Genomic DNA, 412,944 nt, shown 5'->3' on the forward strand with positions numbered 1-412,944 from the left:
TTATGTGTTGGCTGCCGCTGATGTTGGCAAGAAGATCACTGTTACGGTCACGGGTTCTAAGTCCGGGTATGTCACTGCGGCGAAGACGAGTGCAGCTACTGTGGCTGTTACTGCGCCGAAGGCTTTGACGGCTGGTACTCCGACGATTTCGGGTACTACGGTCTCGGGTCAGAAGTTGACGGCGAACGCTGGTATTTGGGGTCCTGCTGCGGTGACGTTGAAGTATCAGTGGAAGCGTAATGGTGTGGTGATCGCTAACGCGACGGCTAGTGCTTATGTGTTGGCTGCCGCTGATGTTGGCAAGAAGATCACTGTTACGGTCACGGGTTCTAAGTCCGGGTATGTCACTGCGGCGAAGACGAGTGCAGCTACTGTGGCTGTTACAGCCAAGAAGTAATTCCACGCCAAAAAGACGGCGTTCGCGCAAAAAGCCGGTGATCTAACACCAGCCGATTGCGCGAACACCGTCTTTTTTGTCGAACGCGAGCCTAGGACTTCGGGCGGCGGGCCGCCTCACGCTCCTTGGCCAGTTTGGCTTCAGCACGCGCTTTGGCGTGCACGGCGCGCTCCTCAACCAGCCACGCCGGGGGAGCCTGCAGCAGCGCGGTGATCTCCGCCGTCGTGAGTGGCTCGGTGATATTGGAGCGGTTGAGACCACCAATGGAGATGTTCAATTTCTGCGCAATGACGGGGCGCGGGTGCGGTCCGTTGCGGCGCAGTTCGGCGAGCCACTCCGGGGGAGTGTCCTGCAAAACCTTGAAGTCCTCGCGGCTGATCGCGTTCTCTTGGAATTCTGCGGGAGCCGCGGGCAGGTGGATGCCCAGCTTCTTGGCCGCTGTGGCGGATTTCATGGCTTGGGGGGAAGGATTAATGCTCATACATCAAGGGTACCGGTGCGCGGACGGTAGTTTAGGGCAAAGCGGTGCGTTAGGGTAAACAGGTGTCTGAATCCCGCGAACTTACAGTGACCTTTGTCCCGGGTGTGACCCCCGGAAAGTGGATCCACCGCTGGGAGGAGCGCATGCCCGGCGTACCGCTCGTTTCCACGCCTGTGCCCGAATCCCGACAGCTGGACTCCGTGCGCGCCGGCGAGGTCGATATGGCATTCGTGCGCCTGCCCGTAGATAAGACCGGGCTACACGTCATTCCCCTCTACAGCGAACTCTCCGTGGTGGTGGCACCCAAGGATCACCCCATCGCGGCCTTTGACGAGCTCAATGTTGAAGATCTGGCCGACGAATACCTGCTCGCAGACCCGGACGATTTCCCGGAATGGCGTGATATTTCCACTGAAATTGCCGCCGGCACCCGCAAGCCACTGCCGCCCATGGCGTCCATTGAAGAAGCCCTCGACCTGGTCGAAGCCGGGCTTGGCATCCTGATTCTTCCCATGTCCGTGGGACGTCATTTCAGCCGCAAAACCCTGCGCTCACGCTTGCTGCATGGTGTTGCCGAGACCAGCATCGCGTTGGCGTGGATTGATTCGTTCCAGCCGCTGCCTGCCGAGGATGAAGCGGTCATTCAGGAGTTCATTGGCGTGGTGCGCGGCCGCAGCGCCAACAGCTCGCGCCAGCCTTCCGTGCAGGCCAAACAGGATGCTGCCCCCAAAAAGGGCGCTAAAACTGGAAAAAGTACGACGTCGGCACGCACCCCTGCGGCAAAAGCAAAGGCAGCCGGGGCTAATTTGCGCGGCGGTGGTCGCCCAGGCGGCAAGGCTCGGGCTGCTAAGCGCGGCCGCCGCTAACTGCGCTCACTGGGGCGTCCGTCTGAAGTGGGGCACTTGATGCGAGGATGGGGACTGAACCGTCCCTGACATCCAAGGAGCACCTTTTACGATGAGCGAACGCTTTTTTCTGGACAAGTCCGACCCCGCAAGTTGGCGCGCGCTCAATGGACTCGCGCTCAAGGTGAAGGCGGCAACGGATGATTCCGGGATCCCGCGATCAGTCGTGGAACTGCTGAACATGCGAGTCTCGCAGATCAATGGGTGCGCCTTCTGCTTGGACATGCACGGTCGGCTGGCTCTTGAGGCAGGGGTGAGTAGCCAGCAGCTAGCGGTTTTGCCTGTGTGGCGTGAAACGGATCTCTTCACCGAACTCGAGCGGGCAGCGCTAGCGATTGGTGAAGCCGCCGCACTGCTAACCACTAGCGAATCACGGCAGGTGGAGCTCCAAGAAGCCCGCACGGCACTGACCGATGAGCAATTTTCGGCCCTGCAATGGGCAGGAATTGCTATCAATGCGTTCAACCGGGTCTCCATCATGAGTCAGCACCCCGTCCGCGCCCGGAAGTAGTTCCGAGTCCTACCCCGCCCTCCCAATCCGCCGGGTGAAGGGCTTTGTGAGTCTGGTGGACCTAGACTGAGCCCCATGAGCAACCTCGAAACCACGCCCGATGAAGTGATTTGTGAATTCGAACAAAATATAGGCGATGCCGAGGTACTCCCACCAAGGGCAGTACCGCTAGGCGGAGTTCGCGCCATGGATGTGCGTAGAACTCTGCCGCAAAAGCGCCGTAGCCTCATCGGGTCTTGGTGTTTCGTGGATCATTATGGGCCCGATCTAGTCCCTACCACCGGAGGCATGAACGTCCCCCGCCACCCGCACACCGGACTGGCAACAGTTAGCTGGTTGTTCTCCGGCAAAATCGACCACCTAGACTCGGCGGGTTTCGCCGCCGTCGTCCGTCCTGGGGAAGTGAACTTGATGGTCGCGGGCCGCGGCATCTCACATCAAGAGTTCTCAACCTCAGACACCACCGTTTTGCACGGCGCGCAGCTCTGGTACGCACTGCCTGATGCAACCCGGCACATGCCACCCACCTTTTCGCACTACGTTCCGGAACCAGTTCTTGGCGATGGCACGGAACTGCGAGTGTTTCTTGGCTCCTTGGCGGGCTCAACCTCACCGGTGGAGACGTACACCCCGCCCTTGTTGGGTGCCGAGGCGGTGCTGCGCGCCGGTTCGAAGCTGGAGCTAGCGCTGGATCCAGCCTTTGAATACGGGGTCCTGCTGGACACCGGCGATTTGAGTTTGGACGGCGAGCAAGTCCCTGTGGACCATCTTGTGTACCTACCGCTAGGACGCTCGACCATGGTGCTGGAGGCTGGCGATAACCCTGTGCGGGTGCTTCTCATAGGAGGGGTGCCCCTCGGCGAGAAGATCGTCATGTGGTGGAATTTCATTGGCAGAAACCACGAAGAAGTAGTGGGCTACCGAGCCGCTTGGCAAGCAGAGATCGGCGTCGAAGCGGCCACGCCCCTGACAGCAGATGGCAGCTACCTTGACGGTGCTCCCTACCCGCGCTTTGGTCCGTTTCCGGAGAATCTGCCGGATCCGTTGCCTGCGCCCGGCTTGCCCAACGTTCAACTACGTCCGCGCGGCTAAATAACCCAAAGGAGACTCCATGCCCAACAACTCTGCGATCACCGTGCGCCAGAATCCAGAACGTCATCGTTACGAACTTCTTGACGGCAACATGGTCATTGGTAAAGCGCACTGGATGCCGTTTGAGGGCGGTACCGGCCCCGAACGGATTTTCTTCCACACGACAGTCGATGAAGAATATGCAGGCCAAGGACTGGCCGGAACGCTAGTCCACTTCGCACTTGAAAACACCGCTGCGGAGGGTTTGAAAGTGGTGCCGGTTTGCCCCTACGTCAAGGTATACCTGCGCAAACATCCCCAGTTTCAACAGCATGCTGTTCCTGTTAGCCCTGAACACATAGCTGCCGTGAACCCGGCTTAAACAGATATCCCGCTGAGTTTAAGCGTGAGGCGGAGATCTGTTCCTGCTTCTTGGACCGGGGCCAGGTGGTGCCCTTGAAGCGGTTGGCGTCGGGGCCTTCCCAGCGAACCGACTGTGCCTTGCTGTCGAGGGTGCTCATTGCGGAGGTGATCTGCTCGATGGCTGAAGCCAACTTGGAAACCAGTTCTGCCATGTCTTGGGGATCGCTACCTAGCATTGCCATGATGATCGTCCATTAGTAAAAAATTTGTGGTCAAACCGCGGGCGGTTCGCCTTGACCGGGGGATGCCTGCTGAGCGATTACCAAGAATCTATCGACGGTCTTGCCAACACCGTCAATGGGTTCGCCTACCCAAGCAGCGCTCCCCATACCTTTGGACCTATCGGCTGGTTTACCGGCTGGTCCCAAAAGCGCGGATCCCTAGCCACGGTATGCCCGCTGGACTAAGCTAAAAATCGCGTCAACCATCAGCAGTTAAGCATGGTGCACGGGCAGTGAGAACACTCTTCCCGGCACCATCAGCAGATAGGAAGAAAGCAATGGCCACCTACAAAATCGGCTACTTCGTCGGAAGCCTCGCCAGCGGTTCCATCAACCGAACATTGTCTAAGGCCTTGATCGGCTTGGCGTCCCCGGAGCTTGAATTCACCGAGATCCCCATCGGGGACCTGCCACTGTACAGTTCGGATTTTGACAGCGACTATCCGCCAGCGGGGCAAGCCCTGAAGCAGGCCATTGCTGACTCTGACGGGATCCTCTTTATTTCTCCGGAGTACAACCGATCCATCCCCGGCGCTTTGAAGAACGCGATCGACTGGGCTTCCCGGCCTTGGGGGACCAACTCCTTTGCCCGCAAGCCCTCAGGCATCATTGGTGCTTCCCCGGGCGGGATCGGCACTGCGGTCATGCAGTCCTCGATGCGCAGTGTTCTGAGCTTCCTGGATGCGCCGCAGCTCAACTCTCCAGAGGGCTACATCAGTTTCAACGCTGCAGACTATGGGGACGATGGGGAGGTCAAGAATGAGGGAACCAGGGATTTCCTGAAGCACTTCATGGACGAATACGGCGCTTTCGTGGCACGGGTTCTGGACGTCAACGCCCCGGGGCACATTGGTGACGAGGACCCTACCTCGAGTAAGTAAAAAACCACCGAGATTCACCGAACCAAGGATGATGCAGCACACGAAAACGCCGGTTCCCGCACTCAGGTGGGCCGGCGTTTTGTTGTGGATATTCAGCGCCGTAATCGCAGGCACCAGCTCTGTGGTTCCCACCGGATCATTGACAGGCCAAATGTGCCGTGCCATATTGACCACAAATGGGGAAGTATCCGCCCAAGCTTGGTTTGTCAGCCTGAGGGAGAGATAGCTATGAAAGCGGCATTGTGGGAAATTGAAACCTTTGACTATCACACGGCAGGGGAGCCCTTCCGGATTGTCCCGACGCTGCCCATTCTGATCGAGGGCACTACGGCGCGCGAACGCCGTGAACGTGCCATGATCGGGGATGCAAACAAGATCCGTAAGTTGCTGGTCAATGAACCTCGAGGCCACGCCGATATGTACGGCGGGTTTGTGGTGCCACCGGATGATCCGGGCGCCCATTTCGGAGCCCTGTTCTGGCACCGTGAGGGGTTCTCTACGGTGTGCGGCCACGGCACCATGGCGTTGGGTACTTGGGCGGTGCGCAGCGGTCTGGTCCGTGCCCCGGACGACGGCGAGACTGACGTTGTGATTGATATCCCTTCGGGTCGCGTCACCGCTAGGGTGACTATGGTGGAAGGAAAAGTTCATGAGGTGGGGTTTCATAATGTTCCCTCCTATGTGGTGGCAAAGGACATTGAAATCAAGACGGCAGATTTTGGCCGCCTGCGCGTTGACTTGGCCTGGAGCGGGGCCCTGTACGCCTCGGTACCGGCCGCCGCAGCGGGACTGGAGGTGGCGCCGTCGAACTTGGCAAGGACAGTTGCCGCAGCGCATCAGGTGGCCGCAGAACTTGCTGACCATCCCGCAACGCAGCACCCCCTAGACGCCCGGCAGTATGGCATTTATGGCACCATCTTCCACGAACCAATGTTGGCGCCCGGACCCGGATTGCGGCAGCGCAATGTGAGCGTTTTCGCTGACGGTCAGGTGGCCCGATCCCCCAGCGGATCGGGCACGGCAGCGCGGGTGGCCTTGCTTACCGACTCGGGGGAGTTGGCAAAAGGGCAGGTGCTGGAGCATTATTCGATCCTTGATTCGCGCTTTGCGGCACGAGTCGTTGACCGGGTAGATGGTACCGGGGGTGGATTTGTGGTGGAGGTCAGCGGGCGTTCCTTCCCCGTAGGAGAAGGGAAGTTTACGCTGGACGCAGATGACGAGCTGGGGCTGGGATTTGTTCTTCGGTAGCGGCACCTTCCGCTTTCTGGGACGATAGCCCAGTGACTGAATCCCTTCGCCCCCATGCCGGTCCATCGTTGCGTGTTCCTCGGCCCAGGCGCAGATTGGGGATTTCAGAAATACTGCGGGTAGGGCATTCGCCGCTTTCTGTGTGGATTTCTTTTGCCATTGCGGTCTTCGTGACGGTTTCTGCTTTTGACGATGTGCGGCTTGCTGTCCAGACCAGCCCTGGCGAGGAGCTCCCGTGGCTGTGGATATCCTGCACGGTTGCCTACTGGAGCGTGTGGATGACGCTGGCCTTCCGGCCTCGATGGGTCGCCGTGTTATTCATGGTTCAACTCGCCACCATGCTGCCGCAATTGGAGCTGGGTGGGCCGCTGCTACTATCTTTCGTGTCCCTTGCGGTGGCTGCTTACCGGGTTTCCGTACGCTCGCTTGCCTTAATGGTGGGCAGTTTTCTGGTGTGGCAAATTACTTGGGTGCTCTTTGTAGCGCACGTAGGAATAACGCAGTTGTGGGGCTATATCCCGGTCACTCTGCTTCTCACAGCGCCCGGCCTTGCTATCAAGTTGCTCCGCGAACGGGCCCTGCAAGTTGCACGTGAGCAAAAAACTGCCGACGAACAGGCTGTAGCAGCCGCCGTGGAACAGCGTTCCGAATTGGCACGTGAACTCCATGATGTTGTGACGCACGGCTTGACCATGATTGCCGTCCAAGCAAACCTGGGCAAGATCTCCAAAGAAGAGTCGGCCAAGGAACACGCCCTCAGCGAGATTGGCTCGATGGCCAGAAACTCTCTGGATGATCTCCGCCGCTTGATCCTTGCAATGCGCGCGGATGAGGGATCTTCGGAGGCTTCTCCCGTGCAAGTGCCTGGATTAATGCCCAGTGTGGCCAACATTGACTTGGCAGCAAGCTTTGCCGATGCCCAAAAGCGGCTCAGTGGCCTCGGCTGTCCCACCAATATAGAGACTTCCGGAGATCTGGATCGCACGCCTAACGGTCTCCGGCCTACAGTCTTGCGGATTCTGCAAGAGAGTACCACCAATGTGGTCAAGCATTCGGGTAAAGGATCCCGATGCGAGATTTCCATGAATGTAGCCAATGACCACCTTGAGTTGGTGATCCGGAGCCGAATGACGCCGGGTAAGCCTCGGCTCCCGGTTTCAGGCACCGGGCTGGCTGGATTGCGGGAAAGAGCTTCACGGTTGGGTGGCACCCTCGAAGCTGGATCCGACGGCGGCTGGTGGAATGTCCACACAGTCTTGCCGTTCAAGGATCGCCAGACTTTGCAGTAGCGCACAAGTCTGGGTGTAGCGAACCGGACCCTTGCCGCAGCCCCGGATTAAAGTGAAGGTTGGCCAAGTGGCCAAATCTCTTCTCTTGAGCGTGAAAACCGTCGTCCAAGTGGACAGTTCTAGTCGTTTCACATTGAAAGCCAAGAGGGGCCTGCGTAGCGTCAAGTGCATCGGGGGACATCGGCCCATATTCAAGGGCCGGCGTTATGAATGTCGAATCCGCGATCTTGGAGATCATCATGAATGCAACGTACGCACCCGCAGGCAGCAAGGCAGCGCTGGGCAGCAAGTCGAAGCCGGCAGGCATCTGGCCCAGCGGCTCGTTTCCGACTCCTACACGCTGACGCGGAGCAATGCGCATCTCCCAATCGCTGCAGCTACGTAGACTGTCTGCATGAACGAGTTGGCCGAAGATACCCAGAGTACTGACAGTATTAATGTAGTCATTGTTGACGACGAAAAGTTTGTGCGCGGAGCGCTACGTACCTACCTTTCCCAAACCACGGATTTAGTGGTGGTGGGCGAAGGCGAAAATGGTGAGGATGCCATCCGTCTGACGAAGGAGTACTCCCCGGACGTTCTGCTCATTGACCTCCAGATGCCTGTCATGGACGGAGTCACCGCCATACGCCACGTCGTGGCGCAGAGTCCGGACATTGGAGTCCTAGTAGTCACCGGCCACATCTCCGATGTGCACCTTCGAGCCGCACTCCTGGCCGGTGCTGGCGGCTATGTGGTCAAGGATGCTGAGCCGGAACGAATCGTTGCCGCCGTCAGGGATGTGTATGCAGGGGATTGCCCCATCGATCCGGCAGTGGCCCACCTGCTCATCGAGGATCTTCGTGGTAGCCGGCCCGCTGCGCGGACGGAATCATCTATTGAGTTGACAGGCCGTGAAGAAGAAGTATTGAAGTTGCTGTGCGATGGTCGTAGCAACAGCGAAATCGCCGCCGAACTTTATCTCTCCGAGTCAACTGTGAAATACCACCTAGTCAGATTGGGCCGGAAGTTTGCCACACGGGACCGACTGCAGCTGGTTGTCACGGCGCTGCGCTCCGGGCTGATCGCTTAGCTAGCCCCACGCGCACTTAGCTTTCCTTCGGCTAAAGGTAAATGCGGTGTTATCGGGAACATTGACGTTAAAGACTGTCCAAAAGGATAGGGAAAATGTCCTCCCGCGCGTATCCGTACCAAGCGCTGGGCCTTAGGCTAGGAGAACCGTCGCTTAGCGCGGCACATAAACCCGTTACCGAAAAGGCATCCCATGAAAAAACCATTTGCTTCCGCAGGCATCGCAGCAGTTGTCGCAGCCGGCCTCATCATGGCTCCAGGTCTCTCCCCGGCTCAGGCCAGCACTCTGGCGGCTCCTACAACCAGCATCTCCGCGGCTTCCGTGAGTTCCTCCGGAGGCGTGGCCACGACCTACGGAATGTTCTTCCTCCCGTGCAACCTCTTTGGCTGGAAAATCTGTTAAGAGCAGCGCCGGAAATAACTTAAAAACCGAGCGCGAGTGGCTAGGGCATCGTCTGTCTTTCAGACGGTGCCCTAGCCTTTTCTGTGAACTTTTCAGGACCCCAAAGTCAAAACAAGTGTTGACCTTGCGGCCACTTGAGGGTCTCCAACCACAGCTGTGAGTTTTACCAGCTTCTGGCCCGCGCAATGCCTGTTTGGGAACTACGCAAGGAATGGCTGGAGAAGTTCATTGCGTAGGTGCTAGAAACCTTGCGCTTTGCGATAGCGCTGCATCTGCTGGTGACGGCGGATCAGGCTATCGCGGCGCGGGGTTTGCTCTGGCCCTGCTTCCTCTGCCGTGAGGTCAATGTGACTCTCGCCGAACTGCCACAACAGCAGATCATCCAACAGCCTGTCCGGGCCGGGGGAGTACCTGTGCTCCAGAGCCCTGCGAACATTGGAGATGATCTTTGGCTGCAGGAGGGCGGCCAAGTCCACAGTCTTGCCCAGCCCATGCGCGGCCACCAACTCTGCCGCCCAACCCCAGTCGTCGTCAGCTTTACGATCAACATGCGGCAGCAGCGTCTGCCATACGGCCTTGATCCGATTCGGGGTCAGCGACACGTTGCCCTCACCGCTGGTATCCCAATAACTGGTGACCGTTTCATACCTGTCATGAAGCTCCGAAAAAGCTGATTCTACCGTCTCCAGCATGGCTGCCGTGGCAGTGAACTGACGGTCAAAATAGGGACTCCACGCGCGGGGATCCTGGGACTTGAAACGGATGTCGTGCTCAATCTCGCTCCAAGCGTGAGCAAAAATGGTGCGGATCTGGCACTCAAAAAAGTAGCTGCCATTTGGCTTGGTATCCGGGTCAAGCAACGCCTGATAGCTGCGTACCACATCGCTTTGAATGGTGCGCAGGATCAAGTGGCGGCTGGAATATCCGTAGGTGCCGGACTCAATGGAGCCAATGTCCTTCTCGGTGTCGCCGCGGCAGTCAAAGATGCTGCGCTGGCGTTTGATCAGATTTGCCGCCAAGGCGTTCTCGCCCGGCAGGGTGGTGATGACGCGCACACCCACCATGTCGGTAAGGTTTTTCAACGGCTCCGGGAACTGTAGCGCCGGGGCGGCATCTGGTTCCGACACCATCCGTGAGGCTTTTTCGCGAAATGACTCTACGGACTTGGTGCGGCTGGTGACAAACAAGGGCTTGTCCTCAGCCTCGGAGAGAACCTCGCGTATCAGCGATTCCATCTCAGCGGTCAATTGGATCAGGGCCGGCCGTGTGCGTTCGAAATCGGCGATGGATGCGCTGACGGCAGGACGCAGTGATTCATCGAGTCGTTCCCAATTACTACTCATAACCCGAGTTTAAACGGCAGCGCGGGCTCACGCTATCCGCAATGCCGCATATGACGCAAAAAATAGCGGTTGCTTGGGCTGATTCCGCGCCCACCTGTTGTCAGGGCTTGTACTGAAACTTCTTCGGAGTCCCGGCGTTTACACCGCTTTCGGTTTAACGGTGCTGGAACGAATCAGCAACTCTGGCGCCAGCAGGAAGGGCGGTAGAGGCTCTTGCGACGTCTGCAGTGTGTGCAGCAACCGGAGTACACCAAAAGCCATCTCGCCACCGGAAACGAAAAGCGCGGTCAAATCAGTGATGTGAGTGGCAATGAGGCATTCGTGTACCCGGACCCCGGAGTCCAATCTGCGTGAAGCTCAGGTGGCACCGCCCTGTCCGCACGCTCCAAGGTGCGGCGCTACCCTCACTGCGGTCGAAGGCCTCAATCCAGTCCTGCGGACCGGAAAGATGCCAGACGGTCTCACACCCAAGATCCAAGAGGTGTGTTGTGGCAAGTTCGACCACATGTGCCTGATCAATGACTAGCAACTCGCTGGAATCTGTGCGTGAGCCATCACGGGCGACGGTCGGGGTGCTGTCACCGATTCTTGCCACCACCCCCTGCGCGGCAGCATCAAGGACGGCGTCATTCATAGAGGAAATGGTGTCCTTGACACTGCCGCGTGTGGTGGGCTTTACGCTGGGATGTTCGTTGAGGAGTCGGGACATCGTTGGAGGTGACCCTCCAGCCAACTGAGCACCATCGTGAATCCCCGATGGTCTCGATTCTGGATTTCTCATGGAAGCTATCTCTTTCGAGTCAGTGTCCAAGTCACTCGGAACGTCAGTTAAACATCGTTTCGGGGCGTATCTTGAGGCCCAGCGAGGCAGGGGTGAGTCAGCAGCGATGCGGCCGAGTCGCCGCGCTAGGGGCGCAGGGCATCCGGCGGCATCGTAGGCTAGAGCCATGTTGACTGTTATTGGTGAAGCTTTGGTAGATGAAGTTGTGCAAACGGGGAAGGCTCCGGTGCCCCATGTGGGGGGCAGTCCCATGAACGTTGCCGTGGGCTTGGCGCGTTTGGGGCACCCAGTGCAATTTCTTGGCCGCATCGGCAAGGACGCTTACGGGGACATGGTTGCCGGGCATTTGAAAACTAATGATGTTCTGGTGCCGCTAGCGCCGGATGAGCTCCCCACCTCTGTAGCCCGGGCCGTGCTGGATGCTGACGGGGCTGCCAGTTACGAGTTTGCTCTTGACTGGACGCTGCCTTCGCTAGCAACAAGCGCTGAATCCACCACCGGAACGCCAGTGGAAAGCGCCAGCCAGTTCATGCTGAATGGGACAACTTTGCTGCACACCGGATCCATTGCCACAATGCTGGCCCCCGGGGAAGCGCACGTGCTGGCCGCCGTTATTTCTGCCCATCCGCACGCCACCATCGCCTACGATCCCAACTGCCGCCCCAGCATCATTGGCGACGTTTCCCATGCCCGCCAGCAGGCGGAAAAGTTTGTCCGATTGGCTGATGTCATCAAGGCCTCCGACGAGGACTTGGAATGGCTGTACCCCGGCGTGGACCCCAAGGAATCCGCCCGCAAGTGGCTGGCCCTGGGCGGTGCGCAAGGTCCCGCCGTCGTGGTTGTGACACAAGGATCCGGAGGACCGTGGGCTGTATGCGCAGCCGGGGAAGCCCAATGCCAGGTGCCGTCGGTGGATGTTGTGGACACGGTCGGGGCGGGGGATTCCTTCATGGCGGCCCTTCTCTCAACGCTTGTGGATCGGGAATTAGACGGGGCGCAACGTCGCGGTGAATTGCGCGCCATCAGCACAACAATCTTGAGCGAGCTGATCGAGTACGCGGCCCGCGCAGCAGCCATCACGGTCTCTCGCGCCGGAGCCAACCCGCCCAACCGTGCTGAACTGCAAAAAAAGCAAAAACTGCAAAAATTGCAAAACTAGTCCGCGGCGCTGATTATGGAACGCTCATGACCAGATAGCGGATGAGCCGAAGCCCGGCTTTGCGGGAAGTTGGATAGCCTTGGGTATGCGTTTAATTGCCAGCGACATCGACGGAACCATTCTGGGCCATGACGGAACCATCAGCGACCGTACCGTGGAGGCCTTCGCCGCCGCCGCAGCAGCGGGTGTGGACATTGTGTTTGTGACCGGCCGACCGCCGCGGTGGCTCGAACCTATCCGGGATCAGATTGGCCACACTGGCACGGTCATTTGCTCCAACGGTGCCGTCAGCTATGACCTCGCCACCGATCACGTCACCGAATCACATGTTCTGGACTGGGACACAGTGGCCAAGGTGCGCAGTATCGTCACGGAGTTGGTGCCGGAACCTTACTTTGCGTTGGAATCGCTGGGGGGCTTCCATGTTGAAGAGGGCTTCCTCACCGCACGCACGGCAGCCAGCGGCGAGTACTTTCCAGGACTATTGACACCGGATATGGCAGACAGCGGCATTGTCAAGATGCTTGCTGTTCTCCACCACGGCACGGCGGATGAGTTCATGGGCCTCGTTGCCCCGGCGATTGGTTCGCTGATCGCCGTCACCCATTCGGCCCCCACTATGGCCATGCTGGAAATGGGCCCGCTAGGGGTCAACAAGGCGGTCACGCTGGCCAAATATGCCGCGGGCCGGGGGATCGACGCCGCAGATGTGGTGGCCTTCGGAGACATGCCCAACGATATTGAAATGCTGGCCTGGGCCGGTTCGGGCTATGCCATGGCCAGTGGACATCCAGATGCGCTCGCAGCTGCCGCGTTGCAGGCGCCACGCTTCGAGCACGACGGCGTTGCCCAAGTCATCGAATCCCGTCTGGCTGCGCTGCGCCTGGCTTGAGCAACAACAACAGCACGCCTGGCTTGAGCAACAGCAACAGCGCAACAATAAAAGAATCTAGAGAGCATGACTAAAAGTAAAACGCCCAAGCCGTTCTTGGCATCCGCGCAGCCGCTGGCTATTGCTCACCGAGGGTTCTCCGGTGATGGGTTGGAAAATTCAGTAGTGGCGTTCAAGGCGGCCCTGGAGCTGGGTTATCAGTACGTGGAAACTGACATTAACACCACGGCGGACGGCGTAGCCATGGTGTTTCATGATGCCTCCTTGGACCGCACCACGGACAAGCAGGGCATCATTGCCGAGCTGCCCTATTCCCAAGTGAGTCAAGCCCGTATTGGCGGCCAGGAACCCATTGCCACCCTGGAGGAATTCATTGTGGCCCTCCCCGAAGCCCGGTTCAATATTGACATCAAGGATGCAGGGTCGGTGGCTCCGCTGATTGCTGCCATTGAAAAGTACGGCCTGCATGATCGGATTTGTGTGGCGTCGTTCTCGGATAGACGCCGCCGCGCGGTGGTGGCTGGATTGAGTCGACCCGTGGCCAGCTCGCCGGGCAAGCCGCTATTGATGGCCTACTTTCTCCTCATTTCATGGCTGCCGTCCCGTCTGGCCCGCTTCTTCATGCGCGGTGTGGATGTTTTGCAGATCCCCACGAGCTATAAAGGCCAAGCTCTGATCACCACAGCCACGATGCGCCGGGCTCACTCTTTGGGCCTGAAAGTTCATGTCTGGACCATTGATGATCCCGCCGAAATGAACCGACTCTTTGACTTGGGCGTTGACGGGATCATGACCGACAGGGCCGATCTGTTGGCAGAGGTCATGCGCCAACGAGAGTACTGGGCGTAACGCTTCGGCCATGTCGGTAGCGGGTGGCAGGATGGACACATGCGAATTCTCATTGCCCCGGACAAGTTCAAGGGGACCCTAACCGGTCCTGAAGCAGCAGCAGCCATGGCCGAGGGCGCTTTGCGTGTCTACCCGGATGCCGTGGTGACGGCGCTGCCCATTGCCGACGGCGGAGAAGGCACAGTGGAAGCGGCCGTTGCTGCTGGCTTTTCAGAAAGACTGAACGCCGTCGTGGGTCCTATCCTCAAGCCCGTAGGTGCAGTCTGGGCTTTCGCCGAAGACAGCAAGGTAGCTGTCATTGAAACGGCCCAGGCCAGCGGCTACCTGCTCAGTGAACCCACCGTGGAAAACTCGTTGCGCGCCCATTCCTACGGTTCTGGCCAGTTGATTGCCGCAGCCTTGGACGCCGGTGCCACGGAAATCATCATTGGGTTGGGTGGGTCCGCCATGACCGACGCCGGCACGGGTGCCTTGCGGGCGCTGGGTTTGAGACTGGTGGATGCACAGGGGAACTTGGTGCCGTTGGGCGGCGGATCCCTCATTGACGTCGTGGCCGTGGACGCCACAGGCCTCGACCCTAGGCTGGCGAAGGTGAAAGTGCGGATGGCCGTTGACGTGGATAACCCGCTGTACGGGCTCAATGGTGCAGCCCATATTTTTGCTCCACAAAAGGGCGCCGATGAGGATGCTGTAGAACGTCTCGATGCTGGGCTGCGCAACCTGGCCTCCGTGGTCCGGGAGGCTACCGGAATCGACATGGATGTGCCCGGATCCGGTGCGGCCGGCGGCTTCCCATCCACGTTCGTGGCGTACGCCAATGCCTCCGTTGAGCGTGGCTTTGATTTAGTCGCATCCTTGATAGATCTTGAAACCGCCTTGGCGCAGGCCGATCTGGTCATCACAGGGGAAGGGTCCCTGGATGTCCAGTCATTGTCGGGCAAGGGGCCCCTCGGAGTAGCTGACGCTGCCCACGCGAAGGGAATTCCCGTCGTCGTAGTTGCCGGACGGATCACGGTGACGCCGGAACAGCTGGCCAAGCACGGGGTGGTTGCCGCCGTCAGTGCCACGGATGTTGCGGGCTCCCCGGAGGCGGCGCTGGCGGACGCTGCGCGCTACACCACGCGTGCCACCTCAGAGGCTCTCAACGGGATTTAAAATACTATGCGCCAAACCCGTGATGAGTTTGGCGCATTGACGCCTATGCGCTGAACCCCTTCTGGGTCCAGCGCATAGTTGGCGCTCAGCGGAAGAAATAACGCCGCGTGGCGGGCTTTTACTTCGTGGTGCTCGCCAGAGTGGGGGAGTCGGACTCCGGATCCAGCGGATCCGTGGCAGTTCCACGCCACTTCGCCAGAGCGCTCATGCCATGGTAGATGATCAAGGCGGCGGCGGTACCCAGTGCAATGCCAGCAAATTGCAGGTTTCCTACGTTCCACGTGAAGTCGGCGATGCCGATGATCAACGCCACGGCGGCCGTGGTCAGGTTGATGTTGTTGGAGAAATTGACCTTGTTCTGGACCCAGATCCGCACACCCAAAATGCCGATCATGCCGTAAAGTAACGTCGCCGCGCCGCCGAGGACTCCAACCGGGACAGTGGCAATCAATTCACCAAACTTCGGCGAGAAGCTCAATACCAGAGCAGCAATACCTGCAACAAAGTAGGCCGCGGTGGAGTACACCTTAGTGGCGGCCATGACTCCAATGTTTTCCGCATAGGTGGTGGTGCCCGATCCGCCGCCGAAGCCTGCCAAGGTGGTGGCAACGCCGTCGGCAATCAAGGCACGACCCGCGTACGGGTCAAGGTCTTCCCCGGTCATCAAGGCAACAGACTTCACGTGACCAATGTTCTCGGCCACCAATACCAGGACCACCGGAATGAACAAGCCAAGGATGGCGAAGTGGAAGGTGGGGGTCTGGAACTGCGGCAAGCCGATCCAGCCAGCCACCTCGATCTTGGAGAAGTCCACTTCATCGCGCATGACGGCCACCAGATAGCCGGCAATCACACCCACCAAAATGGCCAAGCGGCCCAGGACGCCGCGGAATAACACGCTTACCAGAATGATGACGCCCAAGGTGATGATGGCTGTGATGGGTGCCAGTTTGAAGTTGTTCCATGCTGACGGTGCCAGGTTCAGCCCGATCAGCGCCACAATGGTGCCTGTGACGGGGGCAGGCATGAGCCGGTTGATCCACGACGAACCGAACTTCTGCACAATGAGGCCAATGATGGCCAGGGTGACACCGGCAATGACCACACCGCCCAGGGCTCCGGCCACGCCAAATTGTTGCTGCGAAGCCATGATGGGGGCGATGAAGGCGAAGCTGGAACCGAGGTAGCTAGGGACGCGGCCGCGGGTAAAAATCAGGAACAAGATGGTGCCGATGCCCGAGAAGAACAACGTGGTGGCCGGAGGCATGCCGGTCAGCAGCGGGACCAGGAATGTTGCGCCGAACATGGCCACCACGTGCTGCAATCCGATGCCAATGGTCAACGGCCAGCTCAACCGCTCATCGGGGGTGACCACCTGTCCGGGAGCAATGGTCTTGCCATTGCCGTGAACTCTCCATTTGGTGCCGAGCAAATTCATCCGCTTATCTCCCGTTCCAGGCCGCGCCTGTGCCCGGTCCGCAGATAAGAATATCGGAAAAGTGGCCTGTTACGGGTGCGGCAGGTGCCCCTCGTGGGCCAGCAGCACGACGCCGAGGAGATCGTTGAGTGCGTGTGCCAAGGCTGGATGGGCTAATTCATACCGGGAGCGGCGGCCTTCAGCGATGGCGACGGCTAGCCCGCAGTCCCGTAGGCAGGACAAATGGTTGGACATGTTCTGGCGGGTGACTCCCAGTTGTGCCGCTAATTCAGCAGGGTACTGCGGAGCTTTGGCCAGATTCATAAGGATTTCGGCCCGGGTGGGGTCAGAGAGTGCGTAGCCAAAGCGGGCCAACACTGCTGCATTGCTAATGGGCTTCATTCTCAATATGTTACAGCATTTGATGAATTCAGCGTTGACTGTACTATTGAGGCATGTCTGGTCACCATCATTCTCATTCCCATGCGGGCGCTCCCGGCGAAAGTCAGTCGGGCCGCCTCGCCGTGGCGCTGGGGATCACGCTGGCGGTTTTTATCTTCCAAGTCATCGGCTCGATGCTCACCGGTTCCTTGGCGCTGCTCTTTGATTCGGCCCATGTATTGACCGATGCTGGTGGCTTGGCCATGGCACTGCTGGCCGCCCGGCTGATGATGCGCCCGGCCAGCAGCAAACGTACTTGGGGCTTTGCCCGGGCCGAGGTGTTGGCAGCCACAGCGCAAGCTGCGGTGCTTCTCGCCGTCGGACTTGTGGTTTTGGTGGAGGGTGTTCAGCGGCTCTTCAACCCCACCGAGATCGCTTCTCAGGAACTGATTGTCTTTGGTGTAATTGGCCTGCTGGGTAATATCGTGTCGATGTTTGTGCTGATGGGCGGACGGTCCAAGAACTTCAACATGCGTGCGGCATTCTTGGAGGTCGTGAACGACGCGCTGGGGTCGGTGGCCGTGATCGTGGCCGCGATCATCATTTACACCACCGGCTGGATGCAGGCTGACGCCCTCGTGGCCATGCTCATTGGAGCCCTGATCCTGCCGCGGACCGTGAAGCTGTTGCTCGGGACCATTCACGTCCTGTTGGAATCCACGCCGTCGGGTCTGGATCTGGACGAGGTTCGCAAGCACATCATGGAACTGGAGCACGTGCGTGGTGTCCATGATCTGCACGCCAGCCAGATCGCGACCGGACTGCCCATTCTCTCGGCCCACGTGGTGGTGGACATGGAATGCTTCCACGACGGCCACGCGGCAGAGATGCTTGACGCCCTCCAACATTGCGTTGCCGGCCATTTCGATCTCAGTGTTGAGCACTCCACGTTCCAATTGGAGCCCGTGGGCCACTCCGAGCACGAGCACGGCGCCCACCACTAGCTGCAGCGGGCGCTTTTCTCACCTCAACCCGCTTTTCGTGCATCGACCCGTCAGATAATGACGCTAGGCTCGCGGCAAAGCGGCGTTATGTGACGGGTCGATGCAGTTGAGATGAAGTTGCGATGAAGCTGCGATGCGGTTGCGAGGCAGAAGTGCTCGCATTTGCCCCCCTGCGAGGAAACGCCTTTAGGAAATAACGCCGTCCACGAGTGCTTTCGCCTCGGCCTGGACCTGGGCCAAGTGCTCGGCGCCCTTGAAAGACTCGGCGTAGATCTTGTAGACGTCCTCGGTGCCTGAGGGGCGGGCCGCGAACCAGGCGTTCTCGGTGGTGACCTTCAGTCCGCCAATTGCCGCGCCATTGCCGGGGGCTTCGGTCAGCTTGGCTGTGATGGTTTCGCCGGCCAGGGTTGTGGCGGAGACGTCGGCTGCGGAGAGCTTGCCCAACGCCGCCTTTTGCTCGCGGGTGGCGGCCGCATCGATGCGCGCGTACGACGGCGCCCCAAAGCGATCTGTCAGCTCGCCGTAGTGCACCGATGGTGATTTTCCTGTGACGGCCGTGATTTCTGAGGCGAGCAAGGCCAGCAGGATGCCGTCCTTGTCAGTGGTCCACACGGAGCCATCCTTCTTCACAAAGGAAGCACCAGCGGATTCTTCCCCGCCAAAAACGCCCTCACCGGAGAGTAGGCCGGGTACAAACCACTTGAAGCCCACAGGAACCTCCACCAGCTGGCGGCCAAGATCGGCGGCCACGCGGTCAATGATGGAGGAGGATACCAGCGTCTTGCCCACGCCAGCTGTGGCGGGCCACAGCGTCCGGTGCGTGTAGAGGTACTGGATCGCCACAGCGAGGTAGTGGTTGGGGTTCATCAGCCCCGCGTCGGGGGTGACGATGCCATGGCGGTCGGCATCGGCGTCGTTCCCGGTAGCAATGTCATAGGGTGCGCCAGCCTCAATTTTCTTGATCAGCGACGCCATGGCCGACGGCGATGAGCAATCCATGCGGATCTTCTCATCCCAGTCCAGAGTCATGAAGGCCCATTGCGGATCCACGGTGGGGTTGACCACGGTTAGGTCCAGGTTGTGGCGTTCGCCAATTTCGCCCCAGTAGTCAACGGAGGCGCCACCCATGGGGTCGGCGCCAATGCGCACGCCGGCGGCGCGGATGGCATCCAGATCCAGCACGGAGGGCAGATCGTCGACGTAGCCGGAGAGGAAATCAAACTTGCCCGTGGTGGAGGCTTCCATGGCTTCGGCCAATTGCACGCGGCGCACCCCGCGCAGCCCTCCCTCAAGGAGTTCATTGGCGCGGTTAGCGATCCATCCGGTGGCATCAGAATCGGCCGGGCCACCGTGCGGGGGGTTGTACTTGAAGCCGCCGTCGCCCGGAGGGTTGTGGGACGGAGTGACCACAATCCCATCGGCCAAGGCATCAGTGCGGCCCTTGTTGTAGCTGAGGATGGCGTGTGAAACGGCAGGTGTGGGGGTGTAACCGTGGCGGGCGTCGATCAAGACCTGCACACCGTTTCCGGCTAGGACCTCAAGTGCGGTGTTCTGGGCCGGTTCGCTCAGTGCATGCGTGTCCTTGCCCATGAACAAGGGCCCGGTGATGCCCTGAGAGCTGCGGTACTCAACGATGGCCTGCGTGATGGCGGCGATGTGGCCTTCATTGAAGGACGATTTCAAGGAGGATCCACGGTGTCCGGACGTGCCAAAAGCAACGCGCTGGGCCGGATCATTCAGGTCCGGTGTCAGATCGTAGTAGGCGTCCATGAGGGCGGAGAGATCAACAAGGTCTTGGGGAAGGGCAACAGTGCCCGCGCGGCTAGCCATAAACACAGCATGACAGAGTCAGCCCGTGAATGGCACGTGTTGCCCAGAGTGTGAACTCTGTATAGCGGTGGCTGCTAGTAGTTACCCATGGGGGCCGGGCAGGCGCTGGACTACCATGGATCTCAAAGGTAACCATCAGCCGTGTCTGGGAAGGCACGGGCACAGGATCGCGTAGGAGCACATCATGTCCGAGCAGCCGGATACGCCACAGCCATATATGCCGCCGGGCTATAACTCTCCGCCGGTGCCGCCGTATGTGCAGCCTGCTCCTCCTGTTCAGTCTGGACAGCCCGTTCCCCCGTACTACGCACAGCCTGCAGCGCCAGCAGCCCAGCAGCCCTACTCGCAACCGTCGCAGTTCAATTCACCCACCTACTATCAAGGTGGGCCCGGCTACCCTTCTCCAGTTGGTCCCAAAGGTATGAGTTTGACCAGCATGATCGTGGGTCTAGCCGCGCTCTTCTTGGTGGGATTCCTTATTGTTCCGCAGATTGTGGGCATTGTTCTGGGCCATCTGGGGCTCAAACGGGAAAGCCCCCAAGGGCGTGGATTCGCCATCGCCGGCTTGGTAACGAACTACTTGGCGCTGGTGATCTGGGGGATTGTTGTGGGAATTTGGGTCATCTTGGTGCTGGTCGCGGCAGGGTCATCCGCCTCTTACTCTTACTAAACGCGTTTACAGGAAGTACCGAATAAAAAACGACGGCGGCACTCACCTGACGCGTAAGCGAAAGGCGAGTGTCGCCGTCGTACTTTAAAGCTGTTGAAGTCTGGAGCAGGACTACATGATTCCGGCCATCAGCTTCTTAATGGGCTTCTTAGCGAAGAACAGGGCCACGCCGAATCCAATGGAAATCAGGCCGATCACCAGGAAGTAGGGGGTCTCGTTTTCGGGGTCGTACCACTGGGCGAGCACGCCGGACATGGCGGTTCCGAGTGAGACGGATAGGAAGAACAAGGCCACCATCTGTGTCTGGAACGCGGCCGGGGCAAGTTTGGTGGCCAGCGACAAGCCCACGGGGGAGAGCATCAGCTCGGCGACTGTGAACAGCAGCAGGATGAAGATAATCGCCATCATGGGCACCGCAGCCATCCCAGCGAAGGGGATGAAGCTCAGGTAGGCCAAGCCCATGACGATAAGTGCCGCGGCGAATTTCACGGGTGTGCCGGGCTGGCGTGCGCCCCATTTGGTCCATAGCGCGGCAAAGACGCCGGCCAGGACAATGATGAACACCGGGTTGATCGAGGTAACCCAGCTGGCGGGTACCTCCCAACCCAGGATTTCGCGGTCAAGCCGTTTGTCGGAATAGAGCGCGATCACGGTGAACTGCTGCTGGAACAGTGACCAGAAAACGGCGCTGGCCAGGAACAAAGGCATGAACGAGAAAACGCGGCTGCGCTCCTCCACAGTGACGCTCTTGTTGGCGAGAATCACCGCGAAGTAGGCAATAGTTGCGGCGATGACGACTGCAACAATGACCCACTTGAGGTTTTCGGCGGTGATGAGCTTCAGGGCGACGGCCACTACAATCACCGCGATGCCGGCAACTGCCAGCGCAATGAACTTGCCGTACTGCTCGCGGGGGAGCGGGTTCGGGACCTCATGGGCGGACTGAGGCAGGTTCTTGCGTGTCAGGCCATATTGCAGCAGGCCGAATGCCATACCAACGGCAGCCGCCGCGAAACCAATGTGGAAACCGTAGGTGACCTGCAGCCAGCCAGTGGCGAGCGGGCCAATGAGACCACCAATGTTGATGCCCATGTAGAAAATCGAGAAACCGGCATCACGCCGGTTGTCGTCCTTCGCGTACAGCGTACCCACCAAGGCGGTTGCGTTAGCTTTCAAGCCGCCGGAGCCAACACCAATCAGGATTAGACCCACGGTCAGTCCAATGGCTCCGGGGAGCAGGGCCAAGGACAAATGACCGGCCATGATCAAAATGGCGCTGAAGAACAGCACCCTTTCCGAACCCATCAGGCGGTCTGCCACCCAAGCACCGAGGATCGTGGAAAGGTAAACACCTCCACCGTACGCACCGACAATACCCAGCGCGGTAGTCTCGTCAATGCCGAGCCCGCCCTGAGTGACGGAGTAGTACATGTAGTAAGCAAGAATGCCCTGCATGCCGTAAAAGGAGAACCGTTCCCACAGCTCAACGCTGAAGAGATTCAGCAGCATTTTAGGCTGTCCGAAGAAGGCGGTATCGGGGTGTTTTGGGGGAGCCGTTGCCGGATCGGCGGGGCTTTTTTGTGAACTCACTTGAGTAATTTTGTCACTATTGACACAGATCGTCACATTTGGCTATAAGGCAAGAAGTAAGGTATCCGCCCTTTTTCGGTCCTCGCTTCGCTCGACCCGGGCCCCTGGCGGAGCTAACGCCTTGCTCCCTCCCGGTCCTCGCTTCGCTCGACCCGGGCCCCTGGCGGAGCTAACGCCTTGCTCCCTCCCGGTCCTCGCTTCGCTCGACCCGGGCCCCTGGCGGAGCTAACGCCTTGCTCCCTCCCGGTCCTCGCTTCGCTCGACCCGGGCCCCTCGGGAGCTAGGCTTAGCCCATATCAGAATCAAACTTTTTAGGAGAGCCAACATGTCAGACATTATGAACGTCACGGTTGCCGAGATGGGCCAGGACACGGTCATCTTGGATGTCCGCGAAGACTATGAGTGGGAGGCCGGCCACGTTGACGGTGCCCTGCACATTCCCTTGGAACAGTTGCCGGCCCGCCTGGAAGAACTCGACCCCGACGTTGATGTCAATGTCATCTGCCGCACCGGTGGACGCTCATTTAGGGCCACCACATGGCTGGTCCAGAACGGCTACAGTGCCTTCAACGTGGTGGGCGGCATGGGCGCATGGTTCGAGGCCGATAAGCCCATGGTCTCCTCCAACGGTGAAGCGCCCCGCGTCCTCTAACACCCCCGACATCACGAACCAGACTCCACTATGAATTGACGAGTCTATGAATCTACGAACTAGACAGGTCCCCATGACATCCGCGCCCTTTGATACAACGCTGCCCCTAACCTTTCTAGGGCCGGAGGGAACTTTTACCGAAGCTGCCCTGCTGCAGGTTCCGGGTGCGATCCAGATGGAACGGATCCCGTCAACCAATGCCGCAGCCGCACTTGCCAAAGTGCGCAGCGGGGAAGCTTTCGCCGCTATGCTCCCGATTGAAAACTCAATTGAGGGCGGAGTGCCGGCCACTCTGGATGCCATATCCAACGGCATTGAGCTGCGCATCTTGCATGAAGTTGTGGTGCCCGTCAGCTTTGTCCTGCTGGCACCGGCAGGGGTGACGCTGGCTGACATCAAGGCTGTGGGCACGCATCCTCATGCTTGGGCGCAGACTAGGGACTGGTTCGGCGAACACCTGCCGCAGGCCGCCTATGTCCCGGAAAATTCGACGGCGGCTGCCGCCCATTCCTTGGTCACTGGCACCGACGCTTTCCAAGCCGCTGTATGCGCACCGCTGGTTGCTCAGCAAACCGGACTGACTATTCTGGCCGCCGGCATCGAAGATAATGCCGGCGCTGTCACACGCTTTGTTTTAGTGGGCCAACCCGGATCGCTACCGGCACCTACCGGGGCCGACAAAACCACCCTGGCGATACCGCTCCCCGAGGACCGGCCCGGTGCGTTGATGGAGATTTTGGAACAGTTTGCCAGCCGCGGTGTAAACCTGAGCCGCATTGAATCCAGGCCAACTGGGCAATTTCTCGGTCATTACACCTTTAGCGTTGACGTTGACGGGCATATCAACGACGCCCGGGTAGCTGATGCTTTGCGTGGTCTGCACCGGGTCAGTCCCGAGCTTCTCTTTCTTGGCTCCTACCCACGGGCCGATCAGCAGCCGCCGGCCATTCGCTCCTACAACTCTGACGCGGCCTTTGCTGACGCAGCAGCCTGGGTTGAATCACTCACCTAGGAGACAGTGCGCTGCGGCGCGTCTCTTTCGCACGGACACCGGCAAGCCTATGCTTGGCCTATCTCTACAAGGTCACTTGCAGAGGAGATGGAAAAGGCGCTCACAGCACGGAAGAGGCGAGTCAATCATGGATCCGCAGGTAGACAAGAACAACAGCCAGGACGGCACCATTGTGAACCCGAGTAGCGATACTGGCCGGGACACTTCTGTTGGCGATGAAGGCGACCACGCCAATGAGTTGCGTTTTGATGAAGAACAGCGACTCATCCGGGAACAGTCACAACGTCCTGAAACCGACTAGACCGAAACTGATTAAGCCGGGTTGTTGGGGGCAGCAACCCGCACCAGTACGGCTTTGTGCTCCACGCTGACTCGCACACTGGTGGCTGGGCCGGAAGGGTCCCCGTCAATTTGCGTCTCGACAGGCATGACTGTGCGGATGGTCAGGTTCTGGGAGCGGTAAAAATCAATGACGGGCAGGTGGTTCTTATGTTGGAACACCACTTTTCCAGCCATAGCAAGCCAGCCGAATGCGCTGCGGGGGCTGATGACCACTACGTCTAGGACGCCGTCGTCGATCAGGGCTCCTGGAACAAAGTCAATGCCGCCGGGGAGCAGGCCACAGTTGGCAAACAGCACGGAACGGACCTTGCGCTGCTGGGCTGGCTCGTTGTCTAGTGCGATGCTGACCTTTTTGCGTCGCCCCGCCATGTGGCGCAGACCTGCCTCGCTATAGGCTAGCCAGCCGACGTGTTCCTTGAGTTTGGAATTGGTGTCGTTCATGACCTCGGCGTCCATGCCCAGACCCGCGATCACCATAAACGAGTGCTTTGACTCGGCCCCCGTCACAGCGTTCTCGAGCTCCATCAACCCAGCGTCAATGTGGCGTTGATGGCCAAAGAGAGCAATCTGCACGCAAGCGGCCATATCCGTGACATCAAGTTTTAGGTTCCGGGCCAATAAATTTCCGGTGCCCAAAGGAACAATGCCTAGGGGAATTTCCGTGTGTCGCAGGGTCTGGCCCACAGCGCGCACGGTGCCGTCGCCACCGCCCACAATAACGACGTCGGACTTAGCATCCAGCGCTGCCTGCGCCAGGGAAAAGCCCGGGTCCTCCGCAGTGGTTTCGAAGAAGAGCGGGGCCGGCCAGCCAGCCTTAGAAACGGAACGGCGGATCAGGGATTTGGCCGCTTCGGAACCATGTTTGGTCGGGTTATAGATGAACGCCACTTGCTGTTTGGCGATGTTGATCTTGTGCGGAGAGTCGGCCACGGCACTGCGCGTGTGCTTTTGCGCGAGCTTGCGCACACCCAGCCAGCTCGCGGCGGCAGCCAGCACAATAATGACCACAATGATGACGGCAAGGAGTTCGGTTTGCATGATTCTCTAACCTTAGCGGCTGAAGTTGCATTGATTGGATAGGCTTAGGGCGTGATCGATGTACGAGACCTCTGCGAAAATCCTGAAATTTACCGTGCCAGCCAGCGTGCGCGTGGTGCTGATCCGTCGGTGGTGGACGCCATCATTGCCGCCGACGCCGCACGCAAGTCCGCGATCACCTCTTTTGAGGCGTTGCGGGCTGAACAAAATGCGTTTGGCAAGAAGGTGGCCAAGGCTAAGGGTGATGAAAAGACAGCCCTGCTCGCCGAGGTCAAGGAGGTGGCCATTGCTGTCAAGAGCGCTTCGGCGGCTTCTGACGCCGCCGCCGCGGCGCAAGACGCCTTGGTGCGCAGCATCCCCAACCTTGTCTCCGATGGTGTGCCGGAAGGCGGCGAGGACGATTTCGTCGTGGTCAAAACCGTGGGTTCTCCTCGTGAATTCCCCGATTTTAAGCCCAAGGACCACCTGGAAATTGGTGAACTCATTGGCGCCATCGATATGGAGCGCGGCGCCAAGGTGTCCGGTTCACGCTTCTACTTCCTCAAGGGAGTGGGCGCCCGCCTAGAAATGGCGCTGCTGCAAATGGCCATGGATCAGGCCATCGAAGCCGGCTTCACGCCCATGATCACCCCCACTCTTGTTTTGCCCGAAACCATGGCTGGCACCGGCTTTGACGTGGAACACGACGCCGAAATTTACCGCCTCGCCGACGACGACCTCTATTTGGTGGGTACCTCTGAGGTAGCTCTGGCCGGCTACCACGGCAATGAAATCATCAAGGTTGACGAGCCCATTCGCTTTGCCGGATGGTCTTCCTGCTACCGCCGCGAGGCCGGTTCACATGGCAAGGACACCCGCGGAATCATCCGCGTGCACCAGTTCAACAAGGTGGAAATGTTCGTTTACACCACCGTTGAAAAGGCTGCCGAGGAGCACCAGCGCCTGCTCGGGTGGGAAGAGGAAATGCTCGCCAAGGTTGAGCTGCCCTACCGTGTGATTGATACCGCCGCCGGAGACTTGGGCATGTCCGCCGCCCGCAAATTCGACTGCGAAGCCTGGGTCCCCACCCAGGACGCCTACCGCGAGCTGACCTCCACCTCGAACTGCACCACGTTCCAGGCCCGCCGGTTGAACATCCGTGAGCGTCTCGTAGCGGACGACGGCGGCAAGGGTGGCACTCGCGCTGTTGCAACACTGAACGGCACGCTGGCCACCACCCGCTGGATCGTAGCCATTCTGGAACACCACCAGAACGCCGACGGCTCGGTCAACGTGCCGGTTGCCCTGCGCAAATACTTGGGCGGCATGGAAGTATTCCCGGTCCTGTAAGGCTTTTAGCGTCTAGTCAACGCTCATACGAACGCCGGGTTAATATTCACACTGTGCAAACAGCTGTGGACATTAACCCGGCGGTCAGTTTTAAGTCACTAAAGAGGAGCCCTTGCGTCGAGTCAGACCGAGCCCCGTCGAGGCAGACGTTGCGCTTCGTCTGACTCGGCGGCGCTCGGTCTGACTCGAGAAGTTCACTGAGTTGAAAGCCTCAGTATGTGGAATTTTAAGGTCTATCTGTTTAGCTGGATACATGACAATGACAGTAAATACTGAAAGTACCGGCATCGATGACCGGTCCACTGCAATCACAAAGTACTTAGTAGCACTTGACGTAGACGGCACCTTGGTTGATCACGATGGCCTCATGACTGACGCTGTCCGTGACGCAGCAACAGCCGTGGTTGACGCCGGCCACCACGTCATCATCGCCACAGGCCGCTCACTCGGAGCCCTGCTGCCCATCATTGAGTTGATCGGCATGCGCACCGGATATGGAGTCTGCTCCAACGGTGGCGTGACCATTCGCTTGGACCCGTCTCTGGAGAACGGCTACGAGGTGATTGAACGGGTCACCTTCGATCCGGCTCCCGCCTTGAACGCTTTGCGTGACAAAATCCCGGGCGCCCGCTTCGCGTTGGAGGACTCCGAGGGCAACTTCCTAGCCACTTCACGCTTCCAGGACGACAGCTTTGGCATTGAGGCCCGCGGTGTGGACTTTGAGCACCTATTGAGTGCCGAGGCCGTGCGCGTTGTGGTCAACAGTGCCGAGGCCACCATGGACGAGTTCTCCGACGCCATCTCCAGCGCGGGTCTTCAAGGTGTCACCTATGCGATCGGCTGGAGCTCCTGGCTCGACATTGCCGCCGCGGGCGTCACCAAGGCATCCGCGCTGGAAGTGGTGCGTTCTTCACTAGGCGTTGACCCGTCGCTGACCGTTGCCATGGGTGATGGCTCCAATGACATTGAAATGCTGCAATGGGCCGGCCGCGGTGTGGCCATGGGTCAGGCTGAAGCCAATGTGAAGGCCGCCGCCAATGAGGTTACGGCTTCGGTGTACGACGACGGTGCTGCCGCCATCTTGCGCAGCCTGCTGTAACCCCCGGTCATAGGGCAGGGCATCCCTACGGTGCCCTGCCCTGCCGCGCTCAGAGATGAAAAATGCCGCTGTTCCTTATCTGTCCACCCAGGTCTAAGCCTCGGCAGAATGTAAGGAACAGCGGCATTAATCTCGGAGGGCGTGGGCCCACGCGTCCGAGGGTGCCCTCGCGAGCTTGCGAGCAGAGGGAGGGCGTGGGGACTAGTGCTTGGTGTCCTCAAAACGCTTGATGGAGGCTTCCAGCTCGGCTTCGGCAGCGGCACGGTCGGCCCAGCCCTCAGCCTTGACCCACTTGCCCGGCTCCAAGTCCTTGTAACGCATGAAGAAGTGCTCGATCTCCTTGACCAGGAATTCATCCACGTCGGAGAGCTCCTGAATGTGGTCAAAGCGCTTGTCGTCCACAACGCACAGAACCTTGGCGTCGCCGCCGCCGTCGTCAGTCATGTTGAAGACAGCGATGGGGCGCGCATCCACCACAACGCCCGGGTGCAGATCGAAGTCCTGCAGCATGACGAGCGCATCCAAGGGATCGCCATCTTCGCCGAGAGTGTTGTCGAAGAAACCGTAGTGTGTGGGGTACTGCATCGACGTGAACAGCACGCGGTCCAGGCGGACGCGGCCACTCTCGTGATCAACTTCGTACTTGACGCGTGATCCGCGGGGGATCTCGATGGTGACGTCATGCTTCATCGTTAGGCTCCTCAAATGATGGGGTGTGCGCGGCCGGACACGGCTCTGCACCGAAAATCCGTCTAGTATGAGGATATAGGCGCTTTCGTTGCGCTAAAAACCCGCCCGGAGTATCAGGGCGCAATAATGCCCTTTTTAGTCCGATCACAAACGCCCGGACCACCTGCTTCGAAGGAATCGCCTGCTTCATGGGACGCACGTCAAAAGCTGTGACGAGCGGCTTGCTCATCTGCGCACTGGCCGCCATAACCGTTCCGGCCGGGCTGCACCTGATCCCCGCATTCCTACCCCAAGACCCGGCCGCTGTGGCAGTTATTCCTGCGGCCCAGTTGGCGCCCGCCGGAATTAGCGCCATCACGGGAATTGATCCGCTGTCTCAAGCGGCACCCCTGCCGGACGCGACTACGCTCTCCAGCGATTTGAAAAAAGCCCTGACGTTCGACGGCGAGGGCACCTTCAGCATGTATGTCGCCGATGCCTCTTCCGGGACGCCGCTGTTTTCCCAAGACGGCGAGAAGGCGCGGATTCCGGCGTCGAATCTGAAATTGCTCACCGCCGCGGCCGCGCTGAAGACGCTGGGCCCGGACACCCGATTTGCGACTGAAGTATTGGCGGGCGCAAGTCCCGCCGAAATTGTTCTGCGCGGTGGTGGAGACACCATGCTCGCCGCGGGGGAAGACGATCCTGAAGCGGTCATGGGTCACGCCGGGCTGGCAACCCTGGCCCAACTAACAGCTGCGGCGTTGAGTAAAGCAGGGGTCACCGGGTCTGTCACGCTGACCGTGGATGACACTGTCTTCACAGGTCCTGCGCTGAACCCGAAATGGACCAAAGGAGATGTGAACGCTGGGGAAATTGCACCCATTTTCCCGCTCGCCTTGAACGCTGGCCGTTTCGTGCCAGAAGTACTGAGCGGTCCGCGCCCGCAGGATTCGGCAATGGTTGCGGCGGTGGCCTTCGCAGCTGCGCTCGCTGACGCTGGTGTGGCCACCGAGGAAACTATTAGCCGTGGCGCGGCTACCGGAGCGGTTCTGGCGTCGGTTGAATCAGCTACCGTCGCTGCGCAGACACGGTACATGCTGGCTGAATCTGATAATTATGTGGCAGAAGCACTGGGCCGCATGGTTGCGGTGAAGCTCGGTGGCGAGGCCAGCAACTCAGGAGCCGTGGCTGCTGTCCGTCAAGTGGTGGAACAGCTGGGGCTCTCCTTGGACGGGGTTATCACTACCGATAATTGTGGACTCGCCGAAGGTAACTTGATCAGCCCCGAACGCTTGGTGACGATGGTGTCCCTCATGCTGGCGGACCCCTCATCAGATCTGGGTCAGGCGCTGGCTGGGCTGCCTATTGCGGGGCTGAGCGGTTCTTTGTCGCAACGTTTCCTCGCCGATCCGCAACTGGACGGCGCGGGGCTGGTCCGTGCCAAGACCGGATCTCTGAATGAGGTGAGCGCACTTTCTGGGTACGTCATCAACTCCCGTGGGCGGCTGCTGGTCTTCTCGATCTTGGGCAATGGCCTCACCGACGGTGCCGCTGCGGCGCGCCCCGTGGTGGACGCAGCCGCAGCGGTCTTAGCGAAGAGCTAACGCAACAATTCGCGTGTTGTGTGAAACTTCAAAGCTCTCAGCGATCTGTGATCTGATGGTAAACATGAGCCAGAACAGCAGCGCCGCAGCCGGAACGCACTCAGCCCCCGCCATGGTCAATTGGGAACTTGCCGCAAAAACTGCGGCCAACTTAGCCCCTGCCGGGCCAGATTTGAGCGGCTCGGAGATTTCCGCAGCAGTGGAGAACTTGCGTCTCATGGCCGAAAAATCGGTACCTCACGTGCACGAAATCAGCCGTTTGGAGGCAGCGAAAGATCTCCGTGACTCCGAAGTCCTGATTGTGGACAGGGCCTCTTGGGCCAAGGCCAACACGCAGAGCTTCGCGGTGATGATGGATCCTGTGCTGCGGGCGCTCGCAGCTAAGCAGGCCGATTCTTCCAAGGGTTCCGGACCCGCGCAGGGGAGTCCGGGTGCTGCTTTTAGCGCTACCGTCACGGGTGCGCAGCTGGGAGGCGCCTTGGCGTTTCTTTCCAGCAAGGTGCTGGGCCAGTATGATCCCTTCTCCGCACTAGGTCAGAGTGAGTCCACCGCTGCGCATTCCACCGCTGAGAAGTCCGGTGGCAGGCTACTGCTGGTGGCGCCGAATATCATCACCGTGGAACGTGAGCTGAAGGTGGATCCGGCCGATTTCCGGCTGTGGGTATGCCTGCATGAACAAACTCACCGGGTGCAATTTGCGGCGGCGCCTTGGCTGCGCCACCACATGATTGGTGAAATTGAGAAGCTCGGCACCTTGTTGGTGGGCGACTCCGAGAACTTCGGCGAACGCCTCCTGGAATCAGCCAAATCGCTGGGCCGCAAGCAGAGCGCAAAGAAACCCGCAACGCTGGGCGCCCCGGATTCCTCCCGCGGCAGTGTCCTGGACCTGCTCCAAGACCCCGCCCAAAAAGCGGCGTTGTCACACTTGACGGCCGTCATGAGCCTCTTGGAAGGACACGCCAATGTGGTCATGGACGGTGTGGATAAGAGCATTGTCCCTACAGTCCGCACCATCCGCCAACGCTTTAATAGCCGGGGCAAGGACCGTGGAGTGATTGAAAAGTTCATCCGAAACCTGATGGGGTTGGACGCCAAAATGCGCCAGTACAGTGACGGGGCCAAGTTTGTCCGCGACACCGTAGCCGTGGTCGGCATGGACGGGTTTAACAACGTTTGGAACCAAGTGGAGAACCTGCCCACCGAAACAGAGATCCACAACGCTCGCCTCTGGGTTGACCGGATGGGCCTCTAATGACAGCACTGACAGCTCAGCACAGCCCCCGCGGCCGTCTGGACCCCACCGTCGGCAAGGCTCGGGCGATGGTGGGTGCCCTGCTCGGGCTGAAAACAACAGGAAAAAATCGTGCTGCCGAAAATCCGCCGCTGATCCTGGTGGGATGCAGCGGTGGCCCCGATTCCCTCGCCTTGGCCGCCGTCTGCGCGTTCTTTGCCACGCGCGGAGAAGTGCGGGTGGGTGCAGTGGTGGTTGATCACCAGATGCAAGAGGGCAGTGCGGAGGTTGCCCAAGCCACCGCCAAACAGTTGCAGGAGCTTGGTCTGGCCCCCGTGGTGGTGCGGACCGTGGATCTCAAGCACGACGGCGGCGGCCCGGAAGCTGCGGCCCGCGCAGCACGTTTTGGCGCGCTTGAGGCGACGGCCGACGAATTGGGTGCCTCACACGTGCTCTTGGGCCACACCATGGATGATCAAGCAGAATCAGTGCTCTTGGGACTCGCTCGGGGCTCTGGAACCCGTTCCCTCGCTGGTATGCGGGAGCGCCGTGGCATCTACCTGCGCCCCTTTTTAGGGTTGCGCCGGGATGAGACATTGGCCATATGCGAGGCGTTGGGACTGGTGCCGTGGCACGACCCTGCCAACCAAGACCCAGCTTATTTGCGGGTCCGGGTCCGCACTGCTGTGCTCCCCTTCCTGCATCAGGAACTTGGCCCCGGAGTGGCCGAATCGCTGGCCCGCTCAGCCACTATTTTGGGTTATGACGCCGACTTCCTGGATCAGCTGGCCGCGGCAGAGTTTGCCAAACTGGCCGAACATGGCGGGGAAAAAGGCGCAGATGAACACATCAGCCTGCCCGAAGATGAGCTGAGGGGATTGGCTCCGGCCCTGAGGATGAGAGTGTTGGCGCTGGCCGTCGTCGAACTTGGGGGAGTGCAGCCCAGCCTTGAACGGCTCGGTGCGGCAGAAAATTTGCTGGCCCGGAAAGGGTCCGCAGGACCGGTGCAATTAGCCGGAAAAGTCAGTGCGTGGCGGATTTCCCGGAACCAAAGTGTTCCCCACGAAGGCCGCAGCTATGGGAAGCTAGTTCTTAGGCGCAGCACTTAGGCGCACGCAGAACCAACAAAAACCAGTACCAATCCTTTACAAACAGGAGCCATGGGTGGATTCACAAGACGTCCAAGCCGATCTTAAGCACGTTCTCTTCTCCAAGGAAGAAATCCAAACACGCGTCGCCGAGCTGGCCGCGCAGATTGATGCAGATTACCAGGGCCGCGATGTCCTGCTGGTCGGTGTCCTCAAGGGCGCTGTGATGGTCATGGCTGATCTCTCCCGTGCCCTGCACAGTCACGTCACCATGGACTGGATGGCAGTGTCATCCTACGGTTCCGGTACTCAGTCTTCCGGTGTCGTCCGGATCCTGAAGGACCTCGAAACTGACCTCATGGGCAAGCACGTTCTCATTGTTGAGGACATCATTGACTCGGGTCTGACCCTGTCATGGCTGCGCGCGAACCTCATGTCCCGCGGCCCGGCCTCCGTGGAAATCTGCACGCTGCTGCGCAAGCCGGCTGCTGCCAAGGTGGAAATCGACGTCAAGTACGTTGGCTACGAGATCCCGAACGAATTTGTTGTTGGCTACGGCCTGGACTTCGCCGAGAAGTACCGCAACCTGGACTTCATCGGCACGCTCGCACCGCACATTTACGAGTAATCGCTCGGAGCACAGCTGCGGCAAGGGTTTCTGACGCCGATCCCACTTTTCGACCCCGAAATTTCGGGGTCGAAAAGTGGGATCGGCGTCATTTTCTTTTTAATCGTTATGCCCTCAGGGAACTAAAGGGCATTCCCGTGCGTGTAGCAATGCGAACGGTGTAAAGCTATAACTTGGGAACGTGTCGGACGCGTTTTGTACAAGTATGAATTGGTTGAGCGGGAGGGACGAGGCCTGGCCTCGAACACATGAAAGTCAAAAAACTCTTCAAGGGTCCATTTATCTGGATCGTTGTGGTTGTGGTGCTCATTAGCGCCGGTCTGTTCACACTGACCGGAACCAACCAGAGCCGCATTGGAACCTCTGACGGCCTAGACCTGCTCACAGGTGACAAGGTTGCCTCGGCCAAGATCTTCGGTTCTGAAGGCCGAGTAGACATGATCCTCAAGGATAACTTCGTCAATGCTGACGGCAAGGACCAGGGCAAAAACGTCCAGTTCTTCTACGGCAACTACCGGGCCACCACCATGCCGGAGATCATCGACAACGCCGAAATGACGAAGTTCGATGACCAGCCGGCGTCCAACAACTTCTGGTCCAGCATCTTCTCCCTCTTGATCCCGTTCATCCTGATCGGTCTGATCTTCTGGTTCTTGTTCTCCCGCATGCAAGGCGGCGGCTCCAAGGTCATGCAGTTCGGCAAGTCCAAAGCCAAGCTGCTCACCAAGGATCACCCGCAGGTCACCTTCAATGATGTTGCTGGCGCGGATGAAGCCGTTGAAGAACTGCACGAAATCAAGGATTTCCTGCAGAACCCGGACAAGTTCACCGCCGTGGGAGCCAAGATTCCCAAGGGTGTGCTGCTGTACGGCCCTCCCGGCACCGGTAAAACTCTGCTGGCCCGTGCTGTGGCTGGCGAGGCTGGCGTGCCGTTCTACTCGATCTCCGGTTCTGACTTTGTGGAGATGTTCGTCGGCGTGGGTGCCTCCCGCGTCCGCGATCTCTTCGAGCAGGCCAAGGCTAACTCCCCGGCCATCATTTTTGTTGACGAGATCGACGCCGTTGGCCGTCACCGTGGTGCCGGCATTGGTGGCGGTAACGATGAGCGCGAACAGACCCTCAACCAGTTGCTCGTGGAGATGGATGGTTTTGACGTCAAGACCAACGTCATCTTGATTGCAGCTACTAACCGCCCTGACGTACTTGACCCGGCGCTGCTGCGCCCTGGCCGTTTTGACCGCCAGATCCCCGTTGAAGCGCCCGACCGCGTGGGCCGTGAGCAGATTCTACGTGTCCACTCCAAGGGCAAGCCCATGGCTCCCGGTGTGGACTTGAACGCTGTTGCTAAGAAGACGCCAGGTTACACCGGTGCTGACTTGGCGAACGTGCTCAATGAGGCAGCCTTGTTGACCGCCCGTTCCAACGCCCAGCTCATTGATGACCGCGCCCTGGATGAGTCCATTGACCGCGTCATGGCCGGACCGCAGAAGCGAACCCGCGTCATGAAGGAACTGGAACGCAAAATCACCGCGTACCACGAAGGTGGACACGCCCTGGTTGCCGCCGCCATGCACAACACGGCGCCGGTCACCAAGATCACCATCTTGCCCCGAGGCCGCGCCTTGGGCTACACCATGGTGGTACCCGAGGACGACAAGTACTCGATCACACGCAACGAATTGCTGGACCAGATGGCCTACGCCATGGGTGGCCGTGTTGCCGAGGAAATCGTGTTCCATGATCCCTCCACCGGTGCGTCCAATGACATTGAAAAGGCCACCGGAACTGCCCGTGCCATGGTCACCCAGTACGGCATGAGCGAACGTATTGGTGCGGTAAAGCTGGGCTCTGGCAGCAGTGAACCGTTCCTAGGTGGCGGAGGTGGGCAGGGTAAGGATTACTCCGAAGCTGTTGCCTCCATGATTGATGAGGAAGTCCGCAAACTCATCGATCAGGCCCATGACGACGCTTACGAGGCGCTCATCATGAACCGTGACGTGCTTGACCGTTTGGCTCTGGAACTGTTGGAACGCGAGACGTTGAACCAGGCTGAGATTGCTGAGATCTTCACGGACCTGCGCAAGCCTGCACCGCGCAAGGTATGGCTGTCCAAGGACTCCCGTCCCGTCTCGGCGCTTCCCCCTGTCGTTACCGCGAAGGAGCGCCGCGAAGCCCTCGAGGCCGGTGCGCCGAATCCAGAAACAGTGGCTCCGGCGGATCAAATTGCCAACGCGCACCTGAGCGGTGAACTCGATGCTCCCGGTAACCAGCCGGGCATCGATTTGGGCAAGGGCGAAACCCCCCAACTGCCCGGCCAGCCATAACACCGGTAGGATCACATCCGTGACTGAATACGACGACGAACAAAAGGTGGACCTGCCGCGCATCGAGGCAGCTGTCCGGGAAATTCTCCTTGCCATTGGTGAGGATCCTGAACGCAGCGGTCTGCTGGACACGCCCAAACGGGTGGCCAAGGCCTACCGTGAAGTTTTTGCTGGGCTGCATCAGGACCCTGCAGATGTTCTGGGCACCACCTTTGATATTGCCCACGAAGAGATGGTGCTGGTCAAGGACATTCCGTTCTACTCGACCTGCGAACACCACCTCGTGCCGTTCCACGGCAGCGCTCACGTGGGATACATCCCGTCTTCTGATGGACGGGTGACGGGGCTGAGTAAGTTGGCGCGCTTGGTGGATATCTTCGCTAAGCGTCCGCAGGTGCAAGAGCGCCTCACCACCCAGATCGCCGATGCTTTGATTGAACATCTCAAACCCCGCGGCGCCATCGTCGTCATTGAGTGTGAACACATGTGCATGTCCATGCGTGGCGTGCGTAAACCAGGGGCCAAGACAGTCACCAGCGCTGTCCGCGGTCTGCTTCACGAGCCCGCAACCCGGGCCGAAGCCATGAGCTTGATTCTCGGAAGGTAACTAAACACCATGGATTCCCTCGCTGCTGCGCCCGGAACGGGCCCGGCCACTTCTCCCTTGCCCGTTTTGCGTGCCCGTCGGGCAATGGCCACCTTTGCCGCACTTCCTAAGGACCGCACCGTGGTCATGGGGATCTTGAACTGCACCCCGGACTCCTTCAGCGACGGCGGCGAATACGACTCCACCGAGACAGCGATCGCCCACGGCCTGCGCATGTTCTACGGCGGTGCTGACATCATCGACGTCGGCGGTGAATCCACCCGGCCGGGTGCAGCTTATGTTGAGGAAACCGAGGAGCAGGCACGCATTCTGCCCGTTATTTCCACACTGGCAAAGGCCGGTGCGCTGGTCAGCGTTGACACCCGCCACGCCTCCACCGCGGCCTTGGCGCTGGACACCGGGGCCGGTCTGATCAACGATGTCTCGGGGGCCAATGTGCACCCGGACATGATCGCTTTGATCGCCGAACGCCAGGCTCCTTACGTGCTGATGCACAGCCGGGGCGATTCACGGTCCATGGATTCACTCACCGAATACACGGATGTTGTAGAGGAAGTGGTTGCCGAACTCGCCGAGATTCGCGAGAAGTTCTACGCCGCGGGCGTCAAGGAAGAGAACTTGATTCTGGATCCGGGCATTGGCTTCTCCAAGAACGCTGAGCAGAACTGGGAACTACTGGCCAACCTGGATCAGGTGGCAGCCATGGGCAACAAAATTCTTGTGGGCACCTCCCGCAAGCGTTTCCTGGGCTCACTGTTGACCAGCGCCGGAAAAGCCGCTGCCCCTAAGGAGCGCGATGACGCCACCTCCGCCACAACGGCCATCGCCGCTGCCCAAGGTATCTGGGGTGTTCGCGTGCACGACGTCGATGCCAGCCTTGACGCTGCCAAGGTCGCCGCACGCCTGGTGCAGGGTAAGAAGAACCGCGAAGCGCGCTTGTCCGAGCGCCAGGTAGCCCAGTGACGCAGTTGGATACCATCCGCCTGACCCGTGTCACAGCCATTGGTTATCACGGCGTTTTTGATCATGAGAAGCGTGACGGACAGCCCTTTATCACCGATGCCGTACTGCACCTAGACATAGGCGCCGCTGCCGCAACAGATGACCTGTCCAAGACCGCAGACTACGGCGCAGTGGCCGAAACCATTGTAGCTATGGTGACCGGTCCGGCTTTTGACTTGATTGAAACACTCAGCGTCCGCATGGCCGAGAGAATTCTCGAAGAATTTCCGGTGGTGCAGGCCATCGAAGTGACCATCCATAAGCCGAAGGCGCCCATTCAGGTGCCCTTTGGTGATGTGAGCATCACGGTCTCGAGGACTCGTGAATCCGCTGACGCTTCCGTCTCTGGCTCTTCTGTCTCGGGCACCTCCGTTTCCAGCACCGTCGTATCCAGTGCAGCCGCATCCGGAGTAGTCGGGGCGGGCTTGCCATGACCACCCCCCGCGCGTTGACCCGGGTAATTCTTGCTCTTGGCAGTAATCTGGGCGAGCGTGAAGGGACATTGCTGGGAGCTGTCGCCGATCTTGTGGATCGTCCGGAAGTACGCCTGCAAAATGTTTCCCCTGTCGTGTCCACCAAACCTGTTGGGGGCCCGGAGGGGCAGCCGGACTTCTTGAACATGGTCATTGCCGTGGACACCACCTTGTCCCCACTGGAATTGTTGGCTCATTGCCAGGCAGTTGAGTTGGCTTACCACCGTACACGTGAAGTGCGTTGGGGTGCCCGAACTCTCGACGTTGACATCATCGTTTATGGTGATGTGCACAGCGATGATCCGGTGTTGACGTTGCCGCATCCGCGTGCCGCGGAGCGGGCCTTTGTGGTGTATCCGTGGTCGCTCATGGAACCCACCGCCACCTTAGGCGGGGTACCGGTAACGCAGTTGGCTGCGACCGCCACAGACATGCCCGGGATTTCTCATGTGCCGGACGTACCTCCGACCGTTGTGCTCTAGCCGGCGGCGCGGAAAGCCAGCGGGCTCCGCGGGCGAATCCGCGAGAATCACGGCGCGCTAAGTCCAAACAGCCAAAAAACCAGTACGGTTAAATGAGTAGTCCCCAAGTGAAGCGATGAGGCAACAATGAGAAGCACAATGCGGACCATCAGGCCCGCGTGGTTGGCAGCCGTCGTTATTGTGCTGGCCGGCGTTGGATGGGTGGCCACTTTGCTGACCTCCCGAGCCAGTTTGGCCCTGCCGGTGCTCCCGCTCAGTTCTCTGATCACGATGGCTTTGATCGCTGTGGTGTGTCTGGTGTTGGGTCTGCGGGTGCGTCGCTGGCGCGATGGTAAGCGGGAAAAGGCCCTTGACCCGCTCCTCGCGGCCAGGACGGTTATTCTGGCGCAGGCATGTGCTTACGCCGGTGCCGTGTTATTCGGTTGGCATGGCGGAATTTTGATTAACCAGTTACCTACCGTGGCCATGCGCAGCGATCTGAGCATCATTTGGGTCATGGTGGCTCATCTGGCCGGCGGCTTGGTCATGGTTGCCGTGGGTGTCATGGTGGAGCGTTTCTGTAAGGTGCCACCGGAAGACAGCGATCCTGGTCCATCCACTACTCGGCCCAAGCGTGAAGGACACGGGGAGGAAGAATTTGCCTAAGCTACACAGCAGCGCCATTGATCCTGATGGAGTAAATTTTTTACCCGTCTCCGATAAGCTCATCACCGCCCGCTTTATCTCTGCCGGAGGTGGCGCACTCATTTTTTTGATCATCACAGCCGTGCCGTTAATTCTGCATCTCACGGGTGTCTGGGCTGGCTACCCGGCATGGTTGGCATGGGCTGCCCCCGCCGTGGTGGTGCTGATTGTGGTCTGGGAAATGTTGTTAATCCCGCGCCAAGTACGCGCTATTGGCTACGCGGAACGCGACGAAGATTTGCTAATCCGCGGCGGTATTCTCTTCCATCGGGTCATGGTGGTTCCTTATGGTCGTATGCAATATGTGGATGTGACCATGGGTCCGCTGGAACGGGTGTTGGGGCTGAGCACCATCCACCTGCACACCGCCTCCCCGGGAACCAACGCGCTACTCAATGGCCTCCCCGCAGCGGAAGCTGGCCGGCTGCGTGAACAACTCACCGCACGTGGTGAGGCAAAATTGGCCGGCTTGTGAGCGAGCAACTGCCTGGGATTTCCGGAGCGCCGGGCGTGCCTGAGACGCCTGAAGTGCCGCCGGCTCCCGTTGCCTCCGCTATTCCTGAGGCTCCCGCTGCGCCCGAAGGGTTCACCACCGACAGTGCCGATACTTGGCACCGCGTGCACCCGGTGTCGCCTCTGGTGCGGGGTTGGATCGCCGTGGCTGCCATCATCTTCATTTTTGGCAGAAACTCCCTCGACTCACTCTTTTCTGGCGGCTGGCAGAACGGTGGATCCGTGACCGGCGGGACACCGGTGGTGTTCATCCTCATTGTGGTGGGCGCCGCCGTGATCATTTTCGGTGTGGCTTTTTTCCTGTCGTGGCGGTTTACGCGCTACCAAGTCACCGATGAGAATGTGCATATCAACTCCGGCATCATTTTTCGCCAACAGCGCCGCGCCCGCATTGACCGGGTGCAGGCCATTGATGTGATTCAACCGCTCTTGGCGCGCGCCTTCGGTCTAGCCGAGTTGAAGTTTGATGTGGCCGACGGCGGGAAGTCGGCTATCAAGTTGTCGTTCCTTAAGCTTGCCGAAGCCAAGCGGCTGCGTGCAGCAATTCTGGCCCGTGCCGCTGGCGTGGCGATGGATCCGGATCAGCCCATGAACGTCCAAGAGGCCCCGGAAACCCAGGTCCTGGCACTGGCTCCGCGGAGAATCATTGGCGCCGCATTTTTCTCCACCACCACGGTATGGGCTGTGATTATCATTCTCGCGGCCATTGTGGCCGTGGTGTGGACTGAAGAATCCGCTATTTTCCTCGGCATTTTTCCTTTGTTCATTGGCATCTTCGCTTCTTACTGGAAGACCATCACGAACGATTTGAATTTCCGTGTCGCAACATCGCCCGACGGCGTTCGGCTGCACTATGGCCTGTTGGAAACACGCTCCCAGACCATTCCGCCGGGACGTGTCCAGGCCGTGAGTATTTCGCAGGGACCTGTGTGGCGCCCCTTTGGCTGGTACCGCGTGCAGGTTAACGTGGCAGGGTATGGCGATGACATCTCAGACAGTTCTCGCAGTGTGATTCTTCCCGTCGGTACGGAGGCTGAAGTCATGGCTGTTTTGGGACTGGTATTCCCTGATCCCGGCGCGGAGCGGCCATTTGAGGTTTTCGCAGCAGGTCTGCACGGGGTGGGTTCCGATGAGGACTTTGTGCACTCGCCGCGGGCAGCACGATGGGTTGATCCCATTTCTTGGCGCCATAATGCCTTCCGGGCAACGGCAACAGCGTTGCTATGTCGCCGCGGCCGGTTCTTCCGCAGCTTGCAGGTGGTGCCGCACGAGCGCACCCAGTCCCTGGGGTTGCGCCAAGGACCGCTCATGGCCCGTCTGGGCCTGGTCAGCTTCGAACTACATTCAACGGCGGGACCGATCCGCCCGCGCGTGCATCACCTTTCAACCGCCAACGGGCTGGCACTATTTGATGAGCAATCAGCCCGCGCCGCAACGGCCCGCCGCATTCAACGCAACGAAAAGTGGCTCGAATTGAAACCAGCACCCGTGGAGAAAAAGGAGCAGTACCTTGGCGATTAAGCCGGGCCGTCTAGGCATTGGAATCATCGGAGCTGGCAAAGTGGGTGCGGTGCTGGGAGCTGCGTTGCGCGCAGCCGGGCACGCCGTGGTCGGCGTTTCTGCGGTATCCGAAGCATCCCTAGAGCGGGCTGAACTGTTGCTGCCCGGCGTTCCGGTTCTTGCGGTGGCAGACATTGTTGAGCGATCTGAATTGGTACTGCTAGCTGTTCCCGATGACGCACTAGCCGATCTTGTGACCGGCCTTGCAGCCACGGGTGCGTGGCAGGCCGGGCAGTTGGTGGCGCACACTTCGGGGCGTTTCGGCACGGGAGTGCTGGCCCCGGTGAAGGCTGCCGGCGGCATTGCGCTAGCACTGCATCCTGCCATGACGTTCACCGGCATGAGCTTGGATCTGGCTCGCCTCCCCGACTGCTGCTTTGGCGTCACAGCCGATCCGGCCATGTTGCCTATAGCCCAAGCATTGGTGGTTGAAATGGGTGCCGAGCCGGTAGTTATTGCCGAGGCTGATAGGGTCCTGTACCACGCGGCACTGGCGCATTCGGCGAATCACATGGTGACGCTCGTGGCTCAAGCAGCACAAATCTTGTCTGACATTGGCGTGGAATCCGCCAATCAGGTGCTGGGTCCGCTGTTGCGCGCGGCCCTGGAGAACGCGTTGACGTCAGGGGAGTCTGCGCTGACTGGACCGGTGGCGCGCGGTGATGCTGGAACCGTGGCAGCTCATGCAGCCGCCTTGCGGGAGTACACGTTGGATACCTCATCTGCGGATGTGCTGGAGGCGTATCTGGCCATGTCCGCCAGCACTGCAGCCAGGGCGGCCAAGCGGCGGATGCTTTCCGCGGAGGCGTATCTTGGTATCGAAGCGGCTTTGCGCAACACCGAAGGTGAAATAGATACAGGTGAAATAGATTCAGGTGAATCTGGCCCAGACGCTTCTGATTCAGGCGCTTCCGCTACGTAGCCTGGCGCATCGCGCGGAATAGCTACCGAGCAGAATAAATTTTTTGGTATTGAAGTTGGCATTGGAAAGAGTGAAGAACATGAGCATCGAGCTGGTAACTACTATCGCCGAACTGCGGGAAAAGTCAGCGGCCTTGTTGCGTCAGCGAGCTGTGCAGGGCACGCGGGAATCGAGCCGTCAGCCCGGCACCTTGGGTTTGGTACCCACTATGGGCGCCCTGCACCACGGCCATGCGACCTTGGCCCGTTCGGCCGTAGCCGAGAACTCGGTGGTAGTAGCCAGCGTGTTTGTCAACCCGCTGCAATTCGGTGATGCCACTGATTTGGCCCGCTACCCACGCACCACAGAGGCCGATCTGGCCTTGCTCAGCGAGGCCGGTGTGGACTTCATGTTCGCCCCGTCGGTTCAGGAGATGTACCCCGACGGTGAACCGATGGTACGGGTCACCGCAGGAAAAATGGGGGAGCTCTATGAGGGTGCCTCACGGCCAGGCCACTTTGATGGTGCCCTGACGGTGGTGGCGAAACTGCTGCACACAGCCATGCCCGACGCTGGCCTGCTGCCCCAAGGCGGTACTGCTGCTGCTGGTGCGGATCCTGGTACTGCTACAGAGGCTGGCGCTGAAGCCAATGCACGCCCGGCCTACCGAGCCTACTTTGGCCAGAAGGACGCTCAACAGCTGACCCTGGTCCGCAAGATGGTGGCGGATCTGAACTTCCCGGTGGAAATCGTAGCTGTCCCTACGGTGCGCGATGAGGATGGGCTGGCGCTCTCCAGCAGGAACCGTTTCCTCTCAGCTGAGCAGCGTGAATCCGCGCTGGTTCTCTCACGTGCCTTGCGGCTGCTGAAGCGCAACGCCGATGCCCATGAGCCACTCGACATTGAATCAGCGCAAGCCCTTGTGGACAGCGCACCAGGAGTGGAACTGGACTACCTGGAAGTGGTGGATCCGGTGACGCTCGCCGTCCGTGCTGAGAACTGTCAGGACAGCCCGTTCACAGGCGAGGCACTGGTCCTGATTGCCGCCACGGTGGGCCCGGTGCGGCTCATCGACAACATGCCCCTGGGCTAAATCGCAATTCCGCCAGCCCGCAAAGCTCATCCCCGCCCCAGCCAGCACTTTGAAGCTGCGCTCGGTTAAGGAAGAACCACGCGCAGCTCTAAGAGCTGCGCGTGGTTCTTTCGTCATGGGACGCAGAAGCAAAGTCGTGTAGCAGGGCTAGACGGTTCAGATGGCTTAGTCCGATTGTGCGGCAGAAATCAGCGCCGTCAGCTCCTCCAAATGAGGGTAGGCGGCCTGAGTGCCACGCTTTGTGGTTGCCAGCGCGGCCGCCACGGAGGCCTGCCGGGCAGCGTCAACTAGAGAGTCGCCCGCAGCCAAACGGGCTGCGACAGCGCCCGTGAACGCATCGCCGGCACCCGTGGTGTCCACGGCGTCCACCTTTGTCGGTGCAATCAGTACGGCAGGCGAGGCAGCTGAAGAGTTGGTGGAATCCAGAACCACTGAGCCAGCCGCACCAAGTGTCACCAGCACTTTGGACAGTCCGCGCGCAGCAAAACGTGCAACGGCGCCGTGCCAGGCTTCCGCCGGGGCATCGGATGCCGGCATGGCAAAACCATCAAGGAATTCCGAGGCCTCGTGGACATTGACCAGCAGCACATCAACCAACTGCGCCAACTCTTCGGTGATGGGAGCGTACGGCGAGAGGTTCAACAGGACTGTTGCTCCGGCGTCGTGCCCGGCAGTAGCAGCGGCCAACACCGTCTCCGGGGCAACCTCCAAGCACAGGCACACCACGGCGGCGTCGGCAAACACTGCCGGGTCCATGTGGGTGGGCAGCAGGGTAGCGTTGGCGCCTGCGGAAATGATGATGGTGTTCTCGCCCTTGGCGTCGACCGAGATGACGGCGACGCCGGTGGGCTCGGTGACGCGCCGGACGTGTTCGGTATTGACGCCCGAACCGGCCGCGGAAGTCAGCAGCATATCGCCGTTGGCATCCTCGCCCACTGCGCCGAGCAAGGTTACCGTTCCGCCCAGCCGGGCCGCGGCCACAGCCTGATTGGCGCTTTTGCCGCCCGGATTTACGGCGAAGCCATTGCCGTGCAGCGTTTCGCCGGGGTTGGGCAACCTGTCGCAGTAGATGGTCAGATCAGCATTGAGGGAACCGGCAACAACTATTTTGACACTCATGGTGCCACCTCCGCGTCAATAGGTTTGGGCACCAGCAGCGAGGCCGCGAAGGCTGCTCCGGTGAGGGCCAAGGCTACGATGACAACGGTCAGGTAGGAGCCGTTACCGCCCAGAGGAGCCGTGGCAACCAAGATGGCTGGCAGAACCAGGAAGCTGAGACCGGCGCCGAGGTTGAAGGCGCCAGCGTTCATACCGGGCAAGAATCCGGGGTTTCCTGCCGGAGACAAGACCACTCCAAGACCGTTGAGCATGATATTGACAGTACCGGCGTACATGATGCCCAACAACACGGTGCCGGTGATCATCCAGCCCAGGCTGTGGAGTCCAAGGAAGCCGATGATGGCCAGCGCGGCCATGCTGCCCAGCAGACCCACACGCAACATCATGGTGTAACCAATGACCGGTGCCAGGCGACCTGTGAAGGGGCCAACCACCCAACCTAGAAGTGCGTAAGGTGTCAGGATCAGCAAGCTCATCTCCGTGGCGCCAATACCAAAACCGGGCTCTGCGGCCTGCACAAAAGCTGGAACTATGCCGTTGATGACGGCGAAGATGCCCGTCATGGTCAAGGTGGTGGTCAGCAACGGAGCCCACGTGGAGCGCTGGCGCAGGTGCACAATTTCCACCATGGGATGTGTGGAGACCTTCTCCACGCGCCAGAAGGCCATGAAGGCGAGCACGGCGAGCAGCGCCAAAGCCAGTGAGAGTACCAACGGTCCGGTGGTGATGCCACCCACCAGTTTGGTGGCTTCATTCAGGGCTGTGAGCAGGGCGCCCACGGCAATGACGATGAAGAACACGCCCAACCAGTCCATCTTGGTGCCTTCACCGGGTTTGGATTCCCCGGCGAGTAAAACAATCAGCACGGTGGCGATGGCGGCGATGACCACCATGAGCCAGAAGATGCTGCGGAAGCCAAAGTGCTCGGCAAAGTAGCCGCCCACAAAGGAATCAATCCCGGCTATGCCACCATTGACGGCGGTGATCAGGCCCATCAGCGCCCCGTACTTCTTGGGGTCCTTGACAGCAGAGCGGAGCATGATCAGGCACAACGGAACCGTGGGGCCGCTGACGCCCTGGATGATGCGTCCTATAAAGAGCCATGTGATGTCCGGGGCCAAGGCGGAGATGATGGAGCCGATGCCCATCAGCACCATCATGCCGATCAGCACCTTCTTGCGGCCGATGATGTCGCTCAGTCGGGGCAAGAACAGCGAGAAGACTGCTGCGGCGGTGAAGAACCAGGTCTGCGACAGGCCAATGGAAGCTTGGCTGGCGTTGAGTTCCTCGCCCATGGTGACCAGTGCGGGGCTGAGCATGGAGGCGTTCAGCTGGAAAGCAACACAGGCCGTCAGCAGCGCCACCATGAGAGCGGTGATATTACCGGGTTTGCTCAGCGTCCCGGGCTTTGCGGTTGTGAAGCTCACGCGTCGACCTCACCAATGCGGAGGAGTGCGTCGGTGACCATGTTCCAGAATTTGGCATGGTCAAGGGTCACGGCAACGGAAGTCTTGCAATCGGCAGGCGCCGGGGCACGGAAATCCGCCACGGTCATGCCCAGCGTCAGTGTGCCCGTGAGTTCAATGTCTACGGGAACCTTCTGGGTGGTCATGACGGTGGGGTCAATGACATAAGCGACGGCGCACGGGTCATGGACCGGCGGGTAGTCAAAGCCCTGAGCATCTTTGTAGGTCTGGGTGAAGAATTCCATCAGCTCCATGACGAACTTGGCAGGCTTGGTGCCGACGGCTTCAATGGCTGCAACTACTTCGGGTGTGGCCAGGGCCTGATGGGTGAGATCCAGTCCAACCATGACAACGTCCCAGCCAGCGTTGAACACAATGTGGGCGGCTTCGGGGTCAATCTTGATGTTGAATTCGGCCACCGGGCTCCAGTTGCCCACGTGATAGCCGCCGCCCATGAGGACGACTTCCTTCACGCGCTCAACGATGCGCGGTTCCTTGCGCGCGGCCATGGCGATGTTTGTCAGCCCGGCAGTGGGGACCAGGGTCACGGTGCCCGGCTCGTGCGCCATGATGATTTCAATGATGAGGTCGACGGCGTGGCGCGGGTCAAGCTCGATCGTGGACTCAGGCTGTTCTGGGCCATCCATGCCTGATTCACCGTGGATGTCAGGTGCCGTCACGATGTCACGCACCAAGGGGCGGTCGCAGCCTGCGGCAAAGGGGACGCCGGTGATACCGGCAATGGTCCCCACACTGAGGGCGTTGCGGGTAACTTTTTCAAGTGTTTGGTTACCTACCACGGTGGTCACAGCAAGGAGTTCGATGTTGGGGTTGCCGTGGGCCAAGAGCAAGGCCACCGCGTCGTCATGTCCGGGGTCGCAGTCAAGAATGATCTTGCGGGGCTGGGCGGCGGCATTTTGCTGTTCCATAATAATTTCTTCTCCACGTCGTTGGGGCGGCTCCGGAGTTTCCCGGTGATGCTCGGTAACCAAGTGTGGCACCTCACGAAGTTAACGTCAAGCGCTTAACGTGAAGCGCGTTAAGCGCTTGATCCATTGTGGTTGCGGTGATCGTCCTCAGCGCCGGTACGATCGATTCATGCAGCCGCCACCATCGCCCTCCGCCCGCAATACCGGCAAGCGCCGCATCACCGCGGCCATGGTTGCCGCTAGGGCTGGCGTGTCGGCAGCAACAGTTTCGCTGGTGACCAATGGCAAGACCGCTGGGCGAGTCTCCCAGGAGAATATTGCCAGGGTCGAGCAGGCGGTGCAGGAGCTCGGGTATGTGGTGGATTCCTTGGGAAGCTCCCTGGCTAAGGGGCACAGCAGCATTGTTATTTTGGTTGCTCCGGATGTTTCAAATCCGTTTTATGCCAAGGTCATTGCCGGCCTGAGAGAAGTCATCGGTCAGCAATATGCGCTCCTGCTGTCAGTGACTGATGCCGGACAAACACCGGATCCGGCGGATGTACGCCGCCTGCTTGCCCTGCGTCCGGCCGGATTGCTCATTGATGCGCCCAGTTCACAGTTCCTTGCAGAACTGCAGGCCACCGAACCCATGGTGTTGTTGGATGCGGCCGGCATTAGCAATGATGTGCCAGCAGTAAACTTCGACGTGGCGAGCGGGGCCCGGCTGCTGGCCCAGCACTTGGCGGCTCAGGGGCACCAAAAAGTTGCCTACTTTGATAGCACTACCGGCACCGAAACGTTCCGCGTGCGCCGAGAGGCCTTCAGCGAAGAAGCCGGGCGGCTGGGCTGTGAAGTGATCTCGACTGCACGAACCACAATCGATGTTGGAGCAGCGGCGCTGGCCTTCGACCATGCTTGGCCGCAATGGTCATCGGCCGGAGTGACCGCCATCGTCTGCGCCACCGATACTCAGGCTTACGGTGTCCTGCAGGAAGCTCGCGTGGTGGGTGTGCCTGTGCCGCAACGCCTAGCAGTCACAGGCTTCGATGACCTGCCCTACTCCAATTCATCAAGTCCGGGACTGACTTCGGTGCACCTGCCAGCCATGGAAATGGGCAGGTTGGCAGGCAGCCAACTGCTGAAAGTCATGCACGGGGAAAACGTGATGGTCACACCCGTGGTGCTGGAAGCTACTCTGGTGGTTCGCGGATCCACCGTCGCAGGGATCTAGGGAGTGACCTAGCTAGAGAGCTAGAGAGCTAGAGAGCTGAGAACAAATCTAGTTAGTAAGCAAAGTTCAATCCCGAATTTCAGCGTTAAAGCTCGCTTTGCTGCCAAGTGCTAGGCCAGTGTATGAGCCGCCGGATTCAGGGCTTGAAGCGGGCACGGAGCATATACCCAGAATCACCAACTAAGCTATTAACTCGTGAGCGCAGAAAATACCCTTTCCCCTGAACCCAGTGACGTTTCCGAGCAAATGCTTGTCCGTATGGACAAACGTGCCAAATTGCTTGAGCGAGGCGAACAGGCCTACCCGGTTGGGGTGGCGCGAACCCACACCCTAGAAGAAATTCGGGCCAAGTACCCGGAGCTGGAAGCCGATACTGCCACGGGTGAGATCGCTGGCGTTAGTGGCCGCGTCGTGTACGTGCGCAACAAGGGCAAGCTGTGCTTCGCCACACTGCAATCAGGCTCAGGCGTGCGCCTGCAGATCATGCTCTCCTTCGCCAATGTGGGCGAAGAGGCTCTGGCCAACTGGAAGTCACTGGTTGACCTTGGCGACCACGTCTTTATCAAGGGAGAGATCATCAGCTCCCGCACCGGCGAGCTCTCCATCATGGCTGCCGAGTGGGCTATGGCCTCCAAGGCGCTGCGTCCGATGCCCGTCTTGCACGCAGAACTCTCCGAGGAAATGCGCGTCCGCCAGCGCTACGTGGACCTCATTGTCCGTGACACTGCTCGCGAGCAGGTCAAGAAGCGTTCCTCCATTGTTAAAGCAATCCGTGACACGCTCCACGGCGAAGAGTACATCGAGCTGGAAACCCCCATTTTGCAGCTCATCCACGGCGGCGCCTCGGCCCGACCGTTCCATACGCACCTCAACGCTTTTGACCAGCCCATGACTTTGCGGATCGCCATAGAGCTGTTCTTGAAGCGTGCAGTTGTTGGCGGCATGGACAAGGTCTTCGAAGTTGGGCGAATCTTCCGTAACGAAGGCGTTGATTCAACGCATAGCCCGGAATTCACCATGCTGGAAGCCTATGAAGCATATGGCGATCAATTCACCATGGCTAAAACCATGCAACGTATTATTCTTGCCGCAGCAGATGCTGTTGGCTCGCGAATCATTGAAACTGATCAAGGTCAAATTAACCTCGATGGCGAATGGCCTTGGTTGCCCGTATACGAAGGTCTTTCCAATGCTGTTGGCAAGGAAATTACTCCCGAGACAACTGCTGATGAATTGCGCGCCATTGCGCAAGAGCGTGACATCAAGATTGATTCGGCCTGGGACGCTGAGAAACTAGTCACCGAACTCTTTGGTGAAATTGTTGAACCTACACTAATTCAGCCCACCTTCGTTTGTGATTATCCGCCGTCGGCGCAGCCGTTGGCCCGCCCGCACCGTGACAAGCCAAACCTCATTGAGGCGTGGGATTTGATTATTGGCGGTACAGAGACTGGTACCGCATTCTCCGAGCTGGTTGATCCGGTTATTCAAAGGGACCGCCTCACCAAGCAGTCTCTTGCAGCAGCGGCTGGGGATCCTGAAGCTATGCAATTGGATGAGGACTTCCTGAGGGCCTTGGAATATGGCGCACCGCCCATGGGTGGGCTGGGGCTGGGGGTAGACCGTTTGGTGATGTTATTCACCGGCGTTGGTATTCGTGAAGCTATTCTCTTCCCCTTGATGAAGCCAGAGCAGGAGTAGTAAGTAATATGGAATATGTTGCAGTTATTGTGCCTTCCCTAGGCGTTGGTGCCATTTTCTACTTTGCCATGAAGGCGATATTCAATGCTGATCGTGCGGAACGTGATGCGTTGGCGCAAGCTGAAAGTGAAGTAGATTCCAAAGGTGAACACGGCGTTTAGTGCCTCGTGCAGTAATAGGTCTTTGACGTGAAAGAGTTTTCCAACCATAATTGTTTGTGAAGTATTCATTTACACTATGTGAGGCGAGCAATCCCTATGGCACAGAAAATTCACATCACCCTTGTGGACGATATTGACCAGAGCGCGGCCGACGAGAACGTCACCTTCGGGCTTGATGGCATCAATTATGAAATTGATCTATCAGCGGAGAACGCGGCAGCATTGCGCGAGTCATTGGCCTCGTATATTGCTTCCGGCCGTCGCGTTGGTGGCCGTGCTGTGCGGGGCCGCGGTCCCGCAGCACCCAAGGCTGGCAGCGATGTAGCAGCGATCCGCGCATGGGCCCGGGAAAATGGCTACACGGTGCAGGAGCGAGGCCGTATCCAGGCCGAGATCCGCGATGCCTACTACGCAGCTCAGGGTAACTAGCAACAGATATTTTCGCCCTGGAACAGGGCAGTGCAACGGCGGCATCACCTCACCAAGGTGGTGCCGCCGTCGTACTTTAAAAGCCACAACGCATGGGCAGGAAGCAATTTGCTATTTCCCCTGTGGCGAACACGCCCCCATAGTGCCCGGGTACTGCGTAGCATCAAAGTACGCAGTAAAAGGAGTGTGGCGAAATGTTTGAGCGATTTACTGATCGAGCCCGACGTGTTGTTGTGCTGGCCCAAGAAGAGGCCCGCATGCTCAACCACAATTACATTGGCACCGAGCATATTCTGCTCGGTCTCATCCATGAGGGTGAGGGTGTTGCCGCTAAGGCCTTAGAGTCTTTGAACATTTCGCTGGACGGTGTCCGTGAACAGGTTCAGGAAATCATTGGTCAGGGCCAGCAAGCACCTAGCGGGCACATCCCGTTCACCCCGCGCGCCAAGAAAGTTCTAGAGCTTTCGCTGCGTGAGGCGCTACAGCTGGGCCATAACTACATTGGCACCGAGCACATTCTGCTCGGGTTGATCCGTGAAGGTGAAGGCGTTGCCGCCCAGGTGCTGGTGAAGCTCGGTGCCGATCTGGGCCGTGTGCGCCAGCAGGTCAACCAGTTGCTTTCCGGCTACCAGGGCAAGGAACCTGCCGCAAGTGGCGGCGGCCAGCAGCCCGAAGGTACCCCCGCAGGCTCAGTTGTACTGGACCAGTTTGGCCGGAACCTGACTCAGGCAGCGCGTGAAAACAAGCTTGACCCGGTCATTGGGCGCGAGCATGAGATGGAACGCGTCATGCAGATCCTCTCGCGCCGCACCAAGAACAACCCCGTGCTGATTGGTGAGCCCGGCGTTGGTAAGACTGCCGTTGTTGAAGGTTTGGCTCAGGCCATTGTGCGCGGCGACGTGCCAGAGACCATCAAGGACAAGCAGCTCTACACCCTTGACTTGGGTTCACTGGTGGCTGGTTCACGCTACCGCGGTGACTTCGAAGAGCGACTCAAGAAGGTCCTCAAGGAAATCCGCACCCGCGGTGACATCATCCTGTTCATCGATGAAATCCACACCCTTGTGGGTGCCGGTGCCGCCGAAGGCGCCATCGATGCTGCCTCGATCCTCAAGCCCATGTTGGCTCGTGGCGAGCTGCAGACCATCGGTGCCACCACCTTGGATGAGTACCGCAAGCACATTGAGAAGGATGCTGCGCTTGAGCGCCGCTTCCAGCCCATCCAGGTTATGGAACCCACGGTTCCGCTGACCATTGAGATCCTCAAGGGCCTGCGTGATCGCTACGAGGCACACCACCGCGTCTCGATCACCGACGGCGCCCTGACGGCGGCTGCCACTTTGGCTGACCGATACATCAGTGACCGCTTCCTGCCGGATAAGGCCATTGACTTGATCGATGAGGCCGGTGCGCGTCTGCGCATCCGTCGCATGACCGCTCCTCCGGAGCTCAAGGCGATGGATGGTGAAATTGCTGCCGTCAAGAAGCGCAAGGAAGACGCCATTGACGCCCAGGACTTTGAAGGTGCTGCGTCGTTGCGCGATGACGAGCAGAAGCTCATCACCGCCCGTGCCGAGAAGGAACGCCAGTGGAAGTCCGGTGGCCTCGATGAGATCTCCGAGGTTGACGAGGAACTCATCGCCGAAGTTCTAGCGAACTCCACCGGTATTCCGGTCTTCAAGCTGACCGAGGCCGAGTCTACGCGTCTGCTCAAGATGGAAGATGAACTGCACAAGCGTGTGGTGGGTCAGAATGAGGCCATCAAGTCCATTTCGCAGGCTATTCGCCGAACGCGTTCAGGTTTGAAGGATCCCAAGCGCCCAGGTGGATCGTTCATCTTCGCCGGTCCCACCGGTGTTGGTAAGACCGAGCTGGCCAAGGCCTTGGCTGAGTTCCTCTTCGGCGACGAAGACGCCCTCATTACCTTGGACATGTCCGAGTACTCCGAAAAGCACACGGTTTCGCGTCTCTTCGGTGCGCCTCCGGGCTACGTTGGCTACGAAGAAGGTGGCCAGCTGACCGAGAAGGTCCGCCGCCGTCCGTTCTCCGTCGTGCTCTTCGATGAGGTGGAGAAGGCTCACGCCGATCTGTTCAACTCGCTGCTGCAGATTCTGGAAGACGGTCGCCTGACCGACAGCCAGGGCCGTGTAGTGGACTTCAAGAACACCATCATCATCATGACCACCAACTTGGGAACGCGCGATATTTCCAAGTCGATCGCCACTGGTTTCCAGTCCGGTTCGGATACGCAGACCGGCTACAACCGGATGAAGGCACGCGTCTCGGAGGAGCTCAAGCAGCACTTCCGTCCCGAGTTCTTGAACCGTGTCGATGACGTTGTGGTCTTCCCGCAGCTGACTCAGGATGAGATCATCGAGATCGTGGACCTGATGGTTGCACGTCTGGAGACTCGCTTGGCGGATAAGGGCATGGGCATTGAGCTCACGCCCGCCGCCAAGGTCCTGTTGGCCACTAAGGGCTACGATCCCGCGATGGGTGCCCGGCCGTTGCGCCGCACCATCCAGCGCGAGATTGAGGATCACCTCTCCGAGAAGATCCTGTTCGGTGAGCTCAAGGATGGCGACATCATCAGCGTTGACGTTGAAGGCGAGGGCGATACGGCAAAGTTCACTTTTGTGGGCACAGCCAAGCCGACCATTCCCGAAGCCATCACGGCCTCAGCTTAGATGTAAGAGGCTGCCGAATGTCCCAGTTCGCGCTGGGCGGATAGGACGGCAGTGAAGCACGACGGCGGCATCCTCCCTTTGTGGGGAGGGTGCCGCTTTCGCGTGTGGACCGTTCGAATGGCGGGTTGTCCCCGCGGGGCGGCGCGTCGACGGCGGTTGTAAGTTCTGCCGTACCTCGTAGGCAATCTCCGCTTTCTCGTGCGGCGGCACGGAGGCGAGGGCTCAAGAGTCATAGACTAAAACGGTGAGTTCACAAATTTCTGCCCCCGTTGTCCTTCGCCCTGCCCGCACCGAAGATGTCCATGCGATCAAGCGCCTCGTCGCGCCCTTGGCCGAGCGACGAATTTTGATTTCCAAAGAGTCGGTGACCTACTTTGAGGCTATCCAGGAATTTTGGATCGCCGAGGTGGACGGTGAGACGGTTGGCTGCGGTGCCCTCCACGTCATGTGGGAAGACTTGGCCGAAATCCGCACCCTTGCTACAGCAGATTCCTGGCGCGGTAAAGGAGTTGGCCGGGCCATCGTGGAAAAACTGCTGGACAATGGCAGGGCCCTTGGCGTCAACCGCGTCTTTTGCCTGACCTTTGAAGTGGACTTCTTCATCCGCAACGGATTCACTGTCATGGCCAATCAGAGCCCCATTGACCCTGAGGTCTATTCGGAACTGCTGCGTTCCGCCGATGAAGGCATTGCAGAATTCTTGGACTTGGCACGCGTCAAACCCAATACATTGGGCAACACCAGAATGATCTGCCAGCTCTGACTTCAGGCGGAGTGTCCCTACCATCTGCCGTTTCCCCCGGGTAGGGTTCACAGTGGGCGGCAGTGAGGCCGGTCCGCCGCCAATCGCTGTGATTCGGAGAGTTTCGACATGAAAAAGCTCATCAATGATCCCAAAGCTGTACTTATTGAATCGGTGGAAGGGTTTGGTCTGGCGCACGCCGACCATGTAACCGTCCACCCCGATCCTTTGTTTATTACGCGTAAAAATGCGCCCAGGGCAGGGAAAGTCGGTCTGGTATCCGGCGGTGGCAGTGGGCATGAGCCGCTGCACGCAGGGTACGTAGGTTTCGGAATGCTTGATGCCGCAGTCCCTGGCGCCATGTTCACCTCGCCCACACCTGATGCGATTATCCCGGCCACCATCGCCGCCAACACAGGCGCTGGCGTGGTTCATATTGTGAAGAATTACACCGGTGACGTGCTGAACTTTGAGACGGCAGCAGAGATGGCTGAGGCTGAGGGCGTCCAGGTTCGCACCATCCTAGTGAACGACGACGTTGCGGTGGAAGATTCGCTGTACACGGCTGGGCGCCGCGGCGTGGCCGGAACTGTTTTGGTAGAGAAGATTGCCGGTGCTGCTGCCGAGCGTGGAGATGACCTCGACGCCGTTACCGCCATTGGACAGCGAGTCAACGACAACGTGCGCAGCATGGGCGTGGCTCTGTCCGCATGCACGGTCCCGCATGCGGGCGTTCCCAGTTTTGAACTTGCCGATGACGAGATTGAGATTGGCATTGGCATCCATGGGGAGCCCGGCCGGCGCCGGATCCCCATGGAAAACGCAGACGCCATCACCGATCACCTGCTGGAACCGATCCTTGCGGACCTCAAGCCCAGCGCTGGAGAGAAGGTGCTCCTATTCGTCAACGGAATGGGTGGCACCCCCACCAGCGAGCTCTACATTGTTTACCGGCATGCAGCCAAGGTTCTTGAAGAGGCCGGCTTGGTGGTGGAGCGTTCATTGGTGGGCAACTACATCACGGCATTGGAGATGCAGGGCTGCTCCATCTCGGTGCTGCGTTTGGATGATGAAATGACCGAGTTATGGGACGCCCCGGTGAACACGCCGGCGCTGCGATGGGGGATGTAAATGAGCCAAATTCTTGATGCTGCCTGGGCACAGCGCTGGTTGCGCCTCTCCGCCGCGGTGATCGCGGAGAACCGGATGGCCCTGATTGAACTTGACCGGGCCATTGGCGACGGTGATCACGGCGAGAATATGGACCGTGGTTTCAGTGCCATTCTTGAAAAGCTCGACGCCGAGTCGCCAGCCACTCCTGGTGCGGCCTTTAAACTGGCGGCCATGACGTTGATGTCAAAGGTAGGTGGAGCTGCTGGGCCGTTGTACGGCACGGCGTTCTTGCGTGCTGGAACGGCTGTTGGTGATGCCGCCGAGCTGGATGCGAACACCCTTGCACAGGCTCTGGCAGCAGCTCGGGACGGCGTGGTTGCCCGAGGTAAGGCCGCGGTGGGTGAGAAAACCATGATCGACGCGTGGACTCCTGCCGTCGACGCGGCCGCCGCCGCCGTAGCTTCCGGTGCGGACCCGTTGGCGGTTCTGGAAGCCGCAGCGGCAGCCGCTGAAGCGGGGGCGGTTTCCACGGATCCGTTGATTGCTCGCAAGGGGCGGGCTAGCTATTTGGGGGAGCGTGCCATTGGGCATCGCGATCCTGGAGCTGCCTCATCGGCACTCATTTTGCGTGCTGCCGTTCAGGCTGCCGAGGAGACAGCATGAGAGTGGGGCTGGTAATCGTCTCGCACAGCGAAAAGCTGGCGGCTGGAGTGGTTGAGCTGGCGGCCCAGATGGCCCCAGATGTGACCCTAGTTGCCGCCGGAGGAATGGACGACGGCGGCATTGGGACTTCGCTGGAAAAGGTCATGACCGCGATTGGGCTGGCTGATACCGGAGCCGGTGCCGTGGTTCTCAGTGATCTTGGCTCGGCTGTCATGACGGCTGAGTCTGCTCTGGAATTCTTGGGAAGTCCACAAACAGTGTTGCTGGCAGATGCGCCCCTGGTTGAGGGTGCCATTGCGGCAGCGGTTTCGGCCCAATCGGGCGCTTCTGCAGAAGCTATACGCAAGGCTGCTGAGACTGCGCTTGCTCCGGCCCCGAGGGCCGAGCCCCAAGAAGTTGTGAGCCAAGATGTTGGGGCCGAGCCTGCCGCCACGGCGTGGCTCACTCTCATCAATCCGATGGGGCTGCACGCCCGCCCGGCGGCCACCTTGGCTGGTGAGCTGGGCGCCATGGATGTGGAGATTGAGATCAATGGCGTTGACGGGCAATCGGTCATGATGCTGATGACACTCGGCGCGGGGCAGGGGACTGAACTGAACGTTTCAGCAACGGGTCCCGACGCGCAGCGGGCTGTGGATCTGGTACGCAGCCAAGTGGAAGCCGGATTCGGCGAGATCTGAATTTCGCGGAGGTCGCGGCGGTCTCGGCAGGGGACAGTTCCCTCGCGGGCAGTAAGATTTCCTCGGTCGCTGGGCGACCTTAGAAATCCATCCCCGCTCCGGGAACGGTCTCCTGCCTCTCCCGTGCGCCTGGCCTCGTGCGCCGTCCCGGTACTTTACTTCGGCCTTCGCGCTCAGTTCGGTAGGTGATAGCCGGCTTCGGATAGTTGGGCTAGGCCGTCTACCACTAGCCCCGCGAGGGCGCGCTCTAGCTGGGGTGCGTGGGTGTTCAACTTGTGCAATTTGCCCAATTCAGGAGCCACCTCGGCGTGGAGTTTGGCGGCCTCCGAGTCCCACAAGAGATCGGCGTGGATGGGTGAACTGGCTGCCCGCAACACTGCCATAACCGCCCCGCGCACCTGTCTGTCCGTGCCCGCCCAAGGCTGTCCCTTGGGGATGTAAGTGGGCTCGGGCTGGCCGGCGGCAATCCACGCGCACTGCTCCAATACCGGGCACTGCTCGCATTTGGGGCTGCGGGCCGTGCAAATAACAGCGCCCAACTCCATGACCGCAGCGTTCCAGAGGACCGACTCGGCATCGTCATCGGGCAACAGATCCGTGGCTAGAGATGTCTCGGCTGCAGTCAGAGCTGGTGCCGGCAGAGCCTGACCGATAACGAGCCGGGCGTGAACGCGGCGGATATTGGTGTCCACCACTGTGGTGCGTCGGCCAAAGGCGAAGGCGGCAACCGCAGCAGCCGTGTACGTCCCCACGCCGGGAAGCGCGAGAAGTTCTGGGTAGGTGTCGGGGACGGCGCCGTCGTGCTTATCAACAATTTCCGCCGCTGCAGCGTGCAAGCGCAGCGCCCGTCGTGGGTAGCCCAGTTTGCCCCAAGCGCGCAGTACATCCGCGGCCGGTGCTGCGGCGAAGTCAGTAGGGGTTGGCCAGCGTGCCAGCCATTGCTTCCACACTGGCTGCACCCTAACCACCGGCGTTTGCTGCAGCATGATCTCGCTGACCAGGATTCCCCACGCAGAACAGTTGCGGCGCCACGGCAAGTCCCGGGCCTCACGCTGGAACCAGGTGTTGATGATCTCGTGCAGGGCGGCTGGCGAGACCTTGGGTGAAAAAGCGGTGGTCATGGGTTTCCTTGCAACGACACCTGCGGCAATGGCATGAGCAGTTCTGCCAGGTGGATCTTCAGCCCGTAGGCGAGTCAATAGATTGAGTACCTTGTGATGCTATCAGCCACAAAACTTTCACCACCGACCGCAGGCGACGGGCTCCAGTTGATTGCGTCTGGAAGCTGTGGATCGTAGCGGCTTGGCGGCGTGGTTGGTCCGGGCATGCCCCTTGCTTCGCTAGGCTTGAGTACATGGGTACAACAGGCAAATCCGGACGAGGCAAGGGAACTTCTGCTGCGCCCGCGGGTAGGCCTGCTGGAAAATCAACTGCCGAAGCACCGTCTAGGCCCAAAGTTTCCGCCAAGGTGTACCGACGCCGTCGCATCGTAGCGGGTGTGATGGCACTGCTAGTCATTGCCGCTTTAGTAGTTGGCGGATTCTTTGTCGCGGGATTGTTTGGTGCCAACGCCCAAGATGACGCCCAGAGCGGTGTGGCGGGGGGTGGCAGTACCGGGCAAGCCAAGCCGCCGGCCAAGCTGGGCACACCGCCGTCGGCCGTGTGCGACGAGGCCGGGATCAAGGTCAGCGCAAGTGCGGATAAGCCAAGCTACGCCGGCGAAGAGAAGCCTGTTTTGACCTTGCAGGTGACTAATTCTGGGAAGGCCCATTGTGATATTAACGTGGGCACGAGCCAAATGGAATTCGTGATCACCAGCGGTGACGACATTATTTTCAACTCCAAATTTTGCCAAACAGAAGCCACAGATTTGGTCAAAAATCTGGCCCCGGGCGCATCGGAGAAAGCCAATATGGTGTGGAACCTAAACCGCACTGCACCGGAGTGCGCCAAGGTGGTTTCCGAGCCAGGGCGGGGCGGGGCCACTTACGCCCTCGTGGCGACGTTAGGGAAATGGTCAAGCCAGAAGGTCACGTTCACTTTGCAGTAGCTGAACTGGCGGCCGGTGGCTGTTAGAGGAAACGGTCCAAGAGGCTGGCTTCGGCGATGCGGGAGAGGCCTTCGCGCACATTGCGGGCCCGAAGTTCTCCAATGCCATCGACCATCATGAGCTCGTCAATTGTGGCCGCCATCAAGTTCTGCAGGCCGCCAAAGTGGTCAACGAGGCGTCCGGCGATGGCGCCCGGGACGGCTTTGAGACCCGAGACTAGGCGGTAGCCGCGCGGCTGAATGATGGCATCGATAGAATCATGGCCAGTGATCAGGCCAACCACGCCAGCAATCAAGCTCAGGTCAATGAGATCAGCCTGATCGATCTCCTGCAGGGCAGCGACAGCTGCATCAACATCTGTTGTTTCGGGGTCGGTGTAATCGCGGATCACCATGTCGGCGCCGGAGCCGCGCGTGGTGGAAAGCTCTTCCAGCTGGAGGGACAGCAATCGTCCGTCAACACCGAGTTCCAGAACGTACTGGGCGATTTCTTCGGAAATACGGCGGACCATCTCGTGACGCTGCAATGTGACAGCCACGTCGCGGACCGTGACCATGGCCTCGATTTCAAGTGCCGACAATGAACTGGTCACCTGATCCAGCCGGGCCCGGTAACGCTCCAAAGTGGCCAAGGCTTGGTTGGCGCGGGCCAGAACCTTTTCTGAGCCTTCCAGCACGTAGCGCAGGCCGTCAACGTAGAGGGCAATGATCTGCATTGATTGGCTGACAGAAACTACCGGGACACCTGTTTGAATGGCGACTCGTTCAGCTGTGCGGTGCCGGGTTCCGGACTCTTGGGTTTCAATGCTGGGGTCTGGAACCAGTTGAACGGCTGCCCGGATGATCTTGGTGACGTCCTTGTCGCAGACTATGGCACCGTCCATTTTGGCCAGCTCACGAAGACTCGTGGGGGCAAAATCAATACCAATCTCAAAACCGCCGGAGCACAGGCTCTCAATGGTTCTATCATTTCCGAGCACAATGAGCGCTCCCGTGCGACCTCGAAGAATGCGTTCCAAACCATCACGCAGCGGAGTTCCTGGCGCGACACGGGCAAGCGTGGCTTTCAAGGCCTCTTCGGGGCTGCGAATCATGGGCGGTTCCTTCTTTTCAAGCGCGGGAATCCGCACAAGTCACTGTCCCTATAGTACGTGGCCTTATACACCTTTCTGGCTCACAGAGCCTCCGGACGCGCGCATCTTGACCGATCCGTGTCATTGAGAGTCCTAAAGCTCCTAAAGGTGCAGTAGCAGCTCCGTTGCCTCGGCAATGTGCTCGATCTCCTTCACCGTAAAATCCGGGGGTATGGGGCCAGGACCGGCGGTACTTTGCGGCACCAGCGCGTGCGTGTAACCCAAACGGCTGGCCTCCTGGATACGCTGATTAATCCCCGGTACCGGCCGCACCTCGCCAGCCAGCCCCACCTCACCAAAGGCAACCATCTTGGGGTGGACAATCTTGTTGGTCTTGGCAGAAACGATGGAAAGCGCCACCGCCAGATCCATAGCCGGTTCACTCAGCCGAGCTCCGCCCACCGTGGCGACAAAACTGTCGTCAGCGTCCAAGCGCAACCCGGCCCGCTGCTGGAGGACGGCTAAAAGCATACCGACCCGGGTGGAGTCCAAACCGCTGACCGTGCGCCGTGGCTGTGAGCCCAGAGCCGGCGTCAATAGTGCCTGCACTTCGGCGAGCAAGGGCCGGCGCCCTTCCATAGTGACGGTGATGCAGGTTCCGGAAACGGGTTGTGAGGTACGGGAAGTGAAAAGACCGCTGGGATCGGCCAGCCCCTCGATGCCGGTGTCCGTCAAGTCGAAGCAGCCCACCTCATCGGTTTGCCCGTACCGATTCTTCACGGCACGCAACAGACGCAGGCGGGAGTGGCGTTCGCCGTCAAACTGGCAGACTACGTCCACTAAATGCTCCAGTAGACGGGGCCCGGCGATGGAACCGTCCTTGGTCACATGACCTACGAGGAGTGTGGTCATGTTGAGGCGCTTGGCGGCGGCGATGAGAGAAGCCGCCACCTCTCGAACCTGCGAGACCCCACCAGCCGCGCCGTCCACCATGGCGCTACTGAATGTTTGCACCGAATCCACGATTAGCAAGGCCGGCTGCACAGATTCAACCTGACCCAGCGCGGTGCCAAGGTCCGTCTCGGCGCCTAGATACAGGGTGTCCGCCACGGCGCCAATGCGCTCGGCCCGCAACTTGACCTGAGCCGCTGATTCTTCACCCGTCAAATACAGCACCTTCTGCGGTGCCTGGCCGTGGTCATTACGAGCAAACTTTGCGGCCACATCCAGCAACAGCGTGGACTTGCCGACGCCGGGTTCCCCTGCCAGCAAGATGACAGCACCGGGCACCATGCCGCCACCCAGGACGCGGTCCAGTTCGGGTATGCCCGTTAGATTGTGGGCGGCTTGGGACGCGTCGACCTCCGAGATCAGCTGTGCCGGTCGCACCACAGTAGTGGCAGCGGTGGTCCTGACGGTGACAGTGCCGATCTCTTCCAAGGTGCCCCAGGCCTGGCATTCACCACAGCGCCCCACCCATTTGACGGCTGTCCAGCCGCATTCTGTGCAGCGGAAGTTCTGCCCCGAGTTTGTTTTTGCGTTCTTTGTAGCCATGGTTCCACCCTACTGCCGGGTACCGACACCGGGCTGCTGGATACTAGGGGGCGCCCTGGGCGCGACGGGGCACATGGGTGAGGTGTCCGGCGTCGAACTTTCCGGAAAGGCTACAGATCTGGCAGCACGGAGCGGGCCTCAGAAGGCTCCATATCTGCAGCCTCCAACAGATCCACCATGAGGGTGCGGAATAGCAACACCACCGTCTCGCCCTCCATGCGCGTGATTTCCAGTGCGGTGGGGTGCAGGCGGCTGGCGATATCGGCTAGCGCATCCCGGGCGTGACTCAGCGTTGAACGGGACTTCGTGTCAGAGAGGGCTGCGCCCAGCTCATCCACCGCGGAAGCGGTCTCGCTGAGAATATCGGCCAGATGCATGGATCCGGTGTCGGACAGCGCCGCATTGTTGATGACACTTGCCAGCCGCCGGGCCAGGACCCGGCTTGAACGCATGGCGTAATCCACCCGCACCATCAGCTTCGCCAGGCCCTCGACTTCATCGCGGTGGCGGCGGTACATGGGGGAGAGTCGGGCAATTTCGACGGAACCGTGTAGACCCTGACGCATGGCGTCAATGCGGGTTTGCTGGCCACGGGCACGGACCAGGGCATGCCATGCGGTGGTGGAGTCGTTGTAGGAAACCGCCGAGGCGCACTCTCGCAGGACGAGGGAGAGCTCGCTGAGGACTTCCTTGAGATCATCCTTGGGTTCACGGCGCGGGTCTCGGGGCAGGAGGAATGTGGCGGCCAAGGCGAAGCAGCCGCCCACAATAGCGTCGATGCTGCGCGTAAAGGGCCCGCCGGCCGGAATGGGAAGCAGCACGACAAGGAGAGATTGCAGGGCCAGCTGGGTGGTGAAAATGGCGCCGCTATCCAGGAACCTCGCCAACAGAATGGACAAGAAAAGCACTAGGAGTGCCTGCCAAATCCCGGCACCGAGCCAATGCAGCAAGAGATCGCCCACGGCGATGCCCAAGGTGCAGCCCAATCCGACTTCCAGCACTCGCCGCAGGCGCGGATCCCGCGAGAATCCCAACGCGACAATGGCGCTGGTAGCGGCAAATAGGGGCCCTTGGTGACCCAGCACCAACTCCGAGAAGTAGTATGCAGACACGGCGCAGATGGCAATAACCAAAGCTGGAAGGACAGAGTTGGCGCTCCGGCGCAGGCCCAAGCGGGCGCGCCGCTTCAGAAAAAGGACTGTTTCGGCAGAGCGGGTTGACGGTGCCTGGGCTGACTCTGGCATGGTGCCTAGTCTATGCGCGAAAAGCGGCCTCCCCGGTAGCGGCTATGTGCTGCTACCGGGGAGGCCGCTCTTTAGATTAGAACTGGATGCCCGTAGTTGGCGTGACTACTCCAGATCCTCGTTGAAGCGTGCCAGAACGCTTGCGAACTGACGGACCTCACTCACTTCCCACTGGGACAGCCGATCGAAGAGTTTTTGGCGGGTCGCCTCCTGTGCCAATTCGAAGCGTTCGTGTGCGGCTGGGGTCAGTGCCACAATCATCGCCCGCCCGTCGTCGGGATCTGGCGTACGGGTAATCAGTTCCAGCGCTTCCATCTGTTTCAGTATGCGGCTGACCACGGCCTTGTCGGCGTCCAGTACTTGAGCCAGGGTTAGCTGATGCACGGGGCCGCGATGCGAAAGCACCATCATGGCCGAAAAACCCATTGGCTTGAGTTCGGGATGGATGATTGCGGCCCGGGTGGCAATGCTCTTCCTGGCTCGGACCAGCATCGTTCCAATTTGCTGCTGGGCCGACTTGACGGCCTCAGCCATGTTTTCTTCGGCTACTTCTGTGGTGGCTGGGCTGGTGGATTCAGTACGCGGGGGGTCACTTGGCTCGCTGGGGGTGCTCACTTGCGCACCGTGAGATCTTCAGTGTTTGGGGTGATGGCCACGGACGCTTCGCTAACATCGACCAGTACCTGCTCGGCTTCCTGTACGAGAGAGACCGTGGTGGCTGCCTCGGCGTCGCTCTTGGCACGCTCTTCACGGGTCTGGCTACTCAGCTCCAAGTTGGGCAGGAACACAATGGCCAGGATTGTCAGAATGCTCAAGGGTGCAGCGATGAGGAAGACATGTCCCACGGCATCCCCGTAGGCCGATTCGATAATGACGCGTACGGATTCAGGCAGGCTGTGCACGGCCGGGATGTTGCCGCTGGCCAGGGCCGCGGCAATGTCCTTGCCCTTTTCGCCAAGTCCGGCGATGGTTGCCTGAAGCTCAGCGGATTTGCCGGCCAATAGCTCAGCGACCTTAGTAGCCATTAGGGCACCAAGGACCGAAACACCGATGGTGCCGCCCAAGGAACGGAAGAACGCAACGCCGGAGCTTGCCACGCCGATTTCCTTCGGGGTCACGGCGTTCTGGACGATCAGCACCAGGTTCTGCATGACCATGCCCAAGCCAGCGCCAAGGATGAACATGTAGACCGAAACCAGCACGAAGTTGGTGTCGTAGTGAATGGTGCTCAGGGTGAACAGGCCCACGAGCTGCAGGATTGAACCTGTCACCATGATGGCCTTCCACTTACCGTGCTTGGAGATCATGGCGCCGGCAATGGTGGAGATGATCAGCAGGCCGGCCATCATGGGGATGGTCATCAGGCCTGACTGGGTGGCATTGGCGCCACGGGCCAGCTGCATGTACTGGGCCAAGAAGACCGAGGTGCCGAACATGGACACGCCCACCGAGATGGAGGCGACCACAGACAAGGTGAAGGTGCTGTTCTTGAACATGGTCAGCGGCAGGATCGGCTCGGTGGACTTGAGTTCCACGAAAACGAAGGCGAGCAGGGCGACAACGGCGCCTACAACCATCAAGATGCTGGGTGTGCTGATCCAATCGAATTGGCTTCCAGCCAGCGTTACCCAGATCAGTAGTAGGGAGACGCCCGCTGTTAGAAGGACGATGCCCGCGTAGTCAATGGAAACCTTGCGCTTGGCCTGAACCGGCAGGCGCAGTGTCTTTTGGATCAAAATGATGGCCACGACGGCGAACGGCAGCGCTACGAAGAAGTTCCAGCGCCAGTTGATGGCATCTGTGATGAAGCCGCCAATGAGCGGGCCACCCACGGTGCCCAGGGCCATGACGGCGCCGAAGAGGCCCATGTACTTGCCGCGCTCGCGGGGAGAGATGATGTCCGCCATGACGATCTGAGTCAAGGCCGTCAAGCCACCCGCACCTAGACCTTGGAATACGCGCATGGTGATAAGCATCGAGGTGTCTTGTGAGAAGCCAGCAATGGCTGACGCTATGACGAAGATCAGCAAGGACAGTTGCAGGAGCAGCTTACGGTTGGTCAAGTCAGCGAGTTTGCCCCAAATGGGGGTGGAGATGGTGGTTGCCAGCAGCGTGGCGGTGACCACCCAGGTGTAAGAAGTCTGGCTGCCATTGAGATCGGAAATGATGACAGGAAGTGAGGTGGAGACAACAGTTCCGGCGAGGATCGAGACGAACATGCCCATGAGTAGGCCCGTCAGGGATTGCATCACCTGACGGTGTGTCATCCCCGAGGCGGTCAGCGCGGGAGCTGCCTTTGCGGTGGATATTTTCTGAGACAAAAAAGGCTCCATAAAAAGTGAGTAAATGGTTGATTGATATCAACTATATATATGTAGTTGTCCTTGAGCAACTACTTTTTGTGTGAGCTGAATCAAGTTCACATCGGCAGGCTGGGCGATCATGCCTCAAAATGTCCGGAAAGTGACCGACGTCGCACATGATTTCGCAGAATCCCTAAATCGTTAACCCTCCGTTCACCTAAGCGGGGCCATGGCTTCACTTGAGCCTCCTATTCTCGAAGAGTAATGAACAGGCAATGCAACCCATCGAAGAGGTAAAAGCGTGAAGGCACTTCACATTGGCCGCGTGGCAGCAGTACTCACCGTCGGCGCACTGGCACTTTCAGCATGCGGCACGGACAACGTCGTGACTCCGGCTGGCGACAGCACCTCGGCTAACGCCGGGCCCTCCGCTACCGGCACCTTGACCGGAACGGGTGCCAGCTCCATCTCCGCAGCCATGGACGCCTGGAAGGCTGGCTTCGAGTCTACGAACTCCGACGCCAAGATCCAGTACTCTCCCGAAGGCTCGGGCGCAGGCCGCAAGGCACTCATTGCAGGCGCAGTTCAGTTTGCTGGCTCCGACGCATACTTGAAGGACGAAGAAATGGTCTCGGCCCAGGAAAAGTGCGGTCCCGAAGGCGCCATCAACATCCCTTGGTACATTTCCCCGATCGCTGTGGCGTTCAACGTAGAAGGCGTCAAGGAGCTCAAGCTCGACGCCGACACCATCGCCAAGATCTTCCGCGGCGACATCAAGAACTGGAACGACGCCGCCATCAAGGCTGCCAACCCGGACGCTACTCTGCCGGACCTAGCCATCACCCCCGTGCACCGCTCGGATAACTCGGGCACCACCGAGAACTTCACCGACTACTTGGCAGCAGCTGCTTCCACGGTCTGGACCGACGAGAAGTCAGGCGACTGGCCCACAGCACTTCCGGGTGAAAACGCTAAGGGCACCTCAGGTGTTGTCAAGACTGTTACCGAGACCGCTGGCGCCGTCACCTACGCTGATGACTCAGCCGTAACCGAAGCCCTGGGCAAGGTGGCGCTGAAGGTTGGCGAGTCATTCGTTCCCGTCAGCTCAGAAGCTGCCGCCGCAGCAGTTGACGCCGCAGCCGTCGTTGAGGGCCGCTCGGCCAACGACCTTTCGCTGAAGCTGGACCGTGCTACGACCGCTGATGGCGCCTACCCGGCCATCCTTGTTTCTTACGGTCTCTTCTGCGCTTCCTACCCTGATCAGGAGACCGCCGATCTGGTCAAGGCTTTTGGTAGCTTTGTCCTGAGCGATGAGGGTCAGAAGCAGTCGGCAGACGCCGCCAAGAGCGCGCCCCTGTCAGCTGAATTGGCTGCAAAGGCCCAAGCTTCAATTGATTCCATTACTGTAGCCAAGTAAGCATCAGCAACTAAGTTTCAATAGAAAGTACTAGATTGTCCACCACAAAGCTCGTACCCAAAGCGGGAGCTGGGCATGCCGGGACAGGCCGCATCGGAGATAAAGTATTCTCCGGTGCGGCTTTGGCCGCCGGTGCGCTCATCGTTGCCGTGCTGTTTGCCGTGGCATTGTTCCTCATTGTTCAGGCACTGCCGACCTTTGGCGCGGCGTCTGCGGACATCACCGGAGGTGAGGGGTTCTTCTCCTACATCTTCCCGATTGTCATTGGCACCCTGATTGCCGCCACGATCGCCTTGCTTATTGCTACTCCCATCGGAGTGGCGGTGGCGTTGTTCATCTCGCATTACGCTCCACGCAATCTGGCTCGTGTTCTGGGCTATGTGGTGGACCTGCTAGCTGCCATTCCCTCGGTTATTTACGGTGCCTGGGGTGCGAGCTTTCTGGCCTCCTCGCTCAAGGGGCCGTACGCCTGGCTGGCCGAAAATGCTGGCTGGATTCCCATTTTCGCCGGACCTGCCTCTGGCACTGGAAAGACCATTTTGACCGCGGGCATAGTCTTGGCCGTCATGGTGCTTCCCATCATTGCCTCATTGACTCGGGAGATTTTCCTGCAAGCACCCATGCTGCACCAAGAAGCGGCGTTGGCATTAGGGGCAACCCGGTGGGAAATGATCCGTATGGCTGTTCTCCCCTTCGCCCGTGGCGGCATTATCAGCGCCGTCATGTTGGGCCTTGGCCGTGCCCTTGGTGAGACCATGGCGGTGGCACTGGTGCTTTCCTCCGGACCGCTGATCGCATCTTTGATCCGCTCCGGTAACCAAACCATCGCCGCCGAAATTGCCCTCAATTTCCCTGAGGCGTTCGGATTGCGCATGCATGAACTCATCGCCGCCGGTCTGGTGCTCTTCCTCATCACGCTGGTGGTCAACATGGTGGCCCGCGGGATCATCAACCGACACAAAGAATTCTCGGGAGCCAACTAATGGCCACGCTCATGACCGAACGCAAACGGTCCGCCCTCACCCGCGGCCGTCTGCCGCGCTACACCCCGTATGTGATTGCAGCGGCGGCCATCATTATCGCCGCCGCGCTCATGGCACTCATCGGCTTCAACACCTTTGGGTGGGGCGTACTCTCAGCTGTCTTGTTTGCAACAGGCAACGTCATCAGCTCAGCCCTGGTTGAAGGCCGCCGCAAGGCTGTCGACAAGCTGGCTACCTCCTTGGTTTACGGAGCCTTCCTGATCGCCTTGCTCCCGCTGGTGTCAGTGATCTGGACCGTTCTAGTCAATGGCGTCCCCGGCCTGCTGGCCCCCGGATTCCTCAGCAGTTCCATGAACGGTGTGACTGGCACCGTCGACAACGCCTCCGTTGCAAATGGCACACCCGTTGTCGGTGGCATCTACCATGCGCTGGTTGGCTCCGTGTTGATCACTCTCTGGGCCACTCTTATTTCAGTACCAGTGGGCCTGATGACCGCCATTTACTTGGTGGAATACGGTGCAGATAACAAGTTCTCCAAGGTCATCACCTTCCTGGTCGACGTTATGACGGGCATTCCCTCCATCGTCGCCGGCTTGTTCGCAGCAGCCTTCTTTGCCCTGATCATGGGGCCAGGTACCAAGACCGGGTTCGTGGCCGCCGTCGCACTGTCAGTGCTGATGATCCCCGTTGTGGTGCGCTCCAGCGAGGAAATGCTCAAGATTGTCCCCAATGAGCTGCGCGAGGCCGCTTACGCGCTGGGTGTGCGCAAGTGGCGGACCATCGCAAAGGTGGTCATTCCCACGGCGATCTCCGGCATTGCCTCCGGCGTCACCTTGGCCATTGCTCGCGTGATTGGTGAGACAGCCCCGTTGCTAGTTACCGCAGGATTCGCCAGCAGCATCAATATGAATGTTTTTGCTGGGTGGATGTCCTCGCTTCCCACTTTTATCTACACTCAGATCATGACGCCCACCTCGCCGTCGAACGCTGACCCCTCAACTCAGCGTGCCTGGGCCGCAGCCCTGCTGTTGATCATCCTTGTCATGCTTCTCAACCTTGGTGCCCGCCTGGTCGCGCGCATCTTTGCGCCGAAGACCGGCCGCTAAATTCTTCTGAACGGAATACCCACCATGTCAAAACGCATTGACGTTAGCGATCTGAACGTTTACTACAGCGACTTCCGCGCCGTTGAAGACGTCAACATCACCATCGAAGCAAAGTCCGTCACGGCCTTCATTGGCCCGTCAGGTTGTGGCAAGTCCACCTTCTTGCGCACCCTGAACCGCATGCACGAGGTCATCCCCGGTGCCCGCGTCGAGGGTAAGGTCCTGCTCGACGGCGACAACCTGTACGGCGAAGGTGTTGACCCGGTGACGGTCCGAAGCCAGATCGGGATGGTCTTCCAGCGCCCCAACCCGTTCCCCACCATGAGCATCCGCGACAACGTGCTGGCCGGCGTCAAGCTCAACAGCCGACGTATGCCGAAGTCCGACGCCGATATTCTCGTCGAGAAGTCCCTCCGTGGCGCCAACCTGTGGAACGAGGTCAAGGACCGCCTCGAGAAGCCCGGCTCCGGCCTCTCCGGTGGACAGCAGCAGCGCCTGTGCATTGCGCGCGCCATCGCCGTATCCCCGGACGTGATCCTGATGGATGAGCCCTGCTCCGCCCTGGACCCCATTTCCACGCTCGCCATCGAGGACCTCATCAATGAGCTCAAGGACGAGTACACAGTGGTCATCGTGACGCACAATATGCAGCAGGCCGCCCGCGTGTCCGACAAGACCGCATTCTTCAACATTGCCGGCACCGGTAAGCCCGGCAAGCTCATTGAGTACGCCGACACGGCCACCATCTTCAACAACCCGTCGGAGAAGTCCACCGAAGATTACGTCTCCGGTCGCTTCGGATAACAAGCGTTTCGTCCCGCTTGGGGGCACACGGGCGTTTGAGCTCCTCCCATCTACGACGCCGACCCTCACCTGTGCGGTGAGGGTCGGCGTCGTACTTGTTTAGGGCAATATAGCGTTGGCTGCCACCGCGTGTGTCCTTATGCGCCGGGCTGACCGCGGGTTCGGCGCATACTGAATTTCGTGTGTTCTCATGCGCTGGGCTGACCGCGGGTTCGGCGCATGTTGAATTTCGGGTGTCTTTATGTGCTGGACTGACCGCGGGTCTGGCGCATGCTAGCTTGTGCGCCAGATACGGAGCGAGTTCAGCGCATAAGGAAGACCGCGTATCGGGGACACGGGTGAGAAACCGCGAGTGAGGCAAACCTCGGCGCTTACCCCAGTGGCGAGAGGGCCAGGAAGAACAGCACTCCCAGAGCCACGCAAACCACAGGGGTGGCGATCCAGGCGCTGGCGATGCGGAGTAAAACCCGCCCGTTCGTGGCAGCGAAACGCTGATTCGCTCCGGCTCCCGCAATAGCTGCGGTGACCGCGTGTGTGGTTGACAGTGGCATGTGCAGCACAATCGCACCAATGAAAAGCAGCCCGGCACCAAGCATCTGGGCTACGGAGCCGCGCAAGGGATCGATTCGCACCAGGCGGTGGCCGAGGGTGTAGGAGATGCGCCAGCCCCCAAACAAGGTCCCCACGGCAAGCAGCACCGCAGTGAAAATCGGCACCCACAGCGGCAATTCGCCAGACCCAATCGTGCCGGCCGCCACGAGTGCCAACAAGACCACCGCTGTGGTGCGCTGGCCATCCTGCAACCCGTGCCCAAAAGCCACTGCTGCCCCCGCCACTGACTGAAGTTGTCGAGCACGCCGGTTGACTCGGTTCGGGGCCATATTCCGGGCCATCCAAGACGAGGGGTACACGGCGGCGAAACCCAGGATAAACGCCACCATCGGCGACAGGATCAGGGGTAGTAGCACCAGGGACCACATGGTGACATTGATGCCGTCAAGGGTGCGGTGCCCGATAAAGGCCGAGCCCAATGAGGCGCCTATCAAGGAACTGATCAGTGCATGCGTCGATGATGACGGAAACCCGCGCCACCACAGGAAAATACCCCACAAGGAGGCGGAAATGAGGGCCGCTAGGAGAAGGATCAGCCCGTCCTTGCCCTCGGGGACGATAAAAAGTTTGTCCGCAAAAATGCTTGTGAGGACCACGCTGGCCAGTGCGCCCAAACAGTTAAACAGAGCAGCCAGCAGCACCGCCACATTAGCCGTCAAGGCCCGGGTTCGCACCGAAAGAGCGACGGCGGCCGAGGCATCGCGGAAACCGTTCAGAAACGCAAAGACTGCGGCCGAGACGACCACGGCACCGAGCAGGAACGCGATCAATCTCAGGATTCCTTGACGATGATGCTGCCCACCTGGGTGGCGACTGTGCGCATTTGACGGCTGGCTGCTGCCAATTGGTCAGAGAGGCTGCGATATTTTGTAAACGTTGTGGCGCTGTGGGACTCCAGTAATTCTGCGACGACCACTCGGTGGGTGTGATCGGCTCGTTTTGCTAGCCGCAGCACCTCCAGCCAATAGTCCTCAAGGCTGTCTAGATCGTTGAGTGACTTCATTGCCGTGGAGGTCAGCTCCGCCTGACGGGCGAGGATTTCCAACTGATCGCTCATGCGGGTGGGAATGCGGTCAAGGACGTAGAGCCCGATCAGTTCACCTGCGCCGGTAAGAAACTCACTGGTTTCATTCAAGAGCTGGCCCAGCGTGTAGAGATCCTCGCGGGGGAGCGGGTTGATGAAGCTGGTACGCATGGTCGTCAGGAGAGTGGCGAAGTTTGCAGTTGATTCCGCTTCCTGCTTGCGTAGAGATTCTGTCAAAGGGCCGAAGCCAGACCGGCCTGCACCCAACAGCTCTGCCAGGGTTTGGGTACCAGCCAAGATCTGGTCTGACATTTGGGCCAGTGCCTGCAACCCTGCAGTCTCTTGGGGGAAAAGTCGCAACTTCACGGCGAGACCTTTGTTGTAGCGGATTGACAGGGAAAATCCGGGTATCTTTAGGGCAAAAAAGTGGTGCCGAACCGGGAGCGCCTCTCGGCACTAGGCCGCTCTAGGCGGCTATAAAAATGGAGCCCGGGGGTTCCACGGTTCGACACCGCCTTCAGTCTTCTACGTCCTGTCCCAGCTGTCAACCGCAGCGCTAACCGGGGGCAATTTTGGGGAGGAGTTTAGTCCAATTCACCCTTGCGCCACGAGGTGGCAGCGCCCTCGAGATCTTCTGCAGTTCGCACCAGTTGGTGGGCTTTTTTGGTCAGCGCCGAGGCATGCTCGGTGTGGGCGGCTTCACGTTCAGCAGCAAGGGTGGCCTGGCCCAATGCCACGACTCGGCAAAATGCCGCGGATCGGTCAAGCGCAACGTCGAAGTCGCCGTCGAACGCACCCGAAAGGATGGCATCCGCCATGACAGTGATTTCTTCAGCTCCGGGGGGCTCGGCAACTCCAGCTACGGCGTTGGCCACTTGGGCTCGCTGCTGTCCGGCGCGGAAGAACACGCTGATACCTTCGGGATCTTGCAATGTTGCGGCCCGCAGTGCGTAGAGACGCCACAGGGCGCCGGGTAGTGAGCGGGCGGGGCTGGCCGCCCACAATTCAGCGATGGCTTCTAGGCCCTGCTTATCCGCCAGTTTGACGAGACGCTTGGTGACGGCCGGATCGTTGCTTTCGCGTCCACCGCTGACGAGGGCGCGGGCAGCTAGGTGCGCCGCTTCAGAGACTCGGGCCGGATCGATGCCACCGGCGTAATTCTCAAAGTCTGCAGGTGAGAACGGCACCGGCTTGTGCGGGCGGGGGGCGTTGGTGGCTGGTCGATCATTCATGACACGACACTACCCCTCGCCGCCCGGCCGGGTCGAGAGAAGGGGGTGCGCGGACCAGCAAACTATCGCTGGCGCTAATTCTCATGCCTGCTGTCGGGAGCTATTCGTGTTGCGATTGCATTCTGGTGCGTGCTGTGCGGTAGTCTGATATGCGTCAACTTTTGCAGAGATGGAAACATTGCTGTGCTGGTTGCCGTTAGGTCGGGCCTTTAGCTCAGTTGGTAGAGCATCGGACTTTTAATCCGTGGGTCGCGGGTTCGAGCCCCGCAGGGCCCACCGACTTGAAAAATGCTGCTGTTTGACGGAAATGATGTGGATTAAACCATGTCGTAACCGTCAGGCAGCAGCATTTTTTGTTTTCTCTGCCGTTTCGCGGGTGCCGCTATATTTAGCTGATAGCTGATGGTGCCAGGTAGGTGCCGTCGGTCCACCTTAGAAGAGGATAAAGATGGCGAACCTGAATTTAGGACCTGATGAATATGTGGTTTTGAAGAGTGAGAAGGTTCTTCACGGTGGCAAGATCTCCGGATACACCGACGAGCTGATTCTGAGCAATAAGAACATCATCCTGATTTCGAAAGGGATGTTGGGAAATACTAAGGGCACTGAATACTTTCCGCTGAACACGATCAAGAATATTGATGGCAAGTCGCAGGCACTCGCATCTGGCCAAAAGTTGGACGTCTACTTCCTGAAGGGGCAGGATTCGTTTGGATTCGTCACCAAAAAAGAAGCAAAAAACTGGGCGAACAATATTTCAACTCTCCTCAACGGACCTGCATCGTTCGACTACGACCGGGACCGGACAATTCCGGGTGTTGCCTACGTTGCAGACACCCTCAAAGACAGCCTAGATACCTTCAAGGGTGCCTTCAGGCGAAAATAGGCCCACAATCTGTGTGTTTCCTCGCCCCGACGGCTTCAGGCAGGGCCATTCCGGCCCAGAGTCAATTCTTCCTGAACAACTTCTTCACACGCCGTGACGTTGGATCGACCCATACCTGTACGCCACGGAGGCGGCTGTTCCAAGTTTTTGGGCTGGGAAGATGAGGAAGACGCGGGAGTAACACCAGCGCCTTGAGCCGCATTCGAAGTGGCAAGATAGTTCTATGACTATCCATGCCCCCGCACTTGCCCTGACCATCGCCGGCTCCGAAGCGACTGGCGGTGCCGGCGCCCAAGCCGATCTGAAGACTTTTCAGGAACTGGGCGTCTTTGGCATTGTGAACCTGACATGCATTGTTTCCTTTGACCCCAAGGACAACTGGAACCACCGTTTTGTGCCGGTGGAACAGCACGTCATTGCTGATCAGTTGGAAGCTACGACGGCGGCCTATGGTGCCGCTTCTGGGGCACCCACCACGCTGGATACGGTCAAGATTGGCATGATGGGCAGCCCCGCCACGATCACCACCGTGGAGACCGGACTCAAGGCTGCGGGGTTCAAAAATGTGGTGCTGGACCCGGTGCTGATCTGCAAGGGCCAAGAGCCCGGCCACGCACTGGACACGGATCAGGCGCTGAAGGCCCAGATTCTGCCGCTGGCAACTTTCGTCACCCCCAACCACTTCGAAGCCGAGTCTCTCTCAGGCCTGAAAATCAACACTGTTGACGACCTCAAGGATGCTGCCCGCAAGATCCACGAACTCTCCGGGGCAGTGGTACTAGCTAAGGGTGGGGTGCGGCTGGAAGGCGATGACGCCGTCGATGTTTTCTTTGATGGAGAAACACTGGAAGTACTCTCCGCGCCGAAGGTTGGCGACGTAGCCGTTTCAGGTGCCGGCTGCTCACTCGCCGCAGCCGTGACGGCCGAACTTGCCAAGGGTGCAACCCCGCTCGAGGCGGCCCGGACCGCCAAGGCTTTTGTCACCGAGGGCATCAAGAACCGTGTGACTTCGGGTGCGCCGTTCACCGCTTTGTGGCAGGGTGGCGGGCGCTCCTAAGTAGGGCTCTTGGGGAGATGGAAACCGGGGAACGGCCAACTGTTGCCACGGCCTGCCCGGTGTGCCAAGCTCACTTTATGAGTGTCAACGAAGCCTTGGAATCTGACCCTTTCGACGCCACCGTGCGCATGAGCCGCAATGACGCTCTGCACCGTTATGAGCTGTTCTCAGCGGAGGAGTTGGCCGTGACCATCACCTTCGCGGACCTGCCCGGCCATATTGATCTGCTCCATACCGCAGGTGAGCCCGGTTTTGAGGGCAAGGGTTTGGCCAAGGTCTTAGCTCGCTACGCCTTGGATGATGTGGTGGCCTCCGGCAAACGCATCATCCCACACTGCAGTTACGTGGCTCGGTTCCTGGCCAAAAACCCGGAACCGTACTTGCAGTACACCGATTTCCCTGCTTCTCCTGAGGGCGCCTAGATGGACCGCCCCGTAGCCCTGATCACCGGCGCAACGTCCGGGCTGGGTGCTGAGTTCGCCCAGCAGCTTGGCCGCGCGCAGCATGATTTGGTGCTGGTCTCCCGTGATGCGGCCCGGCTCGAGGCCAAGGCTGTACGCCTGCGCACAGACTTTGGTATTGACGTTGAGATCCTGCCTGCTGACCTCATAACGGACGACGGCGTAGCTTCCGTCAGTGCCCGGCTGGCGGACCCGGCGCGTCCAGTCGCGGTGCTGGTTAACAACGCCGGGTTCAGTCTGCTGAAGGCGTTTGAAAGAAACACCATTGCGGAGGAAGCCGCGCACTTACGCATCTTGGCCCAGACCCCCATGGAACTCACCCACGCCGTCCTGCCAGGGATGCTGGAGCGCGGTGCCGGACGCATCATCAACGTCTCAAGCGTCTCAGCGTTCATTCCGCGTGGCACCTACGGGGCGGCCAAAGCATGGGGCGTGAGCTTTAGCCGTTTCGCTAATCTGCGCTACGGCCCTCGCGGCGTAAAGGTGACCGCCGTGTGCCCCGGATTTGTCCACACCGAATTCCACCAGCGCATGGGCGCCGATATGGGCGGCGTCAAGCCGTGGATGTGGCTCAACGCTGACCGTGTGGTGCGTGAAGGCCTGGCCGATAACGCCGCAGGCAAATCGGTGTCAATCCCGTCCAAGCGCTACGCCACCCTCATGGCGCTGGCCAAGCTGGTCCCGGACCGCTTGTCCGCCGCAGCAGGTAACCGGGGGCGCTAACAAAAATCGTCGGCGGTGAACTCCTTGGGTAGGTTCAGCTACACCGGAGCTCAGGCCTCAGAATCCGGGCGTCCCACAGTGACGGGAATCCCGGCACCGGGGGTGGGCGGCTCATAGGATTCGTCGAAGGGCAGGTAATCCATGTCCAACAGCGGGTTTTCGTCCTGCGACTTCACCAGTTCCCGTGCTTCCTCCACGGTGGCCACACTTGGCATGGAACCAGGCAGATGCTTCTGTGCAGATTCACGCAGGAAGTAGATACCCACAACACCAATGGCTGAGGTCAGCATCAGGTAGTAGGCGGGCATCAGTTCGTTACCGGTGGCGGTGATCAGGGCCTTCATGATGAACGGTGCCGTACCGCCAAAGATCGCCACAGCAAAGTTATATGAGATTCCCATGCCGCCATAGCGGCTGGACGTGGGGAACAACGCAGGCAGAGCTGATGCCAGGTTGGACACATAGAACGTCACTGGGAACGCGATCAATGCCAGTCCAAGCATGGTGGACCAGACCGGGCCCATGCCAATCAGCATGAAGGCTGGCAGGGCCAGGACTACGGTGCTGATGGCGCCGACCCACAGCACAGGACGGCGGCCAATACGATCGGAGAGCCGTCCGGCCAGCGGTATGCACACGGCCATGGCGACCAAGATGGGGATGGTGAGTATGGTTCCGTGCACCTCGTCGTAACCCATGGAATCGGTCAAATACGTCGGCATATAGGAGGTGAGAGCGTAGCCTGCGGTGTTGGCCGCTGCCACAAGGATCATGGCAAGCAGCACTTGGCGCCAGTAGACCTTCACCAGATGTACTGGGCCGTTTGAGGTGTCCTCGTCGCTGGCTGCAGCTGACTTCGATGCTTCTTCATTAGCATCCAGCGTGGCTTGGAACTGGGGTGACTCCTCGATCTTCATGCGGAAGTAGATCGCGATCAGGCCCAAGGGTCCTGCAATGAGGAATGGAATACGCCAACCCCACTGTTCCATGGCCTCTTGACCAAGGGTCAGTTGGAGTACGGAGACTAGCGCGGCACCGATGGCGAAGCCCATGTAACTTCCCAAGTCCAAGATGCTGGCAAAGTAGCCACGGCGCTTATCCGGAGCGTATTCGCTCACAAAAGTGGTGGCTCCGGCGTACTCGCCACCGGTAGAGAAACCCTGCACCAGTTTGAGCAACACCAGCAGGGCCGCAGCCCAAATACCGATCTGGGAGTACCCGGGCAGGAGTCCAACTGCAAACGTTGAAGCAGCCATGACCATCAAGGTCGCGGCGAGCACCTTCTGGCGCCCGATCTTATCGCCGAGCCAGCCAAAGAACACCCCGCCAAGCGGGCGCGCCACGAAGGTGGCCGCGAACGTTCCTAGCAGGAACAAAGTTTGAACGTCAGGGTCTGCCTCAGGCAGAAAGACCGGTCCCATGGTGCCGATCAAGTATCCGAAGACCCCGACGTCGTACCATTCCATGGTGTTTCCAACAACGGTGCCGCCCAACGCCTTTTTGAGCATGGGGCCGTCGACAACATTTACATCGTCTACGCCGAGTCTACGTTTTTTTAGTTTGGGCAAACGAGGCTTCTTGAGCTTCGTTTGCCGGTGATCTGCGGTGTCCTTAACACCTGAATCCGGTTGAGTCATGCTTCGGTCTATGGGCATTTGTTTATCCCCTCAAGGAGTTCATTTGCTTGCGACTTTCTGCTGCATCGCTACGGGCAGACCTAAAATTCTAGCAGACGGGCCATTTTCGCCCCTTAGGCGGGGTCCTGTCAAGCATGAAAAACCCCGTCATTGCTACCCCAAAAGGGTGCAATGACGGGGTATCTAATACTGGGAGGGCTTGGGGGGCTAAGCGTCGTGGTTTGTCTCAAGAATGGCCACCAAAGAATCCAAGGCGGCGCCTGCGGAGTCGTCGTCGGTGCGCAGCACAACGACTTCGCCGAACTCTATGCCTAGGCTCATCAACGCGAGCATACTGTCGGCGTCCACCGCGTCCTCGACGGAATCATTCACGCGCGCAATGGTCACTTCGGCGTCGAGCTCACCGGCAGCCTCGGCAAAGATCGATGCCGGGCGGGCGTGCAGTCCAACAGTGCTGGCAATGGCGGCGGTGCGTTCAATCATGGTTTTCTCCTCAAACAGGTAATGAATAAAGCAAATACTTAATAAAAATCGTTTAGAGTCCCAGCTCGGTGAGGGCTGGCAGCCCGGCCCTCACCAGCTCACGGGCCTCGGCAGCGGAGGAAGCCCCCACAGCCCGGTACGCCAAGACTTTAGCCTCCGCGAGCGAAACGGTGCGCAGCACGGCCGCCACGGCCGCCAGGGCTCGCGGCGTCATGGACAAGGAACTGACCCCAAGACCTACAAGGACGACGGCGAGAGCCGGGTCCGCGGCCGACTCCCCGCACACGCCAACCGGTTTGGGTGCCGAAGTCTCCAGCGATGCGGAGTGTTTAGCCTGCTCCACAGCTCCTTCGACAGTTGCCTGGATGAGGGCCAGCACGGCCGGCTGCCACGGATCGTTCAAAGCGGCCAGAGGTCCCAGTTGCCGGTCGGCGGCCATGGCGTATTGGGTCAAGTCATTGGTGCCCAAGCTGGCAAATTCGACGTGGTTCAGAATATGCCGGGAGGTGAGGGCTGCTGAAGGGACCTCCACCATGACCCCCGGAACGCGCAGTCCGGCTGCAGTGCACAGCGCGGCGAAGTCAGTGGCCTCGGCCGGGGTTGAAATCATCGGTGCCATGACCCAAACCTCGGCCTGAGTCGACCCAGCGGCATCGGCAATGGCAGCCAGTTGGCGGGCCAGAACACCTGGGGTGGTCAAATCTGTGCGGTAACCACGCACACCCAGGGCAGGGTTTGGCTCGGTGGTATCAGTGAGGAATGGCAGTGGTTTATCAGCGCCAGCATCGAGCGTGCGTACAACAACTTTCTTGCCCGGGAAAGCCTCGAAGACACCCTTGTAGGCGGCCACCTGATCCTCGTGGCTTGGCTCGGTGCTGTTGCCTAGGAAGCAGAACTCTGTGCGCAGCAGACCCACCCCCTGGGCGTTGGCTGCGGCAGCCTCCTGAGCATCTTTAGCTCCGCCAACATTGGCCAGCAAGGGGATCAGCGTACCGTCGGCCAGCTGTCCCACACCGTCAAAGACGTCCAATAGCGAGGCCTTTTCCTTCCATACAGCGACAGCAGCATGTTCGGTATCTGCCGGTTCAGTACTCACAGTCCCGGCAGAGCCATCCACAAAGACCACGGCTCCGTCGGCAATTCCAAGCACGCCAGCCGCGGCAACAACAGCTGGCAGCCCTAGGCTGCGAGCAATGATGGCGGTGTGGGACTGCGGCCCGCCGCCTGCCGTGACCAGCGCAATGACCTTTGTTGGATCAAGGGTGGCTGTGTCAGCAGGGGCGAGGTCCTCGGCAACCAGAATGAACGGTTCGGCGGAATCAGGGATTTCCGGTGCAGGCACACCGCGCAACACAGCAACAATACGCGAACGCACATCCAACACATCGTGGGAGCGTTCGGCCATGTAGCCGCCCAAGTTGGTGAGCATGGCCGCAACCGAATCGCCGGCTTCCCAGATGGCCCGCTCAGCTGAGATGCCAGTCTTGACCAACTTGATGGCGGCCTTGATCAGCATGGGATCTGTAGCCATAAGTGCTGTGGCTTCAAGGACCTCTTTGCCAGCTCCTTCAGCCCGACCAGCACGCTCAAGGAGCTGTTCTTTCACATGTGCCCCGGCAGCCTTGAGGGATGCAGCGGCAGCCTCGGCCGTCGTCGAACTCTCCAACTTTTCACCAGCGGGGGGCTCGGTTAGGGCTGCCGGCATGTGCCGGACCGGGCCAATGACTCGGCCGCGAAAGACTCCGACTCCAACAAAGTTCTGCACAGTAGCTCCTTCGACAATCATGAGCAGGTCCTAGGCGGCCTGGGTGGCAGGCTGCGTTGCTGCAAGGGTATCAACCGGCTTGCGAACAGCCCAACGTTTCAGCGCCACGACTGCCAGCGCGGCTACCACGGTGCCAACCGCAATGGATACGGCGAACATGGCCAAGTTACCGATAGCGAAGAAGACGAAGAAACCGCCGTGGGGGGCCTGCGAGGTCACGTGGAAGGCCATGGTCATGGCGCCAGTGACAGCGCCGCCCAGCATGGAGGCCGGGATGACGCGAAGGGGATCGGCCGCGGCGAACGGGATGGCACCTTCAGAGATGAATGATGCGCCCAGCAACCATGCGGCCTTGCCATTTTCACGCTCCGCCAGTGAGAAACGCTTCTTGTCGATGGTGGTGGCCAACGCCATGGCCAGTGGGGGAACCATGCCTGCAGCCATAACCGTGGCCATGATTTCCCACGGAGCCTGGGCCGCAATGCTGCCAGCGCCCAGTCCGGCCACTGCGAACGAGTAAGCCACCTTGTTGACGGGACCACCCAGGTCGAAGCACATCATGAGGCCCAAAATGATACCCAGCACGACGGCGGATGCACCCGTCATGCCTGTCAGCCAACTGTTCAATGCCACTGTGAGCGAAGCAATGGGTGCGCCGAGGAACAAGAGCATGGCGCCGGAGGCGATGATGGAGCCCAGCAGCGGGATGATGACCACAGGCATGAGGCCGCGCAGCCAGCGCGGGACCTTCCAACTGCCGATCCAGTACGCGGCAAGACCGGCCAGGATGCCGCCCACCAGCCCGCCGAGGAAACCGGCGTCCATGAATACGGCAACAGCTCCGGCCGTGAAACCGGGTGCAATGCCGGGCCTGTCGGCTATGCCGAAGGCAATGTAGCCGGCAAGGGCGGGGACCAGGAAGGCCATGGACAGGCCACCAATTTTGAAGGCCACGGCACCCAAATACGCCCCGAGGGGGCCCATCGCTTGCTCAGGGTATTCGGTGGGCAGGTTCGCCAGGCTATTGCCGGTGAGTATTTGGTCCGCGAAGTCTGGAATTTGGAAACCGCCCAGCAGGAAGCCGAGTGCGATCAGCAAACCGCCACCAGCCACGAACGGAATCATGTAGCTGACGCCGGTCAGCAGGACCTTCTTGATTTTGGCGCCGAGGCTTTCGCCCGAGGCCTGAGCCCTGTTCTCTGCATTCTCTTCGGCACCGAAATGCGGCACGCGGTGGGCATTCGGGTTGTCGGAGGCGGCAATTGCTTCTTGGATCATTTTGGCGGGCTCGTCGATTCCACGCTTCACAGGGGAGCTGACGAGAGGTTTGCCGGCAAAACGTTCTTTCCCGCGAACATCCACATCAACAGCAAAGATCACGGCGTCTGCGGCGGCGATCACGGCCGGATCCAGCGGAGTAACAGCTCCGGAACCCTGTGTCTCCACTTGCAGGTCAACGCCGGCTTCCTGGGCGGCTAGAACCAGAGAATCGGCGGCCATGTAGGTGTGTGCAATGCCGGTGGGGCAAGCCGTCACAGCAACAATCCGCTTTTGGCGGGTTGCGGGTGCTCGGTGGGCGGCGGCGGCGTCGGGGTCGGCGGCGGCGCTGGAGTCGCTGGATCCGGCTGCGGCGTGCGCGCCCGGAGCCGGTGTTGCAGCGGCCTGTTTGGGCTTGTCCTTCAGTGCGTCTTCGACCAAGGCCACGATTTCTGCAGGCGATTTTGCTGCGCGCAGAGCTGCGGTGAAGTCCTTCTTAATGAGGGAGCGCGCCAGTTTGGAGAGCAGCTTGAGGTGTTCGTTATCGGCGCCTGCGGGGGCTGCGATGAAGAAGATGATGTCGGCTGGGCCGTCCTTGGCACCAAAGTCAACAGCCGGGGTCAGGCGTGCCATGGCGAGGGTCGGTTCCAGCACAGCCTCGGAGCGGCAATGCGGGATGGCGATGCCGCCCGGGACCCCGGTTGCGGTCTTTTGTTCGCGGGCGAGGGCGTCGGCGAATAGGCCTTCTACCTCGGAGGCGCGGCCAGTTTTAGCAATAAGCTCGGCCAAATTACGGATGACCGAGGTGGTGTCGGTGCCGAGATTGGCGTCAAGAAGCACCAGATCATCGTTGATGAGGGTTGTCATGTCAGTTCTCTTCAGCTGAGGCCAGCACCGTCACGGTGACGGTTCCGGGGGTTGTTTGTGCGAGGGAGGGAACCATGGTTCCTGGGAGGGAAGCTGCGGCCGCGCCATGCGCCACTGCTTGCTGCAGGCATGCTTCAGGGGAGTCCCCGCGAAGCGTGGCCAACAGATATCCGGACAGTGCGGAGTCACCCGCACCGACGGTGCTTTTTGCCTTAATAGCGGGACCGCGGCCATGGAAGCTTCCGTGGCTGGTAGTCAAAACTGCGCCCTTTGAACCGAGCGTTGCCAGAATGGCACCAACACCGTTCTTAAGCAGGGTGGCGGAAGCGGCTGCGGCTGCGCCCGGATCTGCCTCCAGTTCGGGTCCGGTGGAGAGACCAGTCAACTCGGCCAATTCTTCGCCGTTGGGCTTGAGTAGATCAGGGGCCGCGTGCAGGCACTCCTTGAGGGGGGCGCCTGAGGAATCAACGGCGATGCGCGGGGCCCGCGAACCATGCGCAGCGCGGACCGCCTCAATCACCAGCGCATAGAAATCACTCGGTACCCCCGGCGGAAGTGAGCCGGCCAGCACGAGCCAGCCCGCGCCGTCGGACTTCTCTACGGTGAGTGCTAAGAGCTCGTCGATCTGGGTCGAGGTGAGGACAGGGCCGGGCTCGTTGACCTTGGTGGTGGTGCCGTCGGGCTCGGTGATGGCAACGTTGCTGCGCAGGGGCGCCCCGATCGGCATGGCTAGGTACGGGATGTGCTCGATTTCCAAGGCCAGGACGACGGCGTCATTTGCATCCCCGGGCAACAGCGCCAGAGCCTCGATTCCAGATGCGGAGAGGGCCCGGACAATGTTCACGCCCTTGCCGCCGGGATGCGCTGAGGTGGCCGTTGCGCGCTGTACCTCGCCGCGCTGTAACGCAGCGCCCAGATCGATGGTGCGGTCCAGGCTGGGGTTGGGAGTCAGAGTGAGGATCATGCGATCACGACCTGGACGTCGGCTGCGGCCAAGGCGGCGGCAAGCTCCCCGGAGGGCGTTGTGGTGGTCACTAAAATATCGATCTCCTCGAGGGTTGCGAAGCGGACAAGTGTTTCGGTGCCGAGTTTGGAAGCGTCAGCCAATGCCACAACCTGCCGGGCCGCTTTCACCATTGCTGTTTTTGTGGCTGCTTCGACAGGATCTGGAGTGCTCAAGCCAAAGCTGGCGTGGATGCCGTTGGTGCCGATGAAGGCGATGTCGGGGCGCAGTGCGCCGAGCTGTTCTGTGGCTCGAGCTCCGACGACGGCGCTGGTCAGGGCCCGGACGCGGCCGCCGACGATGTCTAGAAGGAGATGAGTGTTGGTGCTCAGCGTCCCGGCCATGGGCAGTGAATTGGTGATGACGAGCAGTTCATCGCCAGGGTTGGCAGGGGTCCATCTGGCCAAGCGCTCTGCCAGCGCCGCGGTGGTAGTGCCCGCATCCAGCAAGATCGAGGCCGATGGTGCTTGGGGGATCAGGGCCAGTGCCGCCGTGGCAATGCGCAGCTTCTCTTCCAAGTGCTGGCTCTGGCGTTCGCTCAAGCTGAGCTCTGAACGAGTCAAACGGTCCACGCTCACCGCGCCGCCATGCACGCGGCGCAGCATTCCCACTTCCTCGAGGGCAGCTAGATCGCGACGAACCGTCTCTTGGGTAATGGAAAACAGTTCTGCCAAGTCATTGACGCCCACCCTGCCTTGGGCCCTGACGAGTTCGGCGATCCTGCTCTGCCGTTCCTCCGCAAACATGTCATTTCCTTCCGGTGGTGGGCTGCCACCGTGTTGCGATGGCTAACCCGATCCCGTGATTCGAGTCACAGGATGCTGTTTCAGTTGACTTTATCTGTGTTTATCTTTGAATGTCAAGGTAATTCCCACATGAACACAGATTCGTGGGGTTGCTGAGCGGGTTTGTTAGAGATTTGGTGCGCTTGCCGCCCCTATCCGCCGCCCAGCCCCGGTGAGCCGTGAGGAATGGTCGCTTAGAGTGGCCAAAGTGACCATTCCTCACGGATCAACGGGGAATCTTGGGGAATCCTGGGAATGATCCCGATGCAGAAGACCGACGAGAGGATCGATCCGGACCCTGGTCAGGGCGACGGACGCGGTAGCCGTGTGAAGACGCCAGTAGATCCTGTGCAAGCGGGTAGTCTGACCGCATGGAAACTGTGATCTGGTCCCACTCGGAAGCCGAACGCGCAGGGAAACCGTTGCTGTTGATGCTGCATGGGTACGGTTCGGACGAATCCCGCATGAGTGAGGTGTTCAAGGACCTGCCGCGGGGAATCGTATGTGCTGCGCCGCGGGCGCCTATGGATATCTCTGGGGATTACGGCCGGTTTTTGCTGGACTATTTCCTGATCAATGACTTTGCCGAGGTGGTGGGTGCCGCCACGAAAGTCCTCGGGTGGCTGGATACCGAGATGGCCCGGCACAAGTTCAGCTCCGTCTCCGTGCTGGGTTTTTCGCAGGGCATGGCCATGGCAACCACCTTGATGAGACTGCGCCCGGACATGTTCACGGTAGTCGTGGGACTGTCAGGGTTTGCGCTGGACAATGAACTGCTCGCCACCATGGAGCCACTGGAACGTAAGCTGCCGTTTTTCTGGGGCCGAGATATAGCCGATCTCGTGATCAACTCCGACGCTACTGATTTCACCGCCCAATGGTTGGCTGCCAACACTGATCTGCAGCAGGCTCGCTACGAGGGCATGGGCCACGCCATGCGCGCGGACGAACTAGCCGATGTGTCCTCATTCTTGACGGCGAAAGTACCGGGCTCCTTCACACCGAGCAGTTAAGAGAACAACATGGCCGGGCAGGCAGACGGTTCTGAGTACGCCATTGGTCCGGGCGGAGCCATCACCCATCATGGGCGCAAAGCCTTCACCCTGCGCGAGGCGAGGAGTGCCGGCGCTACGCCTCGCCGGCACTCCTGTAGCGCTCGCAGGCTGACTCCGCACGGTGCACGGGTTTTTCCCAGAGTGAATCGCGGGGTGCTGTATGGATTGCCGGTTACCCTTGAGGTCTACTCTGGAAGCTACTAGCGAGCCACCAACGGTGAGGGGAAAACATGGCAAGAAAAGATCTCGACAAAATGGGGACGGGCCCCGGCTTCGCAAAGCAGGCTGGATCTGCGAATCCCGCCGTGAAAATAGCGGCGGGGGCGGCATTTGATAGCAACGGTAACCCGCGACCGGCGGTACATGGCATGCTGCTCAAAGCCGTGGAAGTGCAACGACCGCTGGTATTGGCCAATCTTCGCCGGCTACGCAAACGCTATCCGCACGCGACTGCTTTCGAGCTGAGTCAGCGTCTGGAGCGGGACTTCCTCTCCGGCATGGGTACCGGCGGTGCAGCCATCGGGGCCACCGCTATCATCCCCGGCATCGGCACCGTGGCGGCTTTGTCCATTTCCGCCGCAGCCACCGTGGTGTTTTTGGAAGCCACGGCGTTGTACGCGCAGTCGATCGCCGAACTTCATGGCGTGCGTCTACAGGATCCCGAGGCGGCTCAGGTCACGGTCATGGCCATTATTTTGGGCGAAGAAGGCCAAGTCATGCTGCAAGGTTTGACCGGGCACGCCCTCGGAACTGGCAAAAACCCCATGCAGGCATGGGGCAAAAATGTCAGCAAGAACGTTCCGCTCACCGCGATCAGAGGCATTCTGGCACCCATGCAGAAGCGATTCCTGAAGAAAATGGCCGTCCGGGGCGGCGCCTCCGTAATTGGCAAGGCGCTACCGTTTGGCATTGGTGCGGCTGTGGGTGGAGTGGGCAACTACATGATGGGCAAGGCCGTCATAGCCTCGGCCAACCGTGCCTTCGGCCCGGCGCCCATGATGATTCCGCAGGAATTGCTTGCTGAACTTGAATCCACTACCAAGCTCCCGAAGCCGCCCCAACCGCCTAGGGAACCCAAGCAGCTCAAGCCCGGCAAGATACCGAAGGCACCCAAGATACCGAAGGCTCCCAAACTGCCAAAGGGGCTCCGCTAGCCCAACACCAGCTAGGCGAGCCCGCTAGCCGAACACCAGCTAGCCGAGCGACCTACCCGAACACCAGTGTGGCCACAGCGAAGATGGCCAGACCTGCCAGGGAACCGACAACGGTGCCGTTGATGCGGATGAATTGCAGATCCTTGCCCACCTGAAGTTCGATCTTCTCGCTGGTCTCAACAGCGTCCCACCGTCCAACGGTCTCGGTGATCAGTGAGGTGATCTCGTGTTTGTACGTGCCTACGAGGTAGGCGGCGGCGTCGGCAATCCACTTGTTGACCTTGCCTGCTAGCTCCATGTCCGAGACCAACCGGCCCCCGAAATCGTGCACGGCCGAGGTGACCTTCAAACGCAGCTCTGATTGAGGGTCATCCACGGCATCGGTTAGCGCAGTCTTGATGGTTTCCCAGGTGCGGCCAGCCAATTCGCGAACTTCGGGATCTCCCAGAACCTGGGCTTTGATGCCTTCGGCCTTGGCGATCATGGCCGGATCATGCTGGAGCTCTTGGGCGAGGTCCTTCAAATAATTGTCGAGCTGCTGGCGGACCTCGTGGTGCGGATTGTCCTGGACTGCGCGGGCAAATTTGTAGATTTCCGCGTGGATCTTGTCCCCCACCAGGCCGTCAACGAAGACGGGAACCCAACTGGGGGAGCGGTCGGTCACCAGGCCTGAAATGGTGCTGTGGTTGGCCTGGATCCAGGTGGTGGACCGGTCAACGAGCAGGTCCACGAGCGAATGATGGTGGCCGTCGGCAAAGATTCGCTCGGCGAGCTTGCCCACGGGCGGTCCCCACGGTGGCTCCAATACATGTTTGCGAACCATGGCTTCGATGACGTCTTGGATGTCCTCGTCCTTCAGAACCGAGATGGCCCCGCGAAGGGCGGCAGCGCCCTCGGTAGTCACACGTTCGGCACTAGCCGGTTTGGATAGCCAGGTGCCCACCTTCTGGGCGATCTGTGTGGAGGCCAGTTTTGCTGAGACTACCTCTTCGGAAAGGAAGTTGGTTTCCACAAAGTCAGCGAGGGAAGCGCCAATCTCATCCTTGCGGTTGGGAATGATGGCGGTGTGCGGAATCTTGATCCCCATGGGGTATTTGAACAATGCAGTTACGGCAAACCAGTCGGCCAGCGCACCCACCATGCCGCCTTCGGCAGCGGCCCGGACATAGGCCAACCAGGGAAAGCGGGGCTGCAGGGCAAAGGCGAAACAGAACACCACAGCCATGAACAGCAGCAGTCCCAGCGCAATATTCTTCATACGTTTAAGCGCTGCGGCCTTCTGTACGTCCGGTTGCGGAGGTGGAACTGACTGCTCGAGCCTTAGTGTTTGCGCCATGGAGTAAGCGTAGCGTGGAGCCATGACAGTTCAGATCTACGCGCACCGCGGTTCCAGCGCCGCCTTCGCCGAACATACTCGCGCCGCGTATTTGCAAGCTATTTCTGACGGTGCCGACGGGGTTGAATGCGATCTCCATCTCACTGCCGACGGGGAGCTTGTCCTGCTCCATGACGAAGATGTGGCGCGGACCTCCAGCGGAACAGGGGCGGTGGCTGAGTTGACCTTGGCTCAATTGCGAGCCCTCGATTTCAGCAGCTGGCACGGCTCCATCATTCCGGCCCACCACGGCACTATTGCTACCCAGTTGCTGACCTTGCCTGAACTGTTGGAGCTGCTGGCTACGGCAGGGCGTCCCATTGGCTTGGCTCTGGAGTTCAAATACGGGGCCACGTTTAAACCACAGCTGGTCGATGCCGCCCTCAAAACCCTGCGCAGCTTCGGGTGGACACCTGAAAAATCCACCGCTGGGAACATTCAAATTTCCTTCATGAGCTTCCACCCCGACGCCGTAAAGCACCTCGCCGCGCAGATCCCCGCCGCGCACCTTTGCCAGCTGCTCGAACTCGTGCAGGTGGCAGGGGTTCGTGAAGAAATGGCCGTTGGTGCTATTACCGGGCACACAGCGGCATTTTTGATGCGCCGGGCTATGGCTGAAGGGGAAAGGTTAATTGACGACGGCGTAGCCCACCTCGCCGGACCCGGCGTCGAGTACCTGCGTGTTCACCCGGGCAACGCCGCGCGCTGGGTTGCCGCCGGGCGGGTGCTGCGTGTCTGGACAGTGGATACGGCGGAGGATCTGGCCATATGCCTCGAAACCGGGGTTGAGCAGGTCACCAGCAATAGGCCGCGGGAAATTCGGGAGCTGCTGAGTTAGTCCTTGAACGGATCCCGCGCCAGGTGCGCTGGGCTCGGCTGACTCGGCAGACCTTGACGCGGTGTGATTGCATGGAAGTATGGCATCGCGAATTGAAGATTATGCACTGTTGTCCGATCTGCACACCGGAGCTCTGGTGGGCCGTGATGGGAGTATCGACTGGCTGTGTTTCCCCCGCTTTGACTCACCGGCGGTCTTTACCGCGCTGCTGGGTACAAGCGACCACGGCCGTTGGCTCATTGCGCCCACGCATCCGGAGGCTGTTGTGAACAAACGCTCCTACCGCGGGAGCACTTTCGTGTTGGAAACGCTATGGGAAACCCCTGAAGGCACCGTCCGGATCACCGATTTCATGCCGGTGGGTGACCGCAGGGCCTCCATTGTCCGCCGGATTGAAGGGGTGAGTGGCAGTGTGGAAATTGGGCAGAAACTCACTGTTCGGCCAGGCTATGGAAAAGTCTTGCCGTGGGTTCGGCGTGTGGACGAGGGCGATGGCAGTGAAGCCATCGTGGCCGTTGCCGGACCAGATGCACTGGTGCTGCGCGGTGATGAGCTACCTCACGCCGTCGACCATCAGCACAGTGGAACTTTCTTAATCGCTGCAGGGGAGCGGGTGGAGCAGGAACTGATTTGGTACCCTTCGCACCGCCCCGTTCCGACGCCCATTGAAACGGACCGGGCGCTGGCCGAGACGGTAAATTACTGGGATAAGTGGGCCGCGCGCTACAACCAAGATGGGAAATATGCGGCCATTGTGGAGCGGTCGCTGCTGGTCTTGCGGGCGCTGACACATGAGGATACGGGCGGGATTGTCGCGGCGCCCACCACCTCGTTGCCGGAAGATTTTGGTGGCGCACGGAACTGGGATTACAGGTTTTGCTGGCTCCGCGATGCGGCGCTGACACTCGAGGCCATGCTCACTCACGGCTATGCCGAAGAAGCTTTGAGGTGGCGGGATTGGCTGCTGCGGGCCGTGGCCGGGGACCCGGATGATCTGCAGATCATGTACGGACTCAGCGGCGAACGAAATCTCACTGAGGGCGAATTGGACCATCTGCCCGGTTACGAGGGTGCGTTGCCGGTGCGGATTGGCAACGGCGCCGTGGGGCAGTACCAGGCTGACGTTGTGGGCGAGGTGCTGGTGGCGCTGGAGAAACTGCGGCTGGCCGGCGGGCATGAGGATCACTTCTCATGGCCCTTGCAGCAAGCGATGCTGGGATTTGTGGAGAAGCACCTCAACGCCAAGGACCATGGCATCTGGGAAATGCGCGGAGACCAGCTGCACTTCACACATTCGCGCGTCATGATGTGGTCAGCCTTTGATTGCGGCGTGCGGGCCGTGCGCAACCACGGCCTGTCCGGTCCTGTTGAGCGCTGGGAGGAACTGCGCAATCAACTGCATGCTGAAATTATGGAGTTTGGCTTCAACAAGGAGCTCAACACGTTCACCCAAACTTATGGCGGCACAGCCACGGACGCTTCATTGCTGGTCCTGCCACAGGTAGGGTTCGTGGGCTATAGCTCCCCGGAAATGCTGGGCACAGTGGATGCGCTGGAAGCGGAGCTAGTGGATGATCATGGTTTGATTCTGCGCTACCGAACAGAAACGGGGCTGGACGGGCTTGCCCCCGGCGAGCACCCATTCCTAGCCTGCTCCTTCTGGCTGGTGGAACAATACGCGCACACGGGCCGCCGCAAGGACGCCGTGAAATTGATGGACACCTTGGTTGGTCTGGCTAATGACGTGGGCCTGCTCAGCGAAGAGTACGACACGGAGCAGGGCCGCATGGCCGGGAACTTCCCGCAGGCTTTCTCACACCTAGCTCTGGTCCGTGCGGCAGATGCCCTCCATGGCACCGAGCACCTGAGCCTGTCCGATGAGCCAATCAACACCCACGCCATGCCTATTGTGGTGCCTTCAGGATTTGCGCCCTCATGATCTGCGCCTTCAGGGCCAAGAGCTTCCGGGCGCGGTCAGCGTTCTTGCCATCCGGACCAAGATGAGTCAAGGGTTCGTGGCGTGAAACTATGAGGGCATGAAGCTTAGCGAGTCACCGGCAGCCAAGATTGGTGCATCCATCTCGATCGCCACGGGACTGTACGGGATCTCCTTCGGCGCTCTGTCCGTGGCCGCCGGGCTGTCGTTTTGGCAGACCATGACGCTGAGCCTGCTGCTCTTTAGCGGTGGCTCGCAATTTGCTTTCATTGGTGTCGTGGCCGGTGGCGGTTCGGCCGTCGCGGCGATGAGTGCCTCGGCTTTGCTAGGTATCCGCAACGGTGTTTACGGTATGCAGATCAATGCGCTCTTGCGGCCCACCGGTTGGCGGCGTTTTGCTGCCGCCCACGTCACCATTGATGAATCCACCGCGACGGCCACCGGGCAGAGTGATCCTGCGGAGCAGAAGCGCGGATTCTGGGTGGCAGGCTTGGGTATTTTCCTGCTGTGGAACATTATGACGTGTGTGGGGGCTCTGGTGGGGGCGGCGCTGGGCGATCCCAAACAGTGGGGGCTCGACGGTGCCGCCGTGGCTGCGTTCTTGGGCCTATTGTGGCCTCGCATCAAGTCATTCCAACCGGCTGCCATTGCCGTTGTGTGCGCGTTGGTGACCCTGTTGGCGGTTCCCCTGGTGCCGGCAGGAGTGCCCATTCTGGTAGCTGCCGTGGTTGCCGGGCTCATTGGCTGGTTCCGCCCCGCAGTGGATAAAGGCCATGACGGCGACGGTATGGAGCCTGATCTTGACCCCTATAAGCACGACGCCGGGACCTTGCCTGTGCGCGAATCTGGCCTACGTGGGCCCAACAGTGGGAACAAAGAGAGCCACAAGGAGATAGAGCTATGAGCCTCTGGTTATGGCTGTTGGTTGCTGCCGTATTGGCTTACGCCACCAAACTGCTGGGTTATTTGGTGCCGGCAAAAGTGCTGGACAATCCCAGAATGTCGCACGTTGCAGGGACGCTGACCATTGGTCTACTCGCCTCACTCACCGTGGTTAACGCTGCCGCAACTGGTACCTCTGTGGTGCTCGACGCCCGTGTTGGCGCGCTGCTCGCGGCGGCAGTGGCGCTCTGGCTCAAGGCACCATTTTTAGTAGTGGTCTTGGCTGGCGCCGCTGCAGCCGCGGGACTTCGACTACTGGGCTGGCCCTGAACCGTAAGGGTTCTGCTGGGGAACCTGCGGCTGACCGTACTGCTTCTGCGCCGGGCTCAGGTAGGACGGGCCGCGGTACTGGGCATCGCCGTAAGAGAGAATGGCGGCAAAAACTACGGGTAAGAAGATCAAACCAACAGTGAAGCCGGTTTCCTTGCCGAACGACTTGGACATGTCGTTCATGATGACGATCATCATGTAGATGTTGATGTAAGGGATGAACAAGAACCAGAAGTGCGACTCAGGGCGGCCCACCATCTTCACTATGATCCAGGTGTTGTAGAACGGCACAAAAGCTATCCACTTCGCATGCCCTGCCTTGGCAAAGGCGCCTGCCCAGATGACTCCATTGACCAGCCAGGCGAGTGCAAAAATGAGCAGTTAGATGCCGATGATGAGCACGATCAGACCCGCGGCATCGGCGGAGCTGTAGTGGTCCGGGCAGGGGCCAGCGGAAGGGCGCGAAAAAGTGAGGCGAGCATGTCGGTAACTTTATACGCAACGAGATAATGGCCCCATGGGGTGAACTACCCATAATGGAAGCTAAGTATTCCAACATCACGGCAACTTCTACTGCAACGGGGATTTTCATGATTGTGGCATTTTCAGTAGCGCCCAGCGGCGCGCCAACCGATGCTCCGGCAGGAACGGGCGACGACGCTTCCGTTCACACAGCCGTAGCGGCTGCGGTCAAGGTGGTCCGTGAGTCAGGGCTCCCCAACCGCACCAGCTCCATGTTCACCGAAATTGAGGGGGAGTGGGACGAGGTGATGGACGTGGTGAAACGGGCAACCGAGGCCGTGGGCCGCTACGGTTCACGGGTCTCTTTGGTACTCAAAGCCGATATTCGGCCGGGTCATACCGGCGAACTCACCGGCAAAGTGGACCGGCTGGAAGGTGCGCTGGACACTCTGGGCGAGTGACCGGCGTCGTGCGTGAAGAAGAAAATGAACGATACGGCGGGTAAATCATGACTGAGGCCGGGAGTGCGCAGCCTTGACTGCGACTACGCTGGCAGGGTGACTATTTTGCCCCGTGCCATGCCTTGCCCACCCGCTGAGAGGCGCTGATGGGGCGCAAGCGAGTACCCAAAAATGGTGCTGAAGAACCCGAGCTGCCAGTCAAGGGGGCGCCGAAAGGTCCTGTGGCAGGATCGTTTCAGACGGATACCGGCACAGCAGAGCTGATCCCTGACGGGGACAACCCCAACGGCTGGTTGCTCATGCTCAATGGCGTCCAAAGCTCCCACGTGGATCTGGCAGACCCTTTGCGTCTGGACTTTGAATACATGCGCTGGATCATGGCGCTGGTTCAGGATAGATGGCCGGCCAGTGAGAAGCTGCGCACGCTGAGTCTTGGCGGCGCCGCCTGCGCCATGCCGCGCTATCTTGTGGCGGCCTACCCTAACTCCCGCAATGTCGTGGTGGAAATTGACGGGGCGTTGGCTAACTATGTTCGCGATTGGTTCGATCTGCCTCGAGCACCGTTGCTGAAAATTCGTGTGGGTGAAGCCCGTGAGGTGACTGAATCTTTGACAGAAGACAGCCGAGACCTGATTATTCGTGACGTCTTTGCCGGCTCCAAGACTCCGCATGCTCTGACCACTGCCGAGTTCACGGAAACTGCCCGCAGGGTGCTTATTCCCGGTGGCGTATATGTGGTGAACTGCGGTGACGCGCCGTCGTTGACTACTGCAAGGCGGGAAGCGGCCACCATTGCGGCAGCCTTCGAGCACACGGTCATCATTGCTGATCCGCCCATGCTCAAGGGTCGCCGTTCCGGGAACATCATCATCGCCGGTAGCGATGCTCCGCTGGGCGACGGTGCTGGCTTGCCGCGCAACTTACTCGGCGGAGCCATGCCCGCACAACTCTGGGATGATGCCAAGGTTCGCCAATTTGGCCGCAGTTCCGTTCTGCTGAGAGACGACGTCTTGTAGGGCGGGGGCATGCCCGGTCCGCGGGCTGCGGGAGCCGCGTCGGCGAGCCGCGTCGGCGAGCCGTTCAGCGGGAGGTGGGGACCGGCGTCGTACTTCTCTTTTCTGGAGTTCCGGTAGAACCTGCCGAGGAAGGGCTCTCGTCAACGAGGACGGCCCGCTCTCTGCCCTTGCCGCGTACCCAGAGTTTGAAGGCGAGCGTCAACAGGGCCAACCAGATGGCGCCAACATAGAGTGCAACGCGGGTGTCGGCGTAAACGCCCAGGAGCACGATCACGCCCGCCATGAAGAGAGCCGTCAGGATCGACGCGAGCGGCCAGAGTGGGACCGGGAATGCCGAGGGCGCCAGTGTGTTGCGGGCGATCTCGCGCTTCATGGCCACGTGTGATGCCAGAATCATGATCCACACCCACACCGTGGCGAAAGTGGCGATCGAGGCGATGAGCAAGAAGACGTCCTCGGGAATGGTCGCGTTCAAAACCACGCCCACCAACAGCACGGCGGTCATGAGCATCACGGTCATCCATGGCACTCCCCACTTGGAGATGCGGCCAAAGGCGGCGGGTGCGTGACCTTGTTGAGAAAGGCCGAAGAGGACGCGGCCGGCACCGAAAATATCGGAGTTGATGGCCGAGAGTGCCGCGGTGATGACCACGGCGTTGAGGATGTGTGCGGCCAGCGGGATGCCGAGGGAATCGAAAATCTGCACGAACGGGCTGGTCTCGCCGGTGATGTCGCTCCAAGGGACCAAGCTCATCAGCACACCCAAGGTCAGTACGTAGAACAGTAGGATGCGGACCGGAACGGTGTTTACTGCTGCCGGGATGGACTTGGCAGGTTCCTTGGCTTCGCCGGCTGTCACCCCGATTGTTTCAATGCCGCCGAACGCAAACATGACGACGGCGAACGCGGCCAACAGCCCCACCCAGCCGTTGGGCATGAAGCCGTCATTGTTGACCAGATTGCCCAAACCGGAAACGGCCTGCGATCCTTCCATCTGGAATCCGAAGACAATGATGGCCGCACCTCCTGCGATCATGGCGATGATGGCGGAAACCTTAATGAGGGAGAACCAGAACTCCAGCTCACCGAACACCTTGACGCTGAGCAGGTTGATTGCGGCGAGGAAGAAAATGATGGCCAGAACCCAGATCCAGCGCGGCACGTCCTGGAACCAGAAGCCCATATAGATACTGAAGGCCGTCACATCGGCGATGGCCACGATGGCCATTTCGAAAACGTAAGTCCAGCCAGTAATGAATCCGGCAAGTGGGCCAAGATAGCGGCTGGCGTATTGGCCAAAGGAGCCGGAGACCGGGTGCCGAACGGCGAGTTCACCCAAAGCGCGCATCACCATGAACACGGCTGCGCCAGCAATGATGTAGGCCAGCAAAACTGCGGGGCCTGCCTTTTGGATGGCGCTGGAGGAGCCGTAGAACAAGCCGGTGCCGATTGCTGAGCCCAGTGCCATGAAACGGATGTGGCGTGTGTTCAGGCCGCGGCTGAGGACGGATCCTTTGGAGTTCATGAGTGGGCTTTCTCACGCAGCTCAGTAAGTGGGCTACGACACTGTTGAAGCAAAAGGGGTGGCGATGGTCACCAATTTGCCGAATTTTAGATGGGAAACGCCCGATTAATCCCGAGAATCTGGGATTTCAGACGCCAATATTCTATATTGTGCAAAGAGCTATGGCGATTTGAGCCAATGATGAGGGGACCATGACAACTACCGACCGCAAACCCTCCAAGGTGCCGGCCGCAGAGAACACTTTGCGCATTCTGAAGCTGCTTTCATCCAAGCGCGGACCCTTGGCAGCCTCCACCATCGCAACCACGTTGGAGCTGCCACGCTCCAGCGTCTACCACCTGCTCGGCGTCATGGAGCAAAGCGGCTTCGTCATGCATCTGCATGAAGAGCAACGCTACGGGCTCGGCGTCGCGGCCTTTGAGCTCAGCAGTGCCTATTCCCGGCAGGAGCCACTCTCTCGGTTGGGCCGGCCGCTGCTTGCCTCGTTGGTGGACAAGATTGGCGAAAGCGCACACTTGGCTGTTCTGCACGGCCGAGATGTTCTCTACATCGTGGAGGAGCGGGCCAAGAATAGGCCGTCCCTGGTGACCGACGTTGGGGTCCGGCTGCCCAGTCACCTTACGGCCAGTGGGCGCGCCATTTTGGCGGCCCTCCCCAAGTCCCAGGTCCGGGCGCTCTACCCAAATGCTGCCGCGTTTGTTTCACTGACCGAGGTGCCCAACCCCATCATCAAGTACTCCACCCTGTCCGGGCACTTGGATCAGGTGCGCATACGCGGCTACTCCACCGAGAGCGGGGAAGTCAGCGACGGCTTCGGTTCTGTTGCGGCTGCCGTGACCGATCACCTCGGCTGGCCTGTGGCCGCCGTGGCTGTTACCTTCCTCGAAGAAAAGGTGCCGGTTGAGCAGCGGCTCAAGCTGGCCGAACGTGTCGCCAAGGTGGCCGGGGAACTGTCCACGAGGATTTACGGCCGTCGGGAAGGCTGACTTTCGTGCCCGGGGGTAGTTATTACCAAACGCCCTCGGTGGGCCGTGCGCGTTTGGTAATAACTACCCCCGGACGCGCTGGGGATGTCCGCAGCGGGGGCGAATGGCAATATCTACCGCGGAGTGGTTCATCGCTGCGGTATTCCGGCTTCATGAAGCAACTGAACTAGTCGGCGAGGGCTCCTCAGGTCCGCCCAAATCCAGCGGATGACGTTGTAGCCCTTTGCTCGGAGCCGGTCTTCCCGCAATTTTTCCTCGACCACCACTTGAGCTGGCGTTCTACCTTTCAAGTATTTCTGGGCGGAGTATTTTTCGTAACCATCGAATTCGCCGAGTGTTTTCTGCTCTTCCCAGTCAAAATCTGGTCGCCCAATAAAGCCGCGGCTGTCAGAAATGGGTATTTGAAGTGCGGGTAGCTTAAAGCCGTTTTCAATCATGATGGCTCGGCTAAAGGATTCGCCGGCAGATTCAGACAGTGGATCTGCCACTGCCAGGACCCGCTCAACGCGACCGCGTTGAATAGCATGCGGCAACAATGTTATGGCGGCTCGCACGTCGTCCTTGCCGAAGAACTGTTGCGCACCACCGGGTGATCCGGGCAATGGAATCCGTTGGAGCAGTTTATCCATTGCCGGCAAAGAACCTGTTAGTGGAAGACGGAGGGCAAGATCCCTCACTGTTTGCGGTGGTGGTGTGAGAAATACGCCAAACATTTCCCACGGCGGTGGATCTCCGACTATGGCGTTCACGCGGCGCACGCCGCGGTTACTTTGACCGCCACTTCGTCCAGGAGAAACGACCGTTTGTACTTCCTCTGGCACTCCAATGACTGGCAAGCCCATGATCTGAGCTGCGGACTCTCGTGCGAAAACTGGCGCATTCTGAGCCGATTCGTGCACGGCTTGAATGCGCATCCTGTATTTTTCCCACGGGCGGAGGGAATTCCACACCTCCATTGGCAGGTAGAGACCGCGGCGAATTCGAAATAGTTTTCCCGAGGCGGCCTGCCGGGCAAGTCTGCGGGCCGAGTATTCATCCGCGAACTTGTTTGACGGAGTGATAAATGGTGGGAGCTGGAAGGTAGTCATCGGTTAAGGTTCTGATGCATGTCCGCGGGGCAACAGCCCAATACTGCAAAATGTGGACAAGTCCGCACTTTCTTGGGCTGTGGACCAATCGGTGGGGTCTTCCGCGTAGGAGTAACGGGGGTAGTTGTTACCAAATGCGCCCGGTGGGCCGTGCGCGTTTGGTAACAACTACCCCCGGACGCGCAGGGAGTGTCCGCAGCGGTGGCGAATGGAAATATCAACCGCGGAGGCATGTCTGTAATCCCGGATGCCCCGAGCGTATTCTCGCTGATTTCCACGCGGATTAGCGGAATAGTGGGGATCAAGATTGCCTCACCTTAAGGATCCGCCATGTCTGCCGCCCAGCGCCAAGAAGTCACCCTCTCCTCAAATGGCGTCACACCCGAGGACGTCATCGCCGTGGCCCGCCACAATGCCAAGGTGATGATCAGCGCGGAGGCGCTGGCCGGCGTCGAACGGGTCAGGGAACATATTGAAAAGTTGGCGCATTCAGAGACGCCCGCCTACGGCATTTCCACGGGTTTCGGCGCGCTGGCCAACCGGCACATTCCCACGGAGATGCGCACGCAGCTGCAAAAATCGCTCATCCGCAGCCATTCCGCGGGCATGGGCCCGGCCGTGGAACGCGAGGTGGTGCGAGCGCTGATGTTCTTGCGCGCCAAGACTCTGGCCAGCGGCCGGACCGGCGTGCGCCCGCTGGTCCTGAAAACCATGGTGGAGGTACTCAACGCCGGCATCACGCCCGTGGTCCGCGAATTCGGCTCGCTCGGCTGCTCAGGAGATCTGGCGCCGCTCTCACATTGCGCTCTGGTGTTGATGGGTGAGGGTGAGGCGGCAGGGCCCGACGGCGTCATTCGTCCCGTCCCCGAACTCCTTGCCGAGGCTGGCATTACGCCGGTGGAACTGGCCGAAAAGGAAGGCCTGGCGCTGGTCAACGGTACCGATGGCATGCTTGGGATGCTCCTCATGGCCATCGCTGACCTGCGCCTTTTACTTACGACGGCGGACATCACCGCGGCGCTGAGCGTCGAGGGCTTGCTGGGTACCGACCAGGTGTTTGTGCCCGAGCTGCACATGGAACTGCGCCCCCATCCCGGCCAAGCCGCCAGTGCGCAGAACATGCTGGCTGTGCTGGCCAATTCGCCGATCGTAGCCTCACACCGGGTGGGAGATTCCCGCGTGCAGGACGCCTACTCGCTGCGGTGCGCACCGCAGGTGGCCGGCGCCGCGCGCGACACCGTGGACCACGCGCTCCTGGTGGCCACCCGCGAACTTGCCGCCGCGATCGACAACCCCGTGGTGCTGCCGGATGGCAGAGTCTCTTCCAACGGCAACTTCCACGGCGCCCCAGTGGCATACGTGCTGGACTTCCTCGCGATTGTGTCCGCCGACGTTGCCTCCATCGCCGAGCGCCGCACCGACCGCATGCTGGATCCCGCCCGCTCACAGGGGCTGCCCGCATTTCTTGCCGGCGATCCGGGCGTTGACTCGGGTCTCATGATCGCGCAGTACACGCAGGCCGGGCTCGTCTCGGATTCCAAGCGGCTGGCCGTCCCCGCTTCGGTGGATTCCATCCCCAGCTCCGCGATGCAAGAGGATCACGTCTCGATGGGTTGGCACGCCGCCCGGAAGCTGCGCCGCTCCGTGGAAAATCTGCGCCGCGTGCTTGCTATCGAGTTGGTCACCGCCACCCGCGCCATTGACATGCGTTCGTCCATGTCCGACGGCGTACTGGTCCCCGGCCCGGCCGGCGCCGCTGTCATTGAGCTACTTCGCGCCACGGTTCCGGGCCCGGGCAGTGACCGGTTCCTCTCGCCGGAACTAGAAGAAGCGGACCGTCTAGTGGGTTCCGGCGCCATCCGTGCGGCGGCGGAGAAGGCCACCGGGCCGCTGAACTGATCCGGGCCGCGCCGGGCCGGGCCGCCCCACCGCCCGCGCCACCGCCTGCCGCTGGACTGATTGGGGCCGCTGAATTGATCCGGGCCGCCCCACCGCCCGCGCCATCGAGTTCTGACCTTAGCGGCGAGATGTATGCCTACAGCCACGCATCTCGGCGCTATGGTCAGAACTCGAGGTGGGAGGGCACCCCAGACACCTTCGCCAACCCCAATTACCCTCGACAGCTCAGACCCAGCGGTGTTTAATGTTGGGTACGTCGCTATTCAGACGTATATTCGAATGGATCCCTCTGTGAAACTCCTCCGCCTGGCCATACGCCACGCAAAACCCTACTGGGCATGGGTTGTGGCCGTGCTGGTCCTGCAACTCATCTCCACTATTGCCGCACTGTACCTGCCCAGTTTGAATGCCCAGATCATTGATCAAGGCATTTCCAAGGGCGATACCGACTTCATTTGGTCCACCGGCGTCACCATGATCGTGGTGTGCTTCGTCCAAGTGATATCGGCAATCGCCGGTATCTACTTCGGCGCCCGCACCGCCATGGCCATCGGCCGCGATCTGCGCCGCGAGGTCTACCATCGCGTCAACGCACTCGGCGCCCTGGATGTGAGCCGCTTCGGCACCGCCACGCTGATCACCCGCAACACCAACGACGTTCAGCAGGTCCAGATGCTGGTTCTTATGGCGTTAAACTTCATGGTCTCCACACCCATCATGTGCATTGGCGGGATCGTCATGGCCCTGCGCGAGGACGTGGGCCTGTCGTGGCTGCTGTGGGTTTCCGTCCCGCTGCTGTTCATTGTGGTGGGCTTCCTGGTGGTCAAGTTGTTGCCGCTGTTCCGCGAAATGCAGGACCGGATCGACACCGTCAACGGCGTGCTGCGCGAACAGATCACCGGAATCCGCGTCATCAGGGCTTTCGTCCGCGAAAAGTTTGAGGCGCAGCGTTACCGCGAAGCCAACTTGAATCTGACCCGCGTATCGGTGCGCGTCGGCAACCTCTTCGTGCTCATGTTCCCCGTCATCATGATGATCCTGCACTTAGCCACCGCCGCCGTGCTCTGGTTCGGCGGGCACAGGGTCGACGCCGGCCAGATGCAGGTGGGTTCGCTCACCGCATTCCTGCAATACCTGCTGCAAATCCTGGTCGCCGTCATGATGGGCGTCTTCATGGTCATGATGATTCCCCGCGCCGCCATCTCGGCCGAACGCCTGGACGAGGTGCTCATGGCCGAACCAAGCTTGAAAGTTCCCGCGGGCCGGGAGCTCCCGGTGACACACGCCGTCGAATTTTCACAGGTCACCTTTGGATATCCCGGTGCCGAGCGCCCGGTGCTAAACAACGTCTCGTTCACGGCTGAGGCGGGAAGAACGACGGCGATCGTGGGCTCCACGGGTTCCGGCAAGTCCACGCTGTTGAACCTCATACCCCGCCTGTTCGATCCGCAGGAGGGGACCGTGCGCATTGGCGGCGTGGACGTCAGCGCGCTCAGCCGCAAGCAGTTGGCGGAGTTGGTGGGCCTGGTGCCGCAGAAGCCGTACCTGTTCTCCGGAACGGTGGCCTCCAATCTCAAGTTTGGGCGGCCAGACGCGGACGACGACGAGCTGTGGGAGGCATTGCGCGTGGCCCAGGCCAAGGATTTCGTGGAAGAGAAGCCGAAGCAGTTGGCCTCTCCCATCGCGCAGGGCGGCACCAATGTTTCCGGCGGGCAACGGCAGCGGCTATGCATTGCCCGGGCGCTGGCGGCACGCCCCCGGATATACCTCTTCGATGATTCGTTCTCGGCGCTCGATGTGGCCACTGATCAGAGGCTGCGCGAATCCCTGCGCGGCGCAACGTCCGGGGCCACCATGATTATCGTGGCTCAACGGATCTCCACGATTCGGGAAGCGGATCACATCATCGTGCTCGACGGCGGCGAAATAGTTGGTAGTGGCACGCACGAAGATCTGCTGGCGGGCAACGAGACGTACCGCGAAATTGTTGAGTCTCAGCTGAGTATTGAGGGAGTGGCGTGATGGCGCGCAAAGACAAGGACGGACAGTCCTGGAAGCAAACGCCGAGCCAGGGGCCGGAGCGTGCGCCGAAGAAGTCGCCGGACCAAGCTCCGAAGATCGACGCTATCGAGGAGGAGCTGGTTCCGGAATATAGGCCCACCGAGGCAGACGGGGACATGTTTGGCGGCACGCCGGCCAAGAAGGCCGAGCACTTCTGGCCGTCGGTGAAGCGGCTCGTAGGGCTGTTGCGCCCGGAGCGTCTCATGTTCTCCGTGGTCATTGCCTTGGTAGTAGCCTCCGTGGTGCTGACGGTGATCGCACCCAAGATTTTGGGCCAGGCCATGGATGTCATCTTCAACGGCGTGATTGGCTCGCAACTGCCCTCAGGGGTGCCTCTCGAAACGATCGTTGCGGGGTTGCGCGCTGAAGGCAACAATCAGATGGCGGACATGCTCGCCAAAACCAATCTGGTGCCGGGAGCTGGCATCGACTTTGCGGAACTGAGCCGGCTCATCATCATTGTGCTCGTCCTCTATATGGTGGCCTCCACCTTGATGTGGCTCCAGGGGTTCCTGCTCAACGCCCTCGTCATGCGGGTGGTGTTCCGCCTCCGCGAAGACATTGAACGCAAACTCAACCGCCTACCCCTGGGCTACTTCGACACCCGCCAACGCGGGGATCTCATGTCACGCGTGACTAACGACGTCGACAACATCCAGGCAGCGCTGCAGCAGGCCTTTTCGCAACTGGTGCAATCCGCGCTGACGGTGATCGGCATTGGTGTCATGATGTTCATCGTCTCCTGGCAGCTGGCACTCATCGCCCTGATCGCGTTGCCGTTGTCAGCGATCATTGCCGGTGTCATTGGCACGCGCTCGCAGAAACTCTTCGCCGCGCAGTGGAAGCACACCGGCTCCCTCAACGGACATATTGAGGAGACGTTTTCCGGCCTTGAACTGGTCCGCGCCTACGGCCGTGATACGGAGATGTTGGCGGAGTTCGATGAGCGCAACGAGCAGCTGTTCAAGGCGTCCTTCGGAGCGCAATTCGTCTCCGGCATGATCATGCCAGCCATGCAGTTTGTCTCCTACCTCTCCTACGTGCTGGTCGCCGTCGTGGGTGGATTGCGTGTGGCCACGGGCCAGATGACGCTAGGTGATGCCACGGCGTTCATCCAGTACTCACGCGAGTTCTCCCAGCCCATTGGTGAGATTGCGGGCATCGCCAACATGATTCAATCCGGGGTGGCCTCGGCGGAGCGGACCTTTGAAATTCTCGACGCCGACGAGCAGGAAGAGGAGCAAGATTCGGCGTTGTTGCCTGCTCAAACCGACGGGCACGTGCGCTTTGAAAACGTCTCCTTCAGCTACGCACCCGAGACCCCGCTCATCCGCGACGTTTCCTTCACCGTGGAACCGGGCCAAACCGTGGCCATTGTGGGCCCCACCGGCGCGGGAAAAACTACGCTGGTCAACCTTGTCATGCGCTTCTACGAGCTCACCGGCGGACGGATCATGCTCGACGGCGTGGACACCCGTGAGCTGTCCCGCGAACAGGTGCGCGCCCAAGTAGGCATGGTGCTTCAGGACGCGTGGTTGTTCGAGGGCACCATCCGCGAGAACATCCGCTACGGGCGCCTGGATGCCACCGACGAGGAGATTGTTGCCGCCGCGCAAGCCACCATGGTGGATCGGTTCGTGCGGCAACTGCCGGACGGCTATGACACGGTCATTGACGCCGACGGCGGTACGGTCTCGGCGGGTGAACGGCAGCTGCTCACCATTGCTCGGGCGTTCATTGCCAAGCCCTCGCTGCTGATCTTGGACGAGGCCACCTCATCCGTGGACACTCGCACCGAGCTTTTGGTCCAGCACGCCATGGCGGCGCTGCGCACGGACCGGACCTCATTCGTGATCGCCCACCGGCTCTCCACCATCCGCGACGCCCACACCATCTTGGTCATGGAGGACGGCGACATCGTAGAACACGGCAACCACGACGAGCTTCTCAAACGCCGCGGCGCTTACTACAAGCTGTACATGACCCAGTTTCAAGGCGGCCACGGCCTAGACGAGGAGGTAGCTGCCGAGGTCCACTAGCACTCAGTGGCGGACCGGGCGGTGCGGCTGCTAACCCGAGCCGAAACTTAGCGCAGCAGGGTGTCGATCAGGCGGGCCGCTACTTTGGCTGTGCGGTTGTCAATGTCGAAGTCGGGGTTGAGTTCGGCCACATCGGCATGGAAAAGTTTGCCGCTCGCAGCCACTTGGCGGCAGACCGCGGTGATGACCGGCAGCGGGACGCCGTAGGCCGCGGGGGCGCTGACTCCGGGGGCGACGGCGGATGGCAGCACGTCCAGATCGATGGTCAGATACACGATGTCCACGGTCTCTAAAAATGAGGTCACGAAGGCCTCGGTACGCTGCGCCGAGCAGTCCTCATCCAGCAGGTACTTCACGTCCAAGTCATCAGCGGTGTCGAAGAGGGCGCCCGTGTTATTCGGCTCACTGATGCCGACGACGGCGTAATTGAGTTCCCGGCCCGCGGCGGCTTCGGCGCGGGCCATCTGCAGAAACGGCGTACCCGAGCTGGGCGCTGGGGCGTCGCGTAGGTCAAAGTGGGCATCCAAATTCAACACACCCAGCCGAGCGCCGTTGCTGAGGGCTGCGGTCGATGCCACGCCAAGGTAGCTGGCGAATGCGGTTTCGTGGCCGCCGCCCAAGACCACGGTGAGGTGCCCGTCGTCGAGCATGGATGTTAGGGCAGCGCCTAAGCGGGCTTGGCCATCTTCCAGTGCGTCGCCAACGACCACCATGTCCCCGGCATCAGATATTGGCCGGGTGCCGTGGAAGGCGAGCGAGCCCAGCGCGGTGCGGATCGCGGCAGGGCCGGTGGCGGCGCCGGTACGTCCCAGGTTGCGGGCTACTCCGGCGTCGGAACGGAACCCGATCAGCGCGGCAGGCCCGGGAAGTGCGGCATCCAAGGAGGACGCCGCGGCCGGTGCGGCTGTGGTGGAGACCGCCTGCCACCAGCGGCGGTGGGCGGGGGAGTCGCCGTCGTTCCTTCCAGTCCAGGGGGTGGGAGGCGCATCAACGGCGAGTGAAGAGTTGGTCATGGTTCTAGCGAACAGCACCGGGGCGCACAATGCCAGTCCGGGAGTGGTCGCAGCGTCTGGCATGGCAGAAAAACAAAAAACGAAAGGTGAGCAGTGCGCAATGTTCAAGGGAAACATTGTGCGCTGCTCACCTTTCGCGGAGGTGAAGCGGGGAGGAATGTGGGTTAGTTGACCCCGAACATGCCCTCAATGACGCCGATGCCGAAGAACAGCATGAACGCTGCGGCAACAGCCCACATCAAGGGGTGGACTTCCTTCGCGCGGCCCTGGAACAGGCGGATCAACACGAACGCGATGAAGCCGGCGCCGAGGCCGTTGGCGATCGAGTATGTGAACGGCATGAGCGTGAACGTCAGGAAGGCCGGGATACCAATGCCCCAGTCGGACCAATCGATCTTGCCCACCTGGGAGACCATCATGAAACCAACCACTACCAGGGCGGGGGCAACAGCTTCGAAGGGGACCAATTTGATCAGTGGGGTGGCGAACATGGCCAGCAGCAGGAGCAGGCCGGTGACGATTGAGGCCAGGCCCGTACGGGCACCTTCGCCAATACCGGCGCCGGATTCCACGTAGATCTGATTGGAGGATGCGGCCGCACCACCGCCGGCGATGGCGCCGAAAGCGTCAACGAGCAGGACCTTGTCTACGTCGGGGATGTTGCCGTCCTTGTCCACGGTGCCGGCCTCGGCGGCCAGACCAACCATGGTGCCCATGGCGTCAAAGAAGATACTCAACAAGATGACAAACGCCAGTAGGACAGCGGCCAGGGCGCCGAGTTTGGAGAACGCACCGAAGAGGTTGACGTGTCCAATCAGGGACAGATCAGGCCATGACCAGGCGGAGAGCTGCGGGGAAACCAGTGACCAGCCCTGGGGGTTGCTGGTGGTTCCGTCGTTGGACGGGCCAATGTGCAGCGTCATCTCGAGGATGTTGGCCAGCACGGTGGAGACGAGGATGCCGATCAGGATGGCGCCCTTGACCTTGCGCACCACCAGACCAATGGTCAGGACCAAACCGACCAAGAACACCAGCGTGGGCCAGCCCATGAGCTTGCCATCGAAGCCCAGGCCTACCGGAACGGTGGTCCCGGCAACGTCGGGGATACGGCGCACAAAACCGGCGTTAACCAGACCGATCAGCGCAATGAACATGCCGATACCCACCACAATGGCCGTCTTGAGGCCCTCCGGAACAGCCTTGAAAACGGCTGTTCGGAAGCCGGTCAGCACCAGAATGAACATAGTGATACCGGAGAGGACCACCAAGCCCATGACATCGGGCCAGGTTAGTCCCGGGTTGGTGGCGACGGTGACGGCGATGAACGCGTTGACACCCAATCCGGCAGCCAGGGCGAAGGGGTGTTTGGCCCAGGCGCCCATCAGGATGGTCAGGATACCGGCCACGAACGCTGTCACGGCAGCAACGCGTTCCAGGCCCAGCACTTCACCGGTGGAGTCGGCGCCGCCGAGGATCAGCGGGTTCAGCACCACGATGTAGCTCATCGCGAAGAAGGTGGCGAAACCGCCGCGGATCTCTCGCGAGTAGTTTGAGCCGCGCTCGGTGATCTTGAAGTATTTGTCGACCGCTGACAGCCTGACATCCGTTTTGGTAGCCATGTAAAGAGCCCTCCGGGCAAAGTGAAAAGAAATTAAGTTATTCGTGAAAAATACTAGCTGGTACTGCGGGGGCGCTGGATGGTGGTGCAGCTGGATTTTTCCCACGTCAGGAAGTACGACGGCGGCCCTCATCTCAGCGCTACTTCCTCGCCCGGGTGCCGCCTTTGTTGGGCAAACTCCCATAATGGTGGGATAACGTGAGGTGGCATTCCCCAACGATTAAAGGACGATTTGCTGTGATTTCTCCCGTCAGAGACCGCGTGGATGAGACAAACATGACATCAAAAAAACTGGTGCGCCGCTCTTTGGCAGGTATATTGGCGCTTTTGTTGGTTTTCTTCGGCACGTCCACGGCGGCTTCTGCTCACGATTCAGTGACGGCAACGTCCCCGTCTGACGGTGCCACGGTGGCTACGGTCCCAGATGAAATTCAGATCACCCTGAGCAACACCCCGGCCGTAATTGGGTCTCAGGTGTTGGTCACTGATGAATCTGGTGCTAATTGGGCTGCCGGTGATGTTCAGGTTTTAGACACTGCAGCCACTCAGGCGCTGCGACCGGGAGCTCCGGCTGGAAAGTACACGGTGCAGTGGCGTTTGGTGTCCTCCGATTCCCACCCCATCGAGGGAACATTTAGCTTCACGGCGACGGCTGCTGGTGTTGGTTCGGCGTCAAGTGCAGGGGCCATAGCAGGTGCCGGACCGGTCGTTTCCGTACAAGCCCAGCCGGAACCGCAAGCAGAGCCCGTTGCAGATAGCTCCACAGTGCCGTGGAGCATCATTGGTCTGGTAGTCGTGTTACTCGGCTTGGTGGTGGCCATGGTGGTTGTTGCCCGGCGCCGGCTCTCCAGCGAGGACTAATCGCCCGCGATAACTCTTGTAAAAAGAAGGCCAGTGGCCGGCCTCGGGGCTGACCACTAGCCTTCTTTTTCGCGTTGGATTGTGAACGTAAGTTCATTTTCGCGTTGGATTGTGAACGTAAGTTCAGGCGGTACGTTCAAGCTCTAAGTTCAGGCAGTCGCGGCCAAGGACTGTGATTCCAGTGCCGCAAGCCGGGCTGAAATGGACTGGCTGGCCCGCTTGGCTTGGTGCAAGATTTCCTGCGTGGTGGGAATGGCTAGATCGCCCACCCCAACCAGGTACAGGCCTAGGGCCTGCATTGCTGTGCGGACTTCGGCTGCGGTGGTGACGCCCGCGCTATGTAAAACCTTGCGTAGCTGGCTTAGCGCGCCCCGGGTGAAGACAATGCTGTGGGCGGTGAGCGTGCCAGATGTGGTCAGTACCCGCCATTGCCGATGGGCGCTCTCCTCACCAACAGTGCCAGCGGCATCGCCAGCTTCGACAGTAGTGACGGCGCCGTGGAGATTGTCGCCGTGGAGGTGGGTGAAATCCAGAGCCTGGGTTGCCGGACGGATGTCCATTTCATGACGCCGGGCATAGTGTTCCAGCAGCCGAACAATTTCGCTACGCTCGCTCAAAGCAGCCAAACTGATGCCGCCCGTGGTGGGTGGGACTGGGGAGTGCTGGACGGGGATGGAGCTATCCACCACGATCGTCTCGATGCCCTGTCGGTTGAGCTCAGTGGCAATGGCTAGGGCAGAGAACCCGGAACCGATCACCACGGTGGTGGTGCTTTCAGCGGTGGTTCCCCGGGGAGTAGCAGCGTGTGCAGTAGTGAGTCCCGACAACGTCATAGCCCGGGGCAGGGCAGTTTTTATCGCAGCCATGATGGCAAATGCCTCCTCGAACGGTAGGAGAATTCACGGGCGCCACAGCCCAAATGGGACTGTGCCGAAGAACGGATCAAGCGGGTGGTTCGTCCTGAACCCTGAGCGCTCAGTGTTGAGCACTCAGTCCCGAGATCAGGGCAGCACTCGATCTAAATAGGCGTTGCGAAACACCTTTTTGGGATCCAGAACATCCCGAACACTACAGAACTTTTCCATATCTGGGTAGAGCTCTAAAAAGTCCTTCGATTGGAGGAAATGCCACTTGCCCCAGTGAGGTCGGCCGGAGTGTGCTCGGAAGATTTCTTCGGCCGCACGGAAGTACTCCAAGGGCGAGGATTGCACATGCTGGTGGATGGCAATGTAGCCCGTCTCGCGGTGATTGGCCGTTGAGAGCGCAATGTCATCCGCGGCCGCAGTACGGACCTCTACAGGGAAGGAAATTTGCAGTCGGCGGCGAGTGATCATGGCGTCCAGCTCGGCCAAAACCGTAGGGACTTGGGTCAGGGGAACGGCGTACTCCATCTCCCTGAAGCGTACCGTGCGGTGCGTGGCAAACACCTTGTGGGAGGCATCGCCAAATTCCCTGTTGCCCGTCAGTTTGGCGGCCATCTTGTTGATGCCCGGGATCGCCGAGGGTACCTTGGCAGAAAAATTACACAGGGCCGAGAAGGCCGTGTTGGACACCAATACGTCATCCACCCAACGTGCGGCCGGCGACAACGCGCCTACTCCCTGCGGCAGTTCTCCGAGTGGATAGCGGGTGTTGGTTTTGGTCAGGGCCAGATCGGTGTGCGGAAACCAATAGAACTCAAAGTGGTCACGGGTGGCATTGCGCTCGGGGAGCGATTCCATGACGGCTGCCAGCGGCTCCGGCCGTTCCACGGCATGGAGCATGAAGGCATCTACGCACGCCAAGGTGACCTCAACAATGATTCCCAGGGCGCCAAGCCCCACCCGGGCCACCGTGAACAAATCCGGATTCTCGGTGGCCGAACAGTGCTTGATTTCACCGGTTCCAGTGACGATTCTCAAAGCCCGAACCTGAGTGGCAATGCCGCCAAACTTCAATCCGGTGCCGTGAGTTCCGGTGGAGATGGCGCCAGAAATGGACTGCTGGTCAATGTCACCCAAATTTTCCATTGCCAGCCCATACGGAGCCAGCAGTGCGGGAATTTCATACAGACGGGTTCCACCTGCCACGGTGGCCAATTTCATTTCCCTATCCACTCGCAGTAGTCCGCTGACGCCATCGAGGCGCAGCTGAACGCCGCCGGTCACCGCAATATCGGTAAAACTGTGCCCGGCCCCAACAGCCTTGATGGAGCTACCGCTCTCGGCAGCAGTCATGACCAGAGCCGAGACCTCGGCCACCGTGGCGGGCAGGGCCACGGCGCTAGGACGGCACCGCTGGTCCCTTGCCCAATTGCGCCACTCACTCATACGAACGCTTTCCCTTCCCCGCGGTAGGTGAGCGCCCTGCCCACCCTTTGGCCGCCGTCGAGCATCTCTAGAGCGTCAACATGCTCACAGATTTCCCCGGACTTGGCGTGCCGGAACCAGACTTTGTCGCCTATTTTCAGGCTGGCCGCCGCTGTCCCGCGCAGAGGGGTTTGAACTTCGCCAGCGCCCTCCGTGGGCACGAGCGATAACCCGGCAGGATATACGGGCACAGGAGAGCGGTCATGACCGGCGGGGCCGGAGGCAATCCAGCCGCCGCCCAGAACTGTGACCATCTCCGGTGCAGGTCGCCGGAGAACAGGCGCGGCAAATCCGACGGCGTGGGCTGGGGTGAAGCGCGAATAGCCGTCGAAGAGCGTTGGGCCAAAGAGCCCCGAACCGGCTGCCAGCTCTGTCACAGGAGGGTCCCCAGCGGTCAGTTCCAGGCTTCCGGTGCCGCCGCCATTGACGAATTCGAGATCGCAAACATTGCGTACGGCAGCAACGACGTTGGCTCGGCGGTCCATGATCTCGGACATGGAGGACCGCTGGATTTGTTGGAGTAGCTGTGACTTGGCTAGGTCTGCCACCTTGTTTTTCGTGTGTGGGGTGTCCTGCAGTCCGGCAATTTGTGCCTCATAGGCCATGATGCCCACGAGCCGGAAGAGCGGGGTGCCGCCAGCTCGGTGGCCGCCGATCGCTAATGCCAGGGCGAGGGCATCGGCGCCGGTGCGCACCGGGGAGCGGTACACACCAATGTGGCCTAAAGTCCGGCCGGCAACGGAGGGCCGCCATGACGCATCCAGATCTAGACACAGGCGGAGCGGGGCTGCCGGGCGGAGGTCTGCCAGCGTAGCCACCATCCAGTCCAGTTGCTCCGTGGAGTCCACCATCAGCGTGACGCGGGCGCAGGCCTGGGGATCGGCGGCCAGGGAGCGCAGGGCGGCGGCATCGGCGGTGGGATACGCCACCACAATGTCGGTGAAAGCGTCCGAAGGATCTGCAGCGAGCCACAGTGCTTCCGGCAGGGTGAATCCCAGGATCCCGGCAAAGCCTGGCTGGGCCAATACGGCGCACAAAACCTCTTTGCTTCGAATGGACTTGCTGGCCACCCGGATAGGCTTACCGGCAGCCCGGCGCAGCAGCGAACCAGCGTTCACAGATAGTGCGGCAACATTGAGGACAGCTAAAGGCGCGGACAACTCGGCGCACGCCGCATCGGCCTGCGCCCAGATGGCACTCTGCGCGCCGGAGTCCACCGCCGGCTCACTGCGCAGACCGCGCGCGACGGCCGTTTCAAGCAGTTTCAACATGATTAACCACCCTCTTAATTGCGAGTAATGCTCACTCTGTCACATGTGAGAGAGCAGATGCGCAGATGCGCAGATGAGGTCATTTTCGGCGCTCGCCGGATCGTAACTTGACGTGCCCCATTGAACCCGCAATAGTCACAAGTACAGGCCGCGAGGGAGAGGCAATCGATGATTTTCTCCTCTCCTGAACGTATGAACTAGGAGGCGCATGATGACCAGTCAAGAGCAATCACCGCAAGGCGCAGCGCACCAACCCATCCCCGCACCGACAGGAATTGTGGTCGGGATCGACGGTTCCAAGCAGAGCGATTGCGCTCTGATTTGGGCCGCAGGCCAAGCCAAATTACGCAAAGTTCCGCTGCATCTGGTCACCGCCTACACCGTCCCCATCTTCGCCGCATCAGGCCTTGATGGTGGCTACGCAACCGTGGACGACGACGTTATTCGCCAAGGTGCCGAGGCTGTCCTTCGCGAATCGGCTGCCAAGGTGGCTCACCTAGATATTGAGATGGATGCGCGGGTTGAAAACGGCGATGCCGCAGGGGTGCTGTTGGAGCTGAGCGAAACCGCTGAATTGCTGGTCTTTGGTTCACGTGGCCGCGGCGGTTTCATTGGCAGGCTTTTGGGGAGCGTCAGCTCCGCCCTGCCAGCCCACGCTGAGTGTCCCACGGTCACGGTGCCCCTGAGCTGTGCCTCACGGTTGGAAGCAGACCTAGAAGCCGGCACTGCAGTAACTGGCGCATCCAGTACTGACCTGGAAAAGGTTGTGACCGTGGGTGTGGATGGCTCGGATCAGGCCCGGTACGCAGTGCTCATCGCAGCCGAACAGGCAGAACGCTCCGGCTGCATGTTGCGGATCATCTGCGCCGTCCAGCCTTACACCGGATCACTGGCATGGATGCCCGCTCCCGTGGACCGAGACGCTTTGTTCGCTGAAATTCAAGAACAGTTGGACGCCGGCGAAAAGTGGCTACGCAACCATTTCCCGAAATTGCCCATCGAGGTCAAGCTGCTCGAGGGCTCCGCGGTTGAAGCGCTGGTCAAGGCCACTGAAACCACAGAACTGGTGGTCATGGGAACACGCGGCCGCGGTGGCTTCGCCGGGATGATGCTCGGCTCCACCACGGACGGGGTGCGGCACCACGCCAAGGGCCCGGTCATGGTGGTCCGGGACAGGGCAGACCCCCGCCAAGAGGACCGCTCAGCATTTGGCCCACTACTACAGGCCTGACGCTTCCGCCTATCGATGCTGACAGGTGCATGAAACGCCGTGAGCCGGGGGTGCTCTCCTTGTCGGAGAACGCCCCGGCTCACGGCGTTAACGCTGGCTGGTGATTAGTACCTAGCTGCGTACGGGTACAGGCTCATGTAGTTGGGGACCATGTCCGACAACCGTGTGACAGTCACGGGCTGGCTGTAGTTCAATGCCTGGACTACTTGGCCATTACCAATATAAATGGCCACATGGCTGAAGCGGCCATTGCCGTCCTCGTTGAAGACCAGTAGGTCCCCGTACTGCATCTGTGACAGTGGAACCCGCACGGGGGCATCCCAGAACTGGTCGGAGCCTTGGCGCGGCACATACTTACCAGCCGCAGCAAAGGCTTGCTGCACCAACCCTGAACAATCGAAAGCGTTGGGGCCGTTGCCGCCCCATTGGTACGGGCTACCAATTTTGGACATGGCGTAGTTGACCATGACCTGCGTGTAGCTACCCGTTGGGGGAGTCACAGGTGGTGCTACAGGAGGTTTGACGGGCGGCTTAACTGGTGCTGGCGTGGTGGGCGCCGGAGGTTTGGGCGCAGGCGCGGGTGCTGGTGCCGGGGCAGGCGCGGGTGCCGGCGGCTTCGGAGCCGTTGTGGGTGCCGGCGGCTTCGGTGCGGTGGTGGCCGGTGGCCTCGGTGCTGTGGGCGTTGTAGCTACCGGCGGCTTGGGCGGCTTAGGCGACGTAGAGGCTGGCGGCCTGGGCGCGGGCACTGCTGGAATGGCGGCAGGATTGTTTCCGGACACTGGTGGGCGGACGGGCGCCTGAGTATCTCCGGATGCTTCAATCTGCTGTTTCAGAGCTTCTTCACGGGCTTTCTGGGCCAAGGCGTCAACCCGGGCGCCTTCCAGTTCCACCGTGGTGTTGTGGAGGGTGGCAAGCCGTTTGAGGAGGATATCTCGTTGAGACTGGTTTTCGGCTACGACGGCGGACTGGGCATCGGCTGCACCCTGAGCTAAGGCTCGGGAGGACTCTGCTGCGGCTGTGGCTTGCTCGGCGGCTGTACTTGCTGCCAAGGCTTGTGCGTCCAAGGCGGCCGAAGTGGACGCTGCCGCTTCGGCTGATGCAAAGGTGTGGGCCCTGTTGGAACTCAGTGCCATGAGCGTGGAGGCCTGGTACAGGGCGTCATCACTGTCATCGCTGGTGAGCAGTGTCTGTACACTCAGCCCTACGCCACCGGACTTGTAGAGATTGCCTGCCAGCTGGCCCAACTCTTTTTTGGCCTTGCCATGCGCGCCCCGAGCAGCCTCGGCTTTAGCACCAGCGGTTTCGGCCTCGTTTCGCCGCTCTTCCAGCACCACCAATGCTTCCGTGTAGGCATCGCTGGCGCCCAAGGCAGCCATGCTGGTGGCCTGCAGCCGGTCATTGGCGGAGGAGAGGATGGCTTCGAGTTCGGCAGCAGCTGCCGCGGTAGCCGCTTCAGACTTCTTGGCCTGGGCGATCTCATCTTCACTGGGGATGGACGGAAGGTGGGGCTGCGGCGCAAACTTTACGAACGCCGTCGAACTTAATGCGGCCGAACTTATTGCACTGGCGCCAACTGCTGCCTGGGAGGCCGGTGCGGCGGTGACGGGAGAGATGACTGCGGCCGAAGCCAAGGTGGCACATGCCAAGACGGCCGTGCCGCGAAGCAAAAAGCGCATACTCATCCAAGGGCCTCACAGTGGGTAGGAGCGGTACATGGTGCGGTTCTCACGCCGCAGGCCGGAGGCTGGTGACTCACGGCGCATTTACACAGCTAACCCAGACCCTACGGCCAGACAGAACGCTTTGGCAACATGAGAAACACCATTCACCTGAACCACAACGGTGTCATTTAGCCCCAGCCCAGCTCGTGCAGCCGCTCGTCGCTGATGCCAAAGTGGTGCGCGATCTCGTGAATCACGGTCACGGTGACTTCGTGGATGACCTCATCGGGGCTCTGGCAGATGTCCAAAATAGGCTGGCGAAAGATGGTGATTCGATCCGGCAGCGAGCCAGCCTCCCACCAGGAATCCCTCTCAGTAAGTGGCGTTCCTTCATAGAGGCCCAGCAAGACGGTGTCAGGGTGCTCGCCTGGAGCCGGCTGGTAGTCGTCAGCGATGAAGATCGCCACATTATCCATTTCTGCTCTGATCCCGGCGGGGATCTGGGCCAAGGCGGTGTGTACGGCGGCATCAAATTCCTCCTCACCCATGCTGAAAGGAGCAAAGGAGGGAATGCCTGCCAAAGGATTGTGATGCATGACTCAAGCTTAGTGAGTTATTGGTACCCTCTTGGTGTCTTAGCCGTGTAAATGCTGGGCTCTTGCTCTGCGTGCAGGCGATTTTAGTGCTTGTTGGTGGTGTTTTTTCGGCTTTGATTTGGCTCCGAACGGAGATTGGGCGTTTTTTGGCGAATGTTCGTTTTGTGTTCTGAGCAAATAGGCCCTATAGTTTTTGGAGTCCACTTCGGACCAATGCGGTGGCAACAACGCGGAGGGTAAGAAGCTGACTTAGGCCCCCATCGTCTAGCGGCCTAGGACACCGCCCTTTCACGGCGGCGGCACGGGTTCGAATCCCGTTGGGGGTACTTGCGAGTGAGTGGTAAATCAGCTGGAAAAAGGCTGGTACGCTATAACTCGTGAAAATCACACGAGAGTGTTGATAGCAACAAAAGCAGTAAACGTATGGCCCTGTAGCGCAGTTGGTTAGCGCGCCGCCCTGTCACGGCGGAGGTCGCGGGTTCGAGTCCCGTCAGGGTCGCTATGGTTTTCTTGACTAGTGCAAGAAGATCTGGTGACGAGATTTTCAGATCACCAAGGCTCTGTAGCTCAGTTGGTAGAGCGTTCGACTGAAAATCGAAAGGTCACCGGATCGACGCCGGTCGGAGCCACCAGTAAGACCCCGAGGAATCGGGGTCTTTCTCGTCTTAACCCTCTTGGTTCCTCCGTTCCCTTTCTTGGGTTAGCCTCCTCGGGTCTGGTCTAGCAGGTCAGCCTCCGCGAGTCCTCAGATCTGGCCCCCTGGAAGCGATTTAGGGGGCCAGATCCGAGGTCTCGCGGTGAGACGTTTAGAGGTTGGCCTCCGTTTCGGGCACAGTTAGCCCCTCTTCAACCTCGTTAGCGGCTCAAAATAGTGTTTTATGCCACAATGGCCGTTAGGGGTCGGCTTCATAGTGGCTGATCGTGGGCTTCAAATTGGGGGTCACCTTGCGATTGACGCGAACTTTTCGGCGAGTGTTCTTTCTATTGGCGATCCTGCTTATGGGCTCTTTGACCGCCACCGGCTGCTCATTGGTCCCAGGTTTTAGTGATCAGGGCAGCGACTCCGGTAGTGAAGCTGCCGCGGACCAACCCCGCGACGTAAGTCCAGAAGAGACCCCGGGAACTGGCACAGACCCGGAAACCGGAACGGAAGCCGACGCCCTAGCCTCAGAGCTGGGCAAGCTGGGCGATCTGGGAGGCTTGGGCGGCAACGTCGAAGCTTGCCTGAGAGTGACGGCTGTGGTTAGCATCGGCAGCACCTTGGCATTTTTCGCGAAGATCGACCCGAGTGGCGAGAGCTCCAAGAAAATGGCTGATCAAGAGGCGGAGTCCACGAAAAAGGCTCCGCTTGAAATCAAGGCTGACCTGGAGAATCTTCTGAAGGTCATCAGTATCTAGGCCGTGGACCGCAAGGTCTGGAACGATGCCAATTTCGAAAAGGCCATGGAGCCCATTGGTGCCTGGGCCAAGAAAAATTGCGAAGGCGAGTAATCGCTCGGGGATAAATATGCCCAACAGCTGAGCAGTAGAGAATGCCAGTTGAGTCCTGCGGCGTTGCCCCCCAACATTTCGGTGAATAGGCTTACCGTAAAGGAAACAGAAAGGGCGCGTTGATGGACTCGCACAACAAAGCTTCACAGGATCCTGCCCCCGCCAACCCCGCACAGGGGGAAGGGCGAACAGTCATCGCAGAGACGGCTGTGGCCAAGGTTGTTGGCATTGCAGCCCGAAATGTACCTGGAGTTCACGCGCTCGGTTCCGGGGCCTCACGTTCCATCGGCGCCATTCGCGAAGTGGTAGGTGCCACGGATCTCACCCAAGGTGTCAGGGTTGAGGTTGGCGAATCGCAAGTGGCCGTTGACCTGGTGCTCATGGCCGAATACGGCTACCCGTTGCAAACACTGGCTAATTCGGTCCGGGCTGCTGTTTACACGGCTGTTGAAGAACTGGTGGGCCGGGACGTCATTGAAGTGAACATCGAAATCACGGATGTGTTCATCCCTTCCGCTGACGCTGAAAAACCCGCGCCACGGTCCCGTCTGACGGACCGTTTGAGTAGCGCCAAGTCCGCCGCCGGCGCACCCGCCGCCGGCGCGCCCGGCGCACCAGCGCCTGCGCGAGGTATCGATTCAAGAGAAGCCGAGGAGCAGCTGTGAATCTCAGTGTTGTCTGCGCAGCGTTTGGTGCGTTTCTGGCATTCATGGCGTTCGCCTTCGGCTTTTGGGGCTTTGTCATCAGTGCACTCTTCATCGCTGTCGGGGCCTTCATAGGCCGGGCAGCCAGCGGAAAACTTGATTGGCGCGGTGCTCTCGATGCGCTCACAGGCCGCCGATCGTCGTCGTGAGTGAGAAACTGGTTCCCGCGCGCGAGCTCGCGGGTCACAACCGCATCAGCACGCAAGCTTTGACCTCAGTTGCTAAGGCTGCTGCGGCGGAAGTTCTCGCCGTCCCGCCCGCCCAGGTGAGGGTGAACTGGAATGACGACGACGGATTGTTGGCGCTGTCTATTTCCTCCGCCATGGGTGCGCCCCCCTTGAGCGCGGTCAGCCGTGACCCTGCCCGTCTCGCTGCGTCCGGGGGGAGCATTCTTAGCCGGGCAATTGCAGCCAAAGCCAGCATCCTGAAACAGGTTGAGCATCTCAGTGGCTCACGCCTGAGCAGGGTCGACGTACGGATTTCTGGGTTGCTGCTTCGCGAAGACGGGAGGGTTTCATGAGCGGCCCATCTCAGGAACGCCCGCAGAACTTGGACCGGCACATTGTGCGGCGGGAGACCCATTCAGCGCGCTCCGGTGTCTCCGTCATCGCCGCTCTTGTGGTGGCTGCCCTCGCGCTGTACTTCCTATTGGAATCTGTGCTGGCTGCCCTGGGCCAGCCCACGTGGCTCGCCCGCCCAGGGACGATCCTGCAGTTCCTTGCTGATCTTCCCGGTGGCATCCCTCGAGTACTCCTTGGCTCAGCAGGGGCGCTGCTGGCTCTTTTTGGGTTGATTTTCTTTTGCCATGGCGTCCTGCCAGGTCGGCGTGCACGGCACGTCCTGAGCCATCCGCGGGTTGCCATCGTGGTTGACGATGAAGTGGTTGCTTCCTCCTTGGCCAAGGCTGCGCGCATGGCTGCGGGGGTGACCCGCGAACAGGTCATGGTGGTTGTTTCCGCCCGTCAGGTGCAGGTCAACGTTCGGCCCACCTCGGGGTCCGTCCTGTCCGAATCGCACATCAAGGGCGCTGTTGAGGCGCAGCTCGCGGACATGGGCTTGGATCCAGTTCCCACCGTGAGCGTGAAAATGGCTGAGAGTGGGGTGATCGGGATATGAACGGCACACCGAGGGGCCTGAATAGGTTCCTACTGAGCCTAATTGGCCTGGTTTTCATGATCGTCGGCGTTGGTGCTGCGGTTCTCGCTGCAAGCCCCGCCGCGGCCCGCTGGTGGCAGCGCTACGCACAGGCGGAACTGGATTGGTTGCTGGATCTGGAGGCTCGGACACGGCTACTGCTGACTTCACAGAGCTGGATATGGATTGCCGTGTCGCTCTTTTTCTTGATCGTGGTGATCGTGATGATCACCTGGATCGGCAATCAAGGTAAGGGCCGGGCCAGCACTTTGCTTGATTACCAAGGAAACTCGGACGACGACGGAGCTGCCGGCGCAGTTAAGCTCAGTTGCGCTGTGGCGGAGCATGCGCTGAAGAGCGCCTTGCTGGAACGCACGGATCTTGTGGGTGTCACAGTGACAAGTTATGACTTCCGCGGGCGGACGGCTATCAAGGTGCGCGTGTTGCCGCGTCAAGGGGTCTCGCCCCACTTGGTGTCCGGAGAAATTACCGAGCTAGTCGCGGCCTTGGATGAGCTGCTGGGCTTTGAAGTTCCGGTACTCCTGAGCATTGGAAGCGGCGCTAGGTCACGGTTCACTAAAGCCGAACGAGTCCGCTAGTCTCTTTTCATCATCCCCCTCGAGATTTTCTCGCTTGGGGCCCACGGCAACGCATCAGGGAAGGCATCATGACCGAAAACAATGCAGGCAACGGCGGAGCAGAAGCAGTAGACAAGGCTAAGGAATTTGCAGCTGACGCTGTGGAGAACGTGAAGGATTTCGCCGGCGATGCCGCCAGCAAGGCCAAAGATGTAGCGGCCGACGCAACTGAAAACCTGAAGGAATTCGCCGGAGACGCTGGCGAGAACATCAAGGAATTCGCTGAGGACGCAGCGGAAAACGTGAAGGAATTGGCTGGGGATGCTGTTGAGCACGCCAAGGGACTCGGTGCCAAGATCGCGGGCATCTTCAAGGGCGATAAGTAAATAACGCTAGTCAACACGCTTCACCCAAACCCCACTACAGCTCTTATTGCCTAGGCAGCCCAAAGAGATAGTGGGGTTTTTGGGTTCAGTTTGAACGTGCCCGCTGCCGCACAGGCATCCAACGGTTCGCTAGCCTGCGGTAGGCGGCCGCGGCGCCGGTGAGGTCCCCTTCTGCCAGACATTGCAACCCCATGTGCACGTCGGAGGGAGAATCGTCAGGGTGGACCCGTTGAGCCACCGGGCCGTAGTCCAACTCCACCACCCCAGCGTCATTGAAGCCGGCCAACCAGTGCCCTAGATCCTGGAGCTCCTCAAAGAGGTCCATTTCTGGAGCCATGGCGGCCAGCATGCCCAGGGTTCTTTCGACCCGCCCTAAGGCTGTGGCCACTGGTACCTGAATCCGAACAGTCAGGATGCGTCCGTTGGCCTCCACCACTTCCATACGGTCATTGGCATATACCAAAATGAACCAGCTGAAAGGGACGCCCCAGGTTGAGGTTCGGGTCTGCAGGGGCAGCTCCAGATGTTTTGCTCCGGAGGCATGCTCCAGCTGCCGTGTCCATTCCTCCTGCGGAAGGATTAGCGTTGCCAGCTGACTCAAGTTGCCGGTGAGGAGCTCGGTGGCGCTAGCAATGGAGCGGGCCACGATCTGGTTCGGCGCATACAAAGTCTCTTCCCCCTCACCCATGGTGAGCACGCGCACCCGGTCTCCACCCGGCGTTGGAAGTGGATTGGGAGTGGGGCGGCTGACCCGTCTGAGGGAGTCAGCCAATTCGCTGGCATCAACGCTGATTCCGTTCTGCTCAGGAGTCAGCAGGCCCTCTAAATAGGCGAATTCAGAGAGCGTATATGCCTCGCGGGGTAAGTAAATGCGGAGGCTGGAGACATAGGGAAGCTGCAGGCCGCCCAAGTACAGCCCGTCAGTCAAGACTCAGCCCAGTTCCACAATGACTGGAGCGTGATCCGAGGCGCCCTTGCCCTTGCGTTCTTCGCGGTCGATTTCGGCACCAATCACTCGGGCGGCCAGAGCCGGGGAGGCCAGCGTAAAGTCGATGCGCATGCCCTCCTTCTTGGGGAATCGCAGTTGTGTGTAATCCCAGTAGGTGTAGACGCCGGGGCCCGGGTGCAAGGGGCGGACGACGTCGGTGAAACCGGCCGATTCAAACGCCGAGAATGCTGCCCGCTCAGGTTCGCTGACGTGGGTGAGGCCTTGGGTGCGGAAATAGTCGATGTCCCAGACGTCGTCATCCTGGGGAGCAATATTGAAGTCACCCATAAGTGCGATCTGGGCGTCGGGATCTGCTGCTAGCCATCCGGTGGCTTGGTTCTTGAGCTCGTCAAGCCACTGGAGCTTATAAGGCATGTGCTCGTCGTCGAGGGCGCGGCCATTAGGGACGTAGAGGCTCCAGATACGCACGCCGTTGCAGGTGGCGCCGATGGCTCGGGCCTCCTGGACGGGATCCTTGCCGCCCTTCCCAAAGGCGGGCTGACCGGAGAAGGTGCGCTCCACGTCCTCGAGGCCAACGCGGGAGGCAATGGCCACCCCGTTCCACTGGCTGAAGCCAAAGTGGGCCACCTCGTAACCATTGTTTTCAAAGAGCTCCCAGGGAAAGTTCTCGTCCTTGCATTTGGTTTCTTGGATGGCCAACACGTCCGCGTCGGTCCGGCGCAGCCAATCCTCTACGCGGTCGGCACGGGCACGCAGGGAGTTCACATTCCAGGTAGCAATCTTCACCCCTCCAAGCTATCAAGTTAAGGGTCGTGAAAGTGCTCCGTACGGTTGTGTTGGGGCTTCTTGCGGGGCTGTTTATAGATGCGGCTGCAACTCCGCGGCGCCGCGGAGTTCCTGCGATGCTGATGCTGGTGCGGCGAAAACTGTGGGGATGGACACTATCCCAGTGCTGTCGAAACTGGCTAGGGTTACAAAGCTGTAACGCTTGCCTCGCCGCACAACTGCGGCGTCACAGCGTGTGAGATGTCGCTCGGATAGGGGCCGGACTGGCCATATTAAGCCAATAGCGAAATTGCCTCTGTTAGCGTGGGAAGCGAACCAGTAGACCGACAAGCCTGCGGGCAACTGCCATAAACGTGCGTGAACATGACGAATCATGTTTCCCCGGGGAGTGGCAGCCAGACACAGGCCGTCGAACTGGCGGTAGGGATAGCTTCCCGATTCTTGCTTTTAAACGGCGAGACCGTCTTTCCTTGCTGCCCCGGCCGGGGCGTGCGGGGGAGCGAAGAGTTTGACGCGTAACAACGCCTGCAGCACGAGATCACCAATCGCGCTCGTTTGGGCCACCGCCACAGCGGGCCCTGAACGTTCGTGTAGATGGGTACTACGTGTACGAATCCACGGACAACGTGACAATCGAGCCGAAAATTGGGTCCGAATCCGGGCACAAGCCGACTCAGAACGACAACGACAACGGGCATGACATTGCTTTGAGTGTCAGCAATCTTTACAAGGTCTTCGGCAAGCGACCCGCCGAAGTTATAAAGCGCCTCAAGGGCGGCAAGAAGCGTGAGGAATTGTCCGCGCTTGGAACGGCTGCCGTCATCGATGCCTCTTTTGAGGTCAAAAAGGGTGAGATCTTCGTGGTGATGGGGCTTTCGGGCTCCGGAAAATCCACGTTGATCCGCACCCTCAATGGCCTCTGGGCGCCCACCGAAGGCTCCGTTGTGGTGGGTGGAACTGATATTTCCAAGATCAGTGACAAAGAGTTGCGTCGTGTTCGGCAACAGAAAATCTCCATGGTTTTCCAGCACTTTGCGCTCATGCCGCACCGCACTGTCCTGGAGAACGCCGCCTACGCACTGGAAGTTCAGGGTGTGGCAAAGGCTGAGCGATCGGCCCGCGCCGAGAAGATCCTCAACCTGGTGGGCCTTGAAGGCTGGGGAGCCAAATACCCCAGCGAGCTCTCCGGCGGTATGCAACAGCGCGTTGGCTTGGCCCGCGCCCTGAGTGCCGAAACCGACATCCTGCTCATGGACGAGGCGTTCTCCGCGCTCGATCCGCTGATTCGCCGTGAAATGCAGGAACAGCTGGTCTTGTTGCAGTCGGAGCTGGAGAAGACCATTGTCTTCATCACCCACGATCTCAACGAGGCCATGTTCTTAGGTGACAGGATCGCCGTCATGCGTGACGGTGAGATTGTCCAAATCGGCACCCCGGATGAGATCCTCACCCACCCCGCCAATGATTACGTGGCCCAATTTGTGCAGGACGTCGACCGGACCCGTGTGCTCACTGCCGGTGGCGTGATGGAGCCTGCGCTTGCCGTGGTCAACCTGTCCGGCGGGCCCCGCAACGCCCTGCGCACCATGCGGGACTTGCAAGTTTCGGCCGCCTTTGTGGTGGACCGCCGCCGCAATTATCTGGGCACAGTGCGTGACCGCGACGTCATGAAGCAGGTGGAAGCGCACAGCTCCGATCTCTCTGCCGTGATTCGCGACAGCGTGGAGCCGGTCAGTCCGGACACAGCGTTGAATGATCTTTTCGGCCGCGCCGTGGAGAGTCCCATCCCCTTGCCCGTAGTGGACGACGCCGGACGGCTCGTGGGTGCCTTGCCGCGCGTGACGCTGCTGGCCGCCTTGGGCAACGTCCCCTCCACCACGGGTGAATTCCCAGTGGTGGATACGGCCGTGGCGCCCATCCCCGAACAAGTTGTTACGGCCGCGCTGGCCAAGACCGAAGGAGACGCATAGTGGAACCGATTTTTAGGATTCCCCTGGGCAAGTGGGTTGAAGTTGGGCTCGATTGGCTGACCACCACCTTCGACAGTGTCTTTGAACTCATCCGCAGTATTTTTGTTGGCGCCTACGACAGTCTTGAGTGGCTGCTGGCGACACCTCCGTTCTGGGCCATTATCGTGGTGTTTGCCGCGATTGCTTGGTGGGCGAGTGGGTGGAAACTCGGCGTGGGAACAGCGATCAGCTTTACCATCATCGTTGGTGTGAACCAATGGGAGAACGCCATGGCTACGCTGGCGCTGGTGGCCATCGCCACCATCGTGGCCGTGGTGATCAGTATTCCGCTGGGTATTTGGGCGGCTAGTTCCAACCGGGCTTCAGGGGTCATCAAGCCCATTTTGGACTTCATGCAGACCATGCCGGCCATGGTTTACCTGATCCCGGCCCTGGTCATGTTCCGGGTGGGTGTGGTGCCGGGCATCATCGCCACGATCATCTTCGCCATGGCCCCCGGCGTCCGTTTCACGGAACTGGGCATTCGCGGTGTGGATAAGGAAGTGGTGGAGGCCGGTCATGCGTTTGGGTCAAGCCCGGCACGCATCCTGTATCAAATCCAGCTGCCACTGGCCCGGCCCACCATCATGGCCGGCATCAACCAGGTCATCATGCTCTCGCTGTCCATGGTGGTCATTGCTGGCATGGTCGGCGCCGGTGGTCTGGGCGGTGACGTTGTCGCCGCCTTGAACCGCATCGACGCCGGTCTCGGTTTCGAAGCAGGCATCGCCGTGGTGATCGTCGCGATCTTCCTGGACCGCGTGACGGCCAGTTTCGGCACCAAGTCCACTAGCGGGGCCGGCAAGCGCCCAACCCGCAAAACCGACAAAAAAACCTCCACCAAGGTTGACGCGAACGCCTAGGTGGGACCGGATAACCGGCTTGAACGAAAATTTTTACAAACCAATCGCGGCAGCCATGAATTCTGGGCTGTCAATGAAAGGAATGAACAATGAACAAGAAATTTATGGGTGTTGTGGCCATGGCGGCAACACTAGCACTGGGCATGAGCGCCTGCGGATCCGGCTCAGATGAAGCGGCCACTGTGGTCAACGGTGACAAGCAAGATTTGAAGATTGTCGTGTTCAACGGCTGGGATGAGGGCGTAGCGGCATCCGAGCTATGGAAGGCGATCCTCACTGAGAAGGGCTACAACGTCGAGCTGGAAAACGCCGACGCGGCACCCGTTTACTCGGGTCTCTCCGCCGGCGACTACGACGTTGTGCTGGATACCTGGTTGCCCGTCACGCACAAGACCTACATCGAAGAGTATGGCGACAAGATGGAAGACCTCGGTGCATGGTACGACGACGCCAAGCTGACGATCGCCGTCAACGAGGATGCCCCCATCGACTCACTCGAGGAACTGGCGGCCAACGCCGACAAGTTCGGCAACAAGATCATCGGCATTGAGCCCGGAGCCGGTCTGACGGAAGCTACGACCAATGAGGTCATCCCGGGTTACGGCCTGGACAAGATGGATTACATCACCTCATCCACCCCGGCCATGCTTTCCGAGCTGAAGACGGCAACCACCAAGGGCGAGAACATCGTTGTTACCCTGTGGCGTCCGCACTGGGCCTACGACGCCTTCCCCGTGAAGGACCTGAAGGATCCCAAGGGCACGCTGGGCGCTGCTGAAGGCATCCACAGCTTCTCGCGTCTGGACTTCGACACGGATTACCCGACGCTTGATGGCTGGTTGAAGAACTTCAAAATGGATTCCGACACGCTGTCATCGCTGGAGAACGCCATGTTCAACGATGTCGACACCGACGACTACGCTCCGATCGTGGAGAAGTGGATCGGCGAAAACCAGGACTACGTGGACGGCCTAACCAAGTAACCCCCACTCCTCCCTGAGGACGCTATCGCACCAATGGTGTGATTTTAAGGAACGCTATCGCACTGAGGTGCGATAGCGTTCCTTTTTGTTCAGCCATTGCTGCGATAGCGTTTGAAGGAGTGGGCTATTTCCACCACGAATCGAGCAGGGACACCGGTATGGTGCGCTTGTGCCGACTCTGCAGGAAACGGCGCTCAATTCCGGCAGTGGCACTCTCACTGACGTCCTTACCTTCTAGGTAGTCGTCAATCTCCTCGTAGCTGATGCCGAGTTCATCTTCATCAGTGCGGCCGGGGACGCCGTCGAGAAGGTCTGCGGTGGGAACCTTTGCCCACAACTGCTCCGGGGCGCCGAGCTCGCGCAGCAGTGCCCGGTTCTGACGCTTGTTCAGGGTAAACAGCGGAAGGATATCGGCACCGCCGTCGCCAAATTTTGTGAAGAAACCAGTGACGGATTCCGCGGCATGGTCGGTTCCAATAACCAGCAAGTTCTCGGCCCCGGCTAAGGCATACTGGGCGATCATGCGGCTGCGGGCCTTGATATTGCCCTTGTTGAAATCAGTGACATCTTCCGTGGCCGTCTTGGCGAACTCAGCCTCGAAACCATCCACGGCCGGAGCAATGTTGAAGGTCCGCTCCGTTTTGGCGCTGATAAATTTCATGGCTGCTTGGGCGTCGGCTTCATCGTGCTGAACTCCGTAGGGTAGGCGCACCGCAATGAAGTTCGCCTCAACCCCCTCGGCTGCGAGCTCTTCCACGGCGAGCTGCGCCAGCCGCCCGGCAAGAGTGGAATCCAAACCACCACTGATACCGAGCACATAGCCCTTTGTGCCCGTCGTTTTCAGATAATCCTTCAGGAATGCCACCCGCCGAGTGATTTCCCCAGCCGGGTCAATCGTGGGCTGGACGCCAAGTTCGTCAATGATTTGTGCTTGTAGTTCGCGCATGTGACTAAGCCTAGCCCGTGCATATTTCCGTAGTGTTGCGTACGTCCATTTAGAATGGATCCCATGACCCCCACACTTGCTGCTGACCGCGCCCGCCTGCTTGAACTCGTCAAGGAGCTTGCTGTTGTCCGCGGCAAAGTAATCCTCTCCTCCGGTAAAGAGGCTGACTACTACATCGACCTGCGCCGCATCACGCTCCACCACGAGGCTTCCCGGCTCGCCGGTCGCGTCATGCTGGCCATGCTGGACGACGCCGGGATCGAGTTTGAGACGGCCGGCGGCTTGACCATGGGTGCAGACCCCGTCGGAACCGCGCTCATGCATGCTGCTGGAGACGCTGGCCGCGCTATCGACGCGTTCGTAGTTCGCAAGGCCCAGAAGTCCTACGGCATGGGACGCCAGGTTGAAGGCCCCGGTGTCGATGGCCGCAAGGTAGTGGTTCTGGAAGACACCTCCACAACGGGCGGATCAGCACTGACCGCCGTCGAAGGTGTGCGTAAGGCAGGCGGAAACATCCAAGCCGTTGCCGTGATCGTTGACCGCGACACTGGCGCCAAGGAGCGCATCGAAGCCGAAGCCAACATTCCTTACCTGTTCATCTTCGGGAAGGACGAGCTCGGCCTCTCCTAAGCTGAGCGAGGCAGCGCACCAGCGCACCAAGGCAGCCGCGCCGCAGCCCAGAGCATCGGCAGATCGCTTGGAATGGTTAGACCGCCAAAGTGATGCTGTGAATCTCGTCGGCGGCGTGACCCGTACGTTCATGAACGCGCAAAACGGCCTCAGCCGACGGGGCCTCTGACAGGCAGAAAACTTTGCCTGTCACGGGATCGGCCCACGCGTTCTTGAAAATGACGTTCTCTTCGCTTTGGGCCTCGAGGTCGGCTTGGTGCGCGGCTTTGAGGTCTTCGGCAGAGATGCCTTGCATATGATTGTGGACGTCCATGAACTCTGGCATGGCACACTTCCTTAGTGATCTACAGGCTCACACGTTGAGGATGTTAGCTCAACTATAGAATCGGTGCGGCTGCCGCAACAGCGGTACCGATGCGTAACTTGTTGCGGAATCCAAACACCGAAAGGTCTGTTTTGTCGAAGCTGTATTTCCGCCATGGAGCCATGAACTCGGGCAAGTCCACTGGACTGCTGCAGGCCGCGTTCAACTATGAGGAGCGCGGCCAGCGGGTTCTGTTGGCGAAGCCTGGCGTGGACACGAAGGGTGAAAACTCCGTGGTTTCTCGCCTCGGCGTCAGTCGTGAGGTGGATTTTGTCATCCCGCCGGGTACGGATGTCCGTGCGCTATTCGCGGAGCAAGCTGCTGGCGACGCTCCCGATGCGCTCCTGAAACACATGGACATGGCGCCGGTAGCGTGTCTGCTGGTGGACGAGGCGCAGTTTTTGGACCCGGCCCAAGTTGACGATCTGTTCCGCATCGCAGTGCTGGACGGTGTGCCGGTTCTTGCCTACGGTCTCCGCACCGATTTCCGCACCAAGGCGTTCCCGGGCGCGGCACGGTTGCTGGAAATTGCGCACTCGTTGGAAGAGCTCAAAACCATCTGCCGCTGCGGACGTAAAGCCATGTTCAACACCCGGCGTGTGGGCAGCGAGATAGTGTTCGACGGCGATCAAGTCGCCATTGAGGGTGCCGAGGTTTGGTATGAATCCCTTTGTGGCAATTGTTATTTGGAAGCTTCGGGCGGCACGCTGGGGGCATAGCGATGGGCGGCAATCCCCATCGCTATACCCGCGGGGAAAGTGCTTCGTTGCCTATGACCCCACAGGGGTGTCGCACAGAACACAGAATGACGGTAGAAGCTGTGGAAGCTGGAGAAGCTGAGTGGGCCAAGAATAGGGCCACACTCACTGCCACCGGATCACCAAAGGGGGTGCCTCTCCAATCCGTGGAGAGGCACCCCCTTTGGTGATTCGAACCCAGAGACCCTAGATCTGTGGAATCAGATCCGCGACGGAGTTCATCACCTGGTCCGGTCGGAATGGGTAGGCGTCAATATCTTCGGGCTGAGTGATCCCGGTTAACACCAACACCGTGTGCAGGCCGGCTTCCATGCCCGCGATGATGTCCGTATCCATACGGTCCCCAATCATGGCGGTGGTTTCGGAATGGGCCTGGATCCGGTTCATGGCCGAACGGAACATCATGGGATTGGGTTTGCCCACAATGTAGGGTTCCCGGCCAGTTGCCTTGGTGATCAGCGCGGCGACAGCGCCCGTGGCCGGCATAGGCCCTTCTCGCGACGGGCCTGTGGCGTCTGGGTTAGTGCAGATGAAACGTGCCCCGTCGCCAATCAACCGGATGGCCTGCGTGATGGCCTCAAACGAATAAGTGCGAGTCTCGCCCAACACCACATAGTCCGGTTTCTGGTCGGTGAGAATGAAGCCTGCCTCATGCAACGCCGTCGTCAATCCTGCCTCGCCGATGACAAAGGCGCGCCCGTGCGGCATTTGGGACTTCAAGAACTGGGCGGTGGCCAGCGCAGATGTCCACAGGTTCTCCTCCGGGACGTCCAACCCGGAAGCCTTGAGCCTGGCAGCGAGATCGCGCGGGGTGAAGATGGAGTTATTGGTCAGCACGAGGAAGCGCTTAGAGGTGTCCACCCAGCGCTGGATCAGCTCCGCGGCACCTGGTACGGCCTTGTTCTCATGGACTAGCACGCCGTCCATGTCCGTGAGCCAGCATTCGATGTCGATCGGCTGGCGTTGTTGTTCAATGGTCATGATTCCTCCTGAGAGTAGGCAGATGGCTTACCTCAAGTCTTGCAGAGAAAGTGCAGGGAAAAGGGTTTTGCGCCGAGACTGGGCAGTTGTGCGTAAAGTTGAACGGTGAGTAAAACCGGTGAAACCCCTGTCCCAGACGATTCCGTGATCCCCGAGCATCCGGAACTGCACCACGAGGTTGGCCTCGGCCCGTGGGAAGGTGAGCTGCCCGAGGGTGATCATTGGGACCCGGAATTATTGGCCAACGGTGACCGCCGCAACGTTCTAGATGAGTACCGGTACTGGAGCATGGACGCCATCGTGGCCGAGCTGGACACCCGCCGCCACGATTTCCACGTCGCCATTGAAAACTGGCAGCACGACATGAATATTGGCACCGTGGTGCGCACCGCCAACGCTTTTTTGGCCAAGGAAGTGCACATTATCGGCCGACGGCGGTGGAACAAGCGCGGCGCCATGGTCACCGACCGCTACCAGCACGTCCGCCACCACCCCACCGTTGAGGACTTTGTTGCGTGGGCGAAGGGCGAAGGGCTGACCATCATCGGGATCGATATTTTCCCAGACTCCGAACAATTGGAAACCTACGAGTTGCCCCGCAACTGTGTCTTCGTATTTGGTCAGGAAGGCCCGGGGCTCAGCGACGAGGTGCATGCCGCCGCGGAAACCACCCTGTCCATTGAGCAGTTTGGCTCCACTCGCTCCATCAACGCCGCCTCCGCCGCCGGCATCGCCATGCACGCGTGGATCCGCCGGCACGTCTTCAACCAGAGCGTCAGCTAGGCCAGCGCACCCGAGGTGGGCGGATCCGCCGTCGTCCGTGGTGAACATTCTTAAGCACGACGGCGCCACTCACCTTCTGCGGTCCGCCGCGTGGTGGGCACCGTGCTGCCAGCGCTGCTGGAACCTAGCGGATGACGGGCTCGGACGCGTTCAGGAGCCCCAGCTCTGAACGGCGTGGCATCCCTTCCCAATCCCCGTGGACCAGGCATGCGAAGGCCCCGGTCTGAGCGGCCGTGAGTAGCCGGGTGTCCACTGGCTCGCCGCGGAGCAACTCGGCTAGGTAGCCGGCTACAAAGGCGTCGCCTGCTCCCACGGTGTCCACGGCGCGGATGGGAATGGCCGGCTGGGTGAACGTTTCGCCGTCAACCAGGGCCACGGCGCCTTGAGCCCCGAGCTTGATGATGACCTGTGCCGGACCAAGAGCAGCGATTCTGGCTGCCAATTGGTGCGGACCGGAGGATTCGCCGACAACAATGGCCGCCTCGTCGTCGCCAGCAAACACCACATCAGCCTGCTCAATCAAGGACTTGAACGCTACGGCGGCATCCGCTTTGGACCACAACGCTTGCCGATAGTTCAGATCAAAGGAAACTAGGGTCCCGGCGGCGCGAGCCTGCTTCACGGCAAAGGTGACAGCCTCGGCGGCGGAGGCTGAGAGCGCCGGAGTGATCCCGGTGATGTGCAATAGCCTGGCTCCGGTGATCAGCCCCGCTGGGAAATCCTGGGGACACAGCCGCGATCCGGCACTCCCTGCCCGGTAGTACATGACCTTGGTTGATTCGGCAGTGCGGCGTTCCTTGATCATCAGGCCCGTGGGGGCTCCAGGGTCTTGGCCGGCGTGCACAATGAGGTCTTCGGCGCGTAGCTGGCGCAACACCAGTTCCCCCAAGCTGTCCTGACCAACTCGGCCGGCCCAGGCAACGGTGGCGCCCAGCCGACGCAAGGCGATGGCCACGTTGCTTTCGGCTCCGCCAATGCCCAAACCTAGAGTGGTCTCATGCGCCAGCGGACCGGGGTTGGTGGACTTCATCAGCGCCATCGTCTCGCCAAAGGTGACAACGTCAACCGCTTTGCTATCCATGGTGCTCGGCTCAGGGCTGCTCACTTTCTGGCTCCGTTGGCAGCGTCCCGGGCTGCAACGGCGGCGGCAACCAGCTCGGTGACCTTCCGGGCTCGCTGGGTTAGTGCTGCCAAATCCCCGCCACGGAAGGCATCGCCAAGCAAGGGCCCGCCCAAGCTGACTGCCAAGACTCCTGCTGCAATCCACTCGGGGGCATTCTCAATGGAGACTCCGCCTGAGGGGATGACTTCAATGGTGGGGAACGGACCACGGAGGTGTGCAACATATCCTGGCCCCATGGAGCTGGCCGGGAATATCTTCACTGCTGTGGCGCCGCCCTTCCAACCCGCGAACAACTCCGTCGGCGTCAGTCCGCCAGGGAAAACTGGAATATTACGTTGGACTGCGGCTTCCACCACGGCCAGATCGGTGATGGGGGTGACTAAGAATTTGGCCCCGGCGTCCAAGACTTCCACAGCCTCCTTGAGCGAGGTAATAGTGCCCACACCAATGTCCACTGCGGCGCCAAACTCCGCCAACAGCGCGGGCAATTCCGCCACCACGCCGGCCGTGCTCAACGTCAGCTCAATGGTGGTGACGCCACCCGCGGCCAATGCCGCAATCACGGGTGCATATTCCCTGGCATGTCCGGCGCGAAGCACAGCCACCACAGGATTACCGCGCAAGAGCTCACCGGCTGCCGGACGCGCTGTTGTCTGATTCTGACTTATGTCACTGTTCCCAATTGCCATGGCACAAACTCTTCCTGTCCTAGATCCAATTCTTCACTGACTGTCTTCTGTCCCGACTGTCAGAGGACCCCACCGGCCACACTACCGGCCACGTTACTTGCCGTGAGGACTGGACCGTAACAAGCCGATACCTCCGCGCCGTGGGGAGGTTTCCCCGCGCTGGCGAGACCTGAGGCACTCAGATTAGGGTCCGCCGTCGTACGTGGAAAAACGTCCATAGATTGAACGGAAACTTCATCTTCTTCGTGACTTTGTACGTACTGGCTAAGATAGGAGGAGCCATGCGGGAGCTGGCCTGATTCCAGACTCTTAGTACCGTTCAGCACAGAGGAGCTCTTAATGCCCATCGCAACACCGGACAAGTATGCCGAAATGATTGACCGCGCCAAAGCTGGCGGATTCGCCTACCCCGCGGTCAACGTGACATCCTCACAGACCCTGAACGCAACCCTGCAGGGCTTCGCCGACGCCGGAACTGACGGCATCATCCAGGTCTCCACCGGTGGCGGCGCCTACTGGTCCGGCGCTGGCGTCAAGGACATGGTTGCCGGTTCCCTGGGCTTCGCAGCATTCGCTCGCGAAGTTGCCAAGAACTACCCCATCAACGTCGCCCTGCACACGGATCACTGCCCCAAGGACAAGCTAGACGGCTTCGTTCTGCCGCTGCTGGCCGCCTCCGAGGCTGAGGTCAAGGCTGGCCGCGACCCGATCTTCAACTCCCACATGTGGGACGGCTCCGCCGAAACCCTCGAGGAAAACCTGCGCATCGGCCGCGAACTGCTGGCTCGTACCCACGCTGCAAAGATGATCCTCGAAGTTGAAATTGGCGCTGTTGGCGGCGAAGAAGACGGCGTGGAAAACGCCATCAACGACAAGCTGTACTCCACCATCGAAGATGGCTTGGCCACCGTTGAAGCACTGGGCTCCGGCGAGCACGGCCGCTACATCACGGCCCTGACCTTCGGTAACGTCCACGGCGTCTACAAGGCTGGCAACGTCAAGCTGCGCCCGGAAATCCTGAAGGAAATCCAGGCAGCCGTTGGCGCCAAGATCGGCAAGGAAAACCCGTTCGACTTGGTCTTCCATGGCGGCTCGGGCTCCTCGGATCAGGAAATTGCCGACGCCGTTTCCTTCGGTGTCATCAAGATGAACATCGACACCGACACCCAGTACGCCTACACGCGTCCTGTGGTTGACCACATGTTCTCCAACTACTCCGGCGTCCTGAAGGTTGACGGCGAAGTTGGCAACAAGAAGCTCTATGACCCCCGCGTCTGGGGCGCCTCGGCCGAAAAGGGTCTGGCTGCACGCGTTGTTGAAGCTGCCTCGCAGCTCGGCTCTGCAGGTAAGACGTTCAAGTAAATGTCTGATTCCTTCCGCAAGAACCTCCTCGGCCCGGAGCCCACACTGCTCCCGGCCGAGGTGGATGTCCTTTCGCGGCTCGACGCCGGGGATGAGGCCGTTGATTTGGCGGCCTCGCACCCGACGTCATCGCTTTTGTGGGCCATTTTGGCTGACGAGGCGTACTCCGAGGGCCGCACCATCGAGTCTTACGCTTACGCGCGTACCGGCTACCACCGTGGCCTGGATTCACTGCGCCGCAATGGCTGGCGCGGAACCGGTCCGGTCCCGTACGAGCATGAGGGCAACCGTGGATTCCTGCGCGCGCTCTACGCTCTGGGCCGTGCCGCTGGCGCTATTGGCGAGTCCGACGAAGCCGCACGCATCACCACGTTCCTGAACGACTCCGACCCGTTGGCTACTGCCGCGATCGAAGCCGCGCTCTAGGAGCTGCTGGGCCCGTTATTTCCCCGGGCCCAGCGATGCGGGCCCAGCCACAAATGACGCCGGTCCCGCTTTATGACACTGAAATTACGGTGTCATAAAGCGGGACCGGCGTCATTTTTGCGTTCCGAAGGATCTCGATTGCGCTTCGCTGTGGAAACTAGTCCCAGATGTTGTCTCCGCGCAGCGTGGCGTCAACGCCGCCGTCGATGTAGATGGTCTGCCCTGTGGTGTGTGTGTTCTCTTCGCTGGTCAACCAGGCGAGCAAACGTGCCAAAACAATGGACTCAGAGTGGTAATTCAACGGCATCGGCATGTTGTCATCAACCAACTTCCGCCCCTCTTCGGTGGAAAGGAGCTTCTCGGTCATCGGCGAAATAACAGTGCCCGGAGCCACCGCGTTGAGCGGAATGCCGGCTCCAGCCCAGCGCTCCGTGATTGATTCGCGGCGAACCCACCGGCTCAGCGCCCGCTTGCTGGAGGGGTAGTTCAGGTAACCAGCAGGGCCCTGCGCGGCGAGTGCGGCACCAATTTCCAAGGCTTTGGCCTCCTCGCCTGCCAGCAGGGCATCGACTAGATCCGGTGAGGTGGTCTGCAGGCTCGCTGCGGAACTTACGACGGCGGCACGAGGCGCCGGGCTCTTAGCCAGAACGGGAGCTAAGTAGTCCAAGAATTCTGTCACGCCAAAGTAGTTCACGCTCACCGTGAGCGGGATGGGAGCAGAGATTCCGGCGCAGGCGATGACGGCGTCAATCTTTCCTCCGGCCAGGTCGATAGCGTTTTCGGCTGCCGCTTTGCGCCCTGCTGGGGTGCTCAGGTCCGCTTCAATCTCGGCGCCCTTCAAGTCGACGCCGATCACGGTTGCCCCGCGCTCGCGCAGTAGCTCCGTTGTGGCCAGACCAATTCCGGAACCGGCTCCAGTGACGATGTAGGTACGCGGTGAGGTTTGCGTTGTTTCAGTCATTATTCGTTCTCCTTCGAAGGCTCTGGGGCTGTGGCGACCAGATGATTTTGGGTGGTTCTTAGGTGGCTGGAAAGTGCCGCGGTAGAGTGTTCAAGTTTGTCCAGCAGACGCACCAGATCGTGGCGCTCCTGTTCGTCCCAGCCAGTCAATAACTCCTCAACCAATGAATCGCCGGCCTCGATAAAAGTGTTGGCCACTTGGCGTCCTGCGGGAGTGAGGGTGATTAGGCTGGCACGGGCATCGGCCGGGTCGGAGATGCGTTTTACAATCCCCGCCGTGGTGAGCCGCGCGAGTATCTTGCTGACATTGGAAGCTCCGGTCACCATCTTCTGAGCCAATGCAGAGGGCCGTAGAGGGCCGCCATTGGAGAGAAAAGTGATGACAGTGATGGCTCCCGGGTCTAAGTCCAAGCCCTTGCGGGCCACCACCGAGGTGAGGAAGTCAGGTGCGCTCCACTGGGCCATGACGCGCGTCAGCGAGGTCATGAGAGCATTGCTATACGGCTTGACGGGCGGGTCTTGCTCGTTGCTGTGCGGGGTCATCGCTGCGCTCCTAAAAGTAATATTCGCACGTCCAATTACTGTCCTAAAGACAGTATACGCGTTTTCTGTGAAAATGTCTCTACATTGCTCGCCCCGTCGCGCGGGCAACCGTTCCCACCTATGCCCCAGCATGTTCCGCCATGAAAAGAGGACGGCGGTGCCCACCTTCCTCCGAGAGCTCCGAAAAACTGGCGCGGTTTGTCCATTGGATGGCGCCAATGTGCACCTGCCCCGGCAGTACAGTAAACTTGCGGGGTAAGACCCCCTTGGCCGTTCGCCTTTCCGCAGTACTTTAAAGTACTTGCAGGATTTGGCACATGGTTCCCAAGGGGCATTTTCGTGCCCGGACGGTGTACAGCGGAACAACCGCTGAATCATGCAGCGCTCGGCTCAACTTATGAGCAAGGGGGAGGGTCCCATGCCAGCAATCGTAATCGTCGGCGCCCAGTGGGGTGACGAAGGAAAAGGCAAGGCCACAGATCTTTTGGGTGGTTTGGTCGACTATGTAGTGAAGCCCAACGGTGGCAACAATGCCGGGCACACCGTAGTTGTAGGCGGCGAGAAGTATGAGCTCAAGCTCCTTCCCGCCGGTATCCTGAGCCCCAACGCAACACCCATCATTGGCAACGGCTGCGTGGTTAACCTCGAAGCGTTGTTTGAGGAAATCGAGGGCTTGGAAGCCCGCGGCGCGGACACGTCCAAACTGCGTATTTCCGCCAACGCCCACCTCGTTGCCCCGTACCACCAGGTGCTGGACAAGGTCACCGAGCGTTTCCTTGGCAAGCGTGCCATCGGTACCACCGGCCGCGGCATTGGTCCGGCCTATATGGACAAGGTGGCCCGTTTGGGTATCCGCGTCCAGGACCTCTTTGATGAGTCAATCCTGCGCCAGAAGGTAGAGGGTTCGCTCAAGCAGAAGAACGAACTTCTGGTCAAGGTTTACAACCGTCGTGACGTGGAAGTTGAAGAGGTGGTGGAGTACTTCTTGAGCTTCGCCGACCGCATTCGCCCCATGGTCATCGATGCAACCTTTGTGTTGAACGAGGCTCTAGACCGCGGCGAAGTAGTGCTCATGGAAGGTGGCCAGGCAACGTTCCTGGACGTCGACCATGGCACCTACCCATTCGTCACGTCCTCGAACCCGACCGCAGGCGGAGCCTCGGTTGGTTCAGGCATTGGCCCCACGCGCATCACCCGCTCCGTGGGTATCATCAAGGCCTACACCACCCGTGTTGGCGCCGGTCCGTTCCCCACGGAACTCTTCGATGACATGGGCATCTACCTGCAAACCACCGGTGGCGAATTCGGTGTCAACACCGGCCGTCCGCGCCGCTGTGGCTGGTACGACGCCGTCCTGGCCCGACACGCTTCCCGCGTCAACGGCTTCACGGATTACTTCGTCACCAAGCTGGATGTGCTCACCAACATCGAGTCCATCCCCGTGTGTGTGGCCTACGACGTGGACGGGGTGCGTCATGATGAAATGCCCATGACGCAGACCGAATTCCACCACGCCAAGCCCATTTTCGAGAACTTTCCAGGCTGGACCGAGGACATCACCACGGCCCGCACCATGGAAGATCTGCCCGAGAACGCGCGCAACTACATCTTGGCCCTCGAGGCTATGTCGGGCACCCGGATCTCCGCCATTGGCGTGGGCCCGGACCGCGACCAGACCATTGTGCGCCACGATCTGATCAACTAGTAACAGCACAGCCCGGTCTATTTCCGGGCAAGCGCAAGGAAGGACGACGGCGGAACTAAAGTTCCGGCGTCGTCCTTTCCTTTTGTCTGGGTGGGCTTGATTGGCTGGCTCGGGGGACACGGCGGGCGCGGGAAGGGCTAGTCTGGTTCCACAGAGAACCGAGCGGAAGGACCCACGGCATGAAGGTCAGTGTTGGACAATTCAACCCCAGTGCAGATGTCGTCACGAATTTGGCCACCATGCGCAGGCTCGCCACGGCCGCAGCCGAGGACGGCAGCAAACTGGTGGTTTTCCCGGAAGAGGCCATGTTCTCCGTGGGCCGGATCAAGGGCGATTTCGCCGCAGCCGTGGACGCGCACTGGACCACCTTTGTGCGCGGGCTGTCCATGATTGCCGCCGAAGTGGGCATCGCCGTCATTGCTGGTGGCTATGAATCCAGCGGTGAGGAGCGCCCGTACAACACCGTGGTGGCACTGGGTGATGACGGTGAAATCCTTGGCACCTACCGGAAACTGCACCTGTATGACGCCTTCTCCTACCAAGAATCAACCCGGATCAAGCCCAGCGACCGCGGCATCACTGTGGTGGAGATCGGTGGCTTCAAGGTGGGCATCATGACCTGCTACGACATCCGCTTCCCCGAACTGGCACGGGCTCTGGCCGACTCCGGAGCGGACATGATCTGCGTTTCGGCAGCCTGGTTCAAGGGCGAACATAAGATCGATCATTGGGAGACCTTGCTCAAGGCGCGGGCCATTGAAAATACCTGCTGGGTGGTGGCTGCGGGTACCTCCAGTGATCACTGCATTGGGCACTCGGCCATCCTTGACCCCATGGGTATCGCCATTGATTTCCTCAATGACGAGGACGAAGGTGTGGCCACCGCAGATATTACTCACCGGCGCATTGAAGAAGTTCGCGAATTTCTCCCCGTGCTACGTAACCGGCGTTTTGAAAGCAGCGCCACAGTGCTTCCTGCTGGCTAGAAAGATTCCCGTTGACGGGGCAAGCGGCGGTGATTAGTGTCGAGACTATAAGCAGGCAGGATAGTCAGTGCAGGCTCTAAGGGCTGAATGGTCGGTAGGAGGACATCATGAACGACACCAAGATTTGGTCCGTGTTGGAGGGTCTGTACCCGGTTGCCCTAGAGGATGTCCCTTTGGATGGGCAATGGCTCAAGCCGCCCTTTGCCGATGATCCTAGCGGCCGGGCCATTGTATGCAACGACGATGATTTCCAGTTTGTTGTGGTCGATCGAAAAAGCGGATCCGTGTTGTATGTCTGCGAAGACGAGGAGACCCTGATGGCCTCTTCATTGGAGACCCTCCCCGCCATTATTGCCGCCTGGGGAGCCATTGACCGTGACACGGTTGGCCCCGAAGATGATGAGGACTTCTCCGCCGTGAGAAAGTCCTTTCAAGAACAATTGCAAGCTATCGACCCGGCTGCCGCTGCTGCCAATGAATTCTGGGCCCTGTACACCGAGGAGCTCACCAGCGAAGACTATGTGGACCTTGACGAGGATGACGACGAAGAAGAGGAAGAACAGGAAGAGTCCGACTCCGGAGACAACGACAGGCCAAGCGCCAACGAATCATTCGTTGACGCCTGACCTGAGGGTGTCTTTAGTGCCACGTGCTTAGGACCAGCGTCTTACGGCCCATTTCTCGGCCAAGCCCAGCAGCGCATCGGTAGTTTTCCCGAGGACCGCCAACATCACAATGGCCAACAGCAACCTGTCGGTACGGCCGTTATTCTGTGAATCGGTCAACAAGAATCCCAGCCCCATGGACGAGGCGATCAGTTCCGCCGCCACCAGGAACAACCACGCCTGTGCCAGTGCTAGCCGGAGCCCGGAGAAGATGGACGGGACCACCGCCGGTAACTGCACCGTGGTCAGCAGCTTCAGACCCTTCAAGCCGAAAGCTCGTCCAGCCTCGACTAGGTTCTTATCCACATGGCGCAAGGCCAGAGACACCGTGGTGAACACCGGGAAGAAGGCCCCAATCACAATCAACGTGACCTTGGAGTCCTCACCAATCTTCATCCAGAGGATCAACAACGGTACCCATGCCAGGGACGGGACCGCCCGGAGCGCGCCGATGGTGGGCCCCAGCAAAACCTCGGCGACCTTTGAAAGTCCCACAAGAGCTCCCAAGGACACACCCAACACGGCTCCAGCCAAGAATCCAAGGAGCACTCGCTGCGTGGAGATGGCAATGTGGCCGAACAGTTCATTGCGGGCAATGAGCTCTGTCCCAGCCTCAAATACTGCTCGTGGCGAAGGCAGCTGAGCCGGCGAGAATATGCCTGCAGCGGTACTTAGGTGCCACGCCAGCAAAATGATGACCGGAAGAATCAGTCCCAAGCCCAGCTTGGCCCAGCCACCGGCGCCTCCAAGAGTTCGATGCAGGGGTGCTTGCGTTGGAGTGTCAAGCTTCAGTGTCATGCGGATTCCTTGATTGAATCAGGATTTGCCTTGAGGGCGAAGGAATCATCCAGCAGGGTTTCCAGGGCTGTGTCTACCTCGGCCTGAGTTTTGACATCGCCAAGCTCAACAAAGGTGGGGCCGATCTTGGCCAACACTGCGCGCTGCTTCTCGCCCGGGATTCCGGAGACATCCAAGTTGCTGCGCTCGAGAATCACAGTGGTGGCAACTGCTGGCTTCAGACCAGCAGCATCGGCCAGGATCTGAGCCGTTTCTTCCGGATTTGCCGCAGCCCAGACGCGGGCCTTTTCGTAGGCGTCCACCACGGTCTGTGCCAACTCAGGCTTTTCTTTCAGGAATGACTCGGTGGCGTTGAGGAATCCGTAAGTATTGAAATCAAGGTTCCGGTAGAAGAGCGTAGCGCCCTCCTGCTCGGCCGTGGCCATGATGGGGTCCAGGCCGGACCAAGCATTTACAGAACCGTTTGCTAGCGCAGCGCGACCGTCGGCGTGCTGTAGGTTCTCCACCGTCACGTCTTTGGTACTAAGACCGGCTTCCTCCAGTGCCTGGACCAAGAAGAAGTAGGGATCGGTGCCTTTGGTGGCGGCCACGGACTTGCCCTTAAGATCGGCAACTTTGGTGATGCCGGAATCCTTGTTGGTGACCAGTGCTGCCCACTCAGGCTGGGAGTAGAGCGAGATGGTTTTGATGGGGGAGCCGTTGGCCCGTGCCAGCAGCGCGGCGGAGCCAGCAGTGGAACCAACATCGATCGCTCCAGCACGCAGTGCCTCATTGGCCTTGTTGGAGCCGGCGGACTGCAGCCATTTCACGGTGACGTTCTTCGGCGCCAGAGTTGCCTCCAACCAGCCCTTTTCCTTGATGATCAAGCTGAGCGGGTTGTAGGTGGCGAAGTCGATGTTGAGAGTGTCAGAGCCGCCCGCTTTGCCAGCGGCGTTGGTTGCTGCGTCCTCACCGGCGCAGCCAGCCAGGGCCAGAGCGGAGACGGCGGCGGTGAAACCTAGGAAGGATCGGCGGTTGAAATGAGCTGAATTAGGCATAGTGGTCCTCAAAATGGGTGTGCTGATGAAAGAAAGAAAGAAAGAAGGTAACTAGAAAGAAGTGGCTAGTGGCCGTCGACGCCGAGGCTGCCAAGCAGTGAGCTGCGCAGTCCGGCCAGTTCTGTTGAAGCCCGGTCTCGGGGGCGTGCACCGGGCACATCCACGGTCCGCACAATGGTGCAACCGGGCTGGCCGGTGCCGTCGTCGCCGAGCAGGATGATGCGGTCAGCGAGCTGCAACGCCTCATCCACATCGTGGGTGACCAGCAGAACCGTGGTCGGTTCGGCTGAATGGATATCCAGCAGCAGATCCTGCATGGTGATTCTGGTCAGAGCATCTAGTGCACCAAAGGGTTCATCCAGTAAGAGAACACCGGGATTGCGGGCCAAAGCGCGGGCCAACGATGCCCGCTGGGCCATGCCGCCGGAGATTTCCCGGGGCCGGTGTCCAGCGAAGGATGAGAGGCCCACCAGTTCCAGCAGGTTTTCCACTACGTGGCGGCTGCGTGCTGAGTCTGCTCCGGATGGAACTCCGATCGCCACGTTGCTGGCGATCGATTTCCAAGGCAGGAGACGGGGTTCTTGGAAGGCTACGGCGCAGCGTGAGTCAATCCCGGATACTTCTGTTCCGTCAATGGTCACAGATCCGCTGCTGGGGGCGTCGAGCCCGGCAACGGCACGCAATAGGGTGGATTTTCCGCAGCCGGAAGGTCCTAGCAGGGCTACGATTTCCCCAGCCTGAATATCAAAGGAAACATCCCGGAGCACCGTGTGCGTTCCGCCCTTTGAACTGAAGGACCGGCCAAGTCCCTGAAAGGCAACCGGCATGGCCGCAGTGCCTTGGGGATCGGAAATTACCGCTGGCAAAAACACTGATTCGGCAGGTGCCGAGCGCGAAAGTAAAGCAGACATCACAACACTCCATCGTTCCTGGCGGTAGCACCCTGCCGGCGATGACTCCTCTTGCAGAGGCGTCAACCAGGGTTGCTGCGGCGTCAATGAGCCAGATCTCTCGGCCGCTCGGGATGGTCATCTCAAGACTAAGACGAAGTGGCGTGACGGCAGAAATCGGCAAGTGCGTCGAGTTCGCGAGGCGTAACAATCGGTGGGGGACTAGGCTCGTAACATGGCACACATCAATGATCCGCAGCTGATCCACCGGCTTCTGAGTACCCCCGGACGTTGGGCTGTGGTGGGCTTGTCCGGTAACCCGCTGCGTCCTGCTGTCAGTGTTTCCTTGTTCCTTCAGCAGCACCTGGGTCAGGAGATTATCCCGGTGAGTTTGAAGGGCGACGACGTCCATGGCGCCAAGGGATATAAGACCCTGGCTGAGGTCCCAGGCAGCATCGATGTGGTGGATTGCTTTGTGAACTCCGCCAAGGTGGGAGCCGTGGTTGACCAAGCCATAGCAGTAGGTGCCAAAGCGGTGTGGCTCCAACTGGGCGTTATTGACGAAGACGCGGCCCAGCGTGCCCAGGCTGCTGGTCTTGACGTGGTGATGAATACCTGCCCCAAGATTGAAGCTGCAAAACTTGGGCTCTAAGCGGCTCCAGCTGTGCCGCTAGCCGATCTCCGGAAACCAGAAACAGAAACCAGAAAAGCTACTTATTCCCCGCCACCTTGATCTGTCCCCTGGACCTGGACGTGGCCGTTGGGTGGCCTTATCGGTGCTGGTGCTCGCGATCGCCCTCGTGGCCACCGGACTGTGGTGGGCCAACACCAATAGTTCAGCGTTGCCGGCCGCTGTGGTAGTTGGCCCAGCCACCACTGAGCCGCCCATCGTTACTGTCGCTGCCTCAAGTACCCCAGTGGAAAGTGGGGCGGCCTCGAGTACGCAAGCTCCGGCGTCGGATATTCCCAGCAGCTAGCTTCCCAAGAACCCGCTCACCGGGAGGGTGGATACGTTGGAGGGGCTGGTGCCGGGCTGCGTGCCGCTGCCCATCGTAGACGGGCTGGCGCCGGTGCTGACCAAGGTGTCTACCGAGCAAAAAGTGGTGTTTTTGACGGTCGACGACGGTGCGATCAAGCGGGATTCGTTCCTGGCGTTACTGGAGAAAAATGGGATCAAGGCGTCGCTGTTTCTGGCTCACAATTATATTGCTGGAAGCTCAGACTTTTATAGAAAATACACTGCGGCCGGACACCTCATCGAGAACCACACCATGACCCACGATTTGGGATTTATCCAGCTCAGTTACGAACAGCAAAAGGCCGAAATTTGCGGTATGGCTGACTTTGAAGAGCAACAGTTTGGCCGCCGGCCGGTCTTCTTTCGCCCGCCCGGCGGCCCGTACACCCTGGCCACCCGGCGGGCTGTTGCGGCGTGCGGCATGAAGGTCATTGTGGCTTGGGAAAGCAAGGCCAATGCAGGCGGAATGGATTACCAAGTGGGCGCGGGGCTGCGGCCAGGGGATATCGTTTTGATGCATTTCAGGAAGGAATTCCCGGACGATCTCGCTGCATTCCTCAAAGCGCAAAAAGCGGCCGGACTCCAAGTGGTGCTGCTCGAAGACTATCTGGCCACACCGTAAGATCTGCTATGAAACAGAAGGAGTTGAAGCTGGTGGAAAACGAAGATCGCACCCTGCCTGGCACGGAAGTTCATACAGAATCCAGGGCGATCGTGCAGCTCCCGGTGTTGCTCGCGCTGGCTGATGGAGGAAAACTACGGGTCAGTGCAGCCACCCGGAAGCCCACGGCTGCCACCATGCGGTTGCTGGAAAAGGAGCTGCCCGGTGGGGACTTTTATGCCAATGAGGCCATTTCTAGTTTCGCTTGGCCACTGCTGCTGCAAGCCGGCGGACTGGCAGACGGTCCCAGAATGGCATTGACGCCGCGCGGCCACACAGCACTGTCCAAGGACCCTGCTTTGGTCTTGAAGGGACTGTGGGAACGGTGGCTCAAGGCAGGCATCATCGATGAGTTCAGCCGAATAGAAGCCATCAAAGGACAACGTTCCGCCAACGTCTTGAGCGCCTTGAAACCTCGGCGGCAAATGGCGGCCGAGGGGCTGCGACTCTTGAAGCAGGATTCTTGGACGCCGGTTGACGCATTATTTACCGAAATGTCGCAGTTGGGGATGGACCCCCAGATTCAACGTACGGAAATGCGGTTGTGGAAGCTCTACATTGAGGATCCACAGTATGGCAGCCTGGCGTACGACGGTTACCATGATTGGTCACTCTTGCAGGGGCGGTACGTGTTGGTGCTGCTTTTCGAGTATGCGGCAACTCTTGGCCTAGTCGATGTGCGTTACGTTGCACCGGAGGGTGCGCGCAGCGACTACACGGACCAGTGGGGTGGGGAAGAGTTGGATCGGCTCAGTCGCTATGACGGATTGCAGGAAGTGCGCCTGACTCCGCTCGGCCGTCTTTGCCTTGTTTGACGGCGCAATCTGCCCGTTCGGCTGGGCGCGGCTACTGCCGGTAGCCTTGAATCTATGACGAAGACCGTGTACTACACCGCCTCAACGTTGAACGGCTTCTTGGCAGATGAAAACCATTCCCTGGACTGGCTCTTTGCCGTGGATGATGCCGACGGCCCGGACATTGCTGCTTTCATGGAAACTGCGGGTGTCTTTGTGGAGGGTTCTTCCACCTATGAGTGGGTACTCAAGGCCGAAAACCTCTTGGCGGAACCAGCCAAATGGCAACAGTTCTACGGTAGTAAACCCACTTATGTGTTCACCACGCGTACTCTTCCCGTGCCCGACGGCGCCGACGTCCGCTTTGTCAGTGGTTCCGTGGCGGACGTGCTGACGGAGATGAGGGCGGCGGCCGGAGACTTGGATATTTGGGTAGTGGGCGGAGGCGATGTGGCCGGTCAGTTCTTGGATTGCGGTGCATTGGACGAGCTTGTCGTCACCTTCGCACCCGCCGCTCTGACAGGCGGGGCACCATTGTTGCCGCGCAATGTTGGAGCCGAGCAGTTGAGACTAAGCAGCGCTGAGCAGCACGGGGAATTTGCTGTACTGAAATATGCCGTGCTCAAGGCTGGGAAGCAGAACAATGAAACGCCGACGGCGGAAGCTGGAACTCTGTGAGTATCGCAGCCGGGGTTCTGCGTGCCGCGGCGCTGGCCATGACCGGCGCCTATGAGGATTTCCCCTTCGGAGCCGAAACAAGCGTTTTCAAGGTCAAAGCACCGAGTAACGGTGGGGCCGAGCGGGTGGGCAAGGTATTTGCGCTGGGTGATCTGGACGCCGAACCACTAAAAATCAGCTACAAGTGCGATCCTGAGCTGGCCCCGGCACTGCGCCAGGCCAACCCTGGAATCACCGCCGGATACCACTTGAATAAGAGGCACTGGAACACCGTGGATACTTCTGCGGTGTCGGAACAAATGGTGCTGGAAATGATGGAAGATTCCTACGATCTTGTGGTGGCTGGGCTGCCCAAGAATCAGCAACAAGCATTGGAGTGGAGCGCATATGTCGCCAAAAGTTAGTCGCGGCCCCCTGGACTACCCCTTTCTGGGACTGACCAGGCTGGCTGCCCAGAGGACTGCCGAGACGATCGACTGGCCTAAAGGCTTTGACCATGTGGACAAGACGCTCGCGGTAGGAGCAGGCCAGGAGGCGTTCGATGCGCTGGCCGAAGGCATACTGAGCTGGGAAATTCAGCGCCGGGCCGGTCTCCAGGTCAAGGCTCCGCCGCGTGCCGAGGTGGGAGCTCATGTGGTGAGTGGTTTTGGGGTGGGAAACCTACGCCTGCCCGTGCCATGCGAGGTTGTCTGGGCTCTGGAACCTCAGCTTTTGTCTGGCGCCGATGGGCAGGAAATGCAGATGGCTGGCTTTGGCTACGGCACGCTGCCTGGCCACCCTGCCCTCGGTGAGGAAGCGTTCATCGCGATGAAGAAGTCCGACGGCGGCGTGTACTTCAGGCTGTTGGCTTTCAGTAAGCCTGCGGGTTTCATCTACGCCTTGGGTGCTTCGGTCACCAAGCTCACCCAGGCTGGGGTGACCCGCTCTTACCAGCAGGCAGCACGCACGCTCACGGGCGGCTTTTAGTCACATTATTATCGTTCTTTCCACGGCATTCAACTTGGATTGCTATTAAACCGGCTCTTTATGAGTGCTTAGGCTCAGTTCATGCTCGACCGGTGGGACCATTCCAAGCTTCGAGTGAAGGCGTTGGCGGTTGTAGAACTCTTCGATCCAGCACGCGACTGCGGTCTTCGCCTCAGCCCGAGTCAGCCAGGTTCGAAGATCATAGAATTCGGTCTTCAAAGTGGACCGGAATGACTCCTGCATCACAGTCCCAGCACTCGCCCGTGCGCCCGACAGACTGCAGGATCCCTAATTCCTTTGAAGCTTCCCACAGCTGTGTCTAGGTGAATTGCGCTCCGCGATCGCTATTAAGCCGAATTCTGCTGATTCCGATTAAGCCGAGGAATCCGTTAAGCCGAACCCTGGACGTCTCGCCACGTCCTTCCGGGGATCAGCGATAGGTTCCTCGGCTTAATATTCTGGCTGTCTTGAGTCACGCAGGCAACGGCTTCGCCACAAAGGTTTGACCTCTGCCGCGGGCCTCTCATTGGGTGAAGCGAAGCAGACAATGAATGGCGCCTTGCCCAACAGCTGACGGTTTCACCCACGAGGATTGACCTGACCACCGCCAACGATAAAGGGCAGGGAGCGCCGATATTACACGAACTATTAAGCCGATAAATTAGACACGAACCAGCGGAAACACGCGCCCACACACCCAGCCCTCGGCTTAATCGGCATGGAACACGAGGTCTGTATGCAGCTCGCCACGGAGCGTGTAGGCCATGCGCAACGCCCGTTCCACCAGGTCGGTGTTCTGCACCGAATCCATCGCCCAGCCCAATACCCGCCGAGAGCAGCAGTCCCGGACCGCACACAAGTACAGCCAGCCTTCCCGGATCCTCAGGTAGGTTTTGTGTGCAGCTGCACATAACACGTAGAGATGAACTTTCGCCGTTGAATGCATTAGCAGCGCCAACTCCGAGAGCCCCACCGATACAAGATCCGAATGCGATTCCTAAGCCAATTGCTAGCCCCGCCCCGAGGGCTGATCCCACGGCCGTACCTATCAAAGTCCTTGCCTCAGCTCCCAGAATACTATTCTGCCCGGTGGGGTCGGCGTTATTGATGGGGTCGTTGGCGGCGTAGGAATAGCGGTTGGCGTTGTGAGGATCCAAGGGGTTGGCGAGGGTGTCTCGTTGGGTCCAGCGTCCGGTGGTGGGGTCGTAGCAGCAGGCGCCGTATTTGACCTGTCCGGTTCAAAATGCGGTGCTTGTAGTTAGGATTTTCGTGCCGCATAGACGGCGGCGAATACGACACATAGACCAATGGCGATCCCTAGAGGTCCCATTGAAATCCATGTTGGAGTTGATGGTGCAAATTGTTGCAGAAGTGTATAGAACAATGCACCCAGAAAGAGGCACTTCAGAATCCAGAGTGTAGTTTCGGTCTGAAGCCTCCGGATTCCAGCAACGATCTGGCCACGTAGTTGGTGAGATTCCGGAATCCAAGGGCAGATCCTCGGGGGTGTTCCAATCTTCCATTAATTGCTTATGCCGATGTTTGGGTTATGCCTACTTTGTGGTTGTTTACCTTGGCTGGGGCCGGTTGTCTCGGGGCCTTGTCGGCATAATCGTGGTGTGAGAACCTGCTCTTCCGTATAGGAAGGAGCGGGTCATGGAAGATCCGAATAGTTTAGATAGTGGTGGTATTCAAAGGGATGCTGGCGTTCCAGCAGGCCCTGGGACCAAGTTCGCTGTGGCTGCTGGTGTGTTTGAAAGGATTTGGCCTCTGCTTCAAGCGGGTCCTCTGGCTGCCGTGGCGGTGGACTTCATTGAGTGGCTGACTGAGCAGGGGTACGCCTCGACAACGCAAGTCAATCTTTCTCGAGCCGCAGTTCGTCTTGGAGCATGGATGCTCACCGAGAATCTCCAGCTTGGCGAGTTGGATCATGGGTGTGTAATCGGCATGGTGCGGGAAGACAATGACCGGTACCCGGGGCATTGCTCGGCTAATCAGAATGTTTCTGCCGTTCTTCGATTCCTTAGCGAGAAAGGTCATTTGAGGCCCACAAAGGTTCCCGATGCCGAACTTAGCTCTGCACAGGAATGTTTGGCGGACTGGTTGAAGTTTCTCCAAGCAGAACAGGGCCAAGGAACGAGCTGGATCGACAAGGCAGGCAGAGTCGCGGCGCCATTCTTGACGTTACTCGAGCAGTCCTCTGGCGAACTGGATTGGGAACGAGTTGATGTCAGAATGGCCAATGAATTCCTGCAGAATGCAGTGGCCGGATACTCCTCATCCACTGCTCAGTGCACGGCCGCTTTGTTGCGCGGCCTGCTCTCGTGGGCCGCCGGCAATGGGTGGATACAGGACAGGGTTGCTCTCGGGATTCTCTCGCCCCGGCGGATTCGCGCGAGTTTACCGAGAGGATTGGCACCGGGCGAAGTTGCAGCGTTGAAGGGCGCCGTTGACTTTGACAGTGCCACTGGCCGACGCGATATGGCCGTGATCGTCATGCTGGCCCGACTCGGAGTAAGAATCGGAAAAGTCGCTGCTCTGACTCTCGATGACCTTAACTGGAGCGAACCCTCGTTGCGGATGGTCGGCAAGGGCGGACGCGTTCTGATCTTGCCGATGCCTGTTGATGTAGGTGAAACTCTGGTGGATTACTTGCGAATCCGTCATGCTGGCCCCGGAGAACGCGGGGTTTTTATCCGTTCCCTGCCTCCCTTTAAGGCACTGAATCGGGGAGGCATAGGCGAGATCGTTTTCAAGCATGCCCGCATTGCCGGCCTTCACGGTGTGTACCCACACCGACTTCGCCATACGGCCGCGACCAAGATACTGGCTGAGGGAGGAAATCTGAGGCAAGTTCAGGAGCTCCTCGGTCATGCATCGTTGAGCTCATCAGTGACCTACGCGCGAGTCGATATGGTGCCACTGCGCCCGCTAGCACCATCATGGGGAAAACTGCCATGAACGCTCATCCTGGCAATGACGAGCTAGTGGCAGCCATGGAGGAATACTTCACTGGGCTGCATGCGCTGGGGTTCCAACTCATCGAGAAGGAACGACTTACCCGCCGTTTCCTGGAATGGCTATGGGATAACGGAAACACTGGGGCAACATTCACGACGACAGAGGTCGCCGTCTGGGCGCGGGGAAAGCCCAACTTTATGAGCTCATACCAGCATCAGCGCCTCAGCGCGGTGAGAGGGTTCTCCCGTTACTGCGCCGCTTTGGGAATGGACATCACGGTGCCTGTGGCTAGTGCGTTGAATACCGGCAAGCATCGGCGAACGCCCCACATCTACACTCAGGCCGAGGTCGATGCGTTGATCGTCGTCTGTCAGGACGTCTTTACCTCACCGCTCATACAAAGCACCATGGCGAGCATCATCGCTCTGCTGGCCGTTAGTGGCATGAGAGTAGGAGAAGTTTTAAGGGTGAGACCCCAAGATATCCAAGTATTCGAAGGTACCGTGTTGATCCGGGCAAATAAGCACGGGCCCGACAGAATCATTCCGCTTCATCCCACCATGATCGATGCGCTTGCCAGCTACGAAACCAGCCCGCATCGTCAGGCTGCGAAACCATCACCCGACGGGCCTCTCTTTATTAGTAGTCGGGGCAAGGCCTACCAGAGGGGAACCGTGGAAGACCATTTCGAGCGAATCCGCGTGGTAGCAAATTTCACCTGGACGGGTACAACACCGTGCCTTCGCGATCTCAGGCACACCTTCGCTACCCGTCAAATGATCGAAGCCTATTCCGCTGTTGCTGGCAACCCTGCAGCAAGGCTAAGCCTTCTGGCTATCTGGCTCGGCCATTCATCTCCGTCCCACACCTACTGGTACATCCAAGCCGTTCCAGAGCTCTTGGCGTTGGCAGCCAATCGGGCGAACGCAACCTTCCCATGGAGTGATTTCTCATGACATATCTCGCTACCGCACTGCAGTCTTTCTTCACCGATTACGTACATACCCAACGCAACCTCTCCGAGAACACGATCGCTTCCTACCGCGATACTTGGCGACTGCTGACTAAGTTCATCAGCGCCACCAGCGCGATCAGCGCGGATCAGATCCGTCTCGATGACATCGACAGAGACACTGTGACCGCTTTCTTGGGCTACCTCACCACTGACCGGGCCAATACAGCCTCGACCCGCAATGCGCGACTCATAGCCATTCGCACTCTATTTGCGCATATACTGCCCGATCATCCAGAACACGCCGAAACCATTCGCCGCATCCTCACCATTCAACCTGCCAAGACCACTAATCCTCTGATCTGCTACCTCAACGAAACCGAGACCAATGCGCTAATTGCAGCACCAAATACACAGACATGGATCGGTAGACGCGATCAGATCACTTGTTCTGTCGCCTCGCGGTGACATAGGCCGCAACAGCTATGAGAAGACCGACGAAACACGCTCCAGCGAAAACATACTCGGCACGGACTACTTGCATAACGATGACAACGGTTAGGAGTGTCATCCCCAATAACAAAAGGATCCGACCTGATTTCTGTATATTCATTGTCTTCCTTTTTAGCTGTCGAGGCTTTCATCATTGCAATTGAGAAGGATCGCAGCGTCACCCGCAAGGCTCCCAACGACGGCGCCGGCAATCAAAAGACTTCCTCCCGCTGTTGCCGGTGCAGTAGCTAATGTGCCTAGCGCCACTAAACCGAGTGATATTGCTGCGAGCCCGGCAACCGCGCATTCCTCAACGCCTTGTCCCAGTGGATCGCTAAGGTTTCGGAGGTCGTTGGCGGCGTAGGCGTAGCGGTTGGCGTTGGCGTTGGCGTTGGCAGGGTTCAGGGGTGTGTGGAGGGCGTCTTGTTGACTCCAACGGCCGGTGGTGGGGGCGTACCAGCGTTGTCCGTATTTGACCCATCCGGTGTTGCGGTCTTGGATGCCAGCTTTGAAGGTGTAGGGGTTTTGGGTGGTGCCGAGTCCGCCGGAGTCTTCGGTGAGGGTGGGGACACCGTAGGGGTCATATTGATAGGCGAAGGCGGTATTCGGGCCGCTGGTGAGCAGCGCGGCTGGGTTGCCGGTGCCGTCGTAGACGTACAGGGACACCATGCCGGAGCTAGTGCGTAGCATGAGCGGCTGGCCGGTGACCGGATCATTTTCGACATACGCGGTCTGGGTACCCTTTTTGTATTGCTCGATCACGGGAAGGCCTTGAGCGTCGGTGCGACCGTACGCGATCTGGTAGGTACCGTCTGCGGTGGTTTGAGACAGGACCTCGTTTTGGCTGGTTCCGGCGTAACTGTACTGGTAGCTGGACCCGTTTTTGGTCACGGTCGTCATTTGATCGGCACCGTTGTAGGCGTAAGAACCGTTCGGGTCCGCCGTCAGGTTCCCGGTTCCGTCGTAGCTGTAACCGGTGGAGCTGATGTGATTGGCCGCGTTCGCGGTGAACGTTTGGCTGGTGGTCGTAGCCCCAGTCGTGGTGGCAGTGAGCCGGTTCCCGCGAGCATCATAGCTGTAGTTGTAGGTGATCGCGGCTGTGGTTCCCCCGGTCGTCGCGGCCTTGGTGAGCCGGCCGAGTAGCAGTAGGACTGGTCCATCACCACGGTGTTGTCGGTGTCGCCGTTCCCGGAGTTGGCGATGGCCCGGGTGACGCGCCCGGTGGTGTCGTAGTCGGTGTGGGTGTGTGCTTTCCAGGTCGTCAGTGCCGGGTTGGCCTGCATCCAGGTATCGGTGCGTCGGCCGCGGTCATCGGTGGCGAACGCCAACGTTTTGGGCCCGTCGGTTGGGTGCTGGTAGGTCAGGGAGACCGGGGTGCCGGAGGCGTCGAATTGGTAGGTGGTGGTGCCGCGGCTGTCGGTGGTGGAGGCCAGGTTCGAGGCCCGGTCGTAGCTGTAGCTGATGGTGCCACCGCCTGCGGTGTTGGTCCGGGAGATCAGCCGGCCCATCTGGTCATAACCGTAGGTCGTGGTCCCGGACCCATCGACCCGGGTCAGGGCCTGGCCGCTGTCGTTGTACGTGTTGGTGACGGTGGGGGTGCTGTCCGAGAACGACGTGGAGGTTACTCGCCCCATTGCGTCGTAGCCGTAGGTGAGGGTGACGCCGCGGCCGTTGCTCGCGGTGAGTACTCGTCCCCAGGGGTCGTAGGTGAAGGCCCGTGCACCGAGGGAGGAACCCGTTACCGGAGTCAGGGCGTTGAGTTGATGGTTGCCGTCGTAGCCGTAGACGGCTTTGTTGGTCCCGTTCCCGGGTGCCAGGGCGGTGGCTACTGTCCCATCGGTGTTGTATGTCAGTGTTGCTGTTGCGGCGAGGGCGTCCGAGGACGTTAATGCGTTCCCTGCGCCGTTGTAGGTGAACAGTGATTTGCTGCCGGCATCGTTGGTGGATGAGGTTGCTAGGTAGGCGGTGTTCGCGGCCGTGTTCGCGTACTCGGCCGCCCCTGTCGCACCACCGGAGCTCTGGGAGGCGGTGATTGACTGACCCGTGTTGGCGCCGAAGGTGTTAGTGGTCGTGGTGCCGGCGGTGGTGCCGGTGCCTCGGGTAGCGGTGAGGGTATCGACGTCAGCAGTGTAGGTTTTTGAGCGGGCCCGGCCCATTTCATCGGTGACTGCGGAGACCCGCTTGTCAGCACCTAGGGTGTAGGTGGTGTGCGGGACGAGGGAAACGGCTGTTCCTTGATGGGTGTTCGGACCCGCCAACAGGGTTTGCGTGCTCGAGGGGTAGGTCAGCCGGGTGATGGAATCCCCCGGGGAACCAGCACTGGTATTGGTTTTCTGTATCTGGGTGACTTTGCCGGCACTGTCGTAGCTCAGCGTCGTCACAGCCCCGGTGGGGGAGGTGATCGTCGCGACCCGTCCACTGGTGTAGGTGAAGGTGGTGTTTTTACCGGCGAGATCCGTGAACCCGCTCAGGTTCTTGGACGTGTCATGGGCGAACGACACTGACCGGGCGGAGGTTCCCGAGGATTGAGTAATCCCATCCAGCAACCCGTTGGAGTTGTAGGCCAGGTTCGCGGTTCGGGCCCCGGCGACGCCGCGGGTGGAGACGACCTTGGTCAGTTTGCCAGAGGCCCAGATCAGGGCGGTGGCATTGCTGTTGCGGTCCTTGATCTGGGTGGCCTGCCCGTCCGTATTGAATGTCAACACGGTCGCACTCGTCCGGGACGTCAGGGTCCAGCCCGTCGCCCCGGTCTTGACCAGATCGGCTTTCACGCCGGCAGGTGAGGTGTACGCCGTCGTTGACCCGGATACCGGGGTGAACAGGGCCGAGTATCCGTCCCCGGAAGTAAACAAAATCCCTGTCGGGGCGGTGGACAAGGACCCTGCCGAACCAGCAGTCAGGGTCCAGCGCGGGGCTACCAGCCCGGGGCTGGTATCGGCGGAGAGGGAGTTGAAGTTCATCCCGAGTCCAACATCACCGTTGATGCCGGGCAGTGCCAAGGCAGTAATGCCCAGCTGAAGGTTTCCGGTGCCAACATCCAGGGAAGCGCTAACGTTTTCGCTAATCGGGATCGGCAACCGGGTCGCTCCCGGCCTGGAGCCCAACAGTCCCACCGTGGAGACATCTCCGGGAGGAAGAGCGGCGAACGAGGGGGTAGCAGCTCCCAATCCCATGCCCAGCACCACCCCGGCCGTCAATGTCCCGACCAAAGATGTCCGTCCCACAAACCCCCACCGGGTCGGTGAAGCAATGGCCCGGCGGGTGTGATGTGAGCTGTCATAGACATCGTTGTCCCCCAAAACGAAGCGAAGTAATGGGCTATGTCTACCCCCGCCAGGAAAGGAAAACAAGAGTGGCTCGCGAATCAGTCCAAAAACAAAACCGAGGACCCCGTCCCTTTTCCTCCATGATGGGCTGAAAAGAACTGAATCTAGCAGTTGTGGGCCACCCAGAATATGGACCCGCGATGAACGTCATCGTTTCATGCGTTCGTACACGGACTGTACCACCGGCGCCATTAGCGCGGTCGTGAATAGGTGGATCTTTCAGGTCGCTGTCCCGATAGATATCTCGGTGTCTGCCGTTGTGTCTACGCCGAGTTCCAGAGCTGAACCGACCACGTAGATTTCAACCACGACGGGATTCCCCGCCATGAACAGTGACAGCAATACCGGCACTGTCCGCGGCACCACATAGGAAGATCAGCGAGCTTAACCGTCAGGGACGGGAAACGATCCTGCCGCTGAAAGTACTGCTCCAAAAACAAAAACCCCGGCAGGCTCCGTGAAGAGTCGGCCGGGGGTTTTATGTAAGGGCCACGCGCCCTTTGGGTGGAGGTGGGGACTAGCCGAAGTACTTCGGCAAGGTTCCCTCATGCGCTTCGCGAAGTTCATCCAACGGAGCCGTGAACAGACCCTGGATATCCAAGGCGGCACCTGCTGCGTCAACCACACCAATGCGGGCAACCGGGAAACGGCGTGCCGTGCACATGTCGTTGAAGCGGACTTCTTCGCTACGGGGAACGGCCACGATGGCGCGTGCCTGTGTTTCGGAGAACAGCAGTGTAAAGGTGTCTACGCCGTCGCGAGCTGCAACTTCATCCAGCGCCACGCGGGCACCTGTGTTGAAGCGCAACGCTGACTCAACGAGAGCAGCCGCGAGGCCACCTTCGGAGAGGTCGTGTGCGGAGTCGATCATGCCGTCGCGTGAGGCGTTGATCAGGATTTCGCCCAATTCGCGCTCGCGCTCCAGATTCACAGTGGGCGGCAAACCACCCAAGTGGCCGCGCAGGTTAGCCCATTCGGAACCATCCAAGTCATCAGCGGTGGTACCCAGGAGATAGATGGCTTGGCCATCCTCAGCCCAGCCTGACGGCGTACGGCGAGCAACGTCGTCGAACTTACCCAAAACAGCAACCACGGGGGTGGGGTGGATGGGGGTGGCGCCCGTCTGATTGTAGAGCGAAACGTTGCCGCCGGTAACCGGGATGCCCAACACCATGCAGGCGTCGGACAGGCCGCGGATGGATTCGGCTAGCTGCCACATGACATCCGGATCCTCAGGGGAGCCGAAGTTCAAGCAGTCGGAAACGGCCATGGGGATGGCGCCGGTGGTGGCTACGTTGCGGTACGCCTCGGCCAGGGCCAGCTGCGCACCATGGTAGGGATCCAGGAACGTGTAGCGTCCGTTGGCGTCCGTGGCCAAGGCAACCCCTAGTCCGGTTTCCTCGTCAACACGGATCACACCAGCGTCATCAGGGAACGCCTGGGCAGTGTTTCCGCCAACATAGCGGTCGTACTGGTTGGTGATCCAGTCCTTCGAGCACATGTTCGGCGATGCGATGAGCTCCAGCACGGCGGCCTTGAGTTCATCGGCGGTGGCCGGGCGGTTGGCGTTGGCCTCTGAGGCGTTGAAAGTATCGGCCTGCAGTGCATCTTGCCACTCGGGGCGGGCGAACGGACGGTCGTAAACCGGTCCGTCGTGGGCCACGGTGCGGGGATCGACGTCGACTATAACTTCGCCGTCCCACTTGATGATCAGGCGGCCGGTGTCGGTGACCTCGCCGAGCCATGAGTATTCCACGGCCCACTTATCCATGACCGCTTCAAATGCGGCGACGTTCTCGGGGGAGACCACGGCCATCATGCGTTCTTGGGATTCAGACATCAGGATTTCACCCGGCGTCAGGGACGGATCGCGGAGCAGCACGGAGGTCAGCTCAACTTCCATGCCGCCGTCGCCGTTGGAAGCCAGCTCGCTGGTGGCGCAGGAGATTCCTGCAGCGCCAAGGTCCTGGATACCTTCAACGAGGGAACCCTTGAACAGCTCCAGGCAGCACTCGATGAGTACCTTTTCTGCGAAGGGGTCACCCACCTGAACGGCGGGCCGCTTGGAGGGCTTGGTGTCATCGAAGGACTCCGAGGACAAGATGGACGCGCCACCAATTCCGTCGCCGCCGGTGCGTGCACCGAACAGGACAACTTTGTTGCCCTTACCGGATGCGTTGGCCAAGCGGATGTCTTCGTGGCGCATGACACCAACAGCCAAGGCGTTGACCAGCGGGTTGCCCTGATATACCGAGTCAAAGACCATTTCGCCGCCAATGTTTGGCAGGCCCAGCGAGTTGCCGTAACCGCCAATACCAGCAACAGCACCGTGCATGACGCGGGCGGTATCCGGGTGATCGATGGCACCAAAGCGCAACGGATCCATGACAGCCACAGGGCGTGCGCCCATGGAGATGATGTCGCGGACAATGCCACCAATGCCGGTTGCGGCACCCTGGTACGGCTCCACCATGGAGGGTGAGTTGTGGGATTCAATCTTGAACGTTACGGCCCAGCCGTCGCCCAAGTTGGTGACGCCGGCGTTCTCGCCGATGCCCACCAGCATGTCCTTCTTCATTTCCTCGGTGACCTTATCGCCGAACTGGCGTAGGTGGTTCTTGGAGGACTTGTAGGAGCAGTGCTCGCTCCACATGACGGAGTACATGGCAAGTTCAGCGGCAGTGGGGCGGCGCCCCAGAACCTTTACGACGTCGTCGTACTCGTTTTGCTTCAGGCCAAGTTCGGCCCAAGGCAGCTCAACATCAGGGGTGAGCGCAGCGTTTTCTACTGTGTCCATATTGAATTTCTTGGTGGGCTCGGTGATCGAGCCGGAAGAGATCTCGCTCATTTATTTGTCTCCCAGAAGCGTGTTCAAAACCGAGGTGAAGAAGCCCAGCCCGTCGGTGCCGGTGTGGCCGGGGCCGTACCCGGTCTCCACAGCGTGCTCGGGGTGCGGCATGAGGCCAACTACGTTTCCGGCAGCGTTGGAGATACCAGCAATGTCGCGGCGTGAGCCGTTCGGGTTGAAGCCCATGTAACGGAAAGTCACCCGGCCCTCAGCCTCGAGAGCGTCAAGGGTTTTCTCGTCGGCGATGTACTGGCCGTCCTGGTTCTTCAGCGGGATCGTGATGTCCTGGCCGGCCGCGTAGGCGTTGGTCCAGGCGGTGTTGGCGTTCTCAACGCGCAGCACCTGATCACGGCACAGGAATTTCAGGTGGTCGTTCTTGATCATGGAACCGGGCAAAAGGTGCGCCTCGGTTAGGATCTGGAAGCCGTTGCAAATACCCAGAACCGGCAGCTTAGCGCTCGAATTCGCGGCGTCCACAATCTTGGTCATCAGCGGGGCAAAGCGAGAAATAGCGCCGGCGCGCAGGTAGTCGCCGTAGGAGAAACCGCCGGGGATGATGACGGCGTCAACATCGGCCAGTTCGGTGTCGGCATGCCAGAGGTCCACGGCGGTGGCACCGGACAGGCGCACGGCGCGGCTTGCGTCGCGGTCATCGAGGGTGCCAGGGAAGGTGACAACACCAATGCGGGCTCCCGCCAGACGGGAATCAACAGGGGCCAGCGTGGCCCCGCCAATCAAGGGGGTTTCGCTCATGGTTAGTCCGCCACAACTTCAACGTTAACAACGTCTTCGATGACCGGGTTGGAGAGCATGGTTTCCGCTGCTTCACGGGCCTGGGCCAAAATTTCCTCGGTCACCTCGCCATCCACAGTCAGTTCAAAGCGCTTGCCCTGGCGGACAGCGGAGAATGCGGTGAAGCCCAAGCGGGGAAGTGCGCCAACGATGGCCTTCCCCTGCGGGTCCAGAATTTCGGGCTTGAGCATGACGTCGACAACGATCCGAGGCATCGAAGGAACTCCTGGTGGTTAAGAGGGGTGCCGCGGAGGTGCCGTCTTACGCTGTCTTTGGGTCAGGGTGTGTGAACCTGAAAACCGCTAAGGGAAGCGCTCCGCGAGCTTGCCATCCTATTCTACGCAGTGTTAGCCAAGTCATGAATTCTAGTGGCTCACATCTCATTTGCCGGCTGTGGATATGCTGATGCCTTTTCTGGAGGCACGGACCGGCGCCCCGTTGTTGGCCGTAGCGATAGAACGAGCTTCACTGTCGCTTGCCGGATTAACCCACGCAACAGTGACGCGGTTGTCATGAGCTAGACGTTAGAACCCATCTCTCCTGCAGAATTTCACCTCTAAGCAGTGGCCTATTCTGGGCGTGCCAGGGCATGAAGATCCCCGCAAAATTGGGAATCTTGCCGCCGCATCTAACTCACCCTCAACCTCGAGAGTGAGCAGGCCGGTCAATTTGTGGCAATTCCCAAGTCACTCCTCGGAATCTGCGCTGCGTCCGCCGCAGAACGTTGAGATATGAGGAGATAGCAGATAAGGATCAGTAAGAAGGATTGCCGGGTTCATTCCTCCCTCTGTGATCCATCCTTCGGCCCAACAAGGTTGGGCTCGTCGAGACAGGCCCATGCCCCTCTCGCCCTAGGAAGACTGAGCTCACAGTGATTTGAACCAAGGTTGCAAACGTGAATCCTGATTGGAGCGCAAAACGGGAGCTTTTAGATTGATTTCTTGCCCCCAGCGCCAGCAGTGCAGGGCAGCGCCAACAACTGCTGCTGTGGCCAGCATTTGGAGGAAATCAGGATTTGGCTCAGTGACGCCATCCAGTTGATTATCTATGCCTAAGACCAACAAGCACGCCGTCACAGCAGCGGACATTTCGGCCAAAAATGTTGCCGGACCTGCGGTTGCTGCAGCTGCTGCAGCTGCAAAGAACGGTAGGGAGCCTGTTTCCTAGGACGCGACCGGTGCAGTATATATGCGCTGGCCCTAGTACCGGTTCTGGGAAGGGCGGTTGTTGCGACGGATGGCGCTGTGGCTCTGACTGCGAAGGTTTCTGCCGTAGTGGTTGACGGTGCGCAGTGGTTGACGGTGCGCACACCGGGGTGATCTCTGGAACAGGTATCGATGGTGAGGTTGCTGAAGCTAGCGCCGCGTTAGAGAGTGTTGGTACCAGCAGTTCTGCTGTGGCCACTGCCTCTGCTGTGCCTACTGAGTCCGCGTCGACTGCCTCTGCTGAGCCCACTGCCTCTGCTGTGCCTACTGAGTCCGCGTCGACTGTAACCGCAGGGGATGAGGCTGGGGATCTGGCCATCACTGGGTTTGGTCTTCAGTGCTTTGGTCTTGGGTATCGCGGGCGACATGATCTTGCTGCTCGGCGCCCTGGTTACCATTCAGTGCGAGCCCGCGGCGCCCGTCAGTAACGCCCTTCGGGCGTTCGTGCTGCAGTTCACCGGTCCAATCCGCATGGATTTCCCGCTCAAAAGGGGTGAGAAGCGGTCCTTAAAGAGTCGGATTCCTAGGATTGGGCCGAAGCCCAGCGCGCCGAAAGCGCGCCGTAACATACAAAGATCCTTAATAAATGTGACATGGGACACGCTAGTGTCGTTGTTGGTTGTCCCACATCCTAATTCCTACAAGTTGTGGGATGGGGCACCGTACACAGCTTTTCCCTCACGAAGGCCGTTTGAAAGGAAACAATGAAGTCCACGGACACACTGCCTCGCACCAAACGCAGATACCTCACAGTTACCTCAGGAGTTTTGGCAGCAGGGCTGCTAACCACTCTGATGGGACCGGCATATGCCCAAGATGCAACCCCGGCAGCCGGCGCGGCGGCTCCCGCTTTCGCTGACCAGGCGCTCGCTGTACAAGGTGATAACGCTCTGGATGCCAGCCTGGCCCCGTCGTACCGCATCCCGGCCCTCGTTGACTTGGGTGGCGGGGTCATCCTAGCCTCCTACGACGGCCGGCCCAACGGCGGGGATTCGCCGGCTCCCAACTCCATCATTCAGCGTAGGAGCGTCGATGGCGGCAAAACCTGGGGCGCTCCGACCTTCATTGCCCGGGGCCAAATTGGGGCCGGTGGCAAAGCGCAATTCGGCTTTAGCGATCCGAGCTACATCTACGACGCCGAGAGTGACGTCGTCTTCAACTTCCATGTCTACTCCAAGGATCAAGGGTTCTGGGGCAGTATCTTGGGAACCGACGATTCGGTGCGAAATGTCACCGGGACCGAAGTCTCGGTGTCCACTGACCGCGGGTTGACGTGGTCAACTGACCCCGCCAACATCCCCACACTCCCCGTTCCGCAGAACTACGCTCCCGGCAGCAAGTATGCAGCGTTTGATGGACCGCTGGTCACTGACGTGGTCAAGCCAGTTGGGGCCACGGTCAACGGCGTCAACAACGTTGGTGGAGTTGTTGGCATGTTCGCTTCCTCCGGCGAGGGCATTCAGCTCAAATATGGGGCCTACAAGGGCCGTCTGATTCAGCAGTTCGCAGGACGCGTCCTGAACACCGCTGGCAAAGAAGTGATCCAGGCGTACAGCGTCTACTCCGATGACCACGGCAAAACCTGGGTCAAGGGCGGCGACGTCGGCACGGGCATGGATGAGAATAAGTCCGTGGAACTTTCTAACGGTGACGTCATGCTGAACTCCCGCGACAACGCTAATGGGAAGGGCCGCAAGGTGGCCATCTCCAAGGACGGTGGTCAGACATGGGGCCCGGTCAGCTACGACACCAACCTGGTTGACCCCACGAACAACGCCTCCATTACCCGCATGTATCCGGAAGCAGTCAAAGATTCCGCCGATGCCAAAATTCTCTTGTTTTCCAACGCCAACTCCGCGGCGGGCCGCACTAATGGCACCGTCCGCTACTCCTGTGACGACGGCAAGACCTGGAGCGCAGGCAAGCAGTTCAAAGCCGGAGCCATGGCTTACTCCACGATGACCGCGCTCAGCGACGGCAACTTTGGCATCCTGTATGAGGGCAACAGCAACAACATCCACTTCGCCAAGTTCAACGCAGCATGGCTTGGCGTGAACTGTGACTTGAGCGTCACGGCACAGCCGCTGACCGGCGCCAACGGCGCAACGGTTGAAGCAATGATCACCGTAAACAACAACGGCGATGACTCGCTGACCGGAGCCACGGCCTCACTTACAGCCATGGTTGGTTGGAAATTCGGTACCGTAGCGATTCCCGCGGTGGCGCCCGGGGAAAGCGCAACAGTCGCCGTGCCGGTGACAATCCCCGATTACTTGAAGGCTGGAACCGTCAACCTCTTTGCTACCGTCAGTGCCAACGGTACCCAGGCTCAGGCGATCGTCCCCACCACCATTACAGGTGGCGCCACCGAGAACATTGTGGGCTTGGAGATCACCGGATCTGCAACGGACACTGCACGTGACCTGGCCGCGAACCCGTACACCGTGGGCTCTACCGTCCCGTACCAGTTCCGCGTCGACAGCCTCAGCAACGTCAATGCAGCAGCCGTTCCGCAGTCGGGCAACTTCAAGCCGTTCATCCCCACTGATGGGCCAGGCAACTGCCGTTACCTGGTTCTGCCTGTCAGCAGCGGATACACCTGCGCATCTCCCAAGCACACTGTCAGTGCGGAAGAACTGGAGCAGGGATACTTTGTGCCCCTGACAACATGGCAGGTCACCGGAGCTGGCGCCGGCACGAAGGATTACACCATCACCGGCGATGAAGTTGACCTCATCAAGCGCAACCCGGAGCTGGCCAGCACCTCCTCGGCAGTCTGGAACGACGTCGACGGCGATGGCCTCGCCAGCGCCGGTGACACCGTCACGACCGCTGTCTCCGTCACCAACTCGGGCAATGTTCCCTTGACCGGCGTTGCTGGCCTCGGCACTACCCACGGCGATCTCGCCATTGGCGAGTCCGTCAGCTTCACCGAAACCCGTGAACTGACGACGCCGGAAATTGCCGTAGGGGCCGTGGCGGAGCGTTCCGTTGTGATTGCCGGTGCCAACGGCGCCAAGGATGCCTCCGCGGACGTTGCAGTGGATGCCGTGGAACTGCCGGTTCTGCCCGCAGAACCTGGCTTCGAACCAGAGCTCGAGCGGATGAAGCTCAAGGGTCAGCCACCTGTTGATCTTGGTCTAGAGGCTGGAAAAATCAGCGTTGGTGCCACCGTCACCCTGCACAATCTGGCGGCCAACGAATGGGCCTACCTGCACCTGAATCAGCACGGTGCGCGCATTGGCTGGTTCCTGGCCGACGCCAATGGAGCGGTGACGTTCACTGTTCCGGAAGGAACCAAGAATGGCAAGGATGCACTGGTTGTCTCGGATCAGGACGGCCAGTTCCGCTCCTTCGGTACATTCCACGTGACACCCGCCAAGTAGCTAGTTTCCTGCCCTAACCCACTATTTGGGAAGGGGCAGTGGAGGGGCCGCAGTCAGACTTTCTGGCTGCGGCCCCCGCCCCGTTAACTACCCAGCGGGCTCAATGAAACTTTTTTAGAACCGATAGGATTCAACCATGGTTTTAGTGGCGGCACAGTGGTCCGGAATGTTCACGATTTTGCGCGATGCGGACGGTAATCAGCGCTTTATACGGCTGGATCCGGCTGGTTACCTGCCGCCGTTTACTGATGGCCTAGCCAACCGCGCTGCCATGGCTGCCGGAGTACGTGCGGGCTGGCGCACCAGTGGCGGCACGCTCACGCTGGCCGGCACGGGAGCTGAAGATTGCGCTCCCTACGACGTGTTGGTCAACGGCCAGCGCACCCACCGGCTCCCGGCCACGGGTCAGCACCGCCACGAAGTTGTCCTGGACAATGTGCCGCCGAACGCGTTGGTGGAACTGTGGCTACCGCATTTTGGCGACTTTGCACTCACTGAGGCAGCGCTCGACGGCGGATCCGTCACCTCCGTTGCCGAGGTAGGCCCGCGCTGGATCACCTACGGCAGCTCCATCACGCACTGCCAGCAGGCGGATGGCCCCACTCAAACGTGGCCGGCTCTGGTTGCAGCGAACAATGGTTGGCGTCTGACTAATCTAGGTATGGCGGGGGAGTGTCAGCTGGATCCCATCGCCGCCAGTACCATTGCCCAAACACCTGCGGACATCATTTCGATATGCGTGGGCATCAACAGCTACAACGCCTCGGTCTTTAACGAGCGCAGCTTTGGCCCGGCACTCCAAGGTTTCATCAAAACGGTTCGGGCCGCACACCCGGACGTGCCCATTGTTATTCTCAGCCCGGTCCTGTCGTTGCCACGCGAGAACAAGCTCAATGCGGTGGATTGGACCCTTGCCGATTATCGCAAGGCTGTGGAGCAGACCGTTGCCGTCATGCAGGCCCAAGGAGACGCCAATCTGCACTTGATCGACGGAGCCGCTGTGCTCATGGAACAAGAAGCATTTGACCGTCTTCCGGACACCTTGCACCCCGACACCGCTGGCTATGCGCTCATGGCACAACGGCTGGCTCCTGCGCTGGCGGCGTTCCTGCCCTGAGTATTAGGGCAGAGTGCTAGGGCAGTGCGTCCACGGCGACCCGGAGCCGATCGCGCAGCACGGCCGATTCCGCGCTGAACGCTCGCTGATGCGCCACATAATCTGACTTGCCGGTAGCCGTCTCGATGGGAATGGGCGGGTAGCCCCACTCGGCCAGATCGTACGGCGACGCCTGCATGTCCATGGCCCGGATCCGCCACGATAGCTCAAAGGTGTCCATCACCAGCTCGCTGGGCAGCGCAGGAGAAAGCTTGTACGCCCACTTATAAAGGTCCATATTGGCGTGCAGGCAGCCTGGCTGTTCCAGATCGCGCTGATTCTCCCGCGTGGGCGCCAGCTCATTGAGACCTGACGCCTGTGGAGTATAGAAACGGTACGCATCAAAATGTGTGCAGCGAATCTTGTTCTCCTGAACCACCTGATCCGTGCCCCGCGAGCCCAGCCGCAATTCCAGATACTCATGACGCACAGCATTGGCCTCCTGCTGGTACACCATGGCCCATTCGTGCAGCCCAAAACAACCAAATTGCGCAGGCCTAGCTGCTGTTCGGCCTAGGATGATCCGCGCAAAATCCACGGCCTCCTTGCGCTTGAAATGGAAGTCTTCCAGATCAAGCACGACGCCGGAGGATGCCTCAGGTGCGCCGCTAGCCGCGAGCTCGGCGGGAGTCGCTGCCCGGTAGAACTTCCAGCCCAAGCGCTCGCTTGCCGCAGCGCCCGTCAGGATCACGCCCGGTCCCGGGTGCCAACGGGCCAGTTGGCCCGGCTTTTGCGTGTAGTACGTGAAGAGGAAGTCCTCCACGGGATGCTTTTGGCCCGCTGATCGCCGGGCCAAATAGGGGGCGGCATATTTCTCGACGCGGTCCCGGTGCGCGGTGGCGCGGCCTTGCCAAGCATCCTCGGTGAGGAACAGTGGGGCAGAGGTCATACGCTCAATTATCCGCCATGCCCGCAGAAATCATGACCGCAGAAGTCGTGACCGCCGAAGCTACCACGGCGGAAGGTGCGGCGGCGGCGGTGGGTGAGCTCACGCCGTCGTCCGTGGGAAGGTTCTCCGTGGGAAGGCCCTCCGGGTGAATGTCAGCTACATGAGTGGCAGCGTCAATCAGGGTCATCATGGAGCGGTGCAAGGCCATGGCCCCCTCCCGGTCCAAGCCGAGCCGGGCCATCATGGTTCCGGGCACCTTCAGCGCCTGCTCGCGCAGGGCGGCGCCGGTGGGGGTGAGATCGATCGCCAGAGCGCGCTCATCGGCGCTGTTCTTGGTGCGGGTGATGTAGCCGAGGGCTTCAAGCCGTTTGAGCAGGGGGGAGAGCGTGGCCGATTCCAGGAGGAGCGCGCTGCCAATATCCTTGACCCGGCGAGGGGATTCTTCCCATAAGGCCAGCATCACCAGGTACTGCGGATGGGTCAGGTGAAGATCGGCCAAGACGGGTTTGTAGGCGGAAATGACGCTCCGTGCAGCCACGCTGAGACCAAAGCACAATTGGCGCTCCAGTAACAGATCGTTCTCAGCGGCAGTCATTGAATTGCTCCCTTTGTGTTGATTCGCACGCAGACCCCTGCGCTAATTAGTTAGTGTACTAACTATCACTGTACTATGGATGTTATCGTCACTATCACGGGGGCGAAGTCCATACTTTCAGCCCATGCCTCCAGTCTTGCCGGAAGGAACGCCAGCCATGTCCAAGATGCCTTTTGTTCACCGATTCATGCGCTTCACCGGATATTTGCGCTACGTTTTGGGTCCCGCTAGTAGCAGCCCGTTGGATCATGAGATGACCTCGGAAAACAAAGCGCTGTTGGAGCGTCAACAGGCTGCTAGTCAGGCTTTTGAGACCGTCAAACGGGCTGATGGCAGCACGTATCTGGTACCCAAAGACCCGAAGGATCAGTCGCTTCGCTAACGCGCAGCTCCACAAAACATCCCGTGCCTTCGGGGGACTTCCGGCGTAAAATGGGGAAGATCATTCACGCAAGGTTCTCCTGTGGAGAGGGGGTGTTGATGATGACGAGCGGTGAAAAGTTCGTGAACAAATTAATGCACGCCACTGAGAAGTTCCAGAAGGTTTTTGGTCCTGCCGATCAGGGCGATATGGATTCCCCTGTGGTGCATCGCCATGACGCATTCGAAGACAGCAGCGAAGAGCAGCTGTCCCATTTCGAAGAGCGGACAGATTCAGAAGGCCACCATTACGCAGTCCGCAAGGATGAAGAGCCGGTCGACTAATTAGACGCGCGGAGTAATTAAGCCCATCGAGTAGTTAAGCCCATCGACCCGTCACATAATGCCGCGTAATCTCAAACTAAGCGGCATTATGTGACGGGTCGATGGGCTTGAGGGTGGGGCTTAGCGGCCGGTGCCGCCGTAAACGGTTGCTTCGGCGTCCGTGTCCAGACCGAAGGCCCGATGTACTGCGCGAACAGCTACATCCAAGAGATCCGCGCGGGTCACGACGGAGATGCGGATCTCTGAGGTGGAGATCAAATCAATGTTCACGCCGGCGTCGGACAGGGCTTGGAAGAACTTGTAGGAAACTCCAGGGTTGGAGCGCATGCCGGCACCAATGAGGGACAGCTTGCCGATCTTGTCATCGTAGATCAGGTCCTCGAAGCCAACGTCTTCTTGGCGTGCGCGAAGGGCAGCCAGTGCTTCTTCGCCCTCGATCATGGGCAGTGTGAAGGAAATGTCCGTCTTGCCCGAACCGTGGGTGGAGATGTTCTGGACGATCATGTCGATGTTGGTGTGCGCGCCAGCGATGATGCCGAAAATCATGGCAGCCTTACCGGGGATATCCGGCACGCCAACAACAGTGACTTTACCTTCGGACCGGTCGTGTGCCACGCCGGAGATGATTGGCTGCTCCAAGGCAACTCCCTCTGAGATTTTGATTTTGTCATCGGGGCTGGGCAGAACCCAGGTTCCCTCATTGTCGCTAAAGGATGACCGCACGTGAATGGGCAGTCCAAAACGCCGGGCGTATTCCACGCAGCGCAGGTGCAAGATCTTGGCACCCGAGGCTGCCATTTCCAGCATTTCTTCGCTGGAGATCTTGTCTATTTTCTGGGCGCTGGGGACTACGCGCGGATCCGCGGTGTAAATACCGTCGACGTCGGTGTAAATTTCACAAACGTCTGCGTTTAGCGCGGCAGCCAGTGCCACGGCGGTAGTGTCGGATCCACCGCGTCCCATGGTGGTGATCTCCTGGGTCTGGCGGCTCATGCCCTGGAAGCCGGCAACAATAGCGATCTTGCCCTTATCCAACGCGGTGCGCACACGGTGCGGGTCAACATCGATGATGCGTGCCTTGCCGTGGATGCCGTCGGTAATCATGCCGGCCTGGCTGCCTGTGAATGACTGGGCAACACCACCTTGGGCGCTGATCCCCATGGCCAGCAGTGCCATGGAAATTCGCTCACCGGCGGTCATCAGCATGTCCAGCTCGCGTGCCGGAGGATGCTCGGAGACCTGTGCCGCCAAATCGAGCAGCTCATCGGTGGTGTCACCCATGGCTGAAACAACGACGACGACCTCATGGCCGGCTGCCTGGGTGCTGACAATCCTGCGGGCTACACGGAGAATGCCTGCGGCGTCGGATACGGAGGAACCGCCGTACTTTTGAACAATCAGACTCATGGATGCACACTCATTGACTTACCTAACGCAACACTAGGAGAGAAGAAAATTACTGCCGCACACGCCGGGCCGCGCCGCGCGCTGGGCCAGTGCGGCATCATCAGCGCGGAAGGCAGTTGATCCAAGTTTAGCGTGGAGGGGTACCAACGTGGAATTAGTGTGTCCACATGGTGGTCCATGACGGCGTCGCTATGGGGACAGTGCAGGAGACAGCGCTGGAGGCCGCGCAGGAGACAGTGCAGGAGACAGCGCTGAAAAATCTCCGACTGCGGGGTGATGACGCCGTGACTGCCGCGTCATATGCTGATCCCAAGACCGCGATTGCGGCGCCTGAGGGAGGTAACGATGTCCGAAGACCAGCCACCGCCGCCCAAGCCGAGCGAGGCTAAACCACCCGAAGAATTCCAAGGGCTCAGCGCCACCGGGCTGTCCCGTAGTTTCGGTCGGGTACACGCCGTCGTCGATATGACACTGCACGCTCCGGCGGGCCAGGTTACTGCGTTGATTGGTCCCAACGGGTCAGGTAAAACCACGCTATTGCTGATGCTGGCGTCGCTGCTGGCCCCGGATACAGGGAGCATTAGCGTCATGGGGGTGGATCCCGTGCAAGATCCTTCCATGGCTCGGGCCAAAATCGGTTGGATGCCGGACACTCTCGGCGTCTGGGAGGCGTTGACGGTGCGAGAAATCCTGGCCACTATGGGCCGGTTCTACCGGCTGCCTAGGGCTGAGATTCCGGCTCGAGTCGCCGACTTACTGGAATTGGTCAACCTCACCCCGCTTGCGGATCAGCCCGCACGCGTGCTCTCGCGAGGACAGCAGCAACGGCTGAGCTTAGCGCGGGCGTTGATTCACGATCCCGAGGTGTTGTTGCTGGATGAGCCAGCGTCGGGCCTGGACCCGGGCTCCCGAGTGGCCTTGCGCAATATCTTGCGCAAGCTCGCCGGGGAGGGGAAAGTGGTGGTGGTTTCCTCGCATGTGTTGGCCGAACTTGATGAAATTGCGGATGGGGCGGTCTTCGTCAATGAGGGACGCTCAGTGCTGGCACAATCCGTTGCACAAGCTGCCGGACAGGGGCGTAGCTATTCGGTGGCAGCGCTTGAACCTGCGGTCCTGATCGAAACGCTGACTGCATGGGGAGTAGTTTTTGAGCCCGGAGCTGGCCGCCGTGATGCCGTGCGGCTGACTGTAGCCACGGAGCAACACGCAGCTCAGCTACTGCGAGACTTGGTGGCTGCCGGAGTGGATGTGTGGTCTTTCTCGCCCGCCACCGGCGCCTTGGAAGAGACCTATATGAGCATGAAGGTAGGGCAGTCATGACTACGGTTCAGGAAGACGAAGCCGGGGGCACAGGTGGCAAAGGTAATGCGCAGCCGCCACCACCCCAGCATGGAGGGTCTGATTCGCGGGGAGCCGGTGGCCTCGGGGCCTATGCCGATGGCGTCTTGGGCGTGCTGGGTATGGAAATGCGGCAACGGCTGCGCTCACGGGGCTGGTACATCATGTTGGGTGTGTGGTTCCTCATCATTGGTGCAGTCACAGCCCTGACATGGTGGAGCTGGCGCACACAGGAAGATTTGCGTCTGCAGTGGAACGCTGGCGCTGACAGCATGGGGCCGGGTTCGCAGATTTTCGAGATCGTCATGGCCTTTGTCCTGCTCTTCGGTTTGTTGGTGGCCCCGGCTCTTTCAGCCAATGCCATCAATGGCGACAGAGCTGGCGGGACCTTGGCCATCTTGCATGTGACCCTGCTGCGACCGGGGCAGATTATGTGGGGAAAGTTCTTGGCTTCATGGATCGCCGGGATGGCCTTCCTCGTTGCTGCCATCCCTTTTGTGGTCTTTGCCATTGTGCAAGGAGGGCTCGGCTTTGTGCAGATTGTGGTTTGCCTCCTCATGCTGGTGGTGGAGGTGGGGATAATCTGCGCGATCGGAGTTGGCATTTCGGCGCTGGCTAACCGGCCGCTATTTTCCATTGTGGTTACGTATCTGATGGTGGCGGTACTGACCGTGGGAACACTGATTGCATTTGGTCTGGGCGCTTTAATCAGCAGTGGCACAGTGGCCGTCAATCAGGTCTACTACAAGGGCATAGAAATGTACCAGAACGGGGAGATCCCTGATCAGGCCCCCGAAATCTATCCGGCACCGCCGCGCCCCGACGATGTCACCGATGAAGGCGCCGACTATTTCTGCTACGGGCCATTGGAGGAACGTCAGGCAGCGCGGACCGAACGGGTGGCCTGGATGCTGGCCATGAACCCTTTCGTGGTGGTGGCTGACTCCATCCCCTACCCTGAGCGAATTACGCAGACAAACACCTCCGATTCCACTGGGTTCTTCGAGATGATCAGCCAGGCCGCCCGTTACGCTCAGGCGGGGCCAGAGAGAACTTACGAATGCGCCAATGGCAAGGTCACGCCGTCGTACTTGGGACAAAAAACGCCACTCTGGCCGCTGGGTCTGGGACTGCAAGTGCTCATTGCGGCAGGAATCCTCACCTTCGGCCGACGGGCTCTGCGGACCCCGGCTGGGAAACTACCCAAGGGAACCCGGGTGGCCTAAAACCGCACCCAACCACGAGAACGGGGCTTCCCCGCGAGGGCGGTGTATTTATACACCGCACTCGCGGGGAAGCCCCGTTCTCGGCGAATTTCTGGGTGAAAAGGTGCCGCTAGGAGACCGAAACCGCGGCGCGCGGGGCCTTCATCAGGACCTCGTCGGCCGGAACCTGACGGATGGCACCCTTGTCGGCGCTGGTGGCCATGGATGCGTAGGCGCGCAGAGCTGCGGAGACTTCCCGGACACGGCCCACGGGCTGGTAGCCGGTGGTGGATTCGAGTAGATCGCGGCGCTCGTCCAGCTCAGAATCGCTAACCAGCAGTTCCATGGAACGGTTGGGGATATCGATGCGGATCCGGTCACCGTCCCGGACAAGAGCGATGGTTCCACCAGCTGCAGCCTCGGGGGAGACGTGCCCAATGGACAGGCCGGAGGTGCCGCCGGAGAAGCGGCCATCGGTGATCAGTGCGCAGACCTTGCCCAGGCCCAGACCCTTCAGGAAGGAGGTGGGGTAGAGCATTTCCTGCATGCCGGGGCCACCGCGGGGACCTTCGTAGCGGATGACTACAACGTCGCCGGCCTTGACGATCTTGGAGAGAATCTTTTCAACGGCTTCGTCCTGAGATTCGCAGACCACAGCCGGGCCCTCGAACGTCCAGATGGACTCGTCCACGCCGGCGGTCTTGACCACGGCGCCGTCGAGCGCGATGTTGCCGCGCAGCACGCCCAAGCCACCGTCCTTGGAGAAGGCATGCTCCACGGAGCGCAAGCAACCTTCGGCGGGGTCGGTGTCCAAGGACGTCCACTCGGCCGACTGCGAGAACGCGGTGGAGGAGCGCTGTCCACCCGGGGCGGCGGTCCAGAGAGCCTGAGCCTGATCGGTGGCCTTGCCGCCGCGGATATCCCAGTCATCCAGCCAATCCGTGAGGCCCTCGGAGTGGACCGACTTCACGTTCGTGTGCAGCAGGCCGCCGCGGTTCAGCTCACCCAACAGGGCAGGAATGCCACCGGCGCGGTGCACATCCTCCATGTAGAAGGTCTTGTTTCCGGCAACGTTCGGGGCAACCTTGGCCAGGCACGGGACCTGGCGCGACTTGGCGTCAATGTCGTCCAGATCGTACTTCAGGCCAGCTTCCTGCGCTGCGGCGAGCAGGTGCAGGATCGTGTTGGTGGAGCCGCCCATGGCAATATCCAAGGCCATGGCGTTATCGAACGCTTCGAAGGAGGCGATGTTCCGCGGCAGGACGGAGTCGTCGTTGTCCTCGTAGTAACGCTTGGCAAGAGCGACGGCGGTGGCGCCGGCGCGCTCGTAGAGATCCTTGCGCGCGGTGTGTGTGGCCAGCAGCGAGCCGTTGCCCGGCAGTGACAGGCCAATGGCTTCGGTCAGGCAGTTCATGGAGTTGGCCGTGAACATGCCGGAGCAGGAGCCGCACGTGGGGCAGGCGTTGTCTTCGATGAGCTCGATGTCGGCGTCGGAAACCGTGGCGTCAACGGCGTCGGAAATGGCATTGACCAGGTCCAGCGAACGGATGGAACCGTCGGTCATGGTGACGCGGCCAGCTTCCATGGGGCCGCCGGAGACGAACACGGTGGGGATGTTCAGGCGCAGGGCGGCCATGAGCATGCCGGGGGTGATCTTGTCGCAGTTGGAGATGCAGACCAGCACGTCGGCGCAGTGCGCGTTGACCATGTACTCCACGGAATCGGCGATTAGATCGCGCGAGGGCAGCGAGTAGAGCATGCCGCCGTGGCCCATGGCGATGCCGTCGTCCACGGCGATCGTGTTGAACTCGCGCGCGATTGCGCCGGCCGCATGGATGGCGTCGGAGACGATCCGGCCCACCGGGGCGAGGTGCGTGTGGCCCGGGACGAACTCGGTGAAGGAGTTGGCGACGGCGACAATAGGCTTGCCAATGTCGGACTTGGCAACGCCGGAGGCCATCATGAGGGCCCGGGCGCCGGCCATGTTGCGGCCGTGGGTGACTGTGCGTGAACGTAATGGAGGCATAGTCACAGTCAATCAGCTTTTGGGGCCGGGCGGGAAGACGGCGCTAATACTAGTAGTGGCAGTGCTAGATTTGTTCAAATGAATGAAGAACGACGCCGGGAGCTGGGCCAGTTTCTCCGCGACCGTAGGGCTGGGCTACTTCGGGCGGACCACGGGTTGCCGCCCATTGGACGTAGCCGGATTATGGGGCTGCGCCGCGAGGAGATTGCGGCCTTCGCCGCCGTCAGTGTCACCTGGTACACGTGGCTCGAGCAGGGCCGGGACATCAACGCTTCCCGCCAGGTTCTTGAATCCATTGGGCGGGTGATGCGTCTCAGCGCGGCCGAACAGTCTTATGTGCTGGCATTGGGCGGACACGGAGCGGTTTCGCTGTCAGGGACAGCCGCCTTGGATGGAGTACCGGCGCATCTGCAAGCACTGCTCGATGCAGTGGATTTTCCGGCCTTCGCCGTGTCTCCGGACTGGGGGATTGCGGGGTGGAACGCGGCTTATCAGGCTCTATATTCGCGCATTGCGCAGGTGGCTCCGGCCGAACGGAATCTGCTCTGGTTGGTCTTTACTGACCCTGCGCTGCGCCAAATGTTGCCGGATTGGGACGTCACCTCGCGGAACTTTGTGGCGGAATTCCGTGCCGAGTCCGGCTCTCGGCTGGGTTCGGCGTCGCACACGGCCTTGGTTACGAAGCTGCAAGCGGCCAGTGTGGAGTTCGCCAGCATTTGGGCTGAACACGTGGTCCTGAACTTTTCCTCGCGGCAGCGGGTGTTTGTTCATCCACAAGTGGGGGAGCTGACGTTTGAGCAGCAACGTCTAGTGCCCGCCGACGTCCCGAATCTGCACTTCGTCATGTACGTTCCCACGGCTGGGACACCCACGCGCGAACGTCTAGCGCAGCTCGCTGCGAGTGGAGCGTAACCAGCGCACCCTCTACACATCGAGTTGACACTTAACGTTGATGTTGCGGCCGAAGATCAACGTTAAGTGGCAATTCGATTTTGCGGGAAAGCTCTACGTCAGCGCGTTGCGGCGGCCTTCGAAGGCACGGCCCAAAGTAACCTCATCGGCGTACTCCAAATCGCCACCCACCGGCAGACCTGACGCCAGGCGTGTCACGGCGATGCCCAGCGTCTTGAGCATGCGGGAGAGGTAGGTTGCGGTCGCTTCGCCTTCGAGGTTGGGGTCGGTGGCGATGATGATCTCTTGGATCTGGGCGTCGTTGAGGCGTGTGAGCAGTTCGCGGATGCGCAACTGGTCAGGGCCAATCCCGGCGATCGGATTAATGGAGCCGCCCAGCACGTGATAGCGGCCGCGGAAGGCGCGGGTGCGCTCCACTGCCAGCACGTCTTTGGATTCCTCCACCACGCAAATGACGGTAGGGTCGCGGCGTTCATCGCGGCAGATATTGCACAGTTCCGCCTCCGTGACGTTGCCGCAAACGGTGCAGAATTTAACCCGTTCCTTGACCGTGGTGATGGCATTGGACAGACGCAACATGTCGTCCTTGTCCGCTTCAAGGATGTGGAAGGCGAGCCGCTGAGCCGATTTCGGGCCGATCCCTGGCAGGCGCCCCAACTCGTCAATGAGCTCCTGAACTGCTCCCTCGTACACAATGCCTCTTGTCTATTGCTGGTTATTTCAAAATGGTGGTGTGGCTAGCTCAATGTGAATTACTGAGCGGGCGTTCCTCGATGAGTACTCCGCCAAGAATACGCTCGACGGCGGCCTGTCCCACCACGCCAGATTCCTCGATGGTGACATCGTCCGGGCTGGGGACGTCCTCCACATACGGTGTGTTGGCCACGACGGCCGGTGTGTGGGCTCGTGCTGCCTGAGCCGCCGGGCTGTTGGCCAGGCGCTGATACATGCTCAGCTTTTCCCCGCCCACTGACCCGTTCGACGCCGGATCCTCCTGGGTAGGGGCCGTCACCGAGGTATCTGACTGGCTTGGGTGAGCCGGCGTTTCAACGAAGTTGTTAGCCGGTGGCGGTGCGAATTCAGGGCTCGCCGACTGCGTGGCGGCTTGGGTCATCGGAGCATCCGAGATTGCGGCAATGGAATCGCTTGCGACCGAATTTACGGTACCAAATTCAGAGGTGCCTGAATTTGTGATGGTGGAACTTGCAGTGCCTGAATCTGTGGCAGCTGATTCTGCGGGACTTGAATCGGTGGTGCCTGATTCTGCGTGGCTTGAATCGGTGGCGGCTGATTCTGCGTGGCTTGAATCGGTGGTGCCTGAAGCCGGTGAGCCTGGCTGAGCCCAATCGGGTGCGGCAGACACGTCACCCCAACCGGGATCGGTCACATCGGATCGACGAGTCTGGCCGAGCGAAACTCCCCAGTCCTGAGCGGAGTCTGCTTGAGATGGCTGAGCGGTCTGCTGGGCAACTTGCTGCGCGAGTAGTTCGCTGCGACGAGGAGTTTCGGGGGTGGTCGGGGCAGCCACAGGCTCCTCCACCGCAGGGGTATCCCAGCCTGTCGTCCACGCGGCAATAGGAGAAATCTTAGGCGGCGTGTACGCAGGGATTACTTCGGGAACTGTCGAGCCGGCGGCCGCAGTGGCGCCGTTGGACGAATATGCATCTTCCGGAGGATAGGAAGAACCGGGCTCGTAGAGATCTGCTGGAGGAGCAAACTCTGGGTGTGGTTCATCCCAAGGATCACTGGGTTCGAGAGGGCCGTCCCAAGGGGCAGACTCATCGGCTACCGGGTGTGCAGTGGTTGCGGTCGGCGCGGATGATGCGGGTGACGCGGGGGAAAGCGCAGCTGATGATGTAGCGGCGTGTGGTTGCTGCTGTGAACGCGCGAGTGACGGAGACTTCTCGGATTCGGGGGCCTCAGCTTCTGGTGCCCGATCTGAAGCCGTCGCCACTGGCAAGCCCCAGGAATCGTGGGAAACTGCGGGCCCAGAATTTCCCTGTGTGGAAGAAGTCGAGGGCACAGATGTAGGCGCTGGTGCAGCTGTCGTAGCAGGAGCTGGCGATACTGCTACCGGTGCCTGTTGGGCCGGGGCAGCAGTGTTGCCAGGCCCTCCACGTTGTGGTGAAGGGCTACCAGTTTGAACTTTTGGGTTTGGTTCAGAGCTCGCCTTCGGGGCCTCGCCATCGACGGGAAGGATCTGAACGTTCAGTCCAAGAACCTGATTGATGGCCTGCTGAAGATTCGCCAAGTGCCCACCGTTGCTGAACGCAGCAATGAGTCCGGTGGAGGGAAGCCCTACGCGTAGTTCTTGACCGTCGAAGGTTTGCGGCACCACATTCTGGTTGACGATGACCCACGACGCCATGCGGATGTTGCGCAGTGCGCCGATGATTTCCGGCCAAGCGCGGCGGATGACTTCAATACCGGAGGAGCCAGCGGCAGACTGGCCGGCAGCCGGGGCGCCGGGAACTGGTGTGCTGGGTGTCTGAATCCCAGCAGACGGAGTGCCGCCGGGCTCTACAACAGCTTCAGATGGTGTGGTCTGCGTTGGTGCAGGCTGGGCCATCTGAGTCTGCTGTGGCTGGACAGGGGAGGGCTGGGCCTGAGCGGGGGCACTAACGGCTGGGCCGTCTTGAGGCTGGCCTATAAAGTCCACATTCCCACTGGGCGTGGGTAGATCATCCCAAGTGCGCGCCGGACGTGCGGTCTGTTGCGGCTGCTCTGAATCAACTGCTTGGGTTTGTTGAACAGGCTGGGGCACTGCCGGCGCTGGCGCTACCTGTACTTCTGGTGCCTGCAGTGTCGGTGAGGACGCTGCGGGGGCCTGCGCTGCCGGGTTGGTGCCTGAGGTCTGCCGGGCAGCCACTTCGGCGCCAGCGGCTTCCTTAGCTCGGGCCAATTGGGCGCGGACAGCCGCTAGCCCGCCAACAGCACCTTCCGCTGGGTCGCCAGCGGAAACCCCGGGCATGGATTCATATGGGGCCGGCGAGGAAATCGGGGCAGGGAAGTTTTGTGCGGGGATTCCCTGCTCAAGCGCGGAGGCAGGGGCTTGTCCTGCAGGTGCGGTCAGCGGCGTGCCGGAGTAGTTGATTCGACGTTCAAGCTGGTCGAGTCTAGTGGCCATGCCTCGAGTGGAGGAGTCAGCCCCGGGCAGCAGGAGCCGGGCGCCGAGCAATTCCAGGTGTAGCCGTGGAGAGGTTGCCCCAGTCATCTCGTTGAATGCGGCGTTGGTGACGTCTGCAGCCCGGGAGAGTTCGGCGGCACCGAGTTGCGCGGCCTGGGTCTGCATACGGGCGATGAGTTCTTCCGGGACTCCGCGCAGAATTGCGTGGGCACTTTCCGGCATGGCTTGGACGATGATCAGGTCGCGGAAGCGCTCCAGAAGATCCTCGACAAAGCGCCGGGGGTCATGCCCTGTCTGGATGACGCGGTCTACGGATTTGAAAACCGTGGCTGAGTCACTGGCAGCCAACGATTCTACGACGTCGTCCAACAAGGAGGAGTGGGTGTAACCCAGCAGGTCTACGGCCAGATCGTAGTCCAGACCAGTGGCGTTTGCGCCGGCCATCAGTTGGTCTAGAACTGAGAGGGAGTCGCGTACGGAGCCGCCGCCGGCGCGGACTACCAGAGATAGAACACCCGGGGCTACGGCTACATTCTCTTGTTCGCACAACTGTGCCAAGTAGGCCATGAGTGGCTCCGGGGGAACCAGACGGAAGGGGTAATGATGTGTCCGGGAGCGGATGGTGCCGATGACCTTGTCAGGTTCGGTGGTAGCAAAGATGAACTTGATGTGTTCCGGCGGCTCTTCAACGATCTTCAGCAAGGCGTTGAACCCAGCCGAGGTGACCATATGGGCCTCATCGATGATGAAGATTTTGTACCGGTCGCGAATGGGGGCGAAGGTTGCGCGTTCGCGGAGATCACGAGCATCGTCGACGCCACCGTGGCTGGCCGCGTCGATCTCAATGACGTCCAAGGATCCGGCTCCCCCGCGGGCCAGTTCAACGCAACTATCGCACTCGCCGCAGGGGTGCGAGGTGGGGCCCTTGGCGCAGTTCAGGCACCGGGCAAGGATGCGTGCCGAGGTGGTTTTACCGCAGCCGCGTGGGCCGGAGAAAAGGTAGGCGTGGTTGACCCGGTTTTTATCTAGGGCAGCCATAAGGGGTGCCGTGACATGTTCTTGGCCGATTACAGTGGCGAAGGAATCGGGTCGGTACCGGCGGTACAGGGCTGTTGGTGCGCTCACAGTTGAAACCCTATCTAATCCGCCTGACAAATTGCCGCACGATGCGCGCATATTGGGGGCATCTGGGGATAAATAAAGACCCCCCATGCACCCGCCAGAGCCCGCTTACCCTTGCTACCTTCCGGTCCTGGGGGAGTTCACAGGGTGACGCCACATGAGGGGCCGGGAATCAGCCTACCCGACAGCGGCTGTGCGTGCGAATCCGGCTGCGCTCTTGCTGCTCTCCGGTGAGGCATATCAATTTTTTACCGGCGGTGGTACGTTCGCCACATAGGGGCGCAAAATCAGTTGCCATACAGGCCTCGCAACGTTTTCGCCCCGCGTTGCCCGGGCCGCCGAGGAGAAGTTAGCCATGTGGAGCTACGGATTCTTTGAATGGTTTTTCTGGATGTTAGCCATCGGGACGGGACTCATGGTCCTGATGCGCAGTGAAGTTTTCTCCACCAACACTTCACAGCGCACGCATCGCCACTCCAGCCAACAATTCTTCTTGATTGTCTTGGCGGTGACCTTTGCTGCGTGCGGTTTTGTCACAGCGGCGCTGGCCATGCGCGCGGGCTTCTGACTAACAGGCTTCTGATTAACGCGGCGCGGCCCGCAGTCCTAGCGCGGGCTGGCGCAGGCGGAGTTTGTGAGCAGCGACATTGCGGTGAGCTGTGGTTGGGCTAGATGTGGTGCACGGTGGGGGATAGTGGCCCCTTAGGTGGCCCAGCTGCTCTCAAAAATGCCGCAAACGTGGAGAGAAATAGCCATCACGGCTGCCCGAGAGCGGAGGTGGGAGTCCTCGATTCGTGACTTGGGCACTTTGTCAGGTACTCTTGAACCTGCCGTGTTTTGCACGGCAAGCTGGAGGATTCGCCTAGCGGCCTATGGCGCACGCCTGGAACGCGTGTTGGGTTAACGCCCTCGGGGGTTCAAATCCCCCATCCTCCGCCAAGAAAGGTCCGGAATCATTGAGATTCCGGGCCTTTTCTCGTTAACTTCAGGACCCCGCTAACGGGCCGAGTCCAAACCCCAATCCCTAGATCGGGCTAGTCACTCCTCGAGTCCTCACGTTTGGCCCCCAAAACCTCGGTTTTGGGGGCCAAACGTGAGGACTCGAGTGCAGTAAACGAGACCAGCAACGATTTTTCGCCTTATCTGCCATATCGAACCATCGGGGCTGCAAAGATCGCATCTGCCTTACTTTCACAGTCACATTGAGGCTTCCGGTTTCATCGCGGCGCTAGACTCAGGCTGTGATTACGCAAACCTTGAACACTCTGCCCCTTATTCTCAACGATGGCACGACTGCGACCCTGCCCGAGCTGGCTGCCAAAGCCGTGCTGCTGGTGAATGTGGCCTCAGAATGCGGCTTCACCAAGCAATACGACGCCCTTGAGGCCCTCCACGCCAAGTACCGTGACCAGGGCCTGAGCGTTGTTGGCGTGCCCTGCAACCAGTTCGGTGGCCAGGAGCCTGGCACGGAAGAGGAAATTGTTGAGTTCTGCCGCAAGAACTTCGGCGTGACCTTCCCTCTTACTGCCAAGACAGATGTGAACGGCGCCGAAGCTAACCCCATCTTCGCTCTTCTGACCGACAATGGTGCCGAGCCCATTAAGTGGAACTTTGAGAAGTTCCTGATCACGAACGACGGCGGCCTGCAAGCACGCTTTGCCTCTGCAGTTACGCCGGACTCACCAGAGCTGGTAGCCGCTGTGGATGCTGCGCTCGCCTCATAGTGCTGGTCTGGGGGGCGAGGCTACTTGGCCAAGCCGTCCAGCCAGAACTGTAGAAATGCTGCCCCGGCGAAGTCGTTGATAACGTCATCGCCTAGTTCCAGATCTGCTGCGGTCTTGACCGGGTAGGGCTTTTCCGGGACACCTTCGGCCGGGCGTACATCGATGTGCTTAACGGAGTGGTCGTGGTGATGCAACCAGTCTGCCATTGCATAATCCGTGCGGGAATCGCCCACGGTCCGCCACGCCTCCGGGACAATTCCCTGAGCGGCTAAGAGTTCTACGGCCCGGCTGGCGCCCAAATCCTTGCCCAGCCGCACCGATTCAATGTCGGTAGAAATGATGGACGGATCCACGCGGTAGTCAACGCTGCCAGTTGACCCCGGTGCTCGATGCTCAAGGCGCACGGCACCCAAGCCGTGCACGCCAAGCATAGTCAACGCATCGGCGTCGAACTTCTTCTGCTCAGCCAAGTACACGCTGCTCTCTATCTCGATGTGCTGCTCCACCGAGACCATGGCGCGCTTAGTCTCGTCAAAGAACATGTGTTCGGCGTAAGAATCCGCCACGAGGTTCCGGATGTCGTCAGCAAAACCGGTGGGCATAGCTAGGGACTTGTCGACGTGGATGGGGCCAGGGCCTTCGGATGTGAAACTGAACCAGACGGCACCCTTCTCACAAATAGCGTGGACCACGGAATCGGCGGGCAGCCCGGCCGCCAACATGGGATGCATCAGCTGTTCGGAGATGAAGGTGTCGGAACGGCCGGTATTGAACACCACTGGAATGCCGCGCCGCACCAATTCGATCAAGTTCTCGATGATGTCCTCGGACACGCGGCGTGTGACGGGACTGGCGAGCGGGCCATCCACATCGAGGAGCAGGGCAAGGGGAGGGTGCGCGATTGTCATGCCCCCATGTTCCCAGCAGTGGTGCACAAGAGCCACTTTTGGTCGTCATTTTGCAACACACCGGGGCGCTAGAGGGTGACACAGTTCCTTTCGTGCACACTTGTCCCTAGTCTGGGGAGGTGATATTCAAAGCTGTTGGCGATAAACGCCCCTATCCAGACCATGGCTACATCACGCCCAAGGACTGGGCTGGTGTGGCACCGCGCCAAGTTCGATTGGCTGATCTGGTCACGACGAAGGCGCAGCTAGACCTAGAAGCGCTGCTGGCTGAGGATTCCACGTTCTTTGGCGACTTGTTCCCGCACGTTGTCCAGTGGCAGGGAACCATGTACCTGGAGGACGGGCTACACCGTGCTGTGCGGACAGCACTTCACCAGCGCACCATCTTGCACGCCCGGGTCTTGGTGATCGATGACTAAGCCGCCTGCGGGCTCGTCCTCGGATGGTCCTGCAAATAGTCCCGCCGCAACGAATCCTGCAGAGGACGATGACGTCCTACTGACGGCCCGGCAGCGCCGAAGGGCCGAGCGGGTTGCGCGCCGGCAAGCCAAGGACGAGGCGTACGAACTGCGCATGCAGCGAAAAAAAGCCAAGGATGGCACCACTTGGCGTGGGCACCACATTGTGGATTCGAGAGGCCTAGCGGAGGCGTTCCCGGCCCCTGAAACTCCTGAATTTCCGACAAGCACAGTGCGCCGGCGCATTACACACGCTGTAGTGCTGGTGCTACTGCTGTCCTTAGTAGTGGCCGGTTTGGTCCTGGTGGGCATGATCCAGCGGGGTGAGTTGGACCTGAAAATAGGCTCTGGCCGTCCTAGTCCCACCCCTTTTACGTGCCCCACTGAAACGTTGGATTACCCGGTAAATACGGCCGTCATTGTTAACGTATATAACGGTGGGAGTGTCGAAGGCATGGCAGGCAAAGTGGCGGATGAGCTGAAGAAGCGCGGGTACCAGGTTCAGGAAATTGATAACCATGACTTGGAGCTCTTGGCACCTACAGTGGTCATTTCTGGCCCAAGCGGCCACTCGGCAGCCTTCAATATGCAGCGCAACTTCCCCAATAGCGAATACGTCGAGGATGACCGCGAAGACGCCACCGTGGATGTGGTGTTGACCAGCCAGTTTGGCAACCTTGTGGCAGCCCCAGAGGTGGATCAAACCGCCGGAGTGTTGTCCTGCCCGCGGCTGAGTCCGCCGCCGAGTGAACCCCCAAGCGGTGCGCCAAGCGCTGCGCCGTCCGGGAAGCCTTAGCTCTCCGGAAAGCTCCGGACGTTTCGCCAGCCAGCCCGCGAGTTTCCTACTCGCGGCTAATTTTCCCGCGAGGGAAGCCTAGCTGCCTTGGATGGGGCTGCCGTCCGCGTCAAAGGTGGCGCCGACCCCGGCCTGAATGAACCTGACAGCCCCGGCGATGTGCTCCTCATCCGGGGTTTCGACGTTGCGGCGGGAGGCGCTGGTGGTCAAGGAGCCGTGAATGAGTTGCACGAGCCCTTCAACATCGGCTTCCGGCAGATAGCGCTGGGCCATTCCGGCGCGAAGAATATCCATCAGTATGGTGTTAAGTTCGCCCACATGGACGCCCAACTTGGCGAACGATTCATTCGACAGCACCGACCGCATGGCTGGACCAGGCGGCAGGTGGCGCCGGGTGAGATCTTCCATCTGCGCCCGAACGTACACCGCCAGACGGTTCACGGGATTCTCAAGACCGTCCAGGCTGGCCCGGAGCTCGATGACAAATTTGCCGGTTTCATCCAGCGCGTACGCCACCAGAAGCTGTTCCAGATCGGCAAAATAGTTGTAGACGGCGGTTCTGCCCACGCCGGCGGTCCTGGCAACGTCGGTCATTGTCAGGCCCGGCAGTCCATGGGTGAAAAGGAGTTCACCGAACGCATTGAGGATTTTGCGCTGCGTTTGCTCGCGCTGCGCCGCGTTCGTGGGGGCGACTATTCGAGGCATAGTGACAGTTTAGCGTCAATTCGTCAGTAAAAGTATTTGGGTTCGGAAGGGAAGGCCCTGCTGGTGGCTATCGTTGGATTGATTCTCGCCGAATACCCAAGACACGGACGACGGCGGCACTTACGTGCCGCTCAAACGGCAACTCCGCTGTGGTCATCAAGGAGGCGGACAGGGCCTTGTCGATGCATTTTATTACGAGTCTTTCGGGGATGTGCAGAGAGCGGCCAAATCGTAGCCAATCGTTGCGGTTCAGTCCCGTGCGACTGCCTGCGCTACCGCCCACTGGCAGGGCCATACCCGGATCACGTGAGGGATCGCCGTCGATGAGCTCGGTGAGGATGCCGCCGGGAACGCCTGCTGCGAAGCCTTGCTCAATTTCGCTGGCCAGCGTGCACTGCAGATCATAGGCAGGAGCCACGAGCCATTCGCCGCTGGGGTGTTGCACTACGGAGATGTTCTTGGCGTGGAGGTTGCCGTTGCCTGTGAGCCAGGCAAAGAGGAACTGTAAGAAAATATTTCTGGCAGCCAGGGCTTGCGATGAGCACATGCTGATGGCGGCGGCTGCGACAGCTTCGCTGGGCACCGCATACTTACGGCTCGGTCCTAGGCCTAATAGTTGGGCGCCGTCCTCCACCGCTAAGGGCCCACTGGGGGACCGATCAAAACGGGAGACGAGTAGCGCAGCTTGGCCAACGCCGTCGTACACCAAACGAGCATCGGCGATAGGGATGGATAGCCCACGTGCCTTGGTGAGCAAAAGATGTTCGGTCTCGACCTGGCGGTGATGGCTGCCGTCGTTGAACTTGAGGATGTAGGCGCGGGAAGGGTCCTTGTCGTGGCGGTAGGAAGCGGTGACCTTGTCCTGCAGACCGGGCAGAACTGAGAGATCAACGGGGCCAGGGACCGCGGCAAAGTCGGCAAAGTTGATGTCGTCCATGGTCTTGGTGACGGTCAGCAGAGAGGGGATGGTCTCGGGCTGTTGCCCTGCGGCGACAATCTGGACATCGCCCAGCGGGTTCTCACCGGCGGCCACGAGCAGAGAGAATTCGTCGTCCATGGTGGTTCTTACGGCCCACCGCAGCTTGGCTAGACGCTCGCCTTCGGGCAGCAGTCCTGCGAAGAACGCCGGCACGCTGCCATGGCTGAACGTGACGGCGACATCCAGCGCCGGCAGGGTGGAGGCGATGCTGGGTCCGCCGGCTTCCAGATATTCCGGCAGGTAAGCGAAGACCACGCCCAGACCAGCTTGCCGGGTCAGCGTGGCCGCGGCTATCCCGCGTTTGTAAATAACAGCCCGAGTGACTGCTTTGGCGTAGTCGAGGTTCTTCATCGGGTCACCGCGAGCGTCAGGCTCATCCCGAGGGCGCCGGCCACGGCGGTCAGGATATCCAGCCGGACGGTTTCGCGCCCATTTTCCAGATCGCTCAGTACGCGAGTGGAGATATCGGCGAGATCGGCGGTCTCGTTCTGTGTCAGGTTCAAGGACCGGCGCCTAGCCCGCAAGGCTGCACCTAATTCGACAACGTTCATGGTGATTCCGACTTTCCCGCACTTGTCACTGAGTTCCAACGGATCCGAGCCCGCAGACCAGAGGGCGGCCTGTGGCTCCATCCTAAGCCCATAGGGCCGTTTTTGTGCATGATCTTGCAGAATAATTAGGGGGAGGGTGCCGTGTTTTGGAAACGGGCGCGGTCGGGGAGTTGCTCGCCATTGACTAGGGTTGAGCGGTGAGCAATTTTCTACTGAAACGTCCGTGGACAGGTCGCATCGGCGCACTTTTGGGCATCATGGTCATGGCGTTAAGCCTGCGCACCGCTGTTTCTGTGGTGCCGCCATTGCTCGGAGAGCTCAGCGGAGAGCTGGGATTCGACGCCGGATCAACAGGTCTGCTGGCCATGTTGCCGCCGCTGATGTTTGCGTTCTTCGGGCTGCTGACCCCTGTTTTGATCCGCCGGTACGGGCTCGAAAAGGCCTTGGTAGCCGCCGTCGTTCTTGCTGTGCTGGGGCAAGTGGCGCGCTCCGCCACTGATCAGGTCTCGCCGTTTCTGGGGTTCACGGCCGTGGTCATGGCTGGCTATGGCATTGGCAACGTGGTGCTGCCGCCGCTGGTGAAGAAGTACTTCCCTGACCGGGTGGGCGTAGTTACGGCCGGGTATGTGACACTGCTGTCCGTGGGTACCGCGATCAGTCCGCAGCTGGCTGTCCCGGTGGCAGGCCTGACCAATTGGCGGGTGTCGATTGGCATGTGGGCCTCGGTGAGCTTGTTGGTGCTGCTGCCCTGGATCATCCAGTTTGTCCGGGATCGCAAGGAGCGTAGTGCTGGCCCCGGCGGTTCTGACCCTGAGGGCTCTGGTCCTGGCGGGCAGGCAGCCCACCTCAGGGCCGATGCCGTTGCGGGTTCCAGCGCTACGCCGAAGTTGCGGCCGTGGCGTTCTCCGGTGGCTTGGGGGTTGGCGATCTTCTTGGCCGGAAACTCGGCCCAAACTTATGTTTACTTCACGTGGCTGCCGCCCTACCTTTCCGGGCAGGGGCTCGATGCTGCCACGGCGGGTACGGCGCTGGCCTACTTTGCCATCCTGGGCCTGCCGGTGAGCTTGCTCGTCCCGCTCTGGGTGCCGCGCATGAAGAACCCTATAGTGGCCATCAGCCTCTTCGCGTTGTTCTGGGCCGCGGGACATCTGGGCCTGTACTTCTCGCCCGTGGACGGGACCTGGTTGTGGGTGACATTCTCCGGACTGGGTCAGGGCACCTTCGCTACGGCACTACTCATGGTGAATCTGCGCTCGCGGACAACTCACGGTTCCTCGGTTTTGTCCGGCTTTAGTCAGGGCGTGGGCTACGCGGGAGCTGGGATCGCACCCCTGTTCTTCGGCACCATCCACGAGGCCACTGGATCCTGGACCGCATCCTTCGCCATGCTCGGTGTCTGCATGGCGGTCATGATGACCGGTGCCGTCATGATCAACGCCAAACGATACATTGAAGATTCTGCCGCGGAACCCATTGATCAGGCTCCCACGGAACTCGCCGTCAACCTCAAGGAGTAAGCAGGAATGGACCTTCGATTCTTAGTGACTGAAAGCATCCCAGAGGCTGGTCTGCGCCTAATGAGCGACGCCGGTGAGCTCACCGTATTGCTGAGAACCCCGACCACGTCGGAACTGCGTGCCCTTTGTGCCAGCGGTGATTATGACGTGCTGGTGTCCCAATTGGCTGACACTATTGACGCGGAACTGCTGAGCGAGTCCAAGCTACGGGGCATCTCCAACTACGCCGTAGGGTTCAACAATATTGATGTGGCTGCTGCTACCGCCCGCGGCATTTTGGTCGGTAACACCCCCGGTGTCCTTACCGACGCCACTGCCGATATTGCCCTGCTGCTCCTGCTGGGCACGGCTCGCCGAGTTGTGGAAGCTGATGCACTGGTCCGTGCCGGCGAATTTGGCGGGTGGAAACCGGATTTGATGATTGGCAGTGACGTCTCGGGGCAGGTGCTGGGGCTGGCCGGATTTGGCCGGATCGCCCGGGCCACGGCCCGCCGAGCGTTGGGCTTTGGCATGGAGGTGGTGTTCTCACCGCGTCCGCCCGCGGAGCGCATTGTTACCGATGATGAGTTGGGCGACTTGGCCGGTAAAGTGCGCCAGTTGCCGTGGCAGGAAGTGGTGGCACAGGCTGATTTCCTGTCCCTGCACGTTCCTCTGACCCAGGACACCAAACATCTGGTGGATGCTTCTGTGCTGGCGGCCATGAAACCGGGCGCGGTCTTGATCAACACAGCCCGCGGCCCAGTGGTGGATGAGAAGGCTCTGGTGACAGCCTTGCGCGAGGGCACCATTGCTGGCGCGGGACTAGATGTTTACGAGAACGAACCGGCGCTTGCCCCCGGCCTGGCCGAACTTCCCAACACTGTGCTGCTGCCTCATATTGGCAGCGCAACGGGACCCGTCCGGGCCAAGATGGCAGTGATGGCGGCGGAGAATGCGATCGCTATGGCCAAGGGTGAACTCCCGCCGAACCCGGTCAACCCCGAGGCCCTCCCCTTCCGACGCTAGCGCAGCAATGGTGGGTTTCCTCCCGACGCTAGCGCAGCAATGGTGGGTTTCCTCCCGACGCTAGTGCAATTCCTCTGCGGGACTGCACTAGCGTTCACGAAAAAGCAGCCATTGCTGCGAGAGCGTCAAGAGCGTCAAGGGGGATTCGGTGATTTAGCCTAGAAACGCGATGAGCTGCCGGAGCCTGAGAAGCTGCCGCCGCTGGAACCGTAGCCGGAGCTACTGCCGGAACTGGAGTTGCTGCGGGCGGTTTTCACCTGACTCCGGCCGGTGGAGTAGCCGGTGCTGAAGGAAGGCACCGAGTAGAAAGCACTCCAGCCATAGACCGATCCGAGGATGGTAGGTGAACTGCTGCGGTAGGCGCTCTTGCGGCTGACATCCATGGCCAAACGCATTTGCGATTTTTCGGAACTGGTCTTCGCGAACTTTTCAATCATGGCGTCCGAGTGCTTTTGCAGCACGGCCGTCAGCTCTTTTCGAAGTTCCCGCAACTGGTCGAGAGCCTCTTCGGGTGAGAGCTTTCCTTCTTGAAAAGATGCTCCCAGATGCTGCAGCTCGCTTGTCTTCTGGGCGTGCAGGGATTCTAGAGCGAGGGTGGTGGGTAGACCCTTGGCTTCTCGCTGGCTGACTAGTGTTGGCAGTTGGTTGAGGTCATCAAGCAGTGGCTGCGACTGCCGATCCCATGCGCCCTCCCACCCAGAAAAGCGGTTCAGAAGGGTGTTGGTGTCGCCAATGACATCGTCCAGACTGTCTAATTCCTCGGCGAGATCAGCGTACTTTCCCACGATCTTCACGTTGGCGCTCTTGGATAATTCCTTTGGAGTGAAGGCGTGGACCTGTTGGTTGAGGACACTGGCTTCGTTGTAACGGGTACTGAAGTCACGGTACTTTTTCAGCACGAGAGCACCATAGGTGGAGGAATCCGGGATGGTTTTGGCGTTCAGTTCCGTGGTGTCCAGAGCCAGGCTGACGCTGGCAAATCCTACGTCGCCTCGCTGGAGATGCTCGGCCGCCTTGGAGCGGTTCTTGCTGCGGACGACTGCTCGGGCACCAAACCCCAAAAGAGCTACGCCGCCTACGACGCTAGTTGTGATGATGAAAGCTGCCGACTGATACCACGGCTGGTTGATCAGCTTGGCGGCCTTCTTCACGCCAGCGATGGTGCCATCGGTCCACTGGGCTTCCCGAAACAAATCCTTCACGGATTCCTGGATGGCTTCACGCTTTGCCAGCGACACCTTCCGGTCCTCACCCATGTACGTGCCTACTTGGCGTCCCTGCGGATCGAAGGCAAAGATGAACAGCCCATCGGCCCATTTTTGACCATCGGCGCTGATCCATTCAGGGTTGTTGGCCCGGGCATAGCGCAGGACTTCCTCGTTGAAGTTGTCGCTATAATCACCGTTGCGCGTGTAGATCGCCACGGTGGTGGGGGAATGGAAATCGATCTCCTCAAGCGCTGGCAGCAACTGCGGCTGATACAACACCTCCGCGGTATCCTTCACCACGATGTCCGTGGGAGTATCCGCCAGTGCGGCCGGCGCAACGCCGAGCACGGTTAGAAGTGTCAATGCCAGAATCCCCAATAGCTTTTGCATAGGTCCAGACCACCACTGAAACTATGCAGATGGCAAGTTAGACGACGGCGTAGGGCTAGGCACGGGATGGTCCACGAGCCTTTCCAGCACATACTCCCAATTCAGGAGTTCCTGTTCAAGACGCAGGAGGCGCCGGTACTTTCCCTGTTGCAAATTTACATAGACTGCGTGCTCATCCGGGGTCAGATGGTTCAGTACCGCATGGCTGGGGGTTTCTTCGCGGCCCCAAAAATCGCTGTGTGCCAGCAGCGTCTCCTCATCCATCAGGATGCTTTGCACATGGGGGTGGTGGGAGCGCAGCTGATCGAGGATGCGGAAACCGTGGGTGTCAATGTCACCCCAATACAACACCTCAACGTCCTTCAGCCAGACAGTGTCCCGGATGCCTTCAAAGCCGTAACCGCCACCAAAAACAGCGAGGGTCCGTGGTGCCGGGGGCAGTGCCAGGAAATTGACTAGATTTTCCGTGGTGATGATCCGGTCAACTTTCAAAGGCTGGGCGGCGAAGGCGCTGGCGGTCATTTCAACGTCGTCCATGCCCGCGGCGGGTGTCAAGGCGGGATCCAGATAGCGCACCCGAACCCTGTCCGGGGCGGCCAAAAAGCCGTGTCGGCGCGCGTAGTTCCTGCCGGTCAGGTCACGCTCGGGTGCCAGCGCAGCCAGCATCTCGTCAATGAGCCGGCGATGGTTTTCCACAAACTTCGTGTGGACGTCCGGTAGCGACAGTTGCCGCAGGTAGATACCGGGAGTCGGGTTTGCCGCGAGCCAGACGGCCACCCGCGCCGCGGTCAGCGTGTTCTCACCGTTGCGGAGCACCTCCAACGGCCGATCCTGGGTCCATTGCGCGAGTCTCGCATCGATGCCAGTCACGCGTGCCGCCAGTTCAGCGAAACGGGTGGCCTCGCGACTCATCCCCAAAAACTCGATCTCATCGGCTGCTGTGGCAAACATAACGCCCGCAGGCAGCAGGTTCGCCCCGATGGTGTTGGCGCCGACGGAAATTCGCTCCACGGAACAGCCCGCCGGAGCTGGATCCCACAGTGCCGCCCAGGCTGCTGCCTGCGCATAGTACGTGCGCAGCTGGGTGGCATTGGGACGCTTGAGAGCCCGGCGGCGGGGATAGACGCCAGTGGGCGTGCTCGCCTCGCGCAGCAGGTCACCGCGTTCCCACGCACGCAGTACTGCGTCCCAGATGTTCTTGGGGGTGCTCCAGTGAGGTGTCTCAACGTCCCCCGCAACTTTAACGACCACGCTTGTCCCGTTCTTCGCGGTATTCATGGATGCTCATGTTGCGTAGTTGTGAATCGGCACCGGTTTCATTCGCCACGAAACCCACATTGGCGACGAACGGCTCTATGACGTGGATTTTTTGCAGGGGTGTGACAATCAGAAGCTGCAGTTTCAGGCGCTTGAACAGTTCCAAGCCGTACTTGGCGGACTCGTCCGATCCACGTCCGAAGGCCTCGTCAATGACCACAAAGCGGAAGCTGCGCTGGTTGCCGGGACCGGCAGCGATCCCGAACTGGAACGCGAGGGCGGCAGCCAAAATGGTGTACGCCAGCTTCTCCTTTTGCCCACCGGACTTGCCGCCTGAATCAGTGAAATGCTCATGCTCCTCGCCGGTCTCGGTCCACTTTTCAGAAGCAGAAAACGTGAACCAATTGCGCACGTCGGTGACCTTGGCGGTCCATCGCTCATCGAGACTGGTGCGCCCCTCGCGGCCTCGGAAGCGTTCCACCAGTGCCTCAACCTGCAGGAACTTCTGCTCGGAATACTGTTCCTGCGCGCCGATGCTTCCCTCAGAGCAGGCCCGCAGATCGGTGCCGAATTCACGGACTTCCGGGTCCCCGGTGGCTTGCGGCTCGAGTTGAATATGCCGTCCCGGGTTGTACTCAATGCGGGCCAGCGATTCGTTGATTTCACCTATCCGGGAGACGATGTCCTGCTTGCGGGCATCCAGAAACGCATTGAAGGCCACGATCTCATGGATGGTGTTTTGTGTCAGGGATTCCTTGAACCGTTCTGCGAAACGGGGCAAGTCATTCTCCGCCAACTGCGTCAGAATCTTGTTGAACTCCCCGGCAGCCTCCAATGAGGCATCCAGATCAGTGGTCTCGGCCGGGTACTTGTTGCGGAAATCAGCCATGAACCGGATGGTGGTTTCCGAGGCCCGCAGCACCTGCCCATTAAGGGCATCGATTTTGGCCGTAAGCCGGACCCGGACCTTGCTTTCAACCTTGGCTGTGTTTTTGTACGTCAGGGAGTCTGATTCCAACGCCGCCGTGGCGAGCGTGCCCAGCTGAGCCAGCAAGCCGGCGTCGGACGTCAATGGCGCCTCGGTGAGAAACTCGCGGCAATCTGCGATCTGCTCGGTGATGGCCTGGATGCTGTTCTTGGCGGCACCCCTGCGCTCGGCCAAATCAGCCTGCTTCTTGGCGGCGGTTTCCAGCCGCTGCCGTGAAGCGGCCTCCCGCTCGGTGAGTTCGCGCAGGATGTCGCTGGAGGACTCCAACACCACCTTTTCGGCAGACAGATTTTCCATGGTTCGCACGGTGCTGCGCCAGTCCAGGCTGCTGAAACTGCCGACGGCGTTGACCATGCCGATGTGTTGTTGCTGGCGCCCTAGCTTGCCGATCTGAGTATCGATTCGCCCCAAGCCATCGGCTGCGGCGCGCTCCTGCCCTTCTGCCTGTTCCAGGGCGGAACGCAGCCGGGCGATCTTGTCATGGTTGTCCCAGCCGAGCACATAGCTGGAGCGGTCGGTGAGTGCTTTGCGGTCATCCTTCTCATGGCGGCCACCACCGCTCTTGAGCTGACCGTTGATGGTCAGCGCCTTCGGGTGGCGCCGGAATTCGGCCATGGTGTCGGCGCATTGGTGGTCAAAGCGGCGGCCCAGCTCCTCGAGCAGAAATTCCCGCAGCGGGGTGCCCGGTTTGATGGTCATCTTGGCGGCCAGTGTCCCGGCCACTAAGGGGCGGGGAGATGAGGTGTCCGGGACCTTCAAGTAGACCAAGCGGGCGCGCAAATTGTTGGAATCCACCCAGTCGCTGACCACGGAGTACTGCTCTCCGGTCACCAGCAAGGAGAGCGCAAAGCCGTGGAGAGTGCGCTCCGCGGCGCCTTCCCAGGCGGATTCGGAATCGCGGACCTTCAGCAGCTCGCCGGCAAACGGTAGCTCGGATGCTGAAAGGCCAGTGCCTTGGCAGAGCCGTTCTCGCAGGGCAATCAGCCATCCGGGCAGCAGATTGGCGCGGTTCAACAGGCTCTTGAGTTCGTCCTTGTGCCCGGTAGCCTGTTCGGCGGCCTCGGAGCGTTGCCGGTCAAGGGCAGTGCGCTTCTCCTGCAGCTCTGTATTGGCCTCGATCAGGTGCTTTTCCACCCCAGGCAATGCGGCGGCGTTGGCATCGAAAACCACCTGATCTTCGGGATCAAACAGTCCCAATACCTCGGCGGCTTGGGCGTAGGAGCTATAGCGGCCGCGCTGGGCATCGGATTCGATGGACAGCCGGGCCAACTCGCCCTCGATGGCGGCGATCCGGCCGCCGCCGCTGTTGCGAATATCGTCGCGCAGATCGGCCAGCTCCAGATTGAGCCGCCCCACTTCAGCCGTCAACGCTTTTTGGCGTTCCGCTAGTTTCGCGGCGGCCTGCTCTAATTCCAGCAGGTGCGCTTCACTCAGTTCCAGTTTCCGGCTGGTGAACCACGGGGAAAGCTGTTCGCGCTGCCCGTGCGCACTGTTGTAGTCAACGGTCAGTTTGGCGTGCCGGGCGGCGTTGTCGCGGACCGGTTCCAGCATGCGGATCTGGTCCCTAGCGCGGAGCACGGCATTGTGGGCCTTCTTCAGGTCATCAAAGTGGTGCAGCAGGTTCTTGATGCGGGTTTCAACATCGTCCTCCTCCAGCATGTTGGTGCGCACAAAGTGGGTGATGTTCTCCACCTGCTTCATGGAGACCGTGCGGTGGAACAGATCCATGGCCTGCGCGGAGCCAATGCCGAAGTGTCGCTTGAACGCAGCACCGTACTTCTCAAAGACGTCAAAAATTGCCACGCCTTCGGCCCGCAGCCGCCGTTTCAGCTTGGCCATATCGGCGCCAAAGTCGGAGAACGCGTCCTTGATGGACTGGTCCCCTTCGGCGATGGAGTAAAAACGGGTGGGCTGCCCTGCCTCCTGCGTGGCCCAGAGCGTGATGGCCAGCGTGATGGTCTTGTCCAATGCGGCGTTGTGGAAGACGCCCAGCACCACCGAATAACTGCCGGGCCCGCGCAACGCCACTGGGCGCGAGGCATCACCAATACCGCTGCGGGCGCTCTTGTGGAAGCCGCGCACGTACGACATCAGCGAGCGTTCCTTCTTTTGCGCGCCCGCCGCCTTGTTGTATTCAATGCGGTTGGCGGGCAGCAGCAGCGTGGTGATGGCATCCACCACCGTGGACTTCCCCGAGCCAATGTCACCGGTGAGGAGGCTGTTCTCCCCGTCCATCTGGAAGGTGCGCACCTTGGCATTGAACGTGCCCCAGTTCAGCAGTTCCAGACGGTGCAGACGGAATCCTGGGCGAGTTCCGGCGTCGTCAATGCTCAGGTCATCGAGGCTGAAAAGGCCGGTTTGGGCTTGGGCGCTCATGCGGTGGCCGCCTTTGCTGTTGTGGCTGCAGACTTTCCTGTGGAACGTCCGACGGCGGATACCCCGCCTTCCAGCGTGGCCCGGTAATCGGCCAGCCGGGCATCGAATTCTTCCAGCCACTGGGCGTCCACATAGGCCTTCAGAATGCGGGCCACCTCGTAGCTGTTGTCTTGTCCGCGCAGCTTGCGCAAAAAGCCCAGTTCGGTGACCTTCTTGATATTGCTGGCCAGCTGGTCCTGGATGCGGGCCTCGTTGCTGGTCGCGGGGAGGAAAACGGAGACCATATCGGCAATTTGTTCCGTGGTCATGATCAGGCGGGTTTCACTGTTCTGCTGATCGAACTCGGCGAGCCGGGCGCGCAACAACGCCAGCAGCAAGGAGACATGGAAGGTGAGCTGGCGGCGCGGGATCAGACGCGGCAGATCGGCGTCGGCCGTGGGACTGGAACGCAGAAAGGCATAGCCCTCACTGTCATCGAGCACCAGCTCTAGGCCCAACACGGCAACATAATCCCGGGTTTGGGCGGAGAGTTCCATGAGCCGCTGCCACAGCCGCTCATCACTTTCGCGGTACAGCACACCCTTGAACAACTTGGTCACCACCAGAGGCAGGCCATCCGGAGTGCGGGCCGGAGCGTCGAGGCCGTCCAACGTGTCCGGCTCCTCAGTGGTGTCGAGAGGGAAAGTGCTCATGTGGGCCTCACAAAGATGATTTTCTCGATGGTGGCTTCGCGGAGGCCGCCATCGGGGAGTGTCCAGGACAGGGTTTGGGTGGATTCCGGGTCAATGACGGCTTCGGGTGACTCCGTGGCGAGCTGGAAGTATGTGACGATTTCTGCCAAGCCCTGGCTGAGCGGGAAGGCATCGGTGATATCCGCTAGGGTGGCCCGTTCGGCGCCGGCAAGGACTCCGGCAATATTGGCTTCAAGGCGCTGCGGGTCAACATGGAACTGGTCAAAAAGTGCTTGGGCATCAACATCCAGGTCCTCTGAAATGTTGACGATGTCGTTGATGGCGACCTGCCGGCTGGGCTCATACAGGGGCCGCTCAAAAGGTAAGGCAACGGGCACTTCGTGTCCTGACAACTCGGAAAAGTTGCCGGTTGGCGGGGTGTCCCTGACGGCAACAGCACCGGATTCCACATTGCGGATCAACGCCATGATCCGTTTGTTTTCCAGGAACACCTTGTCATCGAGCAACCGCCGGATCTGGGCGGAGAGCTGGCGGACGGTTGACTGAGTTTGTTCCACTGCCGGTAGCCAGTCGCGTTGCATGCCGGTGATGGATGTCAGTCCTTCTTCGGTGGCGAGGGCCTTGATGTTGGTGGCCCGTTCCAGCAGCTCGTGGAGTTCGTTGCGTAGTTGCGGGGACATGAGGTAGTCCCAGAAACCTTGGAAGGTGCGGCCTTGGAGCGAGCCGCTGATGTCCTGTTGGGAGGAAAAGATGGACTCCAGCAGATCGCCCTGCCCCCCTTCCCACTGGGATATTTGTTCCCGGAGGTTGCGGTCGAGTTTGCGGAAGTTGCTCTCAACTTCGCGGAAATCGGAGAGCAGGTCTTTGGCCTGGGAGGTGAGCTGGTGGAAATGATCCACGGCTTCGGGATCGGTCATGACCGGAATGGTGCCGGAGCGGATCTGTTCCATTTGGGTGTCAATGTCATCGCGTTGGCGCTGGAGCTCAGCCAGCCGGGCCTCCGGGTCCGTTTCGGATCCGTGGACCAGAGCCTTGAGTAAGTTGAAGATGCTGGAGAGTCTGGACTGGGTTGGCACAAAATCACGGCCCTGCAGCGACTCGACCCAACGGATCACGTCCTCAGTGGACGCCGTGAGATCGTAGACAGGCTCGTCGCGGCCATCGGCATAGAACTTGCGCAGCCAGGCCTTGGCCGGTTCAGCCCAGTCGTCAAGGTACTCACCGGCCGAGCGCGGAAACTTATCCTCACCGAGGGAATCACGCAGGCTGAACAGGACATCATCCAGGACGTCAATCAGGTCTTGGCGGCCCAGATTTCGCTGGTTGGGTTCGGTGAAGGCGGTCATGAAAAACGTCAGGGCCAGCGGCGCATGCTGGGCACGCAACAAAGACCAACCGGCGTGGTTCTCACGCAGCGAGTTGATTGAAAAATAGTCCATGTCCGTGGCTCCCAACGGGGCAATTGCTTCACTAGTAATCGTAGACGCCGTGGCCGACAAACAAGCATCGATGACCGGTTCACAACCGGGGTGTGTACGGCTGGCTCCGTCCGTTTAATCGATGGCTGTGCTCAGCCCTCGCCCAACTCCTTTTCCAACAGTTCTATGCTCGGCAGGCTGGAAGTGAATTCCTCGGGCAGCGACCCCATGATCTCAGTTTTCCACTCGGCCACGCCAATGGGTGAGCTGTACCCCCGCAGTGCGTATTCAGCCACCACATTGTTCTTCGTTTTGCACAGCAGCAACCCAACGGTTGGTTTGTCATCAGGGTGGGCCAGCAAGTCGTCCACCGCGGACATGTAGAACCCCAATTGTCCAAGGTAACCGGGGTCGAACTTGCCGGCTTTGAGCTCAATGACCACAAAGCTGCGCAGCCGGAAATTGTAAAAGAGCAGGTCAGCAAAAAATTCGTCTCCGCCAATGACCAGACGGAACTGTCGGCCAACAAAGGCGAAACCTTGTCCCAGTTCCAGCAGAAATTTCTCCACGTGGTCAACCAGTTGAGTTTCAAGCTCGCGTTCGTTGTGCCGATCCGTCATGGACACAAAGTCGAAGACATAGGGATCCTTCATGGCTTGTTGCAGAAGATCTGAATCCGCAGCAGGCAGAACTGTGTTGAAATTGCTGATGGCTTGTCCCGACCGCTCATGCAAGCGGGTCTCGATGTGGTGTACCAGGACATTGCGTGACCAGCCATGTTCGACGGCGGCAGCTGCATGCCAGATGCGTGTGGGGGAATCGCTGAGCTTCTCCAGAAGTGCGATCTGGTGGTACCAAGGCAATGTTGCAAGCGGCGCTTGCAACATTGAGTCCTTGGGCCATGCTGCAGCGAAAGATTTCATGTAGCGGAGATTCCGTGGGGAGAATCCGCGGGTATCTGGAAATTGTTCCCTGAGATCTGCCGCAAGGCGTCCCACCACTTTTGAGCCCCATCCGTCCGAGGCCTCACGTTCCAGCAAATCATTGCCGATCGCCCAATACGTGGCAACAAGTTCTTGGTTGACGGCTGTGACAGCCCGGATCCGGCCGGCGGAAACCTTGCCGGAAACGGACGCCAGCATGTCCGGATACCAATCGGGCATCAAAGTTCGTGCTGGCGTCGACGGGAAACTGGCGTCATTTTCGTTGGAATCGTTCTTCGGTGACATGAGCAAACCTCTTTCGAATTCTGCAGCCTTCCTATGTTTGCAAGCTACCTGCAGGGTCCGACATTGTTGCTCCAGCAGCTGCACTTTAGAGGTGTTAGAGGCGTCGTGTTGGGGCCAAAATTCCCAACTCCCAATGAACTCCCAACTTTCTTGGGAGTTGGGAGTTCGCCGGCATGCTTAGGCGTTGCTCCGTTCTTCCGCATACAGCGGTGCCATGGCTTTCATCTGTTCCATGACCAACTTGATCGCGGCCGGCTGCTTGTCCGGCGGGTACCCATTCATGACCAGCAACCGCTTAATATAGGAACGCAGTTTGGCCCGAACGTCTTCACGCACCGTCCAATCCGTGCGAACATCCCGGCGCATGATCTTCACCAGCTGACGCGCAATCTCCGCCAGTACACCCTTGCCCTGAATTTCCACCGACGATTCGTTCTCGGCCACCGCATCGAAGAACGCCAGCTCATCCGTGCCCAGCGGCGGTCAAAGGTTTTGCCACGATCAGCCTCGGCAGCAACTTCGCGCGCCAGTTCCACCAGCTCAGCAATGATCTCCGCCGAGGACAGCTGCTGATTCCTCGCCTTCTGCGCCTTGGCAATTAATTCCGGCGTCGTCCGCGGAGGAAGTAGAAGAAGCAGCAGAGGAAGGTACGACGGCGTTCCCCACCGTCAGCGGGTCCCTCAGGTAATCCACTGCTCCCCACATGGCGTTGAGGAACGCTTTTGGCCCACGCGTGCTCAGTGTGGCCCGCCAATCGTGCCCCGGCGAGGATTTGGCGCAACTGTGCTACAAATTCATGGACCATGCCCCGATGGCTTCGTCAATGTTCTTGCCAGCAGGCTTCTTGGCGCGGTCGGTTTGGTTCACGCGGGCCAGGGTCTGCATGAGCAGGGCGCCCTTGAATGGCCGGTCCAATTTTCAATTGTCGTGTGAACGTGAATAGTTCTTCGGGCCACGGGGCCGATTCAGGCTGTGAAGTCTGGACCCCATCTGGACACTCCCAGCTGCAACGGCTACCGTGACAATCGCGGGCTGGCTCTGTTGCTCAAGCGCAGCGAAGCATCCCGGTGGACAGTGAGGTAGACACATGTCAGACGTCAAAGCGGTTCTCGCAGCGTTGGATGAAGAACTCGTTTGGCAGCGTGAGTTTTATAGGCACCTGCATCAACATCCGGAACTGAGCTCTCAGGAGTTTGCCACCGCCCAGTCCATCGAAGAAAAGCTCACTAGCTTCGGTTTCGCGGTCCAGCGGATCGGCGGCACCGGAGTTGTCGGGGTCCTGGAAAACGGCACCGGCGCATGCGTGTTGGCCCGTGCCGACATTGACGCGCTGCCCGTTACCGAGGCCACCGGTCTGGACTATGCCTCCACGGCCATCGGCAAGGACACCGACGGTTCAACGGTGGGCGTCATGCACGCCTGCGGTCACGACGTCCACGTCACCGCGCTACTCGGCGCGGCCAAGCTGATGGCGGACGGGCGCGACTCCTGGTCCGGGACCTACATTGCCTTGTTTCAGCCGGCCGAGGAGACCGCCGCCGGTGCCCGTGCCATGCTCGACGACGGATTGCTCACCAAGGTGCCCCGGCCCGACGTCGCGCTTTCACAGCATGTGATGGCTACCGAGGCAGGCACCATTGGCACCACGGCCGGGCCCATCCTCTCTGCCGGTGACTCCGTGAAAATCACCGTCCACGGGCGCGGCGCCCATGGGTCCATGCCGCACAATTCCGTGGACCCGGTGGTGCTGGCCGCCTCTATTGTGATGAAGCTGCAGACCATCGTCTCGCGCGAGACCATGCCCGGCCAGTTTGCTGTGGTCACAGTGGGCGCCTCCAACGCCGGCACCAAATCAAACATCATCGCCGACCGCGCCGTCTTGCTGCTGAACATCCGCACCTATGACACCGAGTCGCGTGGGCGCGTCATTGCCTCGATCGAGCGGATTGTGCGCGGCGAATGCGCCGCCTCCGGATCACCTAAGGAACCCGAGTTTGAGTATTACGATCAGTACCCGCTGACCACCAACGATGCGCAGGTGAATGCGAAGGTCACGGCAGCTTTCACCGAGCACTTTGAACCCGGAATGGTTTACCAAACTGCCCCGGCGACGGCGTCGGAGGATTTCAGCAGGCTGCCGGACGCCTTCGGCATTCCCTATACCTACTGGACGGTTGGATCGGTACCGCCGGAGATCTACCGCGCGGCCGTGGAAAAGGGGACGGTGGCCCAAGATATTCCGGGGAACCACTCACCATTCTTCGCTCCCGCAGTGGATCCCACGCTCGGTGTGGCCACTCAGACGCAGGTTGTTGCTGCATTCGCGTACCTCGCCAAGGAGAGCTGACTTCCAGCACTGCGATAAATTTGGCACGGCTGAGTTAAGTCAGTCCTTGAAGATCAACAGCGGGCAAGCCGCATGTGGCAGGTGACGGAGGCTCGAAGGTAGCGGCCGGACCCGCGGGCTGGCTCATAGGTCCTAAGTAGCTGGCTGCTCCTAGGCCGCTGGACATGGTTGCTTGGCCTAGTTTTGGGCGCTCGCAGGGTGCCATGGAGTATGCAAGGGTTTGGGGGATTCTGCTCCGGCCATAGTTCATAGTTCATGGTTCGCATCCTATTAACCTGCCGTTCAGCGGATCCCAGCCAACTCGTCGCCCAGCCCTGCCACAGTGGCTGCATCGCATCCACGTTAGGGAGATTTGCCATGAATGACTTGAAGAAGCTTTTGCCCATGCTCGGCCATACGCGGGGCAAGCGCAGTGCCGTCACCTGCCAGCTCAAGTGCGACAATGCTTGTTCCAAGGCCGTGTGCAACACCTCCACCAACAATTACTTCCGCGACATTGTCTCCACGGAGTTCTCACGCCGTTCGGCGATGGGCATCGGCTTGGCCGGCGTGCTCAGCACGGCCGTGATGGCCCAGGGCAATGGCCACGTCAATAGCGGAAACGGCCACGGCAACAACGGCCACGGCAACGGAAACGCCAAGAACGGCAAGCTCGCGTTCGCCCCGATCAAGCCGGTGGACGCCGCCGTCGACGCGTTCAACGTTCCCGAGGGCTACACCTGGGCACCGATCATCCGCTGGGGCGATCCGCTGTTCAATGAATCGACAGATTTTGACTTCGCCAACCAAACCGCAGAGTCACAGGCTGGCCAGTTCGGTTACAACAATGACTATCTGGAAATTCTCCGCCAGCCCAATGGCAAAAAGGGCTTGCTCGTCACCAACCATGAGTACGCGAATCCGCAGATCATGTTCCCGGCCGCACCAGCCAACGCAGCTGAGGAAGCGCAGCGTCGCAACATCTTCCGCAACGCCGTGGGCATGAGCGTGGTCGAGTTGGAGCGCGATATGAAGGGGGAGCCGTGGGAGTACATTCGCGGTGGCAAGCTGAACCGACGCATCACCCTCGATACCAAGTTTGAGCTGACGGGCCCGGTAGCAGGCTCTGATCTCGTGAAGACGGCGGCAGATCCCGAAGGCCGCTTTGTTCTAGGAACCTTGGGTAACTGCGCCGGCGGAACCACCCCTTGGGGCACCATTCTCTCTGGTGAGGAAAACTTCAACGGTTTCTTCCGCACCGAAGGCACCAGCGATGGTGACCGCCGCTACGGCCTGAGCGACAGGTCCACCGGCATGGGTTGGGAGCTGGAGGATCCCCGCTTTGACGCTCGCGGCGATGACTACCGCAACGAGCCCAACCGCTTCGGCTACATTGTGGAAATTGATCCGGAAAACCCCAACTCGGTCCCCAAGAAGCACACCAGCATGGGCCGTTTCAAGCATGAAGGCGCCAACATCATCATCGCCGATAACGGCAAGGTAGTTGCCTACTCTGGCGATGACGAGCGCTTCGATTACCTGTACAAGTTCGTCTCCAAGAACAAGTATAAGAAGAACAACAAGGCTCACAACATGACCTTGTTGAGCGAGGGCGATCTCTACGCAGCTCGGTTCACCGGTGATTCGGCTGCCGAGATTGACGGTTCCGGCACGGTCCCGGCCGATGGTGCATTTGATGGTTCCGGCACGTGGTTGCCACTGGTGGTCAACGGCAAGAGTGCTATTGATGGCATGAGCGTTCAGGAAGTTTTGGTCTACACCCGCCTGGCCGCGGACAAGGCTGGCGCTACCAAGATGGACCGCTGCGAGGATGTTGAGCCGAACCTGAAAACGGGCAAGGTCTACGTGGCCTGCACCAACAACACCAACCGCGGAGTCGGTGCCAACGCAGTTGCTGATGAGGCAAACCCGCGCACCAAGAACCGCGATGGTCACATTGTGGAAATCACCGAGCGTCGCAATGGCTCCACGGCAACCACGTTCAAATGGAACCTGCTGATGCTCTGTGGTGACCCTGCCACGAACTCAACCACCTACTTCAGCGGCTTCCCGGTTGATCAGGTTAGCCCCATTTCCTGCCCGGATAACTTGGCGTTCGATACCCAAGGCAACTTGTGGATCTCCACCGATGGCGCCCCGGGGGTCATTGGCTACAACGATGGTCTCTTCAAGGTGGGTCTTGAGGGTACTAACCGCGGCAACGTGCAGCAGTTCGCCTCCATGCCGCGCGATGCCGAGACCTGCGGACCCATCATTCACGACGATGAATCCATGGTCTACGTTGCCGTGCAGCACCCGGGCGAGGATGGCACATACGGGGCGCACACCTCGCACTTCCCGGACTACGTTGCTGCGGGTGCCACCCCGAGGCGCGGCGAGGTGCGTGCGCCCCGCCCCTCGGTGATCCAGGTGTTCCCGAAGGATTCGGGCAAGGGTAAGGGCAAGCGCTAACAGCATCACCTTTTGAAGTACGACGGCGGGACCTAGCTTTTGTGGCCAGGTCCCGTTCTGCGTGACTCACGTTGGGCAGAGCCCTTTGATTTTCCGCTTAGGTAGAACTTCGAAGCTCGCCGCCCGCTTCACCATCCCCTGGGTTGGGCGATGGGTTTGACCAAGACGTGGTTTCTCGCAACCACCGTGTCTCCAATCGCATGAGTCACACCACCCTTGAGGATTCTCTGTGTTGCCTTTTCGTCGTGACAGGGGTGCATTAGTGCTTGATAGTCCGGCTTTGGTGCAGTTTTTGAAAGTGGATGGCTAGTCAGAGTGTCGAAGGAAAAGAATGCCTCCGTGGTTACTTTCGGCCGGTCTGAGGGGCGTCGGAGCGTGGCGAGGAGACGCGGGGCCTGTCTTTCCAAGCGCCGGTTGACCACAGAGTCACCGCGATGAGTGCTGGCTGGAAGAAAAGTCGCACCAGGCGCTTGGCGTCGGTATCAAGCCCAAAGCCGTCGCGCGCATTCAGCCACTGGGCGATGTTCCCGGGGAAGACGGCGATAAAGAACAGTGCCACCACCCACCCCACAGGGACACGCCGCCTCGCGAGCAATATCAGCGCGGCACCAAGGGTGATCTCGACAATGCCGGAGGCTACGACAACCAGGTCGGCATCAAGTGGTACGAACTTTGGGACCTGCGCCTGGAATTCCTCGCGGGCGACCGTCAGATGGCTGACGCCGGCGAAGGCAAGCATTGCCCCCAGTGCTAGACGACCGATCGTGCGTCCCGCGGATGTGCGTCCCGACGGCGCCACGAGTCGTGCTAAGAATGACTTGCCGTGATCAGTCATTGGGCACCAACAAGGTGACGTTGAAGGTTGCATCCGAGGTAGAGACCTTGCCTTCCCTCCCATGACCGGTCGGAAGCGCGTCGGCAGTGTATAGAGCGTTCATGATTAATACCTTTCGGATGCTTGCTTTTCTTGGAAGGTGGCGCCGCCGGGTCTCGTATCCTCCCGGGGAACCTGCGTGATTGGGTAGACGCTGTTCACTGATGAGGCCTGCACCACAAAAACAATGTGGTGCAGGCCTCATCGGTGAACTACATAAATATCACACAGGCTGATGCCTTCAGGTTGTTGCTTCCTGCCGTGCCGAATCAATTTCTTCGGCTCGTTCGGCATTGGCCTCCGCCGTCAATCGGGCTCCCTCTTCTGCATCGAGGGTCAGATTTTCCCCCGTCTTTGGATCGAAAAGGTGCAACCGGCGCGTATCCAGCCATAGCTCTGCCGGACGCCCGCCACGGATCTTACTGGCGGCATCCAATGTCACCACCACTTGAGGACGCAGTTCATCGGCGTCCATGTCACGGGCCAAGCTGTTGAGCATTTCCCGGACTTCAGGTGCCGGATCGAAGTTAATGTATCCATACTGCTCATTCCCCAACCACTCGGTGTGGGTCAGTTCAGCAGTGAATGTGGAGCCGTGGTGAAGCTTGTGCTCCTCTACCAATGAAGCGTCCTCGAAGAACTCCGGACGTAACCCCACCAGCAACACTGGACGGTCTCTGCCCTTGTCCGCTTTCTCAGGAGAAATTTCAATATCCCCGATGGCCGTGGTCAAAATGTTTCCCTCCAGGCTTGCCGGGAGGAAATTCATTGAGGGAGAGCCGATGAAACCAGCCACGAACAAGTTAACAGGCTGTTCGTAGAGCTCACGCGGTGAGGCTATCTGCTGTAGCTCGCCCTTCTTAAGTACGGCCACTCTGTCACCAAGAGTCATGGCCTCGGTCTGATCATGCGTGACATAGACCGATGTAGTGGCCAGCCGGCGCTGCATCTGAGAAATTTCTGAGCGCATCTGCCCACGCAATTTGGCGTCCAGGTTTGAGAGCGGTTCATCAAAAAGGAAGGCGTCCGCCTGGCGCACAATGGCCCTGCCCATAGCGACCCGTTGGCGTTGTCCACCGGATAGGTTGGCGGGTTTGCGTTGCAGATGATCGGTAAGTTCCAACATGGATGCAGCGTCTGTGACAAGTCGGTGGACATCCTCCTCCTTGTGTTTTCCCTTGGCCAAGCGCAAGGGGAACGCAATATTTTCATACACGGTGAGGTGCGGGTACAACGCATAGTTCTGGAAGACCATGGCAAGATTCCTCTCACGCGGAGCCTTGTCATTGGCGCGTTGTCCGCCAATCAACAATTCTCCGGAGGTAATGTCTTCCAAGCCCACGATCATGCGCAAAATGGTGGACTTGCCACAGCCGGAGGGGCCTACCAAGATGACAAATTCGCCGTCGGCAATGTCTATGCTGACATCGTTCACTGCCGGAAAACCGTCCCCGTACTTTTTGACGATATTTTTGAGGGTGATAGCAGCCATGCTCGCGATCCTATTCTGTGAGTAAGGGTTTCAGCCCTTGACGGCGCCCTGGGTCAAGCCTGAGACAATTTGGCGTTGGAAAAGCAGTACCAACAAGACCACGGGTATGGTCACGATGATGGCCGCGGCGGAGATGGCTCCCGTGGGCGCTTCAAACTGGGATGCGCCGGTGAAGAATGCCAGTGCTGCCGGGACTGTGCGAGCTGTTTCCGTGGAGGTGAGGGATATGCCGTACACAAAGTCATTCCAGGCGATGAAGAAGGCAATGATCGCCGTGGTGAAGACTCCGGGTGCGGCTAGTGGAACTATCGCTTTGCGGAATGCCTGCCATGTGGTGGCCCCGTCCACTTGTGCTGCCTGTTCCAGCTCCCAAGGAATCTGGCGGAAGAATGCTGCCAGTGTCCAGATTGAGATGGGCAAAGTCAGGGACAGGTAGGGAATGATCAAACCGAGCCAGGTGTCATAGAGGCCAATGTTGCGCCACAGGTTGAATAGCGGGGTGACGATCGAGATGACCGGAAAAATTGAGACGGCCAACGCGGTGGTCAACACAATCTTCTTGCCGGGAAAGTCTAGTCTCGCAATGGCGTAGGCACACAAGGTGGCTAGTACTACGGCGATGAAGGTTGCAATCAACGCGATCCCGATCGAGTTGCGTAATGCAGAGAGGAAAAGTCCCTGCGCATCGCCGATCAGTATTTGTTCGTAATTCTCCAAAGTTCCGGCACCTGAGCTGGGAAGGAATTTTCCTGATGTGAGATCGCTGGGTGCCTTGAACGAGGTGGAGAGAATAGATGCCACGGGAAATAGCGCGTAAATCAGCACGAGTACGGCGATAACTGACCAAATGATCTTCTGTTTTCCGCTGGTCATGACTTGCCTCCCTGCGTTCCGGCGAGATCCACTTTGAAAAGTTTGATGGCTACAAAGCAAATAATCAGCACACACACAAACAAAAGCACTGAGATGGATGAGCCAAGCCCAATTTCCAGCCGGGAGATGGACGTTCGGTAGGCCAGCAGGGACAGTACCTCGGTGCCATGGGCCCCGTTGGTCATGATGAAGACGTTGTCAAAGATCCTGAAGGCGTCCAGGGTGCGGAACAAGACAGCAACCATAATGGCCGCCTTCATATTGGGAACAATGACCTTGCGGAAACGTTCCCACCATGTAGCCCCATCCACCTGAGCAGCCTCGGTGAGTTCGCTTGGCACCTGTGCCAAGCCAGCTAGCAGAAGCAACGAAATGAACGGGGTGGTTTTCCAGATTTCTGACGCCATGATGACGAAGAGCGACGGCCAAAATTCAGCGAACCAGTTCAGGTCCGTATTAACCCCCGGGATCCAACTGAACCAATGATTGACGTAGCCGGAGTTGATGTCGAAGGCGTAGAACCATGCGTAGGCCGAGACGACAGTAATGATGCCGTACGGGACGAGGATGGCCGTGCGCAGCAGACCGCGCAGGGATTTGATCGCCTTGTCCATCACCAGCGCCAGGGCGAAGCCCAGAATCAGCTCGATCACCACGGTGATGATGGTGATCAGGACTGTGACGCCCAGGTCCCGCCACCAGACAGGATCCGAAAGAACGGTGATGTAGTTGGCGAACCAAATGAACGCCTTGTCATCAGGAGCTGTCAGTCTTAGGGAGAACAGCGAGTCCCAAAAGGCTTGGAGGATCGGATACAAGGTTACGGCCAGCATCACGATGAAGGCTGGCCCGGCGAGATACCAGCCGAGCCTTCGCTCGGACTTGGCTCGGTCGCTCAAATGCGAGCGGTGGCGTTTGGGACGCACCGGTTGTGCGCCCTTAGATTCTTTGATTGAGGTGCTCACAGCAGCCTTTCCCCCCTAAGTACAGCAAGGATGAAATCTTGGGAATTCTGTGGAGTCGTTGCCGGATCCACCGCTGAGGGTGGAGTCCACCGCTGCTGTAGTCCCGTGGAGATTTCGTTGTAGAACGGAGTCTGCGGCCGGGGTGCGGCGAGCTGGAGCGATTCGCGGATGGTTGGAGCCATAGGAAATTGTTCTTCCACCCGCGGATCGTCATAGGCGGTGGAATTTGAGGGCGGATTACCGTTGGTCACAAAATACGTGGCCTGATTTTCCGGGGAGGTGATGCATTCAATCGCCTGGTAAGCGAGGTCCTTGTTTTGGCTCTTGGAGCCAACTCCCAAATTGATTCCGCCCAGTGGAGGGGCCGTGTCTGTCTCGGCGTCGACCCGAGGATAGAGGGCCCAGCCAATGTCATCGAGGACTGCTTGGTCAACGCTTCCTGCCTTCACAGCCGCATTCGTGGCGGGCCAGACGAAGGGATAGTTGACCATAAAGGATCCTTTATCCCCTTGGAAGAGGATCATGGAATCATTTTCTGTTGATGTGGGAAGACCCGGACCGCCCAGATTTTTCTTTCCAATGGTGCCAATTATTTCCGCGGCCTTTTCGCCTTCGGGCGTGGTCAGCCCGAGCTGGATCTCATTAGCCGGGGCTCCAGGGTTCTGCAGAATTTGGCCGCCCGCGGATTCAATAAGCGCGTTGATCCATACGGTCATGGACTCCGCTTGGGAGCCCTGGACCCCCAGATATTTATCTTGCGTCTCTGCGGCGTCCATGATCTGTTGCCAAGTAACCGGGTTGCTCATATCCAAACCTGCGGCTTCGGCGACGGATTTGCGGTACCACAGGATTTGGGTGTTGGCCCAGAAGGGAACAGCTACCAGTTGGTCATTCCAGGTAGCCCCCGCCAGTGCGCCATCCAGGACGTCTTTACTGGCCCGTTGGGCCACGTCTTCAGGTATCGGCGCCAGAAAACCAGGCTCGGCCAGTTCGGGGATGAACGGCGGGTCAATGCTCATAATGTCTAGCGATGAGTCGCCGGCAGCAAGGCGGCGAGCCAGCTGTTCACGCTGAGCGGCAGCATCCTTAGGCAAAAGAGAGGTTTCGATCCGGTATTCGCCGTTTGCCGCTGTGGTGCAAACCTTGGCCAGTTCGGCTTGACCGCCGTCGTCCGGGTTGATGTACCACGTCAGAGTTGGAACGCCATCAGCTGGCGCGCAGCCGGGCAATACGGTTGCGCCAATCCCCAGCGCCAGTATCGAAGCCCAGAGTCTGAGCCTTCTTCGTCTCCCGCCCCCGCGGATCCTCATGGCACTTGGTTCTGGCATAGTACGCTCCCTCCCAACGCAGCCATCGGCGCACTCCCTTTGCGGGAATTCGTAACCGACTGTGATTTACACCATAGCTGCGTGAGGGCCGCTTGGCCATGGGAGGCGTCGGCGCGGCTACTTCTTCGTTTCGTCGTTCGGGTGCTCTTCGCGGAGTTTGGCTTCGCGGGCGTCTAGATCGGCCTTGAGCTTGCGGAGCCTTTCGGCTTCGAGCTTCTGGGCCCTCTTCACTGCCAGATTGCGCAGGAACTCGGGATCGTCGTCGGGCGCGGTAGAACGCTTGGGAGTGCCGCCTGTGGTGGGCCGGCGCTGTCCAGAAGAGGTAGGGCCAAACGAGGAGGAGGAGGAGGAGCTGCCCGAACCTGAACGGGCATACCGCGGGCGGCCAAAGAGGAACCAAAGTGCAACGCCAATGACGTTCAGGAAGATGATCACCAGAATCCACGCAGGCTTAGGGATGCTGCGTACGTCGCGGGCTTCACTGCGGATGCAGTCAATGAGTCCGTACACAAATAGGACAACACCGATGGTCACTGGAATGATATAGCGCATACCTCATTCTACCGGTGTGAGAAAAATCAGCACCCTAGTTTAGCTAAGGGGAGACGTCCAGCTTCAGCGGCTAAACTTAGCCCGTGGCTTTCTTCAAATACTCCCTGATCCGTGGCGTGCTCTTTCTGGCGTTCTTCCTCATCGCTTACCTGGCGCTGAACTTTACCCCGCTCACTGCGGCTCTGATCGCTGCTCTGTGCGCCTTCGTTGTCAGCTTCATCTTCCTGCGCAAGCAGCGCGCAGGAGCAACCGCGGTGGTCGCCAAGACCTTCGCCCCGAACGCCACAACAACCCAGTCACCTGCGGCCATGGCAGACGCCGACGCTGAAGACGCTCTGGTTGATGAGAACCCCGACATCTGGATCGACGCCGACCGCAAACCAAGCAGCACCAACCTGGACTAGTAACACTGGGCTACAGCGCGGTAAGCACCATGGCCACGGCAAAGAGCACACTGAAGCCGAGGTTGATCAGTCCTGTTTGCTGTAATACCGGGATCAGGCTCTTGCGCTTCTTGCCCTTGAGCATCAGCCAGCTTGGCATCAGCATGGCCGGCACCAGCAGCAGGAGCAGCAAAATCCATGGCTTGGAAGGCACCAAGAACATCATCAGCCCCACCGACAGTGCCAGCATCACCACGTAGCTGAGCCGCGCATTCTTATCGCCCAACCGCACCGCCAGTGTCCGCTTTCCCACTTCGCTATCCGTGGGGATGTCGCGGACATTGTTAGCCATCAAAAGTGCGACGGCGATCAGTCCCGTTGCGATAGAACCCAACACTGCCGCCGGGCTCACCTGACCGGCCTGCGTGAAGGTGGTGCCCAGGGTCGCCACGGGGCCAAAGAAGACAAACACAAAGACATCGCCGAGCCCCATGTAGCCGTAGGGATTCTTACCGCCGGTGTAACCCCACGCAGCGAGCACTGCGCCGGCGCCCACCAGCAGCAGCCACCACGCGCTGGAGGCCAGAACCAGCCCCAAACCGGCCAGCATGGCCAGCCCAAACATGGTGAAAGCCGCCATTTTTACGTGGGCCGGCTTGGCAACACCGCTACCTACTAGCCGCAGCGGGCCAACCCGGACCTCGTCGGTGCCACGGATGCCATCGGAGTAGTCGTTGGCGTAGTTCACGCCAATCTGCAGGAGCAAGGCTACTAGCATGGCCAAAACTGCGCGACCCCAGTCCAAGGCACCAAGATCGTAGGCCGCAGCCGTACCGATAATGACCGGAGCCACTGCCATGGGGAGGGTCCTCAGACGGGCTCCGGCAATCCATTGACCCACAGTGGCCACAGCGGTACTCCTTTAGAACTCATAAAACGTTAGCGAACAAGATGATGGCGGCTCAGAGACTGGGCCTAAAGCTTATTCTGCCTCTTTTCCTGACTCAGTCTGCTTGCGCAGCACCGGTCAATGCCGCCAAAATTGCCGTCCTATCAGGCTTTCCATTGGGCAGCAGGGGCAACTCGGAGACGAACACCACAGTCTTGGGGAGAAGCTGCGGTTCCATCAGGGCGGCGGCGGCGGCCAGCAGCTCGGCCTCGGTGCACGATCCAACCACCATGGCGGCCACCTGCTGACCCCACTCCGCGGACGGAACGGGAAGCACAAACGCCTCGCGAACGCCCTGTACCCGGTGCAGACCGTCGGTCACGGCACCGGCAGAAACCTTCAGCCCGCCGGTGATGATCACGTCATCAACACGTCCCAACACACGCAGCCGTCCCTCACTATCCAGCTCGCCTAAGTCGCCGCTTTCATACCAACGCACCATCTCGCCGTCGTGCTCTTCCTCAGAGAAAGTCGCCTCGGTGAGGGCGGCGTCGCCCAGATAACCGGCAGCCACTACATCCCCGCCGAGCCAGATCCGGCCCTCGCGTATGGCGACGTGCACGCCCTCGAGCGGGACGCCGTCGTACACGCAGCCACCGCACGTCTCGGACATACCGTAGGTGGTGACTACGTTCAGCCCGGCACCGCGCGCGGCCTCGAGCAGCACGGGGTTGATGGGCCCGCCGCCGAGCAGGATCGCGTTGAAGCGACGCAAAACGGTCAGTGTTTCGGCGCTCGGGTTAGTCAGTAAGCGCGTGAGTTGCGTGGGGACCAGCGAGGTAAAACGCATCTTGTCGGTCAGTTCAAGGGCGGCCTCGGTGAACGCCTCGGGGGTGAATCCGCCGCTCAGATCCATAGCCCATGGGCGCGTGCCGGCGAATAGGCTGCGTACCAGAACCTGCAGCCCGGCCACGTAATTCATTGGCAGCGCCAGGAGCCACTGGCCCTCGCCTTGCAGCGTCAGTGCCGTGCCCACCGATGACGCCGCTAGCGAATCGACGCTGAGCATGGTCCGTTTTGGCGTGCCCGTGCTCCCGGAGGTAAGTACGACGGCGGCAATCTCAGTCTCGCTGTCAGCTGGCAGTCCCAGCTCAGTTTGCGGTATGAGTTCGTAGCTACCGTCGGCGGCAATTTGGACTGCGGGGCCAACGCCCGCGAGTGCTTCGGAGAGTACCTTGAGCAGGGGTTCGATGTTCATGTGCGCCTGAATTTAGAAGTAGTAAGGGTAGGAAGACCAGTCGGGGTCGCGTTTTTCCAGGAACGCTTCCTTGCCCTCAACGGCCTCATCAGTCATGTAGGCCATGCGGGTGGCTTCGCCGGCGAAGACCTGCTGGCCAGCTAGACCGTCGTCGGCCATGTTGAAGGCGAACTTGAGCATGCGGATGGCTTGCGGGGATTGGCGGGCAATATCTGCCGCGTATTCCAGGGCCACATTTTCTAAGTCCTGGTGGTCCACGGCCTCGTTGACGGCACCCATGGCGACCATGTCCTCGGCGGAGTATTCACGGGCCAGGAAAAAGATCTCCCGAGCTTTCTTCTGGCCGATCTGGCGGGCCAGCAGAGCCGAGCCGTATCCGGCGTCGAAACTTCCCACAGTGGCGTCCGTCTGCTTGAACTTGCCGTGTTCGCGGGATGCAATGGTCAGGTCTGAGACCACGTGGAGGGAGTGGCCGCCGCCCGCAGCCCAGCCGTTGACCACGGCAATGACTACCTTGGGCATGGTGCGCATGAGGCGCTGGACTTCCAAGATGTGGAGGCGTCCGGCGCGGGCCGGGTCAATGGTTTCCTTGGTTTCGCCCTCTGCATAGCGGTAGCCGTCGCGGCCGCGGATGCGCTGATCGCCGCCGGAGCAGAAGGAATGGCCGCCGTCTTTCGGGGAGGGGCCGTTGCCGGTGAGCAGTACGGTGGCCACATCCGGGGTCATGCGGGCGTGGTCCATGGCGCGGTAGAGCTCATCGACCGTTCCGGGGCGGAACGCGTTCCGTACCTCCGGGCGGTTGAAGGCGATGCGGACGGTGGGGAGATCTCTTGTGATGCTTCCGTCTTCTCCCCGTTCCACCTGGCGGTGGTACGTCATGTCGGTGAAGTCGAAGCCCTCAACCACGCGCCAGCGGGTGGGATCGAAGATGTCAGATACCTGGGGAGGAAGATTCGTTGCGTTCACGCTAACGATCTTAGCTGGCAGCGTGAGCTAGAGCGCAGTGAGCGTTAATCTTCACTCTCGTGGCGGTGACGACGCTGAAGCAGAGACCTCTTTTGAATATCTATGAACGCTCTGTTTGAGCGCTGCTGCCAGCGCATGCGGTGGTGGTTTGCACGTTACGGCTGCGCAAACCACCACGGCATGCGAGTTGCTACGGCAACTTGGTGGTGCTGTCTTGAACCTCGCCCACCAGTTCCTCAATGATGTCTTCTAGGAACAGCACGCCCGTTGCGGTGCCCTGCTCGTTGAAGACCTGTGCCACGTGAGCGCCTGTGCGGCGCATGGCCGCCAAGGCGTCCTCCAACTCGCTACTGCCAACCGTCGATGCCAGTTTGCGGATCCGCTTAGCAGGCACCGGCATGGTGAAAGCGTCGTCGTGGGTCAGATCCATGACGTCCTTCAAATGCAGGTAACCGGTAGGTTCGCCGTCATGATTCGTCAGAATGTAGCGGGAGAAGCCGTGGTTGGCGACGGCCTTTTGAATGTCCGCAGGGGTGGAATCCTGAGCCAACAACACCATCTCATCCATGGGGACCTCAACATCGGAGACCTTCTTGGTGGTGAACTCAAAGGCCTTCGAGAGGGTCCCGCTCGTGTCAGCTAAGAGTCCGTCACGGGTTGACTGTTCAACAATGCCGGCAACCTCATCCAGCGTGTAGGTGCTGGTGGCCTCATCCTTTGGCTCAACACCAAACAGTCGAAGAATGCCGTTGGCAATCCCATTCAGGGTCCAGATCACCGGCTTGAAGATCTTGGCAACCAAGACCAATGGCGGGGCCAGGATCAACGCGGCACGCGTGGGGACAGAGAAGGAGATGTTCTTGGGCACCATCTCGCCAATGACCACGTGCAAGAAGGTGACCAGTAAGAGCGCGGTAATGAAGGCGATGATGCCAATGGACTCCGCTGAGAGACTTGTCAGTCCGAGCGGAATTTCCAGCAAGTGGTGAATGGCAGGCTCTGAAACATTCAGGATGACCAGTGAACAGACGGTGATACCCAACTGGCTGGTGGCCAACATCAAGGTGGCGTGTTCCATAGCCCACAGCGTGGTTTTGGCCGCCTTGCTACCCGCCTCAGCCTTGGGTTCAATTTGTGAACGGCGGGCCGAAATGACAGCAAACTCGGCGCCTACGAAGAACGCATTGACTACCAGCAGTACCACCAGCCAGATGATTCCGGGAAGATACTCACTCATGGCCAAGCTCCTGGGTTAAATCGTCGATAATCTGATCGTGGGGGCTCTTGGGTGGCTCCTGGGACTCTGCTGCGGTGAACTTCAGCCGCTCAACGTGGGTACCCAAGACGCGCTCCACCCGCAGGCAGCCGCCGTCGATCATCACTTCATCGCCAAGCTCCGGAGTGCGGTCAAGCTGATTGGCAATGAATCCGGCCAGCGTGTCATAGTCTTCGCCGTGCTCAACCTTGATTCCTGTGCGTTCAAGAAGTTCATCGGGACGCAAGGAGGCATCGAAGGTGATGGAGCGTTCGGTGCGAACTACGCCAGCACGGGCGCGGTCATGTTCGTCCTCGAGCTCGCCCACAATTTCCTCAACCAGGTCTTCCAGGGTGACGATGCCGTCGGTGCCGCCGTGTTCGTCAGAAACAATGGCCACTTGCAGGCCTTGCTTGCGCAGCAGCCCTAGCAAGGCGGAGACTCCCATGGATTCGGGCACCATGAGGGGTTCCACCATCAGGTCCGATGCCAACACGTCTCGGCGCTCGTCGCGGGGGATGGCGAAGGCCTGCTTGACGTGCAGGACGCCCAAGATATGGTCGCTATCGCGTCCAATGACCGGGAAGCGGGAGTAGCCAGTCTCAAGCGCGATCTTGAGGATGTGATCGGCGTTATCCGTGGAGTTCACGGAGATCATCCGGACACGGGGAGTCATGACATCACCTGCGCTGTGTTCGGAAAAGCGCAGAGTTCGGTGCAGGAGAGCGGCGTGATCAAGGTCGAGCATGCCTTCCAAGGCCGAACGGCGCACCAGGGAGCTGAGTTCTTCCGCGCTACGCGCACCGGACAGTTCTTCTTTGGGCTCAATGCCAAAGGAGCGGATGATCTTGTTGGCGGTGTTGTTGAACAGCAAGATGACAGGCTTGAAGACGGTGGTGAACAGTGCTTGGAAGGGGATGACCACCTTGGCTGTGGCCAAGGGGAGCGCTAAGGCAAAGTTTTTTGGTACTAGTTCACCAATAATCATGGAGAAGATGGTGGCGATAAAGATACCGATGACCGCGCCAATGGCCGGCACCAACGATTCGCTGAGGCCTAGGGACATCAGCGGCTCACGCAACAGTGAACTGATGGCCGGTTCAAAGGTGTAACCGGTCAGCAACGTGGTGAGGGTAATGCCTAGTTGAGCACTGGAGAGGTGCGTTGAGGTGATTTTCAGGGCCTTGATGGTGGGACCTAGGCGCTTTTCCCCGCGCTCCGCGCGGGCTTCGAGCTCATTTCGGTCCAAGTTGACCAAAGCAAATTCAGAGGCAACGAACAATCCGGTGCCAACCGTGAGGACGAGACCGATTCCGATCATGATCCATTCGTACATTAGAGGCGCCCCTCTCTAACTCTTTCCGCTATCGCGGATGGTTTGTGGAGGGGCCAGGGCATATGTGTTGGGGGGTCATCCATAGTGAAACCGAGTATAACGGGTCAAACTGTGGACAAACCCGGAGCTCAATCCTTGGTATATACGCAAATCCCTGGGATGGGCCTGCGCATAGCCAAAGTCGACTTTGCATATACGCACGCCACGCCACGGGCGGTTGCGGTGCAATCATTCTGCCGCAACGCGGGCGGGTGTGGCTGCGTATAAATAAAGGCGCACGGCCCCTGTTGGGGCCGTGCGCCTGATTACTTCAGCGGAGCTTATGCCAGAACGCGCAGCTTGGAGCTGGTGCGGCCAAACATGGCGTTGTCAAGTGAGAGCTTGCCGGGGCCAACCAGGGCAACTGCCAGAGCCGATGCGCCCAGAAGGAGAACCAGTTCGTAGCCGCCAGCTTCTACGAATACGCCTGCGGAGGCGTGGACCAAGATGATGGCGCCGAGCATGTTCACTGTCAGCAGTGCTGCGAAGGGTCGTGTTGCGAGGCCCAGGATCAGGGCGATGCCGCCAACCAATTCCAGTGTGGCAATGATCGGTGCGATCACATCAGCGGCCGGGACGCCCATTTGGGCAAAGGCGCCTTGGGTTCCAGCGATGGTGAATTCGTTGTACTTCTGCCAGCCGTGGGCGGCGAAGAGGAAACCAACCACAATGCGGAGGACGGTTCGGGCGGCTGTGTTCAGGGCAAGGTTGTTCATAGGATTCTCAACGTCTCATTAGGTGGTCATGGGGCAGGCCTTCCAGGAAGAAGCGCCGAGCATCAAATCATTGAAGCTTCAACAAAATCATGACATGCCATAGGTTGATGTGTCAACTAATTCTCTCAGGGACCTTCAGTGTGGACCGCTTGACCGCGAATCGAAGCCTCACTATCGACATCGGCTACTGTTTTTTCATGAGCCCTCTAACACCCGTCACCCTCCGCGGAAAATATGTGACTCTCGAGCCACTGAGCCTTGATCATCACGATGATTTGGTTGCTGCCGCGTCCGACGGCGAGCTGTGGAACCTTTGGTACACCTCCGTGCCGCGACCTGAAGATATGCGTGCGGAGATTGAGCGTCGCTTGGCGCTGCAGGATGCTGGCTCGATGCTGCCATTCACCACTCGCCTGAACGATCCGGTAACCGGGAAACCCGGAAAAATTGTTGGTATGACGAGCTACTGCAACATCAATGCCGAACTGCCGCGCTTGGAAATTGGATACACCTGGAACGCGGCCAGTGTTCAGGGAACTGGCACAAACCCGGACAGCAAGCGGCTCCTGCTCGAGTACGCTTTTGAAACTCTGGGCTGCGTGGCCGTTGAATTCCACACGCACTGGATGAATATGCAGTCACGTGAGGCGATCGCCCGGCTGGGCGCCAAGCAGGATGGTGTGCTCCGTGCCCATCGCCGTATGCCTGATGGCTCACTGCGCGACACTGTTGTTTTTTCCATTCTGGCCGCCGAGTGGCCGCAAGTCCGTAGCGGGCTCGACTTCCGCCTGAACAAGGAGCGCTGACATGGATACCTCCCAGCCAGCCACCCCGCAGCAGTCCGCACCACGTTGGGAAGGTGCCGTCAACGCCCGACATCTTGCCGGCGATATCTATCGGATGGGCCGCAGTGAGTGGCTCACCGAGCGTGGCTGGGAACAGCTCTACGACGACGGCGTTCGCACCATTATCGATCTGCGGAACGCGGGGGAACGCAAGCGCCGGCCCACCGACCCGGTGGTGGGAGAGACTGCTCAGGCGAGGTTCGTCGTCGTGCATTCACCAACGGAAGACCCCGACGATCCGCTGTACCAGGAACTGTTCCACCCCTACATGAACCATCCCCGGCTTTACGCGGACATTGTGCGACTTTTCCCGCTGCAGGTGGCAAGGGTTTTCAAGGAGTTGGCGGCCGCGGAAGGCAATGTGGTGATTCATTGTTCGGCGGGACGGGACAGGACTGGGCTGATCGCCACTTTGCTACTGACTATGCAGGGGCAGGCTGCGCGGACCGTGGCCGAGGATGCATTGGCCACGCGCGGTATCAACGAGTGGCATTTGGTGGCGCCGGTGAAGCACCCCTATGAGCGGCACCTGGATGCGGCCGAGATTCAAGAGTTAGTGCAGGGACGTGGCGAGGCTTTGCAGAAATTCGCTGAGACCATTGACGTGCGGAATTTTTTGTTGAATAACGGCGTCAGTGCGGGGGAGATTGATGCCGTGATGGCGCGGAGCAGCGTGTAGCGGTGGCGAGGGCCAGTGTAGATCTCTTCTAGACTGAGCGGCATGCATAATCCTCAAGCCAAACCCGCTGCCTCCGCCAATTCCAAGAAAATGGTCCTGTTGATTGTCGGGTTGATCGTGGCGCTGGTGATCATTGTTGCTGGTGGGGTGGCGCTGATGTCTAAGACGGGGGAGGGTAGCGATCAAGAAGCTGTGGGGGCCACGGCCGCAACTGCGCCCGACCTCGCGAAGGCTGAAGGCCGCGAATGGCGCGGCACCTTGGAGTTCAATGGTGCTGAACTGGGCGTGACACTGTTTGGTGACAAGGCTCCGCAGGCTGTGGCGTCGTTCCTACATTTGGCGCAAACGGACTTCTTTGTCGATACCAAGTGTCACCGCTTGACCACAGGAGGGTTCGACATTCTGCAGTGCGGTGATCCCACTGGAACCGGAACGGGTGGGCCCGGCTACGAATTTGGTCCCGTTGAAAATGCGCCAGAAAACAATGTGTACAAGCGTGGCACTCTGGCCATGGCGCGCACCAGCAATCCAAACAGCAACGGCAGTCAGTTCTTCATTGTTTACGGTGACACCACCATTGGCCGAGATGCTGCTGGCGGGTACACCGTGATGGGTGAGATTACCAGTGGACTGGAAGCCGTGGAGAGCGTCGCTGAGCAGGGAACCACGAGCGGGGCGCAGGATGGCGAGCCGGTTGCGCCCGCTGTGCTGGGAGCAGCGCACTTTGAATAAAGGGTTCTTCCTTGCGAATGAGCGTGGTTTTAGCCGGTTCTCGTTGAGCTGCGCAGTGCTTGGGTGGGCGCGCCCCGGGCTTCGTTGCGGGTGGCTGAATTGATCGTTTCTACATCATTTCTACGTATAGATTTCCAGACTAGTGTCTAGTTTTCTAGACCCAAATCTAGTTCTTCCGTGAACGATGAGCGTTGCTTGGCATAATGAGCTGGCGGATATTCTCCTCCCGTAATTGTGTTCCGCATCATGCCATGAGTACCGTTGAGATTACCGGCTGCCCGAACACCCCACGACTCGAGGATCCTTGCTTCTCCCCAAGAAATTCAAGAACTGGCTCTTCAATACCCCTGGGGTTGCAGATACGGCAACGTCCAACGGGCTAGTTTCCAGAGCTGCTGCACGGGCTGCCACCTTGGAATTAGAGCCTGCTCGCAAACTGTTGCAGCAGCTCACCGATAGTGCCGCTTGGGATGATTCTGAGCTAGAAAACTACCTCGCTATGGCTAAGGTTTTTGTTCAAGAATCCCTAGACATGGCACTGTTTGACACCCAGCTGCTGGCCGCTGCCACCATGTTGCGCGGCACCGTGGTGGAGATGGACACCGGTGAAGGTAAAACCTTGGTGGGTGCACTGGTTGCCGGAGCCCATGCGCTTCAGGGCAAAAGAGTTCATATCCTGACAGTCAACGATTATTTGGCTGCGCGTGATGCTGCCTGGATGAAACCCTTCTTTGAACTACTTGGGGTTGAAGTTGCAGCGGTGACCGAGGCCTTGGAACCGCAGCAGCGCCGCGAAGCGTATCAAGCAGACATTGTGTACGTCTCCGTCAATGAGCTGGGCTTCGATGTGTTGCGAGACCGCACCTGCACCGAGCCGGAACAAGCCACCTTGCAAGCTTTTGAGGTGTGCATCGTGGATGAGATCGACTCTGTTCTGGTGGACGAGGCTACGGTTCCGCTTGTTTTAGCGGGCCGGGCGCGCAATGAGTTGCAGTCCGTGGATGTGGCGGACTTCGTCAAAGAACTGCGCCCTGGGATCGACTTCACTGTGGAAGCAGACAAACGCAACGTGTCCCTGAGCGACTCTGGTTTGGCACACGTGGAGGCGAGGTGGCCCGGCGTCGAACTTTATTCGGCGGCAGGGACTCCGCTGTTTTCCTCCATTAATACAGCCCTGCACGCGGAGGTTCTGCTGCAGCGCGATGTTGACTACATTGTGCGCGACGGCAAGGCCGAAATTGTCTCCGATTCCCGCGGCCGCATTGCTGCGTTGCAGCGTTGGCCAGATGGTCTGCAGGCTGCCGTGGAAACCAAGGAGGGGCTGCATAAAACAGAACAGGGCGAGATTCTGGACCAACTATTGGTGCGGGATCTAATCAAGAGTTTCACCACGGTCACAGGAATGAGCGGCACCGCGGTGGCCGTTGCGGAGTATCTGCGCACGCATTACGAGCTCGACGCCGGCAGGGTGGACTCCCATAAAACGTGCATCCGGGTGGATCAGCCGGAGAAGATTTACGCCACGGCGCTCCAGCGCGATGCCGCGGTAGTGCTGGCGGTGCAGGATGCTCACGCCACCGGCCAGCCAGTGCTTTTGGGTACGCACGACGTGGCCACCTCTGAACGTTTCGCGCAGCTGTTAGCGGTGGCGGGCATCGACGCTCAGGTTCTGAACGCCCGCAATGACAGCCTCGAAGCGCAGGTCATTGCGCAGGCCGGGCGCCGGGGGAGCGTCACGGTTTCTACGCAGATGGCTGGCCGCGGTACCGATATTTTGCTGGGCGGGACGCCCATGGATCCCGCCGCGCATGCCGAGGTAGCTGCCTCGGGCGGGCTGCTGGTCATCGTTGTGGGGCGTTTTTATTCGCCCCGACTGGACGCCCAACTCCGCGGCCGTGCCGGGCGGCAGGGCGATCCTGGCGCCAGTATCATTTTCTCCAGCATGGAGGATCCTGCCTCTAATGGTCAGGAAGCGTATGGCCTAGAACTCACCGACGCGGTGACTCAAGAAGCTGACGACGCCGGATTGGTCACCCGGGCGGGTGTCTCCGCGCTCTTGGACAAGGCGCAACGTCTCGCCGAGGCCGAGCGTTTCACCACGCAGCAGAACTCGTGGAAGTACAACGAGCTGATCGCTTACCAGCGCAAGGTGGTACTGGCCGATCGGGAGCGGATCTTGCACGAACCCGAAGCGACCTTGGACAGTATGGACAGTATTGCCGTGGGGCCCCGGCTGGATGAGTTGCTCGCGGTGCTGGGCGATGCCGAACTAGCTCGAGTGTGCCGTGCGGTGATGCTCTTTGAACTGGACGCACTGTGGAGTGACCACCTGGCCCAGCTTTCGGAGCAGCGAGCCGCCATCCACCTGCGGGCACTCGGCCGGCAAAACCCGTTGGATGAATTTCGCCGCGAGACCATCAGAACTTTTGAAAGCTTCCTCGAGGACGCTCGCGCCAATGCGCTGGAAACCGTGGAGTCCCTCGAGGTCACTGCCGGTCATGTTGATCTTGAGGCGGCAGGCATCCGCAGCGGCTCAACCACGTGGACCTACGTTGTGGACGAAAACCCGTTCGGAAACCCTAGCGACCAAGCCATCAAATGGCTCTTGAAAAAGATGGGTAAATAGCTATCCAGCCCCGCCCAATGCGCGAATACTGGTGAACAACCAGGTAAAAATCGGCAGGGGAGACGCACACCATGGGCAAGCTCATTTACGCAGCCATCACGTCCTTAGATGGCTACATTGAGGATAAAGATGGCGGCTTTGGCTGGGCCATGCCGGACGATGAGGTCCACAGCTGCATCCACAAGCTGCAAGAAGATATTGGCACGTTCTTGTTGGGGCGGCGCATGTACCAAACCCTGCAAGTGTGGGAAGAGTTCTACGGGAAAACCGATCTCATGAAGGTGATGCGGGATTACGCCACCCTGTGGCACGCCACGGACAAGGTGGTGTTCTCGAAAACCTTAGACGAGGTGGCCACGTCCCGGACCAGGATCGAGCGCGACCTTGACCCAGAGGCCATCCGCCTCATGAAGGCAGAATCCGATCATGACCTCTCGGTGGGTGGTGCCGATCTGGGTGGCCAAGTATTGCGGGCCGGGTTGGTGGATGAAATACACCTCTTCATTTCACCGGTCATGGTCGGGGGAGGGAAGCCGGCACTTCCCGAGATTAGGGAGACCCGGCTGGAACTGCTGGGACAGCAACGCTTTGGCAACGGCGTCGTACATCTGCACTACGCCGTAAAGAACGGCCAGCAAGCCACCAATCTGCCTAAATTCTAGGCCGTCACAAAGGGCAGGTTGCGCGCCATTTCTGGAAGCATAGAGAGGAACAATCCACCCTCCAGAAAGCAGCTATGAGCCACGATTTTGACCGCGCACCGACCCCGATAAAGTCAGCGAAGGAAGCGGCAGCGCAGCTCTTGACGGAGCTACCGGAGGCGTCCCTAAGCGCCGATGCGCACACACTGTGGTTCGATGCGCCGGCGCAGGAATTCACGCAGGCGCTGCCGCTGGGCAACGGCCGGCTCGGAGCCATGTGTTACGGCGGGGTGGGCGGTGGCCGGATCACGCTCAACGATTCCACGGCCTGGTCCGGTGGGCCCGGAAGTGAGTCGTCCAAGACCAATGGTCTCAAGGACGGCCCGGACGCCATTGCCCGGGCGCGGGAGGCGGTGGCCGCGGGCCATCACAGCGCTGCCGAAGCCGAATTGGCCGCGGTGGCCACGGCGCATACGCAAAGCTATTTGCCGTTTGCCGAGTTGTCGCTCGAGCTGGACTTTGGCTCCGGTGCCCCGGGTGATGACGCTGGCGCTGCTCAGCCCGCCACTACCACGTCTGCCCAGCATTACCGCCGAACTCTGGATCTGCGCAGCGCAATGCATGAACACAGTTACACGGTCGCTGGCCGGAGCATCACCGAGCAGGTCTATGTGTCCGCCGCCCATCAAGTGTTGGTGCTGGAGCTTCGGGTGGTGGGCGCTCCCTTGGCCAAAGTCACCTCCTCCTTGACCAGCCAACTACGCATCCAATCCGCCACCTCGGGCCCCGGAACTGCCACGCTCGAGCTGCAACTGCCCACTGATGCAGCGCCCGACTATGCCAACCCGCCCACCGGTATCCAGTACGATCAGCCCGGCATGGAATCGTTGCGCGGAACCGTGGTTGCGCACTGGCAGCATGACGGCACTGAAGTTCTGAGCGGCGCTGAACTAGCCAACGGAACTGAACTAGCCAACGGCACTGACCATCCCGACGCCGGGACGTTGGCTGCCGCTGGCGTCTCCCGATTGCGCATTGTGCTGGCTACCGCCACCAACTTTGTGGGCTCGCACCTTCCGCTGGTTCCGCACAGTGGGGCGCCGCTCAAGCAGGCCACCGCTTTAGTCCAAGCCGCCTCAGCCATGACGTCGGCAGAACTTTTCCAGGCTCACACGGCCAATCACCAGGAGCTGTACGCGAGGGCAGAACTGGATTTGGGCGGCTCCGCCACTAGCGAGAGCGGTGATGTGGAGCGGCCCACCAATATCCGCATCCGTGAAACTCCGTCCGATCCCGCGCTCGCCGCTCTCCTGTTTAACTACGGCAGATACTTGCTCATCAGCAGCTCGCGCCCGGGAACCTTGGCCAGTACCTTGCAGGGAATCTGGAACGAGTCCATGACGCCGCCGTGGAGTTCCAACTTCACCATCAACATCAACACGCAGATGAATTATTGGGCCGCCGAGGGCGCCAACTTGGCCGAGTGCCACGAGCCGCTTTTTGACCTCCTCGAAGCCCTATCCGTTAAAGGCCGCCATACGGCACGCACTGTCTATGGACTCGATGGCTGGGTTGCGCACCACAACACGGACGCCTGGGCCTTCACCTCACCGGTAGCTGGCGATGCATCCTGGGGATTTTGGCCTATGGGCGGCGCCTGGCTGGCCACGCACCTATGGGAACATGTTCGCCATGGCGGCGGTGAGCAGTTCGCCGCCAAACGTGCCTGGCCCATCATCAAAGGCGCCAGCGAATTCGCCTTAGGCTGGCTGATCCCGCAATCCGACGGCACCTTGGGCACCTCCCCATCCACCTCCCCGGAAAACCACTTTCAAACAGTGGACGGAACCATTGCCTCAGCCAGTGAAAGTTCGACGGCGGACCTCACCATCATGGCCCGGCTCTTCCATGCGGCACTTGAGTTAGCGCCAGCGGGGGAGCCTTTGGTGCCGCAGCTTGAGGCTGCGCTGAAGCGTTTGCCGCAGATCCCGGTGGCGCCGGATGGAACCATCCAGGAATGGGCGCAGCCTTATGGTCAACCGGAACCAACGCACCGGCACGTCTCCCACCTGTACTTTGCCTACCCGGGCGAGACAGAACTGACCCCGGACTTGGTGCAAGCCGTAGCGCGCACCCTGGACGCCCGTGGCGATGATTCCACCGGCTGGTCGCTAGTGTGGAAGCTGGCACTCCGGGCCCGGTTGAAGGATACTGCGGCCGTGGAACGGCTCCTGGCCCTCGTTTTTAGGACCGCCGGGGAGCAGCACAGCCCCCATGCAGGCGGGCTCTACCCCAATATGTTTGCGGCGCATCCACCGTTCCAGATCGATGGCAACTTTGGTTTTGTGGCGGGCGTAATGGAGTGTTTGGTGCAAAGTCATGTCGGGCACATTGAGCTGTTGCCAGCGGTTCCCGCTCTGTGGCCACAAGGATCAGCCCGCGGACTGGTGGTGCGCCCGGGCCTTTTGTTGGATCTGAACTGGAGCTCGGATGCAGGTGCCATCACCCTGCTCAGCGCCCGGCTGCGGGCCAAATCTGGGAGCACAGCCGGGACGGTGAAGGTCACCTGGGGTGAGCTAAGCGCCGTCGTGCATGTTAGTGAGAATGCGTGGACTGAGCTGACTCCCAGCGATTTTTGCTCCCAAGAAATATAAAGGCGGGGTGTGCCTCCTGCAATTTTGCTGAAGGAGGCACACCCCGCCTGTTGAGCGAGTGCTAGGTGGCTAGCGTTCGACGGCGGTGACCTGGCTTGCGCCGCCGTCGTTTGTGGTCACGGTGACATCAAAGAGTGCTGTTCCGCCGCTCTGGGTGGGGATCGAGACCACGGATTGCTGACCTTCGGTGGGGGCGAACGCTATGAACTCAACGTCCTTGGACCAGTTATATTCGGGCCGGTCATTGACGGTTCCCAGGGGGAGCACTGCGCCGGGGCGGACGTAGGTGGCGGCGCTCAACACGGAGAACGCCTTGTTGTGCCACGCCGGACCAAGCAGCTGTTCACCGGTTTCTAGGTGCGTCCAGATGCCCTCGGGTAGGTAGAACTGAACGCTGCCGCTGGCGTCCATCACGGGCGCCACCAAGATGTCCGAGCCCAGCATGTACTGCCGGTCCAGAGCCGCGCACCCCGGATCCTGCGGGAACTCCAAGAACATAGGCCGCATCATGGGTGTCCCTGCCGCGTAAGCTTCCTCGGCACTTGCCAAAAGGTAGGGCATGAGGCGCATTTTTAGGTTGGTGAAATGCCGGAGCACCTCCGTTGATTCATCGTCCACCAGCCACGGAACGCGGTAGGAATTTGAACCGTGCAATCGCGAGTGCGAGGAAAGCAGCCCAAAAGCAATCCAGCGCTTGAAGACTTCCGGATCCGGGGTACCTTCAAAACCGCCAATATCGTGGCTCCAGAAGCCAAAGCCGGAGGCCGCCAGGGACAAGCCGCCGCGCAATGATTCGGACATGGCAGCGAACGTGGATTCGCAATCCCCGCCCCAGTGAACAGGCAACTTCTGCCCGCCAGCGGTGGCCGAGCGAGCAAACAGGACGGCCTCGCCGTGGCCCAGCTCCTTGGTCAGCAGATCAAAGACTGTCTGGTTATAGAGCTGCGCGTAGTAGTTATGCATGCGCTCCGGGCTGGAACCGTCATGCCAGCGCACCGTGGTGGGAATCCGCTCGCCAAAGTCGGTCTTGAAGGAATCCACTCCCTGGCCCATCAGCGTGCGGAGCTTTTCTTGGTACCAGCGGGCGGCCTCGGGGTTGGTGAAGTCAACAAGCCCCATGCCGGCTTGCCACATATCCCACTGCCAGATGGAGCCGTCCTCATTCTTGAGAAGGTAGCCCAGGTCCATGGCTTCCTTGAACAGGTAGGAGCGCTGAGCAATGTAGGGGTTGATCCAGACGCAGACCTTCAAGCCACGCTCGTGGAGACGAGTCAACATCCCCTCGGGGTCAGGGAACGTGGCCGGGTCCCAGATGAAGTCTGACCAGTGGAAAGCACGCATCCAATGACAATCGAAGTGGAACACGGACAGCGGCAGGCCACGCTCTTCCATCCCGTCAATGAAGGACATGACGGTTTCTTCGTTGTAGTTGGTGGTGAAGGAGGTGGACAGCCACAATCCGTAGGACCACGCCGGGATGCGGGACGGGCGCCCGGTCAGCTCCGTGTAACGGGCCAAGATGTCCTTGGGAGTGTCCCCGTGAATCACAAAATACTGCAGTTTCTGGCCTTCAACACTGAACTGCGTGCGGGAAACCACCTCCGAGCCCACCTCGAAGGAGACTCGTTCCGGATGGTTTACGAAAACGCCATAACCGTTGTTCGTCAGGTAGAACGGCACATTCTTGTACGCGAGGTCGCTGGAGGTTCCGCCATCTTCATTCCAGATATCCACCGATTGTCCGTTCTTCACGAACGCACCAAACCGCTCGCCCAAACCATACACATTGGTCCCCACGCCCAAGGTGAGCTGCTCATGCACGTAACTCTTTCCCGCAGCATCGGCGATCACGCCAATGCTCCTCGGTACGGAACTGGTGAGTACGTGTCCGCCCGCCATGAAGTCAACGCCCCAGTCGCCGTCGGTCTTGATCCGTGCACTCAAGGCACCGGAGGTATAGACCGTCTGGGTTTCTTCGATGGAGATATTGACCTCGGGGTTGCCCTCGGTCACATCAAAGTGCGGGCCCAGATCGAGAGCCCCTTGAAAGTGCTCAATGGTCACCGAGATGACATCTTCTATCGGGGAATCAAAGGTGATGGTCAGCTGCGGGCAGTTCAGCGCATCGCCGCGAGCATTGATGCGCTGTGTGGGGGCATACACCGAGAGCGTGCTGCCCTCGGCAACAACCTCGGACACATCACGCGGGTTCAAGGCTGTGATCCCCGGGCGGTGCAGCCAATATCCGTCGGTGAATTTCATGAATAAACTCGATTCTTCTTTTGTGAAAGTACTTTTGTCCCATAGGGGGGAAGTGTGATGGTGGTGTTGGTGCCGAAGTTTCCGGGCAGTTCAACTGGGCAGAGGTTGGGGCCGTGGTTGAGCAGGAATAGCTGGTCTCCGCGTTCCACAGCTTCAACATCCTCAGGCAGCCCCAGCGGCACCGGCACCTCAATGCCGGCGGCTGCAACAACGGACATGACGAGGGATTCCAAGGCGTCCGCCGGAAGGTCAGCGCCCACGTACCAGGCTTCACCAGCACCCCACGGGTTCGCGGTAACAGCAGGTTTTCCAGCTAGGCGCCCCGCGCCGAAGTAGACCAGCGTACGTGTTTCCGGCCCGTGAATCTCCAAATCTTCAGACCAGATCGCGGCATGGATATCCAGTAATTCGGTACCCGTGGAGGGGCTGGTGAAGACCACAGGGACGGGCGTGTCCACGGGCAACCATTCCTCACCGGAGACCCCCAAAACATCGCAGAGAGCCCCGGGGAAACGGCCCGTGGCGAGTTTGGCATCCTCATCCGCTACCGCGCTGAAGGGCCCCACCATCATGTGCCCACCCTTGGAAACGTACTGTTTCAGGACAGTTGCCTGTTGCCGACCTAGCAGGAACAAGTTGGGCAGCAGGACCAGGTCAAAGCGGTCCAAGGCGGTGTCCGGATGCACCACTTCAACGCTCAACCCATGCCGCAGCAGCGGCCGGTAGTAGGCCAGCAACTGATCCATGACCTGCAACTTCTCAGACGGGCGTGCCGGCGATTCCGCAGCCCACCAACTGGACCAGTCGAACAGGATCGCGATACGGCTCTGACTCTGCGTTCCGGCCAAGGAACCGAGCTGGGCCATGTGCGCGCCAAGTGCTGCCGCCTCACGGAAGACGCGGGTTTTACTTCCCGTCAGGGGGACTACCGCTGAATGGAACCGTTCGGCCCCAAAGGATGATTGGCGGAACTGGAAGAAGCACACCCCGTCTGCCCCGCGAGCAACGGCTGAGAGTGCATCCACCGCCAAAGCGCCTGGCTCCTTGGCCACATTGTGACCGCGCCAGTTCACCGCCGAGGTAGCCGATTCCATCAATAACCACGGTTTTCCGCCGCTCAGGCCGCGGCATAGATCATGGGTCAGAGCACCCAATTGCCATGACTTCCGATCGCCGGGATCGGTATACCAGTCATTTGCAACGAAGTCCGTCTCGGGGGCCAAGGTGTTGTAATCCAGACCTGAGAAGAAGCCCATCATGTTCGTGGTGATGGGATGGGTGGGGTCAAACCGGCTGATGATGTCCCGCTCCGCCTGGTACAAGGAAACAAGCTGATCCGAGGTGAACCTTTTGAAGTCCAGCTCCTGCCCAGGATTTCCAATGTAGGGGGCGCTTCGCGGCGGCAAAATCTCGTCCCAGGTTGAATACTGCTGGGACCAAAAGGTGGTTCCCCAAGCATCGTTGAGCCGCTCCAAGGTGACGTACTTGTTCATCAGCCATGCACGGAATGCGCAGGCGCTCTCGTCATCAAAGCTGATCTGGCCCAGTTCGTTACCCACGTGCCACATGGCCAGAGCCGGATGCTTGGCATAGCGTTCGGCAAGTTTGGTCGTGATGCTTGCGGCCGCTGCACGGTACTTGGGCGAGGAAGGATTGAACTGATTGCGGGAGCCATACCAAAGGGTGTGGCCGGCAGCATCTGTGGGGAGCGTTTGCGGATACAGTTTGCCCAGCCAGGGTGGCGGGGATGCTGTAGGTGTAGCGAGGCTGACCCGGATACCGCCTGCATGAAGCAGATCCAGCACCTCATCGAGCCAAGCAAAGTTCCACTGGCCCTCTTCTGGCTCAAGCTGAGCCCAGCTGAACACGCCCACCGTGACCAGATTGATTCCGGCTTCCTTCATGAGCGCAACATCAGTTGGCCAGCTTGCCTTTGGCCACTGTTCCGGGTTGTAGTCGGCACCGAAGATGAGTCCTTCACTCGGCATGGACGAGGCCAGTCCACGTTGCTGCCTGTTCATGGCTTTCCTTCCAGATTGGATCGGTTCATTCGAATGAATTGATCCAAATTTCGATAAGTTGTGTCTATTGGAGTCAAAATACTTTTAGAAAATGCTGATAAACAGGTACCGTTTGTTATCGAAGCGCTTCGCTTGAATTAGTAGCTACTGTGATGAATTTTGCGGTTGTGAGAAGGAGAGTTGCATGGCAACCATGAATGATGTCGCACGGGCGGCCGGGGTATCAACCAGCACGGTGTCGTATGTGCTCAGTGGAAAACGAACCATTTCCCCGGACACTCGGGCGCAGGTGCTGGCCGCCATTGAAAAGCTTGGCTATAGCCCGCACGCTGGTGCTCGCGCGCTGGCGTCGAACCGGTCCAACGTGCTGGGTCTCATGGTTCCTTTGCGCGAAGATGTCAACGTCAGCGTCGTCATGCAGTTTGTTTCCGCAGTGGTCACCACGGCCCGAACCTTCGAGCAAGACGTGCTGCTGTTGACCCAGGATGACATTGCCGGGATTGAACGGGTAATGTCCCAATCCATCGTGGACGGCATGATCATGATGGACATTGAAGCCAAGGATCCACGGGTGCCGCTGCTCGCCAAAATGCGCAAACCATCCGTTTTGATTGGATTGCCCGACGACGCCCAAGGACTCAGCTGCGTAGACTTCGACTTTGCGGCAGCATCCAAAGTAGCCGTCCGCCACTTGGTAGAACTGGGTCATCGTCGAGTGGCTCTGATTGGTTCCCCTCAGGCCTCTCTGGAACGCCACGCCACCTACGCAGATAGGGTGCGCAACGGTTTCGAAGCGGCCGCCCTCGCCGCAAACGCGGACTTTGCCAGCCGAGCCTGTGAACCCACGGCGGCTGCTCTGGCACAAGCGCTGAAGGAGCTGCTTACCGGACCGGCCGCGGCCACCGGGTTGGTGGTACACAACGAATTCCTGCTCCCGATGCTGCGCGACACCCTGGCAGGGATGGGACTCAATGTCCCGGAGGATATCTCGGTGGTTGCCATTGCCCCCACCGACGTTGCTATGGCTAGTACTGCTCCGTGGACCTCCGTCAGTATCCCCGCTCATGACATTGGCCGGACCGCCGTCGAAATGGTCATGGAGCGCATGCATACGGAAAAGCCCGCCGAGGTGCGGCTGATTGTGCCGAGTCTGGTGCAACGCGTCACCACAGCTCTCGTCAACACCGGCGCCTAGCTTGCCGGGGTCCAGAGCAACCAGGCTCTGGACCCCGGCAGGCTGGCTGGATGCGAACATTAGCCCTTCACCGCACCAATCATGACGCCCTTGGTGAAGTGCTTCTGCACAAACGGGTACACGAAGAGAATCGGCACCATGGCCACCACAATCACGGCCATCTGCAAGGCCAGTGACGCCGCAACGCCCTGTCCCACGGCGATCTGACCAGGCACGGAAACGCCCTGCAGAACGTAGGAACGCAGCACCACCTGGAGCGGATTCTTCGAGCTGTCATTGATGTACAAGATGGCGTTGAAGAACGCATTCCAGTAACCCACACCGTAGAACAGTGCAATAACGGCTGTGACGGCCTTGGACATGGGCATGACAATCTGGCCCAGGATGCGCCATTCGCTGGCGCCATCAATCCGGGCACTGTCAAGGATGCCCTGATCGATGCCCATGAAGAAACCGCGCAAGATGATGATGTTGAAAACGGAGATGCAACTGGGCAGGATCAGTGCCGCGTAGCTGTCGATCATGCCCAATCCGGAGACCAGCAGGTAGGACGGGATCATGCCTGCTGCGAAGAACATGGTGATCAGCAGGACGAACAAAAGCGGCGTGTGGGCCAGTGTTCCGGGTCTGGACAGGCCGTAGGCGCACAGTACCGAGACCACCAAGCTGAGGACGGTACCTACTGCCGTAATGCCAACGCTGACCATGATGGCCCGAGTGACTACGCCGCCGGTGAAGATCTGCCGGTATGCATCCCAGGTGATCTCACCCGGGATAAGAACCAACCCGCCGGCATCGGTGATGGTGGACTGTGAGGAAAGGCTTGTCAGGATGATCGTGTACAACGGCAGCAGGACGGCGAGAACAACAATGATCAGGGTTGCCGACTTTGCCGTCTTGATGGCCTTCGACGGTTCCTCTTCCCAGGCCGCCCGGGTGGGCGCCTCACTACCGGGCCAACGGAGCCCGCCGGATTTTTTAGGTAATTTTTCGATGGTGGTCATTTTTTGGAGTACACCCCTGCTTCGCCGAATAGATGGGCAACTTTATTGGCCCCGAGGATCAATGCCAGTGACACCACGCCCTTGATGAGCCCGGCGGCTGCGGCATAACTCCAGTCACCGTTTTGAACACCTGTGAAGTAGACAAAGGTGTCGAGTACTTCCGAGGCTCCGGCACCCACAGCATCGCGCTGCAAGATCAGCTGTTCGAAGCCCACTGACAAGGAATCGCCAAGACGCAGGATCAGCAGCAAGATGATGACCGGTCGCAAGCCGGGCAAGGTGACATGCCACATGCGTTTCCACCGGCCGGCACCGTCCACGGCTGCCGCCTCATACTGTGACGGATCAATGGCGTTCAGCGCCGCCAGGAAAACGATCATGCCCCAGCCGGCGTCCTTCCAAATGCTCTGCGAGGTGATCAGGAGCAAGAACGTATCAGGGTTAGTCATGATGTCCATGCCCTGCCAGCCGTTGGCCAGCAGCTGCTGGTTCAGCAGCCCCGCGCCCCCGAGAATCTGTTGGAAGACTGCAACAACTAGAACCCAGGAGAAGAAGTGTGGCAGATAAACAATGGCCTGAATGGTGGCACGTAGCGCCGGGCGAACCAGGGAATTGAGCAGGATGGCCAGGACGATCGGGATAGGGAAGAAGAAGATGAGCTGGAAAGCCGTAATGACCAGCGTGTTTTTGACAGCCACCCAGAAATTGGCGTCACTGAGCACCCTAGCAAAGTTGTCCAGGCCAACCCAAGGGCTGTTGGCAATGCCAACGAAGGGCGAGTAATCCTGAAACGCCACAATGTTGCCCATGATGGGCACATAGGCGAACAGTCCCAGCAATAGAACTGCCGGGAGGGTCATGAAGATGAGGGACTTGTCGCGGCGGAAGCGTGCCTTCAGGCCTAGACCGATGCGAACCTCGGGCTTGTCTTTGCCGCGGCGCGTCTTGCGGCCGGAGCCCCCGGATGCAGCGGCTGCCGGGGCGGCATCGTCAACTTTTGTCAGTGTGGTTGTCATGGGTGGCTGCCGGCTCACGCGGTCAAGAAACCGGTGTAGAACTCACGGAGCTCATCGCCACCGTTCTTCTTCCACGTGGCAAGTTCGGCGTCCAGATCGCTGATCTTCTTGCGGCCGCGGGCAATGTCCATGGCCAGATCGTCGAAGGGCTTGTTGAGTGAACCGAACTTGTTTGGCTCCTCGATTTGCAGGCCGAAGAACTGCTCCTCGACGACGAACGGGGCCTGGCGGGCTTCCCACTCGCTGGCAGTCTTGACGTAGCCCGGGTACTGGACCTTGGAATTAACCACGGGCGGGCTGACCAGGAACGCGTAGGTGCTGGTGACCTCGGCGAGGCCCTTTTCGGTGGACTGCGGGATGTTTTGGCTGTCCTTGGTGAAGTGCACACCCTCGACGCCGTAGTTGATGAGCTGGTTTTCCTCGGTGCCAAACGGGGAAGCAAAGTAGTTGGCGAGGGCGAGGATTTCCTCGATCTTGGCCTTGTCGCTGTTCTTCTTGATGAAGCTGAAGATGCTGGCCGGTGAGCCGCGGAACAAGGTGGGGTCGCCGCCGTCGGCCGCAAAGAAGTCCATGGGAACCATGTCGTACTTCGGGTTGGTGGGGAGCATACGCGCCAGGGATTCGTGCCAGCTGCCGAGCCCGTCAGTGGCCATGAGTGAGGCGCCGGATTCAAAGCGGGCCTTGGACTGTTGCAGGTTGCCAGCGACCGCATCTGGGTGGACGGCTCCTGAGGCGAATAGCTTCGCGATCCACTCCAGGGCGGCGCGGTACTCATCGGTTTCGACCTTGTTGACGAGAGCGCCATCAACAAGCTTCCACTTGGGGGCGACGCCAAACATGATCTGTGCGCCGTTCCAAACATCCTCGGAGCCCCAGCGCTTCTTAGCCGGGTTTGTCAGTTCCTTAGCAATGGCGAGATATTCATCTGCGTTCTTGGGGGCCTCGAGGCCGAGCTCGGTGAAGATGTCCTTGCGGTAGAAAATGGCATCCGTGATGAGGGTGCTGGGGTAGGGCAGGCCGTAGAGGCCGCCCGCAAAGGAACTGAATTTCCAGGCTGCGGTGGGGAGGTTGGCCAGGTTCGGGTATTTCTTGATCTTGTCGCCGGAGAGGTAGGGTGCGAGGTCCTCGAAGACGCTGGTGACTGCCTGACCGAAGCGCGGGGGCAGGTTCCAGGAGGGGATGACAACCCAGTCCGGCACGTCCTTGGGGGAAGCCAGAACTGTCTGGATCTTATCGCCGTAGCTGTTGCCATCGTTGACCTGGAAATCAACGGTGGCGCCGATGGCCTTGTTGACTGCCTGGTAGTAGCTGTTGTTGGCCAGGGCCGGTGGGACCGTCCACCATGCCGGGGTCATGGCCTTGTACTTGCCGCCCTTGCCGGGTACCTCGGTGACTGACTTGACCAGTGTGTCTGGAATACTGGTGAATCCGGGGGTGGAGCCGTTGACGCTGGCAATATCCGGAGTGACCAGATCGATGGGAATGAAGCTGGGAGCAACCTTGGCTACCGAATCGGCCAGGCCCAGCGATGAAGTGACCTGGGCCTTTCCTGAGCCGCTTCCGCAGGCCGTCAGAACGCCTGCGGTGCTCAGCGCAACGGCAGAGATGCCAGCGAGGCCTAGAAAAGAGCGGCGATTCAAGCCTTTTGTCTCTAGCGGAGCCGTTGTAGTATGGCGATTATTCCTCATAATGTGTCACTCCTTTGTGATGGCGTGTGCCATTGATTGATCCGTTGTGGCGCTGTTCCCACTTGAGTTCCATGGGGCTCTAGCGCTCGAAGCAAGCGAGGGAAATCTGTTGAAATAGTGTCGATGCGCTTCGATTGAATTGATTCTAGGTTACGTGACTCCCATCACGCAACAATGAGTTTTTGGCTGTAAATATATAAAAAATTGGTGTAACAATAGAACTCAATCCCTTGCGCAAGCGTTTAAACATAAAACACATTTTCGGAGAAGCCACCATGACTCAGCCCATCGCCATGACCACTCCTGCTCCCGAGTCCGCCAGCCATTTTCCGCAGACTAGTGCTTCCGCCGGCAACAGCCCCGAGCAGCTACTGGCGCAGCTGAGCCCGGCGGAAAAGGTGGCCATGTTGCATCAGCATTCACCGGCAGTGGAACGGCTGGGGATTGCCGCGTTCCAGACGGGCACCGAGGGGGCTCACGGGGTTGCCTGGCTGGGAAAGGCCACTGTATTTCCGCAGCCTGTGGGATTGGCAGCCACCTGGGATGAGGACCTACTGCAGCGCGTTGGCGATGCTGTGGGAGCAGAGGTGCGGGCTAAGCGTGCGGAAAATCCCTCAGTCAGCCTCAATGTCTGGGCGCCCGTGGTCAACCCACTGAGGCATCCGCTGTGGGGCAGGAATGAGGAGGGTTTCTCCGAAGATCCCGTGTTGACGGGTCAACTGGCGGGCGCTTTCTGCCATGGGCTGCGCGGAAATGACCCACACCGTTGGCAAACTGTGCCAACGCTGAAGCATTTTCTTGGCTACAACAATGAGGTTGACCGCAATGTCTCGTCCTCACAGCTGCGGGCCAGGGTCCTGCACGAGTACGAGCTGCCTGCCTACAGCACGCCCATCGCCAGCGGTGCGGTGGGCGCCGTTATGCTTTCTTACAATCTGGTCAATGGCATGCCGGCCCACGTTTCGGATCTGGTGGCGGAGCACTTGCGGCAGTGGCCCGGGGGAGCGGATCTGGCGATAGTAACCGACGCCGGCGCACCCACCAGCTTGTACAAGGCCGAGAAATATTTTCCTGATGCCCCCGAAGCCTACGCAGCGGCGCTGCTGGCCGGCGTGGACAATTTCACTGACGACGGCGCCGACTCAGCGCCTACCATTGCCCACTTGGAAGCGGCGTTGGAGCGCGGTCTGATCACCACGGACGATGTCGATGCGAGCGTCTTGCGCATGCTGCGTCTCCGGGCGGCGACAGGTGAATTCAGTACGGCGGCTACCGCTGCCCAGCCCGGCGCCGGAGTTGCGGAGCAGGCTCCGGATCACCGGGAGCTAGCTCGCGAGGCGACAGCAAAATCAGTGGTTCTGCTGGCCAATAATGCCGTCCCAGCTGTAGGGGAAGGATCGACGGCGGGCCCCCTCCTGCCGCTTTCAGCGAATCTTGGCCAGGTGGCGGTCATTGGTGCTTTGGGGACTCATGTTCTGACCGATTGGTACAGCGGAACACCGGAATACGCTGTCGGCGTGGCCGATGGCTTGGGCGAAATTTACCCAGGTGTGGCAACGGTGGGCGGTCACGATGTGGTTGCTTTGCGCAGTGTCCGTACGGGGCTTTACCTTGGCACTGCTGCCGAGAGTGAAGCGGTGGCGGCGATTTCGGGTGCGGTAGGTGTGGAGCAGCTCTTTGAATTACAGGATTGGGGTGGTGGAGAAATTACTTTGCGGGCACACAGTAATGCGCTCCTGCTGGCTGCTGGGAATGACGGTTACCTTTATCCGAGTGCCAGCAGGGTGGGCGGATGGATTGTGCAGGAGACCTTCCGTCTCCACCGGGACAGCGAGGGCAGCGTGGCGCTGCAGCACGTAGGCACCGGGAAGTGGGTTCATATTGAGGCACACACTGGCAGTGCTCTGTTGGTGGCTGGCGACATCGAGGTGGCTGACCGCTTCACGCTCCGCATCCAGGAAAACGGATTGCAAGCAGTGGCGGCAGCGGCTGCCCAGGCGAGTGTGGCCGTCGTCGTGGTTGGCAATGATCCGCACTTGGGTGGACGCGAGACCTTGGACCGCAATACTTTGGAGCTTTCGCAGCGCGATCAAGAAATGATTCGGGTGGCGTGGGAGGCGAATCCCAACACCGTGCTGGTGGTTGTTTCCTCCTACCCCTACGCCTTGGGTGAGTTGGCGGATATTCCGGCGATCGTCTGGACTTCGCACGCCGGTCAGGAACTGGGGCACGGGCTGGCTGATGTGCTGTCCGGAGTGGTGGAACCCTATGGCCGGCTGCCGCAAACGTGGTTTGCCCGGGATACCGACCTGCCAGATATTTTGGACTACGACATCATTTCAGGTGGCGGAACTTACCAGTATTCCAGCGCTGAACCCTTATATCCCATGGGTCACGGACTGGGCTATTCAACCGTTGAATACAGCGATTTCTCGGTGACGGACCATGGTGATGCCTGGCTAGAAGCGTCGCTGAGCGTGCGCAACACCGGTGTGCGTGAGCTGGCCGAGCTGGTTCAGATTTATGCGGCAGCGCCGGATCACCGCTTCGAATTCCCGCGCAGACTACTGCTCGGTCATGCCAGGGTCACGCTGGCCGCCGGCGAAGAACGGGTGGTCAAGGTGGCCATTGCGCGCGAGCGTTTGGCCACCTTCAGTGTCACTTCCTTGGAGATGCTGGCCGAACCGGGGGAGTATATTTTCCTCGCTGGACGGTCGGCGCAGAATCTGCCGGTATCTGCTACTTTGCGGTTGACCGGAGCTGGCAGCCGCGACCGGGAGCCTGGGGACGCGATCCGAGCCGAGCACTTCGATGCTGCGCACGGAGTGGAATTGGTGCCGGAGAACCACCTTGCTGGAACGGCCATCACTCTCGGTCCGGGGCATCGTTGCGCTGTGGCGTACTACAAGAATTGGTCCGCGCTCCCTGCCGGAGCGGGGGAGCTTCGGGTTCTCGGTGGCGGCAGCGGGAGGGTCAGTTTTGAACGTGCGGGAGCTGCAGGGACGTGGCTGCCCTGGGTAATCGTTGATGTTCCTTTGGGATCTGGCGGGGTTATCGGCTTTGATCTTCCGGCAGTGGCCAATGGCTTGGGTGCCGAAATTCGCGTGGTAATTTCAGGAGCTGTGACTCTAGTGGAGTTCAGCCTCGGCGAGCGCTGATCAGCGGGCCAGCATTCCCCACACGAAATACGCCGAACATGCTGCCGAGCCGCCAATGACTAGGGCAAAGCCGGTGAGCCAGATGAACGACGGCGTTCGGGTTGCCTGAGCGAGGAGGTACGCGTCGGAACTGGTGAGTTGGTTGCGGCGGCGGGTGTGAACCGCAGCCACCTTGAAGAAGTCGCGCACAGAGCCCACTCCCAGCGCGATTCCTAACGTCAAAATTGCCCAGCTGACAGTCTGCACGTCGGCGAACATGACAAGAGCTTGGGCGACGGCCGCGCTCAGCAAGGCAACGACGATCCCGGTAAAATTCCGCAGGAATATGAGGGCGAGCAGGAGGATCAGTGCGCCGATGGATGCCGCAGCGCCAGCCCAGCCTGCCGAGACTGACCAGACAAGTGCTAGCCCTACAACAGCAGGTGCCGGATAGCCCCAAAAACCAGACCAGGTGGCACTAAAGCCGCGGCGGCCACTGCTGACCAGCTGGCCAGAATGGTCAAGGCCGATCTTCAGGCCATGCACCACTCGTCCGGTCATGAGAGCAGCAAAGGCATGACCGAGTTCGTGCACAAACGTCACATACAAGCCGAACCAGCGCCACGTGACCCGTGGGATGCTCAACACCACTGCGACTGCCAGGATGCCCACAAGGATTCCAGCGGGAACGCTGAGTGGGTCGGTCCGTGTAAAACCAGCTAGCACTGCGCCCCACCAGTTGGTGGCGGCGTTTGTGAGCTGTTGTGCTGCATTGTCCATTCCTGAAGATTAGAGCATGTTGCTGGGCGTTGTTGACGCTGGTCGCATTCGCCGTGGATGGCCCCGATGCGAGCCGTCCTGAAGCGTTGACAACGCGTTCACAAGGGGCCGCCGTCATATCTCAGTGGTACAATATTTAGTACCACTTTAGGAGGTGCGCTATGGCCATCACGGCTTCAGAGGCTAGGGCTAAGTTGTTCCCGTTGATTGAACAAGTTAACAACGACCGCATGCCCATAGAGATTATTTCCAAGAAGGGCAGTGCCGTCCTGATGTCTTTGGCGGACTACGAGGCGTTAGAAGAGACGGCCTATCTGCTGCGAACACCCGCCAACGCCGTGCATTTGATGGAAAGTATTGTTCAACACCAAACCGGCCAGCTGCAAAGTCACGAACTCAGTGAATGAATATCTCATTCACTCCCAACGGTTGGGCAGATTATCAGTACTGGCTCAGCATCGATAGGTCCAGTGTAAGGCGCATCAACTTGCTATTGAAGGACTCCGCGCGGTCGCCCACGGATGGAATTGGCAAACCCGAAGCCTTCAAACATCACCTTGCTGGCTACTGGTCACGCAGGATCACGGATGAGCACCGTCTGGTCTACGCCGTGGACGGTGAGCAAATCATTGTCATAGCCGCCAGGCATCACTACTGAGTTTCGAAACTGACGACGGCGGAACTTCCGTGGCGCTGATAGTTGGACAGTTGATGGATTGGTTGGACAAGCGGAACGTCCATTGTGGGTAGGCTGGCAACGTGACTGAATCTGCCCCAACACTTCGCCGTTTTGAACTGACCCTGCGTAAGCCTTGGCTGGGATTTTATCCCAAGCCCACCGTGGTGATTGATGGCGTAGCCCAGCCAACGCAGTGGGGCACTCGCAACTGGAAAGTGCGGGATGAAGTTGAAGTCAGCATCTTCATCCATAACCGGCTCTGGACGTTTGGCAGGGCGAATTTCACCGTTGATCCACGCGCTACTACCGCGCTGATCTATTCGGCACCGTGGCTCCCATTCCTGCCTGGCCGCATCGAAGTGTCCGCATGAGCGCATCCACATGATCCCGGCCGAGCGGCAAGTCTGTTTTGTGGGGGATTCTTTCGTGGCAGGGATTGGGGATGAAACTGCCCTTGGTTGGACTGGCAGGTTGGCAATGCGGCAGGCTACCGCGGGGCACCCCATCACCGCCTACAATTTGGGCATTCGCGGCAACACCTCCGCTCAAATCCTTGGCAGGATCAGTGCGGAAATCGACGCGCGCCGGTCCCCGCAGCGCCCTACCCGAGTGGTTCTTTCCCTCGGGGTTAATGACACCGCCCACGTGGACGGGAAACCCCGAATTTCTCCGGATGAGTCCTGCGCCAATTTAGAGCGCATCTTAGAAGCAATCTCCGGAGATCCCGTCTTAGTGGTGGGGCCGCCAGCAGTATCGCAGGATGCGCAAAACGCCAGGATTTCTGAACTCTCCAACCGTTTCCTCGCGCTATGCCGCGCACGTGGAGTTCCTTACATGGACGTTTTCTCCGTGCTGGAACGCCACCCAGTATGGCGGCAACAGGTTCTTGCCGGCGACGGCGCGCATCCGCGGTCCCAGGGATACCAAGCAATGTACGAGCTGGTGGCACCTGTCTGGGACCGCTGGATGGCTCTCTCACCAAGCGGTGGCGAGAAGCTCGCTGAGGAGGTGTCCGGCGTCGACCTCTAAACCGCGGGCCGTATACCAAGCGCACATGTTCCGGCAGTCCCTCGCCAAAAGCTCTGCTGCCTGGACATTGCCGGCCAGATCCACCAGCTGCGGCAGGTCAATGATGACTAGACGGTCGCCGGCGGCCAGCACGTTGTAGGGCGAAAGATCCCCGTGTGCAAAGCCCATCCGAGCGAAGATTCTCATGGCTTCAACCAGCTGATCCCAATACCCCTGTAACTGTTCCGGGTCCGGATGCGTGGCCTGCAGCCGTGGGGCAGCAATGCCGGGGTGCGCGGGATCTTCAATGAATTCCATCAGGATTTCATTGCCGCAAATTTGCACCGGATAGGGCACAGCGATGCCATTCTCGTAGGCCATCTGCAGATACGTCCATTCAGCGTTGGCCCAGCTGATGGCCTCAACTTCACGGCCGTAGCTGCTGCCATTTTTGAGGGCACGGGAATCGCGTGAACGCCGCGTAGAACGGCCCTCGGTGTAGGCAGATGATCTATGGAACAGTCGCTGATCGGCGGGCCGGTAGCGTTTGGCGGCCAAGAGGGCACTGCGGGAATCAGTGGCCCGCTCTATGAGGAACACGTCCGCTTCCTTTCCGGTTTTCAGCACGCCAAGTTCGGTGTCAATAGCGGCGGCGTCTTCGATCACGAAGTCAGGATAGGGCGTGGGGCCACGCATGAGTTTTTCCAGATCGGGCCACGTGGACCAGCGCTGATTTTCACCGAGGGAATCGTCAAGAACGTTCCAGTCGGCGGGGCGCAGCTGTGCCCCAAAGTCATTGTTGTCAGGGCGGGGAGGGCGGCGCTTGAAGGACTTGCGGGTCTTTTCGAATGGCTGCTGGTCAGCAGAATACTTCATGGGTGAATCGACTCCTGGGGAGGGCAAAGCGAATGTTGTGGGCGCGAGGTGCTGCGAAGACAATCATTGGGTCCTCCTTCGGGTCGGTTCAGGGCTCGCTTCAGGCATAGCGAAAAGACACTTCATGTCACCACGGGTGTGTGGGCGGTGTCAACGATCAATTTTGTTCCGGGTGCGCTGCGGCTATTTTCTAGTGGTAGCGCGGGTGGTGTTGTTGGTGAGAGTGCCCCAGTGCTGCCAGCCTGCAATCGCCAGACCGGCCTGTGCCACGTAGAGGAAAATCAAGACGGAGCCCTGCGCGGACATCACCGTGTTGTAAATGGCGGCTATCGCAGCGACGACAAAGAGGAACCAGGCCCATCGAGAGCGATGCGCTAAGCCAACCAGCGCCGCTGGTGCCAGTCCGGCAAGGAGCCCATTGAACAACACAGCGAGCCAAGGGACACTGCTGAGCGGAGCGTGTAGGCCGGTAAAAATCGCGGCAACCACCAGGAGCGAGGCCAGCGAATACACAACAGCAACCGCAGCCGGCGCCACAACGTCCGTACCGCTAAATAGCCGTGGCACCACGGTGCGTGTCATGGGGGTGGACAACGGTAGCTTCCGGAAAAGCAGCAAAGCGTACACTGCGGCACCGCCGGCAATGACCGCGGTCAGAGCGGCTCCGGCCAGAAACAGCAGTAGGGCGGCAGAGGAGTTCAACAGCACCGGTAGATAAGTGAACGCTGAGGCGACTGCGGGCAAGAGCACTGCGGCAACGGCCAGCATCCAGCCAACATCGTGGCGCCTGCCAATGAGGAACAAGGCTACGCACAGAAGGAGCGCGCCTAGTACCGTGAAGGCAATTGTGGCCACGTCAAAGGGACCATTCATGCGCCCGAAGAGCAGCTCACTTGTTTCTTGCATGCCGCCAACTCTAATGGGCGGTCAGGCTAGCTCGTGCCGTTTTGCAACCTGCCGGTGATCTGATGTGCCTCTTCCAAAAGAAGCCGGCCAAGGAATTCTTGGCGTTCTTCACGAAAGCGCGGCTCGATTCCTGTCAACGACAGCGCCCAGGCAGGCTTGCCGTGGGTATCGAAGACGGCAGCGCCCATGCCCCAGCTGCCTTCTAGGACCAGACCAGGATTCACCGAGTAGCCCACTGCGTTAGTTTGGGCTAACTTTTCCCGGACCAGAGCCGGAGGCTGGGTGGCAGCAAAGCCGCCAGCATGTTCATCCCAACGGTTTAAGATTTGCTCTTGTTCCGCTGCAGCGAGGAAGGACATGATGGCGATGCCGGCAGATGCAATGCCGAGCGGAAACCTTACTCCTTCATGGAGCACAAATGACCGTATGGGGAAGGCGCCCTCCTCTCGCATGAGACACACGGTCTCGGCTCCGCGGCGGACGGAGAAGAAAGCACTCTCGCCAGTCTCTTCGGCCAAGCGGCGCAGACTGGGCCGGGCGATGTCCTCCACGGGGAATCGGGCCGCCGCAACGGAGCCCAAAAGCAACGCTTCTGGACCCAGCACCCAGTTGCCGGTGCCGCCGTCGTGGTCCAACAACCCCTCTGCCGCCAAGGAGGTCAGCAAGCGGTGAACAGTAGGCCGGGTCAGCCCGGACTCCCGGACCACTTCCACGAGGGGCGATCCTTCCGGCTTCCTGCTGACAATCCGCAGTAACGCCGCGATCCGGCCCACCACCTGCGCACCTTGAATGGGTTGCTGAGTCATCAGAGGACCTTTACTGTCGAATATTTTGGAATACTTTGGAATGTTGACGAACTTAAGTCCATATTGTGGATACGCCAAAGGGTATCGTCCACAGTGTAAATACGCACAGATTCATGGAAATGTAACGCCTTGACAGCCCAATGTGAAGCTCTCTAGGCTCAGGTTAAGAGCAGATAGTCCATAAAGTGGACGATACCTGGAATGAGCTCAATGAGGAGATTCTGATGACTAAGATTCACAGCAGTGCCGCCCAAGCCCTGGCCGAGGTGATGCACGACGGCATGACGCTGGCTGTGGGTGGCTTTGGCCTCAGCGGTATCCCTGCAGATCTGATTGAGGCGGTCAGGGATTCCGGCGTCACTGGACTCACGGTGGTTTCAAACAACATGGGCGTGGACGGGAAAGGCTTGGGCGTATTGCTCGAGGCTGGTCAGGTTGCCAAGGTCATCGCCTCCTATGTGGGTGAGAACAAGCTGTTCGCCGAGCAGTATTTGGCCGGGAAGTTGGATGTTGAGTTCACCCCTCAGGGCACTCTGGCCGAGCGGCTCCGTGCTGGTGGGTCCGGAATTCCCGCGTTCTATACCAGGACAGGCGTGGGCACGCTGGTCGCCGAGGGCAAGCCGCATGAGGAGTTCGACGGCGAGCTCTACGTTCAGGAGCGGGCCATCATCGCCGATGTTTCCATGGTCCACGCCCACACAGCCGATACTGACGGCAATCTCATCTACCGGTATACGGCGCGGAACTTCAACCCTGTCGTTGCCACAGCGGGGCGGATGACGATTGCTGAAGCCGAGATCATCGTGGAGCCCGGCGCACTGGATGCGAATAACGTGGTCACCCCCGGCGTCTACGTCCAGCGTCTGGTTCAGGCCACTGACCGCGTGAAAGACATTGAACAACGCACCGTCCGGCCCCGAAGCGAACCCGCTGCCGTCCCCGCCTGAGCTGTAGTTCCCTGACAGGCATTTCCCCTTCCGGCACTTCTAGGAGCACATCATCATGACTTGGACCCGCAACGATATGGCCGCCATCGCGGCTGAAGAACTCAACGACGGCGATTACGTCAATTTAGGCATCGGCATCCCTACCCTTGTCGCCAACAACTTGCCCGACGGCGTCCGCGTCACGCTCCAAAGCGAGAACGGCATCCTGGGCATGGGCCCCTTCCCTTATGAGGGCGAAGAAGACGCAGATCTGATCAACGCCGGCAAGCAAACCGTCACCCTGCTCCCAGGGGCCAGCATCTTCGACTCCGCCACCTCCTTCGGCATGATCCGTGGCGGCCACGTGAAAGTCGCCATCCTCGGGGCCATGGAAGTTTCCGCAACGGGGGACCTCGCGAACTGGACCATCCCCGGAAAAATGGTGAAAGGCATGGGCGGTGCCATGGATCTCGTCGCAGGCACCCCGCGCGTGGTGGTCCTGACCGATCACACCGCCAAGGACGGGACCCCGAAAATCGTCAACGAATGCTCGCTCCCGCTGACCGGGCGCCGCGTGGTCAACCGCATCATCACGAACCTGGCCGTCTTTGACATTGAAACGAACGACGCCGGCAACTTAGCTGGTGGGGGTACCCCCTCCTTAGTCCTTACTCGCCTTGCGCCAGGTGTCACGGTGGAAGAGATCCAAGCCGCTACCGAACCCGCCTTCACTACCAGGCTTGATACCGCCAGTGTTGGTACCGCAACCACTGAAGGAGCCACGGTATGAGTCTGCGTGAACAATTCGGCAAAGATATCCTGCTGACGGGCTGGGGACACAGCAAGTTTGGGAAGCTGAGTGAGGAGACGCTGGAGTCACTCATTGTTCAGGTTGCCACGGAAGCCATTAGCAATTCTGGGCTTGAGCCCGGGCAGATCGATGAAATCTATCTGGGCCAGTTCAACTCCGGCATGATGCCCCTGGCGTTTCCCTCCTCGCTGGCTTTGCAAGTCTCCGAGGAGCTCGCCGGAGTGCCGGCAACCCGTGTGGAAAACGCCTGCGCCTCCGGATCTGCGGCGATGCAGCAGGGCGCTAAAGCGCTGCTGGCCGGTACCGCCAAGAATGTTTTGGTTATTGGTGCGGAGAAGATGACGCATGCTGGTGCAGACGTTGTCGGTGCGGCCTTACTCGGGGCCGATTACGACATGGCTGGCAAGCCCTCCACCACCGGCTTCACAGGGCTCTTTGCCGAGGTGGCCAAACACTATGAGAATCGCTACGGACCCGTGGGTGACGTACTGGGCTCTATCGCCGCGAAGAACCATCGCAACGGTGTAGACAACCCCTACGCTCAGCTACGTAAAGACCTAGGTGAGGAATTCTGCCGGACCGTTTCGGACAAGAACCCGATGGTGGCTGATCCCTTACGCCGCACCGATTGCTCACCTGTTTCAGACGGAGCTGCGGCAATTATCCTTTCGCTTTCCCCAACGGGAGGAGTCACTGCTCCGGTTCGTCTTGCCGGCTTTGGTCAGGCCAACGATTTCCTGCCCACTGATCGCCGTGACCCAACGGCCTTTGCGGGCGTGCGGACCTCCTTTGAGCGGGCCTTTGCCATGGCTGGTGTTGGCCTGGATGATCTGGACTTCGCCGAAGTTCACGACTGCTTCACCATCGCCGAACTTCTCATGTACGAGGCCATGGCCCTCACCGAAGCTGGTCAGGGCCGCCGCGCCATCGAGGAAGGCTGGGTCTATAAGGACGGCAAACTCCCCATCAACGTCTCCGGTGGACTCAAGGCCAAGGGCCACCCGGTTGGAGCGACAGGCGTTTCACAGCATGTCATTGCCGCTATGCAGCTCACAGGAACAGCAGGGGATATGCAACTCCCAGTAGCCCGCCGGGCCGCTGTTCAGAACATGGGCGGGGTGGGCATCGCCAATTACGTCAGTATCCTCGAAGCGCTCTGATCGTCACGGGCATTTGCGGTTAGGTGCGTTTCCTAAACCGATGAATCTCGGTGTTTTACGGTTGGTTCGCCTTTAGTTCAAGCAGCTATGTGGTGCTTCGCCGGCGCCTATCTGATATTCAAAAGCTTTGTTCCATAAGCTTTTGTAACCCATAATCATGTGGCATACAATTGAGTATGGCAATCAGCTTCGCGGCATCGGCGGATAAGCATGGTGTACCCCATGAGGACGCACTGCATGCCATAGCGAATGAAGTGTATTCCGAAGATAGTTTCAGTGAACCCAGGGTGCCCGGTCGTGGGTGGCCCACATTGTTCATCGGACCGCCTCGGAAGCTTGGCGGCCCGCTACTGGAGGTCCTTGCGGAGATTACGCCGCCTCGGGATGTGTTTATTTTCCATGTGATGGAAGCCCGCCCGAAGATGCTAGAGAGGATGAACGATGATGACTAAGGATGAAGTTCCGGCCGCACTGAGCTCCGAAGAGGAAGCTCGCTATCAGCGGATGGCAGATTGGGCTGAAACCGAGATGCCTCTTGCCCCGAAGTCTGCCAGTGGACGTCGTGGATCCGAAGCGGCCGCTCACGGGCGGTCTGTGCTCCTTGAAGCCGGCATGGATCCGGCTGAATTAGACCGCCTCATTGGTGGGCGGCCCAGCTTGAATCCTGATGCCGCTACCGGCGAACATTCCCCACATCTTAACCTCCGCGTCACAGCAGATACCAAGCAGCAAATTAGAAGACTGGCCGATGAGCGTGGGGTAAGGCCCAGCGAAATGGCAAGAGAATTGTTGGCGGTTGGACTACGTGAACTCCAACGCACCCATTCTGGTTCCACCCGCCAGGAAGAACACCCCGCCTAAGAGACCTACGGCTGCGGTGACTGACTGTGTTAGTTACAGAGACTCCGTGGCTACTTCGTTCACGGGTCGAGAAGGAAGCAGCTCTCAACTGTGCGGGTGGACTTGCACAGCGGCGCCGGACCGGGGCAATCAAGCCAGCCGGTCCGGCGTCGTGCATGAAGTGTTGAAGGAGAATAGTCTCCCTATAGCAGAGCCTCGATGAAGCCAGCCACCGCGTTGGCGCCGAGCGCATCCATCACAATCGTGTAATGGTTGGTGCTGGCGATCTTGTGGAGATCCGGTGCGATGAACGCCCATCCCATCCCACGAGGAATTGCACGTGATCCACGCCGCCATTGGTGCCGAAACAAGACGGGACATGCTTGGATTGAGGTATCCGTGCGAAAGGCGAAAAATGACCATGTCCAGTGGAATTTATGTCAGTGCAACTACTCCCGGCTCGGGAAAAACGTTGGTGTCCTTAGGATTGGCCGACGCCTTGCACAGGCGCGCGGATCGGATTGGCTTCTTCCGGCCCATCACCTCTGCCGCGGATCCGGAAAAAGATCCCACCGTGGCCATGTTGCGCCGCATGTACAACATGGATGAGCAGGTCTGCCGTGCCGGTATGACCAGTGCCGAGGCACGCATGCTCTTAGCTACTGGACGGCGTGAAGAAATCGATGCCCGCGCTGTGGAAATCTTTAGTGATATCTCCAAACATGCCGATGTCATCATCGTTGAGGGTACCGATCTCACCGGCCAAGATGCTGCCGTGGAATTCGATCTCAATGCCCGGCTGGCCAACAATCTGGGGCTGCCCATGCTGGCTGTTGTTGGCGCTCGCGGACTGAGCCCGCAGGAGATCGCAGACGCCGTCGATGTGGCCCGCAAGGAGCTGGTCTCGGAAAATTGCTCGTTGCTGGCCATGATGGTCAACCGCGCTGAGCCGGCGGATATGGACGCCATCACCGCCGCCATCCGGCCCGGCCACAGCCACCGCCCCGTCTACGTGCTCCCCGAAATCGCTGAGATTTCCCGGCCCACCGTGGGAGAGGTTGCCTCATCGTTGAAGTTGCGTCTGATGGCTGGCAGTTCTGAGCTGGAGCGCGATATTCATGCCATTAAAGTCGCCGCCATGACAGTGGGCAATTTCCTGAGCCAGCTCGAGGCCAACGATCTGGTGATTGTCCCCGGGGATCGTGCCGATGTCATGGTGGCCACGCTGGCCTCCGCGTTCTCGCCTGAATTTCCTGTCCCTAGCGGCATGGTCTTGACCGGCGGCCTCGCCCCGGATCCGCATGTGCTCCCTTTCCTGGCGCATGCTCCCTTCCCTGTTTTTGCGTACGACGTCGACACCTTCAGTGCCGCTACTGCGATCAGTGAGGTGCGCAGCGAGATCCATACGGGACAGCGGCGCAAGATTGCTGCCGCCATGGGTGCCTGGGCTCGCACCGTGGATGAAGCTGAGTTACTGGACCGGCTCACGCTGCCCCGGCCAGCCACCATGACACCACTGCGATTCCTGCACGAGTTGATTGAGAGGGCCCGCAGCGAGCGCAAGCATATTGTGCTGCCCGAGGGCAGTGACTCCCGGGTGCTGGCGGCAGCTGAGATCCTGCACCGCCGTGATGTGTGTGAGCTGACCATTCTTGGTTCGGCGGCTGCCGTCGAGGAGCTGGCCGCGTCCCACGGTATTGACTTGAGTGGTATCAGCATTGTTGATCCGGCTACCTCTGACCTGCGGGAATCCTTCGCCGTGGAGTACCAGCGGCTGCGCGCTCACAAGGGTGTTGACCTGGCAAAGGCTCGTGAGGTCATGCTGGACGGATCCTACTTTGGAACCATGATGGTCCAGCTCGGTCACCTAGACGGTATGGTCTCCGGCGCTGCCCACACTACTGCCAACACCATCCGCCCGGCCTTGGAATTTGTGAAGACCCGGCCCGGGGTGAACATTGTGTCCTCGGTATTCTTGATGCTGTTGGCGGACAGGGTCCTGGTGTACGGCGACTGCGCAGTTAACCCAGAACCCAACGAGGAGCAGCTGGCAGATATTGCCATTGCCTCCGCGGCCACAGCGGCTCAATTTGGTGTGGAGCCGCGTATTGCCATGCTCTCTTACTCCACAGGCGGGTCCGGATCCGGTGAAGCCGTGGACGAGGTTCGCCGCGCCACCGAACTGGCACGCGCTGCCCGTCCAGACTTGGCGATCGAAGGTCCCATTCAGTACGACGCTGCTGTGGACGCCTCCATTGCCGCTTCCAAATTGCCGGCCTCGACCGTTGCGGGGCAGGCCACGGTATTCATCTTCCCGGATCTGAACACCGGCAATAACACCTATAAAGCGGTACAACAGTCCTCGGGAGCCGTGGCCGTGGGACCTGTTTTGCAGGGATTGAACAAGCCCATCAACGATCTCTCCCGCGGCTGCACTGTGGAAGACATTGTGAACACCGTGGCCATCACCGCCATCCAGGCCCAGAGCGTAGCTACTGAGGCTGCAGTTTCGGAAAGTTCAGCCCCCGGCACCTCAACCACAGAAGCGAAGGATTCCTAATGCGCGTGCTCGTCATCAACTCCGGTTCTTCTTCCTTGAAGTATCAGGTGCGGGACACCGACACTAATGAGGTTGCAGCCAATGGCCTCATTGATCGCATCGGTGAGGGGGCTGGTGGACCTGCCGATCATGGTGAAGCCATGAATCAGGTAGCGGCCGCGCTGGAAGGTGAGTTGGCGCAGAAGCCCCTGGACGCCGTCGGACATCGAGTGGTCCATGGTGGGGAACGATTCAGCGAGCCGGTCCTGATCAACAACGAAATTACGCGCGCCATTGAGCGGCTCAATCCGCTTGCTCCGCTGCACAATCCGGCCAATGTCCTGGGTATTCGCGCCATCACGGCGAAATGGCCCGCCATGCCGCAGGTGGCAGTTTTCGATACCGCTTTCCACCGCACCCTGCCCGAGCACGCGTGGCGTTATGCGGTGCCGGATGAGCTGTACCGCCAGTACGGGATCCGGCGCTACGGCTTTCACGGCACCTCGCACCAGTTCGTGACCGGGCGAGCGGCGGAGCTGCTGAATATCCCTGTGGAGGAATTCAATGCTGTGGTGGCGCACCTCGGCAACGGCGTTTCCCTCACCGCTATCCAAGGTGGTGCCAGTATTGACACATCCATGGGATTCACGCCGTTGGAGGGGCTGGTAATGGGTACTCGCAGCGGCGATGTGGACCCGTCCATCTTGGTCTTCTTGCAGCGCCAGGGCCTCTCCGCAGACGACATTGACTCCATGCTGAACAAGGATTCCGGACTCAAGGCGCTCGCCGGCAACAATGATATGCGCGCCATTGTTGAGTCAGCTGCCGCCGGGGATCAGCGCGCCCGCGTGGCTTTGGACATCACCTCGTACCGGTTGGCGAAGTATATTGGCGGCTACCATGTGGCGGTGGGCGGGGCGCAAGCACTGGTGTTTACAGCTGGCATTGGCGAGAATTCAGCCGATTTCCGGGCCCTCGTTGCCTCACGTTTGGGTGCGCTGGGTGTGAAGCTCGACGACGCAGCGAACCTGGTGCGCTCAGCTGACCCCCGGGTGATCAGCGCCCCGGATTCACTCATTCCGGTGCTGGTGGTTCCCACGGACGAAGAGCAGGCGATCGCGGAGGCGACGGCCGCCGTCGTACTTAATTCACTGAAGTAGGCTCATGCCATGGTAGAAATTCCGTATCCGCTCACCACCGAGCGTCTGGTTTTGCGGCGCTTTAGTACTGCGGATCTTGACGCGTATTACGATTACCAGCGGCTGGAAGAGACCGCCCGGTATTTGTACGGGGAGGCTCGCAGCTACGCCCAATGCATGGCGAGAATTGCCCGCTATGTTGAGGAGCCCTTTGACGAGCCGGGCCATTGGGCAACCTTCGCCGTGGAGCTTGCCGGCCAGCCAGGTCTTATCGGTGAGATGGCGTTGAAATGGAATGAGGGCGGCAAACCCGAGGGCACGGCGCCGCAGCGTTTTGGCGAAATTGGTTGGACCATGGCCCCGGCTGCCCAAGGTAAAGGCTACGCCACCGAGGCCGCGCGGGCCGTACTTACTTTGGCTATGGAGCAGTTGGATTTCTACCGTGTGGAAGCCCGGCTTGACGCCAGGAACACGGCGTCGGCCGGGATTTGCGAACGGTTAGGCATGCAGCGCGAGGGAGTGCTGCGCAACAACATGTACCTGAAGGGCGAATGGACCTCTGAGGCCGTTTACGCCGTGGTGCGCGGAGCCTAAATAGCGTTGTGTAGCGCCTGCGCCCAAAAATCGCCGAGTCTAAAATTCGATGTGACAGTAGCTGTTGATGTTTTTCGAAAACATCAACAGCTACTGTCACATCGATTCCGTGGCTACAGATTCTGTGGCCATAGATTCCGTGGGTTGGCGAGTGCGTGGTTAGCGCAGCTCGGTGGCGCCGATCGCATCCGCTAAGAACGCGTAGTCCCAGGCGCGGGTCTTCCAGCCTTCGTAACGGCCGGACGCGCCGCCGTGGCCGCCATCCATCTCGATCTTCATGACAATCGGTTCGCTTCCGGTGGCTACTGCGCGCAGTTCCTGCACCCACTTGGCCGGTTCAACGTACAGCACGCGGGTGTCGTTGAAGCTGGTGACGGCGGCGATCTTCGGGTAAGCCACGGACCTCACGTTCTCGTAGGGCGTGTATTCCTTCATGTATTTGTACACGGCCGGATTGGTGATGGGGTTGCCCCACTCCTCCCACTCCAGGGCGGAGAGCGGCAGCTCCGGATCCAAAATGGTGGTCAGTGCGTCCACGAAAGGCACCTGCGCCACGATGGCCGCATATTTTTCCGGGGCTAGGTTTGCCACGGCTCCCATTAGCAGCCCACCGGCCGAACCGCCCATGGCCGCAATGCGTGCCGGATCAACCCAGCCTGAGTCCGCCAGCCAATCCGTGGCGGCCACAAAGTCCGTGAACGTGTTCTTCTTGTTCAGCTTCTTGCCGTTTTCGTACCAAGGGCGGCCCATCTCGCCACCGCCGCGCACATGCGCAATCACAAAGACCACGCCGCGATCCAGCAGTGAGAGCCGCGGTACGCCAAAGCCCGGGTCCATGCTCATCTCATAGGAGCCGTAACCGTAGATCACGCCAGCGTTGTTGCCGTCGCGTGGCAGATCAGCCCGGCGCAGCACCGAGAGTGGAACCAGGGTTCCGTCCGGGGCCGTGGCCCATTCGCGCGTGGCGACATAATCCTCGGAGCGGTAACCGCCCAGCACGGGGGTTTCCTTGCGCAACAGCAGCTCGCCGCCGCCCTCGCCAACCGGCAGCACGTAATCGTAAACGCGTGGCGGCGTGAAATCTGAGGTGTACACCAGCCGGATGACGGGGGATTCGTACTCGCTGCCGCCCATCGAAGCCGTGTACAACTCCTCATCAAAGACAGGTTCGACGGCGGCCGCCTGCGCCGCAGTCCCCAAGCCTTCCAGCTCGGTCACCTGAACGCTCTCGATGGTGTTCTTGCGCAGCGAAACCACCATGTGGGTGGCGGTGACGGAGGCGCCGTTGATACGCACGGCAGGATCGTGCGCCACAACGGTGGCCCACGTCTGCTCGGCCACAGGCTTGGAGAACTCCGCGGCGTCAACCAAGGAAATCATGGAGTTGACGGCGTCACGGTCATGAGTGAGGAGAACCTTTTCGGTTCCGTCGAGAAGGAAGGGTTCGGCGTCGTACAAGATCTCGGCGCTGCGGGGGATGAGTACCTGCAGGCCCTTTTCAGGGGCGGCGAAGTCCAGAAGGCGGGTTTCGCTGAATTCTGAGCAGCCGATGCTGATCATGAGGTGGCGGCGGTCGGCGGAGAGGTCGAAGCCGGTCCACATGGCCACATCGTCCTCCTGGTAGAGGACCTGATCGCTCTCTACCGGGGTGCCGAGGATGTGGGTTTTTACTTGGTGGGGACGCCAGGAATCGTCGGCCAGCATGTAGTAAAGCGTGCTGCCGTCGGGGGAGAAGGCTAGGCCGTAGAAGACGTTCTCGATGGTGTCTTCCAGGAGTTCGCCGGTGCGCAGATCCTTGATGCGGACCGTGAAGAGCTCGTCTCCGGCGTTGTCCACGGCGTAGGCGTAGAGGTTGCCGTCGCGGGTGACGGCGGCGCCGCCAATCGAGAAGAACGGCTGGCCTTCGGCTTCGAGGTTGCCATCGAGGATGATTTGCTCGCCTGGGACATCCACGCCGGGCTCAACGAGTGGGGGAGTCCAATCATCGAGTGTGCCGTTGCTTTCGGCGCGGACGCGGCACTGGATTCCATAGGCCTTACCCTCCACCATGCGACCGTAGTACCACCAGCCGTCCTTGCGGCTAGGTACCGAGAGATCTGTTTCTTGCGTGCGGTTTTTGATTTCGTTGAAGATGTCCGTGCGCAGCTGTTCCTGCCCGGCCGTGACGGCGTCGGTGTAGGCCTGCTCGGCGTTTAGATGCGCCACAACCTCCGGGTTTTCCTTCTCGCGAAGCCACTCGTAGTTGTCCACAAAGGTGTCGCTGTGGTGGGTGCGCTCCACGGGGACCTTCTTGGCAATGGGGGGAGTTAGGGTTGCTGCGGCATCGGAAGTCGTCATGATTCCACTCTAGCGAGGAGGCTTCCGGGAGTGCAGACGAAGGCAGGCGGCTATGCCAAGAGCGGAGCGCCGTCGACTCCAGACCCCTCGAGTGCGCAGATAACGTACGCTTCTGACCGTTTCCGGTCTCTTACCGTACGTTATCTGCGCACTCGCCGAAGGGTTGGGCCGAAGCGCGGCGCAGTGGCTGTCACCCGCGGGCTGGCCAGCGGCCCGCTTAGGCGCGCAACGCCGTCGTCAATCCCCAAAGAACAAGTGCGGCCAAGGGGAACATCCACTGCACCACCACATCCCCAACCCGGGAGAGTATATTCCGGCGTCGCGACGTGGCGGCGTCTTCCATGGGATCGCGCAGCCGCTCATCTGGACTGCGCAGGACGCTGATGGTGCCAATGATGGAGACCGCCAGTAACAGCACACTACTGGCGAGGAGAATCGGTGCAGGGTTCAGCGACAGCCACGCTTCGGCGCTGGATTTGGGCGCCAGAGCTGCGGCCACGAGTGCACTGGCCATGCCCACGGTAATGGCCAGGTACAGGGGCCACATGTGTTTGACGCCGTGGCGCAGATATAGGGGCAGGGCCATCACGAGCGCCAGCGGAACCAGCAGTAACAGCAATTGTGAGACGTGCAGATCTAAGGTTTTCTCAGCGGCCCACGGAGTGATAGTGAGGTTGAAAACCATGAATCCAACAAGGCCAAATCCGCTCCGTATGATGGTTTTCCGGGTCTCACCGGCGGGGGCAGTGGGCAGATCAAGAGTCTGAGCGTACTGCTGCGGGGAACCGAATTCCGCCTCCGGTGTCTGCCCGGAATCGGCCACAAATTCCTGTACTGAGGCGAGCGTGTCACCGATCGCAGCACCGGTGACATTGCGGAATCGCAACTCAACAGTCAGTTCATCGAGCCAATTCTGAGTGGCCTTGCTGACGGCTGTTGTGGTGTCTTTGTCAGTTTTCATGATGCTTCCCCCGTGAGTAAGTTATTGGTGACTGCGGCGAACTGCTGCCAGTGCAGACGCTGCCGTGCCAGCTCTGAGCGGCCGGCCTCGGTGAGTGAAAAGTACTTGCGCCCGGGGCCTGCGGTGCCAGCCTGCCAATCGGTGCTCACCCAGCCAGCTGTCTCGAAGCGGGTCAGCAAAGGGTAGAGCGTACCGCCCTTGATTTGGCCCAGCCCGGAATCGGCCAGCGTACTGGTGATGGCATATCCGTACGATCTGCCACTGTCCAGTACCTGCAGCACGCTCAAGCCCAGCACGGCGCGCAGCCAGTCGCTGGGCCAAGAGGTGGTTTCTTCCGAAGTCATAACTAGATTGTCTGATTAACTAGTCAGGCTGTCAAACATGTTGTTGGGGGAGGGGAGGGTTGTCGGCGAGTACGGCGGGGTGGCCCTATTCTCCGGTTCCTTGCTTCTGAATCGCTACTTTCGTCCGGTGAAGTGTTCCATGGACTTGTAGACACCAAACACGCGCCCGGCCACCACATCCCAGGCCGCGATGGGCAGGATCCCACGCAGCGCGGTACTCAGTTTCACCGTCCACGGCATCATGAGCATGGGGGTACCTTCCTTCATGGCGCGCCAGACGCGTTCGGTGACGGCGGTTGGTTCCATGAGCGGGGTCATGAGTGGGCCGCGAGCCCCCTCGAACATCCCCGTCTTAATGTAGGAGGGGCAAAACGTTGTCACCTTGATGTGGTGATGGCCAGCCTGCTTCAACTCCAGCCGCAGTGAATCGCTCCAGCCGATCACCGCCCATTTCGAGGATGAATAGACACTCATCCTCGGATTGGCGAGCAGCCCGGCGGCCGAGGCAACGTTGACGATCCTACTGGTCCGGCCGCCGTCGATCATGGCTGGCAGGAACTCGCGGGTGATGTGCATCAGGGCCAGTGAGTTGATCGCCATAGTGGCGGCAATATCGCTGCGCTGATCGTGCTCCCAAAAGTACTTTCCACGCACAATCCCGGCATTGTTGATGAGAATATCCGGGGTCCCGACCTCGGTACGGACCTTCTGCGCGGCCTCCTCGATTGCCTCGAGCTTGCTGACATCCACCACGTAGCTGTGGATTTGGGTGCCGCGACCGCTCAGTTCTGTAACGGCCGACGCCAGCAATTCGGTGTTGATATCCCACAGGATCACATGCGCGGCGTGGTCTTGAACGGCCAGATGCGCGTACATTTTGCCCATCCCCATGGCGGCTCCGGTAATCAGAACGGTGGCATTGGAGAGGGACTCGATGGTGGCGTTCATGGGCGCTCCTTGGCGGCAGGAATGGTGGCGGGAAGAGTATCGGGATGTGCTGCGGGAGAAGACGACTGGCTCGGGATGAGCTTGCCCGGATTCATGATGCCCTCGGGATCCAAAGCGTCCTTGATGGACTTGAGAACCTTGATGCCAAGGTCACCGATTTCAGCACCAAGGTAGGGGGCGTGATCGGCCCCTACTGCGTGGTGGTGGGTGATGGTGGCGCCGGCCGCGACGATGGCACGCGAGGCGGCTTCCTTGACTCGGGCATTTTGCGCCAGGCCATCCTCCTCCAGGCCCGAGAGGAACGTGAAGTACAGCGAAGCGCCGTCGGCGTAGATATGAGAGATGTGAGTTTGCACGTGGGCCGCGGCGCCGTGTTCCCCGAGCGCGTCCAAGATCGTCTGGCGAACAGAGCGGTAAGTGTCCTCGATGCGGCTCCAGGTGGCGGCCGTTTCAAGGGTCTCCACGTAGACGCCCCGGGTCAATAATTCATCGCGCAGGTACGGGCCGCTGAACCGCCCGTGCTCCCAGGATTTTCCGGGCAGTGGCCCCAGTGGGATGCCGCCAGCCTGGCGCAGGATCCGGGCGCTGCGCCGCCGTCGGGCTCGAATCTGAGCAGCCGGTCCTTCCCAGACGAAGAGCCCCAGAGCGGGAGTATTTTGTCCGCGAACCGAGAGGTAGCGAGAGAGGGCGCCGGTCTTCCAGCCGCCCAGTTTGAAGGTCGACGCCGTTTCATCCGTGTCGCTCAAACGGCACACATGCGGCATGTCCCCGCGGGCGCCGAGGTGCCTGAGTTGGTGCATGGCTTGGGCGCCTGCCGCAAATGACGGGAAGGACCATGCCCCGTACACCTTGTCTTCTGGTGCTGCGGCGACCTTTAGTGTGGTGCTGGTGATGACACCCAACGTACCTTCACTGCCAACCACCACGTCGAGCAGTTTGGGCCCAGCGGCCGTGCCGGGCGCGGAAGAACCAGCGTCAAAGGGCCCCATGGGCGTTTCGAGATGGACGGATTTGACCAGTTCGTCAGAGCGGCCGTAACCGGTGGAGGACTGCCCGGAGGATCGCGTAGCTACGTAGCCGCCCAGCGTTGCCTCTTGGTGACTTTGCGGAAAATGTCCTAGCGTCAACCCATGCGGGGCAAGGGCAGCTTCGATGGCCGGGCCCCTAATGCCAGCCTCGAAGCTCGCCGTGCGGGACAGCGGATCAACATGCAGCAGCCGGTTCATGCGCCGCATGTCAAGGGTGATGACGCCATTAAAGCGCCCGCGCAACGGCTCCACCCCGCCAACCACAGAAGTGCCACCGCCAAAAGTTACCACTGCCAATCTGTGCTCCACACACAGGGCTAGGATTTTTCGTACCTCGTCAGCGCTGCCCGGAAAGACGACCGCGTCGGGCGCGTCCACGGCATCCCCGGCACGTCGCCGCAGGAGGTCTGGGGTGCTCTTTCCGCCGGCGTGGAGAATCCGTTCTGTCGCATCGTTCGCAACGTGCTCGTCGCCCGTAATGGCGCGCAGTTCAGCCAGCACCTCGTCACTGAGGGAAGCAGGCCCCACGCGCACCTCGGACAAATCAACAGGTGGGTGGACGGCTGCAACACTAACCAGTCCAAGGGTGGTGCGCAGAAATTCCAGCGCGCTGGGAGCCAGGGGGGTTGCGCGGGTGGGGTCTCCCCAGCCATACCAAACTGACGGGGAAATTTCCTCTGTGAGATGTGTCACCATGGGATACAGTGTGACACATGATGTCACAACGTACCAGTCCGCAAGTTGACGAAAAGTTGCTCATCGCCATCCGGGACTCCGTGGTGCTCCACGGTGTTAGGCGCACCACGGCCAACGACATTGCCGAACGCGCCGGCATTTCCCGTATGACGTTCTATCGCCGTATGGGCTCCGTTGAGAATGCCGTGTTGGCGGCCTTGACCCAGGAGTTCCGTTCCTACACCGGCGCCGTGCTGACAGAAGCACCGGCTGGCACAGGGCGTGAACAGCTGGTGCACTTCGCCGTGGAGAGTGTGCGCGTCTTTGCCACCTCAGAATTGCTCGGATCAATCGCCGAACGCGATCCGGAGTTCCTGATCCCCTATGTCGCCGACAGATTCGGGGCTAGCCAGCAGATCATTCTCGAGCAGCTGCATGCATTGCTAGACGCCGGAGCCGCCGACGGCAGTGTTGAGTCCGCGGCAGGATCGGCAGCTACCCTATTGCTCGCTGTGCAGGGAGTTGCGCTGTCCTCGCGGTTGCTCCTGAAAATGGGTACCTTCGATGATTCCCTGACGGAACTGCGGAAGATGCTGGAACGCTACCTAACACCGCAAGAGACCGCGAAAGTCGCTGCCAACAATGAGAAAAAGGCATGACCATGGAAGCTAGAGGCAAACAAACGGGCAAGAACCCAGCCGCGCAAGAGAAACCCAACCCCAGCTGGATCAATGACCTCACCCGCCAGCGATCGCTGGAGTACCTGAGCGAGCACACCGTGGATGTTGCCGTGGTGGGCGGCGGCATCACCGGAGTGGGTGTTGCCCTAGATGCCGTGAGCCGAGGCCTGAGTGTTGCGTTGATTGAGAGCGGTGATCTGGCCTCCGGAACCAGCGGCTACAGTTCCAAGCTCATCCACGGAGGGCTGCGCTATCTGGCAAAAATGGACTTCCCTGTCGCCTGGGAATCTGCTGTTGAGCGGCGCTGGCTTATGAGCAAGATTGCCCCGCATCTGGTGCAGCCGCTCGCTTTTGTTATCCCCGATGCCCGCAGGTCCAGTGCCTGGGAAGGCTTGGCGGCCGGTGCCGGCGTGGTCATCTATGACGTGCTGCGCAGGCTTTCCGGACTAGGCAGTGCTGTGCTGCCGCGCCCACAACTGTTGTCCCGACAAGCCGTCGGGGCCCTGGTGCCGGGGCTGGAGGAGAAGGCGTTGCGCCGTGGATATTTGTATTGGGACGGGCAAGTGGTGGACGATGCCCGGCTGGTGATCGGCATCGCCCGGACTGCCGCCGGGCTGGGCGCGCACATTCTGCGTGATGTGAGGGCCACTGCTATGACGGCGGAAACTGTTGAAGCGCTCGATGCCAGGACCGGGGCGCCGGTGTCCATCCGGGCCCGGGTAGTGGTGAATGCCACCGGTGTGTGGGCCGCCGATTTCGAGCCGCAGCTGACCATGACTCCCAGCCGGGGGACGCACTTGGTGGTCCGCGCCGAACGGCTGGGCAATCCGCACGCCGCGCACACAGTGGCCGTGCCGGGACACTTTGGCCGGTACGTTTTTGTACTGCCGCAGCCGGACGGTCTTGTCTACATTGGCCTCACCGACGAGGAGGACCACGGGGCGGACGGGCACCATCCCCAAGTTCCAGAGCACGACGTCGATTTCCTCCTTGAGATTGTCAACACCACTTTGGCGGTGCCCCTGACGCGCGATGACGTAGTTGGTTCTTTTGCCGGGTTGCGGCCGCTGGTGCGACTTGCGCACGCTGGGGATGAAACCGCCGATATTTCCCGCCAGCACCTGGTCCGGGATGTTCCAGGCCAGCCCATCACCGTGGTGGGTGGGAAGATGACCACCTACCGGCGCATGGCCCAAGACGCGGTCGACGCCGTGACGGCTCGCCTAGGGATTGTGGCCCCCTGCCGGACCAAGGCCTTGCCGCTGGTGGGGGCCGCGTCTGCCCAGGAGCTGCGTAGGGTTGACGCCCCGGCCCGGCTAGTTGCTAAGTACGGTACCGAGGCCACCGCAGTTAAGGCACTTGAGTTGGCTGATCCGCGGCTTGCAGCGACCCTGTTCGAGGGGACTGCAATCACCGGCGCGGAGTTGCTGTTCGCAGTCCAGGCGGAAGGGGCCAGTAGCGTAGACGATCTTCTGGAGCGGAGAACCCGGCTCGCATTCGTTCCCTCAGATGCACAGCTGGCACGTGGCCCGGCAGCGGATATTCTGGCGCTCGCAGGGTCGATTGCTTCGGCCGAAGGAACAAACAAGTGAGCGCGGCATCTGGTGGCAACGCCCTGCTGCTGGTCAACCCGACGTCGGGCCGCGGCCGCGGATTGCGGCTGCTGAAACGGACAGCCCAAGCGCTCCGAGACGCGGGCTTCCGCCTTGAGATTTCAGTGACCTCCAGCATGGCCGATGCCACCGAGCAAGCTCGTGCCGCGGCACCGGGCAGCCTGGTGGCGGTCTTGGGCGGCGATGGGTTTCTTGGGGCCGCAGCCGCCGGGGCACGTGAGTCGGGCGCCGTCGTGCTTCCCCTGGCTGGAGGGCGAGGAAATGACACAGTTCGGCGGCTGGGGCTGGCGCTGGACCCGGTTAAAGCGGTTCAGGGCCTGGAGAAGTTAGCCGTGCGGGAACTCGATTTTGGTCTCGCCAACGGCCGTCCCTATCTGGGCGTCGCCAACGCCGGCTTCGACGGTCTCGCCACAGAATATGGCAACAACACAAGACTGAATCTGGGACCGTTTATCTATCTGTATGGCGGAATCAGGGCCTTCCTGGACTGGAAGAACGTGACCTTCACCGTGTCCGTAGATGGCAAAGAGAGCAGCTTCCCAGGCTGGCTCGTCGCCGTCGGAAACGTTGGCCAATATGGGGGAGGGCTGCGCATCACCCCACGGGCCAAGGCCGACGACGGCCGGCTTGACGTAGTCTCGCTGGGCCGCGCCACAATCCTCGGGGTGGCAGCCACCTATCTGCGCTCCTACAGGGGTAGTCATCTGGGGCAGCGCAACGTCACCTTTACCCGGGGAAGTGTGGTGAAAATCAGTGCCAGTAAACCGTTGAATCTCTATGCCGACGGCGAGTTGGTGGCAGCGTTGCCCGCACTCCTGGAAGTGCTGCCTAAGGCCGTGAAGTTCCTAGTTCCTGCCGACTCGCAGGCGCTAAGCTAAGCCGGATCCACCCGGCGCAGGGGCAGGAAATTTACCCCGCGGGTGTGGGAGAAGTTGCGGCAGAACGGCGGCGGGCGGCGAAGGGCCAGGCAACGGTCAGCACGCCAAGTACCACCATGATGAATGCTTCGCCGGGGATATCAAAGATGCGCAGGAGCACGGCCGCGGCCAGATATGGCAGGGCTGCCAACTTCAAGGGCGTGTGCTTGAGCCGGCTGCCCCAAGCAAAGAGCAGGAGCGCAAAGAACAGGCTCAGTTCAAAACGTGCCGACCACTCGACGAAGAAGAAGATGGCACCCACAATTACTAAGACTCCGGCCGCCGAGGTGGTCTGCCGCCGGGCCTCCGCCCCGTCCGTGCCGGTTTTCTTACTGAAGGAGAGCGGCAGCCAAATCAGGGCTGCGCAAATAGCGGGAAGCAGCGGTGTCAAAAAGAATACGGGGGCGCTGATGGTGGCAGGATCGCCCGCGCCCAGAAACAGCATCAGTGCCGAAAGTAGGGCGCCGAGGCCGGCAGCCATGAAGACCAGCCCGCTCACCGCCGGCGCTTCTTGAACTGCAACGGCGGATTCGGCAGCCTCGGCCCGGAGTGTGTGGTGATTCTTCATACCTCCATCGTCCCAGCTTTTTTGAGTGCCAGAATGCACTCACCAGTCAGTTCAGAGGACGGGTACCTTCGGGCAGGGCGCCGTCACCAAGGCGAATGAGAACTCAGCGGCTGCGCTGGTTTCGCCTGTGATCTCGATGGATATCACTCGATAAAGGCTAGGGTCGGAACATGACAAAGCAGCCGGTAAATCAGTGGCGCAAGCTCGGCGATGGAACGTACATGATGGCCAGTAATGCCTCCCGGGCGCTGGTCAACATTGGGCTGGTGATCGGCAGCGAGCGTGCCCTGCTCATCGACACCGGCTGCGGGCCCCGCCACGCCACTGAAATCCTCGCCGCGGTGCGCGCGCTGACACCCTTACCTCTAGTCATTGCTAACACTCACGCCCACTGGGACCATTTCTTCGGCAACGCCGTCTTCCGTGATGAACGCGCCGCGGACGACGCCGGCATCCAGTTTTGGGCGCACGCCTCCGCCGCGCGGGACATGGCTGAGACGGGGGAGTCCCAGCGTGGAGAGGTCGTGGGCCCGGAACCTGAGATGGCTGCCGGGATCGGACCGGGGACAGAAATTGTGCTGCCCACTCATCTGCTTCGTCATGATTCAATGGTGCTCGAGCTGGGCAGAATCAGCGTGGAGTTGTTTTGTCTGGGACGTGGTCATACCGACGGGGATCTCATGGTGGGTGCCCCCGGTGTGCTCTTTGCCGGCGACGTGTTGGAAGAAGGCGCCGCACCGCAATTTGAGGATTCGTTCCCGAGCGAGTGGGCGCACGTTCTACGCACCCTAGGCGGCATGGGTGAACAGTATCCGGTCATGGTGCCAGGTCACGGCCAACCGGTGGACGCATCCTTTGCCGCAGAACTGGCCCGCACCGTGGAATTGGGTCCGGCCAGCTAGGCCGTTCCATTCAGTGGGGCAGTAACTCAGCGACCCAGAGGTACAGGGTGGTGGGGGGACTCTATGTTTTTCGTCGAGGGGTTGGGCCGTGGCCGGACAGAAGGATGGCTTTACCGCTTCCCACCCATGACGCAGCGATGGACCAAACACGAAGGTAGGAACGGTCGGGCAGGGGTTCCCAAAAGTTGGGTTTAGAGGATGTTTCTGATGAGGTCTGTGGATGCGTTCAGTTGGTAGATACGGTCGAGTTTGTCGAGAATTTCTAGGGGTGTTTCTTTTGCCCCGACTTTGCCTGTGCGATTCGACATGGCCTGGATGGCGGCGAGGCCGAGTTCGGGTCGCACGGCAACTGTTTCGTATGCGAAATCTTGAACGCTGGTGATCTGGATTTCTGGAGGAATTTTGTCGTCTGGGAAATCACGGAAGTTGTCGGTGACGATGCATCCCGCGCCGCCAACAACGGCTGCGGCAAGCACATGCTCATCGTCGGGGTCTGGCAGGCCGTATGTGCCTTCCAGGCCCTCCCAGCCTTTTACGATGGAATCGTTGAAGTGCAGACGCATCTGAGCTGCCAAATTCTGCGCTTTCTGTCGTGCAACCTCTTGGCTATCGCCGCGTTTGATTCTTTTCAGTTCTTCGTTTACTTCAACCTCACTGAGGATAGCTTCGCTGAAGATGAACCGGTAGGACCCTTCGAAGGCTAGTGACAGCAAGAAGTCGCGTTGAGCGCTTGGCCAAATCACGCAGCTGTCTAGGAGGGCGATAAACATGCCCCATTCTGGCACTATTTTGCTGCGCGCCTGCGTCGTCCAGCTTCTGCTCGAGCTTCCTTCATGCTGGCGATAGCTAGTTCAGGGCTTTCGTCCTCCACAGTTCCTAAGGAATCGAGCGCAGAGTATTGCTCTTTTCTTCGGATTTCCTTGAACTCTAGAATGTCTACTAGTTTGACGCGACGATGAGTTCCAGGCTTCTCGAAGGGAATTTTTCCGGTGTCTAGTAGCTGGACAACAGTAGGTCGAGATACACCCAATAGTTCTGCTGCTTGCTGTGTTGTGAGGGTCATCGAGCGCGGAGTAAGAGATACTGCCTGGCCCTTGCGCATTGCTTCCACTGCCTTAACAAGCACTTCGTATATTTCGAAGGGGAGCTCAACTTGGTCACCCGGTGTGGCTCCCGAGAGAAAAAATTGGGGCTTGAGGGCGGTGCCATTCTTCTTCTTCTTATGGGCTTCGATGAAGTTGTAGAGCTCACCGGACTCTTGGGCCTCTGGCGGTGCAAAGAACGTTTCTTTTGTTGCGGCGTTCGTACTCATGCCGAATCTCACCTTTCGTTATCAGTTTTCGTTTTCTTCGTTTTAAGGGAGCATAACGCGTCAGCGTCCGAGCGTCCAATTTTTTGCTGCCGGCACCCGCCGAAGGAATGCGATGTTCGCAGAGACTCATCCCGCCTGCACGCTCACGCCCTTGGCGTTGTCCACGGCCAAGGGGGCGGCAGGGATACCGCTTCCCACAGGGCTACAGTGGTGAGAGTGAAAAAGTCCGCGCACCCCGGCGATTTCAGCCTCTGGTCCATTGCAGTTCCCGCTTTCGGGCCATCGCTGCTCTTTGGTATTGGCGAAGGCGCAATCTTGCCCATCATTCCGCTCACTGCTCGTGACATGGGCTCGTCTCTGGCGGGTGCCGCTTTGGTGGTGGCGTTGATTGGGATTGGCTCCCTGGCCAGCAACATTCCTGCGTCCTTGCTCACCGCCAAATTTGGTGAGCGGAAGGGCATGGTTGGGGCGGCGCTGCTCAGCATAGTGGCTCTACTGTTGTGTGTTTTTGCCGCCGATTTGTGGCTCTTTGCAGTGGGTGTTTTGCTGATCGGGGCGGCGTCCGCCGTATTCAACTTGGCCAGACAGAGCTACCTTACTGAGGCTGTTCCCCCGCTCATGCGCGCCCGAGCCATGTCCACGCTGGGCGGTGTGGGGCGGATCGGACTCTTTGCCGGACCTTTCATCGGGGCCCTGGCCATTCACCTAGTGGGATTGGCTGGTGCATATTGGGTGGCGGTTGTGGCCGTCGCGGCAGCCGGAACACTGGCTTGGTGGCTACCTGATTTGGTCAGTGATAAGTCCGAAAAGCTCACAGGACCAGCGCCAACGTTGCGTTCTTTGGTGACCGCGCATCGCCAGCTTCTCTTGACGGTGGGAGTCGGGATCTTGTTGGTCAGCGCGGTGCGCTCAGCCCGGCAAGTGGTGGTGCCATTGTGGGCCGATAACCTCGGGCTGAGCCCGGCCGCAACCTCCCTCATCTACGGGCTGTCCGGCGCCATTGACATGTTGATTTTTTATCCTGCCGGCAAAGTCATGGATAAGAAGGGACGTAGCTGGGTAGCCATCCCGTCCATGGTGCTCATGGGCGTTGCCCTCTTGCTGATGCCTTTGACCACCGGTGCCGTAGCTCTGCTGCTGGTGGCGTTGTTGATTGGATTTGGCAACGGCATTGGTTCGGGTCTCATCATGACCCTTGGCGCCGACTACGCACCGCGACAGGGCCGGGCCCAATTCTTGGGCTTGTGGCGCTTCATGTCCGATCTTGGAGGTTCCAGTGGACCCGCCATCCTGGCTGGTCTGACCGCGGCCATCTCACTGTCATTCGGGATCGCGGCCACAGGCGTCTTAGGGCTCGCCGCCGCAGCAGTTCTGGGGTATTTCATTCCCCGAAACCGGGTCATCCAGCGCTAAGTCTTCTAAGCGTGCAGAACCTCAGTGCGCAGTCTCCTGACGTGCAGAACGCTACTTCCGGCGTCGTACGGGCAAAGTCAGCAATAGAGTTCCCGCAACGGTCAAACCATAGCCGCCCACCACAATTTGGCCCACGCCAGCCAAGAAGAATTTGGAGCTGCTCGTGGCGTCGGGTGCTGATAATTGCCACAGGATCAAGGCCACTGCGAGTCCGGAAACTAGCGTCAAAATGGCCGTGGTCAAAACCCAGCCGCGGCCCGACGCCCAGTGCATCTCAGAGCCCAGCCACACATTCCACCGGGGTCCAGTCCGCAAGATCGCCAACGCCGCTATCGAGGTCCAGAACGCCACAATGAAGAACGCCGCGAGGACATCTGCGGGGCGGTGCCACTGGTTGATCAGGGTGGAAATGCCGGCCAAAATGGCGTAGCTGCCGCCCACAAAAGCCGCAGCAGGCCGCCACCTCGGGGAGACCACCAAGAACACGGCCGCGGCGGCGCTGGCAGCGATGGTGCTGTGGCCCGAGGGCAGGGAGTTCAGGGCAAGCGTGGGCACGCCCAGATCCGGGCGATCGGGCAGCCCCGTCTTGATCAGCTGCGTGGATAAATTAGCGGCAATCATCGCGGCCAGAGCGATCCCGGCAGCCTTCCAACGACGTCTCGCCAGCGTGATAAAAAGAACCACCACCGCCGCCAAAACCACGGAAGTGAGGGGCAAATAGTCCAGCACCTTGGCTGCCTGGGTACCGATTCGCGCCTGGGCCACGGCGGCCTCCACCAAGGCAGATTCATCAATAAATTGGCCGGTGGTGGTGTTCACGAAGAAGCGATAACTCAAGATGAAGCCGGTCAAACTAATGATTGCGGCGAACACAAAAGGCCACGCCGGGATGCGTTTGGGGGCGGTACCACCAGTGCGGTGTTGGTCAGCGTGGGTTCTCATTGACTCTAGGTTCCCACAGATTCATGGGAGCTCGCTGACCACCGAGGTACAGTGAAATCATGCTCACCGTCCCGCCGCTGGAAGATATTCTTGCCACCGCCCATGTTGTTGCCTTGCCCATGAACGTGAAATTCCGTGGTGTTTTACTTCGCGAAGTGATGGTCTTTTGTGGTCCTGCCGGCTGGGCTGAGTTTTCTCCCTTTATCGAGTATGACGACGTCGAGTCCGCCCGGTGGTTGGCCTCGGCTTTGGAGGCTGGCTGGGTTGGGTACCCAGAGGCGGTGCGTGACTGGGTTCCGGTCAATGCCACAGTTCCTGCCGTGTCCGCTGAGCAGGTGCCTTCCGTATTGGCGGCTTTTGACGCGGTACATACGGTGAAGATCAAGGTGGCCGAGGCCGGGCAATCGCTCAGTGAAGACGCTGCCCGAGTTGGCGCAGTGCGGCATGCACTGCCAGATGCCAAGATCCGTATTGATGCCAATGGTGCCTGGGATGTGGACCAGGCTGTGCAAGCACTGCGCGAACTTTCCGCGTTCGGGCTCGAATACGCTGAACAGCCCGTGTCCACTATCGCCGAGATGGCCGCCGTTCGCCGGGCGATGAACGGCTCGGTGCTGATCGCCGCGGATGAAAGTGTCCGCAAAGCCACCGACCCCCTCGCCGTGGCCCGCGCGGGGGCGGCCGATCTCTTGGTCATCAAGGCTGCGCCCTTGGGTGGTGTGCGCCGGGCTTTGGAGATTGTGGCAGAAGCAGGGCTGCCCGCTGTGGTGAGCTCGGCCCTGGATTCCTCGGTGGGCATCCGTACGGGGGTGGCGCTCGCCGCTGCGCTGCCTGAACTTCCTTACGCCTGTGGGCTGGGCACAGTTTCACTCATGGCCGGCGATGTTACGGAGCCAAGCCTGGTGGCCGTGGACGGCGGTATTTGTCCGCGCGACGTGGTGGCCAATCCCGAACTTTTGGAACGCTTTGCCGCGCCCGCGGAGCGCCGCGATTGGTGGCTGGAACGCCTGCGCCGCTGCCACGCGCTGTTGTAGCCGCTGCCCCGCGCCCCGTTTCCGACCGCGAGTCCTCACATATGGCCCCTTAAATCGTGCGGAAGGGGCCAAATCTGAGGATTCGCGAAACGGGCGAGAGGAGAGAGGCGAGGAGAGGGCGAGAGGCGAGAAGGAGAGCGAAGCGGAGGGGCCGGGGAAGATGGCTAGAGTTAGAAGCGTGACTTTATTGAGCTCGATGGATGCCGCCCGCTACGTTGTTGATGCGCTCGAACGCGCCGGAGTTCGCCACGTGGTGGTGGCTCCCGGCTCCCGCAGCGCCCCCCTGGTCTACGCCCTGGCCGAGGCTGAAACCGACCAGCGGATCACCGCGCATGTACGCATCGATGAACGCGTGGCCGGATTCACCGCGCTTGGCCTGGCCTTGGGCTCGGACAGCCCGGTGGCGATAGTGACCACTTCCGGAACCGCCGTAGGCAATCTGCTCCCGGCCGTGATGGAGGCCAACCACGCGGGGGTGCCGTTGCTGGTGCTGTCCGCCGACCGCCCCGAGGAGCTCCGAGGTACCGGTGCAAATCAGACCACCGTTCAGCTGGACCTTTTTGGCGAGCACGTCCGATTCGCCACCGATGTGGCCGCCGGATCTGACCCCACCAGCGCTATTGCTACTGCTCTGACGGCCGCCAGGGGCAGGCTCGACGGCATCCCGGCGGGCCCCGTCCAGGTCAATTTGGCCTTCCGCGATCCGCTGACCCCAGCACTTGACGGCTCTGAATGGGAGCGGCTGCTGCCGGTCATCGAGACCCCGGACGCCGCGGCTGGGTTCGTGGAGGGACTCCTGACGGACGACGCCGGCACGGACACTGCGCTCAGCGCCGCCGAGGTGGCTCCCGCACCAGAAGACGGGGAAGAGTTCGCGCCTCTAGAGCTCCCGGCCGCTATGTTCCAGACGTCGTCGGTCCACAGAACAGTGGTGGTTGCCGGTCATGGTGCCGGCGAAGAAGCTGAGCTCTTTGCCCGCATGCTGGGCCTGCCGCTGTTGGCTGAGCCGTCTTCCAATGCACGTTTTGGGCCCAATGCCATTGGCCCGTACCGGTTGCTGCTGGAGAAGTTTGGACCAGAGAGCGCTCATCCCATTGAACGTGTGGTGGTTTTTGGCCGGCCAACGTTGTCGCGCCAAATCAGTAATCTGCTTGCTCGCACCGATCTGGAGCGCGCCCTGTTCGTGCCTGTTCCGGTGCCATGGTTTGAACCCGGACACCGCACTGAACTGATTCTGACCCAGTGGGACCAGCTGCTCGGCTTTGCTGGCCGCGGCCCCGAAGGCTGGTTGCAGGCGTGGCAACAGGCAAGCGAACAGGCGGAATCGGCACTTGATTCAACATTGTCGGGGACTGGCAAAGCCACTGGCAGCAGGCCAGAGGGTGGCAAGCTCGCCGCACCAAGCACCCTGAACGGCCCGCAGGTGGCCCGGGCTGTCTGGGAAGCGGCCCAAAAAGATGCAGGAAGCATCCTCATGCTCGGTTCCTCCAACCCGGTCCGCGATGCGGATCTTGCAGGCAGGCCTACCGCCACGAACCAGCTGACTGTGCATGCGAACCGCGGCTTGGCAGGGATCGATGGCACCATCTCGACGGCCACCGGACTGGCGCTCGCCACCGGAAAAACAACGCGAGTGCTCTTAGGTGATGTGACCTTCTTGCACGATTCCGGTGCCCTGAACATTGGCCCTGCGGAGGCATTGCCGCAACTGCAAGTCATCGTGTTGAACGACGGCGGCGGCGGTATCTTCTCAGTCTTGGAGCACGGAAGGCTGGCGGAGGCACCCAACTATGCAACCGCCGTCGAACGTTTCTTTGGGACCCCGCATACAGCCAACCTGGGAGCGCTGGCCGCGGCCTTTGGATGGAGCCATGTTTCGGTGGGCACCGCGACGCAGCTCGCCAAGGCGCTGGCTGCGCCCGTGTTGTGGCCATGCATCATTGAGGTCGAAGCCTCGGACCGGGCCAGTTTGCGGGAGTTGCACGCGGGTATCGCTGAGGCTATAGCCGCCAGCTAACTGGTGGCCAGCAGCTTCGAGGCGGTCGCAGCGGTTAACCGTGGCTGCTATTTTCCTGCTGCGAGATCGGCGGAAATCTGCTCGGCGGTGCGCAGCAGCTGGGCCCGCACATTGTCCAGAAACGCTGCGGGATCCTCGCGGGCGTTGACGCTCTGTACCTGAAGCGAGACATTGACCGCGGCCGTGACGGCTCCGGAGGAGTCATATACCGGTGCTGCCGCGGACATGAGACCCATCTCCAGCTCTTGGTCAAGCAGGCACCAGCCCTGGCTCCGAACCTCGTCCAGTATCCGGCGAAGCTCGGGCTCGGTCGACACGCCCTTGGGTGTCATGGGTGTGACAGGATGCGAGGCGAAATAGCCGTCAAGCTCGGTGGCGGGCAGACCAGCCAGCAGTACCCGTCCCATCGAGGTGGCGTGTGCGGGGAAGCGGGTGCCCACGGTGATGCCCACGCTCATGATGCTCCGAGTGGCGACCCTGGCAACGTAACTGATGTCGCCGCCGTCGAGCACGGCCGCCGACGTCGATTCGCCCAACAGTGCGGACAGCGTCTGCAGGTGCGGCTGGGCGAGCTGGGGCAGAGTCAACGCGGACAGATAGGAATACCCCAATTGCAGCACCGCCGGGGTGAGTGAAAAAATCCTGCCATCCGTGCGGACATAGCCCAACTCCACCAGGGTGTGAAGGAAGCGGCGGGAGGTGGCCCGGGTCAGCGAGGTACGCTGGGCCACCTCGGTCAAGGTCATGGCCGGATTCTCGGCGTCGAACGCCCGGATGACGGACAGCCCACGGGCCAGAGACTGCACGTAATGATCGCTGGCTACGGGCGGGGCGGTCTGCGCTTCGGTCATCCGTTTATCCTAAAGCCATTTCCAAAGGCACCGAGATGCGTTCCTGCAGCTCCTCCAGCGTGGTGCCGAAGATTTCGCGCACACGAACGCCGTCGGCGGTGATCAGGAAGACGGCGTCATTGGTGTAAATGCGGGTGACACAGCCAACGCCAGTGATCGGGTACGTGCACGCCTCCACCAGTTTGGAGGAGCCGTCCTTGGCGAACAAACTCATCATGACATACACCTCCTTGGCACCTGTGGCCAGATCCATTGCACCGCCGACGGCGGGGATCGCGTCGGGTGCCCCAGTGTGCCAGTTCGCGAGGTCTCCGCCGGCGGAAACCTGGAAGGCACCGAGCACACAAACATCCAGGTGGCCGCCGCGCATCATGGCGAAGGAGTCCGCATGGTGGAAGTAGGAGGCTCCGGGCAGTTCAGTGACGGGGATCTTGCCTGCATTGATCAGGTCCTCATCAATGTCGTCCCCGTGGGCTTCCGGCCCCATACCGAGCATGCCATTCTCGGTGTGCAGGGTGACGGCCTGCTCCGGGCGCAGGTAGTTCGAGACGAGGGTGGGCTGACCAATACCAAGGTTGACGAAAGAGCCGGCCTTGATATCGGAAGCCACCAAGGCAGCCAGCTCGTCACGGCCCAACCGGACGCTATTTTCTTGCGTGCTCATTACTTTGCCCCAAGTTCTGCCGCTGCCGGCGTGATTGCGTTGATCTGCACAATAGTGTTGACGTAGATCCCGGGCGTGATGACGTTTTCCGGATCCAGTTCGCCAGCGGCCACAATACTGCCGACCTGGACGATGCTTTCCTTTGCCGCGGCGGCCATGATGGGGCCGAAGTTGCGCGCGGTTTTACGGTAGATCAAGTTCCCGGCACTGTCCGCCGTCAGGGCCTTGATGAGCGCGTAGTCGGCGTGAATGGGGGTTTCGTAAACGTGGCCGCGGCCGTCGATCATCCGGGTTTCCCTGCCTTCGGCGAGCATGGTGCCGTAGCCTGTGGGAGTGAAGAACCCGCCGATTCCAGCCCCTGCGGCCCGGATCCGTTCGGCCAAGTTGCCTTGCGGAACCAGTTCCAGTTCAATCTCCCCGGCCCGGTAGGCCGCGTCAAAGTGCCACGAATCGGACTGCCGGGGGAAAGAGCAGATGATCTTGCGGACCCGGCGTTCCTTGATGAGCAAAGCCAAACCTGCGTCGGCCTGGCCGGCGTTATTGTTGACAACGGTCAGGCCTGTGGCGCCGCCGTCGAGCAGGGCGTTGATGAGTTCCATGGGCTGGCCGGCGTTGCCGAAGCCGCCGATCAACACGGTGGAGTTGTCCCGGATACCTGAAACGGCCTCGGCCGCGGAGCTTGCGATGGTGGGCATATTCTTCCCTTACTTGTTCGAGGTGGTGACGTTTTCCAGGACGACGGCGAGTCCCTGGCCCACGCCGATGCAGATCGCGGCCACGCCCCACCGCTCGCCCGATGCTTGGAGGCTGCGAGCCAGCGTGCCCAGAAGGCGGGTACCGGACGCGCCCAGTGGGTGCCCCATAGCGATGGCCCCGCCGTGTTGGTTCACGATTCCCGGCTCAATGCCCCAGGCGTCAATGCAGGCCAGTGACTGTGCGGCAAAGGCTTCATTAAGTTCGACGGCGCCCACCTGGTCCCAGCCGATTCCGGCCTTCGCGAGGGCGCGGTTCGCGGCTTCGACAGGTCCGTAGCCAAAGAACTGCGGGTCTACACCCGCCGCTCCGCGCCCGGCGATCCGGGCCAGCGGAGCCATCCCGAGAATGTCAGCAGCCGCCTCCGAGCCGATCCATGCAGCTGACGCACCGTCAGACAGGGGTGAGGCGTTCGCGGCCGTCACGGTTCCGCCCTCCGCCCCATCAGCCTCGGGGCGGAAGGCGGTCTTGAGTCCGGCCAGCTTCGCAGCGTTGGAGCCTGGGCGGATGCTCTCATCGCGGAGCAGTTCGGTGCCGGGAACTGCAGTCACTAGCTGATCGTAGAAGCCGCTATTCCATGCCGCGTCGGCCAAGGTGTGGGAGTTGGCAGCGAATTCATCCTGACGTTCGCGGGTGATGCCATATTTTTCACGCAACTGTTCGGTGGCCTCGCCCAAGGACACCGTCCATTCTTTGGGCATGGCGGGGTTGACTAAGCGCCAGCCCAGCGTGGTGGAGGACAAAGCCAAATCCCCGGCCGGGTAGGGCCGTTCGGTCTTGGGCAGCACCCATGGCGCACGGCTCATCGATTCCGCCCCGCCCACCAGCATCAGATCAGCGTCGCCGACGTTGATCTGGAGCGATGCGATGATCGCCGCGTCGATGGAAGAACCACATAGCCGGTTTACGGTGGTGCCGGGAATGGAGGTGGGCAGGCCCGCCAGCAACGTCGCCATGCGGGCGAGGTTCCGGTTTTCTTCGCCGGCGCCATTGGCATTGCCGAACACCACCTCATCAATGCGCTCCACATCAAGCTTCGGCGCGCGGGCCACGGACTCACGCACCACATGCGCAGCCAGATCATCGGGGCGGACCCCAGCCAGTCCGGAGCCAAACTTGCCAAAGGGGGTGCGGACAGCGTCGTACAGGAATGCATGGTTCATGGGAGTTCATCCTTTAGTTCTGTGGAGTGGGGCTCGCCGTCGGTAATGGCTTGGCGATCCAGAATGCGGGTTGGGGTCAAGGCCGGACTCTTTCGATCAGCCCGCTCAGCAGGCGGGCGACCTCGGTGGGCGCTTCGGCCGGAGCCAGATGGCCTACGTGCGGGAGGGTTACCAGTGTGGCCACCGGATCCGGGGGGGGTTTTGATTCGGATGCGCTTTGGGTGGCCCCAGCGTTCACTGCCGCCACCATGTCCTGCATCATGTCCGGGGTTGCCACTTGGTCCTCGTCGCCGGCCACGGCTAGTAGTGGGACGCGGATCCGTCCCAGTTCGTTGCGGACGTCAAAGCCGGCCAGAGCCTGGCAGCAATGGGCGTAACTGAACTGGTCGGCATCGCGAAGACCGTTCAACAGCTCGCTGGTCAGTACCGGTTCCCGGTCGGTGAAACCTGCAGCAAACCAGCGCTGCGCGGAACCTTCAATCATGACGTTGGTGCCCAATGTCCGGACGGTTTCGGCCCTGTCCTCCCAAGCCTCCGGAGTGCCGAGCTTCGGCCCGGAGCACTGGATAGAGAGGCTGAGGATCCGGTCCGCGTGGGTGATTCCTAACTGAAGTCCGACGGCGCCACCCAAGGAAACACCGGCGTAGTGGAAGCGTGCGCCGGGAGCTATTGAGTCCACGAGCCCGACGACGGCCTCCGCCAATTCGGCCACCGTGAACGGTGCCTGCGATGCGGGGGAGGTGCCATGGCCGGGCAAGTCCCAGGCCACCACGTCAACGCCAGTCACCTTCGTGCCTGTCGCGTCGACCGTTGCGCCGTCCGCGTCCGCACCCAGGAGTCCGCCCACCTCTTTCCAAAGCACGGAAGAGGTTCCGAGGGAGGCGCCCACTACCAGTAACGGCCGGTTTCCCAGTGGGCGTGCCGGCGAGAGCAGCACGGCCTTGACTGCGGGCACGAGTGTTGTCGCGGCAACGCCGGTATCTGGCATGTCATTCATGGTGAGCTCCTTTGGAGTGGACGTCCAGGGCTTTGAAGGTTTCCTCGCCGGTGGCCGTATCGGGGACTTAAGCCACGATACGGGAAAGTTCACTATTTGTACATGAGTTCGCATGGCGAACAATTGGAGGAGGTGCGAGCGTTGCCGGTTGCTAGTGTTCCGCGTCCTAAAGCAGTGCCGCGAATCTCGTTGAGTGGTGACCAGGTGAATGACTTATATTCAAAAGGTCTGAATCTGGCGAAAGTTCGTATTTCCCATAAGTAATCTTTGCGTCCTAATCTGGCAGGGGAGCGTATCCGTTCCTGCTAACCGAAGGGTGGACGTCGTGGAAGTGCGCCAGATGCGGTACTTCGTTGCGGTGGCTGAGGAAAAGCACTTCGGACGTGCGGCCCAACGCTTACACATGGCGCAGCCCCCGCTCTCTCAGCAGATCAAGGCACTCGAAGAGCAAGTGGGCGCCCAATTGTTGATTCGAACCACCCGCAAGGTTGATCTCACTGCGGCCGGTGAATTGCTGCTGGTTCGGGCTCGGCTGCTGCTGGCCGAGATTGAAAAGCTCGAACAAGACGTCAAGCTTGTGGGCCAGGGCGCCAGCGGTGTGCTGCGGATCGGAGTTTCCGGTACCGCAACGTACAGGTTGATGCCGGTGATCGTTCAAGCAGCGCGGATCCATATGCCTGGTTTGCGCCTGAGCGTTCATGGCGAGATGCTCACCCCCGAAATGGAAATCGCCTTGGAGGAACAACGTGTGGATGTCGCAGTTTTGCGCCCACCGATCCGTTCAAATCAACTGAGCTTAAAGTTCTTGGAAAAGGACGAACTGGTTGTGGCTCTGCCAGAAGATCATGAACTGGCCTCACGCGGAATGCTCGAGCTTTCGGAACTCGCTGAGGAACCCTTCATTACCTACCCGGGGAGCTCCGCGGTCAATACGATCTCCACAGAGGCCTGCCGGCAGGCGGGCTTCAGTCCCCACGTTGTTCAGGAGACCCAAGAAACTTCCACCCTGCTGTCCTTTGTTGCGGCAGGGATGGGCGTGGCATTGGTTCCCGCCGCCCGGCGCATGTTCGCTCTGCAAGGCATTGTGTTCCGCCAGTTGCGCAACGCGCCTGCCGTCGATCTTGCCGTCGCGTGGAAAACAGATACCGAAACCGCTCTGCTGAAAAAGTTTTTGGACCTCTTTGACGGTTCAGCCCCCACGGAAGGAAACCCGGCGTGAAGATCCTGCGCATCGAAGCGGTCCCTTATTCAATTCCCTATAACCATCCTCTGAAATTCGCCAGTGGCCAGGTGACGGACGCCGAACACGTTCTGGTACGTATCCATACCGACGATGGACTCATAGGTGAGGCCGATGCGCCACCGCGCCCCTACACCTATGGTGAAACTCAAACATCGATTATCACCATCATCGAAAGTATCTTTGCTCCGCAAATCGTAGGGCTCGACCCCTTCGATCGCGGCAAGATTCACGAAGTCATGGACCGCACCATTCACAATCAAGTGGCCAAGGGCGCCCTGGACATAGCGCTGTGGGATCTGATGGGCAAGGCGCTTGGCACTCCAGTGCACAAGTTGCTCGGTGGTTACACCGATTCGATGCGTGTCTCACACATGCTTGGCTTCCGACCGGCCCAAGAATTACTCGATGAAGCTCTGCGTTTTGGTGAAGAGTATGGGATCACCACCTTCAAGCTAAAGGTGGGGCGCCGCCCGCTGGCCCTGGATATCGAGGCTTGCCACGTATTGCGCGCCGGACTGGGCGAAGATGTGGAACTCTATCTCGATGCCAACCGCGGCTGGAGCGCCAATGAGGCCATGGAAGTATTGCGCCGCACCGAAGGCCTAGGGCTGACTGCGCTGGAAGAACCCTGCGATGCGAAGGAGGCCATGAGCCGCCGTCGTCTTGTGGAAAAATCCCCTATCCCCATTGTGGGTGACGAATCTGTACCCACCGCGGGAGATGCTTCGCGCGAACTACTCTCCGGTGGCTCGAACGCGATCTGTATCAAAACCGCACGCAGTGGATTCACTGAGGCCACTGAGATCCTGGGATTGTGTACCGGCCTTGGGGTCGATGTGACCATGGGTAATCAGATCGACACGCAGATTGGATCGTTGGCCACGGTCACCTTTGGTGCCGCTCACGAGGCCACCACGCGCCGTGCCGGCGAGCTGTCCAATTTCTTGGACATGTCCGATGACCTATTGGCTGACCCGATCCGCATCAACGGTGGCCGCATTTCGGTGCGTAATGAGCCTGGTGTTGGCGCCGCTGTCGATGCAGACAAGCTCGCCCGTTACCGCCAGAACTAGAAATTCTTAGCAAAGTACTCACAGGAGGCACAATGATATTTCTCGCCCGCATGGATGTAACTTTCCCGGCTCACCTGACCCAAGAGCAGATTGTGGATTTCACTGCTCGCGAGAAGGAGTATTCCGGTGCCCTGCAGCGCAGCGGCAAGATGGCCGGTATCTGGCGCATCGTCGGCGAATATGCCAACCACTCGATCTTTGACGTCGAGTCCAATGACGAACTGCACCAGATCCTCAGCGGGTTCCCGATGTACGCCTACATGAAAATCAAGGTCACACCGTTGGCTAAGCATCCGAACTCGATCCGGTAGGCGGATCGTTGGCGGGATCTCCGCCAACCCCTAGAGCTCATCGGCAGGGGGTCGCGTCATCATGACGCGACCCCCTGCTTTTCTCTGCTCGCTGTGGCTCATTGTGGGGTGTGCACTCTGTGTTGAGTATGGCGTTGAAGTGGCGCGCCATGCACTGAACGCAAACTAATACGTTTGCCATATCAATAGAGGTTAAAAAAGTATTTCCCTCTTCTTAATATGCGGCATACATTGAATGCATGCATAGTCGCTGTGACAGCAATCACTGCAGTATGTGATGCCGAACCAGTTCATCCACACCCCCTCCAGCAGGAGATAGAAGGAGAAATTCGTGAGCACCGAAACCACCGCCACAGCAGCCGCTTCAGGTAACGCAGCCACCGACCGTTTTCGCCAGTCAGGCAAGACCTCCGCTGTTGTGGCCGACGTCGAGCGCGTTAACCTGCTGGCCAGCAAATTGATCAAGGCAGCCAACGACATAGTCCTCGAAGAGCGCGTGAGCTACGACGAGTTCAACGCCCTCAAAGCATGGCTGATCAAGGTCGGCGAAGACGGTGAATGGCCGCTGTTCCTGGACGTCTGGCTCGAGCATTCCGTCGAGGAGGTCGCCACCGACCACCGCGAGGGCAACAAGGGCTCCATCGAGGGCCCGTATTACATCCCGGACGCCCCGGAGCAGAAGTCCCCGGCCAAGATCTCCATGCGCGACGACGAGAAGGGCACTCCGCTGCTCTTCCAGGGCCAAGTCCGTTCCACTGATGGTTCGGCACTGTCTAACGCCAAGATCGAACTGTGGCACGCCGACGAAGAGGGCTTCTACTCGCAGTTCGCCCCCAACATCCCGGACTGGAACCTGCGTGGCAGCTTTATCGCTGATGCGGAAGGCAACTTCCAGATCAGCACCATGCAGCCTGCGCCGTATCAGATCCCCACCGACGGTGCCTGCGGTCAAATGATCGCTGCCGCCGGCTGGCACGCCTGGCGTCCAGCTCACCTGCACCTGAAGGTCTCGGCACCGGGCCACGAACTGCTCACCGCCCAGCTGTACTTCCCAGGCGACGTGCACAATGACGACGACATCGCTACCGCGGTGAAGCCGGAACTGCTGCTCGAGATCCACCCGGCCACCGAAGGTTCCGGCGTGCAGGCCACCTACGACTTCGTGCTCGACCCCGAAGCCAAGTAGATCACTGCACTTACCTCGTCACGGCGGGGTCTTTCGGAAGCAATTCCGAAGGACCCCGCCGTTTTCGTCACCCGGTACCTCCATCTGAAAGAGAGTCTGCAATGAGCCAGGAAACCATGTTGAACTCGGTGGATGCGAGCCGCCTGCGGAGCGCATTTGGCAGATTCATCACGGGCGTTACCGTGGTCACCACACAAGGGACGGACGGAAAGGCCTACGGCGCCATGGTGACGGCGTTTGCCGCGGTGTCTCAGGACCCTCCGCTGGCCCAAATCACCCTGACCCGCAGCTCCAGGGCAGCCAAGCTCCTGGACGGGGCGACCTTCGCGATCAACATTCTCGCGGCACATCAGATAGAGGTTGCCAGGCACTTCGCGGGCGTGGCGCAGGACATCGAACCGGAATGGGTTCTCAGCGGAAATGTTCCGGTGCTGGCGGGTAACGCAGCCACGCTGGAATGCCGCGCCTGGAACAACTATGACGGCGGGGACCACATCATCGTAGTCGGTGAAGTCCGTTCACTTTCGGTCAGTGACGCGGAGCCGTTGCTCATCCATGAAGGTGCCTTCCACCGCCTCGGTGAGCGGCTCGAGAAATCTCAGGACGGCGACTGGTTCGCCGGAGCTAAGTCCTTCCAGCCGTTTACCCCGTAGCAACATTGAGTCTCGCCATCCGGCGGCATGTGTCACCGGGCCGTCATGGACAGCGCTAGGCAGTAGATCCGCGCCGCAGAAACGCAGCGCATCAGGGCAGAGCCTCATGATGGTCTGGGCAGATCAACTGACATCTTGTTCTAGCGTGGCCTCAGGAGATCAAAGCGCCCCTCGGCAAGAATCTCGAAGTAGGCGCTTGGGCCGCCCGCGCGCAAGATGGGTTGGGCCAGAGCCGTCTGGTAGATCCCCTCGGGAATCATGGCCTCATCGATGTGAACCGCAACAACTTCCCCGATGGTGAGCACTCCGGTTGATGGGGTCCCGTCTGCTCCGCGCAATGTGATGATGTCACTGACCCGGCACTCGAAGCTCACGGGAGAGGCGGCGACACGGGGCGCACTGATGTCGACCGAATCAGCGGCTTCCAATCCGGAGGCGGTGAATTCGTCGAGGTCGGCAGTAGCTGACGTCGCGTTCATCTGCTCCGCGAGGGCGCGTGTGACGAGGTTCCAGGTGAATTCACCGCTGAGCTCAGCATTGAGGGCAGTGTGCTTGCGGACGGTAGAGGAGAAGCCAATGAGCGGCGGTGTGTAAGAGAAGGCATTGAAGAAACTGTACGGTGCCAGATTCCGAACGCCGGTAGGGGAAAGTGTGCCAATCCAGCCGATTGGCCGGGGCCCCACAATTGCATTGAACGGATCATGCGGAAGCCGGTGGCCCTCTGCCGGGCGATAGAAGTGCGAGGTCATCGCTCCATCTAACCACCGTTCGACGGCAGTAGAGTTTTAATCCAGCGCCCGTGGTCAGCAGCTCGGTGACACAAGAGGAGGGCGATGCAGCCCCGGAGCGGGGATGGATTTTGGTAGGTCGCTCAGCGACCGAGAAAATCTTACTGCCCGCGAGGGGATGCACCGCCCTCCGGGCGGGTAGAACGCCGTTAGAGAACGCGGCTGAGGAACTCCTTGGTGCGTTCATGTTGCGGGTTGGCGATGATGTCGCGCGGATTACCGCTCTCTACCACCACGCCCCCGTCCATGAAAGTCAAGGTGTCGCCTACCTCGCGGGCAAAACCAATCTCGTGAGTCACCACAATCATGGTCATACCGGACTTGGCCAGGTTCTTCATGACTTCCAGAACGTCGCCCACCAACTCGGGATCCAGAGCGGAGGTTGGCTCATCGAAGAGCATCAACTCCGGTTCCATGGCTAGGGCGCGGGCAATGGCAACACGCTGCTGCTGCCCACCGGAAAGCTGGGACGGGTAGAAGTTGGCGCGGTCGGACAAGCCCACCATCTCCAACAATTCCAGCGCCTTCAGTTTTGCGGTTGCCTTGGACTGCCGCTTCACCTGAGTGGGAGCTTCAATCACGTTTTGCAGGGCGGTCTTGTGCGGGAATAGGTTGAAACGTTGAAACACCATGCCAATTTCTCGACGCTGCGCAGCGATCTGCTTGGTGTTTAGATCGTGCAACTTCCCGTTGACCTCCCGGTAACCGATCAGATCATTATGCACGTAAATACGGCCTGCGCTGAGGGTGTCCAGAAGGTTGATGCATCGCAGTAACGTGGATTTGCCCGAACCTGACGGGCCAATGATCACGGAAACCTCGCCCGGGTTGACGGTCATGTCGATGCCCTTGAGTACATGATGTTCGCCGAAGAACTTGTGTACACCTTGGATTTCCACGAGTGGTTTCACTGCGGCTGCGTGAGAGTTAGTCGCTGAAGCGGTATGGGTCATGACTTGCCTCCGTCCGTGGTGTCATCAGTGGTCGTGGGTGGAACGGCGTGCGCAGCAGCCACAGCAGCAGTAGCCTTGACCGGCGCCTTCGTGACGTTATCTACACCCTTGCCGAAGTGCCGTTCAATGTAATACTGGCCAACCATCAAGACCGAGGTTATGACCAGGTACCAGAACGCCGCAACCATGAGCAGCGGGATGGGCAGAAACGTCCGGCTGGCCAATGCGTTGGTCACGAACGTTAGATCCAGCGTGAACGGTACGGCCAAGACCAGTGAGGTGGTCTTGAGCATGCCAATTGTTTCGTTGCCTGTGGGAGGGATGATGACGCGCATGGCCTGAGGCAAAATGATCCGCCACATGACCTTGGAGCGGCGCATGCCGAGAGCCTCAGCGGCTTCCATCTGGCCGTTATCCACCGACTTCAAACCGGCACGGAAGATCTCTGCTAGGTAGGCGGACTCGTTCAAACCCAAACCAACAATGGCAGCAACCGTGGCATTGATAACCGTGGCCGTATCCCATGAAAGAAGTTCCGGCCCAAACGGGACGCCCACAATGATCTTCGGGTACAGCACACCCACTGAACCCCAGAACAACAGCTGGGTGTAAACGGGTGTGCCCCGGAAGAACCAAACCCAGACCCAGGAAACGTACCGGAAGAGGGGGTTGTCCGACTGGCGCATGAACGCCAGCAAGATAGCCAACACGATGGCAATGACCATCGAGCTAGCGGTCAGGATCAGTGTCCAGCCCACACCTTGAATGACAAGAACATCAAAAACGTAGGTGCGGAAGGTACCCCAATAGAACTTGGGGTTGGTGGTCATCGACTGGATGGCCAGAATAACCACCAGCAAGATGAGGGCCGCGCCTACCCACCGCCACGGGTGGCGGACGGGAACCGCGTCAATGCGTTCCACGTCCGCCCCCGGGCCGTAGGAGGCCCGGAATGAGGATCGCCGGCTCAAGGGATTAGCCCGCCGTCGGGTTCAGTACGGCCTTGGTCAGCGCGCCGTCCTGGTTGTTCCAGCTGGTTAGGATCTTGGTGTAGCTGCCGTCGTCGATGAGCTTGTTCATGACCTTTTCGATGACCTCAGCGAAGGCCATGTCGTCCTTAGCGATCGCAATACCCTGCTCGGCGGAGTCGTACGCTTCTCCGAGTGTTTCCAACTGGCCGTTGGTCTTAGCCAAGGCGTTGTTGATGATGGGGGTGTCAGCGCTCATGGCGTCGATGGTGCCGCCCACCAGACGGGTGGTGACGTCGGTCTGGTTCTTCAGGGAGACGATGTCAATGGCCGGCTTGCCTTCAGCAACGCACTTGGCCGAACGGTCTTTCACATCAGGGTCTTCTTCAACGGTGCCTGTCTGGACGCCGATCTTCTTCCCGCACAGGTCATCCATGCTGATGCCCTTGGGGTTGTCCTTCTGAACGGCCCACAGAACGCCGGCGTTGAAGTAGCTGACAAAGTTCACAGCCTTGGATCGCTCGGGGTTGATGGTGAAGGAGGAGATGCCCAGATCGTAAACAGAACCGATCTTAGGAATGATTGCGGAGAAATCTGAAGTTTGGACAACAGCCTTTTTGCCCAGTGTGGCGGCGATGGCTTTGGCAATGTCCACGTCGTAGCCGATGGGAGTCTGGCCGTCTACGTCCAAGAACTCCGCGGGCTCGTAGGAGGTGTCGGAACCAACGGTCAGGGTTTCCTTGTCCTTCAAAGATGCCGGAAGTAACGCGATCAAAGCGTCGTCCTTGGCCACGGTGGTGGGATCGAAAGAGGCTGCCTGTGAAGATCCGGGGCTGCTTTCGGGGCCGCCATCCTGGGAAGCCGTGGTGCAGCCCGTGAGCGCCAAGGTCGCAACGGCAAGGACGGCTGCGCAGCGCAGGCCCAGCTTGGATGAAATTTGCATTGATTACCCTTTGTGTAGTCCCTAAGGAGCCAGCATTTGACATCTAGTGTAACCCTGCGTGATATGCGTCACGGTCAACAGGACTTTACTATTGAACAACTTTAGAGGGTGCAGCGCAAGGCCAGAGAGGCTGTTTGTCTCTGGAATACAGCACTCAAACGTGGCTAATCCAAGGTAGCCCAGGATTAGCGAGTTGGATTGACGGCGGCTTTAGGAGTGGTTTGGCAGCCTCAAGGCTTGCAGCATGGGCCGGAATTTCGCCCATGTCTCGGCCAGCTCAGCCTCCGGGTCCGAGGCTTCCACGATGCCTGCGCCAGCGTAAAGCCGCACCGAATGAGCATCCTCCAGAACGGCTCCGCGCAGGGCAATGCCCCATTCGCCGTTGCCGGCTCCATCGAGCCAGCCGACCGGTCCGGCGTAGGGTCCGCGGTCCATTTTCTCCAATTCCAAGATGAGCGTTGCAGCCTCTTCCCGGGGCGTTCCGCACACCGCAGCAGTGGGATGTAGGGCCTCAACTAAGGCTAAGGAGGTGGGTATGTGCCCATTCGAACTAGCCAACTGGGCGGTGACATCGGAGGCCAAATGCCACACATTGGGCAGTTCCAAAATGAACGGTTCCGCCGGAAAGGACAGGTCGGTAGCGAAGGGGGCCAGCTGCCGCGTGAGAGAGCGGACGGCAAAATCATGTTCCTGGCGCTGCTTGAGGGAGCCGCCCAAGACGGTCGCTGCGAAGCCGGTGGAACCGGCGGGTTCGTCTTCACGGTCAAGGGTTCCTGCGAGCACTCGAGCCTGCGCCGTCGCGCCATCCACTTTGATTAGCATCTCGGGAGTGGCGCCTACCAATCCGCGGACGCCGTAGGTCCAACATTCGTCGTACAGTCCCACCAATCGTTGCAGAATCGAAACCCTGCTGACCGGTGTAGGGAAGGTTGCCAGAACATCGCGGGCCAGAACTACCTTCTCTAGTCCGCCGTGGGCGATGGCAGCAACCCCAGCCCGTACGGAGTCCTTCCATTGCTCTTCGGTGAGTGCCCCGGGACGCACGGTCCCCTTGGAGGAGGTATCCGGCGTCGAACTTTCACGGGCTGAAGTAGAAGAGGAGGAAGAGGAAGATGCCAGCTCTCGTAGAAGAGCCAATGCTGATTCGGCTGTGGGGATGCTGCCGTCCAGAGAGAGCTGGGTCAACCAGGCTGTGCCGGCGGAGAAGCCCACCACTAAGGCCGGGACCACCAGCACGGATTTGGCGGCGCTGGTTTTTGAGAAGGCGAAGGAGCCAAAAGCCATGGCGCCGGTCCCGGGCATGCGGATGGAATCATCCACATTGGCGGTGGCAAGGAGGGATTTCCACCACTGTTCGGCGTCGGAAAAGCGGGAGACGCCGGTGCCAGCGTAGGAGACGATTTCACCAAAGCCCACCAGGCCTTCACCGCGGCGCAACCAACACAGAGGCCCGTCGGAGGAGTCGAGGGAGTTTGCGGAGCCCGAGTCCAAAAGCGCGCCAGGGTTGGAGATGCCAAGCTCCGCCAGCATGGACGGTGCCAGGGCCACAGTGAGGGCGCGCAGTGAATGGGAATCAGTCATGATGAGTCCAGATTACTCGCTGGGGCCGCAAAATCCGGTGTACCGGCGGTGTGATGGCCCACAAGCTGCCTCTGGGGTGCCCCCTAATGCGCGAAGCTGGACAAAGTTTGAGAGACTAAGGAGGTGAACCGTGCATCTTTGGAGAAGCGTCCGGAAGAAATGGCCGCCATGTTTGACGACGTGGCCCCCAAATACGACATCGTCAACGATATTTTGTCCATGGGACAGACACGTCGTTGGCGGCGAATCGTGGTGGACGCCGTAGGCGCAGCGCCTGGTCAGCGGGTCCTGGACCTCGCAGCTGGAACCGGCACCTCGAGCGAACCGTTCGCCGACGCTGGCGTGAATGTGGTGGCCTGCGACTTCTCAGTAGGCATGCTCAAAGTGGGCAAGCGCCGCCGCCCGGACATTGATTTCATTGCCGGAGATGCCACAAATCTGCCCTTTGCGGATAACTCCTTTGACGCCTCCACTATCTCTTTTGGGTTGCGCAACGTGGTGGATCCGAAGCAGGCGCTGCGTGAAATGCTGCGCGTGACCAAGCCCGGCGGCAAGCTGGTGGTGGCTGAGTTCTCGCACCCCACCTTTGCCCCGTTCCGCACCGTTTACACCGAATACTTGATGCGCGCACTGCCGCCCATCGCTAAAAAAGTGGCCTCCAACCCCGACGCGTACGTGTATCTGGCGGAGTCCATTCGGGTTTGGCCCAACCAGGACAAACTCTCCGCATGGCTCACCGAAGCCGGCTGGGAATCCGTGGCCTACAGGAATTTGAGCGGAGGCATTGTGGCCGTTCATCGGGCCGTGAAGCCCCTGACTGCCGCCGTCGCTGACTCAGCCAGCGCCATTCGCTAAACCGTTCGCAAGCTCATCCGTTTACCGTAAGGAACCCCACCCACCGTGAAGGTACTGATAGTAGGTGCCGGTCCCGCCGGATCCACCGCGGCCTGGCACCTAGCATCCGCTGGGATCGAAGTCACCGTGTTGGAGAAGACTCGATTCCCGCGCGAAAAGGTCTGCGGCGACGGCCTCACCCCGCGTGCCGTACGCGAAATGCAGCTCATGGGCCTGCCGCACGACCCCTCCGAAGGCTGGCGCCGCAACAAGGGCCTGCGCCTGATCGCCGGCGGGCGCCAGATCGAGGTGCCGTGGCCCGAACTCACTGACTTCCCCAACTACGGCCTCATCCGCACCCGCCTGGGCTTTGATGAATCGCTCGCCAGCCATGCGCGGGCAGCCGGGGCGCAGATCCTAGAGGGTCACTCGGTGACGCAGACGCTAACTAACGACGCCGGAACTGTGGTGGGTGCCCGGGCGGCACTTGTCGATGAGGCTGGCCGGAAGACGGGCGAAACCGTGGATTTCCACGCCGATATAGTGCTGGCAGCGGATGGGAACTCCACCCGCACGGCTGTCTCGCTGGGGCTTGAGAAACGTGATGACAGGCCCATGGGCGTGGCTTACCGGACTTACTTTACCTCGCCACGTCACGAGGACGACTGGATGGAGGGCTGGCTGGAGCTCCCTTCCCCGGATGGCCGGACGCTACCCGGATATGGATGGGTGTTTGGCGTGGGCGACGGTACCTCCAACGTTGGCCTGGGCATTTTGAACACCTCCAAGGAATTCGGCAAGCTGGACTACCGTGCGGTGTTGCGCGACTGGACGGCAAGCATGCCCGGTGAATGGGGTTTTACGCCGGAAAACCAGGTAGGTGCCATTAGAGGCGCAGCTCTGCCCATGGCTTTCAACCGCACACCGCATTACTCAGAGGGACTACTGCTGCTGGGAGATTCCGGCGGCATGGTGAGCCCCTTCAATGGCGAGGGTATTTCCTACGCCATGGAATCGGGCCGCTTTGCAGCTGAACATATTGTTCAGGCAGCTGGCACCAATTCACGCTTGGCCGCCGATCACGTACTCTTCAACTACGGCACACTTGTCCGCGAGCAGTGGGGTAGCCACTTCACCCTGGGCAGGGTCTTCGCGTCACTAATCGGCAATCCCGCCATTATGAAGTTGGCCCTGCGCTCAGGCATGAGCGTGCCGGTGCTTATGCGTTTCGTAGTGCGTCTGATGACGAATCTCTCCGACACGGACAACCGCGGTTTTGAGGATAGAGTGATTCATCTACTGGAGAAGCTCGTCCCAGCTACCAGTAACCAGGACATTACCCGCACATCCAAGCAAGATTCCCTACCAAAAGTTAGTGTTAAGCAGTGACTACTTCCGCGAACCACAGCTGGACCCATGCCGGGCAAGGACGCCCGGAATCTGAGAATCCCAATCCCAGCACCATGACGCTTGCCACGGGGCTGCAACTGCCGTCCGGTTTTACTGCCGTGGCAGAGGACCCGGAGCTAGGGCCGTCCATTTCGATGGGCATGGCCCGGGTGGAAAAAGTGTTGCGTGAAGCAATCACCCATTCCGATCCCCTTGCAGATGCCACCAGCCGCCACTTGGTAGAAGCTGGCGGCAAACGCATCCGCCCGCTGTTGGCTCTCCTTGCTGCCCACCTCGGGGACCCGGGCCGGGCAGAAGTGGTACAGGCCGCCGTCGTCGTTGAGCTGACGCACTTAGCCACGCTCTACCACGACGACGTGATGGACTCCGCGCCATTCCGCCGCGGAGCACCCACAGCCCACGAGGTGTGGGGAAACACTGTTGCCATCCTGACCGGGGACCTCTTGTTCGCCCGTGCGTCAATCCTTGTCTCTGCTCTCGGTGGTCGGGCCTTGGAAATTCAGGCCCGCACCTTCGAGCGCTTGTGTCTGGGACAGCTGCACGAGACCGTTGGTCCGCGCGAAGACGAAGACCCCATTGAGCATTACCTCTCCGTGATTGCTGACAAGACAGGTTCACTCGTTGCTGCTTCGGGGCAGCTTGGCGCCATTTTCGGTGGAGTGTCAGAGGCGGGCCAAGAGGTGTTGTTGGAATATGGCGAAAAGGTTGGTGTGGCCTTCCAGCTCGCTGACGATGTCATTGACGTGACCGGGCTCAAGCAGGTTTCAGGAAAGTCGCCCGGAACCGATCTGCGCGAAGGCGTTCCCACGCTGCCGGTGCTGTTGCTGCGTAAGGCTGCTGTCGCCGGCGATAACCAGGCTGCTGCCGCCTTGGCGTTGGTTGATGGCGATCTGACCAGCGATGAAGCTTTGGCTGAAGCTGTCAAGGCCCTGCGTGAGCACCCTGTCACGCTGGAATCCTGGGCCGTGGCTCGCGAATGGTCCGATGCTGCCATCGCAGCTCTGGCACCGCTGCCTGAGGGAATTGTCAAGACGGCCCTGGCCAGCTTTGCTGAAGCGGTGGTTTCCCGCGACGTTTAGCACTGGCTGGCTCTCTGCTCGATTCCGTCCGTTGCTTGCTCGAGTGCGCAGATAACGTACGGTTTCTGGCTCGATTCCGTCCCTTGCTTGCTCGAGTGTTCACTTAGCGTACGGTTTTGGATCATTTGAGGCTCTCGGCGTACGTTATGTGCGCACTGACCAGCGGGTCCGTGTCTGTGGCGTACTAGTCGAAGTCTTTGCGAACGCCGAGTGCTCCCTGCAATGACTGTCTGGCCAGATTTTTAGGATCGGGCCAACCGCCGCGCACCAGCATCCGCGCCAGCTTTGTCACTGCGATGAGCCCGCCATTGCGCATGTCCTCTTTGCGGAGTACCACCTGATGCCAGCCTGATGATTGGGTAATAAAGTCACGGTCACGGTCCTTGGCCTGCTGTTCTAGAGAATCATGATGTGCGCCGTCGTACTCGGTACAGGTTTTATACTCGGGGCAGGCCAGATCAGGTTCCACTAACGGTTTTCCGGCGGGGTCTTTGATCTTGTAGTTGGTCGCGAACTCTGGCAGACCTGCTCGGGTGATGAGCAGCCGGAGTCGAGTTTCTGGCGGTGAGTCCACCCCAACCTTGACTAACATCATGGCGGCCTTTAGCTTGGACATTCCTCGAGCACCAGCGTGCCGGGCGAGGTAAGACAGCAAGATGGGCAGTTCCACCATGGCGATTTTGGTACGCCCATTAATGCGTTGATGGGAGCAGACAAGCTGGTCGCCTATGATCACCAGCTCATCGAGGCTGAGCAGGGGTGCAATGTCTAGAAAAGTACGCGCCGCGGAGGTGACAGGAATCCCGCCAATTTCATCAATGTCATGGCGGTCTAGATCTAGGCGGTGGCCCTTGACGTGTCGCCGCCTAGGCGATGCGCACCCTGTAGGTCTGGTCAGGTCCAGAAGCTGACCATCTTTGAACCTGGAGGGCAAGAACAAGCCGTGAATCTTCGCCGCAGTGATATGGCTGACCACGCTGTTGCCCGTTAGCTGAGTGTAAGGACGGCAATGGTCAAGGAGTTCGCAGTCAACTGTTTGAGGTACCCGCACGCCCCGGCTTGGTTTCGATAAATCACCTGCTCGGATGCGGCGCTCGGATAAGCGTGCTTGACGGGCTTGGGCGAGAGTGAAAGGCCGGAGGGCAAGATGCAATGGGAGCTCTTTTGGATTTCTCATGCTTCCAGTAACTCTGAAAATGAGACCGTGTGGGCGCCGAAAAGTGCTAAAGCAGCAAATCTGTGGATAACGCATGCACTAGTCCTGACGGACAGCACAAGTAATGGGGCTGTGGAGGAATATCTTGGACAACTAGGCAGGCTCTGGCAGTTAGTTGAGCGGTGCGAACCAGACTCGAGTGTGCATTTAACGTACGGTTTGGAGCTGAAAGTGGTCGGAACCGTACGTTAAATGAACACTCGGCACGGGCTGGGCGGAACGGCGGAACGGCGGAGCACGGCAGCCCAGGTGGAGAAGGAATCGCCGCCGGATGGAGCACCCGTAGCGGCGCGCGGTCAGCGAGAACTGGCTCTAGCGATCGGGAGAGCGAACTCCGGCGATCAGCTCTTGCCGCCTCGCCTCGGAATTGCAAACGGGCTTACGCCTTCGGCGCTGTCGTTCCAGTGCGTGGGTGTGTTCCGGCGTCGAGCTTCTGCCTCGGAAGCGGTGGCCAAGCCGGCGTCGTCAACGCTGACCATCACCCCACTGTGTTGGAGGTTGAAGAAGCGGATCACAATACGGCGGCCGTTGACGTTCCACACACACGCCTGAACCACAGGATCATGCCAAGGGTTGGAGCCCTCTCCGTAGCGCGCCGTGAGCTGGCTGTGAATGTCTGCGAAACCTTCACGGGTGGAGGGATTGTCTGTGCTCATGGAGGAGTAGAGCTGCATGCTGATCCCTAGGAATTTTCCGCTGTAGGACGTCCACGAGGAAGAGATCTCACCGCCGGCCAGGGGTGTGCGCAACGAGTAGTGCGCCACGGCGGGAACTGCGCTGGCCTCATCCCATGCTGCTCCCGAGACGAACCCCAAGCGTTCAAACCACGCCTTGCGGTCGAAGTCGGAACGGGGCCACATCCCCTCAACCAACTTTTCGACCAGGCTAACGATTGCAGCCGGGTCCGGATTCAATGCGTTTGTGGGCTCCTGTGCGTTCATAACGCCACGCTACCGCTACCGGATGAATATTCCCATAGCTCGCGTTACGCAGTTATTCTGCGCAGTTGCGCAGGATCAGTCCTCGTCGCCAAAAACCCAGTCGAGCATGTCGAACACGAACTCGCTGAAGGTGCCTTCTTCGTTGATCCACACGCCTGTGGCATTGTTGCGGCGCCAAACGATGGGATCGGGAACGTCCACTTGGTCTACCAATATGCCCCAGGTGTAGGCCTCGTCCTCGTCCTCAAGGAACAGGAGGTAACCGTCTTGTATTTCCAGCTCTTCGGGATCCCAGAAGTAGTAGTACGCCTCCATGAGATCCTCGCAGTTGCCCACGGCGTGCAAGAATTCCCGCAATGCCAACGGCACCGTGATCTGCAATTCTGCAAAGACTGCGTCCAGATCCGCCCACGTGATGCCGTCGGCTTCTTGCCAGGGCTCCTCCAGGTACAACGGAACCAGGCCGCGGAACTTCTCTACGAACATGTCAGACATTCAGATCTCCAGAAACTAGCAACAGGTAGCAAATCGCTTTAGGTCAATCCTATCTGCGCCGGGGCAACCAGAGCACCCAGCTACGGGAGGCTAGCAGCACACGCCAACCATGGCGAACGCTCAGCATGTGCAAAGAGAAAACGGCGACGGCGGCGACGCTCCCGGTAGCTAGAATCAGCCAGCCTAGGCCATTGCCCAAGTGCCATGGCCCAGTGGCCAGTGCGGAGCCAATAAAAGCAGGTATCGCGTACAGGTCCTGTGGGTCGAAAGCCTAGGGCACTTCAATGGCGGTCATGTTGCGCAGAATGCCAGGTCTAGTCCCACCATGGAACGGATTTCTTGACGCCACCGAACCGAATTGTGACTACGCTGAGGGCATGAGCCCCGCCCAGCCGTTGATTCATGTTCAGGACTTCCACATGCACTTTGGCGCTAAAAAGGTCATCGAGGGGCTCTCCTTCGATGTGGCACGCGGAGAGACGTTTGGGTTTTTGGGCAGTAACGGCAGCGGAAAAACGACGACGATCCGGGCCCTGCTGGGTATCTACCGGCCCACCTCGGGAACCTTGGAGATCAACGGCAAGGTATTCAGTGACGACTTTGGCGCCCGGCTTGGCTATCTGCCCGAGGAGCGCGGCCTGTATAAAAAGGAGTCGGTGCTGGATGTCATGAGCTATTTTGGGCGGCTCAAGGGTTTGTCTAAACAGGAAGCGCGGGCTTTTTCGCGGGAGTACTTGGACAAAGTTGACCTCGCCGACAAAGCCGATGTGCGGGTGGACAAGCTCTCTGGCGGCGAGCAACAAAAGGTGCAGTTGGGTGTGACCATCATGAATGATCCAGAGCTGCTGATTCTGGATGAACCCACCAAAGGCTTTGATCCGGTGAACAGGCGCTTGCTGATGGACATTATCGAGGAACGCAAGGAAGCGGGAGCCACGGTCATGATGATTACCCACCAGATGGAAGAAGTGGAACGGCTCTGTGACCGGATCATCCTGCTCAAGAACGGCAAAGCTGAGGCTTACGGCACCATTGACCAGGTCCAAAACCAGTTTGGTGGCCGAACTATCAAGCTCAAATACTCCGGGACACTGCCGCTCTCGCACCACTACGACATCACGCTCCAGGAAACCAATTACGCCGAGCTGTCACTGGATGATTCTGTGGATGAATCGGCAGTGTTGAAAGAACTAGTCCTCGCCGGGGTAGTGGTGCGCGGCTTCGTGGCGGCCAAACGTAGTTTGGAGGACATCTTTATTCAGGTCTACGGTGAAGCGGGCGGCGAGGTGGGCGGTGAAGCGGGCGGCGACGCCGGCCCCGGCTCCGGACCCGGACCAGGCGCCAGCCGCAGATCTAGCCGGTTCGCCGACCGCGGCCTGCGCCGAAAGGGCCGGAAGGGAGGCGGCACAGATGGCACGCCATAACTTGGGCACGGTGGTGCACTTTGAATTCACCAGGACGGTGAAGAAGCGGCGGTTCTGGATAGCCACCTTGGCCATCCCGGTATTACTGGGAATTGTTTTTGCCTTGGTCTTCGCTAGCAATTCCAGCACGCAGGAGCGTTCCGATGCGCAAAAGAATCAAACGTTAGTCTTCAGCTATTCGGATGCTTCCGGGCTCATTGACCCCCAACTAGCCACGGCCATGGGTGGTGCCATAGAACAGGACCCTGGGACCGCCGTCGACCGTGTCAAGGAAGGCGCACTCAACGCATACTTCAGTTTCCCGGCCAGTATCGGCAAGGACCCGGTGCGGGTCTACGGGGCGGATCAAGGCATTTTCAAGAACGGCAGCTACGACGCCGTGGCCAAACAACTCGTGGTGCTTTCAGCGCAGCAAGAGGTAGATTCGGCGGAGTTGACGGCGGCCGTGCAGGGGAGTTTTAGCACCGAGTTGCAGACGTTCAAGGACGGACAAATTTCCGGTGGACTCGAAACCGTGGTTCCGCCGTTGCTATTTCTGGTGCTGTTTTACGTGGTGATCATTTTGCTGGCGAACCAGATGCTCGCATCGACGTTGGAGGAGAAGGAAAACCGGGTCACGGAGATGATTCTGACTACCTTGAACCCGACAACGCTGGTGGTGGGTAAGGTCATTTCGCTGTTTCTGGTGGGTGCGGTGCAGTCTCTGGTGTTTGCCACGCCCATGGTGCTGGGCTATATCTTCTTCCGAGATCAGCTGGCGCTGCCAGACTTTGACCTCTCCAATCTGCAATTCCAGTTCCTACCCATGCTGATTGGAGCCCTGCTGCTCATTGGTGGTTTCATCCTGTTCACGGGCGTTCTAGTGAGCATCGGGGCGGTGATGCCCACGGCCAAGGACGCCAGCGCGGTGTTTGCCCCTGTCATGATCATGATGTTCATCCCGTTCTATATTGTGACGATGGTGGTCAGCGACCCGGGTTCGGTCATTGTGCAAATATTTACCTTCTTCCCCTTCACCGCACCCATCACGGCCATGCTGCGCAACGCGTTCGGCTCGCTCAGCGGGGGAGCGGCGGCCATGGTGATTGTTGAATTGTTCGTGTTTGGGTTCCTCGCGCTGCGCATTGCGGTGCACCTCTTCCGCTACGGATCCATCGAATACAGCCGCAAGCTCTCCCTGCGCACAGCCTTCGCCCGGAAGTCCTGATCCGGATGACGAACTTGCAACGACGTGTGCTGTGGGTGGCCATCCTCGCCTCCTTCGTGGCTTTTTTGGACGGCGCGATTGTTAACGTTGCCCTGCCCGCCATGACGCGCGAGCTAGGAGGCGGTATCACCACGCAGCAGTGGGTGGTGGACGCGTATTTACTGGCCTTGGGCTCGCTGATTCTGATCGCCGGTTCCCTGTCCGACACCTTCGGCCGCCTTCGAATCCTCCGTGCCGGGCTAGTGATATTCGGCCTCGCCTCGCTGGCCTGCGCCGTCGCACCAAGTGCCCTCTTACTCATTGTGGCCCGCGGAATCCAAGGCGCCGGAGCCGCGCTCTTGGTGCCCAGCTCGCTTGCGCTGATCACCTCCACCTTCCGCGGACCCGCGCAGGGCAAGGCCATCGGTTCGTGGACAGCATGGACCGGAGCCGCATTTCTGGCCGGACCGCTGGTGGGCGGACTCCTGGTGGATTACGCCAACTGGCGGCTGATCTTCGCCATCAACGTCTTTCCCATCGCCGCCACGCTGATCCTGCTGAAGGGACTGAGCCTCACGGTTCCCATCCCCCTCGTCAAGCACGACGCCGGAACCTCCTCCGTGCCCACGTCACCTCTTGCTCCTCCCGCGTCTCGGGTCGATGTCATCGGTGCTGTGCTGGCCGCCGTCGGACTGGCGGGGACGGTCTTTGCCCTGATTGAACAGGGCCGGCTGGGGTGGGGGAGTGCGCTGGTGTACGGGCCGTTTGCGGTGGGGATTGCTGCGCTGGTGGCCTTTTTGTGGTGGGAGAACAGAACCCCGGCGCCCATGATGCCGTTGGGCCTGTTCCGGATCCGAAACTTCGGGGTGGGCAACATCGCCACCGCCTTTATCTATGCGGGGTTGTCGCTGGGACAGCTGCTGGTGGTGTTGTTCCTGCAGGAGATTGCCGGATTTACGGCGGCTGCCGCAGGGCTGGCGTCGCTTCCCGTGGCTGTGATCTCACTGTTTTTAGCCGGGCCGTTTGGTACGCTCGCCGGCAAATACGGGCCCCGGCTGTTTATGGCACTGGGACCTCTGGTGGCTGGCGTGGGTTACGCAATGATGGCGTCGGCGGCTGCGCCGTTCAACTTCTGGTTGCAGATCCTGCCCGGGCAGCTGGTCTTTGCTGTGGGCCTGTCCATCACGGTTGCACCCTTGACGGCGGCCATTCTGGGGGCGGTGCCAGCAGCGCAGAGCGGCATTGGATCGGCCATTAATAATGCGGTCTCGCGGGTGGCTGGGCTTATTGCGGTGGCACTCGCGGGGGTGATGCTTGGCGGTGTGCTGGACTACGAATCGTTCCGTCGGGTCATGGTGATCACGGCGCTGCTGTTCTTGGCAGGGAGCATAGTTTCAGCCGTGGGGATCAGTAACGCCGAAGCTCGACGGCAGCGGATCGACGAGGAAAGTGGGGCAGGGGCCGCCGGCGCAGGGGACTCTTGAGGCAATATGTGTCACCGGGCAAGGTTGCCGCTGACGTACATTGGCAGTGAATATTTTTTCGGGAAAGGACCCAACCATGGAGCATGAAACTGTGATGATTGCGTGCGCCCACGGCACCGATAACGCCGAAGGCCAGCGACGCATCAACCAGCTCAGGGCCGATATTGCTGCGTTGCGTCCTGGGCTGACCGTGCTGGAAGCCTACGTTGACGTTCAAGAACCGGCACTGCCTGACGTGGTGGCCGCGCTTGCCCCTGGGGTGCAAGCCGTGGTGGTTCCGCTGCTGCTGACGGTGGGCTTCCACGTTCAAGTGGATATTGCGGACGCCGTGGCCAGTAGGTCCAATACGCTGGCTGCTGTGCCGCTGGGTCCGGATCCGCGCTTGGCGAAGTTGCTTGATGAACGGCTCGGGGAACTCCCTGATGGATGGGGCATTGTGTTGGCTGCGGCAGGTTCTTCGCGCCCTGAAGCCGCCGAACCCATTGAAGTGCTGGCCGCGGATCTGGCTGTGCGCCGCCCGGAACGAATCATGGCCGCCTATGGATCCAGCGCCCGGCCCTCGGTCCCGGAAGCCGTGGAGCAGCTGCGAGTCGAAGGTGTTGCAGGGGTGGCAGTTGCTTCCTATTTGCTGGCCCCGGGCTATTTCCACGACCAGCTTTCCTTAGCCGGCGCGGATTGTGTGGCCCCGCCGCTGTTGTCCTCGCAGTTGCTGGCAGAACTGGCTCTGGAACACTTCGACGCGGCGCTGGCCAAGGCTGCGCAATAGTTCGGCGTAAAGGTGCACTGTGGCTTAGGGCCCAGGCGACATTCGGCGCCCAATCGAGTTGCCAGCTGTGCCCGAGGTTGAGACTGCAGCTGATGCGATGCCTGAGGTTGAGACTGCAGCTGATGCGATGAAACCGCTGGGTTCATCGCATCAGCTGCAGGGTCAAAACCGAGATTTCAGTCTCGTCATGGCGTGTCTGCCCGAGTAGGCCTCGCACACTTAGGAAGCCACTGGCATGTGTGACGAAATATTGCCCTAGGTGACCCATCGTTTCACGATTGATTGGTCGCCGAGCGGGGCCAACCTACGCTCGTTCGTATGACACAGACAGCTCTAGCCGGAGCGATTGCCCAGGCTCCCACCGCAGCAATTTCCGAAGCCAGCACCTCGGCTACCGCGCCATCCAGTGAGGCAAGTGCCGGGACAGCTGGAACAAGCGCCGTCGCCGAAAAGCCGGTACGCCGCGCACGGCCCGCCACCAAGCCGCACGGGCAGTGGAAAGTGGACGGCACCGCGCCGTTGAACGCGAACGAGGTCTGGAAACAGGAAGACGGCGGGCTGAGCGTCCGTGAACGGATTGAAACCATCTACGCTGCCGGAGGTTTCGACAGCATCGAAAAGACGGATCTGCACGGCCGTTTCCGCTGGTGGGGGCTATACACCCAGCGCAAGCAGGGAATTGACGGTGGCAAGACCGCAACCCTGGAGCCACACGAGCTAGAGGACAAGTACTTCATGCTCCGCGTCCGCATCGACGGCGGTGCGCTGACCACTGAGCAGCTGCGCGTCATCGGGCAGATTTCCACCGATTTCGGCCGCGACACGGCGGACCTCACGGACCGCCAGAATGTGCAGCTGCACTGGGTTCGCGTCGAAGACGTGCCGGAGATCTGGAACCGGCTCGAAGCTGCCGGCCTCTCCACAACCGAGGCGTGCGGTGACGTGCCGCGCGTCATTCTAGGTTCTCCCGTGGCGGGGATCGCCAAGGACGAGATCATCGATCCCACGCCCCTGATCAAGGAAGTCAGCGCCCGATTCATCGGAGATCCGGAGCTGGCCAACCTGCCGCGTAAATTCAAGACCGCCATCACCGGCCACCCGTCCCAGGACGTGGTGCATGAGATCAATGACTTTGCCCTGGTCGGAGTAGTCCACCCCGAGCTTGGTGTTGGCTACGACCTGTGGGTGGGTGGCGGACTGTCCACGAACCCGCGCCTGGCCGAACGCCTCGGCGTGTTCGTCAGCCCCGAGGTTGCCGCCGAGGTATGGCTGGGTGTCACGAGCATCTTCCGCGACTACGGCTACCGGCGCATGCGCACCAAAGCCCGGTTGAAGTTCCTGCTGGCCGATTGGGGACCGGCCAAGTTCCGCCAAATCCTTGAGGATGAGTACCTGGGCCACAAGCTGCCCGACGGCGATCCAGCGCCGAAGCCCACCTCACCCGGTGACCATATTGGCGTCCACGAACAAAAGGACGGCAAGTTCTTCATCGGCGTGACACCCACGGTTGGCCGGGTTTCTGGCACTATTTTGACTTCGCTGGCGGACGCGCTTGAAGCCCACGGTTCCTTCCGCCTGCGCACCACTCCGCATCAGAAGCTCGTCATTCTCGACGTGCCCAAGGAGCAGGTGGAGCCGCTCATTGCCGTGTTGGATGGGCTTGGACTGTCCGCCCGACCGTCGCTGTTCCGCCGTTCCACGATCGCCTGCACCGGCATCGAATACTGCAAGCTGGCGATCGTGAACACCAAGGACACTGCCGCAACCGCCATCACCGAGTTGGAATCGCGGTTGGCTGATCTGGTGGACACGAAGGTTCTCACCCAGCCGATCGCGTTGAACATCAATGGCTGCCCCAACTCCTGCGCCCGCATCCAGACCGCGGACATTGGCCTCAAGGGCATGATGCTTCCAGCGGACGACGGCGGCACCACCCCTGGTTTCCAGGTCCACCTGGGCGGTGGCTTGGCTACCGATAACCGGGTCGAGGCTGGCCTGGGCCGCACCATCCGCGGCTTGAAGGTCACCGCTGCCGAGCTGCCCGACTATGTGGAGCGCGTGGTTCGCCAGTACGTTGGCGCCCGCCTTCCCGAGGAGACCTTTGCAGAATTTGCCCACCGCGCCGATGAGGAGCTGCTGAAATGACAACAACCACTACGCTCCGCTCCAACGAAGAGCTCAAGGCCATTGCCGCGGCCGGCGCAGCGGAACTTCACTGGGATGCGTCTGCTCAGGAGGTCATCGCCTGGGTGGCAAAAAACTTCGCAACCGGTGCGGCCGCCGTCGCCTGTTCCATGGCAGATGCCGTGCTGCCGGCGCTAGTGGCAGATCAGCTTCCCGGCGTCGACGTCCTCTTTCTGGACACCGGCTACCACTTCGAGGAAACCTACGCCACGCGCAATGAGGTGGCGGAGAACCTGCGGGTCAACATTGTTGACGTACTGCCACTGACCACCGTAGAACAGCAGGATTCACTGGTGGGCAAGGACCTGTTTGCCCAAGATCCGGCCCAATGTTGCGCGCTGCGGAAGGTGGAGCCGCTGAGCCGTTCGCTCTCCGGATACGAACTTTGGTTCACCGGGGTCCGCCGCGATGAGGCACCCACCCGGAGCAACACGCCCCTAGTGGTGTGGGACGAAAAGAACGGCCTGGTCAAGGTCAACCCCGTCGCCACTTGGACGTACCAGGAGCTCATCAGCTACTCCGATGAGAATCTCCTTCCCGTGAATCCACTCCTGAGCCAGGGCTACCCGTCCATCGGCTGCGCACCCTGCACGAACAAAGTAGCCCCCGGCGCCGATCCTCGAAGCGGACGCTGGGCCGGAACCTCCAAGACAGAATGCGGACTACACGTATGAGCACCCAAACTATAGATCCCCAAGCGCTCCCCAACCTCGCAAGCTCGTCCGGGGCCCCCTCGCGCTCGGAGGCCCCTTCGGAGGCACCTGAGCTGAACTCCCTCGACCTGCTGGAATCCGAGGCCATCCACATCATCCGTGAGGTGGTGGCGGAGTTTGAACGCCCCGCGCTGTTGTTTTCTGGCGGCAAGGATTCGGTGGTCATGCTGCATTTGGCCACCAAGGCGTTCTGGCCGGGCAAGGTTCCGTTCCCCGTTTTGCACGTAGATACGGGCCACAACTTCCCCGAGGTCATCGAGTTCCGCGACCGCACAGTGGAACGTTTGGGCCTGCGACTGGAAGTGGGCTCCGTGCAGGCGTTCATCGACTCCGGTGAGCTGGCCGAACGTTCCGACGGCACCCGCAACCCGCTGCAGACGGTCCCGCTGCTGGATGCCATTGCCAAGAACAAGTTCGACGCCGTTTTTGGCGGCGGCCGCCGTGACGAGGACAAGGCCCGCGCCAAGGAGCGCATCTTGTCCCTGCGCGATGAGTTCGGTCAGTGGGATCCGCGCAACCAGCGTCCCGAACTGTGGAATCTCTACAACGGCCGTCACACAGTAGGCCAGCACGTGCGAGCCTTCCCCATCAGCAACTGGACCGAGCTGGACATTTGGCGCTACATTGCCCGCGAAAACATTGAGTTGCCGGGGCTGTACTACGCCCACAACCGCGAAGTCTATGAGCGTGATGGTATGTGGAGAGCGGTGGGTCCGGTTTCTGAACCGCGTCCCGATGAGGAGGTCATCATCAAGCAGGTCCGCTACCGCACCGTGGGGGACATGTCCTGCACCGGCGCCGTTGCTTCTGATGCCACCACTGTCCACGACGTGGTGCGCGAAGTTGCCGCGTCAACCCTGACCGAACGTGGCGCTACTCGGGCCGATGATCGCATCTCCGAGGCCGCCATGGAAGACCGCAAGAAAGATGGCTACTTCTAATGAGCACCCTGATAGAGACCCCACTTGAGCAGTCCACCCTGTTCCGCTTCGCCACGGCCGGCTCCGTCGATGACGGCAAGTCAACCCTGGTGGGCCGCCTGCTTCACGATTCGAAGGCCATCTTGGCTGACACGCTCGACGCCGTCACCCGCACCTCCGCGGACCGGGGTTTTGGTGGCGAAAATGGCAGCACTCAGAAGATTGACCTAGCGTTGCTGACCGACGGCTTGCGGGCCGAGCGCGAGCAGGGCATCACCATCGATGTGGCCTACCGCTACTTCGCCACCGATCGCCGCAGCTTCATCCTGGCCGATTGCCCCGGGCACATCCAGTACACCAAGAACACGGTGACGGGCGCGTCCACCGCGGATGCCGTCGTCGTGCTTATCGACGCCCGCAAGGGTGTTCTGGAGCAGACGCGCCGGCACCTATCCGTGCTGCGCCTGCTGCGGGTGCCCAACGTGGTGGTCGCGGTGAACAAGATCGATCTGGTGGACTTCAGCGAGGACATTTTCCGCGCCATCGAGACCGACGTGCAGGGGGTTGCGGCGAGCATTGGGCTCGGTGATGTTGTGGTCATTCCGGTCTCCGCGCTGGAGGGCGACAACGTGGTGGAGCGCTCCAACCACACCCCTTGGTACACCGGCGCCAGCCTGCTGGATCTGCTGGAAACACTGCCCACCACCGATGAGTTGGAGCGCGGACTGGAGCCGTTCCGCTTCCCTGTTCAGTTGGTGGTTCGGCCGCAGGGGGCGCTTGCTCCGGACCTTGCCAACGCGGACGACGCCGGAGCCTCCTTCCGCGATTACCGCGCCTACGCCGGTCAGCTCGCCTCGGGCGGCGTATCGGTGGGGGAGTCAATTACGGTTCTTCCCTCTGGCCGCACAGCGACCGTGGTGGGCATTGACTTTGCTGGCCGCTCGCTTGAGCGGGCCGTGGCACCCCAGTCAGTCTCGCTGCGTCTGAGCGAGGAGATCGATATTGCCCGCGGTGACGTTATTGCGGCAACGGGTACCTTCGGCGAGGTTAGCCAGGACCTCTATGCCGAGCTGTGCTGGCTGTCCACGAAACCTTTGCGCGAGGGTTCCAAGGTGCTGATCAAGCACGGCAGCAAGACTGTTCAGGGTTTGATCCGCGCCGTCACGGGCAAGCTGGAGCTGGAATCGTTTGAGTACCAAGCTGCATCTGGACTTGAGCTCAATGACATAGGCACCGCGCAGATACGTTTGGCGTCGCCGCTGCCCATTGAAAGTTACGCACTGCACCGCCGCACGGGTGCGTTTCTGGTGATCGATCCACAGGACGGAAATACGCTGGCAGCCGGTCTTGTGCGGGATCACCCCGGCGACCACGAGGATGAGCGCTACACCATCTAGGCTCCGGGGGTCGAAGCTGTCGAGACCTAATGCCGCCGCACCCGCATATTGCCGCCAATAGTTATACGGCCAGATGCGGGAGCGGCAGCTTTTTCCCTGTCACCTCTGCGAAATTTAGTTGAAAAATTCTGACGCGTGCCGGTTAGGTGCCGATACCATTGAGGCAACTAGGAAGTTCTTCGAAGGAGAAGGACAATGCCAGGAAAACTGCTTTTCATCCACGGAACTGAAACCCGCGACGTAACTGGCGAGAAACGCCAAATTACTGAACGAGCGCAGAGAATTCTCGGATGGTCTCCAGACCAGATTGTTGCCCTCGAATGGGGGAGAATTGTCGGGCCGCCGGACCTCGACATCACCGGGGCGCTGCCACCTGAGTATGTAACCCGCGGCCTCGCCGAGGAACTCAGTGAGGCGGGCCAGATGGCCGCCATGTGGGACCTTCTTTTCGCCGATCCCTTCGTTGAATTGCGACTGCTAGCCGTTACCCTCGGCCAAGACAGTGGAGGAATTTGGATAAACTCCGCTCTCGCTTCCGAAGAGGTTCAGCGACGTCTAAAAGCACTCAGTTTGCCACCTGAAATCCTTGACCGTGCCAAACTGGCGGAAGAAGATGTAGCGGACGCCGCCGACCTGCTGTCAAACAGCCAAGAGCTGACTGACGCGGCGGAGCCCCTGTCTAGTGTTGACGCACCGCACTGGGATCGGCTCATTTCATTGGGCCTGCTCCAGGAGATTACTCCTGCTGAAGCTGTAAAAATAACGAACGAGAAGTGGGTCGATCCGCTGCTCGGGCTGGCTGGCGCTTATGCCTGCCTAGCCCAGCAAATGGATGACTACGTAAATACCGTGCTTAAAAATTTGGATCAGATCGATCCGGCGCTACCCGACGTGGCTATTTTGTTTGCAGCACTGGATCGGCGTTCGGGCGTTAAATCGGATGCGGTCCACTCAAGACTCGAAAAGATACTCGGAGACGGTTCGGCGCCTTTGTTTGGATGGGGAGTGGCCATCGGGGCGCTAGCGGCAAGCTACTACGGAGTTAATGAGCTCGCAGAAAAGTACCAGAAGATCTCTCAAACACTCGTTGAGGAATCGATTTGGACACTGTGGGTGCAACATGATTGAGCCGCTAGCAACAGCAGAATGGTGCCCAGATGGTTGGCTGAGGCACACTTTTCCGCACGGCGATCACTCCCACGCGTTCTACGTGATCGACAAAGGGGCGCCCCAAGTGGTGCTTCCCAGTGTCATGTTGATGCACGAGTTTCCCGGTATATCGGCCGACTTCGTTCCGCTGGCCAATACACTAGCTAAAGACTTTCGAGTGGTTTGCCCGTCAATATTTGGGCGCGACGGAGACCCAAAGCAAGGCGATTCGCTCAAGCAAATTTGTGTCCGAAGGGAGGTTCACCTGTTTGCCCGGCGCGGTGTGAGCAGAGCGGTGGGGTGGCTCAAAGAGTTCGCGGACGAACACGTGGCGCGTCGGCCAGATGAACCATTCGGCGTCGTTGGCATGTGCTTCTCTGGCAACTTCGCACTAGCGCTGGCCGTAGATCCCCGGATTAAGGCAGTTGTTGTGGCCCAGCCGGCTATTCCAGTCTGGCCCTGCGCGTTAGGGCTCTCAAATGCTGATCTAGAATCGCTCCACGATCGAGCGGACCTGCGCGTTCAGGGCTATCGGTTCCGCCGTGATCGGTTGTCGCCTGCTCCAAAGCTTGCAGCTGCCCAAGGGCTGCTCGGGCCTGAGACCATGCAAACATTCTCATTGAGTGAACCGAACGACCGTAAGCACTCCACCCTCACCGGGCCCTGTCGCAACGAAAAAGCTATTGAAGGGCTCCGATCTTTCCTGCTTGAGCGGTTGGGTGCCGGGAACTGACAACGTGCCCAGGCTCCCTCTGTGATTCTTGGTCCTTCATGACTTCGGGAGATAAGGGCCTGACAGCTAAGACTGCAACAGCCTTTTTTGAGAAAGATTTCGATCTGGATAATTTCGACTTGTGGCTGCCACAGTCGCACATTCATTCTGGGTATTGAGGGCGGAGGGGTCACCTCACATACCACCAGTCTGGGTTGTGCCAAGATAACCTTTATCCGTGAGAACAGGGTGGCCCTATTGGTGCAACTCAGAGGCGTGATGCCGGCATTGCCATGAAATATCCGAGCCCATTGACACGCGGGGTGTGGTCCGAAAACATGAAGTGGACTGAATAATTAGGGTCCCGGCACTACCCCAAAGAGGGAGTCACCATCATGGCAACACAAGTATTTATCAACCTGCCCACCACAGACCTTAACCGCTCGAAGAAGTTCTTCTCCGGGCTGGGGTGGACGATTGAGCCTAACTTCACCGACAAAAATGCCGCTTGTGTGGTGGTTGACGAGAATATTTACCTCATGATGCTGACGCACGATTTTTTCGCCACGTTCACTGACAAACCCATCGTGGATCCTGCCACGTCATTGCAGGTGCAAACGGCACTCAGCCGGTATAGCCGCGAAGACGTTGATGCGCTGTTGGAGAAGGCGCTGGCAGCCGGAGGTAAAGAGCCTCGGCCTGCCCAAGACATGGGCTGCATGTACTCCCGAGACTTCGAGGACCCCGACGGCAATTGGTTTAGCATCCTTTGGATGGACCCGAAGGCAGCCGAACAGGGCCCCGAAGCGTTCCTCTCGGAACAGCAAGAGGACTAAGGGCTATTGAAACGGCGTGGCCGCGCTGGTCGCGCACTAGGTCTCGACCAGCACGGCCCCTAAGTTTCAATCAGCGGGCGGTGTAGCCACCATCAACCACAAGCTCAGAGCCAGTCATAAACGCGGCGTCGTCGCTGGCCGCGAAGAGGATGACGCCGGCCACGTCCTCCGGGCGGCCTAGGCGGCCCATCGGCGTGGTTGCGGTCAATAGCTCGCGGTCCGTCTCACCCAGGATGGGGGTCTCGATGAATCCGGGGTGAACTGAATTAACTCGCACACCTTCAGTGGCCCAACCGAGTGCGGTGTTTTTGGTCAGAGTTCGCACGGCACCCTTGGCCGCGGCGTACGCAGGTGAGGTGCCAAAGCCGCCAACGATCCCGAACATGGAGGACACATTGACCACGGCGCCATTGCCGGATGCTTTCAAAGCTTCGGCAGCAGCTTTCTCGCCAAGGAAAACGCTGGTTTGCGTCACAGCGACTACCTTGTTGTAAGTGTCCAAAGTTGTGACTTCAATGGGCTCGGTGTCGCCAATGCCAGCGTTATTGACCAGCACATCGAGTCGGCCAAACTCGCCGAGCGTGAGGGCCACGGCATCGGCCCATCCCTCTTCGCTCGTCACGTCAAGGTGAAGTGCGCGGGCAATACCACCGGATGCTTCGATTTCAGCAACCACTTCCTTGGCCAACTGATCTTGCACGTCGGCGACGACGGCGCTTCCGCCCTCGGCTGCGAAGCGAACAGCTGTGGCGCGTCCGATTCCGCTGGCGCCTCCGGTGATGATGCCTACACGTCCAGTAAATCGGTTCATTCTATTTCCCTTCATTCACGTGGGCCACGCCCGAGCATGGCAATCAAAAAATAAACTATCCAACACTTGTTGGATAGTTCCTAGGCTACGCTGGAACAGCGCAAATGACCAGAGTCGATGGTCTACATCATGGAGCGGGAGGGTCTAATGAATACACATCCAAAGGGAGCCGAACAGCCCTTGGATGCGGATGGCTCCGCGATGGACCCCCGGGCGCTGCGAAGTCGAGAACACTTGGCAGCAGCAATATTGTCACTCGCGTCTGAGCGGGACATTGAGACCTTGACGGTCGCACAGGTAGCCACAGCGGCAGGAATTAACCGCTCCACGTTTTATCAGCATGCCGTCTCGCCTATGGCCCTACTGAGATCGGTTCTTTCTGCGGAGTTGGATGTGGTGCGGGCTGAGCATCTGGAAGCCAGCGGTGATGTCGCCGTTGCTTTAGGTGAACTCGCGCGCGGAGTAGTGAGGCATGTCGATTCGCGCAGAAGGGTGTATCGGCAAGGTTTGGAATCGGATGGCGGTGTCGCAGCTTTGCATTCCATGCTCGCAGCCCACTTTGAGCACTCAGCGCTACTACTCATCGATCACCGCAATATCTCAGTTCGCGGACTGACCGGTCGAAAAGTGCCCACCGCCATGATGGCCAGGTTTCTCGCTTATGGAGTAGTCGGTGCCTTTGAAACCAGAATTTTGGAGGATGTGCCGCGCTCCGAGGAGGACTTTATGGAAGATTTACGTGCGCTGATGCCACACTGGTGGCCCATCGCTTAGCTCTAGAAAATGGCGCGAGAGCAGCAGCTGTAGTGAGGCGTTGCATCAGGGGCCAGTAGCTGTGTGGAGTCTTCCCAATGCTTCTCGCGGGTATCGCTCGCACCCATCTAGGCCGCACCCCAGTTCCACGTTCCGCTGAGTTGGCCCAGATAAGCGCCAAACTGCGTGATGATTCGGCCCGGATCATCACCTCTCTGCGGGGCTCCGGGCACTTTTTTCACTACGCCAGCGGGTGAAGTGAGCGTACTCTTTTGGCCCCGTCAGCATAGCGGCGTCGACGCAAGACGGTGCATATGAATGCTCCAATGCCCCTGCCGTTCGTCAGGCGGTCTTCAGTCAAGTTCAGTCGGTACGCCACTACTTCCGCCCGCAATCCTCCGTCAGAGTAATCCTCTTGTTCCGCATTGGCGTAGAGGCAGGTGATCCGTTCGTAGGGAAGAACGATGTCGGCCAAGGTCACGCCGTGTGGGCTGACTTTGATGAGCGTGGTGCCGTCACTGGCAAGGAAACGTGCGGCCTGCCGTTCAATGCGGAGTACCCAGGCTCGAACGAAAAAGGGGAAGGCCACGAATGCACCGGCCACCGCAAGGACCCCTGCTGTGCTGGTTGAATCCGGGATCACGATCAGGCCAACGGTCAGGATAATGGCAGCCAAAATGCCGAAGATGAAAAAGAGCTGCGGATCATGGATCGGTGGGTTTTTCGTGCGAGCTCAACCCTTCTTGCAGTGGTTGCCAGCGTCAGCGTGGGTCCATGAAATTCTGCATTCTCCATGGCGTTCTTGCTCACCATTAGGCCGTCATCAAAGGATTGCAACACTAGTTCTTCGCGGAGGAAAGTGAACCTTCGGTCGCTGAATAGCCTGAACATCTCATCCTTGGCCAAGTTCTCAAAGCCCTTCCAGCGCAGATGGCTCCTGGGCCGTCTAAGCTGGTCATTGCCGAGGGGGAGCGGCAGGTTTCGGGCCGGAACTCGCGTGCAAACAGCCTGCTTTTCCGCCCTGGTCTGGGCCTCATCCAAGCGCTTCAAAAAGAGCAGATAAGTGATCTGCTCAATAATTTCGATGGGTTGGAGATGCCGCCGGTCCAGAACGTATTTCAAACCTTGTCTACCTGGGGCTTAATTTCACCGGTGATCACGCTTGGGACTTTAACCGCGGGGGCTGACACGGAGTGGCGTGTCGGCTTCGTCGCCTGCGCCGTCTGTGTTTGGGAAGTAGCGAAGCAGAGGGTCTGGAACTGCGGAATTTGAATCCTGAACAATGTTGCGTTCTTGGTCCCAACCCTCCGCTATGGCCGGTGCGAAGGTGAGGTTTCCGAGCTGCCTAGGTGGCCGCGGCTGACATTGGTATGTGATTACCAGCCGATTTTACGTTGCATAGATGTTACGCTTTTAATAACGGAGGTGCTGGACATGAATGAACCGGTGGCATTTTGGGATGACCTGACTGAGGACCTAAGGGATCCTGTGTTCCTGCGTGAATTCATTACAGAGTCGGTCCGAATTTCAGCAATAGACTCTCTCATTAACTCTCTTGACGATGCGCGCGTGGCTGCTGGGCTTTCTAAAGCGCACTTGGCGCGTGCCATCAATATGAATCCCGCTTCAATGCGGAGGCTCTTTTCTGGAACCGTCAGCAATCCAACGCTTGCAACGCTGGCCGAAGTTGCGGCGGCGCTGGGTATGCGGGTCACCCTAGAAGTGTTGCCTGAGGATGTACAGTCCCGTGTGACTCGGCCTTTGTTGGATGGGCATGCTGAAAACCTTGAGCAGTTGGCTCAATATTTAGGTGGGCAGCGACAGGTTGGTCGTCCGGTTCCGGTGTCGTCGCCAGGGGCCCCGCTACATAATTGAGCGCGGATTGCGCTGGAGATATTCGCCGCCATTTGAGCGAATTTTTGAATAGTCCGCCGCTGAGAGGGTCGTGCGGAACGGTTTGTCGCGACCGTCAATGACTACAAGTAGGGGTTTTTCTACACCTTCTGCTTCATAATCGAGCTTACAAAAGAGCCGGTAATGATGGTGATTGGGGCCGTCGACTCGGATTTCAAACCAACTGGCCATGTCCCCATGCATGGCTTCCCAGTAGCCGCCGCCCGAGAATCGTTTGGGCGGCGCGGTCGCTACGGCAATTAATACGGCCCTCATCTTCGCGCGAACCATTGGTGGGCAGGAGTTTAGAAAGTCCCTGCCGGGGGCGCTTTGCTTCGGGTCGTCCGCGATATGGCGCTGAAAGAAGACGATGGAGTGCGCGTCGTCTCCACTCGGCTTAGCCCACTGCGGGGAGTCTTTGCTTTTTGGGCTGGACGCAGCCTTGCTTGATCGACGCTGCTTTGGGTCTGGTCCCATAGTTGGATGCTAATGGGATCAGACTGGGTATCGGCTGCCAAATGGGCTGGCCTGTGGATAACGAGGCTCTGCTTAGTGAGCTCCCCATAAGTCATTCCCGACGGTCCGGCACCCTGTGCTATTGTTATTATCAAGTTGATAATAACAATTACTGGAGGGCATCATGACACCGCTCATCGACTGGCTCAACACCACCGCATTTACCTTGCTCAACAACCCCGTGAGTAACGTTGAAGTCATTGGCTTCGTCACCGGTGCCGCCTGTGTGTGGGGAGTAGCGCGGCAGAAGATCTGGAACTGGGGTGTTGGCATCTTGAACAACATTGCCTTCGTCATCCTGTTCCTGGGTGCCGGCCTATACGGCGAAACTCTCCTCCAGATCATCTTCGCAGTGATTGCCATCTACGGCTGGATCAAGTGGAGCCGCGGCGCCAACGGAAAAGCTGGTAGCAACGATCTGCCCATCCGCAACGCAACGCGAGCTGAAATCGGCACGGGAGTGACCGCCGTCGTCCTCGTCACGGCAGCCATTGCCTACCTCCTACACGCCGGGACGGATTCGCAAGTTCCCATCCCCGACGCGTTTGTGCTGGCCGCATCGCTCGTGGCCACTTACGCTCAAGCCAAGAAGATTTTCCAGCACTGGTACGTATGGATCGTCATTGATCTGGTCTCGATCCCGCTCTACTTCAGCCGCGGACTGGCCCTCACAGCTATCCTTTACATCGGTTTCCTGGCGCTGTGCGTCTATGGCTTGGTGGGCTGGAACCGCCTCCGCAATACGGAAAAAACCGTCAACAATGAAATGGCAGGAGTCTGAAAATGACCACGAACGCACTTGTCATCGGAAAGTTCTACCCACCTCACGCTGGTCACCGGCACCTGATCGAAACCGCTGCCGCCGGTGCCGACCACGCCTATGTGTTGGTGCAGGGGAACCGCTTCGAATCGCTCTCCGTGGCGCAGCGGGCGGGCTGGCTCACAGAGGAATTCAGTACAGAAGCGTTCGACGGCGGCAACGTCACCATTGTGCCGGTCCGCAACGACTGCCCCGTTGACTATGCCAGCGATGAGATCTGGACCGCGCAGGTGGAGAACATGCGCTGGGCGCTCAAGGCCCATGGCGTGGAGAAGATCGACGCCGTCTACAGCTCGGAAGGCTACGGCGACCGCCTGGCACAAGCGTTTGGCGCTGCGCACGTTCCCGTGGATCCGGCCCGAACAACTCACCCCGTCAGCGGAACCATGTGCCGCGATGACCTGAGCGGGAACTGGGAACAGCTGGTGCCGGCGGCGCGACGAGGACTGGCTGTCCGGGTGATTGTGGTCGGAGCCGAATCGACCGGAACCACCACACTGAGTGAGGATCTCCGGGAGCACTACCTCCAGCAGTTCCCGGCGCTCGCCGACGTTCCCGAATATGGCCGCTACTACACCTACGAATTACTCGAGTCGCTGCAACTCACCAACCCGGAAGCCAGTGTGGAGGATCTAGTTTGGACCGACACTGATTTCGGCATCATCGCCAATCGCCAAACTGAGCTGGAACAAGCTGCTGCGGAGGCTGCACCGCTGGTTATTGCGGACACTGATGCCCTGGCCACCACACTCTGGGAACGCTACTACCTAGGTGATGGCAGCTACGGATCGTACGACGCGCAGGCTCACTTGCCCCGTCGGGACGTGTACCTGCTGACCGACCACAATGGGGTCGATTTTGAAGACGACGGCTGGCGTGAGGGCGAACACCGCCGCCCCGAAATGACCGAATGGTTCAAGGAGACACTCACCGACGAAGGCCATTCGTGGATCTTGGTGACCGGCAGCCCCGAACGCCGCCTGGCCACCGCCACTGCCGTCATCGACGCCATGCTGACGCAGCAGAACACCTTCACCGCAGCTGCTTGGCAGAGCCGCACCGTTCTGGAGGTGGCAGCATGAAACCCACAGCCTCCGAATCTGAGGGCAAATTTCTGGCCGACTATGACCCTGCAGATTTCCCTGCTGTAGCCGTGACCGTGGACTTAGTGGTCTTTGCCGTGGTCAATAAGGTACTTCACGTGGCGTTGGTTGAACGCGGCGGTCAACCATTCCTAGGCAGCTGGGCTCTGCCCGGAGGGTTCGTGGGCCCGACAGAGGATGCTCTGGCCGCCGCACACCGGGAACTCGTTGAAGAAACCGGGTTGGACTTGAGCGCACATCGCGTGTTTGTCGAACAGCTCGCCACCTTCAGTGCGCCGCTTCGGGATCCGCGAATGCGAGTGGTCTCCGTGGCACATCTGGTCCTGTTGGCTGGAGACGGCGTGCGCTTACCGGACTTGGTGGCTGGCACGGATGCCGCCAGCGCCCAGTGGCTCCCTGTCCACGAACTGGATCTAACATCGCTGGCCTTCGACCACGCAGACATCCTTGCCGCGGGACTGGAACGGCTCGCTGGAAAAATGGAATACACCACCATCGCCGCACAGTTGGTCCCGGAGGAGTTCACCCTTTCGGCACTTCGCGACATCTATACAGCGGTGTGGCAAACGGATCTTCCGGCTGGGAACTTCACCCGAAAAATGCGCGCATCCTTGACCCCCACGGGAGGAAAGGTGCAAGCAGTGGGGGCTCCGGCGTCGCTCTTCACGGTGGGAGGTCAATGGATCTCACCGCCGTGGTCCCGGCCCACACGCTGAGCCAGTGCGGGCCCGGTCTCCACCCGCGGGTATCAGCGCGGGTATCAGATGGAACCTCTCAGCAACCGTTCCCGTTGAGCTGGACAACGCCTGCAAAGCTGGGAGAATTTGATACAGGACCGGTATTTCACTGCGGTCTGGACTGGCAAGGGGGCCATCATCGAAAGTCAGGCCGTGGAAGCCGCGCGAAGTGCAATTGAAGATTCACGATTCCAGGAACAAGCTCTCCAGGAGGCTGCGCAAGCCATCCGCAACACCATTGTCGGCAGACTTCATGACGATGGATTGAACCACCACGACGTACAGTTCCGGGTCAAGAAACCTGAATCAGCGGCGGAGAAGATGAGGCGCCGTGGCGATGATGGCGAACTGAAATATCCGGGTGGGCTAGCGAATCTTGATGATTTGATCGGTGTGCGCGTCATCTTGTACGTGGAATCGGACATTGAGGCGGTGGCGATTGCACTGACGAGCCAGTTCATCTGCCACGACGACGAAGACAAGACGGCCATGATGCGTAAAAATGGCGGCATTGGTTACGCTGGCCGGCACTTGACCTTGGAAGTTCCTGTCGATCATGCGCCCACCAACTGCAAGGAATACACCGGATACCGTTTTGAGGTTCAGATCCGTACCGTCCTCCAGCACGCTTGGGCCGAATTTGAGCACGATATCCGTTTCAAGGGTTCCAGCGGTGACAACGCCGAAATCAGCCGCGCTTTCACCATGGCCTCGACCCTGATTGAGCTGGCAGACCAGCAGTTTGTGAACATTGCCGACACTCTTAAACGGCTGCAATCCGAGGGCGCCATTGAGGCTGTTCCACAAACTCAGATGCTCGACGCCGGATCCCTGCAAAGTGTGCTGACCCGCGCCTTCCCGCAGTACCGCAGCAGCAAGGAAAACCAGTACGACTGGATGGTGAACGTGCTGTCAGCCAACGGGATCGACACCGTCAGTGCTGCAGAAGAATGGTTCCACTCGATTGACCCGTACCGGGTTGCCAAGCTCATGGAATACCGGTTCAATCCGGGCCAGGTGCGCATCGCCGATGATCTGCTGCTGCAGTCATTTGGCGAGTCCTATGTGGACGCCACCAAGTCCGTGGGCAGTGATAGGAACCGCGAATCCAAGCTGCGATCGCGCCTGCGCCGGCTCCGCAACGAGTGGGATAACCAGTAAGCGGACTGAGCCCCAGCGAACAATGTGACGCTTCGTGAACTAGCGTGACCTCGAGTGTCCGGTTCATTGAAACGGCCATTGCGCCTTCCCTAACGTTTGACCATGAGTACACGGGAAAGCCATCAGGATACGCCGCCACCCCGGCAGCAGCCCGCCCAACCGACGCAGCCCTTGCGGCTCAAACGGATTGTTGCCGGTGAGAAGGCCGAGCACAAGATGCGTGGCTTGGAGATCCTGGTGGTCACTGCGCTGGTTACCCTCATTGGGGCGGGCGCGGCAGTGGCCAGCATCAACGCCAAGAGTCCTGCGGAAGCGGGTACAGCAGTAACTGCCACAACTCCGGCCCACGTTCTCAAGCTTGGTTACTTTGGAAACGTCACCCATGGACCGGCCTTGGTGGGCGTGGAAAAGGGCATCTTCGCCCAGGATCTAGGCGCAACGACGTTGGAGACCCAGGTTTTTAATTCGGGCCCGGCCACGGTTGAGGCGCTCAATGCAGGAGCGATCGACGCCGCTTATCTGGGCCCCAATCCGGCCTTGAACTCTTTTGTTCAAAGCGGTGGTGAGTCCATCCGGGTCATTGCGGGTGCGGCCTCGGGCGGGGCACAGTTTGTTGTCCGGCCCGGCATCAGCGATGCGCAGGACCTCCGGGGTAAGACCATCGCCACTCCGCAGTTAGGTGGAACCCAGGATGTGGCGCTGCGCAACTGGCTTGTTGAGCGCGGTCTGGAAACCAACACTTCTGGTGGCGGCGATGTGACCATCACGCCCACCTCTAATGCTCAGACGTTGCGGCTATTTCAGGATGGAAAGATCGACGGCGCTTGGGTCGCGGAACCCTGGACCTCGCGTCTGGTGCTCCAAGCCGGAGCCAAGGTCCTGGTCAACGAGGCCGATCTTTGGGAAGAAGGCGAGTTCAGTACCACCGTGCTCGCCGTGAATAAGAGCTTCTTGGAAGAGCACCCACAAACCGTTGAGGCTCTCTTGAGAGGACACGTGGAGTCCGTCAAGTGGCTTGAACAGAACCCGGCGGAAGCCGCCACGGTTATTAATGCCGCTCTCAAAGTGGCTATTGGCCAGCCACTGGAAGATGACGTGATTACTCGATCACTGTCGGAGTTGAAGTTCACCTCTGATCCGCTGGCGGCCACCTTTCCCACCCTGCTTGACCATGGCGTGAGCGCGGGGGTGTCACAACCCGCGGACCTCAACGGTCTCTTCGAGCTGACGTTGCTGAACAAGGTACTACAAGCTGCCGGCGGCCAACCCGTCACGGCGGCAGGATTGGGGAAACAATGACCGAGCTATTGCTAGCAGGACCGGAATCTCTGACCCGCGGGCACAGGGGCGCCGACGGCGAAAGCCGGGCACCCGCCGTCGTCCTTGAGAACTTGGGCAAACGTTTTGGCGCTGGCGCTCCCGTGCTGGATGACGTCAATGCCACGGTCTATCAGGGCGAGTTTGTGGCCCTACTGGGGGCTTCGGGCTGCGGGAAATCGACGCTGCTGAACATCATTTCCGGGCTGGACGTTCCCTCCTCCGGCGCTCTGGAAGTACCTGAAGACGGGGCGGCATTCATGTTCCAAGACGCCTCCTTATTTCCATGGCTCAGTGCGCGCGGCAACGTGGAAATGGCGCTGAAACTACGCGGTGTGGCGCGTGCCGAACGGAGGGTCCGTGCCGCTGAACTGCTGGATCTGGTGAATTTGGGCCACTCCATGGACAAGCGCCCGCACGAGCTCTCCGGCGGAATGCGCCAACGCGTGGCGCTCGCCAGATCGCTGGCGCAAGACAAACCGGTGCTGCTGATGGATGAACCATTCGCCGCGCTGGATGCCATCACTAGGGACCTGCTGCATAACGAGCTGGAGCGCGTTTGGAAAGAGACCGGCCGAACCATCATTTTTGTGACGCACAATGTCCGCGAGGCCGTGCGGTTGGGCCAGCGCGTGTTGCTGCTATCTTCCCGGCCTGGGCGTGTTGTGACGGAGTGGAACGTCTCCGAGGAACACCGCACGGATGCTGGCGCGGCCGGTGCGCTGACCGCCGACATCACCACCCGATTGCGCCAGGAGATCCGCAAGCATGCCTGAACTAGTAACCTCGCCGATGCTCAAGAGTGGCACGGAAGACGATATGCGCTCCCTCGAAGCCGGGTTGGACTCATTGCAGTCCGAGGCTGTTGAACGCCGCGGGATCGATTGGTCCCGGGTATTGCTGCCCCTTGCCGCGTTCATTGTGGTGTTGTTGGCGTGGCAGTTCTATGTTTCCTTGGGGCTGCGCCGCCGGGATCTGGTCCCCGGACCGTTGGACGTGCTCGGCTCACTCGGTGCGTTGTGGGGCGAGGGATCCGCGCAGGAAGCTGTCTGGACATCGCTGCAACGCGGCATCATGGGTTTCGCCATCAGTATTGTGGTGGCCACCCCTATTGGTTTGCTGCTCTCGCAGGTGCGGGTGTTGCGGCGGGCGTTTGGGCCGCTGATCTCCGGCCTGCAAGTGCTGCCGTCCGTGGCGTGGGTCCCTGCCGCCATCATCTGGTTCGGGCTGACGGACGCCACTGTCTACTTTGTCATGTTCATGGGAGCCATCCCCTCCATCATCAACGGGCTCATTGCGGGTGTGGACCAAATCCCGCCGCAGTACCGCCGCATGGGCCAGATCCTGGGCGCTTCGCGGTGGGAGATGGCAGTGAACGTGGTGCTCCCCGCCGCGCTGCCAAGTTATGTTGGTGGGCTCAAGCAAGGGTGGGCGTTCTCGTGGCGTTCACTGATGGCTGCCGAGATCATCGCCATGGGAGGTTCGCTGGGATTCGGGCTGGGCTCATTGTTGGAACAAGGGCGTCAGCTTTCCGACATGGGGATCGTCATGTCTGCCATTCTGATCATCTTGTTCGTGGGTATTTTGGTGGAGCTGGTGGTGTTCGCACCCGTGGAAAAGCGTCTGTTGCGCGGCCGTGGGTTGTTGGCGGGCAGTACCCGCTAGGCCATAGTCTCCCTGTCAGTCGCCCTGGCAGTCAATGAGCGTGTGTGCTGCGCGGAGCGCAGGTGAGATCCTGCTGACCCCATTGGTCACCATCCCTAAGCGTGAGATCGTGGCATGGGAAGACGAGAACATTCGTGCTTCGCTTGCGGTGGGGCTCGCCCAGAACGCTTCCGGAGACGTGGTTAATCTGGGGGACTTCACCCAGTACCTGGACGCTGAAGACTCATGACTTAGCCGATGTTTTCCTTGCGTTTTACCGCCGTCGCCATGACTGCCTATTCCTGAGCCGTTTGAGAAATTGACCGCGCCCGGCCAAAGTATGTCCTCGCGTGACGTTGCGTGAACGGGTGTAACGCCAACCTTGTTCGCAGATATTTCACTTCTCTAAGGTCTTGCTTTATGGCAATTACGGATCTTTACCCAACCTCTCTCAGGCTGCTGGGCCGCCCCGTCCTGGTGGTGGGCGGCGGAAGCGTTGCGGCACGCCGTACCAAGGCATTGCTCGACGCCGGAGCTCAAGTCACACTGGTGGCTCCAGTTCTGTGCGCCGCGGCACGGGAATTGGCGGATGCCGGTTTAGTGCGTTGGTATGCCCGTGGCTACGAACCAGCGGACATGGCAGAAGCCTGGTACGTAGTTGCGGCCACCCACCACGTGGCCATCGATAGTCAGGTAGCCGCCGATGCCGAAGCGAACCGCGTCTGGTGCGTCAACCACTCCAATGCGCAGGAGTCTGCAGCCTGGACACCCGCAGTGGCTACCGTCGAAGACGTCAAGGTGGCAGTCAATGCTGGCGGAGACCCACTGCGAGCCGTAGCCATCCGTAATGCCATTGCCGCAGCTCTTGCAACCGGTGACCTGCCACTGCAGCGCTACCGTGGGACCACAAGTGGGCCTCTTAGCCCAGAACTCAATCGGCGCACCGGATCCGTAGCCCTCGTGGGCGGCGGACCCGGAGCCGAAGACCTTATTACAGTGCGCGGACGCCGGCTCCTGGCCGAGGCCGATGTGGTGGTTGCCGACAGGCTCGGACCTCGTGGACTGCTGGAAACCTTGGGCGAGAACGTCAAGATCATTGAGGTGGGCAAGACCCCCGGCCACCATCCGGTTCCACAAACTGAAATCAACGCCATCTTGGTCCGCGAAGCCAAAGCAGGCAACCGCGTGGTTCGGCTCAAGGGCGGGGACCCCTACGTCCTAGGCCGCGGTGGCGAAGAAGCCATCGCCTGCCGCGAAAGCGGCGTGGACGTGGAAGTTGTTCCAGGGGTCACCAGCGCTGTCAGTGTCCCTGCCGCGGCCGGCATCCCCGTCACTCACCGCGGTCTGGCCAAAGCCTTCACCATGATCAGCGGCCATGAAGAACTTGAAAACGTCCCACACGGCAGTGATCACACAGTGGTGTTGCTGATGGGGGTGGGCACGCTGAACCGCTCCATGCCGATTCTAGAAGCGGCAGGCCGCGGGAGCGATTGCCCTGTAGCCATCATTGAAAATGGGTTCGCCAAGAATCAGCGCGTCACCATCGGGACCCTCGGCACCATCGTGAGCCTCGCTCAGGCGAGTCAAGTGCGCAACCCAGCGGTCGTCGTCGTAGGTGACGTGGTGCGGGTTAGCCCACTGGCGCCGGCCGAACTCGCCACCGCCTTTTACGGCACGCGGGAAACTATCAGTTCTCTCTCTTAGACTTATCCATAAGCCCCTTTGAATCACACAGAAATGAGCACAGCCGTGTCTTCACACACTTCAGTAGCGCCCGGAACGCAGGATCGTCCGCTACGCATCGCCGTGATCGGCTCAGGTCCGGCCGGCGTCTATGCCGCCGACATGCTGACCAAGAGCGAAGCGGTGCGTGACGGACTGGTTGTCAGCATTGACCTTTTTGACCGTTACCCGGCGCCGTACGGCCTGATTCGCTACGGCGTGGCCCCCGATCACCCGCGGATCAAGGGCATTGTCAACGCCCTCTACAAGGTGCTGGACCGCGGCGATATCCGCTTCTTCGGCAACGTTGATTACGGCACCGATCTCTCTCTCGAAGACCTGCAGAAGCATTACGACGCCGTCATCTTCGCCACCGGCGCCATCAAGGATGCCGATCTGAACATCCCCGGCATCGAGCTGGATGGTTCCTACGGCGGTGCAGACTTTGTCTCCTGGTACGACGGACACCCGGACGTCTCCCGCGAATGGCCGCTGACTGCTAAGGAAATTGCCGTGATCGGCAACGGCAACGTGGCCCTCGATGTGGCACGGGTCCTCTCCAAGCACGCCGATGACATGCTGGTCACCGAGATCCCGGAGAACGTTTACGCCGGGCTGAAGTCTTCTCCGGTCACCGACGTGCACATTTTCGGCCGTCGTGGACCCGCCCAGGTGAAATTCACTCCCATGGAGTTGCGCGAGCTTTCACATTCCAAGGACGTGGACATTGTCCTGTACGAGGAAGATTTCGACTTCGACGACGCCTCCGACGCTGCCGTGAAGTCCAACAACCAGGTCAAGACCATGGTCAACACGCTCACCAACTGGCTCGTTGAGCAAGAGGATGACGCCGCCGATCCCAGCACTGGCGCCTCCCGCCGCCTGCACCTGCACTTCCTGCATAGCCCGGTGGAGATCACGGGAGCCGACGGCAAGGTCAATGGCATCAAGTTTGAGCGCACCGAGCTGGATGGCACGGGCAATGCGCGTGGCACCGGCGAATTCATCGACTACCCGGTCCAGGCTGTGTACCGTTCCGTGGGTTACTTTGGATCGGCGCTGCCGGATGTGGAGTTTGACCACCAGCGTGGCGTTGTCACGAACGACGCCGGTCGTGTCCTGGGCGCCGACGGCACCCACGTGCCGGGTATCTATGCGACGGGTTGGATCAAACGTGGACCTGTTGGTCTGATCGGCAGCACCAAGGGCGACGCCCTTGAAACCATCACGCACTTGCTGGCTGACCGCGAAGAACTGCCGCTGGCTGCCGAAGCCGCGCCGGAGTCTGTGGTTGAACTGCTTGACTCTCGCGGCGTGGAATTCACCACCTGGGAAGGGTGGCTGGAACTGGACGCCCATGAGAAAGCACTCGGTGCAGCGGCCTCTGAGAGTGGTCCGGTACAGCGCGAACGCATCAAGGTGGTGCCCCGCGAAGACATGGTGGCGGTTTCACGCGGCGCCTCAGTGGTGAGCTAGGGCTTACCTGGCGGGACCAATGGCGTACCAACCTCGGTACCGCATCGGTTCCACCAAAAATGCCACCCTTTGACGTGGATGCCACAGTTTGAACTATGGCATTCACGTCAAAGGGTGGCATTTTTGCTAAGCGGCCCGACTCAGCTCCCGAGCAGCGCATCCACATTCGGAAGGCCGTCAAAGTGGGTGAACGTGCCCTCGTCTGCAATCTCTTTGGCTGCCTGCAGAAAACCGCCCCAAGCGGTTCGCGCTAGCGTGCCACCAATGCTAATGCGTCGCACACCTAGCCTGGCCGCGTGCGCTACCGTCATGAAAGGGGCATTAATAAGCAGATTTACCGGCTTTGGTGCCACCGCCGTGACGATGGCGCTGACATGATCGGGAGAGGTGAGGCGGGGTGCGTAGAGGCAATCGGCGCCTGCCTCCGCATAGGCTTGCAGCCGCCGAATCGTTTCGTCGATATCAGGTCGGCCGCACACGAATCCCTCCGACCGGCCTGTCAATAGGACTCCGGTTCCTGTTTGATCGATTGCCTCCCGCGCCGCCCGAATGCGATCCACCGCGATATCGAAATCGAAGAGCGGCTCGTGCGGGTCCCCTGACGCGTCTTCGATAGACAGTCCCGCGATTCCCGTAGCCACGGCCCTTTTGACATTCACTGCCACAGTTTCCGGTTCAGCTGCGTAGCCGCGTTCGAAGTCGGCGTTCACTGGAACACTGACTGAACGGACAATGGAGTGCAGGTGGGCGAGAACTTCCTCGATCGTGGTTTGGGTATCAGGGCGGCCCAACGTCCAAGCGAATCCGGCACTGGTAGTGGCTACCGCCGGAAAGCCCAGCTGTTCCAGTGCACGTGCGCTCCCAGGATCCCAAGGGTTGGGCATCACGAAGCAACCCACGGAATGCAGACGGCGAAACTCAGCGATCCGGTACTCTGAAACGGCCATGCCACACCTCATTTTTGGAAGATGCTCAAAACTCTACGCGCGGTGCCAGATACACGACAAGGGGACTGACAAGGGGATCCAACACGACTCCCCGCCAACTCGGCACTCAGCTCTGCGGTGTAAGCCTGCGCACTGCTAGTGCCAGCCACAATTGCACCCGGTCAGGCGTCAGCGCGGGGTCGTAGCCTGTGAGCTCGGCGATCTGAGTCAGCCTGTACCTGACGGTGTTGCGGTGCAGGGCCAAGGCCTCGGCCACGGCTGCCACGGAGCCGTTGAGCCGCAAATAGGTTTCCAAGGTATCCACGAGGTCTGCGCCATGGGCTGTGTCGAACGCTATGAGCGGCCCCAATGCCTCAGCAGCCATATCTCCCATGGGCACGTCTTCGCTGGCCAGCAGCAGCGAGGTCAGGCTCAGCCGTTCAGGCACGTTGACTTCTAGCCCTCGGGTGGCGGCTTCACGCGCTTCAAAGTAGCTCCAGCGCAATCCGTTGGCTTGCGAGTATGCCCCGCCGATTCCCACGGGGGAAGGGATTCCAATATTGTGCATCTGGTGGCTCAACGCCCGCCCCAGAGTGGCCGGGTCACCGGCCTGGCCTGGCAGCACCAGCAGGAGTTCCTTACGGCCTTCGGAGCTGATGATGGCAGCAACTGCCGTTTCTAATCCGGGTGGCAAGGTGAGGGTGGAAAGGGTGCTGAATTTTCCATCGTCCGTACTCACCAGCAAAACAAAGTTCTTAGCGGTGGGGGAGATCCCTAGACTTTCGAGCCGTGCAGCTGAATCGGCCGGTTCCAACGTTCCCCGGACAATATCTGAAATGACTTGCCCCGCGATTTGCCGGGCACTGTTTCGCCGCTGCACCAGGTTGTTCAGTTCGATGCTGATGATCCCTCGGGCGTAGTCAACAATGCCGTTGTCGTGAAAGGGCTGGCGGAGCCAGAGCGTGCTGGCGTCACGTTTGCCTGTGGATAGGGCCACCGGGTGCCAGCTAGGTGACTCGGGGAATGCACCCGGTGATGTTGCTGCGACTTCGCCACCGTACTGGGTGATGACCAGATCGGCTGCGACCATCGCGGAGAGTTTTTTCAAAAGTGCCGGCAATCCACCGCCAGTCAACAGAGCCCTCGCCAAGACTTGATGCTCGCGCAAAAGCTGTTCCAGTTTGAAGTAATGGTCCGAGGAACGGGCATCTGCAACGAGTTTTCCTATAGCGATGAACGGGGTGCTGTAGGGGACCTCAACCACTGGAACTGCCCAACGGTTCGCCTCCGCCAAGAGCGCAGGCGGGACAGAATCATGTTCAAAGCCAATACCAAAACCAATGCCGACGGCGCCGGCACGCTTAATTTGGCGCACAAAGGATCTCTGGGCATCAGCCGTGCCTTGCCGTGCGCCCGTGGTGAGTACCAGTTCGCCTCCGCTGAGGAAGGCTTGCGGATTTTCCAGCTCTGTCACGGCAACCCAGTCAATTGCGGTGGTGAGCGGGGTTCGGGTGGAACCCATATTTTTTAGGTGCAGACCGGGTACGCCCAAAAGGTCAGCTAAGGAAAGTGCCATGCACCAACTATACAAACGCACTATGCAGAATACAGCTCGTGGTGCACTTGGCTATTCGCTTGAGATCGACTCCGGGCTTAGGCTGTCGCATACAAAGCGTATTTTTGCGCACTTTTCCACATCGAACTAAAGAGGTTGAACACTGTGGTCCAAACCTTGCAGAACTTTATCAACGGATCATTCGTCGCCGTCACCGGTTCCGAGTCCCTGGATATTGTCAATCCAAGCACCGGCGACATTGTGGCCAAAGCGCCCGTCTCTAGCCAATCCGATGTGGATGCGGCCATGGATGCCGCCGCCACCGCATTCAAGACCTGGAAAAAGGCCACTCCGGCCCAGCGCCAGAGCGTGCTGCTCAAACTTGCTGACGCCATTGAAGCGCGCAGCAGCGAAATTGTAGAAGCCCAACACCGCAATACCGGTCAGGTTAAACAGATGATCGCGGATGAAGAGGTCTCAGCAGGAGCGGATCAATTACGCTTCTTCGCCGGAGCTGCGCGCCTGCTGGAAGGCCGCTCAGCCGGCGAATACATGGAGAACTTCACCTCCTATGTACGCCGCGAACCCGTAGGCGTCATCGCTCAGGTCACGCCCTGGAACTACCCGTTCCTGATGCTCATCTGGAAGATCGGCCCGGCCCTGGCAGCTGGCAACACCGTGGTCCTGAAGCCCAGCGACACCACCCCTGAAAGCACACTTGTTTTTGCCGACATCGCCAAGGACATTGTTCCGGCAGGCGTCCTCAACTTCATTTTGGGCAACGGAGCAACCGGCGCGGCCATGGTGGATCACAAGACTCCCGCCATGGTTTCGATCACCGGCTCCGTCCGCGCTGGCATCGCAGTTGCCACGGGTGCCGCCAAGGGCCTCAAACGCGCTCACTTGGAACTGGGAGGCAAGGCCCCCGCCATTGTGTTTGCCGACGCCAACATTGGCAAAACCGCCCAGGAAATCGCAGAATATTCCTTCTTCAACGCAGGTCAGGACTGCACCGCCATCACGCGCGTGCTGGTTGAGGAATCGGCGCATGAAGAGTTCACCGCAGCGCTGGCTACGGCCGCGCAAGGGCTGGAAACCGGCAATGCGGATGAGTCCAAGAACTACTTCGGACCGCTCAACAACGTCAACCACTTCAATGCCGTGGTCAAGATTGTGGAGAGCATCCCGGAGTACGCAACCGTTGTCACCGGCGGCAAGCGAGTGGGGGAGAAGGGCTTCTTCTTTGCTCCGACGGTGGTAGATGGCGTGAAGCAAAGCGATGACATTGTTCAGCAGGAAACCTTCGGCCCCGTCATCACGGTGCAGACTTTCAAGACCGAAGATGAAGCGGTGGAGATGGCCAACGATGTTGACTACGCCTTGGCTTCCAGCGTCTGGACCTCAAACCACGGAGTGGCCATGCGCGTCTCCCGTGACCTGGACTTTGGCGCGGTCTGGATCAACACCCACATCATGCTGACCGCAGAAATGCCCCACGGTGGCTTCAAACAGTCCGGCTACGGCAAGGATCTTTCCATGTACGGCGTGGAGGATTACACCCGAATCAAGCACGTCATGAGCAATCTGGACGCGTAAGTACCCCAGTGGTGGGAAGAACGACGGCGGCACGCAGGGTCCGCCGTCGTCCTCCCCACTGACGGCCTAGTCCATACCCGCGCCACCCAAAACCCCCTGCCTCACCCTCTTGAAAGGAATGTCCATGAGCGATATTCAGTACCGTCTTGACCAAAAACGCCAGATTCTTGGGGCATTCCCGGGCCCCAAGTCGCAAGCACTCAACGAACGCCGCAAGTCGGTAGTAGCCGGCGGGGTGGCCTCCACTGTGCCCGTCTATGTTGCAGACGCTGACGGCGGCATCATCACCGACGTTGACGGGAACTCCTTCATTGATTTGGGCTCTGGCATCGCCGTCACCTCGGTCGGTGCATCGGACGCCAACGTGGTGGAAGCAGTCCGCGAGCAGGTTGGCCACTTCACCCACACCTGCTTCATGGTCACCCCCTACGAGAGCTACATCGAGGTCGCCGAGGAACTCAACGCACTGACCCCCGGCACCCACGAGAAGCGCACAGTACTGTTCAACTCCGGCGCCGAAGCAGTAGAGAACGCCGTAAAAGTGGCACGCCTGGCCACGGGCCGCGACGCCATTGTCGCCTTCGACCACGCCTACCATGGCCGCACCAACCTGACCATGGCGCTGACCGCCAAGGCCATGCCGTACAAGACAAACTTCGGCCCGTTCGCCCCGGAAATCTACCGCGTGCCCATGAGCTACCCCTACCGCGAAGAAGCGGACATTAAGGGTGAAGAGGCAGCACGCCGCGCCATCACCATGATCGAGAAGCAGATCGGTGCCGATTCCGTTGCCGCGATCCTGATCGAACCCGTCCAGGGCGAGGGCGGCTTCATCGTCCCGGCAGACGGCTTCCTCCCCACCCTCGCCGCGTGGGCCAAGGAGAACGGCGTGGTCTTCATCGCCGACGAGGTCCAGTCAGGCTTCTGCCGCACCGGCGAATGGTTCGCCTCGCAGCACGAAGGCGTGGTCCCTGACATCATCACCATGGCCAAGGGAATCGGTGGCGGACTGCCGCTCTCCGCCATCACCGGCCGCGCCGATCTCATGGATGCCGTGCACCCCGGCGGCCTCGGCGGCACGTACGGCGGAAACCCCATTGCCTGTGCCGCAGCGCTCGCAGCTATCAAGACGATGAAGGAACACGATCTCAACGGCCGCGCCGCGAACATCGAACGCCTTGTCACCGAGCGTTTCACGGCCCTGGTCGAGGAACTGGGTGAAGCCGGCATCATCGGTGAAATCCGTGGCCGCGGCGCCATGATGGCCCTCGAACTGGTCAAGCCCGGCACCGCCAACACCACCAAGGAAGTCAACGCCGAGGCCGCCAAGTCCATCGCCGGTGCCTGTCTGGCCGCCGGGGTCATCATTCTGACTTGCGGCACGTACGGCAACGTCATCCGCCTCCTCCCGCCGCTGGTCATCAGCGATGAGTTGCTGGGCGACGGCCTGGACGTCCTCAGTGACGCCATCCGCGCAGCAGTCTAGAGACCGCGTTTAGCGTCATTGCGAGAGCGCTGATGACGTTCGACGGCGGCACCTGGGTTGGGCGTTTTGCCCACCTCAGGTGCCGCCGCTGTTCCAGGACAAGACTGGCATTCGCAGGTGGTCATAGCCCTGCTGCAGTGAGCTCGGTTGTGTAGGGTGGCAGGAAGATCTTCACTGGTGGACGCGGCATAGTTAGGTGTCATGGGGAACAATAACTTTGATCGGCGTTACCCTGCGATGTTTCAGCCGGGCGGCGAGGAACACGCCTCACAAGGGTACTTTCCGGAGCCGGAATCGGAGCCGGAAAAGCAGCCGCCAACCGATGCTGGCGCCAGTGTTCGCACAGTTCCTGCACCCGTAGCGAGTCTTCCTGAGGGCCAGAAGGCAGCTGCCGAGGTGGAACAAAAAGCTCAGGTGCACGGGCCTGAGCGCGAAGACGAGCGGATCCACGAACTGCTCGCAAGACCCGCCACTCGGCGTGTGAGCCATTGGTCCACCAGATCGTGGATCATCTGTGGCCTAGCCATTGTGCTGGTTTTTGCAGGGTCAGCGTTCTGCTTTTCTGCTACCGCGCTCACTCCCGGTTCTGCAAGTCTGGACCCCACACCGTTTCACGGAATCATGGTAATTCCATGGGGGCAGGTGATTTTCCTTGGAGGGCCTGCCCTGTTGACGGCCGGTCTGGCCATTACGGCTGCCATATTCTTGTTGGCAGCGCGTGGATACCCCCAACAGGCATGGCGGTTTCAGGCGGCAGCAGGAGTGGCGGGACTGGTGACGCTAGGACTTGGTCTGATGGCAGTGTTGAGCGAACAACTCTTCACTAAATTGCTCTATAGCCCCGTCAATTACCAAATGGATAGCAACCCACTACCTTGGTATTCGGTGTTTGCGTTGATCGCCTCGCACCTGATGATTTTAGGGCCAGCGGTTCTGGCTCTGGTGGTGGTCCTCCATCCCGGCAAGGAAGGGACCCCCGGTGCAGCCACACCCAAGATGACTTTTTTGACAGGCGCCCTGATCACAGCAGCCGGCATTTGGGTGTGGTTTAGTCCGCAATTTTTCCCATTAGCTCGGGGAAGAAGAATTGAGCTAATGGATCAAAATATCACCACCACTCCGTGGACGTACAGTCTTTCGCAAGCCGGAGGCCCACTAGTGCTCGTGGGGACACTAGTGCTGTTCTGGTGGGTTTTCATAGTGGCCACGACCCGGGTGGTGCCAGCTGAAGATGTTGCTGAGCCTAACGCCTACCCCGTCGCTGGGGAGTGAAATCTGTTAGTTTGACGCGCTGCCGTTGTACAGTCAGTCCTATTACCGCCCGCACAATGATGTGACGGGCACTGGGTGAAAGGGTGCTTCATGAAATATGTAGTGGGATATCGGCCAGATGAGCGTGGCGCTGACGCTGTAGCGCTTGCCGCGGTTATCGCTAGAACCCAGGGCGCGCACTTGCACCTGGTCTTTGTTCTGCATGGGGGTAAAGCCATAGGCGCCGATATCGAGAAGCAGGCCTTGGCTCTGGTTCCCAGCGATGTTGAAGCTAGCTTTTCCACCCGCGTAGCCGACTCGTTCGCGCACGGTCTGATCGACGCAGCTAGAGAAGACAACGCCGTGATGATTGTGGTGGGTGCCGCCAGCAACGGTCTGTTCAAGCGGTTTACGGTGGGTTCAGTAGCCAATGGGTTGCTTCATGCATCACCTGTGCCTGTGGCTCTTGCTCCGCGTGGCTACAACCGTAAGGCGCCGCTGACCAGGCTCACTGTCATGACCGGTGTGCGCGAGGGTTGGCAGGCAGTGCTCGACGTCGGCACCGTTGCAGCAGGGCGGCGGCAGGTACCGCTGCGGCTGGTGTCGGTCGTGGAAATAGATCAGCTGGAGCAAACTGACTTCGATCTTGACAGCTCTCTGAGCCCTGCCAAACAGCATGTGAATACCGTCTTGGCGCAGGCTGCCGCCAAACTCCCGGACAACAAGGTGACCGTGACGCTCGCGCACGGGCGCAATATTGAAGAAGCCATTGATGGAATTGGTTGGAAATCAGGAGAACTGGTGATCGTCGGTTCCAGCCGTCTGGCAGAAAAACGCAAGATCTTCCTAGGCTCCACCGCCAATAAGATCTTGCGGTCCCTCCCGGTGCCCATGGTGGTTGTGCCCCGCGATTACGTATCCCCAGGAATCTAAGGGCTGGCAATCCAGGAAGCCTTACGGCGCCAAGAACGCATCACTAAAGAGGAGCTGTAAGCCATCCGCACCGCGGCGATCAATTCGCTGACTCTCTCGCTGCTCAGCTGTGGAGCTATGCAGTGGTGCTCCTGCGTAGCCGGGATGTTTTGCGGTAGTTCATGAGCATGTCGGTAATGAGGATACTCAGCGCCACCCAGACAATGGCGAAGCCAATCCAACGCTCCAACGTCATTTCCTCGCCGAGGAGGGTGATCGCGATGATGAACTGGACCACCGGTGTCATGAACTGCAGCAACCCGATGCCGGTCATGGAGAGACGGCGGGCTGACGCCCCAAAAAATAGCAGGGGGACCGCGGTCACAATTCCGGAGGAGGCAAGGAGCCAGAAATGGCCTGCGCCCAGCCCAGTCAGCGTGGCCTGGCCCGCGAGCGTTAGCAGCGCCATGGCGGCGATCGCGAAGGGGGTCAATATCGCTGTTTCAATGCTGAGGCTGGTGATGGCGTCGACTCTGCCGCCAATGCGGTTTTTCACAAAGCCGTAGATCCCGAAGCTGCCGGCCAGAACGAGTGCCAGCCACGGCAGTTTGCCGTAACTGAACGTCAGCACCACCACGGCTGCGAAGCCAACACCCACCGCCGTCCACTGCAAGGGGCGCAGCCGTTCCTTGAGGAGGAGCACACCCAGTAGCACGGAGAAGAGCGGATTGATGAAATAGCCCAAGGAGGCTTCAACCGTGTTTCCAGTGGTCACGGCGTAAACGTAGGTCAGCCAATTGATCAAGATCAGGATGCCGGCAGCGGTGAGGGTGCCCATGATGCGCCGGCTCTTGAGGGCCGCGCCGATCTTGCTCCACCCTCGGGAGATGGAGATGATCAAGGCGCAGAAAAGCACTGACCAGACCACGCGATTGGCCACGATTTCAATACTATTGGCAGGAACCATCAAGATGAAGTAGAGGGGCAGCATGCCCCATAGCCCGTAAGCACCTACCCCGTAGAGCACGCCCGTGGCGGCTTCGGATTGTGCTGGTCCGCTTGCTTTTTGCTGCTTGGCGGTGGGTCCGTTTTTCTGAGGTTCGCTGATTGTCACAGACTCCATAACAACACCGATGCAGAATAAATGCCATGTCCACTTCAGACAGAGTGGATGGGTGGGTGAATCTGGGCCTGGGTCTGGGTCTGGGTCTGGGTTTGCCAGTGTTGCCTAGGACCGGTGTTGCTGCTGACTGCCACTGGTTCCAGTGGTCCGAGGATTGTGCGTCGTAGAGGCTGGCCTTGGAATAAGCGTTGTAAGCGCCGTAGCAGCTGACCACCAGATATGAGGTGACAGAGAGATTGCCTGAGCTATTACAGATTGCCAAGCGGTTAGAGATGAAGACGTTCCCAGACAGAGAGTAATACTCTGCCCGGTCGGCGAACGACACACCCAAGTAGCAAGGGAGAAAGTTATTGTCTTGGGTGTCGCCGCGGCAGGCGAAGTAGTCGTCGCCGCTGGAGTCTGTTACAGCAATTCCGGCACCATTCCAGAAGTTGAAATCGCAAGTGCTGATGCGGAAACGGGTGCAACGGGTGAGCCTGCTGGCCGAGTGGGCCAAGTATGCAGGTCGATCGATCGGGTCTGCAGTGGGTTCTTGAAGAGTCAGCTTGCGGAGGGTAGTACCGGTTTTGGAGGTGGAGAGGAATGCTGCGGTGGAATCGGAAGCTACGGTAATGATTGCCCCGCAGCCATACGGCTCCTGCAAGCAGTTGAACTTGCGGTGTTAGAGCCAGAATCGTCGCCCAGTCCTCTCCAGGGCTCAGGACAGGAAGAGCTTGGGTTCCCTTTGGGCTCTCTTGGGAGAATCGTTTTGCTGCAATGAATGTGATCTATTGCGATTCAGAATACGCATCAAGGGTCAACAATTTACGCGAGCCCAGGCCGTTAGGCAGTTTTTGACGGCAATTGATGGGGTGATCCCAGGTTTTTGATACACGCGAAGCGTTGGATTATCTTCCCGGCGTAGCTGACGGTATCTGTTGAGGTGGCGGGTTCGGCATCGACCAGGAAAGAACTACCTGCACTTAAAACCATTCCTGAGTTGCGCGCCTGAGCTGCGCGAACGGCGCTGAGTTAGGTGAGTAGTTGGTCACTTTCACAAGCAGACTCTTTCCGACGCCGAGCGTTGCCAATTAGACTAGAAAAGTAGCGCTTAATTGGCGCCCCGGTGTGCAACAGTTGATGCAGTGACTATGCTGATGTTGCCATTCTCCAGTTCGGAAGGACTTCTTTCTTGGCTAACTTGAACGCCACCCGCCCCTTACGCGTTGCCATTGTTGGCTCCGGCCCTGCGGGCGTCTATGCGGCAGATATTTTGACGAAGTCTCAGGAAGTGGCCGGCGGCGACGTTCACGTCAGCATCGATATCTTTGAATCTCAGCCAGCCCCCTACGGGCTGATCCGCTACGGAGTGGCTCCGGATCACCCCCGGATCAAGGGCATCATGAACGCTCTGCACAAGGTCCTGGACCGTGGGGATATCCGCTTCTTCGGCAATGTCACCTATGGGCGCGATGTGACACTGGCCGATCTGCGCGCACACTATGACGCCATTATTTTCGCCACAGGTGCCACCAAGGATGCCGCCCTGGACATCCCCGGCATTGACTTAGATGGCTCCTACGGCGGTGCCGATTTTGTCTCCTGGTACGACGGACACCCCGATGTCCCCCGCGAATGGCCACTGACCGCGAAGGAAATTGCCGTCATCGGCAACGGCAATGTTGCCCTCGACGTGGCTCGTGTCCTGTCCAAGCACGCCGAGGACATGCTAGTCACCGAGATTCCGGACAACGTCTACGCCGGGCTGAAAGAATCTCCGGTCACCGACGTCCATATCTTTGGCCGGCGAGGTCCTGCGCAGGTCAAATTCACGCCACTGGAACTACGTGAGCTGAGCCATTCCAGAGATGTTGACATTGTCCTCTACGAGGAGGATTTCGATTTCGACGAAGCCTCAGATACTGCCATTAAGTCCAATAACCAGGTCAAGATTATGGTCAACACTCTGACCAACTGGCTTGCCGAAGAGCATGATCCGACGCGGGTCCCGGCATCGCGCCGCCTCCACCTCCACTTCTTACACACCCCCGTGGAAGTCCTTGGTACCGGTGGCAAGGTCTCCGGCGTTAAGTTCGAACGCAATGAGCTCGATGGCACCGGAAACGTCCGCGGCACCGGCGAATTCATTGACTACCCGGTCCAGGCCGTCTACCGTGCCGTGGGCTACCTCGGTTCCGAACTCCCTGAGGTGGACTTTGATTCTCGCCGTGGCGTCATCCCGAACGACGGTGGACGTGTGCTGGCCTCAGACGGTACTCAGGTGCCTGGCTTGTATGCGACAGGTTGGATCAAGCGCGGTCCGGTTGGTTTGATTGGCAGTACCAAGGGTGATGCCTTGGAAACCATTGGCTGCCTTCTGGAGGACCGCTTGGGGCTTCCGGTTGCCGAACTTGCTGACGAGAGTGCCATTGTGAACTTGCTGGAATCACGTGGCATTGACTTCACCACTTGGGAGGGCTGGAATAAGCTCGATGCCCACGAAAAACAGTTGGGTGCCAGTTATGTCCACGCTGATGGTCTTGAGGTGACGCGTGAGCGCGTGAAGGTTGTGGACCGCGAGCAGATGGTCAACATCTCCACGAAGTGATCTCCACGGTGATCACCCACTAATGTCTGTCATGAAAGTTGCTACGGAATTTCCCGCCCGGCGCCCTTGCTGCCTATGCGCCGCGGATGTGCCACGCTTGATCGCATGAGCAATGGTGGAGGTGCAGCTAAGAGTTGGTCGGATGTGGCGCCCGAATCTGTGCTGTTGGCGGGTGCTGGCCGGGCCATCTTGTTGCAGCTAGCCAACCCGGCGGTGGGATACGGGGTGGCGGATCATTCCAGCTTTTCCGCGGATCCGCTCAAGCGGCTCCATGGGACCCTGAGCTATATTTATGCGCTCAGCAATGGCACGCCGGCGCAGCGTAGGACCATGCAGCGGCAAGTTCACAGGGCCCACCGTCCAGTGAAATCCGCGGGGTCTGCCACTACTCCGGCCTACGCTGCTGCTGATCCGCAGCTGCAATTATGGGTTGCCGCGACGCTCTATGAGACCGCCTCGCAAACGTACGACGCCGTGTTCCCCGCACTGTCAGCTGCCGACGCGGAATCGGTGTATCAAAGCTATTCCGCACTGGGAACAGCGCTCGGAATGCCAGCTGAACTGTGGCCCAGTACCCGCGGCGACTTTGCCGACTACTGGCAACAGCAGCTCAGCGCACTCAGCGTTGATGCAACCACTCGTGCCGTAGCCGCCGAACTTCTGGCCGCCAAGCATGCTCCGCTCTGGGCGCGCGCCCTCATGCCGCTAGCCCGACTATTGACCGTAGGTCTACTGCCACCTGCTGTTCGAAAGATGTACGGATTCACGTGGACGCCGCGTCAGGGCATGCTCTTGCGGGCGGTGTTCAAGGCGGCCAGAGTAGTGGTGCGCATCACGCCGGTGAGGATCCGGCACGCACCCATGCACTTCTACCTCAAACGAATCCCCGGCTAGCTCAGGCGTAGAGGGCCGGTTCAGGGCGCAGCATAGCGGACAACCCAGTCCACCAGCGGCCGCAGGTGTTCCCAGGACGAGAAAATTTCCTGTTCAGCCTGAGCCGTCTCCATCCATGCAGGCTTTCCGAGATGTCGGGATGCGCTGACGGTCTTGTATTTGAGTAAGTCTGCACGGGGGTGATCCTTGGAGAACCCCTGTGGAACCCGCTTGAGGGTCTGTCCCTCGAGGGTGAAACCTGCAGAGCTCAGCCCGTTGAGAATGGTTTCCAGTGCTGCGCCACTGGCCGAGGAATCAACTGCGGCCCGGTACCTGGAGAGTTGGGCCGGAGCCGAGGAATGATAGCCGCCGCCCACCAACAAGCCGTCGGCGTCGATCTGGACATAGAACCCCACTTCCTCGTAATGGGAAATGAACATTCCCTGTGCTGTTTTGTACGGGGACTTATCGGGCGAAAAACGCACGTCGCGGTAGGGGCGAAAAATCCTACCAGCCCCGAATCTTCCCTCGGCGGCTTGTTGGAGAGCCAGCAGCGGTGCCTTCACAATTGAGCCGTAAGTGTCTTTGTGGTCAAGCCACCATGCCTTGTTGTTGTTGTCCTCCAGGGCGGCATAGAACTCCACCGCTTCCATGGGAATCCCGGTAAATGTACTCATGGTTTCAGCCTAGAGAGAGAGCTGCGCGCGTGCCAGAGCGGTAGCGGCTTTGGTGCGTGAGCAGGCGTTGTCCTACAGCTGTGGGGGAATGGAAGCCACACCCCAAACTCTTTACTGGACTCAGTCCAGAAAGCGAGATAGGGTGGGAGGCATGGAAAAAGAACGAACAATCGAGGACTTATTGCGGGCAGCATCGCTGCGCGTGACGCGTCCCCGCGTTGCCGTTCTCAGTGCAGTGACTTCCCACCCCCATGCCGATGCCGACACCATTATTGGGGCCGTTCGCACGGACCTGGGGAGCGTCTCCAAGCAAGCCGTCTACGACGTGCTGGCGGCGCTGGAAGAGGCAGATTTGGTACGTCGAATCGAACCGTCTGGCTCGCCTGCGCGGTTTGAGACGCGGGTGGGGGACAACCATCACCACGTGGTGTGCCGCAGTTGCGGAGACATTGCAGATGTGGACTGCGCCCTCGGTGAGACGCCTTGTTTGCATGCCTCCAACAGCCATGGCTTCAGCATTGATGAGGCCGAGGTTATTTACTGGGGTACCTGTCCTGATTGCACAGCCAAAAGACTTCTGAACGAGCAAAATTTGACTACCACTAGGAGCGATAAGTAAAGATGACTATCGAAAACACGGCACCGCTGACCACGGCCGCAGGCGCGCCTGTTGCCAACAACCAGGACAGCCTCACCGCCGGTCCTCGCGGACCCATGCTGCTGCAGGACGTTTGGTTCCTGGAGAAGCTAGCTCACTTCAGCCGTGAGGTCATCCCCGAGCGTCGTATGCACGCCAAGGGCTCTGGTGCCTTCGGAACCTTCACGGTCACCAACGACATCACCAGGTACACCAAGGCAGACATCTTCTCCGAGGTCGGCAAGCAAACCGAGCTGTTTACTCGCTTCTCCACGGTTGCCGGCGAGCGCGGCGCTGCCGACGCCGAGCGCGACATCCGTGGCTTCTCCGTGAAGTTCTACACCGAGGAAGGCAACTGGGATCTGGTTGGCAACAACACCCCCGTCTTCTTCTTCCGCGATGGCCTGAAGTTCCCCGACCTGAACCGCGCCGTCAAGCGAGATCCGCGCACCAACCTGCGCAGCGCCGAGAACAACTGGGACTTCTGGACCAACCTGCCCGAGTCCCTGCACCAGGTCACGATCGTCATGTCTGACCGCGGCATCCCCGACGGCTACCGTCACATGCACGGCTTCGGCTCACACACCTTCTCCCTGATCAACGCAGCGGGCGAGCGTTTCTGGGTCAAGTTCCACCACGTCACGCAGCAGGGCATCAAGAACCTGACGGATCAAGAGGCCGCTGCAGTGGTTGCTGGCGACCGTGAGTCCAGCCAGCGCGATCTCTTCGACGCCATCGAGAACGGTGACTTCCCGAAGTGGAAGCTCATGGTTCAGGTCATGCCCGAGGCTGACGCTGACACGTACAAGTACCACCCGTTCGACCTCACCAAGGTCTGGTCCAAGAAGGACTACCCGCTCATTGAGGTTGGCGAGTGGGAACTGAACCGCAACGCCGAGAACTACTTCGCCGATGTTGAGCAGGCCGCCTTCTCCCCGGCCAACGTTGTTCCCGGGATCAGCTTCTCCCCGGACCGCATGCTGCAGGCCCGCCTCTTCTCCTACGGCGACGCCGCCCGCTACCGTCTCGGAGTCAACCACCACCAGATCCCGGTGAACGCACCGAAGAACGCGCCGGTCAACACGTACCACCGCGATGGTCAGGGCCGTGTCGATGGTAACCAGGGTCGCACCCCCGGCATCGAGCCGAACTCCTACGGCCGCTGGCCCGAGCAGCCCGCCTACGCTGATCCGGCACAGGCTATTGGCGCCATTGCTGACCGTCACAACTTCCGCGAAGACGATGCCAACTACTTCGAGCAGCCCGGCATCCTGTTCCGTGAGAAGATGACAGATGAGCAGCGTCAGGTGCTCTTCGAGAACACCGCCCGCGCCATCGATGGAGCCTCACAGGCCACGATCGAGCGTCACATCTTCAACTGCACCCAGGCTGATCCGGCCTACGGCGCAGGAGTACGCGCGGCAATTGAAGCTCACCAAGCGTCCAAAATCTCCACCATGAGCGTTAATTCAGACGCCATGTAGTCAACCCTGTCGTACGACGGCGGCACCCACCTTTCGCGTAGTGCGGAAGGTGAGTGCCGCCGTCGTTGGTTAACGGGTGTGCCGGGTGAACGAGCCGGTCGAGATCGAGTTGCCACTAAACGTTGATGTTTTTGCGGCAGATGAACGTTAAGTGGCAACTCGAATTTAGGTGGGAGCGGGGAACTCAGCCGAGCAGGTGTTCGCGGCCAAACATGGCGGCTGTGGCGCGGGCGGAAGGGGTGCCAGCGTCGAGGTCCGCCCCGGCTGCCACGAGCAGGGCCACCACGGCGTCCTCGCCCTTGAAGAGTGCACCGGCGAGGGGCGATTGGTCCCGGGCGTTGCGCAGATCAGAGTCGGCCCCTCGCGTCAGGAGCATGGAGACGGTCTCGGCATTGCCGTTGTAGGCGGCCAGCATGAGGAGCGTGTTGCCACCGGAGTCTTGGACATTGAGCCAGAGCCCATGGTCAAGGAACTCTGCCAGTTCAGCGCTTTTGCCGTCGCGAGCCAAGTCCATAGCCAACGCGATGAGCTGGACTGTCTGGTCTTCGTTGAGGGAAGGGTTATTGGTCATTTATCCACAGTAGGTGATGGGCTGGGGCTTGTCCCCACCGTCCTGGCTGCCAAGGGTAGATCCAACCTTCCGGCGTCAACGAATGCAGCAAGTTGGCCATCATTGCCATGCTCGCGAGCAAAGATATCGATCGAGCTAGAGCCACCCCACAGGTCCTTGGCCCACACTGACATACCTACATGTCTAGGACACGAATGCCACGCAAGATCTTCCACTCCCTGGACTAGTTCCAGTATCGCTGCCGTGCCCATCTGATCCACTGAATCAACGGGAGAGCGGGGTGCAGCACGACAGTGCCCGGTCCGGAAGTCCTCTCCTGGATGGGGGACGGGCTGGCGCTACGTGAAACGCCAGATTCGCCCAACCTGCGGCAGCCAGCTCTGCGGTCCACGCCGGGCCTGCGTGCTGCTCGCTAGCCAGGTGCACAGTGCAGTAGTTACGTCTTGGATGTGCTGCACTGCCGAACATTGGTGAGCTGGGAGGGCGAGTGCGGTAGCCGGCGTCGGGCTTCCCGGCCAGACACAGAAGACATGCAACGACGACGACGACGGGGGGACGTTTCGGTCAGTGGCTCTCCTACTGCCCCACCTACTGGCTGCCAGTTTGGGGAGATGTACAGTTGCGCCGCCGATGCGCCCACTAACTCGCTCAAGGCACGCCGTGGCTCACCGTAACAATGCGGCAGATCCGTGGCCGACTCGGGGCAAAAAGCAATGCCAGGGTCATTGAGCCTGACCACAAAATGACCCTCAGTCAAAGCGGGACTTGGGGCGGCGGATGCTCCAAAATGTCGATGTGAGCAATTGCTCCCATGTATCTAGCACGCAGACCTCCCCAACTGTGGAATTTGTTGTCAGCCTAGCCCACGGTCGTAGAGCGTCGCACGTAAGTGCGTGGAGTAGGACAGAATGGAAGCATGCGATTGATCTTGATTAGGCACGGCCAAACACCCAACAATGTGCGTAGCCTGCTGGATACCGCCGTCCCGGGGCCAGGTCTGACCCCGCTCGGTGAGTTGCAGGCGGCAGCGGTCCCAGAGGCCGTGGCTGGACAAGAACTGCATGCCCTGTACATCTCAAACCTGACCCGCACAGCGCTGACCGCTGCCCCGCTGGCAGCCGCGCGCCAACTCTCCCCGGTAGTGCGGGACGGGTTGCGCGAGATTAGCGCAGGCGATCTTGAAATGAAGGGTGACAAAGCCTCGGTGGAGGCGTACCTAAATACGCTCAAGTCGTGGCTCACGGGGGACCTCTCTGTCAGGATGCCCGGGGCCGACAACGGGTTCGAGGTCTTGGAGCGCTTTGACGCGGTGGTCCAGGAAGCCGCGCAGTCTCATGAGATTGCCGCCATGGTTAGTCATGGCGCCATGATCCGTTTCTGGGCTGGGCACCGCGGCGTCAATCTTGACTGGTCAGACCCCAAATATCATGATCTCTCAAACACCGGCATTGTCACCTTGGATGGCGAGCCCACCGGCAAAACAGCGCCGGGGGGCTGGCGGATTCAGTCCTGGCAGGGAAAACCAGCGGGTGGGCTCAGCGGACTCGATGCTGATGGGCCCACCGCGGAAATCACTCCGGAAGACTGAGCCGGTGGGCATGAAAACAGCTAAGAATAAGACCTTGATGGCTGAAGAATTAGCCACCCCGGATCCCAAACGGGCAGCAGTTGCGCCGGCAACAACCCACCGCGACGGTGTTGAAGCATTTACGCCCTTTAGTTCCGTCAACCTGTGGCGGCTTAAGGGAATCGGTTGGGTGTGGCTAGGCACGGCAGTCGTCTGTATAGCCCTGCTCGCCGTGGGTGCGCCGCTGAACATGAGCTTGTACCAGATGGCGCTGCCCTTCGCTTTGGGTATGGCGATTTTGCATTCGGCGTCTGTGGGTCTGACCGCCGCCCGCCCCGTGGCCGGCGTGATCGTTTCACTGGTTCCAATGGCTGTCATGCCGCTCGTCTCGGACCCCGTGGGGGCAGCGCCGATGCCTTTCAGCGTGGTTGCCATGATCACCCAGGCTTTTGTGATCTGCATCGCCGGGCTACGCATGCACTGGATGGTGTCAGCCGGGTGCTGGCTAGCCAGTGTCATGGTGGGTGTGGTTGCGAATTACCTGACCACGCCCCACGGCCCATCGCTAGGGGCACAAAACAACGTTGTCATCTTCGCTGCCGTCTCCGGGGGACTCATGGTGGCTGCCGTGGTGGTTCAGCAATGGCAGCATCTGCGGGCCGAACTCGCCGCTGAACGCAGTGTCAGTGCTGAGGAACTGTCCCGACGCCGGCTGGCTGAGGAACGCGCACGCATTGCCCGCGAGCTGCACGACGTGGTGGCCCACGGAATGTCCGTGGTGGTGGTGCAGGCAACCACGGCTCGCTACCGGCATGCTGGGCTCAGTGAGGAACTCAGGCAAGAGTTTGATGACATCGCCGCGAACTCGAGACGAGCCATGACGGAAATGCGCAGCATGCTCGGATCCCTGCGCAACAGTGAGGCCGGGCGTGAGCTGGGCCCCCAGCCAACGCTGTCGGACCTTCCACAACTATTCGCATCGGTCCGATCTACGGGTGTGCGCATCTCCGAACCCGACCTCTCCGAGATTGAAAGTCATGACATTGGCGAGGTGCTTGCCCTGACCTCGTACCGGATCGTGCAGGAAGCGCTGAGCAACGTCATTCGGCATGCACCTGGAGCCACCGTGCAGGTGCGCTTTAATGTGACCGGGGGACTGCTGGAAATCTCCGTAGTTAACTCCAGCTCTGCCGTAGGGATGGTCATGGCGCAGTTGGACAAGGGTGCCCACGTAGGGCAGGGCCTGATCGGTATGCGGGAACGGGCCTCCATTGTGGGAGGTTCCGTTGTATGCGAGCCAACGTCCGACGGCGGTTTCTCCGTCACAGCGAAGCTGCCCCTTAGCGTCACTAACGGCAAAGGAAACACCAAATCATGAGCATTAAAGTGTTGGTTGTGGATGACCAGGCAATGGTTCGCGAGGGTTTTGCGGCCCTGCTCGGCGCCCAAGAGGACATTGAAATTGTGGGGCAGGCCGAGAACGGGGCTATTGCCGTGGAGCTGGCTGCGTTGCACCGTCCTGATGTTGTGCTGATGGACGTCCGCATGCCTGTCATGGATGGTTTGGAAGCTGCACGCCTGATCCTCGCCAGCGCACCACACGCCAATGCCACTCATGTGTTGATGCTGACAACCTTTGACGTGGACGATTATGTCTACGACGCCCTGCAACTCGGGGCCAGCGGCTTCCTACTCAAGGACGCGCTCGCCGAAGAACTGATCGCTGCAGTGCGTATCGTGGCATCAGGAGAGGCACTGCTAGCGCCGTCGGTAACGAAGCGCTTGATCGAACAGTTTGCGGTTTCACGAGCCCGGCCCGAACTTTCCAAGGAACGCCTCGTGGGGCTCACTGACCGGGAGCTTGAAGTAATGACGTTGATTGGACGGGGGCAATCAAACCAGGAAATTGCTGCCGAACTATTCATTGCCCAGCAGACGGTGAAGACCCACGTTAGTAAGATTTTGGCCAAGCTTGACCTTCGCGACAGGGTGCAGGCCGTGGTGCTCGCCTATGACACCGGATTGGTGGAACCGGGTAGCTGAGTAGCTGATTCACTGACTCGCTAATGGCGGTCAGCCGCAGCAGGTCTGCTCCACACCCGCGTTTTGTCAGCTGCGGTTGGTTGGATAAGTAGCTGCGGGCGGTGAGCCGTGAGGCGCTATTTCTATATCGGGCACCGTGCCACTGGACAGTGTGCGCCCTGACAGCTAGGAACTCAGTCAAGAGAACCTCACCAATTCAAGCACCACAACGGTAAATACGGCAGTGGCCGGAGCAGTTCTGGCCGTGGCGGTGGCAGGTGCAGACGTCAACACCACGCCAGCCCTGGCTGCCCCGACTATTCCCCTCCCTGCGGCAGCGTCGGTGCTCGCCGCCGGAACTGCCAGTATTGATGTTGGAGGGATTAGCATCACGGGCCAGCTCGGTAATCTCACCTGCGATGAGCTGATTAACCCCTACGCGGTGGGCGAAGAAATTCCCTACAGCCTTGACGTTGCAAACAACGGATCACAGACCAAGACTGTGCCGCCGGTATCCGGCACAGGTGTCCCGTTCCTACCCGTTCGTGGTTCCGGGAACTGCCGCTGGTCATCGCTGGCCGCAGGCACCAACTCCACCTGCGCAACACCGAGGCACACCGTTAGTGTGGCTAATCTGGCCGCTGGATTCCTTACCGCTGCCACGAGCTGGAAGGTCGGTGATGAAATGAAGCCCCTAGCTACCTCGCCTGTAGCTCCGCGGCCAACGTCGTCACAACAGTGCCTCAGCTAAGTATTTCCGGTACGCCCTGCACACCGCAACGCAACACGGTGACTAATCCGTACGCGCTGTGGGAGCAGCTGACTTACACCGTCACCGCTAAAAACAATGGCAGCACCCATCACTGTCGCCATTGAATCCGGGGCCTTCGCACCGTTTGTACCTGCCGACGGTGCGGGTCACTGCCGGCACATCAGCCTCGGCTCCGGTGCTAGCAACACGTGCACCATAACAAAGCACACCGTGTCTGGTGAAGACCGGGATTTGGGCTATTTTTGCCGATCACCGGTTATCTCACCACCATCGGAGCTGACAGGGGACTTGGTTTCCACGATGTTGATAAGAGTGGAGCGCCACGGGCCATCCGTACCGACCGGATTGGCGGCTTCCCTAGCGGCCAGCCCCCGCGGTGTACTCCAAACGAGGGTGGAGCGCAGACCTGCCCCGGGATGTGGTTGTCCCCGGACTTGAGCTGACATCCACTGACGCTGGCGGCGCAAACGGAACCCTCCCGGCGTCGAACATCGCTATGGGAGCGCCCACCGACCTGATCGTCAACAACATTGAACTGGGGATGTTGACCACGCCGAATCTGGAAGGCGCCCACGCCTCATCGACGAGCCGGCTCAATCGGCCGCTGACTACTTCCAGACCATCCCGGTGTCCAAGGGATCATGGCTAAGGAAGGAAGCGTGCGACTGGACAAGGTCATTGTGGCCAACGGCAATATTTACACACCCGAGAATCCCTCGGTGACCAACAGCGATGTGCACTCCGGTGAAACGCGTGAAAACGTTGGCCAGGCTCAAGTCTCTACGGGCCTCAATCTAACGAACTTTGCTGAGACCTCAGGACTCAGGCGCAGGTGCGCAGAGCGTGGCCAACAGGATCTCAAAGCAGAAAAATGTAGCCTCAAACGCCGATAAGTTCCGGCGCTACTACGAGCACACGATCGAAGCTCCTGCTACACAGGCCCGGTTCAAGAAGCTGTTGGTGGCTACTGCTTGGTGCTGTGTGCTGCGGGCTTTTTACGTGAAGATTCTAGGCTGGAGGTTGGACCAGTTTGAACATGGCGCCCGTGCAGTCGCTGAGACCAGCGATCCTGCCATAAGGGGAGTCTTCAGCCGGATTGATGATGGTGGCACCCAAGGTGAGGGCCGTGGCGATGGAGGCATCGACGTCGTCCGTCTGGAAGTAAATTTGCCAGCTGGACGGAACCTCGTCGGGTAGGAAATTGGCAGCATCCATGATACCCGCCAGCTCTCGCTCGCCGTGCATGAGGTTGGTGTAGCGGAACTCAGGGGAGTCGCTCATGACAGAGGTCGTCAGGCCAAAGACGCCCCGGTAGAAATTTACTGCGGCGGAGTAGTCCTTGCTGTGGAGCTCATGCCAGGCGGCAGCACCGTTCTCCTCGTGCAGTTCGAAGCCCGTATGGCCGCCGAACTCCCACAGGCCAATCGAGGCGCCGCTGGGATCCCCGAGCATGGCCATCTTGCCTTGTTCCGGAACATCCATGGGTCCCATGTAGACCATGGCGCCAGCATTCTTTGCCGCTCCGATGCTCGCCTCAAGATCGTCAACGCGAAGGTAAGTTGTCCACATATCCGGATAGCCGTCGCCACCTTCTCGGGACTGCATGAGGCCAGCGACGCTCTTGCCGTCCTTGAACGCCGTGGTGTAGCCGCCGTACTTTTCCTCATCTCCTACCTCGTAGCTCCAGCCCAAGAGGGCCGTGTAAAACTCCTCGGACTTGCTGATGTCCGAGGTCAGCAGGTCAATCCAGCACGGTGCCCCGGCTGGAATTCGTTGAGGGTTCATGGCAGCTCCAAACGTCATCAGTTGCTCTTGGCAGATCTAGGGGGCAAGGGAAGACTATGCCCGGGACGGCGTCCGGACAAGAGCAAAAAGCGCCCGCTGGCTGAAAGTCTCCCCTCATTAAGGGGCATCTCAGCAGCAGGCGCTTTGAGCTCACCTGTGCTTGTAGCTAAGTTACCTAGACGCGATTGTTAGCGCATGTTCACGAACTGAAGGTCCGCATCCTCAAACTTGCGCAGCATGGCCATAACTTCCTGGAGGTCATCACGGCTCTTTGAGCTGACGCGGAGTTCGTCACCTTGGATAGTTGACTTCACACCCTTGGGGCCTTCGTCGCGGATGAGCTTGTTGATCTTCTTCGCCACGTCCTGGGCGATGCCTTCTTTGATTTCCGCTTCAAGGCGGTATTCCTTGCCCGAGGCGTAGGGCTCACCGGCGTCGAGGGACTTCAAGGAGATGCCGCGCTTGATCAGCTTGGATTCGAAGACGTCCATGATGGCCATGACACGTTCCTCGGAGTTGGCCTTCAGTAGGATCTTTTCGCCGCTGAAATCGATCTCGGCGCCCACGCCCTTGAAGTCGTAGCGCTGAACTACTTCCTTCTGGGCCTGGTGCAGGGCGTTGGCGACCTCTTGTTTATCGACTTTGCTGACGACGTCGAACGTTGACTCGCTGGCCATGATTCCTCCATAGGCTTGAAAACTTGAGTGGTTGATTTGCCTCCTAGCCTAGCTGGCCAGTGCCCAGAGTGCCCGTTTTGCGATGACGCGTGCCGCTCACAGTGTCCTCCGAGCGATCACGTGGCAAGCGCACATGTGGGCTGTGCACTGTAGAAGGTGGAAAGAGTGTCTGCTTGAGGAGGACCCATGAAACTATATGAAGAGCCCGTGCCGCCGCCTACCGTCCAGTCCCAAGTCGACGCCTCAGTAGCCTCCCGTCATTGCGATGCGAGGCACAAGCCAAGCCGGAAAACAGTGGGAAGTGCCGTTGTAGCAGTAACTCTTGCCGCAGTGACCGTCTTGACCGGACCCGCCGTGGTGGGCGGACCATCTTCAAGTTTTGAACCTGGAAGCATCATCGGGTCCCCGCTAAATTCTGCGTCGACTCGGATTGCTGGAATCCAAGAAGACATGGCCCGAGCCGTGGATTTGCACCAGATTACGGCTGAGCAGGCGGCGTTCCTGGAAAACCAGTTGGTCAAACGGATTCAACGCGACGCCTGAGGCGTCAACTGGCGAACCTTCTTGGGGCGACAAGACGTGCTCCTTTGAGGCCGAATTGTCTTGCGAATGTACTGCTCGCCCCGCCAATTTTGGACCCTTGGCGCTCTCGATTAGATTCTTGAGCAAATTCCTTGTACAGTTTTACTGCTTCCACTTGTTGGGAGCGAAAGTCGGACCCGAAGTTTGGGTGCGGTTTGGCCATGGCAGATTACCCGAGCGGCCAAAGGGGGCTGACTGTAAATCAGCTGGCAACGCCTTCACTGGTTCGAATCCAGTATCTGCCACCAAACGGGAAACCCGGAACCTAGCGAGTAAAATCGCAAGGTTCCGGGTTTTTTCATTTCCTGAGCCTCTCTGAGCCTCTCTGAGCCTCTCTGAGTGGAAATGGACTCCGGTGGCGCCGGTTTCGGGCCAGGTTCTGCCAATCCGATACGGCTTGACTGCCAAAGGCGAACTACAGTTAAGGCATGGAATACGTCGTGCCGCTGCTCATTGTGTTTGCCATTGTCATTGCTGTGATTGTTGGATCCCGGCTTGTGGGGCGGCGCAACCAGCCGCCACGGGCCACAGCAGGGGCAACGGGGGCCGGCCCTGCTCCCAAGGTGGCCGCCAACAAGCGATCGCGCCATGAAATCACCCGGGAAGACGCCCAAGAAGCCGGCGCCAGGCTGAGCCCGGAACAGCACAGGAGTGTTTACGCTCTGATCGCAAGGCATCAGGTGCTTAACGCCGTCAAGGAATACCGCAAGGCGACCCGTCTGGGACTCAGCGACGCAGCGCAAGCTGTGGCGGCCTTGGCCCAATTTCCGCAACCCACGCCCGAGCGCCCAGCCGCCGCGACCGCCGTCGAACATCCCAACACCGGGCCCGCCGAGCAGCCTGAACCCAGCATTCAGGAAGGGCCACTGACCGTGGAGGACATCATCAACGCAGGCCCCGCCACGCACACGACGCCGGCAAGTTCGTCCCCGGAACTCAAGCCGGAATCACGCGTCAAGCCCGTTGCCGCGGCGGGCAGTTACCGGTACCGCGCCATCGTCTCGCAAGGTGATGAGGTCCGTGAGGTGGCCAGTACACGGCTGAATGCGGAGATTTACGCCCAGATTCGTCAACTCGCGCTGTCCGGAAAGTACGACGACGCTGCTCGCCTTCTGCGCGATCATGCCGACATTGGGGTGGTGGATGCGCAGGAGTTCATCTCGATGATTGGCCCAGAAGACTAAGCCCTGGTTGGGGCGGATCTCGTCTCAAAGCAGGGGCGGCGCGTCATATGTGCGAACACGAATGACCAAACGGACAGTCTGTGGATAATGTTTGGCAAACGTCTTATTCATTATCTGTCGGAAGTGTATTCTGCCGGCCATATCCCTTGGGGGAGTGCTTGAACATTTCCATGCGCGTCGGTTCGCGAAAGCTGCGCTATTTCCTACTCGCTGTTCTGGCTTCGGTGGCCGTCTTGCTGCCCTTGGTCGTTGCACCGGCTTCCGCTCATGCGGCTGCCACGACAACTACCCGCATTGCCAACTTCGCAGCCGGTCCTGCCACGGTCGTCAAGGGTAAGAGCATCACCTATTCCGGCCTGGTGCAGCGCCCCTCCGGTAAGGCCTGGGTCAAGACTGGGGCCGTTACGGTGAGGGTTTACTTTGATGCTGATGGCTCCGCCCCCAAGAAGCTGGTCCGCACGCTGAAGACCAATTCATCGGGCTCATTTAAAGCGACAGCAGTGGCCACGGTGACCGGCAAATGGTCCGTAGCTCTCCCGGCTCAGGCCAATTACAAGGCATCGTCCACGAGTGTCCGTGTGGTCAAGGTGGTGCCGGCTACCAAGCCGACGTCGGCTAAGCCCGCCAGCAAGTGGAACTGCCCGTCATGGGCCCCCATCAAGGGCAACGCGCCGAGTAAGATCTACCACCTCAAGAACCAGCGGTTCTATGCCAAGACCACTCCTGAGATTTGCTTCACCACTGAGGCTGCCGCCAAGAAGGCCGGCTACCGCAAGTCAAAGGTTTAGAGCCTCGCTCTGACGTTGCGCATCAAATAAGTGCCCGGTCCCCATGGGGCCGGGCACTTCGCTGTCAGCGGGTGGGGATCAGAGGGCCTCGTTGTCGTCTTCCAGTACAAAACCGTCCTGATGGTGAATCAATTGACGGCCCATGCCGGAATCAAGCTGGATCCACAGGCACTGGCGGTCGTGGGAAATTGTCTCCACGCGGCCTGAAAGTCGCCAGCCGCGGTCGTTAATCAGGGCTACCGGAGCATCCCTGGGAAGGGCGGGCCACACGTCGTGGTTCTCGGGATTAACAAAGGCTCGGTGGTGCATACGGCGGGTCATGGGTTCTCCTAGTGTGAAAGTCATCGCTGCTTCCTTATCTGCTTACTCAATACCGACAGCTTGTACCGGCCAGATGAATAGGCTGTGAACTGAGGGTGACTTTCGGGTCACGGCTCCGTGAATCTGCCCGGACAGCACAGTCCCAGATGTGTGACGATCACGGCTTAGTCCTCACGCGGTGAGCGAAACCACAGCCAAATCCTAGGTCCATCCCGTACCGTTAAGGCATGGCTACAGTTGAAATCACCACGGAATCTTTTGGCCCCACCATCGAGGGCAACGACATTGTGATCGTTGATTTTTGGGCGTCTTGGTGCCAGCCTTGCGTGCGCTTTGCGCCCACTTTCGAGGCTGCCTCCGAAAAGCACAGCGACGTTGTGTTCGGCAAGGTCGACACGGAAGCACAGCAGCAGCTTGCTGCCGAAGCCAACATCACTTCTATCCCCACGCTGATGGCGTTCCGTGAAAAGGTGCTGGTCTTCGCCCAGCCCGGCGCGTTGAACGGCACTCAGCTGGAATCCGTGATCGACGCTGTCAAGGCGCTGGACATGAGCGAAGTTCACGCAGCGGTCGCCGCGAAGGCCGCCGAAGGCTCCGCCGCCGAGTAACAATCGGAAATCCTAGATCATCGCAAATGACCCGTCAGATAGTGACGCTTAGAAATTTCTGAGCGTCATTATCTGACGGGTCATTTGCTATTCGGAGGCTCCGAGTGAGGTTGCTATTCGGAGGCTTTAGGTTCGAACCAGTTCCACTGGCTTCGCCAGCAAAGCGCTCAGGGATTCGTTGAGGTCCTGCACGGCAATGCCCTTGCTGTGTTTCTGCAGGTCGTCCTCAGAAGCCCACTGCTCGGTCAGTACGATCTTTTCTTCCGATTCTTCGGTAATTTCATACTGGATGCAGCCAGCCTCTTCGACGACCTGCTCAATCGCGATCTCCAGTGCAAGTTTCACACGGAAGAATTCGCCCTCGTTGGGGATGAAAGTGGCCTGTAGGTTGATGATCTCGCTCATGTCACCAGCCTAGGCGATACGCACGTGTGGGCGGGAAGCTGTTCCGCTCTGTGAACGCCACTCTGTGAACGCCGCCCTTAGTGAACGCCGTCTTCAGTGCCCGCGATGATCCTGAATAGTCATGCGCGGCCCAAACATGGGTTTTCGGAAGCCGCTCAGTTGCAGCAGCCGCACCACGCGTTGGCGGTGACCGCGCCACGGCTCCAGCAATTCCAACATCCCAGCGTCGTCCACAGGCTCTCCGGCCAATGCCCACCCCACGTAGGCGGCAAGATGGTAATCGCCCACTGACACCCGATCCGGGTCCCCATGCGTGCGTTGGGTGACTTCCGCCGCTGTCCAGATCCCAATACCGGGAATGCTCTGTAACTTGGTGCCGGCTTCTTCTGCCGGGAGGGCGCTCAGCCGCTCCAGGCCCGACGCCGATCGCAGCATGCGCTGAACAGTGGCCGAGCGCTGTGGTCCAACACCAGCTTTGTGCCATTCCCACGATGGAACCGCGGCCAATTGAGCAGGCGTCGGCGCAACCATCAAATCAGCGGGTACCGCCACATCAGTTCCGGCGCCAGGAGCTGACGAGCCGTACTTCCGCAACAGAATCGCATACCCGCGGCGAGCCTCCAATGCTGTGACTTTCTGCTCCAAAATAGCCGGCACCAACGCATCCACCATGCGCCCAGTGGCGGGCAGGCGCAGTGCCGGGTGCCGGCGTCGTGCTTCTTGAACGCGATGGGGGAGGGTTTCGACGAAGGCGGGGGCGTCAAAAGCGGACCAGTCGTCCTGGACACCTAGCAACGCCGGGACGGATTCCAAGGCCTGCTCGGCGCCGGGGCCCCACGCCCGTGCGTGCAGCTCGGTGCCACGGTGGGTCATGCCCAAGGTGGCAGGTCCCGAAGGTGTGTTGAACGCCAGCCAGGCAGCGCCTGCGGTAAGCCGCGTGGTCCGATCGCCCGGGCCGCGTCCGAGGATGCCTAACGACTGTTGCAAAGAATATGAGCTGCCAACATCCCAGACCACCATGGGGCTCTGATGCGCGGTAGAGGTCATGGATCCATGGTCGCACGCGGGGCTGACAGCGGGTGTTTACACAAGCGACCCAATTTGTTAGGTTAACGATTACCGATAATATCGGTAATCGTTAACCTAGTAGGAGTTGTCATGATGTCATTCTGGGTATTTGTAGTAGCGATTGGTCTGCTTGGCGTGGCCGGGTTGGTCTATTTCAGTGTAAAGCGAGGCAAAGGCCCCGAAGCCACTGAATCCACTGAAGCGCTCAAGGTCGCCAAAATAACTCGCATTGTGGCCCTCCTGTATGTGGCAGGATGCACACTGGGCGGATTGCTGCAGGCTGCCACTACCCTGTGGGGCCCGAATGTCACAGTGGATTTGCCGGTCGAGCAATTCTGGCCTGTGCTCCCGGAGAATGCGGATATTCAGACGCCTCTGGCCTCCGTGGTTGACGGCGGGTTTACACAGGCCACTGTCAGTGTTGACGGCCTGGATATATTTGCACGGCTTTGGCTTGCTGGGGCGGTGCTTCTCGAGGCCGCCATGGCCGTGATGGTGGGGCTAATTATCGCCAGAATGTGCGTGGCGCTGATCCACCAGACGCTGTTCGGAACCAAGCTCGTCCGCGGTATGCGGCAAGTTGCCGGTGTGGTTTTGCTGGGCGGAGTTCTTGGACAAATATGTCAGCTAGTTGGGGGTACATTGGCCTCGCATCAGGTGCTCGGGGCCACTGTGTGGGAGCTGAGCAGCGAAACGATTGCCTGGACTGACATCCACAATATTGTGGGCATGCCGTCCGTGGCGTACCACTGGGAATTCAATTTCTGGCCCATAGGTATTGCCCTGGCACTCATGGTCGTGGCCGAGCTGTTCCGCCAAGGCAGCAAGGTCCAAAAGGATGCGGCAGGGCTGATCTGATGGCCGACGACGAAGAATCGGGGATCCATTGCCGTCTTGATGAGCTGCTGGTGGAGCGCGGCATGACCCTGACCCGTCTTGCGGAGCTCGTGGACATCAGCATTGTGAACCTCTCCGTCCTGAAAAATGACAGGGCCAAAGCCATCCGCTTCTCCACGTTGCTGGCTATCTGTCAGGCGTTGGACTGCGAGGTCGGGGAATTGTTGGAGCTTGCGTAGTCCTTTGCTGTGGCCAAGGTACGACGCCGGACCTAGGCTGGGCGTAGATGTTACGGCGGCGAGGGGGCAGCTATGTGGAAAAGAAGCGTGGAGAGCGAGCGCAGACCTCAGGGTTGGCACGCCAATGGTGGCATGTCCTGGTCGTTGAGTGTGGCCCTGTACCTCCGCGATGTCTACGGACTGCCCGCCACGAAACCCTTCTTTGTGCCGCCCCTATCGCCTGAAGTGCCGCAGCAGATCCCCGTCACCGGACCTGCTGGGGACAATACTCTGGCCGATGAATGGGCCTACTGGTTTGAGGCGCTGGTAAACAGCAGGGCTTCCATTTCCGAGGTAGCTGGCCTGCTGCTCGAGGAGCGCTCGCCGACCTTCCGGCAGGCTGTGGAGAAGTGGCTGCCCCAAGCTATAGAGACGGCTGAAAATGCCAGACAAATTGAAATGGAAGAACTGTGGATCGGCCGGGGCAAGGCCGGGGTGACACTGCCCAAGTTGGTGCGTTCAATCGAGAAAGAGTTGGGCCACAAGGCAGCCCCCTTCACCCTTGAATTCCGGATTCTGCCGGTCGCGGGGCAGTGGTTGCATCAGGTAGCACCCAACCACGTGCTCATGAGTCTCGATGTGCAGTCGAACCCCGGTTCCATGCGTCGCCTGCTCGGTCCCATCGTGAGGGAACTGGCTCACTGAGGCTGCTTGGCCGGCGTCGAACCTCCCTGAGTAGGGACCGGATCCGGCAGAGCTCCGCATTCTCGCCAAACGCATGGATACCAGCGCCGAACAGCTGGAGAAGACGCGGACCGGACCGCCTGCCGCCAAGCAATACTGTACCGCTACCCGCCAAGCTGCCTGATGGGGTCACGCCTCCGGACTGGTTCGAGGCGCGCGACCCTCGGGTTTAGGAATCTTACGCTGGGTCAGAAAATCCGTGCCCGGAGGGTGGGTCGGAGACAGGCTCGGCTGAAGCCAGGGTTTCGGCTGTCTGCTGCAGTAATTCTCGGCAGGCAAGCAGGGCGGGTCGGTTCCGGCAGGAGCGTCTGGCTGAAGTAAAAATAGTGCGGCGAGGCGCTTCGGGTAGATCGATTAGGGTCACCGGAGTTGGGCGGCCGGTCCACATCAAATCGGGCATGAGCCCCACGGCATTGCCGGATTCTATGAGTCGGATCTGAGCCTGCAGATCTGCTGTCTCGAACCGCACATCGGGTTCGAACCCCGCCTGCCGGCATGCTTGTTCAGCCCAGTGCCGCGATGCTGCTCCGCGAGGTTCCATGACCCAGGGAAAGTGTTCGGTGTCCGCAATAGTGCTGATGGGCTCGGCGCGGAGCCGGCTCATTCCACCAATAACATCCGCAGCCGGGACAGCGAGCCGGATGGCGTCGGTCGTGAGCACTACGCGGTCCAACTCCGGTTGCAGCGGAGCTACGTGGCCAGGGTATTGTTCGGCGACGACAAGATCGAAGTCTCTGGCCCACGTCTCGTGCAAAGCCGTTTCGGGTTCCCGTTGAACCATCTCAATACGGACATCCGGGTACCTCAGCGCCATTGCGGTGAGCATATCCGGCATCAATGCCAGCGCCGCCGACTGAAAGACCGCCAGCTTGACCGTGCCGGTCACGGTGGTCAGCGACGCTGACATATCAGCCTCGGCGCGCTCCAACGTTTTCAGAAGTTCTGCTGTGTGCTCCACCAAAATCTCCGCCTGGGCCGTGAGTTGCACGCGCCGGCCCACCTTGCGGAACAGTGGAACGCCCACTTCTTTTTCCAGTAAAGCCAGTTGCTGAGACACGGCAGAAGGGCTGTACTGCATGACCGCAGCCACGTCGGCCAGGGTCCCGCGAATGTGCAATTCACGCAGCAATCGCAGCCGTTTCAGCTCGAGCATGACATCTCCAAAATTGGTTAGGAAACATGTTGAGTAATCATCATAAATCACCACTTTTGCTAATTGAACATTGCTTCCATACTGGAACTAAACGTAACGCGAAACACAGCCGTGAGTGGCGGTGCCCGCGCACCGCCACCTCATCAGGTACCAGCAGAAAAGAAGCCCGTAAATATCATGACAAGCACCGTCACTGCGGCCACCGCCGCGAATATCCCGGTTCCCAGCAACGATCTTGCTCAGGAAACTATTGCTCTTGTCCGGCACTGGCTGAGCGAGGCCGCTACGTTCCCTGCCGATGTTTCGGCCCAGCGCCTGGCCGGTGTCTTGAAAGACCCTAACGGGCTCGACTTCACAGTTGGTTTTGTTGACGGCGTGGTCCGTCCCGAGGATTTAGCCGTCGCCGCCCGCAACCTGGCCATCTTGGCGCCCAAGGTTCCGGCCTTCCTGCCGTGGTACATGCGCAGTGCCGTTCGGCTCGGTGGCGTGATGGCCCCAATCCTCCCGCAGCTGGTCATTCCGATTGCCCGCAAGGTGCTCCGAGAGATGGTGGGCCACCTCATCGTTGACGCCACCGACGCCAAGCTGGGCCCGGCCATCGCTAAGATCCGCAAGGACGGGGTTGACCTCAACGTGAACCTGCTCGGAGAAGCAGTATTGGGCGAGAGCGAAGCCGCCCGCCGCCTCGAGGGGACCCTCAAGCTCCTGGCGAGGGACGACGTCGACTATGTCTCCATCAAGGAATCCTCCACCGTGGCTCCCCACTCTCCGTGGGCCTTCGAAGACGCGGTCGATCACATCGTTGAGAAACTGACCCCGCTGTACACGCTGGCCAACTCCTTCGCCAAGGCGAAATTCATCAACTTGGACATGGAGGAATACAAAGACCTCACCATGACCATCGCGGTGTTCAAGCGCATTTTGGACAAGCCCGAGTTCAAGAACCTCGAGGCCGGAATTGTCCTTCAGGCCTACCTGCCGGACACCCTTGCCGCCATGATTGAACTGCAGGAGTGGGCCGCAGCCCGCCGCGCCGAGGGTGGCGCCGCCGTCAAGGTCCGCATCGTGAAGGGCGCCAACCTGCCCATGGAACAGGTCCAGGCATCGGTCTTCGGCTGGCCGTTGGCTACCTGGGGCACCAAACAGGATTCCGACAGCAACTACAAGCGAATTGTGAACTACGCGCTGACCCCCGAGCACATCAATAATGTCCATATTGGTGTGGCCGGGCACAACCTCTTCGACGTAGCGCACGCGTGGCTGCTCGCCCAGCAGCGCGGCATTGACACCACCACCGGTGTCCTCGAGTTTGAAATGCTGCTGGGCATGGCCACCGGTCAGGCCGAAGCAGTCCGCAAGGATGTGGGCTCGCTGCTGCTCTACACACCCGTGGTTCACCCGGGCGAGTTCGACGTCGCCATTGCGTACCTGATCCGGCGTTTAGAAGAGGGCGCCAGCCAAGACAACTTCATGTCTGCCGTCTTCGAACTCTCCGAGAATGAGGCCCTCTTTACACGTGAGCAGGAACGCTTTCTGGCTTCTCTGGCCGAGCTGGACACCGCAGTTCCGCCGACTAACCGTGTCCAGGACCGCAACCTCCCCGCTGTGCCTGCTGCCACGGATTCTTTCGCCAATACCCCGGACACCGACCCCTCGTTAGTGCCCAACCAGGCGTGGGGCAAGGAGATTCTGGCCCGGATTCCCGGCTCAATTCTGGGCAATGATCTGGTCGCCGAGACCACTGTCACCGAGTTGGACGAGCTGAACAGCATCGTGGCCACCGCGCTTGAACACGGCGCGGCGTGGGGTGCCATGAGTGGTTCGCAGCGGGCCGCCATTTTGCACCGCGCCGGTGATCTCCTGGAGACCCGCCGCGCCGATTTCATGGAGGTTATGGCCTCCGAGACCGGCAAGACGCTGGATCAGTCCGATCCCGAGATAAGCGAGGCCGTGGATTTTGCCCACTACTACGCTGAGCGTGCCAAAGATTTAGAAACGGTCGACGGCGCCACCTTCGTCCCAGCGAAGCTCACCGTGGTGACCCCGCCATGGAACTTCCCCGTGGCCATCCCAGCCGGCTCCACATTGTCCGCTTTGGCCGCCGGTTCCGCCGTGGTCATCAAGCCAGCACCACAGGCCCAGCGCAGCGGATCTCTCATGATCAAGGCCCTCTGGGATGCCGGTGTTCCTCGCGAAGTGCTGGCCTTGGTCCAGCTCGGCGAGAACGAACTCGGCAAGGCACTGGTGTCTCACCCGGCCGTGGACCGCGTCATCTTGACCGGTGGCTACGAAACCGCAGAACTGTTCCGCAGCTTCCGCACCGATTTGCCCTTGCTGGCTGAGACTTCCGGTAAGAACGCCATCATTGTCACCCCTAGCGCCGATCTGGACTTGGCTGCGCGCGATGTTGTGCAGTCGGCATTCGGCCACGCGGGCCAGAAATGCTCGGCAGCATCGCTGGTCATCATGGTCGGATCCGTGGCTCAATCGGCGCGTTTCCGCAATCAGCTCATCGACGCGGCCTCCAGCCTCAGCGTTGGGTACCCTTCGGTGGCGACCACCCAGATGGGGCCCATCATTGAACCGGCCGCCGGCAAGTTGCTGAGCGCATTAACCACCTTGGACGCTGGCGAGAGCTGGGCCATTGAACCGCGCCAGCTGGATGACACCGGCAAGCTCTGGTCCCCGGGCGTTCGCACTGGCGTCAAAGCCGGCTCGCACTTCCACTTGACGGAGTTCTTTGGCCCGGTCCTAGGCATCATGACGGCCGCCACGCTTGAAGAAGCCATCGCCATGGTCAACGCCATTGACTACGGGCTCACCTCCGGCCTGCACTCCCTCGACTCTGCGGAGATTGGTCTCTGGCTGGACACCGTCCAGGCCGGAAACCTGTACGTCAACCGCGGCATCACCGGTGCCATTGTGCAGCGGCAGCCCTTCGGTGGTTGGAAGAAATCGGCCGTCGGTGCAGGTACCAAAGCAGGTGGACCCAACTACTTGGTAGGACTGGGCTCCTGGACGCCGGCCCCGTCATCGGCAACCGCACCGCTGGGTGATTATGCCCGCAAGATGCTCAACGCAGCTTCTGATCTGTCCTCCGATGAGCAGGCTTTCCTGAAGCGCTCACTGCACAGCGATGCAGCAGCTTGGGCTTGTGAGTTTGGCGTTGCCCGCGATGTCTCTGCCTTGTCGGCCGAACGGAACGTGTTCCGCTACCTGCCGTTGAACCCGCTGGTTCGCCTAGCCGAAGGCGGCTCGGTTGCCGAACTCATGCGCGTACTTGCGGCAGGCATCGTGGCCGGGGCTACCCCGGAAGTCTCCTCCGGCGTCGAACTTCCCAGTGCTGTCAAGGCCCTGCTGCTGAGCCTGCGCATCACCGTTACCGCCGAGAACGAATCCGAGTGGCTGGCTCATGCGCGGCGCTTCGGTGCCGGGCGCATCCGTCTCATTGGCGGCGATGCCTCAGCTGTATACGAGGCAACTGGCGGCCGCCCTGACCTGGCCATTTACCACGGTTCGGTGACGGAAGCTGGGCGTGTGGAGATGCTGCCGTTCCTGCACGAGCAGGCCGTCAGCATCACCGCCCACCGCTTCGGCACACCCAACAACCTCTCGGATGGTTTGATCTAGACCCGGCTCTCTGCTCCGGCCCGCCTCCGACGCCGCGGATCATAGTTGGGGGCGGGCGAGGATTCTACTGGCGTCCTGGGCGCTGATTCTGCCCCGGGCGTTCTTGCTCAGTGGTCGTCGAGGATGCCAAGCGACCCAGCCAAGACTCCGCCTCACGCGGGGACCGCAACCGCACCACGTGAAGCCCCGAACTGGCGGAATCCAGCGTCGGCACCAACGTCCTGAGCGAGTTCCGGGTTCGCCAACCCCACCGAATGATGTGATCGGAGTCGGTGAAGATTCCCCAGAGCGGGCCTTCATAGTTGCCGTTCCAGAGTTCCTCACGCCGAAGCCGGCGCCGGACCGTGCGCCGAATCAGCCGGAGCATGGAGACGGCCACCGGGTAGTCCAACCAAATGAGAGTGTCCGCACGCTCCGCCAAGAGGCGGCGCACGCCCGTGTACTGCCACTCCGTAACCCAGGTGGGCGCCTGGGTGAGCCGGTCGACGTCGTCCGGGAACTGGGCGCGCGGCTCCCAGTTGGGCCCGTGGAACAGACTGTCCAACTCCGTGTACTTCATCCCAAGCAACGTGGCCAGGCGCCGGGCAAAAGTGGATTTGCCCGCTCCAGAAACGCCGGCAACGAGGATGCGTTGCGGATGCTCCGGGGGAGGATCGGCGGCTGTGAACATGCTCCACAGTTTATTGCGCCCAAAGCGCTAAAGAGTAACCTGTCTTGGCCAGTTCCGCGGCGGGGTACTACGTTTGGTGTATGAAGTATGCGAACTCTGTCCTGGACCTTATTGGCAACACTCCCTTGGTGAAATTGAACAAGGTGACCGAGGGTATCGCCGCAACCATTTTGGTCAAGCTTGAGTACATGAACCCGGGTGGTTCCGCGAAGGACCGCATCGCCGTCAAGATGCTCGATGAGGCTGCCAAAGAAGGCAAAATCCTCCCCGGCGGCACCGTGGTGGAACCCACCAGCGGCAACACCGGTGTGGCCATGGCCATGGTGGCCCAAGCCCGCGGGTACAACTGTGTGTTCGTGGTGCCGGACAAGGTGGGCGAGGATAAGCGCGCGGTGCTGGCGGCCTACGGCGCCGAGGTAGTGGTCACGCCCACGGCTGTCGCAGCCGATAGCCCGCAGTCGTACTACGGCGTCTCAGACCGCTTGGTCAGGGAGATCCCCGGCGCTTACAAGCCGGATCAGTTCTCCAACCAGAACGGCCCGTTGAGCCACTATGAAACCACTGGCCCGGAAATCTGGCGCGATACCGAAGGCAAGGTCACCCACTTTGTGGCTGGCGTGGGCACCGGCGGCACCATCTCCGGTACTGGCCGCTTCCTCAGGGAGGCCTCTGCGGACCGCCCCGCCGAAGACGGCGGCGAGGTCCAGATCATCGGCGCTGATCCCCAAGGCTCTGTCTACTCCGGTGGCACGGGACGCCCGTACCTGGTGGAAGGCGTGGGCGAGGACATGTGGCCCGACTCCTACGACAAGCGCGTGCCGCACCAGATCATCGCCGTCACGGACAATGACAGCTTCGCCATGACCCGCCGCTTGGCGCGCGAAGAAGGCCTGCTCGTGGGAGGTTCCTCCGGCATGGCCGTGGTGGCCGCGCTGGAAGCTGCGAAGGATCTGGGACCGGAAGCCGTCGTCGTCGTGCTTCTGCCTGATAGCGGACGTGGCTACCTGGCCAAGATTTTCGATGACAAGTGGATGCAGTCGTACGGCTTCTTGAAGGTCACCGACGAGCCCGCCATTGGCGATGTGCTCAAGGCCAAAACTGGGGAGCTGCCGGCGCTGGTGCACATTCACCCGAATGAAACCGTCCGCGACGTCATCAACTTGATGAGCGAATACGGCGTCTCGCAGATTCCCGTGCTTTCCGCCGAACCTCCTGTGGTGATGGGTGAGGTGATCGGCTCGGTTGATGAGCGCACCCTGACCGGCAAGCTGTTCCGGCACGAGGCCAAACTGACGGACGTCATCACCGAACACATGCAGCCGCTGCTGCCCATCATCGGCTCGCTGGAACCAATCTCTGCCGCGCGTGCCAAACTGCAGGACGTGGACGCGCTCATGGTGACGTTTGTGGGGGCGCCGGTTGGCGTGCTGACCCGTCACGATCTACTGACTTACCTCAACGACTAATTTGTCGACTGATTTTTTTGATGTGCCACTGATTTGCAAGGAGAACACCATGACTGAAGGCTTCAACACCCGCGCCGTCCATGCCGGACAGACCCCCGATCCCACCACCGGCTCGGTCATTCCGCCGCTGTACCAAACCACCACGTTCGCTCAGGACGGGATCGGCAAGCTGCGCAACGGCTACGAATACGGCCGCGGCACCAACCCCACCCGCGACGCTCTCCAGACCCAGCTCGCCGCACTGGAAGGTGGCGACTTCGCGTTCAGCTTCGCCTCCGGTCTGGCCGCTGAGGACGCACTGATCCGCGCACTGCTGGTTCCCGGCGATCACATCATCATGGGCAACGATGTTTATGGCGGCACCTACCGGCTCATCAACCGGGTCCTGTCCGTGTGGGGCATCAGCAATGCTGCTGTGGACATGTTCGACGCCGATGCGCTGGCTGCCGCTGTCACCGCCGGAGGGCCCGAGGGTGCCACAAAGATGGTTTGGGTGGAGACCCCCTCGAACCCGATGATGAAGATTACCGACATCGCCGCGCTCGCATCTGTTGCTCACGCCGCCGGTGCGCTGCTGGTGGTGGATAACACCTTTGCCTCGCCGTACCTGCAGAACCCGCTCGCACTGGGTGCCGACATTGTGGTGCACTCCACCACCAAGTACATTGGCGGGCACTCGGACGCTTCCGGTGGCGCCGTCATCCTCTCTGACGCCGAAGCTGCCGAGAAGATCGGCTTCGTCCAGTTCGCTGTTGGCGCCGTTTCGGCGCCGATGGAAGCGTGGCTGACCACGCGCGGGCTCAAGACGCTCGGCGTCCGTATGGACCGCCACTGCACCAACGCCCAGACAATTGCCGAATGGCTGCTGACCCGGCCCGAGGTTGAGAAGGTACTCTACCCGGGCCTGCCTTCCCATCCGGGTCACGAGCTGGCTGCTAAGCAGATGCGCGGCTTTGGTGGCATGATCTCGGTGCAGTTCAAGGGCGGCGAGGCTGCTGCACGCAAGGTAGCTGAATCCACGCATCTGTTCACGCTGGCCGAATCCCTGGGCGGCATTGAATCGCTGATGAACTACCCCTCTGACATGACTCACGCCTCTGTCAAGGGCACCGAGTTGGCCGTGCCGGAAAACCTGATTCGTTTATCCGTAGGTATCGAGGACGTGGCTGACTTGTTGGCAGATCTAGAACAGGCCCTGAACGCCCTGTCGTAGTCCCTCCACTCGCACAACCGCCGCCTGCACCGCCACCTTCACCGCCGCCTTCAGACGCTATCGCAGCAATGGTCAGTTTTTCGAGAACGCTCTCGCACTCAGTGCGAGAGGGTTCGCAAAAATTCAGCCATTGCCGCGATAGCGTTTGTTGTTTGCCGGGGCACCAAAAAGCACTGGCCGTTTTCATACACCATCAACCTGTTAAAAGTTATGACAGTTAGGTAACAGTTACCTGATTTGCATATCGATTTGGTATCGTTTTAGGCTGGGTTATGCCCTTCTGGGCGGGCGGCACACTTTGCCCCCACGATTGCCCGGGCCTTCCTGCACCGCACACCGTCATTGGGAAGGCTCCGGAAACAACCTCCAGATCTATAGGTTGGACGGTGGCGCGCAGATGTCCGGGGACGGATGGAGCACAGGTGACCTTCAGGAGAACGCATCGATGAAGAATTCTAAAATTGCACGAAACACTGTCCGCGTACTAGCCGCTGGCGCACTTGTCGGTGGCGGGCTGGCCGTTGCTGGAACCGGTGCTAATGCCGCCGATGGAAGTACCTGGGACGCCCTAGCGCAGTGCGAAAGTGGCGGAAACTGGGCCATCAACACCGGCAACGGATTCTCGGGTGGACTGCAGTTCACCCCGAGCACGTGGGCTGGCTTTGGCGGTGTCGGCGCTCCGGAGAATGCCACGCGTGAACAGCAGATTGCGGTGGCCGAGCGCGTTCAAGCCGGTCAGGGTTGGGGTGCATGGCCCTCATGTGCCGCCCAGCTTGGTCTGAGCGGTGGTGGCGGACAGGCTTACTCGCCGGCCGCCGTTCCAGCAGCGCCGGCTCCCGTAGCAGCTCAGTCCGTTGAAGTGGCCCCGATTGAGCAGGCTCCAATGCAGGCTCCAGTAGCGCAGGCTCCGGTTCAGCAGGCCCCTCAAGCTCCGGTAGAGCAGGCCCCGGCTGCCGTTCAGATTGCGCTCAGCGGCGAGACCTACACGATCGAATCTGGTGACACCTTGGCCATCATTGCCGAGAAGCTCGGCATCGAAGGCGGCTGGAATGCCCTCTACCAGGCCAATGTGGACACCGTGATCCACCAGGATCTGATCTTCACCGGAGCGGTTCTGCAGCTCCCGGCCTAGGCCTCACGGAGTAGCGGTTCAAAAAGGACGGCGTCGTACGTGTAAACAGGCTTGCCACCAATGAAGACCTTCATGGCCCGCTGCATCACATCCAGGGGGTCACCGCTCCACAACACTAGATCAGCGTTCTTGCCAACCTTCAGTGAGCCCATCTGATCGGCGAGGCCCAACACCTTGGCCGGGTTGATCGTGATGGAGCGCAGGGCAGTGGTCCGGTCCAAACCTTCCTTGACCGCAAAGCTGGCCTGGTGGGCGAGGAAGTTGATGGGAACCACCGGATGGTCGGTGATGATGGAAATTTCGACGCCGGCCGCCGCCAACTTGCCCGGGTTGGCGATGGATCGGGCTCGCAGTTCGGGCTTGGACTTGGTGGTGAACAAGGGGCCAATCAGCACCGGAGTGCCCCGTGCGGCCAGAACATCGCCCAAGACGTGGGCCTCAGTTCCATGGTCGATGACCAAGTCATAGCCAAACTCATCGGCCAATCGGATAGCGGTGGCGACGTCGTCGGCACGGTGGCAGTGCTGACGCCACGGAATTTCACGACGCAACACCATGGCCAGTGCTTCCATGTGCGCGTCACGCGGGCGCGGCTCTGGCTTGGCCATCCAATTCTGGGCGTCCATGAACGCTTGACGAATCACCAACGCAGTACCCAAACGGGTAGACGGGGTCTGCTTCTTGTCGCCATAAACTGTCTTGGGATTCTCGCCTAGGGCCGATTTCACGCCACTGGGGGAGCGCAACACCATCTCCTCGATGTAACGCCCATGCGTATGCATCGCAATGGCCTGCCCGCCAATGGGATTCCCGGACCCGGGGTTGACATTGACGGTGGTGATGCCGCCAGCCAGCGCATCGTCAAAACCCGGATCAAAGGGATCCACGGCGTCGATAGCCCGAACCCCAGCCATAACCGGATGAGTCATCTCATTGACGTCACTCGTGGATCCCAGCTCGCCCTCCGGGTCCATGCCCAGATGTACGTGGGCGTCAATGAAACCTGGCAGCAGCCACTGGCCCTGCGCATCCAGCACATCGGCGCCCTCGGGAACCTGAATAGAAGCGCCCAAAGCAAGGATCTTGCCACCCTCTACCAGTACGGTTCCATCAAACGGCTGCCCTTCCACCGGCACCACATGGGCATTGGTGATGGCCAGAACTCGCTTCTTCGCAGCGGCGGCAGCCTCACGGATAGCGGCGCTGATGCTCACGGTATCCGGCTTCGGGGCAGCAGCCAACGGCTTCTTGGCGCCCTTGCTGGGTTTGCTGGGTTTGCTGGGAGCAGCGCCGGGCTTGATCGGAACAGAACCTGGTTTGCCTGCCGGAGCAGCCGCCCTGCGAGTCACCCGGCCAGGGATAAATCCGGGAGTGGGGGTGGGCTGAGAGCTGCTCATGACTGCCTTTCGCTTGCGGTCTGTGGATGTTTCCAAGCTACCAGCCGTCTGGACCTAGCAACGTGGGGCACGGCGTAGCGCCCTCACCGTAGGCTGGTGCGATGCATAAGAAAACAGCGCTCATCACAGGTGTGGGCCGAACCGTTGGTATTGGGGCTGGCATTGCCCGGGCGCTCGCAGCTGATGGTTGGGATCTGGTCTTCACTTACTGGCAGCCCTACGATGAACGCATGCCGTGGGGTGTTCAGCCCGATGATGTCACCAGGCTCACCGCCGAACTTGAGGAAACCGGCGCCCGCGTGTGGTCGCTGCCAGCAGATCTAGGTGACCCGGCCGGCGTCGAACGTCTCATGCAAACGATCGCACAGGATGCCGGGCCGCTGACGGGTTTGGTGCTCTCGCACTGTGAATCGGTGGACTCGGGGATCTTGGACACGTCGCTGGAGAGTTTTGAGCGCCACTTCGCCGTCAATACGCGCGCCAGTTGGCAGCTGATCGCCGCGTTCGCTCGCCAGACAACGCACGACGGCGGTGCGATTGTTGCGCTGACCAGCGACCACACAGCGTTCAATCTGCCGTACGGCGCCTCCAAGGGAGCTCTGGACCGGATCGTGATTGCCGCCGCCCGGGAGTTGGGTGGGCAGGGCATCAGCGCCAACGTGCTCAACCCCGGCCCCGTCGATACCGGGTGGATGGATAGCGGAACCCGCACGGCGTTGACCGCGCTGCAGCCGGGCGGGCGGCTGGGTACGCCAGCAGATGTGGCGCCGACCGTCACCTTTCTACTCTCGCCCGGCGGCCGCTGGGTGACGGGTCAACTGATCAAGTCCGACGGCGGATTCTCCTCCTAAGTGCCGAAGGCCTCCCGGCGCACCCCGCTAGCTGTCAGGAAGCCGTCAAGATTGCCCTAAGCAGCGTAAAGAACACGTAAAGATCAGCTCCAAGCCCACGTCACGGGTGTGCGATTGAGACAAGATATCAACGCACATTGTGAAAGTAGGATTGTTGTGGATTTAGTGACGTGGCTAATTTTGGGGCTGGTGGGGTTGGCTCAGCTGGCGTACCTGCTGGTTGCCCTCATCCGCCCCGAGAAGTGGTGAGCGGACACCATGGACCTTAATGTTTTCTCGCTGGCCACCCAGCTGGCCGTCTTGATCGTGGCGCTAGCTGCCCTGCACCAGCCCCTCGGCAAGTACTTGGCAACCACATTCACCAGTCACAAGCACTTGGCGGTGGAACGCGGACTCTACAAAATCTCCGGGGTCGACCCGCAGGCCGACCAGCACTGGAAGGTGTATCTGCGCTCGCTGCTGGCATTCAGCATAATTTCCATCGCGGTGCTGTTCCTTGGCCAGCTGCTGCAGGGAATCTTGCCTTTCAATCAGGGCTTGGGCGCCGTTGACCCCTGGGTTGCCATGAACACGGCAGTCTCCTTCGTCACCAACACCAACTGGCAAACATATGTCCCGGAAACCACTCTTGGCTTCGGGATCCAGATGATGCTGCTTGCTGTGCAGAACTTCCTCAGCGCAGCTGTGGGGCTGGCGGTTGTGGTGGCCCTGATCCGCGGCTTCACGAGGGCCAAAACCAGCAATCTGGGCAATTTTTGGGTTGACCTCACACGCGGCACCCTGCGCGTCCTGCTACCGATGGCAGTCATTGGAGCGGTGGTCCTGATGATCACCGGCGTCATCCAGAACTTCGGTGGCACCAGCATCCAGACCATCGTCACCGGTGCCCAGCAGACGGTTCCGGGTGGACCGGTGGCCTCACAGGAAGCCATCAAACTCCTGGGCACTAACGGTGGCGGCTACTTCAACGCCAACTCGGCTCATCCCTTTGAAAACCCCACGGCCTTCAGTAGCTTGTTCCAGGTTTTCTTGATCTTGGTGATTCCGTTTTCCCTGCCGGCCATGTACGGACGCATGGTGGGCGAGCCACGTCAGGGTTACACAGTACTAACAGTGATGGTGGCGTTTTGGCTGGCTTCCACCACCTTGATGGCGTGGGCTATCGGCGCCTTCACCGGCAACGGCACCAGTGTGGGTGAAGGATTTGAGCAGCGTCTGGGCGTTGCACTCAGCGCCTTGTTCGCCACCGCCACCACCCTGACCTCAACCGGCGCCGTCAACGTGGCCCACGATTCCCTGCCGCCTCTGGCTGGCGGCTTGGCCATGCTGAACATGATGCTGGGCGAGATTGCTCCCGGCGGCGTGGGCTCAGGCCTCTACGGAATGCTGATCTTGGCGGTGGTGGCAGTGTTCATTGGCGGCCTCATGGTGGGGCGCACCCCGGAGTTCTTGGGCAAGAAGATCGGCGCACCCCAGATGAAGCTGGTAGCCCTGTACATCCTGGTTACCCCCACTCTGGTTCTGCTGGGCACGGCCATCACCGTGGCAACCCCCGCGCTTGCAGCGGCTGCCCCCGCCGAAGGCCCGCACGGATTTAGCGAAATCCTGTACGCCTTCACTTCCGCTGCGAACAACAACGGCTCCGCCTTTGGTGGCATCACCAGCTCAGGTCCCGGGCTTGCCACCATGCTGGCGCTGGCCATGCTCATAGGCCGCTTCCTGCCCATAGCGCTGGTTTTGGCGCTCGCAGGCTCCTTGGCCAAGCAACGCAAAATCCCTGCAACAACGGGAACACTCGCCACGCACGGGCCGCTTTTTGCCGTGCTGCTGGGCGGCATCTCCTTGATCCTCACCGCACTTACATACTTCCCCGCGCTCGCCCTGGGCCCGGCTGCAGAAGGACTCCTGAAATGAAGCTAGACACACTGCTGGCGGCGCTGCCCCTGGCTTTCCGCAAACTCAATCCCCGCCAAATGATCCAGTCCCCGGTCATGTTCACCGTGCTGATCGGCTCCATTGTCTGCACCGCCGTGAGTATCCAGCAGCTGGCAATTGGCTCCGACTCGGCAATATTTTCCATCATTGTCACGGTGTGGCTCTGGTTGACGGTGTTGTTTGGCAATCTGTCCGAGGCCATCGCCGAAGGCCGTGGCAAGGCCCAAGCTGACAGCCTCCGCGCCGCCCGCACCTCAGTCATGGCACGACGCCGGACCCGGGCCTTGGTGCCCGTCGGTGCGTCCGGCGCGGGGCGGGACGGTGACGGAATCACAGCGTATGAAGAGGAGCTGGTGGCCGGCACCGATCTCGAGGTGGGCGACATTGTCATCTGTGAAGCTGGGGATCTGATCCCCAGCGATGGTGACGTCATAGAAGGCTTAGCCAGCGTGGACGAATCAGCCATCACCGGCGAATCCGCCCCCGTCATCCGAGAATCAGGCGGGGACAGAAGCTCCGTGACCGGCGGCACCATGGTGCTCTCAGACAGGATTGTCATCCGCATCACGGCGGCCAGCGGCAAGACGTTCCTGGACAGAATGATCTCCCTCGTGGAAGGCGCCACCCGGCAAAAGACGCCGAATGAGATCGCGTTGAACGTGCTGCTCGCCTCGCTGACCATCGTGTTCGTGGTCGCCGTCATGACGCTGGCCCCCCTAGCGAATTTCGCCAACGCACTTCCCAGCCCGGTGGTGCTGGTGGCGTTGCTGGTCTGCCTCATCCCCACCACCATCGGTGCCCTGGTTCCGGCTATCGGCATCGCTGGCATGGACCGGCTCATCCAGCGCAACGTCTTGGCCACCTCAGGCCGGGCCGTGGAAACAGCTGGCGACATCACCACCCTCCTGCTCGATAAGACCGGCACCATCACCTATGGCAATCGCCGCGCCGTCGCCTTCATAGCGGCCGACGGCGTGAACCAGCAGCTGCTCATCGAGACGGCCCGCTTGTCCTCGCTGGCAGACGAAACACCCGAGGGTCGCTCCATTGTGGAGTTGGCCGAGGATCCGGAGAAGGCGGCGGCGCAAGATGCAACCGCAACGCTCACCCCGGATGTTGACGTGATCGAGTTCAGTGCCGTCACGCGCATGAGCGGGCTCAACCTGCCGGTGGGGCACCTGGCCAACCCGGGCCTGTCGGTTCTAGAAGTCCGCAAGGGTGCCGCGTCCGCCGTCGAACATTATGCAAAGGAACGCGGCGGATCCCTGCCCCAGGAACTCGAAAGGGCCGTGCAGAAGATCTCCGCGACTGGTGGCACCCCACTGTTGGTGGCCACATACGACGGCGAGCGCGCGCACGTTTTGGGCGCGGTTCACCTGGCCGATGTGGTCAAGCCCGGCATGAAGGAACGGTTCGCCGAACTGCGGGCCATGGGTATCAAGACCATCATGATCACCGGGGACAACAAGATCACCGCTGCCGCTATCGCCGCTGAGGCCGGGGTGGATGATTTTGTTGCCGAGGCCACCCCGGAGGACAAGTTGGCCGTCATCAAGGCTGAGCAGGAGGCTGGGCGGCTGGTGGCCATGACGGGCGATGGCACCAATGATGCGCCGGCGCTGGCTGCGGCTGATGTGGGTGTGGCCATGAATTCGGGCACCAGTGCGGCCAAGGAAGCGGCCAACATGGTGGATTTGGATTCGGACCCCACCAAGCTCATTGACATTGTGGGCATAGGCAAGCAATTGCTGATTACGCGCGGATCGCTGACCACATTTTCGGTGGCGAACGACGTTGCCAAGTACTTTGCCATTGTGCCGGCCCTGTTTGCGGCCACTTTCCCCGGGCTGGGACTGCTGAATATCATGGGGCTGGCCTCACCAGAGAGCGCCATCCTCTCCGCCGTCATCTTCAACGCCCTAGTGATTGTGGCGTTGGTACCGTTGGCGCTTCGCGGGGTGAAGTACCGGGCTGTCTCGGCGGCCCGTGCACTGTCGAGAAATCTGCTGATCTTTGGCCTGGGCGGCGTTATTGCCCCATTTATCGGCATCAAACTCATCGACCTGCTGGTCTCCCTCATCCCCACGATTGGTCAGTAATATGAACGCCTACTTCCGTCAACTTTTCACGGCTTTGCGGTTCCTGCTGTGCGCCACCCTGCTCTTGGGATTGGCCTATCCGGTGCTGATCTTTGGCGTGGGCCAGGTAGTGGCCCCGGCCCAGGCCAACGGTTCCCTCATCACCACCGGCGGGCAGGCTGCGGGGTCCTCGCTGCTGGCCCAGCCGGTTACCGGCACCGCCTACTTCTTCCCGCGGCCTTCGGCGGTGGGCTGGGACCCGTCGACGTCGTCGGCCACCAACCTCGGACCCAACCAGGTTGCGCTGGTGGAGGCGATTGCCACCAACCGGGCAGAGGTGGCCGTTCGGGAGAAAGCCGCACCGGGCGATGTGCCCATCGACGCAGTCACGGCCAGTGGATCGGGGCTGGATCCTGACATTTCCGCTTCCTACGCAACCCTGCAAGTGCCGCGGGTGGCGGCCGTCAATGGGCTCAGCGAAGCAGCTGTGCAGGAACTGATTGAGGAGAATACGAGCGCCGGGGTGAATGCTTTTCTGGGCCAGTCATCAGTGAACACCACCACCTTGAACGCAGCCCTGGCGGCTGTGCAGAAAACTGCTAAAGGCCTGCGAGAATAAATTATGACGCGCGGCATATTGCGGATCTTCCTTGGTGCAGCTCCCGGGGTGGGTAAGACTTACTCCATGCTTGAGGAAGGCCATGCCCAAGCCGCGGCAGGTGTAGACGTGGTGGCAGGCATTGTCTTGGACCACGGCCGGGAGCAAACCCGCGCGCAACTAGCCGGACTCGAGGTGCTGCCGGCCCATGTCATCAGCTACCGAGGCACTGATTTTGCGGAGTTGGACGTCGCTGCCCTCTTGGCACGGCGTCCGGCCTTGGCCCTAGTGGATGAATACGCCCACTCAAACATTCCCGGGGCGGGCAACGCCAAGCGCTGGCAGGATGTGGAAGAGCTCCTGGCCGCAGGGATAAATGTGTACTCAACTGTCAACGTCCAGCATCTGGCCTCGCTGGGGGACGTGGTGGAGACCATTACCGGGGTCCGCCAGCAAGAAACCGTGCCGGATGATGTTGTCCGCAGGGCCGAGCAGATAGAACTCGTGGACATCCCGCCGGAACTGCTGCGCCAGCGGCTCAGTACGGGCCATGTGTATGCCGCCGACAAAGTGGATGCCGCGCTGGCCAACTACTTCAGGCTTGGAAACCTCACGGCCTTGCGCGAACTGGCGCTGCTGTGGCTGGCAGACAGAGTGGAAGAAGGAGTGGCTGCCTATAGAGAAAGTCACGGCATCGCCACCAGCTGGCCCACCCGCGAACGTGTTGTGGTGGGGCTGCCAGGCGGGCCAGAGGGCGAAGTACTGCTGCGCCGCGCGGCCCGGATCCTCAGCCGGGTCAGTGGCGGAGAATTATTGGTCGTGCACGTCCCCCGCTCCGACGGCGTTGCCGGGGACGCGCCGACGGCCCTTGAAGGTCAGCGGCAACTGGTGACAGATCTGGGTGGCACCTACCACTTTGTGGGTGGTGCGGACCCTGCGGCGGCGCTGCTGGATTTTGCCAGGAATGTGGGTGCCACCCAAATAGTTATTGGTTCCTCGCGCCGCAAACCACCCCTGGGCTTCCTCAACGGCCCGGGGGTAGGTGCTCGGGTGGTGCGGGGCGCTGGGGACATGGATGTGCATATGGTCCCGCACCCGCTCAGTGGCTCAGGCGGACCGGTGCGCAACCGCGGTGAGCTTAACCAAAAACGTGTCATTGCCGGATTTATCCTGGCAGTGGTGCTCCCCATCCTGGTGGAAATGTTCATGGGTGCCTTGAGCCTGCAGACCACCATGGTGGCCCAGCTGGCGGCGACAGTCGCCGTTGCCCTGGTGGGCGGACTGTGGCCGGCGGTGCTTGCCGCCGTGTGGGGGAGCTTGCTGCTGAACTATTTCTCGGCACCTCCCGTGGGAACTCTGAACATCAGCGACCCGGAAAATTTGTTGACACTGGCCGTTTTCCTGTTGGTGGCAGTGGCTGTTGCCTTGGCAGTTGATCAATCTGCACGGCGCTCGCGGGAAGCGATCAGGGCCGGTGCCGAAGCCGCCACTTTGAGTGAACTGGCCCGTGGAATCCTTGCCTCCCAGGACACCGTTCAGGTGCTGCTGGAGCAAGTGAGGGAGCACTTTGCCATGCGTGCGGTGACCCTTTTTCGCGGTACCCAATCCGGAACCCAGGACGGCAACGGCTGGAGCTTGGAAGCCTCCGTGGGGGATACGCCCCCGCAAATTCCCGAGCAGGCCGACAACCTTGAAGAAGTGTCAGAGAGTTGGATGCTGGGGCTTTCTGGGCGGGTACTGCTGGCCAGCGACAGGCGTCTGCTGAGTGCTTTTGGTGCCCACTTCTTGGCGTTGGAGCAGCGAGAGGCTCTCAATGTCACTCAGCGTGAGAACCAGCAGTTGAGCCAAGATAACAACATTAGGACATCTGTCTTACGGGCGGTTTCCCATGATCTGCGCACTCCTCTTGCCGGCATTAAACTGGCCGTGAGTAGCCTGCGCCAGAGCGATGTGACCTTCAGCCCCGAGGATGAAGCCGAACTGTTGGGCACCATCGAGCATTATTCGGACAGGATGGAGGCGCTGGTGGGCAATCTGTTGGATATGTCGCGTCTGAGCGCCCAATTGGTCAGTCCCATTGTGGGGCCGGTGACCTGGCGAGAGGTCCTTCCCGCCGCCCTGCACGGGGTCCCCGCGGATCGGGTGCGCCGGGACCTGCCACCCAATATGCCAGCCATCGACGCCGACCCCGGCCTACTTGAGCGGGTCATTGCCAACATTGTAGAGAACGCAGTGAAGTACGCCCCGAACTCCGAAATCGTGGTGGTGGGCGCAGTAGGTGGCAGCGGCAGTGCCACCATCAACGGTCACCCTGCCAGCGAGTTGCGTGTAGTAGACCATGGCAAGGGTGTTCCCGCAGCCGAGGTCATGGCCATGTTCATGCCCTTCCAGCGCCTCGATGATGTCTCTTACGGCCCTCAGGGCGGCACAGGTGTGGGCCTTGGGTTGGCAGTTGCCAAAGGTTTTACCGAGATTATGGGAGGCGTGCTGGAAGCGGCACAAACTCCTGGTGGAGGTTTGACCATGATCATTCGGATGCCTCTTTCCACCGGGATCATGAGGACATTGTGAGGACTTTGCCATGACAACAGTTTTAGTGGTTGATGACGAGCCCCAGATTTTGCGGGCCCTGCAAATCAACTTGCATGCCCACGGCTACACGGTGGTGCCGGCCCCGAACGGGACCACGGCCTTGGCCGCCGCTCAAACCCAGGCGATTGACGTCGTCGTTCTTGATCTGGGGCTGCCAGACATGGACGGGCTGGAGGTCATTGCGGGCCTGCGCGGCTGGACGGAGGTACCCATCATCGTGCTCTCGGCCCGGCACGGATCCCACGACAAGGTGGAGGCGCTGGATGCCGGAGCCGACGATTATGTGACAAAGCCGTTCGGCTTGGATGAGCTGCTGGCCAGGCTCAGGGTGGCCACGCGACGTTCAGGTGCACAGACTGAAGAGCCGCGGGTGGAGACGGCTGAATTTACCGTGGATCTGGCCAATAAACAGGTGTTACGGCACGGTGAACCGGTGCGGATGACACCCACCGAGTGGAATGTTTTGGAACTTTTGGTCCGTAATCCCGGCCGTCTCATTAGCCAGCAACAGATCCTCACCGAGGTGTGGGGGCCAGCTTATGCGAAGGAAACCCACTATTTGCGGGTCTACATGGCCCAGCTCCGGCGGAAGCTTGAGCGCGATCCCGCAGCGCCGGTTCACCTCTTGACCGAAGCGGGCATGGGGTACCGCTTCGCCCCTTAAACCGGCACCGCTCTGCGGAACCCTCTGGGAAAAATCCCGGAGAATTAGTGGCAGAATTGCAAGGCACTGGTGTCCCAGCTCGTCAGCGTCGAGCAGGGACATGAGTCCACCCACCTTCAGCTTACTTTCCAAGGAAAACTGCATGAATTCTGCCCCGCCCATTGGCAAGGCACGCACCATCGCCCTCATCTCTTTGTTCATGGCGTCGTTCATGGAACTTCTGGACGCAACCATCGTCAATGTCGCACTGCCTGACATTGAGCGTGCCTTGGGTGCCCAGAATGCAGAACTGCAATGGATGGTGGCTTCTTACACGCTCGCCTTGGCCATTGGCCTGATCACCGGTTCCCGTTTGGGCGATATTTACGGACGCAAGAAGATCTTCATCATTGGTCTGATCGTCTTCACTGTTGCCTCCGTCCTGTGCGGTGCGGCCATGAACCCGGAGATGCTCATTGCCTCGCGTGCACTTCAAGGTTTCGCCTCGGCAGCGATGATTCCGCAGGTACTTTCCAGCCTGCAGGTTATGTACAAACCGTCCGAACGGGCCGGCGCCATGGCTGGATTCTCCGCACTAGCTGGCGTTGCCGCCGTGTCCGGACCCATCCTGGGCGCCGTCCTCACTGACGCGGACCTATTCGGCTGGGGCTGGCGCACCATCTTCTTCGTCAACATCCCCGTTGGCATCTTCGCCGTGATCTGTGCGATCAAGTTTGTCCCCGAATCCAAGGCGCCGGTCCGTCACAAACTCGACCTGTCCGGCGTCGTTATTCTGGCTGTGGGCATGATGGCTATCCTGTACCCGCTGACCATGGGACGTGAGGAAGGATGGCCGCTGTGGACCTACCTTTCCATGGTGTTTGGGGTGTTGGTGCTCGCTGGATTCGTCATGCTCCAACGCCGTGAGGAGAAGCGCGGAGGCGAGCCATTGGTGGCTGTTTCGCTGTTCAAAAGTCGGCCCTTTGCGGCCGGTATTGTCATGATGTTCCTGTTCTTCATTCCTATGAACGGCTTCTTCTTGATCCAGACCCTGTTCCTACAGATCGGTCTTGGATACCCCATTCTCAAGGCGGGGCTGACCATGCTGCCGTTCTCCATCATGGTGCCGATCCTGGCCGGTATTTCCGCCGCGATCTTGGCTAAAAAGATTGGCCGTGTAGTGCTGCAGCTGGGACCGCTGGTCATTGCTATTGGCTTCGTGGTGTTGATCTTCACGGTTCAATCCGTGGGTGGCACCGTCACTCCGTGGCACCTTTTGGCTGGCCTGGCGCTAAGTGGTGCTGGCTTCGGTATGGTCGTGGCGCCCGTGGGCATCTTCGTCCTCTCCGAGGTCCCCACTAAGTTTGCTGGCAGTGCTTCGGGTCTTTTCAACACCACCAGCCAGCTCGCGGGTGCCCTTGGCGTGGCGATTGTCGGCACAATTTACTTCAACTCCCTTGAGGCCAGTAAGGGGACCAGCCAGGCGGCCGTGTTCATCGACGGCTTCACCTTCACTATGTGGGTCATGGCCGCCGGGATGGTGCTGGCCTCTATCGCAGCAACATACTTGCCACGCTGGGCTTCGGAATCAGATGTTTCCGGTGACGTGGAGCTGGTTGACGCTCCAGCGTGATTTCATGCGCCGAGCCCGCAACGGGTTCGGCGCCGGATCGCTTATGCGCCTGACCCGCCACGGGTTGGGCGCATAGGGTTCCAGGTGCAGGTCCGGGTGCAGGTGCAGGTGCAGGTCCGGGTGCAGTCCGGGTGCGCGAATGGGTCCGTGAACCGCTGCGACGCAGGAAAGCCCGGGCTGCCTTAGTGTTTAACTATGACTGACACAGCTCCACAAGCAGGCACCATTCTTGCCATTTGCCGGGTCCACCAACTCATCCCCACCGAGACCGGGTTCGGCGTGACAGCTATCGACAAGCGTGCCGTTGAAGGACCCGTCAGCCTCCGCAAGTACGGAGTGTTCGGTGACGTACAAGGCGACACCGAGAACCACGGCGGACCAGACCAGGCCGTGTATGCCTATTCGCAAGAGGATGCCGACTACTGGGCTGGCGAACTGGGCCGCACCATCACCCCGGGACTCTTTGGTGAAAACCTGCGCACCCGGGGCGTTGAGACCACCCACGCCGTGCTTGGAACGCGCTGGCGCATCGGCAAAGCGCTGTTGGAAGTCACCTCGCCTCGGGTTCCTTGCGCCACTTTCGGGGAACGGATGGCGGAGCCGCAGTGGGTCAAAAGGTTCACCGCCGCTGGCCGCGTGGGTGCATATCTACGGGTGCTGGAGCCCGGCAATGCTAAGGCGGGCGACGCCGTCGTGGTTGAGCATGTGCCTCACCACGGAATTACGGTGGGCAAGTTTTTCAGCGCAGCCACGGTTGAGCATGTGCATACCCTACAAGCCCTGCACGACGCCGGAGAGCTCACCTTGAGTGCTCATTACGGCCCCTATTTCCGCCGTATCTTGGCCGCAAATCAGCACTAGACCAGCAGTAGAAACAGCGGCGATAAAGTAGGGCAAAGAGGCCATGTGCCGAACCTCACGGCTGCGTATCGGCTTTCCCTATAGTGCAGCGCTAAGGTATGCCCTACAATTTAAACATCCCCCACTCCGGTATCTCCTTTTATTTTCTGCCCAATTTTTGAGGCAGGAGCCTGAAGTGTTTGGGGCCCGCATGTTTTTGGCGGGCAAGTAGCGTTCATAGGGGATTGCCGGCAAAGAAACGCCATGCAGTGTTGAGAAACTTCAACACTGGAGGCCGCACCAATGGTGCGCACATGGCGCGAGATCCTGCCCGGGATGCCGAGAAGCGGCTGGATTTCCCCACCGCGGCGTACCACGCCGCTTGGCCCTATGAATGAGGACGATTTGACTATGCCCGAAAACTTGACTGAAACTTCCGCTGTTGTGGAAGAAGAGAACGAAATGACTTTCGCCGACATGGGTATCGACGGCCGCGTGCTGGCTGCCTTGAACGATGTTGGCTACGAGAAGCCCTCGCCCATCCAGGCTGCAACCATTCCGTTGTTGCTCGAAGGCCGCGACGTTGTTGGTTTGGCTCAGACCGGTACCGGTAAGACCGCAGCATTCGCTGTGCCGGCCCTGTCTCGCATGGCTGAACTGATGGATCTCAATGGTCCCACCAAGAACACCCAGATCTTGGTTCTGGCTCCGACCCGTGAGCTGGCGCTCCAGGTTGCTGAAGCCTTCACCTCTTACGCCAAGCACATGGACAACTTCTCTGTTCTGCCCGTATACGGTGGATCCGCTTACGGCCCGCAGCTTGCTGGCCTGCGCCGCGGTGCACAGGTCGTTGTCGGTACCCCCGGCCGCGTCATCGATCACCTTTCCAAGGGCTCCTTGGACCTCTCCAACCTGCAGTACTTGGTGTTGGATGAAGCCGATGAGATGCTCCGTATGGGCTTCGCTGAAGACGTCGAGCAGATCCTGTCACAGACTCCGGCAGAGAAGCAGGTTGCCCTCTTCTCCGCCACCATGCCTGGCCAGATCCGCCGCATCTCCAAGCAGTACCTGAACAACCCGGCCGAGGTGACGGTCAAGTCCAAGACCACCACCGGCGCCAACACTCGCCAGCGTTACTTGCAGGTCATGGGCCCGCACAAGCTCGATGCGCTGACCCGCGTACTTGAGGTTGAGAAGTTCGAAGGCGTTATCGCGTTCGTGCGCACCAAGATGGCCACCGAGGACTTGGCTGACAAGCTCAAGGCTCGCGGCTTCCAGGCTGCCGCCATCAACGGTGACATCCCGCAGCAGCAGCGCGAGCGCACCGTTGAGGCTCTGCGTGATGGCAAGATCGATATCTTGGTTGCTACCGATGTTGCTGCCCGTGGTCTCGATGTTGAGCGCATCACCCATGTCATCAACTACGACATCCCGCATGACACCGAGTCCTACGTTCACCGCATTGGCCGTACGGGTCGCGCTGGCCGTTCAGGTGACGCGATTCTGTTCATGACTCCTCGCGAGAAGTACTTGCTGCGCGCCATCGAGAAGGCTACGCGCCAGCCGGTGGAGCAGATGCACCTGCCGTCCGCAGAAACCATCAACTCCCTGCGTTTGGGTAAGTTCGCTGAGAGGATCACGGACACTCTGGCCACTAAGGACGTTGCCAAGTTCCGCGACCTGATCGCATCCTACGAGCAGGAGCACGACGTTCCGGCTTCGGAAATTGCTGCAGCCTTGGCTGTTATGGCACAGGGCGGCCAGCCGTTGCTCGTCAACGACCTGCCGGCGGCACCGGAATACCAGAAGAAGGACCGTTCCAAGGACGGCTTCGGCTCACGTGGCCCGACCCGCACCCTGACCGAAGGCAACGCCACCTACCGCATCTCGGTAGGCCGTCGCCAGCGCGTCATGCCCGGCTCCATTGTTGGCGCCATTGCCAACGAAGGTGGCCTGTCCTCCTCGCAGATCGGCGGCATTGACATCCGCTCAGACCACACCTTGGTCGAGTTGCCTGCAGATTTGAGCAAGGATCAGTGGAAGGCTCTGAGCCGCACCCGCATCAGCGGCGAGCTCATCAACCTCGAACTGGACAACGGCCGTCGCCCCGCCGGTGGCGCTGCAGGCGCCCCGTACAAGGCCCGTGAAGAGCGTAACGATCGCGGCCAGGGCGGCTTCAAGAAGAAGTTCGACGGCGACCGTGGCGGCTTCCGCGGCGGCAACGACCGCGGTGCAGACCGTGGCAACGACCGTGGCTTCAGCAGTGACCGTGGCAGCCAGGGCCACACCGGACACGGTGGCGGCGACCGCCGTCCCCGTCACGAAGGCGGACAGAACTTCAACAGCAAGGGCAAGTGGTAAATACCACACCCTACGGACCTGATTATTAGGTCTTAGTAAAGGCCGGTTGCCCTCAGGCAGCCGGCCTTTTTTATTGTAAAAACGCTTCTGTGACGCACTTCATCTAAAGCCTCCAGTGATGGTGATATTCGTTGAATTCTAGGGAATTTTAAGTTCCGTAGGGAGGTTCGGAGAAGGTCTAATGTGCCCATTTTGGGAGCCTAGTACCAACCTGCTGGATTCTCGATTTCGCATACCGCAAAAGCACTGGTAAAGTATTCTCTCGTTGCCCCCCTAGCTCAGTGGTAGAGCGCGTTCTTGGTAAGAACGAGGTCACCGGATCGATTCCGGTGGGGGGCTCGCAAATGAGAAGGCTCGTGTCAAGACGGTTTGTCCGGGGCGGCACGGGCCAAGCTCATTTATGGCGGCATAGCTCAGTTGGTTAGAGCGCACGACTCATAATCGTGAGGTCCCGAGATCGAGTCTCGGTGCCGCTACCGAAAAGAAACCCCCTTCAGGCTCATGCTGGAGGGGGTTTCTTGTGCTCAAAAATAACTCCCGGCCTTTCTGCGCCTTCCTGGGCCTTTCTGGGCCTTGACCCCCTCGCGAGTCCTCACGTTTGGCCCCCAAACTGGCCGTTTGGGGGCCAAACGTGAGGACTCGCGGCGCGGCGAGCCAGCGGCGGCGAGCCAACGGATTGGTGCTTTCAGCGTCCGCTCTGGAGCGTGGCGTAGGCTGACCCAACAACCCATCACGAGAGAACTCGAAAGAGTTCGAGAGAAGGAGTAAGCATGACTAAGGTCCTGATTATTGGCGGTCATGGAAAAGTTGCCTTACTATTGGCCCCGCTGTTGACGGCCGCTGGCATGGAGGTCACCTCGGTGATCCGCAACGCAGCCCATATTGACGACGTGGCGGCCACCGGGGCAACTGCTGTGGTGCACGACGTCGTTTCCTCCTCGGTGGCTGAGCTCGCTGATCTTTTTGCTGGCCAAGACGCCATTGTGTGGTCCGCCGGCGCTGGGGGAGGGGAACCCGATCGCACTTACGCCGTGGACCGCGATGCGGCTATTGCCACCATGGATGCCGCCGTTGCAGCTGGTGTGCAGCGCTACCTCATGGTCTCTTACTTGGGCGCCAGCACAGATCATGGGGTGCCGCCGGAGAACAGCTTCTTTGCTTATGCAGAAGCCAAGGCCGCGGCCGATGCGCACCTTCGCGAGAGCGGAGCCTTGGCCTGGACCATTCTGGCCCCGGGTGCCCTGACCCTTGAAGCGGGTACCGGGCTGATTGATCCCACTCCAGTTGGGCAGCGGGACGCCGAGAAGAGCACTCAAACCTCGAGGGCCAACGTTGCTCTTGTTGCTGCGGCTGTCCTCGCACACCCGGAAACGATCATGCACACCATTGAGTTCACGGATGGAGCAGTGCCCGTGGAGGAGGCCATCGCCCCGTAAAGTAAATTCTGTGGAACAACTCATATTGATTGTCGGTCTCCTTTTTGCAACAGTGCTTGCTGTGGGTTTGGGCGACAAGCTCAAGCTTCCCTACCCGGTGCTGATGCTGCTCATGGCGGGGGCGTTGACGTTCATCCCCGGGTTTCCGGATCTGCGCATTGACCCTGAGTTGATTCTGCCGATCTTCTTGCCACCGTTGCTCTTTGCCACGGCACAGAAGAGTTCTTGGGCGGTGTTCCGGGTTCGGTGGCGCACCATCTTGCTCATGGCTGTAGCCCTCGTGGTTGTCTCAACGGCCATGGTGGCTGGGGCCGCATGGTTGCTGATCCCCAGCATCGGTATTCCCGCCGCGATCGCTTTGGGCGCCATGTGCGCGCCTCCGGATCCGGTCGCCGTGGAATCCGTTGCTGGTCGCGAGCATATGCCGCGCAGACTCATTACCATGCTGCAGAGCGAGGGTTTGTTCAACGACGCGGCAGCTATTGTCATCTTCCAGGCGGCTGTGGCGAGCGCCATGGATGGGGAACCGTTCGGTGTGGGAGTGTTCGGAAAGTTCCTGCTGGGAGCGGCCCTCGCCATCCTTGTGGGCATGCTCATGGGTTGGGTGACAGGGTTGATCACCAAACTCATCTCCTCGTCGGTGGCCCGCAGCGCTGTGACCCTTGTGGTGCCCTTTGCCGCTTACATCCTGGCGGAAGAGGTCCAGGCCTCGGGGGTCATCGCCGTCGTGGTTACAGCGTTGGAAATCAGGCGCCATGCACGGGCTGAGGACGCCACCGAGCGCATTACCCGCGCAGCCTTCTGGGATGTGGTGGAGCTCCTCGTCACCGGGTTGGCGTTCGGATTGGTGGGGCTTGAAGTTCGGGAGGTCATTAAGGTTGAAGGCTCGGCCATTTGGGACATGCTCCCGCTGGCCCTTGCTGTCAGCGTGTTGGTGATTGTGGTCAGGTTCCTGTGGTTCGCTTTGCTGGCGCTGCTCTCTCGGGCTAGTGATAGCAACACCCCGCCCACTGGGATCAAGGACGTCGTCATTCTCACGTGGTGCGGCATGCGTGGGTTGGCAACTCTAGCGTTGGCTTTGGCTCTGCCGGTCACGCTGCCCGGTGGCGATGATTTCCCGGGACGGCACGAGATCATTGTGGTGGCGTGCGCGGTCCTGCTCACCACACTGGTGTTGCCGGGCTTGACTCTGCCATGGCTCATGCGCGTCTTGAAGGCAACGGACGACGGCGCCGAGGAACGTGAAGCTGCCAAGGTCCTGGCCCTGCGAGCCCAGGGGGCAGCGGTGGCCGCCTTGCGCGATGACGGTCGCCTTCAGAACCTGCCGCCGGAGAAAGTGGCCCTGGTCAAAGCCAGGATGAAGCGCCTGCATGAGGAACTCCTTGACGGCAGCCTCAAAGACGAGAGTCAGGCTGAGCGCCGCCGGCGTGGGCGGGAACTGGCCATTGCTGTCCAGACCATTGCCCTTGACGCCGCCCGGTCCGAAGTTCTCAATGCTCGCAATGAGGCCGATGCGGACCCCGAAGTGGTGGACCGGGTCCTGCGGCAGCTTGACCTGCGCACCATGATCACCCCGGAGAGCTAATCGGTTAGCATTCCAGCATGGAACCTTTGCGCAGTGCAGCGGCAGGCGAATGGCTCAAACCGCTTCTTGATTCACCGTGGCACAACATGCATGCTGTGGTGCCGCATGGCTTTAGCGCCTATGCCCGGATCTTCCACCAGGCATGGCGGGACCGCCCGGAAGACACAAGAACTTGGCATGGCCATGATCTGCCTGCCCAAGGGGCCATTGAGCATCAAAGGGTGGGCTGGTCCGCCGTCGCACAGGCCTTTGCCAAACATATGCACCCTCTGGCCCAGTTTCACCGGCTGAAGGGCCCGGAGACGCCTAGATTGGGGCCGCTGGATGCCGATGGCTGGCGCTATACGGATCCAGACACAGGCAACCTCGGCGTTCCTGTTCTGAGCGCCGTTGCGGCCCACCTGTGTGCACGCACTGCCACGCCGGATCAGGGTGTCACGGGCATCTGGGACGGATACGGCGGGCTCACGAGTGCGTCAGGCTACGCCGAAGTGACGTTTACGGACGACGGCGGTTGGCAAGACTCGAGTAGTGGCGCCACTCAAAGTTCGGAACCGGGCTCGGGTCTGATTCCCGCTGACGTGGTCAGCGCCGGAACGTTGGATCTGCCGGGCCGGTGCTACTACCTCTTTGACACGCCACCTGAGATTTACACAGGCGCCGATTGGGTCAATCACGCCCCGTGGCATCATTCGCCCACGCGGCCCCAATCGCCGAACCTGCTGTGGCCGGCGGATCATGCTTGGGTGTTGGTGACGGAGATTGATTTTGATTCCACTGTGGTGGGCGGCAGTGCGGAATTGATCGCTGCCATTGTTCAAGACCCGAACATTGAGGCCTTGGTGCTGCCCGCCGGCGCAGACCTGACGTGGGATGCGGACCAACCCAACCGCCCGGTGGTATAGACCAGTAACAGGAATTGTGGTGCATTCCACCAGACTATTCGGCGCGGCTTTGTAGCTCGGCACAGCTCCTAGGAATGATTTGCCGTATACGGTAGAAGTATGTCTAGCACCGTTGGTAATGAAGCCGCTTCCGCACCTGTCCGCACCCGCAACATTCCCGCAGAGATTGCCCGCTCGTGGCTTCTAGTTCCGGCTACCCGGCCGGAGATCTTCGACGAGTCTGCAAGCTCTCGCGCAGATGCCATTGTGCTCGATATTGAAGACGCCGTTGACCCCAAGATGAAGGACGCGGCCCGCTCCGACGTCATCAATTGGCTGCGCAACGGTGGCCAGGCCTGGGTCCGCATCAACGATGTTCACTCCAAATTCTGGGCCGACGATGTTGCCGGTCTGCGCAACGTCCCCGGGTTGCTGGGCGTCATGTTGGCCAAGACCGAAGATGCTGAGCAGGTCAAGGAAACCTACCACCGCCTCGACGGCAAGACCCGCGTGCTGGCCCTGGTTGAATCCGCCCTCGGCATCGAGGAAGCCAACAACATTGCCCGCGCCGAAGGGGCCTTCCGCCTCGCCTTCGGTTCCGGCGATTTCCGCCGCGACACCGGCATGGCCGCCGACCGCGAAGCCATGGCCTACCCACGTGCCAAGCTCGTCGTCGCCAGCCGCGTCGGCAACCTGCCCGGCCCCATTGACGGCCCCACCGTGGGCACCAACCACCCGATCCTGCGCGAGCAGTCGGCCATCACCGTCTCCATGGGCATGACCGGAAAGCTGTGCCTGGCCGTTGATCAGACCACCATCATCAATGAGGTCATCAGCCCCACCCCGTCCGACGTCGCGTGGGCCACGGACTTCATGAACGATTTCGACGCCCGCGGCGGAGTCATCCGCGACGGCTCCGACCTTCCGCGCTTGGGCCGTGCAGAGAAGATCATGAAGCTGGCCGTGGCCTACGGCGTCCAGCCCGCGATCTAGTTCATTGCTGGAGTCTGCCCACCTGGTGTTCGCGCCGGGCGCCTTAGCGCTGGTCCGCGGCGTCACCTGGACCCCTGATGGTCCGGCGCTGTCCCTCACCACGGACGACGCTGATGCGCGGCTACCTTTGGTGCCTGGGCAGTGGCTGAGGTTTGAGGTGCTCTCCGGTGATGGCACCCCGGCGCGGTTCTGTCTGGGGTTCACACGGGTGGAGGTGTCGGGGCAGCCTCAGCCCTTCCCCTGCCCCACAGGACAAGGTGCCGAGCGCGGCTTCCAATGCGGAGCCTGCTTTGCGAAGGACCAGATGCGCCTCATGCACGATTTCCATCGCAGCGGTCAGGGCTCACCAGGGCTGAAGGCATACTTGTCGCAACAGCACTGGTTGTATATTGCCACGTTTGCAGACGGCACCACCAAGGTGGGCACGGCATCTGAACACAGCAAGTGGAGCCGACTGGCCGAGCAAGGAGCGCTTGTGGCCCGTTATGTGGCGCGGGCGCAAGACGGCGCAGTGGTGCGGCACTTAGAAGATGCCGTGTCCACCAACTTGCCGCCCACTCAGTTTGTGCGCGGAGCCGCCAAGTACGCCGCGCTTTTGCATCCTCGGCCACCGCTGCACGTGGAACAGACCAACAAAGCGATGGCCGACGTCGTGCGTGGTTTTGTGGGAGAGCTTTCCCTTGAAGGATTTGAAACCGTCGACGAGCAGTGGCGCCGGAGCGATTTCTCAGACGCCGTGGCAACGCCGGGTAAGCGCACGGCCTACCCGCAGCCGCTGGACGCGGGGGAGCACGGCATCAGAGTGGACTCCATGCTGGGCCCAACTGCGTTGGCCGGTTTGGATGGGGCAGAAGGGGCGTTCCTGGTGGACGTAGGCGCGCTCAAGGGCCGCAAGATCCGCTTCGGTGACTTCCTGACCGAGGTCCCGGCGCTGCAGGAATCGCTCTTCTAATCTCTGCCCGCTCCACCCTCCACACGCTAGCGCAGCAATGGTCGCTCTTTTTCGAACGCTAGCGCAGCATTGGTTGCCTTTTTCTCGACGCTAGCGCAGCAATGGTTGGAAAATTCGGATCCCTAGCGCAGCAATTCTGGGTCTTACGGCCGTGGGCCCACTCGAGTCCCTCGACCGGTAGACTCAGCCTTGTGCTAAATGACTTTTGGGAAACTGCTCCGCCCGCCTACAAATACGCCGTTTTTGGCGGCATGGGCCTCACCTTCATCGGGATTGTCATCATCATCCTCGGCGCTATCACCTCCACGGCGTCCATGACCTTCATCGCCCTGCCATTCATTGGCGTCGGACTTTTGGCGCACATGGCCTCCCTCGGTCTACGCGGCCACAACATCCGCAAAGAACTCAAAGCTGCGGAAAAGCGTCAAGCCGCCCGCGAAGCCGGCAACCAGTAACGTACTGACGCAGTCACGTTAAAAGCAGTCACGTTAAAAGACGGAGCTTGCGGGAAAGGACGGCCGTCTAAGGCCAGCCGAACCCGCAAGCTCCGTCTTTTCGATCTAGTACCAGTAGCGAGTGCCTAGTGCTCAACCGGTTCCGGTGTGCTGACTGCACCGCGCAGAGTCCACGCGCACATCAGGGCCGCAACAAGCATGACGATGACGCTGACCATGGCAACGGTTCCCGATCCGGAGTCAAAGGCATGTTTTGCAGATTCCAGCAGCGCATTGGATTGTGCTGCGGGCAACGATCCGGCGAGATCAATGGCCCCGCCCAATGTCTGGGAAGCCGTCTCGTGATCGGCGGCCGAGACACCCTTCGGAATCACCACATTCATGCGATAAGCGGCGGCCAGAACACTGCCCAAGACGGCGGTTCCCAGTACTGATCCCACCTCGTAGGCCGTCTCGGAAATAGCCGATGCGGCTCCAGCCTTCGCCGGGGGTGCAGCGCTGAGGATCAAATCATTGGAGATGGTCTCAGCCGTTCCCACGCCCGCGCCGAGGACGGCGAAGGCAACCAAGATCCCCAGCACGGAGCCCTCCGTGTTCAGGAATACGATCAAGAAAGCTGCTGCGTTGAGCAACAACCCACCCACCACTAACCAGGAGGGCCGGAAATAGTTAGCCAGTTTCGCGGCCACGAGACCAAAGACAATTGTGATGGCGAGGCCGGGCACCAGCACATAGGCGGCATGGGTGGGGGACAGGCCTACCACTAACTGCAGATGCTGGGTGATGAAGTACAGGAAACCAACCAGCGCGAAGATACTCAGCAGGTTGGCGCTGACGCTGCCGCTGAACACGGGATTCTTGAACAGCGATACATCCATCATGGGGTTCTCGCGGCGCATCTGCCGGCGCACAAACACAACTCCCAACGCAACACCGGCCACAATTAGAGCCAGGTTGATCACGGAGAATCCGGACTGGGCGATCTCCTTGATGCCGAAAATCGTTGGCACCATGGCGCCGAAGGACAGCAGAATACTCCACACATCGATCTTGCCCGGATTTGGGTCCTTGGACTCCGGCACAAAGATGGGCGCCAAGACCAACAAGGGAATCAAGACCGGCACGCTCATGAGGAACACCGCGCCCCACCAGAAATGCTCCAGAATAAAGCCGCCAACAATGGGGCCCAGTGCGGCGCCGCCGGAGAACCCGGCAGCCCAGACGGCGATGGCTGTCCGGCGTTGGCTCGGGTGCAGGAACAAATTGCGGATCAGGGAGAGCGTCGCTGGCATCAGCATGGCACCGAAGAGCCCCAGCAAGGCGCGGTAACCAATGAGCGCCTCGGCATTCGGGGCAAACGCGGCAAAGGCCGACACTACGGCGAAGCCGGTGCTGCCGATGAGCAGGAGTTTACGGCGACCGAACCTATCGGTCATGCTGCCCATCGGGACCAGCAAGGCTGCCAGCACCAGCGGGTAGATATCGATGATCCACAAGAGCTCAGACGCCGAAGGGGTGAGGGCCAAAGAGATAGAGGGGATGGCAAAGCTCAGCACGGTGTTGTCCACCGAGACCAGCAGGACAGGCAGCATCAACACTGCGAGGGCAACCCACGTACGGACGCCAGCGCGTGGAGTGCTCTCCCAAGAGCTGTTTTGAGGGGATGTAGAAATCAGAGCCATGGTAACAATTCTATACCGTCCGGACGGTTTACTGTACCGTCTGGACGGTTGAGTGCATCACTTCTTGTAGGGTTGTCCTATGACTACACAACCCTCGGCACGTGAACGGGTTCTTGTTGCCTATGTTGACCTCCTTAACGGCGATGGTCCGCAGGCAGCTACATTGGACGCCGTCGCCGCTTCAGCCGGCGTCTCCAAGGGTGGATTGCTGTACCACTTCAAAAACAAGGAAGCGCTCACCGATGGTTTGCTCGCCCAACTCCGGGAGTTCGCGGAGCAAGACTTTGAGGCCATGGCTAAGGACCCCGAGGGCTGCGCCAGCTACTACATTCGCACCAGCGTCTTCGGGGGGACACCCTTTGACCGCTGTATCGTGGCAGCCCACCGCTTAATCCAGAGTGACGACGACACCGTTCGCCAGGCATTTAACGAGTTGCACGCCAAGTGGTTAGAGCTGATCCTGAGCGACGTGGGGGATCCGGCCGTCGCCAGAGCCATCTTGCTACTGGGCGACGGGATGTACTACAACGCGGCCCTCTTCGGGTTCCCCACAGGCTTGAAAAAGCAAGACGGCGGGCAGGAGAACATGGATCTGGATTCTCTGCTGGCCATTGTCGGACGAATGCGGTCCGAACCGCGGTCTTAGTGTGCGCCCAACCTCGTCCGGGCTATACCCTTAAGCCCATGACCATCAACCCAGAGCTGCAGGGGCGCAGCTACGCATTAAGTGATCCGTACAGTGTTGGCCGGGAGTCCATACGTGACTTCGCCAGGGCCGTCAAAGCCACCCATGCAGCCCATTTCGCCGTCCCAGCGGCTCAAGCTTTGGGTCACGCTGATCTCGTTGCGCCGCCCACCTACGCCATCATTGTGGCGCAGCGGGCCGACGCCCTGTTGATTAACGACGCCGATTCCGGGATCGATTTCTCCCGCGTGGTGCACGCCGAACAGCGCTTCACCCACCACCGCCCCATCGTGGCCGGCGACGAGCTGCTTGCCGCACTTCACGTGGACACGGTCCGTGCCATGGGTGGTGGGGCCATGATCACCACCCGTGCAGAAATTTCAACGGTCGACGGCGTTGCTGTCGCCACCTGTGTGTCCGCCATCCTAGTCCGCGGAGAGGGACAATAATGACTGCCACAGTAAACTTCGCAGACCTAGCCGTCGGTACCGAGATCGGCTCACGCACACTGGAAATCACTCGTGCGGACCTGGTCAAGTACGCCGGCGCCTCCGGCGATTTCAACCCGATCCACTGGAACGAACGCTTCGCCCGCGAGGTAGAACTGCCCGGCGTCATTGCCCACGGCATGTTCACCATGGGCGCGGCCGTGCAGTTGGTGACTGACTGGATTGGTGACCCGGGCGCCGTCGTATCTTATGGAACGCGCTTCACCAAGCCCGTTCCCGTGGCTGACCTCGCCGGCGAACCGGGTGCCGTTGTGGACGTTGTGGGTGTGGTTGGTGCTCTAGATTCCGACGCCGGGACCGCACGTATCGATTTGACTGTCACCTTGGACGGCCAGAAAGTTCTCGTCAAAGCGCAAGCCACAGTTCGCGTGGCGTGAGTCAGATTTCTGCTTGGCGTAACGGTGTTGTCACCGCATACGCCGGTTCCGGGCTGGTTTTTGCCACTTGGGTTTCACGTATTCCGGGCATCCGCGATGACCTTGGGCTGACACCTGGGGAGATCGGGCTGATGCTGCTGTGCATGTCACTGGGATCGTTTGTCTCTGTGGCCGTGTCGGGGTTGGTGGTGTTGCGCCTTGGCTCAAAACTCACGTCCCGGGTTGGCAGCATCATCCAAACCATCGGTGTTCTGATTGTGGGTTTGGGCGCAACAGTATTTACCGACACTCTGGTGGTGGGCGCCGGGCTCGTGTTGGTGGGCCTTGGTACCGGCAGCTGGAATACCTCCTCCAATATTGAAGGGGCCGCTGTTGAACGGGCGCTGGGCCGGCATATTATGCCGCGACTGCACGGCTCCTTTAGCATCGGCACCGTGGCTGGTGCCGGTTTGGGTGCGCTGGCCGCGTCTTTGCACGTTCCGGTGGCTCTTCACCTGGGAGTGATTTCTCTCGCCGTCTGTGTTGCCGTTCTGATCGGCACCAGCCATTACCAGGCTGACAAGGTGGATTCTTCGGGCGCCATGGTTGATCTGGGTGACTCTGGCGCTGTTCCAGGCACCGGCCCTCTTCCGATCATCACAGCCGGAAACTCAGGAACCTCAGGAACAGCAGGCACCGCGGGCACCGGCGCCACCACAACGTTGGGCGCCGAGAAGGCCGCGGCGGCGAAGAAGGCTGGCAAGGCGAAGATCGCCGCCGCCTGGCGTGATCCGCGCACCTTGATGCTGGGCGCGCTCGTGCTCGGCTTGGGACTGGCTGAAGGAGCGGCGGGGGACTGGGTGGCCTTGGCCATGGTTGATGGCTACAACTCAAGCGCGGCCGTTGGTGCTATTGGGTACGGTATTTTTGTCTCCGCCATGACCATCGGGCGTTTCGCCGGAACCGTGCTGCTGGACAAGTTTGGCCGGGTCAGCGTCCTGCGCGTTGGCGCAGCGCTGGCCGTCATTGGCTTAGGCCTATTCGTGTTTGCACCAAACGCCGAGATCGCCCTGGCCGCACTGGTGTTCTGGGGTCTGGGCTCCGCGCTGGGCTTCCCCGTGGCAATGTCTGCCGCCTCCGACGATCCCGAACATGCTGCAGCCCGTGTCTCGGTGGTCTCAACCGTTGGCTATGGCGCATTCCTCGGTGGCCCACCGTTATTGGGCTTGTTGGCAGAGCACGTGGGGGTGCTCCACTCATTGCTGGCCGTGCTTGTCATGTTGGTGGTTGCTTTCTTCCTGACACCAGCAGTGCGCAAGCCAGCGTATCTGGACGTCAAAGAGCCTGCCCTCAAGCGATAGTCTGGAGAAGTGAAAGAGCCTAAGCTTCTGAGTTCCCTGACCACCCTTGACGTGGGAGGCCCCGCCCGCAATTACGTTGAGGCCACCACCGAAGCGGAGATTATTGCCGCGGTTAAGGCCGCGGATGAGTCCGGTGACCCCCTGCTGATCATTGGGGGCGGCTCCAATCTGGTGGTCTCGGATGACGGCTTTGCCGGCACTGTCTTGAAGATCGCCAGCCACGGTTATGCGGCCAATTCAGAGGACTCCTGTGGTGGGGCATCTGTGGTTGTTCAGGCCGGCCATAACTGGGACGATTTTGTTCACCAGACAGTGCTCCACGCCTGGAGCGGGCTGGAAGCACTGTCCGGAATTCCCGGCAGTGCAGGGGCAACCCCGGTGCAGAACGTAGGCGCCTACGGCAGCGAAGTGGCGGAGACCATTGCCTCGGTGCGCACCTGGGACAGGGAGAAAAACGCCGTCCACACCTTCACTAACCACGAGCTCAACTTCGGTTACCGCGATTCGCTATTAAAGGCCGCCACTGTCAACGGCTCCCCTCGCTACGTGGTCCTGAGCGTGGAATTTCAGCTGCTGTTGGGCCGCATGAGCGCACCGGTAAAGTACGCCGAGTTAGCCCGCCGCCTTGAAGTAGAGGTCGGTAAACGCGCCAATTCGCTGGAACTGCGCCGTACCGTGCTGGCCCTCCGCGCATCCAAGGGCATGGTCCTAGACCCGGCCGACCGCGACACTTTCTCCACCGGTTCCTTCTTCACCAACCCGATTGTCTCCGCCGAGATCGCCGCAACCTTGCCCGATGACGCGCCGAGCTGGCCCGTCGGGGAGTTGGTCAAACTCAGTGCCGCTTGGCTCATCGAGCATGCAGGGTTCACCAAGGGGTTCGGCTTGGCTGGGGAGCTCACCGATCCCACGTACGACGCCGGGACCCCGCCGCGCGCTTCTCTGTCCACCAAGCACACCCTCGCCATCACCAACCGTGGCGGGGCTAGCGCCCAGGACATCCTGGCGGTTGCGCGTGAGGTGCGGGACGGCGTCGTGCGTGAATTCGGCATCACCCTAGTTCCCGAACCTGTCCTAGTGGGCTGCACTCTGTAACCGGCCCCGCACCCGGGTCTCGGCCCCCTTCCGAATGGCCCTTCCACATGCCACTTCAGCATGTCTTGGCCGGCCCGCCCAAGCAGCCTCGCCGTCGATAAGTGTGGCGCGCAGCGGGGAGAGACTGCCCACCCCTACCCGAGTAGGGGGTCAAGACGGCTCTCGGGTGTGATGTGGCCTGCCCCGGATTTTCATAGTGTTAATGGAAAGATTCTGATTTCTATTAACTGGTGACTCCTTCGGGCGGGCCAGCGCGAGGAGCCTCATGTCATCTGCAACACTTGACACCCCGGATGTACTGGACGAAGCCACTGTGCTGCCCAAAACGGCCAAGAAACGTCCTGCCCGCGACCGCCACGTCACCGATTTCATTCAGTTGACCGAGCAGGTTCGCGCTGCTGGCTACATGGAGCGCGATATCAAGTGGTACGTGCTGCGCATGATCCGCCAGGGCATTGGTTACTTGGCTGTGCTGGCCCTGTTCTTGACCCTGGGTCAGACTTGGTGGCAGATGGTCACAGCCGTTCTGTTCGCTTTCATGTGCACGCAGACCGCCTTCATTTCCCATGACGCCGCCCACCGCCAGGTGTTTGCCTCTGCGAAGAAGAACGCATGGCTGGCCCGCATCACCGGAAACCTGTTCGTGGGCCTCAGCTACGGCTGGTGGATGAACAAGCACGGCAAGCACCACCTGAACCCGAACAAGATCGGTGTTGATGGTGACATTGACCCGGGAGCCCTCGTCTTCGACCCCGAGAATGCTGCCAAGCGCACCGGCTTCGCCAAATGGTTCGCCCGCCGCCAAGGCGCCTTCTTCTTCCCGCTGCTGACCCTTGCCGCACTTGACCTGCACATCGCCGCTGTCAAGCGTGTCTTAGACCGCAAGCAGGTTGTGCCCGAACGTACAGCCGAGATTGCGCTGTTGGTAGTCCGCCTCGTTCTATTGCCGGCGTTCACCGTCTGGTTCTTGGGCTGGGGCATCGGCTTGGCCTTCGTCGCCGTACAGATCATGGGCCTTGGCCTGTACATGGGTTGCGCATTCGCACCCAACCACAAGGGCATGCCGCTAGTTCCCAAGGACGTCAAGATCGACTTCATGCGTCGCCAGACCCTGATGAGCCGCAACATTTCCGGTGGCTGGTGGGTTGATGTTGGTATGGGTGGTCTGAACTACCAGATCGAACACCACCTGTTCCCCACTATGTCTTCCAAGAACCTCAAGGCAGTTCAGCCAATGGTCCGCGAGTACTGCGCCGAGCGGAACATCACGTACACCGAAACCACTCTGGGACAGTCGTACATGATTGTCATGCGTTACCTGAACAAGGTTGGCTTGGGTCAGCGCGATCCGTTCGAGTGCCCCATCACGGCCAGCATGCGCACCGCCCGCTAATCCGCACCACCACTAGAGTGGGTGAATGAGCGTCAAACTCGCCCCACCCGCACTTGCCCGACTGCGACTCGCCGCGCTAGGAATCCTGCCAACGTCCACCAGTCCCACACCGGGGCCGGTGGACGTTGTGCGTTCACTGACGGCACTCCAGGGCCAAGACTTCCCGGGCGCGCTGTGGTCCATCGGCCTGCGCAGCCCCGGAAGTACCCGCACCGACATCGAAGCAGCGTTCAACCGCGGCGAGCTGGTGCGTTCGTGGCCCATGCGCGGCACCCTGCACGTCACCACCGCCGAGGATCTGGGCTGGATTCTGGCCCTCACCCGCGATCGAATGATCACCAGCTTGGCCGCCCGCCATCGTGAATTGGGAATTACGACGCCGGACGTAGAGAAAGTGCGTGAGCTTGCGGTTGCGCTGCTGGATCAGTTGGGCGCCCGCGCGACCCGCGAGGATCTATTCACAACCTTCGAGCAGGCCGGCCAAGGGACAAAAGCCCAGCGTGGATATCATTTGCTCCTCATGCTGTGCCTGCAGGGCGTCCTAGTGCAGGGCCCTATGAACGCGGCAGCCGCCAATGGCAACACCCAGTTCTTTGTCCGCAGCGAGCAATGGATCAAGAGCCCGCGCGTGCTGGAACGGGACCAAGCCTTGGCCGAGCTGGCCCTGCGCTACTTTCGCAGCCACGGGCCAGCAACCATCAAGGACTTCCAATGGTGGAGCAAGCTCACTCTCAAAGACATCAACGCAGGCCTCGCGCAGGTGCAAGAGCAACTGGAAACAATCGACTGCAACGGTGTCAGCTACTACTTGGCTCCGGAAACAGCCCAGTTGCTCGGAGGAAAAGCCGCGAACCGAGCACTCCCCGGGGCTAGAACAGTTCTTTTACTTCCGGGCTTCGACGAATATTTGCTGGGCTATACGGACCGCTGCGCCGCGCTGGCCCCGCACCACACCCCGCTGACAGTGCCCGGCAATAACGGGATGTTCAAGGCGACTGTCGTTGTGGGTGGTCAAGTCGCCGGCACCTGGCGCAAAGCGCAAGGTGGGCAGGAGAAGCAAAGGCGACTGGCCGGCGTCGTACTTCCGGAGCTCTTTGAGAGGATCAGCCCCGCCCAAAGTAAGGCGCTGGAGATGGCAGCGAAGAAATACGCGAAATTCCTGGGAAAGTAATCGGCGAGACAGGCACCCTCAGCACTAAAAACCAAAAGCGCGGTCGTCTCCCACATCCGCGCCCCGTAGATCGGGGGCGAATGTGGGGGACGACCGCAGAAGCGCGGAAGCGCAGAAGCGCGGAAGCGCACTTAGAGCGTGCCGACCGCGATCTTGAGCATGCGGCGCAGCGGCTCGGCGGCGCCCCAGAGGAGCTGATCGCCAACCGTGAAGGCGCTGATGTATTCCGGGCCCATCTCCATCTTGCGGATGCGGCCCACGGGAATGTCCAGGGTGCCGGAGGCGGAGACGGGCGTCAGATCCGCCATGGAGGCTTCCTTGGTGTTGGGGATGACCTTGGCCCATTCGTTGTCGTTGGCCAGCAGCGATTCGATCTCGGCCACGGACAGGTCCTCGCGCAACTTGAGCGTGAGTGCCTGAGAGTGGGAGCGCATGGCGCCAATGCGGACACAGAGGCCGTCCATGACCACTCGGTTGGCATCGGTGGTGCCCAGGATCTTGTTAGTCTCGACCCCAGCCTTCCACTCTTCCTTGGACTGGCCATTGCCCAAATCGGCGTCGATCCACGGGATCAGGGAACCGGCCAGCGGCACGCCGAACTGCGAAGAGTCAACGCCTTCGCGCTGGTGGGCTAGCACCTTGCGGTCAATGTCCAAGATGGCCGACGCCGGGTTCTGCAGTTCCGAAGATACCTCGGAGTTCAGCGTACCGAACTGGTTCAGGAGCTCGCGCATGTGGCGGGCGCCGCCACCGGAAGCCGCCTGGTACGTCATGGAGGTACCCCACTCGATGAGGTTGTTCTTGAACAGTCCGCCCAAGCCCATGAGCATGCAAGAAACGGTGCAGTTGCCGCCCACGAAATCGCGAACGCCAGAACCCAACCCGGCGTCAATTACGGAGCGGTTGATGGGGTCCAGCACAATGATGGAATCGTCGTTCATGCGCAGGGTGGAGGCGGCGTCCAGCCAGAGGCCGTCCCAGCCGCGCTTGCGCAAATCGGTGTGCACCTGACTGGTGTAATCCCCGCCCTGGGCGGTGACAATAATGGGAAGTTTCGCCAATGTATCAATATCAAAGGCGTCTTCGAGTTTGCCGGCATCGCCGGCGCCTGTAATCACCGGGGCGTTGCCGCCGGCGTTAGAGGTGGAGAAGAAAACGGGGTTGATATCGCCGAAGTCGCCTTCGTCCTGCATGCGCTGCAGCAGAACGGAACCGACCATGCCGCGCCAGCCGACAAGGCCGACGGAAGGAACATTGTTATTGGTCATGCATCCAAGTTTACGGTGGCGGGGCAAACTGGCCCCAATCCGTGTCATCTGATGAACATGCCCGACGCCGTTCCTCGCCTCCGTGGGCAGCGCTACTCCGGCGCTTCGAACTCGGTCTCGCCCTTGGCCCACATGGTAATGCGGTACTCGGTGCCGTTCTTGGAGGTGTGCCAGCCCTCCAACGGCGACGCCCCTCGGAACGTCCATTCCTGACCCAACCCTGGCGCCTGCGTATCGCCGGGAGCGTCGGTGTTGACGACGGTCACCACAGCCACATTGCAATGCTCCATGGATTGCGCGAAGATCTCGCCGCCACCAATGACCCAAACCTCGCTGCCGCCAGGGGAGAACTGCGCCTCAACGAGGGCTTCTTCCACCGAGTCAAGCACGACGGCGCCACGTGCCTCAGGCGTAGAACCCCACCCCTGCTGCCGGGTCACCACAATATTGGTGCGCTCCGGAAGTGGACGGAACTTATCAGGGAAGGATTCCCACGTCTTGCGTCCCATGACCACCGGGTGGCCCAGAGTGACGCGCTTGAAGTGGGCTAGGTCCTCGGGTAGGTGCCACGGCATGCCACCGTCGGCCCCAATGACACCTTCGTTGGTCTGCGCCCAAATCATGCCGACGATCGGTTGGGTGAAACGGTACGTGGGGAGTGACTCGCTCATACAGCTATCGGCGCCTTAATCGAGGGGTGGTGCTGGTAATCGACCAGTTCAAAGTCTGCAAAATCGTAATCAAAAATGGAATCCGGTTTGCGGTTGATACGCAGCTTTGGGTATGGGTAAGGTTCCCGGGAAAGCTGCTCGGTGACCTGCTGAAGATGATCGTCATAAATATGCACATCGCCACCGGTCCAGATGAATTCACCCGGTTCCATATCCAGCTGCTGAGCCATCATCATGGTCAACAACGCGTACGAAGCAATATTGAACGGCACGCCCAAGAAAGTATCCGCCGACCGCTGGTACAGCTGGCAGCTGAGTTTGCCGCGGCCATCCTCGGTGGGGGCAACATAAAACTGGAAGAAGGCGTGGCACGGAGGCAACGCCATGTTCTTCAACTCAGCCACATTCCACGCCGAAACAATGTGCCTGCGCGAATCCGGGTTCTCTTTCAACGACTCCATGACCTGGGCAATCTGGTCAATGTGCTCGCCGTCAGGGGTAGGCCACGAGCGCCACTGAACGCCATAAACCGGACCCAGCTCGCCGGCGTCGTCCGCCCACTCATTCCAAATCTTGACGCCATTTTCCTGCAGCCAGCGCACATTGGAATCACCGCGCAGGAACCACAGCAGCTCCATAGCGACCGATTTGAAATGCACACGCTTAGTAGTGATCAGCGGGAAACTCTCGCTCAAATCAAAGCGCAGCTGGCGGCCAAAAACACTGCGCGTACCGGTGCCGGTGCGGTCCGACTTCGCGATGCCGTTCGCCAGCACATCGCGCATCATGTCTTCGTAAGGGGTCTCGATCTTGGCAGTCACCGAACTAGTCTACTTGGCCTTCGCAAGTCTCATTTGAAGCAAGGAAATGAGCGTTTTCCCATCAACGCCGGCCAATTCCCCGACTTCAATGAGATGGTCGACGGCGGCCATCACCTCCGGCGCGCTGCCACTGACTTCCTGTGGTCGCGCTTGTCGAGAGACCGCTTCCGCAAGCCCCGCCTCCGCCACTACAGTCCCTTGCCGTCGGTTGGTGATGACGATCCCGAGGGCCTCGAGTTCCTTATAGGCCCGAGCTACCGTGCCGGCGGCGACGCCAAGGTCGGCGGCCAAGGCTCGAACAGTAGGGAGCCGAGTGCCGGGGGAGAGCAGGCCCACGGCAATAAGCGAGGAAATCTGAGCCTGAATCTGTTCGTAGGGTGGAGTTCCCGTTTGTAGGTCAATAACAATCTGAGCGTCCATGGGCGCTACTTGGTCAGACTCGTGTGGCCCGAGGCCTGCGCTGTTGCTGGCACGAAATCGGCCGGTGTAAAGCTCTTCACTGGGTAGAAACAGAGGATAGCTGCCACCACAAGGCAGCACGCCCCAATGATTCCGAACTCGGAATTCGCTGACTGTCCGCCCAGCGTCGGTTCCGTTCCCACCACCAAACATGCCGCCGCCAAAAGTGCGAACAAACCAGCGCCCACTGTCCGGGCGATCCTCAACAAGGACCGCCTACGCAGTGTTCGGTCCAGCAGATCTGAGGCATTGCCCAAGCCGGGGCGCCGCAGGACAACCACTGCCGACGATGCGCCGGCGCACACAATCGCCAGAGCGCAGATAAGCGGAACTAAGAAGTGTGGTGAGAAGCCACCAAAACCGGGCCAGTCGTACATGCCGCCAGCGTTAAGGCCAGAAACCATCGTCAGCATCGGAATGAGTCCGAGCCCGCCAACTGCAAGGACGACAATAAGTGTGATGGGGACGGCAGCCTTGAGCGGAGTCCGGGTAGTGCCAGGTGTGGCGTAGTTCTTCCTGAGTAAGAGTTCCAGTCCCAAATGCGAGAGCAGCACGAAAACCAAGGACAGCGTGAGCGGACCCAGCCAGCCAAACCAGGGGATCGTGAGCAGCCCAATAAGCAAGCCAAGGGTGCCAGCGATTGGTGCCGTGACACCTGCCGCATCGCTCAGTTTGGCCGCGGCGGGACCGTCTCCTGCGGAAGTCTCAACAGAGCGTCCGGAGTTGAACAAAGTGTTGTATCCGGCGTCGTCGGTGTCAGTATCCAGGAACGGAGGCTTCCACAGGAGCATGGCTATCAGGACCATCATGTTGATGATGGCTAACCAATTGGTCGATGAGGTAGTAACGGAATCCGGCGCCGACTGCATCCAGTAGTTCCCCGCAATGGCACCAAGACCCGAAGCTACGGTTGCCGAGACTCGCAGCAAACGGTTCATGCCGATGCACCGCAAGGTCCTATTTTGTTCCGGTGTCAGATGCTCCAATGATCTGCGCGATGCGATCAGGCGCATGACCAATAGCGTTCCGGCGGCGAGGAGGAGAAATCCAATGCCTAGGGCCGTGGCGAGGACATAGCCTGGAGCCCGACCATACTCAGTCTGTATTGTTTGACCGTTGCCGCCGGCCACAACGCTTGTGGCCGAGACAAATCCTGGGGCGAAAAAGAGAAACGCAATGACGGCCGCTGTCAGGGTGAAGACCCCAGCTACAGTCCAACCCAATGCCGAAGCAATGTAGTCGCGCGTGCGGCGGAATTCAAGGACGGCCACGCGGCGGGGAGCCTTGGGGGTTGGCCACGTGGATTGGCCGATGGCATGGACCGCGATCACAGCCACAATCGGGCCAAGGATGGAGAGCCACGGGATGGTGGCGAAGTCAGTGGGGTAAAACTGGCCGAGATCGTAGATTCCCGCACGGTTGGCGCCCGATAAACTGCTGACGGCCCAAGCGATTAGCCCGGTCCAGTAGGCATGCCTGCGGATGTACTCCAAGGACTTGGACTGCCCCTTGGTCCACACGAACAGCCGCAAAAACACGTACGCGATCACGGTTGCACCAATGCCAAGGATCCCTACAAGGACCAGCATTTCCATCCAGTTGATGCCAAACATCTTTCCCCCATGGCTTATAAATCTTTGTACCGAGCATACGGTACAAAGATTTATGAGCGCTAGAGGGAGCTGCTGTCAGTCGTCGAAAGGCTTGTGCTGCTCCAGGGCCACGATCCTGCCGGGCTTGTCCAAGGAGATGTGCGCAATGAGGACTTCGCCGGGGGACAGGTGAGGGTCCTGGGTTGGTAATGAACTCCGCATTGATGCCGGCATATGCGTGGCCAAAGCGTTCAGCACCGTTGGCAGCACCGGTCGATGGGTACAGAGACCAGTGGCTGAAGAACGCATCAATACTTTTTCAATGACTGCGGTGACCTTTGCCGGGTGCCGGTTGTGATCGGCCTCCGTCAAGCGCTGCACCACCTTGACCTTGGCCCTAGTGTGCTGGGCATAAGGGGAAATAGTGGCGATGCAACGCATCCAGCCGCTGGTGTAGATGCGGCCCGGGTGCCAAGCCATCAGCAGGCGCTGCAGAGCGAGCGCCTGGCGCATGCCAGTTGCTGCCAACGGCCGTTCCCCTTCTGCTCGGGTCCATGCCGAACGCGGCTTCGCCTTGGCGTGGCGAATAATTAGCAGCGGCCATGTTTCTAGTCGGGAACGATCGTGGGCGTCCACCAATGCTTCCAGCGGTTCCAAATCCGAGGGGTTAGTCAGGAGCTCACGGGCCTTACTGGGGCTGCACCAACGGATCTCATTGACTTCCTTCCCGTCCGGCAGCGCCGGCAGGTCATCGACGGCAGCGGCCCAGTAGTGCACTTCCTTAAGCCCTGATTTAACGGCGTAGCGAATCGAGGGTAGTGGAATGCCCAAAGTGATGGGCAGGCCCACTTCCTCGAACACTTCCCGGACAGCGCATTCGGGAAGCGTTTCGCCCTTGTCTAGCTTGCCCTTGGGCCAGGACCAATCGTCGTACCGTTGGCGGTGGATCAGAAGAACTTCAAGGCCCTTCTTTTTAGTGCGCCAGCAGAGCGCTCCGGCTGCATAGATGGAGACAGCTGTGCTCTCATGCACCGGTTCATCGAGGTGTTCCGTGTTGCGCATTAACGGTGCTGTACAGATCGCGAACGTGAGCGGCTGGCCAGCAGCCACGACTGGACATCGAGGAGGGGGCTTCCTTCAGCATCCAGGTGGTGGCGCTTCCATTCGCCCTCATTGTCCAGATGCCAGCTGGCTGTTCCCGGATCGAGGTAACGGTTCATCAATGAGTTCACTTCGGCAATATCTTCACGGTTGGAGAGCCTGACCAGAGCCTCGACCCGGCGGTCCAAGTTCCGGTGCATCATGTCGGCAGAGCCAAAGTACACAATGCTGTTGTCACCGCCGCCATTGGCGAAGGTGAACACCCGTGAGTGCTCCAGGAAGCGGCCCAGCACCGAACGGACAGTGATGTGCTCGCTGAGGCCGGGAACTCCGGGGCGTAGGGAACAAATGCCGCGCACGATCACGCCAACCTCTACGCCTGCCTGCGAGGCGCGGTAGAGGGAATCGATGATGGCTTCATCCACCATGGAGTTGACCTTGATCCGAACCTGCGCCGGCAGTCCGGCCTTCTTGTTCGCGATCTCGCCATCGATCAAGTCAATGAGCCCGCTCCGCACGGAGCGGGGGGCCACCAGCAACCTGTCGAAGGACGTCTTGGGGGCGTAACCCGAGAGCTGGTTGAACAACTTGGACAGGTCCTCGCCCACTTGGTTATCCGCCGTTAGCAAGCCCAAATCCTCGTAGTACCTGGCCGTGCGGGGGTGGTAGTTTCCGGTGCCGATGTGGCAGTAGCGGCGCAGCCCGTCCTGCTCTTGGCGGACAACCAGCGAGAGCTTGCAATGAGTTTTGAGCCCAACGATGCCGTAGACCACGTGCACGCCGGCCTGTTCAAGCTTGCGGGCCCAGGAAATATTGGCCTGTTCATCAAAGCGGGCCTTGATTTCTACCAAGGCCAGCACCTGCTTTCCTGCCTCTGCGGCGTCCACCAGAGCGTCAACAATGGGGGAGTCGCCGGAAGTCCGGTACAGGGTCTGCTTGATGGCACGCACCTTGGGATCCGCCGCGGCCTGTTCCAAGAAAGCCTGCACCGAGGTGGAGAAGGCGTCGTAGGGGTGGTGCAACAGAATGTCACGACGACGCATGGCCGCAAAGACGTTGGCCGCTTTGGAAGTTTCTGAAGCGTTCAGATCGCGGGAGGTGTGGGCCACATGTTTGGGGTACCGCAGATCGGGCCGGTCAATTCCGCCAATGATGGACAAGCCACGCAGATCCAATGGAGCTGGCAGGAAGTACACCTCTGACTCGTCAACATCGAGCTCACGCACCAACAGTTCCAGGATGCTGGGGTTGATGTCGGTGGCAACTTCAAGGCGCACCGGTGGGCCGAACTTGCGACGGAGCAGTTCCTTCTCCAGCGCTTGCAAGAGGTTCTCGGCGTCGTCCTCTTCAACTTCGAGGTCCTCGTTGCGGGTTACACGGAAAGTATGGTGCTCAACAATTTCCATGCCGGGGAACAGCTGATCGAGGTGCTGGGCGATGACCTCTTCCAGAGGGATGAAACGGGCCACACGGCCAGGGATCGTACCAGCGCGCGCGCCGTCGAGGGAGACCAATCGGGGCAGCAGATCCGGCACCTTCAGGCGAGCGAAGAGTTCCTTATCGCTGACCGGGTTGCGCACCACCACGGCCAAGTTCAAGGACAAGCCGGAAATGTAGGGGAAGGGGTGCGCCGGATCCACCGCAAGCGGGGTGAGGATGGGGAACATCTTCTCGGCAAACATCTTCGAAAGCTGAACCTTGGAAGGGTCATCGAGTTCGTCCCAGTGGACCAAGTGGATGTGTTCGTACGCCAAGGCCGGGCGGATCTGGTTGGCAAAGACATGTGCGTGCCGGGCATGAAGCTCATGGGCGGCGTCGCTGATCTGCTCCAGCACCTCCATGGGGCTCAGGCCCGCAGGGGAGGGCACGGCCAAGCCGGCGGCAATGCGGCGCTTTAAGCCAGCCACTCGCACCATGAAGAACTCATCGAGGTTTGAAGCGAAGATGGACAGGAACGTGACGCGTTCCAGCAGTTGCAGATCGGGATCTTCAGCCAACTCCAGAACCCGGGCGTTGAAGGCCAGCCAGCTCAGTTCCCTATCGAGGAAGCGGTCAGGGCTGACATCGCCTTCAGGGGCTAGGGAGGGCTCGAACTCGGGAATCTCGATTCGATCTTGGGTGGCTCTTGCCGATGGGACTTCCCCGGCAAGAAAGCGCTCCCGGCCCTGTGTGGCCATCGCGTTGAGGGGGCCTTTGTTTTCGCGCTTCATCGATAAGTCCTCATGGTTGGTGCTGGCGGTATCAACAGTACAAGTCTGGCAGCTAATCCAGACGGGCTACGCGGAGAGCGGGCCGTACATCACATCGGAGTCCCACTTGGTGAAACCCAGCTTGCGATACAGCGACACTGCCGCCTCATTGTCAGCGTCAACGTAAAGCATAATGGCGCGCAACCCGGCATTTTGCAGATAGTCCATGCCTTGGCGGGTGAGCGTTTTACCCAGGCCCAACCCCTGCGCCGCCGGGGTGACACCAACAACGTAGACTTCGCCCATGGCAGCCTGGCCCGCACGGGCCGGGTGGACCTTGGTCCAGTGGAAGCCCAAGATTTCTCCGGAGGCATCCACAGCGAGGAAGAATCCCTGCGGATCAAACCACGGTTCAGCCATGCGGGCCTGCAAATCCGCCAAGGTCAGCGAGCCCTGCTCGGGATGGTGGGAAAAAGCTGCGGCATTGGCGGCCAGCCAGGCGGCCTCATCCTGGTGCGGTACAAATGTCCGCAAGGTCACGCCGTCGGGCGCTTCATAATCAGAGGGCGCCAACGGTTCAGAGGACGACGGCGCCTGCCGGACCAGGCGCATCCGCCACAGTTCGCGGATAGCGCGGTAGCCGTAGCTGGCGGCCAGATCGGCCGCGGCCTCATGATCGCCGTGGGACCAGGCCTTGATGCCTTGCAGTCCACGTACCTCCACCAATTTATCGGCAAGTATGGCGCCAACACCGTCATTGCGGTAGGCGGGGTGAACCACGATTTCCAGTACGCCCTCGTCACCGTTCAAGACCACCACGGCAACCCCTGCCAAGTCCTCCCCAACAGTGGGGGAAGCGTCCTCCGGGGCATAGGTGAGTAGGGTCAGCACACTGTGAGGGCCGGCAGTGGTGGATTTCAGTTCCACCAGGGTTTGTTCTGAAAACGGTGGGTTGCCATCTGCATCTTCGGCAGCAGCAATCACGGTCTGGATCTCCTGCAACAGTTCATGCCCAGGGGCACCTGTGATTACTGTCACCGGCCAGCTATCTGTCTTTGCGGGGCTCATGCTCACAGCCTAGTGTGCCCGGCTGGGGTATTGCGAGACTCGATGCTGGATAACGTGTCGAAGAGCCCTCTTCTCCGTGCGCAGGTCCTCGCGCAGGTCCTCGCGTGGACATCGAGCTGGCTCCGGTGCTTGGGCTGGAACGGTTGAGTTTGCACCGTGGTGTCGAGCTGGCATAGAGTTTGAGGGCAGCAGGGACGTATGGCATCAAGCTTCGCGCCTGTTCCGATTGCTAACTGGGGGGATGCACCAGTGGGGTGTCCTCGATACGTTCGACCCGTATGTCCTCCACGCGAAGAAGAAGACCCGCAACTGAAATAGTTGCGGGTCTTCTTCGTTAGATCTCAGTTGCCCTGACGGAGTTAGCGGTTAGGGGGTGGGAGGGCTTAGCGGCACATTGATGCGCCCGACATCCGCGAGTCCTCAGATGTGGCCCCTAAAACGCCGGGAAAGGGGCCATAACTGAGGACTCGCGAGAGGTCACGCGCTCCGTAACCCCATGCAACTAGCCACAACAGTGATACATGGCCCCTAGACCACTAGATCGGCTGGCCGCCAGCGGCCAACCGGAGGTTAATGCCAGGGCGGCGCGTCCCATACGAGGTCGGAGACTAGGTCGGAGCGTCAGGGCGCGCTCACGAGTCCGCGTCCGCCAAGGAATCTTCCGGCTTACGGGAATCGCTGAGCCGGTAACCAACATTGCGGACGGTGCCGATGAGGCTTTCATGTTCACTGCCGAGTTTGGCCCGCAACCTACGCACGTGTACATCCACGGTGCGGGTGCCGCCGTAGTAGTCGTAACCCCACACCTCATTTAGAAGTTGCGCCCGCGTGAAAACCCGGCCCGGGTGCTGGGCTAAGTACTTCAACAGTTCGAATTCCTTGTAGGTCAGGTTCAGTACGGTACCGTGCACACGGGCTGTGTAGCTGTCCTCATCGATGACGATGCCGGCGGCATGGATTTCTTGATTGCTTTCCAACTCGGTGCTTGCCATCTTGGTGAGTACGAGACGAATCCGTGCTTCCACCTCGGCTGGACCGGCAGATTCAAGAACCACATCATCGGCAGCCCATGCGGAGGTCACAACCGCCATGCCGCCCTCTGTCAGGATCAGAACTAAAGGAATGCTGATGCCGGTGGCGCGAAGTAGCTGGCACAAGGAACGTGAACCGGCGAGGTCGGTGCGTGCATCAACCATGATGAGTTCGCAAGGCCGGGCATCAAGGAGCGCTGTCGCGACAGCTGGCAGAATATGGATCTCGTGGCTGAGTAGTTCAAGCGCAGGCAAAATATCCACGGACGTGCCGTGGTTGTTGGTCAGCAGCAGAATCTGCGACATATCTCCCTAACAAAGTGCATGAGCCGCGCATCTTTGAGCGTAGGACCACCTGCAACACCAGTCGTTAGCATTGGCAAAAAACTAAAACACTCCGCGACTGGGTTGCTCCACAGTGTACCGGCAGAATAAGGCAGGATTGGTGTGTGAAGTCATCAACAGCCGGACTTATTGGAATCTTTGCCTTGGCGCTGCTTGTCGTGGCGCACTATCTGGGCCTTGCCTACACAATGGGAGCCAGTATGGCACTGGCCGCCATTTTCGGGTACGGCTGGCCCCACTATCTGGGGATCCCGGCCAGAAAAACATTGGGCACCGTCATCGCTCTTACGGGTGTTTTGGCGGCACTGACTGCCGGACTTGCCGAAGGCCGGGACTACCTAGCCTGGTCTGCCATATATATTGCGGTGGGCTTCGGAGCCATCATGGTGGTGCAACTGATCCGCGGCACCGGCCAGAAGCACCGGCTGGAATCTACCTTGGGCGCAGGGGCTGGCGTGGCAGTAGCGGGATTCGCCTGCGGATGGGTGGCCTCTTTTAGGTTTTTAGAGGAACCGGGGATGACTCTCATAGTTGCCATCAGCGCAGCAGCAGCGCTCCTTGCCGGGATGCTTCCTTGGCCAGACCGCGTCAACGCACCTTTGGCTATTGTGCTGGCGGTTTTGGCTGGCACTCTGGCGGCCTTGCTGTTCTCGGATCTGCGGATTGTGCCAGCCGGAGTGTTGGCCGCGGTGGTTGCTTCTGTCATTGCCGCATTCAGGCGTCTGCGAACGCTTGCCGCACCTTTGGGCGTTAGTGCCACTAAAACGCCAGCGGCCGAAGAGCCGGTCGCTGAGGTTCCCGTCGCGCAGGAGCCTGTAGTCGAGGAAACCAGCCCCGAGAAACTCAGCCCCAAGAAACTCAATACTAAGAAGCCCACCGCCGACGGAACAACGATTGTGGTGACAGCCGACGCTGCAGGCGTCTTCGCGGCTGACTCCGTAGATGTCGTCACAGAAGATGCCACAGAACTCGATGCAGTTCCCTCGCCAAATAACGCCCCGGCCAGCGCCCCGGCCAACGTTGCAGCTAACACTCCAGTCAGCACGCCACGATGGCCCATCAGCAGGGCTTCTGCTTCAGCTGCCGCAGCACTGGCACCCATTCTGTCCCTCGGTGCGATGGTGTACTTCCTTGAAAAAATCCTCCTGTCCTAGTCCGTGACTAGCATGGTGTTCTAGGGGCGCTAGCCGAAGGTTCAGTAGACGCCGTGAAATGAAGCGCGAAGAACATTGTAGGATGGCATCATGAGCGTACTTGCCTTGGAAATCTTCTTCATTTGCCTGTTAGCGTTGGCCGGCGTGGCCATGGCCTGGTTTGCCGGTCTGGTGGTGTGGCGCCTCTTCAAGGGCCAGCAGTAATCCGCCATGGCTATTGAAATCCCAACGGACCTCACTCCGGAACTAGTGCCACTTTCTTGGCTGCTGGGTACGTGGAAAGGCGCCGGACGGCTCGGTGCCGGTGAAGAAGACTCAGAGTACTTCACCCAGACCGTGACCTTCAGCTCCAACGGGCTGCCATATCTGCAGTACTCGGCGCAGTCTTGGCTGACGGATGAGCACGGTGCAATTTTGCGTCCCCTCTCCGTTGAAACCGGGTTCTGGCAGCTTGACCGCACCCTCAACGACGCCGATGGCGGCCCCGGTCTGATCCCGGCCGACATTGTCCCCGCGCTGCGCACAGCTGACGACGTCGAAGCCCTCCGCAACTCCGACGGCGGCTTCGACATCATGGCCACCATCGTCCATCCCGGCGGCATTTCTGAGCTGTACTACGGCACCATCAAGGGCCCGCAGATTCAGCTCTCCACCGACGCCGTTATGCGAGGTGCAGGCGCCAAGGACTACACCGCTGCCACCCGTATTTTTGGTCTTGTCAATGGTGGGTTGTACTGGCGCTGGGACGTTGCTGCCCAGGGCAAGTCACTTGCCGCGCACGCCTCGGCGGCCTTGCACAAGGCTCCCACTCAGGCCTGATTCACGCTTGGATTCACCTAGATTCGTCCTAAAGTTCGACGGCGAATCAGCTCACCGGCCGCTGTTGGCGCCCTCCTTCGGGAGGTACTTATGGTTGGGTGGAATAGGCTCCCTAGAGAAGGCGTTACACCGGTTATGAGCTATTTGAGTCCTTTGTTAAACCGTTCCGGAGCTGTGGCAGCAGGTGGCCTAGATACCGGTGTAGCCTCCCATTATGGTGATCCCAACCGTGAGCAGCGGCTTCTGGCTGGGTACTTGGGGAAGGCTCCCAGCGCCGTCGTAGATCTTTCTCACCGCGGTGTGGTGACGGTTAGCGGTCCTGACAGACTCAGCTGGCTCAATACACTCTCATCCCAAGCGCTGACAGATCTGGCCCCCAACGTTGGCACCGAACTATTGCTGCTGACAGTTCAAGGGCGTGTTGAGTACGACGCCCGAGTGGTCGATGACGGCGAAACCACATGGCTGATTGTGGAGACGCTGGAAGCGGCGCCGCTCGCCCAGTGGTTGAACTCGATGAAATTCATGCTCCGGGTAGAGATCACAGACGTCTCCGCCGATTGGGCCGTTCTGGGGTCAGTGGTGGCCGTTCCCGAGTGGTCGGATTTCACCGTGTGGGAAGATCCTTGGCCTCATATTTCTGCTGGTGGTTACAGCTATGCAGCCGTGCCGGATGCGGAACATCCCGGTCTGGAGCGGCCCTGGTTTGAGTATCTGATCCCGGCCCCAGCCCTGGTGGAGACTGTGGGCCAACGCCCGCTTGCGGGTGCGTGGGCGGCAGAAGCTTTGCGTCTGGCAGCGTGGCGTCCGCGTCGCGGCGCTGAGACGGACGAGAAAAGTATTCCGCACGAACTGGATTTGATGCGCACTGCCGTGCACCTAAATAAGGGTTGCTACAAGGGGCAGGAAACCATTGCTCGCGTACATAATCTGGGCCGCCCCCCACGCCGTTTGGTGTTCTTGCAATTGGATGGATCCCTTCACACGCTCCCTGCCGTGGGAAGTGAAGTGTTGCTCGATGAGCGTGTGGTGGGCACAGTGACCTCCTCGGCTCAGCACTACGAGATGGGCCCCATTGCCTTGGCTCTTATCAAACGTTCGGTGGATCCTGAGGCCGTGCTGATCGTCAACGACGACGGCGAGGCGTACCCGGCCAACCAAGAGCTCATTGTTGCCACGGATGCCGGTCAGGTCGTAGGCCGTCAAACCGGATTTCTGCGGACCCCGCGCTGATATACCCGAAAGTATAGGCACCTACTAAAGTCCCCATGTCGCATTATCGGCATGGGGACTTGTGCCTTGTTATTCCACATGGAATAATTCATGCGGAATAAGAAAAAGGAGGGTCATGGCAAAGTCCACACAACTGACCCCGCTAGGCATATCCGCTTTAGGTTTGCTCGTGGAGCGCCCAATGCACCCCTACGAGATGTATCAAGTGCTGATGCAGCGTCGCGAGGACAGGATAGTAAAGGTCCGCCCGGGTACGCTCTATCACGCAGTGGGCCGCTTGGCTGTTGCTGGACTGGTGGAGCCCATCGGCACCGAGCGGGACGGCAATAGGCCGGAGCGAACCACCTACGGTATTTTGCCTGCAGGCAGGGTTGCATTGGAGGAGCGTGTCAAAGAAATCTTGGCCACTCCGATCAATGAATATCCCTCGTTCCCGCAAGCCTTGGATGAAGCACACAACCTGCCCGCCGACGTCGTGCTGGATCTCTTGAACCAACGGCTAACCGCCTTGGCGGACGAAGTGCTCGCGATGGAAACCGGCGTCGCGGACGCTTTGGCTAAAGGTGCTGAGCCGCGTTTCTTGATTGATCTTCATTACCAACAGGCCATACTGAATGCCGAAATTAAGTGGCTCCGAGAGCTTTGCGCAGATATTGACACAGGAACACTGCCTTGGTGAGTGCACCTCAAGTGAATTTTTTCTAGATTTAAGGAACACGCATGGAAACCGTGGCGAAACCGTGGCCCGCATTATGGGCTCTCGTTCTGGGGTTCTTCATGATCCTGGTGGATTCAACCATCGTCTCGGTGGCAAATCCCAAAATCATGGAGGGGCTGAACACTGACATCAATTCAGTGATTTGGGCGACCAGTGCGTACCTGCTTGCGTATGCCGTCCCGCTGTTGGTGGCTGGACGCCTGGGTGACAAATACGGGCCCAAGCGGCTATACCTGACCGGCCTGGTCGTTTTTACTCTGGCCTCGCTCTGGTGCGGACTCTCCGGCGACATCGGCATGCTCATTCTGGCCCGTGTAGCTCAGGGACTCGGCGCCGCCATGATGACCCCGCAAACCATGGCCGTCATCACCCGTATTTTCGCCCCGGACAAGCGCGGTCCCGCCATGGGTTTGTGGGGAGCCACAGCGGGCGTTGCCATGCTGGTGGGGCCCATCCTCGGTGGTGTTTTGGTCGATGTTCTCGGCTGGGAATGGATCTTCTTCGTCAACGTTCCGGTGGGGATCGTGGCGTTTGTGCTCGCGTGGCGGCTGGTGCCCACACTGGCTACGCACGAACACAAATTTGATTGGTTGGGCGTACTGCTGAGCTCGCTCGGGTTATTTCTGCTTGCCTTTGGCATTCAGGAAGGCGAAAGCTACGACTGGGGTGTCATTGCAGGTCCCATCACTGTGTGGAGCCTGATTGTTGCCGGAATCGTGCTGTTGCTGGGATTCGTCTGGTGGCAGGCGGTGAACAAGGGCGAACCGCTGGTGCCCCTCCGACTCTTTAGGGTGCGCAATTTCTCTCTCGCCAACATCGCCATCACCTCGATGGGTTTCAGTATTACGGCCATGAGCTTGCCGCTGTTCTTCTACTACCAATTGGTACGTGGCATGACGCCGACCCAGTCAGCGCTCATGATGATCCCTATGGCTCTGCTCTCAGGTGTCCTGGCCCCGTTTGTGGGCAAGTTGGTTGACGCCGTCAATCCTCGCTATGTGGCGTTCGCCGGGTTCATTCTGATGTCGGTCTCGCTGGCCTGGACGGCTTTGCTGATGACCCCCGACACCCCCATCTGGTTGTTCCTGCTTCCCAGCGGCCTGCTGGGTATTGCCAGTTCTGGTATTTGGGCACCACTGTCGACGACGGCTACTCGCAACCTTGGGCCGCGCGAGGCTGGCGCCGGAGCCGGGATCTACAACACGACGCGTCAGATTGGTGCGGTGTTGGGAAGCGCCGCGATTGCTGCATTGATCTCCGCCCGTTTGGCAGCCGAATTGCCTGCCGGCGCTACGGCGAGTGCCGTAGGTGGCACGGGTCAGTTGCCGGAGTTCCTGCATGCAGGATTCTCCACGGCCATGGCTCAGTCAACGCTGCTACCGGCAGCGGTGGTGTTGCTAGGAGCCGCTATGGCTATCTGCTTCGCTAAACCCCGCGATGTCACGGCTATTTATGCCGAGTTTGACCGTTCTGAAGAGAAATCCGGGTCAGTAGGCCAGCCACATTAAACCCCATCCCAACGGCTAGGGCATGGGCAGCGGCGTTGTTGATGTCCGCCCGCCACTGCACAATGAGCCCAGCGGCAAGGGCCTCGTGGGAGGCGATGCTGGTAGCCAAACCGCCCAGTCCCTGGCGCCGGGAAGCCGGCGCCACGAGGGTGCCCACCTGGGCCAGAAGTCCTTGGTACTCGGCGTAGGCACTGCAGGCGAGGGGTCCGGCGTCGGTCTCTCCAGAGTCCATCACCGTGAATTTGTGTTGCCTGCGGGCTAGGTCGACGTCGTTGACATCGTCCGGCGGACAGAGTGATTCGAGCGCGGCTGCTTCGGCGGCGCCCGTGGAAACATGCACTGTGTGCTCGGGCTGGTGGAGTTCAAGATCGTCGGCGTAGTACAGGGCCTGTGTGCCCAGCCCGCGCCCGCCGTCGAGCTTGGTCAGCCGCAACATGGTGGAGTGGTCGCTGAGTTCGTCGTCATCATATTCTTGCGCTGCAGCCAGCAAGTGTTCCGGGCCAGTCAGGATCGACTGGTCCCACAGCCGCAAAAACGTCAGCTCATTCGATTCCACGGGGTGGGAGAGGCGGCCGTTGCGGAGCTCCGAAAGCAGAGAATCCGCAGGGAGATCAAGGCCCCGTTCCCAGGCCAGAAAAACTATGGGCGCGGAGTTCAAATCGAAGGTCATGCTTTAACGCTAACGCCCCGCGGCATTAAATGCTGCGGGGCGTTAATAAGCGCCAGAATTAGCCGAACAAGATGGCGGCTTCGTCGTAGCGATGTTGCGGCACGGTCTTGAGGTTGCCCAGCGCCGCCTCGAAGGGAACGTGCTCAATTTCGGTGCCCTTGAGCGCAACCATGGTGCCCCAGCGCTCGTCCACCACGGAGTCCACAGCAGCCATGCCCAGACGGGTTGCGAGAACGCGGTCAAAGCTGGACGGGACGCCGCCGCGTTGGATGTGACCCAGGATCGTGGCGCGAGTTTCAATGCCTGTGCGGGCCTCGATCTCCGGAGCCAGCTGCTCGCTAATGCCGCCGAGACGGGGCCGGCCAAAGGTGTCCAAGCCGCGCTCGGAGTGAGCCGAGTCCTGGTGGTCGGGAACGAATCCTTCAGCCACCACAATCAGCGGTGCACGGCCACGATCGTGGGCTTCGTTCACCCAATCAACGATCTGGTCCATGCTGGTTTTCTGCTCAGGGATCAACACAGCGTGTGCCCCGGTGGCCATGCCTGCATGCAGAGCGATCCAACCGACATGGCGGCCCATAACCTCTGCAATCATGCAGCGATGGTGGGATTCGCCGGTGGTGCGCAGGCGGTCGATCGCCTCGGTGGCGATCTGAACTGCGGTGTCAAAACCGAAGGTGTAGTCGGTGGCGTCAAGATCGTTATCCACGGTCTTGGGAACACCAACAATTTTCAGCCCGGCATCGGTCAGCCGGCGGGCCGCCGCTAGAGTTCCTTCGCCGCCAATGGCGATGAGGGCGTCCACTCCGAGGCGTTCCATGTTGGCCCTAATGACATCGGGGCCGCCATTGCCTTCAAACGGGTTGGTGCGGGAGGTGCCCAAAATGGTGCCACCTTGCTTGGAGATTCCGCGGACCATCTGGCGGGGGAGGTCCATGACATCGCCCTCAACCACGCCGCGCCAGCCGTCACGGAAACCTACGAATTCGTGACCATAGGACTTGATGCCCTTGAGAACGATTCCGCGGATCACTGCATTCAACCCGGGGCAGTCTCCGCCGCTGGTGAGAATTCCAATCTTCATATGTTTTATGTCCTTCGAGGGGATGGATCCAATGGGGGTCTGAGCGCACCATTGAGCTCCTCTCTAGAACATTCTAGACGTTCGTGTGATCTCGGCAACTCCGGGCCCGCTCGGTGGACGGTTTTCTTCTTATGGTTGTTTCCTGCGCAGCAGATTCACTGCGCCGCCGGCCACCATGGCCACCCCTGCCCCGAGCAATAGCCACATGGTGGTCAGGCCAGCGTCCAGGTCGAGGTCCACCTGGGTGGCCAGGATGAGCAGGATCCCTGCCACAAGTACGACGCCGCCCCACACTATGGTGCCCACGCGGGCGTGGTGCCGCGCGGGCCGCGCGGCACCAGTCGGGTTCTGGTGTTCCGGGGTCTCGCTGTCGACAGCAGGATCACCGACAGCAGAATCGCGGACCGGAGTGGGCGAGGGATCTGTGAAATACCCGGCCGGCGGGCGAGGGGTACTGCCGCCCGTCATGCGTTCCGGTTGTTCGAAGGATTCTGTTGGATTGTCCACGGTATTCTCCACTTGGGCTGGGGTTGCTGGGTTCTTTGGGGAGGGCTTGTTCTCGGTCACGGGGCTGCCGGCACGGTGACAATATCAATGTTGCTGGCTACGGCTTGCAATGTGATGACCAGGCCGTAGCCCATGGCGTTAGGGTTGATGGTGCTGGTCATATCCTGGGTGAGGAGGCCCTCGCTATTCTCTCCATCGATGGAGAACTGGACAGCCGCCAGCTCGCTTTTCACCGTCACAGGGATGCCTGCTGGCACCTTGATGGTCATGTTTGCTGTGACTGCTTTGAGCGGGACTTCCACGTCGGCTCCCAGAGTAGTGCCGCCGTCGAACTGGGTCAGGTCAAAGGTGGCATTGCCAAGCACCACCGTCCGTCCGCTTTCCGCGGCAGCTGTGGAGCTAGGAGTCCAGCTGGTGTTGTTGAATGCGTCCAGCGGAGTGTTGTTGGCGGGCAGGCTGAGCAGGCCAGCGAACAGCAAGGCCAGGATGGCGAACGTCCCGAGTCCTCCGGCTGTACGGCCACGAATTCCTGCAGCCACTATGCCGAGTCCGGCGGTGATGGCAGCCGCAGCCGCCGCGACGCCGGCTTGGTAGCCGCCGAGGTGGATGACATTGCCGGCGTCCAGGAGCAGCACAGCCGCACCAATGACGGCTGCGGCCCCGATGACCAAGAAACTGGCTGCGGCACCGAGGCGGGGTTTTGTCTTCACAGCTTGCTTTTTGATGTACATCTGCGGATGTGGCAGGTACTGCTGCTGAAGGTAGGGCGCTGCCGGTCCGGAGAACGTGGAGGGGGTGTATTGGTTCCAATCCATAGCCTTAGCGCTGTGTCCATACCAGGGCTGAGTTGGCGGCTGCTGGGACTCAGAGGCTGCAGCTTCCGGCTTAGGTGAGCTGCTCGCGTTGAAGGGGAGGGCGCCTTTAGGCTTGTCGCGGTTGATGGCCCAGTAGATGAGCCAGGCAATGCCCCCGACCCAGAGGACAGGCCAAAAGAACCAGTCCCCATCTCGGAGTGCCCCGGTGCCAGAGCCGCCCATGCCCAGCAAGGTGGCGATGCTGGCACCGGTCATGCCAGCACTCCAGCGCCCACGGGCTACTTCCTCAACGTGAATGCGCCCGTCCGGCTCGGGCAGGAGTGCCCAGGCGACGCCGTACGCTAGGACGCCGATGCCGAAGAACAGGGTCAGGACCACGGCGAGGCCGCGCACGATCACTGGATCGATGCCCCACTTACTAGCCAGACCGCTGCAGACACCGCCAACCCAACGGTCGCTGCCGCGCTGCACACCTAAACCGCGGATCCACAGGAAGAACTTTGCCGATTCTTGGCGGGTCTCATGGAGGGGTGCGTCGGGTTCATTCGGTTCGCCGGGTGCGGTATCCGGTGCATCTGGGTGCGGTGAGGCAGACGATGATGGGGCTGGGGCTGGGGCTGGGGCTGGGGCTGGATCTGGGTCTGGAGTAGGGTCTGCCGGCTGCTCTGGGATCTCATGTGAGGTATTCATACTTCAATGGTGTCCGCAGTGTGGGCCGTTCGCCATTGGGGGTGACCCTGAAAGAACCCTGAAGAAGCCCTCAGAAAACACTGCAGGAGGTTCCGGGCGTGCTTGGATTGAACTATGACCCCAAAGATGTACCGTTCCCAGCAACGCCGAGTGGCGGGAGTGTGCGGAGGATTGGCCACACACCTCGGCATGAAAGTCTCCGTGGTGCGCGCCATCATGATCGGTACAAGCTTCTTCTTCGGTGCCGGCATGGTGTTCTACGCATGGCTGTGGCTTTTTGTTCCTATGGAAGGCGAGTCAGCAGACTCGGACAAGAATCTGCTCGACGCCGACGGTAACCCCCGTCTGAAACTCTTCCGCCCTGCCAACGGGGCTCCCGCAGAGGAGAACGGCATCCCGCAGCGGCAAAAACTTTCTTTGGGTTCCCGGGAAATCCTCATCGGTGGAGCGCTGGTCATTGGTGCCGGGGTTTTGTTTGGATCACCCAGCGGCTGGAACCTGCAGCTGGGAACGTTGCTGCCGCTGTTCATCATTGTTCTGGGCGCCGTTTTGACGTGGATGCAGCTGGATAACACTCGCCGTGTGGGGTTGCTCAGTGCCGCCAAAATAAATACACCCATGGCGCTGCTGAGGTTGGGTGGTGGACTTGCCCTGGTCATTGCTGGGGTCATTGTCATTGTTGCCGGGGCAGGGTCGTGGACCTTGGTGTGGGCTTCGGTGGTGGCCTCACTTGCTGTGCTTGCTGGGGTGGGACTTGTTCTGGCACCGTGGGCGTTGAAGTTTTGGCGCGAGTTTCAAGATGAGCGGGCTGGACGTGTCCGCGCAACGGAACGAGCCGAGATTGCCGCACACCTGCACGACTCCGTCCTGCAAACACTGGCCCTTATTCAAAAGAGTGCCCATTCCCCATCCGATGTCACTAGGCTGGCCCGTGCTCAAGAACGCGAACTCCGGGAATGGATATACCAGGATGCTGCCCATGATTCCGGCGCTCTGGTGGAACGTCTCAAGGCGGTCTGCGCTGAGGTTGAAGACCTCACGGGGCAGGCTGTGGAAGTAGTCGCAGTGGGTGATGCGGACTTGAGCGAGCGAGGTAATGCCCTCGTGCAAGCAGTCCGGGAAGCTGTTCTCAATGCTGCCAGACATGGCGGCACCGCCGTTTCGGTCTACGTTGAGGCTGGGGCGCACGGCGTAGACATCTTCATAAAGGACCGCGGGCCAGGCTTCGATGTCGAAGCAGTGGCGGCTGACAGGCTGGGGGTCCGGGAATCCGTCGTCGGCCGCATGCAACGCAATGGTGGCACGGCTGAGATCATTAGTTCAAAGGACGGCACCGAAGTGCGGCTGCACTTGCCCCAAGAAACTCCCGTCACCGAGGAAAATAAATGACGCTTCCCACAACACCCATCAGAGTTGTGATCGTGGATGATCACGCCATCTTCCGGTCTGGGCTCAAAGCCGATCTCGCACCGGACATTCTGGTTCTGGCGGAGGCCGCGACGGTTGAACAAGCCATCGCCGCCGTGAGAACCCATCAACCGGATGTGGTGCTGCTGGATGTGCATCTTCCAGGTGGGTTGGGACAGGGCGGACGTGAAGTCATTGCCGGCTGTGCGGCGTTGCTGGCCAGCACCAAGTTCTTGGCGCTGAGTGTGTCTGACTCCGCCGAAGACGTGGTCTCAGTGATCCGGGCTGGTGCTCGCGGCTACGTGACGAAATCAATTTCCGGTGCAGAGATCTCCGACGCAGTCCGGCGTGTGGCCGGAGGTGACGCGGTCTTTTCCCCGCGGTTGGCAGGGTTCGTCTTGGACGCCTTTGGAACGGCCGAAGTCGCTGTAGAAGATGAGTTGGACAAACTCTCAGCGCGCGAGCTGGAAGTCATGCGGCTCATAGCCCGCGGCTACTCCTACAAGGAGGTAGCTAAAGCCCTTTTTATTTCCATCAAGACCGTGGAATCCCATGTTTCAGCGGTACTGCGAAAACTCCAGCTCTCCTCCCGCCATGAGCTAACCCGCTGGGCCGTGGACAGGCGCCTCCTCTAGGCCAAGATCCGCTGCCGGCTGGTTTATACGCAGCCACGCCCGGTGGCGTCGCGTATAGGCAAAGTCCACTTTAATTATGCGCAGTCCCCTCCCTGTCGCCTTGCGGTACTTTCATTGCACCGCAGCTGGACTACCCCGCGTTGCGTATAAAAAAAGTGGCGCCACGGGTAACCATGGCGCCACTTTCGTTGGCGGAGTGTAGCAGCGCTAGAGGGCCGCCCTAACAGCAGCACTAGAGGCCCGCACACAAGGAATCGCTGGGCGGTTAGGCCCTAGCGGAACCCAAGAATTCCTGTAGGCGACCCACCCCGGTGGCCAGATCGTCGTCACCCAGTGCGTAGGAGAGCCGCATGAAGCCGCTGGGACCGAAGGCCTCACCCGGAACTACGGCAACTTCTGCCTTGTCCAGGATGAGGGTAGCTAGTTCAGCTGACGTGGCCGGGCGGATGCCGCCAATTTCACGGCCCAGCAAGCCACGGACGTCGGCATATGCGTAGAACGCGCCGTGAGGTGTAGGGCATTCCACTCCGTCGATGGAGTTCAGAGCGGCCACCATGGCCTTGCGGCGACGGTCAAAGGCCACCTTCATCTCGTCCACTGCAGTCAGGGGACCAGAGACTGCAGCTAAAGCAGCCATCTGGGAGATATTGGCCACATTGGATGTTGCGTGTGATTGCATGTTCGTGGCGGCCTTGGTGATGTCCAAAGGAGCGATCATCCAACCCACACGCCAGCCGGTCATGGCGTAAGTCTTGGCCACACCGTTGAGAATGACTACGCGGTCACCCAGCTCGGGGACAGCAGTGGCAATGGAAGTGAAGGGAACGCCGTCGTAGGTCAGGTGCTCATAAATCTCGTCAGTGATAACCCAAAGGCCCTTGGATGCGGCCCACAAACCAATCTCGCGAGTCTGCTCGGGGGAGTAGACGGCACCAGTCGGGTTCGAGGGGGAGACGAACAGCAGCACCTTGGTGCGGGGTGTCAGCGCAGCCTCAAGCTGCTCCACGGTAACAAGATAACCCTGCTCGGGTCCGGCGAAAACCTCAACGGGAACCCCACCCGCCAACCGGATCGCTTCCGGATAAGTGGTCCAGAACGGTGTGGGAATGATGACTTCGTCACCCGGGTCAAGCAGTGTTGCGAAAGATTCGTACACGGCCTGCTTGCCACCGTTGGTTACTAGCACCTGAGCAGGATCCACGGCATAGCCTGAGTCGCGCAGAGTCTTCGCCGCGATGGCGCTGCGCAATTCAGGGAGCCCGGCAGCTGGTGAATAGCGGTGGAACTTGGGCTGACGTGCGGCAGTAATTGCTGCCTCAACAATGTAATCAGGCGTGGGAAAGTCGGGCTCCCCGGCACCAAAGCCAATGACGGGGCGCCCGGCAGCCTTCAGGGCCTTGGCTTTGGCATCAACAGCCAAGGTTGCGGATTCGGCAATCGCGGCGATCCTTGCGGAAACACGTCGGGTGGTGGCGTGGTCAACACTCAATTCGGCAGACATCAGCATTCTTTCTTCGGTGGGAGGCCCAAAATACAAACTTCGTCATTGACTACTTTAGGCGCAAGGCGCATCCAGTTCGACGTAGGACGTTAAGAATGCGTAGAATAGGTAATCGGTGTTCGACTCCATGATGTTTCACGCCTTGTGTCCGGTTTGGAAAGACGGCCGTAAGACTGTAAGTTATTCATGGCATTCAGCACTGAATGGATTTTTGGACAGCAGCGCCTGCATTGGCTGTTAGACGAACATCAAAGGGTAGTGGCGCAATTGGTAGCGCAGCGGTCTCCAAAACCGCAGGTTGCAGGTTCGAGTCCTGTCTGCCCTGCGCATGGAAGTGGCGCATTTGTTCTGTGGCTTTATCGCAGAATCAACTCCACATCCAAGCGAATATCAGGTATATCGCATGGTCCGAATCCACGGATTTGCGAGTTCCCAGCAAATGATGAGTGAGGCACTGGTGACCGAAACTGCGCCAAGCAGCTCCAAGGGACCTGCCAAGAAGGCTTCAAAGCCTGGCAAGCCCGGTTTTTTCGCCGGGATCGCCATCTTCCTCCGCCAGGTCATCGGCGAGCTGAAGAAGGTTGTCACGCCCACTCGCAAAGAGTTGTTGAACATGACCGCCGTTGTACTGGTATTCGTTGTCATCGTAATGGGTATTGTTACCGTCCTTGATCTGGGCTTCGGCCAGGCTGTGCTGTGGATCTTCGGTGGAAACGTAAACATCGAGCAGTAAGACGCTCAACTTGGCCGGCCCCGCTGAAATATATCGGCAAGGGTCGGTTTGAGCCATTTAAGAAACGCACAAGGAAAGCAGGAAATTCGTGTCTGAGCTGGAGCCCGAGGCAACAAACAGTGAGCAGGACCAGGACACTGTGGTTGCTGATGCTGCCAACAATGCCGACCTTGATGCTGTTGACGCAGAAACTGCTGAGGCAGAAGTTGACGCAGAAACCGACGCAGAAACTGCAGATGCAGAAGAAGCAACCGACGAGCCGGCCGCTGACGCCGAGCCCGAGGTTGACCCTGCTGAGGAGTTCAAGGCCAAGCTGCGCCGCCAGGAGGGTGACTGGTACGTCATCCATTCCTACGCCGGTTACGAAAACCGCGTCAAGGTTAACCTGGAATCACGCAGCCTGTCATTGAACATGGAAGATTACATCTTCGAAATTCAGGTCCCCATGGAAGAAGTCGTGGAGATCAAGAATGCACAGCGCAAGGTTGTCAACCGCGTCCGCATCCCCGGTTACGTGCTGGTCCGCATGGACCTGACCGACGCATCATGGGGCGTTGTACGCCACACCCCTGGTGTTACCGGATTCGTTGGCAACGCCCACAACCCCGTTCCGCTGCGTCTGGACGAAGTCTTCTCAATGCTTGCCCCGATCTTTGAGGAGCAGCAGGCTGAAGAGAGCGGCGTTCCGCTGCGTCATGATCCGGTTGACGCCGAGATCGACTTCGAGGTTGGCGAAGCAGTCATCGTCAAGGACGGTCCCTTCGAAGGCCTGTCCGCGTCGATCTCCGAGATCAAGCCTGAAGCTGCACAGCTCGTTGTGCTGGTTTCCATCTTCGAGCGTGAAACCCCCGTCACCCTCGCATTCAACCAGGTCACCAAGATCTAGTTGCCCCAAAATTTCGTTTCACGAGGAGCTTGCTTAGTTCCTTGGGAAACGTTCGGCCGGACGCCATTCGGCCACCCACCTTGGACGCGCTCCGTCGACCAAGGAAAGATATTGAGAGAAGGACCCTACATTGGCTCCCAAGAAAAAGGTCACCGGCCTTATCAAGCTGCAGATCCAGGCAGGCGCCGCTAACCCGGCTCCGCCCATCGGTCCCGCACTTGGCCAGCACGGTGTCAACATCATGGAATTCTGCAAGGCGTACAACGCTGCAACGGAATCCCAGCGCGGAAACGTTATCCCGGTTGAAATCACGGTTTACGAAGACCGTTCATTCACCTTCATCACCAAGACCCCGCCGGCTGCAGAGCTCATCAAAAAGGCTGCAGGCATTGCTAAGGGTTCAGGTACGCCGCACACCGTCAAGGTTGCTCAGCTGAGCAAGGCTCAGGTTACCGAGATCGCCACCCAGAAGATGGTTGACCTCAACGCCACGAGCATCGAAGGCGCAGAGAAGATCATCGCCGGTACCGCCCGTTCCATGGGTGTCACCGTCGAGGCCTAAGCCTTAACACCGGGTTCTCGCTCGTCGAGATCCCACAGCATGACCCTAAATATTAAGAACGACGCCGGACAGCTCACCATTGGGTGGGGCACGGCGGACGTAGTGGCAGGGCCCGCGCGGTCCTAACGACCACAACTGCACAAGGAGAAACGCAGCATGGCAAAGCGCAGTAAAGCATATGAGGCAGCTCAGGCCAAGATCGATGCGGAGAACGTATACGCACCCTTCGAAGCCATCAAGCTCGCCAAGGAGACCAACCCCTCCAAGTTCGACGCTACCGTTGAGGTTGCCTTCCGCTTGGGTGTAGACCCTCGCAAGGCTGATCAGATGATCCGCGGAACGGTTAACCTGCCTCACGGTACCGGTAAGACCGCACGCGTTTTGGTTTTCGCGACCGGTGAGCGCGCCGAGGCTGCAATCGCAGCTGGCGCCGACTTCGTTGGCACCGACGACCTGATCGAAAAGATCCAGGGCGGCTGGACCGATTTCGACGCAGCCGTAGCTACCCCTGACCTCATGGGTAAGGTTGGCCGTTTGGGTAAGGTTCTGGGTCCTCGTAACCTCATGCCTAACCCGAAGACCGGTACCGTCACCAACGACGTCGCCAAGGCTGTCAATGACATCAAGGGTGGAAAGATCGACTTCCGCGTCGACAAACACTCAAACCTTCACTTCATCATCGGCAAGGTTTCCTTCGATGCTCAGAAGCTCGGCGAAAACTACGCAGCTGCACTGGAAGAGGTGCTTCGCTTGAAGCCGTCCGCTTCCAAGGGCCGCTACCTGCAGAAGGCTACCGTCTCAACGACGTTCGGCCCCGGCATCTCAGTTGATCCGGCTGCAACCAAGGTGTTTGTTGAAGCGTAAGCTTCGGTAATTCCCCAGAAAGGGCTGATGTGGCATAACGCCACATCAGCCCTTTCTTGTTTGCAAACTGATACGTTAGAAAAACGACCTACAACGCATGGGAGTGCGCACGCATGCAATTCGGCATCCGTTCGGCAACAGTAGCCGATGCCCCCGCTTTGGCAGAACTCGCGGCCCTCACCTTTCCTTTGGCTTGTCCGCCGGACAGCCCGGCCAGTGAAGTAGCGACCTTTATTAGCGAGCATTTGGGGGTTGAAGCGTTCGCCTCCTCTATTGCCGACCCTCACCGGGTGCTCTTCGTAGCCCAAGAGCAGCACCAAGAGCAACGAGAACCAGCATTTAGTCAGGGTCGGTTGCTGGCTTACACCATGTTGGTTGACGCGCCGCCCACTGCTGCGGATGTAGTGGCCGTGCTCTCAGATGCTGACGCCATTGAATTCAGTAAGTGTTATGCGCATCCGGACACCCACGGCACCGGTGTTGCCGCCAGCATTATGACCGCCAGTCTTGAGTGGATTGACGGTCAAGGCCGGTCCGTGACATGGCTGGGAGTCAACGGTGAGAATGAGCGGGCGCAGAAATTTTATCGAAAGCACGGGTTTGCAGTCATCGGGACCAGGAGCTTCCAATTGGGGACAAAGACCGAGCATGATTACGTTATGGTGCGGTCAAAGGGAAAGAAAGTGACAGGTACTCTCGCCATGGCTGAAGTCAAAGTCGAACAATTGCGGATCCCAGAGGATCTCCAAGACAGCACTGCTGCAGATTTCTTGGAGGCTGTGGAGGTCTCACGTCAGGTCCGTGTTGACACGTGGGGCAACGACTTTCTGGCCTACACTCCCGCGGAGCTCTTCGCCCTGTGCCACGATCCGTACGAATGGTATGTGGTGTTGGTGGCACGCCAAGAAGGCAAAATTTTGGGCCGTGCCGGTATAGCCATGCCGCTGGATGACAATACTGAGCTTGCGCACGTGACGTTGGATGTCCTGCCCGCTGCAGCGGGGCATGGCGTGGGCCGAAAACTTCTGGAAGCAGCCGAACTCTTTGTGAAGGGGGAGAATCGCAAAGTTGTGGTGGTTGAAACTAACCACCCGGCGGCAGACCTGGAATCTGTTGACATGGCTGGGGAGCGGCTTGCCGCGGCTCACGGGAGCCTGGGCCTGCCGGTGAAGAGTAGGGAAGCCCGGTTTGCCAGCAACGCCGGGTACGCGCTGGAACGGGTGGAGCAGTTTAGTGCCTGCACCTTGCCCCTGGGTGAGGATTTGTTGGAGCAGCTGACCGCACGTGCCGAGGCAACCCACCAAGGTGCCTACCGGGTGCACCAGTGGATGGATGCGTGCCCGGAGGAGTGGGCAGCAGACTTTGTGCGCCTGGAAAAGAGTCATAACGAAGACACTGACGACGGCGACCCTGGCACCTGGGATGTGGAGCAGCTTCGCGAGGCCGAGGAGCTCTCGCGGCTCAGTGGCAGGCGAACTGTTGTCAGCGCCGCACAATGCCTCGATTCAGGAGCGCTGGTGGGGTTCACCTCCATTTCACTCTTGGGCCATAGAGCCGACGTAGCTTTTCAGGACGAAACAATGGTGCAGACGCCACATCAGGGCAAAGACGTGGGGCTGCACATCAAGGTGACCAATATGAAGCAGCTGCAACAACATTTCCCGGAGCTGCATGCCATCTACTCGTGGAATGCACCGGAAAACGAGACCATGCTGGCGGTCGATGCCACCTTGGGTTATGTCAACGCAGGCGTGACAGGGCAGTGGCGAAAAGATTTCAATAACGCTGACTAGCCAGGCGGCAGTGCATGGGTGGGCAGCTTGTGTGAGCGGTGCCATGGACGGTGTGGTCCATGGCACCGTGACTCGATTTGGAATCTCAGAGATGGTTCCTGTAATCTTTAAGAACCAAAGACCGTCGGTCGATGTCAATCACCCCCAGCTATGAAGATGCAACATGCATCCTAATGGGCTGGATCTGGGCAGTTTTTCATCCGAAAGTCCTTCAGTAGGACGGCCAGCGCAGGTGCACAAAGCTTAAGTAGCAGTGTTGAACCTCGGAGAAATCCCATGGATCCGCTGTCACAAAACGCCCCGTACATCTGTGCGGGGCGTTTTGTTTTTGCAAGCTCCCTTCACCGGGACGCTGGCGGGACCGTACAGACCGGCAATTATTCCCGGAAGGAGTGTTATGGCAACGCCAACAAAGGTGGCTGCGGTTGCAGAAATCAAGCAAGATTTCAACGACTCAACTGCAGCAGTCCTAACCGAATACCGTGGGCTCACCGTAGCTCAGCTCAAGGAGCTGCGCGTTTCTCTCGGCCAGGACACCAAGTTCTCGGTTGTAAAGAACACCCTGACTGCCATTGCGGCTAAGGAAGCTGGTGTTGATGCTTTCGAAGGTCAGCTCTCCGGCCCCACCGCAATTGCGTTCATCAAGGGTGACGCTGTTGCGGCAGCAAAGAGCCTGACGGATTTTGCAAAAGCCAACAAGCAGCTGGTCATCAAGACCGGTCTGTTCGAAGGTAAAGCTCTTGATGCTGCGGGAGTTGCCGCACTGGCTGCTCTCGAGTCTCGCGAACTGCAGCTGGCACGCATTGCTGCTGTCCTCAAGGCTCCGATGGCCGCCGCTGCGCGCACCATCGAAGCTCTGCGCGTGAAGCTTGCCGAAGACGCTCCCGTTGAAGAGGCTCCGGCCGCTGAGGAAGCACCCGCTGCTGAAGAGGCTCCGGCCGCTGAAGAAGCTCCGGCCGTAGAAACCGAGACCACCGAAGCATAGCGTGCGCCGTCTTCGGACGCGCCGCCTGCCAGCAGGTGATCACCCCCTAGTATTTCCCTAGATCCAACAGGGTTTAGGTTTATGGATTCGCCCCTCGCGGGCAAAACACAGAAGGAGCGCCACTCATGGCTAAGCTCACCAACGACGAGCTCATTGCAGCTTTCAAGGAACTGACCATCATCGAGCTCTCCGAGTTCGTTACCCTCTTCGAAGAGACCTTCGAAGTAACTGCTGCTGCTGTTGCAGTTGCAGGCCCCGCCGGTGGCGCAGTTGAAGAAGCCGCAGAGCAGACTGAATTCGACGTTATCCTCGAAGCAGCCGGCGACAAGAAGATTGCTGTTATCAAGGAAGTTCGCTCCATCACTTCATTGGGTCTGAAGGAAGCCAAGGAGGTCGTTGACTCGGCTCCTAAGGCTGTTCTGGAAGGCGTCACCAAGGAAGCTGCTGAGAAGGCTAAGGAAGCTCTCGAAGCTGCCGGCGCCACGGTTACCCTCAAGTAATCACCTCGTCTTTGCCAAAGAAGCCCCGCACCGAATGGTGCGGGGCTTCTTTGCATACACGGCTCGCAAGGTCACCGTTGGGCCAATGCGGGCGTGAGCCCGAACGGACGCTACTCTGGGACGGAAATGTCGGCCACTGTTGCCCCGTAGGCCGCTATGAGCGCGTCGGCGTCGACGAACATGCTGTAGCCGTGCTCGCCAGCGCCCATGGACACTCTGCGGCCTGCGATGCTCTGGTCAGCGTAGACGGGCCAGGCTGTTGTGCTCCCCAGGGGAGTGATGGTCCCGCGCTCGTAACCGGTAGCAGCCAAGGCCACATCTGCCTGGGGCATCTGCAACTTGTTGACGCCAACTACGGCACGCAGCTTCGGCCAGGAGATCGCTTGCCCACCCGGAACCAGCGCGAACAGGAATGTCCCGTCGCTGCGTTTCACCACCAACGATTTCACAATGTCCGACGGCGTGATCCCCATGAGTGCCGCAGCTTCCTCTAACGACTTGGCTGCAGGACGGGCAAAGATCTCGATGTCAAGACCACGGGCGGCTGCATCTGCCGCCACGCGGGCATGGCCCTCGGGCAGCGGCTCAGGCAGTTGCTCGGGTGTCACTGGGCATCTCTGAACAGCAGAAGGGCCTCGCCTTGACCGCCGCCGCCGCACAGCGAAACTGCGGCCTTGCCAGCTCCGCGACGGCTCAGCTCCATGGCTGCGTGAAGTGCCAGCCGCGCCCCGGAGGCCCCGATGGGGTGACCTAGCGCAATGGCGCCACCGTGGATATTGCACTTCTCCAGCGGGAAGTCCAGATCGCGCAGGGACTGCACAGCCACTGAGCCGAAGGCCTCGTTGATTTCAATGAAGTCCAGTTCGTCCACGGTCCAGCCGGCAGTCGCAAGGGCCTTGGTAATGGCATGGGAGGGCTGGGAATGCAGTGAATTATCTGGCCCGGCAACCTGGCCAGGAGCACCCACTACTGCGAGCCACGTCAAACCGTGCTCTTGCGCATAAGCGCGCGATGACAGCACTAGGGCGCTGGCCCCGTCGGACAGGGGAGAGGAGTTCCCCGCAGTGATGGCGCCGTCGGCGGTGAAGGCCGGGCGCAGGCCCGCGAGCGTCTCCACAGTGGTCTGCGGACGAATTCCTTCGTCTTGGTCTAACACCAAGGGTTCGCCCTTTCGTTGAGGGAGAATCACCGGGACAATCTCGTCGGTGAAGACGCCGGCAGCGGCCGCTGCTGCGGCGCGTTGATGCGAGGCCGCCGCAACCTCGTCCTGGGCTGTGCGGCTAATGTTGAGGCGGATGTTGCCGCGTTCGGTGGAAAGCCCCATGGAATCGTTGTCGAAGGCGTCGGTGAGCCCGTCATGGGCAGCCACGTCGAGAGCCTCAATGGCGCCATATGTCCAGCCTTGGCGTGATCCGGGCAACAAGTGGGGAGCGCGTGTCATGGATTCCTGACCGCCGGCAACCACCACGTTGGCTTCGCCGCTACGGATCAACCGTGCAGCATCGATCACAGCCGTCAGCCCTGACAGGCAGACCTTGTTGATGGTGAGCGCCGGAACATTCCAGCCAATGCCCGCGCCCACTGAGCTCTGCCGTGCCGGGTTCTGCCCTGCGCCGGCTTGTAGCACCTGCCCCATGATCACCTGGTCCACGTCCGCGATGTCGATTCCGGAACGCGAGAGTGCCGCAGCGATGGCCTTCGCGCCAAGTTCGACGCCGGTGAAGGGCGCCAGCTGCCCGTTGAGCCGCCCTTGCGGTGTGCGTGCTCCAGCAAGAATAACTACATCGTTTGCTTGTGACGTCATGGCCGCACTGCTCCTTGAGACTTGATTCCGCACAGATCCTCGTTGAGCTGTGTGTCCTTCCATAAAACCTAACAGCACAGGCCGCAAAGAAAATTCCTTTGTCCGCCCTATGGAACCTTGAGCCCTGTGGAAACCTGAACTGGAGTATTATGACAGGGCAGCAAAGGTGTCAATATCCATACTTGCGGTTTTTTGAATCTCGGGGTAGACACGCGAGCCCTTAAGCGGGTAGAGTAGTTCTTTGCGTATCCCTCTTAACCTTCAGCCTTCATATAGCGGTGGGCTTTGTATCGGTCAAGAGTCTTGGAAACACGCGTTTCAGAACGGCATTGCTGGACTGTTAAGCGTCTACCACGGCTATTTGGCCAGCGTTCCTCCGGGTTTGATGACCGGGAGAGAAACGGGTAAGGGTTCGTAAGAACAAGCCTGCAGGTCTGTGGAAGGATCCCTCTTGGTCGCCTCGAGCACCTCTAATGTAAATAACGCTGCAACCGCTATCGATTCAAACAGCACCGACGGTGCAAAGAGTCGCATCTCATTCGCAAAGATTCACGAGCCGCTTGACGTGCCGAATCTGCTTGCACTCCAGACCGAGAGCTTTGACTGGCTCGTAGGTAATGGGCGCTGGCAGGATCGCATGCAGAACGCTGTGGATGCTGGCGATGACAGTGTGGCCGTCACGTCTGGTCTGTCCGACATTTTCGAAGAGATTTCCCCCATTGAGGACTTCCAGGGCACCATGTCCCTGTCCTTCACGGAGCCGGAATTCTCTGACCCCAAGTTCACCGTTGACGAGTGCAAGGACCGCGACGCCACGTACGCCGCACCGCTGTACGTCAAGGCCGAGTTCATGAACAACTTGACCGGTGAAATCAAACAGCAGACTGTCTTCATGGGCGATTTCCCGCTCATGACCAACAAGGGCACGTTTGTCATCAACGGCACCGAGCGTGTTGTTGTTTCTCAGCTGGTTCGTTCCCCGGGTGCTTACTTTGAGCGCACCGCGGACAAGACCAGTGACAAGGAAATCTTCACCGCAAAGATCATCCCCTCACGTGGTGCATGGTTCGAGCTGGAGATTGACAAGCGCGATCAGGTTGGCGTTCGTCTGGACCGCAAGCGCAAGCAGTCAGTCACCGTACTGCTGAAGGCGCTCGGCTGGAGCGAAGGTCAGATCCTGGAAGAGTTCGGCGAGTTCGACTCGATCCGTGCCACCCTGGAAAAGGATGCCACCACAGGCCGCGAAGATGCCCTCTTGGACATCTACCGCAAGCTGCGTCCGGGCGAGCCGCCCACAGTTGACGCTGCCGACGCACTGTTGCACAACCTGTACTTCAACCCGAAGCGTTACGATCTGGCCAAGGTTGGCCGTTACAAGATCAACCGCAAGCTGGGCATTGACCTACCGTTGAGCGATGAGAAGGCATCAGTGCTGAGCGTGGATGACATTGTCGCCATGATCAAGTACCTGGTTGCTTTGCACGCTGGCAACAAGACCACCAAGGGCCAGCGCGACGGCGCCGAGGTTGACCTCCGTGTTGACGTCGATGACATCGACCACTTTGGTAACCGTCGTATCCGCGCTGTTGGCGAGCTCATCGAGAACCAGATCCGTACGGGTCTTTCCCGCATGGAGCGCGTTGTCCGCGAGCGTATGACCACTCAGGACGTCGAGGCCATCACGCCGCAGACGCTGATCAACATCCGTCCCGTTGTGGCAGCTATCAAGGAGTTCTTCGGAACCTCTCAGCTCTCACAGTTCATGGATCAGAACAACCCGCTGGCCGGTCTGACGCACAAGCGTCGTCTGTCCGCCCTGGGCCCGGGCGGTTTGTCCCGTGACCGTGCAGGCATGGAAGTTCGAGACGTTCACCCGTCGCACTACGGCCGTATGTGCCCCATTGAAACTCCTGAAGGCCCCAACATTGGTCTGATCGGTTCCTTGGCATCCTACGGACGCATCAACCCGTTCGGCTTCATTGAAACCCCGTACCGTCGGGTTCTCAAGGGTGTCGTCTCCGATGAGGTTGATTACCTCACTGCTGACGACGAGATGGACGTTGTGATCGCACAGGCCAACGCGCCTCTCGATGACAACAGCCACTTCGTAGAAGAAACCGTTCTGGTTCGCCAGCGCGGTGGTGGCGGCGAGCCCGTTCTGATTCCGGCCGACGATGTCGAGTACATGGACGTTTCCCCGCGCCAGATGGTTTCTGTGGCTACCGCCTTGATTCCGTTCCTCGAGCATGACGATGCTAACCGCGCACTCATGGGTGCGAACATGCAGCGTCAGGCTGTGCCGCTGGTCCAGTCCGAGGCTCCGTTTGTGGGAACCGGCATGGAGCGCGCCACCGCTGTTGACGCTGGAGACGTTGTCATCGCTAAGAAGGCCGGTGTGGTCTCCGAGGTTTCCGCCGACGTCGTTGTCATGTTGAACGACGACGGCACGGAAATCAGCTACCCGATCGCCAAGTACCAGCGTTCCAACCAGGGAACGGCTTACAACCAGCGCGTTTTGGCCTCTGAAGGTCAGCGTCTGGAAGTTGGCGGCATCATCGCTGACGGTCCGGCAACGGACATGGGCGAGCTCGCCTTGGGTAAGAACCTCTTGGTTGCCTTCATGTCTTGGGAAGGTCACAACTACGAGGATGCCATCATCCTTTCGCAGCGCATTGTTGCTGAGGATGTACTCTCCTCCATCCACATCGAAGAGCATGAGATCGACGCTCGCGACACGAAGCTTGGTGCTGAAGAAATCACTCGGGACATCCCGAACGTTTCCGAAGAAATCTTGGCTGGCCTGGACGAGCGCGGCATCATCCACATCGGTGCTGAAGTTGAAGCCGGCGACATCCTGGTCGGAAAGGTCACGCCTAAGGGCGAGACCGAACTGACCCCGGAAGAGCGTCTGTTGCGCGCCATCTTCGGTGAGAAGAGCCGCGAAGTTCGCGACACTTCCTTGAAGGTTCCCCACGGCGAGTCCGGAACCGTCATTGGTGTCCGCGTCTTTGACCGCGATTCCGAAGATGACCTGCCCCCCGGTGTGAACCAGCTGGTTCGCGTGTACGTTGCCAACAAGCGCAAGATCACCGATGGTGACAAGCTTGCAGGCCGTCACGGTAACAAGGGTGTTATTTCCAAGATCCTCCCGATCGAAGATATGCCCTTCTTGGCCGACGGTACTCCCGTTGACATCGTCCTGAACCCCTTGGGTGTTCCGGGTCGAATGAACGTCGGACAGGTTTTGGAAATCCACCTCGGTTGGGTTGCCAAGACTGGTTGGAAGGTTGAAGGCGAGCCTGACTGGATCAAGAACCTGCCGAACCTGCCGCGTGAAATCGGTCAGACGAAGGTTGCTACCCCGGTATTCGACGGTGCCCGTGACGCAGAAATCACAGGCCTACTCGATTCCACCAACGTGACTCGTGACGGCGACCGCCTGATCGACTCCACGGGTAAGACGCGTCTGTTCGACGGCCGCTCCGGCGAGCCGTTCCCGGACCCGGTTTCCGTTGGCTACATGTACATCTTGAAGCTTCACCACTTGGTGGATGACAAGATCCACGCCCGCTCCACGGGCCCGTACTCCATGATCACCCAGCAGCCCTTGGGCGGTAAGGCGCAGTTCGGTGGACAGCGCTTTGGTGAGATGGAAGTTTGGGCACTGGAAGCATACGGTGCGGCGTACACGCTGCAGGAACTGCTGACGATCAAGTCCGATGACATCCATGGCCGCGTGAAGGTTTACGAAGCCATCGTCAAGGGCGAGAACATCCCGGAGCCGGGTATCCCGGAATCCTTCAAGGTTCTCATCAAGGAAATGCAGTCGCTCTGCCTGAACGTGGAAGTTCTTTCCTCGGACGGATCCATGATTGAGATGCGTGACTCGGATGAAGAAGTCTTCCGGGCCGCGGAGGAGCTGGGCATCGACCTGTCACGGGCCGAACCCAACTCTGTCGAAGAAGTTTAGCTAGGGTCGACGGCGGCACCCAACCCGCCGCCGTCGTCCCTCACTTCCTCCCGTACCCGACACAGACTTTCAGACTTTAGAGAATTAGAGAGAACAGGACCCATATGTCCAGCGAATCCTCCTTCGGCAGTATGCAGATTGGCCTGGCCACCGCGCAAGATATTCGCGACTGGAGCCACGGCGAAGTCAAGAAGCCGGAAACTATTAACTACCGCACGCTCAAGCCGGAAAAAGACGGGCTCTTCTGCGAGAAGATCTTTGGCCCGTCCCGCGACTGGGAGTGCTACTGCGGCAAGTACAAGCGCGTGCGCTTCAAGGGCATCATTTGCGAGCGTTGTGGCGTTGAAGTCACCCGCGCAAAGGTACGCCGTGAGCGCATGGGCCACATTGAGCTTGCAGCGCCCGTAACTCACATCTGGTACTTCAAGGGCGTTCCCTCGCGCTTGGGTTACCTTTTGGACCTGGCACCGAAGGACCTCGAAAAGGTCATTTACTTCGCTGCCTACATGATCACCAGTGTTGACGATGCTGCGCGCCACGAAGAACTGCCAAACCTTCAGATCGAGCATGATCTGGAAAAGAAGCGCATGGTGGACACCCGCGACAGCGACATCGCCACGATCGCTCGCGACCTCGAAGGCGAGCTTGCTCGTCTCGAAGGTGAAGGCGCCAAGGCTGCCGATAAGAAGAAGGCCCGCGATTCAGCGGACCGTCAGATGGCGAACGTGCGTAAGCGCGCCGACGCTGATATCGACCGCCTCGAGCAGGTTTGGGACCGTTTCAAGGCTCTCAAGGTTGCCGACCTGGAAGGTGACGAAGCTCTTTACCGCGAACTGCGCGAGCGCTACGGCATGTTCTTCCAGGGCTCCATGGGTGCCGAAGCTATCAAGAGCCGTCTCGAGAACTTCGACATGGCTGGCGAAGCCGAGATCCTGCGCGACATCATTGCCAATGGCAAGGGCCAGCGCAAGACCCGTGCACTGAAGCGCCTGAAGGTTGTCAACGCTTTCTTGACCACCAACAACAGCCCGCTTGGCATGGTTCTGGACGCCGTCCCGGTGATCCCGCCGGAACTGCGCCCCATGGTTCAGCTCGATGGTGGCCGTTTCGCCACCTCGGACTTGAACGATCTGTACCGTCGGGTGATCAACCGCAACAACCGTCTCAAGCGTTTGCTTGACCTGGGTGCTCCCGAGATCATCGTCAACAACGAAAAGCGCATGCTGCAGGAAGCTGTTGACTCGCTGTTCGATAACGGTCGTCGCGGCCGTCCGGTCACCGGACCGGGTAACCGTCCGTTGAAGTCGCTCTCTGACATGCTCAAGGGCAAGCAGGGTCGATTCCGTCAGAACCTCCTGGGTAAGCGCGTTGACTACTCAGGGCGATCGGTTATTGTTGTTGGCCCGCAGCTGAAGCTGCACCAGTGTGGTCTGCCCAAGCAGATGGCTCTGGAGCTCTTCAAGCCGTTCGTGATGAAGCGCTTGGTTGACCTCAACCACGCTCAGAACATCAAGAGCGCCAAGCGTATGGTGGAGCGTTTCCGTCCCCAGGTGTGGGATGTTCTCGAAGAGATCATCACCGAGCACCCGGTACTGCTGAACCGTGCACCAACCCTGCACCGTTTGGGTATCCAGGCGTTCGAGCCTCAGCTTGTTGAAGGTAAGGCCATCCAGCTTCACCCGCTGGTTTGTGGTGCTTTCAACGCTGACTTCGACGGTGACCAGATGGCAGTCCACTTGCCGCTGAGCCCCGAAGCCCAGGCTGAAGCTCGCATCTTGATGTTGTCCTCGAACAACATTTTGAAGCCTTCAGATGGCCGTCCTGTGACCTTGCCGTCACAGGATATGATCATCGGTCTGCACCACTTGACCACCAAGCGTGAAGGTTCCGTCGGCGAAGGCCGTCAGTTCTCCACGGCAGCTGAAGCTGTCATGGCGTTCGACGCCGGTGAGCTGCACTTGAACTCGCAGGTGAAGATCCGTTTGGAGAACTTCATCCCGGGTGCCGAGCGCAAGGGTCCGGAAGGCTTCGAAGCTGGCGAGTCTGCCATCATCGAGACCTCACTGGGTCAGGTCATCTTCAACGAGACCCTGCCTGCTGACTACCCCTGGGTTGAAGCTGTTGCAGATAAGGGTCAGCTGTCGGAGATCGTCAACGACCTCGCCGAGCGTTACCCCAAGGTAGTTGTGGCAGCAACACTGGATAACTTGAAGGATGCCGGTTTCTACTGGGCTACCCGTTCAGGTATCACCGTTGCCATCTCCGATATTGAGGTGCCTAAGGGCAAGCCGGCCATCCTTGAAAGCTACGAAGTCAAGGCCGCTAAGGTCCAGGCTCAGTACGACAAGGGTCTGATTGCTGATGATGAGCGCCGTCAGGAGCTCATCGACATCTGGAACCAGGCAACTAACGAGATCGCTGATGTCATGCGGGCGTCGTTCGCGACTTCCAACACGATCAACCGTATGGTTTCCTCCGGTGCTCGTGGTAACTGGATGCAGGTTCGCCAGATTGCCGGTATCCGTGGCTTGGTGGCTAACCCTAAGGGTGAAATTATCACTCGCCCGATCAAGTCCTCCTACCGTGAGGGCCTGTCGGTTTTGGAGTACTTCATTGCTACTCACGGTGCCCGTAAGGGTCTGGCCGATACCGCTCTGCGTACAGCTAACTCCGGTTACCTGACACGTCGACTGGTTGACGTCTCACAGGATGTCATCGTTCGCGAAGACGACTGTGGCACCGAGCGCGGCTTGACGCTGCCGATCGCCGTGGTTGATTCCATGGGTGAGATCGTCCTGCACGAAGAGGTCGAGAACAGCGTTTACGCCCGTACCTTGGCGGCTGAAGTGGTTGACGGATCCGGCAACGTTCTGGCATCTGCCGGTGACGATGTTGGCGATGTCCTCATTGACAAGCTGTTCGCAGCTGGCGTCGAAGAGATCAAGGTCCGCTCGGTACTCACCTGTGAGTCAACTGTTGGTACCTGTGCACTGTGCTATGGCCGTTCACTGGCCACCGGCAAGACCGTGGACATTGGTGAGGCCGTCGGTATTATTGCCGCACAGTCCATTGGTGAGCCCGGTACCCAGCTGACCATGCGTACCTTCCACACCGGTGGTGCTGTTTCGGCCAGCCGTGGCGAGGACATCACCCAGGGTCTGCCCCGTATCCAGGAGCTCTTCGAAGCACGTACCCCCAAGGGTGTGGCTCCGATCGCAGAAGCTGCCGGTCGCATCAACATTGATGAGTCCGAAAAGACCATGCGTTTGATCCTGACTCCGGACGACGGCACCGAAGAGATCGCTTACCCGGTCCTGCGACGTGCACGCCTGCAGGTTGCTGACGGCGAGCATGTTGAAGTTGGCCAGAAGCTCATTGTGGGTGCAGTTGACCCCAAGCAGGTTCTGCGTATCCTCGGCCCGCGTGCCGCTCAGAAGCACCTCGTTGAGGAAGTTCAGGGCGTTTACCGCAGCCAGGGTGTGGGTATCCACGACAAGCACGTCGAGGTTATCGTCCGCCAGATGCTCCGTCGTGTGACGGTCATTGAATCCGGAGATTCCAAGTTGCTACCCGGCGAGCTCGCCGAGCGCGGTCGCTTCGAGACGGAAAACCGTCGCGTTGTCTCCGAAGGCAAGAAGCCGGCTTCGGGCCGTAACGAACTGATGGGTATCACCAAGGCTTCCTTGGCTACCGAATCATGGCTCTCCGCCGCATCCTTCCAGGAAACCACCCGCGTTCTGACGCAGGCGGCCATGGAAGGTAAGTCGGACCCGCTGTTGGGTCTGAAGGAGAACGTGATCATCGGTAAGTTGATCCCCGCCGGCACCGGCCTTCCGCGCTACACCGACGTCACGGTGGAGCCCACGGAAGAAGCCAAGGCCAATCTGTTCACCGGTCCGAGCGCATTCAGCGACTTTGACTACGTGGGCGGCGTGGGAGACTTGGGCAACGAGTTCCGTGCTATCCCGTTGGATGACTACGATCTCGGTACCAACTTCTCCGGCTAATAGCTAAGAGATAAGGGACGACGGCGGGGGGGGGGGGGGGGGGGGGAGGGAGGGAAGAGGAGAGGACGTGGGAGGAAGAAGGGAGGGGAGGGGAGGGGGGGGGGGGGGGGGGGGGGGTGGGGGGGGGGGGGGGGGGGGGGGGGGGAAAAGGCAGGGGGGGGGATATAAGGTCGCTCCCCCCTTTCTCTCTCCCCCCCCCCCCCCCCCCCCCCCCCC

Annotated in this window: 389 protein-coding genes, 9 tRNA genes, 1 other RNA gene, 5 pseudogenes and 1 riboswitch; of the genes and pseudogenes, 245 read left to right on the forward strand and 159 right to left on the reverse strand. The window is 60.0% G+C overall.

Translation table 11 applies throughout. The features are described 5' to 3' along the window. Positions 1-397 (forward strand): annotated as a pseudogene (locus tag ACX80D_RS00005) (carboxypeptidase regulatory-like domain-containing protein); the annotation flags it as partial. 91 nt (positions 398-488) lie between these two features. On the opposite strand, the gene ACX80D_RS00010 reads toward ACX80D_RS00005, so the two are convergent. Next, on the reverse strand, positions 489-851 hold the full coding sequence (locus tag ACX80D_RS00010) for a DUF5997 family protein (RefSeq protein WP_459320881.1): 363 nt from the start codon (positions 849-851) through the stop codon (positions 489-491). A gap of 89 nt (positions 852-940) precedes the next feature. On the opposite strand from ACX80D_RS00010, the gene ACX80D_RS00015 reads away from it, so the two are divergent. From ACX80D_RS00015 to ACX80D_RS00030, 4 genes are all read left to right on the forward strand, one after another. Continuing rightward, a complete protein-coding gene (locus ACX80D_RS00015) occupies positions 941-1,744 on the forward strand; it encodes a substrate-binding domain-containing protein (protein WP_459320484.1) in 804 nt (267 codons plus the stop codon). Between the two features lie 91 nt (positions 1,745-1,835). Continuing rightward, complete coding sequence (locus ACX80D_RS00020; RefSeq protein ID WP_459320485.1) at positions 1,836-2,294, forward strand: carboxymuconolactone decarboxylase family protein; 459 nt, start codon at positions 1,836-1,838, stop codon at positions 2,292-2,294. Between the two features lie 75 nt (positions 2,295-2,369). Further along, positions 2,370-3,386: a pirin family protein gene (locus tag ACX80D_RS00025; RefSeq protein ID WP_459320486.1), complete on the forward strand. Its 1,017-nt coding sequence runs from the start codon at positions 2,370-2,372 to the stop codon at positions 3,384-3,386. A 19-nt stretch (positions 3,387-3,405) separates the two neighbouring features. Continuing rightward, complete coding sequence (locus ACX80D_RS00030) at positions 3,406-3,747, forward strand: GNAT family N-acetyltransferase (protein ID WP_459320487.1); 342 nt, start codon at positions 3,406-3,408, stop codon at positions 3,745-3,747. Here the strand turns inward: ACX80D_RS00030 and ACX80D_RS00035 are convergent. Further along, positions 3,710-3,970, reverse strand: coding sequence for a hypothetical protein (locus tag ACX80D_RS00035; RefSeq protein ID WP_459320489.1), 261 nt, complete (start codon positions 3,968-3,970; stop codon positions 3,710-3,712). The genes ACX80D_RS00030 and ACX80D_RS00035 overlap by 38 nt on opposite strands. Positions 3,971-4,287: 317 nt before the next feature. Between ACX80D_RS00035 and ACX80D_RS00040 the strand changes: the two genes are divergently transcribed. The 7 genes from ACX80D_RS00040 (at position 4,288) to ACX80D_RS00070 (ending at position 9,137) form a co-directional block, all read left to right on the forward strand. Beyond that, positions 4,288-4,890, forward strand: a complete 603-nt coding sequence (locus ACX80D_RS00040; protein ID WP_459320490.1) for an NADPH-dependent FMN reductase — start codon at positions 4,288-4,290, stop codon at positions 4,888-4,890. A 228-nt stretch (positions 4,891-5,118) separates the two neighbouring features. Further along, on the forward strand, positions 5,119-6,138 hold the full coding sequence (locus tag ACX80D_RS00045) for a proline racemase family protein (protein ID WP_459320491.1): 1,020 nt from the start codon (positions 5,119-5,121) through the stop codon (positions 6,136-6,138). Between the two features lie 170 nt (positions 6,139-6,308). Beyond that, positions 6,309-7,427 (forward strand): sensor histidine kinase, encoded by a 1,119-nt coding sequence (locus ACX80D_RS00050; protein ID WP_459320492.1) that lies wholly within the window; start codon positions 6,309-6,311, stop codon positions 7,425-7,427. Positions 7,428-7,633: 206 nt separating this feature from the next. Further along, on the forward strand, positions 7,634-7,771 hold the full coding sequence (locus ACX80D_RS00055) for a hypothetical protein (protein ID WP_459320493.1): 138 nt from the start codon (positions 7,634-7,636) through the stop codon (positions 7,769-7,771). A gap of 50 nt (positions 7,772-7,821) precedes the next feature. Beyond that, a complete protein-coding gene (locus ACX80D_RS00060; RefSeq protein WP_459320494.1) occupies positions 7,822-8,499 on the forward strand; it encodes a response regulator in 678 nt (225 codons plus the stop codon). Between the two features lie 192 nt (positions 8,500-8,691). After that, positions 8,692-8,901 carry a hypothetical protein gene (locus tag ACX80D_RS00065; RefSeq protein WP_459320495.1) on the forward strand — a complete coding sequence of 70 codons (210 nt, stop codon included), beginning with the start codon at positions 8,692-8,694 and terminating at the stop codon, positions 8,899-8,901. Positions 8,902-9,035: 134 nt separating this feature from the next. Beyond that, on the forward strand, positions 9,036-9,137 hold the full coding sequence (locus tag ACX80D_RS00070) for a hypothetical protein (RefSeq protein ID WP_459320496.1): 102 nt from the start codon (positions 9,036-9,038) through the stop codon (positions 9,135-9,137). A 3-nt stretch (positions 9,138-9,140) separates the two neighbouring features. Here the strand turns inward: ACX80D_RS00070 and ACX80D_RS00075 are convergent, their stop codons facing one another. Together ACX80D_RS00075 and ACX80D_RS00080 are read right to left on the reverse strand one after the other, a co-directional pair. Next, entirely contained in the window at positions 9,141-10,244 is a 1,104-nt protein-coding gene (locus ACX80D_RS00075; RefSeq protein WP_459320497.1) for a GTP pyrophosphokinase, read from the reverse strand. A gap of 292 nt (positions 10,245-10,536) precedes the next feature. Then, positions 10,537-10,953 carry a type 1 periplasmic-binding domain-containing protein gene (locus ACX80D_RS00080; RefSeq protein WP_459320498.1) on the reverse strand — a complete coding sequence of 139 codons (417 nt, stop codon included), beginning with the start codon at positions 10,951-10,953 and terminating at the stop codon, positions 10,537-10,539. Positions 10,954-11,191: 238 nt separating this feature from the next. Here ACX80D_RS00080 and ACX80D_RS00085 point away from each other — a divergent pair, with 238 nt between their 5' ends. The 4 genes from ACX80D_RS00085 (at position 11,192) to ACX80D_RS00100 (ending at position 15,080) form a co-directional block, all read left to right on the forward strand. After that, positions 11,192-12,184, forward strand: a complete 993-nt coding sequence (locus ACX80D_RS00085) for a carbohydrate kinase family protein (protein WP_459320499.1) — start codon at positions 11,192-11,194, stop codon at positions 12,182-12,184. 85 nt (positions 12,185-12,269) lie between these two features. Then, entirely contained in the window at positions 12,270-13,076 is an 807-nt protein-coding gene (locus ACX80D_RS00090) for an HAD family hydrolase (protein WP_459320500.1), read from the forward strand. A 66-nt stretch (positions 13,077-13,142) separates the two neighbouring features. Further along, positions 13,143-13,925 (forward strand): glycerophosphodiester phosphodiesterase, encoded by a 783-nt coding sequence (locus ACX80D_RS00095; protein WP_459320501.1) that lies wholly within the window; start codon positions 13,143-13,145, stop codon positions 13,923-13,925. 39 nt (positions 13,926-13,964) lie between these two features. Beyond that, on the forward strand, positions 13,965-15,080 hold the full coding sequence (locus tag ACX80D_RS00100) for a glycerate kinase (RefSeq protein WP_459320502.1): 1,116 nt from the start codon (positions 13,965-13,967) through the stop codon (positions 15,078-15,080). 118 nt (positions 15,081-15,198) lie between these two features. Here ACX80D_RS00100 and ACX80D_RS00105 read toward each other — a convergent pair whose 3' ends face one another. Beyond that, a complete protein-coding gene (locus ACX80D_RS00105) occupies positions 15,199-16,518 on the reverse strand; it encodes a uracil-xanthine permease family protein (RefSeq protein WP_459320503.1) in 1,320 nt (439 codons plus the stop codon). Between the two features lie 69 nt (positions 16,519-16,587). Further along, complete coding sequence (locus ACX80D_RS00110; protein WP_459320504.1) at positions 16,588-16,899, reverse strand: ArsR/SmtB family transcription factor; 312 nt, start codon at positions 16,897-16,899, stop codon at positions 16,588-16,590. 53 nt (positions 16,900-16,952) lie between these two features. Here ACX80D_RS00110 and ACX80D_RS00115 point away from each other — a divergent pair, with 53 nt between their 5' ends. Beyond that, positions 16,953-17,882, forward strand: a complete 930-nt coding sequence (locus tag ACX80D_RS00115; protein ID WP_459320505.1) for a cation diffusion facilitator family transporter — start codon at positions 16,953-16,955, stop codon at positions 17,880-17,882. Between the two features lie 186 nt (positions 17,883-18,068). On the opposite strand, the gene pgm is transcribed toward ACX80D_RS00115, so the two are convergent. Then, positions 18,069-19,712 (reverse strand): phosphoglucomutase (alpha-D-glucose-1,6-bisphosphate-dependent), encoded by a 1,644-nt coding sequence (gene pgm / locus ACX80D_RS00120; RefSeq protein ID WP_459320506.1) that lies wholly within the window; start codon positions 19,710-19,712, stop codon positions 18,069-18,071. 184 nt (positions 19,713-19,896) lie between these two features. On the opposite strand from pgm, the gene ACX80D_RS00125 reads away from it, so the two are divergent. After that, positions 19,897-20,382, forward strand: coding sequence for a DUF4190 domain-containing protein (locus ACX80D_RS00125; protein ID WP_459320508.1), 486 nt, complete (start codon positions 19,897-19,899; stop codon positions 20,380-20,382). Positions 20,383-20,493: 111 nt separating this feature from the next. Here the strand turns inward: ACX80D_RS00125 and ACX80D_RS00130 are convergent, their stop codons facing one another. Next, positions 20,494-21,972 carry a peptide MFS transporter gene (locus tag ACX80D_RS00130; RefSeq protein WP_459320509.1) on the reverse strand — a complete coding sequence of 493 codons (1,479 nt, stop codon included), beginning with the start codon at positions 21,970-21,972 and terminating at the stop codon, positions 20,494-20,496. Positions 21,973-22,297: 325 nt separating this feature from the next. Here ACX80D_RS00130 and ACX80D_RS00135 point away from each other — a divergent pair, with 325 nt between their 5' ends. The 3 genes from ACX80D_RS00135 to ACX80D_RS00145 all read left to right on the forward strand — a co-directional run bounded on the left by ACX80D_RS00135 (position 22,298) and on the right by ACX80D_RS00145 (position 23,937). Continuing rightward, entirely contained in the window at positions 22,298-22,624 is a 327-nt protein-coding gene (locus ACX80D_RS00135) for a rhodanese-like domain-containing protein (RefSeq protein ID WP_459320510.1), read from the forward strand. 73 nt (positions 22,625-22,697) lie between these two features. Continuing rightward, positions 22,698-23,636: a prephenate dehydratase gene (gene pheA / locus ACX80D_RS00140; protein ID WP_459320511.1), complete on the forward strand. Its 939-nt coding sequence runs from the start codon at positions 22,698-22,700 to the stop codon at positions 23,634-23,636. Between the two features lie 127 nt (positions 23,637-23,763). Next, the gene (locus ACX80D_RS00145) at positions 23,764-23,937 is read left to right on the forward strand and encodes a hypothetical protein (RefSeq protein WP_459320512.1); all 174 of its coding nucleotides are present in this window, start codon (positions 23,764-23,766) and stop codon (positions 23,935-23,937) included. A gap of 11 nt (positions 23,938-23,948) precedes the next feature. On the opposite strand, the gene ACX80D_RS00150 is transcribed toward ACX80D_RS00145, so the two are convergent. Beyond that, positions 23,949-25,016, reverse strand: coding sequence for a diacylglycerol/lipid kinase family protein (locus ACX80D_RS00150; protein ID WP_459320513.1), 1,068 nt, complete (start codon positions 25,014-25,016; stop codon positions 23,949-23,951). Between the two features lie 51 nt (positions 25,017-25,067). On the opposite strand from ACX80D_RS00150, the gene serS reads away from it, so the two are divergent. Beyond that, positions 25,068-26,345 carry a serine--tRNA ligase gene (serS, locus tag ACX80D_RS00155; RefSeq protein WP_459320514.1) on the forward strand — a complete coding sequence of 426 codons (1,278 nt, stop codon included), beginning with the start codon at positions 25,068-25,070 and terminating at the stop codon, positions 26,343-26,345. 253 nt (positions 26,346-26,598) lie between these two features. Next, on the forward strand, positions 26,599-27,444 hold the full coding sequence (locus ACX80D_RS00160; protein ID WP_459320515.1) for an HAD family hydrolase: 846 nt from the start codon (positions 26,599-26,601) through the stop codon (positions 27,442-27,444). 201 nt (positions 27,445-27,645) lie between these two features. On the opposite strand, the gene ACX80D_RS00165 is transcribed toward ACX80D_RS00160, so the two are convergent. Further along, complete coding sequence (locus tag ACX80D_RS00165; protein ID WP_459320516.1) at positions 27,646-28,134, reverse strand: inorganic diphosphatase; 489 nt, start codon at positions 28,132-28,134, stop codon at positions 27,646-27,648. A gap of 188 nt (positions 28,135-28,322) precedes the next feature. On the opposite strand from ACX80D_RS00165, the gene dacB reads away from it, so the two are divergent. The 14 genes from dacB (at position 28,323) to ACX80D_RS00235 (ending at position 42,306) form a co-directional block, all read left to right on the forward strand. After that, positions 28,323-29,720, forward strand: coding sequence for a D-alanyl-D-alanine carboxypeptidase/D-alanyl-D-alanine endopeptidase (dacB, locus tag ACX80D_RS00170; RefSeq protein WP_459320517.1), 1,398 nt, complete (start codon positions 28,323-28,325; stop codon positions 29,718-29,720). 55 nt (positions 29,721-29,775) lie between these two features. Then, entirely contained in the window at positions 29,776-30,972 is a 1,197-nt protein-coding gene (locus ACX80D_RS00175; RefSeq protein WP_459320882.1) for a zinc-dependent metalloprotease, read from the forward strand. Further along, positions 30,972-32,060 (forward strand): tRNA lysidine(34) synthetase TilS, encoded by a 1,089-nt coding sequence (gene tilS, locus ACX80D_RS00180; RefSeq protein WP_459320518.1) that lies wholly within the window; start codon positions 30,972-30,974, stop codon positions 32,058-32,060. The genes ACX80D_RS00175 and tilS overlap by 1 nt, the downstream gene beginning before the upstream one ends. A gap of 55 nt (positions 32,061-32,115) precedes the next feature. Beyond that, positions 32,116-32,667 (forward strand): hypoxanthine phosphoribosyltransferase, encoded by a 552-nt coding sequence (hpt, locus tag ACX80D_RS00185; protein WP_459320519.1) that lies wholly within the window; start codon positions 32,116-32,118, stop codon positions 32,665-32,667. A gap of 248 nt (positions 32,668-32,915) precedes the next feature. Next, a complete protein-coding gene (gene ftsH / locus ACX80D_RS00190; RefSeq protein WP_459320520.1) occupies positions 32,916-34,991 on the forward strand; it encodes an ATP-dependent zinc metalloprotease FtsH in 2,076 nt (691 codons plus the stop codon). Between the two features lie 19 nt (positions 34,992-35,010). Next, on the forward strand, positions 35,011-35,598 hold the full coding sequence (folE, locus tag ACX80D_RS00195) for a GTP cyclohydrolase I FolE (RefSeq protein ID WP_459320521.1): 588 nt from the start codon (positions 35,011-35,013) through the stop codon (positions 35,596-35,598). Between the two features lie 9 nt (positions 35,599-35,607). After that, positions 35,608-36,561, forward strand: coding sequence for a dihydropteroate synthase (gene folP / locus ACX80D_RS00200; protein WP_459320522.1), 954 nt, complete (start codon positions 35,608-35,610; stop codon positions 36,559-36,561). Further along, entirely contained in the window at positions 36,558-37,034 is a 477-nt protein-coding gene (folB, locus tag ACX80D_RS00205) for a dihydroneopterin aldolase (protein WP_459320523.1), read from the forward strand. Before folP ends, folB begins: the two co-directional genes overlap by 4 nt. Continuing rightward, positions 37,031-37,555 carry a 2-amino-4-hydroxy-6-hydroxymethyldihydropteridine diphosphokinase gene (gene folK / locus ACX80D_RS00210; protein ID WP_459320524.1) on the forward strand — a complete coding sequence of 175 codons (525 nt, stop codon included), beginning with the start codon at positions 37,031-37,033 and terminating at the stop codon, positions 37,553-37,555. Before folB ends, folK begins: the two co-directional genes overlap by 4 nt. A 126-nt stretch (positions 37,556-37,681) precedes the next feature. After that, entirely contained in the window at positions 37,682-38,200 is a 519-nt protein-coding gene (locus ACX80D_RS00215; RefSeq protein ID WP_459320525.1) for a DUF3180 domain-containing protein, read from the forward strand. Beyond that, on the forward strand, positions 38,193-38,714 hold the full coding sequence (locus ACX80D_RS00220) for a PH domain-containing protein (protein ID WP_459320526.1): 522 nt from the start codon (positions 38,193-38,195) through the stop codon (positions 38,712-38,714). The genes ACX80D_RS00215 and ACX80D_RS00220 overlap by 8 nt, the downstream gene beginning before the upstream one ends. Beyond that, on the forward strand, positions 38,711-40,273 hold the full coding sequence (locus tag ACX80D_RS00225; protein ID WP_459320527.1) for a PH domain-containing protein: 1,563 nt from the start codon (positions 38,711-38,713) through the stop codon (positions 40,271-40,273). Before ACX80D_RS00220 ends, ACX80D_RS00225 begins: the two co-directional genes overlap by 4 nt. Beyond that, positions 40,263-41,234: a Rossmann-like and DUF2520 domain-containing protein gene (locus ACX80D_RS00230; protein WP_459320528.1), complete on the forward strand. Its 972-nt coding sequence runs from the start codon at positions 40,263-40,265 to the stop codon at positions 41,232-41,234. The genes ACX80D_RS00225 and ACX80D_RS00230 overlap by 11 nt, the downstream gene beginning before the upstream one ends. A 79-nt stretch (positions 41,235-41,313) precedes the next feature. After that, positions 41,314-42,306, forward strand: coding sequence for a 4-phosphopantoate--beta-alanine ligase (locus ACX80D_RS00235; RefSeq protein WP_459320529.1), 993 nt, complete (start codon positions 41,314-41,316; stop codon positions 42,304-42,306). Positions 42,307-42,471: 165 nt separating this feature from the next. Here the strand turns inward: ACX80D_RS00235 and ACX80D_RS00240 are convergent, their stop codons facing one another. From ACX80D_RS00240 to uriH, 3 genes are read right to left on the reverse strand one after another with little or no spacing between them, the layout of a single operon-like run. After that, a complete protein-coding gene (locus ACX80D_RS00240) occupies positions 42,472-43,425 on the reverse strand; it encodes a ribokinase (protein WP_459320530.1) in 954 nt (317 codons plus the stop codon). Continuing rightward, positions 43,422-44,792 (reverse strand): uridine transporter UriT, encoded by a 1,371-nt coding sequence (gene uriT, locus ACX80D_RS00245; protein WP_459320883.1) that lies wholly within the window; start codon positions 44,790-44,792, stop codon positions 43,422-43,424. The genes ACX80D_RS00240 and uriT overlap by 4 nt, the downstream gene beginning before the upstream one ends. A 56-nt stretch (positions 44,793-44,848) precedes the next feature. Then, the gene (gene uriH, locus ACX80D_RS00250; RefSeq protein ID WP_459320531.1) at positions 44,849-45,820 is read right to left on the reverse strand and encodes a uridine-preferring nucleoside hydrolase UriH; all 972 of its coding nucleotides are present in this window, start codon (positions 45,818-45,820) and stop codon (positions 44,849-44,851) included. A gap of 169 nt (positions 45,821-45,989) precedes the next feature. Here uriH and ACX80D_RS00255 point away from each other — a divergent pair, with 169 nt between their 5' ends. The 9 genes from ACX80D_RS00255 to dhaM all read left to right on the forward strand — a co-directional run bounded on the left by ACX80D_RS00255 (position 45,990) and on the right by dhaM (position 55,206). Then, positions 45,990-47,030, forward strand: coding sequence for a LacI family DNA-binding transcriptional regulator (locus ACX80D_RS00255; protein WP_459320532.1), 1,041 nt, complete (start codon positions 45,990-45,992; stop codon positions 47,028-47,030). Positions 47,031-47,276: 246 nt separating this feature from the next. Beyond that, positions 47,277-48,731, forward strand: a complete 1,455-nt coding sequence (lysS, locus tag ACX80D_RS00260; RefSeq protein ID WP_459320884.1) for a lysine--tRNA ligase — start codon at positions 47,277-47,279, stop codon at positions 48,729-48,731. An 8-nt stretch (positions 48,732-48,739) separates the two neighbouring features. Further along, positions 48,740-48,892 carry a hypothetical protein gene (locus ACX80D_RS00265; protein ID WP_459320533.1) on the forward strand — a complete coding sequence of 51 codons (153 nt, stop codon included), beginning with the start codon at positions 48,740-48,742 and terminating at the stop codon, positions 48,890-48,892. Positions 48,893-48,988: 96 nt separating this feature from the next. Further along, the gene (locus ACX80D_RS00270; RefSeq protein ID WP_459320534.1) at positions 48,989-49,321 is read left to right on the forward strand and encodes a histone-like nucleoid-structuring protein Lsr2; all 333 of its coding nucleotides are present in this window, start codon (positions 48,989-48,991) and stop codon (positions 49,319-49,321) included. A 194-nt stretch (positions 49,322-49,515) separates the two neighbouring features. After that, positions 49,516-52,008, forward strand: a complete 2,493-nt coding sequence (locus ACX80D_RS00275; protein WP_459320535.1) for an ATP-dependent Clp protease ATP-binding subunit — start codon at positions 49,516-49,518, stop codon at positions 52,006-52,008. Between the two features lie 244 nt (positions 52,009-52,252). Next, on the forward strand, positions 52,253-52,771 hold the full coding sequence (locus tag ACX80D_RS00280) for an amino-acid N-acetyltransferase (RefSeq protein ID WP_459320536.1): 519 nt from the start codon (positions 52,253-52,255) through the stop codon (positions 52,769-52,771). A 108-nt stretch (positions 52,772-52,879) separates the two neighbouring features. Further along, entirely contained in the window at positions 52,880-53,881 is a 1,002-nt protein-coding gene (gene dhaK / locus ACX80D_RS00285; protein WP_459320537.1) for a dihydroxyacetone kinase subunit DhaK, read from the forward strand. After that, positions 53,882-54,526, forward strand: a complete 645-nt coding sequence (gene dhaL, locus ACX80D_RS00290) for a dihydroxyacetone kinase subunit DhaL (protein ID WP_459320539.1) — start codon at positions 53,882-53,884, stop codon at positions 54,524-54,526. Beyond that, complete coding sequence (gene dhaM, locus ACX80D_RS00295; protein ID WP_459320540.1) at positions 54,523-55,206, forward strand: dihydroxyacetone kinase phosphoryl donor subunit DhaM; 684 nt, start codon at positions 54,523-54,525, stop codon at positions 55,204-55,206. Before dhaL ends, dhaM begins: the two co-directional genes overlap by 4 nt. Before the next feature lie 173 nt (positions 55,207-55,379). On the opposite strand, the gene ACX80D_RS00300 is transcribed toward dhaM, so the two are convergent. Beyond that, positions 55,380-56,327, reverse strand: a complete 948-nt coding sequence (locus ACX80D_RS00300) for an HhH-GPD family protein (RefSeq protein ID WP_459320541.1) — start codon at positions 56,325-56,327, stop codon at positions 55,380-55,382. A gap of 233 nt (positions 56,328-56,560) precedes the next feature. On the opposite strand from ACX80D_RS00300, the gene ACX80D_RS00305 reads away from it, so the two are divergent. Continuing rightward, positions 56,561-57,256 carry a hypothetical protein gene (locus tag ACX80D_RS00305; RefSeq protein WP_459320542.1) on the forward strand — a complete coding sequence of 232 codons (696 nt, stop codon included), beginning with the start codon at positions 56,561-56,563 and terminating at the stop codon, positions 57,254-57,256. 22 nt (positions 57,257-57,278) lie between these two features. On the opposite strand, the gene disA is transcribed toward ACX80D_RS00305, so the two are convergent. From disA to ACX80D_RS00330, 5 genes are all read right to left on the reverse strand, one after another. Continuing rightward, positions 57,279-58,349 (reverse strand): DNA integrity scanning diadenylate cyclase DisA, encoded by a 1,071-nt coding sequence (gene disA / locus ACX80D_RS00310; protein ID WP_459320543.1) that lies wholly within the window; start codon positions 58,347-58,349, stop codon positions 57,279-57,281. 141 nt (positions 58,350-58,490) lie between these two features. Further along, positions 58,491-59,882 carry a DNA repair protein RadA gene (radA, locus tag ACX80D_RS00315; protein ID WP_459320544.1) on the reverse strand — a complete coding sequence of 464 codons (1,392 nt, stop codon included), beginning with the start codon at positions 59,880-59,882 and terminating at the stop codon, positions 58,491-58,493. Positions 59,883-59,992: 110 nt separating this feature from the next. Beyond that, complete coding sequence (locus ACX80D_RS00320; protein WP_459320545.1) at positions 59,993-61,126, reverse strand: FUSC family protein; 1,134 nt, start codon at positions 61,124-61,126, stop codon at positions 59,993-59,995. A 105-nt stretch (positions 61,127-61,231) separates the two neighbouring features. Continuing rightward, complete coding sequence (locus tag ACX80D_RS00325; protein ID WP_459320546.1) at positions 61,232-61,741, reverse strand: MarR family winged helix-turn-helix transcriptional regulator; 510 nt, start codon at positions 61,739-61,741, stop codon at positions 61,232-61,234. After that, positions 61,738-63,393 carry an MDR family MFS transporter gene (locus ACX80D_RS00330; RefSeq protein ID WP_459320885.1) on the reverse strand — a complete coding sequence of 552 codons (1,656 nt, stop codon included), beginning with the start codon at positions 63,391-63,393 and terminating at the stop codon, positions 61,738-61,740. Before ACX80D_RS00330 ends, ACX80D_RS00325 begins: the two co-directional genes overlap by 4 nt. A 337-nt stretch (positions 63,394-63,730) precedes the next feature. On the opposite strand from ACX80D_RS00330, the gene pstS reads away from it, so the two are divergent. Genes pstS through pstB form a run of 4 tightly spaced genes read left to right on the forward strand, consistent with a single transcriptional unit; the run spans position 63,731 to position 67,739 of the window. Further along, positions 63,731-64,846 carry a phosphate ABC transporter substrate-binding protein PstS gene (gene pstS / locus ACX80D_RS00335; protein ID WP_459320547.1) on the forward strand — a complete coding sequence of 372 codons (1,116 nt, stop codon included), beginning with the start codon at positions 63,731-63,733 and terminating at the stop codon, positions 64,844-64,846. Between the two features lie 35 nt (positions 64,847-64,881). After that, positions 64,882-65,829 (forward strand): phosphate ABC transporter permease subunit PstC, encoded by a 948-nt coding sequence (pstC, locus tag ACX80D_RS00340; RefSeq protein WP_459320548.1) that lies wholly within the window; start codon positions 64,882-64,884, stop codon positions 65,827-65,829. Beyond that, a complete protein-coding gene (pstA, locus tag ACX80D_RS00345) occupies positions 65,829-66,935 on the forward strand; it encodes a phosphate ABC transporter permease PstA (protein WP_459320549.1) in 1,107 nt (368 codons plus the stop codon). The genes pstC and pstA overlap by 1 nt, the downstream gene beginning before the upstream one ends. Before the next feature lie 24 nt (positions 66,936-66,959). Continuing rightward, the gene (gene pstB / locus ACX80D_RS00350) at positions 66,960-67,739 is read left to right on the forward strand and encodes a phosphate ABC transporter ATP-binding protein PstB (RefSeq protein WP_459320550.1); all 780 of its coding nucleotides are present in this window, start codon (positions 66,960-66,962) and stop codon (positions 67,737-67,739) included. A 371-nt stretch (positions 67,740-68,110) separates the two neighbouring features. Here the strand turns inward: pstB and ACX80D_RS00355 are convergent, their stop codons facing one another. The 3 genes from ACX80D_RS00355 to ACX80D_RS00365 form a co-directional block, all read right to left on the reverse strand. Beyond that, complete coding sequence (locus ACX80D_RS00355) at positions 68,111-69,121, reverse strand: inorganic phosphate transporter (RefSeq protein ID WP_459320551.1); 1,011 nt, start codon at positions 69,119-69,121, stop codon at positions 68,111-68,113. Positions 69,122-69,123: 2 nt separating this feature from the next. Next, the gene (locus tag ACX80D_RS00360; RefSeq protein WP_459320552.1) at positions 69,124-69,741 is read right to left on the reverse strand and encodes a DUF47 domain-containing protein; all 618 of its coding nucleotides are present in this window, start codon (positions 69,739-69,741) and stop codon (positions 69,124-69,126) included. A 218-nt stretch (positions 69,742-69,959) separates the two neighbouring features. Beyond that, positions 69,960-70,607, reverse strand: a complete 648-nt coding sequence (locus ACX80D_RS00365) for a hypothetical protein (protein WP_459320553.1) — start codon at positions 70,605-70,607, stop codon at positions 69,960-69,962. A 203-nt stretch (positions 70,608-70,810) separates the two neighbouring features. On the opposite strand from ACX80D_RS00365, the gene ACX80D_RS00370 reads away from it, so the two are divergent. From ACX80D_RS00370 to ACX80D_RS00390, 5 genes are all read left to right on the forward strand, one after another. Next, positions 70,811-70,883 (forward strand) — tRNA-Lys (locus ACX80D_RS00370). A 172-nt stretch (positions 70,884-71,055) separates the two neighbouring features. Next, positions 71,056-71,493, forward strand: a complete 438-nt coding sequence (locus ACX80D_RS00375; protein ID WP_459320554.1) for a hypothetical protein — start codon at positions 71,056-71,058, stop codon at positions 71,491-71,493. Positions 71,494-71,716: 223 nt separating this feature from the next. Further along, on the forward strand, positions 71,717-72,550 hold the full coding sequence (locus ACX80D_RS00380) for a hydroxymethylpyrimidine/phosphomethylpyrimidine kinase (protein WP_459320555.1): 834 nt from the start codon (positions 71,717-71,719) through the stop codon (positions 72,548-72,550). A 77-nt stretch (positions 72,551-72,627) separates the two neighbouring features. Further along, entirely contained in the window at positions 72,628-72,972 is a 345-nt protein-coding gene (locus tag ACX80D_RS00385; RefSeq protein WP_459320556.1) for a GNAT family N-acetyltransferase, read from the forward strand. Then, positions 72,973-73,734, forward strand: coding sequence for an SDR family NAD(P)-dependent oxidoreductase (locus ACX80D_RS00390; protein ID WP_459320557.1), 762 nt, complete (start codon positions 72,973-72,975; stop codon positions 73,732-73,734). It abuts the gene before it with no gap. A 50-nt stretch (positions 73,735-73,784) separates the two neighbouring features. Here the strand turns inward: ACX80D_RS00390 and ACX80D_RS00395 are convergent, their stop codons facing one another. The 6 genes from ACX80D_RS00395 to ACX80D_RS00420 form a co-directional block, all read right to left on the reverse strand. Beyond that, the gene (locus tag ACX80D_RS00395; protein WP_459320558.1) at positions 73,785-75,389 is read right to left on the reverse strand and encodes an MFS transporter; all 1,605 of its coding nucleotides are present in this window, start codon (positions 75,387-75,389) and stop codon (positions 73,785-73,787) included. Positions 75,390-75,578: 189 nt separating this feature from the next. Further along, the gene (locus ACX80D_RS00400; protein WP_459320559.1) at positions 75,579-75,854 is read right to left on the reverse strand and encodes an HPr family phosphocarrier protein; all 276 of its coding nucleotides are present in this window, start codon (positions 75,852-75,854) and stop codon (positions 75,579-75,581) included. 52 nt (positions 75,855-75,906) lie between these two features. Further along, positions 75,907-77,619 (reverse strand): phosphoenolpyruvate--protein phosphotransferase, encoded by a 1,713-nt coding sequence (gene ptsP, locus ACX80D_RS00405; protein WP_459320886.1) that lies wholly within the window; start codon positions 77,617-77,619, stop codon positions 75,907-75,909. A gap of 30 nt (positions 77,620-77,649) precedes the next feature. Then, the gene (locus ACX80D_RS00410) at positions 77,650-79,743 is read right to left on the reverse strand and encodes a PTS fructose transporter subunit IIABC (protein ID WP_459320560.1); all 2,094 of its coding nucleotides are present in this window, start codon (positions 79,741-79,743) and stop codon (positions 77,650-77,652) included. 1 nt (position 79,744) lies between these two features. Continuing rightward, positions 79,745-80,707 (reverse strand): 1-phosphofructokinase family hexose kinase, encoded by a 963-nt coding sequence (locus tag ACX80D_RS00415; protein ID WP_459320561.1) that lies wholly within the window; start codon positions 80,705-80,707, stop codon positions 79,745-79,747. After that, positions 80,704-81,492: a DeoR/GlpR family DNA-binding transcription regulator gene (locus tag ACX80D_RS00420; protein WP_459320562.1), complete on the reverse strand. Its 789-nt coding sequence runs from the start codon at positions 81,490-81,492 to the stop codon at positions 80,704-80,706. Before ACX80D_RS00420 ends, ACX80D_RS00415 begins: the two co-directional genes overlap by 4 nt. 410 nt (positions 81,493-81,902) lie before the next feature. Here ACX80D_RS00420 and ACX80D_RS00425 point away from each other — a divergent pair, with 410 nt between their 5' ends. Together ACX80D_RS00425 and ACX80D_RS00430 are read left to right on the forward strand one after the other, a co-directional pair. Further along, positions 81,903-82,544 carry an alpha/beta hydrolase gene (locus ACX80D_RS00425; protein WP_459320563.1) on the forward strand — a complete coding sequence of 214 codons (642 nt, stop codon included), beginning with the start codon at positions 81,903-81,905 and terminating at the stop codon, positions 82,542-82,544. 272 nt (positions 82,545-82,816) lie between these two features. Next, a complete protein-coding gene (locus ACX80D_RS00430) occupies positions 82,817-83,740 on the forward strand; it encodes a hypothetical protein (protein ID WP_459320564.1) in 924 nt (307 codons plus the stop codon). A gap of 52 nt (positions 83,741-83,792) precedes the next feature. Here ACX80D_RS00430 and ACX80D_RS00435 read toward each other — a convergent pair whose 3' ends face one another. Continuing rightward, positions 83,793-85,076 (reverse strand): DUF445 domain-containing protein, encoded by a 1,284-nt coding sequence (locus ACX80D_RS00435; protein ID WP_459320565.1) that lies wholly within the window; start codon positions 85,074-85,076, stop codon positions 83,793-83,795. Between the two features lie 22 nt (positions 85,077-85,098). On the opposite strand from ACX80D_RS00435, the gene ACX80D_RS00440 reads away from it, so the two are divergent. The 4 genes from ACX80D_RS00440 (at position 85,099) to ACX80D_RS00455 (ending at position 89,101) form a co-directional block, all read left to right on the forward strand. Further along, positions 85,099-85,953 carry a glycerophosphodiester phosphodiesterase gene (locus ACX80D_RS00440; RefSeq protein ID WP_459320566.1) on the forward strand — a complete coding sequence of 285 codons (855 nt, stop codon included), beginning with the start codon at positions 85,099-85,101 and terminating at the stop codon, positions 85,951-85,953. A 79-nt stretch (positions 85,954-86,032) separates the two neighbouring features. Further along, a complete protein-coding gene (locus tag ACX80D_RS00445) occupies positions 86,033-87,892 on the forward strand; it encodes a glycoside hydrolase family 15 protein (RefSeq protein ID WP_459320567.1) in 1,860 nt (619 codons plus the stop codon). 97 nt (positions 87,893-87,989) lie between these two features. Continuing rightward, complete coding sequence (locus ACX80D_RS00450) at positions 87,990-88,793, forward strand: AzlC family ABC transporter permease (protein WP_459320568.1); 804 nt, start codon at positions 87,990-87,992, stop codon at positions 88,791-88,793. Then, positions 88,790-89,101: an AzlD domain-containing protein gene (locus tag ACX80D_RS00455; RefSeq protein WP_459320569.1), complete on the forward strand. Its 312-nt coding sequence runs from the start codon at positions 88,790-88,792 to the stop codon at positions 89,099-89,101. Before ACX80D_RS00450 ends, ACX80D_RS00455 begins: the two co-directional genes overlap by 4 nt. On the opposite strand, the gene ACX80D_RS00460 is transcribed toward ACX80D_RS00455, so the two are convergent. Next, a complete protein-coding gene (locus ACX80D_RS00460; protein WP_459320570.1) occupies positions 89,084-89,392 on the reverse strand; it encodes a DUF5684 domain-containing protein in 309 nt (102 codons plus the stop codon). The genes ACX80D_RS00455 and ACX80D_RS00460 overlap by 18 nt on opposite strands. A 299-nt stretch (positions 89,393-89,691) precedes the next feature. Here ACX80D_RS00460 and ACX80D_RS00465 point away from each other — a divergent pair, with 299 nt between their 5' ends. Then, a complete protein-coding gene (locus ACX80D_RS00465; protein ID WP_459320887.1) occupies positions 89,692-90,024 on the forward strand; it encodes a thiamine-binding protein in 333 nt (110 codons plus the stop codon). A gap of 146 nt (positions 90,025-90,170) precedes the next feature. Then, on the forward strand, positions 90,171-91,040 hold the full coding sequence (locus ACX80D_RS00470; protein ID WP_459320571.1) for a spermidine synthase: 870 nt from the start codon (positions 90,171-90,173) through the stop codon (positions 91,038-91,040). A gap of 64 nt (positions 91,041-91,104) precedes the next feature. Here the strand turns inward: ACX80D_RS00470 and ACX80D_RS00475 are convergent, their stop codons facing one another. Beyond that, positions 91,105-92,565, reverse strand: a complete 1,461-nt coding sequence (locus tag ACX80D_RS00475; RefSeq protein WP_459320572.1) for an amino acid permease — start codon at positions 92,563-92,565, stop codon at positions 91,105-91,107. 191 nt (positions 92,566-92,756) lie between these two features. On the opposite strand from ACX80D_RS00475, the gene ACX80D_RS00480 reads away from it, so the two are divergent. Next, positions 92,757-93,551, forward strand: a complete 795-nt coding sequence (locus ACX80D_RS00480) for an IclR family transcriptional regulator (protein WP_459320573.1) — start codon at positions 92,757-92,759, stop codon at positions 93,549-93,551. Between the two features lie 128 nt (positions 93,552-93,679). On the opposite strand, the gene ACX80D_RS00485 is transcribed toward ACX80D_RS00480, so the two are convergent. Continuing rightward, the gene (locus ACX80D_RS00485) at positions 93,680-94,639 is read right to left on the reverse strand and encodes a hypothetical protein (RefSeq protein ID WP_459320574.1); all 960 of its coding nucleotides are present in this window, start codon (positions 94,637-94,639) and stop codon (positions 93,680-93,682) included. A 330-nt stretch (positions 94,640-94,969) separates the two neighbouring features. Here ACX80D_RS00485 and hutH point away from each other — a divergent pair, with 330 nt between their 5' ends. The 3 genes from hutH (at position 94,970) to ACX80D_RS00500 (ending at position 100,638) form a co-directional block, all read left to right on the forward strand. Further along, positions 94,970-96,538 carry a histidine ammonia-lyase gene (hutH, locus tag ACX80D_RS00490; protein ID WP_459320575.1) on the forward strand — a complete coding sequence of 523 codons (1,569 nt, stop codon included), beginning with the start codon at positions 94,970-94,972 and terminating at the stop codon, positions 96,536-96,538. 291 nt (positions 96,539-96,829) lie between these two features. Beyond that, positions 96,830-98,560 carry an ABC transporter ATP-binding protein gene (locus tag ACX80D_RS00495; RefSeq protein WP_459320576.1) on the forward strand — a complete coding sequence of 577 codons (1,731 nt, stop codon included), beginning with the start codon at positions 96,830-96,832 and terminating at the stop codon, positions 98,558-98,560. Further along, a complete protein-coding gene (locus ACX80D_RS00500) occupies positions 98,560-100,638 on the forward strand; it encodes an ABC transporter ATP-binding protein (RefSeq protein WP_459320577.1) in 2,079 nt (692 codons plus the stop codon). Before ACX80D_RS00495 ends, ACX80D_RS00500 begins: the two co-directional genes overlap by 1 nt. A 47-nt stretch (positions 100,639-100,685) precedes the next feature. Here ACX80D_RS00500 and hutG read toward each other — a convergent pair whose 3' ends face one another. Together hutG and ACX80D_RS00510 are read right to left on the reverse strand one after the other, a co-directional pair. Then, entirely contained in the window at positions 100,686-101,651 is a 966-nt protein-coding gene (gene hutG / locus ACX80D_RS00505; protein ID WP_459320578.1) for a formimidoylglutamase, read from the reverse strand. 164 nt (positions 101,652-101,815) lie between these two features. Next, on the reverse strand, positions 101,816-103,270 hold the full coding sequence (locus ACX80D_RS00510) for an NCS2 family permease (protein ID WP_459320579.1): 1,455 nt from the start codon (positions 103,268-103,270) through the stop codon (positions 101,816-101,818). 275 nt (positions 103,271-103,545) lie between these two features. Between ACX80D_RS00510 and ACX80D_RS00515 the strand changes: the two genes are divergently transcribed. After that, complete coding sequence (locus tag ACX80D_RS00515) at positions 103,546-104,130, forward strand: copper resistance CopC family protein (RefSeq protein ID WP_459320580.1); 585 nt, start codon at positions 103,546-103,548, stop codon at positions 104,128-104,130. 149 nt (positions 104,131-104,279) lie between these two features. On the opposite strand, the gene ACX80D_RS00520 is transcribed toward ACX80D_RS00515, so the two are convergent. The 3 genes from ACX80D_RS00520 to ACX80D_RS00530 all read right to left on the reverse strand — a co-directional run bounded on the left by ACX80D_RS00520 (position 104,280) and on the right by ACX80D_RS00530 (position 107,749). Beyond that, positions 104,280-104,996, reverse strand: a complete 717-nt coding sequence (locus ACX80D_RS00520; RefSeq protein WP_459320581.1) for an FAD-binding protein — start codon at positions 104,994-104,996, stop codon at positions 104,280-104,282. Positions 104,997-105,131: 135 nt separating this feature from the next. After that, positions 105,132-106,439 carry a D-arabinono-1,4-lactone oxidase gene (locus ACX80D_RS00525; protein WP_459320583.1) on the reverse strand — a complete coding sequence of 436 codons (1,308 nt, stop codon included), beginning with the start codon at positions 106,437-106,439 and terminating at the stop codon, positions 105,132-105,134. Continuing rightward, positions 106,436-107,749, reverse strand: a complete 1,314-nt coding sequence (locus tag ACX80D_RS00530; RefSeq protein WP_459320584.1) for a type III PLP-dependent enzyme domain-containing protein — start codon at positions 107,747-107,749, stop codon at positions 106,436-106,438. Before ACX80D_RS00530 ends, ACX80D_RS00525 begins: the two co-directional genes overlap by 4 nt. A gap of 211 nt (positions 107,750-107,960) precedes the next feature. Here ACX80D_RS00530 and ACX80D_RS00535 point away from each other — a divergent pair, with 211 nt between their 5' ends. Then, positions 107,961-108,980, forward strand: coding sequence for a universal stress protein (locus tag ACX80D_RS00535; protein WP_459320888.1), 1,020 nt, complete (start codon positions 107,961-107,963; stop codon positions 108,978-108,980). 104 nt (positions 108,981-109,084) lie between these two features. Here the strand turns inward: ACX80D_RS00535 and ACX80D_RS00540 are convergent, their stop codons facing one another. Continuing rightward, entirely contained in the window at positions 109,085-110,662 is a 1,578-nt protein-coding gene (locus ACX80D_RS00540) for a C40 family peptidase (protein ID WP_459320585.1), read from the reverse strand. A 167-nt stretch (positions 110,663-110,829) separates the two neighbouring features. Further along, positions 110,830-111,237 carry a metallopeptidase family protein gene (locus ACX80D_RS00545; protein ID WP_459320586.1) on the reverse strand — a complete coding sequence of 136 codons (408 nt, stop codon included), beginning with the start codon at positions 111,235-111,237 and terminating at the stop codon, positions 110,830-110,832. Positions 111,238-111,490: 253 nt separating this feature from the next. On the opposite strand from ACX80D_RS00545, the gene ACX80D_RS00550 reads away from it, so the two are divergent. The 10 genes and pseudogenes from ACX80D_RS00550 to ACX80D_RS00595 all read left to right on the forward strand — a co-directional run bounded on the left by ACX80D_RS00550 (position 111,491) and on the right by ACX80D_RS00595 (position 115,530). Beyond that, positions 111,491-111,563, forward strand: a tRNA-Glu gene (locus tag ACX80D_RS00550). A gap of 99 nt (positions 111,564-111,662) precedes the next feature. Further along, positions 111,663-111,736: transfer RNA gene (locus ACX80D_RS00555), tRNA-Asp, on the forward strand. Positions 111,737-111,793: 57 nt separating this feature from the next. After that, positions 111,794-111,869, forward strand: a tRNA-Phe gene (locus ACX80D_RS00560). A 367-nt stretch (positions 111,870-112,236) separates the two neighbouring features. Beyond that, the gene (locus tag ACX80D_RS00565; protein ID WP_459320587.1) at positions 112,237-112,635 is read left to right on the forward strand and encodes a hypothetical protein; all 399 of its coding nucleotides are present in this window, start codon (positions 112,237-112,239) and stop codon (positions 112,633-112,635) included. 215 nt (positions 112,636-112,850) lie between these two features. After that, positions 112,851-113,264, forward strand: a pseudogene (locus ACX80D_RS00570) (Asp23/Gls24 family envelope stress response protein); the annotation flags it as partial. A gap of 125 nt (positions 113,265-113,389) precedes the next feature. Beyond that, positions 113,390-113,581: a hypothetical protein gene (locus tag ACX80D_RS00575; RefSeq protein WP_459320588.1), complete on the forward strand. Its 192-nt coding sequence runs from the start codon at positions 113,390-113,392 to the stop codon at positions 113,579-113,581. Next, positions 113,578-113,952, forward strand: coding sequence for a hypothetical protein (locus ACX80D_RS00580; RefSeq protein ID WP_459320589.1), 375 nt, complete (start codon positions 113,578-113,580; stop codon positions 113,950-113,952). Before ACX80D_RS00575 ends, ACX80D_RS00580 begins: the two co-directional genes overlap by 4 nt. After that, complete coding sequence (locus ACX80D_RS00585; protein WP_459320590.1) at positions 113,949-114,548, forward strand: DUF6286 domain-containing protein; 600 nt, start codon at positions 113,949-113,951, stop codon at positions 114,546-114,548. The genes ACX80D_RS00580 and ACX80D_RS00585 overlap by 4 nt, the downstream gene beginning before the upstream one ends. A gap of 56 nt (positions 114,549-114,604) precedes the next feature. Further along, the gene (locus tag ACX80D_RS00590; protein ID WP_459320591.1) at positions 114,605-115,165 is read left to right on the forward strand and encodes a hypothetical protein; all 561 of its coding nucleotides are present in this window, start codon (positions 114,605-114,607) and stop codon (positions 115,163-115,165) included. A 68-nt stretch (positions 115,166-115,233) separates the two neighbouring features. Next, on the forward strand, positions 115,234-115,530 hold the full coding sequence (locus tag ACX80D_RS00595; RefSeq protein WP_459320592.1) for a hypothetical protein: 297 nt from the start codon (positions 115,234-115,236) through the stop codon (positions 115,528-115,530). An 85-nt stretch (positions 115,531-115,615) separates the two neighbouring features. Here the strand turns inward: ACX80D_RS00595 and ACX80D_RS00600 are convergent, their stop codons facing one another. Together ACX80D_RS00600 and ACX80D_RS00605 are read right to left on the reverse strand one after the other, a co-directional pair. After that, complete coding sequence (locus ACX80D_RS00600) at positions 115,616-116,458, reverse strand: hypothetical protein (RefSeq protein WP_459320593.1); 843 nt, start codon at positions 116,456-116,458, stop codon at positions 115,616-115,618. A gap of 3 nt (positions 116,459-116,461) precedes the next feature. Next, positions 116,462-117,265 carry an exodeoxyribonuclease III gene (locus ACX80D_RS00605; RefSeq protein ID WP_459320594.1) on the reverse strand — a complete coding sequence of 268 codons (804 nt, stop codon included), beginning with the start codon at positions 117,263-117,265 and terminating at the stop codon, positions 116,462-116,464. 701 nt (positions 117,266-117,966) lie between these two features. Here ACX80D_RS00605 and ACX80D_RS00610 point away from each other — a divergent pair. The 3 genes from ACX80D_RS00610 (at position 117,967) to ACX80D_RS00620 (ending at position 121,120) form a co-directional block, all read left to right on the forward strand. Beyond that, positions 117,967-119,235 carry a quaternary amine ABC transporter ATP-binding protein gene (locus ACX80D_RS00610; RefSeq protein WP_459320889.1) on the forward strand — a complete coding sequence of 423 codons (1,269 nt, stop codon included), beginning with the start codon at positions 117,967-117,969 and terminating at the stop codon, positions 119,233-119,235. Then, entirely contained in the window at positions 119,235-120,137 is a 903-nt protein-coding gene (locus ACX80D_RS00615; protein WP_459320595.1) for an ABC transporter permease, read from the forward strand. The genes ACX80D_RS00610 and ACX80D_RS00615 overlap by 1 nt, the downstream gene beginning before the upstream one ends. Before the next feature lie 89 nt (positions 120,138-120,226). Then, positions 120,227-121,120 (forward strand): glycine betaine ABC transporter substrate-binding protein, encoded by an 894-nt coding sequence (locus ACX80D_RS00620; protein WP_459320596.1) that lies wholly within the window; start codon positions 120,227-120,229, stop codon positions 121,118-121,120. A gap of 124 nt (positions 121,121-121,244) precedes the next feature. On the opposite strand, the gene nadE is transcribed toward ACX80D_RS00620, so the two are convergent. Then, positions 121,245-122,066 carry an ammonia-dependent NAD(+) synthetase gene (gene nadE / locus ACX80D_RS00625; protein ID WP_459320597.1) on the reverse strand — a complete coding sequence of 274 codons (822 nt, stop codon included), beginning with the start codon at positions 122,064-122,066 and terminating at the stop codon, positions 121,245-121,247. A gap of 63 nt (positions 122,067-122,129) precedes the next feature. Here nadE and pyrE point away from each other — a divergent pair, with 63 nt between their 5' ends. Then, entirely contained in the window at positions 122,130-122,696 is a 567-nt protein-coding gene (gene pyrE / locus ACX80D_RS00630) for an orotate phosphoribosyltransferase (RefSeq protein ID WP_459320598.1), read from the forward strand. 76 nt (positions 122,697-122,772) lie between these two features. On the opposite strand, the gene ACX80D_RS00635 is transcribed toward pyrE, so the two are convergent. After that, a complete protein-coding gene (locus tag ACX80D_RS00635; protein ID WP_459320599.1) occupies positions 122,773-123,021 on the reverse strand; it encodes an SCO4226 family nickel-binding protein in 249 nt (82 codons plus the stop codon). A 131-nt stretch (positions 123,022-123,152) separates the two neighbouring features. On the opposite strand from ACX80D_RS00635, the gene ACX80D_RS00640 reads away from it, so the two are divergent. Continuing rightward, positions 123,153-123,779 (forward strand): thymidine kinase, encoded by a 627-nt coding sequence (locus ACX80D_RS00640; protein ID WP_459320600.1) that lies wholly within the window; start codon positions 123,153-123,155, stop codon positions 123,777-123,779. Positions 123,780-124,004: 225 nt separating this feature from the next. Here the strand turns inward: ACX80D_RS00640 and ACX80D_RS00645 are convergent, their stop codons facing one another. After that, a complete protein-coding gene (locus tag ACX80D_RS00645) occupies positions 124,005-124,799 on the reverse strand; it encodes an HAD-IIA family hydrolase (protein ID WP_459320601.1) in 795 nt (264 codons plus the stop codon). 144 nt (positions 124,800-124,943) lie between these two features. Here ACX80D_RS00645 and ACX80D_RS00650 point away from each other — a divergent pair, with 144 nt between their 5' ends. Next, positions 124,944-125,582, forward strand: a complete 639-nt coding sequence (locus ACX80D_RS00650; protein WP_459320890.1) for a TrmH family RNA methyltransferase — start codon at positions 124,944-124,946, stop codon at positions 125,580-125,582. Positions 125,583-125,706: 124 nt separating this feature from the next. Here ACX80D_RS00650 and ACX80D_RS00655 read toward each other — a convergent pair whose 3' ends face one another. Both ACX80D_RS00655 and ACX80D_RS00660 read right to left on the reverse strand, forming a co-directional pair. Next, on the reverse strand, positions 125,707-126,687 hold the full coding sequence (locus ACX80D_RS00655; RefSeq protein WP_459320602.1) for a sugar kinase: 981 nt from the start codon (positions 126,685-126,687) through the stop codon (positions 125,707-125,709). Next, on the reverse strand, positions 126,684-127,394 hold the full coding sequence (locus tag ACX80D_RS00660; RefSeq protein WP_459320603.1) for a bifunctional 4-hydroxy-2-oxoglutarate aldolase/2-dehydro-3-deoxy-phosphogluconate aldolase: 711 nt from the start codon (positions 127,392-127,394) through the stop codon (positions 126,684-126,686). Before ACX80D_RS00660 ends, ACX80D_RS00655 begins: the two co-directional genes overlap by 4 nt. A gap of 339 nt (positions 127,395-127,733) precedes the next feature. Here ACX80D_RS00660 and fbaA point away from each other — a divergent pair, with 339 nt between their 5' ends. Both fbaA and ACX80D_RS00670 read left to right on the forward strand, forming a co-directional pair. Beyond that, positions 127,734-128,756, forward strand: a complete 1,023-nt coding sequence (gene fbaA / locus ACX80D_RS00665; RefSeq protein WP_459320604.1) for a class II fructose-bisphosphate aldolase — start codon at positions 127,734-127,736, stop codon at positions 128,754-128,756. After that, positions 128,757-129,182: a DUF3151 domain-containing protein gene (locus ACX80D_RS00670; RefSeq protein ID WP_459320605.1), complete on the forward strand. Its 426-nt coding sequence runs from the start codon at positions 128,757-128,759 to the stop codon at positions 129,180-129,182. It abuts the gene before it with no gap. 157 nt (positions 129,183-129,339) lie between these two features. Here ACX80D_RS00670 and ACX80D_RS00675 read toward each other — a convergent pair whose 3' ends face one another. Both ACX80D_RS00675 and ACX80D_RS00680 read right to left on the reverse strand, forming a co-directional pair. Next, on the reverse strand, positions 129,340-130,143 hold the full coding sequence (locus ACX80D_RS00675) for an SDR family oxidoreductase (RefSeq protein WP_459320606.1): 804 nt from the start codon (positions 130,141-130,143) through the stop codon (positions 129,340-129,342). Beyond that, complete coding sequence (locus ACX80D_RS00680; RefSeq protein WP_459320607.1) at positions 130,143-130,685, reverse strand: MarR family winged helix-turn-helix transcriptional regulator; 543 nt, start codon at positions 130,683-130,685, stop codon at positions 130,143-130,145. The genes ACX80D_RS00675 and ACX80D_RS00680 overlap by 1 nt, the downstream gene beginning before the upstream one ends. A gap of 418 nt (positions 130,686-131,103) precedes the next feature. Here ACX80D_RS00680 and ACX80D_RS00685 point away from each other — a divergent pair, with 418 nt between their 5' ends. The 3 genes from ACX80D_RS00685 (at position 131,104) to ACX80D_RS00695 (ending at position 134,002) form a co-directional block, all read left to right on the forward strand. After that, positions 131,104-132,390, forward strand: coding sequence for an adenylosuccinate synthase (locus ACX80D_RS00685; protein ID WP_459320608.1), 1,287 nt, complete (start codon positions 131,104-131,106; stop codon positions 132,388-132,390). Between the two features lie 179 nt (positions 132,391-132,569). Then, positions 132,570-133,376, forward strand: a complete 807-nt coding sequence (locus tag ACX80D_RS00690) for a carbon-nitrogen hydrolase family protein (protein WP_459320609.1) — start codon at positions 132,570-132,572, stop codon at positions 133,374-133,376. Between the two features lie 107 nt (positions 133,377-133,483). Further along, the gene (locus ACX80D_RS00695; RefSeq protein WP_459320611.1) at positions 133,484-134,002 is read left to right on the forward strand and encodes an SUKH-4 family immunity protein; all 519 of its coding nucleotides are present in this window, start codon (positions 133,484-133,486) and stop codon (positions 134,000-134,002) included. A gap of 27 nt (positions 134,003-134,029) precedes the next feature. Here ACX80D_RS00695 and ACX80D_RS00700 read toward each other — a convergent pair whose 3' ends face one another. The 3 genes from ACX80D_RS00700 to ACX80D_RS00710 form a co-directional block, all read right to left on the reverse strand. Further along, entirely contained in the window at positions 134,030-134,839 is an 810-nt protein-coding gene (locus ACX80D_RS00700; RefSeq protein ID WP_459320612.1) for an ABC transporter permease, read from the reverse strand. Next, positions 134,836-135,876 (reverse strand): aliphatic sulfonate ABC transporter substrate-binding protein, encoded by a 1,041-nt coding sequence (locus ACX80D_RS00705; RefSeq protein WP_459320613.1) that lies wholly within the window; start codon positions 135,874-135,876, stop codon positions 134,836-134,838. Before ACX80D_RS00705 ends, ACX80D_RS00700 begins: the two co-directional genes overlap by 4 nt. Positions 135,877-135,941: 65 nt before the next feature. Beyond that, entirely contained in the window at positions 135,942-136,787 is an 846-nt protein-coding gene (locus tag ACX80D_RS00710) for an ABC transporter ATP-binding protein (RefSeq protein WP_459320615.1), read from the reverse strand. Between the two features lie 6 nt (positions 136,788-136,793). Beyond that, positions 136,794-136,907, reverse strand: a riboswitch (SAM riboswitch). 94 nt (positions 136,908-137,001) lie between these two features. Between ACX80D_RS00710 and ACX80D_RS00715 the strand changes: the two genes are divergently transcribed. From ACX80D_RS00715 to ACX80D_RS00745, 7 genes are all read left to right on the forward strand, one after another. Further along, positions 137,002-137,418: a CoA-binding protein gene (locus ACX80D_RS00715; RefSeq protein ID WP_459320616.1), complete on the forward strand. Its 417-nt coding sequence runs from the start codon at positions 137,002-137,004 to the stop codon at positions 137,416-137,418. A gap of 112 nt (positions 137,419-137,530) precedes the next feature. Next, entirely contained in the window at positions 137,531-137,743 is a 213-nt protein-coding gene (locus ACX80D_RS00720) for a hypothetical protein (protein ID WP_459320617.1), read from the forward strand. A gap of 36 nt (positions 137,744-137,779) precedes the next feature. Then, positions 137,780-138,406 (forward strand): polysaccharide deacetylase family protein, encoded by a 627-nt coding sequence (locus tag ACX80D_RS00725; protein ID WP_459320618.1) that lies wholly within the window; start codon positions 137,780-137,782, stop codon positions 138,404-138,406. Between the two features lie 8 nt (positions 138,407-138,414). Then, entirely contained in the window at positions 138,415-139,260 is an 846-nt protein-coding gene (locus ACX80D_RS00730) for a hypothetical protein (protein ID WP_459320619.1), read from the forward strand. 54 nt (positions 139,261-139,314) lie between these two features. Then, entirely contained in the window at positions 139,315-139,917 is a 603-nt protein-coding gene (locus ACX80D_RS00735; RefSeq protein ID WP_459320620.1) for a dihydrofolate reductase family protein, read from the forward strand. Then, positions 139,914-140,321, forward strand: coding sequence for an MmcQ/YjbR family DNA-binding protein (locus ACX80D_RS00740; protein ID WP_459320621.1), 408 nt, complete (start codon positions 139,914-139,916; stop codon positions 140,319-140,321). The genes ACX80D_RS00735 and ACX80D_RS00740 overlap by 4 nt, the downstream gene beginning before the upstream one ends. Beyond that, positions 140,305-140,883 (forward strand): DUF1990 family protein, encoded by a 579-nt coding sequence (locus ACX80D_RS00745; RefSeq protein ID WP_459320622.1) that lies wholly within the window; start codon positions 140,305-140,307, stop codon positions 140,881-140,883. The genes ACX80D_RS00740 and ACX80D_RS00745 overlap by 17 nt, the downstream gene beginning before the upstream one ends. Before the next feature lie 45 nt (positions 140,884-140,928). Here the strand turns inward: ACX80D_RS00745 and ACX80D_RS00750 are convergent, their stop codons facing one another. The 3 genes and pseudogenes from ACX80D_RS00750 to ACX80D_RS00760 all read right to left on the reverse strand — a co-directional run. Beyond that, positions 140,929-141,126: an integrase core domain-containing protein gene (locus ACX80D_RS00750; protein ID WP_459320623.1), complete on the reverse strand. Its 198-nt coding sequence runs from the start codon at positions 141,124-141,126 to the stop codon at positions 140,929-140,931. A 469-nt stretch (positions 141,127-141,595) separates the two neighbouring features. Then, positions 141,596-141,775, reverse strand: a pseudogene (locus ACX80D_RS00755) (DDE-type integrase/transposase/recombinase); the annotation flags it as partial. A gap of 202 nt (positions 141,776-141,977) precedes the next feature. Next, a pseudogene (locus tag ACX80D_RS00760) lies at positions 141,978-142,109 on the reverse strand (RHS repeat-associated core domain-containing protein); the annotation flags it as partial. A 430-nt stretch (positions 142,110-142,539) separates the two neighbouring features. Between ACX80D_RS00760 and ACX80D_RS00765 the strand changes: the two are divergent. Genes ACX80D_RS00765 through ACX80D_RS00775 form a run of 3 tightly spaced genes read left to right on the forward strand, consistent with a single transcriptional unit; the run spans position 142,540 to position 145,264 of the window. Then, positions 142,540-143,844 (forward strand): tyrosine-type recombinase/integrase, encoded by a 1,305-nt coding sequence (locus tag ACX80D_RS00765; RefSeq protein ID WP_459320624.1) that lies wholly within the window; start codon positions 142,540-142,542, stop codon positions 143,842-143,844. A gap of 35 nt (positions 143,845-143,879) precedes the next feature. Continuing rightward, on the forward strand, positions 143,880-144,800 hold the full coding sequence (locus tag ACX80D_RS00770; protein ID WP_459320892.1) for a tyrosine-type recombinase/integrase: 921 nt from the start codon (positions 143,880-143,882) through the stop codon (positions 144,798-144,800). After that, on the forward strand, positions 144,797-145,264 hold the full coding sequence (locus ACX80D_RS00775; RefSeq protein WP_459320625.1) for a site-specific integrase: 468 nt from the start codon (positions 144,797-144,799) through the stop codon (positions 145,262-145,264). The genes ACX80D_RS00770 and ACX80D_RS00775 overlap by 4 nt, the downstream gene beginning before the upstream one ends. Positions 145,265-145,420: 156 nt before the next feature. Here ACX80D_RS00775 and ACX80D_RS00780 read toward each other — a convergent pair whose 3' ends face one another. The 6 genes from ACX80D_RS00780 to purS all read right to left on the reverse strand — a co-directional run bounded on the left by ACX80D_RS00780 (position 145,421) and on the right by purS (position 152,469). Beyond that, a complete protein-coding gene (locus ACX80D_RS00780) occupies positions 145,421-146,179 on the reverse strand; it encodes an RHS repeat-associated core domain-containing protein (protein ID WP_459320626.1) in 759 nt (252 codons plus the stop codon). Positions 146,180-146,232: 53 nt separating this feature from the next. After that, on the reverse strand, positions 146,233-148,512 hold the full coding sequence (locus ACX80D_RS00785; protein ID WP_459320627.1) for an RHS repeat domain-containing protein: 2,280 nt from the start codon (positions 148,510-148,512) through the stop codon (positions 146,233-146,235). A 321-nt stretch (positions 148,513-148,833) separates the two neighbouring features. Further along, positions 148,834-148,965: a hypothetical protein gene (locus tag ACX80D_RS00790; RefSeq protein WP_459320628.1), complete on the reverse strand. Its 132-nt coding sequence runs from the start codon at positions 148,963-148,965 to the stop codon at positions 148,834-148,836. A 166-nt stretch (positions 148,966-149,131) separates the two neighbouring features. Then, positions 149,132-151,462 (reverse strand): phosphoribosylformylglycinamidine synthase subunit PurL, encoded by a 2,331-nt coding sequence (gene purL, locus ACX80D_RS00795; RefSeq protein ID WP_459320629.1) that lies wholly within the window; start codon positions 151,460-151,462, stop codon positions 149,132-149,134. Further along, a complete protein-coding gene (gene purQ / locus ACX80D_RS00800) occupies positions 151,463-152,215 on the reverse strand; it encodes a phosphoribosylformylglycinamidine synthase subunit PurQ (RefSeq protein WP_459320630.1) in 753 nt (250 codons plus the stop codon). 2 nt (positions 152,216-152,217) lie between these two features. Continuing rightward, positions 152,218-152,469 carry a phosphoribosylformylglycinamidine synthase subunit PurS gene (gene purS / locus ACX80D_RS00805; protein WP_038465086.1) on the reverse strand — a complete coding sequence of 84 codons (252 nt, stop codon included), beginning with the start codon at positions 152,467-152,469 and terminating at the stop codon, positions 152,218-152,220. Positions 152,470-154,163: 1,694 nt separating this feature from the next. On the opposite strand from purS, the gene ACX80D_RS00810 reads away from it, so the two are divergent. Together ACX80D_RS00810 and ACX80D_RS00815 are read left to right on the forward strand one after the other, a co-directional pair. Then, positions 154,164-156,845 (forward strand): exo-alpha-sialidase, encoded by a 2,682-nt coding sequence (locus ACX80D_RS00810; protein ID WP_459320631.1) that lies wholly within the window; start codon positions 154,164-154,166, stop codon positions 156,843-156,845. A 136-nt stretch (positions 156,846-156,981) separates the two neighbouring features. After that, complete coding sequence (locus ACX80D_RS00815) at positions 156,982-157,962, forward strand: GDSL-type esterase/lipase family protein (protein ID WP_459320632.1); 981 nt, start codon at positions 156,982-156,984, stop codon at positions 157,960-157,962. A gap of 16 nt (positions 157,963-157,978) precedes the next feature. Here ACX80D_RS00815 and ACX80D_RS00820 read toward each other — a convergent pair whose 3' ends face one another. After that, entirely contained in the window at positions 157,979-158,890 is a 912-nt protein-coding gene (locus tag ACX80D_RS00820; protein WP_459320633.1) for a 3-methyladenine DNA glycosylase, read from the reverse strand. A gap of 4 nt (positions 158,891-158,894) precedes the next feature. Beyond that, entirely contained in the window at positions 158,895-159,485 is a 591-nt protein-coding gene (locus ACX80D_RS00825) for a MarR family winged helix-turn-helix transcriptional regulator (protein WP_459320634.1), read from the reverse strand. 157 nt (positions 159,486-159,642) lie between these two features. Between ACX80D_RS00825 and ACX80D_RS00830 the strand changes: the two genes are divergently transcribed. Beyond that, positions 159,643-159,867, forward strand: a complete 225-nt coding sequence (locus tag ACX80D_RS00830) for a hypothetical protein (RefSeq protein WP_459320635.1) — start codon at positions 159,643-159,645, stop codon at positions 159,865-159,867. 98 nt (positions 159,868-159,965) lie between these two features. Further along, complete coding sequence (locus ACX80D_RS00835) at positions 159,966-160,190, forward strand: hypothetical protein (RefSeq protein ID WP_459320636.1); 225 nt, start codon at positions 159,966-159,968, stop codon at positions 160,188-160,190. A 120-nt stretch (positions 160,191-160,310) separates the two neighbouring features. On the opposite strand, the gene ACX80D_RS00840 is transcribed toward ACX80D_RS00835, so the two are convergent. Next, positions 160,311-161,597 carry an aspartate kinase gene (locus tag ACX80D_RS00840; RefSeq protein ID WP_459320637.1) on the reverse strand — a complete coding sequence of 429 codons (1,287 nt, stop codon included), beginning with the start codon at positions 161,595-161,597 and terminating at the stop codon, positions 160,311-160,313. A gap of 167 nt (positions 161,598-161,764) precedes the next feature. On the opposite strand from ACX80D_RS00840, the gene ACX80D_RS00845 reads away from it, so the two are divergent. Genes ACX80D_RS00845 through ACX80D_RS00855 form a run of 3 tightly spaced genes read left to right on the forward strand, consistent with a single transcriptional unit; the run spans position 161,765 to position 164,161 of the window. Beyond that, positions 161,765-161,986, forward strand: a complete 222-nt coding sequence (locus tag ACX80D_RS00845; protein ID WP_459320638.1) for a hypothetical protein — start codon at positions 161,765-161,767, stop codon at positions 161,984-161,986. After that, the gene (locus ACX80D_RS00850; RefSeq protein ID WP_459320639.1) at positions 161,943-162,917 is read left to right on the forward strand and encodes an ABC transporter ATP-binding protein; all 975 of its coding nucleotides are present in this window, start codon (positions 161,943-161,945) and stop codon (positions 162,915-162,917) included. The genes ACX80D_RS00845 and ACX80D_RS00850 overlap by 44 nt, the downstream gene beginning before the upstream one ends. Beyond that, positions 162,914-164,161 (forward strand): ABC transporter permease, encoded by a 1,248-nt coding sequence (locus ACX80D_RS00855; protein WP_459320640.1) that lies wholly within the window; start codon positions 162,914-162,916, stop codon positions 164,159-164,161. Before ACX80D_RS00850 ends, ACX80D_RS00855 begins: the two co-directional genes overlap by 4 nt. Positions 164,162-164,270: 109 nt before the next feature. Here ACX80D_RS00855 and ilvD read toward each other — a convergent pair whose 3' ends face one another. Beyond that, positions 164,271-166,166: a dihydroxy-acid dehydratase gene (gene ilvD, locus ACX80D_RS00860; protein WP_459320641.1), complete on the reverse strand. Its 1,896-nt coding sequence runs from the start codon at positions 166,164-166,166 to the stop codon at positions 164,271-164,273. A gap of 78 nt (positions 166,167-166,244) precedes the next feature. Here ilvD and ACX80D_RS00865 point away from each other — a divergent pair, with 78 nt between their 5' ends. Then, positions 166,245-167,078, forward strand: coding sequence for a helix-turn-helix transcriptional regulator (locus tag ACX80D_RS00865; RefSeq protein WP_459320642.1), 834 nt, complete (start codon positions 166,245-166,247; stop codon positions 167,076-167,078). 93 nt (positions 167,079-167,171) lie between these two features. Here ACX80D_RS00865 and recR read toward each other — a convergent pair whose 3' ends face one another. The 3 genes from recR to ffs form a co-directional block, all read right to left on the reverse strand. Further along, the gene (recR, locus tag ACX80D_RS00870) at positions 167,172-167,771 is read right to left on the reverse strand and encodes a recombination mediator RecR (protein ID WP_459320643.1); all 600 of its coding nucleotides are present in this window, start codon (positions 167,769-167,771) and stop codon (positions 167,172-167,174) included. Positions 167,772-167,820: 49 nt separating this feature from the next. Continuing rightward, a complete protein-coding gene (locus ACX80D_RS00875) occupies positions 167,821-171,330 on the reverse strand; it encodes a DNA polymerase III subunit gamma and tau (protein WP_459320645.1) in 3,510 nt (1,169 codons plus the stop codon). A 71-nt stretch (positions 171,331-171,401) separates the two neighbouring features. Next, positions 171,402-171,497: signal recognition particle sRNA small type (gene ffs, locus ACX80D_RS00880), an RNA gene on the reverse strand. Between the two features lie 185 nt (positions 171,498-171,682). Between ffs and ACX80D_RS00885 the strand changes: the two genes are divergently transcribed. The 3 genes from ACX80D_RS00885 to ACX80D_RS00895 all read left to right on the forward strand — a co-directional run bounded on the left by ACX80D_RS00885 (position 171,683) and on the right by ACX80D_RS00895 (position 173,051). Beyond that, positions 171,683-171,895 carry a hypothetical protein gene (locus ACX80D_RS00885; protein WP_459320646.1) on the forward strand — a complete coding sequence of 71 codons (213 nt, stop codon included), beginning with the start codon at positions 171,683-171,685 and terminating at the stop codon, positions 171,893-171,895. 283 nt (positions 171,896-172,178) lie between these two features. Next, positions 172,179-172,266, forward strand: a tRNA-Ser gene (locus ACX80D_RS00890). Between the two features lie 302 nt (positions 172,267-172,568). Beyond that, positions 172,569-173,051 (forward strand): glutathione peroxidase, encoded by a 483-nt coding sequence (locus ACX80D_RS00895; RefSeq protein ID WP_459320647.1) that lies wholly within the window; start codon positions 172,569-172,571, stop codon positions 173,049-173,051. Positions 173,052-173,071: 20 nt separating this feature from the next. On the opposite strand, the gene ACX80D_RS00900 is transcribed toward ACX80D_RS00895, so the two are convergent. Next, positions 173,072-173,959 (reverse strand): Cof-type HAD-IIB family hydrolase, encoded by an 888-nt coding sequence (locus ACX80D_RS00900; protein WP_459320648.1) that lies wholly within the window; start codon positions 173,957-173,959, stop codon positions 173,072-173,074. 119 nt (positions 173,960-174,078) lie between these two features. On the opposite strand from ACX80D_RS00900, the gene ACX80D_RS00905 reads away from it, so the two are divergent. Both ACX80D_RS00905 and ACX80D_RS00910 read left to right on the forward strand, forming a co-directional pair. Further along, positions 174,079-174,378, forward strand: coding sequence for a type II toxin-antitoxin system VapB family antitoxin (locus tag ACX80D_RS00905; RefSeq protein WP_459320649.1), 300 nt, complete (start codon positions 174,079-174,081; stop codon positions 174,376-174,378). After that, positions 174,371-175,213 (forward strand): LytR C-terminal domain-containing protein, encoded by an 843-nt coding sequence (locus ACX80D_RS00910; protein ID WP_459320650.1) that lies wholly within the window; start codon positions 174,371-174,373, stop codon positions 175,211-175,213. The genes ACX80D_RS00905 and ACX80D_RS00910 overlap by 8 nt, the downstream gene beginning before the upstream one ends. Positions 175,214-175,291: 78 nt before the next feature. Here ACX80D_RS00910 and ACX80D_RS00915 read toward each other — a convergent pair whose 3' ends face one another. From ACX80D_RS00915 to ACX80D_RS00925, 3 genes are all read right to left on the reverse strand, one after another. Further along, complete coding sequence (locus tag ACX80D_RS00915; protein ID WP_459320652.1) at positions 175,292-175,918, reverse strand: TetR/AcrR family transcriptional regulator; 627 nt, start codon at positions 175,916-175,918, stop codon at positions 175,292-175,294. Between the two features lie 67 nt (positions 175,919-175,985). Next, positions 175,986-177,248 carry a type II toxin-antitoxin system HipA family toxin gene (locus tag ACX80D_RS00920; protein WP_459320653.1) on the reverse strand — a complete coding sequence of 421 codons (1,263 nt, stop codon included), beginning with the start codon at positions 177,246-177,248 and terminating at the stop codon, positions 175,986-175,988. Beyond that, on the reverse strand, positions 177,245-177,448 hold the full coding sequence (locus ACX80D_RS00925) for a helix-turn-helix domain-containing protein (protein WP_459320654.1): 204 nt from the start codon (positions 177,446-177,448) through the stop codon (positions 177,245-177,247). Before ACX80D_RS00925 ends, ACX80D_RS00920 begins: the two co-directional genes overlap by 4 nt. 197 nt (positions 177,449-177,645) lie before the next feature. On the opposite strand from ACX80D_RS00925, the gene ACX80D_RS00930 reads away from it, so the two are divergent. Together ACX80D_RS00930 and ACX80D_RS00935 are read left to right on the forward strand one after the other, a co-directional pair. Further along, positions 177,646-178,965, forward strand: coding sequence for an MFS transporter (locus ACX80D_RS00930; RefSeq protein WP_459320655.1), 1,320 nt, complete (start codon positions 177,646-177,648; stop codon positions 178,963-178,965). 6 nt (positions 178,966-178,971) lie between these two features. After that, the gene (locus ACX80D_RS00935) at positions 178,972-179,970 is read left to right on the forward strand and encodes a 2-hydroxyacid dehydrogenase (protein WP_459320656.1); all 999 of its coding nucleotides are present in this window, start codon (positions 178,972-178,974) and stop codon (positions 179,968-179,970) included. 158 nt (positions 179,971-180,128) lie between these two features. Here the strand turns inward: ACX80D_RS00935 and ACX80D_RS00940 are convergent, their stop codons facing one another. From ACX80D_RS00940 to ACX80D_RS00980, 9 genes and pseudogenes are all read right to left on the reverse strand, one after another. Then, on the reverse strand, positions 180,129-181,568 hold the full coding sequence (locus tag ACX80D_RS00940; RefSeq protein WP_459320657.1) for a DUF5129 domain-containing protein: 1,440 nt from the start codon (positions 181,566-181,568) through the stop codon (positions 180,129-180,131). A 21-nt stretch (positions 181,569-181,589) separates the two neighbouring features. Next, positions 181,590-182,846, reverse strand: a complete 1,257-nt coding sequence (locus ACX80D_RS00945; RefSeq protein ID WP_459320658.1) for a Wadjet anti-phage system protein JetD domain-containing protein — start codon at positions 182,844-182,846, stop codon at positions 181,590-181,592. Continuing rightward, the gene (locus tag ACX80D_RS00950) at positions 182,809-186,189 is read right to left on the reverse strand and encodes an ATP-binding protein (protein WP_459320659.1); all 3,381 of its coding nucleotides are present in this window, start codon (positions 186,187-186,189) and stop codon (positions 182,809-182,811) included. Before ACX80D_RS00950 ends, ACX80D_RS00945 begins: the two co-directional genes overlap by 38 nt. Beyond that, positions 186,186-186,881, reverse strand: a complete 696-nt coding sequence (locus ACX80D_RS00955) for a DUF4194 domain-containing protein (protein WP_459320660.1) — start codon at positions 186,879-186,881, stop codon at positions 186,186-186,188. The genes ACX80D_RS00950 and ACX80D_RS00955 overlap by 4 nt, the downstream gene beginning before the upstream one ends. Then, positions 186,878-188,320, reverse strand: a complete 1,443-nt coding sequence (locus ACX80D_RS00960; protein WP_459320661.1) for a DUF3375 domain-containing protein — start codon at positions 188,318-188,320, stop codon at positions 186,878-186,880. The genes ACX80D_RS00955 and ACX80D_RS00960 overlap by 4 nt, the downstream gene beginning before the upstream one ends. A 131-nt stretch (positions 188,321-188,451) precedes the next feature. Continuing rightward, a complete protein-coding gene (locus ACX80D_RS00965; RefSeq protein WP_459320662.1) occupies positions 188,452-189,528 on the reverse strand; it encodes a PDDEXK nuclease domain-containing protein in 1,077 nt (358 codons plus the stop codon). 177 nt (positions 189,529-189,705) lie between these two features. Continuing rightward, positions 189,706-190,103: pseudogene (locus tag ACX80D_RS00970) on the reverse strand (type I restriction enzyme endonuclease domain-containing protein); the annotation flags it as partial. Continuing rightward, entirely contained in the window at positions 190,069-190,233 is a 165-nt protein-coding gene (locus tag ACX80D_RS00975) for a hypothetical protein (protein WP_459320663.1), read from the reverse strand. The gene ACX80D_RS00975 and the pseudogene ACX80D_RS00970, both read right to left, overlap by 35 nt. 81 nt (positions 190,234-190,314) lie before the next feature. Then, a complete protein-coding gene (locus ACX80D_RS00980; protein WP_459320664.1) occupies positions 190,315-190,443 on the reverse strand; it encodes a hypothetical protein in 129 nt (42 codons plus the stop codon). Between the two features lie 172 nt (positions 190,444-190,615). Between ACX80D_RS00980 and ACX80D_RS00985 the strand changes: the two genes are divergently transcribed. Both ACX80D_RS00985 and ACX80D_RS00990 read left to right on the forward strand, forming a co-directional pair. After that, on the forward strand, positions 190,616-191,875 hold the full coding sequence (locus ACX80D_RS00985; RefSeq protein WP_459320666.1) for an amidohydrolase: 1,260 nt from the start codon (positions 190,616-190,618) through the stop codon (positions 191,873-191,875). Between the two features lie 357 nt (positions 191,876-192,232). Then, complete coding sequence (locus ACX80D_RS00990; protein ID WP_459320667.1) at positions 192,233-194,326, forward strand: PhoX family protein; 2,094 nt, start codon at positions 192,233-192,235, stop codon at positions 194,324-194,326. Positions 194,327-194,669: 343 nt separating this feature from the next. Here ACX80D_RS00990 and ACX80D_RS00995 read toward each other — a convergent pair whose 3' ends face one another. The 6 genes from ACX80D_RS00995 to ACX80D_RS01020 form a co-directional block, all read right to left on the reverse strand. After that, a complete protein-coding gene (locus tag ACX80D_RS00995) occupies positions 194,670-195,161 on the reverse strand; it encodes a DoxX family protein (RefSeq protein ID WP_459320668.1) in 492 nt (163 codons plus the stop codon). A 280-nt stretch (positions 195,162-195,441) separates the two neighbouring features. Next, positions 195,442-196,692 carry an ABC transporter ATP-binding protein gene (locus ACX80D_RS01000; protein ID WP_459320669.1) on the reverse strand — a complete coding sequence of 417 codons (1,251 nt, stop codon included), beginning with the start codon at positions 196,690-196,692 and terminating at the stop codon, positions 195,442-195,444. Positions 196,693-196,722: 30 nt separating this feature from the next. Next, positions 196,723-197,565 carry a carbohydrate ABC transporter permease gene (locus ACX80D_RS01005; protein WP_459320670.1) on the reverse strand — a complete coding sequence of 281 codons (843 nt, stop codon included), beginning with the start codon at positions 197,563-197,565 and terminating at the stop codon, positions 196,723-196,725. Continuing rightward, on the reverse strand, positions 197,562-198,491 hold the full coding sequence (locus ACX80D_RS01010; protein ID WP_459320893.1) for a carbohydrate ABC transporter permease: 930 nt from the start codon (positions 198,489-198,491) through the stop codon (positions 197,562-197,564). The genes ACX80D_RS01005 and ACX80D_RS01010 overlap by 4 nt, the downstream gene beginning before the upstream one ends. Positions 198,492-198,526: 35 nt before the next feature. Continuing rightward, positions 198,527-199,858: an extracellular solute-binding protein gene (locus ACX80D_RS01015; RefSeq protein ID WP_459320671.1), complete on the reverse strand. Its 1,332-nt coding sequence runs from the start codon at positions 199,856-199,858 to the stop codon at positions 198,527-198,529. Positions 199,859-199,975: 117 nt separating this feature from the next. Beyond that, a complete protein-coding gene (locus ACX80D_RS01020; RefSeq protein ID WP_459320672.1) occupies positions 199,976-200,410 on the reverse strand; it encodes a PLD nuclease N-terminal domain-containing protein in 435 nt (144 codons plus the stop codon). Between the two features lie 83 nt (positions 200,411-200,493). Between ACX80D_RS01020 and ACX80D_RS01025 the strand changes: the two genes are divergently transcribed. Further along, a complete protein-coding gene (locus tag ACX80D_RS01025) occupies positions 200,494-200,814 on the forward strand; it encodes a DUF4229 domain-containing protein (protein WP_459320674.1) in 321 nt (106 codons plus the stop codon). A 10-nt stretch (positions 200,815-200,824) separates the two neighbouring features. Here ACX80D_RS01025 and ACX80D_RS01030 read toward each other — a convergent pair whose 3' ends face one another. From ACX80D_RS01030 to ACX80D_RS01055, 6 genes are all read right to left on the reverse strand, one after another. After that, the gene (locus ACX80D_RS01030; RefSeq protein ID WP_459320675.1) at positions 200,825-201,703 is read right to left on the reverse strand and encodes a 1,4-dihydroxy-2-naphthoate polyprenyltransferase; all 879 of its coding nucleotides are present in this window, start codon (positions 201,701-201,703) and stop codon (positions 200,825-200,827) included. Between the two features lie 94 nt (positions 201,704-201,797). After that, the gene (locus tag ACX80D_RS01035; protein ID WP_459320676.1) at positions 201,798-202,940 is read right to left on the reverse strand and encodes an AMP-binding protein; all 1,143 of its coding nucleotides are present in this window, start codon (positions 202,938-202,940) and stop codon (positions 201,798-201,800) included. A 12-nt stretch (positions 202,941-202,952) separates the two neighbouring features. Further along, positions 202,953-203,906: a 1,4-dihydroxy-2-naphthoyl-CoA synthase gene (locus ACX80D_RS01040; protein ID WP_459320677.1), complete on the reverse strand. Its 954-nt coding sequence runs from the start codon at positions 203,904-203,906 to the stop codon at positions 202,953-202,955. Between the two features lie 190 nt (positions 203,907-204,096). Then, on the reverse strand, positions 204,097-205,143 hold the full coding sequence (locus ACX80D_RS01045; RefSeq protein ID WP_459320678.1) for a hemolysin family protein: 1,047 nt from the start codon (positions 205,141-205,143) through the stop codon (positions 204,097-204,099). Beyond that, positions 205,136-206,497, reverse strand: coding sequence for a hemolysin family protein (locus ACX80D_RS01050; protein WP_459320679.1), 1,362 nt, complete (start codon positions 206,495-206,497; stop codon positions 205,136-205,138). Before ACX80D_RS01050 ends, ACX80D_RS01045 begins: the two co-directional genes overlap by 8 nt. 320 nt (positions 206,498-206,817) lie before the next feature. Beyond that, positions 206,818-207,252 (reverse strand): DoxX family protein, encoded by a 435-nt coding sequence (locus tag ACX80D_RS01055; RefSeq protein WP_459320680.1) that lies wholly within the window; start codon positions 207,250-207,252, stop codon positions 206,818-206,820. A gap of 197 nt (positions 207,253-207,449) precedes the next feature. Here ACX80D_RS01055 and ACX80D_RS01060 point away from each other — a divergent pair, with 197 nt between their 5' ends. The 6 genes from ACX80D_RS01060 to ACX80D_RS01085 all read left to right on the forward strand — a co-directional run bounded on the left by ACX80D_RS01060 (position 207,450) and on the right by ACX80D_RS01085 (position 215,429). Next, positions 207,450-208,058 carry a GNAT family N-acetyltransferase gene (locus ACX80D_RS01060; RefSeq protein WP_459320681.1) on the forward strand — a complete coding sequence of 203 codons (609 nt, stop codon included), beginning with the start codon at positions 207,450-207,452 and terminating at the stop codon, positions 208,056-208,058. Position 208,059: 1 nt separating this feature from the next. Further along, positions 208,060-208,776, forward strand: coding sequence for a tyrosine-protein phosphatase (locus ACX80D_RS01065; protein ID WP_459320682.1), 717 nt, complete (start codon positions 208,060-208,062; stop codon positions 208,774-208,776). Positions 208,777-208,818: 42 nt separating this feature from the next. Next, positions 208,819-209,508, forward strand: a complete 690-nt coding sequence (locus ACX80D_RS01070; protein ID WP_459320683.1) for a peptidylprolyl isomerase — start codon at positions 208,819-208,821, stop codon at positions 209,506-209,508. 304 nt (positions 209,509-209,812) lie between these two features. After that, complete coding sequence (secA2, locus tag ACX80D_RS01075; RefSeq protein ID WP_459320684.1) at positions 209,813-212,134, forward strand: accessory Sec system translocase SecA2; 2,322 nt, start codon at positions 209,813-209,815, stop codon at positions 212,132-212,134. Positions 212,135-212,205: 71 nt separating this feature from the next. After that, a complete protein-coding gene (locus tag ACX80D_RS01080; RefSeq protein WP_459320685.1) occupies positions 212,206-212,796 on the forward strand; it encodes a dihydrofolate reductase family protein in 591 nt (196 codons plus the stop codon). A 74-nt stretch (positions 212,797-212,870) separates the two neighbouring features. Continuing rightward, positions 212,871-215,429: a glycosyl hydrolase family 95 catalytic domain-containing protein gene (locus ACX80D_RS01085; protein WP_459320686.1), complete on the forward strand. Its 2,559-nt coding sequence runs from the start codon at positions 212,871-212,873 to the stop codon at positions 215,427-215,429. A gap of 69 nt (positions 215,430-215,498) precedes the next feature. On the opposite strand, the gene yicI is transcribed toward ACX80D_RS01085, so the two are convergent. Both yicI and ACX80D_RS01095 read right to left on the reverse strand, forming a co-directional pair. Then, a complete protein-coding gene (gene yicI / locus ACX80D_RS01090; RefSeq protein ID WP_459320687.1) occupies positions 215,499-217,691 on the reverse strand; it encodes an alpha-xylosidase in 2,193 nt (730 codons plus the stop codon). Next, the gene (locus ACX80D_RS01095) at positions 217,688-219,712 is read right to left on the reverse strand and encodes a beta-galactosidase (protein WP_459320688.1); all 2,025 of its coding nucleotides are present in this window, start codon (positions 219,710-219,712) and stop codon (positions 217,688-217,690) included. Before ACX80D_RS01095 ends, yicI begins: the two co-directional genes overlap by 4 nt. A gap of 184 nt (positions 219,713-219,896) precedes the next feature. On the opposite strand from ACX80D_RS01095, the gene ACX80D_RS01100 reads away from it, so the two are divergent. Further along, complete coding sequence (locus ACX80D_RS01100) at positions 219,897-220,907, forward strand: LacI family DNA-binding transcriptional regulator (RefSeq protein ID WP_459320689.1); 1,011 nt, start codon at positions 219,897-219,899, stop codon at positions 220,905-220,907. A gap of 59 nt (positions 220,908-220,966) precedes the next feature. Here ACX80D_RS01100 and ACX80D_RS01105 read toward each other — a convergent pair whose 3' ends face one another. Genes ACX80D_RS01105 through ACX80D_RS01115 form a run of 3 tightly spaced genes read right to left on the reverse strand, consistent with a single transcriptional unit; the run spans position 220,967 to position 224,567 of the window. Then, positions 220,967-221,911, reverse strand: coding sequence for a carbohydrate ABC transporter permease (locus ACX80D_RS01105; protein ID WP_459320690.1), 945 nt, complete (start codon positions 221,909-221,911; stop codon positions 220,967-220,969). Next, complete coding sequence (locus tag ACX80D_RS01110; RefSeq protein ID WP_459320691.1) at positions 221,908-222,927, reverse strand: ABC transporter permease; 1,020 nt, start codon at positions 222,925-222,927, stop codon at positions 221,908-221,910. Before ACX80D_RS01110 ends, ACX80D_RS01105 begins: the two co-directional genes overlap by 4 nt. Before the next feature lie 14 nt (positions 222,928-222,941). Further along, on the reverse strand, positions 222,942-224,567 hold the full coding sequence (locus ACX80D_RS01115; RefSeq protein WP_459320692.1) for an extracellular solute-binding protein: 1,626 nt from the start codon (positions 224,565-224,567) through the stop codon (positions 222,942-222,944). A 323-nt stretch (positions 224,568-224,890) separates the two neighbouring features. Here ACX80D_RS01115 and ACX80D_RS01120 point away from each other — a divergent pair, with 323 nt between their 5' ends. Further along, positions 224,891-227,773, forward strand: a complete 2,883-nt coding sequence (locus ACX80D_RS01120; RefSeq protein WP_459320693.1) for a glycoside hydrolase family 3 C-terminal domain-containing protein — start codon at positions 224,891-224,893, stop codon at positions 227,771-227,773. Here ACX80D_RS01120 and ACX80D_RS01125 read toward each other — a convergent pair whose 3' ends face one another. Next, complete coding sequence (locus tag ACX80D_RS01125) at positions 227,774-228,532, reverse strand: M50 family metallopeptidase (protein ID WP_459320694.1); 759 nt, start codon at positions 228,530-228,532, stop codon at positions 227,774-227,776. It lies immediately after the preceding gene. Positions 228,533-228,693: 161 nt separating this feature from the next. Here ACX80D_RS01125 and ACX80D_RS01130 point away from each other — a divergent pair, with 161 nt between their 5' ends. From ACX80D_RS01130 to ACX80D_RS01145, 4 genes are all read left to right on the forward strand, one after another. Next, positions 228,694-228,939 (forward strand): type II toxin-antitoxin system Phd/YefM family antitoxin, encoded by a 246-nt coding sequence (locus ACX80D_RS01130; protein ID WP_459320695.1) that lies wholly within the window; start codon positions 228,694-228,696, stop codon positions 228,937-228,939. Next, positions 228,936-229,190, forward strand: coding sequence for a Txe/YoeB family addiction module toxin (locus ACX80D_RS01135; RefSeq protein ID WP_459320696.1), 255 nt, complete (start codon positions 228,936-228,938; stop codon positions 229,188-229,190). The genes ACX80D_RS01130 and ACX80D_RS01135 overlap by 4 nt, the downstream gene beginning before the upstream one ends. Positions 229,191-229,291: 101 nt before the next feature. Then, a complete protein-coding gene (locus tag ACX80D_RS01140; RefSeq protein ID WP_459320697.1) occupies positions 229,292-229,582 on the forward strand; it encodes a hypothetical protein in 291 nt (96 codons plus the stop codon). A gap of 40 nt (positions 229,583-229,622) precedes the next feature. Then, complete coding sequence (locus tag ACX80D_RS01145; protein WP_459320698.1) at positions 229,623-230,240, forward strand: GDSL-type esterase/lipase family protein; 618 nt, start codon at positions 229,623-229,625, stop codon at positions 230,238-230,240. On the opposite strand, the gene ACX80D_RS01150 is transcribed toward ACX80D_RS01145, so the two are convergent. From ACX80D_RS01150 to ACX80D_RS01160, 3 genes are all read right to left on the reverse strand, one after another. After that, positions 230,187-231,095 carry a serine protein kinase RIO gene (locus ACX80D_RS01150; RefSeq protein ID WP_459320699.1) on the reverse strand — a complete coding sequence of 303 codons (909 nt, stop codon included), beginning with the start codon at positions 231,093-231,095 and terminating at the stop codon, positions 230,187-230,189. The two genes, ACX80D_RS01145 and ACX80D_RS01150, sit on opposite strands and share 54 nt — an antisense overlap. A gap of 183 nt (positions 231,096-231,278) precedes the next feature. Next, complete coding sequence (locus ACX80D_RS01155; RefSeq protein WP_459320700.1) at positions 231,279-232,001, reverse strand: hypothetical protein; 723 nt, start codon at positions 231,999-232,001, stop codon at positions 231,279-231,281. A gap of 26 nt (positions 232,002-232,027) precedes the next feature. Beyond that, a complete protein-coding gene (locus tag ACX80D_RS01160; protein ID WP_459320701.1) occupies positions 232,028-232,807 on the reverse strand; it encodes an IclR family transcriptional regulator in 780 nt (259 codons plus the stop codon). A 224-nt stretch (positions 232,808-233,031) separates the two neighbouring features. On the opposite strand from ACX80D_RS01160, the gene ACX80D_RS01165 reads away from it, so the two are divergent. The 4 genes from ACX80D_RS01165 to ACX80D_RS01180 all read left to right on the forward strand — a co-directional run bounded on the left by ACX80D_RS01165 (position 233,032) and on the right by ACX80D_RS01180 (position 236,565). Then, on the forward strand, positions 233,032-233,754 hold the full coding sequence (locus tag ACX80D_RS01165; protein WP_459320702.1) for a CoA transferase subunit A: 723 nt from the start codon (positions 233,032-233,034) through the stop codon (positions 233,752-233,754). A 55-nt stretch (positions 233,755-233,809) separates the two neighbouring features. After that, a complete protein-coding gene (locus ACX80D_RS01170; protein WP_459320703.1) occupies positions 233,810-234,523 on the forward strand; it encodes a CoA transferase subunit B in 714 nt (237 codons plus the stop codon). Next, positions 234,520-235,704: an acetyl-CoA acetyltransferase gene (locus tag ACX80D_RS01175; RefSeq protein ID WP_459320705.1), complete on the forward strand. Its 1,185-nt coding sequence runs from the start codon at positions 234,520-234,522 to the stop codon at positions 235,702-235,704. The genes ACX80D_RS01170 and ACX80D_RS01175 overlap by 4 nt, the downstream gene beginning before the upstream one ends. A 441-nt stretch (positions 235,705-236,145) precedes the next feature. Continuing rightward, the gene (locus tag ACX80D_RS01180; protein ID WP_459320707.1) at positions 236,146-236,565 is read left to right on the forward strand and encodes a hypothetical protein; all 420 of its coding nucleotides are present in this window, start codon (positions 236,146-236,148) and stop codon (positions 236,563-236,565) included. A gap of 182 nt (positions 236,566-236,747) precedes the next feature. Here ACX80D_RS01180 and ACX80D_RS01185 read toward each other — a convergent pair whose 3' ends face one another. Continuing rightward, positions 236,748-236,915, reverse strand: coding sequence for a hypothetical protein (locus ACX80D_RS01185; RefSeq protein ID WP_459320708.1), 168 nt, complete (start codon positions 236,913-236,915; stop codon positions 236,748-236,750). A 50-nt stretch (positions 236,916-236,965) separates the two neighbouring features. On the opposite strand from ACX80D_RS01185, the gene pta reads away from it, so the two are divergent. Genes pta through ACX80D_RS01200 form a run of 3 tightly spaced genes read left to right on the forward strand, consistent with a single transcriptional unit; the run spans position 236,966 to position 240,816 of the window. Then, positions 236,966-239,104 carry a phosphate acetyltransferase gene (gene pta / locus ACX80D_RS01190; protein WP_459320894.1) on the forward strand — a complete coding sequence of 713 codons (2,139 nt, stop codon included), beginning with the start codon at positions 236,966-236,968 and terminating at the stop codon, positions 239,102-239,104. After that, positions 239,104-240,243, forward strand: coding sequence for an acetate kinase (locus tag ACX80D_RS01195; RefSeq protein ID WP_459320709.1), 1,140 nt, complete (start codon positions 239,104-239,106; stop codon positions 240,241-240,243). Before pta ends, ACX80D_RS01195 begins: the two co-directional genes overlap by 1 nt. A 9-nt stretch (positions 240,244-240,252) precedes the next feature. Beyond that, positions 240,253-240,816 (forward strand): GNAT family N-acetyltransferase, encoded by a 564-nt coding sequence (locus tag ACX80D_RS01200; protein WP_459320710.1) that lies wholly within the window; start codon positions 240,253-240,255, stop codon positions 240,814-240,816. 159 nt (positions 240,817-240,975) lie between these two features. Here the strand turns inward: ACX80D_RS01200 and ACX80D_RS01205 are convergent, their stop codons facing one another. The 5 genes from ACX80D_RS01205 to ACX80D_RS01225 all read right to left on the reverse strand — a co-directional run bounded on the left by ACX80D_RS01205 (position 240,976) and on the right by ACX80D_RS01225 (position 247,130). Further along, complete coding sequence (locus ACX80D_RS01205; protein ID WP_459320711.1) at positions 240,976-243,153, reverse strand: S9 family peptidase; 2,178 nt, start codon at positions 243,151-243,153, stop codon at positions 240,976-240,978. Positions 243,154-243,370: 217 nt separating this feature from the next. Beyond that, positions 243,371-244,114, reverse strand: a complete 744-nt coding sequence (locus ACX80D_RS01210; protein WP_459320712.1) for a hypothetical protein — start codon at positions 244,112-244,114, stop codon at positions 243,371-243,373. Beyond that, complete coding sequence (locus ACX80D_RS01215) at positions 244,111-244,458, reverse strand: PadR family transcriptional regulator (protein WP_459320713.1); 348 nt, start codon at positions 244,456-244,458, stop codon at positions 244,111-244,113. The genes ACX80D_RS01210 and ACX80D_RS01215 overlap by 4 nt, the downstream gene beginning before the upstream one ends. A gap of 114 nt (positions 244,459-244,572) precedes the next feature. Beyond that, positions 244,573-245,406, reverse strand: coding sequence for an SDR family oxidoreductase (locus ACX80D_RS01220; protein ID WP_459320714.1), 834 nt, complete (start codon positions 245,404-245,406; stop codon positions 244,573-244,575). Next, on the reverse strand, positions 245,403-247,130 hold the full coding sequence (locus tag ACX80D_RS01225; protein ID WP_459320715.1) for an FAD-binding oxidoreductase: 1,728 nt from the start codon (positions 247,128-247,130) through the stop codon (positions 245,403-245,405). Before ACX80D_RS01225 ends, ACX80D_RS01220 begins: the two co-directional genes overlap by 4 nt. A gap of 17 nt (positions 247,131-247,147) precedes the next feature. Between ACX80D_RS01225 and ACX80D_RS01230 the strand changes: the two genes are divergently transcribed. From ACX80D_RS01230 to ACX80D_RS01240, 3 genes are read left to right on the forward strand one after another with little or no spacing between them, the layout of a single operon-like run. Continuing rightward, the gene (locus ACX80D_RS01230; protein WP_459320716.1) at positions 247,148-247,768 is read left to right on the forward strand and encodes a TetR/AcrR family transcriptional regulator; all 621 of its coding nucleotides are present in this window, start codon (positions 247,148-247,150) and stop codon (positions 247,766-247,768) included. Next, complete coding sequence (locus ACX80D_RS01235; RefSeq protein WP_459320717.1) at positions 247,765-249,381, forward strand: glycerol-3-phosphate dehydrogenase/oxidase; 1,617 nt, start codon at positions 247,765-247,767, stop codon at positions 249,379-249,381. Before ACX80D_RS01230 ends, ACX80D_RS01235 begins: the two co-directional genes overlap by 4 nt. Then, entirely contained in the window at positions 249,378-250,280 is a 903-nt protein-coding gene (locus tag ACX80D_RS01240) for a diacylglycerol/lipid kinase family protein (RefSeq protein ID WP_459320718.1), read from the forward strand. Before ACX80D_RS01235 ends, ACX80D_RS01240 begins: the two co-directional genes overlap by 4 nt. A 31-nt stretch (positions 250,281-250,311) precedes the next feature. On the opposite strand, the gene ACX80D_RS01245 is transcribed toward ACX80D_RS01240, so the two are convergent. Next, the gene (locus ACX80D_RS01245) at positions 250,312-250,887 is read right to left on the reverse strand and encodes a hypothetical protein (RefSeq protein ID WP_459320720.1); all 576 of its coding nucleotides are present in this window, start codon (positions 250,885-250,887) and stop codon (positions 250,312-250,314) included. Between the two features lie 170 nt (positions 250,888-251,057). On the opposite strand from ACX80D_RS01245, the gene ACX80D_RS01250 reads away from it, so the two are divergent. Continuing rightward, positions 251,058-251,789, forward strand: a complete 732-nt coding sequence (locus tag ACX80D_RS01250; protein WP_459320721.1) for an MBL fold metallo-hydrolase — start codon at positions 251,058-251,060, stop codon at positions 251,787-251,789. A gap of 191 nt (positions 251,790-251,980) precedes the next feature. Here the strand turns inward: ACX80D_RS01250 and ACX80D_RS01255 are convergent, their stop codons facing one another. Both ACX80D_RS01255 and ACX80D_RS01260 read right to left on the reverse strand, forming a co-directional pair. After that, positions 251,981-252,559, reverse strand: a complete 579-nt coding sequence (locus tag ACX80D_RS01255; RefSeq protein WP_459320722.1) for a PIN domain-containing protein — start codon at positions 252,557-252,559, stop codon at positions 251,981-251,983. A gap of 14 nt (positions 252,560-252,573) precedes the next feature. Then, a complete protein-coding gene (locus ACX80D_RS01260; RefSeq protein WP_459320723.1) occupies positions 252,574-253,101 on the reverse strand; it encodes a helix-turn-helix domain-containing protein in 528 nt (175 codons plus the stop codon). 216 nt (positions 253,102-253,317) lie between these two features. Between ACX80D_RS01260 and ACX80D_RS01265 the strand changes: the two genes are divergently transcribed. Next, positions 253,318-254,514 carry an MFS transporter gene (locus ACX80D_RS01265; protein ID WP_459320724.1) on the forward strand — a complete coding sequence of 399 codons (1,197 nt, stop codon included), beginning with the start codon at positions 253,318-253,320 and terminating at the stop codon, positions 254,512-254,514. Between the two features lie 51 nt (positions 254,515-254,565). On the opposite strand, the gene ACX80D_RS01270 is transcribed toward ACX80D_RS01265, so the two are convergent. Next, positions 254,566-255,456, reverse strand: coding sequence for a phosphatase PAP2 family protein (locus ACX80D_RS01270; RefSeq protein WP_459320725.1), 891 nt, complete (start codon positions 255,454-255,456; stop codon positions 254,566-254,568). Between the two features lie 59 nt (positions 255,457-255,515). Here ACX80D_RS01270 and ACX80D_RS01275 point away from each other — a divergent pair, with 59 nt between their 5' ends. Together ACX80D_RS01275 and menD are read left to right on the forward strand one after the other, a co-directional pair. Continuing rightward, complete coding sequence (locus ACX80D_RS01275; protein WP_459320726.1) at positions 255,516-256,490, forward strand: o-succinylbenzoate synthase; 975 nt, start codon at positions 255,516-255,518, stop codon at positions 256,488-256,490. 160 nt (positions 256,491-256,650) lie between these two features. Next, positions 256,651-258,507, forward strand: coding sequence for a 2-succinyl-5-enolpyruvyl-6-hydroxy-3-cyclohexene-1-carboxylic-acid synthase (gene menD, locus ACX80D_RS01280; protein WP_459320727.1), 1,857 nt, complete (start codon positions 256,651-256,653; stop codon positions 258,505-258,507). A gap of 47 nt (positions 258,508-258,554) precedes the next feature. Here menD and ACX80D_RS01285 read toward each other — a convergent pair whose 3' ends face one another. The 5 genes from ACX80D_RS01285 to ACX80D_RS01305 form a co-directional block, all read right to left on the reverse strand. Beyond that, complete coding sequence (locus ACX80D_RS01285; protein WP_459320728.1) at positions 258,555-259,358, reverse strand: IclR family transcriptional regulator domain-containing protein; 804 nt, start codon at positions 259,356-259,358, stop codon at positions 258,555-258,557. 4 nt (positions 259,359-259,362) lie between these two features. After that, positions 259,363-260,022: a 3-oxoacid CoA-transferase subunit B gene (locus tag ACX80D_RS01290; RefSeq protein WP_459320729.1), complete on the reverse strand. Its 660-nt coding sequence runs from the start codon at positions 260,020-260,022 to the stop codon at positions 259,363-259,365. Further along, positions 260,022-260,717 (reverse strand): 3-oxoacid CoA-transferase subunit A, encoded by a 696-nt coding sequence (locus ACX80D_RS01295; RefSeq protein WP_459320730.1) that lies wholly within the window; start codon positions 260,715-260,717, stop codon positions 260,022-260,024. The genes ACX80D_RS01290 and ACX80D_RS01295 overlap by 1 nt, the downstream gene beginning before the upstream one ends. 9 nt (positions 260,718-260,726) lie before the next feature. After that, positions 260,727-261,938 (reverse strand): thiolase family protein, encoded by a 1,212-nt coding sequence (locus tag ACX80D_RS01300; RefSeq protein WP_459320732.1) that lies wholly within the window; start codon positions 261,936-261,938, stop codon positions 260,727-260,729. Positions 261,939-262,014: 76 nt separating this feature from the next. Continuing rightward, complete coding sequence (locus ACX80D_RS01305; RefSeq protein ID WP_459320733.1) at positions 262,015-262,935, reverse strand: alpha/beta fold hydrolase; 921 nt, start codon at positions 262,933-262,935, stop codon at positions 262,015-262,017. A gap of 325 nt (positions 262,936-263,260) precedes the next feature. Here ACX80D_RS01305 and ACX80D_RS01310 point away from each other — a divergent pair, with 325 nt between their 5' ends. The 5 genes from ACX80D_RS01310 (at position 263,261) to ACX80D_RS01330 (ending at position 267,401) form a co-directional block, all read left to right on the forward strand. Continuing rightward, positions 263,261-264,154, forward strand: a complete 894-nt coding sequence (locus ACX80D_RS01310; protein WP_459320734.1) for a LysR substrate-binding domain-containing protein — start codon at positions 263,261-263,263, stop codon at positions 264,152-264,154. Continuing rightward, positions 264,151-265,251 (forward strand): enolase C-terminal domain-like protein, encoded by a 1,101-nt coding sequence (locus ACX80D_RS01315; protein ID WP_459320735.1) that lies wholly within the window; start codon positions 264,151-264,153, stop codon positions 265,249-265,251. Before ACX80D_RS01310 ends, ACX80D_RS01315 begins: the two co-directional genes overlap by 4 nt. A gap of 32 nt (positions 265,252-265,283) precedes the next feature. Continuing rightward, positions 265,284-265,562, forward strand: coding sequence for a muconolactone Delta-isomerase (catC, locus tag ACX80D_RS01320; RefSeq protein WP_459320736.1), 279 nt, complete (start codon positions 265,284-265,286; stop codon positions 265,560-265,562). A gap of 331 nt (positions 265,563-265,893) precedes the next feature. Further along, a complete protein-coding gene (gene catA, locus ACX80D_RS01325) occupies positions 265,894-266,748 on the forward strand; it encodes a catechol 1,2-dioxygenase (RefSeq protein WP_459320737.1) in 855 nt (284 codons plus the stop codon). A 101-nt stretch (positions 266,749-266,849) separates the two neighbouring features. Next, positions 266,850-267,401, forward strand: coding sequence for a flavin reductase family protein (locus tag ACX80D_RS01330; RefSeq protein ID WP_459320739.1), 552 nt, complete (start codon positions 266,850-266,852; stop codon positions 267,399-267,401). 140 nt (positions 267,402-267,541) lie between these two features. On the opposite strand, the gene ACX80D_RS01335 is transcribed toward ACX80D_RS01330, so the two are convergent. From ACX80D_RS01335 to ACX80D_RS01355, 5 genes are all read right to left on the reverse strand, one after another. Beyond that, positions 267,542-268,150 (reverse strand): flavin reductase family protein, encoded by a 609-nt coding sequence (locus ACX80D_RS01335; RefSeq protein ID WP_459320740.1) that lies wholly within the window; start codon positions 268,148-268,150, stop codon positions 267,542-267,544. Between the two features lie 188 nt (positions 268,151-268,338). Then, a complete protein-coding gene (locus ACX80D_RS01340; RefSeq protein ID WP_459320741.1) occupies positions 268,339-269,142 on the reverse strand; it encodes an amino acid ABC transporter ATP-binding protein in 804 nt (267 codons plus the stop codon). Continuing rightward, positions 269,139-270,113 (reverse strand): amino acid ABC transporter permease, encoded by a 975-nt coding sequence (locus tag ACX80D_RS01345; RefSeq protein WP_459320742.1) that lies wholly within the window; start codon positions 270,111-270,113, stop codon positions 269,139-269,141. Before ACX80D_RS01345 ends, ACX80D_RS01340 begins: the two co-directional genes overlap by 4 nt. Positions 270,114-270,117: 4 nt before the next feature. Further along, complete coding sequence (locus ACX80D_RS01350; RefSeq protein ID WP_459320743.1) at positions 270,118-271,053, reverse strand: ABC transporter substrate-binding protein; 936 nt, start codon at positions 271,051-271,053, stop codon at positions 270,118-270,120. A gap of 210 nt (positions 271,054-271,263) precedes the next feature. Continuing rightward, positions 271,264-272,634 (reverse strand): isochorismate synthase, encoded by a 1,371-nt coding sequence (locus ACX80D_RS01355; protein ID WP_459320744.1) that lies wholly within the window; start codon positions 272,632-272,634, stop codon positions 271,264-271,266. Positions 272,635-272,757: 123 nt separating this feature from the next. Here ACX80D_RS01355 and ACX80D_RS01360 point away from each other — a divergent pair, with 123 nt between their 5' ends. Genes ACX80D_RS01360 through ACX80D_RS01370 form a run of 3 tightly spaced genes read left to right on the forward strand, consistent with a single transcriptional unit; the run spans position 272,758 to position 275,957 of the window. Next, positions 272,758-273,489, forward strand: coding sequence for a demethylmenaquinone methyltransferase (locus ACX80D_RS01360; RefSeq protein WP_459320745.1), 732 nt, complete (start codon positions 272,758-272,760; stop codon positions 273,487-273,489). 45 nt (positions 273,490-273,534) lie between these two features. Then, positions 273,535-274,857, forward strand: coding sequence for a geranylgeranyl reductase family protein (locus ACX80D_RS01365; protein ID WP_459320746.1), 1,323 nt, complete (start codon positions 273,535-273,537; stop codon positions 274,855-274,857). Continuing rightward, the gene (locus ACX80D_RS01370) at positions 274,854-275,957 is read left to right on the forward strand and encodes a polyprenyl synthetase family protein (RefSeq protein WP_459320747.1); all 1,104 of its coding nucleotides are present in this window, start codon (positions 274,854-274,856) and stop codon (positions 275,955-275,957) included. The genes ACX80D_RS01365 and ACX80D_RS01370 overlap by 4 nt, the downstream gene beginning before the upstream one ends. Before the next feature lie 184 nt (positions 275,958-276,141). On the opposite strand, the gene ACX80D_RS01375 is transcribed toward ACX80D_RS01370, so the two are convergent. The 3 genes from ACX80D_RS01375 to ACX80D_RS01385 form a co-directional block, all read right to left on the reverse strand. Next, positions 276,142-276,933: an endonuclease domain-containing protein gene (locus ACX80D_RS01375; RefSeq protein WP_459320748.1), complete on the reverse strand. Its 792-nt coding sequence runs from the start codon at positions 276,931-276,933 to the stop codon at positions 276,142-276,144. Between the two features lie 581 nt (positions 276,934-277,514). Continuing rightward, a complete protein-coding gene (locus ACX80D_RS01380; RefSeq protein ID WP_459320749.1) occupies positions 277,515-278,114 on the reverse strand; it encodes a hypothetical protein in 600 nt (199 codons plus the stop codon). 75 nt (positions 278,115-278,189) lie between these two features. Beyond that, positions 278,190-278,609: a hypothetical protein gene (locus ACX80D_RS01385; protein WP_459320750.1), complete on the reverse strand. Its 420-nt coding sequence runs from the start codon at positions 278,607-278,609 to the stop codon at positions 278,190-278,192. A 377-nt stretch (positions 278,610-278,986) separates the two neighbouring features. Here ACX80D_RS01385 and ACX80D_RS01390 point away from each other — a divergent pair, with 377 nt between their 5' ends. The 11 genes from ACX80D_RS01390 to ACX80D_RS01440 all read left to right on the forward strand — a co-directional run bounded on the left by ACX80D_RS01390 (position 278,987) and on the right by ACX80D_RS01440 (position 291,380). Beyond that, a complete protein-coding gene (locus ACX80D_RS01390) occupies positions 278,987-280,033 on the forward strand; it encodes an ABC transporter ATP-binding protein (RefSeq protein WP_459320751.1) in 1,047 nt (348 codons plus the stop codon). Beyond that, positions 280,020-281,240, forward strand: coding sequence for an ABC transporter permease (locus ACX80D_RS01395; protein ID WP_459320752.1), 1,221 nt, complete (start codon positions 280,020-280,022; stop codon positions 281,238-281,240). The genes ACX80D_RS01390 and ACX80D_RS01395 overlap by 14 nt, the downstream gene beginning before the upstream one ends. 5 nt (positions 281,241-281,245) lie before the next feature. Continuing rightward, positions 281,246-282,703 carry an MFS transporter gene (locus ACX80D_RS01400; RefSeq protein ID WP_459320754.1) on the forward strand — a complete coding sequence of 486 codons (1,458 nt, stop codon included), beginning with the start codon at positions 281,246-281,248 and terminating at the stop codon, positions 282,701-282,703. 76 nt (positions 282,704-282,779) lie between these two features. Beyond that, the gene (locus ACX80D_RS01405) at positions 282,780-283,469 is read left to right on the forward strand and encodes a sirohydrochlorin chelatase (RefSeq protein ID WP_459320756.1); all 690 of its coding nucleotides are present in this window, start codon (positions 282,780-282,782) and stop codon (positions 283,467-283,469) included. 501 nt (positions 283,470-283,970) lie between these two features. Continuing rightward, positions 283,971-285,614, forward strand: coding sequence for a nitrite/sulfite reductase (locus tag ACX80D_RS01410; RefSeq protein ID WP_459320895.1), 1,644 nt, complete (start codon positions 283,971-283,973; stop codon positions 285,612-285,614). Continuing rightward, positions 285,611-286,327: a phosphoadenylyl-sulfate reductase gene (locus ACX80D_RS01415; RefSeq protein ID WP_459320757.1), complete on the forward strand. Its 717-nt coding sequence runs from the start codon at positions 285,611-285,613 to the stop codon at positions 286,325-286,327. The genes ACX80D_RS01410 and ACX80D_RS01415 overlap by 4 nt, the downstream gene beginning before the upstream one ends. After that, the gene (gene cysD / locus ACX80D_RS01420) at positions 286,324-287,307 is read left to right on the forward strand and encodes a sulfate adenylyltransferase subunit CysD (protein ID WP_459320758.1); all 984 of its coding nucleotides are present in this window, start codon (positions 286,324-286,326) and stop codon (positions 287,305-287,307) included. The genes ACX80D_RS01415 and cysD overlap by 4 nt, the downstream gene beginning before the upstream one ends. Next, positions 287,307-288,683: a sulfate adenylyltransferase subunit 1 gene (locus ACX80D_RS01425; RefSeq protein WP_459320759.1), complete on the forward strand. Its 1,377-nt coding sequence runs from the start codon at positions 287,307-287,309 to the stop codon at positions 288,681-288,683. The genes cysD and ACX80D_RS01425 overlap by 1 nt, the downstream gene beginning before the upstream one ends. Positions 288,684-288,878: 195 nt before the next feature. Next, positions 288,879-289,811 (forward strand): hypothetical protein, encoded by a 933-nt coding sequence (locus tag ACX80D_RS01430; RefSeq protein ID WP_459320760.1) that lies wholly within the window; start codon positions 288,879-288,881, stop codon positions 289,809-289,811. Then, on the forward strand, positions 289,804-290,565 hold the full coding sequence (locus tag ACX80D_RS01435) for a dienelactone hydrolase family protein (RefSeq protein ID WP_459320761.1): 762 nt from the start codon (positions 289,804-289,806) through the stop codon (positions 290,563-290,565). Before ACX80D_RS01430 ends, ACX80D_RS01435 begins: the two co-directional genes overlap by 8 nt. A 374-nt stretch (positions 290,566-290,939) precedes the next feature. Then, the gene (locus ACX80D_RS01440) at positions 290,940-291,380 is read left to right on the forward strand and encodes a VOC family protein (RefSeq protein ID WP_459320762.1); all 441 of its coding nucleotides are present in this window, start codon (positions 290,940-290,942) and stop codon (positions 291,378-291,380) included. 70 nt (positions 291,381-291,450) lie between these two features. Here ACX80D_RS01440 and ACX80D_RS01445 read toward each other — a convergent pair whose 3' ends face one another. Further along, complete coding sequence (locus tag ACX80D_RS01445) at positions 291,451-292,191, reverse strand: SDR family NAD(P)-dependent oxidoreductase (RefSeq protein ID WP_459320763.1); 741 nt, start codon at positions 292,189-292,191, stop codon at positions 291,451-291,453. 147 nt (positions 292,192-292,338) lie between these two features. Here ACX80D_RS01445 and ACX80D_RS01450 point away from each other — a divergent pair, with 147 nt between their 5' ends. Continuing rightward, positions 292,339-292,965, forward strand: coding sequence for a TetR/AcrR family transcriptional regulator (locus tag ACX80D_RS01450; RefSeq protein WP_459320764.1), 627 nt, complete (start codon positions 292,339-292,341; stop codon positions 292,963-292,965). 220 nt (positions 292,966-293,185) lie between these two features. Here the strand turns inward: ACX80D_RS01450 and ACX80D_RS01455 are convergent, their stop codons facing one another. Together ACX80D_RS01455 and ACX80D_RS01460 are read right to left on the reverse strand one after the other, a co-directional pair. Further along, complete coding sequence (locus ACX80D_RS01455) at positions 293,186-293,620, reverse strand: hypothetical protein (RefSeq protein WP_459320765.1); 435 nt, start codon at positions 293,618-293,620, stop codon at positions 293,186-293,188. Further along, complete coding sequence (locus tag ACX80D_RS01460) at positions 293,602-294,066, reverse strand: type I restriction-modification system subunit M N-terminal domain-containing protein (protein ID WP_459320766.1); 465 nt, start codon at positions 294,064-294,066, stop codon at positions 293,602-293,604. The genes ACX80D_RS01455 and ACX80D_RS01460 overlap by 19 nt, the downstream gene beginning before the upstream one ends. Before the next feature lie 312 nt (positions 294,067-294,378). Between ACX80D_RS01460 and ACX80D_RS01465 the strand changes: the two genes are divergently transcribed. Next, on the forward strand, positions 294,379-294,819 hold the full coding sequence (locus ACX80D_RS01465; protein WP_459320767.1) for a helix-turn-helix domain-containing transcriptional regulator: 441 nt from the start codon (positions 294,379-294,381) through the stop codon (positions 294,817-294,819). On the opposite strand, the gene ACX80D_RS01470 is transcribed toward ACX80D_RS01465, so the two are convergent. Beyond that, a complete protein-coding gene (locus ACX80D_RS01470; protein ID WP_459320769.1) occupies positions 294,808-295,314 on the reverse strand; it encodes a hypothetical protein in 507 nt (168 codons plus the stop codon). The two genes, ACX80D_RS01465 and ACX80D_RS01470, sit on opposite strands and share 12 nt — an antisense overlap. A gap of 163 nt (positions 295,315-295,477) precedes the next feature. Here ACX80D_RS01470 and pnuC point away from each other — a divergent pair, with 163 nt between their 5' ends. The 10 genes from pnuC to ACX80D_RS01520 all read left to right on the forward strand — a co-directional run bounded on the left by pnuC (position 295,478) and on the right by ACX80D_RS01520 (position 305,333). After that, positions 295,478-296,134: a nicotinamide riboside transporter PnuC gene (gene pnuC / locus ACX80D_RS01475; RefSeq protein ID WP_459320770.1), complete on the forward strand. Its 657-nt coding sequence runs from the start codon at positions 295,478-295,480 to the stop codon at positions 296,132-296,134. Positions 296,135-296,136: 2 nt separating this feature from the next. Further along, complete coding sequence (locus tag ACX80D_RS01480) at positions 296,137-297,255, forward strand: AAA family ATPase (protein WP_459320771.1); 1,119 nt, start codon at positions 296,137-296,139, stop codon at positions 297,253-297,255. Continuing rightward, positions 297,252-297,992: an NUDIX hydrolase gene (locus ACX80D_RS01485; RefSeq protein ID WP_459320772.1), complete on the forward strand. Its 741-nt coding sequence runs from the start codon at positions 297,252-297,254 to the stop codon at positions 297,990-297,992. The genes ACX80D_RS01480 and ACX80D_RS01485 overlap by 4 nt, the downstream gene beginning before the upstream one ends. A 174-nt stretch (positions 297,993-298,166) precedes the next feature. Further along, a complete protein-coding gene (locus ACX80D_RS01490) occupies positions 298,167-299,174 on the forward strand; it encodes a GTP pyrophosphokinase (RefSeq protein ID WP_459320773.1) in 1,008 nt (335 codons plus the stop codon). Between the two features lie 102 nt (positions 299,175-299,276). Then, positions 299,277-300,473 carry an ABC transporter substrate-binding protein gene (locus ACX80D_RS01495; protein WP_459320774.1) on the forward strand — a complete coding sequence of 399 codons (1,197 nt, stop codon included), beginning with the start codon at positions 299,277-299,279 and terminating at the stop codon, positions 300,471-300,473. Beyond that, positions 300,470-301,267, forward strand: coding sequence for an ABC transporter ATP-binding protein (locus ACX80D_RS01500; protein ID WP_459320775.1), 798 nt, complete (start codon positions 300,470-300,472; stop codon positions 301,265-301,267). The genes ACX80D_RS01495 and ACX80D_RS01500 overlap by 4 nt, the downstream gene beginning before the upstream one ends. Further along, positions 301,260-302,156, forward strand: coding sequence for an ABC transporter permease (locus ACX80D_RS01505; protein ID WP_459320776.1), 897 nt, complete (start codon positions 301,260-301,262; stop codon positions 302,154-302,156). Before ACX80D_RS01500 ends, ACX80D_RS01505 begins: the two co-directional genes overlap by 8 nt. 34 nt (positions 302,157-302,190) lie before the next feature. Next, a complete protein-coding gene (locus tag ACX80D_RS01510) occupies positions 302,191-302,385 on the forward strand; it encodes a hypothetical protein (RefSeq protein ID WP_459320777.1) in 195 nt (64 codons plus the stop codon). A gap of 170 nt (positions 302,386-302,555) precedes the next feature. Next, a complete protein-coding gene (cobA, locus tag ACX80D_RS01515) occupies positions 302,556-303,839 on the forward strand; it encodes a uroporphyrinogen-III C-methyltransferase (RefSeq protein ID WP_459320778.1) in 1,284 nt (427 codons plus the stop codon). A 33-nt stretch (positions 303,840-303,872) separates the two neighbouring features. Then, on the forward strand, positions 303,873-305,333 hold the full coding sequence (locus ACX80D_RS01520) for an FAD-dependent oxidoreductase (protein ID WP_459320779.1): 1,461 nt from the start codon (positions 303,873-303,875) through the stop codon (positions 305,331-305,333). A gap of 140 nt (positions 305,334-305,473) precedes the next feature. Here the strand turns inward: ACX80D_RS01520 and ACX80D_RS01525 are convergent, their stop codons facing one another. Continuing rightward, complete coding sequence (locus ACX80D_RS01525) at positions 305,474-306,280, reverse strand: isocitrate lyase/PEP mutase family protein (RefSeq protein ID WP_459320780.1); 807 nt, start codon at positions 306,278-306,280, stop codon at positions 305,474-305,476. 106 nt (positions 306,281-306,386) lie between these two features. Then, entirely contained in the window at positions 306,387-307,835 is a 1,449-nt protein-coding gene (locus ACX80D_RS01530) for a PucR family transcriptional regulator (protein WP_459320781.1), read from the reverse strand. 144 nt (positions 307,836-307,979) lie between these two features. Between ACX80D_RS01530 and ACX80D_RS01535 the strand changes: the two genes are divergently transcribed. From ACX80D_RS01535 to ACX80D_RS01550, 4 genes are all read left to right on the forward strand, one after another. Next, entirely contained in the window at positions 307,980-309,410 is a 1,431-nt protein-coding gene (locus ACX80D_RS01535) for a gamma-aminobutyraldehyde dehydrogenase (protein ID WP_459320782.1), read from the forward strand. Between the two features lie 124 nt (positions 309,411-309,534). After that, positions 309,535-310,896 (forward strand): 4-aminobutyrate--2-oxoglutarate transaminase, encoded by a 1,362-nt coding sequence (gabT, locus tag ACX80D_RS01540; protein WP_459320783.1) that lies wholly within the window; start codon positions 309,535-309,537, stop codon positions 310,894-310,896. Positions 310,897-311,097: 201 nt separating this feature from the next. After that, a complete protein-coding gene (locus ACX80D_RS01545) occupies positions 311,098-312,168 on the forward strand; it encodes a hypothetical protein (RefSeq protein WP_459320784.1) in 1,071 nt (356 codons plus the stop codon). 90 nt (positions 312,169-312,258) lie between these two features. After that, positions 312,259-313,080 (forward strand): universal stress protein, encoded by an 822-nt coding sequence (locus ACX80D_RS01550; protein WP_459320785.1) that lies wholly within the window; start codon positions 312,259-312,261, stop codon positions 313,078-313,080. Positions 313,081-313,195: 115 nt separating this feature from the next. On the opposite strand, the gene rarD is transcribed toward ACX80D_RS01550, so the two are convergent. Further along, entirely contained in the window at positions 313,196-314,182 is a 987-nt protein-coding gene (gene rarD, locus ACX80D_RS01555; protein WP_459320786.1) for an EamA family transporter RarD, read from the reverse strand. Between the two features lie 26 nt (positions 314,183-314,208). Here rarD and ACX80D_RS01560 point away from each other — a divergent pair, with 26 nt between their 5' ends. From ACX80D_RS01560 to ACX80D_RS01570, 3 genes are all read left to right on the forward strand, one after another. After that, complete coding sequence (locus ACX80D_RS01560) at positions 314,209-314,349, forward strand: hypothetical protein (RefSeq protein ID WP_459320787.1); 141 nt, start codon at positions 314,209-314,211, stop codon at positions 314,347-314,349. A 1,004-nt stretch (positions 314,350-315,353) separates the two neighbouring features. Beyond that, the gene (locus ACX80D_RS01565) at positions 315,354-316,769 is read left to right on the forward strand and encodes an FAD-dependent oxidoreductase (RefSeq protein WP_459320789.1); all 1,416 of its coding nucleotides are present in this window, start codon (positions 315,354-315,356) and stop codon (positions 316,767-316,769) included. A gap of 105 nt (positions 316,770-316,874) precedes the next feature. Beyond that, positions 316,875-317,663 (forward strand): oxygenase MpaB family protein, encoded by a 789-nt coding sequence (locus tag ACX80D_RS01570; RefSeq protein WP_459320790.1) that lies wholly within the window; start codon positions 316,875-316,877, stop codon positions 317,661-317,663. A 20-nt stretch (positions 317,664-317,683) separates the two neighbouring features. Here the strand turns inward: ACX80D_RS01570 and ACX80D_RS01575 are convergent, their stop codons facing one another. Continuing rightward, a complete protein-coding gene (locus ACX80D_RS01575; protein ID WP_459320791.1) occupies positions 317,684-318,319 on the reverse strand; it encodes a DUF2461 domain-containing protein in 636 nt (211 codons plus the stop codon). Positions 318,320-318,470: 151 nt separating this feature from the next. On the opposite strand from ACX80D_RS01575, the gene ACX80D_RS01580 reads away from it, so the two are divergent. Together ACX80D_RS01580 and ACX80D_RS01585 are read left to right on the forward strand one after the other, a co-directional pair. After that, on the forward strand, positions 318,471-318,938 hold the full coding sequence (locus ACX80D_RS01580) for a Fur family transcriptional regulator (protein ID WP_459320792.1): 468 nt from the start codon (positions 318,471-318,473) through the stop codon (positions 318,936-318,938). A gap of 2 nt (positions 318,939-318,940) precedes the next feature. Next, on the forward strand, positions 318,941-320,440 hold the full coding sequence (locus ACX80D_RS01585) for a catalase (protein WP_459320793.1): 1,500 nt from the start codon (positions 318,941-318,943) through the stop codon (positions 320,438-320,440). A gap of 184 nt (positions 320,441-320,624) precedes the next feature. On the opposite strand, the gene ACX80D_RS01590 is transcribed toward ACX80D_RS01585, so the two are convergent. Together ACX80D_RS01590 and ACX80D_RS01595 are read right to left on the reverse strand one after the other, a co-directional pair. Beyond that, on the reverse strand, positions 320,625-321,011 hold the full coding sequence (locus tag ACX80D_RS01590; RefSeq protein ID WP_459320794.1) for an ankyrin repeat domain-containing protein: 387 nt from the start codon (positions 321,009-321,011) through the stop codon (positions 320,625-320,627). Further along, positions 321,008-321,184, reverse strand: coding sequence for a hypothetical protein (locus ACX80D_RS01595; RefSeq protein WP_459320795.1), 177 nt, complete (start codon positions 321,182-321,184; stop codon positions 321,008-321,010). Before ACX80D_RS01595 ends, ACX80D_RS01590 begins: the two co-directional genes overlap by 4 nt. A 743-nt stretch (positions 321,185-321,927) precedes the next feature. On the opposite strand from ACX80D_RS01595, the gene ACX80D_RS01600 reads away from it, so the two are divergent. The 6 genes from ACX80D_RS01600 to ACX80D_RS01625 all read left to right on the forward strand — a co-directional run bounded on the left by ACX80D_RS01600 (position 321,928) and on the right by ACX80D_RS01625 (position 326,265). Further along, on the forward strand, positions 321,928-322,599 hold the full coding sequence (locus ACX80D_RS01600) for a histidine phosphatase family protein (RefSeq protein WP_459320796.1): 672 nt from the start codon (positions 321,928-321,930) through the stop codon (positions 322,597-322,599). Between the two features lie 10 nt (positions 322,600-322,609). Continuing rightward, positions 322,610-323,956: a sensor histidine kinase gene (locus tag ACX80D_RS01605; RefSeq protein WP_459320896.1), complete on the forward strand. Its 1,347-nt coding sequence runs from the start codon at positions 322,610-322,612 to the stop codon at positions 323,954-323,956. Beyond that, complete coding sequence (locus ACX80D_RS01610; RefSeq protein ID WP_459320797.1) at positions 323,953-324,621, forward strand: response regulator transcription factor; 669 nt, start codon at positions 323,953-323,955, stop codon at positions 324,619-324,621. The genes ACX80D_RS01605 and ACX80D_RS01610 overlap by 4 nt, the downstream gene beginning before the upstream one ends. A 223-nt stretch (positions 324,622-324,844) precedes the next feature. Continuing rightward, entirely contained in the window at positions 324,845-325,351 is a 507-nt protein-coding gene (locus tag ACX80D_RS01615; RefSeq protein ID WP_459320798.1) for a hypothetical protein, read from the forward strand. Positions 325,352-325,748: 397 nt separating this feature from the next. Further along, positions 325,749-326,021: a M66 family metalloprotease gene (locus ACX80D_RS01620; RefSeq protein ID WP_459320799.1), complete on the forward strand. Its 273-nt coding sequence runs from the start codon at positions 325,749-325,751 to the stop codon at positions 326,019-326,021. After that, positions 326,014-326,265 (forward strand): hypothetical protein, encoded by a 252-nt coding sequence (locus ACX80D_RS01625; protein ID WP_459320801.1) that lies wholly within the window; start codon positions 326,014-326,016, stop codon positions 326,263-326,265. The genes ACX80D_RS01620 and ACX80D_RS01625 overlap by 8 nt, the downstream gene beginning before the upstream one ends. A gap of 115 nt (positions 326,266-326,380) precedes the next feature. Here the strand turns inward: ACX80D_RS01625 and ACX80D_RS01630 are convergent, their stop codons facing one another. Beyond that, positions 326,381-327,157, reverse strand: a complete 777-nt coding sequence (locus ACX80D_RS01630; RefSeq protein ID WP_459320802.1) for a VOC family protein — start codon at positions 327,155-327,157, stop codon at positions 326,381-326,383. A gap of 188 nt (positions 327,158-327,345) precedes the next feature. Then, on the reverse strand, positions 327,346-327,834 hold the full coding sequence (locus ACX80D_RS01635; protein ID WP_459320803.1) for a YajQ family cyclic di-GMP-binding protein: 489 nt from the start codon (positions 327,832-327,834) through the stop codon (positions 327,346-327,348). Positions 327,835-328,020: 186 nt separating this feature from the next. On the opposite strand from ACX80D_RS01635, the gene ACX80D_RS01640 reads away from it, so the two are divergent. From ACX80D_RS01640 to ACX80D_RS01655, 4 genes are all read left to right on the forward strand, one after another. After that, positions 328,021-328,377: a hypothetical protein gene (locus ACX80D_RS01640; protein WP_459320804.1), complete on the forward strand. Its 357-nt coding sequence runs from the start codon at positions 328,021-328,023 to the stop codon at positions 328,375-328,377. Between the two features lie 202 nt (positions 328,378-328,579). Next, positions 328,580-328,664 (forward strand) — tRNA-Tyr (locus tag ACX80D_RS01645). Between the two features lie 180 nt (positions 328,665-328,844). Continuing rightward, on the forward strand, positions 328,845-329,600 hold the full coding sequence (locus ACX80D_RS01650; protein WP_459320805.1) for a hypothetical protein: 756 nt from the start codon (positions 328,845-328,847) through the stop codon (positions 329,598-329,600). 158 nt (positions 329,601-329,758) lie between these two features. Further along, entirely contained in the window at positions 329,759-330,388 is a 630-nt protein-coding gene (locus ACX80D_RS01655) for a sunset domain-containing protein (RefSeq protein ID WP_459320806.1), read from the forward strand. 78 nt (positions 330,389-330,466) lie between these two features. Here ACX80D_RS01655 and ACX80D_RS01660 read toward each other — a convergent pair whose 3' ends face one another. Continuing rightward, on the reverse strand, positions 330,467-330,733 hold the full coding sequence (locus tag ACX80D_RS01660; protein WP_459320808.1) for a hypothetical protein: 267 nt from the start codon (positions 330,731-330,733) through the stop codon (positions 330,467-330,469). Positions 330,734-330,936: 203 nt separating this feature from the next. Here ACX80D_RS01660 and ACX80D_RS01665 point away from each other — a divergent pair, with 203 nt between their 5' ends. Further along, positions 330,937-331,317, forward strand: coding sequence for a thioredoxin family protein (locus tag ACX80D_RS01665; RefSeq protein ID WP_459320809.1), 381 nt, complete (start codon positions 330,937-330,939; stop codon positions 331,315-331,317). A gap of 126 nt (positions 331,318-331,443) precedes the next feature. Here ACX80D_RS01665 and ACX80D_RS01670 read toward each other — a convergent pair whose 3' ends face one another. Then, on the reverse strand, positions 331,444-331,722 hold the full coding sequence (locus ACX80D_RS01670; protein ID WP_459320811.1) for a putative quinol monooxygenase: 279 nt from the start codon (positions 331,720-331,722) through the stop codon (positions 331,444-331,446). 93 nt (positions 331,723-331,815) lie between these two features. Further along, positions 331,816-332,769, reverse strand: a complete 954-nt coding sequence (locus ACX80D_RS01675) for a DNA-3-methyladenine glycosylase family protein (protein ID WP_459320812.1) — start codon at positions 332,767-332,769, stop codon at positions 331,816-331,818. Positions 332,770-332,880: 111 nt separating this feature from the next. Between ACX80D_RS01675 and ACX80D_RS01680 the strand changes: the two genes are divergently transcribed. From ACX80D_RS01680 to ACX80D_RS01690, 3 genes are all read left to right on the forward strand, one after another. Further along, the gene (locus ACX80D_RS01680; RefSeq protein WP_459320813.1) at positions 332,881-333,648 is read left to right on the forward strand and encodes a hypothetical protein; all 768 of its coding nucleotides are present in this window, start codon (positions 332,881-332,883) and stop codon (positions 333,646-333,648) included. Next, the gene (locus ACX80D_RS01685; RefSeq protein ID WP_459320814.1) at positions 333,648-333,866 is read left to right on the forward strand and encodes a helix-turn-helix domain-containing protein; all 219 of its coding nucleotides are present in this window, start codon (positions 333,648-333,650) and stop codon (positions 333,864-333,866) included. The genes ACX80D_RS01680 and ACX80D_RS01685 overlap by 1 nt, the downstream gene beginning before the upstream one ends. A 72-nt stretch (positions 333,867-333,938) precedes the next feature. Next, positions 333,939-334,550 carry a hypothetical protein gene (locus ACX80D_RS01690; protein ID WP_459320815.1) on the forward strand — a complete coding sequence of 204 codons (612 nt, stop codon included), beginning with the start codon at positions 333,939-333,941 and terminating at the stop codon, positions 334,548-334,550. A 217-nt stretch (positions 334,551-334,767) separates the two neighbouring features. On the opposite strand, the gene ACX80D_RS01695 is transcribed toward ACX80D_RS01690, so the two are convergent. Then, entirely contained in the window at positions 334,768-335,742 is a 975-nt protein-coding gene (locus ACX80D_RS01695; protein ID WP_459320816.1) for a LysR substrate-binding domain-containing protein, read from the reverse strand. A 177-nt stretch (positions 335,743-335,919) separates the two neighbouring features. Here ACX80D_RS01695 and ACX80D_RS01700 point away from each other — a divergent pair, with 177 nt between their 5' ends. Next, positions 335,920-339,372 carry a bifunctional proline dehydrogenase/L-glutamate gamma-semialdehyde dehydrogenase gene (locus ACX80D_RS01700; protein ID WP_459320817.1) on the forward strand — a complete coding sequence of 1,151 codons (3,453 nt, stop codon included), beginning with the start codon at positions 335,920-335,922 and terminating at the stop codon, positions 339,370-339,372. Between the two features lie 64 nt (positions 339,373-339,436). Here the strand turns inward: ACX80D_RS01700 and ACX80D_RS01705 are convergent, their stop codons facing one another. Then, complete coding sequence (locus tag ACX80D_RS01705; RefSeq protein WP_459320818.1) at positions 339,437-340,042, reverse strand: P-loop NTPase family protein; 606 nt, start codon at positions 340,040-340,042, stop codon at positions 339,437-339,439. Between the two features lie 80 nt (positions 340,043-340,122). Here ACX80D_RS01705 and ACX80D_RS01710 point away from each other — a divergent pair, with 80 nt between their 5' ends. The 3 genes from ACX80D_RS01710 (at position 340,123) to ACX80D_RS01720 (ending at position 343,853) form a co-directional block, all read left to right on the forward strand. Further along, a complete protein-coding gene (locus ACX80D_RS01710; protein WP_459320819.1) occupies positions 340,123-341,508 on the forward strand; it encodes a cystathionine beta-synthase in 1,386 nt (461 codons plus the stop codon). 49 nt (positions 341,509-341,557) lie between these two features. Further along, positions 341,558-342,721 carry a cystathionine gamma-synthase gene (locus tag ACX80D_RS01715; protein WP_459320821.1) on the forward strand — a complete coding sequence of 388 codons (1,164 nt, stop codon included), beginning with the start codon at positions 341,558-341,560 and terminating at the stop codon, positions 342,719-342,721. A 445-nt stretch (positions 342,722-343,166) separates the two neighbouring features. Further along, positions 343,167-343,853 carry a transglycosylase family protein gene (locus tag ACX80D_RS01720; protein WP_459320822.1) on the forward strand — a complete coding sequence of 229 codons (687 nt, stop codon included), beginning with the start codon at positions 343,167-343,169 and terminating at the stop codon, positions 343,851-343,853. On the opposite strand, the gene ACX80D_RS01725 is transcribed toward ACX80D_RS01720, so the two are convergent. Continuing rightward, on the reverse strand, positions 343,850-345,250 hold the full coding sequence (locus ACX80D_RS01725; RefSeq protein WP_459320823.1) for an amidohydrolase: 1,401 nt from the start codon (positions 345,248-345,250) through the stop codon (positions 343,850-343,852). The two genes, ACX80D_RS01720 and ACX80D_RS01725, sit on opposite strands and share 4 nt — an antisense overlap. A gap of 101 nt (positions 345,251-345,351) precedes the next feature. Here ACX80D_RS01725 and ACX80D_RS01730 point away from each other — a divergent pair, with 101 nt between their 5' ends. The 18 genes from ACX80D_RS01730 to ACX80D_RS01815 all read left to right on the forward strand — a co-directional run bounded on the left by ACX80D_RS01730 (position 345,352) and on the right by ACX80D_RS01815 (position 365,086). Continuing rightward, positions 345,352-346,101, forward strand: coding sequence for an SDR family oxidoreductase (locus ACX80D_RS01730; RefSeq protein ID WP_459320824.1), 750 nt, complete (start codon positions 345,352-345,354; stop codon positions 346,099-346,101). A 156-nt stretch (positions 346,102-346,257) separates the two neighbouring features. Beyond that, complete coding sequence (locus tag ACX80D_RS01735) at positions 346,258-346,350, forward strand: potassium-transporting ATPase subunit F (protein ID WP_459320825.1); 93 nt, start codon at positions 346,258-346,260, stop codon at positions 346,348-346,350. Between the two features lie 9 nt (positions 346,351-346,359). Beyond that, positions 346,360-348,015: a potassium-transporting ATPase subunit KdpA gene (gene kdpA, locus ACX80D_RS01740; RefSeq protein WP_459320826.1), complete on the forward strand. Its 1,656-nt coding sequence runs from the start codon at positions 346,360-346,362 to the stop codon at positions 348,013-348,015. After that, positions 348,012-350,135, forward strand: a complete 2,124-nt coding sequence (gene kdpB / locus ACX80D_RS01745; protein WP_459320827.1) for a potassium-transporting ATPase subunit KdpB — start codon at positions 348,012-348,014, stop codon at positions 350,133-350,135. The genes kdpA and kdpB overlap by 4 nt, the downstream gene beginning before the upstream one ends. 1 nt (position 350,136) lies before the next feature. Further along, the gene (kdpC, locus tag ACX80D_RS01750; protein WP_459320829.1) at positions 350,137-350,733 is read left to right on the forward strand and encodes a K(+)-transporting ATPase subunit C; all 597 of its coding nucleotides are present in this window, start codon (positions 350,137-350,139) and stop codon (positions 350,731-350,733) included. Positions 350,734-350,736: 3 nt separating this feature from the next. Beyond that, complete coding sequence (locus tag ACX80D_RS01755; RefSeq protein ID WP_459320830.1) at positions 350,737-353,283, forward strand: DUF4118 domain-containing protein; 2,547 nt, start codon at positions 350,737-350,739, stop codon at positions 353,281-353,283. Positions 353,284-353,293: 10 nt separating this feature from the next. After that, positions 353,294-353,968 carry a response regulator gene (locus ACX80D_RS01760; RefSeq protein ID WP_459320831.1) on the forward strand — a complete coding sequence of 225 codons (675 nt, stop codon included), beginning with the start codon at positions 353,294-353,296 and terminating at the stop codon, positions 353,966-353,968. A gap of 142 nt (positions 353,969-354,110) precedes the next feature. After that, positions 354,111-355,580, forward strand: a complete 1,470-nt coding sequence (locus tag ACX80D_RS01765; protein ID WP_459320832.1) for an MFS transporter — start codon at positions 354,111-354,113, stop codon at positions 355,578-355,580. Between the two features lie 195 nt (positions 355,581-355,775). Then, positions 355,776-356,441, forward strand: a complete 666-nt coding sequence (locus tag ACX80D_RS01770; protein ID WP_459320833.1) for an MOSC domain-containing protein — start codon at positions 355,776-355,778, stop codon at positions 356,439-356,441. 390 nt (positions 356,442-356,831) lie between these two features. Beyond that, positions 356,832-358,781 (forward strand): DEAD/DEAH box helicase, encoded by a 1,950-nt coding sequence (locus ACX80D_RS01775; RefSeq protein ID WP_459320834.1) that lies wholly within the window; start codon positions 356,832-356,834, stop codon positions 358,779-358,781. 267 nt (positions 358,782-359,048) lie between these two features. After that, a tRNA-Thr gene (locus ACX80D_RS01780) sits at positions 359,049-359,120 on the forward strand. Positions 359,121-359,183: 63 nt separating this feature from the next. Continuing rightward, positions 359,184-359,257 (forward strand) — tRNA-Met (locus ACX80D_RS01785). 294 nt (positions 359,258-359,551) lie between these two features. Next, entirely contained in the window at positions 359,552-360,217 is a 666-nt protein-coding gene (locus ACX80D_RS01790; RefSeq protein ID WP_459320835.1) for an NAD(P)H-binding protein, read from the forward strand. A gap of 10 nt (positions 360,218-360,227) precedes the next feature. Continuing rightward, positions 360,228-361,802 (forward strand): Na+/H+ antiporter, encoded by a 1,575-nt coding sequence (locus ACX80D_RS01795; RefSeq protein WP_459320836.1) that lies wholly within the window; start codon positions 360,228-360,230, stop codon positions 361,800-361,802. A gap of 17 nt (positions 361,803-361,819) precedes the next feature. Then, positions 361,820-362,707: a hypothetical protein gene (locus tag ACX80D_RS01800; RefSeq protein WP_459320838.1), complete on the forward strand. Its 888-nt coding sequence runs from the start codon at positions 361,820-361,822 to the stop codon at positions 362,705-362,707. A gap of 99 nt (positions 362,708-362,806) precedes the next feature. Beyond that, positions 362,807-363,679, forward strand: coding sequence for an HpcH/HpaI aldolase/citrate lyase family protein (locus tag ACX80D_RS01805; RefSeq protein WP_459320839.1), 873 nt, complete (start codon positions 362,807-362,809; stop codon positions 363,677-363,679). Positions 363,680-363,683: 4 nt separating this feature from the next. Then, on the forward strand, positions 363,684-364,631 hold the full coding sequence (locus ACX80D_RS01810) for a DUF2797 domain-containing protein (protein WP_459320840.1): 948 nt from the start codon (positions 363,684-363,686) through the stop codon (positions 364,629-364,631). A 191-nt stretch (positions 364,632-364,822) separates the two neighbouring features. Further along, positions 364,823-365,086 carry a DUF3188 domain-containing protein gene (locus ACX80D_RS01815; protein ID WP_459320841.1) on the forward strand — a complete coding sequence of 88 codons (264 nt, stop codon included), beginning with the start codon at positions 364,823-364,825 and terminating at the stop codon, positions 365,084-365,086. A gap of 125 nt (positions 365,087-365,211) precedes the next feature. On the opposite strand, the gene ACX80D_RS01820 is transcribed toward ACX80D_RS01815, so the two are convergent. Next, positions 365,212-366,768 carry an MFS transporter gene (locus ACX80D_RS01820; protein ID WP_459320842.1) on the reverse strand — a complete coding sequence of 519 codons (1,557 nt, stop codon included), beginning with the start codon at positions 366,766-366,768 and terminating at the stop codon, positions 365,212-365,214. A gap of 79 nt (positions 366,769-366,847) precedes the next feature. On the opposite strand from ACX80D_RS01820, the gene ACX80D_RS01825 reads away from it, so the two are divergent. The 7 genes from ACX80D_RS01825 to ACX80D_RS01855 all read left to right on the forward strand — a co-directional run bounded on the left by ACX80D_RS01825 (position 366,848) and on the right by ACX80D_RS01855 (position 373,338). Beyond that, positions 366,848-367,414: a TetR/AcrR family transcriptional regulator gene (locus ACX80D_RS01825; RefSeq protein ID WP_459320843.1), complete on the forward strand. Its 567-nt coding sequence runs from the start codon at positions 366,848-366,850 to the stop codon at positions 367,412-367,414. 38 nt (positions 367,415-367,452) lie between these two features. Further along, entirely contained in the window at positions 367,453-367,902 is a 450-nt protein-coding gene (locus ACX80D_RS01830; protein ID WP_459320844.1) for an FAS1-like dehydratase domain-containing protein, read from the forward strand. Beyond that, positions 367,902-368,339: a MaoC family dehydratase gene (locus tag ACX80D_RS01835; RefSeq protein ID WP_459320845.1), complete on the forward strand. Its 438-nt coding sequence runs from the start codon at positions 367,902-367,904 to the stop codon at positions 368,337-368,339. Before ACX80D_RS01830 ends, ACX80D_RS01835 begins: the two co-directional genes overlap by 1 nt. Next, complete coding sequence (locus tag ACX80D_RS01840; protein WP_459320846.1) at positions 368,336-369,679, forward strand: MFS transporter; 1,344 nt, start codon at positions 368,336-368,338, stop codon at positions 369,677-369,679. Before ACX80D_RS01835 ends, ACX80D_RS01840 begins: the two co-directional genes overlap by 4 nt. 9 nt (positions 369,680-369,688) lie before the next feature. Then, positions 369,689-370,774, forward strand: coding sequence for a UDP-N-acetylmuramate dehydrogenase (locus ACX80D_RS01845; protein ID WP_459320847.1), 1,086 nt, complete (start codon positions 369,689-369,691; stop codon positions 370,772-370,774). A 265-nt stretch (positions 370,775-371,039) separates the two neighbouring features. Then, positions 371,040-372,167, forward strand: coding sequence for a fatty acid desaturase family protein (locus ACX80D_RS01850; RefSeq protein WP_459320848.1), 1,128 nt, complete (start codon positions 371,040-371,042; stop codon positions 372,165-372,167). A gap of 25 nt (positions 372,168-372,192) precedes the next feature. Further along, the gene (locus ACX80D_RS01855; protein WP_459320850.1) at positions 372,193-373,338 is read left to right on the forward strand and encodes a winged helix DNA-binding domain-containing protein; all 1,146 of its coding nucleotides are present in this window, start codon (positions 372,193-372,195) and stop codon (positions 373,336-373,338) included. 131 nt (positions 373,339-373,469) lie between these two features. Here the strand turns inward: ACX80D_RS01855 and asd are convergent, their stop codons facing one another. From asd to ACX80D_RS01900, 9 genes are all read right to left on the reverse strand, one after another. Beyond that, positions 373,470-374,606, reverse strand: a complete 1,137-nt coding sequence (asd, locus tag ACX80D_RS01860; protein ID WP_459320851.1) for an aspartate-semialdehyde dehydrogenase — start codon at positions 374,604-374,606, stop codon at positions 373,470-373,472. Positions 374,607-374,698: 92 nt separating this feature from the next. Next, the gene (locus ACX80D_RS01865) at positions 374,699-375,277 is read right to left on the reverse strand and encodes a dihydrofolate reductase (RefSeq protein ID WP_459320852.1); all 579 of its coding nucleotides are present in this window, start codon (positions 375,275-375,277) and stop codon (positions 374,699-374,701) included. Continuing rightward, on the reverse strand, positions 375,274-376,065 hold the full coding sequence (locus ACX80D_RS01870) for a thymidylate synthase (RefSeq protein ID WP_459320897.1): 792 nt from the start codon (positions 376,063-376,065) through the stop codon (positions 375,274-375,276). The genes ACX80D_RS01865 and ACX80D_RS01870 overlap by 4 nt, the downstream gene beginning before the upstream one ends. A gap of 42 nt (positions 376,066-376,107) precedes the next feature. Then, positions 376,108-376,518, reverse strand: coding sequence for a GntR family transcriptional regulator (locus tag ACX80D_RS01875; RefSeq protein ID WP_459320853.1), 411 nt, complete (start codon positions 376,516-376,518; stop codon positions 376,108-376,110). Between the two features lie 5 nt (positions 376,519-376,523). Then, positions 376,524-378,170: a hypothetical protein gene (locus ACX80D_RS01880; RefSeq protein ID WP_459320854.1), complete on the reverse strand. Its 1,647-nt coding sequence runs from the start codon at positions 378,168-378,170 to the stop codon at positions 376,524-376,526. A gap of 75 nt (positions 378,171-378,245) precedes the next feature. Continuing rightward, complete coding sequence (locus ACX80D_RS01885; protein ID WP_459320855.1) at positions 378,246-379,211, reverse strand: NUDIX hydrolase; 966 nt, start codon at positions 379,209-379,211, stop codon at positions 378,246-378,248. Next, positions 379,211-381,427 (reverse strand): RNA degradosome polyphosphate kinase, encoded by a 2,217-nt coding sequence (locus ACX80D_RS01890; protein ID WP_459320898.1) that lies wholly within the window; start codon positions 381,425-381,427, stop codon positions 379,211-379,213. Before ACX80D_RS01890 ends, ACX80D_RS01885 begins: the two co-directional genes overlap by 1 nt. 99 nt (positions 381,428-381,526) lie before the next feature. Continuing rightward, a complete protein-coding gene (gene mshD, locus ACX80D_RS01895; RefSeq protein ID WP_459320856.1) occupies positions 381,527-382,507 on the reverse strand; it encodes a mycothiol synthase in 981 nt (326 codons plus the stop codon). 632 nt (positions 382,508-383,139) lie between these two features. Then, positions 383,140-383,844: a winged helix-turn-helix transcriptional regulator gene (locus tag ACX80D_RS01900; RefSeq protein WP_459320857.1), complete on the reverse strand. Its 705-nt coding sequence runs from the start codon at positions 383,842-383,844 to the stop codon at positions 383,140-383,142. Positions 383,845-383,987: 143 nt separating this feature from the next. Here ACX80D_RS01900 and ACX80D_RS01905 point away from each other — a divergent pair, with 143 nt between their 5' ends. The 5 genes from ACX80D_RS01905 to ACX80D_RS01925 all read left to right on the forward strand — a co-directional run bounded on the left by ACX80D_RS01905 (position 383,988) and on the right by ACX80D_RS01925 (position 389,315). Continuing rightward, positions 383,988-385,037 carry a hypothetical protein gene (locus tag ACX80D_RS01905; RefSeq protein WP_459320858.1) on the forward strand — a complete coding sequence of 350 codons (1,050 nt, stop codon included), beginning with the start codon at positions 383,988-383,990 and terminating at the stop codon, positions 385,035-385,037. 210 nt (positions 385,038-385,247) lie between these two features. Beyond that, a complete protein-coding gene (locus tag ACX80D_RS01910) occupies positions 385,248-385,856 on the forward strand; it encodes a nitrobindin family protein (RefSeq protein WP_459320859.1) in 609 nt (202 codons plus the stop codon). Between the two features lie 135 nt (positions 385,857-385,991). Next, positions 385,992-387,089, forward strand: coding sequence for a CAF17-like 4Fe-4S cluster assembly/insertion protein YgfZ (gene ygfZ / locus ACX80D_RS01915; protein ID WP_459320860.1), 1,098 nt, complete (start codon positions 385,992-385,994; stop codon positions 387,087-387,089). A 115-nt stretch (positions 387,090-387,204) separates the two neighbouring features. Beyond that, positions 387,205-387,768, forward strand: coding sequence for a PadR family transcriptional regulator (locus tag ACX80D_RS01920; RefSeq protein ID WP_459320861.1), 564 nt, complete (start codon positions 387,205-387,207; stop codon positions 387,766-387,768). 41 nt (positions 387,769-387,809) lie between these two features. Further along, the gene (locus ACX80D_RS01925; protein ID WP_459320862.1) at positions 387,810-389,315 is read left to right on the forward strand and encodes an MFS transporter; all 1,506 of its coding nucleotides are present in this window, start codon (positions 387,810-387,812) and stop codon (positions 389,313-389,315) included. Here ACX80D_RS01925 and ACX80D_RS01930 read toward each other — a convergent pair. The 4 genes from ACX80D_RS01930 to ACX80D_RS01945 all read right to left on the reverse strand — a co-directional run bounded on the left by ACX80D_RS01930 (position 389,254) and on the right by ACX80D_RS01945 (position 393,081). Further along, a complete protein-coding gene (locus ACX80D_RS01930) occupies positions 389,254-389,985 on the reverse strand; it encodes a GNAT family N-acetyltransferase (RefSeq protein WP_459320863.1) in 732 nt (243 codons plus the stop codon). The genes ACX80D_RS01925 and ACX80D_RS01930 overlap by 62 nt on opposite strands. A gap of 58 nt (positions 389,986-390,043) precedes the next feature. Continuing rightward, the gene (locus ACX80D_RS01935) at positions 390,044-391,069 is read right to left on the reverse strand and encodes a 6-phosphofructokinase (protein ID WP_459320864.1); all 1,026 of its coding nucleotides are present in this window, start codon (positions 391,067-391,069) and stop codon (positions 390,044-390,046) included. A 129-nt stretch (positions 391,070-391,198) separates the two neighbouring features. Further along, positions 391,199-391,576, reverse strand: coding sequence for a hypothetical protein (locus tag ACX80D_RS01940; protein WP_459320865.1), 378 nt, complete (start codon positions 391,574-391,576; stop codon positions 391,199-391,201). 56 nt (positions 391,577-391,632) lie between these two features. Beyond that, on the reverse strand, positions 391,633-393,081 hold the full coding sequence (locus ACX80D_RS01945; protein ID WP_459320866.1) for a PspC domain-containing protein: 1,449 nt from the start codon (positions 393,079-393,081) through the stop codon (positions 391,633-391,635). A gap of 114 nt (positions 393,082-393,195) precedes the next feature. Here ACX80D_RS01945 and ACX80D_RS01950 point away from each other — a divergent pair, with 114 nt between their 5' ends. After that, positions 393,196-394,470, forward strand: a complete 1,275-nt coding sequence (locus ACX80D_RS01950; RefSeq protein WP_459320867.1) for an ATP-binding protein — start codon at positions 393,196-393,198, stop codon at positions 394,468-394,470. Then, positions 394,467-395,123, forward strand: a complete 657-nt coding sequence (locus ACX80D_RS01955; protein WP_459320868.1) for a LuxR C-terminal-related transcriptional regulator — start codon at positions 394,467-394,469, stop codon at positions 395,121-395,123. Before ACX80D_RS01950 ends, ACX80D_RS01955 begins: the two co-directional genes overlap by 4 nt. Before the next feature lie 265 nt (positions 395,124-395,388). Here ACX80D_RS01955 and ACX80D_RS01960 read toward each other — a convergent pair whose 3' ends face one another. Then, positions 395,389-396,624, reverse strand: a complete 1,236-nt coding sequence (locus tag ACX80D_RS01960) for a pyridoxal phosphate-dependent aminotransferase (RefSeq protein WP_459320869.1) — start codon at positions 396,622-396,624, stop codon at positions 395,389-395,391. A gap of 252 nt (positions 396,625-396,876) precedes the next feature. Between ACX80D_RS01960 and ACX80D_RS01965 the strand changes: the two genes are divergently transcribed. The 8 genes from ACX80D_RS01965 to rplL all read left to right on the forward strand — a co-directional run bounded on the left by ACX80D_RS01965 (position 396,877) and on the right by rplL (position 402,947). Then, positions 396,877-396,949, forward strand: a tRNA-Trp gene (locus tag ACX80D_RS01965). Positions 396,950-397,066: 117 nt separating this feature from the next. Beyond that, on the forward strand, positions 397,067-397,357 hold the full coding sequence (gene secE / locus ACX80D_RS01970; protein WP_459320899.1) for a preprotein translocase subunit SecE: 291 nt from the start codon (positions 397,067-397,069) through the stop codon (positions 397,355-397,357). Between the two features lie 88 nt (positions 397,358-397,445). Continuing rightward, positions 397,446-398,243 (forward strand): transcription termination/antitermination protein NusG, encoded by a 798-nt coding sequence (gene nusG / locus ACX80D_RS01975; protein WP_459320870.1) that lies wholly within the window; start codon positions 397,446-397,448, stop codon positions 398,241-398,243. Positions 398,244-398,373: 130 nt separating this feature from the next. Then, a complete protein-coding gene (rplK, locus tag ACX80D_RS01980; RefSeq protein WP_459320871.1) occupies positions 398,374-398,805 on the forward strand; it encodes a 50S ribosomal protein L11 in 432 nt (143 codons plus the stop codon). A 156-nt stretch (positions 398,806-398,961) separates the two neighbouring features. Next, positions 398,962-399,669 carry a 50S ribosomal protein L1 gene (gene rplA / locus ACX80D_RS01985; RefSeq protein ID WP_459320872.1) on the forward strand — a complete coding sequence of 236 codons (708 nt, stop codon included), beginning with the start codon at positions 398,962-398,964 and terminating at the stop codon, positions 399,667-399,669. 113 nt (positions 399,670-399,782) lie between these two features. Further along, positions 399,783-401,462 (forward strand): GNAT family N-acetyltransferase, encoded by a 1,680-nt coding sequence (locus ACX80D_RS01990; protein ID WP_459320873.1) that lies wholly within the window; start codon positions 399,783-399,785, stop codon positions 401,460-401,462. Positions 401,463-401,859: 397 nt separating this feature from the next. After that, on the forward strand, positions 401,860-402,447 hold the full coding sequence (gene rplJ, locus ACX80D_RS01995) for a 50S ribosomal protein L10 (RefSeq protein ID WP_459320874.1): 588 nt from the start codon (positions 401,860-401,862) through the stop codon (positions 402,445-402,447). Positions 402,448-402,572: 125 nt separating this feature from the next. Continuing rightward, entirely contained in the window at positions 402,573-402,947 is a 375-nt protein-coding gene (gene rplL / locus ACX80D_RS02000) for a 50S ribosomal protein L7/L12 (RefSeq protein ID WP_459320876.1), read from the forward strand. Between the two features lie 110 nt (positions 402,948-403,057). On the opposite strand, the gene ACX80D_RS02005 is transcribed toward rplL, so the two are convergent. Both ACX80D_RS02005 and ACX80D_RS02010 read right to left on the reverse strand, forming a co-directional pair. Beyond that, positions 403,058-403,555, reverse strand: coding sequence for an aminoacyl-tRNA deacylase (locus ACX80D_RS02005; RefSeq protein ID WP_459320877.1), 498 nt, complete (start codon positions 403,553-403,555; stop codon positions 403,058-403,060). Further along, positions 403,552-404,751 carry an acetyl-CoA C-acetyltransferase gene (locus ACX80D_RS02010; protein ID WP_459320878.1) on the reverse strand — a complete coding sequence of 400 codons (1,200 nt, stop codon included), beginning with the start codon at positions 404,749-404,751 and terminating at the stop codon, positions 403,552-403,554. Before ACX80D_RS02010 ends, ACX80D_RS02005 begins: the two co-directional genes overlap by 4 nt. Before the next feature lie 451 nt (positions 404,752-405,202). Here ACX80D_RS02010 and rpoB point away from each other — a divergent pair, with 451 nt between their 5' ends. Beyond that, a complete protein-coding gene (rpoB, locus tag ACX80D_RS02015; protein WP_459320879.1) occupies positions 405,203-408,721 on the forward strand; it encodes a DNA-directed RNA polymerase subunit beta in 3,519 nt (1,172 codons plus the stop codon). A gap of 104 nt (positions 408,722-408,825) precedes the next feature. Next, positions 408,826-412,728: a DNA-directed RNA polymerase subunit beta' gene (locus ACX80D_RS02020; RefSeq protein ID WP_459320880.1), complete on the forward strand. Its 3,903-nt coding sequence runs from the start codon at positions 408,826-408,828 to the stop codon at positions 412,726-412,728. Positions 412,729-412,944: the final 216 nt, after the last annotated feature.

It is taken from the genome of Arthrobacter sp. Sr24 (assembly GCF_054511175.1).

Coding starts and splice junctions, on each gene's coding strand:
- ACX80D_RS01675 (WP_459320812.1), bottom strand. CDS start 332,769: ATGACCTCTACCGCGCATCAGAGCCCCATGGTGGTCTGGGATGTTGGC.
- ACX80D_RS01210 (WP_459320712.1), bottom strand. CDS start 244,114: ATGAAAACTGACAAAGACACCACAACAGCCGTCAGCAAGGCCACTCAG.
- ACX80D_RS00670 (WP_459320605.1), top strand. CDS start 128,757: ATGTCTGATTCCTTCCGCAAGAACCTCCTCGGCCCGGAGCCCACACTG.
- ACX80D_RS00770 (WP_459320892.1), top strand. CDS start 143,880: ATGGAGGAATACTTCACTGGGCTGCATGCGCTGGGGTTCCAACTCATC.
- ACX80D_RS01505 (WP_459320776.1), top strand. CDS start 301,260: ATGCCTGAACTAGTAACCTCGCCGATGCTCAAGAGTGGCACGGAAGAC.
- ACX80D_RS01765 (WP_459320832.1), top strand. CDS start 354,111: ATGAATTCTGCCCCGCCCATTGGCAAGGCACGCACCATCGCCCTCATC.
- ACX80D_RS01100 (WP_459320689.1), top strand. CDS start 219,897: ATGGCAACCATGAATGATGTCGCACGGGCGGCCGGGGTATCAACCAGC.
- ACX80D_RS00700 (WP_459320612.1), bottom strand. CDS start 134,839: ATGACACTGAAGCTTGACACTCCAACGCAAGCACCCCTGCATCGAACT.
- ACX80D_RS01000 (WP_459320669.1), bottom strand. CDS start 196,692: ATGGCTGCTATCACCCTCAAAAATATCGTCAAAAAGTACGGGGACGGT.
- ACX80D_RS00415 (WP_459320561.1), bottom strand. CDS start 80,707: ATGATCCTCACTCTGACTCCCAACCCCAGCCTGGACCGCACCATCGAT.
- ACX80D_RS00270 (WP_459320534.1), top strand. CDS start 48,989: ATGGCACAGAAAATTCACATCACCCTTGTGGACGATATTGACCAGAGC.
- ACX80D_RS01865 (WP_459320852.1), bottom strand. CDS start 375,277: ATGAGCGAGTCACTCCCCACGTACCGTTTCACCCAACCGATCGTCGGC.
- cobA (WP_459320778.1), top strand. CDS start 302,556: ATGGCAATTACGGATCTTTACCCAACCTCTCTCAGGCTGCTGGGCCGC.
- ACX80D_RS00950 (WP_459320659.1), bottom strand. CDS start 186,189: ATGAGCGCCCAAGCCCAAACCGGCCTTTTCAGCCTCGATGACCTGAGC.
- ACX80D_RS00375 (WP_459320554.1), top strand. CDS start 71,056: ATGGCGAACCTGAATTTAGGACCTGATGAATATGTGGTTTTGAAGAGT.
- ACX80D_RS01890 (WP_459320898.1), bottom strand. CDS start 381,427: ATGGCCACACAGGGCCGGGAGCGCTTTCTTGCCGGGGAAGTCCCATCG.
- ACX80D_RS00840 (WP_459320637.1), bottom strand. CDS start 161,597: ATGAGTCTGATTGTTCAAAAGTACGGCGGTTCCTCCGTATCCGACGCC.
- ACX80D_RS00865 (WP_459320642.1), top strand. CDS start 166,245: ATGAATGAAGAACGACGCCGGGAGCTGGGCCAGTTTCTCCGCGACCGT.
- ACX80D_RS01685 (WP_459320814.1), top strand. CDS start 333,648: ATGGCCGACGACGAAGAATCGGGGATCCATTGCCGTCTTGATGAGCTG.
- ACX80D_RS00710 (WP_459320615.1), bottom strand. CDS start 136,787: ATGTCTGCTTTACTTTCGCGCTCGGCACCTGCCGAATCAGTGTTTTTG.
- disA (WP_459320543.1), bottom strand. CDS start 58,349: ATGATTCGCAGCCCCGAAGAGGCCTTGAAAGCCACGCTTGCCCGTGTC.
- rarD (WP_459320786.1), bottom strand. CDS start 314,182: ATGGAGTCTGTGACAATCAGCGAACCTCAGAAAAACGGACCCACCGCC.
- ACX80D_RS00750 (WP_459320623.1), bottom strand. CDS start 141,126: ATGCAGGAGTCATTCCGGTCCACTTTGAAGACCGAATTCTATGATCTT.
- ACX80D_RS01510 (WP_459320777.1), top strand. CDS start 302,191: ATGAGCGTGTGTGCTGCGCGGAGCGCAGGTGAGATCCTGCTGACCCCA.
- ACX80D_RS01835 (WP_459320845.1), top strand. CDS start 367,902: ATGACTGCCACAGTAAACTTCGCAGACCTAGCCGTCGGTACCGAGATC.
- ACX80D_RS01435 (WP_459320761.1), top strand. CDS start 289,804: ATGATTGAGCCGCTAGCAACAGCAGAATGGTGCCCAGATGGTTGGCTG.
- ACX80D_RS01830 (WP_459320844.1), top strand. CDS start 367,453: ATGACCATCAACCCAGAGCTGCAGGGGCGCAGCTACGCATTAAGTGAT.
- ACX80D_RS00915 (WP_459320652.1), bottom strand. CDS start 175,918: ATGCCTCGAATAGTCGCCCCCACGAACGCGGCGCAGCGCGAGCAAACG.
- ACX80D_RS00435 (WP_459320565.1), bottom strand. CDS start 85,076: ATGGCGCAAACACTAAGGCTCGAGCAGTCAGTTCCACCTCCGCAACCG.
- ACX80D_RS01135 (WP_459320696.1), top strand. CDS start 228,936: ATGAATATCTCATTCACTCCCAACGGTTGGGCAGATTATCAGTACTGG.
- ACX80D_RS00055 (WP_459320493.1), top strand. CDS start 7,634: ATGAATGTCGAATCCGCGATCTTGGAGATCATCATGAATGCAACGTAC.
- nadE (WP_459320597.1), bottom strand. CDS start 122,066: ATGCGCGAACTACAAGCACAAATCATTGACGAACTTGGCGTCCAGCCC.
- ACX80D_RS00920 (WP_459320653.1), bottom strand. CDS start 177,248: ATGAAGAACCTCGACTACGCCAAAGCAGTCACTCGGGCTGTTATTTAC.
- ACX80D_RS00960 (WP_459320661.1), bottom strand. CDS start 188,320: ATGGACTATTTTTCAATCAACTCGCTGCGTGAGAACCACGCCGGTTGG.
- ACX80D_RS01910 (WP_459320859.1), top strand. CDS start 385,248: ATGGCTATTGAAATCCCAACGGACCTCACTCCGGAACTAGTGCCACTT.
- ACX80D_RS01790 (WP_459320835.1), top strand. CDS start 359,552: ATGACTAAGGTCCTGATTATTGGCGGTCATGGAAAAGTTGCCTTACTA.
- ACX80D_RS01295 (WP_459320730.1), bottom strand. CDS start 260,717: ATGCCCACCATCGCAAGCTCCGCGGCCGAGGCCGTTTCAGGTATCCGG.
- ACX80D_RS00940 (WP_459320657.1), bottom strand. CDS start 181,568: ATGCAAAAGCTATTGGGGATTCTGGCATTGACACTTCTAACCGTGCTC.
- ACX80D_RS00775 (WP_459320625.1), top strand. CDS start 144,797: ATGACATATCTCGCTACCGCACTGCAGTCTTTCTTCACCGATTACGTA.
- ACX80D_RS00150 (WP_459320513.1), bottom strand. CDS start 25,016: ATGCAAACCGAACTCCTTGCCGTCATCATTGTGGTCATTATTGTGCTG.
- ACX80D_RS00455 (WP_459320569.1), top strand. CDS start 88,790: ATGAGCCTCTGGTTATGGCTGTTGGTTGCTGCCGTATTGGCTTACGCC.
- ACX80D_RS00845 (WP_459320638.1), top strand. CDS start 161,765: ATGGTGGTCCATGACGGCGTCGCTATGGGGACAGTGCAGGAGACAGCG.
- ACX80D_RS00470 (WP_459320571.1), top strand. CDS start 90,171: ATGGGGCGCAAGCGAGTACCCAAAAATGGTGCTGAAGAACCCGAGCTG.
- ACX80D_RS00480 (WP_459320573.1), top strand. CDS start 92,757: ATGACAACTACCGACCGCAAACCCTCCAAGGTGCCGGCCGCAGAGAAC.
- ACX80D_RS00730 (WP_459320619.1), top strand. CDS start 138,415: ATGAAACAGAAGGAGTTGAAGCTGGTGGAAAACGAAGATCGCACCCTG.
- dhaK (WP_459320537.1), top strand. CDS start 52,880: ATGAAAAAGCTCATCAATGATCCCAAAGCTGTACTTATTGAATCGGTG.
- ACX80D_RS01330 (WP_459320739.1), top strand. CDS start 266,850: ATGAGCCAGGAAACCATGTTGAACTCGGTGGATGCGAGCCGCCTGCGG.
- ACX80D_RS01640 (WP_459320804.1), top strand. CDS start 328,021: ATGAAACTATATGAAGAGCCCGTGCCGCCGCCTACCGTCCAGTCCCAA.
- gabT (WP_459320783.1), top strand. CDS start 309,535: ATGAGCGATATTCAGTACCGTCTTGACCAAAAACGCCAGATTCTTGGG.
- ACX80D_RS00100 (WP_459320502.1), top strand. CDS start 13,965: ATGCGAATTCTCATTGCCCCGGACAAGTTCAAGGGGACCCTAACCGGT.
- radA (WP_459320544.1), bottom strand. CDS start 59,882: ATGGCTACAAAGAACGCAAAAACAAACTCGGGGCAGAACTTCCGCTGC.
- ACX80D_RS01440 (WP_459320762.1), top strand. CDS start 290,940: ATGGCAACACAAGTATTTATCAACCTGCCCACCACAGACCTTAACCGC.
- ACX80D_RS01105 (WP_459320690.1), bottom strand. CDS start 221,911: ATGACCACCATCGAAAAATTACCTAAAAAATCCGGCGGGCTCCGTTGG.
- ACX80D_RS00910 (WP_459320650.1), top strand. CDS start 174,371: ATGACTAAGCCGCCTGCGGGCTCGTCCTCGGATGGTCCTGCAAATAGT.
- ACX80D_RS01650 (WP_459320805.1), top strand. CDS start 328,845: ATGGAATACGTCGTGCCGCTGCTCATTGTGTTTGCCATTGTCATTGCT.
- ACX80D_RS00685 (WP_459320608.1), top strand. CDS start 131,104: ATGCCAGCAATCGTAATCGTCGGCGCCCAGTGGGGTGACGAAGGAAAA.
- ACX80D_RS00715 (WP_459320616.1), top strand. CDS start 137,002: ATGGCACACATCAATGATCCGCAGCTGATCCACCGGCTTCTGAGTACC.
- ACX80D_RS01700 (WP_459320817.1), top strand. CDS start 335,920: ATGACAAGCACCGTCACTGCGGCCACCGCCGCGAATATCCCGGTTCCC.
- ACX80D_RS01755 (WP_459320830.1), top strand. CDS start 350,737: ATGACGCGCGGCATATTGCGGATCTTCCTTGGTGCAGCTCCCGGGGTG.
- ACX80D_RS01485 (WP_459320772.1), top strand. CDS start 297,252: ATGAAACCCACAGCCTCCGAATCTGAGGGCAAATTTCTGGCCGACTAT.
- ACX80D_RS00255 (WP_459320532.1), top strand. CDS start 45,990: ATGCAGCCGCCACCATCGCCCTCCGCCCGCAATACCGGCAAGCGCCGC.
- ACX80D_RS01870 (WP_459320897.1), bottom strand. CDS start 376,065: ATGATGCGCGATGTGCTGGCGAACGGCATCGCGAAGTCGGACCGCACC.
- ACX80D_RS01110 (WP_459320691.1), bottom strand. CDS start 222,927: ATGACAACCACACTGACAAAAGTTGACGATGCCGCCCCGGCAGCCGCT.
- ACX80D_RS01770 (WP_459320833.1), top strand. CDS start 355,776: ATGACTGACACAGCTCCACAAGCAGGCACCATTCTTGCCATTTGCCGG.
- ACX80D_RS00735 (WP_459320620.1), top strand. CDS start 139,315: ATGACGAAGACCGTGTACTACACCGCCTCAACGTTGAACGGCTTCTTG.
- ACX80D_RS01850 (WP_459320848.1), top strand. CDS start 371,040: ATGTCATCTGCAACACTTGACACCCCGGATGTACTGGACGAAGCCACT.
- ACX80D_RS00025 (WP_459320486.1), top strand. CDS start 2,370: ATGAGCAACCTCGAAACCACGCCCGATGAAGTGATTTGTGAATTCGAA.
- ACX80D_RS01450 (WP_459320764.1), top strand. CDS start 292,339: ATGAATACACATCCAAAGGGAGCCGAACAGCCCTTGGATGCGGATGGC.
- ygfZ (WP_459320860.1), top strand. CDS start 385,992: ATGAGCTATTTGAGTCCTTTGTTAAACCGTTCCGGAGCTGTGGCAGCA.
- ACX80D_RS00080 (WP_459320498.1), bottom strand. CDS start 10,953: ATGTCCCGACTCCTCAACGAACATCCCAGCGTAAAGCCCACCACACGC.
- ACX80D_RS01255 (WP_459320722.1), bottom strand. CDS start 252,559: ATGTTTATCGCCCTCCTAGACAGCTGCGTGATTTGGCCAAGCGCTCAA.
- dacB (WP_459320517.1), top strand. CDS start 28,323: ATGGGACGCACGTCAAAAGCTGTGACGAGCGGCTTGCTCATCTGCGCA.
- purS (WP_038465086.1), bottom strand. CDS start 152,469: ATGCCTCGGATCGTTGTCGACGTCATGCTCAAGCCCGAAATTCTGGAC.
- pgm (WP_459320506.1), bottom strand. CDS start 19,712: ATGGCTAGCCGCGCGGGCACTGTTGCCCTTCCCCAAGACCTTGTTGAT.
- ACX80D_RS00965 (WP_459320662.1), bottom strand. CDS start 189,528: ATGTCACCGAAGAACGATTCCAACGAAAATGACGCCAGTTTCCCGTCG.
- ACX80D_RS00680 (WP_459320607.1), bottom strand. CDS start 130,685: ATGACCCCGCACAGCAACGAGCAAGACCCGCCCGTCAAGCCGTATAGC.
- ftsH (WP_459320520.1), top strand. CDS start 32,916: ATGAAAGTCAAAAAACTCTTCAAGGGTCCATTTATCTGGATCGTTGTG.
- ACX80D_RS00425 (WP_459320563.1), top strand. CDS start 81,903: ATGGAAACTGTGATCTGGTCCCACTCGGAAGCCGAACGCGCAGGGAAA.
- pheA (WP_459320511.1), top strand. CDS start 22,698: ATGACATCCGCGCCCTTTGATACAACGCTGCCCCTAACCTTTCTAGGG.
- ACX80D_RS00835 (WP_459320636.1), top strand. CDS start 159,966: ATGATGACGAGCGGTGAAAAGTTCGTGAACAAATTAATGCACGCCACT.
- cysD (WP_459320758.1), top strand. CDS start 286,324: ATGAGCACCCAAACTATAGATCCCCAAGCGCTCCCCAACCTCGCAAGC.
- dhaM (WP_459320540.1), top strand. CDS start 54,523: ATGAGAGTGGGGCTGGTAATCGTCTCGCACAGCGAAAAGCTGGCGGCT.
- ACX80D_RS01550 (WP_459320785.1), top strand. CDS start 312,259: ATGAAATATGTAGTGGGATATCGGCCAGATGAGCGTGGCGCTGACGCT.
- ACX80D_RS01880 (WP_459320854.1), bottom strand. CDS start 378,170: ATGTTTGGCATCAACTGGATGGAAATGCTGGTCCTTGTAGGGATCCTT.
- ACX80D_RS01900 (WP_459320857.1), bottom strand. CDS start 383,844: ATGTCGCAGATTCTGCTGCTGACCAACAACCACGGCACGTCCGTGGAT.
- tilS (WP_459320518.1), top strand. CDS start 30,972: ATGACAGCACTGACAGCTCAGCACAGCCCCCGCGGCCGTCTGGACCCC.
- ACX80D_RS00475 (WP_459320572.1), bottom strand. CDS start 92,565: ATGAACTCCAAAGGATCCGTCCTCAGCCGCGGCCTGAACACACGCCAC.
- ACX80D_RS00535 (WP_459320888.1), top strand. CDS start 107,961: ATGACCAGTCAAGAGCAATCACCGCAAGGCGCAGCGCACCAACCCATC.
- pstA (WP_459320549.1), top strand. CDS start 65,829: ATGGCCACGCTCATGACCGAACGCAAACGGTCCGCCCTCACCCGCGGC.
- ACX80D_RS01225 (WP_459320715.1), bottom strand. CDS start 247,130: ATGGTGACACATCTCACAGAGGAAATTTCCCCGTCAGTTTGGTATGGC.
- ACX80D_RS01775 (WP_459320834.1), top strand. CDS start 356,832: ATGCCCGAAAACTTGACTGAAACTTCCGCTGTTGTGGAAGAAGAGAAC.
- ACX80D_RS00430 (WP_459320564.1), top strand. CDS start 82,817: ATGGCAAGAAAAGATCTCGACAAAATGGGGACGGGCCCCGGCTTCGCA.
- folP (WP_459320522.1), top strand. CDS start 35,608: ATGGATTCCCTCGCTGCTGCGCCCGGAACGGGCCCGGCCACTTCTCCC.
- ACX80D_RS01820 (WP_459320842.1), bottom strand. CDS start 366,768: ATGGCTCTGATTTCTACATCCCCTCAAAACAGCTCTTGGGAGAGCACT.
- rplL (WP_459320876.1), top strand. CDS start 402,573: ATGGCTAAGCTCACCAACGACGAGCTCATTGCAGCTTTCAAGGAACTG.
- ACX80D_RS00390 (WP_459320557.1), top strand. CDS start 72,973: ATGGACCGCCCCGTAGCCCTGATCACCGGCGCAACGTCCGGGCTGGGT.
- secE (WP_459320899.1), top strand. CDS start 397,067: ATGAGTGAGGCACTGGTGACCGAAACTGCGCCAAGCAGCTCCAAGGGA.
- ACX80D_RS01200 (WP_459320710.1), top strand. CDS start 240,253: ATGGTAGAAATTCCGTATCCGCTCACCACCGAGCGTCTGGTTTTGCGG.
- ACX80D_RS00305 (WP_459320542.1), top strand. CDS start 56,561: ATGGGTACAACAGGCAAATCCGGACGAGGCAAGGGAACTTCTGCTGCG.
- ACX80D_RS00125 (WP_459320508.1), top strand. CDS start 19,897: ATGTCCGAGCAGCCGGATACGCCACAGCCATATATGCCGCCGGGCTAT.
- ACX80D_RS00045 (WP_459320491.1), top strand. CDS start 5,119: ATGAAAGCGGCATTGTGGGAAATTGAAACCTTTGACTATCACACGGCA.
- ACX80D_RS01580 (WP_459320792.1), top strand. CDS start 318,471: ATGGAAAAAGAACGAACAATCGAGGACTTATTGCGGGCAGCATCGCTG.
- hutG (WP_459320578.1), bottom strand. CDS start 101,651: ATGACCAACTCTTCACTCGCCGTTGATGCGCCTCCCACCCCCTGGACT.
- ACX80D_RS00445 (WP_459320567.1), top strand. CDS start 86,033: ATGGCATCGCGAATTGAAGATTATGCACTGTTGTCCGATCTGCACACC.
- ACX80D_RS00215 (WP_459320525.1), top strand. CDS start 37,682: ATGAGAAGCACAATGCGGACCATCAGGCCCGCGTGGTTGGCAGCCGTC.
- ACX80D_RS00105 (WP_459320503.1), bottom strand. CDS start 16,518: ATGAATTTGCTCGGCACCAAATGGAGAGTTCACGGCAATGGCAAGACC.
- ACX80D_RS01035 (WP_459320676.1), bottom strand. CDS start 202,940: ATGAACATCGAACCCCTGCTCAAGGTACTCTCCGAAGCACTCGCGGGC.
- ACX80D_RS01180 (WP_459320707.1), top strand. CDS start 236,146: ATGATGACTAAGGATGAAGTTCCGGCCGCACTGAGCTCCGAAGAGGAA.
- ACX80D_RS01730 (WP_459320824.1), top strand. CDS start 345,352: ATGCATAAGAAAACAGCGCTCATCACAGGTGTGGGCCGAACCGTTGGT.
- ACX80D_RS01150 (WP_459320699.1), bottom strand. CDS start 231,095: ATGAAGTATTCTGCTGACCAGCAGCCATTCGAAAAGACCCGCAAGTCC.
- ACX80D_RS01245 (WP_459320720.1), bottom strand. CDS start 250,887: ATGAAGAATCACCACACACTCCGGGCCGAGGCTGCCGAATCCGCCGTT.
- ACX80D_RS01015 (WP_459320671.1), bottom strand. CDS start 199,858: ATGCCAGAACCAAGTGCCATGAGGATCCGCGGGGGCGGGAGACGAAGA.
- ACX80D_RS01760 (WP_459320831.1), top strand. CDS start 353,294: ATGACAACAGTTTTAGTGGTTGATGACGAGCCCCAGATTTTGCGGGCC.
- ACX80D_RS00500 (WP_459320577.1), top strand. CDS start 98,560: ATGGCGCGCAAAGACAAGGACGGACAGTCCTGGAAGCAAACGCCGAGC.
- ACX80D_RS00420 (WP_459320562.1), bottom strand. CDS start 81,492: ATGTTTGCGGAGGAACGGCAGAGCAGGATCGCCGAACTCGTCAGGGCC.
- ACX80D_RS01415 (WP_459320757.1), top strand. CDS start 285,611: ATGACAACAACCACTACGCTCCGCTCCAACGAAGAGCTCAAGGCCATT.
- ACX80D_RS01665 (WP_459320809.1), top strand. CDS start 330,937: ATGGCTACAGTTGAAATCACCACGGAATCTTTTGGCCCCACCATCGAG.
- ACX80D_RS00525 (WP_459320583.1), bottom strand. CDS start 106,439: ATGAGTGAGTGGCGCAATTGGGCAAGGGACCAGCGGTGCCGTCCTAGC.
- ACX80D_RS00705 (WP_459320613.1), bottom strand. CDS start 135,876: ATGCCTAATTCAGCTCATTTCAACCGCCGATCCTTCCTAGGTTTCACC.
- ACX80D_RS01495 (WP_459320774.1), top strand. CDS start 299,277: ATGAGTACACGGGAAAGCCATCAGGATACGCCGCCACCCCGGCAGCAG.
- ACX80D_RS01585 (WP_459320793.1), top strand. CDS start 318,941: ATGACTATCGAAAACACGGCACCGCTGACCACGGCCGCAGGCGCGCCT.
- ACX80D_RS00765 (WP_459320624.1), top strand. CDS start 142,540: ATGGAAGATCCGAATAGTTTAGATAGTGGTGGTATTCAAAGGGATGCT.
- ACX80D_RS01960 (WP_459320869.1), bottom strand. CDS start 396,624: ATGTCTGCCGAATTGAGTGTTGACCACGCCACCACCCGACGTGTTTCC.
- ACX80D_RS01480 (WP_459320771.1), top strand. CDS start 296,137: ATGACCACGAACGCACTTGTCATCGGAAAGTTCTACCCACCTCACGCT.
- yicI (WP_459320687.1), bottom strand. CDS start 217,691: ATGAAATTCACCGACGGATATTGGCTGCACCGCCCGGGGATCACAGCC.
- pyrE (WP_459320598.1), top strand. CDS start 122,130: ATGACCCCCACACTTGCTGCTGACCGCGCCCGCCTGCTTGAACTCGTC.
- ACX80D_RS01005 (WP_459320670.1), bottom strand. CDS start 197,565: ATGACCAGCGGAAAACAGAAGATCATTTGGTCAGTTATCGCCGTACTC.
- ACX80D_RS00955 (WP_459320660.1), bottom strand. CDS start 186,881: ATGAGCACTTTCCCTCTCGACACCACTGAGGAGCCGGACACGTTGGAC.
- ACX80D_RS01270 (WP_459320725.1), bottom strand. CDS start 255,456: ATGAGAACCCACGCTGACCAACACCGCACTGGTGGTACCGCCCCCAAA.
- ACX80D_RS00395 (WP_459320558.1), bottom strand. CDS start 75,389: ATGCCCATAGACCGAAGCATGACTCAACCGGATTCAGGTGTTAAGGAC.
- ACX80D_RS00115 (WP_459320505.1), top strand. CDS start 16,953: ATGTCTGGTCACCATCATTCTCATTCCCATGCGGGCGCTCCCGGCGAA.
- ACX80D_RS01400 (WP_459320754.1), top strand. CDS start 281,246: ATGACGAACTTGCAACGACGTGTGCTGTGGGTGGCCATCCTCGCCTCC.
- ACX80D_RS01595 (WP_459320795.1), bottom strand. CDS start 321,184: ATGTCAGTGTGGGCCAAGGACCTGTGGGGTGGCTCTAGCTCGATCGAT.
- ACX80D_RS01160 (WP_459320701.1), bottom strand. CDS start 232,807: ATGACTCAGCAACCCATTCAAGGTGCGCAGGTGGTGGGCCGGATCGCG.
- catC (WP_459320736.1), top strand. CDS start 265,284: ATGATATTTCTCGCCCGCATGGATGTAACTTTCCCGGCTCACCTGACC.
- ACX80D_RS00040 (WP_459320490.1), top strand. CDS start 4,288: ATGGCCACCTACAAAATCGGCTACTTCGTCGGAAGCCTCGCCAGCGGT.
- ACX80D_RS01575 (WP_459320791.1), bottom strand. CDS start 318,319: ATGAGTACATTTACCGGGATTCCCATGGAAGCGGTGGAGTTCTATGCC.
- ACX80D_RS00275 (WP_459320535.1), top strand. CDS start 49,516: ATGTTTGAGCGATTTACTGATCGAGCCCGACGTGTTGTTGTGCTGGCC.
- ACX80D_RS00900 (WP_459320648.1), bottom strand. CDS start 173,959: ATGACAATCGCGCACCCTCCCCTTGCCCTGCTCCTCGATGTGGATGGC.
- ACX80D_RS00585 (WP_459320590.1), top strand. CDS start 113,949: ATGAGCGGCCCATCTCAGGAACGCCCGCAGAACTTGGACCGGCACATT.
- kdpB (WP_459320827.1), top strand. CDS start 348,012: ATGAAGCTAGACACACTGCTGGCGGCGCTGCCCCTGGCTTTCCGCAAA.
- ACX80D_RS01260 (WP_459320723.1), bottom strand. CDS start 253,101: ATGAGTACGAACGCCGCAACAAAAGAAACGTTCTTTGCACCGCCAGAG.
- folK (WP_459320524.1), top strand. CDS start 37,031: ATGACCACCCCCCGCGCGTTGACCCGGGTAATTCTTGCTCTTGGCAGT.
- ACX80D_RS00510 (WP_459320579.1), bottom strand. CDS start 103,270: ATGGCTACCAAAACGGATGTCAGGCTGTCAGCGGTCGACAAATACTTC.
- ACX80D_RS01875 (WP_459320853.1), bottom strand. CDS start 376,518: ATGGACGCTCAGATTGTTATTGACCTACAAACGGGAACTCCACCCTAC.
- ACX80D_RS00400 (WP_459320559.1), bottom strand. CDS start 75,854: ATGATTGAACGCACCGCCGCCATTGCCAGCACTGTTGGACTGCACGCC.
- ACX80D_RS01305 (WP_459320733.1), bottom strand. CDS start 262,935: ATGAATGACATGCCAGATACCGGCGTTGCCGCGACAACACTCGTGCCC.
- ACX80D_RS00620 (WP_459320596.1), top strand. CDS start 120,227: ATGAACAAGAAATTTATGGGTGTTGTGGCCATGGCGGCAACACTAGCA.
- ACX80D_RS01715 (WP_459320821.1), top strand. CDS start 341,558: ATGACTGAAGGCTTCAACACCCGCGCCGTCCATGCCGGACAGACCCCC.
- ACX80D_RS01855 (WP_459320850.1), top strand. CDS start 372,193: ATGAGCGTCAAACTCGCCCCACCCGCACTTGCCCGACTGCGACTCGCC.
- ACX80D_RS00825 (WP_459320634.1), bottom strand. CDS start 159,485: ATGACTGCCGCTGAGAACGATCTGTTACTGGAGCGCCAATTGTGCTTT.
- asd (WP_459320851.1), bottom strand. CDS start 374,606: ATGACCAATAACAATGTTCCTTCCGTCGGCCTTGTCGGCTGGCGCGGC.
- ACX80D_RS01920 (WP_459320861.1), top strand. CDS start 387,205: ATGGCAAAGTCCACACAACTGACCCCGCTAGGCATATCCGCTTTAGGT.
- ACX80D_RS01825 (WP_459320843.1), top strand. CDS start 366,848: ATGACTACACAACCCTCGGCACGTGAACGGGTTCTTGTTGCCTATGTT.
- ACX80D_RS01720 (WP_459320822.1), top strand. CDS start 343,167: ATGAAGAATTCTAAAATTGCACGAAACACTGTCCGCGTACTAGCCGCT.
- ACX80D_RS01610 (WP_459320797.1), top strand. CDS start 323,953: ATGAGCATTAAAGTGTTGGTTGTGGATGACCAGGCAATGGTTCGCGAG.
- ACX80D_RS01065 (WP_459320682.1), top strand. CDS start 208,060: ATGGATACCTCCCAGCCAGCCACCCCGCAGCAGTCCGCACCACGTTGG.
- ACX80D_RS01570 (WP_459320790.1), top strand. CDS start 316,875: ATGAGCAATGGTGGAGGTGCAGCTAAGAGTTGGTCGGATGTGGCGCCC.
- ACX80D_RS01605 (WP_459320896.1), top strand. CDS start 322,610: ATGAAAACAGCTAAGAATAAGACCTTGATGGCTGAAGAATTAGCCACC.
- ACX80D_RS01445 (WP_459320763.1), bottom strand. CDS start 292,191: ATGAACCGATTTACTGGACGTGTAGGCATCATCACCGGAGGCGCCAGC.
- ACX80D_RS01990 (WP_459320873.1), top strand. CDS start 399,783: ATGCAATTCGGCATCCGTTCGGCAACAGTAGCCGATGCCCCCGCTTTG.
- uriH (WP_459320531.1), bottom strand. CDS start 45,820: ATGGAACAGCAAAATGCCGCCGCCCAGCCCCGCAAGATCATTCTTGAC.
- ACX80D_RS00240 (WP_459320530.1), bottom strand. CDS start 43,425: ATGAGTGTCAAAATAGTTGTTGCCGGTTCCCTCAATGCTGATCTGACC.
- ACX80D_RS01670 (WP_459320811.1), bottom strand. CDS start 331,722: ATGAGCGAGATCATCAACCTACAGGCCACTTTCATCCCCAACGAGGGC.
- ACX80D_RS01350 (WP_459320743.1), bottom strand. CDS start 271,053: ATGCAAATTTCATCCAAGCTGGGCCTGCGCTGCGCAGCCGTCCTTGCC.
- ACX80D_RS01170 (WP_459320703.1), top strand. CDS start 233,810: ATGACTTGGACCCGCAACGATATGGCCGCCATCGCGGCTGAAGAACTC.
- ACX80D_RS01060 (WP_459320681.1), top strand. CDS start 207,450: ATGAGCCCTCTAACACCCGTCACCCTCCGCGGAAAATATGTGACTCTC.
- ACX80D_RS00485 (WP_459320574.1), bottom strand. CDS start 94,639: ATGACTACCTTCCAGCTCCCACCATTTATCACTCCGTCAAACAAGTTC.
- ACX80D_RS02020 (WP_459320880.1), top strand. CDS start 408,826: ATGTCCAGCGAATCCTCCTTCGGCAGTATGCAGATTGGCCTGGCCACC.
- uriT (WP_459320883.1), bottom strand. CDS start 44,792: ATGGTGGCGCTGCTGACGGCCTGTGTTGCTTTCCAGCTGAACGCCTCC.
- ACX80D_RS00175 (WP_459320882.1), top strand. CDS start 29,776: ATGGTAAACATGAGCCAGAACAGCAGCGCCGCAGCCGGAACGCACTCA.
- ACX80D_RS01380 (WP_459320749.1), bottom strand. CDS start 278,114: ATGAACGCACAGGAGCCCACAAACGCATTGAATCCGGACCCGGCTGCA.
- purL (WP_459320629.1), bottom strand. CDS start 151,462: ATGAGCGAGATCTCTTCCGGCTCGATCACCGAGCCCACCAAGAAATTC.
- ACX80D_RS01525 (WP_459320780.1), bottom strand. CDS start 306,280: ATGGCCGTTTCAGAGTACCGGATCGCTGAGTTTCGCCGTCTGCATTCC.
- ACX80D_RS00690 (WP_459320609.1), top strand. CDS start 132,570: ATGAAGGTCAGTGTTGGACAATTCAACCCCAGTGCAGATGTCGTCACG.
- lysS (WP_459320884.1), top strand. CDS start 47,277: ATGCTTGTCCGTATGGACAAACGTGCCAAATTGCTTGAGCGAGGCGAA.
- ACX80D_RS00135 (WP_459320510.1), top strand. CDS start 22,298: ATGTCAGACATTATGAACGTCACGGTTGCCGAGATGGGCCAGGACACG.
- ACX80D_RS00885 (WP_459320646.1), top strand. CDS start 171,683: ATGTGGAGCTACGGATTCTTTGAATGGTTTTTCTGGATGTTAGCCATC.
- ACX80D_RS01390 (WP_459320751.1), top strand. CDS start 278,987: ATGAGCCCCGCCCAGCCGTTGATTCATGTTCAGGACTTCCACATGCAC.
- ACX80D_RS00945 (WP_459320658.1), bottom strand. CDS start 182,846: ATGAATACCGCGAAGAACGGGACAAGCGTGGTCGTTAAAGTTGCGGGG.
- ACX80D_RS00975 (WP_459320663.1), bottom strand. CDS start 190,233: ATGTGGGGAGCAGTGGATTACCTGAGGGACCCGCTGACGGTGGGGAAC.
- ACX80D_RS00365 (WP_459320553.1), bottom strand. CDS start 70,607: ATGAATGATCGACCAGCCACCAACGCCCCCCGCCCGCACAAGCCGGTG.
- ACX80D_RS00450 (WP_459320568.1), top strand. CDS start 87,990: ATGAAGCTTAGCGAGTCACCGGCAGCCAAGATTGGTGCATCCATCTCG.
- ACX80D_RS00675 (WP_459320606.1), bottom strand. CDS start 130,143: ATGACTGAAACAACGCAAACCTCACCGCGTACCTACATCGTCACTGGA.
- ACX80D_RS00110 (WP_459320504.1), bottom strand. CDS start 16,899: ATGAAGCCCATTAGCAATGCAGCAGTGTTGGCCCGCTTTGGCTACGCA.
- ACX80D_RS01425 (WP_459320759.1), top strand. CDS start 287,307: ATGAGCACCCTGATAGAGACCCCACTTGAGCAGTCCACCCTGTTCCGC.
- ACX80D_RS01235 (WP_459320717.1), top strand. CDS start 247,765: ATGACCATGGAAGCTAGAGGCAAACAAACGGGCAAGAACCCAGCCGCG.
- ACX80D_RS01885 (WP_459320855.1), bottom strand. CDS start 379,211: ATGCGCAACACGGAACACCTCGATGAACCGGTGCATGAGAGCACAGCT.
- rplJ (WP_459320874.1), top strand. CDS start 401,860: ATGGCAACGCCAACAAAGGTGGCTGCGGTTGCAGAAATCAAGCAAGAT.
- ACX80D_RS01680 (WP_459320813.1), top strand. CDS start 332,881: ATGATGTCATTCTGGGTATTTGTAGTAGCGATTGGTCTGCTTGGCGTG.
- ACX80D_RS00850 (WP_459320639.1), top strand. CDS start 161,943: ATGTCCGAAGACCAGCCACCGCCGCCCAAGCCGAGCGAGGCTAAACCA.
- ACX80D_RS00645 (WP_459320601.1), bottom strand. CDS start 124,799: ATGACCATTGAACAACAACGCCAGCCGATCGACATCGAATGCTGGCTC.
- ACX80D_RS00635 (WP_459320599.1), bottom strand. CDS start 123,021: ATGCCAGAGTTCATGGACGTCCACAATCATATGCAAGGCATCTCTGCC.
- ACX80D_RS01925 (WP_459320862.1), top strand. CDS start 387,810: ATGGAAACCGTGGCGAAACCGTGGCCCGCATTATGGGCTCTCGTTCTG.
- ACX80D_RS00235 (WP_459320529.1), top strand. CDS start 41,314: ATGAGCATCGAGCTGGTAACTACTATCGCCGAACTGCGGGAAAAGTCA.
- ACX80D_RS01690 (WP_459320815.1), top strand. CDS start 333,939: ATGTGGAAAAGAAGCGTGGAGAGCGAGCGCAGACCTCAGGGTTGGCAC.
- menD (WP_459320727.1), top strand. CDS start 256,651: ATGGCTAGAGTTAGAAGCGTGACTTTATTGAGCTCGATGGATGCCGCC.
- pta (WP_459320894.1), top strand. CDS start 236,966: ATGTCCAGTGGAATTTATGTCAGTGCAACTACTCCCGGCTCGGGAAAA.
- ACX80D_RS00515 (WP_459320580.1), top strand. CDS start 103,546: ATGACATCAAAAAAACTGGTGCGCCGCTCTTTGGCAGGTATATTGGCG.
- ACX80D_RS01625 (WP_459320801.1), top strand. CDS start 326,014: ATGGCTAAGGAAGGAAGCGTGCGACTGGACAAGGTCATTGTGGCCAAC.
- ACX80D_RS01630 (WP_459320802.1), bottom strand. CDS start 327,157: ATGAACCCTCAACGAATTCCAGCCGGGGCACCGTGCTGGATTGACCTG.
- ACX80D_RS01520 (WP_459320779.1), top strand. CDS start 303,873: ATGAGCACAGCCGTGTCTTCACACACTTCAGTAGCGCCCGGAACGCAG.
- ACX80D_RS01215 (WP_459320713.1), bottom strand. CDS start 244,458: ATGACTTCGGAAGAAACCACCTCTTGGCCCAGCGACTGGCTGCGCGCC.
- ACX80D_RS01250 (WP_459320721.1), top strand. CDS start 251,058: ATGACAAAGCAGCCGGTAAATCAGTGGCGCAAGCTCGGCGATGGAACG.
- ACX80D_RS01430 (WP_459320760.1), top strand. CDS start 288,879: ATGCCAGGAAAACTGCTTTTCATCCACGGAACTGAAACCCGCGACGTA.
- ACX80D_RS01045 (WP_459320678.1), bottom strand. CDS start 205,143: ATGAGTGAGTATCTTCCCGGAATCATCTGGCTGGTGGTACTGCTGGTA.
- ACX80D_RS00085 (WP_459320499.1), top strand. CDS start 11,192: ATGTTGACTGTTATTGGTGAAGCTTTGGTAGATGAAGTTGTGCAAACG.
- ACX80D_RS01050 (WP_459320679.1), bottom strand. CDS start 206,497: ATGTACGAATGGATCATGATCGGAATCGGTCTCGTCCTCACGGTTGGC.
- ACX80D_RS00565 (WP_459320587.1), top strand. CDS start 112,237: ATGGGCTCTTTGACCGCCACCGGCTGCTCATTGGTCCCAGGTTTTAGT.
- ACX80D_RS00995 (WP_459320668.1), bottom strand. CDS start 195,161: ATGACTGATCACGGCAAGTCATTCTTAGCACGACTCGTGGCGCCGTCG.
- ACX80D_RS01600 (WP_459320796.1), top strand. CDS start 321,928: ATGCGATTGATCTTGATTAGGCACGGCCAAACACCCAACAATGTGCGT.
- ACX80D_RS00065 (WP_459320495.1), top strand. CDS start 8,692: ATGAAAAAACCATTTGCTTCCGCAGGCATCGCAGCAGTTGTCGCAGCC.
- ACX80D_RS01530 (WP_459320781.1), bottom strand. CDS start 307,835: ATGGCACTTTCCTTAGCTGACCTTTTGGGCGTACCCGGTCTGCACCTA.
- ACX80D_RS01945 (WP_459320866.1), bottom strand. CDS start 393,081: ATGAATACCTCACATGAGATCCCAGAGCAGCCGGCAGACCCTACTCCA.
- ACX80D_RS01635 (WP_459320803.1), bottom strand. CDS start 327,834: ATGGCCAGCGAGTCAACGTTCGACGTCGTCAGCAAAGTCGATAAACAA.
- ACX80D_RS00465 (WP_459320887.1), top strand. CDS start 89,692: ATGATTGTGGCATTTTCAGTAGCGCCCAGCGGCGCGCCAACCGATGCT.
- ACX80D_RS00595 (WP_459320592.1), top strand. CDS start 115,234: ATGACCGAAAACAATGCAGGCAACGGCGGAGCAGAAGCAGTAGACAAG.
- ACX80D_RS00410 (WP_459320560.1), bottom strand. CDS start 79,743: ATGACAACCCTCATCAACGATGATCTGGTGCTTCTTGACGCCAATCTC.
- ACX80D_RS01725 (WP_459320823.1), bottom strand. CDS start 345,250: ATGAGCAGCTCTCAGCCCACCCCCACTCCCGGATTTATCCCTGGCCGG.
- ACX80D_RS01165 (WP_459320702.1), top strand. CDS start 233,032: ATGACTAAGATTCACAGCAGTGCCGCCCAAGCCCTGGCCGAGGTGATG.
- ACX80D_RS00695 (WP_459320611.1), top strand. CDS start 133,484: ATGAACGACACCAAGATTTGGTCCGTGTTGGAGGGTCTGTACCCGGTT.
- ACX80D_RS01695 (WP_459320816.1), bottom strand. CDS start 335,742: ATGCTCGAGCTGAAACGGCTGCGATTGCTGCGTGAATTGCACATTCGC.
- ACX80D_RS00660 (WP_459320603.1), bottom strand. CDS start 127,394: ATGGCAATTGGGAACAGTGACATAAGTCAGAATCAGACAACAGCGCGT.
- ACX80D_RS00520 (WP_459320581.1), bottom strand. CDS start 104,996: ATGGCTGCGATAAAAACTGCCCTGCCCCGGGCTATGACGTTGTCGGGA.
- ACX80D_RS01935 (WP_459320864.1), bottom strand. CDS start 391,069: ATGAAGATTGGAATTCTCACCAGCGGCGGAGACTGCCCCGGGTTGAAT.
- pnuC (WP_459320770.1), top strand. CDS start 295,478: ATGACACCGCTCATCGACTGGCTCAACACCACCGCATTTACCTTGCTC.
- ACX80D_RS01080 (WP_459320685.1), top strand. CDS start 212,206: ATGGGCAAGCTCATTTACGCAGCCATCACGTCCTTAGATGGCTACATT.
- ACX80D_RS00380 (WP_459320555.1), top strand. CDS start 71,717: ATGACTATCCATGCCCCCGCACTTGCCCTGACCATCGCCGGCTCCGAA.
- ACX80D_RS01175 (WP_459320705.1), top strand. CDS start 234,520: ATGAGTCTGCGTGAACAATTCGGCAAAGATATCCTGCTGACGGGCTGG.
- ACX80D_RS01355 (WP_459320744.1), bottom strand. CDS start 272,634: ATGACTGATTCCCATTCACTGCGCGCCCTCACTGTGGCCCTGGCACCG.
- ACX80D_RS00530 (WP_459320584.1), bottom strand. CDS start 107,749: ATGTTGAAACTGCTTGAAACGGCCGTCGCGCGCGGTCTGCGCAGTGAG.
- ACX80D_RS00060 (WP_459320494.1), top strand. CDS start 7,822: ATGAACGAGTTGGCCGAAGATACCCAGAGTACTGACAGTATTAATGTA.
- ACX80D_RS01385 (WP_459320750.1), bottom strand. CDS start 278,609: ATGTCTGACATGTTCGTAGAGAAGTTCCGCGGCCTGGTTCCGTTGTAC.
- ACX80D_RS00035 (WP_459320489.1), bottom strand. CDS start 3,970: ATGGCAATGCTAGGTAGCGATCCCCAAGACATGGCAGAACTGGTTTCC.
- ACX80D_RS00745 (WP_459320622.1), top strand. CDS start 140,305: ATGTCGCCAAAAGTTAGTCGCGGCCCCCTGGACTACCCCTTTCTGGGA.
- ACX80D_RS00545 (WP_459320586.1), bottom strand. CDS start 111,237: ATGCATCACAATCCTTTGGCAGGCATTCCCTCCTTTGCTCCTTTCAGC.
- kdpA (WP_459320826.1), top strand. CDS start 346,360: ATGGACCTTAATGTTTTCTCGCTGGCCACCCAGCTGGCCGTCTTGATC.
- ACX80D_RS01290 (WP_459320729.1), bottom strand. CDS start 260,022: ATGAGCACGCAAGAAAATAGCGTCCGGTTGGGCCGTGACGAGCTGGCT.
- ACX80D_RS00985 (WP_459320666.1), top strand. CDS start 190,616: ATGTCAGACGTCAAAGCGGTTCTCGCAGCGTTGGATGAAGAACTCGTT.
- ACX80D_RS01085 (WP_459320686.1), top strand. CDS start 212,871: ATGAGCCACGATTTTGACCGCGCACCGACCCCGATAAAGTCAGCGAAG.
- ACX80D_RS01545 (WP_459320784.1), top strand. CDS start 311,098: ATGGGGAACAATAACTTTGATCGGCGTTACCCTGCGATGTTTCAGCCG.
- ACX80D_RS00830 (WP_459320635.1), top strand. CDS start 159,643: ATGTCCAAGATGCCTTTTGTTCACCGATTCATGCGCTTCACCGGATAT.
- ACX80D_RS00810 (WP_459320631.1), top strand. CDS start 154,164: ATGAAGTCCACGGACACACTGCCTCGCACCAAACGCAGATACCTCACA.
- ACX80D_RS01195 (WP_459320709.1), top strand. CDS start 239,104: ATGCGCGTGCTCGTCATCAACTCCGGTTCTTCTTCCTTGAAGTATCAG.
- ACX80D_RS00030 (WP_459320487.1), top strand. CDS start 3,406: ATGCCCAACAACTCTGCGATCACCGTGCGCCAGAATCCAGAACGTCAT.
- ACX80D_RS00010 (WP_459320881.1), bottom strand. CDS start 851: ATGAAATCCGCCACAGCGGCCAAGAAGCTGGGCATCCACCTGCCCGCG.
- ACX80D_RS00990 (WP_459320667.1), top strand. CDS start 192,233: ATGAATGACTTGAAGAAGCTTTTGCCCATGCTCGGCCATACGCGGGGC.
- ACX80D_RS01285 (WP_459320728.1), bottom strand. CDS start 259,358: ATGACCGAAGCGCAGACCGCCCCGCCCGTAGCCAGCGATCATTACGTG.
- ilvD (WP_459320641.1), bottom strand. CDS start 166,166: ATGCCTCCATTACGTTCACGCACAGTCACCCACGGCCGCAACATGGCC.
- ACX80D_RS01070 (WP_459320683.1), top strand. CDS start 208,819: ATGCATAATCCTCAAGCCAAACCCGCTGCCTCCGCCAATTCCAAGAAA.
- ACX80D_RS00320 (WP_459320545.1), bottom strand. CDS start 61,126: ATGCCAGAGTCAGCCCAGGCACCGTCAACCCGCTCTGCCGAAACAGTC.
- dhaL (WP_459320539.1), top strand. CDS start 53,882: ATGAGCCAAATTCTTGATGCTGCCTGGGCACAGCGCTGGTTGCGCCTC.
- ACX80D_RS02010 (WP_459320878.1), bottom strand. CDS start 404,751: ATGACGTCACAAGCAAACGATGTAGTTATTCTTGCTGGAGCACGCACA.
- ACX80D_RS01660 (WP_459320808.1), bottom strand. CDS start 330,733: ATGACTTTCACACTAGGAGAACCCATGACCCGCCGTATGCACCACCGA.
- ACX80D_RS00075 (WP_459320497.1), bottom strand. CDS start 10,244: ATGAGTAGTAATTGGGAACGACTCGATGAATCACTGCGTCCTGCCGTC.
- ACX80D_RS01930 (WP_459320863.1), bottom strand. CDS start 389,985: ATGACCTTCGATTTGAACTCCGCGCCCATAGTTTTTCTGGCCTGGGAA.
- ACX80D_RS00160 (WP_459320515.1), top strand. CDS start 26,599: ATGACAATGACAGTAAATACTGAAAGTACCGGCATCGATGACCGGTCC.
- ACX80D_RS01560 (WP_459320787.1), top strand. CDS start 314,209: ATGTCCACTTCAGACAGAGTGGATGGGTGGGTGAATCTGGGCCTGGGT.
- ACX80D_RS00820 (WP_459320633.1), bottom strand. CDS start 158,890: ATGACCTCTGCCCCACTGTTCCTCACCGAGGATGCTTGGCAAGGCCGC.
- ACX80D_RS01335 (WP_459320740.1), bottom strand. CDS start 268,150: ATGACCTCGCACTTCTATCGCCCGGCAGAGGGCCACCGGCTTCCGCAT.
- ACX80D_RS00095 (WP_459320501.1), top strand. CDS start 13,143: ATGACTAAAAGTAAAACGCCCAAGCCGTTCTTGGCATCCGCGCAGCCG.
- ACX80D_RS00020 (WP_459320485.1), top strand. CDS start 1,836: ATGAGCGAACGCTTTTTTCTGGACAAGTCCGACCCCGCAAGTTGGCGC.
- mshD (WP_459320856.1), bottom strand. CDS start 382,507: ATGAGCCCCGCAAAGACAGATAGCTGGCCGGTGACAGTAATCACAGGT.
- rplA (WP_459320872.1), top strand. CDS start 398,962: ATGGCAAAGCGCAGTAAAGCATATGAGGCAGCTCAGGCCAAGATCGAT.
- purQ (WP_459320630.1), bottom strand. CDS start 152,215: ATGAGCGAAACCCCCTTGATTGGCGGGGCCACGCTGGCCCCTGTTGAT.
- ACX80D_RS00540 (WP_459320585.1), bottom strand. CDS start 110,662: ATGAGTATGCGCTTTTTGCTTCGCGGCACGGCCGTCTTGGCATGTGCC.
- pstB (WP_459320550.1), top strand. CDS start 66,960: ATGTCAAAACGCATTGACGTTAGCGATCTGAACGTTTACTACAGCGAC.
- ACX80D_RS01955 (WP_459320868.1), top strand. CDS start 394,467: ATGACGCTTCCCACAACACCCATCAGAGTTGTGATCGTGGATGATCAC.
- ACX80D_RS00265 (WP_459320533.1), top strand. CDS start 48,740: ATGGAATATGTTGCAGTTATTGTGCCTTCCCTAGGCGTTGGTGCCATT.
- ACX80D_RS00300 (WP_459320541.1), bottom strand. CDS start 56,327: ATGACCACCGCTTTTTCACCCAAGGTCTCGCCAGCCGCCCTGCACGAG.
- ACX80D_RS01020 (WP_459320672.1), bottom strand. CDS start 200,410: ATGCGCTATATCATTCCAGTGACCATCGGTGTTGTCCTATTTGTGTAC.
- ACX80D_RS01705 (WP_459320818.1), bottom strand. CDS start 340,042: ATGTTCACAGCCGCCGATCCTCCCCCGGAGCATCCGCAACGCATCCTC.
- ACX80D_RS01950 (WP_459320867.1), top strand. CDS start 393,196: ATGACCCCAAAGATGTACCGTTCCCAGCAACGCCGAGTGGCGGGAGTG.
- ACX80D_RS01275 (WP_459320726.1), top strand. CDS start 255,516: ATGCTCACCGTCCCGCCGCTGGAAGATATTCTTGCCACCGCCCATGTT.
- ACX80D_RS00925 (WP_459320654.1), bottom strand. CDS start 177,448: ATGAACGTTGTCGAATTAGGTGCAGCCTTGCGGGCTAGGCGCCGGTCC.
- ACX80D_RS00815 (WP_459320632.1), top strand. CDS start 156,982: ATGGTTTTAGTGGCGGCACAGTGGTCCGGAATGTTCACGATTTTGCGC.
- ACX80D_RS01155 (WP_459320700.1), bottom strand. CDS start 232,001: ATGCAAGAAACAAGTGAGCTGCTCTTCGGGCGCATGAATGGTCCCTTT.
- ACX80D_RS01125 (WP_459320694.1), bottom strand. CDS start 228,532: ATGGACAATGCAGCACAACAGCTCACAAACGCCGCCACCAACTGGTGG.
- ACX80D_RS00855 (WP_459320640.1), top strand. CDS start 162,914: ATGACTACGGTTCAGGAAGACGAAGCCGGGGGCACAGGTGGCAAAGGT.
- ACX80D_RS01405 (WP_459320756.1), top strand. CDS start 282,780: ATGGAGCATGAAACTGTGATGATTGCGTGCGCCCACGGCACCGATAAC.
- ACX80D_RS01230 (WP_459320716.1), top strand. CDS start 247,148: ATGATGTCACAACGTACCAGTCCGCAAGTTGACGAAAAGTTGCTCATC.
- ACX80D_RS01340 (WP_459320741.1), bottom strand. CDS start 269,142: ATGACCCATACCGCTTCAGCGACTAACTCTCACGCAGCCGCAGTGAAA.
- ACX80D_RS01220 (WP_459320714.1), bottom strand. CDS start 245,406: ATGAACGCCACCATCGAGTCCCTCTCCAATGCCACCGTTCTGATTACC.
- ACX80D_RS01055 (WP_459320680.1), bottom strand. CDS start 207,252: ATGAACAACCTTGCCCTGAACACAGCCGCCCGAACCGTCCTCCGCATT.
- ACX80D_RS01590 (WP_459320794.1), bottom strand. CDS start 321,011: ATGACCAATAACCCTTCCCTCAACGAAGACCAGACAGTCCAGCTCATC.
- hutH (WP_459320575.1), top strand. CDS start 94,970: ATGTCTGCCGCCCAGCGCCAAGAAGTCACCCTCTCCTCAAATGGCGTC.
- ACX80D_RS01470 (WP_459320769.1), bottom strand. CDS start 295,314: ATGGGACCAGACCCAAAGCAGCGTCGATCAAGCAAGGCTGCGTCCAGC.
- ACX80D_RS01205 (WP_459320711.1), bottom strand. CDS start 243,153: ATGACGACTTCCGATGCCGCAGCAACCCTAACTCCCCCCATTGCCAAG.
- ACX80D_RS00935 (WP_459320656.1), top strand. CDS start 178,972: ATGGACCTTCGATTCTTAGTGACTGAAAGCATCCCAGAGGCTGGTCTG.
- ACX80D_RS01500 (WP_459320775.1), top strand. CDS start 300,470: ATGACCGAGCTATTGCTAGCAGGACCGGAATCTCTGACCCGCGGGCAC.
- ACX80D_RS01465 (WP_459320767.1), top strand. CDS start 294,379: ATGAATGAACCGGTGGCATTTTGGGATGACCTGACTGAGGACCTAAGG.
- ACX80D_RS01805 (WP_459320839.1), top strand. CDS start 362,807: ATGTCTAGCACCGTTGGTAATGAAGCCGCTTCCGCACCTGTCCGCACC.
- ACX80D_RS00385 (WP_459320556.1), top strand. CDS start 72,628: ATGAGTGTCAACGAAGCCTTGGAATCTGACCCTTTCGACGCCACCGTG.
- kdpC (WP_459320829.1), top strand. CDS start 350,137: ATGAACGCCTACTTCCGTCAACTTTTCACGGCTTTGCGGTTCCTGCTG.
- ACX80D_RS00330 (WP_459320885.1), bottom strand. CDS start 63,393: ATGACACACCGTCAGGTGATGCAATCCCTGACGGGCCTACTCATGGGC.
- ACX80D_RS01130 (WP_459320695.1), top strand. CDS start 228,694: ATGGCCATCACGGCTTCAGAGGCTAGGGCTAAGTTGTTCCCGTTGATT.
- ACX80D_RS01395 (WP_459320752.1), top strand. CDS start 280,020: ATGGCACGCCATAACTTGGGCACGGTGGTGCACTTTGAATTCACCAGG.
- ACX80D_RS00440 (WP_459320566.1), top strand. CDS start 85,099: ATGACAGTTCAGATCTACGCGCACCGCGGTTCCAGCGCCGCCTTCGCC.
- ACX80D_RS00165 (WP_459320516.1), bottom strand. CDS start 28,134: ATGAAGCATGACGTCACCATCGAGATCCCCCGCGGATCACGCGTCAAG.
- ACX80D_RS00145 (WP_459320512.1), top strand. CDS start 23,764: ATGGATCCGCAGGTAGACAAGAACAACAGCCAGGACGGCACCATTGTG.
- ACX80D_RS01095 (WP_459320688.1), bottom strand. CDS start 219,712: ATGAACAGGCAGCAACGTGGACTGGCCTCGTCCATGCCGAGTGAAGGA.
- ACX80D_RS01300 (WP_459320732.1), bottom strand. CDS start 261,938: ATGAACCATGCATTCCTGTACGACGCTGTCCGCACCCCCTTTGGCAAG.
- ACX80D_RS01120 (WP_459320693.1), top strand. CDS start 224,891: ATGACTCAGCCCATCGCCATGACCACTCCTGCTCCCGAGTCCGCCAGC.
- ACX80D_RS01710 (WP_459320819.1), top strand. CDS start 340,123: ATGAAGTATGCGAACTCTGTCCTGGACCTTATTGGCAACACTCCCTTG.
- fbaA (WP_459320604.1), top strand. CDS start 127,734: ATGCCCATCGCAACACCGGACAAGTATGCCGAAATGATTGACCGCGCC.
- ACX80D_RS00090 (WP_459320500.1), top strand. CDS start 12,270: ATGCGTTTAATTGCCAGCGACATCGACGGAACCATTCTGGGCCATGAC.
- ACX80D_RS01800 (WP_459320838.1), top strand. CDS start 361,820: ATGGAACCTTTGCGCAGTGCAGCGGCAGGCGAATGGCTCAAACCGCTT.
- ACX80D_RS00590 (WP_459320591.1), top strand. CDS start 114,605: ATGATCGTCGGCGTTGGTGCTGCGGTTCTCGCTGCAAGCCCCGCCGCG.